Origin of the sequence: uncultured Massilia sp. (assembly GCF_913773735.1) — a bacterium.
Lineage (GTDB): Bacteria > Pseudomonadota > Gammaproteobacteria > Burkholderiales > Burkholderiaceae_D > Telluria.
Genome location: NZ_CAJYEB010000023.1, coordinates 165,855 through 622,443 on the forward strand (window position 1 = coordinate 165,855; position 456,589 = coordinate 622,443).

General features: G+C 68.5%; 377 protein-coding genes, 4 tRNA genes and 1 pseudogene (1 of these 382 running past the window's edge). 215 read left to right on the forward strand and 167 right to left on the reverse strand.

The window, feature by feature from the left end; translation table 11 throughout:
* Both QZ749_RS10505 and QZ749_RS10510 read left to right on the forward strand, forming a co-directional pair.
* Nucleotides 1-194 carry the 3' portion of a heavy metal response regulator transcription factor gene (locus QZ749_RS10505; RefSeq protein WP_296946310.1) on the forward strand. The gene continues 478 nt to the left of window position 1, outside the view, so 194 of the gene's 672 nt are visible here — the last part of the coding sequence; its start codon lies off the left edge, out of view; the stop codon is at nucleotides 192-194.
* On the forward strand, nucleotides 191-1,633 hold the full coding sequence (locus QZ749_RS10510) for a heavy metal sensor histidine kinase (RefSeq protein ID WP_296946313.1): 1,443 nt from the start codon (nucleotides 191-193) through the stop codon (nucleotides 1,631-1,633). Before QZ749_RS10505 ends, QZ749_RS10510 begins: the two co-directional genes overlap by 4 nt.
* Here the strand turns inward: QZ749_RS10510 and QZ749_RS10515 are convergent.
* Complete coding sequence (locus QZ749_RS10515; protein WP_296946315.1) at nucleotides 1,599-3,092, reverse strand: sensor domain-containing diguanylate cyclase; 1,494 nt, start codon at nucleotides 3,090-3,092, stop codon at nucleotides 1,599-1,601. The genes QZ749_RS10510 and QZ749_RS10515 overlap by 35 nt on opposite strands.
* A gap of 322 nt (nucleotides 3,093-3,414) precedes the next feature.
* Here QZ749_RS10515 and QZ749_RS10520 point away from each other — a divergent pair, with 322 nt between their 5' ends.
* The 4 genes from QZ749_RS10520 to QZ749_RS10535 all read left to right on the forward strand — a co-directional run bounded on the left by QZ749_RS10520 (nucleotide 3,415) and on the right by QZ749_RS10535 (nucleotide 5,751).
* Complete coding sequence (locus QZ749_RS10520) at nucleotides 3,415-3,864, forward strand: carboxymuconolactone decarboxylase family protein (RefSeq protein WP_296946317.1); 450 nt, start codon at nucleotides 3,415-3,417, stop codon at nucleotides 3,862-3,864.
* Between the two features lie 317 nt (nucleotides 3,865-4,181).
* Nucleotides 4,182-4,469, forward strand: coding sequence for an energy transducer TonB (locus QZ749_RS10525; protein WP_296946320.1), 288 nt, complete (start codon nucleotides 4,182-4,184; stop codon nucleotides 4,467-4,469).
* 544 nt (nucleotides 4,470-5,013) lie between these two features.
* Nucleotides 5,014-5,214 carry a hypothetical protein gene (locus QZ749_RS10530; protein ID WP_296946321.1) on the forward strand — a complete coding sequence of 67 codons (201 nt, stop codon included), beginning with the start codon at nucleotides 5,014-5,016 and terminating at the stop codon, nucleotides 5,212-5,214.
* Nucleotides 5,215-5,619: 405 nt separating this feature from the next.
* On the forward strand, nucleotides 5,620-5,751 hold the full coding sequence (locus tag QZ749_RS10535; RefSeq protein WP_296946323.1) for a hypothetical protein: 132 nt from the start codon (nucleotides 5,620-5,622) through the stop codon (nucleotides 5,749-5,751).
* A 239-nt stretch (nucleotides 5,752-5,990) separates the two neighbouring features.
* Here QZ749_RS10535 and QZ749_RS10540 read toward each other — a convergent pair whose 3' ends face one another.
* The 4 genes from QZ749_RS10540 to uraH all read right to left on the reverse strand — a co-directional run bounded on the left by QZ749_RS10540 (nucleotide 5,991) and on the right by uraH (nucleotide 10,271).
* Complete coding sequence (locus QZ749_RS10540) at nucleotides 5,991-7,229, reverse strand: type II secretion system F family protein (protein ID WP_296946325.1); 1,239 nt, start codon at nucleotides 7,227-7,229, stop codon at nucleotides 5,991-5,993.
* A gap of 7 nt (nucleotides 7,230-7,236) precedes the next feature.
* On the reverse strand, nucleotides 7,237-8,964 hold the full coding sequence (gene pilB, locus QZ749_RS10545; RefSeq protein ID WP_296946327.1) for a type IV-A pilus assembly ATPase PilB: 1,728 nt from the start codon (nucleotides 8,962-8,964) through the stop codon (nucleotides 7,237-7,239).
* A gap of 324 nt (nucleotides 8,965-9,288) precedes the next feature.
* Nucleotides 9,289-9,846, reverse strand: a complete 558-nt coding sequence (locus tag QZ749_RS10550) for a ClpP family protease (protein WP_296946329.1) — start codon at nucleotides 9,844-9,846, stop codon at nucleotides 9,289-9,291.
* Between the two features lie 59 nt (nucleotides 9,847-9,905).
* The gene (gene uraH / locus QZ749_RS10555) at nucleotides 9,906-10,271 is read right to left on the reverse strand and encodes a hydroxyisourate hydrolase (protein WP_296946331.1); all 366 of its coding nucleotides are present in this window, start codon (nucleotides 10,269-10,271) and stop codon (nucleotides 9,906-9,908) included.
* Between the two features lie 117 nt (nucleotides 10,272-10,388).
* On the opposite strand from uraH, the gene puuE reads away from it, so the two are divergent.
* From puuE to QZ749_RS10605, 10 genes are all read left to right on the forward strand, one after another.
* Nucleotides 10,389-11,348: an allantoinase PuuE gene (gene puuE / locus QZ749_RS10560; RefSeq protein WP_296946333.1), complete on the forward strand. Its 960-nt coding sequence runs from the start codon at nucleotides 10,389-10,391 to the stop codon at nucleotides 11,346-11,348.
* A 95-nt stretch (nucleotides 11,349-11,443) separates the two neighbouring features.
* Entirely contained in the window at nucleotides 11,444-12,910 is a 1,467-nt protein-coding gene (xdhA, locus tag QZ749_RS10565; protein WP_296946335.1) for a xanthine dehydrogenase small subunit, read from the forward strand.
* A gap of 10 nt (nucleotides 12,911-12,920) precedes the next feature.
* Complete coding sequence (xdhB, locus tag QZ749_RS10570) at nucleotides 12,921-15,278, forward strand: xanthine dehydrogenase molybdopterin binding subunit (RefSeq protein WP_296946337.1); 2,358 nt, start codon at nucleotides 12,921-12,923, stop codon at nucleotides 15,276-15,278.
* Between the two features lies 1 nt (nucleotide 15,279).
* Nucleotides 15,280-16,260, forward strand: a complete 981-nt coding sequence (gene xdhC, locus QZ749_RS10575) for a xanthine dehydrogenase accessory protein XdhC (protein WP_296946340.1) — start codon at nucleotides 15,280-15,282, stop codon at nucleotides 16,258-16,260.
* Nucleotides 16,260-17,579, forward strand: coding sequence for a guanine deaminase (gene guaD, locus QZ749_RS10580; protein ID WP_296946342.1), 1,320 nt, complete (start codon nucleotides 16,260-16,262; stop codon nucleotides 17,577-17,579). The genes xdhC and guaD overlap by 1 nt, the downstream gene beginning before the upstream one ends.
* Nucleotides 17,580-17,716: 137 nt before the next feature.
* Nucleotides 17,717-19,201: an adenosine deaminase gene (locus QZ749_RS10585; protein WP_307726658.1), complete on the forward strand. Its 1,485-nt coding sequence runs from the start codon at nucleotides 17,717-17,719 to the stop codon at nucleotides 19,199-19,201.
* 607 nt (nucleotides 19,202-19,808) lie between these two features.
* A complete protein-coding gene (locus tag QZ749_RS10590; protein WP_296946343.1) occupies nucleotides 19,809-23,213 on the forward strand; it encodes a TonB-dependent receptor in 3,405 nt (1,134 codons plus the stop codon).
* 160 nt (nucleotides 23,214-23,373) lie between these two features.
* Nucleotides 23,374-25,092 carry a bifunctional UDP-sugar hydrolase/5'-nucleotidase gene (locus QZ749_RS10595; RefSeq protein ID WP_296946346.1) on the forward strand — a complete coding sequence of 573 codons (1,719 nt, stop codon included), beginning with the start codon at nucleotides 23,374-23,376 and terminating at the stop codon, nucleotides 25,090-25,092.
* A 32-nt stretch (nucleotides 25,093-25,124) separates the two neighbouring features.
* Nucleotides 25,125-26,177 carry a S1/P1 nuclease gene (locus tag QZ749_RS10600; protein WP_296946349.1) on the forward strand — a complete coding sequence of 351 codons (1,053 nt, stop codon included), beginning with the start codon at nucleotides 25,125-25,127 and terminating at the stop codon, nucleotides 26,175-26,177.
* Nucleotides 26,178-26,371: 194 nt separating this feature from the next.
* Complete coding sequence (locus tag QZ749_RS10605; protein ID WP_296946351.1) at nucleotides 26,372-27,214, forward strand: MipA/OmpV family protein; 843 nt, start codon at nucleotides 26,372-26,374, stop codon at nucleotides 27,212-27,214.
* 140 nt (nucleotides 27,215-27,354) lie between these two features.
* Here QZ749_RS10605 and QZ749_RS10610 read toward each other — a convergent pair whose 3' ends face one another.
* The 5 genes from QZ749_RS10610 to QZ749_RS10630 all read right to left on the reverse strand — a co-directional run bounded on the left by QZ749_RS10610 (nucleotide 27,355) and on the right by QZ749_RS10630 (nucleotide 33,490).
* Complete coding sequence (locus QZ749_RS10610; protein WP_296946354.1) at nucleotides 27,355-28,320, reverse strand: ABC transporter permease; 966 nt, start codon at nucleotides 28,318-28,320, stop codon at nucleotides 27,355-27,357.
* Nucleotide 28,321: 1 nt separating this feature from the next.
* Nucleotides 28,322-29,410: an ABC transporter permease gene (locus QZ749_RS10615; protein ID WP_296946357.1), complete on the reverse strand. Its 1,089-nt coding sequence runs from the start codon at nucleotides 29,408-29,410 to the stop codon at nucleotides 28,322-28,324.
* A 15-nt stretch (nucleotides 29,411-29,425) separates the two neighbouring features.
* On the reverse strand, nucleotides 29,426-30,961 hold the full coding sequence (locus tag QZ749_RS10620; protein ID WP_296946360.1) for an ABC transporter ATP-binding protein: 1,536 nt from the start codon (nucleotides 30,959-30,961) through the stop codon (nucleotides 29,426-29,428).
* Nucleotides 30,962-31,062: 101 nt separating this feature from the next.
* A complete protein-coding gene (locus tag QZ749_RS10625; protein ID WP_296946363.1) occupies nucleotides 31,063-32,061 on the reverse strand; it encodes a BMP family protein in 999 nt (332 codons plus the stop codon).
* Nucleotides 32,062-32,431: 370 nt separating this feature from the next.
* Nucleotides 32,432-33,490 carry an alpha/beta hydrolase gene (locus QZ749_RS10630; RefSeq protein ID WP_296946365.1) on the reverse strand — a complete coding sequence of 353 codons (1,059 nt, stop codon included), beginning with the start codon at nucleotides 33,488-33,490 and terminating at the stop codon, nucleotides 32,432-32,434.
* A 167-nt stretch (nucleotides 33,491-33,657) separates the two neighbouring features.
* On the opposite strand from QZ749_RS10630, the gene QZ749_RS10635 reads away from it, so the two are divergent.
* From QZ749_RS10635 to QZ749_RS10645, 3 genes are read left to right on the forward strand one after another with little or no spacing between them, the layout of a single operon-like run.
* Complete coding sequence (locus tag QZ749_RS10635; RefSeq protein WP_296946366.1) at nucleotides 33,658-34,551, forward strand: hypothetical protein; 894 nt, start codon at nucleotides 33,658-33,660, stop codon at nucleotides 34,549-34,551.
* A gap of 49 nt (nucleotides 34,552-34,600) precedes the next feature.
* Nucleotides 34,601-34,900, forward strand: a complete 300-nt coding sequence (locus QZ749_RS10640) for a YciI-like protein (protein WP_296946367.1) — start codon at nucleotides 34,601-34,603, stop codon at nucleotides 34,898-34,900.
* A 28-nt stretch (nucleotides 34,901-34,928) separates the two neighbouring features.
* A complete protein-coding gene (locus QZ749_RS10645; protein WP_296946368.1) occupies nucleotides 34,929-35,444 on the forward strand; it encodes a hypothetical protein in 516 nt (171 codons plus the stop codon).
* A gap of 128 nt (nucleotides 35,445-35,572) precedes the next feature.
* On the opposite strand, the gene QZ749_RS10650 is transcribed toward QZ749_RS10645, so the two are convergent.
* Nucleotides 35,573-36,760: a hypothetical protein gene (locus QZ749_RS10650; RefSeq protein ID WP_296946370.1), complete on the reverse strand. Its 1,188-nt coding sequence runs from the start codon at nucleotides 36,758-36,760 to the stop codon at nucleotides 35,573-35,575.
* 208 nt (nucleotides 36,761-36,968) lie between these two features.
* On the opposite strand from QZ749_RS10650, the gene QZ749_RS10655 reads away from it, so the two are divergent.
* Genes QZ749_RS10655 through pcp form a run of 3 tightly spaced genes read left to right on the forward strand, consistent with a single transcriptional unit; the run spans nucleotide 36,969 to nucleotide 39,311 of the window.
* Nucleotides 36,969-37,688 (forward strand): DUF969 domain-containing protein, encoded by a 720-nt coding sequence (locus QZ749_RS10655; RefSeq protein ID WP_296946372.1) that lies wholly within the window; start codon nucleotides 36,969-36,971, stop codon nucleotides 37,686-37,688.
* On the forward strand, nucleotides 37,685-38,653 hold the full coding sequence (locus QZ749_RS10660) for a DUF979 domain-containing protein (RefSeq protein WP_296946374.1): 969 nt from the start codon (nucleotides 37,685-37,687) through the stop codon (nucleotides 38,651-38,653). The genes QZ749_RS10655 and QZ749_RS10660 overlap by 4 nt, the downstream gene beginning before the upstream one ends.
* Before the next feature lie 7 nt (nucleotides 38,654-38,660).
* A complete protein-coding gene (gene pcp / locus QZ749_RS10665; RefSeq protein ID WP_296946377.1) occupies nucleotides 38,661-39,311 on the forward strand; it encodes a pyroglutamyl-peptidase I in 651 nt (216 codons plus the stop codon).
* 118 nt (nucleotides 39,312-39,429) lie between these two features.
* On the opposite strand, the gene QZ749_RS10670 is transcribed toward pcp, so the two are convergent.
* Genes QZ749_RS10670 through QZ749_RS10680 form a run of 3 tightly spaced genes read right to left on the reverse strand, consistent with a single transcriptional unit; the run spans nucleotide 39,430 to nucleotide 42,421 of the window.
* On the reverse strand, nucleotides 39,430-40,332 hold the full coding sequence (locus QZ749_RS10670) for a LysR family transcriptional regulator (RefSeq protein ID WP_296946379.1): 903 nt from the start codon (nucleotides 40,330-40,332) through the stop codon (nucleotides 39,430-39,432).
* Between the two features lie 20 nt (nucleotides 40,333-40,352).
* A complete protein-coding gene (locus tag QZ749_RS10675; protein WP_296946380.1) occupies nucleotides 40,353-41,270 on the reverse strand; it encodes a pseudouridine-5'-phosphate glycosidase in 918 nt (305 codons plus the stop codon).
* Nucleotides 41,271-41,272: 2 nt separating this feature from the next.
* Nucleotides 41,273-42,421: a carbohydrate kinase gene (locus tag QZ749_RS10680; RefSeq protein WP_296946383.1), complete on the reverse strand. Its 1,149-nt coding sequence runs from the start codon at nucleotides 42,419-42,421 to the stop codon at nucleotides 41,273-41,275.
* A gap of 267 nt (nucleotides 42,422-42,688) precedes the next feature.
* Between QZ749_RS10680 and xapA the strand changes: the two genes are divergently transcribed.
* The 7 genes from xapA to QZ749_RS10715 all read left to right on the forward strand — a co-directional run bounded on the left by xapA (nucleotide 42,689) and on the right by QZ749_RS10715 (nucleotide 50,982).
* Nucleotides 42,689-43,537 (forward strand): xanthosine phosphorylase, encoded by an 849-nt coding sequence (xapA, locus tag QZ749_RS10685; protein ID WP_296946385.1) that lies wholly within the window; start codon nucleotides 42,689-42,691, stop codon nucleotides 43,535-43,537.
* Nucleotides 43,538-43,589: 52 nt separating this feature from the next.
* The gene (locus QZ749_RS10690) at nucleotides 43,590-44,783 is read left to right on the forward strand and encodes a phosphopentomutase (RefSeq protein ID WP_296946387.1); all 1,194 of its coding nucleotides are present in this window, start codon (nucleotides 43,590-43,592) and stop codon (nucleotides 44,781-44,783) included.
* Nucleotides 44,780-45,736 carry a deoxyribose-phosphate aldolase gene (gene deoC / locus QZ749_RS10695; RefSeq protein ID WP_296946389.1) on the forward strand — a complete coding sequence of 319 codons (957 nt, stop codon included), beginning with the start codon at nucleotides 44,780-44,782 and terminating at the stop codon, nucleotides 45,734-45,736. The genes QZ749_RS10690 and deoC overlap by 4 nt, the downstream gene beginning before the upstream one ends.
* Before the next feature lie 15 nt (nucleotides 45,737-45,751).
* Entirely contained in the window at nucleotides 45,752-48,136 is a 2,385-nt protein-coding gene (locus tag QZ749_RS10700) for an aldehyde dehydrogenase family protein (RefSeq protein ID WP_373896812.1), read from the forward strand.
* Between the two features lie 155 nt (nucleotides 48,137-48,291).
* Nucleotides 48,292-49,614 carry a thymidine phosphorylase gene (gene deoA, locus QZ749_RS10705; protein ID WP_296946393.1) on the forward strand — a complete coding sequence of 441 codons (1,323 nt, stop codon included), beginning with the start codon at nucleotides 48,292-48,294 and terminating at the stop codon, nucleotides 49,612-49,614.
* Nucleotides 49,615-49,669: 55 nt separating this feature from the next.
* A complete protein-coding gene (locus QZ749_RS10710) occupies nucleotides 49,670-50,074 on the forward strand; it encodes a cytidine deaminase (RefSeq protein WP_296946394.1) in 405 nt (134 codons plus the stop codon).
* 134 nt (nucleotides 50,075-50,208) lie between these two features.
* Nucleotides 50,209-50,982 carry a DUF2076 domain-containing protein gene (locus QZ749_RS10715; protein ID WP_296946397.1) on the forward strand — a complete coding sequence of 258 codons (774 nt, stop codon included), beginning with the start codon at nucleotides 50,209-50,211 and terminating at the stop codon, nucleotides 50,980-50,982.
* Nucleotides 50,983-51,082: 100 nt separating this feature from the next.
* Here the strand turns inward: QZ749_RS10715 and QZ749_RS10720 are convergent, their stop codons facing one another.
* Genes QZ749_RS10720 through QZ749_RS10735 form a run of 4 tightly spaced genes read right to left on the reverse strand, consistent with a single transcriptional unit; the run spans nucleotide 51,083 to nucleotide 53,634 of the window.
* The gene (locus tag QZ749_RS10720) at nucleotides 51,083-51,508 is read right to left on the reverse strand and encodes a VOC family protein (RefSeq protein ID WP_296946399.1); all 426 of its coding nucleotides are present in this window, start codon (nucleotides 51,506-51,508) and stop codon (nucleotides 51,083-51,085) included.
* Nucleotides 51,509-51,564: 56 nt separating this feature from the next.
* Entirely contained in the window at nucleotides 51,565-52,443 is an 879-nt protein-coding gene (locus QZ749_RS10725) for a LytTR family DNA-binding domain-containing protein (protein WP_296946402.1), read from the reverse strand.
* 2 nt (nucleotides 52,444-52,445) lie between these two features.
* Nucleotides 52,446-53,336 carry a sensor histidine kinase gene (locus QZ749_RS10730; protein WP_296946404.1) on the reverse strand — a complete coding sequence of 297 codons (891 nt, stop codon included), beginning with the start codon at nucleotides 53,334-53,336 and terminating at the stop codon, nucleotides 52,446-52,448.
* 10 nt (nucleotides 53,337-53,346) lie between these two features.
* The gene (locus QZ749_RS10735) at nucleotides 53,347-53,634 is read right to left on the reverse strand and encodes a hypothetical protein (protein WP_296946406.1); all 288 of its coding nucleotides are present in this window, start codon (nucleotides 53,632-53,634) and stop codon (nucleotides 53,347-53,349) included.
* 340 nt (nucleotides 53,635-53,974) lie between these two features.
* Here QZ749_RS10735 and QZ749_RS10740 point away from each other — a divergent pair, with 340 nt between their 5' ends.
* Nucleotides 53,975-56,026: a S9 family peptidase gene (locus tag QZ749_RS10740; protein WP_296946408.1), complete on the forward strand. Its 2,052-nt coding sequence runs from the start codon at nucleotides 53,975-53,977 to the stop codon at nucleotides 56,024-56,026.
* 136 nt (nucleotides 56,027-56,162) lie between these two features.
* Nucleotides 56,163-58,205: a PKD domain-containing protein gene (locus tag QZ749_RS10745; RefSeq protein WP_296946410.1), complete on the forward strand. Its 2,043-nt coding sequence runs from the start codon at nucleotides 56,163-56,165 to the stop codon at nucleotides 58,203-58,205.
* Nucleotides 58,206-58,377: 172 nt separating this feature from the next.
* Here the strand turns inward: QZ749_RS10745 and QZ749_RS10750 are convergent, their stop codons facing one another.
* From QZ749_RS10750 to QZ749_RS10760, 3 genes are read right to left on the reverse strand one after another with little or no spacing between them, the layout of a single operon-like run.
* Complete coding sequence (locus QZ749_RS10750) at nucleotides 58,378-58,932, reverse strand: GNAT family N-acetyltransferase (RefSeq protein ID WP_296946412.1); 555 nt, start codon at nucleotides 58,930-58,932, stop codon at nucleotides 58,378-58,380.
* A 47-nt stretch (nucleotides 58,933-58,979) separates the two neighbouring features.
* Nucleotides 58,980-59,633, reverse strand: coding sequence for a TetR/AcrR family transcriptional regulator (locus QZ749_RS10755; protein ID WP_296946414.1), 654 nt, complete (start codon nucleotides 59,631-59,633; stop codon nucleotides 58,980-58,982).
* A 1-nt stretch (nucleotide 59,634) separates the two neighbouring features.
* On the reverse strand, nucleotides 59,635-61,101 hold the full coding sequence (locus tag QZ749_RS10760; RefSeq protein WP_296946416.1) for a PLP-dependent aminotransferase family protein: 1,467 nt from the start codon (nucleotides 61,099-61,101) through the stop codon (nucleotides 59,635-59,637).
* Nucleotides 61,102-61,310: 209 nt separating this feature from the next.
* Here QZ749_RS10760 and QZ749_RS10765 point away from each other — a divergent pair, with 209 nt between their 5' ends.
* The 11 genes from QZ749_RS10765 (at nucleotide 61,311) to QZ749_RS10815 (ending at nucleotide 77,364) form a co-directional block, all read left to right on the forward strand.
* On the forward strand, nucleotides 61,311-62,627 hold the full coding sequence (locus QZ749_RS10765) for an aspartate aminotransferase family protein (RefSeq protein WP_296946419.1): 1,317 nt from the start codon (nucleotides 61,311-61,313) through the stop codon (nucleotides 62,625-62,627).
* Nucleotides 62,628-62,640: 13 nt separating this feature from the next.
* Nucleotides 62,641-64,134 carry a CoA-acylating methylmalonate-semialdehyde dehydrogenase gene (locus QZ749_RS10770; RefSeq protein WP_296946421.1) on the forward strand — a complete coding sequence of 498 codons (1,494 nt, stop codon included), beginning with the start codon at nucleotides 62,641-62,643 and terminating at the stop codon, nucleotides 64,132-64,134.
* Between the two features lie 198 nt (nucleotides 64,135-64,332).
* Nucleotides 64,333-65,712, forward strand: a complete 1,380-nt coding sequence (locus QZ749_RS10775; protein WP_296946422.1) for an NAD(P)-dependent oxidoreductase — start codon at nucleotides 64,333-64,335, stop codon at nucleotides 65,710-65,712.
* Nucleotides 65,700-66,995, forward strand: coding sequence for an NAD-dependent dihydropyrimidine dehydrogenase subunit PreA (gene preA, locus QZ749_RS10780; RefSeq protein ID WP_296946424.1), 1,296 nt, complete (start codon nucleotides 65,700-65,702; stop codon nucleotides 66,993-66,995). Before QZ749_RS10775 ends, preA begins: the two co-directional genes overlap by 13 nt.
* Nucleotides 66,996-67,152: 157 nt before the next feature.
* Nucleotides 67,153-68,649, forward strand: coding sequence for an NCS1 family nucleobase:cation symporter-1 (locus QZ749_RS10785; protein WP_296946426.1), 1,497 nt, complete (start codon nucleotides 67,153-67,155; stop codon nucleotides 68,647-68,649).
* 24 nt (nucleotides 68,650-68,673) lie between these two features.
* A complete protein-coding gene (hydA, locus tag QZ749_RS10790) occupies nucleotides 68,674-70,077 on the forward strand; it encodes a dihydropyrimidinase (RefSeq protein ID WP_296946429.1) in 1,404 nt (467 codons plus the stop codon).
* Nucleotides 70,078-70,124: 47 nt separating this feature from the next.
* Entirely contained in the window at nucleotides 70,125-71,399 is a 1,275-nt protein-coding gene (locus QZ749_RS10795; protein WP_296946431.1) for a Zn-dependent hydrolase, read from the forward strand.
* Nucleotides 71,400-71,531: 132 nt separating this feature from the next.
* On the forward strand, nucleotides 71,532-73,526 hold the full coding sequence (locus QZ749_RS10800; RefSeq protein WP_296946433.1) for an MHYT domain-containing protein: 1,995 nt from the start codon (nucleotides 71,532-71,534) through the stop codon (nucleotides 73,524-73,526).
* A gap of 102 nt (nucleotides 73,527-73,628) precedes the next feature.
* Nucleotides 73,629-75,431 carry a DUF885 family protein gene (locus QZ749_RS10805; protein WP_296946435.1) on the forward strand — a complete coding sequence of 601 codons (1,803 nt, stop codon included), beginning with the start codon at nucleotides 73,629-73,631 and terminating at the stop codon, nucleotides 75,429-75,431.
* Between the two features lie 13 nt (nucleotides 75,432-75,444).
* Complete coding sequence (locus QZ749_RS10810) at nucleotides 75,445-76,290, forward strand: AraC family transcriptional regulator (protein ID WP_296946437.1); 846 nt, start codon at nucleotides 75,445-75,447, stop codon at nucleotides 76,288-76,290.
* Nucleotides 76,291-76,320: 30 nt separating this feature from the next.
* Nucleotides 76,321-77,364, forward strand: a complete 1,044-nt coding sequence (locus tag QZ749_RS10815; RefSeq protein WP_296946439.1) for a serine hydrolase — start codon at nucleotides 76,321-76,323, stop codon at nucleotides 77,362-77,364.
* Between the two features lie 4 nt (nucleotides 77,365-77,368).
* Here QZ749_RS10815 and QZ749_RS10820 read toward each other — a convergent pair whose 3' ends face one another.
* The 3 genes from QZ749_RS10820 to QZ749_RS10830 all read right to left on the reverse strand — a co-directional run bounded on the left by QZ749_RS10820 (nucleotide 77,369) and on the right by QZ749_RS10830 (nucleotide 80,599).
* Entirely contained in the window at nucleotides 77,369-77,800 is a 432-nt protein-coding gene (locus tag QZ749_RS10820; protein WP_296946441.1) for a GNAT family N-acetyltransferase, read from the reverse strand.
* 10 nt (nucleotides 77,801-77,810) lie between these two features.
* Entirely contained in the window at nucleotides 77,811-79,562 is a 1,752-nt protein-coding gene (locus tag QZ749_RS10825; protein ID WP_296946444.1) for an allantoate amidohydrolase, read from the reverse strand.
* 98 nt (nucleotides 79,563-79,660) lie between these two features.
* On the reverse strand, nucleotides 79,661-80,599 hold the full coding sequence (locus QZ749_RS10830) for a LysR substrate-binding domain-containing protein (RefSeq protein WP_296946447.1): 939 nt from the start codon (nucleotides 80,597-80,599) through the stop codon (nucleotides 79,661-79,663).
* A 103-nt stretch (nucleotides 80,600-80,702) separates the two neighbouring features.
* Between QZ749_RS10830 and QZ749_RS10835 the strand changes: the two genes are divergently transcribed.
* Both QZ749_RS10835 and QZ749_RS10840 read left to right on the forward strand, forming a co-directional pair.
* A complete protein-coding gene (locus tag QZ749_RS10835; RefSeq protein WP_296946449.1) occupies nucleotides 80,703-81,944 on the forward strand; it encodes a urate hydroxylase PuuD in 1,242 nt (413 codons plus the stop codon).
* A gap of 5 nt (nucleotides 81,945-81,949) precedes the next feature.
* Nucleotides 81,950-83,182, forward strand: coding sequence for a M20/M25/M40 family metallo-hydrolase (locus tag QZ749_RS10840; RefSeq protein ID WP_296946451.1), 1,233 nt, complete (start codon nucleotides 81,950-81,952; stop codon nucleotides 83,180-83,182).
* A 126-nt stretch (nucleotides 83,183-83,308) separates the two neighbouring features.
* Here the strand turns inward: QZ749_RS10840 and QZ749_RS10845 are convergent, their stop codons facing one another.
* The 4 genes from QZ749_RS10845 to QZ749_RS10860 all read right to left on the reverse strand — a co-directional run bounded on the left by QZ749_RS10845 (nucleotide 83,309) and on the right by QZ749_RS10860 (nucleotide 88,569).
* Nucleotides 83,309-85,534: a hypothetical protein gene (locus tag QZ749_RS10845; RefSeq protein WP_296946453.1), complete on the reverse strand. Its 2,226-nt coding sequence runs from the start codon at nucleotides 85,532-85,534 to the stop codon at nucleotides 83,309-83,311.
* 61 nt (nucleotides 85,535-85,595) lie between these two features.
* Complete coding sequence (locus tag QZ749_RS10850; protein ID WP_296946455.1) at nucleotides 85,596-87,968, reverse strand: S9 family peptidase; 2,373 nt, start codon at nucleotides 87,966-87,968, stop codon at nucleotides 85,596-85,598.
* Between the two features lie 242 nt (nucleotides 87,969-88,210).
* Nucleotides 88,211-88,354, reverse strand: a complete 144-nt coding sequence (locus tag QZ749_RS10855; RefSeq protein WP_296946458.1) for a hypothetical protein — start codon at nucleotides 88,352-88,354, stop codon at nucleotides 88,211-88,213.
* 26 nt (nucleotides 88,355-88,380) lie between these two features.
* Nucleotides 88,381-88,569 (reverse strand): hypothetical protein, encoded by a 189-nt coding sequence (locus tag QZ749_RS10860; RefSeq protein ID WP_296946460.1) that lies wholly within the window; start codon nucleotides 88,567-88,569, stop codon nucleotides 88,381-88,383.
* Between the two features lie 206 nt (nucleotides 88,570-88,775).
* On the opposite strand from QZ749_RS10860, the gene QZ749_RS10865 reads away from it, so the two are divergent.
* The 7 genes from QZ749_RS10865 (at nucleotide 88,776) to QZ749_RS10895 (ending at nucleotide 99,123) form a co-directional block, all read left to right on the forward strand.
* Nucleotides 88,776-89,417 carry an ANTAR domain-containing response regulator gene (locus tag QZ749_RS10865; protein WP_296946466.1) on the forward strand — a complete coding sequence of 214 codons (642 nt, stop codon included), beginning with the start codon at nucleotides 88,776-88,778 and terminating at the stop codon, nucleotides 89,415-89,417.
* 74 nt (nucleotides 89,418-89,491) lie between these two features.
* Nucleotides 89,492-90,667 (forward strand): CmpA/NrtA family ABC transporter substrate-binding protein, encoded by a 1,176-nt coding sequence (locus tag QZ749_RS10870; protein WP_296946468.1) that lies wholly within the window; start codon nucleotides 89,492-89,494, stop codon nucleotides 90,665-90,667.
* A 309-nt stretch (nucleotides 90,668-90,976) separates the two neighbouring features.
* Entirely contained in the window at nucleotides 90,977-92,272 is a 1,296-nt protein-coding gene (locus tag QZ749_RS10875) for an MFS transporter (protein WP_296946470.1), read from the forward strand.
* Nucleotides 92,273-92,289: 17 nt separating this feature from the next.
* Nucleotides 92,290-94,827, forward strand: coding sequence for a nitrite reductase large subunit NirB (nirB, locus tag QZ749_RS10880; RefSeq protein ID WP_296946472.1), 2,538 nt, complete (start codon nucleotides 92,290-92,292; stop codon nucleotides 94,825-94,827).
* A 16-nt stretch (nucleotides 94,828-94,843) separates the two neighbouring features.
* Nucleotides 94,844-95,194: a nitrite reductase small subunit NirD gene (gene nirD / locus QZ749_RS10885; protein WP_296946474.1), complete on the forward strand. Its 351-nt coding sequence runs from the start codon at nucleotides 94,844-94,846 to the stop codon at nucleotides 95,192-95,194.
* Between the two features lies 1 nt (nucleotide 95,195).
* Entirely contained in the window at nucleotides 95,196-96,413 is a 1,218-nt protein-coding gene (locus tag QZ749_RS10890) for an NAD(P)/FAD-dependent oxidoreductase (protein WP_296946477.1), read from the forward strand.
* A 13-nt stretch (nucleotides 96,414-96,426) separates the two neighbouring features.
* Nucleotides 96,427-99,123, forward strand: a complete 2,697-nt coding sequence (locus QZ749_RS10895) for a nitrate reductase (protein ID WP_296946480.1) — start codon at nucleotides 96,427-96,429, stop codon at nucleotides 99,121-99,123.
* A gap of 22 nt (nucleotides 99,124-99,145) precedes the next feature.
* Here QZ749_RS10895 and fumC (QZ749_RS10900) read toward each other — a convergent pair whose 3' ends face one another.
* From fumC (QZ749_RS10900) to QZ749_RS10915, 4 genes are all read right to left on the reverse strand, one after another.
* Nucleotides 99,146-100,597 (reverse strand): class II fumarate hydratase, encoded by a 1,452-nt coding sequence (fumC, locus tag QZ749_RS10900; RefSeq protein WP_296946483.1) that lies wholly within the window; start codon nucleotides 100,595-100,597, stop codon nucleotides 99,146-99,148.
* A gap of 10 nt (nucleotides 100,598-100,607) precedes the next feature.
* Complete coding sequence (gene mqo / locus QZ749_RS10905; RefSeq protein WP_296946486.1) at nucleotides 100,608-102,131, reverse strand: malate dehydrogenase (quinone); 1,524 nt, start codon at nucleotides 102,129-102,131, stop codon at nucleotides 100,608-100,610.
* Nucleotides 102,112-102,519, reverse strand: coding sequence for an AraC family ligand binding domain-containing protein (locus QZ749_RS10910; RefSeq protein WP_296946489.1), 408 nt, complete (start codon nucleotides 102,517-102,519; stop codon nucleotides 102,112-102,114). The genes mqo and QZ749_RS10910 overlap by 20 nt, the downstream gene beginning before the upstream one ends.
* Nucleotides 102,520-102,653: 134 nt before the next feature.
* Nucleotides 102,654-103,625 carry a LysR family transcriptional regulator gene (locus tag QZ749_RS10915; RefSeq protein WP_296946492.1) on the reverse strand — a complete coding sequence of 324 codons (972 nt, stop codon included), beginning with the start codon at nucleotides 103,623-103,625 and terminating at the stop codon, nucleotides 102,654-102,656.
* A gap of 92 nt (nucleotides 103,626-103,717) precedes the next feature.
* Between QZ749_RS10915 and QZ749_RS10920 the strand changes: the two genes are divergently transcribed.
* Nucleotides 103,718-104,932 carry an MFS transporter gene (locus tag QZ749_RS10920; protein WP_296946495.1) on the forward strand — a complete coding sequence of 405 codons (1,215 nt, stop codon included), beginning with the start codon at nucleotides 103,718-103,720 and terminating at the stop codon, nucleotides 104,930-104,932.
* A gap of 1 nt (nucleotide 104,933) precedes the next feature.
* Here QZ749_RS10920 and QZ749_RS10925 read toward each other — a convergent pair whose 3' ends face one another.
* Entirely contained in the window at nucleotides 104,934-105,311 is a 378-nt protein-coding gene (locus tag QZ749_RS10925) for a SirB2 family protein (protein WP_296946498.1), read from the reverse strand.
* A 58-nt stretch (nucleotides 105,312-105,369) separates the two neighbouring features.
* Nucleotides 105,370-106,329, reverse strand: coding sequence for a TerC family protein (locus QZ749_RS10930; RefSeq protein ID WP_296946501.1), 960 nt, complete (start codon nucleotides 106,327-106,329; stop codon nucleotides 105,370-105,372).
* A gap of 164 nt (nucleotides 106,330-106,493) precedes the next feature.
* Here QZ749_RS10930 and QZ749_RS10935 point away from each other — a divergent pair, with 164 nt between their 5' ends.
* Nucleotides 106,494-107,627, forward strand: coding sequence for a hypothetical protein (locus QZ749_RS10935; RefSeq protein WP_296946503.1), 1,134 nt, complete (start codon nucleotides 106,494-106,496; stop codon nucleotides 107,625-107,627).
* Between the two features lie 59 nt (nucleotides 107,628-107,686).
* On the opposite strand, the gene QZ749_RS10940 is transcribed toward QZ749_RS10935, so the two are convergent.
* The 3 genes from QZ749_RS10940 to ispB all read right to left on the reverse strand — a co-directional run bounded on the left by QZ749_RS10940 (nucleotide 107,687) and on the right by ispB (nucleotide 108,954).
* A tRNA-Pro gene (locus tag QZ749_RS10940) sits at nucleotides 107,687-107,763 on the reverse strand.
* A gap of 72 nt (nucleotides 107,764-107,835) precedes the next feature.
* Nucleotides 107,836-107,912: transfer RNA gene (locus QZ749_RS10945), tRNA-Pro, on the reverse strand.
* Nucleotides 107,913-107,964: 52 nt separating this feature from the next.
* Nucleotides 107,965-108,954 (reverse strand): octaprenyl diphosphate synthase, encoded by a 990-nt coding sequence (gene ispB / locus QZ749_RS10950; RefSeq protein ID WP_296946505.1) that lies wholly within the window; start codon nucleotides 108,952-108,954, stop codon nucleotides 107,965-107,967.
* A 276-nt stretch (nucleotides 108,955-109,230) separates the two neighbouring features.
* Here ispB and rplU point away from each other — a divergent pair, with 276 nt between their 5' ends.
* The 5 genes from rplU (at nucleotide 109,231) to proB (ending at nucleotide 112,658) form a co-directional block, all read left to right on the forward strand.
* The gene (rplU, locus tag QZ749_RS10955) at nucleotides 109,231-109,542 is read left to right on the forward strand and encodes a 50S ribosomal protein L21 (RefSeq protein WP_036230184.1); all 312 of its coding nucleotides are present in this window, start codon (nucleotides 109,231-109,233) and stop codon (nucleotides 109,540-109,542) included.
* A 42-nt stretch (nucleotides 109,543-109,584) separates the two neighbouring features.
* A complete protein-coding gene (gene rpmA, locus QZ749_RS10960) occupies nucleotides 109,585-109,857 on the forward strand; it encodes a 50S ribosomal protein L27 (protein WP_047824517.1) in 273 nt (90 codons plus the stop codon).
* Nucleotides 109,858-109,990: 133 nt separating this feature from the next.
* Complete coding sequence (cgtA, locus tag QZ749_RS10965; protein WP_296946514.1) at nucleotides 109,991-111,103, forward strand: Obg family GTPase CgtA; 1,113 nt, start codon at nucleotides 109,991-109,993, stop codon at nucleotides 111,101-111,103.
* A 2-nt stretch (nucleotides 111,104-111,105) separates the two neighbouring features.
* On the forward strand, nucleotides 111,106-111,516 hold the full coding sequence (locus tag QZ749_RS10970; RefSeq protein ID WP_296946517.1) for a hypothetical protein: 411 nt from the start codon (nucleotides 111,106-111,108) through the stop codon (nucleotides 111,514-111,516).
* On the forward strand, nucleotides 111,513-112,658 hold the full coding sequence (gene proB / locus QZ749_RS10975; protein WP_296946519.1) for a glutamate 5-kinase: 1,146 nt from the start codon (nucleotides 111,513-111,515) through the stop codon (nucleotides 112,656-112,658). The genes QZ749_RS10970 and proB overlap by 4 nt, the downstream gene beginning before the upstream one ends.
* A 61-nt stretch (nucleotides 112,659-112,719) precedes the next feature.
* On the opposite strand, the gene QZ749_RS10980 is transcribed toward proB, so the two are convergent.
* Nucleotides 112,720-113,136, reverse strand: coding sequence for a VOC family protein (locus QZ749_RS10980; RefSeq protein ID WP_296946522.1), 417 nt, complete (start codon nucleotides 113,134-113,136; stop codon nucleotides 112,720-112,722).
* A 271-nt stretch (nucleotides 113,137-113,407) separates the two neighbouring features.
* Between QZ749_RS10980 and QZ749_RS10985 the strand changes: the two genes are divergently transcribed.
* From QZ749_RS10985 to QZ749_RS11000, 4 genes are read left to right on the forward strand one after another with little or no spacing between them, the layout of a single operon-like run.
* Nucleotides 113,408-114,139: a MotA/TolQ/ExbB proton channel family protein gene (locus tag QZ749_RS10985; RefSeq protein ID WP_296946524.1), complete on the forward strand. Its 732-nt coding sequence runs from the start codon at nucleotides 113,408-113,410 to the stop codon at nucleotides 114,137-114,139.
* Entirely contained in the window at nucleotides 114,129-114,551 is a 423-nt protein-coding gene (locus tag QZ749_RS10990; RefSeq protein ID WP_296946526.1) for a biopolymer transporter ExbD, read from the forward strand. Before QZ749_RS10985 ends, QZ749_RS10990 begins: the two co-directional genes overlap by 11 nt.
* A gap of 2 nt (nucleotides 114,552-114,553) precedes the next feature.
* Nucleotides 114,554-115,927, forward strand: coding sequence for a hypothetical protein (locus QZ749_RS10995; protein WP_296946528.1), 1,374 nt, complete (start codon nucleotides 114,554-114,556; stop codon nucleotides 115,925-115,927).
* A gap of 20 nt (nucleotides 115,928-115,947) precedes the next feature.
* Nucleotides 115,948-116,964, forward strand: a complete 1,017-nt coding sequence (locus QZ749_RS11000) for a S41 family peptidase (protein ID WP_296946529.1) — start codon at nucleotides 115,948-115,950, stop codon at nucleotides 116,962-116,964.
* 54 nt (nucleotides 116,965-117,018) lie between these two features.
* Here QZ749_RS11000 and nth read toward each other — a convergent pair whose 3' ends face one another.
* Both nth and rsxB read right to left on the reverse strand, forming a co-directional pair.
* The gene (gene nth / locus QZ749_RS11005; RefSeq protein ID WP_296946531.1) at nucleotides 117,019-117,666 is read right to left on the reverse strand and encodes an endonuclease III; all 648 of its coding nucleotides are present in this window, start codon (nucleotides 117,664-117,666) and stop codon (nucleotides 117,019-117,021) included.
* Between the two features lie 4 nt (nucleotides 117,667-117,670).
* Nucleotides 117,671-118,360 (reverse strand): electron transport complex subunit RsxB, encoded by a 690-nt coding sequence (gene rsxB / locus QZ749_RS11010; protein ID WP_296946538.1) that lies wholly within the window; start codon nucleotides 118,358-118,360, stop codon nucleotides 117,671-117,673.
* Nucleotides 118,361-118,557: 197 nt separating this feature from the next.
* Between rsxB and QZ749_RS11015 the strand changes: the two genes are divergently transcribed.
* The gene (locus QZ749_RS11015; protein ID WP_296946539.1) at nucleotides 118,558-118,992 is read left to right on the forward strand and encodes an RcnB family protein; all 435 of its coding nucleotides are present in this window, start codon (nucleotides 118,558-118,560) and stop codon (nucleotides 118,990-118,992) included.
* 225 nt (nucleotides 118,993-119,217) lie between these two features.
* On the opposite strand, the gene QZ749_RS11020 is transcribed toward QZ749_RS11015, so the two are convergent.
* The 5 genes from QZ749_RS11020 to QZ749_RS11040 form a co-directional block, all read right to left on the reverse strand.
* Entirely contained in the window at nucleotides 119,218-120,453 is a 1,236-nt protein-coding gene (locus QZ749_RS11020; protein ID WP_296946541.1) for a polyhydroxyalkanoate depolymerase, read from the reverse strand.
* Nucleotides 120,454-120,705: 252 nt separating this feature from the next.
* Nucleotides 120,706-121,803: an NAD(P)/FAD-dependent oxidoreductase gene (locus QZ749_RS11025; protein ID WP_296946543.1), complete on the reverse strand. Its 1,098-nt coding sequence runs from the start codon at nucleotides 121,801-121,803 to the stop codon at nucleotides 120,706-120,708.
* Nucleotides 121,804-121,979: 176 nt separating this feature from the next.
* Entirely contained in the window at nucleotides 121,980-122,303 is a 324-nt protein-coding gene (gene fdxA, locus QZ749_RS11030; protein ID WP_296946544.1) for a ferredoxin FdxA, read from the reverse strand.
* A 198-nt stretch (nucleotides 122,304-122,501) separates the two neighbouring features.
* A complete protein-coding gene (locus QZ749_RS11035) occupies nucleotides 122,502-122,837 on the reverse strand; it encodes a protealysin inhibitor emfourin (RefSeq protein WP_296946545.1) in 336 nt (111 codons plus the stop codon).
* A complete protein-coding gene (locus tag QZ749_RS11040; protein ID WP_296946548.1) occupies nucleotides 122,834-124,504 on the reverse strand; it encodes a hypothetical protein in 1,671 nt (556 codons plus the stop codon). The genes QZ749_RS11035 and QZ749_RS11040 overlap by 4 nt, the downstream gene beginning before the upstream one ends.
* Before the next feature lie 136 nt (nucleotides 124,505-124,640).
* Between QZ749_RS11040 and QZ749_RS11045 the strand changes: the two genes are divergently transcribed.
* Nucleotides 124,641-124,919 carry a polyhydroxyalkanoic acid system family protein gene (locus QZ749_RS11045; protein WP_296946550.1) on the forward strand — a complete coding sequence of 93 codons (279 nt, stop codon included), beginning with the start codon at nucleotides 124,641-124,643 and terminating at the stop codon, nucleotides 124,917-124,919.
* A gap of 83 nt (nucleotides 124,920-125,002) precedes the next feature.
* Here QZ749_RS11045 and QZ749_RS11050 read toward each other — a convergent pair whose 3' ends face one another.
* The gene (locus tag QZ749_RS11050; protein ID WP_296946552.1) at nucleotides 125,003-125,260 is read right to left on the reverse strand and encodes an acyl-CoA-binding protein; all 258 of its coding nucleotides are present in this window, start codon (nucleotides 125,258-125,260) and stop codon (nucleotides 125,003-125,005) included.
* A 208-nt stretch (nucleotides 125,261-125,468) separates the two neighbouring features.
* Nucleotides 125,469-125,825 carry an FKBP-type peptidyl-prolyl cis-trans isomerase gene (locus QZ749_RS11055; protein WP_296946554.1) on the reverse strand — a complete coding sequence of 119 codons (357 nt, stop codon included), beginning with the start codon at nucleotides 125,823-125,825 and terminating at the stop codon, nucleotides 125,469-125,471.
* 184 nt (nucleotides 125,826-126,009) lie between these two features.
* On the opposite strand from QZ749_RS11055, the gene QZ749_RS11060 reads away from it, so the two are divergent.
* Genes QZ749_RS11060 through QZ749_RS11075 form a run of 4 tightly spaced genes read left to right on the forward strand, consistent with a single transcriptional unit; the run spans nucleotide 126,010 to nucleotide 129,610 of the window.
* Nucleotides 126,010-126,981, forward strand: coding sequence for a cytochrome D1 domain-containing protein (locus tag QZ749_RS11060; RefSeq protein ID WP_296946556.1), 972 nt, complete (start codon nucleotides 126,010-126,012; stop codon nucleotides 126,979-126,981).
* Nucleotides 126,981-127,775, forward strand: a complete 795-nt coding sequence (locus QZ749_RS11065; RefSeq protein WP_296946557.1) for a polysaccharide deacetylase family protein — start codon at nucleotides 126,981-126,983, stop codon at nucleotides 127,773-127,775. The genes QZ749_RS11060 and QZ749_RS11065 overlap by 1 nt, the downstream gene beginning before the upstream one ends.
* Nucleotides 127,776-127,793: 18 nt before the next feature.
* The gene (locus QZ749_RS11070) at nucleotides 127,794-128,786 is read left to right on the forward strand and encodes a sterol desaturase family protein (RefSeq protein WP_296946559.1); all 993 of its coding nucleotides are present in this window, start codon (nucleotides 127,794-127,796) and stop codon (nucleotides 128,784-128,786) included.
* Entirely contained in the window at nucleotides 128,783-129,610 is an 828-nt protein-coding gene (locus QZ749_RS11075; RefSeq protein WP_307726660.1) for an EI24 domain-containing protein, read from the forward strand. The genes QZ749_RS11070 and QZ749_RS11075 overlap by 4 nt, the downstream gene beginning before the upstream one ends.
* Before the next feature lie 3 nt (nucleotides 129,611-129,613).
* Here the strand turns inward: QZ749_RS11075 and QZ749_RS11080 are convergent, their stop codons facing one another.
* The gene (locus QZ749_RS11080) at nucleotides 129,614-130,849 is read right to left on the reverse strand and encodes a hypothetical protein (protein WP_296946560.1); all 1,236 of its coding nucleotides are present in this window, start codon (nucleotides 130,847-130,849) and stop codon (nucleotides 129,614-129,616) included.
* Between the two features lie 225 nt (nucleotides 130,850-131,074).
* On the opposite strand from QZ749_RS11080, the gene QZ749_RS11085 reads away from it, so the two are divergent.
* The 3 genes from QZ749_RS11085 to QZ749_RS11095 all read left to right on the forward strand — a co-directional run bounded on the left by QZ749_RS11085 (nucleotide 131,075) and on the right by QZ749_RS11095 (nucleotide 137,177).
* Nucleotides 131,075-131,893: a molybdopterin-binding protein gene (locus QZ749_RS11085; protein WP_296946561.1), complete on the forward strand. Its 819-nt coding sequence runs from the start codon at nucleotides 131,075-131,077 to the stop codon at nucleotides 131,891-131,893.
* A gap of 510 nt (nucleotides 131,894-132,403) precedes the next feature.
* Nucleotides 132,404-135,796: a transglycosylase domain-containing protein gene (locus QZ749_RS11090; protein ID WP_296947148.1), complete on the forward strand. Its 3,393-nt coding sequence runs from the start codon at nucleotides 132,404-132,406 to the stop codon at nucleotides 135,794-135,796.
* 10 nt (nucleotides 135,797-135,806) lie between these two features.
* Nucleotides 135,807-137,177, forward strand: a complete 1,371-nt coding sequence (locus QZ749_RS11095) for a TAXI family TRAP transporter solute-binding subunit (protein WP_296946562.1) — start codon at nucleotides 135,807-135,809, stop codon at nucleotides 137,175-137,177.
* Nucleotides 137,178-137,246: 69 nt separating this feature from the next.
* Here the strand turns inward: QZ749_RS11095 and QZ749_RS11100 are convergent, their stop codons facing one another.
* Nucleotides 137,247-137,705 carry a rhodanese-like domain-containing protein gene (locus QZ749_RS11100; RefSeq protein ID WP_296946565.1) on the reverse strand — a complete coding sequence of 153 codons (459 nt, stop codon included), beginning with the start codon at nucleotides 137,703-137,705 and terminating at the stop codon, nucleotides 137,247-137,249.
* 308 nt (nucleotides 137,706-138,013) lie between these two features.
* On the opposite strand from QZ749_RS11100, the gene glnA reads away from it, so the two are divergent.
* The 5 genes from glnA to corA all read left to right on the forward strand — a co-directional run bounded on the left by glnA (nucleotide 138,014) and on the right by corA (nucleotide 143,970).
* Complete coding sequence (gene glnA / locus QZ749_RS11105) at nucleotides 138,014-139,429, forward strand: type I glutamate--ammonia ligase (protein WP_296946567.1); 1,416 nt, start codon at nucleotides 138,014-138,016, stop codon at nucleotides 139,427-139,429.
* 172 nt (nucleotides 139,430-139,601) lie between these two features.
* On the forward strand, nucleotides 139,602-140,150 hold the full coding sequence (locus tag QZ749_RS11110; protein ID WP_296946570.1) for a DUF4124 domain-containing protein: 549 nt from the start codon (nucleotides 139,602-139,604) through the stop codon (nucleotides 140,148-140,150).
* 6 nt (nucleotides 140,151-140,156) lie between these two features.
* A complete protein-coding gene (gene glnL / locus QZ749_RS11115; protein WP_296946572.1) occupies nucleotides 140,157-141,233 on the forward strand; it encodes a nitrogen regulation protein NR(II) in 1,077 nt (358 codons plus the stop codon).
* 63 nt (nucleotides 141,234-141,296) lie between these two features.
* The gene (ntrC, locus tag QZ749_RS11120) at nucleotides 141,297-142,844 is read left to right on the forward strand and encodes a nitrogen regulation protein NR(I) (protein WP_296946574.1); all 1,548 of its coding nucleotides are present in this window, start codon (nucleotides 141,297-141,299) and stop codon (nucleotides 142,842-142,844) included.
* Between the two features lie 160 nt (nucleotides 142,845-143,004).
* Complete coding sequence (gene corA, locus QZ749_RS11125) at nucleotides 143,005-143,970, forward strand: magnesium/cobalt transporter CorA (RefSeq protein WP_296946578.1); 966 nt, start codon at nucleotides 143,005-143,007, stop codon at nucleotides 143,968-143,970.
* A 57-nt stretch (nucleotides 143,971-144,027) separates the two neighbouring features.
* Here the strand turns inward: corA and QZ749_RS11130 are convergent, their stop codons facing one another.
* Together QZ749_RS11130 and QZ749_RS11135 are read right to left on the reverse strand one after the other, a co-directional pair.
* Nucleotides 144,028-144,906, reverse strand: coding sequence for a DMT family transporter (locus tag QZ749_RS11130; protein WP_296946581.1), 879 nt, complete (start codon nucleotides 144,904-144,906; stop codon nucleotides 144,028-144,030).
* Nucleotides 144,906-146,522 carry an NAD(P)/FAD-dependent oxidoreductase gene (locus QZ749_RS11135; RefSeq protein ID WP_296946584.1) on the reverse strand — a complete coding sequence of 539 codons (1,617 nt, stop codon included), beginning with the start codon at nucleotides 146,520-146,522 and terminating at the stop codon, nucleotides 144,906-144,908. Before QZ749_RS11135 ends, QZ749_RS11130 begins: the two co-directional genes overlap by 1 nt.
* A gap of 687 nt (nucleotides 146,523-147,209) precedes the next feature.
* Here QZ749_RS11135 and QZ749_RS11140 point away from each other — a divergent pair.
* Together QZ749_RS11140 and QZ749_RS11145 are read left to right on the forward strand one after the other, a co-directional pair.
* Nucleotides 147,210-150,101, forward strand: coding sequence for a TonB-dependent receptor (locus QZ749_RS11140; RefSeq protein ID WP_296946587.1), 2,892 nt, complete (start codon nucleotides 147,210-147,212; stop codon nucleotides 150,099-150,101).
* A gap of 916 nt (nucleotides 150,102-151,017) precedes the next feature.
* Complete coding sequence (locus QZ749_RS11145) at nucleotides 151,018-154,212, forward strand: TonB-dependent receptor (protein ID WP_296946590.1); 3,195 nt, start codon at nucleotides 151,018-151,020, stop codon at nucleotides 154,210-154,212.
* Between the two features lie 75 nt (nucleotides 154,213-154,287).
* Here QZ749_RS11145 and QZ749_RS11150 read toward each other — a convergent pair whose 3' ends face one another.
* Nucleotides 154,288-155,016, reverse strand: a complete 729-nt coding sequence (locus QZ749_RS11150; RefSeq protein WP_296946593.1) for a 16S rRNA (uracil(1498)-N(3))-methyltransferase — start codon at nucleotides 155,014-155,016, stop codon at nucleotides 154,288-154,290.
* 137 nt (nucleotides 155,017-155,153) lie between these two features.
* Here QZ749_RS11150 and tkt point away from each other — a divergent pair, with 137 nt between their 5' ends.
* From tkt to QZ749_RS11165, 3 genes are all read left to right on the forward strand, one after another.
* Nucleotides 155,154-157,148 (forward strand): transketolase, encoded by a 1,995-nt coding sequence (tkt, locus tag QZ749_RS11155; RefSeq protein WP_307726661.1) that lies wholly within the window; start codon nucleotides 155,154-155,156, stop codon nucleotides 157,146-157,148.
* Between the two features lie 99 nt (nucleotides 157,149-157,247).
* Nucleotides 157,248-158,258: a type I glyceraldehyde-3-phosphate dehydrogenase gene (gene gap / locus QZ749_RS11160; RefSeq protein WP_296946596.1), complete on the forward strand. Its 1,011-nt coding sequence runs from the start codon at nucleotides 157,248-157,250 to the stop codon at nucleotides 158,256-158,258.
* 442 nt (nucleotides 158,259-158,700) lie between these two features.
* Nucleotides 158,701-161,622 carry a TonB-dependent siderophore receptor gene (locus QZ749_RS11165; protein WP_296946599.1) on the forward strand — a complete coding sequence of 974 codons (2,922 nt, stop codon included), beginning with the start codon at nucleotides 158,701-158,703 and terminating at the stop codon, nucleotides 161,620-161,622.
* A gap of 136 nt (nucleotides 161,623-161,758) precedes the next feature.
* On the opposite strand, the gene map is transcribed toward QZ749_RS11165, so the two are convergent.
* The 4 genes from map to glnE all read right to left on the reverse strand — a co-directional run bounded on the left by map (nucleotide 161,759) and on the right by glnE (nucleotide 172,167).
* Nucleotides 161,759-162,520: a type I methionyl aminopeptidase gene (gene map, locus QZ749_RS11170; RefSeq protein WP_296946600.1), complete on the reverse strand. Its 762-nt coding sequence runs from the start codon at nucleotides 162,518-162,520 to the stop codon at nucleotides 161,759-161,761.
* 153 nt (nucleotides 162,521-162,673) lie between these two features.
* Nucleotides 162,674-165,514, reverse strand: a complete 2,841-nt coding sequence (locus tag QZ749_RS11175) for a TonB-dependent receptor domain-containing protein (protein WP_296946603.1) — start codon at nucleotides 165,512-165,514, stop codon at nucleotides 162,674-162,676.
* A 591-nt stretch (nucleotides 165,515-166,105) separates the two neighbouring features.
* On the reverse strand, nucleotides 166,106-169,012 hold the full coding sequence (locus QZ749_RS11180; protein ID WP_296946605.1) for a TonB-dependent receptor domain-containing protein: 2,907 nt from the start codon (nucleotides 169,010-169,012) through the stop codon (nucleotides 166,106-166,108).
* A 386-nt stretch (nucleotides 169,013-169,398) separates the two neighbouring features.
* Nucleotides 169,399-172,167 carry a bifunctional [glutamate--ammonia ligase]-adenylyl-L-tyrosine phosphorylase/[glutamate--ammonia-ligase] adenylyltransferase gene (glnE, locus tag QZ749_RS11185; protein WP_296946608.1) on the reverse strand — a complete coding sequence of 923 codons (2,769 nt, stop codon included), beginning with the start codon at nucleotides 172,165-172,167 and terminating at the stop codon, nucleotides 169,399-169,401.
* 203 nt (nucleotides 172,168-172,370) lie between these two features.
* On the opposite strand from glnE, the gene QZ749_RS11190 reads away from it, so the two are divergent.
* The 3 genes from QZ749_RS11190 (at nucleotide 172,371) to tldD (ending at nucleotide 179,046) form a co-directional block, all read left to right on the forward strand.
* Nucleotides 172,371-176,639: a YhdP family protein gene (locus tag QZ749_RS11190; RefSeq protein WP_296946611.1), complete on the forward strand. Its 4,269-nt coding sequence runs from the start codon at nucleotides 172,371-172,373 to the stop codon at nucleotides 176,637-176,639.
* Nucleotides 176,636-177,436: a carbon-nitrogen hydrolase family protein gene (locus tag QZ749_RS11195; protein WP_296946614.1), complete on the forward strand. Its 801-nt coding sequence runs from the start codon at nucleotides 176,636-176,638 to the stop codon at nucleotides 177,434-177,436. The genes QZ749_RS11190 and QZ749_RS11195 overlap by 4 nt, the downstream gene beginning before the upstream one ends.
* A gap of 149 nt (nucleotides 177,437-177,585) precedes the next feature.
* Nucleotides 177,586-179,046, forward strand: coding sequence for a metalloprotease TldD (tldD, locus tag QZ749_RS11200; protein WP_296946615.1), 1,461 nt, complete (start codon nucleotides 177,586-177,588; stop codon nucleotides 179,044-179,046).
* Nucleotides 179,047-179,187: 141 nt separating this feature from the next.
* Here the strand turns inward: tldD and QZ749_RS11205 are convergent, their stop codons facing one another.
* On the reverse strand, nucleotides 179,188-182,079 hold the full coding sequence (locus tag QZ749_RS11205) for a TonB-dependent receptor (RefSeq protein ID WP_296946617.1): 2,892 nt from the start codon (nucleotides 182,077-182,079) through the stop codon (nucleotides 179,188-179,190).
* A gap of 457 nt (nucleotides 182,080-182,536) precedes the next feature.
* Here QZ749_RS11205 and aroG point away from each other — a divergent pair, with 457 nt between their 5' ends.
* Complete coding sequence (gene aroG, locus QZ749_RS11210; protein ID WP_296946618.1) at nucleotides 182,537-183,598, forward strand: 3-deoxy-7-phosphoheptulonate synthase AroG; 1,062 nt, start codon at nucleotides 182,537-182,539, stop codon at nucleotides 183,596-183,598.
* Between the two features lie 187 nt (nucleotides 183,599-183,785).
* Here the strand turns inward: aroG and QZ749_RS11215 are convergent, their stop codons facing one another.
* Nucleotides 183,786-186,527, reverse strand: coding sequence for a TonB-dependent receptor (locus QZ749_RS11215; RefSeq protein WP_296946621.1), 2,742 nt, complete (start codon nucleotides 186,525-186,527; stop codon nucleotides 183,786-183,788).
* Between the two features lie 415 nt (nucleotides 186,528-186,942).
* On the opposite strand from QZ749_RS11215, the gene QZ749_RS11220 reads away from it, so the two are divergent.
* The 13 genes and pseudogenes from QZ749_RS11220 to typA all read left to right on the forward strand — a co-directional run bounded on the left by QZ749_RS11220 (nucleotide 186,943) and on the right by typA (nucleotide 205,048).
* On the forward strand, nucleotides 186,943-187,881 hold the full coding sequence (locus QZ749_RS11220; protein ID WP_296946624.1) for an ABC transporter permease: 939 nt from the start codon (nucleotides 186,943-186,945) through the stop codon (nucleotides 187,879-187,881).
* Nucleotides 187,878-188,894 (forward strand): ABC transporter permease, encoded by a 1,017-nt coding sequence (locus QZ749_RS11225; RefSeq protein ID WP_296946627.1) that lies wholly within the window; start codon nucleotides 187,878-187,880, stop codon nucleotides 188,892-188,894. Before QZ749_RS11220 ends, QZ749_RS11225 begins: the two co-directional genes overlap by 4 nt.
* 4 nt (nucleotides 188,895-188,898) lie before the next feature.
* Nucleotides 188,899-190,707 (forward strand): ABC transporter ATP-binding protein, encoded by a 1,809-nt coding sequence (locus QZ749_RS11230; protein WP_296946629.1) that lies wholly within the window; start codon nucleotides 188,899-188,901, stop codon nucleotides 190,705-190,707.
* A gap of 9 nt (nucleotides 190,708-190,716) precedes the next feature.
* Complete coding sequence (locus tag QZ749_RS11235) at nucleotides 190,717-191,673, forward strand: VTT domain-containing protein (RefSeq protein WP_296946631.1); 957 nt, start codon at nucleotides 190,717-190,719, stop codon at nucleotides 191,671-191,673.
* A gap of 205 nt (nucleotides 191,674-191,878) precedes the next feature.
* Entirely contained in the window at nucleotides 191,879-192,910 is a 1,032-nt protein-coding gene (locus tag QZ749_RS11240; protein ID WP_296946633.1) for a glucokinase, read from the forward strand.
* A gap of 420 nt (nucleotides 192,911-193,330) precedes the next feature.
* A pseudogene (gene scpB / locus QZ749_RS11245) lies at nucleotides 193,331-193,924 on the forward strand (SMC-Scp complex subunit ScpB); the annotation flags it as partial.
* 96 nt (nucleotides 193,925-194,020) lie between these two features.
* A complete protein-coding gene (gene rluB, locus QZ749_RS11250; RefSeq protein ID WP_373896813.1) occupies nucleotides 194,021-196,177 on the forward strand; it encodes a 23S rRNA pseudouridine(2605) synthase RluB in 2,157 nt (718 codons plus the stop codon).
* 279 nt (nucleotides 196,178-196,456) lie between these two features.
* Nucleotides 196,457-196,945 carry a ribosome maturation factor RimP gene (rimP, locus tag QZ749_RS11255; protein ID WP_296946636.1) on the forward strand — a complete coding sequence of 163 codons (489 nt, stop codon included), beginning with the start codon at nucleotides 196,457-196,459 and terminating at the stop codon, nucleotides 196,943-196,945.
* Complete coding sequence (gene nusA, locus QZ749_RS11260) at nucleotides 196,942-198,507, forward strand: transcription termination factor NusA (protein ID WP_296946638.1); 1,566 nt, start codon at nucleotides 196,942-196,944, stop codon at nucleotides 198,505-198,507. The genes rimP and nusA overlap by 4 nt, the downstream gene beginning before the upstream one ends.
* Before the next feature lie 98 nt (nucleotides 198,508-198,605).
* Nucleotides 198,606-201,476, forward strand: coding sequence for a translation initiation factor IF-2 (gene infB / locus QZ749_RS11265; RefSeq protein WP_296946642.1), 2,871 nt, complete (start codon nucleotides 198,606-198,608; stop codon nucleotides 201,474-201,476).
* A gap of 122 nt (nucleotides 201,477-201,598) precedes the next feature.
* Complete coding sequence (rbfA, locus tag QZ749_RS11270; protein WP_296946644.1) at nucleotides 201,599-202,015, forward strand: 30S ribosome-binding factor RbfA; 417 nt, start codon at nucleotides 201,599-201,601, stop codon at nucleotides 202,013-202,015.
* Entirely contained in the window at nucleotides 202,012-202,929 is a 918-nt protein-coding gene (gene truB / locus QZ749_RS11275; protein WP_296946647.1) for a tRNA pseudouridine(55) synthase TruB, read from the forward strand. The genes rbfA and truB overlap by 4 nt, the downstream gene beginning before the upstream one ends.
* Nucleotides 202,930-203,209: 280 nt before the next feature.
* The gene (gene typA, locus QZ749_RS11280; RefSeq protein WP_296946650.1) at nucleotides 203,210-205,048 is read left to right on the forward strand and encodes a translational GTPase TypA; all 1,839 of its coding nucleotides are present in this window, start codon (nucleotides 203,210-203,212) and stop codon (nucleotides 205,046-205,048) included.
* A gap of 194 nt (nucleotides 205,049-205,242) precedes the next feature.
* Here typA and QZ749_RS11285 read toward each other — a convergent pair whose 3' ends face one another.
* The 12 genes from QZ749_RS11285 to flgB form a co-directional block, all read right to left on the reverse strand.
* Nucleotides 205,243-206,271 (reverse strand): hypothetical protein, encoded by a 1,029-nt coding sequence (locus QZ749_RS11285; protein WP_296946653.1) that lies wholly within the window; start codon nucleotides 206,269-206,271, stop codon nucleotides 205,243-205,245.
* Nucleotides 206,271-207,182, reverse strand: coding sequence for a flagellar hook-associated protein FlgL (flgL, locus tag QZ749_RS11290; RefSeq protein WP_296946656.1), 912 nt, complete (start codon nucleotides 207,180-207,182; stop codon nucleotides 206,271-206,273). Before flgL ends, QZ749_RS11285 begins: the two co-directional genes overlap by 1 nt.
* 11 nt (nucleotides 207,183-207,193) lie before the next feature.
* A complete protein-coding gene (flgK, locus tag QZ749_RS11295) occupies nucleotides 207,194-208,567 on the reverse strand; it encodes a flagellar hook-associated protein FlgK (protein ID WP_296946657.1) in 1,374 nt (457 codons plus the stop codon).
* 98 nt (nucleotides 208,568-208,665) lie between these two features.
* Nucleotides 208,666-209,013, reverse strand: coding sequence for a rod-binding protein (locus tag QZ749_RS11300; RefSeq protein WP_296946659.1), 348 nt, complete (start codon nucleotides 209,011-209,013; stop codon nucleotides 208,666-208,668).
* The gene (locus tag QZ749_RS11305) at nucleotides 209,013-210,179 is read right to left on the reverse strand and encodes a flagellar basal body P-ring protein FlgI (RefSeq protein WP_373896814.1); all 1,167 of its coding nucleotides are present in this window, start codon (nucleotides 210,177-210,179) and stop codon (nucleotides 209,013-209,015) included. The genes QZ749_RS11300 and QZ749_RS11305 overlap by 1 nt, the downstream gene beginning before the upstream one ends.
* A gap of 7 nt (nucleotides 210,180-210,186) precedes the next feature.
* Nucleotides 210,187-210,852 (reverse strand): flagellar basal body L-ring protein FlgH, encoded by a 666-nt coding sequence (gene flgH, locus QZ749_RS11310; protein ID WP_296946662.1) that lies wholly within the window; start codon nucleotides 210,850-210,852, stop codon nucleotides 210,187-210,189.
* Nucleotides 210,853-210,854: 2 nt separating this feature from the next.
* A complete protein-coding gene (gene flgG, locus QZ749_RS11315; protein WP_296946664.1) occupies nucleotides 210,855-211,640 on the reverse strand; it encodes a flagellar basal-body rod protein FlgG in 786 nt (261 codons plus the stop codon).
* A gap of 37 nt (nucleotides 211,641-211,677) precedes the next feature.
* Complete coding sequence (locus QZ749_RS11320; RefSeq protein WP_296946666.1) at nucleotides 211,678-212,406, reverse strand: flagellar basal body rod protein FlgF; 729 nt, start codon at nucleotides 212,404-212,406, stop codon at nucleotides 211,678-211,680.
* A 12-nt stretch (nucleotides 212,407-212,418) separates the two neighbouring features.
* Nucleotides 212,419-213,639, reverse strand: a complete 1,221-nt coding sequence (locus QZ749_RS11325; RefSeq protein ID WP_296946668.1) for a flagellar hook protein FlgE — start codon at nucleotides 213,637-213,639, stop codon at nucleotides 212,419-212,421.
* 45 nt (nucleotides 213,640-213,684) lie between these two features.
* On the reverse strand, nucleotides 213,685-214,350 hold the full coding sequence (locus QZ749_RS11330) for a flagellar hook capping FlgD N-terminal domain-containing protein (protein ID WP_296946670.1): 666 nt from the start codon (nucleotides 214,348-214,350) through the stop codon (nucleotides 213,685-213,687).
* 2 nt (nucleotides 214,351-214,352) lie between these two features.
* Entirely contained in the window at nucleotides 214,353-214,757 is a 405-nt protein-coding gene (gene flgC / locus QZ749_RS11335; protein WP_296946672.1) for a flagellar basal body rod protein FlgC, read from the reverse strand.
* A gap of 20 nt (nucleotides 214,758-214,777) precedes the next feature.
* Nucleotides 214,778-215,137 (reverse strand): flagellar basal body rod protein FlgB, encoded by a 360-nt coding sequence (gene flgB / locus QZ749_RS11340; protein ID WP_296946675.1) that lies wholly within the window; start codon nucleotides 215,135-215,137, stop codon nucleotides 214,778-214,780.
* A gap of 54 nt (nucleotides 215,138-215,191) precedes the next feature.
* On the opposite strand from flgB, the gene flgA reads away from it, so the two are divergent.
* Entirely contained in the window at nucleotides 215,192-215,953 is a 762-nt protein-coding gene (flgA, locus tag QZ749_RS11345) for a flagellar basal body P-ring formation chaperone FlgA (protein ID WP_296946677.1), read from the forward strand.
* On the opposite strand, the gene QZ749_RS11350 is transcribed toward flgA, so the two are convergent.
* The 17 genes from QZ749_RS11350 to QZ749_RS11430 are packed head-to-tail and all read right to left on the reverse strand — an operon-like array spanning nucleotide 215,943 to nucleotide 229,761.
* Nucleotides 215,943-216,674, reverse strand: coding sequence for a glycoside hydrolase family 73 protein (locus QZ749_RS11350; protein WP_296946680.1), 732 nt, complete (start codon nucleotides 216,672-216,674; stop codon nucleotides 215,943-215,945). The genes flgA and QZ749_RS11350 overlap by 11 nt on opposite strands.
* Nucleotides 216,661-217,095, reverse strand: a complete 435-nt coding sequence (gene flgN / locus QZ749_RS11355) for a flagellar export chaperone FlgN (RefSeq protein WP_296946682.1) — start codon at nucleotides 217,093-217,095, stop codon at nucleotides 216,661-216,663. Before flgN ends, QZ749_RS11350 begins: the two co-directional genes overlap by 14 nt.
* Nucleotides 217,096-217,099: 4 nt before the next feature.
* The gene (flgM, locus tag QZ749_RS11360; RefSeq protein WP_296946684.1) at nucleotides 217,100-217,366 is read right to left on the reverse strand and encodes a flagellar biosynthesis anti-sigma factor FlgM; all 267 of its coding nucleotides are present in this window, start codon (nucleotides 217,364-217,366) and stop codon (nucleotides 217,100-217,102) included.
* A gap of 29 nt (nucleotides 217,367-217,395) precedes the next feature.
* The gene (locus QZ749_RS11365) at nucleotides 217,396-218,355 is read right to left on the reverse strand and encodes a flagellar motor protein MotB (protein WP_296946687.1); all 960 of its coding nucleotides are present in this window, start codon (nucleotides 218,353-218,355) and stop codon (nucleotides 217,396-217,398) included.
* Between the two features lie 12 nt (nucleotides 218,356-218,367).
* Nucleotides 218,368-219,261: a flagellar motor stator protein MotA gene (motA, locus tag QZ749_RS11370; RefSeq protein WP_296947158.1), complete on the reverse strand. Its 894-nt coding sequence runs from the start codon at nucleotides 219,259-219,261 to the stop codon at nucleotides 218,368-218,370.
* Nucleotides 219,262-219,285: 24 nt separating this feature from the next.
* Nucleotides 219,286-220,026: a FliA/WhiG family RNA polymerase sigma factor gene (locus QZ749_RS11375; protein ID WP_373896815.1), complete on the reverse strand. Its 741-nt coding sequence runs from the start codon at nucleotides 220,024-220,026 to the stop codon at nucleotides 219,286-219,288.
* Nucleotides 220,027-220,050: 24 nt separating this feature from the next.
* Entirely contained in the window at nucleotides 220,051-220,527 is a 477-nt protein-coding gene (gene fliL, locus QZ749_RS11380) for a flagellar basal body-associated protein FliL (protein ID WP_296946692.1), read from the reverse strand.
* 45 nt (nucleotides 220,528-220,572) lie between these two features.
* Nucleotides 220,573-221,991: a flagellar hook-length control protein FliK gene (locus QZ749_RS11385; protein WP_296946695.1), complete on the reverse strand. Its 1,419-nt coding sequence runs from the start codon at nucleotides 221,989-221,991 to the stop codon at nucleotides 220,573-220,575.
* A 2-nt stretch (nucleotides 221,992-221,993) separates the two neighbouring features.
* Nucleotides 221,994-222,341 (reverse strand): hypothetical protein, encoded by a 348-nt coding sequence (locus QZ749_RS11390; RefSeq protein ID WP_296946697.1) that lies wholly within the window; start codon nucleotides 222,339-222,341, stop codon nucleotides 221,994-221,996.
* Nucleotides 222,334-222,723 (reverse strand): flagellar export chaperone FliS, encoded by a 390-nt coding sequence (fliS, locus tag QZ749_RS11395; RefSeq protein WP_296946699.1) that lies wholly within the window; start codon nucleotides 222,721-222,723, stop codon nucleotides 222,334-222,336. The genes QZ749_RS11390 and fliS overlap by 8 nt, the downstream gene beginning before the upstream one ends.
* Nucleotides 222,724-222,733: 10 nt before the next feature.
* Nucleotides 222,734-224,149 (reverse strand): flagellar filament capping protein FliD, encoded by a 1,416-nt coding sequence (fliD, locus tag QZ749_RS11400; RefSeq protein ID WP_296946701.1) that lies wholly within the window; start codon nucleotides 224,147-224,149, stop codon nucleotides 222,734-222,736.
* Nucleotides 224,150-224,187: 38 nt separating this feature from the next.
* The gene (locus tag QZ749_RS11405; protein WP_296946704.1) at nucleotides 224,188-224,655 is read right to left on the reverse strand and encodes a flagellar export protein FliJ; all 468 of its coding nucleotides are present in this window, start codon (nucleotides 224,653-224,655) and stop codon (nucleotides 224,188-224,190) included.
* Entirely contained in the window at nucleotides 224,652-225,965 is a 1,314-nt protein-coding gene (gene fliI / locus QZ749_RS11410; protein ID WP_296946705.1) for a flagellar protein export ATPase FliI, read from the reverse strand. The genes QZ749_RS11405 and fliI overlap by 4 nt, the downstream gene beginning before the upstream one ends.
* Nucleotides 225,962-226,639, reverse strand: a complete 678-nt coding sequence (fliH, locus tag QZ749_RS11415; RefSeq protein ID WP_296946709.1) for a flagellar assembly protein FliH — start codon at nucleotides 226,637-226,639, stop codon at nucleotides 225,962-225,964. Before fliH ends, fliI begins: the two co-directional genes overlap by 4 nt.
* On the reverse strand, nucleotides 226,636-227,658 hold the full coding sequence (locus QZ749_RS11420; protein WP_296946711.1) for a flagellar motor switch protein FliG: 1,023 nt from the start codon (nucleotides 227,656-227,658) through the stop codon (nucleotides 226,636-226,638). Before QZ749_RS11420 ends, fliH begins: the two co-directional genes overlap by 4 nt.
* The gene (fliF, locus tag QZ749_RS11425) at nucleotides 227,639-229,405 is read right to left on the reverse strand and encodes a flagellar basal-body MS-ring/collar protein FliF (protein ID WP_373896816.1); all 1,767 of its coding nucleotides are present in this window, start codon (nucleotides 229,403-229,405) and stop codon (nucleotides 227,639-227,641) included. The genes QZ749_RS11420 and fliF overlap by 20 nt, the downstream gene beginning before the upstream one ends.
* Before the next feature lie 11 nt (nucleotides 229,406-229,416).
* A complete protein-coding gene (locus tag QZ749_RS11430) occupies nucleotides 229,417-229,761 on the reverse strand; it encodes a flagellar hook-basal body complex protein FliE (protein ID WP_296946714.1) in 345 nt (114 codons plus the stop codon).
* Between the two features lie 351 nt (nucleotides 229,762-230,112).
* On the opposite strand from QZ749_RS11430, the gene QZ749_RS11435 reads away from it, so the two are divergent.
* From QZ749_RS11435 to flhA, 7 genes are read left to right on the forward strand one after another with little or no spacing between them, the layout of a single operon-like run.
* The gene (locus QZ749_RS11435; protein ID WP_296946715.1) at nucleotides 230,113-230,967 is read left to right on the forward strand and encodes a flagellar motor switch protein FliM; all 855 of its coding nucleotides are present in this window, start codon (nucleotides 230,113-230,115) and stop codon (nucleotides 230,965-230,967) included.
* 3 nt (nucleotides 230,968-230,970) lie between these two features.
* A complete protein-coding gene (locus QZ749_RS11440; RefSeq protein WP_296946717.1) occupies nucleotides 230,971-231,333 on the forward strand; it encodes a FliM/FliN family flagellar motor switch protein in 363 nt (120 codons plus the stop codon).
* Nucleotides 231,330-232,106, forward strand: coding sequence for a flagellar type III secretion system pore protein FliP (gene fliP / locus QZ749_RS11445; protein WP_296946720.1), 777 nt, complete (start codon nucleotides 231,330-231,332; stop codon nucleotides 232,104-232,106). The genes QZ749_RS11440 and fliP overlap by 4 nt, the downstream gene beginning before the upstream one ends.
* 30 nt (nucleotides 232,107-232,136) lie before the next feature.
* Complete coding sequence (gene fliQ / locus QZ749_RS11450) at nucleotides 232,137-232,406, forward strand: flagellar biosynthesis protein FliQ (RefSeq protein ID WP_296946722.1); 270 nt, start codon at nucleotides 232,137-232,139, stop codon at nucleotides 232,404-232,406.
* Nucleotides 232,407-232,416: 10 nt separating this feature from the next.
* Nucleotides 232,417-233,196 carry a flagellar biosynthetic protein FliR gene (gene fliR, locus QZ749_RS11455; RefSeq protein ID WP_296946725.1) on the forward strand — a complete coding sequence of 260 codons (780 nt, stop codon included), beginning with the start codon at nucleotides 232,417-232,419 and terminating at the stop codon, nucleotides 233,194-233,196.
* Entirely contained in the window at nucleotides 233,189-234,331 is a 1,143-nt protein-coding gene (locus QZ749_RS11460) for a flagellar biosynthesis protein FlhB (protein WP_296946728.1), read from the forward strand. Before fliR ends, QZ749_RS11460 begins: the two co-directional genes overlap by 8 nt.
* A complete protein-coding gene (gene flhA / locus QZ749_RS11465; protein ID WP_296946730.1) occupies nucleotides 234,328-236,421 on the forward strand; it encodes a flagellar biosynthesis protein FlhA in 2,094 nt (697 codons plus the stop codon). Before QZ749_RS11460 ends, flhA begins: the two co-directional genes overlap by 4 nt.
* 244 nt (nucleotides 236,422-236,665) lie before the next feature.
* Here the strand turns inward: flhA and QZ749_RS11470 are convergent, their stop codons facing one another.
* The 3 genes from QZ749_RS11470 to QZ749_RS11480 form a co-directional block, all read right to left on the reverse strand.
* Entirely contained in the window at nucleotides 236,666-237,520 is an 855-nt protein-coding gene (locus QZ749_RS11470) for a hypothetical protein (protein WP_296946733.1), read from the reverse strand.
* 84 nt (nucleotides 237,521-237,604) lie between these two features.
* On the reverse strand, nucleotides 237,605-238,489 hold the full coding sequence (locus QZ749_RS11475; RefSeq protein WP_296946736.1) for a flagellin: 885 nt from the start codon (nucleotides 238,487-238,489) through the stop codon (nucleotides 237,605-237,607).
* 205 nt (nucleotides 238,490-238,694) lie between these two features.
* A complete protein-coding gene (locus QZ749_RS11480) occupies nucleotides 238,695-239,639 on the reverse strand; it encodes a LysR family transcriptional regulator (protein WP_296946739.1) in 945 nt (314 codons plus the stop codon).
* A 103-nt stretch (nucleotides 239,640-239,742) separates the two neighbouring features.
* Here QZ749_RS11480 and QZ749_RS11485 point away from each other — a divergent pair, with 103 nt between their 5' ends.
* Together QZ749_RS11485 and QZ749_RS11490 are read left to right on the forward strand one after the other, a co-directional pair.
* Nucleotides 239,743-240,846, forward strand: a complete 1,104-nt coding sequence (locus QZ749_RS11485; protein ID WP_296946741.1) for an alkene reductase — start codon at nucleotides 239,743-239,745, stop codon at nucleotides 240,844-240,846.
* Nucleotides 240,847-240,866: 20 nt separating this feature from the next.
* Complete coding sequence (locus QZ749_RS11490) at nucleotides 240,867-242,438, forward strand: methyl-accepting chemotaxis protein (protein ID WP_296946742.1); 1,572 nt, start codon at nucleotides 240,867-240,869, stop codon at nucleotides 242,436-242,438.
* Nucleotides 242,439-242,442: 4 nt separating this feature from the next.
* Here the strand turns inward: QZ749_RS11490 and QZ749_RS11495 are convergent, their stop codons facing one another.
* The gene (locus QZ749_RS11495) at nucleotides 242,443-243,729 is read right to left on the reverse strand and encodes an AAA family ATPase (RefSeq protein ID WP_296946745.1); all 1,287 of its coding nucleotides are present in this window, start codon (nucleotides 243,727-243,729) and stop codon (nucleotides 242,443-242,445) included.
* Between the two features lie 197 nt (nucleotides 243,730-243,926).
* Between QZ749_RS11495 and QZ749_RS11500 the strand changes: the two genes are divergently transcribed.
* The 24 genes from QZ749_RS11500 to QZ749_RS11620 all read left to right on the forward strand — a co-directional run bounded on the left by QZ749_RS11500 (nucleotide 243,927) and on the right by QZ749_RS11620 (nucleotide 272,479).
* On the forward strand, nucleotides 243,927-244,727 hold the full coding sequence (locus QZ749_RS11500; protein ID WP_296946747.1) for a hypothetical protein: 801 nt from the start codon (nucleotides 243,927-243,929) through the stop codon (nucleotides 244,725-244,727).
* On the forward strand, nucleotides 244,724-245,890 hold the full coding sequence (locus tag QZ749_RS11505) for a hypothetical protein (protein WP_296946750.1): 1,167 nt from the start codon (nucleotides 244,724-244,726) through the stop codon (nucleotides 245,888-245,890). Before QZ749_RS11500 ends, QZ749_RS11505 begins: the two co-directional genes overlap by 4 nt.
* On the forward strand, nucleotides 245,890-247,272 hold the full coding sequence (locus QZ749_RS11510; RefSeq protein ID WP_296946754.1) for a caspase family protein: 1,383 nt from the start codon (nucleotides 245,890-245,892) through the stop codon (nucleotides 247,270-247,272). The genes QZ749_RS11505 and QZ749_RS11510 overlap by 1 nt, the downstream gene beginning before the upstream one ends.
* Before the next feature lie 191 nt (nucleotides 247,273-247,463).
* On the forward strand, nucleotides 247,464-249,161 hold the full coding sequence (locus tag QZ749_RS11515; protein WP_296946757.1) for an OmpA family protein: 1,698 nt from the start codon (nucleotides 247,464-247,466) through the stop codon (nucleotides 249,159-249,161).
* Nucleotides 249,162-249,203: 42 nt separating this feature from the next.
* Nucleotides 249,204-250,730, forward strand: coding sequence for a hypothetical protein (locus QZ749_RS11520; protein ID WP_296946760.1), 1,527 nt, complete (start codon nucleotides 249,204-249,206; stop codon nucleotides 250,728-250,730).
* Nucleotides 250,727-251,575, forward strand: a complete 849-nt coding sequence (locus QZ749_RS11525) for a hypothetical protein (protein ID WP_296946762.1) — start codon at nucleotides 250,727-250,729, stop codon at nucleotides 251,573-251,575. The genes QZ749_RS11520 and QZ749_RS11525 overlap by 4 nt, the downstream gene beginning before the upstream one ends.
* Nucleotides 251,576-251,583: 8 nt before the next feature.
* Complete coding sequence (locus QZ749_RS11530; protein ID WP_296946766.1) at nucleotides 251,584-252,369, forward strand: LuxR family transcriptional regulator; 786 nt, start codon at nucleotides 251,584-251,586, stop codon at nucleotides 252,367-252,369.
* Between the two features lie 203 nt (nucleotides 252,370-252,572).
* Nucleotides 252,573-252,728: a hypothetical protein gene (locus QZ749_RS11535; protein WP_296946769.1), complete on the forward strand. Its 156-nt coding sequence runs from the start codon at nucleotides 252,573-252,575 to the stop codon at nucleotides 252,726-252,728.
* An 18-nt stretch (nucleotides 252,729-252,746) separates the two neighbouring features.
* Nucleotides 252,747-253,358: a lasso peptide biosynthesis B2 protein gene (locus QZ749_RS11540; protein WP_296946771.1), complete on the forward strand. Its 612-nt coding sequence runs from the start codon at nucleotides 252,747-252,749 to the stop codon at nucleotides 253,356-253,358.
* Complete coding sequence (locus tag QZ749_RS11545) at nucleotides 253,333-255,102, forward strand: asparagine synthetase B family protein (protein ID WP_296946774.1); 1,770 nt, start codon at nucleotides 253,333-253,335, stop codon at nucleotides 255,100-255,102. The genes QZ749_RS11540 and QZ749_RS11545 overlap by 26 nt, the downstream gene beginning before the upstream one ends.
* 82 nt (nucleotides 255,103-255,184) lie before the next feature.
* Complete coding sequence (locus tag QZ749_RS11550) at nucleotides 255,185-256,438, forward strand: tetratricopeptide repeat protein (protein ID WP_296946776.1); 1,254 nt, start codon at nucleotides 255,185-255,187, stop codon at nucleotides 256,436-256,438.
* A 139-nt stretch (nucleotides 256,439-256,577) separates the two neighbouring features.
* Nucleotides 256,578-257,567 (forward strand): tRNA dihydrouridine(20/20a) synthase DusA, encoded by a 990-nt coding sequence (gene dusA / locus QZ749_RS11555; RefSeq protein WP_296946778.1) that lies wholly within the window; start codon nucleotides 256,578-256,580, stop codon nucleotides 257,565-257,567.
* Between the two features lie 424 nt (nucleotides 257,568-257,991).
* A complete protein-coding gene (locus QZ749_RS11560; protein ID WP_296946781.1) occupies nucleotides 257,992-259,785 on the forward strand; it encodes a methyl-accepting chemotaxis protein in 1,794 nt (597 codons plus the stop codon).
* A 76-nt stretch (nucleotides 259,786-259,861) separates the two neighbouring features.
* Nucleotides 259,862-260,215, forward strand: coding sequence for an energy transducer TonB (locus QZ749_RS11565; protein ID WP_296946784.1), 354 nt, complete (start codon nucleotides 259,862-259,864; stop codon nucleotides 260,213-260,215).
* 178 nt (nucleotides 260,216-260,393) lie between these two features.
* A complete protein-coding gene (locus QZ749_RS11570; RefSeq protein ID WP_296946786.1) occupies nucleotides 260,394-260,771 on the forward strand; it encodes a YXWGXW repeat-containing protein in 378 nt (125 codons plus the stop codon).
* Between the two features lie 429 nt (nucleotides 260,772-261,200).
* Nucleotides 261,201-262,544, forward strand: a complete 1,344-nt coding sequence (locus QZ749_RS11575; protein ID WP_296946787.1) for an integrase family protein — start codon at nucleotides 261,201-261,203, stop codon at nucleotides 262,542-262,544.
* A 112-nt stretch (nucleotides 262,545-262,656) separates the two neighbouring features.
* Nucleotides 262,657-263,397: a hypothetical protein gene (locus QZ749_RS11580; RefSeq protein ID WP_296946790.1), complete on the forward strand. Its 741-nt coding sequence runs from the start codon at nucleotides 262,657-262,659 to the stop codon at nucleotides 263,395-263,397.
* A 610-nt stretch (nucleotides 263,398-264,007) separates the two neighbouring features.
* Nucleotides 264,008-264,166, forward strand: a complete 159-nt coding sequence (locus QZ749_RS11590; RefSeq protein ID WP_296946796.1) for a hypothetical protein — start codon at nucleotides 264,008-264,010, stop codon at nucleotides 264,164-264,166.
* Entirely contained in the window at nucleotides 264,163-264,471 is a 309-nt protein-coding gene (locus QZ749_RS11595) for a hypothetical protein (protein ID WP_056134326.1), read from the forward strand. The genes QZ749_RS11590 and QZ749_RS11595 overlap by 4 nt, the downstream gene beginning before the upstream one ends.
* Nucleotides 264,472-264,474: 3 nt before the next feature.
* On the forward strand, nucleotides 264,475-266,127 hold the full coding sequence (locus QZ749_RS11600) for a DEAD/DEAH box helicase (RefSeq protein ID WP_296946802.1): 1,653 nt from the start codon (nucleotides 264,475-264,477) through the stop codon (nucleotides 266,125-266,127).
* Nucleotides 266,114-267,040, forward strand: a complete 927-nt coding sequence (locus tag QZ749_RS11605) for a toprim domain-containing protein (protein ID WP_296946805.1) — start codon at nucleotides 266,114-266,116, stop codon at nucleotides 267,038-267,040. Before QZ749_RS11600 ends, QZ749_RS11605 begins: the two co-directional genes overlap by 14 nt.
* Nucleotides 267,027-267,257 carry a hypothetical protein gene (locus QZ749_RS11610; RefSeq protein WP_296946808.1) on the forward strand — a complete coding sequence of 77 codons (231 nt, stop codon included), beginning with the start codon at nucleotides 267,027-267,029 and terminating at the stop codon, nucleotides 267,255-267,257. Before QZ749_RS11605 ends, QZ749_RS11610 begins: the two co-directional genes overlap by 14 nt.
* A gap of 1,059 nt (nucleotides 267,258-268,316) precedes the next feature.
* A complete protein-coding gene (locus tag QZ749_RS11615; protein WP_296946811.1) occupies nucleotides 268,317-269,999 on the forward strand; it encodes a hypothetical protein in 1,683 nt (560 codons plus the stop codon).
* Nucleotides 269,999-272,479: a hypothetical protein gene (locus QZ749_RS11620; RefSeq protein ID WP_296946812.1), complete on the forward strand. Its 2,481-nt coding sequence runs from the start codon at nucleotides 269,999-270,001 to the stop codon at nucleotides 272,477-272,479. Before QZ749_RS11615 ends, QZ749_RS11620 begins: the two co-directional genes overlap by 1 nt.
* A gap of 1,025 nt (nucleotides 272,480-273,504) precedes the next feature.
* Here QZ749_RS11620 and QZ749_RS25655 read toward each other — a convergent pair.
* Nucleotides 273,505-274,203 carry an excisionase gene (locus tag QZ749_RS25655; RefSeq protein ID WP_373896817.1) on the reverse strand — a complete coding sequence of 233 codons (699 nt, stop codon included), beginning with the start codon at nucleotides 274,201-274,203 and terminating at the stop codon, nucleotides 273,505-273,507.
* Between QZ749_RS25655 and QZ749_RS11625 the strand changes: the two genes are divergently transcribed.
* Nucleotides 274,106-274,366: a hypothetical protein gene (locus QZ749_RS11625; RefSeq protein WP_296946813.1), complete on the forward strand. Its 261-nt coding sequence runs from the start codon at nucleotides 274,106-274,108 to the stop codon at nucleotides 274,364-274,366. The genes QZ749_RS25655 and QZ749_RS11625 overlap by 98 nt on opposite strands.
* Before the next feature lie 306 nt (nucleotides 274,367-274,672).
* Here the strand turns inward: QZ749_RS11625 and QZ749_RS11630 are convergent, their stop codons facing one another.
* Together QZ749_RS11630 and QZ749_RS11635 are read right to left on the reverse strand one after the other, a co-directional pair.
* Nucleotides 274,673-275,251, reverse strand: a complete 579-nt coding sequence (locus QZ749_RS11630) for a recombinase family protein (protein ID WP_296946814.1) — start codon at nucleotides 275,249-275,251, stop codon at nucleotides 274,673-274,675.
* A gap of 283 nt (nucleotides 275,252-275,534) precedes the next feature.
* Complete coding sequence (locus QZ749_RS11635; protein ID WP_296946815.1) at nucleotides 275,535-275,735, reverse strand: DUF4224 domain-containing protein; 201 nt, start codon at nucleotides 275,733-275,735, stop codon at nucleotides 275,535-275,537.
* 387 nt (nucleotides 275,736-276,122) lie between these two features.
* On the opposite strand from QZ749_RS11635, the gene QZ749_RS11640 reads away from it, so the two are divergent.
* The 4 genes from QZ749_RS11640 (at nucleotide 276,123) to QZ749_RS11655 (ending at nucleotide 278,802) form a co-directional block, all read left to right on the forward strand.
* Nucleotides 276,123-276,284 carry an Arc family DNA-binding protein gene (locus QZ749_RS11640; protein ID WP_296946816.1) on the forward strand — a complete coding sequence of 54 codons (162 nt, stop codon included), beginning with the start codon at nucleotides 276,123-276,125 and terminating at the stop codon, nucleotides 276,282-276,284.
* 152 nt (nucleotides 276,285-276,436) lie between these two features.
* Complete coding sequence (locus tag QZ749_RS11645) at nucleotides 276,437-276,814, forward strand: hypothetical protein (protein ID WP_296946818.1); 378 nt, start codon at nucleotides 276,437-276,439, stop codon at nucleotides 276,812-276,814.
* A 399-nt stretch (nucleotides 276,815-277,213) separates the two neighbouring features.
* Complete coding sequence (locus tag QZ749_RS11650; RefSeq protein WP_296946820.1) at nucleotides 277,214-277,657, forward strand: hypothetical protein; 444 nt, start codon at nucleotides 277,214-277,216, stop codon at nucleotides 277,655-277,657.
* A 206-nt stretch (nucleotides 277,658-277,863) separates the two neighbouring features.
* Nucleotides 277,864-278,802 carry a hypothetical protein gene (locus tag QZ749_RS11655; RefSeq protein ID WP_296946822.1) on the forward strand — a complete coding sequence of 313 codons (939 nt, stop codon included), beginning with the start codon at nucleotides 277,864-277,866 and terminating at the stop codon, nucleotides 278,800-278,802.
* Between the two features lie 1,061 nt (nucleotides 278,803-279,863).
* Here the strand turns inward: QZ749_RS11655 and QZ749_RS11665 are convergent.
* The 4 genes from QZ749_RS11665 to QZ749_RS11680 form a co-directional block, all read right to left on the reverse strand.
* Nucleotides 279,864-279,939: transfer RNA gene (locus tag QZ749_RS11665), tRNA-His, on the reverse strand.
* 113 nt (nucleotides 279,940-280,052) lie between these two features.
* Complete coding sequence (murI, locus tag QZ749_RS11670; protein ID WP_296946825.1) at nucleotides 280,053-280,883, reverse strand: glutamate racemase; 831 nt, start codon at nucleotides 280,881-280,883, stop codon at nucleotides 280,053-280,055.
* Nucleotides 280,884-281,015: 132 nt separating this feature from the next.
* Complete coding sequence (locus tag QZ749_RS11675) at nucleotides 281,016-282,551, reverse strand: fumarate hydratase (protein WP_296946827.1); 1,536 nt, start codon at nucleotides 282,549-282,551, stop codon at nucleotides 281,016-281,018.
* A 36-nt stretch (nucleotides 282,552-282,587) separates the two neighbouring features.
* Nucleotides 282,588-283,199: a YqhA family protein gene (locus QZ749_RS11680; RefSeq protein WP_296946829.1), complete on the reverse strand. Its 612-nt coding sequence runs from the start codon at nucleotides 283,197-283,199 to the stop codon at nucleotides 282,588-282,590.
* Nucleotides 283,200-283,486: 287 nt separating this feature from the next.
* Between QZ749_RS11680 and acs the strand changes: the two genes are divergently transcribed.
* Nucleotides 283,487-285,475, forward strand: a complete 1,989-nt coding sequence (gene acs / locus QZ749_RS11685) for an acetate--CoA ligase (RefSeq protein ID WP_296946832.1) — start codon at nucleotides 283,487-283,489, stop codon at nucleotides 285,473-285,475.
* A 96-nt stretch (nucleotides 285,476-285,571) separates the two neighbouring features.
* Here the strand turns inward: acs and QZ749_RS11690 are convergent, their stop codons facing one another.
* Together QZ749_RS11690 and QZ749_RS11695 are read right to left on the reverse strand one after the other, a co-directional pair.
* Complete coding sequence (locus tag QZ749_RS11690) at nucleotides 285,572-285,871, reverse strand: KTSC domain-containing protein (RefSeq protein ID WP_296946834.1); 300 nt, start codon at nucleotides 285,869-285,871, stop codon at nucleotides 285,572-285,574.
* Nucleotides 285,872-286,064: 193 nt separating this feature from the next.
* On the reverse strand, nucleotides 286,065-288,779 hold the full coding sequence (locus QZ749_RS11695) for a polysaccharide deacetylase family protein (protein ID WP_296946837.1): 2,715 nt from the start codon (nucleotides 288,777-288,779) through the stop codon (nucleotides 286,065-286,067).
* A 204-nt stretch (nucleotides 288,780-288,983) separates the two neighbouring features.
* On the opposite strand from QZ749_RS11695, the gene QZ749_RS11700 reads away from it, so the two are divergent.
* Nucleotides 288,984-289,074, forward strand: a tRNA-Ser gene (locus tag QZ749_RS11700).
* A gap of 1,283 nt (nucleotides 289,075-290,357) precedes the next feature.
* Here the strand turns inward: QZ749_RS11700 and QZ749_RS11705 are convergent.
* Entirely contained in the window at nucleotides 290,358-290,972 is a 615-nt protein-coding gene (locus QZ749_RS11705; protein ID WP_296946839.1) for a PEP-CTERM sorting domain-containing protein, read from the reverse strand.
* Between the two features lie 305 nt (nucleotides 290,973-291,277).
* Nucleotides 291,278-292,213, reverse strand: coding sequence for a PAS domain-containing protein (locus QZ749_RS11710; RefSeq protein WP_296946841.1), 936 nt, complete (start codon nucleotides 292,211-292,213; stop codon nucleotides 291,278-291,280).
* A gap of 265 nt (nucleotides 292,214-292,478) precedes the next feature.
* On the opposite strand from QZ749_RS11710, the gene QZ749_RS11715 reads away from it, so the two are divergent.
* A complete protein-coding gene (locus tag QZ749_RS11715; protein WP_296946843.1) occupies nucleotides 292,479-293,879 on the forward strand; it encodes a GntP family permease in 1,401 nt (466 codons plus the stop codon).
* Between the two features lie 13 nt (nucleotides 293,880-293,892).
* On the opposite strand, the gene QZ749_RS11720 is transcribed toward QZ749_RS11715, so the two are convergent.
* The gene (locus QZ749_RS11720; RefSeq protein WP_296946845.1) at nucleotides 293,893-294,729 is read right to left on the reverse strand and encodes an alpha/beta hydrolase; all 837 of its coding nucleotides are present in this window, start codon (nucleotides 294,727-294,729) and stop codon (nucleotides 293,893-293,895) included.
* Between the two features lie 222 nt (nucleotides 294,730-294,951).
* Between QZ749_RS11720 and QZ749_RS11725 the strand changes: the two genes are divergently transcribed.
* Nucleotides 294,952-297,492 carry a PAS domain S-box protein gene (locus QZ749_RS11725; RefSeq protein ID WP_296946848.1) on the forward strand — a complete coding sequence of 847 codons (2,541 nt, stop codon included), beginning with the start codon at nucleotides 294,952-294,954 and terminating at the stop codon, nucleotides 297,490-297,492.
* Nucleotides 297,493-297,592: 100 nt separating this feature from the next.
* Here QZ749_RS11725 and QZ749_RS11730 read toward each other — a convergent pair whose 3' ends face one another.
* From QZ749_RS11730 to QZ749_RS11740, 3 genes are read right to left on the reverse strand one after another with little or no spacing between them, the layout of a single operon-like run.
* The gene (locus QZ749_RS11730) at nucleotides 297,593-299,899 is read right to left on the reverse strand and encodes a xanthine dehydrogenase family protein molybdopterin-binding subunit (protein WP_296946850.1); all 2,307 of its coding nucleotides are present in this window, start codon (nucleotides 299,897-299,899) and stop codon (nucleotides 297,593-297,595) included.
* On the reverse strand, nucleotides 299,896-300,909 hold the full coding sequence (locus QZ749_RS11735; protein ID WP_296946852.1) for a xanthine dehydrogenase family protein subunit M: 1,014 nt from the start codon (nucleotides 300,907-300,909) through the stop codon (nucleotides 299,896-299,898). Before QZ749_RS11735 ends, QZ749_RS11730 begins: the two co-directional genes overlap by 4 nt.
* Nucleotides 300,906-301,445, reverse strand: a complete 540-nt coding sequence (locus QZ749_RS11740; protein ID WP_296946853.1) for a (2Fe-2S)-binding protein — start codon at nucleotides 301,443-301,445, stop codon at nucleotides 300,906-300,908. The genes QZ749_RS11735 and QZ749_RS11740 overlap by 4 nt, the downstream gene beginning before the upstream one ends.
* Before the next feature lie 357 nt (nucleotides 301,446-301,802).
* Between QZ749_RS11740 and QZ749_RS11745 the strand changes: the two genes are divergently transcribed.
* Nucleotides 301,803-303,716 (forward strand): diguanylate cyclase domain-containing protein, encoded by a 1,914-nt coding sequence (locus tag QZ749_RS11745; protein WP_296946855.1) that lies wholly within the window; start codon nucleotides 301,803-301,805, stop codon nucleotides 303,714-303,716.
* A 193-nt stretch (nucleotides 303,717-303,909) separates the two neighbouring features.
* On the opposite strand, the gene QZ749_RS11750 is transcribed toward QZ749_RS11745, so the two are convergent.
* From QZ749_RS11750 to QZ749_RS11780, 7 genes are all read right to left on the reverse strand, one after another.
* On the reverse strand, nucleotides 303,910-304,695 hold the full coding sequence (locus QZ749_RS11750) for a TorF family putative porin (protein WP_296946858.1): 786 nt from the start codon (nucleotides 304,693-304,695) through the stop codon (nucleotides 303,910-303,912).
* 84 nt (nucleotides 304,696-304,779) lie between these two features.
* A complete protein-coding gene (locus tag QZ749_RS11755; protein ID WP_296946861.1) occupies nucleotides 304,780-305,487 on the reverse strand; it encodes a response regulator in 708 nt (235 codons plus the stop codon).
* Nucleotides 305,480-308,194 carry an ATP-binding protein gene (locus QZ749_RS11760; protein WP_296946863.1) on the reverse strand — a complete coding sequence of 905 codons (2,715 nt, stop codon included), beginning with the start codon at nucleotides 308,192-308,194 and terminating at the stop codon, nucleotides 305,480-305,482. The genes QZ749_RS11755 and QZ749_RS11760 overlap by 8 nt, the downstream gene beginning before the upstream one ends.
* Before the next feature lie 33 nt (nucleotides 308,195-308,227).
* On the reverse strand, nucleotides 308,228-308,809 hold the full coding sequence (kdpC, locus tag QZ749_RS11765) for a potassium-transporting ATPase subunit KdpC (RefSeq protein ID WP_296947163.1): 582 nt from the start codon (nucleotides 308,807-308,809) through the stop codon (nucleotides 308,228-308,230).
* 22 nt (nucleotides 308,810-308,831) lie between these two features.
* Nucleotides 308,832-310,910, reverse strand: coding sequence for a potassium-transporting ATPase subunit KdpB (gene kdpB, locus QZ749_RS11770; RefSeq protein WP_296946865.1), 2,079 nt, complete (start codon nucleotides 310,908-310,910; stop codon nucleotides 308,832-308,834).
* Nucleotide 310,911: 1 nt separating this feature from the next.
* Nucleotides 310,912-312,720: a potassium-transporting ATPase subunit KdpA gene (gene kdpA, locus QZ749_RS11775; RefSeq protein WP_296946867.1), complete on the reverse strand. Its 1,809-nt coding sequence runs from the start codon at nucleotides 312,718-312,720 to the stop codon at nucleotides 310,912-310,914.
* Between the two features lie 2 nt (nucleotides 312,721-312,722).
* The gene (locus tag QZ749_RS11780; RefSeq protein ID WP_296946868.1) at nucleotides 312,723-312,812 is read right to left on the reverse strand and encodes a potassium-transporting ATPase subunit F; all 90 of its coding nucleotides are present in this window, start codon (nucleotides 312,810-312,812) and stop codon (nucleotides 312,723-312,725) included.
* 349 nt (nucleotides 312,813-313,161) lie between these two features.
* Here QZ749_RS11780 and QZ749_RS11785 point away from each other — a divergent pair, with 349 nt between their 5' ends.
* Nucleotides 313,162-314,733 carry a GGDEF domain-containing protein gene (locus QZ749_RS11785; protein WP_296946870.1) on the forward strand — a complete coding sequence of 524 codons (1,572 nt, stop codon included), beginning with the start codon at nucleotides 313,162-313,164 and terminating at the stop codon, nucleotides 314,731-314,733.
* A gap of 9 nt (nucleotides 314,734-314,742) precedes the next feature.
* Here QZ749_RS11785 and QZ749_RS11790 read toward each other — a convergent pair whose 3' ends face one another.
* Nucleotides 314,743-315,150 (reverse strand): DUF2000 domain-containing protein, encoded by a 408-nt coding sequence (locus QZ749_RS11790; protein WP_296946873.1) that lies wholly within the window; start codon nucleotides 315,148-315,150, stop codon nucleotides 314,743-314,745.
* Nucleotides 315,151-315,199: 49 nt separating this feature from the next.
* Entirely contained in the window at nucleotides 315,200-316,093 is an 894-nt protein-coding gene (locus tag QZ749_RS11795; RefSeq protein ID WP_296946874.1) for an AraC family transcriptional regulator, read from the reverse strand.
* Nucleotides 316,094-316,210: 117 nt separating this feature from the next.
* On the opposite strand from QZ749_RS11795, the gene QZ749_RS11800 reads away from it, so the two are divergent.
* From QZ749_RS11800 to QZ749_RS11810, 3 genes are all read left to right on the forward strand, one after another.
* Entirely contained in the window at nucleotides 316,211-316,684 is a 474-nt protein-coding gene (locus QZ749_RS11800) for a MarR family winged helix-turn-helix transcriptional regulator (protein WP_296946876.1), read from the forward strand.
* Nucleotides 316,685-316,874: 190 nt separating this feature from the next.
* Nucleotides 316,875-317,888 (forward strand): alpha/beta hydrolase, encoded by a 1,014-nt coding sequence (locus QZ749_RS11805; protein ID WP_296946879.1) that lies wholly within the window; start codon nucleotides 316,875-316,877, stop codon nucleotides 317,886-317,888.
* A gap of 148 nt (nucleotides 317,889-318,036) precedes the next feature.
* Nucleotides 318,037-318,774 carry a porin family protein gene (locus QZ749_RS11810; protein WP_296946883.1) on the forward strand — a complete coding sequence of 246 codons (738 nt, stop codon included), beginning with the start codon at nucleotides 318,037-318,039 and terminating at the stop codon, nucleotides 318,772-318,774.
* Here QZ749_RS11810 and QZ749_RS11815 read toward each other — a convergent pair whose 3' ends face one another.
* Both QZ749_RS11815 and QZ749_RS11820 read right to left on the reverse strand, forming a co-directional pair.
* Nucleotides 318,775-319,104, reverse strand: coding sequence for an SMR family transporter (locus QZ749_RS11815; protein WP_296946885.1), 330 nt, complete (start codon nucleotides 319,102-319,104; stop codon nucleotides 318,775-318,777). It abuts the gene before it with no gap.
* Between the two features lie 172 nt (nucleotides 319,105-319,276).
* Nucleotides 319,277-321,745, reverse strand: a complete 2,469-nt coding sequence (locus tag QZ749_RS11820) for a TonB-dependent receptor (RefSeq protein WP_296946887.1) — start codon at nucleotides 321,743-321,745, stop codon at nucleotides 319,277-319,279.
* Nucleotides 321,746-321,967: 222 nt separating this feature from the next.
* Here QZ749_RS11820 and QZ749_RS11825 point away from each other — a divergent pair, with 222 nt between their 5' ends.
* The 4 genes from QZ749_RS11825 to QZ749_RS11840 all read left to right on the forward strand — a co-directional run bounded on the left by QZ749_RS11825 (nucleotide 321,968) and on the right by QZ749_RS11840 (nucleotide 327,424).
* Nucleotides 321,968-322,981, forward strand: a complete 1,014-nt coding sequence (locus tag QZ749_RS11825) for a LacI family DNA-binding transcriptional regulator (protein WP_296946890.1) — start codon at nucleotides 321,968-321,970, stop codon at nucleotides 322,979-322,981.
* A 57-nt stretch (nucleotides 322,982-323,038) separates the two neighbouring features.
* Complete coding sequence (locus QZ749_RS11830; RefSeq protein ID WP_296946892.1) at nucleotides 323,039-325,375, forward strand: glycoside hydrolase family 65 protein; 2,337 nt, start codon at nucleotides 323,039-323,041, stop codon at nucleotides 325,373-325,375.
* On the forward strand, nucleotides 325,372-326,025 hold the full coding sequence (gene pgmB, locus QZ749_RS11835) for a beta-phosphoglucomutase (protein WP_296946894.1): 654 nt from the start codon (nucleotides 325,372-325,374) through the stop codon (nucleotides 326,023-326,025). The genes QZ749_RS11830 and pgmB overlap by 4 nt, the downstream gene beginning before the upstream one ends.
* A gap of 136 nt (nucleotides 326,026-326,161) precedes the next feature.
* On the forward strand, nucleotides 326,162-327,424 hold the full coding sequence (locus tag QZ749_RS11840; protein ID WP_296946896.1) for a sugar MFS transporter: 1,263 nt from the start codon (nucleotides 326,162-326,164) through the stop codon (nucleotides 327,422-327,424).
* Between the two features lie 113 nt (nucleotides 327,425-327,537).
* Here QZ749_RS11840 and QZ749_RS11845 read toward each other — a convergent pair whose 3' ends face one another.
* Together QZ749_RS11845 and QZ749_RS11850 are read right to left on the reverse strand one after the other, a co-directional pair.
* Nucleotides 327,538-329,664 carry an EAL domain-containing protein gene (locus QZ749_RS11845; protein ID WP_296946898.1) on the reverse strand — a complete coding sequence of 709 codons (2,127 nt, stop codon included), beginning with the start codon at nucleotides 329,662-329,664 and terminating at the stop codon, nucleotides 327,538-327,540.
* 79 nt (nucleotides 329,665-329,743) lie between these two features.
* Nucleotides 329,744-330,535, reverse strand: coding sequence for a hypothetical protein (locus QZ749_RS11850; RefSeq protein WP_296946900.1), 792 nt, complete (start codon nucleotides 330,533-330,535; stop codon nucleotides 329,744-329,746).
* 391 nt (nucleotides 330,536-330,926) lie between these two features.
* Between QZ749_RS11850 and QZ749_RS11855 the strand changes: the two genes are divergently transcribed.
* The 5 genes from QZ749_RS11855 to QZ749_RS11875 all read left to right on the forward strand — a co-directional run bounded on the left by QZ749_RS11855 (nucleotide 330,927) and on the right by QZ749_RS11875 (nucleotide 337,160).
* The gene (locus QZ749_RS11855) at nucleotides 330,927-331,979 is read left to right on the forward strand and encodes an aldose epimerase family protein (RefSeq protein ID WP_296946901.1); all 1,053 of its coding nucleotides are present in this window, start codon (nucleotides 330,927-330,929) and stop codon (nucleotides 331,977-331,979) included.
* A gap of 177 nt (nucleotides 331,980-332,156) precedes the next feature.
* On the forward strand, nucleotides 332,157-333,899 hold the full coding sequence (locus QZ749_RS11860; protein WP_296946902.1) for an IlvD/Edd family dehydratase: 1,743 nt from the start codon (nucleotides 332,157-332,159) through the stop codon (nucleotides 333,897-333,899).
* A 64-nt stretch (nucleotides 333,900-333,963) separates the two neighbouring features.
* Nucleotides 333,964-334,956 carry an AraD1 family protein gene (araD1, locus tag QZ749_RS11865; protein ID WP_296946904.1) on the forward strand — a complete coding sequence of 331 codons (993 nt, stop codon included), beginning with the start codon at nucleotides 333,964-333,966 and terminating at the stop codon, nucleotides 334,954-334,956.
* Nucleotides 334,957-335,113: 157 nt separating this feature from the next.
* The gene (locus tag QZ749_RS11870; protein ID WP_296946905.1) at nucleotides 335,114-336,658 is read left to right on the forward strand and encodes an alpha-N-arabinofuranosidase; all 1,545 of its coding nucleotides are present in this window, start codon (nucleotides 335,114-335,116) and stop codon (nucleotides 336,656-336,658) included.
* 88 nt (nucleotides 336,659-336,746) lie between these two features.
* Nucleotides 336,747-337,160 carry a putative quinol monooxygenase gene (locus QZ749_RS11875; protein ID WP_296946907.1) on the forward strand — a complete coding sequence of 138 codons (414 nt, stop codon included), beginning with the start codon at nucleotides 336,747-336,749 and terminating at the stop codon, nucleotides 337,158-337,160.
* On the opposite strand, the gene QZ749_RS11880 is transcribed toward QZ749_RS11875, so the two are convergent.
* Entirely contained in the window at nucleotides 337,081-338,409 is a 1,329-nt protein-coding gene (locus tag QZ749_RS11880) for an SGNH/GDSL hydrolase family protein (protein WP_296946910.1), read from the reverse strand. The genes QZ749_RS11875 and QZ749_RS11880 overlap by 80 nt on opposite strands.
* Nucleotides 338,410-338,515: 106 nt before the next feature.
* Between QZ749_RS11880 and QZ749_RS11885 the strand changes: the two genes are divergently transcribed.
* The 5 genes from QZ749_RS11885 to QZ749_RS11905 all read left to right on the forward strand — a co-directional run bounded on the left by QZ749_RS11885 (nucleotide 338,516) and on the right by QZ749_RS11905 (nucleotide 344,323).
* On the forward strand, nucleotides 338,516-339,490 hold the full coding sequence (locus QZ749_RS11885; RefSeq protein WP_296946913.1) for a LysR family transcriptional regulator: 975 nt from the start codon (nucleotides 338,516-338,518) through the stop codon (nucleotides 339,488-339,490).
* A gap of 83 nt (nucleotides 339,491-339,573) precedes the next feature.
* Nucleotides 339,574-340,536, forward strand: a complete 963-nt coding sequence (locus tag QZ749_RS11890; RefSeq protein WP_296946916.1) for a LysR family transcriptional regulator — start codon at nucleotides 339,574-339,576, stop codon at nucleotides 340,534-340,536.
* Between the two features lie 433 nt (nucleotides 340,537-340,969).
* A complete protein-coding gene (locus tag QZ749_RS11895; RefSeq protein WP_296946919.1) occupies nucleotides 340,970-342,544 on the forward strand; it encodes a methyl-accepting chemotaxis protein in 1,575 nt (524 codons plus the stop codon).
* Nucleotides 342,545-342,680: 136 nt separating this feature from the next.
* On the forward strand, nucleotides 342,681-343,388 hold the full coding sequence (locus QZ749_RS11900; RefSeq protein ID WP_296946921.1) for a fumarylacetoacetate hydrolase family protein: 708 nt from the start codon (nucleotides 342,681-342,683) through the stop codon (nucleotides 343,386-343,388).
* Nucleotides 343,385-344,323 (forward strand): 2-hydroxyacid dehydrogenase, encoded by a 939-nt coding sequence (locus QZ749_RS11905; RefSeq protein ID WP_296946924.1) that lies wholly within the window; start codon nucleotides 343,385-343,387, stop codon nucleotides 344,321-344,323. The genes QZ749_RS11900 and QZ749_RS11905 overlap by 4 nt, the downstream gene beginning before the upstream one ends.
* A gap of 109 nt (nucleotides 344,324-344,432) precedes the next feature.
* Here QZ749_RS11905 and QZ749_RS11910 read toward each other — a convergent pair whose 3' ends face one another.
* From QZ749_RS11910 to QZ749_RS11925, 4 genes are read right to left on the reverse strand one after another with little or no spacing between them, the layout of a single operon-like run.
* Nucleotides 344,433-345,587 (reverse strand): efflux RND transporter periplasmic adaptor subunit, encoded by a 1,155-nt coding sequence (locus QZ749_RS11910; protein ID WP_296946927.1) that lies wholly within the window; start codon nucleotides 345,585-345,587, stop codon nucleotides 344,433-344,435.
* Entirely contained in the window at nucleotides 345,584-347,047 is a 1,464-nt protein-coding gene (locus tag QZ749_RS11915) for an efflux transporter outer membrane subunit (protein WP_296946928.1), read from the reverse strand. Before QZ749_RS11915 ends, QZ749_RS11910 begins: the two co-directional genes overlap by 4 nt.
* A gap of 28 nt (nucleotides 347,048-347,075) precedes the next feature.
* Nucleotides 347,076-348,578 carry an MDR family MFS transporter gene (locus QZ749_RS11920; RefSeq protein WP_296947166.1) on the reverse strand — a complete coding sequence of 501 codons (1,503 nt, stop codon included), beginning with the start codon at nucleotides 348,576-348,578 and terminating at the stop codon, nucleotides 347,076-347,078.
* Nucleotides 348,579-348,631: 53 nt separating this feature from the next.
* Entirely contained in the window at nucleotides 348,632-349,084 is a 453-nt protein-coding gene (locus QZ749_RS11925) for a MarR family winged helix-turn-helix transcriptional regulator (protein WP_296946931.1), read from the reverse strand.
* Between the two features lie 123 nt (nucleotides 349,085-349,207).
* On the opposite strand from QZ749_RS11925, the gene QZ749_RS11930 reads away from it, so the two are divergent.
* Both QZ749_RS11930 and QZ749_RS11935 read left to right on the forward strand, forming a co-directional pair.
* Complete coding sequence (locus QZ749_RS11930; protein WP_296946933.1) at nucleotides 349,208-350,065, forward strand: hypothetical protein; 858 nt, start codon at nucleotides 349,208-349,210, stop codon at nucleotides 350,063-350,065.
* Between the two features lie 412 nt (nucleotides 350,066-350,477).
* Nucleotides 350,478-350,882: a hypothetical protein gene (locus tag QZ749_RS11935; RefSeq protein WP_296946934.1), complete on the forward strand. Its 405-nt coding sequence runs from the start codon at nucleotides 350,478-350,480 to the stop codon at nucleotides 350,880-350,882.
* Between the two features lie 55 nt (nucleotides 350,883-350,937).
* Here the strand turns inward: QZ749_RS11935 and QZ749_RS11940 are convergent, their stop codons facing one another.
* On the reverse strand, nucleotides 350,938-351,795 hold the full coding sequence (locus QZ749_RS11940; protein ID WP_296946936.1) for a pirin family protein: 858 nt from the start codon (nucleotides 351,793-351,795) through the stop codon (nucleotides 350,938-350,940).
* Nucleotides 351,796-351,932: 137 nt separating this feature from the next.
* On the opposite strand from QZ749_RS11940, the gene QZ749_RS11945 reads away from it, so the two are divergent.
* From QZ749_RS11945 to QZ749_RS11970, 6 genes are all read left to right on the forward strand, one after another.
* Nucleotides 351,933-353,474 carry a dipeptidase gene (locus QZ749_RS11945; protein WP_296946937.1) on the forward strand — a complete coding sequence of 514 codons (1,542 nt, stop codon included), beginning with the start codon at nucleotides 351,933-351,935 and terminating at the stop codon, nucleotides 353,472-353,474.
* Between the two features lie 544 nt (nucleotides 353,475-354,018).
* The gene (galT, locus tag QZ749_RS11950; protein ID WP_296946939.1) at nucleotides 354,019-355,113 is read left to right on the forward strand and encodes a galactose-1-phosphate uridylyltransferase; all 1,095 of its coding nucleotides are present in this window, start codon (nucleotides 354,019-354,021) and stop codon (nucleotides 355,111-355,113) included.
* On the forward strand, nucleotides 355,110-356,234 hold the full coding sequence (locus QZ749_RS11955; RefSeq protein ID WP_296946941.1) for a Xaa-Pro peptidase family protein: 1,125 nt from the start codon (nucleotides 355,110-355,112) through the stop codon (nucleotides 356,232-356,234). Before galT ends, QZ749_RS11955 begins: the two co-directional genes overlap by 4 nt.
* On the forward strand, nucleotides 356,231-357,370 hold the full coding sequence (gene galK / locus QZ749_RS11960; protein ID WP_296946944.1) for a galactokinase: 1,140 nt from the start codon (nucleotides 356,231-356,233) through the stop codon (nucleotides 357,368-357,370). The genes QZ749_RS11955 and galK overlap by 4 nt, the downstream gene beginning before the upstream one ends.
* The gene (locus QZ749_RS11965; RefSeq protein WP_296946946.1) at nucleotides 357,330-359,144 is read left to right on the forward strand and encodes a glycoside hydrolase family 2 protein; all 1,815 of its coding nucleotides are present in this window, start codon (nucleotides 357,330-357,332) and stop codon (nucleotides 359,142-359,144) included. Before galK ends, QZ749_RS11965 begins: the two co-directional genes overlap by 41 nt.
* A gap of 326 nt (nucleotides 359,145-359,470) precedes the next feature.
* Nucleotides 359,471-360,847 (forward strand): glycosyltransferase, encoded by a 1,377-nt coding sequence (locus tag QZ749_RS11970; protein WP_296946948.1) that lies wholly within the window; start codon nucleotides 359,471-359,473, stop codon nucleotides 360,845-360,847.
* 358 nt (nucleotides 360,848-361,205) lie between these two features.
* On the opposite strand, the gene QZ749_RS11975 is transcribed toward QZ749_RS11970, so the two are convergent.
* The 7 genes from QZ749_RS11975 to QZ749_RS12005 form a co-directional block, all read right to left on the reverse strand.
* A complete protein-coding gene (locus QZ749_RS11975) occupies nucleotides 361,206-361,721 on the reverse strand; it encodes a hypothetical protein (RefSeq protein WP_296946950.1) in 516 nt (171 codons plus the stop codon).
* Nucleotides 361,722-361,941: 220 nt separating this feature from the next.
* Nucleotides 361,942-362,355: a VanZ family protein gene (locus QZ749_RS11980; protein ID WP_296946952.1), complete on the reverse strand. Its 414-nt coding sequence runs from the start codon at nucleotides 362,353-362,355 to the stop codon at nucleotides 361,942-361,944.
* Between the two features lie 163 nt (nucleotides 362,356-362,518).
* Nucleotides 362,519-362,836 carry a hypothetical protein gene (locus QZ749_RS11985; RefSeq protein ID WP_296946954.1) on the reverse strand — a complete coding sequence of 106 codons (318 nt, stop codon included), beginning with the start codon at nucleotides 362,834-362,836 and terminating at the stop codon, nucleotides 362,519-362,521.
* Nucleotides 362,837-363,453: 617 nt separating this feature from the next.
* Nucleotides 363,454-364,218, reverse strand: coding sequence for an SDR family NAD(P)-dependent oxidoreductase (locus QZ749_RS11990; protein WP_296946957.1), 765 nt, complete (start codon nucleotides 364,216-364,218; stop codon nucleotides 363,454-363,456).
* Between the two features lie 64 nt (nucleotides 364,219-364,282).
* Entirely contained in the window at nucleotides 364,283-364,795 is a 513-nt protein-coding gene (locus QZ749_RS11995) for a TPM domain-containing protein (protein WP_296946960.1), read from the reverse strand.
* Nucleotides 364,792-365,643 (reverse strand): YgcG family protein, encoded by an 852-nt coding sequence (locus QZ749_RS12000; protein ID WP_296946962.1) that lies wholly within the window; start codon nucleotides 365,641-365,643, stop codon nucleotides 364,792-364,794. The genes QZ749_RS11995 and QZ749_RS12000 overlap by 4 nt, the downstream gene beginning before the upstream one ends.
* 7 nt (nucleotides 365,644-365,650) lie before the next feature.
* Nucleotides 365,651-366,262 carry a LemA family protein gene (locus tag QZ749_RS12005; protein ID WP_373896818.1) on the reverse strand — a complete coding sequence of 204 codons (612 nt, stop codon included), beginning with the start codon at nucleotides 366,260-366,262 and terminating at the stop codon, nucleotides 365,651-365,653.
* Between the two features lie 144 nt (nucleotides 366,263-366,406).
* On the opposite strand from QZ749_RS12005, the gene pyrF reads away from it, so the two are divergent.
* Nucleotides 366,407-367,228 carry an orotidine-5'-phosphate decarboxylase gene (pyrF, locus tag QZ749_RS12010; protein ID WP_296946965.1) on the forward strand — a complete coding sequence of 274 codons (822 nt, stop codon included), beginning with the start codon at nucleotides 366,407-366,409 and terminating at the stop codon, nucleotides 367,226-367,228.
* A gap of 252 nt (nucleotides 367,229-367,480) precedes the next feature.
* Here the strand turns inward: pyrF and sbcB are convergent, their stop codons facing one another.
* Both sbcB and QZ749_RS12020 read right to left on the reverse strand, forming a co-directional pair.
* The gene (sbcB, locus tag QZ749_RS12015) at nucleotides 367,481-368,929 is read right to left on the reverse strand and encodes an exodeoxyribonuclease I (RefSeq protein ID WP_296947170.1); all 1,449 of its coding nucleotides are present in this window, start codon (nucleotides 368,927-368,929) and stop codon (nucleotides 367,481-367,483) included.
* A gap of 86 nt (nucleotides 368,930-369,015) precedes the next feature.
* The gene (locus QZ749_RS12020; protein ID WP_296946968.1) at nucleotides 369,016-369,975 is read right to left on the reverse strand and encodes a GGDEF domain-containing protein; all 960 of its coding nucleotides are present in this window, start codon (nucleotides 369,973-369,975) and stop codon (nucleotides 369,016-369,018) included.
* A 112-nt stretch (nucleotides 369,976-370,087) separates the two neighbouring features.
* On the opposite strand from QZ749_RS12020, the gene QZ749_RS12025 reads away from it, so the two are divergent.
* Nucleotides 370,088-370,903 carry a helical backbone metal receptor gene (locus tag QZ749_RS12025; protein ID WP_296946970.1) on the forward strand — a complete coding sequence of 272 codons (816 nt, stop codon included), beginning with the start codon at nucleotides 370,088-370,090 and terminating at the stop codon, nucleotides 370,901-370,903.
* A gap of 138 nt (nucleotides 370,904-371,041) precedes the next feature.
* On the opposite strand, the gene QZ749_RS12030 is transcribed toward QZ749_RS12025, so the two are convergent.
* The 4 genes from QZ749_RS12030 to QZ749_RS12045 all read right to left on the reverse strand — a co-directional run bounded on the left by QZ749_RS12030 (nucleotide 371,042) and on the right by QZ749_RS12045 (nucleotide 374,645).
* Nucleotides 371,042-371,419, reverse strand: a complete 378-nt coding sequence (locus QZ749_RS12030) for an HPF/RaiA family ribosome-associated protein (protein ID WP_296946972.1) — start codon at nucleotides 371,417-371,419, stop codon at nucleotides 371,042-371,044.
* 86 nt (nucleotides 371,420-371,505) lie between these two features.
* On the reverse strand, nucleotides 371,506-372,216 hold the full coding sequence (locus QZ749_RS12035; protein WP_296946974.1) for a DUF1345 domain-containing protein: 711 nt from the start codon (nucleotides 372,214-372,216) through the stop codon (nucleotides 371,506-371,508).
* A complete protein-coding gene (locus tag QZ749_RS12040) occupies nucleotides 372,213-373,478 on the reverse strand; it encodes an MFS transporter (protein ID WP_296946977.1) in 1,266 nt (421 codons plus the stop codon). Before QZ749_RS12040 ends, QZ749_RS12035 begins: the two co-directional genes overlap by 4 nt.
* Nucleotides 373,479-373,619: 141 nt before the next feature.
* Complete coding sequence (locus QZ749_RS12045; protein ID WP_296946979.1) at nucleotides 373,620-374,645, reverse strand: CDP-6-deoxy-delta-3,4-glucoseen reductase; 1,026 nt, start codon at nucleotides 374,643-374,645, stop codon at nucleotides 373,620-373,622.
* 38 nt (nucleotides 374,646-374,683) lie between these two features.
* On the opposite strand from QZ749_RS12045, the gene QZ749_RS12050 reads away from it, so the two are divergent.
* A complete protein-coding gene (locus QZ749_RS12050; protein WP_296946982.1) occupies nucleotides 374,684-375,568 on the forward strand; it encodes an NAD-dependent epimerase/dehydratase family protein in 885 nt (294 codons plus the stop codon).
* 178 nt (nucleotides 375,569-375,746) lie between these two features.
* On the forward strand, nucleotides 375,747-376,022 hold the full coding sequence (locus QZ749_RS12055; RefSeq protein WP_296946985.1) for a hypothetical protein: 276 nt from the start codon (nucleotides 375,747-375,749) through the stop codon (nucleotides 376,020-376,022).
* A gap of 135 nt (nucleotides 376,023-376,157) precedes the next feature.
* On the opposite strand, the gene QZ749_RS12060 is transcribed toward QZ749_RS12055, so the two are convergent.
* The 3 genes from QZ749_RS12060 to QZ749_RS12070 all read right to left on the reverse strand — a co-directional run bounded on the left by QZ749_RS12060 (nucleotide 376,158) and on the right by QZ749_RS12070 (nucleotide 380,753).
* Complete coding sequence (locus QZ749_RS12060; protein ID WP_307726662.1) at nucleotides 376,158-376,673, reverse strand: hypothetical protein; 516 nt, start codon at nucleotides 376,671-376,673, stop codon at nucleotides 376,158-376,160.
* Nucleotides 376,674-376,920: 247 nt separating this feature from the next.
* Nucleotides 376,921-378,774, reverse strand: a complete 1,854-nt coding sequence (locus QZ749_RS12065; protein ID WP_296946986.1) for a CHASE domain-containing protein — start codon at nucleotides 378,772-378,774, stop codon at nucleotides 376,921-376,923.
* A 227-nt stretch (nucleotides 378,775-379,001) separates the two neighbouring features.
* Complete coding sequence (locus QZ749_RS12070; protein WP_296946988.1) at nucleotides 379,002-380,753, reverse strand: glutamine--tRNA ligase/YqeY domain fusion protein; 1,752 nt, start codon at nucleotides 380,751-380,753, stop codon at nucleotides 379,002-379,004.
* A 228-nt stretch (nucleotides 380,754-380,981) separates the two neighbouring features.
* Here QZ749_RS12070 and QZ749_RS12075 point away from each other — a divergent pair, with 228 nt between their 5' ends.
* The 5 genes from QZ749_RS12075 (at nucleotide 380,982) to QZ749_RS12095 (ending at nucleotide 384,812) form a co-directional block, all read left to right on the forward strand.
* The gene (locus QZ749_RS12075; protein WP_296946989.1) at nucleotides 380,982-381,272 is read left to right on the forward strand and encodes a DnaJ domain-containing protein; all 291 of its coding nucleotides are present in this window, start codon (nucleotides 380,982-380,984) and stop codon (nucleotides 381,270-381,272) included.
* Nucleotides 381,273-381,310: 38 nt separating this feature from the next.
* Complete coding sequence (locus tag QZ749_RS12080; RefSeq protein ID WP_296946992.1) at nucleotides 381,311-381,832, forward strand: hypothetical protein; 522 nt, start codon at nucleotides 381,311-381,313, stop codon at nucleotides 381,830-381,832.
* On the forward strand, nucleotides 381,829-382,626 hold the full coding sequence (locus QZ749_RS12085; protein ID WP_296946994.1) for a hypothetical protein: 798 nt from the start codon (nucleotides 381,829-381,831) through the stop codon (nucleotides 382,624-382,626). Before QZ749_RS12080 ends, QZ749_RS12085 begins: the two co-directional genes overlap by 4 nt.
* A 17-nt stretch (nucleotides 382,627-382,643) precedes the next feature.
* Entirely contained in the window at nucleotides 382,644-383,525 is an 882-nt protein-coding gene (locus tag QZ749_RS12090; RefSeq protein ID WP_296947173.1) for a hypothetical protein, read from the forward strand.
* Between the two features lie 66 nt (nucleotides 383,526-383,591).
* A complete protein-coding gene (locus tag QZ749_RS12095; protein ID WP_296946999.1) occupies nucleotides 383,592-384,812 on the forward strand; it encodes an MFS transporter in 1,221 nt (406 codons plus the stop codon).
* Nucleotides 384,813-384,926: 114 nt separating this feature from the next.
* Here the strand turns inward: QZ749_RS12095 and QZ749_RS12100 are convergent, their stop codons facing one another.
* Nucleotides 384,927-385,529, reverse strand: coding sequence for a TetR/AcrR family transcriptional regulator (locus QZ749_RS12100; RefSeq protein WP_296947002.1), 603 nt, complete (start codon nucleotides 385,527-385,529; stop codon nucleotides 384,927-384,929).
* A gap of 98 nt (nucleotides 385,530-385,627) precedes the next feature.
* Between QZ749_RS12100 and QZ749_RS12105 the strand changes: the two genes are divergently transcribed.
* Both QZ749_RS12105 and QZ749_RS12110 read left to right on the forward strand, forming a co-directional pair.
* Complete coding sequence (locus QZ749_RS12105) at nucleotides 385,628-386,878, forward strand: YbfB/YjiJ family MFS transporter (RefSeq protein WP_296947005.1); 1,251 nt, start codon at nucleotides 385,628-385,630, stop codon at nucleotides 386,876-386,878.
* Between the two features lie 161 nt (nucleotides 386,879-387,039).
* Complete coding sequence (locus QZ749_RS12110; RefSeq protein ID WP_296947008.1) at nucleotides 387,040-387,357, forward strand: hypothetical protein; 318 nt, start codon at nucleotides 387,040-387,042, stop codon at nucleotides 387,355-387,357.
* Nucleotides 387,358-387,468: 111 nt separating this feature from the next.
* On the opposite strand, the gene QZ749_RS12115 is transcribed toward QZ749_RS12110, so the two are convergent.
* The 3 genes from QZ749_RS12115 to QZ749_RS12125 form a co-directional block, all read right to left on the reverse strand.
* Nucleotides 387,469-388,710: a CaiB/BaiF CoA-transferase family protein gene (locus QZ749_RS12115; RefSeq protein ID WP_296947009.1), complete on the reverse strand. Its 1,242-nt coding sequence runs from the start codon at nucleotides 388,708-388,710 to the stop codon at nucleotides 387,469-387,471.
* A 59-nt stretch (nucleotides 388,711-388,769) separates the two neighbouring features.
* Nucleotides 388,770-390,539: a cation:proton antiporter gene (locus QZ749_RS12120; RefSeq protein WP_296947011.1), complete on the reverse strand. Its 1,770-nt coding sequence runs from the start codon at nucleotides 390,537-390,539 to the stop codon at nucleotides 388,770-388,772.
* Nucleotides 390,540-390,669: 130 nt separating this feature from the next.
* Complete coding sequence (locus QZ749_RS12125; protein ID WP_296947013.1) at nucleotides 390,670-392,991, reverse strand: family 1 glycosylhydrolase; 2,322 nt, start codon at nucleotides 392,989-392,991, stop codon at nucleotides 390,670-390,672.
* A 296-nt stretch (nucleotides 392,992-393,287) separates the two neighbouring features.
* Here QZ749_RS12125 and trpS point away from each other — a divergent pair, with 296 nt between their 5' ends.
* Nucleotides 393,288-394,310 carry a tryptophan--tRNA ligase gene (trpS, locus tag QZ749_RS12130; RefSeq protein WP_296947015.1) on the forward strand — a complete coding sequence of 341 codons (1,023 nt, stop codon included), beginning with the start codon at nucleotides 393,288-393,290 and terminating at the stop codon, nucleotides 394,308-394,310.
* Between the two features lie 133 nt (nucleotides 394,311-394,443).
* The gene (locus tag QZ749_RS12135) at nucleotides 394,444-395,493 is read left to right on the forward strand and encodes a serine endopeptidase (protein WP_296947016.1); all 1,050 of its coding nucleotides are present in this window, start codon (nucleotides 394,444-394,446) and stop codon (nucleotides 395,491-395,493) included.
* A gap of 56 nt (nucleotides 395,494-395,549) precedes the next feature.
* On the opposite strand, the gene QZ749_RS12140 is transcribed toward QZ749_RS12135, so the two are convergent.
* Entirely contained in the window at nucleotides 395,550-395,987 is a 438-nt protein-coding gene (locus tag QZ749_RS12140; protein WP_296947175.1) for a DUF3597 domain-containing protein, read from the reverse strand.
* Between the two features lie 724 nt (nucleotides 395,988-396,711).
* On the opposite strand from QZ749_RS12140, the gene ugpQ reads away from it, so the two are divergent.
* From ugpQ to QZ749_RS12180, 8 genes are all read left to right on the forward strand, one after another.
* On the forward strand, nucleotides 396,712-397,479 hold the full coding sequence (gene ugpQ / locus QZ749_RS12145) for a glycerophosphodiester phosphodiesterase (protein WP_296947017.1): 768 nt from the start codon (nucleotides 396,712-396,714) through the stop codon (nucleotides 397,477-397,479).
* Between the two features lie 73 nt (nucleotides 397,480-397,552).
* Nucleotides 397,553-399,208, forward strand: coding sequence for a flagellinolysin (locus QZ749_RS12150; protein WP_296947018.1), 1,656 nt, complete (start codon nucleotides 397,553-397,555; stop codon nucleotides 399,206-399,208).
* Nucleotides 399,209-399,283: 75 nt separating this feature from the next.
* A complete protein-coding gene (locus tag QZ749_RS12155) occupies nucleotides 399,284-399,514 on the forward strand; it encodes a hypothetical protein (protein ID WP_296947021.1) in 231 nt (76 codons plus the stop codon).
* A gap of 129 nt (nucleotides 399,515-399,643) precedes the next feature.
* Nucleotides 399,644-402,253, forward strand: a complete 2,610-nt coding sequence (gene alaS / locus QZ749_RS12160) for an alanine--tRNA ligase (RefSeq protein WP_296947023.1) — start codon at nucleotides 399,644-399,646, stop codon at nucleotides 402,251-402,253.
* A 411-nt stretch (nucleotides 402,254-402,664) separates the two neighbouring features.
* Complete coding sequence (locus QZ749_RS12165) at nucleotides 402,665-402,892, forward strand: sulfurtransferase TusA family protein (protein ID WP_296947178.1); 228 nt, start codon at nucleotides 402,665-402,667, stop codon at nucleotides 402,890-402,892.
* A gap of 273 nt (nucleotides 402,893-403,165) precedes the next feature.
* On the forward strand, nucleotides 403,166-403,915 hold the full coding sequence (locus tag QZ749_RS12170) for an electron transfer flavoprotein subunit beta/FixA family protein (RefSeq protein WP_296947025.1): 750 nt from the start codon (nucleotides 403,166-403,168) through the stop codon (nucleotides 403,913-403,915).
* Between the two features lie 10 nt (nucleotides 403,916-403,925).
* Nucleotides 403,926-404,855, forward strand: a complete 930-nt coding sequence (locus QZ749_RS12175; RefSeq protein ID WP_296947026.1) for an electron transfer flavoprotein subunit alpha/FixB family protein — start codon at nucleotides 403,926-403,928, stop codon at nucleotides 404,853-404,855.
* A 185-nt stretch (nucleotides 404,856-405,040) separates the two neighbouring features.
* On the forward strand, nucleotides 405,041-406,831 hold the full coding sequence (locus QZ749_RS12180; protein ID WP_296947028.1) for an acyl-CoA dehydrogenase: 1,791 nt from the start codon (nucleotides 405,041-405,043) through the stop codon (nucleotides 406,829-406,831).
* 160 nt (nucleotides 406,832-406,991) lie between these two features.
* Here QZ749_RS12180 and QZ749_RS12185 read toward each other — a convergent pair whose 3' ends face one another.
* Nucleotides 406,992-407,411 (reverse strand): NINE protein, encoded by a 420-nt coding sequence (locus QZ749_RS12185; RefSeq protein ID WP_296947030.1) that lies wholly within the window; start codon nucleotides 407,409-407,411, stop codon nucleotides 406,992-406,994.
* A gap of 242 nt (nucleotides 407,412-407,653) precedes the next feature.
* On the opposite strand from QZ749_RS12185, the gene rpsP reads away from it, so the two are divergent.
* From rpsP to QZ749_RS12235, 10 genes are all read left to right on the forward strand, one after another.
* On the forward strand, nucleotides 407,654-407,902 hold the full coding sequence (rpsP, locus tag QZ749_RS12190; protein ID WP_296947031.1) for a 30S ribosomal protein S16: 249 nt from the start codon (nucleotides 407,654-407,656) through the stop codon (nucleotides 407,900-407,902).
* A 15-nt stretch (nucleotides 407,903-407,917) separates the two neighbouring features.
* A complete protein-coding gene (rimM, locus tag QZ749_RS12195) occupies nucleotides 407,918-408,463 on the forward strand; it encodes a ribosome maturation factor RimM (RefSeq protein ID WP_296947033.1) in 546 nt (181 codons plus the stop codon).
* Between the two features lie 26 nt (nucleotides 408,464-408,489).
* Entirely contained in the window at nucleotides 408,490-409,248 is a 759-nt protein-coding gene (gene trmD / locus QZ749_RS12200; RefSeq protein WP_296947036.1) for a tRNA (guanosine(37)-N1)-methyltransferase TrmD, read from the forward strand.
* A 105-nt stretch (nucleotides 409,249-409,353) separates the two neighbouring features.
* Entirely contained in the window at nucleotides 409,354-409,737 is a 384-nt protein-coding gene (gene rplS / locus QZ749_RS12205; RefSeq protein ID WP_296947037.1) for a 50S ribosomal protein L19, read from the forward strand.
* Between the two features lie 34 nt (nucleotides 409,738-409,771).
* On the forward strand, nucleotides 409,772-410,464 hold the full coding sequence (locus QZ749_RS12210) for a CoA pyrophosphatase (protein WP_296947038.1): 693 nt from the start codon (nucleotides 409,772-409,774) through the stop codon (nucleotides 410,462-410,464).
* Between the two features lie 187 nt (nucleotides 410,465-410,651).
* A complete protein-coding gene (locus QZ749_RS12215) occupies nucleotides 410,652-411,611 on the forward strand; it encodes a CobD/CbiB family protein (RefSeq protein ID WP_296947040.1) in 960 nt (319 codons plus the stop codon).
* 136 nt (nucleotides 411,612-411,747) lie between these two features.
* Complete coding sequence (locus QZ749_RS12220) at nucleotides 411,748-412,086, forward strand: DUF3579 domain-containing protein (RefSeq protein ID WP_296947043.1); 339 nt, start codon at nucleotides 411,748-411,750, stop codon at nucleotides 412,084-412,086.
* Between the two features lie 85 nt (nucleotides 412,087-412,171).
* Nucleotides 412,172-412,621, forward strand: coding sequence for a CBS domain-containing protein (locus QZ749_RS12225; RefSeq protein ID WP_296947045.1), 450 nt, complete (start codon nucleotides 412,172-412,174; stop codon nucleotides 412,619-412,621).
* 110 nt (nucleotides 412,622-412,731) lie between these two features.
* Nucleotides 412,732-415,497, forward strand: a complete 2,766-nt coding sequence (locus QZ749_RS12230) for a pitrilysin family protein (RefSeq protein WP_296947047.1) — start codon at nucleotides 412,732-412,734, stop codon at nucleotides 415,495-415,497.
* Between the two features lie 129 nt (nucleotides 415,498-415,626).
* Nucleotides 415,627-416,418: an SDR family oxidoreductase gene (locus QZ749_RS12235; protein ID WP_296947050.1), complete on the forward strand. Its 792-nt coding sequence runs from the start codon at nucleotides 415,627-415,629 to the stop codon at nucleotides 416,416-416,418.
* 69 nt (nucleotides 416,419-416,487) lie between these two features.
* Here QZ749_RS12235 and QZ749_RS12240 read toward each other — a convergent pair whose 3' ends face one another.
* The 9 genes from QZ749_RS12240 to htpX all read right to left on the reverse strand — a co-directional run bounded on the left by QZ749_RS12240 (nucleotide 416,488) and on the right by htpX (nucleotide 426,147).
* Complete coding sequence (locus QZ749_RS12240; protein WP_296947052.1) at nucleotides 416,488-416,766, reverse strand: hypothetical protein; 279 nt, start codon at nucleotides 416,764-416,766, stop codon at nucleotides 416,488-416,490.
* A gap of 94 nt (nucleotides 416,767-416,860) precedes the next feature.
* Nucleotides 416,861-417,601, reverse strand: coding sequence for a GntR family transcriptional regulator (locus QZ749_RS12245; protein WP_296947055.1), 741 nt, complete (start codon nucleotides 417,599-417,601; stop codon nucleotides 416,861-416,863).
* 138 nt (nucleotides 417,602-417,739) lie between these two features.
* Nucleotides 417,740-418,807 carry a flavodoxin family protein gene (locus QZ749_RS12250; RefSeq protein ID WP_296947058.1) on the reverse strand — a complete coding sequence of 356 codons (1,068 nt, stop codon included), beginning with the start codon at nucleotides 418,805-418,807 and terminating at the stop codon, nucleotides 417,740-417,742.
* 136 nt (nucleotides 418,808-418,943) lie between these two features.
* Nucleotides 418,944-420,242: a tetratricopeptide repeat protein gene (locus tag QZ749_RS12255; RefSeq protein WP_296947060.1), complete on the reverse strand. Its 1,299-nt coding sequence runs from the start codon at nucleotides 420,240-420,242 to the stop codon at nucleotides 418,944-418,946.
* A 187-nt stretch (nucleotides 420,243-420,429) separates the two neighbouring features.
* Nucleotides 420,430-421,917 carry a glycoside hydrolase family 3 protein gene (locus QZ749_RS12260; RefSeq protein WP_296947062.1) on the reverse strand — a complete coding sequence of 496 codons (1,488 nt, stop codon included), beginning with the start codon at nucleotides 421,915-421,917 and terminating at the stop codon, nucleotides 420,430-420,432.
* A 103-nt stretch (nucleotides 421,918-422,020) separates the two neighbouring features.
* The gene (locus QZ749_RS12265; RefSeq protein WP_296947064.1) at nucleotides 422,021-423,034 is read right to left on the reverse strand and encodes an SIS domain-containing protein; all 1,014 of its coding nucleotides are present in this window, start codon (nucleotides 423,032-423,034) and stop codon (nucleotides 422,021-422,023) included.
* Nucleotides 423,024-424,133 carry an N-acetylglucosamine-6-phosphate deacetylase gene (gene nagA / locus QZ749_RS12270; RefSeq protein WP_296947067.1) on the reverse strand — a complete coding sequence of 370 codons (1,110 nt, stop codon included), beginning with the start codon at nucleotides 424,131-424,133 and terminating at the stop codon, nucleotides 423,024-423,026. Before nagA ends, QZ749_RS12265 begins: the two co-directional genes overlap by 11 nt.
* A gap of 20 nt (nucleotides 424,134-424,153) precedes the next feature.
* The gene (locus tag QZ749_RS12275) at nucleotides 424,154-425,062 is read right to left on the reverse strand and encodes a BadF/BadG/BcrA/BcrD ATPase family protein (RefSeq protein ID WP_296947070.1); all 909 of its coding nucleotides are present in this window, start codon (nucleotides 425,060-425,062) and stop codon (nucleotides 424,154-424,156) included.
* Between the two features lie 212 nt (nucleotides 425,063-425,274).
* Nucleotides 425,275-426,147, reverse strand: coding sequence for a protease HtpX (gene htpX, locus QZ749_RS12280; RefSeq protein ID WP_296947074.1), 873 nt, complete (start codon nucleotides 426,145-426,147; stop codon nucleotides 425,275-425,277).
* A 501-nt stretch (nucleotides 426,148-426,648) separates the two neighbouring features.
* On the opposite strand from htpX, the gene QZ749_RS12285 reads away from it, so the two are divergent.
* Complete coding sequence (locus QZ749_RS12285; protein ID WP_296947076.1) at nucleotides 426,649-428,286, forward strand: methyl-accepting chemotaxis protein; 1,638 nt, start codon at nucleotides 426,649-426,651, stop codon at nucleotides 428,284-428,286.
* 24 nt (nucleotides 428,287-428,310) lie between these two features.
* On the opposite strand, the gene QZ749_RS12290 is transcribed toward QZ749_RS12285, so the two are convergent.
* The 4 genes from QZ749_RS12290 to QZ749_RS12305 form a co-directional block, all read right to left on the reverse strand.
* Nucleotides 428,311-428,715, reverse strand: coding sequence for a GFA family protein (locus tag QZ749_RS12290; RefSeq protein ID WP_296947079.1), 405 nt, complete (start codon nucleotides 428,713-428,715; stop codon nucleotides 428,311-428,313).
* Nucleotides 428,715-430,652, reverse strand: a complete 1,938-nt coding sequence (locus QZ749_RS12295; RefSeq protein ID WP_296947081.1) for a CocE/NonD family hydrolase — start codon at nucleotides 430,650-430,652, stop codon at nucleotides 428,715-428,717. The genes QZ749_RS12290 and QZ749_RS12295 overlap by 1 nt, the downstream gene beginning before the upstream one ends.
* A 90-nt stretch (nucleotides 430,653-430,742) precedes the next feature.
* Nucleotides 430,743-431,615 carry a trypsin-like serine protease gene (locus tag QZ749_RS12300; protein ID WP_296947083.1) on the reverse strand — a complete coding sequence of 291 codons (873 nt, stop codon included), beginning with the start codon at nucleotides 431,613-431,615 and terminating at the stop codon, nucleotides 430,743-430,745.
* Between the two features lie 87 nt (nucleotides 431,616-431,702).
* The gene (locus QZ749_RS12305) at nucleotides 431,703-433,049 is read right to left on the reverse strand and encodes a GIN domain-containing protein (RefSeq protein WP_296947086.1); all 1,347 of its coding nucleotides are present in this window, start codon (nucleotides 433,047-433,049) and stop codon (nucleotides 431,703-431,705) included.
* Nucleotides 433,050-433,386: 337 nt separating this feature from the next.
* Between QZ749_RS12305 and QZ749_RS12310 the strand changes: the two genes are divergently transcribed.
* From QZ749_RS12310 to QZ749_RS12345, 8 genes are all read left to right on the forward strand, one after another.
* Nucleotides 433,387-433,572: a hypothetical protein gene (locus tag QZ749_RS12310; RefSeq protein WP_296947088.1), complete on the forward strand. Its 186-nt coding sequence runs from the start codon at nucleotides 433,387-433,389 to the stop codon at nucleotides 433,570-433,572.
* On the forward strand, nucleotides 433,554-434,054 hold the full coding sequence (locus QZ749_RS12315) for a hypothetical protein (protein WP_296947089.1): 501 nt from the start codon (nucleotides 433,554-433,556) through the stop codon (nucleotides 434,052-434,054). The genes QZ749_RS12310 and QZ749_RS12315 overlap by 19 nt, the downstream gene beginning before the upstream one ends.
* A 16-nt stretch (nucleotides 434,055-434,070) precedes the next feature.
* Nucleotides 434,071-435,663 carry an ExeA family protein gene (locus QZ749_RS12320; protein WP_296947092.1) on the forward strand — a complete coding sequence of 531 codons (1,593 nt, stop codon included), beginning with the start codon at nucleotides 434,071-434,073 and terminating at the stop codon, nucleotides 435,661-435,663.
* Nucleotides 435,664-435,673: 10 nt separating this feature from the next.
* The gene (locus QZ749_RS12325; protein ID WP_296947095.1) at nucleotides 435,674-436,387 is read left to right on the forward strand and encodes a general secretion pathway protein GspB; all 714 of its coding nucleotides are present in this window, start codon (nucleotides 435,674-435,676) and stop codon (nucleotides 436,385-436,387) included.
* 46 nt (nucleotides 436,388-436,433) lie between these two features.
* Nucleotides 436,434-436,961, forward strand: a complete 528-nt coding sequence (mobB, locus tag QZ749_RS12330; protein WP_373896819.1) for a molybdopterin-guanine dinucleotide biosynthesis protein B — start codon at nucleotides 436,434-436,436, stop codon at nucleotides 436,959-436,961.
* 65 nt (nucleotides 436,962-437,026) lie between these two features.
* Nucleotides 437,027-437,227, forward strand: a complete 201-nt coding sequence (locus QZ749_RS12335) for a YjfB family protein (RefSeq protein WP_296947098.1) — start codon at nucleotides 437,027-437,029, stop codon at nucleotides 437,225-437,227.
* 302 nt (nucleotides 437,228-437,529) lie between these two features.
* Nucleotides 437,530-437,823, forward strand: a complete 294-nt coding sequence (locus QZ749_RS12340; RefSeq protein WP_296947100.1) for a DUF2282 domain-containing protein — start codon at nucleotides 437,530-437,532, stop codon at nucleotides 437,821-437,823.
* A 4-nt stretch (nucleotides 437,824-437,827) separates the two neighbouring features.
* Entirely contained in the window at nucleotides 437,828-439,528 is a 1,701-nt protein-coding gene (locus tag QZ749_RS12345) for a DUF692 family multinuclear iron-containing protein (RefSeq protein ID WP_296947103.1), read from the forward strand.
* Nucleotides 439,529-439,639: 111 nt separating this feature from the next.
* On the opposite strand, the gene QZ749_RS12350 is transcribed toward QZ749_RS12345, so the two are convergent.
* The 3 genes from QZ749_RS12350 to fumC (QZ749_RS12360) all read right to left on the reverse strand — a co-directional run bounded on the left by QZ749_RS12350 (nucleotide 439,640) and on the right by fumC (QZ749_RS12360) (nucleotide 441,813).
* Nucleotides 439,640-439,927 carry a DUF883 domain-containing protein gene (locus QZ749_RS12350; RefSeq protein WP_296947106.1) on the reverse strand — a complete coding sequence of 96 codons (288 nt, stop codon included), beginning with the start codon at nucleotides 439,925-439,927 and terminating at the stop codon, nucleotides 439,640-439,642.
* A gap of 134 nt (nucleotides 439,928-440,061) precedes the next feature.
* On the reverse strand, nucleotides 440,062-440,274 hold the full coding sequence (locus QZ749_RS12355) for an RNA-binding S4 domain-containing protein (RefSeq protein WP_296947107.1): 213 nt from the start codon (nucleotides 440,272-440,274) through the stop codon (nucleotides 440,062-440,064).
* 144 nt (nucleotides 440,275-440,418) lie between these two features.
* Entirely contained in the window at nucleotides 440,419-441,813 is a 1,395-nt protein-coding gene (gene fumC / locus QZ749_RS12360; protein ID WP_296947108.1) for a class II fumarate hydratase, read from the reverse strand.
* 98 nt (nucleotides 441,814-441,911) lie between these two features.
* On the opposite strand from fumC (QZ749_RS12360), the gene QZ749_RS12365 reads away from it, so the two are divergent.
* Complete coding sequence (locus QZ749_RS12365; RefSeq protein ID WP_296947109.1) at nucleotides 441,912-443,249, forward strand: hypothetical protein; 1,338 nt, start codon at nucleotides 441,912-441,914, stop codon at nucleotides 443,247-443,249.
* A 434-nt stretch (nucleotides 443,250-443,683) separates the two neighbouring features.
* Here the strand turns inward: QZ749_RS12365 and QZ749_RS12370 are convergent, their stop codons facing one another.
* The gene (locus QZ749_RS12370) at nucleotides 443,684-443,968 is read right to left on the reverse strand and encodes a flagellar protein FliT (RefSeq protein WP_296947111.1); all 285 of its coding nucleotides are present in this window, start codon (nucleotides 443,966-443,968) and stop codon (nucleotides 443,684-443,686) included.
* Nucleotides 443,969-444,223: 255 nt separating this feature from the next.
* Between QZ749_RS12370 and QZ749_RS12375 the strand changes: the two genes are divergently transcribed.
* The 3 genes from QZ749_RS12375 to QZ749_RS12385 all read left to right on the forward strand — a co-directional run bounded on the left by QZ749_RS12375 (nucleotide 444,224) and on the right by QZ749_RS12385 (nucleotide 447,281).
* On the forward strand, nucleotides 444,224-446,287 hold the full coding sequence (locus QZ749_RS12375) for a M13 family metallopeptidase (RefSeq protein WP_296947114.1): 2,064 nt from the start codon (nucleotides 444,224-444,226) through the stop codon (nucleotides 446,285-446,287).
* A 78-nt stretch (nucleotides 446,288-446,365) separates the two neighbouring features.
* Nucleotides 446,366-446,998 (forward strand): bifunctional 2-polyprenyl-6-hydroxyphenol methylase/3-demethylubiquinol 3-O-methyltransferase UbiG, encoded by a 633-nt coding sequence (locus QZ749_RS12380; RefSeq protein ID WP_296947181.1) that lies wholly within the window; start codon nucleotides 446,366-446,368, stop codon nucleotides 446,996-446,998.
* Nucleotides 446,999-447,101: 103 nt separating this feature from the next.
* Nucleotides 447,102-447,281, forward strand: a complete 180-nt coding sequence (locus QZ749_RS12385) for a CsbD family protein (RefSeq protein WP_296947117.1) — start codon at nucleotides 447,102-447,104, stop codon at nucleotides 447,279-447,281.
* Between the two features lie 140 nt (nucleotides 447,282-447,421).
* Here the strand turns inward: QZ749_RS12385 and QZ749_RS12390 are convergent, their stop codons facing one another.
* Entirely contained in the window at nucleotides 447,422-448,522 is a 1,101-nt protein-coding gene (locus tag QZ749_RS12390; protein ID WP_296947121.1) for an AI-2E family transporter, read from the reverse strand.
* Between the two features lie 180 nt (nucleotides 448,523-448,702).
* Here QZ749_RS12390 and QZ749_RS12395 point away from each other — a divergent pair, with 180 nt between their 5' ends.
* Nucleotides 448,703-448,882: a CsbD family protein gene (locus QZ749_RS12395; RefSeq protein ID WP_296947123.1), complete on the forward strand. Its 180-nt coding sequence runs from the start codon at nucleotides 448,703-448,705 to the stop codon at nucleotides 448,880-448,882.
* Between the two features lie 166 nt (nucleotides 448,883-449,048).
* Here the strand turns inward: QZ749_RS12395 and QZ749_RS12400 are convergent, their stop codons facing one another.
* Nucleotides 449,049-451,271 (reverse strand): S9 family peptidase, encoded by a 2,223-nt coding sequence (locus QZ749_RS12400; RefSeq protein WP_296947126.1) that lies wholly within the window; start codon nucleotides 451,269-451,271, stop codon nucleotides 449,049-449,051.
* Between the two features lie 171 nt (nucleotides 451,272-451,442).
* On the opposite strand from QZ749_RS12400, the gene QZ749_RS12405 reads away from it, so the two are divergent.
* Nucleotides 451,443-453,500: a PAS domain S-box protein gene (locus tag QZ749_RS12405; RefSeq protein WP_296947129.1), complete on the forward strand. Its 2,058-nt coding sequence runs from the start codon at nucleotides 451,443-451,445 to the stop codon at nucleotides 453,498-453,500.
* Here QZ749_RS12405 and QZ749_RS12410 read toward each other — a convergent pair.
* Nucleotides 453,491-454,903, reverse strand: a complete 1,413-nt coding sequence (locus QZ749_RS12410) for an MATE family efflux transporter (RefSeq protein WP_296947131.1) — start codon at nucleotides 454,901-454,903, stop codon at nucleotides 453,491-453,493. The genes QZ749_RS12405 and QZ749_RS12410 overlap by 10 nt on opposite strands.
* A 215-nt stretch (nucleotides 454,904-455,118) precedes the next feature.
* On the opposite strand from QZ749_RS12410, the gene QZ749_RS12415 reads away from it, so the two are divergent.
* Nucleotides 455,119-456,589: Ig-like domain-containing protein (locus QZ749_RS12415; RefSeq protein WP_296947132.1), on the forward strand; the 1,471-nt coding region annotated here is incomplete at its 3' end.

Sequence of the window (456,589 nt, forward strand, 5' to 3'; positions counted from 1 at the left end):
TGGCGCGGCGCCAGGGCGAGGTGCTGTCGCGTTCCCTGATCTCGTCCCAGGTATGGGACATGAACTTCGATTCCGACACCAACGTCGTCGACGTCGCCGTCAAGCGCCTGCGCGCCAAGGTCGACGACCCGTATCCGAACAAGCTGATCCACACGGTGCGCGGCATGGGCTACCTGCTGGAGGAGCGCGCTTGAAGCGCATCGCGCGCGCTGCCCCCCTGTCGCTGGCGCTGCGCCTCGGCCTGCTGTTCGCGGCCATCGCGGCGGCGGTGTTCGTGGCCGTCGGCGCCTACCTGTACCAGACGCTGGCCATGCAGATGAGCCAGCGCGACGACGTCGACGTGCTCAACAAGGCCGCGCTGGTGCGCGAGCTGTTGCGCAGCCTGCCGCCGGACGAGCGCATGCCGGGGCAACTCCAGGCCGTGCTGGGCCGGGCCATCGGCCAGGACGGCGTGATGCTCGAAGTGGCGACGGCGGACGGGCGCGTGCTGGCCAGCACGATGGCGCCCCGCGCCTACCCGCACCGGCGTCCGGCGGCGCCGGGGCTCGCCACCGTGCCGCTGGCGCGCCTGCCGGAACGGCGCGACATCGCCAGCGTGCAGGACGCGGCGCGTCCGGTGCGGGTGCTGGCGCTGCAGGCCGCCGGCGGCGCGCAGTCCGCGCAGGTCCTGCACGTGACGCTGGCGCGCATCCGCTCCGACCGGCTGGCGATCCTGAAGCGCTACGTCCTGGACCTGTCCGGCGCGCTCGCCGCGGGCACGCTGCTGGCCACGCTGCTGGGCTTCGCGGCGGTGCGCCACGGCCTGCGCCCGCTCAACGGCGTGATCGCCAAGGCCAACGACATCCATGCCCAGCGCCTGAACACGCGCCTGGCGGTGGACGAGGCGACGCCCGAACTGCGCGCGCTGGCGGTCGCCTTCAACGCCATGCTCGACCGCCTGGAGGAAGGCGTGCAGCGCCTGTCCGGCTTCGCCGCCGACCTGGCGCACGACATGCGCACCCCGGTCAACGCCCTGATGATGCAGACCCAGGTGGCGCTGGGGCGCGAGCGGCCGCTCGAGGAATACCAGGCCCTGCTCGAATCGAACCTGGAGGAATACGAACGCCTGTCGCGCATGATCGAGAACACGCTGTTCCTGGCGCGCGCCGACAATGCCCAGCTGGCGCTGCGCCGCGAGCGCCTCGACGTCGGCGCGGAATTCGCGCACATCCGCGACTACTTCGAGATGCTGGCCGAGGACGCGGGCGTGCTGCTCGACACGGCGGACCTGCCGCCGCTGGCGCTGGACGCCGACCCGGTGCTGCTGCGCCGCGCCGTCAACAACCTGGTGTCGAACGCCATCGCGCACACGCCGCGCGGCGGGCGCGTGCGCCTCGACGCGCGCCTGGACGGGGCGTGGCTCGACCTGTCCGTGTCGAACACCGGCGAGCCGATTCCCGAGGCGCACCGCGCGCGCCTGTTCGAGCGCTACTACCGCGTCGATCCGGCGCGCGCCAGCGGCAGCGCGTCGGGGCTCGGCCTGGCCATCGTGCGCGCCATCATGCAGCTGCACGGCGGCAGCGCGCGGGTCGACAGCGCGCCCGGCGCGGCGACCGTGTTCACGCTGCGTTTTCCTCGTCCGGCAGCGGTTTGAGGCCGGCGCCGGGGACGCCATCGAAGCAGCTGACCAGGTTGCGGCCGCGGCGCTTGCTCAGGTACATCGCGGCATCGGCCGCGTGCAGCAGCTCGCGCGTGCTGGCGCCGTGCTCGGGGAACAGGCCGATGCCGACGCTGGCCGACACCGACAGCCGGTAGCCGCGGTAGTCGAAGGGCGCGCTGGCCGCCGCGCAGGCCGCCGCCGCCACGCCTTCGAGTTCGTGACGGGTGGTGCCCGGCGCCGACAGCAGCGCGAACTCGTCGCCGCCCAGGCGGCCGACGCGCCAGCCGGGCGGCGCCAGCACGCGCAGGCGCCGCGCGAATTCGGCCAGCACCACGTTGCCGGCCTCGTGGCCGAACACGTCGTTGACCGGCTTGAAGCGGTCGAGGTCGACGTACAGCACGCCGAAGGCATGCGCGGGCGCTTCCTGGCGGCACAGCCGGTCGATCAGCTCGTGGAAGTGGCCGCGGTTGGCCAGGCCGGTCATCTCGTCGGTCTGGGCGCGCTGCCTGACGCGTTGCTGCTGCGCCATGCGCTCGACGGCCTGGGCGATCATGGCGGAGATCGATTCGGCCAGGCCGGGCAGCTTGGCGTCGGGCTGGCGCTGCAGCTCGCTGAAGAATTCCAGCACGCCGGGGCGCGCCAGGCGCTGGTCCGAGGCGACGAAGGTGACGGGAAAGAAGTAGGCCGACTGCAGCCCGCAGGCGCGCGCGACGCCGGCGCGCACCATGTCCGGATCGGCGCCGGCATCCTCGATCCAGCGCGCCTCGCCGTCGGCCCACACCGCGCCCACCAGGCCCTGGCCGGCGCGCATGGCCAGGCTGGTGCTGGCGCTCTTGAACGGTTCGAGCGCGCGCCGCGGCGCGTGCCAGGAATAGCGGCAGCGCAGCACCTCCGCGCCGGGTCCGTCCTCGAGCGCCCAGAACGCTCCCCATTCCCAGCCCAGCTCCTCGCACACCAGTTGCAGGATCTTCGCCACCCCTTCGTCGAGGCTGTCGGCGCCGACCAGGTAGCGGGTCAACGCGAAGTTGAAGCGTTCGCGCGCCGCGGCGTTCTTCGACTCGGTGATGTCGAGCAGGATGCCGGCGCAGACGGCGCCGTCGACCGCCACGACCTGCAGCCGCAGCCAGCGCAGGCGGTCGTGGCGCACGCGGAACTCGCAGGACGACCCGAGCCCGGTCTCGCCCGTCGCGATGCGTTCCATGGCGAGGCGCACGCCGGCGCGGTCTTCCGGATCGACGTCGGCCAGCGGCATGCCGTGCCCGAGCGGCGCGCCGGTGCCGAGGAAGCGCATGGCGACCTGCGACAGCGCGACCGCGCCGTTCGTACGGTCGAGCCACCAGCGTCCGAGTCCGGCCGCGCGGTCGCCGCCATCGTCGCGCCGCGCGGCGGCCAGGGCAGCATCCCAGGGCGTCGGTGCCGGCAGGTGGTCCATCGGGAAAGTGTGATTGTCCATGGATTGCCACGAAAAGTGCGACGTGCACCAGAACCGGACACGTTGTTCCGGTTTGCACCAGCCATGGGCGCCGGATCGGCGCAAGCCCCGTCCGGTCGCATCAAGGCGCTGGATTCCTGGTGACGATCGTCTGTCAAGGAGTATCAAAAAATCCATGCAATTTTTATGCCGAGCAATAACTTTCGATGATGGACTGCAGGTAAGCCATGTTCCGGACCGGTTGTTGCATGGGCCTGTCACAGGCGCGCCGTGCCATCCGTCTTGAGAAAGGACAGGCCGCACTTCCGGCGGCCGTCGCTTCCAAGACGAAAGGACATGCATCATGAAACGCGAAAACTGGTCTCAGGTCTCCCCCGAAGGCGCCAAGGCGCTGGGCGGCCTGCATCACTACGTCACCACCGGCACGAACCTGCCGTCCCAGCTCATCCACCTGGTCTTCCTGCGCGTATCGCAGCTGAACGGTTGCGCCTACTGCATCGACCTGCACGCGCGCGACCTGCGCAAGGAGGGCATGACGGCCGATAAGCTCATGCTGGTGCCGGTGTGGCACGAGGCGGCCCATCTGTTTTCCGAGCAGGAGCAGGCCGCGCTGGCGTGGGCGGAAGAGGTGACGCGCGTCGGGGAGACGCATGTGTCGGATGCGGCGTATGGGGCCGCGGCGGCGGTGTTCGGGCCGAAGGACCTGGTCGACCTGACGATCGTCATCGGGGCCATGAATGCGTTCAACCGGATGGGCGTCAGTTTCCGGCTGAAGCCGCTGGCCAAGGAGTAACGCAAGCGGGCGAGGTAGCGCGGATTGCCGGCCTGCCGTGCGGTAGCCTGCCGCTCGTCGCTACGGACGTCCCGGTGATCTCGTAGCGCTTGTGGTCGACTTCCGGAAGCGTCCGACAACACCTCCTGCTTGCGCTGAGGGTGACGGGCTTGTACAGTCGCCTGTATGGATGGGCCGTAATCGGCCCATCACGGGCATTGACGAGGCAGGTTCATCACGGGGGGAGTCGGGTGCGTTCTACTATCCAAGGTATTGTTTTCGCTGCTGCTGGATTGCTGTCCGCGGGACCGAGTGGTGCGAATGCCAGCGACAGGATCGTGCTGGCCACGACCAGTTCTTCAGGAAGTGTCAGGACGGATACCTGTGCCCGTCCCGAGTATCCCAAGGAGGCACGCGAACACCACCACCAGGGAACGGTCACGCTGCGGTTTCTTCTTGGTGCGGACGGCACCGTCAAACAGTCCTTGATCCACACCTCATCCGGCTATCCGGCGCTTGATGAGGCGGCACTTGTCGCCATTTCCAAATGCCGCTTCAATCCGGCTTTGGTCGATGGAAAGGCCGTCGAAGGCTGGACGGCCATTCAATACGTCTGGAAGCCGTAGTCGGTCGCCTCGATATTCGATGCAAACCGGATTCGGTCGGTTGTGACAATCTGTGTAATTCTCGATCTTACGACCTGCTAAGCTGCGATGGAAGGCCGACCGGCCAAACCGGAAGGTTGCTGTATCCTTCGCAGACTAGGAAGTGTTATGAATTACTTTTTCGGTTTTGGTGTTGGAATGGCACTAGGTACTCTGCCTGCCACGGGATTTTCCAGTGACGCCCACCAATTCGACTGGAGGCGCGCAGTGTTCGTTGGTTTGTTTAGTGGTTTGGCAGCGGCCGGCTTGTCCTTGCTGACTCGGAAAAAGAAACGAGATGAATAGATACTGCGTTCACTCACGTGAACATGTGCGGTGGGGCCAGACTGTGTAAAAATGGGAAATTGGAGTGGCGGTGTAATAGGACATTCCAGCAGGTTCCGATGCCGAAAGTTTGGGCACCCTCTCATTCATGCCCTACCATTCGTCAAGACTGGCATTTGCGCCTGTGCTCGGATTTTGATAGCGACTGAATATCCCGGTCTGCGACATAGAATGGTGCCTAATGAAAACACTTGTCTTTGCTCTCTCCATGACGGTCGTGACAATACTGTTCGGTCTGGCGGTATTCGAGAGCGAGGCGATCATTCGATGGTGGTTTTTGCTCTCGAGTGAACGGCGCGGCTTCTACCAGGGTGGCGTCACATTGATTGCAATTTTTTTATTGATAGTGATGGCTGTTCGTGACAAGACAGTCTCAAAATAAGAGTTCGCGGAAGTTGCCGACAGGTCGGGTTCCGGCCCAAAGCAGAAAAATGCGGCGAGAACTTTATCCGTGTGCCGTGGTTGATTAGCGCAATATTTGTCGAAAACGGATGGTCATCATTCGCCTCGCCTTACGTGACAACATTGAGCTTTCCATCTGGAGCGAACCCTTCGCGCATGTTGGCGCCATTCGACCAGCGGCGGATTGACAGGCCAGCCGTGGCAGATCCAAGACAAACGCAGGCTGGCGCGGTCATGGCCGCGCACCAGGGGCACTCAGCTGAGGCAAGCGATCTCGCCGAATACAGGCGTATGAATGTCTTGGGCGAGGGTGTCTGTTTTTGCTGCGGAACCGGACTTCCGTGAGAAGATCGACACCCTTCACAAACGACGCCAAGGAGAGAATATGTTAGCCGACCTGATGTTGAACATTCTCGGACCCGTCGCAGCCAAACGGTTCGGCCTGGTACGCAAAGCGCTGTGGGTGACGCTGGCCGTTTTCTTGTTGCTGTTGATTTGCGGCTGGCTTGGTCGTTAAATGCCTGCCCGGGATCGAAAGCCGCCTTCCATGAGGATGGCAGCCGGGTGATCGGCGACGATGTGACACCTCACTGACGGCCCTCCATGTGGAGTGACATCGCGCCGAGCGCGATACACATCATCGCTGTCGATCACTGAGGCGCGTCCTGCACGGTCTCGGACCGGGCGGCGACAGCGCGTCGGTCACGCGAACGCGCATCCTTTCTCGGCTGTCGACGTGGCGTCCTCCAGCGCCGTTCAGACCACCGACCCCAGCTTGAAGATCGGCAAATACATGGCCACGACAAGCCCGCCGATCAACACCCCCAGGATCACCATGATCAACGGCTCCATGAGCGACGACAACGCCGCCACCGCATCATCGACTTCCTCTTCATAGAAGTCCGCCACCTTGCCCAGCATCCCATCCAGCGCGCCCGATTCCTCGCCGATCGACACCATCTGCGTCACCATGTTCGGAAACACATTGACGTTCTGCATGGCGACGGTGAGGCTGGTGCCGGTCGACACCTCGTTCTGGATCTTGCGGGTCGCTTCCAGGTAGACGGCATTGCCCGAGGCGCCGCCGACCGAGTCGAGCGCTTCCACCAGCGGCACGCCGGCCGCGAACATGGTCGACAGCGTGCGCGTCCAGCGCGCGATCGTGGCCTTGCGCACCACCTCGCCGAAGATCGGGACGCGCAGCAGGAAGCGGTCCATGGCCTGCTGCACCTTGAGCGAGCGGCGCCAGGACTGGAAGAAGAAGTACAGCGACGCGAACAGCGTGCCGAAGATGATGTACCACCATTCGACGACGAAGTCGGACATGCTCATCACGATCAGCGTGGGCGCGGGCAGGTCGGCGCCGAAGCTGGAAAACACCGACTTGAACGCGGGCACCACCCAGATCATGATCACGGCCGTGACGAGGAAGGCGACCGACAGGATCGTGCACGGGTACATCAGCGCCGACTTGATCTTGGACTTCATCGCCAGCGTCTTTTCCTTGTAGATCGCCAGGCGCGTCAGCAGGTCTTCCAGGATGCCGGCCTGTTCGCCGGCGCCGACCAGGTTGCAGAACAGCGGGTCGAAGTACAACGGGTACTTGCGGAAGGCATTGTTCAGGCTCGTCCCCGTCTCGATGTCGGCGCGCAGGTCCATGATCAGCTTGGACATCGACGGGTTCGCATGGCCCTTGCCGACGATGTCGAACGACTGCAGCAGCGGCACGCCGGCCTTCATCATCGTGGCCAATTGGCGCGTGAACAGCGTCAGGTCCTTGTCCTGGATCTTCTTGCCGCTACGATAAGCTTTCTTTTTGACCTTGGTCATCATGATGCCCTGGCGGCGCAGGGTCACGTTGACCATGGTGGTGCCGCCCGCGCGCATTTCGCCGCGCACGATCTTGCCGGTCTTGTCGCGGCCTTCCCAGGCGAACACGTGTTCCTTGACCTGGGCGCCACCGGCGCGGGGACGGGCGGAGGATGTGGTTGCCATGGTTGTCCTATTCGTTGGTGCAGCCGAGCACTTCTTCGAGGCTGGTGAGTCCTTGCTTGACCTTCATCAGGCCGGAGCGGCGCAGGGAATTGACGCCGTCGGCCTCGGCCTGGGCGGCGATCTGCATCGCGTTGCCGTGCGCCAGGATCAGGGCCTCGATCGCGGGCGAGATCGGCATCAGCTGGTAGATGCCCACGCGGCCCTTGTAGCCGGAACCCAGGCAGCGTTCGCAGCCCACCGGGCCGTAGGGTTTCCAGTCGCCTTCCAGGTCGCCGTCGCGGAAACCGGCCGACTTCAGCACGTCGCGGCCGACGTCGAGCGGCTGCTTGCAGCTGCACAGGCGGCGCGCCAGGCGCTGCGCGGTGATCAGGACGACCGAGGAGGCGATGTTGAACGGCGCCACGCCCATGTTCATCAGGCGCGTCAGCGTCGACGGCGCGTCGTTGGTGTGCAGCGTCGAGAACACCATGTGGCCGGTCTGCGCGGCCTTGACGGCGATGTCGGCCGTCTCCAGGTCGCGGATCTCGCCGACCATGATGATGTCCGGGTCCTGGCGCAGGAAGGCCTTCAGCGCGACCGGGAAGGTCAGGCCCGCCTTGTCGTTGACGTTGACCTGGTTCACGCCGGGCAGGTTGATCTCGGCCGGGTCTTCCGCGGTCGAGATATTGATGCCCGGCTTGTTCAGCAGGTTCAGGCAGCTGTACAGCGATACCGTCTTGCCGGAGCCGGTCGGTCCCGTCACCAGCACCATGCCGTAGGGGCGGGTGATGGCGTCGATCAGCACGGCCTTCTGCTCGGGCTCGTAGCCGAGCGCGTCGATGCCCATCTGCGCCTGGGTGGCGTCGAGGATACGCATGACGGTCTTTTCGCCGAACAAGGTCGGCAGCGTGCTGACGCGGAAGTCGATCGTGCGGGTGGGCGACAGCACCAGGCGCATGCGGCCGTCCTGCGGCACGCGCTTTTCCGAGATGTCGAGCTTGGCCAGCACCTTGATGCGCGAGACCAGTTTATCCCGGATGGCCAGCGGCGGCGCCAGGTGGTCGCGCAGCACGCCGTCCACGCGCAGGCGGATCCGGTACTGCTTTTCGTAGGGCTCGAAGTGGATGTCGGACGCGCCCAGCGTGATCGCGTCCATCAGCACCTTGTTCAGGAAGCGCACGATCGGCGCATCCTCCACCTCGGACGTCGGCGCCTCGGGCGCCTGCGCCTGGGCTTCTTCCTCGGCGAATTCGATCTCGCCTTCTTCGCCCGCCAGGTCGCTCAAGTCCTGCTCGGCGTTCTTGGCCAGGCCGGCCAGCAGGTTCAAGAGCACGTCGTGGGCGACGATCACCGGCTCGACCGTGGCCTCGCTCTGGAACTTGATCTGGTCCAGGGCCTGGGCATTGGTCGGGTCGGACAGCGCCACCGACATCTTGTTGCCGCGCTTGGCCAGCGGCACCACGCGCTGCGCCTGCATCAGCTTGGCGTCGATGGCGTTCGCGGGCAGGGCCTCGGGGCTGAAGGTGGACAGGTCCAGCAGCGGGTAGCCGAAGGTCTCGGCGCAGAACACCGCCAGGCTGCGGGCATCGATGGCGCCGGAGCCGAGCAGGATGTCGATGAACCCGGTCTTCTCGGCCGCCGCCTTCTTTTGCAGGCCGTCCGCCTGCGGCAGGGTCAGCCGCCCGGCCTGCAGCAGGGCGCGCGCCAACCCGGGCAACGCCGTGCCTGTGGTGGTGTTGGGGAGGACTGCTGCCATATGATCAAGGTCGGACGGACGACGGGAAGCAGGGCCGGACGGACGGCCCCGTGGGATGCTTCGGATCATGCCCGCAGGCACTAGATTGGTCAAGTAGTTGGCCTACGGAAAGCGGCATCCATACCACGTAGACGGAATGGCATGCGATGAAATGATGGCAATGCGACATCGATCCTCCTGTCGGATCGGCGGTCCCGGGCCGGGCCGCCAGCCCGCATTGGACTACGGGCGGACGCGGCGGTTGCGGGCGGGCAGGGGCGGGATGCGGGGGGCGGTGATGTCGATCATGCGCGCAAGACGGTTAGCGCTGACATCGGATACAGCTCAATTCCACCAGTGCGCGGTCGTGCCCGCCTGCGGCAGCCGGGCCTGGCGCGCCGCGTGCACGATGCCGGCCTGCAACGCCTGTTCGGCATCGTAGATGCGCGAACGGTTCGACAGGAAGGTGCGGATGTCCTCGAAGGCCGGGGCGCCGCGCGTGGCGTCCTCGAAGATGGCGGCGTAGCGCTCGGCGTCGAAGTCGAGGCAGTCGCGCCATTCCGAGATGCGGGCATGGTCGGCCGCCACCAGGTTGCCGAAGCCCCAGTGCAGCGGATGGATCAGGAAGCGCGTGCCGGGGCAGGCGTAGCGCTTGCCTCCGGCCAGGAAGATCGGGATGCCCACCGATTCGACGCTGCCCACGTTCCAGGTGGTCAGCGGCAGCGGCAGCGATTTCAGGAAGAAGTACAGGGCGAAGCCGGCCGTCATGTTGCCGCCCTCGGTCGACATGTGCAGTTCGATCTCGCTGGCGCCGCTCTGCAGCGCCTGCAGGCACAGGTTGCGCACCGTGCAGGCCGAGGTGGCGTTGATGGGGCCGATGAAATGGACGACATGCAAAGACATGGTTTCTCCCTGGCGGTCGTGCCAAGGATAGCAAGTTTCATCCCATCGGCACGTACGCTTCAGCTCCCTCGGTACGTCGAGTACGACCACGGCGTGACGACCAGCGGCACGTGGTAGTTCTGGGACGCGTCGGCCACGCCGAAGGCGATCGTCACGCGGTCGACGAAGCGCAGCGCCGGCGCCGGCAGGGCCACGCCCTGGGCCGCGAAATAGTCGCCGGCGGCGAACACCAGCTCGTAGCGGCCGGCGCGCAGCGCCTCGCCCTCCAGCAGCGGACGGTCGCAGCGGCCGTCCGCATTGGTGGCGGCGCTGGCCACCAGCGTGCGCGCCTTGCCATCGGCGTCCACCGCATACAGTGCCACCGCCACGCCGGCGGCCGGGCGGCCGTGCGCCGTGTCGAGCACGTGGGTGCTGAGTTTTCCCATCGTCTTTCTTTCCCTCTGTCTATACGTGGCGCCTGAACAGGCGTATGCGGGCGATGATATAACGATGTGCAAGCTGCAATATATGATGGCAACGATACCCACCCTCTACGAGCGCCCATGAACAGCTACGACAATTATCCGCGCGACATGATCGGCTACGGCCGCACTCCGCCCCACGCCCGCTGGCCGGGCCAGGCGCGCATCGCCCTGCAGTTCGTGCTCAACTACGAGGAGGGCGGCGAGAACAGCGTCCTGCACGGCGATGCCGGTTCGGAAACCTTCTTGTCCGAGATCATCGGCGCCCAGTCCTTCCCGATGCGCCACATGAGCATGGAGTCGCTGTACGAATACGGTTCGCGCGCCGGGCTGTGGCGCGTGCTGCGCCTGTTCGAGGAACGCGGCATGCCGCTGACCGTGTTCGGCGTGGCGATGGCCCTGAAGCGCCATCCGGAAGCGGTGGAGGCGTTCCGCGAACTGGGCCACGAGATCGCCTGCCATGGCCTGCGCTGGATCTCCTACCAGCACGTCGACGAGGCCACCGAGCGCGCCCACATGAAGGAAGCGGTCGAGATCATCCGCGACCTGGCCGGAGAAGCGCCGCTGGGCTGGTACACGGGGCGCGATTCCCCCAACACGCGCCGGCTGGTGCTGGAGCACGGCGGCTTCGTCTACGACGCCGACCACTACGGCGACGACCTGCCGTTCTGGACCGAGGTCGACTTCACCGACGCCAACGGCTGGCATGCCAGGCGCCCGCACCTGGTGGTACCGTACACGCTGGACACCAACGACATGCGCTTCGCCGCCATGCAGGGTTTCAATTCGGGCACGCAGTTCTTCGACTACCTGAAGGACGCCTTCGACGTGCTGTACGCCGAGGGCGACCCGAACGGCCTGGACCGGCCGAAGATGCTGTCGATCGGCCTGCACTGCCGCCTCGCCGGCCGCCCGGCGCGGGCCGCGGCGCTGGCGCGCTTCCTCGACTACGTGGGGCAGCACAAGCACGTCTGGATCGCGCGCCGCATCGACATCGCCCGTCACTGGCAGGCCGCGCATCCGTTCGGCGCGCCCGATTAATATGCTAAATTGATGATATTCAAGATAATCCATCGATGATATCGATGATGTCCTGCGATGATACCCTCGCAGGCTGTTTTCATGCCGAGGCGACGATGTCCACACCGATCCGATTCCTGTTCCGCGGCGCCGTCCACGAGGTCGAGGGCGTCGCCCCGACCCGCACCGTGCTGCAGTACCTGCGCGAAGACCTGCATTGCACCGGCACCAAGGAAGGCTGCGCCGAGGGCGATTGCGGCGCCTGCACCGTCGTGGTGGCGTCGCTGGAAGACGGCGCCGCGCGCCTGAAGGCGGTGAATGCCTGCATCCAGTTCCTGCCCGCGCTGGACGGGAAGGCGCTGTTCACGGTCGAGGACCTGCAGCAGGCCGACGGCGCCCTGCACCCGGTGCAGCAGGCGCTGGTCGAGTGCCACGGCTCGCAGTGCGGTTTCTGCACGCCCGGCTTCGCCATGTCGCTGTGGGGCATGTACCTGGGGCAGGAGGACGGCCAGGCGCCGTCGCGCTGCCAGGTCGACGACGCCCTGTCCGGCAACCTGTGCCGCTGCACCGGCTACCGCCCGATCATCGACGCCGCCCGCCGCATGGGCGAGCTGCCGCGCGTGGCGTTCGACCGCGCCGCGCTGGCCGCGCAACTGCGGGCGCTGCAGCGCGAGGCCGGCGTGGTCCACGGCCACGCCGGCCACACCTTCCACGCGCCGCGCACGCTGGACGAGCTGGTCGCCGCGCGCGTGGCCCACCCCGACGCCGTGCTGCTGGCCGGCTCGACCGACGTCGGCCTGTGGGTGACCAAGCGGATGCGGGTGCTGTCCGACATCCTCTACCTGGGCCACGTGGCCGAACTCAAGACCGTGCGCGAGGCGGACGGCGCCATCGAGATCGGCGCCGGCGTCTCGCTCGAGGACGCGTACAACGCGCTGTGCCGCCACTATCCGGCCGAGCTGGGCGAGCTGCGCCAGCGCTTCGCCTCGCTGCCGATCCGCAATGCCGGCACGCTGGGCGGCAACGTCGCCAACGGCTCGCCGATCGGCGACTCGATGCCCTGGCTGATCGCCCTCGGCAGCCAGATCGTGCTGCGCGGCCCTGGCGGCGAGCGCGCGCTGGCGCTCGAGGATTTCTACCTCGGCTACCAGGTCAAGGACCTGCGGCCGGGCGAATTCGTGCAGGCCGTGCGGGTGCCGCTGCCGCGCGCCGGCGTCGCGTTCCGCACCTACAAGCTGGCCAAGCGCTTCGACCAGGACATCTCGGCCGTGTGCGCCGCCTTCGCCTTCACGCTGGACGACGGCGTCGTGCTCGACGCGCGCATCGCCTTCGGCGGCATGGCGGCCACGCCGCAACGCGCCGCGCGCGCGGAGAGCGTGCTGCGCGGGCGCGCCTGGGACGAGGACGCGCTGCGCGCCGCGATGGCGGCCCTGGCCGAGGACTACGCGCCGCTGTCCGACATGCGCGCCTCGAGCGCCTACCGGACGAAGGCGGCGCAGAACCTGCTGCGCCGTTTCTGGCTCGAGACGCGCGCCGCCGATCCGCTGCCCGCCGCGGCGGTCAATGCCTTCGCACGGGCCTGAGGAGAACGCCATGAACGACGCCGGCACCCCCGCGCTGGACATTCCCGCCACGGACACCGCCGCCTGGACCCAGGTGGGCCGCTCGCGCCCGCACGAGTCGGCGCGCCTGCACGTGCTCGGCCAGGCCGACTACACGGACGACATCGACGAGGTGCGCGGCACGCTGCACGCGGCGCTGGGCCTGTCGGGCAAGGCGCACGCGCGCATCCTCGACGTCGACCTGGCGGCGGTGCGGGCCAGCCGCGGCGTGCGCGCCGTCTACACGGCGCGCGACATCCCGGGCACCAACGATTGCGGCCCGATCGTCCACGACGATCCGATCCTGGCCGACGGCCTGGTGCAGTACGTGGGCCAGCCCGTGTTCATCGTGGTGGCCGATTCCCACGACGCCGCGCGCCGCGCCGCGCGCCTGGCAAACATCACGTACGAGGAACTGCCGGCCATCCTGACCCCGCAGGCGGCGCGCGCAGCGCAATCGTACGTGCTGCCGCCGATGCGCCTGCGGCGCGGCGACGCCCAGGTCGCATTCGAGCGCGCGCCGCACCGCGTCAAGGGAGAATTGCACGTCGGCGGCCAGGAACAGTTCTACCTGGAAGGGCAGATCGCCTACGCGATCCCGCAGGAGAACGACGGCATGCTGGTGCTGTGCTCGACCCAGCACCCGAGCGAGATGCAGCACGTCGTGGCGCACGCGCTCGGCCTGCATTCGCACCACGTGACGGTCGAGTGCCGGCGCATGGGCGGCGGCTTCGGCGGCAAGGAATCGCAGTCGGCGCTGTGGGCGGCCGCCGCATCGGTCGCCGCGCGGCGCAGCGGCCGGCCGGTCAAGCTGCGCGCGGACCGCGACGACGACATGCTGGTGACGGGCAAGCGCCACTGCTTCCACTACGAGTACGAGGTCGGCTACGACGACGACGGGCGCATCGTCGCGGCGCGCGTCGACATGGTCAGCCGCGCCGGCTTCTCGGCCGACCTGTCCGGCCCCGTCGCCACGCGCGCCGTCTGCCACTTCGACAACACGTATTACCTGTCCGACGTCGACATCCGCGCCGCCTGCGGCAAGACCAACACCCAGTCGAACACGGCGTTCCGCGGCTTCGGCGGGCCGCAGGGCGCGATCGCCATCGAATACGTGCTCGACGAGATCGCGCGCCACCTGGGCCGCGACGCCCTCGACGTGCGCAAGCTGAACTTCTACGGCAAGACGGATCGCAACGTCACGCCCTACGGCCAGGAAATCGTCGACAACGTGATCCACGAACTGGTCGACGAGCTGGAAGCGTCCAGCGACTATCGCGCGCGCCGCCAGGCCGTCGAGGCGTTCAACCGGTCCAGCCCCGTGCTCAAGAAGGGCCTGGCGCTCACGCCAGTGAAGTTCGGGATCGCCTTCAACGTCACGCACCTGAACCAGGCCGGCGCCCTGGTGCACGTCTACGTGGACGGTTCGATCCTGGTGAACCACGGCGGCACCGAGATGGGGCAGGGCGTCAACACCAAGGTGATGCAGGTGGTGGCGCACGAACTGGGCGTGGACGTGGCGCGCGTGCGCATCACGGCCACCAATACCGGCAAGGTCGCCAACACCTCGGCCACGGCGGCGTCCACCGGCGCCGACCTGAACGGCAAGGCCGCGCAGGACGCGGCGCGCCAGATCCGCGACCGGCTGGCCGACTACGCCACCAAGGTGCTGGGCGGCGACGCGGCCGACGTGCGCTTCGCGGCCGATACCGTGTTCGTGGCCGGCCACGAAGTGCCGTTCGCCGAGCTGGTGGCCAAGGCCTACCTGGCGCGCGTGCAGCTGTGGTCGGACGGCTACTACGCCACGCCGGGCCTGCACTGGGACCAGAAGACGATGACCGGCCGGCCGTTCTCGTATTTCGCCTACGGCGCGGCGGTGTCCGAGGTCGTGGTCGACACGCTCACCGGCGAATGGAAGCTGGTGCGCGCGGACGCGCTGTACGATGCCGGCAACTCCCTGAATCCGGCGCTGGACATCGGCCAGGTCGAAGGCGCCTTCATCCAGGGCATGGGCTGGCTGACCACCGAGGAATTGTGGTGGGACGCCGCCGGCACGCTCAAGACCCATGCGCCGTCGACCTACAAGATCCCAGGCGTGTCGGACTGCCCCGAGGATTTCCGCGTGCGCCTGTTCGCCAACCGCAACGTCGAGGATGCGATCCACCGCTCCAAGGCCGTGGGCGAGCCGCCGCTGCTGCTGCCGTTTTCCGTGTTCTTCGCGATCCGCGACGCGATTTCCAGCGTCGGCGGCCACCGCGTGCAGCCGCCGTTGAACGCGCCGGCCACCTGCGAGGCGATCCTCGACGCCATCACGGCGGTGCAAGCCGCCGCCGGCGCCGGAGCGCGCTGACGTGGACGACTGGCTGCACGCGGCGGTGGACACCGCCGTGCTGGTCACGGTCGCCTTCGCGGAAGGCTCCGCGCCGCGCGAGGCGGGCGCGCGCATGCTGGTCGACGGCAGCCGCCAGTGGGACACGATCGGCGGCGGCCACCTCGAACTGCGCGCCGTGCGGATCGCGCGCGCCATGCTGGACGCGGGCGAGGAACGCCGGCTGGAACGCTTCCCGCTCGGCCCCAGCCTGGGCCAGTGCTGCGGCGGCGTCGTGCACCTGGCGTTCGAGCGCGTCGACGCCGGCTACCTGGCCGCATTGGCGCAGCAGCGTGGCGCCGACTGCTGGCGCCTGGTCGCCCTGGATGGCGCGCCCGAGCGCACGCTGCATGCGCAGGCGCCCGCTGGCGTCCACGGCGGCGGCACCCGCTTGCTGCGCGACGCCGCCGGCCGGCGCTGGCTGGCCGACCTGGTCGCGGCGCCGCGCCACCACCTGATGCTGTTCGGCGCCGGCCACGTCGGCGCCGCCATCGTGCGCGTGCTGGCGGACCTGCCGTGCCGCGTGACCTGGGTCGACGAGCGCGAGGACGCGTTCCCGTCCGACGCGCCGCCCAACGTGCGCGTCGAGGCGACCGACGTGCCCGAGGCGCTGGCCGCGCGGGCGCCGGCCGGCACGGGTTTCCTCGTCATGACCCACAGCCATGCGCTCGACCAGCGCCTGGCCGAGACGATCCTCAAGCGTGCGGACCCCGGCTGGTTCGGCCTGATAGGATCGGACACGAAACGCCGGCAGTTCGAGCGCCGCCTGCTGGAGCGCGGCGTCGACCGCGCGCGCCTGGATGCCATGGCCTGCCCGGTGGGCGTGCCCGGCATCGACGGCAAGCAGCCGGCCGTGGTCGCCGTCGCCGTGGCGGCGCAACTGCTGGCGGTCTGGGAACGGGAGGATGCCGGTGACGGCGCCCGCGTCCCGGACGCCTCCCACGAATCACCTGGAAGAACCTGATGTCCATCGACACCCGTAAGCTGCAGGCCTACCGCGCGAGCCTGCTGCATTTCCACGCCGATCCGGCGTTTTCCGAGAACGCGCACGCCTGGCATGCCGACGGCCTGCTGGTGGTGGACGCGGACGGCCGCGTCGCCGCCGCCGGAGAGTACGCCGCGCTGGCGCCGACGCTGGCGCCGGGCACGCCCGTGCACGACTGGTCCGGCAAGATCATCGTGCCCGGCTTCATCGACACGCACCTGCACTTCCCGCAGACCGACATGATCGCCTCGCCGGCCCCGGGGCTGCTGCCGTGGCTGGAGACCTATACCTTCCCGACCGAGGGCAAGTTCGCCGACCCGGTGCACGCGCGCGCCGTGGCCGAGTTCTTCCTCGACGAGCTGCTGCGCAACGGCACCACCACGGCCGCGGTCTATTGCACCGTGCACAAGGAATCGGTCGACGCGTTCTTCGAAGCGTCCGCCGCGCGCAACCTGCGCATGGCCGCCGGCAAGGTGCTGATGGACCGCCACTGCCCGGACTTCCTGCGCGACAGCGCCGACATGCGCGACAGCGAGGAGCTCATCCGGCGCTGGCACAAGCGGGGCCGCGCCATGTACGCGATCACGCCGCGCTTCGCGCCCACGTCGACCGAGGCCCAGCTGGCGGCCACCGGGGAACTGGCGCGCGCTTGGCCCGACACCTACATCCAGACCCACGTGTCGGAAAACAAGGACGAGTGCACCTGGGTGGGCGAGCTGTTCCCGCAGCGGCGCAGCTACCTGCAGGTCTACGAGCACTACGGCCTGATGCGCCCGCGCGCCCTGTTCGGCCACTGCATCTGGCTCGACGACGCCGACTTCGCGCTGCTGGCCGACACCGGCTCGGCGATCGCGCACTGCCCGACCTCGAACCTGTTCCTGGGGAGCGGCCTGTTCGACATGGCCAGCGCCGACGAGGCGAAGGCCCTGCTGTCGCTGGGGACGGACGTGGGGGCGGGCACGTCGTTCTCGATGTTGCAAACAATGAATGAAGCGTATAAAGTTGCGCGGTTGAAAGGCAGCTACCTTCCGGCCTTGCGCATGTTCTACCTCGCCACGCTGGGCGCCGCGCGCAGCATGCGGCTCGAGGGCACGATCGGCAATTTCGCCGCCGGCGCCGAAGCCGACTTCATCGTCCTCGATCCGCAGGCCACGCCGCTGCTGGCGCGCCGCACGGCGCAGTCGGACACGCTCGAGGAAACGCTGTTCGCGCTGGCCCTGCTGGGCGACGACCGCGCCATCCGCGCCACGTATGCGGCCGGCAGGCTGGTGCATGAGCGGGAAGGGATGCTGGCCTGAAGAATCGATAGCGGCGCGTCGCCCCGGCGCAGGCCGGGGCCCAATTCCTGCGTTTCGACGGCGCAAGGAAAATTAGGCCCCGGCCTGCGCCGGGGCGACGTTTTGCGGTATGAATCAACCGACCACCCGGGACCACCATGATGCAGAAAACCCTGGTCAGCAGCCTGCTGATCGCCTTGTGCGCGACGGCCGCCGCGCGCACCCCCGCCGCCGGCCCCAACGAGGCCGCCACCGCGCGCCACTACGCGGCGCTGGTCGCCGGCACGCCGAAGACGGCCGAGCTGACGCTGTTCTTCACCCAGATGCCCAAGGGCGGCGACCTGCATCACCATTACTCGGGCGCCGTGTATGCCGAGAGCTACGTCGACTTCCTCGACAAGCGCGGCTTCTGCGTCGACAAGAAGACCTATGCCATCGTCACCGACAAGGCGGCGGTCGAGGCCGACCGCGACAAGCCGGCCGCGGCGCGCAACTGCCTGACCGGCGCCGAGGTCTACGCCGACGACGGCGTCTACCGCGAACTGCTGCAGCGCTGGTCGACCAAGGATTTCCACAACCACGGCGCCATCCAGCCGCCGCCGGACCGCGCGTTCTTCTCGACCTTCAGCTACTTCGGCCCGGTGGCCGATACCGGCAACTTCCATGACGGCCTGGTCGAGATCAAGGAGCGCGCGATCCGCGAGAACGTCGCCTACATCGAGACCATGTACAAGCTGGCGCCTTTCGTCGCCGACGCCGGTTTCGACACGGACGCCTGGAAGAACGTCGACGACGACGCGGCCCTGAACGCCCGCATGCGCGCCTGGATGACGGCGCTGGACCGGGATCCGAAGTTCGTCGCCACGCTGTCCGACTTCGTGGCCGGCATCGACAAGGAAACCGCCGGCATCGACGACGAGCGCTTCACGATGCGCTACCAGCTCTACGTGCTGCGCCTCCTGAACCCGTCGCAGGTGTTCTCGTCGATGGTGTCGGCGTTCAAGGCGGCGGCGCGCGGCGGCAGGATCGTCGGCGTCAACATCGTCGGCCAGGAAAGCCGCATGGTGCCGATGCGCGACTACACGCTGCACATGAAGATGTTCCGCTTCCTGAAGTCGGTCTACCCGGACGTCAAGGTGGCGATGCACGCGGGCGAGCTGGCGCTGGGCGACGTGCGTCCGGAAGACCTGCAGTACCACATCGACCAGGCCCTGAACGTGGCCGGCGCCAACCGCATCGGCCACGGCATCGACCTGGCCCACGAGACCAATGCGCCGGCCATCATGAAGGCCATGCGCGCGAAGGACATCCCGGTCGAGATCAACCTGACCTCGAACGGCTTCATCAGCGGCATCGAGGGCGACAACCATCCGATCACCCTGTACCGCAAGTACGGGGTGCCCTACGTGATCTCGACCGACGACGCCGGCGTCACGCGCCACACGCTGTCGAACGAGTACGTGCTGTTCGCCAGCCGCTACAAGCCGAACTACGCCGACATCAAGAAGACGGCCTACGACAGCATCCGCTACAGCTTCCTGGACAAGGATGCCAAGGCGCGCCTGGTGCGCCAGCTCGACGGGCGCTTCGCCAGGTTCGAGGCGGACATCGCCGCCCTCGAACGCACCGCCGTGAAGCATTGACCGGACGGCGCGGTCGCGCCGTCTTTCCTCCAGGGCGGGCGCCGCGGCCGGCGTCCGTCCCTTCCACCCCCGCTTGTTTAGTACGACGGCAGTAGCAAAAAGGCATATGCTTATGCCGCCTCTGTGGTCATTGCGCTACAAATTTCACGCTTTATCACGTCGTTTGCCCAAAAAACAAGCGAAACAATTTCAGCTCAGAATTCCTTCCTTATAATCGCGCCGTGTCTTTTCCCGAGGGAAAAGACGCCCCGCGAGCGATCTCCTGCACGTTTTTTAAGCAACTTATACGCGCAAGCTATAAATTCCCAAACGAAAACGTATTTGTCTGGTTTCCGGGCTTCATGCATATTGGTCTTTTATTAATCAATAACAAGACGATCGCGCATGATTTTGGGTGTAACAGCCTGGAAATATTAGACGGATAGAATCGCGTGCGCCGCTCTTTTCCGGTGCGTTTTGGCAAGGAAATGCACCAGTCCGGACGCGGGCTGACAGAATAAAAAAGTGACGGCCTTGTGAAGTGCCAGTCCTGGGGTTTGCAGCACTGTAAAGAGGGGAACTTACGGTTCCCGAACTATAAATATCAAGTTTATTTGGGGTTAATCCAATGATCTATCAAAAACGGATCCAGTTGACGAAGCTGGCGCTGGCACTGTCGATCGCGCTCGCGGGCGCGCCGGCCCTGGCGCAGAACACGACGTCGGCGGTTGCAGGCCGCATCTCCGGCCCGGACGGCAAGCCGGCCGCCGGCGCATCGGTGCAAATCATCCACACCGAGTCCGGTTCGACCAGCACCGTCACCACCGACGCCGAAGGCCGCTACGCGGCCCGCGGCCTGCGTACCGGCGGTCCGTACACGATCATCATCAGCAACAATGGCCAGACCGAGAAGCGCGAAGGCGTCTACCTGAACCTGGCGGAAACCGCCACCGTCGACGCCACCGTCGGCATCCAGACCGTGGCCATCGCCGGCAACCGCGCCCGTTCGGACATCTTCAACCGCAGCAACATGGGTTCGGGCACCGGCATCAACAACACCCAGCTGCAGATCCAGGCATCGATCAACCGCAACCTGCAGGACTACGCCCGCGCCGACCCGCGCGTGTCGCAGACCGACAAGGAACGCGGCGAACTGTCCGTCGCCGGCCAGAACTCGCGCTACAACTCGACCACCGTCGACGGCGTCGCCATCAACGACACCTTCGGCCTGGAAGCGTCGGGCAGCCCGACCTCGCGCCAGCCGATCTCGATCGAGGCGATCCAGTCGGTCCAGGTCAACGTCGCCAACTACGACGTGACCCAGAAGGGCTACACCGGCGGCAACATCAACGCCGTCACCAAGTCCGGTACCAACAACTGGAAGGGCGGCGTCTACTACGTCTTCCGCAACGACAAGATGGCGGGCGATCGCTACGACATCACCAAGGACACCTACAGCGCGCCGCCGAAGTCGGAAGAGACGACCAAGGGCGTGTGGGCCAGCGGCCCGCTGATCCAGGACAAGCTGTTCATCTACGCCCTGAGCGAAGAGACCAAGAGCACCCGCTCGTCGCCGGACTACGGCCCGGTCGGCTCGAACACCGGCACCACCGTCGGCATCAGCCAGGACCAGATCAAGGCGGTCCAGGACATCATGAAGAACACCTATGGTGTCAACGCCGGCAACCTGGCCACGGGCGGCGGCAAGTTCGTCTCGCGCGAGCAGATGGTCAAGGTCGACTGGAACATCAGCGACAACCACCGCGCCAACATCCGCTACCAGCGCACCCAGCAGGGCGAGCCGCAGTACTCGACCTTCAGCGCCACCGCGCTGAGCCTGGATTCGGCCTACTACAACCAGCAGAAGGAAATCGAGACCACCGTCGCCCAGCTGTTCTCGGACTGGACCCCGACCTTCTCGACCGAGCTGAAGGCCTCGAACCGCGACTACGATTCGGTGCCGAAGAATAACTCGACGCTGCCGACCATCGGCGTGCAGTTCACCGGCGCGCTGCCGGCCGGCACCCCGTCCGGCGTGGGCACCGGTTCGCGCACGATCAACCTGGGCACCGACAACTCGCGCCAGATGAACGTGCTGGGCACCCGTACCCAGGACTACTACGCGGGCGCCAACTGGACCGTCGGCGACCACGAGGTCAAGTTCGGCGGCGACTACCAGAAGAACAAGATCTACAACGCGTTCCTGCAGAACGTGTACGGCAACTACACCTTCGGCTGCGACAACAACCTGACCTACTCGTTCGGCAGCATCAACTGCTCGACCGCGTCGTCGGCGCAAGTGCAGGCCGCCGTGCTGGAAAACCTGCGTACCGGCCGCTTCACGTCGTACACCTACCAGGTGCCGGCGCCGGGCTACTCGCTGGAAGACGCGGTCGCCAAGTTCGAGATGGAAAACACCGGCCTGTTCGTGCAGGACACCTGGAACGTCAACCGCCAGCTGACCCTGACCGGCGGCTTCCGCTGGGACAAGGTCGGCGTCAACGGCACGCCGCTGGCCAACACCCGCGTCGCCGCCCCGGTGATCGCCGGCGTCAACGGCGGCCGCCAGACCGGCGGCTTCGGCTACAACAACCAGGAAACCATCGACGGCACCAAGCTGTTCCAGCCGCGCTTCGGCTTCAACTACAACTTCGCCACCCCGCGCCGCATGCAGCTGCGCGGTGGCGCCGGCCTGTTCCAGGGCGCGGCCATGACCGTCTGGCTGGGTAACCCGTTCCAGAACGCCGGCGTCGCTACCCAGCAGGTCAGCTGCTCGGGCACCGGCACCTCGCGCTGCCCGGTCACCGCTTCGGGCGCCTTCAGCACCGACGTCACCAAGCAGCCGACCCTGGGCGGTTCGGTGCCGCCGCAGGCCAACGTCGACCTGCTGGACCCGAACCTGCGCCAGCCGTCGATCTGGAAAGCCAACCTGGCCTTCGAGATGGAACTGCCTTGGTACGGCATGGTCGCCAGCGCCGAGTACCTGTACATGAACACCAAGGACGGCATCTACTTCCAGAGCCTGAACCTGGGTGCGCCGACCCGCCTCGGCCCGGACGGCCGCCAGATGTTCTGGAACGCCTCGGGCCTGAACGCCAACAGCTGGACCGTGGGTAACAACTCGGTGAGCGTCAAGCAGGGCTTCACCAACACGACCAAGGCGCTGAGCAACTCGGCCTTCGGCAACGTGCTGAAAGTGACCGGCACCGACAAGGGCGAAAGCCGCATCTCGACCCTGTCGCTGTCGTACCCGATGACCAAGGGCTTCGGCTGGTCGGTCGCCGCGACCCACACCTACGCGACCGAAGTGTCGAACCTGACCTCGTCGACCGCCGGCTCGAACTTCAACGCCCGCTCGGTGTACAACCCGAACGAAGACGTGGCCGCGAACTCGGCCTACCTGGTGAAGAACCGCATCAACGCGCTGGTCAACTTCGAGAAGGCGTTCTTCGGCGCCTACAAGACCCGCCTGGGCGTGTTCTATGAAGGCCGTTCGGGCAAGCCGTTCAGCTGGACGTTCAAGAACGACATGAACGGCGACGGCACCACCGGCAACGACCTGATGTACATCCCGAAAGCCTTCGGTTCGGGCGACGTGATCTTCGCGGGCGACACCGCGACCAACCACGCCAACGAGCAGCGTTTCTGGGACATCGTCAACGGCAACAAGGCCCTGCGCAACTCGGCCGGCAGCGTCGTGAACCGCTACAACGACTTCTCTCCGTGGACCAACAGCTTCGACGTGCGCCTGTCGCAGGAAATCCCGGGCATGTTCAAGCGTAACAAGGCCAGCTTCTCGTTCGACATCCTGAACTTCGGCAACCTGCTGAACAAGAAGTGGGGTCACATCAACGAGATCCCGTTCTTCTCGGGTGGCGGCCAGACCCGCGGCTTCGTGGACTACGCCGGTATCGACCAGGCCACCGGCAAGTACGTGTACGCCGTGCGCTCGGCCGTGGACAACTACCAGATCCGCCAGGCCAAGGGCGAATCGCAGTGGGCAGTCCAGGCAACCTTCAAGTACGAGTTCTAAGCAGACCGCGTACGCATGAAGGCTTGACGTGAAGGCCGAACGGCCGGTGGCGACACCGGCCGTTTTTTCTTTGCGCAGGCGCTTTCGTAAAGACCCGCGGCGCGGACAGCTCGCGCATAATGGCGAGCTTCCCCCGCAATAAACCAGAAGGCATCTTCCCATGACCGATTCCCGTACCGCCCGCGCGGGCCTGCGCGCCATCGCGCTGGCCGTGGCGCTGGCCCTGGCCGGCTGCGCGACCTCCACCGCGCCCATCGCGCCCCATGTGCAGCGGCCCGCCGGCCCCGTCGAGATCAACCTGGTCGCCCTGAACGACTTCCACGGCAACCTGGAACCGACCCGCTACACCTATACCCCGCCCGGCGCCGACAAGGCCGTGACCATCCAGGCCGGCGGCATCGACGTGCTGGGCGGCGCCCTGGCCGCGTTCCGCAAGGAGGACAAGGACCTGCTGCTGGTCGCCGCCGGCGACCTGATCGGCGCCAGCCCGGCGATGTCCGGCATGTTCGCCGACGAGCCGACGCTGGCCGCCATGGACCGCATCGGCCTGGTCGCCAGCTCGCTCGGCAACCACGAATTCGACCAGGGCAAGACCGAGCTGCTGCGCCAGCAGCATGGCGGCTGCGACTCGCCGCGCCCGGACAAGGCCTGCCGCTTCCGTCCCGATTTCAAGGGCGCCGGCTATACCTACCTGGCCGCCAACGTGACCGACCAGCAGACCGGCAGGACGCTGGTGCCGGGCTGGCGCGTGGTCGACGTCAAGGGCGTCAAGATCGGCCTGGTGGGCGCCGTGCTCAAGGGCGTGCCGTCGGTGGTGACCGCTTCCGGCGTGCGCGGCCTGCGTTTCCAGGACGAGGCCGACGCCATCAACGCGACCCTGCCCGCCATGCGCGCCGCCGGCGCCCAAGTGTTCGTCGTGCTGATCCACGAGGGCGGCCATACCGGCGAGCCCTACGACAAGGTATTCTGCGACGGCCTCGAAGGCCCGATCGTCGGCATCGTCAAGCGCCTCGACCCGGCCATCCGCCTGGTCATTTCGGGCCACTCGCACAAGGGTTACCTGTGCAAGGTCGACGGCCGCGTGGTCACGCAGGGCGACGCCTACGGCCACCTGCTGTCGCGCATCAGGATGACCGTCGACCCGGCCAGCGGCAAGGTCGAGGACATCGCCGTGCGCAACGTCGTGATGGCCCCGGATGCCTTCACCCCGGATCCGCAATTGAGCGCATGGCTGAAGGACGTGCGCGCGCGCAGCCAGGCCGAGCTGGACAAGCCGGTCGCCCGCATCGCCGCGCCGCTGGTCACCCGCAGGCAGAACGACGCCGGCGAATCGGCGCTGGGCAACGTCGTCGCCGATGCCGCGCTGGACGCCATGCAAGCGCAGGGCGTGCAGGTCGCCTTCATGAACCCGGGCGGCATGCGCAACGACCTGCAGGCCGGCAGCGACGGCACCGTCACCTTCGGCCAGGCCCAGGCCGTGCTCCCGTTCGGCAATACCCAGGTCGTGATGGACCTGACCGGCGCGCAGCTGCGCACGGTGCTGGAACAGCAGTGGGAACGTCCGGACGGCGCGATGATGCTGCAGGTCTCGCGCACCCTGGCCTACCAGTGGGATGCGACGAAGCCGAAGGGCAGCCGCATCGTGCCGGGCAGCCTGAAGGTGGCCGGCGTGCCGGTGGACGACGCCAGGGTCTACCGTATTTCGGCGAACAACTTCCTGGCCGAGGGCGGCGACAAGTTCCCGGTCTTCGGCCAGGGCACGAACCGCAACGACACCGGCGTGCGCGACCTCGATACCCTGGTCGCCTACCTGAAGCGGCATCCGGAAACCGGCGCCGCCAATGCCGCGGCCCAGCCGCGCATCGTCAAGCTGCGCTGAACCCACGTACCGATACGCACCGAGGAACCATCATGAAAATACTGGCTTGTGCCATCGCGCTGGCAAGCGCCTTCACCTCGCAGGCCGCGCTGGCCTGGGGCTACGACGGCCACCGCGCCGTCGGCGCCATCGCCGACAAACTGATCAAGGGCAGCGACGCCGAGCAGCGCGTCCGCGCGATCCTGCTGCCGGGCGAGACGCTGGCATCGGTCGCCAGCTGGCCGGACTGCGTCAAGGGCACCTACTGCGGCCCGCAGACGCCGGACATGGTCGAGTACGTGAACGCGAACCCGAAGCACAGCGAATACCACTACACCGACGTGCCGTTCCAGCTCGACCACTACCACGACGGCGCCGTCGGCACGGCCGACGTCGACATCGTGCAGACGCTCAAGCAGGCCATCGCCGTGCTGCAGGGCAGGGACACGCCCGAGACCAATCCGCACAAGTTCACCCCGCGCCAGGCGCTGATCCTGGTCGTGCACCTGGCCGGCGACATCCACCAGCCGTTGCACGTGGGCGCGGCCTTCGTGTCGAAGGACGGCAGGTTCGTCGTGCCGGGCTCGCATGCCGAGATCGACGAGACGGCCATCTTCGATTCGCGCGGCGGCAACAACCTGCTGATGAACGAAGAGTGGCTCGAGAAGATCAGCAGCGGCGTCATCCCGCCGGGCGAGCCGAAGCCGGTCAAGCCGGGCGTGCCGAAGGCGCTGACGAAGCCGTTCCACTCCTACTGGGACAGCACCACGGTCGACTACGCGTTCCGCCGCAACGGCAACAAGACGCCGGACCAGTTCGCCGACTGGGCCATCGCCTCGAAGCCGGCGGTGGCGAAGAACAGCGGCGACGTGTCGACCTGGCCCTACCAGTGGGCCGACGACGCGCTGGTCGCCTCCAAGCAGGCCTACGGCGGCGTCACGGTCGGCAAGCTGGTGCCGCAGGTGAGCAAGAAGGGCGAGACCTACTACACCTGGACGCTGGAGGTGCCGCAGGACTACCCGGTCCCGAGCTCGGCGCTGGCGCGCACGCAGCTGGTCAAGGGCGGCTACCACCTGGCCGGGATGCTGCAGGCGATCTGGCCCTAAGGCTTCCACCGTCGCCCCGGCGTTCCACCGTCGCCCCGGCGGTCCACCGTCGCCCCGGCGCAGGCCGGGGTCCAATTTTGCAAGCGTTACCGTAACGCCGGCAGCACTTGGGCCCCGGCCTGCGCCGGGGCGACGTTATTTCATGGCGCCGCGCTAGAATAGGCACGCTTCCATCCACGATCACTGCAACCACCATGACCAGACCGCCCCGCGCCCTGTGCGCCGTCCTGCTCGGCGCTTCCTGCACCGCGGCCGTTGCCGCCGAACCGCAGGAACGCAACCTGCCCCTGTGGGAAGCCGGCATCGGCGCCGCCGGGTTTTCCACGCCGGCGTATCCCGGGTCCGACGACCGCTCCACGCGCGGCCTGGCGCTGCCCTTCCTGGTCTACCGCGGCAAGGTATTCCGCGCCGACCAGAACGGCGTCGGCGCGCGCCTGCTGAACACCGACCGGGTCGAGTTCGACGTCGGCTTCGCCGGCTCGCTACCGGCCCATTCCGACGACGTCGACGCCCGCCGCGGCATGCCCGACCTGGGCACGCTGGTCGAATTCGGCCCGCGCGTGAAATACAAGTTCGACGACATGGGCGACGCCGGGCGCTTGCGCGCCGAACTGCCGCTGCGCGCCGTGATCGAGGGCAGGGGCGGGCTGCGGCGCCAGGGCTGGACGGCGGAACCGCGCCTGGTCTGGGAAAAGCGCGGGGAAGGCGCGCGCTGGACGATGGAAGCGCAGCTCGCCGCCGTGTTCGGCGACCGCCGCATCAACCGCTATTTCTACGAGGTGGCGCCGCAGTACGCGACGGCGGACCGTCCCGCCTACCGGGCCGACGGCGGCCTGCTGCTGGTGCGTACGGGCCTGTTCGGGACGTGGCGCGTCAATCCCGACGTGCGCATGTTCGGCTTCGTGCGCTACGAGTCGTATGCGGGGGCGGCCAACGAGGACAGTCCCCTGATGCGCAAGTCGACGGGGACGTCGGCCGGCCTGGGCGTGGCCTGGACGTTCGCGCGCTCGGCGACGCGGGCGTATGCCAACGAATAAGGGGGGGTAAACGGCGGGTGGGCACGTTTCATTTGAGGCCCCCAGCCTCAAATGCCCACCCTGCGTCATGCATCCACGGCCGTTCCATGAAGCGATGCGTAGGGTGGGCACCCCGTGCCCACCGTTGCCTGCGCCGCCGCTCAGCGCGACTTGACGAACGGCTTGCCGACCGCCTTCGGCGCCACCGACTTGGCCATCAGGCCCGCCAGCACGACGACGGTGACGACGTAGGGGATCATCTGGATCAGCGAGCCCGGGATGCGGCCCACCACCGGCAGGTCCACGCCTTCGAGCTGGATCTGGATGGCGCCGAACATGCCGAACATCAGGCAGCCCAGCACCGTGTACACCGGGCGCCAGTTGCCGAACACCAGCGCCGTCAGGGCCAGGTAGCCGGCGCCGGCCGACATGTCGCGCAGGAAGAAGCCGCTCTGGACGATGGCCAGGTAGGCGCCCGAGAACGAGCACAGCACGCCGGCGACGAACATCGCCAGGTAACGGGTGCGCTCGACCGAGACGCCGGCGGCGTCGGCCGCGTGCGGGTTCTCGCCGCAGGCGCGCAGGCGCAGGCCGAAGCGGCTGTGGTAGATGGTCCAGTGCACCACCGGCACCAGCAGGAAGGCCAGGTACACGAGGATCGACTGGTTGCCGATCACGTGGCCGTACAGCCAGCCGATGAAGGGGATGCCGTCCAGCGCGGCGGTGCCCGGCAGGACCACGTCCGCCAGGCGCGCGCCGCCCAGGTCCGGCGTGCGGCCGCCCTGCTGGAAGAAGAACTGCGCCAGCACGAAGGTCAGGCCGCTCATGGCGATGTTGATCGCGATGCCGCACACCAGCTGGTTGCCCTTCTGGGTGATGGCGACGAAGGCCTGCACCATGGCCAGCGCCACCGAGACGGCGATGCCGGCCAGGATGCCGTACCACGGGTTCTGGGTCGAATACGCCACGGCGGCCGAGACGAAGGCCGACGCGAGGATCTTGCCTTCCAGGCCGATGTCCACCACGCCCGAGCGTTCGGCGAACAGGCCGGCCATGGCCGCGAACATCAGCACGGGCGCGTTGCGGATGGTGGAGACGATGATGCTGGCGATGTGGAAGTCTTCCATGTCAGGCCGCCTTTTTGCCGGTGAGGTTGATGAGCTTGAGCAGGGCCGGGGCGTAGAAGTGTTCCATCGCGCCGCAGAACAGGATGATCAGGCCCTGGATGAAGATGAAGGTCTCCTGCGGGATGTTCGGCTTTTCCAGCGACAGGTCGAAGCCGCCCTGGATCAGCGCGCCGAACAGCACCGACGACAGGAAGATGCCGACCGGGTTCTGGCGCCCCATCAGCGCGATCGCGATGCCGATGAAGCCGGCGCCGGCCGGGAAGTTCAGCGACAGGTAGTGGGTCGAGCCGAGGATCGAGTTCACCGAGGCCAGGCCCGCCAGCGCGCCCGAGACCAGCATCGTGACGATGATGGTGCGGCTGATCTTCACGCCCGCGTAGTGGGCGGCATGCGCGTTCAGGCCGGTGGCGCGCAGCTTGTAGCCCCACGACGAGCGCCACACGGCCAGGCCGTAGATCACCAGCGCCACGATCGCCAGCGGGAAGCAAACGTTCAGCGGCGTGTCGCCCAGCACCGGGAACCAGGCGTTCAGCAGCGGCAGCTCGGCGGCGGCCGAGAAGGTGCGCGAGGCCGGGTTCTGTTCGCCGACCGGGATCATCTGGAGGATCAGGTAGTTCATCAGGCTGGCGGCGATGAAGTTGAACATGATGGTCGTGACCACCACGTGGCTGCCGCGCCTGGCCTGCAGGTAGCCGGGCAGGAAGGCCCACAGCGCGCCGAACAGCGCGGCGCCGATCATGCCGGCCGGGATCAGCAGCCAGGCCGGCAGGCTGGCGTCGAACGCCAGCATGGCCAGCGTCAGGCCCAGGCCGCCGACGTACATCTGGCCTTCGGCGCCGATGTTGAACAGGCCGGCCTGCATGGCGATCGAGACGGCCAGGCCGGTGAAGATGAAGGTCGAGGCGTAGAACATCGTGTACGCCAGGCCTTCCGGGTTCACGATGGCGCTGTCGACCAGGATCTCGAGCGACTCGAGCGGGCTCTCGCCCAGCAGGTGGATGACGAAGCCGGCGATGACCAGCGCCGTCAGCAGGTTCAGGATGGGCAGGACGAAGCCCGTGGCCCAGCGTGGGAGTTCAGTCTTTTTCATGTCAACGCGGTTCCGTCAGGACTTGTGCAGGCCGCCCATCAAGAGGCCGATGCGGGTGGTGTCGAATTCGTCGACCGGGAGGACGCCGGTGATGCGCCCGCCCGACATCACGATGATGCGGTCGGCCAGCGCGCGCACTTCTTCCAGTTCCACGGACGACAGCAGGATGGCGACGCCTTCGTCGCGCAGGCGCAGCAGCTGGGTGTGGATGCTCTCGATGGTGCCGATGTCGACGCCGCGGGTCGGCTGGCCGACCAGCATCAGCTTCGGGCAGGCCGCCACTTCGCGCGCGATCACGACCTTCTGCTGGTTGCCGCCCGAGAGCAGGCCGATGCGCAGGTCCGGATTGTTCGGCCGCACGTCGAAGTCGCGCATCAGGCCGGCGCAGCGCTGCGCGATCTTGCGGAAGTCGAACAGGCCGAAGCGGCCCTTGACCTCGCCCTGGTCCTGGTAGCCGAACACGGTGTTCTGCATGACCGAGAAATCCTTGATCACGCCGTCGCGCAGGCGGTCTTCCGGCACGTGGCCGATGCCCAGCAGCCGGAACGCGGCCGGCAGGCCGTCGGCGTTCGCGCGGCCGGCGTAGGGCAGGGGCTGGCCGAGGAACTCGACGCTGCCGGAGGTCGGCAGGCGCATGCCCGACAGGATCTCGAGCAGTTCGCTCTGGCCGTTGCCGGACACGCCGGCGATCGCCACCACTTCGCCGGCGCGCAGCGTGAAGTCGATGTCGGACAGCAGGGCGACGCCGTTGGCGTCCTTCAGTTGCAGGTTCGAGACCTTCAGCACTTCTGCGCCCGGCCGGTAGGGACCGCGCGGCAGTTCGCTCTGGATCGGGCGGCCGACCATCATGTTGGCCAGCTGTTCCTTGGAGGTGTCGCGCGTCTGCACGGCGCCGACCACGCGGCCGGCGCGCATCACGGTCACCTCGTCGGTGATGTCCATGATCTCCTGCAGCTTGTGGGTGATCAGGATGATGGTCTTGCCCTGCTCCTTGAACAGCCGCAGGATCTCGAACAGCGAGGCCGTTTCCTGGGCGGTCAGCACGGCGGTGGGCTCGTCCAGGATCAGGATCTCGGCGCTGCGGTAGATCTGCTTGAGGATCTCGACGCGCTGCTGGGCGCCGACCGACAGGTCGTGCACGGTGGCGAGCGGATCGACGTCGAGGCGGTAGCGCGCGCAGATCTCGCGCAGCTTCGCCTCCACCTCGCCGCGCCTCGCGGCCAGCTTGAACCCGCCCTCGTTGCCGAGCATGACGTTGTCGAGGACGGTCATGTTCTCGACCAGCATGAAGTGCTGGTGGACCATGCCGATGCCGAGGGCGATCGCCTCGTGGCTGGTGCGGATGTCGCGCGCCTGGCCGTCGACCAGGACTTGCCCGCTGTCGGCATTGTAGTAGCCGTACAGGATGCTCATCAGGGTCGACTTGCCGGCGCCGTTTTCGCCGATCACGCCATGGATCGAGCCCTTGGCGATCGCGAAGCTGACGTCGGCATTCGCCTGCACCGCCCCGAAGGCTTTGCTAATGTTGCGAAATTCTACGGCTGGCTGCATAGCGGTCTGGTGTTCGTAAGATATGGAGGCATTCTCGAAAAAGCGCCGCGCCGGCGTGTCAAACCGGCGCGGCGCGCTTCATGGGTACATGGAATCGGTGCTTACTGCGGGCAGGACCCGGCGGTGCGGTAGTCCACCACCTTGAGCTTGCCGCTGATGATGTCCGCCCGGGCGGCGGCGATGCGCTGCTCCATCGCCGCGGGGACGAGGGCGCGGTTGTTCTGGTCCAGCGCCCATTCGACGCCGCCTTCCTTCAGGCCCTTGTAGGTCACGCCCGGCGTGAACCGGCCGTTCCTGGCGGCGGTGAAGGCGTCGTAGGCGGCGTTGCCGACGTTCTTGACCATCGAGGTCAGGACCGCGCCGGGCTGCACGCCGTTCTGGTTCGAGTCGACGCCGATCGCCAGCTTGCCCTTGGCCTTGGCCATCTGGATCGCGCCCAGGCCGGAACCGCCGGCCACGGCGAACACCACGTCGGCGCCGCGGTCGAACTGCGCGCGCGCCAGCTCGCCGCCCTTGGCCGGGTCGTTCCAGGCCGCGGCGGTGGTGCCGACCATGTTCTGCTGCACCTCGATCTTCGGATTGACCGCCTTCGCGCCCTGCACGTAGCCGCAGGCGAACGCGCGTATCAGCGGAATGTCCATGCCGCCGACGAAGCCGATCTTGCCGGATTTCGCCGCCATCGCCGCGGCGATGCCGACCAGGTAGGAGCCTTCCTGTTCCTTGAACAGGATCGAATTGATGTTCTTGCCCACGGCATTGCCGTCGATGATGGCGAAGTGGATCTTCGGGTACTCGGCCGCGACCTTCTGCACCGCCTGGGTCTGCGAGAAGCCGATCGACACGATCAGTTCCACCTTCTTGCGCGCGAGCGCGCGCAGCACCTGCTCGGCCTGGGTATCGGTACTGGCCTGGGCTTCGAAGACGTTGAGGCCGTTTTCCTTCTTGAAGCGCTCCACGCCTTCGGAGGCGGACTGGTTGAACGACTTGTCGAACTTGCCGCCGGCATCGTAGACGACGGCATATTTCGGCACTTCGCGCGCGCTGGCCGCGCCCGCGAGGCACAAGGCAGCGATCGTCATGCCGACTTGCTTGAAATTCATGTGTTGGCTCCTGGGAATCCTGTATTGTAACCGGCACAAGGAATGCATTGTCGGCAAAGCACCGGCTGCCGCAAGCGCAGGAAAACGGGATCGCCGCCGTGGCGCATGCGCCCGCGGATGTTGTCGGACCCGGTGGATTCCTGCAGTGACGATGCGGCGGGCATCGGCGCCGGCAGCGCGGCGTTATTGTCTGCAACTATGCATCAGCCAGTTTACTCGTGGCAAATACGATTTTACTTCGCAATTCATATGGTTGAAATATAAATAGAGACAACTTTTGGCAGTTTCTCACTGAAAACCACAGATTTTGCGGGAGAAGCGCGCAGTTGCCGGCCCATGCGTATGGACGGCGCCGGCGCGCCAGGCGGGGTCATTCCGGCTTCGGCGGCACGATGTCCGAGCCCGATGCCGCCAGCACGGGCACGTCGTTGGCGGCCGCGGTGTCGGTCTCGACCGTCGTTTCGAGCGTGGCGGCCGGCACCGGCGCGGGGGCCTCGGCCACCGCCGCCAGCGCGGCCGCGGCCGGCGCCGGGACGGACGCGTCGGCCGCGGCCGTGGCCGCGACGGCGGCGCCATCCTCGCGCACCGCCTGTACCGGTTGGGCGAACTGGGCCGTGAAGAAGCGGGCGATGCGCGCCTGCGTGTCGTCGAGGTAGGGGATGTCCAGGTGGTCGGAGCCGGGCACGATCTCGTCGGCGCACAGCTTGGCCAGCCGGGACACGAGCTGGTCGGTATGCGAGTGCGGCACGATGTCGTCGTCGGCCGCGCGCAGCACGTAGGTGGGCGCCTTCAGCGAGGGCGCGTACTTGATCGACTCGAAGCGGTGGCGCAGCATGTAGTCGATCGGCATCACGCGGAACTTGCGCTTGGCCAGCGCCAGGATCGAGTCGTAGGGCGTGATCAGCACGACCGAGTGCACCGGCCGTTCCTTGGCCACCTGCACGGCCACGCCGGAGCCGAGGCTGCGGCCGACCACGGCGATGCGGCGCGCGTCGACGGCGACGCGGGCGGCCATCCAGTCGAACAGCATGCAGCCGTCCTCGACCATGTGGATCTCGGCCGGCACGCCGTGCGAATTGCCGTAGCCGCGGTAGTTCACGGCCAGCACGGACATGCCCGGAAACAGCTTGCCGGCATCGCGCACGACCCAGGACACTTCCTCGGACCGGCCGCCGAAATAGATGACGGCGGGATGCGGCGCGGGCACCTGCGGCGTCATCAGCCAGCCGGACAGGCGCGTGCCGTCGGCGGCGCGCAGCACGACGGGGCGGGTGCGGTGGCCGCTGCTGCGCGGACTGGGCACCTCGCGCTCCACGGTGGGGTTGAACACGAGGCGGCGCTGGTTGGCCGCGACGGCGGCCGTGAGGCCGAGCCACATCATCCCGGTGAAGCCGGCGAGGGCGGCGGCGATTCTGTTTCGATTGCTCATGAATATAGTGTACCCCTGCCATGCGGATTTTTGCGTGCGCTGGCGCGCAAATGCAACGCGGATGACGCATGCGGCGCGCGGATGCCAGCTTCCTGCAACAGCTTGTTACAGCGCCGCCATTGTTGGCCTCCATGCACTTTGCTAGGCTTGCAACGATCATGGGAAGCGTGGCGAACGACAACGGATGGACGACCGGCGGCCTGGCGCTGCTGGCGATGGCGCTCGGCCTGGCGCTGGGCGCCGCCGCGTGGCGCGCCGGCGCCGGCGCCGCGGACGCCGCGCCCGCCGTCCCGGCAGTCGCCGCCGTGCCGGCGCCGTCCGTGGCGCCGGCCTGGCCGTCCGGTGCGCCGGCCGCTGCTCCAGCCGCTGCCCCGGCCGCTGCGGTCCTGCTGGCGCAACGCATCGCGCAGCTGGACGCCGGCGGCACGCCGCAGGACGCCTGGCGCGCCTGGTGGCTGCTGCATGCCTGCGCCGCGTTCGCGCGCGACGGCCGCTTGCCGCCGGCCGCCGGCGCGGACGAGGAAGCGGCAAGCGAGCCCATCGCCGATCCGGCGCGCTTCTGCGCCGGCATGACCGAGCGCATGCGCATGGCGCGCATCGACTACCTGGAGCGGGCCGCGCGCGGCGGCGTCGACGACGCGCTGGCGGCCCTCGTCGAGGAAGGGCCGTTCGGCGACCCGGACGCGCTGCGCGCGCGGCCGGGCGATCCGCTGGTGCAGGAATGGAAGACGCGCGTCAACGGCCTGCTGGCGCAGCGCGCGGAGCAGGGCAGCTGGACCAGCCTGTACGTGCAGTTCACCGGCTTCTGGTTCGACAACCCGGCCATCGCCACCGACCGCCAGAGCGCGCTCGCCTACGGCATGGCGCTGCGCGACATCATGGTCACGCTGGACGGCCTGGCCGAGCAGGATGCGATCCCGTTCAACGGCCCCTTCCTCGACGCGGTGGCGCAGGGCCTGGCGCCGGCGCAGGTGGCGCGGGCGCGCGAGCAGGCGGCGCGCATCGTGGCGCGCGCGGCGGCGCAGCGCGGCCGCGGCCAGCCGTCATCGGCCGGCCGATAGTGCGCTACACTGCACCGGTTGTCCGTTCATCAAGACCGAAGGAGACCCCGTGCACTACCTGCTGATGTATGACCTGGCCCCCGACTATCTCGAACGCCGCGGCGCATTCCGCACCGAGCACCTGCAGCTGGGCTGGGACGCCCAGCAACGCGGCGAGCTGGTGCTGGCCGGTGCGCTGGCCGAACCGGCCGACACGGCCGTGCTGCTGTTCAGCGGCGATTCGCCCGAGGCGGCCGAGCGCTTCGCCCGGGCCGATCCCTACGTCGCCAACGGCCTGGTCGTGCGGTGGCGCGTGCGCCCGTGGACCACGGTGATCGGCGACGATGCCGTCAATCCCATCCGGCCGTAACGCCCGCTTGCATCGCGAAAGGACCGTCATGCTCCGCACCTTGCTGTTTGCCGCCGTCCTGCCCGGCGTTTGCTTGCAGGCCCAGGCGCAGGAATCGCTGCTGGTCGGCCGCGTCGAGCGCATTGTCCTGCTGCCCGCGGGCACGCAGGAATGCCCGCCTGCCTGTCCGCCAGGGCAGCCGGCCGGCGCCGACGGCGCCAGGAGCGTGTGCGTCTCGAACGCCGGCGGCTGCCAGCGCACCGCGTTCCAGGTCGAGCGGGTGCTGCTGGGCCCCGGCCAGCCCGGTCCGCGCGATTTTTCCGGCCGCCTCGGCGAGTGGGGCCGGCAGGATTTCCCGGTGATCCACGATCCGATCCTGGTGCACGTCGAGGACGGCCGCGTGCGCTGGTCGCGGATCGTCGAACGCGGCGGCCAGGCCTGGTTCGAGGCGGCGCCGCTCGAGGGCGAGGTCATCGCGGGCATTCCCGTCGCCTCGCTCGCGCCCGATGCCGACGGCCAGGTGCCGCTGGCGCGCCTGCTCGAGCGCGTGGGCGCGCGGCGCTGAGGCGTTTGGCGTCGTCGTTGGCCGAAAAGCCGTCGCCCCGGCGCAGGCCGGGGCCGCATGTTGGCAGCGCAGCCGGACGGCAGAAATTGGGCCCCGGCCTGCGCCGGGGAGACGGTCTTGGGCAGTCTCTAGCGCGCCGGCAGCAGCTTGACCACCAGGTTGTGCGTCGTCAGCGCCAGCGAGCGGTCCGGCGCCAGCGTGATGCCGGCCGGGCGGTCCAGGCCGCCGGGCAGGGCGCCCAGCGCCACCGCCTGGCGTCCCGGCGTGCCGGCCACCGTGCTGGTGACGTTGTCGAGGTTGATGCGGCGGATCGTCGCGTTGCCGGTGTCGGCGATGTACAGGTCGTTGCCCTCGACGGCGATGCCGGACGGCGCGCACAGCCGCGACACGCCGGGGCCGCCGTCGCTCGCCCCGCACTGGCCCGGCTGGCCGGCGAGCGTGGTCACGTCGCCGTGCTCGTCGATCATGCGGATCGTCGCGTTGCCGGTATCGACGACGTACACATTCCCCCATTCGTCGACCTCGACGTCCTGCGGCCCGCAGAACTGCGCCTGGCCGCCGCGCCCGTCGCGGCTGCCGCACACGCCCGGGCTGCCGGCCACGGTGCCGACGGCGCCGGACGGGGCGATGCGGCGCACCGTGTGGTTGCCGCTGTCGGCCACCCACAGGTTGCCCCGGCGGTCGAGCGCGATGCCGCGCGGCGCGCAGAACTGCGCGTCCGTGCCGGTGCCGTCGCGGCTGCCGCAGGTGCCGTTGCCGGCGACCGTGGTGACGAGGCCGGCCGGCGTGATGCGGCGCACGACCGCATTGCCGGTGTCGGTGACGTAGACATTGGCGTCGGCATCGGTTTCCAGGCGGCTGGGCAGGTTGAAGCGCGCCGCCGCGCCGGCCGCATCGGCATAGCCGACGGCGCCGGCGCTGCCCGCCAGCGTCGTCACCACGCCCTGCGGCGTCACCTTGCGGATGGTGGCGCTGGCGGGCTCGGCCACGTAGAGGTTGCCGGCATCGTCGGCGGCGACGCCCTGCGGCGCGGCGAAGCGCGCGAGCGCGCCGGTGCCGTCGCGCGAGCCGCCGCACTGGCCGCAGATGTCGCCGGCGATCGGGAACAGGCCGGTCGCGCCCTGCGGCCGGTCGGGCCAGCCGGGCCAGTCGGGATGGTTCGGCCAGGGATGGTCGGGACCGTCGTGCCAGACCACGCCGATGCCGATGCCGACGTCGCCGCCGCAACTGCCCAGGCCGAGCGCGCCGAGCAGGGCGAACAGGCGCGCCAGCAGCCAGCGGGTGGGGCGCCATGCCGGGTTCATGGATGCGTTCATGGTCGGACCTCTGAAAGAGCAGGGAAAACCGGACCGAGATTACGCGGCGGCGCGGTGGGCGTCCTGCGTGCGCTCAATGTGCGAGGGCGGCAATGGTGGTGGTGGTGCAAAAGCCACGGTGGCCCCCATTGATGCGCATCGCCGTGCTTTTCGTGCGACTTGTGCGCTGAGGTAATATCTGCCGCACCATCCACTCAGCCGGAGCCCCATGCCTACCGCCGTCAACCTGTGGCCGCTGATCGGCATCGCCGTCGTCGTCGCCGGATTCCTGTTGCGCGCCAATCCCGTGCTGGTCGTCGTCGCCGCCTGCGGGGCGACCGGCGCGGCGGCCGCGATGCCGCCCCTGCAGATCCTCGAAGCGCTCGGCGCCGCCTTCCTCAAGACGCGCAACCTGCCCTTGATCCTGCTGCTGCCGCTGGCCGCCATCGGCCTGCTCGAGCGCTTCGGGCTCAAGGAATATGCGCAATCGTCCATCGCGCGGGTGCGCTCGGCCACGGCCGGGCGGCTGCTGACGGTGTACCTGTTCCTGCGCGAGCTGGCCGCCGCCTTCGGCCTGACCAGCCTGGGCGGCCAGCCGAACATGGTGCGCCCGCTGGTCGCGCCGATGGCGCAGGCCGCCGCCGAGGGCCAGGCGCGGGCGCGCGGGGTCGAACTGGACGACGCGCTGCGCCAGCGCATCCGCGCCATGAGCGCGGCCACCGACAACGTCGGCCTGTTCTTCGGCGAGGACGTGTTCGTCGCCTTCGGCGCCATCGTGCTGATGCAGACCATCCTGCGCGCCGAGGGCATCGAGGTCGATCCGCTGCACATGGCGCTGTGGGGCATCCCGACCGCCGTCACGGCCTTCGTCGTGCACGCCTGGAACCTGCGCCGGCTGGACGCGCGCATCCGCCGCGCGATCGCCGCCGCGCAGGAGGCGGCGCGATGATCGTCGCGCTCGACGACTTCTACGTGCTGGTCGGCCTGCTGTTCGCGGCCGTCGCCGTCATGACGCTGCGCGACCCCGCGCATCCGCGGCGCTGGCCGACGGCGCTGTTCTGGGGCGCGTACGCGCTGCTCTACCTGGCCGGCGAGCGCCTGCCGCCGGCCGTCACGGGCCTGCTGATGATCGGCATGGCGCTGCTGGCCGGCTGCGGCCTGGTGCGCGGCGGCAGCGCCGGCGTGCCGCCGGAAGGGGAGCGCCGCGCCGCCGCCGCGCGCCTGAAGGGCAGGCTGCTGGCGCCGGCGCTGGCCATTCCCGTGGTGACGATGATCGGCTCGCTCCTGCTCAAGGACGTGCAGGTCGACCTGGGCGGCGTGCCCGCCTTCGTGCTCGACCCGAAGAACCTGACGCTGGCGAGCCTGGGCTGCGGCGCGGTCGCCGCGCTGGCGCTGGCCTGCCTGGTCACGCGCGCCACGCCGCTGCAGGGCGTGCGCGAGGCGCGCCGGCTGATCGATGCGATGGGCTGGGCGGTCGTGCTGCCGCACATGCTGGCCGTGCTCGGCCTGTTGTTCGCCGAGGCCGGCGTCGGCAAGGCCGTGGCCCACGTCGTCACCACCGCGATCCCGCTCGATTCGCCGTTCCTGGCCTGCGCCGCGTTTTGCATCGGCATGGCATTATTTACCGTCGTGATGGGCAACGGCTTCGCGGCCTTTCCCGTGATCGCGGGCGGGATCGGCATTCCGGTGCTGGTCGGCACCTATGGCGCCAATCCGGCGATCATGGCGGCGATCGGCATGTTCAGCGCCTACTGCGGCACCCTGGTGACGCCGATGGCGGCCAACTTCAACATCGTGCCGGCGGCGCTGCTGGAGCTGACGGACCGCAACGCCGTCATCAAGGCGCAGTTGCCGACGGCGCTGCCGGTGCTCGTCGCCAACGTGTTCCTGTTGTATTTCCTGATGCACCATTGAGAGACGCATGACTACCAAGACCATCCTGCTGACCGGATTCGAGCCCTTCAACGGCGCCGCCATCAACCCCTCCTGGGAAGCGGCGCGCGCGCTGGACGGCTGGAGCGGCCCGGGCTTCCAGGTCGCCGCGCGCCTGCTGCCCTGCGAATTCGGGCGCGTCAACGTCGCCCTGCTCGAGGCGGTGGAGGCGGTGCATCCCGACATCGTGATCGCCGTCGGCCAGGCCGGCGGGCGCTCCGAGATCTCGCTCGAGCGCGTGGCGATCAACGTCGACGACGCCGCGATCGCCGACAATGCCGGCGCCCAGCCGGTCGACAACCCCATCATCGCGGACGGCCCGGCCGCCTATTTCAGCACGCTGCCGCTCAAGGCCATCGTGCGCGCGCTGCGCCTGCGCGGCTTCCCGGCCGGCGTGTCGCAGACCGCCGGCACCTTCGTCTGCAACCACGTGTTCTACGGCCTGATGCACCACGCGGCCGGCGCCAGCCTGAAGGCCGGCTTCATCCACGTGCCGTTCCTGCCCGAGCAGGCGGCCGAGCGCCCGGAGCGGCCGCCGTCGATGGCGCTCCAGGACATCGTCGACGGCCTGCGCATCGCGGTCGAGGTGGCCGTCACGGCCGACGAGGACGTGGCGGAGGCGGGCGGCGCGACGCACTGAGGCGTGCGCGGTAATGCGATGGCCGGTTGGACGCGTGGGCGGGAAACCCGCCCACCCTACGTAGGGTGGACGGCGCTGCCGTCCGCGCGTTCAGGCGCCGCGTGGACGCCCCCCCGTGTCAATCCCCGGCCGGGTGAAGGATGTTCAGGAACGCCCGCACCACCGGCGCATCGTCCTGCACCGGATACGCGATGTACAGGTTGGCCGACGGCGCATTCGTCCGGATCGGCAGGAAGCGCACGCCCGGCCAGCCGATGCGGCTGGTGGTCTGCGGCATCAGCGCCACGCCCAGGCCCGCGCCGACCATGGCCAGCAGCGTCTGCGGCTCGGCCGCCTCCTGGAAGATGGTCGGCTCGAAGCCGGCGGCGACGCAGCACTGGATCAGGTAGCGCGGCTCGGCCGACTGGTCCAGGTGCAGGGTCAGCATCGGTTCGCCGGCGATGTCGGCCAGTTCGATGGCGTCGTGGCGCGCCAGCGGATGGCGCTCGTTGACGGCCACGCAGAAGCTTTCCTGGAACGCCAGTTCCTGGCGCAGGTTGGCGTTGCGCAGCGCATCCTCGTCGATGCGCGGCTCGCGCCAGAAGCCGACGTCGATCTGGCGCGCGCGCAGCGCGTCCCACTGGTCGTTCGGGCCCAGTTCGTGGATGGTCCAGGTCACGCGCGGGAAGCGGCTCTGGAACTGTTCCAGCAGGCCCGGGATCGGCCCCCACATCGCCGAACCGACGATGCCCACGCGCAGCCGGCCGACCTCGCCGCGGTCGATCTGGCGGATCGTGTCGATGGTCATGCGCATGCGGCCCAGCAGGTCGGCCGCCTCGTGCATCAGCGCCTTGCCGGCCACGGTCAGCTCGAAGCTGCGCGTGGTGCGCGCGAACAGGCGCACCCCCAGTTCGCTCTCGAGCTTCATGATCTGCTGCGACAGCGGCGGCTGCGAGATGTGCAGGCGTTCGGCGGCGCGGCTGAAGCTCTTTTCTTCGGCCACCGCCAGGAAGTAGCGTAACTGCTTCAGGTCGATCGACATGATGCGCGCGCGGCCCGGATCTACGCCTGGATCCGGCCCAGCGCGACGGCCAGCTGCGCGCCGACCAGGGCGTTGTGCTTGACCAGGGCGATGTTGGTCGCCAGGCTGCGCCCGCCGGTCAGCTCCTTGATGCGCGCCAGCAGGAACGGGGTGACGGCCTTGCCCTTGACGCCCTGCGCGTCGGCCTCGCCCAGCGCGCGGGCGATGATGGCGTCGATCTCGTCGGGCGGCATCGCGGCCGCTTCCGGCACCGGATTGCTGACCACTACGCCGCCCTGCAGGCCCAGCTGCCACTTGGTGCGGATGAAGCGCGCCTGGTCGTCGGCGCCGTCGAGCCGGAAGTCGGCCTGGAAGCCGCTGTCGCGCGTGAAGAAGGCGGGGAACGCCGCCTGGCCCACGCTCACCACCGGCACGCCGTGGGTCTCCAGGTATTCCAGCGTCAGGCCGATGTCGAGGATCGACTTCACGCCCGCGCACACGACGGCCACGCCGGTCTGCGCCAGTTCCTGCAGGTCGGCCGAGATGTCGAAGCTGGTCTCGGCGCCGCGGTGCACGCCGCCGATGCCGCCGGTGACGAAGACCTCGATGCCCGCCAGCCGCGCGCAGATCATGGTGGCGGCCACGGTGGTGGCGCCGAGCTTCTTCGTCGCCAGCACGTAGGCCAGGTCGCGCCGGCTGACCTTCAGGGCGTCCTTCGACTGGCCCAGCAGCTCGAGCTGGGCGTCGGACAGGCCGATGCAGACCTTGCCGTCGATCAGCGCGATGGTGGCGGGCACGGCGCCGGCGTCGCGGATCACCTGCTCGACCTCGCGCGCGGTCTGCACGTTCTGCGGGTAGGGCATGCCGTGCGAGATGATGGTCGATTCGAGCGCGACGACGGGCGTGCCGGCGGCGCGCGCGGCCTGGACTTCGGGGGAATACTGGAGGAAGGCTTGCATGGTCAGTCCTGTTCTGTGAGGGTCGTGGCGGCGGCGCCGATGGCCGCCAGGGTGTCGGGGCCGATGTCCGGGCGGACCGTGGCGTCGGTGCCGAGCGTGAGCGCCGAGAGGTGCAGGCCGCGGCGGCAGGCGCGCAGCAGGTCGCCGTCCTGGTCTTCCTTGCCGTCCGCCTGCGCCAGCGACCAGCACACGGCCGCGGCGAAGGCGTCGCCGGCGCCGGTGACGTCGACCACCGGGGCCGCGGGCGCGGCCAGGCGCTCGATGGCGTCGCCCCGCGTGCCGCCCGTGAGCAGCACGCCGCCGGCGCCGCGCGTGACGACGAGGTCGCGCGCGCCCTGCGCCCGCACCTCGCGCATCGCCGCCTCGATGGCCGCGTCGTCGTCCAGGCGGCGCCCGACCCGTGCCGCCAGTTCGCCGGCGTTCAGGATCAGGAGGCGCACGCCCGCCAGGTCGCGCGGCAGGCGCGCCATCTTGGGTTCGGACACGGCCACCAGCACCAGCGCCGTGTCGGTGCGGCGCGCGTGCTCGACCACGGCCTCGACGGTGGCCAGCGGCAGGTTGAGGTCGACGACGACCAGGGCGGCGCTCGCCAGCTGCGCCTGGCGCGCGGCCACGAAGGCCGGGTCGAGCTGGTCGTACAGGGCCATGTCGGCCAGGGCGACGACCATTTCGCCGTTGCGGTCCAGCACCGCGGTATAGCAGCCGCTCGAGGCGTCCTCGATGCGCAGCGCGCCGCGGGTGTCGATGCCGAGCGTCTCGGCGTGGGCGAGCAGGGCGGCGCCCGAGCTGTCGCCGCCGATCGCGGTGAGCAGGGACACCGGCGTGCCCAGGCGCGCCAGGTTCTCGGCGATGTTGCGGGCGACGCCGCCGAACGATTCGCTCTGGCTGGCCGGATTCGACGTGCCCAGCGCGAGCGGGTCCAGCGAGCGCAGCTTGCGGTCGAGGTTGGCCGCGCCGACGCAGACGACGGGACGGCGGTCCGGGAACACGTAGGCGCGCCCGAGCAGCTTGCGCTCGCGGATCAGGCCGGCGATGTAGCCGGCCACGGCCGAACGCGACAGCCCGAGCTGGTTGGCCAGCTCCTGCTGCGCGATGAACGGGTTCGCGCGGATCAGCGCGAGCAGCTGTTGTTTTTTTGAGTGTTCGGTCACGGCGGCAGACGGGTTAAACTTTTGTTTTTCATCTTAAACACTTGTTTTCAGAGCGTCAACGCAGCGGGTCCTGCCCGCGCGACGAGCAGATCGGCCCGGCCACCATGCGATTGGCATGGTAGGCGATAATTTATATGTTTCGAATATAAATCGTCCAGAAAAATGGTATTTGCCATACCAATCGACGATCATGCATAGTTTCGTCATCCCGATGCGCTATCCTCGCGCGCACGTCGCATTTCCATTCATTCCCATCACTCATCGACAATGACTACTCACCAGTTCAGCAATACCCCCTATGAAGCCGCCGACGTCATCCAGGCGCGCAAGCCGGGCTTCACGCCGCGCGTGGCCCTGATCCTGGGTTCCGGCCTCGGCGTGCTGGCCGAACAGATGACGGATGCGGTGTCGATCAGCTATGCCGACCTGCCGGGCTTCCCGATCAGCACCGTGCACGGCCATGCCGGCGAACTGGTGCTGGGCATGCTCGCCGGCGTGCCCGTCGTCTGCATGAAGGGCCGCGGCCACTTCTACGAGGGCTATGGCCCGGGCGTGATGACGTCGGCCGTGCGCACCTTCAAGCTGATCGGCTGCGAACTGCTGTTCGTGACCAATGCCGCCGGCTCGCTGCGTCCGGAAGTCGACGCCGGCAGCGTCGTGCTGCTGAACGACCACATCAACCTGCTGCCGGGCAGCCCGATGGCCGGCCCGAACGACGAGCGCTTCGGCCCGCGCTTCTTCAGCATGGCCAATGCCTACGACGCCGGCATGCGCGAGCTGGTCAAGGCCACCGCTGCGGACAAGGGCATCACCCTGGCCGAAGGCGTGTACCTGGCCTGCCCGGGCCCGAACTTCGAGACGGCCGCCGAGATCCGCGCGTTCAGGACGCTGGGCGCCGACGTGGTCGGCATGTCGGTCGTGCCGGAAGTGATCTCGGCGCGCCACTGCGGCCTGAAGGTCGCCGGCCTGTCCGCCATCACCAACCTGGCCGAGGGCCTGACCCCGTTCCCGCTGTCGCACGAGCAGACGCTCAAGTACGCGGCGATCGCGGCCAAGGACATGGTGGCGCTGATCCACGGCTTCGTCGAACGCCTCGGCAAGACCACGGCTGCCTGATCATTGTTACGTCGCCCCGGCCTGCGCCGGGGCGACGCTCTGGAGACAACTCATGTCACGCGCATTCATCCTCCTGCTCGACTCCTTCGGCCTGGGCGCCCTGCCCGACGCGGAGAAGTACGGCGACGCAGGCGCCAACACCCTCGGCCACATCGCCAAGTGGGCCGCCGAATCGGGCACGCCGCTGGCGCTGCCGAACCTGGAGCGGATCGGCCTGGGCGCCGCCGCGCACAAGGCCAGCGGCGCCTGGCCGGCCGGCTTCGCGCGCCGCGACGGCTTCACCGGCGCCTGGGGCGCCGCCCGCGAGCGCTCGACCGGCAAGGACACCCAGAGCGGCCACTGGGAAATCGCCGGCGTGCCGGTGCTGTTCGACTGGGGCTACTTCCCCAAGACCGTGCCGACCTTCCCCGCGGCGCTGACGGACAAGTTGCAGGAGCTGACCGGCGTGCCTGGCTGGCTGGGCAACTGCCATGCGTCCGGCACGACGATCATCACGGAACTCGGCGACGAGCACGTCGCCACCGGCAAGCCGATCATCTACACCTCGGCCGACTCGGTGATGCAGATCGCCGCGCACGAGGAGCACTTCGGCCTGGAGCGCCTGTACCAGGTGTGCGAAGCGGCCTACGAACTGGTCAAGCCCTACAACATCGGCCGCGTCATCGCCCGTCCGTTCACGGGATCGAACGGCGACTACAAGCGCACCAGCAACCGCCACGACTACGCCGTGCCGCCGGTCGCGCCGACGCTGCTCGACCATGTCAGGGACGAAGGCGGCGAAGTGATCGCCCTCGGCAAGATCAGCGACATCTTCGCGGGCCAGGGCGTGTCGCGCCTGGTGAAGGGCGCCGACAACATGGCGCTGTTCGACCGCCTGCTCGAGGTCGCCGACGACGCCGGCGACAAGTCGCTGACGTTCGTGAACTTCGTCGACTTCGACATGCACTTCGGCCACCGCCGCGACGTCGCCGGCTACGCCAACGCGCTGCACGAGCTGGACGTGCGCCTGCCCGACTTCATCGCGAAGCTGAAGGAAGGGGACCTGGTCGTGATCACCGCCGACCACGGCTGCGACCCCACCTGGGCCGGCTCGGACCATACCCGCGAACACATCCCGGTGCTGTTCTTCGGCCCGGCCGCGCCCGCGCGCGAACTGCCGATCGCCGAGACCTTCTCGGACATCGGCGCCACCCTGGCCAGCCACCTCGGCGTCAAACCCCTTTCGAACGGAACCGCACTGCTATGACCCAGCCCCTGGATTTCAAACGTAACACGGCCGTCGGCCTCGACCTGGGCTGGATCAACCACCTGAAGGTCAACCGCAACGCCGCCGACCGCCGCGCCGCCAGCCTGGCGAACCGCCGCACGGTCAAGAAGGACTACCAGGCCGCCTGGCTGGTCAAGGCGATCCAGTGCATCGACCTGACCACGCTGTCCGGCGACGACACCCCGGGCCGCGTCGAGCGCCTGTGCCGCAAGGCCATGCGTCCGCTGCGCGCCGACCTGATGGACGCGCTGGGCCTCGACGAACTCACCACCGGCGCCGTCTGCGTGTACCACGAGATGATCCAGCCGGCCGTGCAGGTGCTGCAGGGCCGCCTTCCGATCGCCGCCGTGTCGACCGCGTTCCCGGCCGGCCTGTCGAGCATGGAAACCAAGTTGCGCGAGATCGCACTGTCGGTGGCCGCGGGCGCCACCGAGATCGACATCGTGATCACGCGCCAGCACGTCCTGACGGGCAACTGGCAGGCGCTGTACGACGAGATGGTGGCCTACCGCCAGGCCTGCGGCGACGCCCACGTGAAGGCGATCCTGGCGACCGGCGACCTGGTCACGCTGGAAAACGTGGCCAAGGCATCAATGGTGTGCATGATGGCGGGCGCCGACTTCATCAAGACCTCGACCGGCAAGGAAGGCGTCAACGCGACGATCCCCGTGTCGCTGGTGATGGTGCGCGCGATCCGCGAGTACTACGAAAAGACCGGCTTCATGGTCGGCTACAAGCCGGCCGGCGGCGTTTCCACCGCCAAGTCCGCGCTGCAGTACCTGACCGTGATGAAGGAAGAGCTGGGCAACGAATGGCTGCAGCCGCACCTGTTCCGCATCGGCGCCTCCAGCCTGCTGACCGACATCGAGCGCCAGCTCGAGCACCACGTCACGGGCTTCTACTCGGCCGCCCACCGCCACGCGCAACCTTGAACCATCGGATACGTCATGCCAACAATTAAAGAGATTCTTCAGACTATGGATTACGGTCCCGCACCCGAAAGCACCAAGGAAGCGCAAGCGTGGCTGGACCAGCACGGCCGCCGTTTCGGCCTGTTCATCGACAACCAGTGGACCGAGCCGGGCGAGACCTTCGCCTCGTCCAACCCCGCCGACGGCAGCGAACTGGCGCAGATCACGCAGGCGACCGACGCCGATGTGCAGCGCGCCGTCGAAGCCGCGCGCCGCGCGCATCCGGGCTGGGTCGCCATGGGCGGCCACGGCCGCGCCACCGTGCTGTACACGCTGGCGCGCCTGCTGCAGCGCCACGCGCGCCTGTTCGCCGTGCTCGAGACGCTGGACAACGGCAAGACCATCCGCGAAACCCGCGACGCCGACCTGCCGCTGGCCGCGCGTCACTTCTACCACCATGCCGGCTGGGCGCAGCTGCAGTCGGAAGAATTCGCCGACTACCGCGCCGTGGGCGTGATCGGCCAGGTCGTGCCGTGGAACTTCCCGCTCCTGATGCTGGCCTGGAAGGTCGCGCCGGCGCTCGCGGCCGGCAACACCATCGTGTTCAAGCCGGCCGAATACACGCCCCTGACCGCGCTGCTGTTCGCCGAGATCTGCCAGATGGCCGGCGTGCCGGCGGGCGTGGTCAACGTCGTCACCGGCGACGGCCGCGTGGGCGAAGCCATCGTCAACCATCCGGACGTCGACAAGCTGGCGTTCACCGGCTCGACCGAAGTCGGCCGCCTGATCCGCAAAGCCACCGCCGGCAGCGGCAAGAAGCTGTCGCTGGAACTGGGCGGCAAGTCGCCGTTCATCGTGTTCGACGACGCCGACCTGGACGCCGCGGTCGAGGGCCTCGTGGACTCGATCTGGTTCAACCAGGGCCAGGTGTGCTGCGCCGGTTCGCGCCTGCTGGTGCAGGAATCCGTGTACGACCGCTTCATCGCCAAGGTGAAGGCGCGCATGCAGACGCTGCGCGTCGGCTCGCCGCTGGACAAGTCCACCGACATCGGCGCGCTGGTCGATCCGGTCCAGCAGCAGCGCATCCACGGCCTGGTGGAGTCGGCGCGCAGCGAAGGCTGCGAAGTCTGGCAGCCGGCCTGCGCCACGCCGGGCGAGGGCGCCTGGTACCTGCCCACCCTGATCACCGGCGCGTCGACCACCGCCACCGTGAGCCAGACCGAGATCTTCGGCCCGGTGCTGGTGGCGATGAGCTTCCGCACCCCGGCCGAGGCGGTGCAACTGGCCAACAACACCGTCTACGGCCTGGCGGCCTGCGTCTGGACCGAGTCGATCAGCCTGGCGCTGGACGTGGTCCCGCAGATCAGGGCCGGCGTGGTGTGGATCAACACGGCGAACCAGTTCGACGCGGCCTGCGGCTTCGGCGGCGTGAAGGAATCGGGCTTCGGCCGCGAAGGCGGCAAGGAAGGCATGTTCGAGTACCTGATCCCGCGCTCGGAAGACGCGCGCCCGAACCTGCCGCAGGCCGTCGCCCGCGCCAAGGCCAAGGCGCAGCCGGCGCGCGAAGCCAACCCGTTCCAGATCGACCGCACCGCCAAGCTGTACGTCGGCGGCAAGCAGGCGCGCCCGGACAGCGGCTACAGCCGCGCGATCCACGGCGCCGGCGGCGAGTTCCTGGCCGACGTCGGCGAAGGCAGCCGCAAGGACATCCGCAACGCCGTGGAAGCGGCGCACAAGGCGTCCGGCTGGGCGAAAGCCAGCGCGCACAACCGCGCCCAGGTGCTGTACTACATCGCCGAGAACCTGGCCGTGCGCGCCGACGAATTCGCCGAGCGCATCGCCCTGCAGACCGGCAGCAAGAACGCCGAGAAGGAAGTGCAGGCATCGATCGAGCGCCTGTTCTACTGGGCCGCGTGGGCCGACAAGTACGACGGCGCCGCGCACCAGCCGCCGATGCACGGCATCACCGTCGCCCTGAACGAACCGGTCGGCGTGATCGGCATCGTCTGCCCGAACGAGAACCCGCTGCTGGGCTTCGTCTCGCTGGTGGCGCCGGCCATCGCGCTGGGCAACCGCGTGGTCGCCGTGCCGTCGGAAGCGCATCCGCTGTCCGCGCTGGACCTGTACCAGGTGCTGGACACCTCGGACCTGCCGGGCGGCGTGCTGAACATCGTCACCGGCGCCGCCGACGAGCTGGCGCGCACGCTGGCCTCGCACTTCGACGTCGACGCCGTGTGGCGCCACGACGGCTCGCCCGACGGCTGCGCGGAAGTCGAGCGCCTGTCGGCCGAGTCGCTCAAGCGCACCTGGACCGGCGGCGCCAAGGGCCGCGACTGGTTCGACGCGAAGCAGGCGGCGGGGCGCACGGTGCTGCAGCACGCGACCCAGGTCAAGAACGTCTGGATCCCGTACGGCGTCTGATTAACCGGTAACATCAACGTAGGGTGGACGGCTTTGCCGTCCACGCGGTGGCAGGCAAAGGCTCCGATCCCGTGCGCGATTCGGCAGCCGCCAACGATCACCGCGTGGACGGCCGAGCCGTCCACCCTACGCATTTTCGAATAAGGTTGAATATCATGTTCCTTCCACAAGAAATCGTCCGCAAAAAGCGCGACGGCGGCATCCTGAGCGCCGAGGAAATCCAGTTCTTCGTGCGCGGCATCCCCGGCGGCAGCACCACCGAAGGCCAGATCGCCGCCTTCGCGATGGCCGTCTACTTCAACGACATGACCATGGACGAACGCGTCGCCTTCACGCTGGCGATGCGCGATTCCGGCCTGGTCATGGAGTGGAAGTCGCTCGACCTGCCGGGTCCCGTCGTCGACAAGCACTCGACGGGCGGCGTCGGCGACGTCGTCTCGCTGATGCTGGGGCCGATGGTCGCCGCCTGCGGCGGCTTCGTGCCGATGATCTCGGGCCGCGGCCTGGGCCATACCGGCGGCACGCTGGACAAATTCGATTCGATCCCGGGCTACGGCACCGTGCCGGAACCTGAACTGTTCCGCAAGATCGTCAAGGACGTCGGCGTGGCCATCATCGGCCAGACCGCCCAGCTGGCCCCGGCCGACAAGCGCTTCTACAGCATCCGCGACACCACGGCCACCGTCGAATCGGTCGCCATGATCACCGGCTCGATCCTGTCCAAGAAGCTGGCGGCGGGCCTGGACGCCCTCGTCATGGACGTCAAGGCCGGCAGCGGCGCGTTCATGCCGACCTATGAAAAATCCGTCGAGCTGGCCGAGTCGATCGTCCACGTCGGCAACGGCGCCGGCACCCGCACGTCGGCCATCCTGACCGGCATGAACGAGTCGCTGTGCCCGGCCGCCGGCAATGCCGTCGAGGTGCGCGTGGCGATCGACTACCTGACCGGCAAGTCGCGCCCGAGCCGCCTGCACGCGGTGACGATGGCGCTGTGCGCCGAGATGCTGGTGCTGTCGGGCCTCGCGGCCAGCGATGCCGAAGCGCAGGCCAGGCTGCAGCACGCGCTCGATTCGGGCGAGGCCGCCGAGCGCTTCGCGCGCATGGTGACCGCCCTGGGCGGCCCGGCCGACCTGATGGACAATCCCGATGCCTACCTGGAGCGCGCGCCGATCGTGGTGCCGGTGCCGGCCCTGGAGTCGGGCTACGCCCACGCGACCGACTGCCGCGGCCTGGGCCTGGCCGTGGTCGGCCTGGGCGGCGGCCGCACCCGTCCGCAGGATGCGATCGACTTCGCCGTGGGCCTGACCGGCCTGGTCGAACTGGGCACGCAGGTGCAGGCCGGGCAGCCGCTGGCGCTGGTGCATGCGCGCACCCAGGACGCGGCCGAGCGCGCCGTGCGCGAAGTGCAGGCGGCGTACCGCATCGCGGCCGAGCGCCCGGCGGCGCAGCCGATGATCTACAAGACCATCCGTCCCTAACATCCAGCCATCCCGTCGCCCCGGTGCAGGCCGGGGCGACGCCATCGGAGACATCATGCAATACGAAAAACTGATCGACGAAGCCCGCGCCGCGCGCCTGCTCGCCTACGCGCCGTACTCGCAGTTCCAGGTCGGCGCCGCGCTGGCATGCAAGGACGGGCGCGTGTTCCGCGGCTGTAACGTCGAGAACGCGGCCTACGGCCTGTCCAACTGCGCCGAGCGCACCGCCCTGTTCTCGGCCATCGCCCACGGCTACCGGCCGGGCGACTTCGCGGCGCTGGCCGTGATCGGCGAGACCGACGGCCCCATCGCCCCCTGCGGCGCCTGCCGCCAGGTGATCCTGGAACTGGGCGGGGACGACCTGCCGGTCGTGCTGGCCAACCTGGAAGGCAAAGTGATGGAAACCACGGCGGGGGCGCAGTTGCCGCACGCGTTCGGCGGGCGCGACCTGCAGAAATGACCTGGACGTTGGATCGGGATTCAGCGCCTCTTAAGTCAGCCGCGGGCAAAAGCTGCCAAACTTGAAATCACGGAAAGGCCCACAACATGATGGGCTATCCGACGTTTCCATGAGGAGCAGAGATGAGCCCGCAAATGAGTACGCAAGATGCCCGAATGCTGCAGGATTTCCTGGCCCAGCTGGTCCAGGCCCGCGGCGTCCGGAAGGACCCGGAAGCCGACGCGCTGATCCAGCGCGCCGTCGCCCAGCAACCCGATGCCGCCTACCTGCTGGTGCAGCGCGCGCTGCTGGTCGGACAGGCGCTGGAAAACGCCAAGGACCGCATCGCCGCGCTGGAAGAGCAGTTGCGCGAGGCGCAGGCGCAGGCGCAGCAGCAGGGGCAGCAGGGCGGCCGCTTCCTGGACGCCGATTCCTGGGGCAATAGCGGCACGGCGCGCCCCGCCGCCCAGCAGCAGGGCTATGCGCGCGACCTGCAGCAGGCCTATCCGTCGCAGTCGCAGCCGCCGCAATATCAGCCGCAGTACCCGTCCCAGCCGCAGTACCAGTCCGCGCCGCGCTCCGGCTTCCTGAGCGGCGGCTTCGGCTCGGCGCTGGGCACGATGGCGGCCACGGCGGCCGGCGTGGCCGCCGGCGGCTTCCTGTTCCAGGGACTGGAAAACATGTTCAACCACAACGAACATGGCGGCGGCGGGAACCACCTGCTGAACGGCGACGACCCCGGCAACAACCTGTTCGGCAACAACGACCAGTCGGGCAGTTCGCTGGCCAGCCAGGCCGGCCTGGGCGACGTCGACCGCGCGCTCGACAATGGCGGCGGGCAGGGCCTGTTCGATGCCGACAATACCAGCATCGACGGCGGCGACGGCTTCTTCGACGGCGACGGGTCGGACGAGGGATTGTTCAGCTGACGCAGGACGTCGTCCCGGCGCAGGCCGGGACCCAATTAGGCCCCGGCCTGCGCCGGGGCGACGATGTGCGGCCACAGCGGGATCACCGGGATGAGCGGGATCAGCGGAACAGGTCTTCCGGCTTCCATGGATCGTAGGTGCCCACGTTCCACACATGCCCCTCGGGATCGCGGCACATGAAGCCGCGGCTGCCGAACTCCGTGTCCGACGGTTCCTGCAGGATGACGGCGCCGGCATTGCGGGCGCGCTCGCAGACGCGGTCGGCGTCGTCGACCTGCAGGTAGACGGTCTGGGTCTCGCGTCCGCCGATCTCGTCGGGCTGCGCCAGCACGCGGGCGTAGTCGTCGTCGCCGCCGACGGTGCCCAGCATGATCATGCCGCCGCCCAGCGTCAGCTGGGCATGGGCGATGGCGCCGTCGATGCCGGGGATGGCGACCTGGGTTTCGAAGCCGAACACGTCGCTCAGCCAGTCGATGGCGGCGGGCGTGTCGCGGTAGCGCAGGCAGGGGATGGCGATCGAGGGCATGGCGGTGTCTCCCGGGATGGATGATGCGCCCATCCTAGCATTCGCGCGGCCCGGTTTCACATCTGCTGGAACAGGTGGGTGTGGTTGCGGCTCACCTCGATCTCGCCGGCATGGTTGCGCAGCCTGAGCATATGGCGCCCGCGCAGGTCGCGCACGACCTCGCCGATGGCGTCCACGCGCACCAGCGTCGAGCGGTGCACGCGCCAGAATTCGTCCGGATCCAGTTCGTCCAGCAATTCCTTGAGCGTCTTGCGGATCAGGAATTCGCCGGTCGCCGTCTGCACCCGCGTGTATTTTTCGTCGGACTGGAAGAACAGCACTTCGCGCACGCTCACCATGCGCAGGCTGGCGCCGACCTGGGCCTGGATCCAGCGCAGGTAGGGCGGCTTGTCCGGCTTGTCCTTGTTGTCGAGCAGCGCCGCAAGCCGCGCCAGCTGGGCGCCGATGTCCTGCGGCGGCGCGGCTGGTGGCGTGGCCGCCGCAGTTGCCGCCGCAGTTGCCGCCGCAGTGGTCCCCGCAGTTGCGGCCGCAGCGGTGCCGGCAGCGGCCGCCGGACGGGCCCGCAGGCGCGCGCGCAGGCGCGCGCAGGTGGTGGCCAGGCGCTCGTGCGAGACGGGCTTGAGCAGGTAGTCGAGGGCGCCCTGCTCGAAGGCGTCCAGCGCGTACTGGTCGTAGGCGGTGGCGAACACGATGTGGGTGCGGTCGTACAGCCGCCGCGCCGCCTCGATGCCGGACAGGCCCGGCATGCGGATGTCGAGGAAGGCGATGTCGGGCCGGTGGCGCTCGCCCAGTTCGACGGCCTCGACGCCGTTGGCCGCCTCGGCCACGATCTGCAGTTCGGGCCAGGCGACCTGCAGGCGCGCGCGCAGCAGGTCGCGCATCGGCGCCTCGTCGTCGGCGATCAGGGCCGTCACCGGCGTGCCGCGTTCGTCCATGGTCAGGCATCCTCCATCATCTTGTAGGGCAGGGTGATCGTGGCGCAGGCGCCGCCGGCCGCCGGCATCGCGATCGACAGCGCGGCCTGGCCGCCGTACAGCAGTTGCAGGCGCTCGCGGATGTTCGCCAGGCCCACGCCGTCGTCGGCGTGCGGGTCGATGCCGACGCCATCGTCGCACACCTCCACGTGCAGGGTCGCGTCGACGACGAAGGCGCGCACGGCGACGGTGCCGCCGGCGATCTTCGGTTCCAGGCCGTGCTTGATGGCGTTCTCGATCAGCGTCTGCAGCATCATCGGCGGGAACGGCGCGCTGGACAGGAAGTCCGGCACCTCGAAGCGCACCTGGAGTCTTTCTTTCATTCGCGCCTGCATGATGGCGAGATAGGCGCGCGACAGCTCGACCTGCTTGCCGAGCGTGCCGCCGCCGCGCGCGCGCATCTGCGGCAGCGTCGAGCGCAGGTACTCGATCAGGTGGGCGTGCACGCGCGCCGCCTCCTGCTGGTCGGTCTCGATCAGCTGGCCGATCAGGGCCAGCGTGTTGAACAGGAAATGCGGCTCGACCTGGGCCTGCAGGGCCGCCATGCGCGCCTCCATCAGGCGCCGTTCCAGCGTGGCGACGTTGGCCTGGGCGGTGGCGTCGCGCGCCGCCAGCTCGGCCTTGCGCTTGCCGCCGGCCAGCACCTTGACGCCGAACGAGATCACCGTGTACCAGAACGCCGCTTCCGGCGTGTTCACGATGATGAAGAATGCCCACGCCAGGAACCAGGTCAGCAGCAGCTGGCGCCAGTCGACGACGGCGAGCCAGTCGAAGAAGCGCCACCACAGCTTGGCGGCTTCGGCGACGGCGTCGCGCACGAAGTCGAGGGCGCGGTTGATCTCGCTGGCGCGCATCGCGTTCTCCTTATTGCTTGCCGTACTGTTCGTCGTACCCGGCGTGGCGCTCGCGCACCGTGCGGCGATGGTCGACGGCGAAGGCGCCCACCACCAGCTTGACGGCCATGAACAGGACGAACAGGCACAGCGCCAGCGGCAGGATCGTCACCAGCAGGGCCAGGCCGATGCAGCAGGCCAGCACGGCCGGCCAGGGCATGGCGGCGATGGCGTCGGCGCCGCGCCGGCAGGCACGCACGATGTCGCGGGCGACGTCTTCCATGGCATCGGCAAATTCGCGGAAAGTGGTGTTTTTCATCGGGTTCTCCTGGAGCGCGCTGCGGCGCATTGCGATGGAATCACTATAGGCCCGCTGCCCGCCAGCCGCCAGCCTCACCCGACGAAATGCCGAAAACGCGGGTCCAGTGGTCGTGCGGCTGGATAAGCGGCATGCATTACGGATGCGCCGCGCCGCGCGCTCCATCGTCGTCCATCCCGCGATATCCGCAGTCCGTCGCATCGGGCGGCCGCCCGCGCCATTCCTGCTTCATAGTACTTTTGGCAAGGCCGCATCCAGCAGCCATGCCGAGACATTATTTTCTTTATTTTAAGAAATTATACATTTACTATTGCCAATCCACCCCCGTCGAGAGGTTTCCATGCTACGTCCCGTCCTGGCCACGTTGTTCGCCGCAAGTCTCGTCCCCGCCGCATCCGCCCAAGCCCCCCAAGCCGCCCAAGCCGCGCAGGCGCCCGCCGCCGACACGCCGCTGATCGCGCGCGCCAAGCTGTTCGGCAATCCCAGCAAGGTCGCCGGCAGCATCAGCCCGGACGGCAGGTGGCTGTCCTGGATCGCCCCGCGCGACGGCGTGCTGAACGTCTGGGTGGCGCCGGTGAACAAGCCGGACGATGCGCGGCCGCTGACGGCCGAGAAGACCCGGCCGATCCGCAGCGTGTTCTGGTCGCCGGATTCGAAGTCGCTGCTGTTCGTCAACGACAAGGGCGGCGACGAGAACTTCCTGCTGTACGGCGTCGACGTCGCCAGCGGCAAGCAGTCGGTGCTGACGCCGTTCGAGAAGACCCGCGTGCAGGTGATCAACATCAGCCGCCACGTGAAGGACCGCATCCTCGTCGGCATCAACAACCGCGACCCGCGCTGGCACGACGTCTACAGCCTCGACATGAAGACCGGCACGCTGACGCTGGTCCAGAAGAACGAGGGCGGCTACGCCGGCTTCGTCGCCGACGAGGACCTGGCGCTGCGCCTGGCGACCAGGACCCGCCCCGACGGCGGCAGCGATTATTTCCGCTTCGTCGGCGGCAAGGTCGAGGAAACGCCGGTGGCCCAGGTCGGCCTGGACGATTCGCTGACCACCTCGCCGCTGGGCTTCACGACCGACGGCAAGACGCTGTACTGGAACGATTCGCGCGGCCGCGACACGGCGGCGCTGGTGGCCCAGGACGTGGCGTCCGGCAAGGCCACGGTGGTGGCCCAGGATGCGCGCGCCGACATCGCCTCCGGCCTGTTCGACGTGCGCACCGGCAGCCTGCAGGCCTACGAGGTCGATTTCCTCAGGCACGAGTACGTCCCGGTCGACAAGGCGATCGGGGCCGACCTGGACTACCTGAAGCGCGAGCTCAAGGGCGACATCCAGGTGCGCTCGCGCACGGATGCCGACGACAAGTGGATCGTCGACCTCGACCCGGTATCGAAGCCCGCATCGACCTGGCTGTACGACCGCAAGGCCAGGCGCCTGACCAAGCTGTTCACGGCCCGCCCGGAACTGGAGGACGCGCCGCTGGTGCCGATGTTCCCGCAGGAGATCAAGGCGCGCGACGGCCTGAACCTGGTGTCCTACCTGTCGCTGCCGAAGGCCGCCGACCCGTCCGGCAGCGGCAAGGCGGCGCACCCGGTGCCGCTGGTGCTGCTGGTGCACGGCGGCCCGTGGGCGCGCGACAGCTTCGGCTACCGCGGCTACCACCAGTGGCTGGCCAACCGCGGCTACGCGGTGCTGTCGGTGAACTACCGCGGCTCGACCGGCTTCGGCAAGACCTTCATCGCGAAGGGCGACCTGCAGTGGGGCCGCAAGATGCACGACGACCTGCTCGACGCGGTCGACTGGGCCGTCAGGAACGGCGTGACCACGCCCGGGCAGGTCGCCATCATGGGCGGCTCCTACGGCGGCTACGCCACGCTGGCCGGCATGACCTTCACGCCCACCACCTTCGCCTGCGGCGTCGACATCGTCGGCCCCTCGAACCTGTTCACGCTGCTGGAAACCATCCCGCCGTACTGGGAAGCGTTCAAGCAGCAGTTCTACAAGCGCATGGGCGACCCGACCACCGAGGAAGGCCGCGCGATGCTCAAGGAGCGGTCGCCGCTGAACTACGCCGACAAGATCGTCCGTCCGCTGCTGATCGGCCAGGGCGCCAACGACCCGCGCGTGAACGTGCGCGAGTCCGACCAGATCGTCGCGGCGATGAAGGCCAAGGACATCCCCGTCACCTACGTGCTGTTCCCGGACGAGGGCCACGGCTTCGCGCGGCCGGTGAACAACATCGCGTTCAATGCGGTGGCCGAGAATTTCCTGGCGTCCTGCCTGAAGGGACGCGCCGAGCCGATCGGCGCGGCGCTGCAGGGGTCGACCGCGCAGGTGAAGGCAGGGGCGGGGTTCGTGTCGGGGCTGGAGCAGGCGGCGGGCGCGCAGTGATGTCCTGAGCACGGCGCTTGCGCGGCCCGGTGCCGGACGCGCAAGCGCAGGTTTGCGCCATCTCGTCCTGCCCGGCCCGCCGCCGCCCTACATTGGTCATGCGCGATGCATGAACGAACCCAATGGAGAGAGCGATATGCAAGTCTTGCGGATGAGAAGTACGGCGCGGGCGGCCAGCCTGCTGGCGCTGGCGGCCGTGGCGGCGGGCTGCGGCGGCGCGGACGGCGGCACGGCGCCGGCGGCGAAGCTGCTGGCTGCGGTGACGACGCATGCGGCGCCGGATGCGACGACGAATGCGGCGGCGACCGGCGCGACGACGGCGAACGGCGGCGCCCATGGCGGCGCCGACGTCTACGGCATCGTCAACCTGGCGCCGGGAATCGGCTACCGGACGAGCGTCAATGCGCGCGGCCAGGCGGCGTTCGAGCATGTGAACCGCGGCGGCTCGCTGGACGTCGGCTTCTACGACGGCGACCGCATCGCCGACGTCGCCATGCCGGGCGCGCTGGCCACCTCGCTGGGCCGCATGAACGCGCACGGCGTGGTCATCGCGCAGTCGCGCGTCCAGGTCTCCCCGTCCTCCATTCCCGCCCAGCCGTTCCGCTGGACGCGCGCGGGCGGGCCGGTCGCGCTGCCCGTGTTCGACCCGGAAGGCAACAACTATCCGGACGACATGAACGACCGCGGCACCATCGTCGGCTTCGCCGGCATCGGCCCGCTGGAAGCCGACTACCGCGCGGTACGCTGGAGTCCCGCCAACGCCCTGGCGCAACTGCCGACGCCGCCCGGCTTCGGCCTGTCCGATGCCGTCAGCGTCAACCGGCACGACGCCAGCACCGGGTTCGCCAACGATGCCGCCGGGGTGGCGCATGCCTTCGTCTGGGGCGCCGGCGGCAGCCCGACCGATCTCGGCACCTTCGGGGCGGCGACGGCGCATGGGCGCTCGATCAACGACGGCGGCGAGGTGGCCGGCCAGCTGGACCTGTTCCTGCCGAGTTTCCAGTCTTTCCTGTGGAGCCCCGGCAAGGGCGCGGTGCGCGTGGGCCTGCACACGGTGCCGGGCGCATTGAACAATGCGGGCGAGCTGGTCGGACGCGTCTACGATCCCGACACCATCGTCGAGCATGCGTTCCTGTTCACGCGCGCGCGCGGCCTGGTGGACCTGCACCCGGCGCCGTTTTCCTCGTCCACCGCGGAGCACGTGAACGACGGCGGCACCATCGTCGGCGAAGTGCGCGGCGCGTCCCTGGCGGAGGGCCAGGCCGCCTACCGCTGGTCGCGCACGGGCGCGCCCGTCGACCTGAACACGCGCCTGGTCGACAAGCCGGACGGCCTGGTGCTGACCCAGGCCCTGCAGGTCTCGCCGACCGGCGACATCGTCGCCAATTCGAATGCCGGCCTGGTGCTGCTGCGGCGCGGCGGCGGCGGCGGCGGCGCGCCGGTGCTGGGGCCGATCCGGCTGCCGGCCGAGGTGCGGCCGGGCCAGCCGTTCGAACTCGTGCTGTCGTTCCGAGACCGCGACCCGGCCGACACCCATGCCGCGACGATCGACTGGGGCGACGGCGCCGGCCCGCAGCCGGTTCCCGTCAGCGAGGGCGCGGGCAGCGGCGAGGTGCGCGTCACCCACACCTATCCGGGCGCGGGCGACTACACCATCGTCGCGGCCGTCACCGATGCCACCGGCCGCACCACCACGCAGTACCGCAACCTCTACCTGTTCCCCTACTGCGTGCCGGGCATCACCGGCGAAGCGCGCCTGGCCGACGCGCCGGGCGCCGCGCCGCGGCCGGCGCTGACGTTCCGGCTGGCGGCGCCGCTGGTGGCGGTGTGCGGCAACACGCGGCCGTTCACCTTCGCGCTGCAGGGGCGGCTGTGGTTCAAGGGCGACCGGCTGGAGCGGATCGTCCGCAACGGCAACACGGTGCGCCTGGAAGGGACCGGCAAGCTGGACGGGCAGGCCGGCTACCGCTTCACCATCGACGCCACCGACGGCAACCGCGACGGCAGGGTCGATCCCGACCGGCTGGCGATCCGCATCGTCCGGCCCGCGCCGGCGGGCGCCGCGCAGGCGGCGGCCACGCAGCAGGTCGTGCTGGACTACGGCGCCGTCACCAGCAAGTCGCGCGCGCTGCGCGGGGAGGGCGTGCTGCCGGCGTCGGCGATTCGGCTGGTCGAGTGAGGGGGAGGGCGGCGGGGAGCGGTCGAGGCCAGTCTGGCGGAGATCGTCTCATTCGCCGCAAACCGTCGTCCCGGCGAAGGCCGGGACCTAATTTGCACGCATCCCGACAGCGCGTGGGAATTGGACCCCGGCCTGCGCCGGGGCGACGTGTTGGACCAGGCAATCCCTGCCCTCAGCCGCCATCCCGGTAGCGGCGCAGCAGCCCATAATAGACGGTATCGGCGGGCTTGCCGTGCACGATCCAGCGCTCGGGCATGTAGCCTTCCTTGCGAAAGCCCAGCTTTTCCAGCACCCGCCCCGAGGCGACGTTGTCCGGGTCGATGTCGGCCTCGATGCGGTTCAGGTCGAGCGCGCGCAGGCCGTACTCGACCAGCGCTTCCAGCGCCTCGCCGGCATAGCCCTTGCCCCAGTGGGCGCTGGCCAGCGCATAGCCGATCTCGCAGCGCCGGCTGGCATCGACGAAGTGGTGCAGGGCGCAGTTGCCGATCAGTTCGCCGGTTTCGCGCAGCACGATGCCCAGGCGCAGCTCGCTGCCGTCGGCGAAGGCGCTGCGGATGCGCGCGATGGCCTGCACGGCCTGGTCGATCGACGTCCAGGGTTCGGTGCTCCAGTAGCGCGTGACGGCGGGGTCGGAAAACACCGCGTAGTGGGCTTCGGTGTCGCGCTCGTCCATCGGGCGCAGCAGCAGGCGCTGGGTGGCGAGTTCGACCGGGGTCAGGGTGGGCACGTCGATTCTCCTTGTCATCATGTTCGTCGGTGTCCCTGGCGGGACGGTTACGGCAGGCCGACGGCGGCCAGCACCATGGCCGTGACCAGGCGTTCGGCATCGTCGAAGTCGTCCTGCGCCAGCTGCTCGCGGCCGAGCACCAGCGTCATCTGCGCGGCGAAGTCGGCATAGGACTGGGTCATGGCCCAGACCGCGAACAGCAGGTGGGTGGCGTTCACGGGCGCGATCCGGCCGTCCGCGATCCAGCGCTCGAACACGGCGATGTCGGCGCGCAGCAGCGGGATCACGCGCTGGCGGATCTGTTCGCCGTACACCTTGGCGCCGCCGATCACTTCCAGCGCATACACGCGCGAGGCCAGCGGCTGCTCGCGCGAGAACTTCAGCTTGGCGCGCACGTAGGCGCGCAGCACGTCGGCCGGCTCCTTGCGCGCGTCGGCCAGGCTGGCCATGCGCGCCAGCCAGTCGTCGAGCACGCCGTCCAGCACGCGCCGGTACAGCGCTTCCTTGGTCGGGAAATAATACAACAGGTTCTGCTTCGACAGGCCGGCGCGCTCGGCGACGGTGGCGATCGACGTGCCTTCGTAGCCGCCGGCGGCGAACAGGCGCACGGCTTCGCGCAGGATCGCGGCCTCGACCTTGTCGCGGTTCAGCGCGCGCCGTTTCACGGTCGACGTGCGGATGGCGTTGACGCTGGTGGCCATCTCAGGCTCCCCGGCGCAGCGCATGCAGGAACGCGAGCAGGGCCGGCGCGCAGGCATAGGCGACGTTGAAGCGGAACCAGGCGCTGCGCGGGGCCGCGAGCGAGAAGAACTCGCCGGGCGCCAGCAGGATGCCGGCGCGCAGCGCCCGCTCGGCGATGTCGCGCCCGCTGAGATCTCCGATGGCGCCGGCCGGATCGGCCCAGCCGGCGCTGACGAACATCCCGCCGCGCGGATGCGCCAGCGGCACCAGGCCGGCGCCCTGCAGGCGCTCGATGCTGCGCTCGCGCGCGTCGGCCAGCTGCTGCACGAGGCGCCCGACCAGCTTGCGGTAGGCGCGCCCGCCGATGGCTTCGTGGACGGCGCGCTCGTTGATCTCGGACGTCGTCAGCCCGGTGAGCATCTTGACGCGCACCAGTTCCGGCAACAGCGAGCCGGAGGCGCAGATCGAGCCGACGCGCAGCACCGGCGACAGCGTCTTGGAAACGCTGCCGATGCGGATCACGCGGCGCAGGCCGTCCAGCGCCGCCAGCGAGGCTTCGCCGCGCGCCGCCAGTTCGCGGTAGATGTCGTCCTCGACCAGCCAGAAGTCGAACTGTTCCGCCAGCCCGAGCAGGCGGTGCGCGCCGGCCGGCGTCAGCGAGGTGCCGAGCGGGTTCTGCAGCACCGTGTTGACGAACATGAGCTTGGGCGGCGTGGCGGCGGCGCGCGCCGCCAGCACGTCCAGGTCGAGGCCGTTGGCGCCGCGCGGGATGCCCACCGCCACGCAGCCGTGGTGGCGCACCAGGGCCAGCAGGTTGCTGTAGCCGGGGTCTTCCACGAACACGGTGTCGCCGGGCCGCGTCAGCGTGCGCAGCACCAGGTCGAAGGCGTGGGTGGCGCCGTGGGTCAGCAGCACCTGTTCCGGCTCGACGGCGAACAGTTCGTCCGACAGCGTGGCCGCCAGCTGCTGGCGCAGCGCGGGAAAGCCGAGCGGATGGCCGTAGCCGCGCAGGCGCCCGGACGGGATCTTCATCGCATGGCGCACGGCGTCGAGCAGCGTCGATTCGCCGTACCACTCGGGCGGCAGCCAGCCGGCGCCGACCGGCAGCGCCTCCGACTGGCCGGAATACAGGTCGGGCGTGAGCGCGTCGACGGCCGCGCCCGGGGCCGGCGCGCACGGCGCCTGGGGCACATCCGGCGCATCCGGCGCATCGGGCCCGCTGCGCGCGACGAAGAAGCCGGAACCCCGGCGCGAGGACAGCAGTCCCAGGTGGAGCAGGCGGTCGTAGGACTCGACGACCGTGAAGGTGCTGACGCCGTTGACCTTTGCGAATTGTCGAACCGAGGGCATCTTGGTGCCGACCGGCAGCGCGCGCCGGCTTACCATCCCGGCGATGGCCGCCACGATCTGGTCGACCAGGCTCCCGCGGCGCTGGCGGTCGATCGCCAGCACCGGCCATCCTTCCTGCGCAGCGCTTCCCGCCTGCATGTCTCGTAGGCTTGCCGCCGTATCGTCCATCGCCGCTCCGGTGGTGGCGGCCCCGGCAACTGTACAGGTCATGTCACCTGTACGGTTGGCCGGTTCCGCCGTTTGTGTATATGTGCCGCTGTTGTGCTGCTGTCTATTATTGCACCATGATTTTGCCAACTGGTAAATTTTTTGGCCGACCTGGCAGTTGAATTCTTGAAGAGGCGAACATGAACGAGGCCAGACCCGCATCGCTGTCATCCTTCTGGATGCCATTCACCAACAACCGCGACTTCAAGGCCCATCCGCGCCTGCTGGTCTCGGCCAAGGGCATGTACTACAAGGACGTCGACGGCAACGACGTGCTCGACGGCACCGCCGGCCTGTGGTGCGTGCCCTGCGGCCATGCGCAGCCGAGGATCGTCGCCGCCGTCGGCGAGATGGTCGGCCAGCTCGACTTCGCGCCGACCTTCCAGATGGGCCATCCGGCCGCCTTCGACCTGGCCGAGCAGTTGATGGACTACACGGGCCACAAGTTCGGCCATGTGTTCTATACCAACTCCGGCTCCGAAGCGGTCGACACGGCCCTCAAGATGGCGCTGGCCTTCCACCGCGCGCGCGGCGAGGGCGGCCGCACCCGCCTGATCGGGCGCGAGCGCGGCTACCACGGGGTCGGCTTCGGCGGCCTGTCGGTCGGCGGCATCGGCCCCAACCGCAAGGCCTTCGGGCCGCTGCTGCCGGGCGTGGACCACCTGCCGCACACGCACGACCTGGCCCGCAACGCCTTCTCGCGCGGCGAGCCGGCCTCCGGCGCCACCCTCGCGGACGAGCTGGAACGCCTCGTCGCGCTGCACGATCCGTCCACCATCGCCGCCGTGATCGTCGAGCCGGTGGCCGGCTCGACCGGCGTGCTGGTGCCGCCCAGGGGCTACCTGAAGCGCCTGCGCGAGATCTGCACGAAGCACGGCATCCTGCTGATCTTCGACGAGGTCATCACCGGCTTCGGCCGCCTGGGCACGCCGTTCGCGGCCGACTACTTCGATGTCGAGCCGGACCTGATGACCACCGCCAAGGGCATCACCAACGGCACCGTGCCGATGGGCGCCGTGTTCTCGAAGCGCTTCATCCACGACGCCCTGATGGACGCGCCGCCGGGCATCGAGCTGGCCCACGGCTATACCTATTCCGGCCACCCGCTGGCCTGCGCCGCCTCGCTGGCCACGCTGGCGGTATTCCGCGAGCAGGGCATCCTGGAACACGCGCGCGCGCTGCAGCCGTACTGGGAAGACGCCGTGCACGCGCTGCGCGGCCTGCCGCACGTGATCGACATCCGCACCGTGGGCCTGGTGGCCGGCATCGAGCTGGAACCGCTGCCCGGCAAGCCGGGCGCGCGCGCCATGGCCGCGTTCAAGCAGGCCTTCGCCGACGGCATCCTGATCCGCGTGACGGGCGACATCATCGCGCTGTCGCCGCCGCTGGTGCTGGAAAAGACCCACATCGACGAGCTGTTCGGCAAGCTGGCCGACGTGCTGCGCAGGCTGGACTGAACGGGGAGGGCACATGGACACGATCGGGCACTACATCGACGGCAAGGAACGGGACGGCAGCAGCGGACGCTGGACGGACGTCTACAACCCGGCGCTGGGCGCGCCGTGCGCGCGCGTGGCGCTGGCGGACGGCGCCGACGTCGACGCCGCGGTGGCCGCCGCCGCGGCGGCCTTCCCGGCCTGGGCCGCCACGCCGCCGCTGGCGCGGGCGCGCGTGCTGTTCCAGTACCTGCAGCTGTGCCAGCAGCACACCGACGCGTTCGCCGAACTGGTGGTGCGCGAGCACGGCAAGACCCTGGCCGACGCGCGCGGCGAGGTGGCGCGCGGCATCGAGGTGGTCGAGTTCGCGGTGGGCATCCCGCAACTGCTCAAGGGCGAGTTCACCGACCAGATCGCGCGCGGCATCGACGCCTGGTCGATGCGCCAGCCGCTGGGCGTCGTCGCCGGCATCACGCCGTTCAACTTCCCCGTGATGGTGCCGATGTGGATGTTCCCGGTCGCCATCGCCTGCGGCAACACCTTCGTGCTGAAGCCGTCGGAGCGCGACCCGTCGCCGGCGCTGCTGCATGCGCGCCTGCTGCGCGAAGCGGGGCTGCCGGACGGCGTGTTCAACGTCGTGCAGGGCGACAAGGCGGCGGTGGATGCGCTGCTCGACCACCCGGACGTCGCGGCGCTGAGCTTCGTCGGCTCCACGCCGATCGCCGAGTACGTCCATGCGCGCGGCACGGCCGGCGGCAAGCGCGTGCAGGCCCTGGGCGGCGCCAAGAACCACATGGTCGTGATGCCGGACGCCGACATGGAGATGGCCGTCGACGCCCTGGTCGGCGCCGCCTTCGGCTCGGCCGGCGAGCGCTGCATGGCGATCTCGGTCGCCGTGGCGGTGGGCGACGCGGCCGACGCGCTGGTGGCGCAGCTGGCGGCGCGCACGGCGGCGCTGCGGATCGGCGACGGCGCGTGTGAAGGCGTCGACATGGGACCGGTGGTGACGAAGGCCGCGCAGCAGCGCATCGAGAAACTGATCGGCGAGGGCGTGGAGCAGGGCGCCACGCTGGTGGTCGACGGCCGCGGCTACCGCGTGCCGGGGCGCGAGGACGGCTTCTTCGTCGGCGGCACGCTGTTCGACCACGTGCACCCGGAAATGTCGATCTACCGCGAGGAGATCTTCGGCCCGGTGCTGTGCGTGGTGCGCCTGCCGGACGTCGGCAGCGCGCTCGAACTCATCAACCGCAACGAGTACGGCAACGGCGTGGCCGTGTTCACCCGCGACGGCGGCACGGCGCGCGAATTCGTGCGCCAGGTCGAGGTCGGGATGGTGGGCGTGAACGTGCCGCTGCCGGTGCCGATGGCCTTCAACAGCTTCGGCGGCTGGAAGCGCAGCCTGTTCGGCGACCACCATGCCTACGGACCGGAAGGCGTGCGCTTCTACACGCGCCACAAGGCGGTGATGCAGCGCTGGCCGAACACGGCGAGCGCCGGCGCCGAGTTCGCGTTCCCGCAGATGAAGTAGCGGTATGCGTCAGGTGCGCTCGGGGAGCGCGCCCTGCCCGTGGACCGGGACCCGGTGTCGACCGGCGCCGTCGGGCGCGCTCCCCGAGCGCACCATGCACTACCGGGAACCTACAAGAACACGTGCACCGAAGCACGCGCCGCACCGGAGACAGCCACCAGCATGTCGCGTCGTACTCCACAACGAAAGGGATGCCCCATGATCGAGTCACTCCAGCACCTGCCGCCCGCGGCGGGCACGCATGGCGCCTTGTCCGAACGCTTCGGCGACCTGGCGCCGCCGCTCACGCCGCGCCAGGCCCTGGTCGAAAGCGCGCGCTGCCTGTACTGCTACGACGCGCCCTGCACGCGCGCCTGCCCCACCGGCATCGACGTCGCCAGCTTCATCCGCAACATCGGCGACGGCAATCTCGACGGCGCCGCCGTCGGCATCCTCGGGCAGAACATCTTCGGCGCCAGCTGCGCGCGCGTCTGTCCGACCGAGATCCTGTGCGAGGACGCCTGCGTGCGCAACCACGACGCCGAAGGACAGCCCGTGCGCATCGGCCTGCTGCAGCGCCATGCGCTCGACCATGCGCGCTTCGACGGCCACCCGTTCCGGCGCGCGCCGGCCACCGGCAAGGTCGTCGCCGTGGTCGGCGCCGGGCCGGCCGGGCTCGCGTGCGCGCACCGGCTGGCGCTGCTGGGCCACGACGTGGTCGTGTTCGAATCGCACGACAAGGCCGGCGGCCTGAACGAATACGGCATCGCCAGGTACAAGCTGCCGGGCGGCGTGGCCCAGCGCGAAGTCGACTTCCTGCTGTCCATCGGTGGCATCGAGGTGCGCACCGGCATGACGCTCGGCGCCAACCTGCAACTGGCCGACCTGCGTACCCGCTACGACGCCGTGTTTCTGGGCCTGGGCCTGGGCGCCAGCCGCCGCCTGGGCCTGACCGGCGAGGACGCGCCCGGCCTGGCCGCGGCCATCGACTACATCGCCACGCTGCGCCAGGCCCGCGACCTGGCCGCGCTGCCGGTGCCGCGCCGCGCCATCGTGATCGGCGCCGGCAATACCGCCATCGACATGGCGGTGCAGCTCAAGCGCCTGGGCGCCGAGGACGTCGTGCTGGCCTACCGGCGCGGCTTCGCGTCGATGAGCGCCACCGGCCACGAGATCGACATCGCCAAGGCGCACTGCGTGGCGATCCGCACCTGGGCGGCGCCGCTGGAGGTGCTGCTCGACGGCGCCGGCCGCGTGCGCGGCATGCGCTTCGAGGAGACGCGCCTGGACGCAGGGCGCCTGCTCGGCACCGGCGCCACCTTCGAGATCGCGGCCGACGCCGTGTTCAAGGCCATCGGCCAGCACGCCGACCCGGCCGTGCTGGCCGATCCGCTGGCGCGCGAGCTGGAACGCGCGGGCGGCGACAAGATCGTCGTCGACGCCGCCTTCCGCACCGCGCTGCCGGGCGTGTACGCGGGCGGCGACTGCGTGGCGCCGGGCCAGGACCTGACGGTACAGGCGGTCCAGCACGGCAAGCTGGCGGCGCTGTCCATCCACCACGACATCCTTTCCGGCGCGGAGGCAGTATGGCGGACCTGAGCATCGACTTCTGCGGCATCAAGTCGCCGAACCCCTTCTGGCTGGCGTCGGCGCCGCCGACCGACAAGGCCTACAACGTGGTGCGCGCCTTCGAGGCCGGCTGGGGCGGCGCCGTATGGAAGACGCTGGGCGAGGATCCGCCGGCCGTCAACGTCTCGTCGCGCTACTCGGCGCTCCACGGCCGCAACCGCGAGGTGATCGGCTTCAACAACATCGAGCTGATCACCGACCGCAGCCTGGAGATCAACCTGCGCGAGATCGCCCAGGTCAAGCGCGCCTGGCCCGACCGCGCGCTGGTCGTCTCGATGATGCTGCCCTGCGAGGAAGCGCCGTGGCGCGAGATCCTGCCGCTGGTGGAAGCCACCGGCGCCGACGGCATCGAACTGAACTTCGGCTGCCCGCACGGCATGCCCGAGCGCGGCATGGGCGCGGCGGTGGGGCAGCAGCCCGACCTGATCGAGCTGGTGACGCGCTGGTGCAAGACCTACACGCGGCTGCCGGTGATCGTCAAGCTGACCCCCAACATTACCGACGTGCGCGCGCCGGCCCGCGCCGCGCTGGCCGGCGGCGCCGACGCGGTCTCGCTGATCAACACGATCAACTCGATCACCCACCTGGACCTGGACCGCATGGTGGCCTTTCCCGTCGTCGGCGGTGCCAGCACGCACGGCGGCTACTGCGGCACCGCGGTCAAGCCGATCGCGCTGAACATGGTGGCCGAGATCGCGCGCGATCCGGCGACGGCGCGGCTGCCGATCTCCGGCATCGGCGGCATCGGCAACTGGCGCGACGCCGCCGAATTCATCGCGCTGGGCGCCGGTTCGGTGCAAGTGTGCACCGCGGCGATGCTGCACGGCTTTCGCATCGTCGCGGAGATGCAGGACGGCCTGGCGCGCTGGATGGACAGCAAGGGCTACGCGAACATCGCCGCGTTCTCGCGCAAGGCCGTGCCCAACACCACCGACTGGAAATACCTGGACATGAATTACGAGGTGATCGCCCGCATCGACCAGGACAAGTGCATCGGCTGCGGCAAGTGCCACGTGGCCTGCGAGGACACCTCGCACCAGGCGGTGGCGCGCCTGGTCGTGGCCGGTCCCAAGGGAGAAGGGCGGCGTTACGAGGTGATCGAGCAGGAATGCGTGGGTTGCAACCTGTGCGAGATCACCTGTCCGGTCGAGGGCTGCATCACCATGGTGCCGCAGGAAAACGGCAAGCCCTACATGAACTGGACGCAGGATCCGCGCAATCCGCGGGCGGAGGTGGCATCGGGCGAGGCATGACGCCGTGCCGCCCGATTATCATGGCATCGTTTTTGCTGGTTGGACGCGTGGACAGCAGAGCTGTCCACCCTACGCGACGTGTCGTCCGAGTAGGGTGGACGGGTCTCCCGTCCACGCGTGCAAGCGGCCATGATGGACCGAACCCGACGGAGACCCGATGACTACCCCCGCAACGAACGACGAACTCTGGAACGAAGACCTGGCCCCCACCGGCCCGGCCCAGCGCACCTGGCGCTGGTACCACTTTGCCGCGCTATGGGTCGGCATGGTGATCAGCATTCCCGCCTACATGCTGGCCGCCAGCCTGATCGAAGGCGGGATGTCGGCCTGGCAGGCGGTGGCCACCGTGTTCTTCGCGAACGTGATCGTGCTGGTGCCGATGCTCTTGATCGGCCATGCCGGCACCAAGTACGGCATTCCCTACGCGGTGCTGGCGCGCGCCTCGTTCGGCACGCGCGGCGCGCGGCTGCCGGCGCTGATGCGCGCCATCGTCGCCTGCGGCTGGTACGGCATCCAGACCTGGTTCGGCGGCAGCATGATCTACACGCTGCTGGGCGTGCTGCTGGGGGCGCCCATCGGCGCCGCCGCCATTCCCGGCCTGGGCATCAATGCCGGTCAGCTGGGCTGCTTCCTGGCGTTCTGGGCGATCCAGATGTACTTCATCGTGCACGGCATGGACGCGATCCGCAAGCTCGAGACCTGGACCGCGCCGCTGAAGATCGCGATCTGCTTCGTGCTGCTGTGGTGGGTCTACGACAAGGTGGGCGGCTTCGGCCCGCTGCTCGACCAGCCCTCGCAGTTCGTCGCCGGCGGCCCGAAGGCCGGCCTGTTCTGGAGCGTGTTCTGGCCCTCGCTGACCGCGATGATCGGCTACTGGGCCACGCTGGCGCTGAACATCCCCGACTTCACCCGCTTCGCCAAGACGCAGCGCGACCAGGTGGTGGGCCAGTCGCTGGGCCTGCCGCTGCCGATGGGCCTGCTGGCGGCGCTGGCGGTGACGGTCACCTCGGCCACCGTCGTCCTGTACGGCAAGGCGCTGTGGGATCCGGTCGACGTGGCCAGCCGCATGACCGGCGTCGCCGTGCTGGTGGCGCTGCTGATCCTGCTGATCGATACCGCCAGCGTCAACCTGGCCGCCAACCTGGTCGGTCCGGCCTACGATTTCTCGGCGCTGTCGCCCAGGGCCATCTCCTACCGCGCGGGCGGCTACATCACCGCCGGCATCGCGCTGGTCATGATGCCCTGGAAGATCCTCGAGAAGAGCGAGAACTACATCTTCATCTGGCTCACCGGCTACTCGGCCCTGCTCGGGCCGATCGCGGGCATCCTGATCGTCGACTACTACTTCATCCGCAAGACCGAGCTGGCGGTCGACCAGCTGTACCGCGACGACGGCATCTATGCCTATGGCGCGGGGCCGCTGCGCGGCTGGAACGTGGCCGCCATCGTCGCCTTCGCCGCCGGCGTGCTGCCGAACCTGCCGGGCTTCCTGAACGCCGCGTTCCCGCAGGCGTTCCCGGACGTCGGCGCCGGCTTCAAGCTGCTCTATACCTATGCCTGGTTCGTCGGGGTCGCGATCGCCGCGCTCGTGTACGGACTGATGATGAAGGGCCGCGCCGTGCCCGCGCTGCGGCCGGCCCGCACGCTCGACTGACCTGATCGACCGAAGGAGGAACGCATGGCCTTGCTGATTCGAGGTGGTACCGTGGTGAACGCCGACCGGGCGTTCCGCGCCGACGTGCTGTGCGTCGGCGATCGCATCGCCGCCGTCGGCGCCGACCTGGACGCGCCGGCCGGCGCGCACGTCGTCGATGCCGGCGGGCGCTACGTGATGCCCGGCGGGATCGACACCCACACGCACATGCAGCTGCCCTTCATGGGCACGGTCACGGCCGACGATTTCTATACCGGCACGGCGGCCGCGCTGGCCGGCGGCACCACGACCATCATGGACTTCGTGATCCCCGACCCGCAGCAGCCGCTGATGGACGCCTTCCGCACCTGGCGCGGCTGGGCCGACAAATCGGCGGCCGACTACACCTTCCACGTGGCCGTCACCTGGTGGGACGATACCGTGCACGCGGACATGGGCGTGCTGGTGCGCGAGCACGGCGTCAACAGCTTCAAGCACTTCATGGCCTACAAGAACGCCATCATGGCCGACGACGAGACGCTGGTGAAGAGCTTCCGGCGCGCGCTGGAGCTGGGCGCGATCCCGACCGTGCACGCCGAGAACGGCGAACTGGTCTACCAGCTGCAGCGCGAGCTGCTGGCGAAGGGGATCCGCGGCCCCGAGGCGCATCCGCTGTCGCGGCCGCCGGAAGTCGAGGCCGAGGCGGCCAACCGCGCGATCGCCATCGCGGGCGTGCTCGGCACGCCGGTCTACATCGTGCACGTGTCCTGCGCCGAATCGCTCGACGCGATCGCCCGCGCCCGCGCGCGCGGCCAGCGCGTGTACGGCGAGGCGCTGGCCGGCCACTTGGTCATCGACGACAGCGTCTACCGCCATCCCGATCCGGCCCATGCGCGCGCCTACGTGATGAGCCCGCCGTTCCGCCCGCCGCACCACCAGGCCGCGCTGTGGCAGGGCTTGCAGGGCGGCAACCTGCACACGACGGCCACCGACCACTGCACGTTCTGCGCGGCGCAGAAGGCGGCGGGACAGGACGACTTCACGCGCATCCCGAACGGCTGCGGCGGCGTCGAGGAGCGCATGGCCGTGGTGTGGGACGCGGGCGTGAACACGGGCCGCCTGACCCCGTCCGAATTCGTGCGCGTGACCTCCACCAATGCGGCGCAGATCTTCAATATCTACCCGCGCAAGGGCAGCGTGGCGGCCGGCGCCGACGCCGACCTGGTGCTGTGGGACCCGCTGGCCACGCGCACGCTGTCGGCGGCGACCCAGCATTCGCAGGGGGGCTTCAACGTGTTCGAGGGGCGCACGGTGCGCGGGGTGGCGACGCACACGGTGGCGGCCGGCAAGGTCGTGTACGCGGACGGCGAACTGCGCGCGGAGCGCGGGGCGGGCCGGTACGTGGAGCGGCCGGCGTTTGCCGCGGCCGGCGCGGCCGCGTTTTCCTGAGGGCGTATTCCATGCCGCGCCAGCGGCCCAATCACGAGGACAGCACCATGAACGACCTGCGCATCGACGGCGACCGCCTGTGGCAATCCCTGATGGACCTGGCGCGCATCGGCGCCACCGAGAAAGGGGGCGTGAAGCGCCTCGCCCTGACCGACCTCGACCGCGAGGGCCGCGACCTGGTGATCTCCTGGGCGAAGGCCGAAGGGCTGGCCGTCACCGTCGACCGGATCGGCAACGTGTTCATGCGCCGCGCGGGCAGGCGGCCGGACCTGGCGCCGGTCGTCACCGGCAGCCACATCGACACCCAGCCGACCGGCGGCAAGTTCGACGGCAACTACGGCGTGCTGGCCGGACTCGAGGTCGTGCGCACGCTGAACCGCCACGGCGTCGTCACCGAGGCGCCCATCGAGGTGGCGTTCTGGACCAACGAGGAAGGCTCGCGCTTCGTGCCGGTGATGATGGGGTCCGGCGTGTTCTGCGGCGCCTTCAGCCTGGAAACCGCCTACGCGGCGCGCGACGTCGACGGCAGGTCGGTCGAGGAGGAACTGGCGCGCATCGGCTACCGCGGCGACGAGGTGCCGGGCGCGCATCCGATCGGCGCCTATTTCGAGGCCCACATCGAACAGGGACCGGTGCTCGAGGACGCCGGCCTGACGATCGGCGTGGTGCCGGCCGTGATGGGCCTGTCCTGGTACGACTGCACGGTGCTCGGCATGGAGGCGCATGCCGGCCCGACGCCGATGGGGCTGCGCCGCGACGCGCTGCAGGTGGCCACCCGCATCATGCAGGAAGTGGTGGCGATCGCCGAACGCCATCCGCCCTACGGCCGCGGCACGGTCGGCATGGTGCAGGTGTTCCCCAACAGCCGCAACGTGATCCCCGGCCGGGTCAAGTTCAGCATCGACCTGCGCAACGTCAGCGACGAGTTGCTGGCCCGGATGGACGCCGAGATCGCCGCCTGCGTCGCGCGCGTGCGGGCCGAGACCGGGCTGGACGTGGCGCTCGAGCGCGTGTCCCACGTGCCCGCCTGTCCGTTCGATCCCGACTGCGTGGCCGCCGTGCGCGGCGCCACCGCGCGCCTGGGCCACGCGTCGATGGACGTGGTGTCCGGGGCCGGCCACGACGCCGTCTACGTGGCGCGCCGCGCGCCCGCCGCGATGATCTTCGTGCCCTGCAAGGACGGCATCAGCCACAACGAGATCGAGGACGCCCGGCCCGACCACCTGGCGGCCGGCTGCAACGTGCTGCTGCACGCGATGCTGGAACGCGCGGGCGTGGTCGCCGTCGCCGGCCGGGAGGCGCTGGAGTTTATGCAGGAGTAATATTTTATTACCAAGTCGTGCCATGGCCGGCGCGGCGCGGAGATAGCATACTGTCGGCGTGCGCCCGCACGGCGACGGTTGGCCGTCGTGGTTTTCCGCAGGGCAGCAGCGCTGATCACGGACAGGACCGACATGCTGAGTGGATATTACGAAATGTCGCTGGTGCTGGTTTCCATCCTGGTCGCGATGGTCGCCTCGTACTCGGCGCTCGGCCTCGCGGGAAGGGTGGCCCAGTCGCAGGGCCGCGCCTTGCTGGCCTGGACCGCGGGCGGCGCCGTCGCCATGGGTTCCGGCATCTGGGCCATGCACTTCATCGGCATGCTCGCCTTCCGCCTGCCGATCCCGCTCGCCTTCGACGTTCCGATCACCATCGTGTCCCTGCTGCTGCCGATCGCCGCCTCCGGCCTGGCGCTGTGGCAGGCCGGCCGGGCCGACCTGGGCGGCACGCGCCTGCTCGTCAGCGCCGTCCTGATGGGCATCGGCATCAATGCGATGCACTACACCGGCATGGCCGCGCTGCGCATGCGGCCCGGGATCGTCTACGACCCGTGGCTGTTCGCGCTGTCGGTGCTGGTCGCCATCGCGGCGTCGGCGCTGGCGCTGTGGATCGCGTTCCGGCTGCGCCGCAACACGCCGCGCGTCTGGCTGCCGCGCGCCGGCGCCGCCGTGGCGATGGGCGCGGCCATCGCCGGCATGCACTACACGGGCATGGCGGCGGCGAGCTTCCCGGCCGATAGCGTGTGCATGGCGGCGCGCGCCGGCGTCAACCATTCGGGCGTCGCCACGCTGGTGGTGATCGCCTCGCTGTGCGTGCTCGGTCTGGCGCTGGCGGCGTCGGTGTTCGACGCGCGCCTGCAGGCCAATGCGCGCATCCTCGCCGTCTCGCAGGCCATGGCCGAGGAGCGCCAGCAACTGCTGCTGCGCGAGCGCGCCGCGCGCGACGAGGCCGAGCACCTGAGCGCCATGAAGGACGAGTTCCTGGCCACGCTGTCGCACGAGCTGCGCACGCCGCTCAACGCCATCGCCGGCTGGGCCGGCATGCTGCGGCGCGGCGTGCGCGACGAGGCCACCGTCAAGCGCGGCCTGGATGCCATCGAGCGCAATGCGCGCGCCCAGGGGCAGCTGATCGACGACCTGCTCGACATGAGCCGCATCGTGTCCGGCAACCTGCGCCTCGAGGTGCAGCCGGTGGACCCGGCGCGCATCGTCGACAGCGCGCTGGGCACCGTGCACCCGGCGGCGGTGGCCAAGCAGATCGCGCTGCGCACCGACATCGACCGCGGCATCGGCGAGATGCTGGCCGACCCCGGGCGCCTGCAGCAGGTGATGTGGAACCTGCTGTCGAACGCGGTCAAGTTCACGCCGGCCGGCGGCACCGTGCAGGTGACGCTGGGACGCGAGCGCGGCGACGTCGTGCTGCGCGTGATCGATTCCGGCATCGGCATCGCGCCCGAGTTCCTGCCCTATGTGTTCGACCGCTTCCGCCAGCAGGACGCGTCGGTGACGCGGCGCCACGGCGGCCTGGGGCTGGGCCTGTCGATCGTGCGCCAGCTCGTCGAGCTGCACGGCGGCACCATCGAGGCCGACAGCCCCGGCGCGCATGCGGGCGCCGCCTTCACCGTGCGCCTGCCGCTGCTGCGCCCGCAGCCCGCGGCGGCGGCGGCGCAGGCGGCCGCCCACGACGCCGCCGTGGCCGCCCGGTCGGACGCGCTGGCCGACCTGTCGGGCGTGAAGGTGCTGGTCGTCGACGACGCGCCCGACACGCTCGACGTGCTTGAACAGATCCTGCGGCACAGCGGCGCGTCCACGCTGGCGGCATCCGGCGCCGGCCGCGCCCTCGACCTGCTGGAGCGCGAGCGGCCCGACGTGATCGTCAGCGACATCGGCATGCCGGGCACCGACGGATACGAACTGATGCGCAGCATCCGGCGCCGCGCCGGCGCGGCCGGCGGCGCGGTCCCGGCGATCGCGCTGACGGCGTTCACGCGCCAGGAAGACCGCGAGCGCGCGCTGGGCGCCGGCTATACCGACTACCTGGCCAAGCCGGTCGACGCCGGGCTGCTGGTCGCGCGCATCGCGCAGCTGGCGGGCCGCCAGGGCCAGGCAGCGGCGGCGCCGGGCGCCTGAATCACGACGCCTGAATCACGACGCCTGAAACTTGCCGCGGCCGCCGCGGGCTGTTGTATCCTTTTTGCCAGTTCACGAAAAAGGATGTCCATGACGTTTGCCATGTCCAGTGCCCTGTCCCTTGCCCTGACGCTCTGTTCGAGCGCCGCCATCGCCCTGGTGCCCGGCGCCATCGCGGCGGCCACCGCGCCCACGATCAGCCCCGCCGCGCGCCAGGTCGAGCGCCTGGCCGCGCGCTTCTACGACGCGCGCGCCCGCTTCGATCCGCTGCTGTACGCCACCGCCAACGGCGACGGCCGCTACGACGACCAGCTCGGCATGGCCATCGCGCCGCAGGTGCGCGCGCGCTACCTGGCGCAGAACCATGCGCTGCTGGAGGAACTGGCGGCGGTGGATGCGCGGCGCCTGTCGGCGGACGAGCGGCTCAACCGCGACATCCTGGAAGCCGAGATCCGCAGCCAGCTCGACCTGGAGCGCTTCCCGGAGCACCTGCTGCCGCTGAACCACTTCGACAACGTGCCGAGCACCCTGGCCAACTATGCCGGCGGCACCGGATCCCAGCCCCTGGCGACGCCGGCGCAGTACCGCGCCTACCTGTCCCGGCTGGAGCAGCTGCCGGCCTGGATCGACCAGGCCGTCGCCAACATGCGGGAGGGCATCCGCAGGGGCGTGGTCCAGCCGAAGGCGATCACGCAAAAGATGCTGCCGCAGTTCCGCCAGCTGCGCAGCAGCGACCCGCAGGCCAGCGTGTTCGCCACCCCGGTGCGCGACATGCCGGCCAGCTTCGGCGACGCCGACCGGCGCGCGCTGGAGGCCGGCTACCGCCAGGCGGCCGCGCGCATCGACGCGGCGCTCGGCCGGCTGGTGGCCTTCCTCGAGACGGACTACCTGGCCGCCGGACGCATCACGGCCGGCTACGGCGCGCTGCCGGACGGCGCCGCCTGGTACCGCGCGCGCATCCGCAACAACACCAACCTCGACCTGGCGCCGGAGCGCATCCACGCGCTCGGCCTGGAGGAAGTGCGGCGCATCCGCGCCGCGCTGGCGGCGCTGGCGCCCAAGCTCGGCTACGACCCGCTGGACGCCTTCCCGCAGTGGGTGGCGGCCCAGCGGCGCTTCAAGCCGTTTTCCAGCGACGCCCAGGTGCTGGAGCGCTACCGGGCGCTGTACGCGACCGTCGGCGCCACATTGCCGGACTACTTCACGCTGCTGCCGAAGGCCAGGCTCGACGTGCAGCTGGAGCCGGCACTGACGCGCGCCACCGCGTCCGACCACTACACCCCGGTCGCCGCCGACGGCTCCCATCTGGGTACCTTCTGGGCGGTCGTCAACGATCCGAAGGAATACAGCACGGTCGACATGACCACGCTGTTCCTGCACGAGGGCGTGCCGGGCCACCACCTGCATGCGGCGCTGCTGAAGGAATTGCCGCTGCCGGACTTCCGCAAGTTCTTCACCGAGCACCCGAGCGCGGCCGCCTACACCGAGGGCTGGGCGCTGTACGCCGAGACGCTGGGGAAGGAGTTCGGCCTGTACGAGGATCCGGCCGCCTACTATGGCCACCTGAACGACGAGCTGCTGCGCGCCGTGCGCCTGGTGGTCGACACCGGCATGCACGCCCAGGGCTGGTCGCGCGAGAAGGCGGTGGCGTATGCGATGCAGACGCTCGGCTACGACGAGGCGCAGGCGGTCAACCAGATCGAGCGCTACATGGTGTGGCCCGGCCAGGCGCTGAGCTACAAGATCGGCGCCATGAAGATCCTGGAACTGCGCGAGCGCGCGCGCCGCGCGCTGGGGCCGAAGTTCGACTACGCCGCCTTCCACGCGGTGGTGCTGGGCGCCGGCACGCTGCCGCTGCCGATCCTGGAAGCCCGGGTCGGGCGCTGGATCGCAACGGCGAAATAGGGAGGGCCGGGCGATGACGGTCCTGCTGCGCCCCGGCCAGTTCTACGGCGAGTGGCAGGACCGCCAGCAGGGCGGGGTGTTCGGCCTCAGCGTGCTCGCCGCCAGCGCGCCGGAGCACGAGGTGCGCCTGCACACGCACGAGGAGGCGCACTACGTGCTGGTGCTGGCCGGCGTCTACCTCTCGCAGGCGCGCGGCGCGCCGGCATGCGCGCCGGCGCCGGCCCTGGTCTACAACCCGCCCGGCACGACCCACCGCGACCGCTTCCTGGGCGGGCAGGGGCGCTTCATGGCGGTCTCGATCGATCCCGCGCGCCTGGACGGCGCCGACGAGCTGCGCGCGATCCCGGCCGGGGCCTGCTACCTGCAGCGGCCGCCCTGCCTGCGCAGCGCCTTCGGGCTGGCGCGCGCCATGCACGGCGCGCCCGACGCCGCGCTGCTGGAGGCCGGCGTGTGGGAACTGCTCGCGCAGACCGACGCGGCGCCGGCGCGTGCGCTGCGCCAGCCGCCGGCCTGGCTGCGCCATGCCTATGCGGCCGTGATGGACGGCGCGGACGACGCCGGCCTGTCGATCGGCGCCGTGGCCGCCGCCGCCGGCGTGCACCCGGTGCACCTGGCGCGCGTGTTCCGCGACCTGCTGGGCTGCTCGCCGGGCGAGCTGCTGCGCTGGCGCCGCATCGAGCGCGCCTGCGCCCTGCTGCGCCGCCCCGGCCTGGGCATCGCCGACATCGCCCTGGCGGCCGGCTTCGTCGACCAGAGCCACCTGACCCACGCCTTCCGCCAGCGCTTCGGCATGCCGCCCGGCGCCTGGCGCCGCCGCATGTTCGAAGGATACAAGACGCCGCCGCCGGCCCCCGGCTAGACTGCCGTTTTTTCCGTCACGGGAGGCACCATGAAACGATGGATGGGATGGGCGACGGGCCTGTTGCTGTGCGCGGGCGTGCAGGCGGCCGACTTCGACGCCGTCACCGCCGCGGTGGGCGCGGGCGAGTTCAAGCAGGTCACCAGCGTGCTGGCGGCGCGCCACGGCAAGGTGGTCTACGAGCATTACTTCGATGCCGGCGGGGCCGCCGCGCTGCGCAACACCCGCTCGGTGACCAAGACGGTGGCCGGCATGCTGGTCGGCGCCGCCGTCGAACGCGGCCTGCTGCGCGTCGACAGCCCGGTGCTGCCGTGGTTCGAAGACCGCATGCCGCTGGCGCACCCGGACCCGCGCAAGGCGCGCATCACGGTCGAGGACCTGCTGACCATGAGTTCCCTGCTCGAATGCGACGACGACAACCAGTACTCGCGCGGCAACGAGGAGCGCATGTACCTGGTCGAGGACTGGAGCCGCTTCTACCTCGACCTGCCGGTGCGCGGCTTTCCCGACTGGGTGCCGACGCCCGACAAGCAGCCCTACGGACGCGCGTTCAGCTATTGCACGGCCGGCGTCACGCTGCTCGGCCCCATCCTGGAGCGCGCCACGCGGCGCAGCGTGCCGGACTTCGCCGACGAGGTGCTGTTCAAGCCGCTGGGCATCGCGGACGTCAAGTGGCAGATCCAGCCGCTGGGCACGGCGATGACGGGCGGCAGCCTGGGCCTGCGCACCCGCGACCTGTGGAAGCTGGGGCAGCTCTACCTGGACGGCGGCCGCTGGCAGGGCCGCCAGGTGCTGGCGCCGGACTGGGTGCGCCGTTCGATCGCGCCGCACGCCAACGCGCGCGAAGGCGTCGACTACGGCTACCTGTGGTGGCTGCAGCCGTTCGCGCTGGACGGGAAGCCGGTGGCCAGCTACGCGATGTCGGGCATGGGCGGCAACAAGGTCTACGTGCTGCCGGCGCTGGACGCGGTGGTCGTGGTCACCACCACCAACTACCAGGTGCGCGGCGCGCACCAGCTGTCCGAGAAACTCCTGGGCGACCTGGTGCTGCCGGCGCTGGTGGCGCGGCGCTGAGGCCTCACGCGTCGTGCAGGTAGCCGCGCGCGGCGGCCGCGGCCTGGTCCTCGAAGAGGGCCATCGCCGTCGTCATGCGCCGGAAACCGAGGCTGGCGTAGAAGCCTTCCTTGCCGGGCGCGGCGTACAGGATGACCTTCTTGTGCCCGCGCGCGCAATCGAGCAGCGCGGCGACGAGCTGCCTGCCCAGCCCCGTGCCCTGGTAGGCGGGCAGCAGGGCGACGTCGCACAGGTAGGCGACGTCGATGCCGTCGGCCAGCACGCGGCCGGCGCCCACCAGCCGGTCGGCGTCGAACACGAAGCGCTTGAACATGCTGTTGCCGAACGCGGTGCGCAGCAGGGCCGGCTCCTTGTGCGCCAGCGGCGCCGCGCGGTACAGCGCGGACAGTTCGTCCCAGTCGACGCGGTCGGTCGAGTCGGTCCAGGTCAGGTGCATGGCGCGGTCCTCACGCTAGATTGCGCAGGAAGTCGAGCAGCACGGCGGCCGCGACGTCGGCGTCGTCGGCCGTCATCGTCTCGAGCGGATTGTGGCTGATGCCGCCGTTGCCGCAGCGCGTGAACAGCATCGCCACGTCGGTCAGCGGCGCCAGCGCCATCGCGTCGTGGCCGGCGCCGGACGGCAGCGCGAAGGCCGGCAGGCCGGCGCGTTCGACGGCCGCGCCCAGTTGCGCCATCAGGCGCGGCGCGCACGGAACGGCGGCCGCCTCGACCAGCGTCTCGACGCGGTGGCCGATGCCGCGCCGCGCGCAGATGCCGGCGATGCCGTCCAGGACGTCGCGCACGGCGGCCAGCCGCGCGCCGTCGTCGGCGGCGCGGATGTCGAGCGACAGGCGGCAGCGTCCCGGCACCACGTTGACCGAGCCGTCGGGCACGGCGAGCTGGCCCACGGTGCCGACCAGCGCCGAGCCGTCGGCGCAGCGGCGCTCGACCAGCAGCACGATCTCGGCGGCGGCGGCGGCGGCGTCGCGGCGCATGCCCATCGGCGTCGTGCCGGCATGGCTGGCCGTGCCTTCCAGCTCGACCAGGTAGCGCGAGCTGCCGGCGATGGCCGCGACCACGCCCAGCGGCAAGCCCCGTTCCAGCAGCACCGGTCCCTGCTCGATGTGGACCTCGACGTAGCCGAGCAGGGACGCCGGATCGCGCGCCAGCGCGGCGATGGCCGCGGCGTCCGGCTCGTGGCCGGCCGCCTGCAGCGCGGCGCGCATCGTGACGCCGTCGGCGTCGGCCAGGTCGAGCACGGCCATGTCGAAACGGCCGGCGACGGCGCTGCTGCCGATGAAGGTGCTGCGAAAGCGCACGCCCTCCTCCTCGGCGAAACCGATCACCTCCAGGTGGAAGGGCAGGCGCTCGCCGCGCGCGTGCAGGTGGCGCACGATCGCCAGCGGCAGCAGGATGCCCAGGCGGCCGTCGTACTTGCCGCCGTTGCGCACGGTGTCGTAGTGCGACCCGGTGAGCAGCGTGCGCGCCGCCGGATCCGCCGCGGCGTAGCGCCCGACTACGTTGCCGACGGCGTCGACGTGCGCGTCCATGCCGGCCTGCGTCATCCAGGCCGCCAGCTGGCGCGCGGTGCGCCGGTGCGCCTCGGTCATGTAGGCGCAGGTCAGGCCGGCGGCGTCGTCGCTGATCGCGCCCAGCCGCTCGGCCCAGTCCATGATGGCCGGGCCGAACGGCAGCGCGATGCCGAGCAGGGCGTTCAGGCGGATCTCGGCGATGCGGTGCACTTGGCGCAGGCATTCCGCCAGCTCGGCGCGCGGCGGGTTCGCCAGGCGCCGGCGGAAGGTGGCGATGATCTCCCGGCGCGCCAGCCCGTGCCCGGTCGGCCCCTTCACGGCCAGGATGAACGGGAAGCCGAATCGCGCGCCGTAGGCGGCGTTCAGCGCGTGCAGTTCCGCGTACTCCTCCGGCGTGCAGCGGTCCAGGCCGGAGGCGGCCTGCTCGCCCGTCGACTCGGCGGTGAGCTCGCCCGCGATCGCGGCCTTGCCGGCCAGCTCGGGGTGGGCGCGCAGCAGCGCCAGGCGCTCGTCGTCGGTGGCCGCGGCGACGGCGTCCTGCAACGCCAGCTTCAGCGCCGCGACGCTGGCGAAGGGACGCTGCGCGGCGGCGCGCTGCGGGATCCACGGCGAGTGCTCGTAGATGCCGCGCAGGGCGTCCACGAAGTCCGGGACGGGCAGGGCGTTCAGGTCGGCGAGTGTGGTCATGGCGGCGATTTCCTATCGAAGCAGGCGATGATAAAGCGTGGCGGGCGCCGGTTCATACGTTGCCGATGATGACGCGTATATGGCGCGCACGGCGGACGTCACCGCTTGACCAGCGCCCTGGCCGCCGCCGTCACCTGGTCGCGCAGCCACTTGTGCTCGGGCGACTGGTGCACGCGCTGGTGCCACAGCTGGTAGAAGCGCATCGGCGGGAATTTCAGCGGCACCGCGAAGTTCTTCAGCGGCAGCGTGTTCTCGTAGAAGCGGATGAACTGGCGGCCGGTGGTCAGCACCAGGTCGGTCTGGGCCAGCATGTACGGGATCAGGCCGAAGTAGGGCGACTCCACGGCCACCTTGCGCTGCAGGCCCTGGCGCTCGAGGAAGGCGTCGATCACGCCGTGGTAGCCTGGCAGCATGGCGGCCGGCGCCACGTGCGGCAGCGCCAGGTAGTCGTCGAGCGTCATCGCGTCGCTGGCGGTGCGCCGGGCGTAGGCGCTGTCGGCGCGCATGGTGCAGACGATCGGGTCCTCGAACAGCTTGGACATGTGCAGGTGCGCGGGCGGCTCGTCCCAGTTGGCGATCACCAGGTCGACCTCGCCGTCCGACAGCATGCGCAGGTAGTCGTTGCCGGGCCCCAGGTGGTGGATCGCGACGCGGCTGTTGGGCGCGCCGCGCCGGATGCTGGCCACCACGTTGGGCAGGAACTGGGTGTCGAGGTAGTCCGGCGCCGCGATGTGGAAGGTGCGCGCGGCCTGCTCGGGCACGAACGGCGACTTGCGGATGAACAGGCTCTCGGTCTCGTCGAGGATGCGCTTGGCCGGCTTGAGCAGGCTTTCGCCATGCTGCGTCGGCACCATGCCGCGCGCGCCGCGCACCAGCAGCGGGTCGCCGGTCAGTTCGCGCAGCTTGCGCAGCGAGGCCGAGATCGAGGGCTGCGGCTGGTTCAGCTTGAGGGCGACGCGCGAGACGTTCTTTTCCACCAGCAGCAGGTAGAGGATGCGGATCAGGTGCAGGTCGAGGTGCTGGGGAAGGCTGGACATGGGAGGCGTATATCCTTATCGTTATGTCGAATATACGTCATATTTCATGTTGTATGAATGGGAAGCAGCGTATCTTCTATCCAACTACGTCTAAAGGATGCGCATGGAGCTGCTTGGATACTACGTCCCGTATGGCCTCGAGTGGATGAACCTGCTGGTTCGCTGGCTGCACGTCATCACGGGCATCGCCTGGATCGGCGCCTCGTTCTACTTCGTCTGGCTGGACAATTCGCTGCGCCCGCCGGCACCCGGCTCGGACCTCGCGCAGAAGGGCGTGGCCGGCGAGCTGTGGGCCGTGCACGGCGGCGGCTTCTACAACCCGCAAAAATACATGGTGGCGCCGGCCAGCCTGCCGAAGGAGCTGCACTGGTTCAAGTGGGAAGCGTATTCCACCTGGCTGTCGGGCTTCGCGCTGCTCACCATCGTCTACTACTTCAACGCCCAGGCCATGATGGTCGACCGCGCCGTGGCCGACCTGTCGTCCTGGCAGGCCATCGGCATCGGCCTGGCCAGCCTGGTCGCGGGCTGGGTCGTGTACGACCTGCTGTGCCGCTCTAGGCTCGGCAAGCACGACCTCGCGTTCGGCGCCGTCGTCTACCTGCTGCTTGTGGGCGCGGCCTGGGTGCTCACCCATTTCCTCAGCGGGCGCGCGGCCTACATCCACGTGGGCGCGATGATCGGCACGATCATGGTCGCCAACGTGGCGATGGTCATCATCCCCGGCCAGCGCAAGGTGGTCGACACGATGATCGCGGGCGGCAAGCCGGACCCCATCTACGGCATCCGCGGCAAGCAGCGTAGCGTCCACAACAACTATTTCACGCTGCCGGTGCTGTTCATCATGATCAGCAACCACTTCGCGATGACCTACCGCCACGACCACGCCTGGGCCGTGCTGGCCGCGATCATGCTGGCGGGCGTCTTCATCCGCCACTTCTTCAACCTGCGCCACAAGGGCCGCATCGCGTGGAAGTACCCGGCGATCGGCGTGCTGATCCTGCTCGGGACGATGGTCGCGCTGCTGCCGGCGCCGCCGGGCATCGTCGGCGATGCGACGGGCAATGCCGCCAGGGTGGACGGGGCCGCGCAATTCGCGCAGGTGCGCGGCATCATCCAGCAGCGCTGCGTGTCCTGCCACGCGGCGCACCCGAGCCAGCCCGGCTTCGCCTCGGCCCCGGCCGGGGTGGCGCTGGACGACGTCCACGGCATCGCGCAGAACGCCCCGCGCATCTACCAGCAGGCGGTGCAGCTGAAGGCGATGCCGCTGGCGAACATGACCAACATGACGGACGCCGAACGGGCCCGGGTCGCGGCCTGGTTCGAGTCCGGCGCAAGAACGGAGTGAACCCCATGGAAGACCAACAGGATGCGCTGCTGCGCTGGATCGACGACCATTTCGACGAGGAGGTCGCCTTCCTGCAGCAGGTGATCCGCGTCCCGACCGACACGCCGCCGGGCGACAATGCGCCGCACGCGGACCGGGTGGCGCAGCTGCTGGCGGACTACGGCTGGACGGCCGAGCGGCACCCGGTGCCGCAGGAACGCGTGCGCGACTACGGCATGCAGAGCATCGTCAACCTGGTCGTGCGCCGCCCCTACGGCGCCGGCGGCCCGACGCTGGCGCTGAACGCCCACGGCGACGTGGTGCCGCCGGGCGAAGGCTGGACCAGGCCGCCCTACGGCGGCGTCGTCGAGGACGGCTACATCTACGGCCGCGCGGCCGCCGTGTCCAAGAGCGACTTCGCCACCTACGTGTTCGCGGCGCGCGCGCTGGAGGCGCTGGGCGTGCCGCTGCGCGGCGCGCTGGAGCTGCATTTCACCTACGACGAGGAATTCGGCGGCCTGCTGGGGCCCGGCTGGCTGCTCGAACAGGGCATCGTCAAGCCCGACTTCGCGATCGCCGCCGGCTTCGCCTACGACATCGTCACCGCCCACAACGCCTGCCTGCAGCTGGAGATCACGGTGCACGGCAAGGCCGGCCACGGCGCGATGCCGGAGACGGCCGTCGACGCGCTGCAGGCGGCGACGAAGATCCTGAATGCGATCTACGGCCAGTTGCCGGAACTCAAGAAGATCAAGTCGGGCGTGCCCGGCATCGATTCGCCGACGATGCTGGTGGGGCGCATCGACGGCGGTACCAATACCAACGTCGTGCCGGGCAAGGTGGTCATGAAGATGGACCGGCGCATGATCCCGGAAGAAGACCCGGTCGCGGTCGAGGCGCAGGTGCGCGCGCTGGTCGAGGACGCGGTGCGCGGCCTGCCCGGCATCCGCCTCGACATCCGGCGCCTGCTGCTGTCGCAGGCGCTGCGCCCGTTGCCGGGCTCGGACGAGCTGGTGGCCAGCCTGCAGCGCCACGGCGCGGCGATCCTGGGCGAAGTCCCGCAGGCCCGGGGCACGCCGCTGTACGCGGATGCGCGCCTGTACGGCGAACACGGCATCCCGGCCGTGCTGTACGGCGCCGGGCCGCGCACGGTGCCGGAATCGAACGCCAAGAAGGCGGACGAGCGGCTGTTGCTGGAAGACCTGCGCAAGGCGACCAAGGTGGTGGCGCTGACGTTGCTGGATTTCCTGGGGAACTAGGATTGCTGGCTGCACGACCGTCGCCCCGGCGCAGGCCGGGGCCTGATTTCGTAGCGCAGCCGGAACGCGTGCACATTGGACCCCGGCCTTCGCCGGGGCGACGGCTCACTGGGCCGGGGCGACGGCTCACTGCGCCGGGGCGGCGGCGCGTTCGTCCTGTCCGGCCCCCACGCTGCGCGGCACGATCGCGAACTGCGGTGCGCCGCTGTAGTCCGGCAGGACGCTGCGCGCCATGAAGCGTTCCCAGGCCTTGCGTCCGGGCTCGCCCAGGGCGTCGGCGGCGTAGGCGAGCGCCGGCTGCATGTTCGACGGGAAGCCGATCGCCGAGCCGGAATAGTTGTTCATCTCGCCGGGGCGCAGCTTGAGCGCGGCCGCCATTTCCCCGCCGGCGCACGGCAGCGCCAGGAAGGACGGCTCGTGGCTGGCCGCATAGGCCTCGGCCATGCCGGACAGGAACGGGCCGTCGGCGCCGCGGCGCACCGTCAGCGCGTAGATCGCGCCGTCGATCCAGCAGGCGCCCGGGTCCATCATGCGCGCCACCGGGAAGCGCGCCTTCCAGGCCAGCAGCCGGTCGGCCTCCCGGAAACCCAGTTCGGCCAGGTGGCCGATGGCGGACGTGAAGAAATCGTCCTGCCAGGGCGCCAGCGCGGTGCCGTTGTTGTACGACAGCGCATAGCCGTTGACGATGGCGTGCAGGCGGTTGGCGGCGGGGTTGTCGGTATAGCTGCGGTTGTACCAGTCCAGGTTGTTCGCGACGATGGCGGCGAACTGGCGCTTCATGGGGTGCGCGTCGGGCGCGATGTAGGCCGCCTCGCCCAGCGTGCGCAGGGCCCAGGCCTGGCCGCGCACCTGCTCGCCGTGCATCAGCCCCTTGGCATGGTCGCGGTAGTTGGGGTTCAGGGCGACCACGTTGTAGCTGGCCCAGAACAGCAGCTCCTCGAGGTAGTACTGGTCCCCGGTCAGCAGGTAGGGCAGGTAGGCGAAGTTCGGCTGGTGCGCGATGTCGGGCGTGAACGGGTTGTCGCAGGCGCCCGGGGCGCACGGCGGGAACGCCTGCGACTTGCCGGTGGCCGGATCGACGGTGTCGCTCAGGTGCCCCATCAGCGTCACGTAGGGATGGTCGACGATGCTGACCGGGTCCCCGCTGCGGCGGTCGCGGAAGTGGATCGGCCAGCTGCCGGCCAGGTCGGCGGTGCCCAGCGTGACCTCGGCGGCGCGCGGGTCCATGCTCAGCAGGTACAGCGCGGCCCAGGCGGGCAGGATGCCGATGTCCACGCGTCCGCCCGTGGTCGGCATGTAGGCCAGCGCCAGGCCCAGTCCCATCGGCTCGGTCGCCGCGCCGGTCCAGCGCGCCTTCATGTCGGCCAGCGCGCTCTCGGCCGCGGGGAAGGACTGGTCGTAGTTGGGCAGGGCGCGCGAGGCGATCAGGTAGGGTGTGTCGTGGCGCAGGTGCACGGCCGGCGCCTGCCCCCACCAGACGACCTTGCGCCAGCGCGCATGGTGCACGTGCACCAGGCCCGGCTTCGCGTACACCTCGCGGCCGCCCACGTCGATGGCGGCGTCGTAGGTGAAGTTGCGCGGACCCGGTTCCCAGGCCCAGTCGTTCTCGACGGTGACGTCGACGCGCGCGCGCCGCGCCTGCGGATACCAGCGCACCGCGAAGCGCGCGGCCAGGTGCGGGTGGGGCGCGCCGGCGGCGTCGACCAGCGGCGCCGTCACCACCCACTCGTTGGCCAGCGGTCCCGCGAGCCAGGCCTGCGCGCCCCGGCCGGCCAGCAGGGACGCGGCCGCGGCGCGCCACTCGCGCCCGTCCAGGCGCACGCGCACGTCGGCCGCGAATCCCTGCGCCAGCAGGTCGGCGGGCGTCGCCGGCGCCGCGGCGGGCGCCGCCGCGGCGTCGGTCCTGGCCAGCGCCAGCATCAGCGACTGGTGCGCGGCCAGCTTCGGCACGATGGCCGAGACGACCGCGTGGCGCAGCGAGCCGTCCGCATGGCGCGCCTTGGCGTCGACCTGCACCGGCAGCAGGGTGCCGTCGGCGAGCCGGCCGACCAGGCGGTCGCGCGGCCCGACGTCGCCCGGCGCGAACACCTGGCCGAAGGTCACGGGCACCGTGTCCTGTTCGGCGGCGTCGCGGCTTTCCACGAAGACCCCGGTGATGCCGCCCGCGATCCGGCGGGTGGTGGCCGCCTGCTCGCCGTAGCGCGCCGTCAGCACCTTGCGCGCATCCAGCGTGCCGCCGGCGGGCAGGCCGACGAAGCCGGGCTTGTCCTGGGCGAACGATGCGGGGGACGCCGCGGCCAGGGCGGCGAGCAGGAAAGCGAGCTGGAAGACGCGGAGCGGGCGGAAGATCATGGCGCGGCATGCTGGACGAAAACGCCAGCATACCGCGCCGGGCGGGAAGGGTGCGCGGCGTTTACTTCAGGGTGCGCTCGAACAGCTGGTAGATGCGGCGGTACTCGTCGTACCAGCTTTCCGGCTGCACGAAGGAATGGCGTTCGAGCGGATAGCCGGCCAGCTCCCAGTTGTCCTTCTTCAGCTCGATCAGGCGCTGGGCCATGCGCACCGAATCCTGGTAGAACACGTTGTCGTCGACCATGCCGTGCGCGATCAGCAGGTGGCCCTTGAGGTTCTGCGCATACTCGATCGGCGACGAGATCTTGTACGCTTCCGGGTCGAGTTCCGGCGTGTTCAGGATGTTGGCCGTGTACTCGTGGTTGTAGGTGCTCCAGTCGGTCACCGGACGCAGCGCGGCGCCGGCCTTGAACACGTCCGGCGCGCGCAGCATGCCGATCAGGGACATGAAGCCGCCGTAGCTGCCGCCGTAGATGCCGACCTTGTCGCGGTCGCCCTGCTGGTTCGCCACCATCCAGTCGACGCCGTCCAGGTAGTCTTCCAGTTCCGGATGGCCCATCTGGCGGTAGATCGCGCTGCGCCACTTGGCGCCGTAGCCCTTCGAGGCGCGGTAGTCCATGTCGAGCACGATGTAGCCCTTCTCGACCAGCAGGTTGTGGAACATCTGCTCGCGGAAGTAGGGCGTATAGCGGCGCGTCACGTTCTGCAGGTAGCCGGCGCCGTGCACGAACATCACGACCGGGTACTTCTTGCCCGGCTCGAGCCGGGCCGGGCGGTACAGCTTGGCCCAGACCGGATCGGCGCCGTGGGTCGACGGCACGGCGACGAACTGCGGCTGGATCCATTCGCGCGCCTTGTAGTCCGGGGTGCGGGTGTCGCTCAGCTTCGCGGCCTCGCCGCCGTGCGACGGCAGGGTGGCGATCTGCGGCGGCAGGTAGGGGCCGGAGTAGTGCACCAGCAGGCGGCGCTGGTCCGGCGACAGGCGGAAGTCCTCGACGCCGCCGTCCAGGCTGCTGACCTCGCGCGTGGCGCCGTCCCGGGCGGACACGGCGCAGACTTCGTAGGCGCCCGGCGTGTTGCGGTTGCACAGCACCCACGCGGTCTGGCCGTCGGCCGACCAGGCCACGTCCGACGCTTCCCACTTGCCCTGGGTGAGGGCGCGCGTCGTGCCCGCCGCGTCGCGCACGTACAGGTGCGAGTAGCCGCTTTCCTCGGACAGGTACCACAGCGTGCGGTTGTCCGGCAGCCAGCCGAACTCGTTGTTGTCGTAGTTGACCCAGGCCTGGTCGCTCAGGCGGTGCACCGGCGCCAGGGCGGCGCGCGGCAGGTCGACGGTGGCGATCCAGCGGTCCTTGTTGTCGACCGAGCGGAACATGACGGCGGCGTTGGCGCCGTCCTGGCTCCAGACGATGGCCTCGCCGCGGAAGCCGATCATGGCCAGGCGGTTGCCCTTGAGCGCGGGCAGCTTGCGCTCGGCGCGCATGGCCGCCAGCGGATCGACGGCGATGCCCGGCAGCGCATCCAGCGCCAGGTCCTTGACCTCGCGCTTGACCAGGTCGACCAGTTTCAGGCCGTGGCCCTGCGGGCCGTTGCGGCCGACGCGGGTGCGCTCGTCCGAGAATTCCTCGTAGCCGCTCTCGGTGACGTAGCGCGGCATCTTGCCGACGCGGCCCTTGTCGCCGTCCTTCGGCCCGGTGACGACCAGCAGCCAGCGGCCGTCCGGCGACAGCGCGCTGTTGACGATGGCCAGCTTGTCGCCCAGGTAGATCGGGGACGGCGCGCGGGTCGGATCGGCGCGGCGCTCTTCCTCCGCGCGCGCGCGGACGGCCTCGCGTTCGTCCTTCTGGCGCTTGAGCGTGGCGATCAGGCGCAGCTGCATGTCGCGCAGCGCGTCGGCGTCCTGCACGTTCGGGTCCTTGGCGGCGCGCACCACGGCCACCGGCGCGACGATGCGGTCCGCGCGGTTCCAGGCATACCAGTCGTCGCCGGAGCGGAACTGGATGCTGCGGCCGTCGGCCGAGTACTGCGGCGTGAAGATCGCGACGCCGTTGCTGCGCGTGACCTGCACCAGCGCGCCGGTCTTCAGGTCGCGCTCGAACAGGTCGCCGTTGCGGACCACGATGGCGCGCGTGCGCTCGCGGTTGTACAGCATGTCCGGGCTGTCCAGCGTCGACAGGTCGGCGTCCTTCACCTGCGCGGCCTTGCCGGCTCGGGTGGCGTCGACGCCGAACACGTCGCGCACCGGCGACCCGGTGCGTTTCTGCTTGTAGAACACCTGCTTGCCGTCCCAGTTCCACCAGGCCGCTTCCACGGGCGTGCCGATCCAGTCGGGGTGGGCCATGGCCTGGTCGAGGGTGACGGGCGTGGCGGCGTGGGCCTGCAGGGTCAGCAGCGCAGCAAGGGATACGGCGGTAAGGGCAAGTGGTCGCGTCATCGGTCTGGTGGGTAGGGAGGAACGGGAATGCTTGATTACGTGGAAATTGCAAAAAGGCATTCTAGCGCAGCCGATGATGCCGCTGGGGTGGGAATGTGGGAGAAAGCTGCCGGCGTGGCACGCTTGCGTAATGACGGGAGGACCGGCGTGCGCTGTTGCGGTGCACAAAAGACGACGCCCGGCCAGTGCCGGGCGCGTGGAGACATGGAGCTGGCCTGCGGGCAGGCCGGTGGGCCAGGAGATCAGCCCAGTTCTTTCAGCTGCGGGTACTCGGTGGTCCACTGTTCGCTGGGGCTGGTCACGGACGGGTTGCGCACGAACATGACGATGCGGGTGACGATGGCCAGGGCGGAGATGGCGACGGTGACGTATTCGACGTAGGTCATGATGGGTATCCTTTTCGCTGGTCTGTTTACTTGGAATCGGTGCGGTTCATTTCGACCGCCAGGGCGCCGCTCGCCGGCTGGGCGGCGTCGACGACGAACCAGCCGCCGTGGGCGGTGTACATCTCGATCGCGAAGTCGCGGATGGTGGCGAACGCTTCGGCAAACTGGTGGCGCAGTCCCTTGTCCTGCGCCTGGGTGATCGTTGCGATGCTCATGGTGTTCTCCGGTAAGAATCTGTCGTGTTGCGATGCAGTATAGGACGGGACGCGTCATAAATAAACTTTTAGTTCGTGATGTATAGCATACGTTTCGTGAATGTTTACTTAGGTGAAACTATCATTCATCCTTGGTCTGCTTATGCGCCGCGCGAATATCTGTCCGGCGACGAGACGCTGGCCCGGAACTTGCATATCCGGTTGGCATGAAATCGCCTCCGAAGGTTCCGCGCACCCTGCGCATCGTCGTCATCAATGCCACGCCGGTGTCCTGCGCCGGCGCGGACGCGGCGGTCATGCAGGCGCAACGCAACGCGCAGCTTCGCATCGGCCTGCTCGAATCCGGCTACGACATCGTCGCCTCGCTGCCGGCCGACATCTTCCTTCCCGAGCGCATCGCCCAGATCCAGCCCGACATGATCATCATCGACAGCGAGTCGGACGCGCGCGACGTGCTCGAGCACATCGTGATCGCCACCCGCGACGAGCCGCGCCCGATCGTGCTGTTCACCGACGACGAGACCACCTCGAGCATGGACGCGGCAATGGAAGCCGGCGTCTCGGCGTACATCGTGGACGGCCTGCAGGCCGAGCGCGTCAAGCCGGTGCTGGACGTGGCGCTGGCGCGCTTCCGGCACGACCGGCGCCTGCTGGAAGCACTGTCGGACACGCGCCGCCAGCTGGCCGACCGCAAGCTGGTCGAGCGCGCCAAGGGCATCCTGATGGCCAAGGGGGGCCTGAGCGAGGACCAGGCCTACCAGAAGCTGCGCGGGATGGCGATGAACAGGAAGCTCCGGCTGGCGGAGGTGGCGCAGCGGATCCTGGACGTCGAGGACCTGCTGGGCTGACACCCGGCCCACCATGCATGGCGTCCCTGCGCGGGCAGGGGCGACGTTGATTGACTACCAAGCTAAGGAACACTATGTCAGGCGCATTCGTAACCGGTTCCGACCGCCCCGAGAAGGGCACGATCCGCGTCGGGTTCATGCCGCTGACCGACTGCGCATCGCTGGTGATGGCATCGGTGCTGGGCCTGGACGAGAAGCACGGCATCAAGCTGGCGCTGCACCGCCAGCATTCGTGGTCGGGCATGCGCGACCGCCTGCTGTCCGGGGAGCTCGACGCGGCGCATGCGCTGTACGGCATGCTGTACGGCGTCGAGAACGGCATCGGCGGCGCGGCCGCGCGCATGGCCGTGCTGATGAACCTGTCGCGCAACGGCCAGGCGATCACGCTGTCGCGCGCGCTCGCCGCCCAGGGCGCGACCGACCTCGCCACGCTGGCCGCGCTGCTGCGCCGGGGCACGCGCCGCTTCACCTTCGCCCACACGTTCCCGACCGGGAACCACGCGATGTTCCTGTATTACTGGCTGGCGGCCGGCGGCATCGATCCGCTGCGCGACGTGCGCGTGGCCACCGTGCCGCCCAGCCAGATGGCCGTCAACCTGGCGGCCGGCCACATGGACGGCTTCTGCGCCGGCGAACCGTGGAGCGCGCGCGCCGTGCTGGACGGCAGCGGCTTCACCGCCGCGACCAGCCAGGACATCTGGCCCGACCATCCCGGCAAGGCGCTCGGCGCCACCGCCGCCTTCGTCGACGCCAATCCGCACGCCTGCCGCTCGCTGGTCGCCGCCGTGCTGGAAGCGGGACGCTGGATCGACGACGCGCCGTCCCACCGCGACGCGGCGGCCGAGGTACTGGCCAGCCCCGCCTACGTGGACGCCGACCGCCAGGCGATCGCCGCGCGCCTGCACGGCCACTACGACAACGGCCTCGGCAAGCGCTGGACCGACCCCGACCCGCTGCAGTTCCACGCCGGCGGCGAGGCCAACTTCCCGTGGCTGTCGGACGGCATGTGGTTCATGACCCAGCACCGGCGCTGGGGGCTCTTGCGCGAGGACGTCGACTACGCGGCGGTGGCCGCGCGCGTCAACCGCGTCGGCCTGTACCGCGAGGCGGCGCTGGTGGCCGGCGTGCCGGCGCCGTCCAGCCTGATGCGCACCTCGATGCTCATGGACGGCAAGGTCTGGACCGGCAAGGACCCCGCCGCCTATCTCTCGTCCTTCCCGATCGCCCGTCCGGCGCTGGCCGGCGCCTGACCGGGGCCTGACCGGCGCGGGCATGGTGCGGGGCGCCGCCCGCGCGCCCCGTTTTTGCGCATGGTGCACTGCAATGAAGCGCGCCGCCCCGGCGGGCGCCCGGCGCGTGGGGCGGCGCCACGTGGCACGGCTCTTGCACATACCCTGGTCGAGGATCAACGGCGATCCCTTCATGAATACAGGTGCCAGCCCAACGGCGGGTTGGCAGACAAGGACAACGGCGTCCGCTGCACCCGCCCGCGCATGCACCCGCATGCCGCCGCGCGGCCAGGCAGCGGGCGCCTTTTTCATTTTTAAAGGGTAAACAAGATGGCCGGCAAAGCGAACAGCATCAAGCTCCTCTCCTTCGACACGCCGCAGATGCGTGCCTTCCACCTGACCTGGGTGGCCTTCTTCGTCTGCTTCTTCGCCTGGTTCGCCTGCGCGCCGCTGATGCCAGTCATCAAGGGCGAATTCCACCTGTCGGTGGCGCAGATCGCCGACATCAACATCGCCGCGGTCGCCATCACGATCCTGGTGCGCCTGCTGGTCGGCCCGCTGTGCGACCGCTTCGGCCCGCGCAAGACCTATACCGGCCTGCTGGCGCTGGGCGCGCTCCCCGTGCTGGGCGTGGCGCTGGCGCAGAGCTACGAGAGCTTCCTGCTGTTCCGCCTGGGCATCGGCGCCGTCGGCGCCAGCTTCGTGATCACCCAGTACCATACCTCGGTGATGTTCGGCCCGAAGGTGGTCGGCACCGCCAACGCGGCGGCGGCCGGCTGGGGCAACAGTGGCGGCGGCGCGGCCCAGGCCCTGATGCCCCTGCTGATGGGCGCCGTCGTCATGGCCGGCGTGAGCGAGACGATGGGCTGGCGCGTGGCGCTGCTGGTGCCGGGCGTGCTGATGCTCATCATGGCCGTGGTCTACTGGAAGTTCACCCAGGACTGCCCGGAAGGTAACTTCGCCGATCTGCGCGGCGCCGGCATCCCGTTCGAGGCGGGCGGCAAGGGCGGCTGGGCGAGCTTTCGCGAAGCCTGCCGCAACTACCGCGCCTGGCTGCTGTTCGTCACCTACGGCGCCTGCTTCGGCATCGAACTGTTCGTCCACAACATCGCCGCCACCTACTACGTCGACCACTTCAAGCTGTCGCTGGGCGCGGCCGGCATGGCGGCCGGCAGCTTCGGCCTGCTGGCGCTGTTCGCCCGCGCGCTGGGCGGCTGGCTGTCCGACCGCGCCGCCAACCGCGGCGACCTGAATTCGCGCGTCACCCTGCTGTTCGTGCTGATGGTGGGCGAGGGCCTGGGCCTGCTGTGGTTCTCCAGCACCACCAGCGCGGCGCTGGCGATCACCGCCATGCTGGCCTTCGGCCTGTGCACCCACATGGCCTGCGGCGCGACCTATGCGCTGGTGCCGTTCGTGAGCCGCAAGGCGCTGGGCGGCGTGGCCGGCATCGTCGGCGCGGGCGGCAACGTCGGCGCCGTGCTGGCCGGCTTCCTGATGAAGGGCAGCGGCGACGTGCGCCAGACCTTCATGATCCTGGGCGGCCTGGTGCTGGCGTCCGCCGTGTGCGCGATCGGCGTGCGCTTCAAGTCGGCCGTCGTCGAGACCCCGGCGCCGGCCGCCGCCTGAGCAACGGGGACCACGCTATGAAACTGATCGTCATCGGCCACGGCATGGTGGGCCACAAATTCCTCGAGACGCTGTTCGCCGACCCGGCCGCGGCCGCTCACCTCCACGTCACCGTCCTGTGCGAGGAGCCGCGCCCGGCCTACGACCGCGTGCACCTGTCGTCCTTCTTCTCGGGCACCACGGCGGACGCGCTGTCGCTGGTGGCGCCGGGCTTCTTCGAACGCCACGCCGGCCGCATCGACCTGCGCCTGGGCACCAGGGCCGCCGCCATCGACCGCGCGGCCAGGACCGTGGCCCTGGCAGACGGCGACGTCCTGGCCTACGACAAGCTGGTGTTCGCCACCGGCTCGACGCCCTTCGTGCCGCCGGTCCCGGGCCGCGAGCGTGTCGACTGCTTCGTCTACCGCACCATCGAGGACCTGGAAGCGATGCTCGAATGCGGCGCGCGCGGCAAGTCCGGCGTGGTGGTCGGCGGCGGCCTGCTGGGCCTGGAGTGCGCCAAGGCGCTGCGCGACATGCGGCTCGACACCCACGTGGTCGAATTCGCGCCGCGCCTGATGGCGGTGCAGGTCGACGACCCGGGCGGGCGCATGCTGCGCGCCAGGATCGAGGAACTGGGCGTCGCGGTGCACGTGCAGAAGAATACGCTGCGCATCGTCGACGGCGAATCCGCCACCCATCGCATGGAGTTCGCCGACGGCAGCTTCCTGGAAACCGACATGATCGTGTTCTCGGCCGGCATCCGCCCGCGCGACGAGCTGGCGCGCGCCTGCGGCCTGGAGACGGGCCCGCGCGGCGGCATCGCCATCGGCGACGACTGCGTCACCTCGGACGCCGACGTCTACGCCATCGGCGAATGCGCGGCGTGGAACGGGCAGACCTTCGGCCTGGTCGCGCCGGGCTACGACATGGCGCGCACGGTGGCGCGCGCGCTGCTGGGCCAGGAAGGCACGTTCGACGGCGCCGACATGAGCACCAAACTGAAACTGATGGGCGTGGACGTGGCCTCGATCGGCGACGCCCATGCGGCCGCGCCGGGCGCGCGCAGTTTCCAGTACACGGACGAGCGCAAGCGGGTCTACAAGAAGATCGTCGTCTCCGACTGCGGCAAGCGCCTGCTGGGCGCGGTGCTGGTCGGCGACGCCGCCGAATACGGCACGCTGCTGCAGATGATGCTCAACGGGATGGCGCTGCCGGACGCGCCGGAATACCTGATCCTGCCGCAGGCCGCGGGCGGCGCGCGCCCGGCCATCGGCGTCGAGGCGCTGCCGGCCACGGCCCAGGTCTGTTCCTGCAACGCCGTCACCAAGGGCGCCATCGCCGACGCGGTGGCCGCGGGCGCCTGCGACATCGGCGCGCTCAAGTCCTGCACCGGTGCCGGCACGTCCTGCGGCGGCTGCGTGCCGCTGGTCACGCAGATCATGAAGGCGGAAATGCAGAAGGCCGGCCTGGCCGTCAGCAACCACCTGTGCGAGCACTTCCCGTACTCGCGCCAGGAGCTGCACCACCTGGTGCGCGTGGGCGGCATCCAGGACTTCGCCACGCTGCTGCACAAGCACGGCAAGGGCCTGGGCTGCGACGTCTGCAAGCCCGTCGCGGCCAACATCCTGGCCTCGACCTGGAACGACTTTGTCCTGAAGCCCAGGCACGCCAGCCTGCAGGATTCGAACGACTACTTCCTCGGCAACATCCAGAAGGACGGCACCTATTCCGTGGTGCCGCGCATGCCGGGCGGCGAGGTCACGCCGGACGGCCTGATCGCCGTCGGCCAGGTGGCCAGGAAATACGGCCTGTACACCAAGATCACCGGCGGCCAGCGCGTCGACCTGTTCGGCGCCAGGGTCGACCAGCTGCCGGCGATCTGGGAAGAGCTGATCGCGGCCGGCTTCGAGTCCGGCCACGCCTACGGCAAGTCGCTGCGCACCGTGAAGTCCTGCGTCGGCTCGACCTGGTGCCGCTACGGCGTGGGCGACTCGGTCGGCTTCGCGATCGCGCTGGAAAACCGCTACAAGGGGCTGCGCGCGCCGCACAAGATCAAGTTCGGCGTGTCCGGCTGCACCCGCGAGTGCGCGGAGGCGCAGGGCAAGGACGTCGGCCTGATCGCCACCGACAAGGGCTGGAACCTGTACGTGTGCGGCAACGGCGGCATGAAGCCGCGCCACGCCGAACTGCTGGCGTCGAACCTGGACGAGGCGGCCGTCGTGAAGCTGGTCGACCGCTTCCTGATGTTCTACGTGCGCACCGGCGACCGCCTGCAGCGCACCAGCACCTGGCGCGAGAACCTGGAGGGCGGCCTGGACTACCTGAAACAGGTCGTCGTCGACGACAGGCTGGGCATCGCGGCCGAACTGGAAGCCGACATGCAGCGCGTGGTCGACACCTACGAGGACGAGTGGAAGAACGCGGTCGAGGACCCGGCCGTGCGCCAGCGCTTCCGCACCTTCGTCAACAGCGAGGCGGCCGACGCCAACGTCGTGTTCATGCCGGAGCGCGGCCAGATCCGTCCCGCGACCGTCGAGGAACGCCGCCGCACCATCCCCATCGCCGCAGCCTGAAGGAGGCATCGACATCATGCATCGCGACATCGAGATCACCCGCGCATGGAACGCCGTCTGCGACCTGGAGCGCATCGTGCCGGACACCGGCGTGTGCGCCCTGCTCAACGGCCGCCAGGTGGCCGTGTTCCGCGTCGGCGCCGACGCGCCGCGCCTGTTCGCCATCGACAACTACGACCCGAACTCGGACGCCGCCGTGCTGTCGCGCGGCCTGGTCGGCAGCATCGGCGAGCGCATCGTCGTCGCCTCGCCGATCTACAAGCAGCACTTCGACCTGCAGACCGGCGAATGCCTGGAAGCGCCGCACAATTCGGTGGCCAGCTACCCGGTGCGCGTCGAGGACGGCAAGGTCTGGGTGGGGGCCTAGCATGGAACGCCAGTCCCTCGTCGTCATCGGCAACGGCATGGCCGGCATGCGCACGGTCGAGGAATTGCTCAGGCTCGCGCCCGACAGGTACCGCATCGCCGTGTTCGGGCTGGAACCCCACGGCAACTACAACCGCATCCTGCTGTCGCCCGTGCTGGCCGGCGACAAGAGCGTCGACGACATCATGCTCAACACCCGCGCCTGGTACGCGGACAACGGCGTCCAGCTGCACGCGGGCGACCCGGTGGTGCGCATCGACCGCAGGCGCCGCACGGTGCACGCGGCGTCCGGCCTGGCCGTGCGCTACGACCGCCTGCTGATCGCCACCGGCTCGAAGCCCTTCATCGTGCCGGTGCCGGGCCACGACCTGCCGGGCGTGGTCGGCTTTCGCGACCTGCACGACGTCGACACGATGCTGGCGGCGGCGCGCGCCGGCGGCAAGGCCGTCGTCATCGGCGGCGGCCTGCTCGGCCTGGAGGCGGCCAACGGCCTGCTGCGCCGGGGCATGGACGTGACCGTGGTGCACGTCACCGCCAGCCTGATGAACCAGCAGCTCGACCCGCCCGCGGCCGACCTGCTGCGCGCCAGCCTGGAGCGGCGCGGCCTGCGCATCCTGCTGGAACGCCAGACCGCCGCCATCGCCGCCGGCGCCGCCGGCCGGGTACGCAAGGTGGTGTTCGAAGGCGGCGAGGAGATCGACGCCGACCTGGTCGTGATGGCCGCCGGCGTGCGGCCCAACGTCGAACTGGCCAGGGCCGCCGGCCTGCATTGCGAGCGCGCCATCATCGTCGACGACACGCTGCAGACCTACGACCCGCGCATCTATGCGGTCGGCGAGTGCGTCCAGCACCGCCGCGCCACCTTCGGCCTGGTGGCGCCGATCTGGGACCAGGCGCGCGTGTGCGCCGCCCACCTGGCCGGCAGCGGCCACCGCCGCTACGTGCAGCAGGCCACCGCCACCAAGCTGAAGGTGACGGGCGTGGACCTGTACTCGGCCGGCGACATCGTCGGCGGCGCCGGCAGCGAAGACCTGGTGCTGCGCGACCGGCGCGGCGGCGTGTACAAGCGCCTGGTGGTGGCGGGCAACCGCCTGACCGGCGCGGTGCTGTACGGGGACGTGGCCGACGGCCCCTGGTATTTCGACCTGATCCGCAACGGCACCGACATCTCTTCCATCCGCGACCACCTGTTGTTCGGCCAGGCGCAAGCCGCCGCCTGACGAGGAATCCCCCATGACGCCTTCCATCCCGATCCTGTCCTCCACCGTGCGCACCACCTGCCCGTACTGCGGCGTCGGCTGCGGCGTCGACGCCCGGGTCGGGGCGGACGGCGCGCTGTCGATCGCCGGCGACGCCGCGCATCCCGCCAGCGGCGGGCGCCTGTGCGTGAAGGGGGCGGCGCTGGGCGAGACGGTGGGACTGGAAGGACGCCTGCTGGCGCCGATGCTGCGCACCGGGACGGGCCTGCGCGCGGCATCCTGGGACGAGGCGCTGGACCGGGTGGCCGGCGAGTTCGCGCGCATCGTCGCGCAGCACGGTCCGGACGCGGTGGCGCTGTACGTGTCGGGCCAGCTGCTCACCGAGGACTACTACGTCGCCAACAAGTTCATGAAGGGCTACGTCGGCAGCGCGAACATCGACACCAATTCGCGCCTGTGCATGTCCTCGGCCGTGGCCGGGCACAAGCGCGCCTTCGGCGAGGACATCGTGCCCGGCTGCTACGAGGATTTCGAGCTGGCCGACCTGCTCGTGCTGGTCGGCTCGAACGCCGCCTGGTGCCATCCCACGCTGTACCAGCGCATCGCGCGCGCGAAACAGGAGCGCCCGCAGATGCAGGTGGTGGTGATCGACCCGCGCCGCACCGCCACCTGCGAGCTGGCCGACCTGCACCTGCCCGTCAAGCCCGGCGCCGACGTGTGGCTGTTCGACGGCCTGCTGGCCTACCTCGCGGCGCAGCGCGCCGTCGACCACGACTTCGTGGACGCCCACACCGAGGGCCTGGCCGACGCGCTGGAGGCGGCCGGCAGGGCCGGCACCCTCCTCGACGTGGCCAGGGCGTGCGGGCTCGATCCGCAGCAGCTGCTGCGCTTCTACGAGCTGTTCGCGCGCACCGGGAAGACCGTCACCGCCTTCACCATGGGCGTGAACCAGTCCACCAGCGGCGCCGACAAGGTCAATGCGATCATCAACTGCCACCTGGCGACGGGGCGCATCGGCCGTCCCGGCATGGGGCCATTCTCGCTGACCGGGCAGCCGAACGCCATGGGCGGGCGCGAGGTCGGCGGCCTGGCGAACATGCTGGCGGCGCACATGGACCTCGAGGACCCGGACCAGCGCACGTCCCTGCAGGCGTTCTGGGATGCGCCGCGCATGGCCGACAAGCCGGGCCTGAAGGCGGTCGACCTGTTCCGCGCGATCGAGGAGGGCAAGGTCAAGGCCGTCTGGATCATGGCGACCAATCCGCTGGTCAGCCTGCCGGACGCCGGCCAGGCGCGCCGCGCGCTGGAGCGGTGCGAGCTGGTGGTGGCGTCCGACATCGTCGCCGGCACCGACACCAACGCCTTGGCCCACGTGCTGCTGCCGGCGCTGGGCTGGGGCGAGAAGGACGGCACGGTCACCAATTCCGAGCGCTGCATCTCGCGCCAGCGCGCCTTCCTGGCCGCGCCGGGCCAGGCGCGCGCCGACTGGGACATCGTGTGCGACGTCGCGCGCCGCATGGGCTTCGCCGGATTCGACTTCGCCGGCGCGCACGAGATATTCGACGAGCACGCGCGCCTGTCGGCCTGGAACAACGGCACCGACGGCCAGCGCCGGCGCCTGTTCGACATCGGCGGCCTGGCGGGCATGGACCGCGCCGGCTACGACGCGCTGGCGCCGGTGCAGTGGCCCGTGCGCGCGCCGGGCGAGGCCAGCGCGCGCCTGTTCGGCGCCGGCGGCTTCGCGCACCGCGACGGGCGCGCGCGCTTCGTGCCGACCGCGCCGCGCCGGCCGGCCAACCTGCCGGACGGCGACTACCCGATGGTGCTGAACACCGGCCGCGTGCGCGACCAGTGGCACACGATGACCCGCACCGGCCGCGCGCCGACGCTGGCCGGACACGCGCCGGAGCCGTTCGTCGACATGCACCCGCAGGACGCGCTGCTGTGCGGCGTGAAGGCGGGCGAGCTGGCGCGCGTGACGAGCGCCTGGGGCGCGGTCGTCGCGCGCGTGCAGCACGGCGGCGGCATCGCGCGCGGCAGCGCCTTCATGCCGATCCACTGGAGCGGCCGGACGGCGTCCGACGCGCTGGTCGGCGCCGTCGTCAATCCGGCCGTCGATCCGGTCTCGGGCGAGCCCGAGTTCAAGCACACGCCGGTGCGCATCGAACCGTTCGGCGTGGCCTGGTACGGCTTCATCCTCAGCCGCGGCGAGCTGCCGCTGCGCGAGGCGGCCCACTGGACCCGCATCCAGGGGCGCGGCTTCGTGCGCTATGAGCTGGCCGGCCGCGTGCCGTTCGCGCAGGCGCCCGCGTGGACCCGCGCGCTGCTGGGCCTGGGCGACGGGGACGACGACGCCGACTGGATCGAGGTCGAGGACAGGAGCGGCGGCATGGTGCGCGCCGCGCACCTGGTCGACGGCCGCATCGTGTCCTGCCTGTTCGTCTCGCGGCGCCAGGACCTGCCGGCGCGCGCCTGGCTGGCCGGCATGTTCGACAAGGAGCGGTTCACCCCGGCCGACCGCCTCGCCCTGCTGTCCGGCCGCGCGAAGGAGCCGGGCGCCGACCCGGGCCCGACCGTCTGCTCCTGCTTCGGCGTCGGCCGCAAGACCATCGAGGGCGCGATCCGGCGCCACGGGCTGGCCGACGCGGCGGCCGTCACGGCGTGCACGAAGGCGGGCGGCAACTGCGGGTCGTGCGTGCCGGAGATCCGCGCCCTGCTGGCGCAAGCGTGATGCCGCGCCCCGCGCGCGGCGGTCAGGCTCCCGCCACGCCGGTCCCGACCATGGCCGCGGGATCGACCAGGCGGTCGAACGTGGCCGCGTCCACGTGGCCCGAGCGTAGCGCCGCCTCGCGCAGGGTGGCGCCGCTGGCCTGGGCCTGTTCGGCGATCTGCGCCGCGCGCTGGTAGCCGATCGCCGGCGACAGCGCCGTCACCAGCATCAGGCTGCGCCCGACGTGGGCGGCGATGCGTTCGCGGTCGAGGTCCGTGCCCTCGACCGAATAGGTACGGAATCTCGCGCAGCCGTCGGCCAGCAGCGTGGCCGAGTGCAGGAAGGCGTTGACGATCAGCGGGCGCATGGCGTTCAGCTCGAAGTTGCCCTGCGAGCCGGCGAACGCCACCGCGCCATCGTTGCCCAGCACCTGGATGGCGATCATCACCATCGCCTCGCATTGCGTCGGATTGACCTTGCCGGGCATGATCGACGATCCCGGCTCGTTCGGCGGCAGCCGCAGCTCGCCCAGGCCGCAGCGCGGCCCGGACGCCAGCCAGCGCATGTCGTTGGCGATCTTCATCAGGGCCACCGCCAGGCCGCGCAGCGCCGCGTGCGCCGCCACCATCGCGTCGAGCGATCCCTGGGCCATGAACTTGTTGGGCGCGGTGACGAAGGGCTTGCCGGTCAGCGCGGCGATGCGCTGCGCCACCGCGGCCGAGAAGCCGGGCGGCGCGTTGATGCCGGTGCCGACCGCGGTGCCGCCCAGCGCCAGCTCGTACAGGCCGCGCCGGCCGTCGGCGATGGCGCGCGCGGCGGCGCGCAGCTGGGCGGCCCAGCCCGACCATTCCTGGCCGACCGTCAGCGGCGTCGCGTCCTCCAGGTGGGTGCGGCCGATCTTGACGACGTCCATCCAGGCGGCGGCCTTGGCCTCGATCACGCCGGCCAGCCGGTCGACTTCGGGCAGCAGCCGGCGGTCCAGCAGGTCCAGCGCGGCGATGTGCATGGCGGTGGGGAAGCTGTCGTTCGAACTCTGGCCCATGTTGACGTCGTCGTTCGGCGCCACCGGCCGCTGGCTACCGAGCGTGCCGCCCAGCAGCTGGATCGCGCGGTTGGCCAGCACCTCGTTGACGTTCATGTTCGATTGCGTGCCGGATCCGGTCTGCCACACGTACAGCGGGAAGTGGGCGTCGAGCAGGCCGGCCGCGGCCTCGTCGGCGGCGCGCACGATCGCCCGCGCCTTCCAGGCGGGCAGCCGGCCGGCGTCCAGGTTGACGAGCGCGCAGGCCTTCTTGACGATGCCGTAGGCATGGTAGACCGCCTTGGGCATGCGGTCGTCGCCGATCGAGAAGTGCACCAGCGAGCGCGCGGTCTGCGCGCCGTAGTACTTGTCGGCCGGGACGTCGACGTCGCCCATCGAATCGAATTCGCGGCGCGTGCCGGTGGCGGCCAGGCCGATCGGGATGTCCAGCAGCTGAGGTTCCATGTCGGTCATGCTTGCTCCTTCATACGTCGTCGATGCGCAGCAGCGCCGCCGTCTCGGCGCGGCTGCGGCGGCAGGCGTCGGCGTCCTGTTTCAGGTCGATGCCCCAGGTCGGGATCATCGCGCGCAGGCGCGGCAGCCAGCCGTCGGCGCCGAGCCGCTCGGGGAAGCAGCGTTGCAGCACCGCCATGGCGATGAACGCGGCGGTCGACGCGCCCGGCGAGGCGCCCAGCAGGGCCACCAGCGAGCGGTCGGCGGCGGCGACCAGCTCGGTGCCGAAGTGCAGCGACCCTTCCTCGTGCCGGAACCAGCCCGTGCTCTCGTGCGGCGCGATGGTCTGCACGCGCTGGCCGGCGACGGCCTTGCGCCAGTCCTGCCGCACCGCGCCCGGATAGAACGCCTGCAGCTGGGCGAACTGGTGCTCGGCGCTCTGCAGCACCTGGCCGATCAGGTATTCGGTCAGCGCGACGTTGTCGCGCGCCACGTCCAGCAGCGGGATGATGTTGCTGGGCGTGAGCGAGGCGAACAGGTCGGACAGGCCGCCGTGCTTGAGGAAGCGCGTCGAGAAGCCGGCGTAGGGGCCGAACAGCACCGAGCGCTTGCCGCCGACGATGCGCGTGTCCAGGTGCGGCACCGACATCGGCGGCGACCCGCTGGCGGCCTTGCCGTAGACCTTGGCGTGGTGGCGTTCGCTGACCGCGTCGACGTCGCAGCGCAGCCAGATGCCGCTGACCGGGAAGCCGCCGTAGCCGCGCGCTTCCGGGATGCCGGACTTCTGCAGCAGCGGCAGCGCGCCGCCGCCGGCGCCGATGAACACGAAGCGCGCGGACAGCGTGCGCGTGGGGCCGTGTTCCCCGTCGCGGGTGTCGCGCACGCCCACGCGCCAGCCGCCGGCGCTACGGTCGAGCGCCTCCACCCGGCTGTCGTACTGCACGGCGAAGCCGGGCTGCGCGGCCAGGTGGTCCACCAGCAGGTGCGTCAGCGCGCCGTAGTCGACGTCGGTGCCGGTGACCATGCGCGTGGCGGCGAGCGGCTGGCCGGGCGCGCGGTCTTCCATCAGCAGCGGCGCCCAGCGCGCGATCTGCGCGGGATCCTCGGTGTATTCCATGCCGCGGTAGCAGTGGTGCGCCGACATGGCCTGGTAGCGCGCGCGCAGGAAGGCGACGTTGTCCTTGCCCTGGACGAAGCTCATGTGCGGGCAGGGGTGCAGGAAGGCGCGCGGGTCGGGAATGGCGCCGCGCCGCACCAGGTGCGCCCACAGCTGGCGCGAGACGTCGAACTCGGTGTTCACCTCGAGCGCCTTGGCGATGTCGACGCTGCCGTCGGGCCGCTGCGGGGTGTAGTTCAGTTCGCAGTTCGCCGCGTGGCCGGTGCCGGCGTTGTTCCAGCCTTCCGAACTCTCGAGCGCGCAGTCGTGCAGCGCTTCCAGCATGACGATGGACAGCGACGGGTCGAGCTCCTTCAGCACCACGCCGAGCGTGGCGCTCATGATGCCGCCGCCCACCAGGACGACGTCGTGCATGGTGTCAGTGGTCTGCGCGGTCAAGATGGTCTCCTTTCGTGAACAGGTCGGCGACGTCGGGGCCGACGATGACGTAGGCGCGGCGCCATGGCTGGTCGTCGACCAGGCGCCAGCTGTGGCCGCTGCCGCGCGTGTCGTCGGCCAGCAGGACGTCGCCGGGGCGGATCAGGAAGGTGGCTCCGGCGGCGGTGCGGAATTCGAGCGTGCCGCTCAGCGTCAGCACGAGCTGGCGCGCGGGGGCGTCGTGCGCGCCGAAGGCGCCGCCCGGGCCGGTCTCGCGGAACGAGATGCTGGCGGCGCCGAGCACGTGGCTCAACGCGTCGCCGCGCTCGCCGCGGGGCAGGGCGATATGGCCTTCCTCGAAGGTGGAATTGCCGTCGGAACCGGTCCAGATGCGTACGCAGCGGATCATGGGTGGTGCTCCTTGCTTTGGTGGCTGGCGGCACCAATGTAGCGTGCCCGGCCGCGCACGCGCTCGGCCGTTCGTAGGATGCGATGATGATCGAAATATGATCCGCCGGCGCCGCCGGCGCGGGATCGGCGCGCCTACCGCGGCGGCGGCGGGATCCCGTCGGCGTCCACCGGGGCGATCCCGAACGCCTGCGGCACCGCCACCCGCATGATCTCGATGAAGCGGCGCAGCCGGGCAGGGTAGAACCTTGCCGGCGGGTAGATCAGCCAGATCGGCAGCGGCGTCGCCTGCCATTGCGGCACCAGCTGCACCAGGCGGCCGGTATCGAGCTCGTCGTGCAGCGCCCAGTGCGAGCCGAGCGCGACGCCCACGCCCAGCAGCGCGGCATTGCGCAGCGTGTACAGGTTGTCGGTGTACAGGCGCGGGCGGATCGCCAGGCGCACGGTGGCGCCGCTGGCGGCATGGCTGAGCACGACCTCGTCGCGGTAGAAGTTGCTGGCGGCGATCCAGGGCAGGGCCGGCAGGGCGTCGGGATGCGCCGGCATCCCGCGGCCGTCGAGCAGCGACGACGCGGCCACCACGATGCGCGGCACTTCTCCCAGGCGGATCGCGACCATGTCCGGCGGCGGGTCGTCGCCGACGCGGATCACGCAGTCGATGCCGGCGCCGATCAGGTCGGGCGTGCGGTCGTGCAGCGTCCATTCCACCGTCATGCGCGGGTAGCGCTTCAGGTATTCCGCCAGCGGCGCGACCAGCTGCTGCTGGCCGAAGGCATGCGGGGCGATCACGCGCAGCAGGCCGACCGGCTCGTCGCCGGCGCCGCGGATCTCGCTCTCGAACGCCTGCCAGCCGGCGATCAGTTCGCGCGCGCGCTGGTAGCAGCGCATGCCGTCGTCGGTCAGCGTCATCGCGTGCGTGGAGCGCTGCAGCAGGCGCACGCCCAGCGATGTTTCCAGCGCCTTCAGGCGCCGGCTGACGGTGGGCTGCGTGGTGCCGAGCAGGCGCGCCGCCGCCGACAGGCTGCCGGCATCGACGATGCGCACGAAGGTTTCCACCAGCATCATACGGTTGGTGGAGGTATCGTCACTGAATTTTTCAAGGTTCATACGTTCATCGTATAACAGTTCTACCGGCGGCGCGTCTACCGTCACGGGTGGGCGCCCCGCATAATCCGACCATCGCATCCTCCAGGCTCACCATGAACACCTCGCACCCCACCATGACGGTATCCCCGCAGGCGACGCGCCTGTCGACGCCGTTGATCTTCCTGCTGGCCGGCGGCACCGGCCTGTCGGTCGCCTCGCTCTACTACAGCCAGCCGACGCTGGGCATCCTGGCCACCGAACTGCACGCCGATGGCCGCACCATCGGCTGGATCCCCACGCTGACCCAGTTCGGCTACGCCCTCGGCCTGCTGTTGCTGGCGCCGCTCGGCGACCGCTTCGACCGCCGCAACATCATCCTGGTCAAGGCCGCGATCCTGTGCGCGGCGCTGCTGCTGACGGGCTTCGCGCCGTCGCTGGGCGTGCTGCTGGGCGCCAGCCTGCTGGTGGGCCTGTTCGCCACCGTCGCCCAGGACATCGTCCCGGCCGCCGCCACGCTGGCGCCGCCCGCGCACCGCGGCAAGGCGGTCGGCACCGTGATGACCGGCCTGCTGCTGGGCATCCTGCTGTCGCGCGTGGCGAGCGGCTTCGTGGCCGAGCAGTACGGCTGGCGCACGGTGTTCGTCTTGGCCGCCGCCAGCATCGCGCTGATGGCGCTGGTGATGGCGCGCGGCCTGCCGCGCTTCGCGCCGACCAGCAACGTGTCGTATCCGGCCCTGCTGCGCTCGCTGGCCACGCTGTGGGGCCAGCACCGCACGCTGCGCCAGGCCGCGCTGTCCCAGGGCCTGCTGTCGCTGGGCTTCTCGGCCTTCTGGTCGACGCTGGCCGTGATGCTGCACGGCGCCCCGTTCCACCTCGGCGCGGCCGCCGCCGGTTCCTTCGGCCTGGCCGGCGCCGTGGGCGCGCTGGCCGCGCCGTTCGCCGGCCGCATGGCCGACCGCCGCGGCGCGGCCTGGGTGGCGCGCCTGGCGGCGGCCATCTCCCTGGCCTCGTTCGCCACGATGTTCGCGATGCCGCTGCTGCCGGTCCCGGGCCAGCTGGTGCTGCTGGCGCTGGCCACGATCGGCTTCGACCTGGGCGTGCAGGCCAGCCTGATCTCGCACCAGACCATCGTCTACGGCATCGCCCCGGAGGCGCGCAGCCGCCTGAACGCCATCCTGATGACCAGCGTGTTCGTGGGCATGGCGACCGGCGGCCTGCTCGGCGCCCAGGCGCTGGCGGCGTGGGGCTGGAACGGCGTGGTGCTGCTGGCGGTGGCCGCGTCGACGGCGGCGCTGCTGGTGCGGACGCTGGCCGCCGCCGGCAAGTGAGTCAGGAGGGCAGCGGGTTCCTGGTGACGGCCACCGCGACGATGTAGGCGAACACCGCCAGCGCCGCGCAGAACGCCGCCGCGCGCTGCCCGCGCGTGCGCCCGCGCTTGAGGGCGATCGTGCCGAGCGCGATGTAGGCGACCAGGGCCACCACCTTGGCCGTGAGCCAGGGCTGCTGGCCGGGCCGCATGCCGCTCCATGCGGACAGGCCGATGGCGCTGGCCAGCAGCAGGGTGTCGATGACGTGCGGCGCGATCCGCACCCACCGTTGCCGCAGCAGCGGCGAGGCGCGCAGCATCCAGATGCCGCGCAGCGCGAACAGGAAGCCGGACAGGCCGGCGCAGGTCATGTGGAAGTGCTTGAGGCTGAGGTACTCCATGGCAGCGATCCAGGTGGAAACACGGCAGCGTAGCCCGTTTCCATCCGGATACGCAAGCTCAGGCCTTCGGCGCGCCCTTCGAATGCATCAGGCTGGCGATCACCGACACCGCCAGGATCAGCCCCACCACGCCCAGCGCGATCGGCGTCGGGATCTTGTAAACGTCCAGCAGCAGCATCTTGGCGCCGATGAAGATCAGGATCGCCGCCAGTCCGTACTTGAGCAGGTGGAAGCGCTGGGCCATGTCGGCCAGCAGGAAGTACATGGCGCGCAGGCCCAGGATGGCGAAGATGTTCGAGGTGAACACGATGAACGGGTCGCCCGTCACGGCGAAGATGGCGGGAATCGAGTCCACCGCGAAGATCACGTCGGTGACCTCGACCAGCACCAGCACGACGAACAGCGGGGTGGCGTAGCGCACGCCCTGCTTGACGACGAAGAAGCTGTGGCCGTGGTACTCGTCGGTGATCTTCATGTGGCCGCGCATCCAGCGCAGCACCCGGTTGTCGGCCAGGTCCGATTCCTTCTCGGCGACCAGCAGCATCTGGATGCCGGTGTACAGGAGGAACAGGCCGAACAGATAGAGGATCCAGTGGAACTGGGCCAGCAGCAGGGCGCCCACGTAGATCAGGATGGCGCGCAGCACGATCGCGCCCAGCACGCCGTACAGCAGCACGCGTTTCTGGAACATCGGCGGCACGGAAAAGAAGCCGAACAGCGTGATCCAGACGAACACATTGTCCACCGCCAGCGACTTCTCGATCAGGTAGCCGGTCAGGTATTCCAGCGACTTCGCCTTCGCGACCTCCGGCCCCAGCGTGCCCTCCAGGTACCACCACAGCCAGGCGCCGAAGGCCAGCGCGATCGAGATCCAGATCAGCGTCCAGATCGCCGCCTCGCGCGTGCTGACCTGGTGCTCGCCCTCGTGCTTGAGGACGAAGAAGTCGACGGCGAGCATCACGGCCACCAGGGCCGTGAACGCCATGTACAGGGTGGGCGTGCCGATCGAGTCGATCATGGTGTCTCCCGGAATGGTCGGTAACTGGACGGTTACCGTCGATTCTAGGGCCGGCGCGGGCATCGCGGCGCGCGAACGGCCAGCCGATCCCGGCCATGCGTGGCATGATGTCGCCGAACCCGCCAATGCGCCGCCGCCGGCGCCATCGATGAAAGGATCCGACCATGCACCTGCGCGCCCTCGCGCTCCTCGCGCCAGCCCTGGCGCTTGCCGTACCGGCCCGCGCCGCGCCGGTGGCGTTGACCGCGCCGGGTGCGAACACGGTCCTCTCCCAGGTCGTGGAGATCGCCGGCGGCAGGGTGTGCATGGCCGGCGTGACCGTCGGCAGCCCGCGCGAGCCGGAGCGCGGCACGCTCATCGTGTTCGACCTGGCCGCCAACCGCGTCGCCTGGCAAAAGACGATCGATCCGCCCGCCGGCAGCGGCAGGCTGGCGTTCCGGGCCTGCCAGGCGGGCGGCGGCGGCGTCCACGCCGGCGCCGAAGCGGTAGCGGCCGCGGGCAAGGACGGCAGGCTGTCGGCGCCCTGGGTCTACCGCTTCGACGACCAGGGCAGGTTGCTGGCGTCGAAGGAAGTGGAGACGGGATCGTCCGAGGCCCGCGTCTACGCCATCGAGGCCGACGCGGACGGCGTGACGCTGGCCGGCGCCACCGGCGATGCGTCGGCGGCGGTGACGTCGAACGGGATGTTTGTCGCGCGCCTGGATTCGTTGCTGCACGGTGCCACCGTCACGAGGCTGCCGACCGGCGCCTTCGCCCACGGCGCGGTCGCCAGGTTGGCCGGCAATGCGTTGTACGTCGGCGGGAACTTCCTGCCGGCCGCGCAGCCGGGCGGCGCGAAGCCGGATGACTACGCGATGTCGCGCATCGTCGGCGGCAAGTACCGCTTCAGCGCCAGGCCCGTGAAGCGCAGGTCGAACGGCGTCGTCACCGCCATCGCGCCCGCCAGCGACATCGTGGCGCTGGGCAACGACGGCAGGACGACGCAACTGGTGGCGGTCGGCGCGGACGGCAAGCCCCGGGAAGACCTGCAGGTGGCGAGCGCGTTCTGCTGGACCAGCGCCATCAGCGCGGATGCGACCACCGTGTATGCGATCCGCACCGAGTGCCGCGACCCGGACACCCCGGCCGTGCTCACGGCCATCGATCGCCGCAGCGGCGCCGAAGTCGTCGTCAGCGGGATCGTCGGCGAGCCGGAGTACGTGCTGGCGACCGGCGCGAAGCTCGTCGTGATCGCGAAGAAGCGCGATGGGACATTGATGCTGCAGGCGCTGGCGAAGGGCGCGGACCGGGAAGAGTGAGGCAGTGGCAGCGCCAACGAAAAAGCCCCGGCTCGCGCCAGGGCTTTTTCTAGAATTCTTGGTCGGGGTGAGAGGATTCGAACCTCCGGCCTCTACGTCCCGAACGTAGCGCTCTACCGGGCTAAGCTACACCCCGACGGTAGGTAGTACTTTGAAGCGGCGGCGCGATCCGGGAAGATCGGCGGTGGATGCCGCAAACAAGAAAGGATGGTCGGGGTGAGAGGATTCGAACCTCCGGCCTCTACGTCCCGAACGTAGCGCTCTACCGGGCTAAGCTACACCCCGACTGTTCGAGATGCCGTTACCGGAATCTCGGGAAGGCATTACTATAGTTGCCTCAATGGTTCCTGTCAACAGCGAAGCTGCACAGCTGCAGCAGCGCGGCCTTGTACGCGTTCTCCGGCAGGTCGGCGATCGACGCGGCGGCGCGGCGGGCGGCCGCTTCGGCTTCGCGGCGCGTGAAGTCCAGCGCGCCGCTCGACGAGACGGCGGCCAGCACGGCGTCGAAATGGGTTTCGTCGCCCTGTTCGATGCAGGTGCGGATCAGTTCGCGCTGTTCCGGCGTGCCGTTTTCCATCACGTAGATCAGCGGCAGCGTCGGCTTGCCTTCGCGCAGGTCGTCGCCGACGTTCTTGCCGATCTCGGCGGCGTCGCCCGCATAGTCGAGTACGTCGTCGATGAGCTGGAACGCGGTGCCCAGCGAACGGCCGTATTCGCCGGCCGCCTCGATCTGGGCGTCGTTCGCGCCGGCCACCAGCGCGCCGAGCTGGGCGGCGGCTTCGAACAGCTTGGCGGTCTTGGAGCGGATCACGCGCAGGTAGCTTTCCTGGGTGACGTCGGGGTCGTGCATGTTCAGCAGCTGCAGCACCTCGCCCTCGGCGATGACGGTGGTGGCGCGCGACAGGATCCGCATCACGCGCATGTCGTCCAGGCTCGTCATCATCTCGAACGCGCGCGAGTACAGGTAGTCGCCCACCAGCACCGAGGCCGCGTTGCCGAACATCGCATTCGCGGTCTGGCGGCCGCGGCGCATCGCCGACTCGTCCACGACGTCGTCGTGCAGCAGCGTCGCCGTGTGGATGAACTCGACGACGGCGGCCAGCTCGTGGTGTCCGGCGCCGCGGTAGCCGTAGGCGTTCGCCAGCAGCAGCACCAGCACGGGACGGATCCGCTTGCCGCCGGCGCTGATGATGTATTCGGCGATCTGGTTCACCAGGGCGACTTCCGATTGCAGGCGCTGGCGGATCACGCCGTTGACGGCCTCCATGTCGGCTGCGATCGTGGTGGTGATGGAATGTTGTTGTGCGGTTTGGGTGGCGGCGGACAAGGCGAACCTGCTGACGTTGAAGGCGGAGGATGGATGTTGTTGAGCCGCGATTATACGACATGCAAGCGCAACCCGCCCCTTTCCCCATGGGCGGGCCCCGGGCACGGCCATGGGCAAACGGGCGATGTTGCACATGCGTCACCCACCCATCGCGCCAGCGCGACCATTTTGACGCAACGCACCAGTTTATGTATAATCGTCTGTTCCCCGAACTCATGGCTGTGTTTCTCGCCGGATTCGCGGGGATTTTATTAACAATCAATGAGGTTTCAAATCATGTACGCGGTCATAAAAACCGGTGGCAAGCAATACAAAGTTGTCGCTGGCGAAAAACTCAAAGTAGAACAGATACCGGCAGACATTGGTTCCGAACTCACTATCGATCAGGTTCTCGCCGTCGGCGAGGGCGAGAGCATCAAGTTTGGTGCTCCGCTGGTGGAAGGTGCTTCGGTTCGCGTGACTGTTGTTTCGCATGGTCGTCACGACAAAGTGCGTATCTTCAAGATGCGTCGTCGTAAGCACTACCAGAAGCGCCAGGGCCACCGCCAGAACTACACCGAAATCCAAGTGGTTGCGATCAACGGCTAAGCGCCGCGCGTCCCTTCTTCAGCTAATCAAGGAGCATTTGAAATGGCACACAAAAAAGGCGGCGGCACTACGCGAAACGGCCGTGACTCAGAAAGCAAACGCCTCGGCGTGAAAGTCTACGGCGGCCAGTCGATCAACGCAGGCGGCATCATCATGCGCCAGCGCGGCACCACCATCCGTCCGGGCACCAACGTCGGCCTGGGCAAGGACCACACCCTGTTCGCCCTGGTGAACGGTACCGTCAAGTTCGTCAAGCAAGGCGTCGGCTCGAAGCAGTACGTGACCGTCGTCGCTGCAGAAGCAGTCGCTGCTTAATTGAATTAGGCAATGCGCCGTCCCGGACGGCGCTCTCTTTGCAAGGCGCAAGCCTTCATCGAAAGGCTCTGCCATCGGTAGGGCCTTTTAATTTTTGGGCGGAGCAACGCCCATTTTTGCTGGTGGTCTCATCATGAAGTTTATCGACGAAGCACGCATCGAAGTCATCGGCGGCGATGGCGGCAACGGTTGCGCCTCCTTCCGCCGCGAGAAGTTCCGTCCGTTCGGCGGCCCCGACGGCGGCGACGGCGGCCGTGGCGGCTCGATCTGGGCGATCGCCGACCGCAACGTCAACACGCTGGTCGACTTCCGCTTCTCCAAGGTGCACACCGCGAAGAACGGCGAACCGGGCCGCGGCTCCGACTGCTACGGCAAGGGCGCCGAGGACGTCTACCTGCGCATGCCGGTCGGCACCCTGATCATCGACGATAACAATGGCGAGATCATCGCCGACCTGACCGAGCACGAGCAGGTCGAACTGCTGGCCAAGGGCGGCGAGGGCGGCTGGGGCAACATCCACTTCAAGACCTCGACCAACCGCGCGCCGCGCCAGAAGACCGAAGGCAAGGAAGGCGAACGCCGCGAACTGCGCCTCGAACTGAAGGTGCTGGCCGACGTGGGCCTGCTGGGCATGCCGAACGCCGGCAAGTCGACCTTCATCACCGCCGTCTCGAACGCGCGCCCGAAGATCGCCGACTACCCGTTCACGACGCTGCATCCGAACCTCGGCGTGGTGCGCGTCTCGCACGCGAAGAGCTTCGTGATCGCCGACATCCCCGGCCTGATCGAGGGCGCCGCCGAAGGCGCCGGCCTGGGCCACCAGTTCCTGCGCCACCTGAGCCGCACCGGCCTGCTGCTGCACATCGTCGACATCGCGCCGATGGACGGCAAGACCGATCCGGTCAAGGAAGCCAAGGCCCTGGTCAAGGAACTGGAAAAATACGACGAAGAGCTGCTCAACAAGCCGCGCTGGCTGGTGCTGAACAAGCTCGACGTGGTGCCCGAAGACGAGCGCAAGAAGCTGGTCAAGGACTTCATCAAGAAAATGGCCTGGAAGGGCCCCGTGTTCGAGATCTCGGCGCTGAACCGCGCCGGCTGCGAAGACCTGGTCCACGCCATCTACCAGCACCTGGAAGAGAAGCGCCACGTCGAACACCGCTCGGAAGAAAAGCAGATGACGGAAGAAGCCCGCGCCATCTCGTCGATCGATCCGGACGACCCGCGTTTCAAGATCATCGAAGACTGATCTTGGCAGTCCGTCCCGCGACACGTTACCGCCTGCGCGCGCAACTGCTGCAGGCGACGGCCACGGTCAGCTCGCTGGCCGCGTTGTCGGCCCTGCTCGATCCGGACCGGATCGCCGAGCGGTTCGGACTGTTCCTCGTCGGCGTGAACGGCTACAGCCAGTTCTACGCCATCTATGTCGGAGTGCGCCTCGCCACCGCGGGGCTGGCTCTGTTGGCTGCGAGGCGGGGCGACCAGCCCATCCTCGGCGACCTCACTGCACTGTTCATCCTCGCGCAGCCGCTCGGCCGCTTCGTCGCGGCTTTCGCGATCGGCCTGCCGCAGGGGGTTTTGTTAGCCATTTGCGGGATCGAACTGCTGGTCGGCCTGGCGCTGCTGGCATTGCGACCGCACGGACGCCTGCTTTCGCCATGACCGCCAACCACGCCACCACCACTCCCGCTTCCGTCATCCAGGCCGCCGGCCGCATCATCGTCAAGGTCGGTTCCTCGCTCGTCACCAACGAAGGCCGCGGCCTCGACCACGCCGCCATCGCCCGCTGGGCCGCCCAGATCGCCGCGCTGCGCCTGCTCGGCAAGGAGGTCGTGCTGGTCTCGAGCGGCGCCATCGCCGAAGGCATGCTGCGCCTCGGCTTCGGCGCGCGCCCGACCGACATCCACGAACTCCAGGCCTGCGCCGCCTGCGGCCAGATGGGCCTGGCGCAGATCTACGAGACGAGTTTCCGTACCCACGGCATCAAGACCGCCCAGGTGCTGCTGACGCATGCCGACCTGGCCGACCGCGAGCGCTACCTGAACGCCCGCTCCACGCTCACGACGCTGCTGCGCCTGGGCGTGGTCCCGATCATCAACGAGAACGACACCGTCGTCACCGACGAGATCAAGTTCGGCGACAACGACACGCTCGGCGCCCTGGTCGCCAACCTGATCGAGGCCGATGCCCTCGTGATCCTGACCGACCAGAAGGGCCTGTATTCGGCCGATCCGCGCAAGGATCCGTCCGCACACCTGATCCAGCAGGCGCAGGCCGGCGACGCGTCGCTGGAAGCGATGGCCGGCGGCGCCGGCAGCAGCATCGGCAGCGGTGGCATGCTGACCAAGGTGCTGGCCGCGAAACGCGCCGCGCGCTCGGGTGCGCACACCGTGATCGCCTGGGGCCGCGAAGACAATGCGCTGGTACGCCTGGCGCAGGGCGAGGCGATCGGCACCCAGCTGCTGGCCGCCACCGCGCGCATGACGGCGCGGCGCCAGTGGATGCACGACCACTTGCACACGGCGGGCATGCTGGTGCTCGACGCCGGCGCCGTGCACAAGCTGCAAAGGGAAGGCAAGTCGCTGCTGCCGATCGGCGTGACCGCCGTGCGCGGCGAGTTCGGACGCGGCGCGCTGGTCGCCTGCGTGGACGAGGCCGGCCGGGAAATCGCGCGTGGCCTGGCCAACTACACCAGCAGCGAAACCCGCCGCATCATGCGCCATGCCTCCAGCGAGATCGAAGGCATCCTCGGCTACGTCGAGGCGCCGGAGCTGGTGCATCGGGATAACCTGGTGCTGCTGTAAGCCTGGCGTGACCCCTCCTGGCTGACATGGCGGGTCCGGCTCGCCCGGTCGAACACCCCGGTCATGGCGATGGCGACCCGGCATCCGGCGGCGCGTCGTGGCACACCACGCACAGCTTGTTCCCGTCCGGGTCGCGGAAGTAGGCGCCGTAGTAATGCGCGTGATAGTCGGGCCGCAGGCCGGGCGCGCCTTCGTCGCTGCCGCCGTGGGCCAGCGCGAGCGCATGGGCGCGCGCCACCGTGGCGCGGTCGGCGGCCAGGAATGCCGCCATCTGGCCGTTGCCCGGCGCGTGGCCGTGGCCGTCCCAGGGCCTGCCGACCACGAACAGCGGGCGCGCCTGGCCCGGCACCTGCCAGCCGGCCCAGGCGCGGGCGGCATCGCAGAAGCGCTCGGCGATGCCGAGGGACGCCATCAACGGCCGGTAGAACGCCAGCGCGCGTTCGAAATCGCTCACACCCACGAATACATGGGAAAACATCGCCGCCTCCCTGTCTTGTCGATGGGGCAGGATAACACGCGGCGGCAGCTCGATTCCATCCGGCAAGACGATGGCTGGACAGCCGATTCATGCCGTCCGTCGCCGGCAGGCCGTGGCCCTGCGCAGCTTGCATGATTGCGCACGTGCCCGGCGCTGGAGTCCATTTTTCCTTCGTGTGGAAGTAAAAAATTCCATTATATGGCAAATAGGATGCGATTCGGAAGATATCCTGTGCTACATTGTCTAGCCATACCAATACGAAAGGCTCGCAATGTCGCGCTCGTTCCGCTCGCTCGTCCCTTGCATCCTGTGCCTGCCGGCGTTGCCCGTGCGGGCGCAGGACCTGACCATCGCGTCCCAGCTCGCCAACGGCGGCACGGGCATCGTCGTGACCGGCCTGTTGTCGGTACTGGCGCTGGCCGTGGTGTTCGAGCGGCTGGCGAACCTGCGCGCCGCCAGGCTCGCGCCGCAGGACCTCGCCGACGACGCGCGCGGCCTGTGGCAGGCCGGCCGCTTCGCCGAGCTGCGCGAGCGGGTGGCCGATGGCCGCAGCGTGCTGGCGCGCATCCTGGGCGAGCTGGCCGGGCGTCCCGGCCTGCCGCAGCCGGTGCTGGCGGCGCGCGCGGCCGAGATGGCGTCGCTGGAGCTGCGCCTGCAGCAGCAGAAGGCGTACGCGCTGAACGTGGTCGCCACCATCGCGCCGATCGTCGGCCTGCTCGGCACGGTGATCGGGATGATTGAATCCTTCCACGTGATCGCCGCGAGCGGCATGGGCGACCCCACCCAGCTGGCGGGCGGCATCTCGAAGGCGCTGGTGAACACGGCGGCCGGCCTGTCGGTGGCGCTGCCGGCGCTGGCCGCCCACCACATCTTCCGCCACCGCCTGGTCGGCATCGGCATCCTGCTCGAACGCCAGCTCAATGCCGTGCTGGACGCGGCGCCGGCCGCCACGGCATCGCTGCGCGCCGACCCGGCCGCGACGGAGGCCGTCCATGCGCATTGACATCGACGACGACGAGCAGCCCGAGATCGGCCTGATCGCGCTGATCGACTGCATCTTCTTCCTGCTGATGTTCTTCATGGTCGCCACCTCGTTCAAGCAGAAGGAGGACAAGCAGCGCGAGAAGCAGATGCCGATCACGCTGCCGCGCTCCAGCGCCTCGCTCGACATGGCGAAGGCCGCGCCCGATCCGCTGGTGATCGTGGTCGACAAGCGCGGCAACGTCGCCATCGGCAAGGACACCCTGTCCAGCGAAGGCCTGCACGAACGCCTGCGCGACGAGGCGGCGCGCAGCCCGGGCCGGCCGGTGCGCATCGACGGCGACGGCGGCGCCTCCTACCAGTCCATCGTGCACGTGCTGGACCTGTGCCAGTTCGAGGGACTGACGACCATCTCGATGCACACGCGGCGCTAGCGATGGCCGCCGCCGCATCGACGCTGGACCGTTCGGCGCTGTACGCACTGCCGCGCCGCCATCCCTGGCTCGCCGCCTCGGTGGGGGCGCACCTGCTGCTGGCGGCCAGCCTGTACCGGGCCGGGCCGGTCCATGTCGAACGCCAGCGCACGCAGGGCGTGCAGGCGCGGGTCGAACGCTCGCTCGCCGCCACCGACAAGCGCCAGATGCGGCGCGAGCTGCGCGCGATGGAGGAGATCAGGGATGCGCTGGAACAGAGCACGGGCATGGCGCCGAGGCCGCGCGCCCGCCGCGGCGGCGCGGACGATCCCGAACAGCAAGCGCGCGAACTGGCGCGCGCCATCGAGAAGGTGGAGCAGCAGGTGCGCGCGGCCGAGCTGGCGCGCCTGCTGGAGATCCCCGAGGCGCAGGCGCGCAAGCGCGTGCAGCAGGAAGCGGCGCGCCGGCCCAAGCCGGTGCCGCCCAAGGGCCTGCCGCCGCAGGCGGTGGTCGCGCAGCTGGCGCGCCAGGCGCGCGACGCGCTGGCCCGGCGCCGCGTGCAACTGGCGCAGCAGCGGCAGGGCATCGCCGTCAACCAGCCCGGCACGGGGCTGGGCGACGGCCGCATGAGCGGCGTCGCCGGTGGACGCGGCAGCGGCGGCGTGCAGTCCGGGCAGCCGTCGGCATCGGTCGGCGGCCGGCTCGACGCGCTGGCCAAGGGCCTGGGCATGGAGCCGCCCGGCACCCTGATGGGCAGCAGCCTGGACATGTCGAGCACGGCGTTCTCGGACCAGCGCAGCTATGCCGGCTACCTGGCGCCGCCGCCGGTCGACGCCGGCCGCGTGCGCGCCGGCGGCGGGCGCACCATCGGCGCCGGCGGCGCATACGCGAACCGCATCCACCTCGACACCTGGTACGTGATCGGCCCGTTCGAAGGGCAGGGCGGCGCCAGCCGCGACGCCGTCTATCCGCCCGAGCGCGGGGTCGACCTGGACGCCGTCTACTACGGCAAGAACGACCTGCCGGTACGCTGGACCTGGCAGCAGGACCCGTCCTATCCGACGATCCCGCGCCCGCGCGCCGAGCACGCCGTCTACTACGCCTGGACCGAGGTGAACGTCGAGGAGGACGTCGACCTGTGGGTGTCGATCGGCGCCGACGACGATTCGAAGATGTGGTTCAACGACCGCCTCGTGTGGATCAGCGCCGACGGCGACAAGCCGTGGTATCGCCAGGCCTTCACGGCGATGGACGCGGAGATCGGCGCGCGCAACCTGGCCGAGGGCCAGCGCAAGCTGCACTTCACCAAGGGGCGCAACACCATCCTGTTCAAGCTGTACAACGGCGTCGACCTGATGTTCTTCTCGGTCGTGCTGGCGCCGGCCGAAGGAACCTGAATCCCAACGGAGCACCATCCATGCCGATTTCCCGCCCCGGCGCCGCCTTCCTGGCCGCCTGCCTGCTGTCGTGCGCCGCCCGGGCCGATCCCGTGGACGGCGCCACCCGCGCCCAGGTCGTGGAGCTGCTGGCCGCGCGCATGGCGCAGCACTACGTGTCGGCCGACACCGGCGCGCGCGTCGCCGCGGCGCTGCGCGCCGACCTGGCGCAGCGCCGCTACGAAGGCGTCGACGACGCCGAAGCCTTCGCGCAGCGGCTGACCGAACGCGTGGTCGCGTTGAGCGGCGACGAGCATGCCGGCGTGCTGTACGCGGCGCAGGCGCTCGCACCCGACAATCCGCCGGGCTTCGTGCCGGATCCCGGCCGGACCGACCTCGAAGGCTGGCTGCGGCGCCACGAACGGCAGCTGCGCGCGGCGCAGGCCCGATCCTTCGGCTTTCCCGACAGCCGCCGCCTGGACGGCAACCTCGCCTACGTGCGCATCGACGCATTCCCGGAGCCGGCGCTGGCCGGGCCGACGCTCAAGGCCGAGATGGCGCGGGTGGCCGATGCGGCGGCGCTGATCCTCGACCTGCGCGAGAACGGCGGCGGCAGCGCCGACACCGTGGCGCTGTTGTGCGCCTGGCTGTTCGACGACGTGCCGGTCCACCTGGGCGACCAGGTCGCGCGCGGCATCGGCAGGGTGCAGCCGATGTGGACCCAGCCGGTCGCCAGCGACCTGCGCTTCGGCAGCCGCAAGCCGGTGTACGTGCTGGTTGGCCCGGAGACGTTCTCGGCGGCCGAGAACCTGGCCTACACGCTGCAGGCCCTCGGGCGCGCGGTGGTGGTGGGCGCGCGCACGCGCGGCGGCGCCCACGGCGCCAACGGTTTCCGGCTGGCCGAGCATTTCCTCGGCAGTATCCCGAGCCGCCGGACCGTGAACGCGGTGACGGGCACGGACTGGGAGCGCACCGGCGTGCGGCCCGACGTGGCGACGGCGCCGGCGGCGGCGCTGCAGGCGGCCGTGGCGCTGGCGCGCGGCGCCACGGCGCCATAGGGCGCCGCGCGTCAGGGGGCGAACGGCAGGGGCCGAACGTCAGTGAGCCGAGCGTCAGGCGTCGGCCGGCACCGGCGTCTTGCCCTTGAACTCGCACAGGTCGGCGATCAGGCAGTTCCAGCATTTGGGCTTGCGCGCCACGCAGGTGTAGCGGCCGTGCAGGATCAGCCAGTGGTGGGCGTCTTGCAGGAAGTCCTTGGGCACGAACTTCAGCAGCTTGCGCTCGACCTCGTCGACGTTCTTGCCGGGCGCGATCCCGGTGCGGTTGGACACGCGGAAGATGTGGGTGTCGACCGCCATCGTCGGCTCGCCGAAGGCCGTGTTGAGCACCACGTTGGCGGTCTTGCGGCCGACGCCCGGCAGCGCCTCCAGCGCCTCGCGCTGGCGCGGCACCTCGCCGCCGTACTGCTTGACCAGGATTTCGCAGGTGGCGATCACGTTCTTGGCCTTGTTGTTGTACAGGCCGATCGTCGAGATATAGGTCTTCAGTTCGTCCAGGCCCATGTCGAGGATCGCCTGCGGCGTGTTGGCGACCGGGTACAGCTTGCGCGTGGCCTTGTTGACGCCGACGTCGGTCGATTGCGCCGACAGCAGCACGGCGATCAGCAGTTCGAACGGCGTCGTGTATTCGAGTTCGGTGGTCGGGTGGGGATTGGCGTCGCGAAAGCGCGTGAAGATCGCGAGGCGTTTGGCGGCATTCATCGGCTTACTGGTCTTTCTTGCTGGCCTCGGCCTTCAGGCGCGCGCGTTCCATGGCGGCCGCGATGACGGCGCGCTTGCGTTCCTTTTCCGCCAGCTCTTCCGGCGTATTGGTTTCCTCGGCCGTCACGGCGCGCAGCTTTTCCACCGCCTTGGCGGCCAGGCGCGCATCGTTCTCCTCCTTCTCGCGGCGCAGGCGCGCGGTGCGGAAGTCGTGGCGCGCGCGCGCGGCATCGGCCTGTTCCTGCGACCAGGCGGCCCAGCCGGTCGGTTCGGTTTCCGGATGCGCGCTGCGCGGAACCATGGCGATGCAGTCGACCGGGCAGGGCGCCACGCACAGGTCGCAGCCGGTGCACAGGCTCGGCAGGATCGTGTGCATCTGCTTGGCCGCGCCGAGGATGGCGTCGACCGGGCAGGCCTGGATGCACAGCGTGCAGCCGATGCACAGGCTTTCGTCGATGAAGGCGAGCGGGCGCGGGCGCTCGAGGCCGTTGGCCGGGTTGATCGGGATGACCGGCCGCCCGGTCACGGCCGCCAGGCGTGCCACGCCCTCGATGCCGCCCGGCGGGCACTGGTTGATCTGGGCCTCGCCGCGCGCGATCGCTTCCGCGTAGGGGCGGCAGGCGGGATAACCGCATTTCGTGCACTGGGTCTGGGGCAGCAGGTCTTCGATCTGGTCGGCGAGCGTCTTGGTCACGGCGTGGGGGACGGTAAAACTGGACAGACCGTCATTATCCGCCAAAAGTCCGGCCGCGTCGAAGGCGGCGGAACGTGGGCTGGTTCACGTTCGCGCAATATTTCCCTGCGTTTCGCTACCATGCGTGAATCAGCTAACGGAGGCAGCGCCGTGTCCGGTGGTTTACTGGGGCCGGACACGCAATCACGGAGGATCCCATGAACAAGAAGAACATCGTCGTCTCCGCGCTGATGGCCGCCCTGCTGGCCCCTGGCGCATCGGTATTCGCCCAGGACCGCTACCACGGCGACCGCGGCCCGGACCGCCACGACATGCGCGACCGCCGCGACGACCATCGTCGCGACGACCGCCGCGACGACCGCCGCGATGCCTACCATGACGGCCGCCGCGACGACCGTTGGCAGGGCCGCGACAACCATCGCTGGGACGGCGCGGGCCCGAACCACGACTTCCGCCGCGGCCAGCGCCTGCCGGACCGCTATCGCCACAACCAGTACGTCGTGAACGACTGGCGCGGCCACCACCTGCGCCAGCCGCCGCGCGGCTACCACTGGGTGCAGACGGGCGGGGACTACGTGCTGGCGGCCATCGCCACCGGCGTCATCGCCGACCTGATCATCAACAGTCGCTGAGTCCGAGGGCTGCCCGCAAGGGGCGGCCCCGGTAGGCGAACGTACCGGTCATCGCTTCCGCGGAGGAGGCGGCGTCGACGGCCTGCTTCGGTGACACGAGGCGGGCCGTTTGCGCTTGATGGGAGGGGAAAAAAATTAGGCCCCGGCCTGCGCCGGGGCGACGTGCTGGGATGATCCATGAACGTCGCCCCGGCGCGAGGCCGGGGCCCAATGTCGTACTGAAGCTTACGCCTGCTTGCGAATGAACTCGCCGATCATCGGGCAGATGATCTCGCGCCAGCGGCGGCCCGAGAAGATGCCGTAGTGGCCGCACTTGGGCGCCGTGAACTGCTGGTGCTTGTCGGCCGGGATGCTGCTGCACAGCTCGTGCGCGGCATGGGTCTGGCCCAGGCCGGAGATGTCGTCCAGCTCGCCCTCGATGGTGAACAGGGCGACGTTCTCGATGTCCTGCGGACGCACCAGCTGGCCGCCCACTTCCCAGGTGCCCTTGGGCAGGCGGGTTTCCTGGAACACGGTCTTGATGGTCTCGAGGTAGTACTCGGCCGGCATGTCGAGCACGGCGTTGTATTCGTCGTAGAACTTGCGGTGCGCCTCGGCCGAGTCGTCGTCGCCGCGCACCAGGTGCTGGTAGAACTCGCGGTGCGACTGGGCGTGGCGGCCCGGGTTCATGGCGATGAAGCCGGCGTGCTGCAGGAAGCCCGGATAGACCTTGCGGCCGAAGCCCGGGTAGTTGCCCGGCACGGCATAGATGACGGTGTTCTCGAACCACGAGAACGGCTTCTCGGTGGCCAGGTCGTTGACGGCGGTCGGCGACTTGCGCGGGTCGATCGGGCCGCCCATCATGACCATCGACTTCGGCAGCTTGGGATCCTTGTTGGTGGCCATCAGCGAGATGGCGGCCAGCACCGGCACGGTCGGCTGGCATACCGAGATCACGTGCACATCCGGGCCCAGGTGGCGGATGAAGTCCTGGACGTAGAAGATGTAGTCGTCGAGGTGGAACGGACCGTCCGACAGCGGCACCATGCGCGCGTCGATCCAGTCGGTGATGTAGACGTCCTGGTCCGGCAGCAGGGCACGCACGGTATCGCGCAGCAGCGTGGCGTGGTGGCCCGACAGCGGGGCGACGACCAGCACGGTCGGCTGCCCGAGCGCGGCGAAGTCGGCGTCCGGCAGGTCTTTCTTGAAGTGGATCAGGTTACAGAACGGCTTGCTGACGACGGTGCGTTCCATGATGCCGACGTCCTGTCCATTGATCGTGGTCGAGGCGAGGCCGAAAGCAGGTTTCTCGTAGTCCTTGCCGAGGCGGTACATCAACTCGTAGCCGGCAGCGATACGCTGCGAGAACGGGGTGTGCGCGAACGGCGAAACTGGATTCGAAAACAGTTTGGCAGAGGCATCGGCCCACTGCATCAGTGGGTTCAGGAAGGAGCGTTGCATCTCGTGCAGTTGATAAAGCATAATTTTTTTCCTTCTTGACTCTGTGCGCAATTGCAAACGTTTGCGCAACGTGGTAAGGCATTATAGGCGTAATTGGCTTGGCGTGGGGCAACAGGAAGATGGCGTCGCAATGGGCCAATAGTGCAATGCAACATTAGTATCACAGTTCCCCGGGGCCGGTTCGTTAAGTGCACTACATAAGAAAAATGCCCCGCGCGGGCGGGGCATGTTCGTGGGTTCGCCGTTACGGAACGGCAAGCTCAGCTGTCCGGATCAGTCGAACTGCGGCGTCTCGACGCCCAGGATCTTGTGCAGTTTCGGCGAGGTCGTCGTGTACTGCATGTGGATCTTCTTGTCCGGGAAGATGTACGGCGCGGCGCCGAAGGCGGCCAGCGCGGCTTCGTGGAAGCCCGACAGGATCAGCTTCTTCTTGCCCGGGTAGGTGTTGATGTCGCCCACGGCGAAGATGCCCGGCACGTTGGTCTCGAACTTCTCGGTGTCCATCACCTTGAGCTGCTTGCGCTCGATGTCCAGGCCCCATTCGGCGATCGGACCCAGCTTCGGCGACAGGCCGAAGAAGACCATCAGCATGTCCAGCGGCACGCGGCGGGTGACGCCGTCGGCGCCGGTCACCTTGACTTCGGACAGCTTGCCGTCCTTCTCGTCGTAGCCGGTGACCTGGCCGGTAATCAGCTGCATCTCGTACTCGTCGCACAGTTGCTTCATCTTGGCGACCGAGGCCGGGGCGGCGCGGAATTCGTCGCGACGGTGCACCAGCACCACCGATTCGGCCTTGCCGACGAAGTTCAGGGCCCAGTCCAGCGCGGAGTCGCCGCCGCCGCAGATGACCAGGTTCTTGCCGTCGAACAGGCTCGGATCCTTGACGCGGTAGAACAGCTGCGCGTTCTCGAACTTCTCGATGCCTTCGACCTTGATCGGGCGCGCCTGGAAGGAGCCCACGCCGGCGGCGATGAAGATGGTCTTGGTGACGAAGCGGGTGCCGGTCGAGGTCTCGACGTTGAAGCGCTGGTCTTCGCGGCGCTGCACGGTGGTCACTTCCTGGCCCAGGTGGAAGGTCGGGTCGAACGGCTCGATCTGCTTGAGCAGGTTGTCGGTCAGTTCCTGGCCGGTGCAGACGGGCACGGCCGGGATGTCGTAGATCGGCTTGTCCGGATACAGTTCCACGCACTGGCCGCCGACGGCAGGCAGCGAATCGATCACGTGGGCCTTGATTTCCAGCAGGCCCAGTTCGAACACCTGGAACAGGCCGACCGGGCCCGCGCCGATGATCACGGCATCGGCTTCGATGGCGCCGGCAAAGGAGCTGTTGGGCGCGATGGTGCCCGCTTCGGGGGTGGCACTGATTGTCATGCTTGACTTCCTGTATGAGGGGATCGCCTGAAACCGACCGCGCGTTGCGGCAGCGGACCCGCGCGGCGCGCCGCACAGGGGTACGGCTGCGCTTTCCGGCCACTGCCGCCGCCGCTCGCTACGGTGTCATGCGAACCCGGGACTGTGTAGGATCGGTTGATTCGATCAAAGATTGTTCAGCGGGCCAGTTGGTCCAGCTTGTCCTTGACGTCTTTCCACGCTTCCGCGTCGGGCAGCGCCGGCTTGGTTTTCGTGATCGACGGCCAGTGGCGCGCCAGGTCGGCGTTGAGCTTGATGAACTGCTGCTGGTCCGACGGCACGTCCTCTTCCGCGTAGATCGCGTTCACCGGGCACTCGGCCACGCAGACGGCGCAGTCGATGCACTCGTCCGGGTCGATGGCGAGGAAGTTCGGGCCTTCCCGGAAACAATCTACCGGGCATACATCCACGCAATCGGTATAGCGACAACGGATGCACGATTCGGTGACAACGTGGGTCATAACAGTCCTATCAATCAGAGTGGGAGCGGCGGCGTGTGCGCGCAGGAAGGCTCGCCGGACGCGGCAAAGCACTGTATTTTAGGGCAATTCGGCTTCTACGACAAATCCGACTTATACACAATACACATAAGCAAATTTGTCCAGGCAGGCAGGGGCTGCCGCAAAATCGGGCAGCGGCGGGGCGCGCGCGCCGGCCGTTCAGGCGTCGCGCAGGTGCGCGAGCAGCGCTTGCCAGCCGGCGCCGCGAACGGCATCCGGCAAGCCGTCCTCCGTCAATATGACGGTATGACAACGCCGGCCGTCGTCGGCCGTGATCTCCCAGCGCCGCAGGTCGGCGCCGACGGCGCAGGCCGGCGCCGCCGCGAAGAAGTCGAGTTCGTCCAGCAGCGCCTCGATCGCCCGGCCGTCGGGGCGGCGGGCGGTATCGAGTTCGACGCGCCGGCTGGCGCCGGCGAAGCCGCCACCGGACCGGGCCGTGATCTTCATCGGGGTCTCCTCGGCGCGCTCGTCGTCGCGCGCATCGTACAGGGTCATCGTATGCCGCCATCCGTCGCGACGGCGGCGCCGTCCACGGTGGTGACGTCCGCGGTGGTGGCGTCCACGGCAACGGTGCCGTCGCGCGCGGCCGCCAGCGCCACGCTGGCCAGCGCGGCCACGGCGGCGCCGGCAGCCTGCGCGCCGGCCGGCCCCAGGCGGCCGTGCTGCGCGCACCACGCGGCCAGCGCCCGGGCTTCGCGGTCCAGCAGCCGTTCGACAGCGTAGTACTCGGCCAGGTTCATCGTGCCGCAGCAGGCGCGCCGGTCCTGGCGCGCGCCGGGGGCGTCGCAGACCAGCGGCGCCAGGCGCACGGCGGCCGGGTTGCCGGCCGGCGCGGCGGAGGGCGCGCCGGCCGCCGCACCGCTGGCGGGATCGAGCACCTCGCGCTGGACGAAGCGCTCGCGGATGAAGCCGGCATATGCGGGCGGCTTGCCGTCCTCCACGGCGATGCGCAGCATGCCGTTGGCGACGTCGGCGTAGCTGGCGGCCGTGTCCGGCGCGGCGATCAGCGCGCGCAGCACCAGGCCGCGCAGCCAGGCCGCCACCCGGTGCAGCACGCCGGCGCAATCCTCGCGCTCGGGCCGGCGCTCGAAGGCGAACACGTCGGCCAGGATGTCGTAGACGGCGCCGGTGAACACCTGCGAGATCGCGTGCACCTCGGTGCCGGCCTGGGACAGCGTCAGGTCGTTGTCGGCATTGCGCAGGCCGGTGGTGCTGCCCAGGGCCAGGCCGAACTGCTCGGCGATGTCGGAGAGAAAAGTCTTGTCGTGCAGGCGCGCCTTGGTCTGGGCGACCACGGCCTCGCACTGGTCGAGCTGGGACAGCGCCAGGAAGATCGCGGTGAGGTCGCCGAACGCCTCGTGCAGGCCGCCGGTCTGGGGGGGCTGGTCGGCCATCAGCCATTGCGGCTTGAGGCCGTCCAGCACCGCATGGCCGGTCTCGTGGGCCACGATGTCGAACGAGCGGCAGGTGTACACCCGCGCGCTCTCGCCGGACGGGACGAAGTCGCCGAACTTCAGGCACGCCTGCGTGCGGCTGTAGAAGGCGTTCATCACGTTCGGCAGGCCGTAGGGCCAGACCTGCAGCGTCGTCGTGTCGGTGCTGCTGTTCCACTGCCAGGGCAGCGGCATGGCGGCGTCGGCCGAGGACAGGGCGCGCTGGTACATGGTGAGCGTCTGGCGCACCACGGCGAAGGTGTGCACGGCGTCGAACTGCGGGGTGTCGGGCATGGTCACGAAGTCGCCGAAGGCGTTCGGCTCGACCGGCGGCAGGCCGGCGTCGCCCGCGACGGCGATGCGGGCGTCGCGCGGCCCGGCCAGCACGACGCCGGGCAGGAAGGCGCGGCGCGTGCCGATCTCGGTCACCGACGGGTCCTGCTTCCACATCAGCACGCGCGCGCCGAAGGCATACGGCAGGGGCACGTCGGCGTCCGTTCCCGCCCCGCCCTGGTCGGCCTGCTCGGCCGGGGAGGCGGCGGGGCCGGCAGACCGGCCCGGGCCGGCGTCGCCGGCGGGACGCGGCCGGCCGGGCTGGTCGAGGAGTTGCGCGGCCTTGCGGTGCTGGCGGTAGGGCGCGCTGGGCGTGGGCACGAAGCCGACCGGCGGCCGGGGGCGCGAGAGGGGAACGGATGCCGGCGTGTCCGGCGGGATGGCAGGGGATTCCATGGGCTTCTCCTCGGGGGGACAAGGCATGGTCGCCGCTTGCCGGGGTTGGGCATTGACTTGAGTCAATTGCTTGGCATCAAGGCGCCCGAACTGGCATCATGGCGGGCTTTTCAATTCGATTCGGAAGGACACCGGGATGGCGGACATCAGCATCACCCAGCAGCATGGCCTGGACCAGCCGGCGGCGCGCGCCGCGGCGCAGCGGGTCGCCGACAAGCTGGCCGGGGAGTACGGCCTGCAGTGCAGGTGGGACGGGGACGTGCTGCGCTTCGAGCGCAGCGGCGTGGAAGGCATGCTCATGCTGGGCGAGCGGCAGGCCGCGGTGCACATCAAGCTCGGCTTCATGATGCAGGCCTTCGCGCCGATGATCGAGCAGAAGGTCGCGGACAGCATGCGCAAGACGTTCGCGGCCTGAGGGGGCCGTCGCGACAAGCGCATGGCGGCGTTGCGGCGCCGCGCCTTCCCGCACGTTCCGCGGCGGCCTCCGGCGGGCGGGGATTACTGGTTCTTCAGGTCGTCGATCAGGTCGACGTACTGCTGCATCGCGTCTTCCTGCGACGTGCCCTGCAGCGCGGCCCAGGCGTCGTACTTGGCGCGGCCGACCATGTCGGTGAAGCCGGGACGCTCGCCGCCGACGTCGCCGTTGGCGCCCTGCTTGTACAGCGCATAGATCTTCAGCAGCGTCATGTTGTCCGGACGCTCCTGCAGGTTCTTCGAATCGATCTGGGCCTGGGCGAACTGGTCTTGCAAACTCATGGTGACTCCTTCGGTGCGTGTAAAAATGCCTGGATGGCAATACTTCGCGCATCTTAGCGCATCGTGCCGCGAATCACGCCCGATTCGGGGGGATTTTAGAGGGATCGCTCAGGTGGCGGGACGGGAGGGTCAGAGGCCGGTGTTGCTTTTCGAGGGGCTCTGACCCCGGTGTGGAACGAAGCCGCGGGGTGCGCACCCCGTGAAACGCTTAGACGTCCAGCAGTTCGACGTCGAAAATGAGGGTCGCGTTCGGCGGAATCACGCCGCCGGCGCCGCGCGCGCCGTAGCCCAGGCTGGCCGGGATGACCAGGCGGCGCGCGCCGCCGACCTTCATGCCCTGCACGCCTTCGTCCCAGCCGCGGATCACGTGGCCGGCGCCCAGCGGGAACTGGAACGGATCGTTGCGGTCTTTGCTCGAATCGAACTTGGCGCCGGCGCTGCCGTCGTCGTTCTGCAGCCAGCCCGTGTAGTGCACGGTCACGTAGCTGCCGGCCTTGGCTTCGGCGCCGCTGCCGACGACGGTGTCTTCGTATTGCAGGCCGGAATTCGTGGTGGTGATGGACATGGTGGTTCCTTCTTGATCTGAGTGAAGGGCGATTGTAGTGCATGGCCTGTCAATCTGCCATTGACGTCCTGTCCACTGTGTTGCGGGCGTGCGCCGAAACCCCCGCATTCCTGTCGGTTACCCTGCGGCGGCGGCGGGTTTCCCCGTAGAATAAGGTTTTCTTCCTTCCGGATCGTGTCCCGCCATGCTGCGCCGTCTCAGTAAGTCCGTCCTCACCGGTTTCTGCCTCCTGTCCGCCGTCCAGGCCGCCCATGCGAACGTGGTCGTGGTGCTGAATTCGCGCGACGCCACCGTCCAGCTGATCGACCAGGCCACCGGCGCCGATGCCGGCACCTTCGCGGTCGGCAAGGAACCGCACCACCTGATGGCCACGCCGGACAACAAGTCGGTGATCGTGGCCAGCTCGATGGGCAACGAGCTGATCTTCCTCGACGCCAGGACCGGCAAGGTCCAGCGCCGCCTGACCGACGTGCTCGACCCGTACCAGATCGGCTTCACGCCCGACCAGAAGTGGTTCGTCTCGGCCTCGCTGCGCCTGGACCGCGTCGACATCTACAAGTACGACGGCGCCAACCTGCTGCTCAGCAAGCGCCTGCCGCTGGCGCGCATGCCCAGCCACATCGCCTTCGACGCCAACAGCACGATGGCCTTCGTGACCCAGCAGGGCAGCGACCAGGTCAGCGGCATCGACCTCAAGACCCAGACCGTCAAGTGGACGATCCCGGTCGGCAAGCTTCCGGCCGGCATCGCCATGACCCCGGACGACAAGTACCTGCTGGTCGGCATCATGGGCAGCAACTACGTCGAGGTGATCGACTGGCGCACGCAAAAGACCGTCAAGCGCATCAAGACCGGCGACGGCGCCCACAACTTCCGCGCGCTCGGCGACGGCCGCCGCATCTTCGTGTCGAACCGCGTGCAGAACTCGATCAACATCATCGACCAGGTCACGCTGGAAAACGTCGGCATGATCCCGGTGCCCGGCGGCCCGGACTGCATGGAGCTGTCGGCCGACGGCAAGACCCTGTGGGTGACCCAGCGCTGGATCAAGAAGGTGGCGGTGGTCGACGTCGCCAGCCGCAAGGTCATCAAGCAGATCCCGGTGGGCCGCTCGCCGCACGGCGTGTTCTTCGCCAACGCGGCGCCGCGCATGTGATGGGCGCGCGGCCCGCCCGGGCCGCGGCGGCGCTGCTGCTGGCGGCCTCGATCGTCCCTGCGCAGGCTGCCGACGCCTGCAAGGGAACGGTCTACCTCACCTTCGACACCGGCAGCCAGTCGCAGGCCGGGCTGATCGCCGACACGCTGCGCCGCCACCACATCAAGGCCACCTTCTTCCTCGCCAACGAGAAGACGGTGCGCGGCGACTGGTCGCTCGACCCGTCCTGGGCGGATTTCTGGAAGGCGCGCGTGGCCGAGGGCCATGCCTTCGGCAGCCATACCTTCGACCACGTGTACTGGCGCGCCGACGACAAGGGCGGGCGCATGCGCGTCAAGCCGCAGTTCGGCAAGGACGCCGGCAAGGTGGAAAGCTGGAGCGCGCAGGACTACTGCGCCGAGTTGCGCCGCGTCGACGCGCGCTTCCGCGAACTGACCGGCCGCGGCCTCGACCCCTGGTTCCGCGCGCCCGGCGGCCATACCTCGCCGAACGTGCTGGCGGCGGCGGCCAGTTGCGGCTACCGCCACGTGGGCTGGTCGCCGGCCGGCTTCTCGGGCGACGAGACCGCGAGCGAGGCCCATCCGAACGCCGTGCTGCTGCGGCGCATGCTGGCCGGGCTGAAGGACGGCGACATCGTCATGGCCCACATGGGCATCTGGTCGCGCAAGGATCCATGGATGCCGGCCAACCTCGAGCCGCTGATCGCGGGACTCGAGCAGAAAGGCTTCTGTTTCGCTACACTGCGCGAGCACCCGGCCTACCGCGCGGGCCAGCCCCGGCCACCCGAACCTTAATTTTCCGTCAGCAGCGCCATGATCCAGCACTTTCTCGATTGGTTTTCCTTCCTGCAGGGATGGCTGTTCGAAGCCGTCGTCGAACCCTTCCTGTTCTTCACCGGCCTGGGCGAGTATGCCGAGGATGCCTTCGAGGGCGTCGAGTGGTTCCTCGCCGGCGCCGTCGAGGTGGTCGTCCTGTACCTGGTGCTGCGCCCGCTGGAGGCCGCGCTGCCGGCCCAGCCGATCGCCGACCGGCGCGCGCGCTGGAACGACTTCGTCTACACGCTGATCCACCGCCTGGGCTTCTTCACGATGGCGGTGTTCTTCACGCTCGACCCCATCATGGACCACGTCGCCGGCGCGCTGCGCATGGAGGGCGTGCACCCGTTCAACCTGGAGTCGCTGGCGTCCGGCATGCCGCCGTTGGCCAGCTTCCTGCTGTACCTGGTCGTGCTCGACTTCTTCGATTACTGGTTCCACCGCGGCCAGCACAGGTTCCGCTGGTGGTGGGGACTGCACAGCCTGCACCACAGCCAGCAGGACATGAACCTGTGGAGCGACGACCGCAACCACCTGCTGGACGACGTGCTGCGCGACGTCTACCTGGCGATCATCGCGCTGGCGATCGGCGTGGCGCCGGGCCAGTACGTGCTGCTGGTGTCGGTCTCGCGCGCGCTGCAGAGCCTGCAGCACGCGAACGTGCGCATCCACTTCGGCCGGCTCGGCGAGCGCCTGCTGGTCTCGCCGCGCTTCCACCGCACCCACCACGCGGTGGGGATCGGCCACGAGTCGCGGGGGCGCGACGTCGGCGGCTGCAATTTCGGCGTGCTGCTGCCGGTCTGGGACCTGGTGTTCCGCACCGCGAACTTCGACACGACGTTCCACCGCACCGGCGTGCGCGACCAGTTCGAGAAGGTCGATGCCGACGGCAGCGTGCGCCCGGGCCGCGACTACGGCCGCGGCTTCTGGCGCCAGCAGTGGCTGGGCCTCGTGCGCATGGTCGAATTCAGCCGGCGCCGCGCCTCATGATGCGCCCGGTCGCCATCGCCTACGGGCGCGCGTTGCGCTCGCAGTTCTCCAGCCGCATGCTGCTGCTGTCGATCGTGCCGCTGCTGCTGTCGCTGGCCCTGTGGGGCAGCCTGCTGTACGCCGGCTTCCAGCCGCTGCTGGACTGGCTGCAGGGCCTGTTCTTCGAGCACGACCTGTACCGGACCAGCGGCGGCATCCTGGCCACGCTGGGACTGGGGTTCCTGAAGACGCTGGTCGTGCCGCTGGTGGCGATGCTGGCGCTGCTGCCGCTGATGATCGTCACCTCGCTGCTGTTCATCGGCGTGGGCGCGATGCCGGCCATCGCGCGCCACGTCAGCCGCGTGCAGTTCCCGCAGCTGGAGCGCAGGGAGGGCGGCAGCTTCCTGGGCAGCCTGGGCGTGAACCTGTCGGGCATCCTGGTGTTCGCGCTGCTGTGGATCGTGACGCTGCCGCTGTACGCGCTGGCGCCGCTGGCGCTGGTGGTGCAGGCGGCGATCTGGGGCTGGCTGACGGCGCGCGTGATGAGCTACGACGCGCTGTCGATCCACGCCAGCCTGGAGGAGCGGCGCGCCATCGTGCGATCGCGCCGCCGCGAACTGCTCTTGATCGGCACCGTCTCCGGCCTGCTCGGCGCGCTGCCGGGCGTGGTGTGGATCGGCGGCGCGCTGCTGTCGGTGGTGCTGTTCCCGGTGCTGGCGGTGCTGTCGATCTGGCTGTACCTGCTGATCTTCATCTTCACCGGGCTGTGGTTCCAGTACTTCTGCCTGCAGGCCCTGGCCGACCTGCGGGCCGGCGCCGACGTCGACGCCGTGCCCGCGCCGTGACGGTTACTGTCCCGGCGTGCCGAGGGTGACCAGCACCACGCGGCCCTGGGCGCCTTCCTGCTCGTTGACGGTGGCGACGATGCGGCCCTGCGCGTCTTCCACGATCGACGTCACCATCGCGGCCGAGGTGGCGTCCAGGTCGCGCGCATAGCCCGGCAGCAGGGACGAGATGTCGGTCCACTTGGTGCCGCCGTCGGCCGACCACGCCATGTAGGGCTTGCCGGTGCCCTTGTCGAAGCCGGCCACGACGATGGTGTCGGGCTGCTTGGCCAGCGCCAGCACGTGGCGGATGTACGGGTAGTTGCCGGTGCCGCCCTCGATCGGGTTCTCGATCACGAACTTGAACGAGCGGCCGCCGTCCTCGCTGCGCAGCAGGCCGCCTTCGACGCCGGCGAACACGCGCTTGGCGCCCAGCGCCTTGATGAACTGGACGTTGCGGTTGCCCAGGTTCGGCACGGTGAGCGCGGTGGGGGCCGGCGAGGCCAGCGATATGCCGTCGGCGCCGAGCTGGTAGGACTCCATGTAGGCCATGTCGAGCGGGCACTCGCCGCCGATGATGAGGCGGCCGTCGACCACCTCGAAGGTGCCCTGGTAGCAGAACATCTCGTCGAATTCGCCGGTCAGCACGTGCCAGGTGGCGCCCTTGTCGTTCGAGGCGAACACGTTCTTGCCGCCGCCGGCGCTGGTGTACAGGACGTTGCCGACCTGCTTCAGTTCGCCCGGGGACAGCGTCGAGCAGAATTCGCCGTGGCAGACCTTCAGGCCGGCGTCGCGCGGGACGAAGCCGCTGCCGTCGGCGGCCAGGGAGCACAGCGCGTGCTCGGGGCGCGCATCGGGACCCTTGTCGGCCCAGGTCTGGAACAGCCACAGTCCGGAGTCGAGGGCGCGCAGGCCCGGCGTGCGCGACGGCATGCCGCCTTCCTCGCGGGCCAGGCCGCAATCGCCCATCAGCACGCCCGACCAGGTCGAGGTGGCCTGCAGGGGCAGGGTGGTCTTGAACACGCCGCTGTCGGCGACGCTGGAGTTCGACACCGACAGCCAGGCGCCGGTACCGGTCAGCGCCACGCCGCCGATGCCGCCGGCGGTGCGGGCCACCACGTCGGCCTTGGTGGCCACGACGGGTTGCGGCACCGTGGCCGCCGGCGGCGTCACCGGATCGTCCGAACCGCCGCAACCGGCGACCAGCGCCGCGATGGCGAAGGCGGCGACGGCCGCCCGGCCTGCTCTTGCTTGCATCATGAATTCCCTCTCTCTGTTCGTTTCGTTCGTCTTGTTCGATCGCCGCGCCGGGCGCGGCGTGCGCCCGCAATGGGCCCGCCCGATTCTAGGAGCGGGCACCTGTCGCGGTCTTGCGCGCATTTGTCGGCGCTTTGTCGCCAGTTGTGGCGGGATGTAGCGGTGCGGCGGGGCGGGGCGCTTCGTGTCACACTGCATCGTCCACATCATCGCGGGAAGGGAAGCAGCATGGAGAGCACGGCATTCGGCCTCGTCATCGTCGGCGACGAGATCCTGTCCGGCAAGCGCAGCGACAAGCACCTGCCCAAGGTCATCGCGCTGCTGCGCGAACGCGGCCTGCGCCTGTCCTGGGCCGAGGTGGTCGGCGACGAGCCGGCGCGCATCACGGCGCTGCTGAAGCGCACGTTCGCATCGCGCGACGTCGTGTTCTGCTGCGGCGGCATCGGCGCCACGCCGGACGACCACACGCGCCAGTGCGCGGCGGCGGCGCTCGGCGTGCCGCTGGCGCTGCATCCGCAGGGACGGCTGCTGGTCGAGGAGCGCATCCGCGACACGGCGCGCGAGGCCGGCGTCGAGGCCGACCTGGCGGCGCCGGACAACCTGCAGCGCCTGAAGATGGCCGAATTCCCCGCGGGCGCCAGCCTGATCCCGAACCCGTACAACAAGATCCCGGGCTTTTCCGTCGCGCGCCACCACTTCGTGCCGGGCTTTCCCGTGATGGCCTGGCCGATGATCGCCTGGGTGCTCGACACCCTGTACGCCGACCGCTTCCACCGGGAGGCGCACGCCGAACGGGCCGTGCTGGTGTATGGCCAGGCCGAGTCGGTGCTGACGCCGCTGATGGAGGCGCTGGAGGCGCGCCATCCGGGCGTACGCGTGTTCAGCCTGCCCAGCGTCGGCGACGCCGTCACCCGGCGCCACATCGAACTCGGCGTCAAGGGCGCGCCCGCGCCGGTGGAGGCGGCCTACGCCGACATGCGGGCCGGACTGGAGGCGCTCGGCGCCGAGGTGGCGCCGTTGCGGGACGTGGACAGCGGGGCAAACTGAGCCGTTGTTTTTTTGCGAAAAACCACGAACGACGTCAAAAAAGTTCACATGCGAGACCCCCATGACACATTGATGTGGTGGAATGATGAGTATGGAAAGTGGCGATCCTGAGTGAGATCGTCCTTCGTTTTTGTGAACTTTTGCAGACCTGATCACTCGAACCGACCGCACCAGGATGGCGAGCAGGTTGACGGGAATTGCAGGACAGTGTTTCAAACCGGTTGAACCATCATGGAAAGTAATCGCCGTCTCCGACGGCCCCGCCTCGTTCCCCGCGCCGTGCGCCGCCTCCTCGACCTGGCCGTGCCGGGCCGGGCCGCAGAACCCGTCCTCGCCGGCGTGCCCATGGCCGCGGTCCAGGATCTCTCCGCGCAGGCCAGGCCGGCGCGCATCGAGCCCGGCTTCGGCTCGGTGCTCGAACCCGTCGAGGAGGCCGAGGCCGCCGATCCCGACCATCCCGGCGGCGCCGATGCCGGGCCGCCGCCGCGCAGGCCGCGGCGCGCCTGGCGCATGGTCAAGCGCGCGATGCTGGTGCTGCTGCTGGTCGCCGTGGCCGCCGGCGCCGCGTTCGCCGTCTACGAGAGCCGCACCTCGGCGATGCAGGCGAAGTTCTTCGCCGGCCTGGCCAAGAAGACCGGCTACCGCATGGAGAAGGGCGCGAGCGACGCGATCCGCTTCCCCCAGTCGAGCCCCTACGACGACCGCCTCGGCTATGCGAACCTGCCCGACTACCTGGCCAAGCTCAAGACGCGCGACTACCTGGTCGAGGCGCAGGCGCGCATGTCGCCCAAGATGATCGAGCTGGCCGACCTGGGCCTGTATCCGCCCTACCACGAGAAGACCCGCGCCGGCCTCGACATCCTCGACTACGCCGGCCAGCCGCTGTTCTCGGCGCGCTTCCCGGAGCGCCTGTACGACAAATTCGAGCAGGCCCCCGCGCTGCTGGTGCAGAGCCTGCTGTTCATCGAGAACCGCGAACTGCTCGACACGACCTACCCGAAGCGCAACCCGGCCGTCGAATGGGACCGCTTCTCGAAGGCGGTGTTCGACAAGACCCTGCATTCGGTCGGCCTGGGCAGCGGCTCGCGCGTGGCCGGCGGCAGCACGCTGGCCACCCAGATCGAGAAGTACCGCCACTCGCCCGAGGGCCGCACCGCGTCGACCACGGACAAGCTGCGCCAGATGGCCTCGGCCATGCTGCGCGCCTACCAGGACGGCGAGGACACCACCGGCGCGCGGCGCCGCATCGTGCTCGAATACCTGAACACGGTGCCGCTGTCGGCCAAGCTCGGCTACGGCGAAGTCAACGGCATCGGCGACGGCATGTGGGTCTGGTACGGACGCGACTTCGCCGACATGAACCGCATCCTGGCCGGCAAGACGGTCACGCCGGAATACGCGCTGGTGTACAAGGAAGCGCTGTCGCTGACGATCGCCCAGCGCCGCCCGGCCTACTACCTGGGCGCCGGCGAGAAGGACCTGGAAACTTTGACCAACAGCCACCTGCGCGTGCTGGCCCAGGCCGGCGTGATCTCCCCAGCGCTGCGCGACGCCGCGCTGGGCGTGACCCTGCATCCGTCGCAGGCCTCCGGCGTGGCGCCGCCGCCGGCGAATGCCTTCGTCACGCGCAAGGCCGCCAACGCCGTGCGCAACCACCTGGCCAACCTGCTGGGCGACGCGCGCATGTACAACATCGACCGCCTCGACCTGTCGGTGGTCACCACCCTGAACGGCGAGGCCCAGAAGGCCGTCACGGCGGCGCTGCGCAGGCTGTCCGACAACGAGGCCGCGGCGGCCGCCGGCCTGACCGGCAAGGGCATGCTCGGCAACGGCGACCCGTCCAAGGTGGTCTACAGCTTCACGCTGATGGAGCGCGGCGACAAGGTCAACTACCTGCGCGTCCAGACCGACAACTACGACCAGCCGCTCGACATCAACGAGGGCGCCAAGCTGGACCTGGGTTCCACCGCCAAGCTGCGCACGCTGGTGACCTACCTCGACATCGTCGACCAGCTGCACGCCCGCTACGAGCCGATGTCGAAGCAGGAACTGGGCGCCGTCAACGTCGATCCGAAGGACCGCCTGACGCGCTGGGCCGTCGACTACTTCCTGATGCTGCCGGCCGGCGCCGACCGCGGCCTCAAGCCGATGCTGGCGGCCGCGATGGAGCGCAAGTACTCGGGCAGCCCCGGCGAAGCCTTCTTCACCGGCGGTGGCCTGCACACCTTCGGCAACTTCAGCAGGCTGGACGACTCGCGCATCCTGACCGTGCAGCAGGCCCTGCAGAACTCGACGAACCTGGTGTTCGTGCGCCTGATGCGCGACGTGGTGCGCTATTACATGTTCCAGCTGCCGGGTTCCTCGGCCCAGCTGCTGGCCGACGCCGACGACCCGCGCCGCGCCGACTACCTGTCGCGCTTCGCCGACCGCGAGGGCAAGGACTTCCTGGCGCGCTTCTGGAACAAGTACCGCGGCAAGGCCCCGGACGAGGTCGAAGGCATCCTGATGCAGAGCGTGCGCCCGAAGGCCGGCAAGCTGGCCGCCGTGTACCGCACGATCCACCCGGAAGGGTCGCTGGCCCAGTTCAGCGCCTTCCTGCATGCCAACCTGCCGTCCGAGAACGAGGTCGAGGAAGACAAGGTCGGCAAGATGTACGCGCTGTACGACCCGGCCAGCATGTCGCTCGCCGACCGCGGCTACGTGGCCTCGATCCACCCGCTCGAATTGTGGCTGGTCGGTTACCTGCGCACCCATCCGAAGGCGACCTGGGACGAGGTCACCGGCGCCTCGGTGAAGGAGCGCCAGGAAGTGTATGCGTGGCTGTTCAAGACGCACCGCAAGCACGCCCAGGACAAGCGCATCGCCGGCCTGCTCGAGGTCGAGGCCTTCCTCAAGATCCACGCCCAGTGGAAGAAGATGGGCTATCCGTTCGACTCGCTGGTGCCGTCCTACGCGACGACGCTGGGCGCCTCGGCCGACCGGCCGATCGCGCTGGCCGAGTTGATGGGCATCATCGTCAACGGCGGCGTGCGCAAGCCGACCGAGCGCGTCGACTCGCTGCACTTCGCCAAGGACACGCCCTACGAGACGCTGGTCAGGCACCGCAACGAGAAGGGCGAGCAGGTGCTCGATCCGGACGTGGCGCGCGCCGTCGCCGACGCCATCCACGGCGTGGCCCAGGAAGGCACCGCCAAGCGCGTCAAGTCGGCCTTCGTCAAGGAGGACGGCAGCGTGATCGCGATGGGCGGCAAGACCGGCACCGGCGACCAGCGCTTCGACGTCTACGGCGCCGGCGGGCGCCTGATCGAGTCGCGCTACGTGAACCGCTCGGCCACGTTCGTGTTCAACATCGGCGAGCGCTTCTTCGGCAGCATGACCGCCTACGTGCACGGCCCGCAGTCGGCCCATTACGACTTCACCAGCGCGCTGCCGGTGCAGCTCCTGGTGACGCTGGCGCCGAGCCTGATGCCGATGATCGAGCCGACCGACACCGTGATGGTGCCGGGCGTGCACGTGGCGCGGCCGGGCGTGCCGGCGCCCGCCGGCCCGGCCGATGCCGTGGCCACGGACACCGAGCATGCGGCGGGCGACGCGGCCGTCGAAGCGGCCGACGATGCGCCGGCGGCCGAGCCGGCGGCCACGGTCCCGGCCGCGCCGAAGCCGGTCGTCAAGCCCGTCGTGGAAGCGCCGAAGCCGGCCGTGAAGCCGACCGCGGACGCGCCGAAGCCGGTCGCCAAGCCGGCCGCCAAGCCGGCCGCCAAAGCGAGCGACGCCGCGCATCCGAAAGCCGTGGAGCCGGTCCGCCCGAAAGCCCCGCCGGCCCCGCGCAAGCCGGCCGACGCCGACGCGCCGCCCAAGGCGCCGCGCCACAAGCCGGCGGCAGTGGAGGAAGTGCTGCAGTGACGTGCGTGGCATGCGCGCACGCGGCGGCATGAAGCGCCCGCGCCTGCGCGATTTCAGCCTGGTCTCGCTGCGCGACCTCGTGGTCGCGTCGGCGCCGACCATCGTGCTGGTGCTGGCCGCCTGCGCGGTGGCCTACGTCGTCGTCGACCCGGCCCCGCCGCGCGCGGTGGTGCTGTCGACCGGCCAGGAAAACGGCGCCTACGAGGAGTTCGGACGCAAGTACGCGACGATCCTGCAGCGGGAGGATATCCGCGTCGGCCTGGAACGCTCGCTCGGCTCGCAGCAGAACCTGCAGCGCCTCGTGGACGGCGACGTCGACCTGGCGTTCGTGCAGAGCGGCTCGACCGCCGGGGACGAGGCCGAGCGCCGCGGCCTGGTGTCGCTGGGCAGCCTGTTCACCGAGCCGGTCTGGCTCTTCCTGCGCGCGCCCGCCGCGGGCCAGCCCGAGGTGCGCAGCCTGACCCAGTTGAAGGGCAAGCGCATCAACCTGGGACCGGAGGGCACCGGCGTGCCGAAGCTGCTGCGCCAGGTACTGGCGGCCAACGGCATCGAGCCGGCCCAGCTGACGATATCGGCGCTGGAAGACACCCCGGCCACGGTGGAACTGCTGGCCGGCCGCATCGACGGCCTGGTGTTCAGTTCCGCGCCCGAGGCGCCGCTGGTGCAGATGCTGCTGCAGACGCCGGGCATCCGCCTGTTCGACTTCAGCCAGGCCGAGGCCTACACGCGCCGCCTGCCGTTCCTGACCCACGTGGTGCTGCCGCGCGGGATCGTCGACCTGGGGCGCGACATCCCGGCGCGCGACGTGCACCTGATCGCGCCGACCGCCACCCTGGTGGCGCGCGAGGACCTGCATCCCGCGCTGGTCGACCTGTTCGTGAAGGCGGCGATCGAGACGCACGGCGGCGCCGGCTGGTTCCAGCAGCAGGGCCAGTTCCCGTCGCCGAAGTTCACCGAGATCCCGGTGGCGCGCGAAGCCGCCAAGTACTACCGCGACGGGCCGCCGTTCCTGCAGCGCTACCTGTCGTTCTGGCTGGCCAACCTGTTCGACCGGCTGTGGGTGGTGACGGTGGCGCTGGCGGCGTTGATCATCCCGCTGTCGAAGATCGTGCCGCCGCTGTACGTGTGGCGCATCCGCTCGCGCGTGTACCGCTGGTACGGGCAGCTGAGGGCGGTGGAGCAGGCCTGGGAAAAGACGGCGGACGAGCGCCGCGCGCAGGCGCGCGAAGAACTGCTGCGGCGCCTGGACGACATCGAGGGGCGCGTCAACCACATCGTGATCCCGCTGGCCTACGCCGATGCGCTGTACGGACTGCGCAGCCACATCAATTTCGTGCGCCAGCGGGTGCTGGGCGCGGTGGAAGGCGAAGGCGCATCATGAACGTCGCCCCGGCGCAGGCCGGGGCGACGGTTTCACGACCGGGGGCCACGGTTTGCTGCAGCTATGGTATCAAGCCCCCACCCACGGCAACCCCGCCTTGCACCACCCCCCCACCGTCTTGCGATGCCCGTCGGCGTCGCGGTCGCCCTCGAAGCCTTCGAGGATGTCGAAGGCGTTCGCGTAACCCAGCTGGGTGGCCACGCGCGCCGCGTGGCGCGAGCGCACGCCCGAGCGGCACAGGAACAGCACCACGTCGTCCTTGTCGGCCGCGCCCTGCAGCTGCTGCGCGAAGTCCGGGTTCGGGGCGCCGCCCGGGTACAGGCTCCACTGCACCGCGCCGTGCTGGGCCGCGGGAATGGCCGGGCGGCCGATCCAGTCGCGCTCCGCGTTCGTGCGCACGTCGACCAGCTTGACCTTCGGGTCGGCCTGCACCAGTGCGAACGCTTCCTGCGGCGTGACGGCGCCGGCATAGCCCTGGTCCGGTGCGCGCTGGCGGGCGCCAGCGAGGATTGCTTCGGTCGTGCTCATGGTCTTTTCCTTTCCCTTGTTTCGGTTTGGCGCAACGTCGCCATCCTGTGCTCGCATTTGGTGCGCACGGCATCAACTTGGTGCATACTGCCTCGTCCGCACCAAGGGAGTGCATTCGCCGTCGGTTGCATCAAATTTGTGCAGTGATGCTGGCGCTTTGATTTTAATGGGCAAATTTGAGGCGTAACAAGGATTCATTAATTATTTGCTCATAGACAAATGCTGGCATAATTTCTGCTTAATAGCTTGTGCGTCCGTCGCACGCCCCGTTGGCGTCGTCGACACCCTTTTTTACTCAGGAGATACGAATGGCAAGGACCGCCGCAGATGTAATGCAGATGCTGAAGGACAACGAAGTCAAGTTCGTTGATTTGCGTTTCGCCGATACCCGCGGCAAGGAACAGCACGTGACCGTTCCTATCTCGCACTTTGACGAAGACAAGTTCGAATCCGGCCATGCCTTCGACGGCTCGTCGATCGCCGGCTGGAAAGGCATCGAGGCATCGGACATGCTGCTGCTCCCGGATCCGAACACCGCCAACCTCGACCCGTTCATGGAAGAGACCACCGTGTTCATGCAGTGCGACGTGATCGAACCGTCGGACGGCAAGGGCTACGACCGCGACCCGCGCTCGATCGCCAAGCGCGCCGAAGCCTACCTGAAGTCGACCGGCCTGGGCGACACCGCCTTCTTCGGCCCGGAACCGGAATTCTTCATCTTCGACTCCGTGAAGTGGAAGGTCGAGATGGCCGGTTCGATGGTCAAGATCGATTCGGAAGAGGCTTCCTGGTCGACCGACAAGGACTTCGAGGGCGGCAACAGCGGCCACCGTCCGACCGTCAAGGGCGGCTACTTCCCGGTCCCGCCGGTCGACAGCTTCCAGGACATGCGCTCGGAAATGTGCCTGATCCTCGAATCGCTGGGCATCCCGGTCGAAGTGCACCACCACGAAGTGGCCGGCGCCGGCCAGAACGAAATCGGCACCAAGTTTTCGACCCTGGTCGAGCGCGCCGACTGGACCCAGAACCTGAAGTACGTTGTCTGGAACGTCGCCCACAGCTACGGCAAGACCGCCACCTTCATGCCGAAGCCGATGGCCGGCGACAACGGCTCGGGCATGCACGTGCACCAGTCGATCTGGAAGGACGGCAAGAACCTGTTCGCAGGCGACGGCTATGCCGGCCTGTCGGAAACCGCCCTGTACTACATCGGCGGCATCATCAAGCACGCCAAGGCCCTGAACGCGATCACCAACCCGGGCACCAACTCGTACAAGCGCCTGGTGCCGGGCTTCGAAGCCCCGGTCAAGCTGGCCTACTCGGCCCGCAACCGTTCGGCCTCGATCCGCATCCCGCACGTGGCGAACCCGAAAGGCCGCCGCATCGAGACCCGCTTCCCGGATCCGCTGGCCAACGTCTACCTGTGCTTCGCCGCGCTGCTGATGGCCGGCCTGGACGGCATCCAGAACAAGATCCACCCGGGCGAAGCCGCGACCAAGGACCTGTACCACCTGCCGCCGGAAGAAGACAAGCTGATCCCGACCGTGTGCTCCTCGCTGGAAGAAGCGCTGGAAGCCCTGGACAAGGACCGCGAGTTCCTGACCCGCGGCGGTGTGTTCAGCGACAGCATGATCGACGCCTACCTCGACCTGAAGATGCAGGAAGTCCAGCGCATGCGCATGACCCCGCACCCGGCCGAGTTCGACATGTACTACTCGTCGTAATCCCTTGCCAACGGCCGATGCCGGACCGTCAACGGACCGGCATCGGATGTAGCCGCAAGGTAACAGAAACGCGGGGAAAGCCGGCCGGCTGCCCCGCGTTTTTCATTGGATGCGTTATAGTCGGGGCATCCCCAACCGGGCGCCCGACGCGGCGCCGACCGACCCGATGCGAATGACAAGCAGCTCCTTCCCGTGCTCCGCCGGCCTGGCCGCGCTGCTGGCCGCACTGGCAGTGCATCCCGGCGCGCGCGCCGATGCCGTCGTCTACAAGTGCGTCGACAAGCAGGGCCGCGTGGAATTCACCGACATCCACCGGGCCGGCTGCAAGCCGCTCGACCTGCCGGGCTACATCCCGGCGCCGGCCTCGGCCCCGCGCCCGGCCGCGGCACCGGCCACGACCGCGACCACGGCGGCCACCCGTCCGGAAGGCGCGCCGAAGCCGCCCCCGAACGCCGGCCCGGCCGGTTTCCCGCGCGTGGACAGCGCCGCCCAGCGCGCCCGCGACGACGACCGCCGCGACATCCTCAACGAGGAATTGCGCGCCGAGGAAAAGAAGCTGGCCGACCTGAAACTGGAATACAAGAACGGCGAACCCGACCGCCTGGGCAACGAGCGCAACTACGCCAAGTACCAGGAGCGCGTGGCGCGGCTGCGCGACGACATCGGCCGCGCCGAGAAGAACGTCGAGGCCCTGCGGCGCGAGATCGCCAACATCCGATAAGGCACCATGAACGACATCCCTACCGCCAACGAGCGCTTCGCCGGGCTGGACCTGCTGGCATCCGCCGTGCTGGTGATCGACGCCTGCGGCCTGGTGCGCTACGCCAATCCGGCCGCCGAGCACCTGCTCGACATCTCGCTCAAGTCGCTGTCGCGCCAGAAGCTGGTCGGCCTGTTCGTCAACGGCGAGGAACTGGGCGCGCTGTGCGAGCAGGCGCTGGCCCACAAGTACGCCGACCTGCGCCAGGACCTGACCCTGCAGCGCGCCGCGCGCGAGCCGCTGCACGTGCACAGCATCGTCAGCGCGGCCGGCGAGGCCGAGGTCGTGGTCGAGCTGCGCGAGAACGTCCAGCAGCTGAAGCTCGACCGCGAGGAGCGCATCCTCGACCAGAGCCAGGCCAACAAGGAGCTGATCCGCAACCTGGCGCACGAGATCAAGAACCCGCTGGGCGGCATCCGCGGCGCCGCGCAACTGCTGGAGCTGGAACTGCCCGACGCGCACCTGAATGCGCTGCGCGAATACACCCAGGTCATCATCAAGGAGGCCGACCGCCTGCAGACGCTGGTCGACCGCCTGCTGGCGCCGCACCGCCGCCCGCACATCGTCGGCGACGTCAACATCCACGAGGTGTGCGAGCGCGTGCGCAGCCTGGTGCTGGCCGAGTTCCCGTCGGGCCTGGCGATCCGGCGCGACTACGACGCCTCGATCCCCGAGTTCCGCGGCGACAAGGAGCAGCTGATCCAGGCGGTGCTGAACATCGTCCACAACGCCGCCCAGGCGCTGCGCGCGCGCATCGCGGCGGGCGAGGCCGAGATCGTGCTGCGCACCCGCGTCGCGCGCCAGATCACGCTGGCGAAGGTCCGTTACGGGCTGGCATTAGACTTGCATATCATCGATAACGGACCGGGCATCGCCCCCGACATCCGCGACCGCATCTTCTACCCGCTCGTCTCCGGGCGCGAAGGCGGCAGCGGCCTCGGGCTGACGCTGGCGCAGACCTTCGTGCAGCAGCACATGGGACTGATCGAGTGCGAAAGCCGGCCTGGACTGACGGATTTCCGCATCCTGATTCCGCTGCCATGAGCGGTGGAAGGAGAGGGCGGTCGCCGTAGTCCCCCTTGAACCATCGCGGGAAGCACGAAACACATGAAACCAATCTGGATTGTCGACGACGATGCATCGATCCGCTGGGTCCTCGAAAAGGCCCTGGCGCGCGAAAACCTCGCAACCCGGAGCTTTGCCAGCGGGCGCGAAGCGCTGGCCGCCTTCGAGACCGAGTCGCCGCAGGTGCTGGTGTCGGACATCCGCATGCCGGGCGAATCCGGCCTGGACCTGCTGGCCGCCGTCAAGGAAAGCCATCCCGGCCTGCCGGTGATCGTCATCACGGCGTTCTCCGACCTCGATTCCGCGGTGGCCTCGTTCCAGGGCGGGGCCTTCGAATACCTGGCCAAGCCCTTCGACATCGACAAGGCAGTGGCGCTGATCCGGCGCGCGCTGGAGGAAAGCCTGCGCGAGGCCAGCGTCGAGATCGCCCCGGCGGAGACGCCCGAGATCCTGGGCCAGGCGCCGGCGATGCAGGAAGTGTTCCGCGCCATCGGCCGCCTGTCGCAGTCGAACGTGACCGTCCTGATCACCGGCGAGTCCGGCACCGGCAAGGAATTGGTGGCGCGCGCCCTGCACAAGCACAGTCCGCGCGCCCAGCAGCCGTTCATCGCGCTGAACACGGCGGCGATCCCGAAGGACCTGCTGGAATCGGAACTGTTCGGCCACGAGCGCGGCGCCTTCACCGGCGCCCAGGCGATGCGGCGCGGCCGCTTCGAGCAGGCCGAGAACGGCACGCTGTTCCTCGACGAGATCGGCGACATGCCGTTCGACCTGCAGACGCGCCTGCTGCGCGTACTGTCGGATGGCCACTTCTACCGCGTGGGCGGGCACCAGCCGGTGCGCGCCAACGTGCGCGTGATCGCGGCGACGCACCAGAACCTCGAGCAGCGCGTGCGCGACGGCCTGTTCCGCGAAGACCTGTACCACCGCCTGAACGTGATCCGCCTGCGCCTGCCGTCCCTGCGCGAGCGGCGCGAGGACATCCCCATCCTGGTGCGCCACTTTTTGGTGCAGAGTGCACGCCAACTGGGCGTCGAGACCAAGCGCATGAGCGAGGAGGCGCTGCGCTTCCTGTCCGGCCTGGAGCTGCCGGGCAACGTGCGCCAGCTGGAAAACCTGTGCAACTGGATCACCGTGATGGCGCCGGGCCAGACCGTCGAGGTCAAGGACCTGCCGCGCGACCTGACCCAGGCCCAGCCGGGCGCCGCCGTCAACAGCCTGTCGGCGCTGCCGGGGCCGGGCAGCGCCGCCGCGGTGGCGATGCCGGCGCCGTCGGCCGGCCCGCTGCACAACGGTGCCGACGGCGTGGCCCTGCAGGGCGTGATGCCCGGCCTGATGTCGGCGCTGGCGCCGGCCGGCGCCGACGGCTGGATCGGCCTGCTCGAACTGCAGGCCGCGCGCATGCTGTCCGAGGGCCAGGTCGAGGTGATGGACGTGCTCGGCCGCCAGTTCGAATCGGCGCTGATCCGCACGGCGCTGAAGCACACGCACGGGCGCAAGAACGACGCCGCGATCCGCCTCGGCATCGGGCGCAACACCATCACGCGCAAGATCGCCGAGCTCGGCATCGACGGCGCCAAGGACGAATAGGGAGGGGTCAGAGCCCGGTGTTGCTTTTCAAGGGGCTCTGACCCCGGTGTTCAGCCGCGCGGCCAGTCATGGTGGGCACCCCGTGCCCACCACACGCGTGTAAGCCCCACGATGGTGTAAGCTCTGTCACCCGAGCAACAACACCATGTGAAGACCCGCAATGCTGATCAACTGCGTCGCCTACCAGGAAGGCAAGAAGCTCTGCGACATCCCCGTCGAGGACATCAGCGACTACCTCGACCGGTCCGGCTGCTTCGTCTGGGTGGCGCTGCGCGACGCCACCGACGCCGAGATGGCGCAGATGAAGGATGAATTCAACCTGCACGAGCTGGCCGTCGAGGATGCCGCGCGCGGCCACCAGCGTCCCAAGATCGAGGAATACGGCGACAGCCTGTTCGCGGTCGTGCACACCGTCGACCTCGAGGGCGACGGCCTCGCGACCGGCGAGCTGGCGATCTTCGCCGGCGCCAACTACGTGCTGTCGGTGCGGCGCGACGCCGCCAAGGGCTTCCTCGGCGTGCGCGCCCGCGCCGAGCGCGAGCCGCACCTGCTGGCGATGGGATCGTCGTTCGTGCTGTACGCGCTGATGGACGCCGTGGTCGACCGCTACTTCCCCGTGGTCGACATGCTCGAGTCGGAGCTCGAGACCATCGAAGACCGCATCTTCATGGACGGCGCCCAGCGCGAGAACGTCGAGCGCCTGTACCAGTTGAAGCGCAAGGGCCTGGTGCTGCGCCATGCCGTGTTCCCGCTGCTGGAAGCGCTCGGGCGCCTGCAGGGCGGGCGCGTGCCGGTGCTGGTGACGAATACCGAGGATTATTTCCGCGACGTGCACGACCACCTGATCCGCATCGCCGGCCGCCTGGACGCGATCCGCGACACCATCAGCACCGCGATCCAGGTGAACCTGTCGATGGTCTCGATCGACGAGAGCGAAGTCAACAAGAAGCTGGCCGCCTGGGCCGCGATCTTCGCGGTGTTCACCGCCTTCGCCGGCATCTGGGGCATGAACTTCAAGGTCATGCCCGAGCTGGACTGGAAGTGGGGCTACCCGTTCGCGCTCGGCGCCATGGTCGGGGTGGCGCTGTACATGTACCGGCGCTTCCGCCGCGCCGGCTGGCTGTAGGGCGGACGGGTTCCGCGCCCGCGCGTTCGGCGTCGCGTCGCGCGCAGGCGAGGCGGCTCAGTCGGCCCGGGCGCTACCGGCGGTACCGGCGCTGCCGGCCGACGCCGCGACCACCAGCGCGATCGCCAGCCATTGCAGCGCGCCCAGCCGTTCGCCCAGCACCAGGAAGCCGGCCAGCGCCGCCACCGCCGGCGCCGAGCTGACCAGGATGCCGAACACGCGCCGCGGCAGGCGCTTCAGGGCCATCATCTCGAGCGTGTAGGGCAGGGCGGAAGACAGCAGCGCCACCGCCAGGCCCAGGCCCAGCACGTCGGGCGCCAGCAGCGCGCCGCCGGCGTGCGCGGCACCGAACGGCACCGTGAACAGGGCCGCCGCCAGCATGCCCCAGGCCACCGCGTGGCCGCCTTGCAGCACGGAGGCGCGCTTGCCGAACACGATGTACAGCGCCCAGCACAGCGCGGCGCCGAGGGCGAACGCGACGCCGCGCGGGTCGAGCCGGGCGGCGCCCTCCAGCGGCAGCAGCAGCCACAGTCCCAGCGCCGCGCAGGCGACCCAGGCCAGGTCGCGCGGCCGGCGCGAGGACAGCACCACCACGGCCAGCGGGCCGGTGACTTCGATGGCGACCGCGATCCCGATCGGGATGCGCGCGAACGCGTGGTAGATCAGCAAATTCATGCAGCCCAGCGTGACGCCGTAGATCGCGATGTCGGGGATGTCGGCGCGCGCCGGCGGCATGCGCCACGGGCGCATGGCCAGCATCAGCAGCAGCGCCGACAGGCCGACGCGCAGGGCCGTCACGCCGTCGCTGCCGACCTGCGGGAACAGGTGCTTGGCGAAGGCCGCGCCGACGTTCTGCGATACCAGCGCGCCGAGGATGGCCAGCGCCGCCGGTGCGGTGCCGGGAGCGCGCTGCGCGGCGGCGCCGGCCAGGTCCATCAGCCGGCCATCGCCAGGGCGACGGCTTCGGCGACGCGGATGCCGTCCACCGCGGCCGACATGATGCCGCCCGCGTAGCCCGCGCCCTCGCCGGCCGGGTACAGGCCGCGCGTGTTCAGGCTCTGCAGGCTGTCGTCGTGGCGCTTGATGCGGATCGGCGACGAGGTGCGCGTCTCGACCCCGGTCAGCACGGCGTCGTGCTTGTAGTAGCCCTTGATCTGCTTGTCGAAGGCGACGAAGGCTTCGCGCAGCGCCACGGTGGCGTAGTCGGGCAATGCCGGCGCCAGGTCGGTCAGGTGCACGGCCGGCTTGAACGAGGGGACCACGGCGCCGAACTCGGTCGAGGCCACGCCGCGCACGAAGTCGCCCATCAGCTGGCCCGGCGCGTCGTAGTTGCTGCCGCCCAGCACGAAGGCGCGCGATTCCAGCTCGCGCTGGAAGGCGATGCCGGCCAGCGGGTGGCCCGGGTAGTCGCTCGGCGTGATGCCGACCACGATGGCGCTGTTGGCGTTGCGTTCGTTGCGCGAGTACTGGCTCATGCCGTTGGTGACGACGCGGCCTTCCTCGGACGAGGCGGCGACCACGGTGCCGCCCGGGCACATGCAGAAGCTGTACACGCTGCGGCCGTTCGAGGCGTGGTGCACGATCTTGTAGTCGGCCGCGCCGAGGATCTCGTTGCCGGCGTTCGGGCCGAAGCGGCACACGTCGATCAGCGACTGCGGGTGCTCGACGCGAAAGCCGATCGAGAACGGTTTCGCTTCGACGTAGACGCCGCGGTCGTACAGCATCTGGAAGGTGTCGCGCGCGCTGTGGCCGACCGCCATCACGAGGTGGCGCGTGGGGATCGTCTCGCCCGAGGCCAGCCGCACGCCGACCACCTGGCGCGCGTTGCCTTCGCCCTCGAGCAGCACGTCGTCGACCCGCTGCTCGAAGCGGATCTCTCCGCCCAGCGACTCGATCTCGGCGCGCATCTGCTCGACCATCTTGACCAGCCGGAACGTGCCGATGTGCGGCTTGCTGACGTACAGGATCTCTTCCGGCGCGCCCGACTTGACGAACTCCGACAGCACCTTGCGCCCGTAGTGCTTCGGGTCCTTGATCTGGCTGTACAGCTTGCCGTCCGAGAAGGTGCCGGCGCCGCCCTCGCCGAACTGCACGTTCGACTCGGTGTTGAGCTTGCGCTTGCGCCAGAAGCCGAAGGTGTCGACGGTGCGCTCGCGGACCTTCTTGCCGCGTTCCAGCACCAGCGGATTGAGGCCCATCTGCGCCAGGATCAGCGCCACGAACAGGCCGCACGGGCCCATGCCGACGACGACGGGACGCGCCGTGCGCGGCGCCGGTTTCGCGGCCGGGACGAACTTGTACTCGGTGTCGGGCGCCGGGCCGATCTGCGGATCGCGCGCCAGGCGCGCCAGTACGGCGGCTTCGTCGCGCACCTGCACGTCGAGCGCGTAGATCAGCACGATGGCGCTGCGCTTGCGGGCGTCGTAGCTGCGCTTGAAGACGGTGAAATCGACCAGCGCGTCCGCGGTGATGCCGAGGCGCTCGACGATGGCGGCGCGCAGGGCGGGCTCGGGGTGGTCCAGGGGCAGTTTGAGTTCTTTGATTCGCAGCATGATGGCATCGAGGCCGGCGCGGAAGGCCCGTCGCAGGGGACGGCGATCGCGCGGCTGGTGAAGGCAAACGGCAAGTATAAGCGATCGGCAGGCCGCGGGCGAGGACCAGGGCGTTTATGCCGGCAAACATGTTGCCTCGTCGGGCAGCCATGGTGCACCGCGATCGATGGCGAAAGAATGAATGTACTTTTGGGAAAATTCCTAGCAGGCTTTCCATCGTACTGAATTACAGGTTGTAACAAGGTGTAACATATTCAGTGTATGCATATGCCAGTTTCGTTGGTGGCATGGCAACACCTTGTTATGTTCGTATCTGGTGCAAGTCTCACCAATTTTCACCAAAATTCGTGTCGGGACGCACCAAGGGTGTGCTCTTGTTATGTGATTTCATCATTGTGTTGTTTCTATGCGTTTTGTTAAGTGTGTTCCGTTGACAATTTCCCGTTTGCCATGGTTTGATCGATGAATCAGTAACGTTTGATTCGGATTCGGCGTTAATTGAGAGCATTCGTCCTACAGGCGGTATGTGTAATTCCAAGCATCAAAAAGAAGCGGTAGAAACAGTAGTCGATGGCTGACCGGCCCGCGCATTGCCGTCACAGGAAGCCTACCCGGCGTATGCGTTGGCGCAGGCGGTAAATGCAAGAAAAGAAACCACTTTTGAAAGTCCCGAGAGGAGAAGTTTTGATGATGTTCAAATTGAAGTCGATGCCGTTGGCCATTTCGACCCTGGTCGCCAGCGGCGCCCTGGTGGCGTCCCTGCCCGCGATGGCGCAGACGACGGAAGCCGCCGGCGCCAGCGCGAGCCCGCAGCGCGTGGTCGTGACCGGTTCGCTGATCAGCCGTGCCGACACCGAAACCCCGACCCCGGTGCAGGTGCTGACGGCCCAGGACATCCAGCGCAGCGGCAAGACCTCGGTCGCCGAACTGCTGAACGACCTGGCCGCCAACGGTGCCGGCACCCTGGGCACCGGCTTCTCCGGCGCCTTCGCCAACGGCGCCTCCGGCGTCTCGCTGCGCGGCCTGACCGTGGGTTCGACCCTGGTCCTGATCGACGGCCACCGCATGTCGCCGTACGCGATCGGCGACGATTCGCAGCGCTCCTTCGTCGACGTGTCCAATATCCCGTTCGACGCGATCGAGAGCATCGAAGTCCTGAAGAGCGGCGCCTCGTCGCTGTACGGTTCGGACGCGGTCGCCGGCGTGGTGAACATCAAGCTGAAGAAGAACTTCCAGGGCACCCGCTTCGCGGCCGAGACGGGCGATACGCAGCACGGCGGCGGCGCGACGCACCGCGCCTCGCTGAGCACCGGCATCGGCGACATCGACAACGACGGCTACAACGCCTTCATCACCGCCGAATGGCGTCACCAGGGCGCCATCAAGGTCTCGGACCGCAGCCAGTTCCAGTGGGCGAATCCGGACTGGCGCTCGCGCGGCGGCAACGACCTGACCTTCGGCGTGCCGACCGCGCGCCTGGGCTACCTGACCGCGGCCAGCTCGCCGTTCCTGTACAACCCGTCGAACCCGAACAACCCGGCGGGCGTCTCGAACGTCAACAATCCTGCGAACTACCAGTTCCTGGATCCGAACTGCAACTTCACCAAGTACCGCGCGGGCCAGTGCTCGGTGACCGATACCGTCGGCAATATTCAGCCCGAATCGGAAAACCTGAACCTGCTGATCGGCATGACCAAGAAGCTGAACGCCGACTGGGAACTGGCGTTCAAGGGCTCGATGTTCAAGCGCGACAACCACAGCAACCGCGGCCTGGGTCCGGTTTACAACCCGACCAGCTTCACCGGCTACAACATCATCAACAACGGCGTCGTGCTCCCGGGTATCGGCGCGGTGCGCAGCACCACGTTCGCCCCCGGCGCGGCCATCGGCGCCAACCTGACCAATCCGTTCGCCCAGAATGCCCGCCTGTACGGCTACATCCCGGGCGTGCCGGCATCGGCCTCGCAGGACAATACCGCCACGACCACCCGCTTCGCGCTCGACCTGCATGGCAGCGCCTACGGCTGGGACGTCAACATCGCCGGCGGCCTGACCAAGTCGAAGGCCGACATCGACTACGGCGGCAACGTCAACCGCGCCGCCCTGTACCGCCTGATCAACAACGGTACCTGGAACGTGCTGGGCGGCAATTCGCAAGCCCTGCTGGACCAGGTGGCGCCGCGCTATTCGAACACGCTGGAATCGAAGCTGAACTACTTCGATGCCGTGGGTTCGCGCGAACTGATGCAACTGGGCGCCGGCCCGCTGGCCATGGCGGCCGGCGTGCACTGGCACAAGCGCGACTGGAACGCGCCGGCGGCGTCGCTGACGGCCAACGGCACCGTGGCCAGCACCTCGGCCTTCGTGATCGGTTCCGAAACGAATACCGCAGCCTTCGCCGAACTGCAGGCGACCCCGATCAAGAACGTGGAACTGCACGTCTCGGGCCGCTACGACCACTTCGACACCTACGGCAATTCGTTCACGCCGGCGGCGAGCTTCAAGTGGCAGCCGGTGCAGCAGTTTGCGCTGCGCGGTACCTTCGCCCGCGGCTTCCGCGCACCGAACCCGGCGGAAACGGGTAACTCGGGCTCGTTCTTCTCGGCCAGCGGCCTGAGCGATCCGATCCTGTGCCCGACCGGCACCACGGCCCCGGCCGGCACCCCGATCACCGGCGCCTGCGACATCACGCCGACCTACGTCCAGCGTCCGAGCCAGAACCTGTCGCCCGAGAAGTCCAAGTCGTACACCCTGGGCATCGTGGTCGAACCGGTCAAGGGCCTGAACGCCACGCTCGACTACTACAAGATCGACGTCAAGAACCAGATCGTGACCGCCGTCGGCAACGACCTGAGCTTCCAGCCGACCTTCGTGCGCGGCCCGGCGGCGCCGATCGACCTGTCCAACGGCAACGGCGGCTCCGTCGTCGGCACGCCGATCGCCGGTCCGATCCTGTTCGCCGAATCGCCGTACATCAACGCCGGCGCGACCAAGACCGAAGGCATCGAGGCGGACATCGGCTACCGCTGGCGCCTGCCGAGCGACATGGGCCAACTGCGCGCCAACATCAGCGCGGCGCACACGATCAGCTACGAGCAGACCGTCGCTGGCGTGACGTACCAGCTGGCCGGCACCAACGGCCCGTCGGTGGTGTCGGGCGCGACCGGTTCGCCGAAGAACCGTGCCCAGTTCACGCTGGGCTGGGCGAAAGGCCCGCTGGATGTGAATGCCACGGTGAACTACACCAGCAGCTTCTCGGCCCTGGATCCGGCCGCCGGCGCGACCGACTGCCGCACCGCGGCCGCCGACATCACCGGCCGTCCCTACTTCACTGGCCCGACCCAGCCGGAGTACTACTGCCACATCGCGTCGTTCACCTCGACCAACCTGAACATCCAGTACAAGTTGAGCGAGAACCTGACGCTGCGCGGCTCGATCCTGAACCTGTTCGACAAGCAGCCGCCGCTGGATCCGAACACCTATGGCAACTCGACCGTGCAGACCGCGTACAACGCATCGCTGCACCAGGCCGGCGCCATCGGCCGCTTCTTCAACCTGGGTCTGAACTACACGTTCTGATCCGTATCGCAACGGCGGCAGTGATGCCGCCGCTGCGCAACATCCAGACGCCCCGGGGCGGACGCAAGTCCGCTGCCGGGGCTTTTCTTTTGGCGCCGTTCGCGCTGGCTGTACGAACCGGCCCCGCTGCTGGCGGTATGTTCCATTGCCGAGGTGGCGCACGGCGAGGCGGCGATGGGCGAGGCGGCAGGTTCCCTGTTGTTGGCATCGCAGCACGGATCACGCCTAGCGGACCGCCTCCGCCCGATGGCGGCGCTGCCACATGCCGCGCGCTGATGGCGATGCGGACTGGCAACAAAGACTGGCTGCGGGAGTGGTCGATGACGCCAGCGCCGTCGCGGAGAACTCCAGTCGGGTTCGGCAAAGACCCGCAGAGGGGGTGTCCATCGATGCGAAGCCCACATTGCCTGTCGCAGCCTGGTAGCGCATATGTTGTACAGATCCAACGTCAACGTCACAATATTTTTATTTTACGAAATGAAACTTGTGCGCTATGACCGTGCGTAGTTGTACTACGGCTGGACCAAACTGGGGCGCCCGGCATAGCGTTTCTATCTGTTATTTATGGCCAGAATATGTTAAATGTTTTAATTTTTCATTATTTCATACACAACTGCTCAACATGTGCCTATAAATTTGTATAAACAACTAAAACCCGCGTCCTGCGACGGCGCCATGAAGAATTCAGGTGCACCAATTTGATGCGTTTTTTTCCACTGTAAATATAAGAATAAAGTGCTTTGGAGAAATTGACGGCAACAAAATATGTATGTTTTATTAAATATATACGCGGCAAGAAAGAGAGATTCTTGTTTCCGGGTAAAGAAAAACATGTCGCAACCGTCGTGTTTTTGTGATCGAGAACTGCAGTACGAGTCGCCAAAGTAGCGGCTTCGATAACAGAATAGGGAATCACATGCTTAAGAAATCCGTTTTAACGCACGCATTGGCCCTGGCGTTCGGGGGAACTGCGCTGGTCGTGGGCGTCATGCCGCCGGCGATGGCGCAGTCGAACGCCACCGGTACGGTGAGCGGTCGCGTGGAAGGTACGCCGGGTGCCAGCGTCGCCCTGACGAACACCGAGACCGGCTTGCGCCGGACCGGTTCGGTCGACTCGCTCGGCCGCTTCCAGGTGACGTCGCTGCCGCCGGGCCACTACCGCGTTGACCTGATTCAAAACGGCAACGCGGTGCGTTCGACCGAAGTCGACGTCCTGCTCGGCCAGGGTGTCGATGCATCGTTCCTGAACGTACAAGCGGTCACGGTGACCGGTCGCCGCAGCCGCATCGACCTGACCACGGCGGCCAACGGCGTCACGTTCACCGCCAAGGAACTGAGCAAGCTGCCGGTCCAGCAGAACCTGACCTCGATCGTGCTGCTGGCACCGAACACCACCAAGGGTGACCCGGCATTCGGCAACACCGCATCGTTCGGCGGCAGCGGCGTATCCGAAAACGCCTTCTACCTGAACGGTTTCCCGATCACCAACCCGCTGAGCCAGCTGGGCTCGATGGAACTGCCGTTCGGCGCGATCCAGCAGGCCAACGTGATGACCGGCGGCTTCGGCGCCGAGTTCGGCCGTTCGATCGGCGGCGTGATGGCCGTGACCTCTAAGAGCGGTACCAATACCTGGGAAGCGGGTGCGACCTATTCGATCGAGCCGAATTCGTGGCGTGCCAGCCGCCGCAACATCGTCTACGCCAATAACGGCGCCGACACCGACGGCCGGATCGACCTGCGCCGCGACAACCGTTCGACCACCAGCCGGCAGTACGGCGGCTACGTCGGCGGTCCGATCATCCAGGACAAGCTGTTCATGTTCGTCGCTGCCGACCAGACCCTCGGCACCGACAGCTACCTCGGTTCGGCCAGCTCGGCCGCGCCGTCGACGATCGCGGAAAGCGGCTGGAACGCGAACCGTACCTGGGAAAACCGCTGGCTCGGCAAGCTGGACTGGAACATCACCGACAACCACCGCCTGGAGTTCACCACCGTCGGCGACGACGTCCGCGGCCGCTACCAGAAATACGGCTACGTGCTGGACAGCACGACGGCGACCGATGGCCTCGTCAACCTGAACGGCCACCCGAACAACACGCTGTACTCCTCGGCCGTGGCACGCAATATGGGGCCGACCGATGCGTACTACCCGCAGACCCCGGGTTCCAAGCTGAACACGCTGCGCTATAACGGCCAGGTCACCGACGACCTGACGGTCACCGCCCTGTACGGCGTCCTGAAGACCGAACGCGGCACTACCTACGAGCAGGCCGGCCAGAACACCGGCGGTGCGGTGCCGCCGTCGGTCTCGGTCATCAACTACACCGGCGGCAATGGCCGCTGGCCGGCGATCAACCCGGACCTGTTCCGCACCCACAACATCTTCCCCGGCAACCGCGCGACGCCGGGCGAAGACCAGACCAAGGCGGCCCGCTTCGACGTCGAGTACAAGCTCGGCGACCACAAGCTGCGCGCCGGTATCGACTCGGTCAAGATCGACGTCAGCGGCGCAGGTGTCGCAACCAGCGGCGGCTTGAGCTGGAGCTATCGCTGGGTCGGCGCCGGCAACGCCAATAAATCGGTGCCGCTGTCCTTCAGCCGTCCGGCCGTCGTCGCCAACTATGGTGGCTCGGGCCTGGATGGTTACTACGTCCGATCGAACATCTTCAGCTCGATCACCGACGCGTCCGCGAAACAGACCGCCCAGTACATCGAAGACCAGTGGCAAGTGACCCCGAACCTGCTGTTGAACCTGGGCCTGCGCAACGATACCTACTCCAACTCGAACGGCGATGGCGAGAAGTTCATCGACATGAAGAGCCAGGTGGCGCCGCGCTTCTCGGCGATCTGGGACGTCAACGGCGACAAGTCGCTGAAGGTCTATGGTAGCCTGGGCCGCTACTACCTGCAGCTGCCGACCTCGGTGGCGGCACGCGCGGCATCGCGCTCGACCTACCTGAACCAGGACTTCACCTATACGGGCGTCGATCCGAACACCGGCGCGCCGACGGGCCTGGTGCCGATCAATACCCAGCAGTCCCCGGACGGCGAATACAACCAGCGCAAGGATCCGCGCGCCATCGTCGCCGACGGCCTGAAGCCGAACTACCAGGACGAGCTGACCATCGGCTTCGACAAGGCCTGGACTGCGGACTTCAACTTCGGCGGCAAGGTCACCTACCGCAAGCTGGGCGCCGGTATCGACGACAGCTGCGACACCCGTCCGATCCTCGACTTCGCGGAAAAGAACGGCATCGACATCAAGTCGCCTAACGCGGTCAACTGCTTCATCTTCAACCCGGGCCGCGACGTGACCCTGTGGGTGGATGGCAACGACGCCGCCGGCAACCCGGTCGTGACCGGCAAGGGCCAGTATGCGCACTTCACCGCCGCCCAGATCGCCCAGCCGAAGGCCAAGCGGACGTATGCGGCGCTGGACATGTACATGGAACACCCGATGCGCAACGGCTGGTTCGGTCGCGTCAACTACACGCTGTCGCGTTCCAAGGGCAATATGGAAGGCCAGACCCGTTCCGACACCGGCCAGACCGACGTCGGCACCTCGGCGGCATGGGACTTCCCGGAGTTCTCGCCGGGTAGCGACGGCCTGCTGCCGAACGACCGCAAGCACCAGCTGAAGGCGTTCGGGGCGTACCAGATCACGCCGGAACTCACGGTCGGCGGCTTCGCAACGGTACAGTCGGGCCGTCCGCGCCTGTGCCTGGGGACCAACAACCAGTCCGACGGTTACGACGAGGAAACCGGCCTGGGCCTGGATCCGCGCTTCCCGTACAACACCGCCTACGGCGGCCCGGGCTACGGCGCCGAGTACTACTACTGCGGCGGCAAGCTGTCGCCGCGTGGTTCCCTCGGCCGCCTGCCCTGGGAAAAGCGCCTGGACCTGAACGTGGTCTACGCGCCCACCATGCTCAAGGGCCTGGCCGTGAAGGTCGACGTGTTCAACGCGCTCAACTCGCAACGTCCGATCACCCAGGATTCGACGTACGACGAGGGCGACCAGAACGTGTTGTCCGCGACCTACAACGAGTACACGGCCTACCAGGCGCCGCGCTCGATCAAGCTGACCGTCGAGTACAACAAGCGCTTCTGATTGCGCATCGGCGGCGCCGCCCGGCGCCGCTCGCGACGACCGCAGCTCCGGCTGCGGTTTTTTTATGCCTGCGCGCTAGATTCCGCCCCATTGCGCCGCCAGGATCGCCAGCGCCGCCAGCCCCGCCGTCTCGGTGCGCAGCACGCGCGGTCCCATCGACAGGGGCAGGGCGCCGGCGGCGATCGCCGCCGCTTCTTCCTCGTCGCCGAAGCCGCCTTCCGGGCCCACCAGCAGGCACACGTCCTGCGCCGGATTGGCGCGCGTCCACTGCGCCAGCGAGGCGTCGGCGCGCGGACTGAGCAGGATTCGCACGGCCGCGCCGGCCGGCCGCGCGATCCAGCGCCCGACGTCTTCCACCGGCGCCACCTGTGCCAGGCGGTTGCGGCCGCACTGTTCCGACGCGCTCACGACCACGCCCTGCCAGTGCGCCAGCCGCTTGTCCGCGCGCTCGCCGGACAGCTTGACGACCGAACGGCGCGCCGCCAGCGGCTGGATGGCGGCCACGCCCAGCTCGACCGCCTTCTCGACGATCCAGTCCATCTTGCTGCCTTCCGGCAGGCCCTGGGCCAGGGTGACGGCGAAGGGCAGTTCGGCTTCCACCGCCTCGTGCGCCAGCACCTCGGCGCTGGCGCGGCGCTTGCCGATCTCGACCAGGCGGGCGCGCACCTGGCCGCCGGCGCCGTCGAACAGCACGAGCGCGTCGCCCGGCTGCTGGCGCACGACGTGCAGGTGGTGGGCGACCGTTTCCGGCAGGTCGACGATGCTGCCGGCGACCAGCGGCTGGGGACAGTAAAAGCGTGGCATGGATGGCAATCCGGAAGGTGGCGAAGCCGGCATTTTAAATCCTCGCCGGCGCCCTCTGGTAAAATACCCGGTTAAGGCCAGCCGCATGTGCATACATCAGCGCCACCGCTTTCCAATCCTCAGTACTCACCGCACCCATGAAATCTCTGCAAACCACCACCCTGATGGCCAACGCGATCCGTGCGCTGGCGATGGACGCCGTCCAGAAAGCCAACTCCGGCCACCCCGGCATGCCGATGGGCATGGCCGAGATCGCCGTCGCGCTGTGGGACGGCCACTATCGCCATAACCCGGCCAATCCGGGCTGGATGAACCGCGACCGTTTCCTGCTGTCGAACGGCCACGGCTCGATGCTGCACTACGCGCTGCTGCACCTGTCGGGCTACGACCTGACCATGGACGACATCCGCAACTTCCGCCAGCTGCACAGCAAGACCGCGGGCCACCCGGAAGTCGGCATCACCCCGGGCGTGGAAACCACCACCGGCCCGCTGGGCCAGGGCATCGCCAACGCCGTCGGCATGGCGCTGGCCGAGTGGCTGCTGGCGCGTGAATTCAACCGCCCGGGCTTCGACATCGTCGACCACTACACCTACGCGTTCGTCGGCGACGGCTGCCTGATGGAAGGCATCTCGCACGAAGTGGCGTCGCTGGCCGGCACGCTGCGCCTGAACAAGATGATCTGGCTGTACGACGACAACGGCATCTCGATCGACGGCAAGGTCGAAGGCTGGTTCACCGACGATACCCCGAAGCGCTTCGAAGCCTACGGCTGGAACGTGATCCCGGACGTCGACGGCCACGACGTGGCGGCGGTGGACGCGGCGATCGCCAGGGCGAAGAACTCGGACCGCCCCACGCTGATCTGCTGCAAGACCATCATCGGCAAGGGCTCGCCCAACCTGCAGGGCGGCGACAAGGTGCACGGCGCCGCGCTGGGCGAGAAGGAAGTCGCGGCGGTGCGCGAGCACCTGATCTGGGATGCGATCCCGTTCGACATCCCGGCGCCGATCTACGAAGCCTGGGACCAGAAGCAGAAGGGCGCCGAAGCGCAGGCCGCCTGGGACGCGCTGTTCGCCGGCTACCGCGCGCAGTACCCGGAACTGGCCGCCGAATTCGAGCGCCGCATGAAGAACGAACTGCCGGGCCAGTTCGAAGCCACGCTGGCCGCCGCCATCGCCGCCACCGTCGAGAAGAAGGAAACCATCGCCACCCGCAAGGCCAGCCAGAACGCGATCCAGGCGCTGGCGCCGGTGCTGCCGGAATTCCTGGGCGGCTCGGCCGACCTGACCGGCTCGAACCTGACCAACTGGAAGGAATCGATCGCGCTGCGCTCGGGCACCCCGGGCAACCACGTCAACTACGGCGTGCGCGAGTTCGGCATGTCGGCCATCATGAACGGCGTCGCCCTGCACGGCGGCTTCATCCCGTTCGGCGCGACCTTCCTGACCTTCTCGGACTACAGCCGCAACGCGCTGCGCATGGCCGCGCTGATGAAGATCCGTTCGCTGTTCGTGTTCACCCACGATTCGATCGGCCTGGGCGAAGACGGCCCGACCCACCAGTCGGTCGAACACGTCTCGTCGCTGCGCCTGATCCCGAACCTGGACAACTGGCGTCCGTGCGACACCACCGAATCGATGGTAGCCTGGGGCGAGTCGCTCAAGCGCAAGGACGGCCCGTCCACGCTGATCTTCTCGCGCCAGAACCTGCCGTACATGGAACGCGACGCCGCCACCGTGGCGAACGTCGCCCGCGGCGGCTACGTGCTGCGCGACGTCGCCAATCCGCGCGCCGTGCTGATCGCCACCGGCTCCGAAGTCGAGCTGGCCGTCAAGGCCGCCGAGGCGCTGGCCGGCCAGGGCATCCAGGTGCGCGTGGTCTCGATGCCGTCGACCGACGTGTTCGAGCGCCAGGACGCCGCCTACAAGGCCGCCGTATTGGGCAAGGGTATCCCGCGCGTGGCGGTGGAAGCCGGCGTGACCGACTTCTGGTACAAGTACGTCGGCCTGGAAGGCGCCGTGGTCGGTATCGACACCTTCGGCGAATCGGCGCCGGCGCCGGTGCTGTTCAAGCACTTCGGCTTCACGGTCGAGAACGTCGTCGGCAAGGTCAAGTCGGTGCTGGCGTAAGCCATCCCGCATCCGCCGCACGGTCTTGGGGACGGAATCGTGCGGCGGCGTTTCGCGCTATGCTTCGAAGATAAGATTTTTTTCAATCAGGAGTGATACATGACGATCAAGGTAGCAATCAACGGTTATGGCCGTATCGGCCGCAATGTGCTGCGCGCTTTCTACGAAGGCGGCAAGAAGCAGGACATCCAGATCGTGGCGATTAACGACCTCGGCAATTCCGAGTCGAACGCCCACCTGACCCGCTACGATACCACCCACGGCAAGTTCCCCGGCACCGTCGAAGTCGACGGCGACTTCATGATCGTCAACGGCGACCGCATCCGCGTGTTCGCGCAGCGCAACCCGGCCGAGATCCCGTGGGGCGAACTGGGCGTGGACGTCGTGCTCGAGTGCACCGGCTTCTTCACCACCAAGGAAAAGGCGTCGGCCCACCTGAAGGGCGGCGCCAAGAAGGTCATCATCTCGGCCCCGGGCGGCAAGGACGTCGACGCCACCATCGTGTACGGCGTCAACCACGACGTGCTGAAAGCCTCGGACACCGTGATCTCGAACGCGTCCTGCACCACCAACTGCCTGGCCCCGCTGGTCAAGCCGCTGAACGATGCGATCGGCCTGGAAAACGGCCTGATGACCACCGTCCACGCCTACACCAACGACCAGGTGCTGACCGACGTGATGCACGAAGACCTGCGCCGCGCCCGTTCGGCCACGCACTCGATGATCCCGACCAAGACCGGCGCCGCCGCCGCGGTCGGCCTGGTGCTGCCGGAACTGAACGGCAAGCTGGACGGCTACGCGATCCGCGTGCCAACCATCAACGTGTCGATCGTCGACCTGTCCTTCATCGCCAAGCGCGACACCACCGTCGACGAGATCAACGGCCTGATGAAGGCCGCCGCCGACGGTCCGCTGGCCGGCATCCTGACCTACAACACGGCGCCGCTGGTCTCGGTGGACTACAACCACAACCCGGCATCGTCGAACTTCGACGCCACCCTGACGAAAGTCTCGGGCCGCCTGGTGAAGGTCTCGTCCTGGTACGACAACGAGTGGGGCTTCAGCAACCGCATGCTGGACACCACCGTGGCCCTGATGAACGCCAAGTAATTCCGGCGATTGCGCCATGCAACGCTCCTTCGGGAGCGTTTTTTTTTGGCCGATCGCATGCCGGCGTGCGTGGTGCAGCGCGCCATCGACGGCGGGGCAGGCCAGCCGGTCGGCGATCCGTTCCGTGCCTCGATGCACCGTTGCGGTGCGTCATGCACATCCGCCGGGCGACGCCGCACCGATGTAACACGTACAACGCTTTTTCATGGACATGGTGCGCCGCATCAATCTAGCAAAACTTTATGAGGCGAAGTTAAGAATATACGGTGAAAAATTGCGCAAATGCAGAATGGCGCATATTTACGTGTATCGTAAAAGATACATATGCGGACATTTCATGAAGATGTTATAAAAAAATATTTCGCTTTACTCATCTCCTTTGGCACACTCGATCTGTGCAGTATGCACGTCGAAAATAAAATTCGTGAAGAGAGAGATGACCTTGGAAAAACAGTTTCTGCTGAAACCCAGCGTAATCGCTGTGCTGCTGGCCCTGGGAACCGCCCCGTATGCCGTAGCCCAGACCAGCGCGACCAGCGCCACCCCGACCGGCCAGAGCGGCGCGACGACCACCGCGCCCGCAACGGTCTATGTGACTGGTTCCAACATCAAGCGCACCGACAAGGAAGGCACGTCGCCGGTCAGCGTCGTGACCGCCCAGGACATCAAGAACACGGGCGCCACCTCGGTCTCGGACCTGATGAAGTACATCCCGTCGATGGGTACCGACGGCAACCAGGACTTCGGCAGCGGCTCGGGCTTCGCCAAGGGCGCCTCCACCGCCTCGCTGCGCGGCCTGGGTTCCTCGTCGACCCTGGTCCTGCTGAACGGCCGCCGCATCACCCCGGCGCCGTACGCCGACCCGAACGCCGGCAACTCGGTCATCTATGACCTGAACTCGATCCCGGTCGCGGCCATCGAACGCATCGAGGTGCTGCAGGACGGCGCCTCGGCCGTCTACGGTTCCGACGCGATCGCCGGCGTCATCAACTTCATCCTGAAGTCGAGCTACGAAGGCGCCGAGATCTCGGCGCGCGGCGGCGCCAACGACGACGGCAACTTCCGCAAGAAGGGCTTCAACGGCATCTGGGGCAAGGGCGACCTGGAAAACGACGGCTACTCCTTCATGATCACCGGCGACTTCAGCCAGCGCGACCGTACCAAGCGCCGCGACGCCACCGACATCGAGTACGAGCAGTACCAGATCATGAACGGCCGCTTCAAGTCGAACTACTCGAGCACCGTCTCGCGCTACGCGACCTATTTCCGCGAAACCCGTCCAGGCAGCAACAGCTTCGGCGTGACCCAGGCGACCGCGCCCAACAACATGCGTTTCGACACCAGCTGCCCGACCTCGCAGCAACTGGTGGGCAGCACCGCGCTCGGCCTGCTGCCGACCAGCGTCTACCTCGGCCGCACGTTCTGTAACTACGATGCCGACCAGTTCCTGGAAGCCCAGGGCTGGGGCCGCGACATCAACGTCATCAGCCATGGCGAGATCAAGGTCGGCAACACCGGCATCGTCGGCTTCGCCGACGTGAACTACTCGCGCGTCGAGCGCGAGTACACCGGCGCGCCGATCACGATCGGCACCACCAGCGTCACCAACTTCACGAATTCGGGCGTTACCACGCCGTTCCAGGCGATCCTGCCGATCGGCCACCCGGACAACCCGTTCACCGATGCGCGTTCCTCGGTCCAGTACCGCTTCGACAACCTGCGTGGCGGCTCGGCCAGCAAGAACGACGGCGTCCGCGTCGTCGCCGGTTTCCGCGGCAGCAACTTCGGCTGGGACTGGGAAACCGCCGGCCTGTGGAACCGTTCGGAGCGCGACGACGTCACCTACGGCCGCCTGTACCTGCCGGTGCTGCGCACGCTGGTGACCCAGAACCGTTCGCTGGCGTCGCTGAATGCCGACCCGAACCTGGGCCACGACGTCATCGCCAACAACAAGTCGCAGATCTCGCAATGGGACGCCAAGGCCACGACCGAATTCGGCCAGCTGCCGGGCGGTAAGATCGGCGTCGCCGTCGGTGGCGAGATCCGCCGCGAGACGATCAACCTGAACCCGGATCCGCTGGTCGCCTCGGGCCAGATCTACGGCCTGGCCAACACCATCCTGGACAGCGGCCGTACCGTCAAGTCGGCGTTCGTCGAATTCCGCACCCCGGTCCTGAAGAACCTCGAGTTCGACTTCGCCGGCCGCGTCGACAAGTACCCGAACATCAAGACCAACTTCGTGCCGAAGGTCGGCGGCAAGTGGACCATCAACGATACGTTCGCGGTCCGCGGCACCTATGCCGAGGGCTTCCGCGCACCGTCGCTGAGCCAGGTCGTGGCCGGCGGCGCCCAGTACTTCCTGAGCGGCGTGTGGGATCCGAAGCGTTGCGGTCCGGACCACCAGACCCCGCTGCCGGGTGGCGGCACCACCCAGGACTGCTCGCGCAGCATCGCCGGCACCGGCGGCTTCAACCCGGACCTGAAGCCGGAAGAATCGAAGAGCTACAACATCGGCCTGATCTTCTCGCCGACCAGCTACTTCGACATGACGGTGGACTTCTTCAACATCAAGCGCCGCAACGAGATCGTGCTGGGCACGTCGGACCAGGCGCTGAAGGACGAAGACCGCTTCCCGCAGAACGTGACGCGCGATACCAACCCGGCCAGCTTCCTGGTCGACGCGGCCGGCAACCCGATCCCGGGCACCGGTTCGCTGCTGATGGTGGCGACCCCGTGGCGCAACCAGGGCAAGACCGAGCTGGGCGGCGTCGACCTCGAAGCACGCCTGCGCAACAAGCTGGGCGAGTGGGGTTCGCTGTCGACCACGCTGCGCTCGACCTACGTGCAGACCTACAAGATCTGGCAGAACGAAGGCGACCCGGTCCACAACGTGGCCGGCACCCAGCCGGGCCTGAGCGACTGGCTGCTGTCCACCGGCACCCAGATGCCGCGCTGGAAGACCACGCTGTCGAGCACCTGGACCCGTGGCGACCACATCGTCAGCGCGGCGCTGAACTACGTGAGCCCGATCTCGCTGCTGCGTCGCTACGACGGCGAGACGACCTACGCGCAGCCGTTCTGCCACTACGGCACCCGCAAGCCGACCGACGCGGCGCCGGACCGCGATACGTCGAACTCGCTGTACGAGACGTTCTACCCGCAGTGCGCGATCAAGGAGTGGACGACCATCAACGTGGGCTATACGTACACCGGCTTCCGTAACTGGACCCTCAGCGCCAACGTGCAGAACCTGTTCGACACCAAGGCGCCGTACGATCCGACCAACACGACCGCCGGCTTCAACGAAGACCTGCACAACCCGTACGGCCGCTACTTCAACTTCAGCGCACGCTACAAGTTCTGATAGCGCCGCTGCAACCGCCGCCCGGCCCGCCGGGCGGCGGCGGCAAAAAAGCCCGCCGGTTCGCACCGGCGGGCTTTTTTTTGGGTCAGAGCCCGGTGTTGATGTCAAAGGGCTCTGACCCTGGTTTTGCTTGAGTTTACTTCGGCCAGGGCGTCAGGATCTCGAACCCGTTTTTGGTCACCGCGATCATGTGCTCCCACTGCGCCGACAGCGAGCGGTCGCGCGTGACCACCGTCCAGCCGTCGTCGAGCTGTTCGACGTCGGCCTCGCCCAGGTTGATCATCGGCTCGACGGTGAAGGTCATGCCTTCCTTGAGCAGCAGCCCGGTGTTGGGGCGGCCGTAGTGCAGCACTTGCGGATCCTCGTGGTAGACCTTGCCGATGCCGTGGCCGCAGTATTCGCGCACCACCGAGTAGCCGGCGCCTTCGGCCAGCTTCTGGATCGCGTGGCCGACGTCGCCCAGGCGCGCGCCCGGACGCACGGCGCGGATGCCGGCCATCATCGCGTCGTAAGTGGTGTCGACCAGCTTCTGCGCCTCGGGGCGCGGGGTGCCGGCGAAGAACATGCGGCTGGTGTCGCCGTGCCAGCCGTCCTTGATCACGGTGACGTCGATGTTGATGATGTCGCCGTCCTGCAGGATCTCGGTCTCGCTCGGGATGCCGTGGCAGACCACGCCGTTGACCGAGGTGCACAGCGTCTTCGGAAAGCCGTGGTAGCCGACGTTGGCCGGCGTGGCCTTCTGCACCTTGCGGATGTAGTCGTTGCAGCGGCGGTCGAGTTCCTCGGTCGAGACACCGGGGACGACGTATTCCTTGATCATTTCCAGCACTTCGGCCGCCAGGCGGCCGGAGACGCGCATCTTGCCGATGTCCTTGTCGTTCTTGAGTTTGATTGCCATGGTTCGTAGGGGATAGGGCCGCCGCGCGGGCGGCAAACCGCTCATGATACCGCGTCGCGCGCGCTGGCGGACGGCACCATGAAAAATGCCCGCCGGGCGGACCCGGCGGGCATCGGTCAGGTTCTCATGCAAGCGGCTCGCAGGCCGCCGTCATCAGAAGGCCTGGTTGTAGCGCACGTAGAAGAAGCGGTCGATCGGCTTGTCGGCGTCCACCGAGGACGACGAGGTGTAGCCGGAGATGTACGCCTGGTACGTGACGCGCGGCTTCTTGTCGAACAGGTTGTTCACGCCGAACTGGATCTGGCCCTTCCACGGGGTCTTGTAGTTCAGGTTGATGTCGTGGTAGACCAGCGCGCCCTGCTTGTTGGCGCCGGTGCCCCAGCTCGCTTCGAACTCAGGCATGCTGCACTCGGTTTCCGAATCCCAGCACTGGTCCTTGATCGGGCTGAAGTAGCGGCTGGTCCAGGTGGCGCCCCAGTTGCCCATGCTCCAGTCCAGCGACACGTTGGCCTTCACGCGGTTGTACAGGAATTCGCCGGCGTATTCCTGCCAGTCGGCGCCGTCTTCGCTGCGCGACTTGTACGAGTTCAGGTAGGTGCCGTCGGCACGGACGCCGAAGCGGCCGTACTGGGTCATCGGGAAGCGGTAGCTCAGCGCGACGTCGATGCCCGAGGTTTCCAGGCGACCCAGGTTGGCGTTGCCGCGTTCCAGGTAGGTGATCTCGTGGGTGACCGGGTCACGCACGATCGACGAGCAGAACGAGCTGACGTTCTCGGTGTAGCACTGGCTGGTCACGAAGTTCGCGTCGATGCCGGTGATGCGGTTGTTCACGTTGACCTTGTACCAGTCCAGCGAGGCCGAGGCGCCCGGCAGCCACGACGGGCTGTAGACGATGCCGAGGGTCTTGCTGATCGCGGTTTCCGGACGCAGCGAGCTGTTGCCGGCGCCTGCCTGGAACGGGTACGGCGATTGCGCGCCGCCCGAGCTGGTGATCGGCTGGCTGTTCTGGTTCAGCTGGCGGAAGTTGGCGGGAACGCCTGCAGCGGCGCAACGCTGGGCCACGGTCGGGTTCTTCGCCGCTTCGCCGTAGATGCTGTCGCACGGGTCGATGTAGGAGTCGAAGGTCTGCTGGCCGCCACCGAAGGTGTCGCCCAGGGTCGGCGCGCGGAAGCCTTCGGCGATGGTGCCGCGGGCCAGCACGTCCTTGACCGGCTTCCACATGAAGCTGAACTTGCTGTTGTTGGTGGTGCCGAAGTTGTTGTAGTCCGAGTGGCGGGTCGCCAGGTCGATCGACAGCAGTTCAGCGAACGGCTTGTTCTTCAGCAGCGGGACGGCGACTTCCAGGTACGCTTCCTTGACGGTGTAGCGGCCGAAGGTCGAGTTGCCTGCCAGGTCGGTCGAGTAGCCCGACTGTTCGAACTGGCCCGGGCGGTCGTAGCCGCGCACTTCGCGGTGTTCCAGGCCGGCTGCCACGCCGATCGCGCCGGCCGGCAGGTTGTAGATTTCGCCGCTGATGTTGGCGGTGGCGCTGTTGGTGGTGCTGCCGTAGGTCGCCTGGCCGGTCGACATGATGTAGTTCAGGCCGGCCTGGGTCGAGGCCGACGGGCCGCCCAGGATGTTGAACGGCACGCACTCGGCCAGCGCGATCGGGTTGGCGGCGGTACCGCACTGGACCACGCCCGATGCGTTGACGAACGACGGACCCAGGGCTTTCTTCAGGTTCAGCAGGTTGATGTTGCCGGTACCCAGCACCGAACCGGTGACGGCGCTGTGGTTGTAGCCCACGTCCCAGTTGAAGGTACGGCCCAGGGCGCCGAATTCGCCGGACAGGGTCGCATCCAGGTGGGTGGTGCGGCTTTCGTTCTCGGTGGTACGCGGCACTTCGATGGTGCGGCGGTAGAAGAACAGGTCCTGGCCGCCGGTGCCGCCGAGGGCCTGGTTGCCGTACGGATTGTAGTAGCTGTTCTTGTCGACATAGACCGGGTAGTTCGGCTGCGACAGGCTGTTCAGCGGGTAGCCGGCCACCTGCGACTTCGAGGTACGCTCGGCGTACATCGCGGTGGTGCGGAAGATCATGTCGTACGGCAGGTTGACCTCACCCTTGGTGAAGATCGTGTCCAGCTTCGTCGGCATCGCGAACTGCATCTGGCTCGTCGAATTGAACGTGTCGGCCGGGGTGCCGGTGACGAAATTGTGGTAGTTGCCCGCCACGTTCGAGGCCGCACCGGTACCGTCGCCCAGCGAGCCGCCGGTGTGGTTCAGGTACTGGTTGAAGCCGGTGGCCGAGCCGGTCGGACCGACCTGGCGGATGCGGCCCCACGGACCGGCGCCCAGGGCGTCGTCCGGATGGTTCGGGCCGTAGCCGTAGGCCGTCTCGGGACGGGCATTCGCCATGATGGCGCCCTGTTCGGTGTGCGACAGGCCGAACATGACCGATGCCTTGTCGTTGTTCGCACCATAGGCCAGCGAGAAGTCCTTGTTCTTGCCGTCGCCGTTCTTTTCGTTGGCGCCGGTGTACACGCTCAGCTGGCCGCCTTCCATCGACTTCTTCAGGATGATGTTGACCACGCCCGCGATCGCGTCCGAACCGTAGATCGCCGATGCGCCATCCTTCAGGATTTCGATGCGGTCGATCATCGACGACGGGATCGTCGAGATGTCGGTGTAACCGTTGACGCTCGAGCTCCAGCGCTTGCCGTCCACCAGGGTCAGCAGGCGGTTCGCGCCCAGATTGCGCAGGTTCGGGTACTGGCCGCCGTTCTCACGGTTCGATACCAGGGAGCCGCCCTTGCTGAAGTCCGGGGAGCCGGCCGACGTCATGTTGTTCAGGATGTCGCCGACGGTGACGAGACCTGTCTTCTGGATTTGTTCCTGGGTCATCACCTGGACCGGTTGTGCGGTCTCCAGGTCGACCTGGCGGATACGCGAGCCGGTCACTTCGACGCGCTGCATCGACGTGGTGTTCTGGGCCTCTTGAGCATGGGCTGCGTGCATCCCGAAGGCGACGCCGCTGACACAGATCAAGCGGATCGACCGGGACAAGACTTTTTCCATCATGGTTACAAAACTCCTAGGGTTTAGGTACGGCAAATAGTGAGACACGGCCGTCGACGCGGTCGCTGATGCGACTGTCTGGAAAGAGCGTGCATATCGCTTTTTCCAAGTTGGCAATGGAATCATTTGGAATGGCAGCCTGTCAACGGACAACTTGTACACGCTTGTAAATGTTGCAGTCCTGCGTAATTACACAATTTGTCACAGAACTGTATCGATAAGTACGACTTCATCCCCCTATCGTCTTACAAATTTTTATTTTTAAAAACTTTACGCCCAAAAATGGTGCATAAAAGATGTCGAGAAAGTATGCATTGGCGGCGGCGTCAACACACTATCCACACGTGCGAAAAACAAATTTCTGCCGAAAAACGTCACCTTTTCGCAACGTTATTTGGAGTAACAAACGGTTTTCAGGGAATTTTCGATGCGCGGGAGTCATACCAAAACGCATTCGGGCAATGAAAAATGCCCGCCGGGCAGGGCCGGGCGGGCATCGGGGGAGGCGGCGGGGCCGCCGCCTTCAGGTCGTCAGAACGACTGGTTGTAGCGGACGTAGAAGAAGCGGTCGATCGGGCGTTCCGGATCCACTGCCGACGACGACGAGGTGCCGCCGTAGGCGCTGGCCGCGTCGTACACGACGATCGGCTTGCGGTTGAACACGTTGTTCGCGCCGACCATCAGCTTGCCTTTCCATGGCAGCGTGTAGCCGATCGACAGGTCGCTGTAGGTCATCGAACCCAGCTTGCTGTAGCCGGTGCCCCAGCTTGCCGCATCCGTCGGGTTGCTGCACTCCTGGTTGTTCGCCGCGCTCCAGCAGTGGACTTTCACGCCGCTGTAGTAACGCGAGGTCAGGGTGGCGTTCCAGTTGCCCAGGCTCCAGTCCAGGGTCAGGTTCGACTTCACGCGGTTGATGCCGAATTCGCCGGCGTAGTTGACGAAGTCCGACGTCGCGGTGCTCTTGATCTCGTAGGTATCGGTATAGGTCGATTCCGAACGGATGCCGAAGCGACCGTAAGGGGTCGTCGGGAAGCGGTAGGCGAAGGTCAGGTCGAAGCCCTTGGTGCCCAGTTCGCCCAGGTTGGCGTTGCCGCGCGACAGGGTGGTGATCTGGCCGGTGGCCGGGTCACGCTTGATCGCGTCGCAGAAGCTCTGCACGCCGTTGACGTAGCACTGGTTGATCACGTAGGTCGCCGAGACGCCGACGATCCGGTTCTTCACGCTGATGTCGAAGTAGTCCACCGACATGGTCAGGCCGTTGACGAACGACGGGCTGTAGACCAGGCCGAAGGTTTTCGTGGTCGCGGTTTCCGGCTGCACGCTGGCGTTGCCGGCGCCGGTGTTGAACGGCGTCGGCGACTGGGCGCCGCCGGCCGGGACCGCCGCGCCGGCCTGGTTGACCTGGCGGAAGGTGGTCGGCACGCCGGCCGCGGTGCAGCGGGTCTTGACGGCGGCGTTGTTGGCGGCCGCGCCGTACAGGCTGTCGCAGGCGTCCAGGTAGGAGTCGTACGACTGCGAGCCGCCGCCGAAGGTGTCGCTCAGGGTCGGGGCGCGGAAGCCTTCGGCCCAGGTGCCGCGTGCCAGCAGGTCCTTGATCGGCTTCCACATCACGCTGGCCTTGCTGTTCGTGGTGTTGCCGAAGTTGCTGTAGTCGGAGTAGCGCGAGGCGATATCCAGGCTCAGGTGTTCGGCGAACGGCACGTTCTTCAGCAGCGGGATGTTGGCTTCGAGGTAGGCTTCCTTGACGGTGTAGCGGCCGTAGGTCGCATTGCCCGCCAGGTCGGTCGAGTAACCCGACTGCTCGAACTGGCCCGGACGGTCGTAGCCGCGCACTTCGCGGTGTTCCAGGCCGCCGGCCACGCCCACCGCGCCTGCCGGCAGGGTGAACAGTTCGCCGGTGAGGTCGGCGGTGGCGCTGTTGACGGTCGAGCCGTAGGTGGCCTGGCCGGTCGACATCACGTAGTTCAGCGCGGCCTGGGTCGATGCCGACGGGCCGCCCAGGATGTCGAACGGTACGCATTCGGCCAGCGCGATCGGGTTGGCCGCGGTGCCGCACTGGATCGCGCCCGACGCGTTGCGGAACGACGGGCCCAGGGCCTTCTTCAGGTTCAGCAGGTTCAGGTTGCCGGTGCTCAGCACGGAGCCGGTGACGGCGCTGTGGTTGTAGCCGACGTTCCAGTTCCACGCCTTGTTCATGACGGTGAAGTCGCCTTCGAGCACGGCGTCGATGTGCAGGGTGCGGTTCTCGTTCTCGGTCACGCGCGGCACTTCGATCGTGCGGCGGTAGAAGAACAGGTCCTGGCCCTTGCCGGCGCCGGCGACCTGGTTGCCGTACGGGTTGAAGTAGCTGTCCTTGTCGATGTAGACCGGGAACTTGCTTTGGGTCAGCGAGTTGAGCGGATAGCCGGCGACCTGGCGCGACGAGGTGCGTTCCGCGTACATGGCGGTGGTCGTCAGGCGGGTGTCGTACGGCAGGGCGATGCTGCCTTTCGAGAACAACGTCGTCAGCTTGGTCGGCGACGTGAACATCATCTGGCTGGTCGAATTGAAGGTGTCGGCGTCGGCGTTGGCGTAGGCATGGTAGTTGGCCGGATCGCGCGAGTTCGCACCGGTGCCGTCGCCTTCCGGACCGCCGGTGTGGTTCAGGTACTGGTTGAAGCCGGTGGCCGCGCCGCTGCCGTTGACCTGGCGGATGCGGCCCCACGGGCCGGCGCCGTAGCCGGCGTTCAAGTGGTTCGGGCCGTAGCTGGTGGCGGTGACGGCGCGGTCCTTGGCCCAGACGGTGCCCTGCTGGGTGTGGCTCAGGCCGAACATCATGTTGGCGCGGTCGTCGCCGGCGCCATAGCTCAGCGAGAAGTCCTTGTTCTTGCCGTCGCCCTTTTCGTTGACGCCGGTGTACGCGCTCAGCTGGCCGCCTTCCATCGTCTTCTTCAGGATGATGTTGACCACGCCGGCGATCGCGTCCGAGCCATAGATCGAGGACGCGCCGTCCTTCAGCACTTCGATGCGGTCGATCATCGAGGCCGGCACGGTCGACATGTCGGTGTAGCCGGCCACGGTCTGGGTCCAGCGCTTGCCGTTGACCAGCACCAGCAGGCGGTTCGAGCCGAGGTTGCGCATATTGATGTACTGGCCGCCCTGCTCGCGGTTCGACGTCAGCGTCGAGCCTTTCGAGAACGCCGGCGTGCCGGCGGCGGACAGGTTGTTGATGATGTCGCCGACGGTGACCAGGCCGGTCTTCTGGATCTGTTCCTGGGTCATCACCTGGACCGGTTGTGCCGTTTCCAGGTCGACCTGACGGATGCGCGAACCGGTCACTTCGACGCGCTGCGGTGTCTCCGCGGCGGGTGCGGTCGTGGTGGTCTGCGCCTGGGCGATGCCGCCCATCGCTTGCAGGGCGACGGCAACGGCTAAGGCGATCTTCGTACGTTGTTGCATGGATTCTCCGTTCATGGACATCGGCCCGCCGGTTCATGGCCACCGGACCTTGTGACTGACAACTCGACTGCATACGGCACGCGCACCACGGGCGCGCTCCCCCCTTTCCGGGTGTGAGGAAGCGTGCATATTGTGCATACGTGGGTTGTATCAAATCATTCTGTATTGACTGGAGTCAATACGAGAAAAGTGGTTCTTTTGGAAGGTGGACAAAAAACAACATGCGGCATTGCAACATGCACCGCAATGGAATGGAATTGCTTGTTGCCAGTGCGAGGATGCCCGCGGAAAGTGCGATGGAAAGGCCGTGCGTGCGGCGCACGCAACGGCTGCGAACGAGGAGAGCAGGTGGGAAAACGGCGTGGCGCCGCCCGGGCGCCGGGCGCTCAGGCGCCGAGGCAGGCCCGCCACAGTCGCGTGACGGCGGCCGCGTGCGTCGCCACCAGCGCCGGGTCGACGTGCGCCGCGTCCTGCCCCTGCAGCCGGACCTGGTGCTGCAGGCGGCGCATCGCGCGGTAGGCGGCGGCCGCGCCCTCGGCCAGCTGCGCATCGACCAGGCCGAGCTGGCCGCACAGGCGCAGCAGGGCGATGTTGCCGACGTTGACGGTCAGCTGCGGCCAGGCGGCGGCGTGCAGCAGCACCAGGTACTGGACGATGAACTCGATGTCGATCATCCCGCCTTCGTCCTGCTTGAGGTCGAACAGGCCGCTGCGGTGCGGATGGGCGTCGCGCATGCGCTGGCGCATCTTGACGACTTCGGCGCGCAGCTCGTCCGCGCGGCCGGACCGGTCCTGGCGCAGCACGTCCTCGCGGATCGCCTCGAAGCGCGCGCCGATGGCGGCGTCGCCGGCGCAGAAGCGGGCCCGGGTGAGCGCCTGGTGTTCCCAGATCCAGGCCGAGGAACGCTGGTAGCGCTCGAACGCCGCCACCGACGACACCAGCATGCCGCTGGCGCCGTCCGGACGCAGCGCCGTGTCGATGTCGAACAGGATGCCGGCCGGGGTGTGCGTGGTCATCCACGTGATGAAGCGCTGGGCCAGCCTGGCGTAATTGGCGGGAGCGTCCTGGTCGTCGTCGTCGAACAGGAAGATCACGTCGAGGTCGGACACGTAGCCGAGCTCCTTGCCGCCCAGCTTGCCATAGGCGATCACGGCGAAGCGCGGCACCTCGCGGTGGCGCTTGGGGATCGTGCGCCAGGCGCGCCGCACGGTTTCGGCGACGACCAGGTCGGCCAGCGCCGACAGGTGGTCGGCCAGGCGCTCGACCGACAGCTCGCCGGCCAGGTCCAGCGCGAGCAGGCGGAACATCTGGGCATGGTGGGCTTCGCGCAGGATGTCGAGCTGGCGCTCGGTGTCGCCGTCGGCGGCGTCCAGGCGCGTCGCCAGTTCCGCCGCCAGCGGCGCGAGATCCTCGGCGCCGCCGACGCGGTCGTCGAGCAGCTCGTCGAGCAGGATCGGGTGCTGGGTCAGGAAGGTCGCGGCCCAGCCGCTGGCGTTGATCATGCGGATCACGCGCTCGAGCGTGTGCGGGTATTCGGTCAGCAGCGACAGGTAGGCCGAGCGGCGCGCGATCGCCTCGAAGAAGTCGAGCAGGCGCCCGAGCGTGGCCGCATGGCTGCCCAGGCCGGCCTCGCGCACCACCTGGGCGACCAGGGGCAGGGCGGCGTTCACCAGCGCCACCAGGCGCATGCGGCTGGCCTCGGGCAGGGTCTGCAGGCGCGGCGCCTGCCAGGTCGCCACCAGGCGCGCGGCGGCGCCCTGGGCATCGTCGAAGCCCTGCGCGGCCAGCCGCGCGGCGATCTCCTCGCGGCTGTCGGCGTCGCCCACGGCCACGTCCGGATCGACCTGCTCGGCATTGCCCGCCTTGTCGGCGAACATGGCGTCGAACTGCTCGGCCACGAAGCGGCGGCGTGCGTCCAGCGCGGCCAGCAGGGCGGCCTCGTCGGCCATGCCCATCATGCGCGCCACGGTGGCGCGGTCGTCCGGCGACGGCGGCAGCGTGTGGGTCTGGGCGTCTTCCAGGTATTGCAGCCGGTGTTCGAGGTTGCGCAGGAAGGTGTAGGCTTCGAGCAGGCGCTCGACCACGTCGGCCGTGAGCAGCTCGCGCTCGGCCAGCAGGCCCAGCGTCAGGCGCGTGGAGCGCTCGCGCAGGGCCGGGTCGCGCCCGCCGCGGATCAGCTGGAACACCTGGGCCAGGAACTCGATCTCGCGGATGCCGCCGCGTCCCAGCTTGACGTTGTGGCTGCGCTCCGGATGCAGGCGTTCCTGGCGGTTGACCTCGGCGCGGATCTGGGCGTGCATGTTGCGGATCGCGTCGATCACGCCGAAGTCGAGGTAGCGCCGGAACACGAACGGACGCACGATGGCGTCGAGCGCGGCGATGTCCTCGGCGGCGCCGGTGACGGCGCGCGCCTTGACCCAGGCATAGCGTTCCCATTCGCGGCCCTGGACGATCAGGTAGTCCTCGACCATGTTCAGGCTGGCCGCCAGTGGCCCCGACTTGCCGTTCGGGCGCAGCGCCATGTCCACGCGGAACGTGAAACCGTCCTCGGTGATCTCCGCCAGGGCGGCGATGAGCTTGCGGCCCAGGCGCACGAAGAATTCGTGGTTCGACAACACCTTCTGGCCGGGCCGGTCGGGGCGCGTCTCGCCGTCTTCCGGATAGACGAAGATCAGGTCGATGTCGGACGAGACGTTCAGCTCGAAGCCGCCGTGCTTGCCCATCGCCAGCACCATCATCTGCTGGGGCCGGCCGGATTCGTCGCCGACGGGCGTGCCGTGCGCGGCCGTCATCTCGGCCATCAGCTCGGCCAGGTGGCGCTGGACGGCGAAGTCGGCGAAGCGGCTCATCGCCGTGACGACCTCGTCGAGGTCGGCGCGGCCCTCGAGGTCGCGCCGGATCAGGGCGCATACCAGCAGGTTGCGCAGGCGGCGCATGGCGCGGCCCAGCCGCAGCGTGCCGCCGTGGGGGGCGTTGGCCGCCTCGGCCTCCAGCGTTGCGCCAAGATCCAGCCGGGCCAGCGATAATCCGGACACGGCGTCCAGGCGCCCGGCGCGCTCCGGCGCGGCGGCGAGCCAGCGTTGGTAAAAGCGCGACACGGCGGCCGGCGTACCGGCGGGGGAAGCGTGGGCTTGTTCGGGTGATGCGTGCGTCATGACGACTCCAGACGAGTGTTGTGCGTTCCGCGAGGCTTTCTATGCGGTAAAATTGCCCGCCACGCTGCCCTGGGTCAGCGTGATGGTAAGGCGGACGCCGCGAATGTTGCAAGCGCTCTCTTATTGACGAATATACACGGCGAATACACACGGGGGGCACCGGCGGCGGCATCGGCGCCGGCATCCCCCACGACGGCGAGCTTTTGAGCACCTTGATGCACAACCCGGAACCGCAGGCGGAACAGCAGAGCGAGCAGGAGCGCGGACCGCCGCAGGCCGGCGCGCCTGCCCACGCGCATCCGGCCCTGGCCGAGCGCTGGGCGCGCGCGCGCGCCTGCTACCGCTACGCCAACCTGGCCTCGCACCATGTGCTGGGCTTCACGATCAAGGCCGGCCTGCTCGTCTACTTCGCCTTCATGGTGCTGTTCCTGGCGCTGCGCTGGGCGATCCTCCCGAATATCGACATGTACAAGCCGGACATCGAGCGCGCCGCCAGCCGCGCGCTCGGCAATCCGGTGACCATTTCCCGCGTCTACGCCTCCTGGCGCGGCCTGCATCCCAACCTCTACCTCGGCGACGTGCACTTGCGCGACCGCGACGGCCGCCAGCTGCTGGCGCTGCCTTCGGTGTCGGCCACGCTGTCCTGGTGGTCGGTGGCGGCCGCCGAGCCGCGCTTCGAATCGATCGAGATCAACCGCCCCGAACTGGACGTGCGGCGCGACGCCGCCGGCGTCGTCTACGTAGCCGGCGTGCGCATCGACCCGCATGAAAAGAAAGAGGGCGGCGGCGCCGACTGGCTGCTGCGCCAGCGCGAGATCGTGATCCGCGAGGGCCGCCTGTCCTGGGACGACGCGCTGCGCGGCGCGCCGGTGCTGAACCTGTCCGGCGTGACGATGGTGCTGGACAACCGCTGGACCACGCATCGTTTCGCGCTCAAGGCGGCGCAGCCGCGCATCGCCGGGCGGCCGCAGGGCGAGCCGCTGGACGTGCGCGCGCGCTTCACGCATCCCGCGTTCGCGCGGCCGGCGGACGCGGCGCGCTGGAAGGGCGAGCTGTACGCCGACCTGCGCAATACCGACCTGGCCGCCTGGCGCCGCTACTTCGATTATCCGTTCGCGCTGCAGCAGGGCCGCGGCTCGGTGCGCGCCTGGCTCGATTTCGACCATGCGCGCCTGGCCGGCTTCACCGCCGACCTGGCGCTGGCCGGCGTGCAGGCGCGCCTGGCGCCGGACGCGGCGCCACTGGCGCTGGCGCGCATGGCCGGCCGGCTGTCGGTCAGCGAGACCATCGCCCCCGGCGAAGGCGACGGCAAGCCGACCTTCGGCGCGCTGGGCCACGACATCAGGCTCGAGAATTTTTCCGTGGCCACGCGCGACGGCACCGTGCTGCCGCCGGCCACGCTGTCGGAATCGTGGCGCCCGGCCGCGCGCGGCCAGCGTGAGCGCTTCCGCGTGCGCGCCGAGCAGGTCGACCTGGGCGCGCTGGCCGCGCTGGCGGTGCAGCTGCCGCTGGCGCAGGCGCAGCGCCAGCTGCTGGCCGAGCTGGCGCCGCGCGGCCGCCTGGTCGACGTCGACGCCGAGTGGCGCGGCCGCTTCCCCGACCTGTCCGGCTACCGCGTGCGTGGCCAGGTCGAGAACCTGGGCCTGGCCCCGCTGGCGGCGCGCGCCGCCGTCGCGGCCGCTCCCGGCCGTCCGGCCGTCGCCGCGCGCGCCGCGCTGCCGGGTTTTCGCAACCTGAGCGGCCGCATCGACGCCAGCGACGAGGGCGGCAGCGTCGACGTGGATGCCGACCAGTTCGCGCTGGCCATGCCGGCCTGGTTCGCCGACCCGGAAATGGCGTTCGACCGCCTGGCGCTGCGCGCGCGCTGGACCTGGCCGCAGGACGACCGCCTGCTGGTCGAGGTCGACAGCATGAACCTGACCCAGGGCGCGCTGAAGGCCTCGCTGTCGGGCCGCCACGTGCTGCCGCTGGGGCCCGGCCAGGGGCCCGGCACGGCGGACATCCATGCCACCGTCGACAACTTCGACATCGCCAGCATCGGACGCTGGCTGCCGCTGGCCACCCACGCGCACCTGCGCGACTGGCTGACCGGCGCGCTGCAGGGCGGCACCCTGCACGACGCGCGCCTGCGCCTGCGCGGCGACCTGTCCCGCTTCCCGTTCTACGCCGGCAATGCCGCCGAGCGCGCGCGCGGCGAGTTCCGCGTCAGCGGCCGCATCGAGGGCGGCAAGCTGGAGTACGCCCCCGGCCACGTCGGCGCCGACGGCAAGGCGCCGATGTGGCCGCTGGCCGAGAACATCGACGGCACGATCGTGTTCGACCGCGCGCGCATGGAAATCCACGGCGACACCGCGCGCACGGCCGGCGTGGCCCTGTCCAACGTGCGCGCCGTGATCCCGGACCTCGGCGCGCACGAGCTGATGCTCGACATCGACGGCAACGCCGCCGGCCCGCTGCAGGAATTCCTGCGCTACGTGGCCGCCACGCCGGTGCTGGAATGGATCGGCCACTTCACCGAGGGCACCGTGGGCAGCGGCCCGGCGAAGCTGGGCCTGAAGCTGCACCTGCCGCTGGCCAGCCTGCACGACGCCAGGGTGCAGGGAGCGCTGCAATTGCAGAACAACGACGTGGTGCTGTTCCCGGAACTGCCGCCGATCCAGGCGGCGCTGGGGCGCATCGAGTTTTCCGAGCATGGCGTCAACCTGAACGGCGTGGGCGCCAGCTTCCTGGGCGGTCCGCTGCAGCTGTCCGGCGGCACCCAGCGCGACGGCGCCATCGTGATCCGCATGGCCGGCAGCGCCAGCGCCGAGGGCATGCGCAACACGGCCTCGCTGCCGGCGCTGCAGCGCCTGGGCGCCAGGCTGTCGGGCGGCGCGCGCTTCGGCGGCAGCGTCACCGTCAAGGACCGCCAGACCCTGATCGTGCTCGACTCGAACCTGGCGGGCCTGGGCATCGAGCTGCCGGCACCCCTGAACAAGCCGGCCGCCGACGCGCTGCCGCTGCACTTCACGCTGGCCGCCCAGCCGACCGCCGCCGACGGCACCGGCCGCGACGAGATCCGCGTCGCGCTCGGCAACCTGGCCGCCGCCCGCTACCAGCGCGAACACCAGCCGCACGGTCCGTGGATCGTCAAGCGCGGCGGCATCGGCGTCAACGCGCCGGCGCCGGAGCCGGACGGCGGCATGATGATCAACGTCAACATGAAAGCGCTCAACGTCGACCGCTGGCTGGCGGCGGCGACCGAGATCGCCGGCCCGGCCGAGGCCCCGGGCGCGCCATCGGCCGCCGGCGCCGAGGCCGGCGGCATGGCGCAGTACCTGGTGCCGGACACCATCGCGGTGCGCGCCGGCGAACTGGTGATCGGCGAGCGCGCGCTGCGCGACGTCGTGGTCGGCGTGACCCACCAGCCGGGTTCCTGGCAGGCCAGCATCGATTCGCGCCAGGCGGTCGGCTGGGTCACCTGGAACGACACGCCGAACGGGCAGGGCATGGGCAAGGTGACGGCGCGCCTGGCCTCGCTCGACATCCCGGAATCCTCGGCCAACGAGGTCAAGGACCTGCTCGAGTCGAACAAGGGCGGCGTGGCCGGCATCCCGGGCCTGGACATCGTGGCCGAGCGCTTCGAGCTGTTCGACAAGCAGCTGGGCCGCCTGGAGCTGGTCGCCAGCAATGCCCAGGCGCTGGCCGGGCGCGAGTGGCGCATCGAGCGCCTGAGCCTGGGCAACCCGGATGGCCAGCTGAAGGCCAACGGCCGCTGGCTCACGCGCGACGGCAAGAGCAATACGGCGCTCAATTTCAACCTCGACATCCATGACGCGGGCCGCCTGCTGGACCGCCTCGGCTTCCCCGAGACGCTGCGGCGCGGCAAGGGCAAGCTGTCGGGCGACCTGTCCTGGGCCGGCCTGCCGTATGCGCTCGACATCCCCAGCCTGTCGGGCCAGGTCCAGATGAACGTCGAGGACGGCCAGTTCCTCAAGCAGGACCCGGGCGCGGCCAAGCTGCTGGGCGTGCTGAGCCTGCAGATGCTGCCGCGCATGCTCAAGCTCGACTTCCACGACGTGTTCTCGGAAGGCCTGGCCTTCGACGGCATCACGGCCAATGCGCTGATCCAGCGCGGCGTCGTGCGCACCGACAACCTCAAGATGCACGGCGTGGCAGCGACGGTGCTGATGGACGGCAGCGCCGACATCGCCAACGAATCGACCAACCTGCACGTGGTCGTGATCCCGGAGTTCAACCTCGGCACCGGTCCGCTGGTCTACGGCCTGGCAGTCAACCCGGTCATCGGCCTGGGCAGCTTCCTGGCCCAGCTGTTCCTGCGCGCGCCGGTGATGAAGGCGCTCACCTACCATATGCAGGTGACAGGACCGTGGAAATCGCCGAATATCGTCAAACTGGACAACCCCGCGGCCGACGCGGCCGCGCAGAAGCGTCCCGCGGCCGCCGCCGCGCAAGACAAGGAAGCGCAATGAAAACGACCGTCGCAGCAGTGCAGATGGTGTCCACGCCCGTCGTGGACGAGAACCTGGCGACCGCCGGCCGCCTGATCGCCGAGGCCGCCGGCCGCGGCGCGCGCCTGGTGACCCTGCCGGAATACTGGCCGATCATGGGCATGAGCGACGCCGACAAGGTGGCGCGCGCCGAGCAGCCGGGCGCGGGACCGATCCAGGACTTCCTTGCGGCCCGGGCGCGCGAGCACGGCATCTGGCTGATCGGCGGCACGCTGCCGCTGGTGTCGGGCGACGCCGGCAAGGTGCTCAACACGACGCTCGTGCACGGTCCCGACGGCCGGCCGGCCGGGCGCTACGACAAGATCCACCTGTTCGGCTTCAACAAGGGCAGCGAATCCTACGACGAAGCGCGTACCATCGTCCCCGGCGCCACCGTCGGCAGCTTCGAGGCCCCGTTCGGCCGCGTCGGGATGTCGATCTGCTACGACCTGCGCTTCCCGGAACTGTTCCGCGCGATGGGCGACTGCGCGCTGGTCGTGGTGCCGGCCGCCTTCACCTACACGACCGGCAGCGCCCACTGGGAAGTGCTGCTGCGCGCCCGCGCGATCGAGAACCAGTGCTACGTGCTGGCGTCGGCCCAGGGCGGCACGCACCGCAACGGCCGCCGCACCTATGGCCACAGCATGCTGGTCGACCCGTGGGGCGAGGTGCAGGCGGTGTTGCCGGAAGGCGAGGGCGTGGTCGTCGGCGAGATCGACGGCGAATTCATGGCCAGGGTGCGCGAGAGCCTGCCGGCCCTGAAGCACCGCAGGATGTAGCGGCGGGGCAGGGCGCACCCTGCGACCTGCCCGGTGGGTTGCCGGCGCGGCGCGCAGACCGGCCCGGGACGCCAAAAGGACGCGTGCCCTGACCCCTGCGGACGGATATGGCACAATGCCTCCATCCTTACCTGAAAGACCCCACGCACATGACTCCATTCGAACCGAACCTTTCCTCCCTCGCCGTCGCGCGCGATGTCCTCCTGACGCCGTTCGGACTCGACGAAGGCAAGCTGATCACGACGCTCGGGACGATGTTCACGCACAAGGTCGACTACGCCGACCTGTATTTCCAGTTCACCAAGAGCGAAGGCTGGAGCCTGGAAGAAGGCATCGTCAAGAGCGGCAGCTTCTCGATCGACCAGGGCGTCGGCGTGCGCGCCGTGTCCGGCGACAAGACCGCCTTCGCCTATTCGGACGACATCTCGCAGGCGGCCCTGCTGGACGCCGCCGCCGCCACCCGCACGATCGCGCGCGCCGGCAGCGGCCGCATCAAGGTGGCCGCGCAGGTGACGCCGTCCGGCGGCCGTTCGCTGTACCTGCCGCACGATCCCCTGAACTCGCTGGACGCCACCGCCAAGGTCGCGCTGCTGGAACGCGTCGAGAAGATCGCGCGCGCCAAGGACCCGCGCGTGGTGCAGGTGATGGCCAGCCTGGCCGGCGAGTACGACGTCGTGCTGGTGGTGCGCAGCGACGGCGTGCTGGCGGCCGACATCCGCCCGCTGGTGCGCGTCTCGGTCACCGTGATCGCCGAGCAGAACGGCCGGCGCGAAGTCGGCTCGTCGGGCGGCGGCGGCCGCTACGACTACGGTTATTTCAGTGAGGAACTGCTCGACAAGTACGCCAGCGAAGCGGTCAAGGCGGCCCTCGTCAACCTGGAAGCGCGGCCGGCGCCGGCCGGCCCGATGACCATCGTGCTCGGCCCGGGCTGGCCCGGCGTGCTGCTGCACGAGGCGGTCGGCCACGGCCTGGAAGGCGACTTCAACCGCAAGGGGTCGTCGGCCTATGCCGGCATGATCGGCCAGCGCGTCGCCGCCAAGGGCGTCACGGTGGTCGACGACGGCACGCTGCAGGACCGCCGCGGCTCGCTCAACATGGATGACGAGGGCAATCCCACCCAGTGCACGACCCTCATCGAGGACGGCATCCTGAAGGGCTACATCCAGGACACGATGAACGCGCGCCTGATGAAGATGCCGGTCACCGGCAACGCGCGCCGCGAATCCTTCGCCCACCTGCCGATGCCGCGCATGACCAATACCTACATGCTGGCCGGCGACAAGGACCCGGCCGAGATCCTGGCCTCGGTCAAGAACGGCCTGTACGCGGTCAATTTCGGCGGCGGCCAGGTCGACATCACCAACGGCAAGTTCGTGTTCTCGGCCAGCGAGGCCTACATGATCGAGGACGGCAAGGTGACGTACCCGGTGAAGGGCGCCACCCTGATCGGCAACGGCCCGGACACCATGAACCGCATCTCCATGATCGGCAACGACATGCGCCTGGATTCGGGCGTGGGCGTGTGCGGCAAGGAAGGCCAGAGCGTGCCGGTGGGCGTGGGCCAGCCGACCCTGCGCATCGATGGCGTGACGGTGGGCGGGACGGCTTGATGGCCTGACAACGATCGCCGACGTACGACCCGTCGCCCCGGCGTAGGCCGGGGTCCAATTGCTGCATGCATTACCGCCATGCTTGCAAGATTGGGCCCCGGCCTGCGCCGGGGCGACGTCGTTTACGGCGACGTTCCTGCATCAAAACGTGTACCGCGCCCCCAGCGTGAAGTAACGCCCGCGCGCCCCCTCGTAGTCGAGCGGGTTGTAGGCCTGCGCGCCATAGGTCAGCGGGTCGAGCGGCGCCACCTTGTCGAACAGGTTCTGGATCGAGCCATAGATTTCCCAGGCCGGCAGCGGCTTCCAGCGCGCCACGAGGTCGAAGGTGGTGAACGAGGCCAGCTTGCAGCCGTTCGGGGCGTCGGCGCCGTCGGCGTAGACGCTGGCGCAGCCGTCCGGGTCGTCCTTGAACAGGGTGTTGTCCAGCTTGCCCCGGTAGTTCACGTTGAACGACACCCGCCAGTCGTTGCGGTCCCAGCCGATGCGCAGGTTGGCGCGGTCGTCCGGCGTGCCCGTGCAGTTGGTGACGTCGCAGTTGCCGTGGGTGCCGGCGAAGTCGCGCGCGCTGCCGTCGCGCTCCTTGCGCTCCCATTCGAACAGGTGGGTGTACTTGACGTCGAAGGACAGGTTCCCCCAGGTGTCCGGCAGGCGGTGCTGGTAGCGGGCGTCGATGTCGAGGCCGCGCACCTGGGTCTGCGCCGAGTTGACGTAGCGCGTGAGCACGGCCGTGATGGCGCCGGGGTCGCCCGGGATGCCGCTGACGCTGCCGGGGTCGCGCGCCACTGAGCCGGCCGCGATGGCGGCGTCGACCTGTTCCTGGTTGATCTCGTTCTTGCGCTTGATCTTCCAGTAGTCGACCGAGATGCTGGTGCGCGGCAGCGGATCCCAGATCGCGCCCAGGTTGTAGCTGCGCGAGCGCTCCGGCGACAGGTCCGGGTTCGGCGACGTGATCAGCGCCACCGAGGCCGGCGAGCAGGTGCCCGGCACGCCCAGCGCGCAGCGCACCGGGTCGGACGCGGTGGAATAGGCGGCCAGGCCGCCCACGCCGTTCTCGGCCGGGCTGGGCGCCCGGAAGCCGCGCGCGAAGGTGCCGCGCAGGGCGAACGTGCGTGCCGGCGTCCATTTCAGCCCGAATTTCGGGGTGTAGGAGTTGCCCACGTCGGTGAAGTGGTCCCAGCGCAGCGCGGCCGACGCCTCGAGCTGGTACGGCAGCGGCGCCAGCGCCTCGCCGTACAGGGCGAACACGTTGCGCGAGCCGCGGTAGGCGGAATAGCCCAGGCCGATGACGTTGCCGCGCTCGGTGCCGGTGGTGGGCACCAGCTCGGTCTTCTCGTGGCGCCATTCGGCCCCCAGCGCCAGGCCCAGGTCGCCGCTGGGCAGGATGCCGGGGAAGGAGCGCGAGGCCTTGACGTCCCACTGGCCGACCTTGCTGCGCGCCGTGTTGCCGATGGTGGGCGACAGCGCCGCGTACAGCGCCGGCGAATTCAGCCCGGCGTTCTCGCCGATGCGCCACACGGTACCGGGCGGCAGTGCCGCATAGGCCGGGCTGCCGGCCAGCGCGGCGTTCACGTTGGCCGCGCTCGGGTCGAGCAGGGCGAAGGCGACGTCGCGCTGCAGGTAGCCGTTCTGCGTGTTGTTGACGTGGTTGCGCGAGAACAGCAGCGCGCTGTCCCATTCCCAGCCGAAGCTGGTGCCCTTGACGCCGCCGATCCAGCGCACGAAGTTCGAGTCGATGTTCGACGCGCGCGGTCCGACGTCGGCCGCCAGGTAGCGCAGCCGCGCCGCCGTGCCGAAATACGGATTGTCGGGATGGGTGGGGCCGAACTGCACGACGGCGTTGTTGACCGGGCCGCCCGGATAGCCGACCGAGCCGCTGATGCCGGACGGCGTGGTCGAGGAATCGGTCTGGCTGGTGTAGTAGTTGAATTCGCTGTAGGCCTGCAGGTCCGGCGTGGCCTGCCAGGTGCCGCGCGTGAACAGGCTGATGTTTTCCTGCTTCGGTTCGATCTGGTTGTACTGCAGCGTGGCATCGATCAGGCAGCCGCCGCCCGGGTCGCCCTGCGGGTGGCTGGTGAAGTTGCCGCAGGCCGCGCCGGGGAAGGTGCGGGTGAAGCCCGGCCCGGCCAGGTTGCCGCGGTTGTAGTAGTTGGCGATGTCGGCCGGGTTGCGCACGTTGCTGTTGATGGCGCTGCCGGCCGCGCCGCTGCCGGGGACGATGGCGCCGGTGCCGCCCAGCGCCTCGTTGGCCGAATAGCCCCAGCGGCGCAGGTCGACCCGGCCGATCCAGTCGCGGTTGCCGCGGTCGCGGTACCAGATCTCGTCGAATTTCTTGTATTCGAGGCTGAACAGCACGTTGTAGCGGTCCTGGTCGAGGCTGCCGACGCCCTTGGTGAAGGCGGCATTGGTGCGCTTGCCGTCCCACTCCTTGCCGACGCCGCGCGAGGCGCGCACGGTGTTGCCGACGTAGTCGCGGCGCAGGATCACGTTGACCACGCCGGCGATCGCGTCGGAGCCGTAGATGGCCGAGGCGCCGTCCTTCAGCACCTCGATGCGGTCGACGGCGTCGGTCGGGATCACGTTCAGGTCGGCGAACTGCTTCTGGCCGTCGTCGGCCAGGCCGTAGGGCGCGATGCGGCGCCCGTTCAGCAGCACCAGCGTGGACGCGGCGCCCAGGCCGCGCAGCGAGATGCCGGAGGCGCCGGCGGCGAAGCCGTTGCCGAAGGTGGTGGGCACCGAGCCCTGGTTGTCGACGGCGAGCGTCTGCAGCAGTTCGGCCACCGTGTTCTTGCCGGAGCGTTCGATGTCGGCGCGGTTGACGGTGATGACGGACGAGGCGGTCTCGGCCTCGGAGCGGCGGATGTTGCTGCCGGTGATCTCCACGCGCTGGACCGGGCGGGCGCCTGGCTCGGGGGCCTGCTGGGCGTGCGCCGGCGCCGGCAGCGCCAGGATCGCCAGGCCGACGGCGCCGCCGCCGGCGAACAGGCGGCGGATCGTGCGCGCGATGGCGGTTTCGTTGAACACGGTTGCGGTCATGTCCGGACTCCTGATGATGTTCCTGGTGGATGGGGAACCCTGCCGGGCGAGGCGGAACGGCCGGGGCTTGTCTCGACTGTTGCACCGGCACCGCTGGCGGGGCTGACATCTCTCAAGCGTGATGGGCAAGCCGCAATACGCTGTCTGCATGACGCAACCGATTGCTTGTATAGGCATCCGCACGCGACGGCGTTGTGGCAAATTAAGTCTTGCCAATGGCGCTGCATTGTTGTTATAGTCAATTGAACACTTCGAGACCCACCATGCGCCACGCCGTCTTCTTTACCTTTTATTTTTGGTTCAGCCATTCCAGCCCGACGGCGGTGGAGTAGCGGCAGGTTCACGCAACAACAGAACGAAGTCCGACACGCATTCCAGAAAAACCGCCAGCGATGGCGGTTTTTTCGTTTCCGCCCCCAGCACTGGCCCCCTATTTCAGCCCAACGGAGAACCCCCCATGCCCCGCACCGACGATTTACGCATCCGCGAAATGAAGGAACTGACGCCGCCCTCGCACCTGATCCGCGAGTTTCCGGTAGGCCCGGAGGCGGAGCAGACCGCGTCGCAGGCACGGGTGGCGCTGCACCGCATCCTGCACGGCCAGGACGATCGCCTGATGGTGGTGATCGGCCCGTGCTCGATCCACGACCCGAAGGCCGCGCTGGAGTACGCGCGCCGCCTGGCCGAACAGCGCACGCGCTTCGCCGGCGAGCTGGAGATCGTCATGCGCGTGTACTTCGAGAAGCCGCGCACCACGGTGGGGTGGAAGGGCATGATCAACGACCCGTACATGGACAACAGCTTCCGCATCAACGACGGCCTGCGCATGGCGCGCGAGCTGCTGCGCGACATCAACGAGCTGGGCCTGCCGGCCGGCACCGAGTTCCTCGACGTGATCAGCCCGCAGTACATCGCCGACCTGATCAGCTGGGGCGCGATCGGCGCCCGTACCACCGAGTCGCAGGTGCACCGCGAGCTGGCGTCGGGCCTGTCCTGCCCGGTCGGTTTCAAGAACGGTACCGACGGCAACATCAAGATCGCCGCCGACGCGATCAAGGCGGCGTCGCAGCCGCACCACTTCCTGTCCGTGACCAAGGGGGGCCACTCGGCGATCGTGTCGACCGCCGGCAACGAGGACTGCCACATCATCCTGCGTGGCGGCAAGGCCCCGAACTACGACGCCGCCAGCGTCGAGGAAGCCTGCAAGCAACTGGCCGCGAACGGCCTGGCGAGCCGCCTGATGATCGACGCCTCGCACGCCAACAGCAGCAAGAATCCGCAGAACCAGGTGCCGGTGTGCGCCGACATCGGGCGCCAGGTGGCGGGCGGCGACGACCGCATCGTCGGCGTGATGGTGGAGTCGCACCTGGTCGGCGGGCGCCAGGACCTGGTGCCGGGCAAGGAACTGGTCTACGGCCAGTCGGTGACCGACGGCTGCATCGACTGGGAAACGAGCATCGGGGTGCTGGAAGACCTGGCGGCGAGCGTGCGCCAGCGCAGGATCAGGCAGGACGCCTGAGCGTCGCCACGTCGTCCCGGCGCAGGCCGGGACCCGGGTTGCAGGCGTCGCGGCTGCGCTACGGCATCGGGCCCCGGCCCGGCGCCGGCGCGACGAGCGCGGCGGGCCGCGAAAAAAAAGGCGAACCCGAGGGTTCGCCTTTTTTATTGCCATGGACGACCGCCCGGAGGCGGCCGTCATGCGCGGATTACTGGAACTGGTAGCGTGCGCCGACCTTGAAGAAGCGGCCGATCGCGCCGCTGGCGTCCATCGGGTTGTAGCTCATGCCGCCGTAGGTCAGCGGATCCAGCGGTGCGACCTTGTCGAACAGGTTCGAGATCGAGCCGTAGACCTGCCAGTTGGCGCTCAGCTTGTAGCGTGCCGACAGGTCGACCGTGGTGAACGACGGCAGGACGCAGCCGTTCGGGGCCGGGCGGCCATCGGCGAACAGCGAGGCGCACTTGTCGCCGGCAAAATAGACGTTGTCCATCTTGCTGCGGAAGTTCGCGATCGCGGAAACGCTCAGGGCGTCACGTTCCCAGGTGCCGTTCAGGCTGATCTTGTTCTTCGGCGTGCCGGCGCAGTTCGAGGTGTCGCAGTTGCCGTGGGTGCCGGCGTACTGGAAGGTCGTGCCGTTCTTCTCGGCGCGCATCCAGGACGAGACGTGGGTCCAGGTCAGGCCGACGACGGCGCGGCCGTAGTCGCCCATCGGGACGCGCTGCTTGATGTCCAGGTCGATACCCTTGATCTCGGTGAAGCTCGAGTTCTGGTACGGCGCGTTCGACAGCAGCAGGGTGCCGGTGTTCGGGATGGCGACGCCGTTCACGACCAGGTTGTTGTCCTGGCGGATGGCGGTCGGCAGCGCGGCGGCTTCGACGTAGGACAGCGGGTTGATCTCGTTGCTGCGCTTGATCTTCCAGCCGTCCAGCGACAGGCTGGTGTTGGCCAGCGGATCCCACACCAGGCCCAGGGTGTAGCCCTTGGACTCTTCCGGTTGCAGGGCCGGGTTGCCGACCTTGACGGCGCCGATCGAGATCGCGCAGTCGGCCTGGGTGGCGCCGCCGGCGGCCGGGGTGCCGCCCGGGCAACGGATCGGGTCGCGCACGGACGAGCTGCCGGTGCTCTGGCTCTGGGTGCCCGATTCGGCCGGACCCGGGGCGCGGAAGCCTTCCGAGTAGGTGCCGCGCAGCGCGAAGGTCTTCAGCGGCGTCCACTTGGCGCCGACCTTCGGCGTGGTCGAGTTGAAGTTCTTGTACTTGTCGTAGCGTACCGCGCCGGTCAGCTCGACCGTCTTGAGCACGGGGGCGGCGACTTCGACGAACACGGCCTTGACGTCGTCGGTGCCCTTGGCGGCCACGTAGGACGAGTTGATGGTGCCGTCTTCCGAACCCGACAGCGACGGGTTGTCCAGCTTCAGGCGGCGGTATTCGGCGCCGACCGCCAGGCCCATGTTACCGCCCGGCAGGGCGAACAGTTCGCGCGAGGCCTTGAAGTCGACCACGTCCAGCTCGGTGGTCGAGTGCGACTTGGCGGCGGTGACCATGGCGGCGTACAGCGAGGCCGGGTTCTTGTTCGACTGGGTGCCGATGTAGTACGGGAAGTACTGGCTGGTCGGGTCGCCCAGGGCGGCCTTCAGCACCTTCATGTTGATCATGTTGCTGTAGTTCAGGTCCAGCGCCGACTGCGAGTGGGTGTAGCCGGTGTCGAAGTCCCAGCCGAAGCGCGAACCCTTCAGGCCGACGACGAAGCGGCTGAACTCGTTGTCCGCCGAACGGGTGCTGGGGCCGACGTCGAACATCGAATAGCGCACGCGGGTGGCGGCGCCGTACGGGTTCTGCGGGTGGTTCGGCGCCATCAGGATGGTGTTGCCGTAGACGATCACGCCGGTCGGGCTGTTGGCGTTCGGCGGGAACGCGACGGTGCTGCTGGTCGACGGCGGCACCAGGGTGAATTCGGTGTCGCGCTTCGAGTAGCCGGCTTCGGCGTACAGCTGCAGGTCGCCGTCGAGGTTCTTGGTGAAGCGGGTGTACAGGTTCAGGCCGCCGATCTGCGGCTGCATCGAGCGGAACTGGTCGGCGTACCACAGGCAGCCGCCGTTCGGGTCCTGCGCGGTGACCGGCGAGAATTGCGAGCAGCCGGCCAGGCCGACGTAGTTGCCGGTCTTCGGATCGCGGATCGCGCCGGCCGGGCTCGGGCTGGCCGCGCCCGGGGTGATGTAGCCGGAAGCGAACTGGGTGTTGGCGGCATAGCCCCACGGACGGATGTCGCCGTGGCCGATCCATTTACGGTCGGAACGGTCCTTGTTCATGATCTGGTGGTTGCCGTAGACTTCGGCGTTGACCATCCAGTTGTAGCCGTCCTCGTCCAGGCGGCCCTTGCCCCAGGTGAGGGTGGCCTTGCCCTGTTCGCCGTCGCGGTAGCGCGATTCGCCCGCTTCGAACTTGGCGGCCAGGCCGGTGAAGTCCTTGCGCAGGATGATGTTGACCACGCCGGCGATCGCGTCGGCGCCGTAGGTCGCGGAAGCGCCGTCCTTCAGCACTTCGATGCGCTCGACGGCTTCCATCGGCACGGTCGAGAGGTCGGTGAAGCTCTTCTGGCCGTCGTCGGCACGGGCGAACGGCGCCATGCGGCGGCCGTTCAGCAGCACCAGGGTCGAGGTCGCGCCCAGGCCGCGCAGCGAGATCGCGGTCGAGCCGGCGGCGAAGCCGTTGCCGAAGCCGGTCGGCAGCGAGCCGGCGCCGTCGGCGGTCAGGGTCTGCAGGTATTCGGCGACGGTGCCCTTGCCGGACTTGGCGAGGTCTTCGCGGCTGATCACCTGGATCGGCGACGCGGTCTCGGCGGTGGCGCGCTTGATGCTCGAACCGGTCACTTCGACGCGCTGGATCGAACCCTGGGTGTCCTGGGCCATGGCCGGCAGGCCGAACGCGGCGTACGCGAGGGCCAGGGACACTGCTTGTGCTACTGCTTTCTTCTGATGCATTACGACTCCATTGAAGGGCTTCTCGGTATTGATCGACACGCGCGCGCATTCCATGTTGCTTAAAATTCAAGCATGCATATGCTTGGGCGGGGATGGCACGGCCGTCGTCTCTCTCGTTTTGCTGAAAGAACTAAAAGTTTTATTTTTAGTTAATTCATCAGAACATCCGTGCATGGTTTATGTCAATACTGTGACTGGCAGCTATTGCATCGATACAACAGATGTGCCGAGCATAATTTGCCCACTTTTGGTTATGGCCTTATAAAATCTTTTCACGACGCGGCGCGCGCAATCTCGTCTATAGTGCGTCTTCCGTCGGCCGCACGGGGCGTGCCGGCGGCGGCGCCTGCCCGGCGGGCGCACCGACGGTCGATCCGGGAATCCGATGCTTGCTTATATCCTGCGCCGCCTGTGGCAGATGCTGCCCACCATGGCCGGCGTCATCGTGCTGGTGTTCTTGCTGTTCAACTGGGTCGGCGGCGATCCGTCGTACCTGCTGGCGGGCAAGATGGCCGATGCGCGCGCCATCGAGAACATCCGCGTCCAGCTGGGCCTGGACCAGCCCTGGTACGTCCAGCTCGGCATCTTCGTGAGGCAGATCCTGACCTTCGACTTCGGCAATGCCTGGGCCACCGGCGAACCCGTGTCGCACATCATCGCCAGCCGCCTGGGACCGTCGCTGACGGTGCTGGTGCCGCTGACCGTGCTGGAAACCGCGATCGGCATCGCGCTGGCGCTCGCCATCGCCTTCGTGCGCGGCTCGCTGACCGACCGCCTGGTGATGGTCGCGTGCACGGTGGGCATGTCGGTCTCGATCCTCGTCTACATCATCGTGTTCCAGTACGGCCTGGCCTACAAGCTGGGGCTGTTCCCCGTGCAGGGCTGGGGCGAGAGCCTCGGCGAGAACCTGCTGCGCTATGCCACGCTGCCGATCCTGATCGGCCTGTCGGTGTCGCTGGCGCCGACGCTGCGCCTGTTCCGCAGCTTCGTGCTGGACGAGGCCGGCCAGGACTACGTGCGCACGGCGCGCGCCAAGGGCCTGTCCGAGCGCCGCATCGTCTGGGTGCACGTGCTGCGCAACGCCGCGATCCCGATCATCACCTACGTGATGTCGAACCTGCCGGCGCTGCTGATCGGCGCCTTCCTGCTCGAACGCTTCTTCGGCATTCCCGGCATCGGGCGCGAAGTGATCCTGGCCGTCGAGCGCAGCGACTTCCCCGTGATCAAGGCGATCACGGTCTACGTGGCCGCCGCCACGATGGTGTTCAACCTGCTGGCCGACCTGATGTACCAGGCGGTCGATCCGCGCGTGCAACTGCAATGACTCCGAACCATCCCGCCGTCTCTCCCGGCCTGTGGGCGCTGGCCTGGCGCCGCCTGCGCGCCGACCGCCTCGCCATGGCGGCGCTGGCCGTCGTCGGCCTGTTCCTGCTGTCGGTGCTGCTGTCGGCCACCGGCCTGGTGGCCGCCGACTGGGAGGACGAGGTCGCGCTGAACTATGCGCCGCCGACCTTCCTCGGTCCCGACCCGGCCCTGGCGGCGCTGGCGCGTCCCGCGCCGCCGGCGCCGCCGAACGCGTTCGACCCGCTGGCGGCCGACCTGGACGCGCTGCGCGCCACGCTGGCCGCGCGCGGCGCGGCGGCGGCGGCGCCGAAGGCCGCCACGCTGCCGTTCGGCGCCGACAAATGGGGCCACGACATCGTCAAGAAGACCGTCAAGGGCGGCCAGACCTCGATCGTGGTGGGCCTGGTCGCGGCGCTGCTGGCGGTGGCGCTGGGCACGCTGTTCGGGGCGCTGTCCGGCTTCTACGGCGGGCGCGTGGACGACCTGTTCAACTGGTTCTACAGCATCTTCACGTCGATCCCGTCGATCCTGATGATCCTGACCGTGGCCGCGGTGCTGCAGACCAAGGGCGTGCTGAGCATCGTGCTGATCCTGGGCCTGACCGGCTGGACCGGACCCTACCGGCTGATCCGCGCCGAGTACATCAAGCACAAGGCACGCGAGTACGTGATGGCGGCCGACGCCATCGGCGCCTCCGGCTGGCGCAAGATGTTCGGCCATATCTTCCCGAACGTGTCGCACGTGGCGCTGGTGCAGGTGTCGATCCTCGTGGTCGGCTTCATCAAGGCCGAGGTCATCCTGTCCTTCCTGGGCTTCGGGGTGCCGGTTGGCGTGGTGTCGTGGGGCAGCATGCTGAACGAGGCGCAGAACGAACTCATCCTTGGCAAGTGGTGGCAGCTCGCCGCCGCCGCCGGGGCCATGGCCATCCTGGTGACGGCGTTCTCGCTGTTCGCCGACGCGCTGCGCGATGCGCTCGATCCGAAAGTGAAATAGTCCCATGCGCATCGCCGAGCCCCTGCTGGAAGTGCGCAACCTGCGCGTCTCGTTCCGCACCGACAAGAAGCACACGTTCGAGGCCCTCAAGGGCATCTCGTTCAGCCTGCCGCAGGACGGCACCGTCGCCCTGGTCGGCGAATCGGGCAGCGGCAAGTCGGTCGGCTCGCTGGCCGTGATGGGCCTGCTGCCGCCGGAGACGACGATCGTGCACGACGGCTCGTCGATCCGCTTCGACGGACGCGAGCTGCTCGGCCTGCCCGTCGGCGAACGGCGCCGGCTGTGCGGCAAGGACATCGCGATGATCTTCCAGGAGCCGATGTCCTCGCTGAATCCCGTGTTCACGGTCGGCTTTCAGATCGGCGAAGTCCTGCGCCTGCACATGGGCATGGACAAGCGCCAGGCGCGCGCGCGCACCCTGGAACTGCTGGAGGAGGTCGGCATTCCCGACCCGGCGACCAGGATCGACGCCTACCCGGGCCAGATGTCGGGCGGCCAGCAGCAGCGCGTGATGATCGCGATGGCGATCGCCTGCGAGCCCAAGCTCTTGATCGCCGACGAACCCACGACGGCGCTGGACGTGACGATCCAGAAGCAGATCATGGAACTGATCGCCCGGCTGCAGCGCCAGCGCCGCATGGCGGTGCTGTTCATCACCCACGACCTGGGCCTCGTCGGCGAGATCGCCGACCGCGTGATCGTCATGCGCCACGGCGAGGTGCGCGAGGAGGGCGACGCCGCCCAGGTGCTGGGCGCGCCGCGCGACGACTATACCCGGGCGCTGCTGCATTGCCGTCCGAAGCTGGACGAGCGGCCGCTGCGCCTGCCCGTGATCGACGACTACCTGGCCGGCCGCGTGCGCGAAGGCATCGTCCTGCCGCAGCGCGCGCGCGGCTACGAGCCGGGCGGCGAAGACGTGCTGGTGGTCAACAACCTGGCCAAGCACTTCGACGTGCGCGAGGGCCTGTTCGGCAAGCGCGCGTTCCACGCCGTGAAGGATGTCTCGTTCACCCTGCAGCGCGGCAAGACCCTGGGCGTGGTGGGCGAATCCGGCTCGGGCAAGACCACCGTCGGCCTGACGCTGCTGCGCCTGCACCGCGCCACCGGCGGCAGCGCGCTGTTCGAGGGGCGCGACCTGGTGACGATGAGCGACCGCGCATTCCAGGCCTGCAAGCCGCGCATCCAGATCATCTTCCAGAATCCGTATGCGTCGCTGAATCCGCGCTTCACGGTGGGCCAGATCCTGCTCGAGCCCATGCGCATCCACCGCATCGGCGCCAGCGACGCCGAGCGCGTCGACCATGCGCGCCAGCTGCTGCGCCGCGTCGGCCTGCCGGAACAGGCGTTCGACCGCTACCCGCACGAATTCTCGGGCGGCCAGCGCCAGCGCATCGCGATCGCGCGCTGCCTGACGATGAAGCCGGAGATCCTGGTGTGCGACGAATCGGTGTCGGCGCTGGACGTGTCGGTACAGGCCCAGGTGCTGAACCTGCTGCAGGACCTGCAGGACGAGTACAGGATGAGCTACATCTTCATCTCGCACGACCTGGCGGTGGTCAAGTACATCTCGGACCGCGTGATGGTGATGCACCACGGCAGCGTGGTCGAGATGGCCGACTCCGACGAGCTCTACCGCAACCCCCAGCACCCCTACACCCGCCAGCTACTGGCCGCCATCCCGCGCGGCTCTGACCCCGGTTTGGGGTTGCTCAAGTCGATCGGGTGGTCAGGACGGCTGGCGACTGTTGTGAAAAGGGCAGCGCGACGGGGCCAAAATGCAGGAAAGGCAAACGTGCGGGGGGATTTCCGCTAACATAGCCGGATGGCCCAGCTCTCGCAACTGCTACATACCTACGGCATCCTGATCGTTTTCGGTCTGGTGCTGGTGGAGCAGCTCGGCTTGCCGATTCCCGCCTTTCCGATCCTCATGCTGGCCGGCGCGATGGTCGTCGACGGCGGTGCCCACTGGCCGCTGTACCTGGGCGCCGCGGTGCTGGCTTGCCTGATCAGCGATTATTTCTGGTTCCGCGCCGGCCGCCACTACGGCAAGCGCATCCTGCGCCTGCTGTGCAAGATCTCGCTGTCGCCCGATTCCTGCGTCAGCCAGACCGAGGACAATTTCCTGCGCTGGGGCGTGAAGTCGCTGGTCGTCGCCAAGTTCATTCCCGGTTTTAACACGATCGTCTCGCCGCTGGCCGGCGCCACCGGTACCAGCACCGGCCGCTTCCTGGCGCTGTCGTGCGCCGGCGGCCTGTTGTGGAGCAGCGTCGGCATGGGCCTGGGCGCCTGGTTCCACGACAGCATCGACGACGTCATCGCCTGGCTCGAAGAGATGGGCAGCACGGCGCTGATGATCGTCGGTGCGCTGCTGGGATTGTTCGTGTTGCTCAAGTACATAGAGCGCAAGCGCAACCTGGGCGCCGCCAAGGTGCCGCGCGTGACCATGGACGAACTCAAGTCGTTGCTCGAATCCGGCCACGATCCGCTGATCGTCGACGCGCGCGGCGTCACGGCGCGCCAGCTCGAGGCAGGCATTCCCGGCGCGCTCGTGTATGGCGACAACGCGCCCGACTGCCTGATGGCCACGCTCGACAAGCAGCGCCACATCGTCGTGTACTGCTCCTGCCCGAACGACGTCACGGCCGCCCAGGTCGCCAAGGAATTCGTCAAGAACGGCTTCGAGCGCGCCCGTCCGTTGCATGGCGGACTCGATGCCTGGAACGCCCACTGCGCCAGCAGCGCGCAGGCCGACGTCGAACTCACCCCGAAGGCCGGCTGAGCCGCCTTGCGCCGCGTGGGCGTCCGCGCCCGCCATTCGCCTCTTCCATCCTGTGCCGTGCTTGGTAGCTCGACTACGCCGATTCCCGCGTGCCTTTTCCGCTAATTCCTCGTCGAACATCGCCCGATGTACCTAAACTACAATAAACGCTTGCGTTAAAGCCAAGAAATCCTTAAGCTTGGGCATCCGTTTCCGAGCCACAGCCATGACCGTTTCGCCCCTGTCCGCCACGTCCCCGTCCGATTCTTCCCGCCACGACAGCCCGCGCCTGCTGGCCGACATCGGCGGCACCAACGCGCGTTTCGCGCTGGAATCGGGACCCGGCCGCATCGAAGCGATCGACGTCCTGCCGTGCGCGGGCTACCCGACGCTGGCCGAGGCGATGCGCGCCTACCTGGCGCTGCCGGCCCCGGCCGCGATCATCACCGGCGCGGGCGGCGCGGTGCGCCATGCGGCCATCGCCATCGCCAATCCGGTGACGGGCGACATGGTGCGCATGACTAATCACCATTGGGAATTCTCGACCGAGGCGCTGCGCCGCGAGATGGGCTTCGAGGTGTTTGCCGTGGCCAACGATTTTTCCGCGCTGGCGATGTCGCTGCCGCACCTGGCCCCGCACGAGAAGCACCAGGTCGGCGGCGGCGCGCCCGTCGCCGGCGAACCGATCGGCCTGGTGGGCGCCGGCACGGGCCTGGGCGTGTCCGGCCTGATCCCGGCCGGCGGCGACTGGACGGCGCTGCGCAGCGAAGGCGGCCACGTGACCTTTGCGCCCGCCAACGAGACCGAAGTGGCGATCCTGCAATATGCCTGGCGCGAATTCGCGCACGTGTCGGCCGAGCGCCTGCTGTCGGGCGCGGGCCTGGAACTGGTCTACCGCGCGCTGGCGCACCACCGCGGCCAGCCGGACGAGGGCCTGGGCGCGCCGGACATCTCGCGCCGCGGCCTGTCCGGCGCGTGCCCGCTGTGCGCGGAAGTGCTGGAGACCTTCTGCGGCATGCTCGGCACGATCGCCGGCAACCTGGCGGTGACGCTGGGCGCGCAGGGCGGCGTCTACATCGGCGGCGGCATCGTGCCGCGCCTGGGCGAGCGCTTCGGCCTGTCGTGCTTCCGCAACCGTTTCGAGCAGAAAGGCCGTTTCGCCGGCTACCTGGCGCAGGTGCCGACGTATGTGATCACGGCCGAATACCCCGCTTTCATTGGTGTTTCGGCCATCCTGGCCGGCAAGCTCGCCCGCTGAGCGGGAGGCGCCGCCGGCGCGGGCGGCGGCGCTGCGCAGCCAATGCGGATGGGATGCGCACGGCATGTCCGCTGCGCGGTTTTATCGGGTACAATGGCTGCCAATCGGTAGAAACGATGTCGTTCGCTCGCGCGGCGCGCCCCGGAGCCCGGCCTTCCGTGCCTTGCCTCCTCCGCCAGCAGCTGCGTTTCTCCGAAATCAACCGTTTGCAGTCCATGCACCCGATGGATTGCCTGCGTGGGCGCCGACCCCGCGTATTCCCCGGATATTCCAGTCCGGGCACGGAACCCCGATTCAACGACTGCAGTCTCAACCCGGATCGCGCAGTGCGCCATGCCGCAGCTTGACCTTGCCGCCCTTGACCGGTGTGTGTTTGATATTTTCCTTGCATCCAGGTGCAAACCCGCTGACGACATCGCCATGAATACTGATGAGGCCAAGAGGGTGCTCGAGACCGCCTTGCTGTGCGCGCGCGAGCCGATGACGATCCAGGGGATGAAGAAACTGTTCGCCGATGTCGACGCCGGCGGGCGGCAGGTGGCGGCGGGCGTCGGGGCCGATACGATCAAGCTGCTGCTGGAAGAGCTGCGCCACGACTGGCGCGACCGCGGCATCGAGATCGTCAGCCTGGCGTCCGGCTGGCGCTTCCAGAGCCGGCCCGAGATGAAGCCCTACCTGGACCGCATCGCGCCGGAAAAGCCGCCGAAATATTCGCGCGCGACGCTCGAGACGCTGGCGATCATCGCCTACCGCCAGCCCGTCACGCGCGGCGACATCGAGGAAATCCGCGGCGTCGCGGTGAACTCGCAGACGATCAAGATGCTCGAGGACCGGGGCTGGATCGACGTGGTCGGCCACCGCGAAGTGCCGGGACGCCCGGCGCTGCTGGGCACCACGAAGCAATTCCTCGACGACCTGGGCCTGGCGTCGCTGGCGCAACTGCCGCCCCTGCAGCAGGTGGCCGAGCCCGGCGCCGGCCGCAGCCTGGAGGCGCTGGAAGCGGCCCTGCAACAATTTGACGATACTTCACCCGTTGAAGTCCCGATTCACGACCCTGCGCCCGCATCCGGCGGTTGATTCTTGCGCGAGGTCAGCAAAACCAAGAAACGAATGATGAATCCAACTGACACCACCGAGACGACCCCTGCCGTAGCAGGGCTGGAGGAGGCCGCCAAGCCGAAGCGCCGTACGAAGGCGCAGATCGCAGCCGCGGCCGCAGCGGACGACGGCGCCCAGCCGGCCGCCGCCAAACCGAAGCGCACCCGCAAGGCCGCCACCCCGGCCGCCGATGCCGTCGCCGCCGCCCAGGCGCCGGCCGCCGCCCAGGCGCCGGTCGCGGACGACGGCGCGGCCGAGCCGGCCGCCAAGGCGCCGCGCAAGCCGCGCGCCAGGAAGGTCGCCGCCGAGCCGGCCGCCGCTGCTCCGGCGGCGGCGCCCGCTGCCGTCGAGCCTGCCGTGCAGCCGGCTGCCGAGCCGGTCGCCCGGCAGGCCGCCGGCGCGGCCGACGACGGCGCTGCCCGCCAGGGCGAGGGCCAGCGCAAGCCGCGCGGCCCGCGCCAGATGCGCGAACAGCGCCAGCAGCGCGAGGCGACGCGCCAGCAGGAGGCGACGCGCGAGCAGGAGGCGACGCGCGAGCAGGATGCCGCCGCGCCGGCCGAAGCCGTCCCGGTGGATGGCGAGGGCGACCGCGCCGACGCCGCCCGCGCCGAGCCGCGCCAGCCGCGCAACGGCAAGCAGCAGAAGGGCCAGAAGAAAGGCCAGCAGCGCGGCCAGCAGGGCCAGCAGCAGGCGCAGGGCCAGGGCCAGCAGCCGGGCCAGCAGGCCGCCCAGCCGGGCCAGCAGGCCAAGGGCAATGGCGCCGGCCGCAACGGCCGGAACGCCGCCGGCAATGGCAACGCCAACGCGAAGGGCAAGCACGCCAAGGGCGGCAAGGGCAGCGATGCCGACGCCGTGTTCTCGTTCGTGACCTCGGACGCCTTCGACGCCAACGAAGGCGGCCGCGGCCAGGCCCAGCCGTCCAAGGCGCGCCGCGACCTGACGGCCGACGACGATGCGCCGAAGCTGCACAAGGTGCTGGCCGAGGCCGGCCTGGGTTCGCGCCGCGACATGGAAGAACTGATCATCGCCGGCCGCGTGTCGGTGAACGGCGAGCCGGCCCACATCGGCCAGCGCATCCTGCCGACCGATGCCGTGCGCATCAACGGCAAGCTGCTGCAGCGCCGCGTCAACAACAACAAGCCGCCGCGCGTGCTGGTGTACCACAAGCCGGCCGGCGAGATCGTCAGCGCGGACGATCCGGAAGGCCGTCCGTCCGTGTTCGACCGCCTGCCAACCATGAAGACCGGCAAGTGGCTGGCCGTGGGGCGCCTGGACTTCAATACCGAGGGCCTGCTGCTGTTCACCAATTCCGGTGACCTGGCCAACCGCCTGATGCACCCGCGCTACAACATCGACCGCGAGTACGCCGTGCGCACGCTGGGCGAGCTGGAAGAGGGCATGCGCCAGAAGCTGCTGGCCGGCGTCGAACTGGACGACGGCCTGGCGAACTTCACCAAGATCGCCGACGGCGGCGGCGAAGGCGTCAACCGCTGGTACCGCGTGGTGATCGGCGAAGGCCGCAACCGCGAGGTGCGCCGCATGTTCGAAGCCGTGGGCCTGACCGTGTCGCGCCTGATCCGCACCCGCTACGGCGCGATGACGCTGCCGAGCGGCCTCAAGCGCGGCCGCTGGGAAGAGCTGGAAGACAACGACGTGCGCAACTTCATGACCGCCTTCGGCATCGAGAAGAAGGGCGGCCAGGGCGCGCAGGGCGGCAACGGCGCCGCGACCGGCAAGGGCAAGCAGGGCGGCGCGCGCCGCGCCGGCGGCCAGGGCGAGGACCGCGAAGTCAACGGCAACCGCATCGATCGCGCCGACGCCAACCGTAACGTCGATCCGTTCGGACCGCCGGTCGTGCGCGTCGGTGCGGGCCGCGGGGAAGCCGGCATCCTGAGCGTGCTGGGCAACCAGGGCGGTCGTCCGGCCGGCCAGGGCGGTCGTCCGGGCGGCCAGGGTGGACGCCCGGGCGGGCAGGGAGGCCGTCCCGGCAGCCAGGGCGCGCGCGGCGTCGGCGACGGCGGCAAGGGTGGCGCCAAGGGCGGCAAGGGCCCGCGCCAGCCGGATCCGCTGCAGACCACGTTCGGTTTCGGCGGCGCCGGCCAGAACCGCCGCAGCCAGGGACCGCGCGTGAGCGACCACGGCATGCCGCGGCGCGGACGCCGGGGTTGATTCCGGGCGCGGCGGGCGCATATGGGGCAGGCGGCAAGGCGCGCGGCCCCCGCGCCGGCGCCGCGGCAGGTATAAACTGTTGCTTGCCTGTTCATTTCGGCGGGAATGGCGATTGCGGCTATTCTCGTATCGGGTTATAATTGCAGCCTAACCCGAGTATTTCCCGATGATGTTTTGGTGAAAGCTTGCCTCTGGTTGGGAATACAAAGATGGGCAGTTGCCCATTTTTTTTTTGTTGAATCGTTTTGAGTGTCCGGCTCCGGACCGGTGGAGAAACCTGTGCAGTTGTTTGATTTGATCGCCACGACAGTCAATGGACTGGGCTACGACCTCGTCGATGTCGAGCGGGCAGAGCGAGGCATCCTGCGCGTGTTCATCGACTTCCCGGCTGCGGTGGCGGACGAAAAGGGACCGATCTCGGTCGAGGATTGCGCCACGGTGAGCCACCAGTTGTCGCACGTGCTGACGGTCGAAAACGTCGACTACGAGCGCCTGGAAGTGTCGTCGCCCGGACTGGACCGTCCGGTGCGCACGCTGGCCGACTTCGAACGCTTCGCCGGCCACGAGTGCACGGTCAAGCTGCGCGTCGCGATGCCGGGCACCGCGAACCGCAAGACCTACACCGGCATCCTGCATGCGCCGGAAGGCGACAAGATCGGGTTGGAATTTGAAAGCAAGGAAGGTCTGGCGTTGCTCGAATTTACGCTGGCCGAACTGGACAAGGCACGCCTGGTGCCAAAGGTGGATTTTAGGAGTCGCAAAGCATGAGTCGCGAAATTTTGTTACTGGTTGATGCGCTCGCGCGCGAAAAAAACGTCGATAAGGAGGTCGTCTTCGGCGCACTCGAGTTCGCGCTGGCGCAAGCCACCAAGAAGCGCTACGAAGGCGAGGTCGACATCCGCGTGAGCATCGACCGCGACACCGGTGAGTTCGAAACCTTCCGCCGCTGGCACGTGGTGCCGGACGAAGCCGGCCTGCAGCTGCCCGACCAGGAAATCCTGCACTTCGAAGCCAAGGAACAGATTCCGGACATCGAAGTCGACGAATACATCGAAGAACCGATCGAATCGGTCGAGTTCGGCCGCCGCTTCGCCCAGGACACCAAGCAGGTCGTGCTGCAGCGCGTGCGCGACGCCGAGCGCGAGCAGATCCTGCAGGACTTCCTGGAGCGCGGCGACGCGCTGGTCACTGGCACCATCAAGCGCATGGAGCGCGGCGATGCGATCGTCGAGTCGGGCAAGATCGAGGCGCGCCTGCCGCGCGACCAGATGATCCCGAAGGAAAACCTGCGCATCGGCGACCGTGTCCGCGCCTACATCCTGCGCGTGGACCGCAACATGCGCGGCCCGCAGGTGATCCTGTCGCGCACCGCGCCGGAATTCATCATGAAGCTGTTCGAACTCGAGGTTCCGGAGATCGAGCAGGGCCTGCTGCAGATCAAGTCGGCCGCCCGCGACCCGGGCGTGCGCGCCAAGATCGCCGTCTTTACGGCGGACAAGCGCATCGACCCGATTGGCACCTGCGTCGGCATGCGCGGTTCGCGCGTGCAGGCCGTGACCGGCGAGCTGGGCGGCGAGCGCGTGGACATCGTCCTGTGGTCGGAAGATCCGGCCCAGTTCGTGATCGGCGCGCTGGCTCCGGCCAACGTGTCGTCGATCATGGTCGACGAAGAGAAGCACGCGATGGACGTCGTGGTCGACGAGGAAAACCTGGCGATCGCGATCGGCCGTTCGGGCCAGAACGTGCGCCTGGCGTCCGACCTGACCGGCTGGAAGATCAACATCATGACGGCCGAGGAATCGGCGAACAAGGCGGAGCAGGAAACGGCCGCCGTGCGCGCGCTGTTCATGGAAAAGCTGGACGTGGACGAGGAAGTGGCCAACATCCTGGTCGAGGAAGGTTTCTCGAGCCTTGAAGAAGTCGCTTACGTCCCGATCTCCGAGATGCTGGAGATCGAATCGTTCGACGAGGACACCGTCAACGAACTGCGCACCCGCGCCCGCGATGCGCTGGTGACCGAGGCGATCGCGTCCGAAGAGGGTCTCGAAGGCATGGAAGAGGGGCTGGCCAACCTGGAAGGGATGGACCGCACCACGGCAGGCAAGCTGGGCCTGGCCGGCATCAAGACCCTGGAACAATTCGCGGGCCTGGCCTACGACGAGTTCGGCGCCATCCTGGCGCTGCCGAGCGAGCGTGCCCGCGACCTGATCACAAATGCATTTAATGATGTGACCGATGATGAGATGAAACAGGTCGACGCCAAGTACGACGACCGTGCCAAGGCCCTGCAGGCGAAAGCCTGGAGCCAGGTAGAAACGGCCAAGGCATAAATGAAGTGCGAAGACCGGAACGGACGTCCCGGTCTTTCGCGCTTTATTAACCAAGCAAATTTCTTTATCATCTCGCGACACATAGAAAAGAGGACTGAATGGCGAGTAACAACGTAGCCCAATTTGCCACCGAACTGAAGATGCCTGCAGACTTGCTGCTGACGCAGCTGCGTTCCGCCGGCGTCGAGAAAAGTTCGACGTCAGATCCCTTGTCCAAGGATGATAAGGATAAGCTGCTGAACCATCTGCGCCGTACCCACGGCACCGCCGACCAGGGCGAGAAGAAGAAGATCACGGTGACCCGCAAGGAAACCTCCGAGATCAAGCAGGCTGACGCGAGCGGCAAATCGCGCACGATCCAGGTCGAAGTGCGCAAGAAGCGCACCTTCGTCCAGCGTGACGACCTCGTCACGCCGAAGGCGGCCGCGCAGGCGGCGCCCGTGATCGACGAGGCCGAGAAGGCCCGTCGCGAAGAAGAAGCGCGCCGCCAGTCGGAATTGATCGCGCGCCAGGAAGCGGAACTGCGTGAAAAGCAGGAACGCCTGGCCAAGCTCGAGTCCGAAAAGGCCGCGCAAGCCAAGGCCGCCGAGGAACAGGCCAAGCGCGACGCCGAGGAACGCCTGAAGCGCGAGGCGGAGCAAGCCGCCGCCGCCGCGCAGCAGGCCTCCGCCGGTGCCGCCGGCGCCGCCGAGGAAGCCAAGCGCGTCGCCGCGGAGGAAGCCAAGAAGGCGGCCGCCGAGGAAGCCAAGCGCAAGGCCGACGAAGCCGCCAAGGAAGCCGCCGAACGCGCCGCCGCCACCGAGCGTGCGCGCAAGGCCGTGGCCGACGAAGTGGCCCAGATCAAGGCCATGATGGCCCAGCCGCGCCGCGTCATCAAGGCGCCGGAACCGGCCCCGGCCAAGCCGAAGGCGGCCGAGACCACCACGCTGCACAAGCCGGCCGACAAGAAGCCGGGCGACGCCAAGCCGGCCGAGTCGACCGGCAACGGCGCGCGTCCGAAACCGGGCGACAAGAAGTCGATCAAGTCGGCCAACGTGGCCTCGACCTGGTCGGACGACAAGAAGCGCGGCGGTCCGGGCGGCGGCAGCAAGGGTCGCGGCAACGCGGCGCCGAGCGGCGGCCGCGATGGCTGGCGCGCGGGCGGCCGCAGCGGCGGACGCCGCGGTGGCCACGACGACCGCGAGTCGAACTTCCAGGCCCCGACCGAGGCGATCGTCAAGGACGTCCACGTCCCCGAGACCATCACCGTGGCCGAGCTGGCGCACAAGATGTCCGTCAAGGCATCCGAGGTCATCAAGCAGCTGATGAAGCTGGGCCAGATGTGCACCATCAACCAGGTGCTGGACCAGGAAACCGCGATGATCGTGGTGGAAGAGATGGGCCACAAGGCCTTCGCCGCCGCCGAGGACGATCCGGAAGCGATCCTGGCCGACCAGGGCGAACACGCCGAGTTCGAGCAGAAGTCGCGCGCACCGGTCGTGACCGTCATGGGCCACGTCGACCACGGCAAGACCTCGCTGCTGGACTACATCCGCCGCGCCAAGGTCGCCGCGGGCGAAGCCGGCGGCATTACCCAGCACATCGGTGCGTACCACGTGGACACCCCGCGCGGCATGGTCACCTTCCTGGATACCCCGGGCCACGAAGCGTTCACCGCGATGCGTGCCCGCGGCGCCAAGGCGACCGACATCGTCATCCTCGTGGTGGCGGCCGACGACGGCGTGATGCCGCAGACGAAGGAAGCGATCGCCCACGCGAAAGCGGCCGGCGTGCCCCTGGTCGTGGCGATCAACAAGATCGACAAGCAGGGCGCCAACACCGACCGCGTGACGCAGGAACTGGTCGCCGAAGGCGTGGTGCCGGAAGAATACGGCGGCGATTCGCCGTTCGTCCCGGTGTCGGCCAAGACCGGCCAGGGCATCGACGACCTGCTGGAACAGGTGTTGCTGCAGGCCGAAGTGCTGGAACTGAAGGCGCCGGTCGAGTCGCCGGCCCGTGGCCTGGTGGTCGAGGCGCGCCTGGACAAGGGCCGCGGCCCGGTCGCGACGATCCTGGTGCAGTCGGGTACCCTGAAGCGCGGCGACGTCGTGCTGGCGGGTTCCTCGTTCGGCCGCGTCCGTGCGATGCTGGACGAGAACGGCAAGTCGGTGTCCGAAGCCGGCCCGTCGATCCCGGTCGAGATCCAGGGCCTGACCGAGGTCCCGAGCGCCGGCGAGGAAGCGATGGTCATGGCGGACGAGCGCAAGGCGCGCGAGATCGCACTGTTCCGTCAAGGCAAGTTCCGCGACGTGAAGCTGGCCAAGCAGCAGGCGGCGAAGCTGGAAAACATGTTCGACCAGATGGCCGAGGGCGAAGTCAAGAACCTGCCGCTCATCATCAAGACGGACGTGCAGGGTTCGCAGGAAGCGCTGGTCGGTTCGCTGCAGAAGCTGTCGACCTCGGAAGTGCGCGTCCAGATCGTCCATGCGGCGGTCGGCGGCATCACCGAATCGGACGTCAACCTGGCGACGGCCTCGAAAGCGGTCATCATCGGCTTCAACGCCCGGGCCGACGCCCAGGCGCGCAAGCTGGCGGAAACCAACGGCGTCGACATCCGTTACTACAGCATCATTTACGATGCGATCGACGAGATCAAGACCGCGCTGTCGGGCATGCTGGCGCCGGAGAAGCGCGAGCACGTCACCGGCCAGGTCGAAATCCGCCAGGTCATCCTGGTGTCGAAGGTCGGCGCGATCGCGGGCTGCCTGGTCACCGATGGCGTCGTCAAGCGTACCTCGTCGGTACGCCTGCTGCGCAACAACATCGTGGTCTGGACCGGCGAGATCGATTCGCTCAAGCGCTTCAAGGACGATGCCAAGGAAGTGCGCGCCGGCCTGGAATGCGGCCTGTCGCTGAAGAACTACAACGACATCCAGGTTGGCGACACCCTGGAAGTGTTCGAAGTGCAGGAAGTGGCACGTACGCTGTAAGTACCTGTCATCACCGATAGGAGTACGATGCGGGGTCAGGAGGCCCGTGCCGCGAGGCGCGGGGCGCCTGGCCCCGCATTTTTATGGAAGGCACCCGCACGTGGTGCCGCAGACAGAAGAACATGGCAAAACACAGCAAAAGCATCCCCCAGCGCGGCCTGCGCGTCGCCGACCAGATCCAGAAGGACCTGTCGGAACTGATCGCCTTTGAACTGAAGGATCCGCGCGTCGGCATGGTGACCATCAGCGAAGTCAAGCTCACGCCCGACTACGCCCATGCCAAGGTCTATTTCACGCTGCTCAAGGACAGCCCGGAAGAGGTCAAGCAGACCGTCGAGGGCCTGTCCAAGGCGGCCGGCTTCCTGCGCGGCCAGCTCGGCAAGCGCCTGCACATCCACACGCTGCCGCAGCTGCACTTCGTGCACGACACCTCGACCCGCCGCGGCCTGGAAATGTCGGCCCTGATCGACCAGGCCAACGCGACCCGCGCCGCCGACTTCGTGGACGACGCCGCCGACAAGACGACGGACGCCGAGTGAACGCACGGCCCCCGAAGAAGCCCCGCGACCTGGTCGACGGGGTACTGCTGATCGACAAGCCGGTCGGCCTGTCCTCGAACGATGCGCTGATGAAGGCCAAGCGCGTCGTCAACGCCAAGAAGGCCGGCCACACCGGCACGCTCGACCCGTTCGCCACCGGCCTGCTGCCGCTGTGCTTCGGCGAGGCGACCAAGTTTTCGCAGGACCTGCTGGAAGCGGACAAGACCTACCTGGCCGAGGTGCGCCTGGGCGTGACCACGACCACCGGCGACACCGAAGGGGAGGTCGTCGAGACCAGGCCCGTCGACGTCACGCCGGCGCACATCGAGGCGGCGCTGGCGCGGCTGCGCGGCCCGATCCTGCAGGTGCCGCCGATGTATTCGGCGCTCAAGCGCGACGGCCGCGCACTGTACGAATACGCGCGCGAAGGCATCGTGCTGGAACGCGAGGCGCGCCCGGTGACGATCCAAGCGCTCGAGATGCTGGCCTACGACGCGCCGATGCTGACCATCCGCGTCACTTGCAGCAAAGGCACCTATGTGCGCGTGCTGGGCGAGGACATCGGCAAGCTGCTGGGCTGCGGCGCCCACCTGAACGCGCTGCGCCGGATCCAGGTCGGCAACCTGACGGTGGCCGGCATGGTGACGCTGGAAGCATTGCAGGCGCATGCGAACCCGCTGTCGCTGCTGGCGCCGGTCGACGCGCTGCTGTCGAGCTTCGCGCGGGTGGACCTGACCGACGAACTGGCCGCGCGCTTCCTGAACGGCCAGCGCCTGGCGCTGAACCGCGAAGCGGTGACCCTGCCCGAGACGCCGGGCAGGGTGCGCGTGTACCACGACGGCCGGCTGCTCGGCACCGCGATCCTGCAGGACTACGGGGTGCTGGCGCCGGAGCGCCTGGTGTCGCGGCCGTAGGTGGACGGGACCCCCGTCCACGCGTGCAACGCGGCATGACTGTCGCGCGGGCCGGCGCCCGCGCCCCCCTTCGCACTCCCATTGTCATGCCCACGTCATGGTTGACGGGCAAGCTGCCCGACGGGCGCGGCAAACCGTTGAAATGCAAGGTTTTTTCGCTGGTCATGACGCAGCGCAAAAATCTGGACGTGCTATACTAGCCGGTTTCCATCATCGGCTACACCGAGCGGAAGATCCGAGCTCATCCGACCATCACGCAACATCCTGTTGAATAACACACATGTCAAACACCAAACGCGCGATTCGTAATATCGCAATCATCGCCCACGTTGACCACGGCAAGACCACCCTGGTGGACCAGCTGCTGCGCCAGTCGGGCACCTTCCGCGAAAACCAGGCGGTGGACACCCGCGTGATGGACTCGAACGATCTCGAAAAAGAGCGTGGCATTACCATCCTGTCGAAGAACTGCGCGGTCGAGTACGAAGGCACCCACATCAACATCGTCGACACCCCGGGCCACGCCGACTTCGGCGGCGAGGTGGAGCGCGTGCTGTCGATGGTCGACTCGGTGCTGCTGCTGGTCGATGCCCAGGAAGGCCCGATGCCGCAGACCCGCTTCGTGACCCGCAAGGCGCTGGCCCTGGGCCTGAAGCCGATCGTCGTCGTCAACAAGATCGACCGTCCGGGCGCGCGCGCCGACTGGGCGATCAACCAGACCTTCGAACTGTTCGACAAGCTGGGCGCGACCGACGAGCAGCTCGACTTCCCGATCGTCTACGCCTCGGGCCTGAACGGCTACGCCGGCATGGACGAAAGCGTGCGCGGCGGCGACATGAAGCCGCTGTTCGACGCGATCCTGAAATACGTGCCGGTGCGCGACGACAACCCGGACGGCCCGCTGCAGCTGCAGATCACCTCGCTGGACTATTCGTCCTACGTGGGCAAGATCGGCATCGGCCGCGTCAACCGCGGCCGCGTCAAGGCCGGCATGGACGTGCTGGTCGTGAACGGCCAGGACGACAAGTCGCCGATCAAGGGCCGCATCAACCAGGTGCTGAACTTCAAGGGCCTGGAGCGCGTGCTGGTCGACGAAGCCGTCGCCGGCGACATCGTGCTGATCAACGGTATCGAGGACATCGGCATCGGCGTGACCGTGACCGCCGTCGATACCCCGGAAGCGCTGCCGATGCTGACCGTCGACGAGCCCACGCTGACCATGAACTTCATGGTCAACAACTCGCCGCTGGCCGGCCGCGAAGGCAAGTTCGTCACCAGCCGCCAGCTGCGCGACCGCCTGGACCGCGAACTGAAGTCGAACGTGGCGCTGCGCGTGCTGCCGACCGACGACGACACCACGTTCGAAGTGTCGGGCCGCGGCGAACTGCACCTGACCATCCTGCTGGAAAACATGCGCCGCGAAGGCTTCGAGCTCGCCGTGTCGCGTCCGCGCGTCGTGTTCAAGGAGATCGACGGCGTCAAGTGCGAGCCGTACGAGAACCTGACCGTCGACGTCGAGGAAGTCAACCAGGGCGGCGTGATGGAAGAACTGGGCCGCCGCCGCGGCGACCTGCAGAACATGGAATCGGACGGCAAGGGCCGTGTCCGCCTGGAATACCGCATCCCGGCCCGTGGCCTGATCGGCTTCCAGGGCGACTTCATGACCCTGACGCGCGGCACCGGCCTGATGAGCCACGTGTTCGACGCCTACTCGCCGGTCGACAACGGCAAGGGCGAACTGGCCGGCCGCCGCAACGGCGTGCTGATCTCGCAGGACGACGGCCAGGCCGTCGCCTACGCCCTGTGGAAGCTGCAGGACCGCGGCCGCATGTTCGTCGAGCACAACACCCCGGTGTACGAGGGCATGATCATCGGCATCCACTCGCGCGACAACGACCTGGTCGTCAACCCGATCAAGGGCAAGCAGCTGACCAACGTGCGCGCCTCGGGTACCGACGAAGCCGTGCGCCTGGTGCCGCCGATCCAGATGTCGCTGGAATACGCCGTCGAGTTCATCGAGGACGACGAGCTGGTCGAGATCACCCCGAAGTCGATCCGCCTGCGCAAGCGCTACCTGAAGGAACACGAGCGCAAGAAGGCCAGCCGCGAAGGCGCGTAAGCCTTGGCTTGACAGGAAAAACCCGCTGCATGCAGCGGGTTTTTTTTCAACGGCACGGCGCCCCGGCGCAGGCCGGGGCCGAAGTTCGTGGCATTCCAGAAAATTGGGCCCCGGCCTGCGCCGGGGCGACGGGATTTCGGTAAAAAAAAGCCCCTGCACAAGGCAGGGGCGGCATGGATGACGGTCGCGGCGAATCAGCGCAGGCCGAGCAGCGCCAGCACCCGTTCGCGGCTGACGCCGACCAGGGCCGAGGTCAGCGACAGTAGCGACTCGTAGTCGGTGCCGGCGGCGGCGCTGGCGAATTCGTCGGCGGCGATCTCGACTTCCGGCGGCGGGGTCTGCGAGGCCGCGTACTCGACCGTGGCGGCCGACAGCGCGTTGCTGGCCGCGTCCTGCGAGCGGTGCACCCGTTCCAGCGCCTGCACCACTTCCCGCAGGCTCTGGCGCAGGCCATCGGTATTGCTCGAGTTCCACTGCTGGGGCGCGAGCTGGACCGGGACTTCCTCGGTCGCGACGCGGCCGCGGCCGCTCACCGCGATGCTGTCCTTGATCGCCGGCCAGTTCGACTCGGCCGTCGAGAACACCAGCGCGCCGCCGTCGTCCAGGCTGGCGCGCACGCCCATCGGGGCGATCGCGCGGTCGATCGCGCGCGCGGCTTCCTCGGTGGACTGGTCCTGGGTGATCGTGGCCGCCATCTGCGGACCGCCGGTATTGCCGATCGAGAACGAGATGGTTTGCGGCGCGCTCTGCTGCAGGGCGTCGATGTCGAGCGCGCGGATGCGGAAGCGCTGGGTCGCCGGCTGCGCCGAGAAGTTCAGGTTGGCGTCGAGGCCGCCGCCGCCGTCCTTCTTGCGCGCGGCCAGGGTGCTGGCCAGCTGGCGTGCATGCGTGTCGATCTGCGGCTGCTGCTGGGCCGTGCCGGCGCGGCTGCCGGCCAGCTTCGCCGTCAGCTGGCTTTTCAGGCTCTCCAGCTGGGTGGCGACGCGATCGAGATAGTCGATCGCCTGCTGGGCGCGGGCGACGCCGTCCTGCATGGCCGCGCCGCCGGCGTTGCCGGTGGTGCGCTGCAGGGGTTTCGGATCCGCGGTCGCGGTCGCTGCGGCCGCGCCATCGTCGGCGGGAGCCTGTTCCGGCACGCGCGCAGGCACCAGGCGCGAGGCGCTGCCGGGGCGTGCGGCGCCGACCGCGCCGCTGGTATTGGTTGGGCGGAGTGTGGTTTCCATCAGAGTGCGGCGAACAGTGACAGGTTGCCGATCTTGCTGTAGGCCTTGTACGTGGCCTGGAGGGCCGTTGTATAGCCGTTCAGCTCGATCGCGACGGTGGCGATGTCGACCTGGCTGATCTCCTTGAGGGCAGTCTGGTTCGACAGGCTCACGTTGGCGTGGTTGGCGTCGAGGGTTTTCAGGATGTTCTGCTGGCCGCCCAGCACGGCGACCTTGCTGGACAACAGGTTCATGCCGTCGTCGAAGCCGTCCAGGCCGGCCGTGACCACGCTGCGTACCGCGGGGTCACTGATGTCGACGCCGGGGGCGGACAGGGTGGCGATGGTCGCGTCCAGCTTGTTGAGCAGGTCTTCCATGCCCTGCAGGTTCTGGTTCGCGACCTGGGTGATGCCGTTGGCGACCACCACGTTCTGGTCGCCGGTATTGCCGGAATAACTGTAGCGCGCGCCCGGCGCCGCCGCCTCGTCGTAGGCGATCGGCGCCACGTCCGTCGCGGTGCCGGAGAAGATGTAGCGACCTTCCTGGTCGATCGAGTTGGACGTGTACAGCAGGCTGTCGCGCAGCGAGGTCAGCGAGGTGACCATCGCGTTCAGGTCCTCAGGCGTGTTCGAGCCGTTGGCGGCCCACACGAGCAGGTCGCGGCCCGAGTTCATGTCGTTGACCATGTTGGTCAGGTAGCCTTCGCTCTTGGACATGCGCTGCGAGATGGCGGCGATGTTGTCGCGGTACTGGTCGATCGCGGCTTCCTCGCGCTTCAGGCGCGAAATGCGCACGCTGTCGATCGGATCGTCGGACGGCACCTGGATGCGGTAACCGTTGTTGCCCTGCTGGGTCAGGTAGGTGATGCGCTCCTGGTTCTTCTGGAGCGACTGGTTCATCAGGGCCTGGTATTGCGTGGACGAGATTCGCATGCTTGTCTTCCTTAACCCATCATGGCCAGCGTGGCGTCGAACAGCGCGTTCGCCACCGAAATCACTTTCAGGTTGGCCTGGTACATTTTCTGGTATTCGACCAGGTTGACCGCTTCTTCGTCTTCGTTGACGCCGCTGGTCGACTGCCAGTCGGCCACCGACTGGTCGCGCACGGTCTGCGCGGTGTTCAGGGCGCCCTTGTTCTGCTGGCTGTCGACCGCGAGCTTGCCCACCAGCTGGGTGTCGGCGTCGGCGATCAGCACGTCGCCGACGCGGGTCAGCGTGATCTTCTCGTTCTTCAGTGCCACCAGCTTCTGCAGGTTGCCGGTGTCGCCCGGCTTGCCGTCGCCCGAGAAGGCCAGGTCGCCGGTCTGGAAGCCGTCCGCGACCTGCAGCATGTTCGAGGGATTGCCCGGGTTGTAGACGAACAGCGGCTTGCCGGGATTGCCGTCCATGGTCGTGCCCTGGGCCAGCTGGTCGTTGACCTTGGTGGCGAGCTGCTCGGCCAGTTCGGCCACGCCCTGGCGCAGCGGTTCCAGCGTGTCGCGCAGGTAGGTCGACAGGCCGCCGAGTTCGCCGCCGGCGCCGGTCGGGTCGAGCTGGAACGTGGTGCCGGCGAAGGTCAGGCTGAACGTCTGCTCGAGGCCACCGTCGACGGCGAGCTTGCCGCCCACGCTGCCGAGCACCAGCGACTGGCCGTTCTTGAGCGAGACGTTGCGGCTGCCGTCCGGCTGGTCGGTGACTTCCAGCGCCATCTTGCCGGCCAGGCTGTCGATCGCCTGGTCGCGCGCGTCGATCAGGGCCGAGGTGTTGGCGCCGGAGGCATGCGCGTTGGCGATCTGGCCGTTGAGCGCGGCGATCGCCGCGATATCGCCATTGGCTTCGTCGACGATGGCGCCGCGCTGCTGGCGGATCGATTGCAGCTGGGCGTTGAACACGTTGTTCAGGCTGTTGAAGCGCTGCGACATCAGGCCCGCGGCCGCCACCACCTGCTGGCGCAGCGGGGTCGAGGTCGGGTCGACGCCGGCCACGGCGTTGAGCGCGGCGAAGAACTGGTCGACGCCGTTCGACAGGTTCGATTCGTCGTCGCCCATCACCTGCTCGATCTGGGTCAGGTAGGGCTGGGTCTGCGAATAGGCGCCGAGGTCGGAGGCGGCGCGCCACAGCTGCTGCGACTTGTAGCCGTCGGAGAAGCGGAGCAGGGAGGTCACCTGGACGCCGTTGCCGGACTGGTTGGCGCTGCCCTGGGCCGGGCCGAGGGCGCTCAGCAGCGCCGACTGGCGCGTATAGCCCTTGGTCTGCAGGTTGGCGATGTTCTGGCTGCTGGCCGCCAGCGCGATCTGCGCTGCGGTCGCGCCGGAAAGCGCATTGTTCAGGATGCTCATGTGCCGTTCTCTTTCATTGGATCAGTCGGGAGGCGCCGGCCGGCCGCACGGCCCGCCGGGGCGCATGCCACCGCCCCCTTCTCGGTACAGGCGACCGTTTATGGCATCTTGTTAAGCGCGGCAGGCAACAACTGCTTCAAAATCGCGTCGGCGATGCCGAAGGCACGCTGGCCGGCAAGATTACCTGCCAGCATGTTGTCCACCATGTCCGTCATGTCCTGGTTCACCTTGTTGCGGGTCGGGCTGTCCTCGGGCGCCAGCGTGCGCGTGCTCTCGCGCATCTGGTGCAGCATGTGCGAAATGAAGAAGCTCTCGAACTCGACGGCCGCCTTGGTGGCCTTGGCCACGTAGGCCGGATCGGCGCGCACGTCGGCGGCGGGCGCCACCGGCGCATCGGCGCCCTCGGCAGGGGCGGCGGACGCCGCCAGGGGATGTAGCTTGTCCATCAGATCACCACCAGTTCGCCTTCGATCGCGCCGGCCTGGTCGAGGGCCTGCAGGATCGCCATGATGTCGTCGGGCGAGGCGCCCAGGCTGTTGACCACGTCGATGATGGTCTGCAGGCGCGCGCCCGGCGGCCAGTGGAACATCTGGCCCGAGCCTTCCTGCACCGAGACCTTCGACTGCGGCGTCACGGCGGTCTGGCCGCGCGACAGCGGACCCGGCTGGCTGACGGCCGAGCTTTCCGAGATCACCACCTTGAGCGCGCCGTGGGTGACGGCGGCCGAGCGCACGCGCAGGCCGTCGGAGATCACCACGGTGCCGGTGCGCGAGTTGAACACGACCTTCGGGGTTTCTTCGCCCACGGCGATCGGCATGCCTTCCAGTTTCGCGACGAAGGCCACGCGCTCGGTCGGATTGGTCGGCGCGACCACCTCGACGCTGGTGCCGTCGGCGGTCGTGGCGACCTGGCCGTAGCGGCGGTTGATCGCCTCCACGACGTTGGTCGCGGTGTCGAAGTTCGGGTGGCGCAGGCGCAGCAGCACCTGCGGGCGGGTCGCGAAGTCGGTCGCGATCTCGCGCTCGATCATGGCGCCGTTCGGGATGCGGCCGCCGGTCGGGGTGTTGACGGTGACGGACGAACCGCTCTTGCCGGACGCCGACAGGCCGCCGACCACCAGGTTGCCCTGGGCCAGCGCATAGACCTCGTTGTCGGCCGCGCGCAGCTGGGTCAGCAGCAGGGTGCCGCCGCGCAGGCTCTTGGCGTCGCCCAGCGACGACACGGTGACGTCGATCGCCTGGCCGCGGCGGTAGCCGGGCGGGAACACGGCCGAGACCATGACGGCCGCGACGTTCTTGTTCTTGGCGTCCTCGCCGTCCGGCATCTTGACGCCGAACTGCTTGAGCAGGTTGACCACCGACTGGCTCGAATACTTCACCTGGGTGGAGTCGCCGCTGCCGTTCAGGCCCACGACGAGGCCGTAGCCGACCAGCGGGTTCTCGCGCACGCCTTCGACGCTGGCGATGTTGCGCAGCGGCTGGGTGCGGGTCATGGGCAGCGCCTCGGCGGCGGCCGCGGCGGTGGCCGGTTTGACGGCGGCGGGCGCGGCGTTCGCCGACAGCGTGAAGGCCGCGGCGAAGGCGAGGGCGGCGATGCGGAATGGATGGATCATGTCGTCCTCAGAACGGCATCAGGGGGCCGGTGAAGAAGCGGGTCAGCCAGCCGGGCGAATTGGCCTCGGCCAGCGTGCCCTGGCCGGAATAGGCGATGCGGGCATTGGCCACGCGCAGCGACGACACCTGGTTGTTGCTGTCGATGTCGGCGGCGCGCAGGTAGCCCTTCAGGCGCAGGAATTCCTCGCCCTGGTTCAGCTGCAGGCGCTTTTCGCCGGCCACGCGCAGCAGGCCGTTCGGCATCACTTCCTGCACGATCACGGTGACCGCGCCGCTGAGCGCGTTCTGCTGGGTGCTGGTGGAGTCGCCCGCGAAGCTGCGGTCGGCGCTGATGTCGATGCCGGTCTTGCCGAAGGTCTTGCCGAGCACGCCGATCGGGTCGACGCCGACGCTGGAACCCTTGCTGAAGCTGGTGCCGGCCTTCTTGCTGGCCTGGGTGGTCTCCTGCAGGATGACGGTGACCACGTCGCCGGTGCGGAACGCGCGCGCGTCCGATGTCAGCGACACGGTGTCGGCGCTGAACACGCCGCCCGCCGTGCCGCGCCGCACCGCCTGCGCCTGCGGCAGGTCGAACGGGTCGGCGGCGGGCGCGGCGTTCAGCGGCACGCGCGAGGCGCAGCCGGCCAGCAGCGTCGCGGCCGCCAGCAGGGCGGCGATGGCGAGGCGTGTCATGATCAGCGCGCCGCCTGCGACAGGTACTGCAGCATGTTGTCGGCGGCCGACAGCACCTTGGTGTTCATCTCGTAGGTGCGCTGGGCCGCGATCATGTCGACCATCTCTTCCACGACCTGGACGTTCGAGCCTTCCAGCGCGCCCTGCTTGAGCTTGCCGAAGGCGGCGGTGCCGGGCTGGCCCTCGTTCGGGTTGCCGCTGGCGGCGGTTTCCTGGAACAGGTTCTCGCCCAGCGCCTGCAGGCCGGCCGGGTTGACGAAGGTGGTCAGCGTCAGCTGGCCCAGCTCGGCCGGGGCCAGCTGGCCCGGGATGGTGGCGCTGACCATGCCGTTCTCGCCGATGGTCAGGCCGGTGGCGTTGTTCGGCACGGTGATCTGGGGCACCAGCGGCAGGCCCTGGGCGTTCACCAGGATGCCGTTCTGGTCGACCTGCAGCTGGCCGGCGCGGGTATAGGCCGGCTGGCCGTCCGGGCGGCGCACCTGCAGGAAGCCGTTGCCGGAGATGGCGACGTCGAGCGGCTGGCTGGTGGTCTGCAGGCTGCCGTTGGTGAAGACCTTCTGGGTGCCGACGATGTGCGTGCCGTTGCCCAGCTGGACGCCGTTGGTGACCGTGTTGTCGGCGGTCTGGGCGCCCGGCTGCTTGTCGACCTGGTAGAACAGGTCCTCGAACACGACGCGGTCGCGCTTGAAGCCGACCGTGTTCACGTTGGCCAGGTTGTTGGCGATGGCCTGCAGCTTCGCGTCCTGCGCCTGCACGCCGGTCTTGCTGATCCACATTGCTGGATTCATGGGGTTCTCTCTCGTTCTCTATGCGGTGGGGAGGCGCTCACGCGCCGCCGATGAGGCGGTTGCCCGCCTCGTTCATCTTGTCGCTGGCCTGGAACAGCTTCATCTGGATCTCGAAGCTGCGGTTCAGGCTCATGGTGGCGACCATTTCCTCGACCGCCGAGACATTGCTGCCCTCGAGGGCGCGCGGGCGCACGGTCACGTTCGGGTCCGGCGCCAGGTCGGCGCCGTCGCGCGACACCAGCAGGCCGGCCTCGTTCTTGGTCAGCTGCGCGCCTTCGGCATTCACCAGGCGCAGCTTGTCGACCACCTGCATCTGGACCGCGCCGTCGGTCAGCACCGAGATGGTGCCGTCGGTGCCGATCTCCACCGCGGTGTGCTGCGGCAGGACGATGGGACCGCCTTCGCCGAGCAGCGGCCGGCCGTGCACGGACAGCGCGCCGTCGGCGCCGATCGCGATCTCGCCCGAGCGGGTATAGGCCTCGCCGTCGCCGTACTGCACGGCGAGGTAGCCCTGGCCGCCGATCGCCACGTCGAGCGGGCGGCCGGTCTCGCGCACGCTGCCGGCACGGGTCGCGATGGTGTCGGCCTGGATCGTCGCCAGGTGGCGGTCGTCGTAGCCGAAGCCGCCCAGCTCGACGTTGCCGGAGGTTTCCATGCTGGCGCGAAAGCCCGCGGTGTCCAGGTTGGCCAGGTTGTTGGCGTGCACCTGCTGGGCGCGCATCAGGCGCTCGGCGCCCGAGGCCGCCGTGAAGATCAGTTTATCCATCGTGGCTCAGGCTCACATCGCCTGCATCAGCGACTGCATCATCTGGCTCTCGGTCGACAGCACCTTCGAGTTGGCCTGGTAGTTGCGCTGCGAGGTCATCAGGCCGACCAGTTCCGAGGTGATGTCGACGTTCGAGCCTTCCAGCGAACCGGTGCTCAGCTTGCCGGCCAGGCCCACGCCCGGGGTGTTGTACAGGGCATCGCCGGAGCTGGCGTTGGCGGTCCAGGACGTGTCGCTGGTCGCGGTCAGCGCGCCTTCGTTGGCGAAGGTGGCGATGGCGATGGTGCCCACCACCTGCGACTGGTCGTTGCTGTACTTGGCCACCAGCGAGCCGTCGGCCGCCATCTCGACGCCGACGAAGGCGCCCGAGGCGTAGCCGTCGCTGCGGTTGGTGGTGGTGGTGGCCGTGCCGGCCAGGCGGGTGGTGCCGGTGTAGTCGATCGTGAATTCGCCGTCGGCCGCGCCGTTGGTGCCGGTGTACTTGATGGCGAACGGCTTGGTGTCCGCGGCCAGCTTGCCGTTGGTGTCGAACGTCAGCTTGTCGCCATCGGTCGCGTCGGCGCCGTCGAACGAATACTTGACGTCGACCGAGCCTTCGCCATCGGCGATGTAGTAGGCCGACAGCGTATGCTGGGTGCCCAGCGAGTCGTACACGATCGACTGCTTGACCATGTTGTAGCTCTTGCTGTTGGCCGGATCGAACTCGACGGGCACGACGATCTCCTTGCCTTCGGCATCGGTGGTCGTGCCCGGCACCTTCCAGTCGGCCGACAGGTTGCCGACGTAGTCGATGTTTTCGGTCGCCACGGCAGGGATCTGGCCGGTCGGGATCTGGATGTCGCCCATCGCGCCCAGCGCGCCGCCGTTGGACGGGCCGTAGCCCTGCACGCGCTTGCCGTTGCTGTCGATCAGGTAGCCGGTGGTGTCGGCCGCGAAGATGCCGACGCGGCTGTAGCTCGTGCCGCCCTGCACGTCGCGGCTGATGAAGAAGCCGCGGCCGTTGATGGCGGCGTCGAGGCCGCGGCCGGTGGTGACGTTGCTGCCGTTCTGGCTGATCGTCTGGGTGACCGAGCCGATCTCTACGCCGTTCGCGCGGGTGCCGGCGTACACCGACGAGAAGTTGGCGCGGCTGCTCTTGAAGCCGTAGGTCGCCGCGTTGGCGATGTTGTTGGAGACGGTGTTCAGCTGCTCGTTGATGGCCTGGATGCCGGACAGTGCGATGTCGAAGCTCATGTCGATTCCTTAAAATCTGTAATGCGGTAGAGGATGGAGGTCCCGTCAGGAACCCGTCTTGCCGTTGAAACCCGTGACGTACGAGGGATCGACGTCGCCCAGGCCCGCGACCTGCAGCACGACGCCGGTGCCGCCGACGCGCACGCTGTTCAGGCGCGCCGTCACCTCGATCGCCGGGGCGCTGCCGTCGGACGGCCGGGCGGCGATCTTGTAGGTGCCCGGGGCCAGGCCGAGAGCGTCCGGGTCGATCGTGAACGACTGGCCGCCGGCCGCATGCGCGCCCAGGTCGATCGTGGTCTCGCGGCCGTCGCCGCCGGTCAGGACCAGCGTGGTGCCGGCGCTGATGCCGCTCAGGTTGACGTTGCCGGTGACCTTGTTGCCGTCCAGCTTGACGGTATCCGTCTGCACGGTCACGTCGCTGCCGACCTGGCCGCCCAGGGCCAGCGTCTGCAGGCTGGCCAGCACGCTGGCGTTGGCGCTGGTGAGCGAGGCCAGGTTCTGCAGCGCCTCGGTCTGCGACAGCTGCGACAGCTGGTTGACGAACTGGGTCGGGTCCTGCGGCGACAGCGGATCCTGGTTCTGGATCTGGGCCACCAGCAGCTTGGTGAACATGTCGCGGTTGGGGTCGGTCGACGCCTGGGTGGCCACCTTGTCGGTGCCGGTGCCGGTGCCGTTGTACTGGGTGCCGGTGGTCTGGTTGGTGACGGCCATGATCAGCTTTCTCCCAGCTTGAGCAGCGACTGCTGCATCGACTTGATGCGGCCCAGCACCTCGACGTTGGTCTCGAACGCGCGCGAGGCCGACATCATGTCGGCCATCTCGGCGACTTCGTTGACGTTGGTGTAATAGACCATGCCGTCGGCATCGGCCTTCGGATTGTCCGGCTCGTGGGCGCGGCGCAGCGGCTCGGCGCTCTGCACCACGTCGAGGATCTGCACGGCGCCGCCGGCCTGGCTGCCCATGACGGTGGAAAACACCGGCTTGCGCGCGCGATAGGCTTCGGCTTCCGAGCCGGCCGCGGAATCGGCGTTGGCCAGGTTGCTGGCGATCGTGTTCAGGCGCACGGTCTGCGCCGCCATCGCCGAGCCGGCGATCTGGGAAATGTCCTTGAAGCCCATGTCGGTTCCTGGTGTCCTGGTTATTGGCCGTTGATCGCCTTGGCGAGGCCACGGATCTGCATGTTGACGAAGGTCAGGCTGGTCTGGAAGTCCGAGGCGTTCTGCGAGAACGCGGCCTGCTCGACGCCGATCTCGACGGTGTTGCCGTCGGCGCTCGGGTGGAACGGGACGCGATACAGCGGCTCGCCTTCGCCCAGCGTCGGTGCGCCATTGTCGCTATCGATGCGTTCCTGCAGCATGGCGCCGAAATCGACGTCGCGCGCCGTGAAGCCCGGCGTGCTTTCGTTGGCGATGTTGGTCGCCAGCACCCTGGTGCGCTCGGCACGCAAGGCGAGCGTGTCGGCGTGCACCCCCAGCGCGTCCTTGAAATTGATCGTCATGTGCGGAACCTCCGTCGTGTGGATCGCGGGACTGCGTCGCCCCGCGGCAATGAATTGGTTAGAATCTGGCTTTTCAGCCGCTATTCTCTAATGACTGCTTTCTGTAAGGCAACCCTTGTCGTTTCGGCATTTGCGCTGTTTCCAGCCCTGTTTCCGGTCCCCGCGCAGGCCGCGCAACAGCCGCTGGCGGTGCAGATCGAACAAGCCGCGCGCGCCGAACTGGACAGGCAAATGGCGGCTTCCGGCCTGACCGAACCCCAGTTCGACGTCGCCGTCGTGACCACGCGGGCCGCGCCGCCATGCGCCCAGAACGTCGGCATCGAGGTCCTCGACACCCGTTCTCCCCAGCGGATGCGCTTCCTGGCGCGCTGTCCCGACACGCCGGGCTGGCGCTTCGAATACATCGTGCGTGCCCGCGTGACGGCGATGGTGGCGATCGCCGCGGCGCCGGTCGCGGCCGGCGAACCGTTGACCGATGCGCAAGTCGCGCTGGAGCGGCGCGACGTGTCGAACGTTGCCGATCCGATCACGACGCCCGAAGATGCGGTCGGACAAATGTCGCGTCGCATGTTGCGCCCAGGAGACATCTTGCGCAGCGGCCAGCTCGCCAGCCCGGTCCTGGTCAAGCGCGGCGATGCCGTGACGATGGTCGCGCGCCGCGACGGCGTCGAGATCAGCATGGCCGGCGAGGCGCTCGACGCCGGCGCGAAGGGCGCCGCGGTGCGCGTGCGCAATGCCGCCAGCGGCCAGGTGGTGCGCATGCGCGTGACCGGTGCCGGGACCGTCGAACCGTTGGACATGCCGGTCAACCGCTGATGCCCTGCAGCTTGCCCGCCAGCCGCGCCAGCTTGGCCGCGTAGGCCGGATCGGTGGCATAGCCGCCCCTGGCCAGTGCGCCGGCGAAGGCGCGCGCGTCGCTGCCCGTACCGAGCGCGCCGCGAAAGCGCGGATTGTCGATCAGCATCTGCGCATAGTCGCGGAAGGCGCTGGCCTGGTCCGGATAGGAGCGGAAGCGCGCGCTCGTCTTGAGCGCGGCGCCGCCGACGTATTCGGTGGTGCCCGATTCGGCCACGTTGCCGTTCCACGACGCGCCCGCCTTGATGCCGAACAGGTTGTTGGTCGAGCTGCCGTCGGCATTGCGCAGCGGGCGCTGGCCCCAGCCCGATTCCAGCGCCGCGTGGGCGGACACCAGTTCCGGCGCCACGCCCAGCCGCGCGGCCGCTTCCCGCGCCCACGGGGCGATGCTGTCGAGGAAGGCCTGCTGGTCGGGCGCGGCATCGGCGTCGCCGACGATGCCGGCGGCGGCCGCCGCTTCCTGGCTGCGCGCGGCCCACACCTGGCCTTCCGGCGTCAGGGTGGCGGCCGTCGCGAAGCCGCCGCCGCCGTTCTGGATGAAATCGGCCACCTCGCCCTGCACGTCGCCGAACAGGCCGGCGAAGCCGGACATGCCGGCGCCACCGTTGGCCAGCGGCGCCGTGGCGCGCGTGGGAGCGGTCGCCGCCAGCGCGGGGATCGCGGAAAACTCAGCGTGGCGCATAGGTCTGGTCCTCGCCGTGCAGCAGGCGCTGCATGGTCGAATATTGTTCGGCCATCAGGTTGCCGTTGCGGCTGGTGGCGTCCTTGCAGTCGCGTACCAGTTCCTCGAGCTGGCGCCAGGCGCCGCTGGCGGCGGCGCGGCGCGGCGCGTCCAGCTTCGGGAACAGGTCGTCCATCGTCGCCTCCGGGCCGAGCAGGGCGCGCACCAGCTGCACGCGCTGGACCCGGCGCTGTTCCATCGCGTCGAGCTCGGGCATGAGCTGCCCGGCCAGTGCGGCCAGCTCGGCGCCGCGGTGGCGCAGCGCGGCCTCGAACTGGCGTTCGAGCAGCGCGCGGATGGCGCCGCAGGCGCCGAGGTCGTCCTGGATGCCGTCCAGCAGGCGGGCGACCGCCTGGTCGCGGGTCATGCGCGCAGCCGTCATGCCGTCACACCTTGCCGTTGCCGTGGAAGCGCTGGATCAGGCCGGCGAGGCGGCCGGCATCGAACGGCAGCTCGCCCTTGGCCAGCGCGTCGCGCAGTTCGGCCACGCGGGCGGCGTCGAAGTCGGGCAGGGCGCGCAGCGCGGCCCGGGCCGGCTGCAGCACGGCCGATTCCAGCGTCGCCTCGGCGGCGGCCGGTGCCGGCGCCTGGGCGGCGGCGCCGGTTTGCGGGTTGATCTGGATGGAAGGCGTGGAGACGCTGGTGATCTTCATGCGTGGTCCTCTGGATTTCGATTGGATCGTCATGGTTTGTCCGCCAGTTGGCTGCGCAGCTCCTGCATCGCTTCCCCGCCGGGCTTGGACACGGTCACGTCCTTGCTCAGGGATTCGCCCTCCTGCGGGGTGCCGAACATGGCCGTCACGCTGGCGGCCTGGGCCCTGGTCAGGATCAGGAGTTCGATGCGGCGGTTGATGGCGGCATCCGGCTTGCTGGCGTCGAGCGGCGCCTGGTCGGCCATGCCGACCAGCTGCAGCACGCTTTCGCTGCGCATGCCGCCGCTCAGCAGCTCGCCGCGCGCGGCCAGCGCGCGGTTGGCCGACAGGCTCCAGTTGGAGTAACCGTTCGGACCTTTATAAGTGTACTGCAAGGAATCGGTATGGCCCACAATCAACATCTGATTTTCCATTTTTTCGAACAATGGGGCCATGGCGCGCAACAGTTTGGCGAAACGGTCGGTCGGCAGCGGGCTGCCGCGCACGAACATGCCCTGGCGGTCGGTGTCGTGCAACATCACGCGCAGGCCGTTCGGCGTGACCACGGCGGCCAGGTTCGACGACAGGCCGGCGTCGGCGCTCAGCTTTTCCAGCGCATGGGCCAGCGCCGCCAGCTCCGACGGCGATTCGTAGCGGGTGCGCACGGTCTGCTGGGCGCCGGCGTTCGGGCCGGTCGAACCGCCATTACTCCTGGGTAGCTGGAACCGTTCGATCAGGCTGCCGCTCGGGTTGCTGGTGAGTTCGGGACGGCCGCCCGTGCCTTCGATCAGGCCGCTGGCCATGTTGTCGCGCACGATCTTCTTGGCCTGGGCCGCGTCGCGCGAGGCGATCAGCCACAGCACCAGGAACAGGGCCATCAGCGCCATGCAGAAGTCGGCGAACGCCACCTTCCAGGCGCCGCCGTGTTCGTCGTCGTGGTGCTTGCCGCCGCCACGCTTGACGATGGTCGCTTCGTGGTGCTTGTCGGCGCCTTTCTTGTTCGCTTGCACGGGATGCTCCGCTTAGGCCTTGCGCTTGGCCGCGCCGGCATCGTCGCCGTCGGCCATCGCATTGATCCAGGCTTCCAGCTGGGCGAAGCTGGGCTTGGTGTTCAGCTGGATCAGGCGGCGGCCGGCGTCGATCGCCAGCAGCGGCGGCTTGCCGGCCACGTGGGTGACCAGTACGACCTTCACCGTTTCCATCGTCGAGGCTTCGGAATTGACCAGCTGCTTCATCATGCCGGAGATCGGATCGAGCACGCCATAGCAGAAGAAGATGCCGATGAAGGTGCCGACCATCGCCGCGCCGATGTGTTCCGCGATCTCGGCGGTGTCGGCGCCTTCGCCGACCGAGTTCATGGTGATCACGATGCCCAGCACCGCGGCCAGGATGCCGAAGCCCGGCATGCCTTCGGCTACCTTGTGCAGCGACTTGGCGGGCTGCGACAGCTCCTCGTGGATGGCTTCCAGTTCCTGTTCCAGCACGCCTTCCAGCTCGTGGGCGTTGATCTTGCCCATCGCCATCAGGCGGAAGTTGTCGACGATGAAGGCCAGCAGCTTCGGCTCTTCCAGGATCAGCGGGTAGCGCTGGAACATCGGGCTTTCCTTGGGCGCCTCGACGTGGGCGTCGAGCGCCTTCAGGCCGCCGGCCGCGGTCTGCAGCAGCTCGTACATCAGGAGCAGCAACTGGCGCTGGAATTCCGAGTCGTGCTTGTGCTTGCCGACGATCTTCTTCATCTGGCCCATCATCTCGACCAGCACGTGCTTGGGATTGGCCAGCACCAGCGCGCCCAGGGCGGCGCCGCAGATGACGATGAGTTCGTTGGGCTGCCAGATGGCGAGGACCGCGCCCCCCATCAGCAGGTAGCCGCCGAACACGGCGCCCAGGACGATCAGGATGCCAAGGATTTGCATGATTATTACCTTTCTTGTCTTGCGGGTTCAGGCCTGGGCCAGCGCCGCTTTCATCTTGGCCAGCGCGCTCTTGTTGAGCTGGCAGACGCGGGCGTCGGACAGGTCTAGCACCGCGGCGATTTCCTTGTAGCTGAGCTCGAACTCGTAGATCATCTGGATCACGCGCTGCTCCTTCTCGTTGAGCGCGCACAGCGCCTGTTCGAGGCTGCGCCGCACCAGGAACTGCTGTTCCGGACCCGGCGTGCTGTGCTGCTGCTCGGTGGCTTCCTGCAGCACGTCGTCAAAGCTCAGCAACTCCTCGGCCACGTCGTCGAGCAGGAACTGGCGCCACTCGTCCTGCGACAGGCCGAGCGCCTCGGCCGCTTCCTTGTCGTTCGGCTCGCGCCCCAGGCGCCGCGTCAGCGCGCGCACGGCGTCGCGCATCTTGTGGCTTTCCTGGCGCACGGCGCGCGGACGCCAGTCCTGGCGGCGCAGCTCGTCGAGGATGGCACCGCGCACGCGCAGCGAGGCGTAGCTGGCGAAGCCGGCATCGGGCACGCCGTAGCGGCGCAGCGCTTCGAGCAGGCCCATCAGCCCGATCTGCTCCATGTCCTCGCGGCCCATCGCTCCCGAAACCTGCGAGCCGAGCTGGCGCGCGATGCGCTTGACCAGGGGCGCATAGGCGAGCAGGTGGCGCTGCTCCTCCTTCTCGCCCATGGCCGCGTGCATGGCGGCGTCGGCATATTCGCTGCCGGCGTAGCTGTCGGCGTAGTCGCTCATGTAGGCCACGTCATTCTCCGCTGTGGGACGTCGTCATTCGATGATCAGCTTGCCGATCATGACTTGCACGAACGGCTTTTCGGTATGGGATTCTTCGTAGTTCTCGTCGAAGGCCTTGTTCAGGTTCTCGGCATATTCCTTCACCGTCATCTTCGACGCATCCGCCATCGTGTAGGTCGACAGCGTGCTGACCGCCAGGCTGCGCAGCAGCGGCAGGTTTTCCTTGGTTTCCTTTTCCTTGGACGCCTCGGTGGACAGCACCAGGTCGGTCGACAGGTAGTGGGTATCGGCGCCGTCGGCATCGCGGCGCAGCATCACGATCACCTTTTCCAGCGTGACGTATTTCAGCGGCTTGCCTTCCTTCGGCTTCTCGGCCTCGGCCTTCTTGTTCTCCGCGCCGGCGGCGGCCGCGGGCTTCGGCATGAACCACCACACGGCGCCGCCGGCAGCGGCGGCGCTGACGACCACGGCGCCGGCGATGGCGACGATCATTTTGACTTTGCTGTTCATCGTTCTAACTCACTGTCACTCGCTTGGGCTCGTCGAGCCCGGGATTCAATCGCGGCCGCCGAGGGAAAACAAGGCGCCCGGGTTGCCGGCTTCGGCCAGCGCGCGTCCCGGCGCCGCGTCGTCCTGCTCGCGTTCCTGCTGGCGCCCGCGACCCTGCTGCTGCGGATCGCCGAACGGGGCGGCGCCGTTCTTCGGCGTCGGCGTCACCGTCACCGCGACCTCGCTGTACTGGCGCTGCGCCAGGTCGTTGCGCAGGCTGTCGCCGACGGCCTGCAGCTGGCGCAGCACCTCGCCATTGCTGGCCGAGATGTTCACCTCGAGCGTGCCGGCGCTGTGGCGGATCGCGATGTCGATGCGGCCCAGCTGCGGCGGATCGAGGCGGATCACGGCCTGTTCGACGTTGCGGCCCACCTGCACGTTGAGGCGTTCGCCCAGCGCTTCGTGCAGGCTCTGGCGCCACGCCGTCGGCGGACCGGCCAGCTTGACCGTGTCGGCCGGCGGCGCGCCGGCCGGCTGGGCCGGCGCGGCACCCGCGACCTGGGGCACGGCCGGCGCGGACGGCTGGGCGCCAGCCTGGCCGCCGGCATCGCCGTCGCGGGCCGCATTGCCGGCATTGCCGGCGTCGGCGCGCACCGCCAGGCGCGCGGCGCCGTCCTGCTGCGCGCCCGGCGCGGCGGCCGGCGCCGCAGGGGCGGGGGATGCCGGCGCCGGAGCGGAGGCGGGTGCCGGCGCGGGTGCAGGTGCGGCGCCGACAGCGGCGGCGGCCGACTGGGCGGCCGCCTGGGCCGTGGCCCGGTCGGCGAGCGACAGCGCCTGCGGCAGCGCGGCGGCCAGGCGGCGCGCGCCGTCCTGGGCGGCGGCGACCGCCGCCGACGAGGAAGCCGACGCGCTGGCGGACGTCGTGGCGGATGTGCTGGCGGCCGTGCTGGCGGACGTGGCAGCGGATACGCCGTCGTCCGCGCGCGCGGACGCGTCGCCGGACTGCCCTTGCGCGCCCTGGAGGGCCTGCAGCGCCTGCGCGACCTGGGCCGGCGACAGCGGCATCAGCGGCATCGCCATGGCGGCCAGCAGGGCGCCGTCCGGCGCCGGCGCGGACGCGGCGTCGGTGTCGCCATCGGCATCGCTATCGGTACCGGCCGCGGCGCCGGTGGTCGACGCCGGTCCGGCCGGGCCGGCCAGCGGCGCCTGGGCCGTGGCGGCGGCCGCGTCCGGGGTGTTCGCCGGCGCACCCGCCAAGGGCGCCGGGGCGGCGTCGGGCGCGGCGCCGGCCAGGGCCGCCTGCAGCGCCTGCGCGGCGCCGTCGCGCTGTTGCCCGAGCCATTGGGCGAACGGCTGGGCGGCCGGCGCGGGCGCGCCCGGCGCGGCGGTGGCGGTGGCGGCGTCGGCGCCGGGCGCCGGAGCGGCGCCGGGCAGGACCGGCGTCGCCGGTGCCGGCGTGGTCGAACTTGCGGTAGTGAGCATCATGGTCATTGGGGGCTTGCGCCGGAGTCGGTTTCGTTGTGCGTCGCGTAGGCGAGCCAGCCTTCCTTGTTCGCGTACATCGCTTCCAGGCGGGCGCCGAGGGCATCGGTGGCCACGCCGAGCGCCTGCGCGGCCGCGTCGTGCTGGCCGCGCAGGCGCTGCAGGGCGACGCCTTCGGCCGCGCTCCAGGGGCCGCGCGCGGCCAGCGCGCGCAGGGTGGGGGCCAGGGCGCGCGCGAGCTCGCCCAGCCGGTCCCAGTCGGCGGCGGCGGCCGCGGCCTGCAGCGCATCGCCGATGGCCAGCAGGCGCGCGCGGCGCGCGCCGTCCCCGTCCCCCGCGCGCGCTTTATCCATTGCGCGCCTGGACGCCGGCCCAGCCGGCGCGGATCGACGTCATCACCTTCACGACCTCGTCGATCATCGCCGGGTCCTGCTTGATGCCGGCGCCGTGCAGGTGGTTGGCGCAGAACTCGTACAGGTTGGCCAGGTTGCCGACCACCTGGCCGCCGCTCTCGAAGTCGAGCGAGCTGGACAGGCCGTTGATGATGTCGACGCACTTGTTGATGCTGGTGGCGCGCTGCTCGTAGCGCTTGGCCACGATGTGGGCGCGGGCGCGGGCCAGCTCGTCGAGCAGGCCGTCGGTAAGCAGCAGCACCAGTTCGATCGGCGAGGCGCGCGACGTCTGCGCGTCCAGGCTGGTCGCGTGGTAGCTGCTGTAGGCTTCTTGATAGGACATGGGTGTTCTCTCAGGATTTGTCGCTGCCGAACAGCGAGTCGAACAGGGTCAGGTTGTGGTTCATGGTCGCCTGCAGGTTCTGCAGGTCGGTGTACTGCTTCAGGTAGCGCGCATAGGCGGAATTCCACATCTCGTCGCGCTTGGTGCTCAGGTCGGTGGTCGACGCCTGCGCCTTGGTATTGGCGTCGGTGCGCGTCTTGAGCTGGCCGTTGGTGCCGTTGCTCCAGATGTTCAGGTAGGTGTTCAGCGAGCCGGCCATGCCGCTGGGGGCGCTGGTGGCGGCCGTGCCGATCATCTTCTGCAGGCCTTCCGGATCGACCGCCAGCTGCCTGGACAGGCGATCCGAATCCAGGCTCAGCGTGCCGTCGCGGCCGGCGGTGACGCCGTAGCTGGCCAGCGAGGCACTGCCGACCGGGCGCAGCACCGATACCAGGCGGCTCTGCAGCGCCAGCACGCCGGAGTCGTGGGCGAAGGCGCCGGCCGCGGTGCCGGCGGCCGGATCGCCGGACGACACCAGCCCGTCGACGGTGGACTTGAGCTTGTTGTAGGCGTCGATGAACGCCTGCACGTTCTTGGCGGTGGTGCCGCCGTCCTCGCCCACGGTGATGGTGAGCGGGGTCGCGCCGCTGGACTGGGCGCGCGTGACCGTCAGCGAGACGCCGTCGATGTTGGTGAACGTGTTCGACGACTGCTGGATCGCGGTGCCGCCCTCGCCGCCGAACATGACGATCGCGTCCTTCGCCTCCGACACCATGGTGCGCGTGGCCAGGCTGTCGGCCAGCGTGGCGTCGCTCAGGCCGGCGGTGTCCAGCGAGATCGTGTTGGCCGCGCCGGTGTTCTTCGAGGTCAGCACCAGGCGCGCCTGGCCGCCGATGGTGACGATGCCGGCCGAGACCTGGCCCTTGTTGTCGGGGGACTGGTTGATGGCGGCGGCCAGTTCGCGCACGCTCAGCTTGCCGTCCTTGTCGGTATCGGCGGCCGTCGCCAGGTCGACGTCGAAGGTGACCGGGGCGGGCGCATCCGGATTGCCGCTCTCGTCGGCCAGGCGCACGGTCAGCTTGCCGCCCGGGACGGCGGTGTCGGCGGCCACGCCGTCGTACGACACCTGGCCGACGCTGGCGACCTGCTTGACGAACACGCTGTAGGAGCCGGCCGCGGCCTGGGCCTTGGCGCTGGCCGTGGCGATCGTGCCGTCGGACAGGGTGGCGCTGGAGGCGAGCAGCGTCTTGCCGACGCCGGTCAGCGAGGCCAGCGAGGACTGGAACGCCGAGATCGCCGAGCTCAGCGTCTGCAGGGCCTTGGCGGTCGCGGCGGTCGCGGTCTGCTGGGCCTTGATCTTGCTGTCCATGCCCGACACGGTCTTGTCCGCCAGCGCGCTCGCGGTGGTGGTGGGATCGTAGGTCGGTGCGGTGATTGCGCTTGCCATGTGTACTCCTTGTCCTTGTTCTCTGATTGCCGTCCGGCTCAGCCGGCGCGGCCGGCCAGCCACGATTGCGTGGCGACGTCGTCCTCGCGCTTGCGCTGGCCGCGTTCCTGCTCGCGCGCGAACGCGTCCTCGTGCCGCTCGAGCACCTTGCCCAGCAGTTCGCGCCGCGTCCACGCCTGTTCCAGCTTGCGCTGCGAGACCGCCATGTTCGCCTCGTGCAAATGCAGGTCGGTGCGGTGGGTGTCCGCCAGCGCGAACACGGCCTGCTTGTAGTCGCCGCAGTTGAGCGCCAGCGCCGGCGACAGCGGCCGCGCGCCCGCCTGGCCGGTCGTCTGCGCGCCGGACGGACCGCTGCCCTCGGCCAGCGCGACCAGCGTGGCGACGCTGCTGGCGTAGCGCGCGCGCACCGCCTCCTGCTTCGCCAGGTCGGCCTGCAGGCGCTCGACTTCGGTGCCGCGCAGGCGCACCAGCGTGCCCAGGCTGCGGATCGTATCTGCCTTGCTCATGCCATCAGCGCCTTCAGTTGGTCGATGCAGGGGGCGAACGGGGCGTCCTCGCGCGTGCCCTGGCACAGGAAGGCCTCGATGTGCGGATGCAGCTTCACGGCGCGGTCGGTTTCCGGGTCGGCGCCGGGCTGGTAGGCGCCCAGCGGGATCAGGTCGCGCACGCGCGCATGCCTGGCCATCGCCGCCTTCAGCTTGCGCGCGGCGAGCGCGTGCTCGGGCGTGACCACCTGGGCCATGCAGCGGCTGATCGACTGGGCCACGTCGATGGCCGGGTAGTGGCCGCGTTCGGCCAGTTCGCGCGACAGCACGATGTGCCCGTCGAGGATGGCGCGCGCGCTGTCCACCACCGGGTCCTGCTGGTCGTCGCCCTCGGCCAGCACCGTGTAGATGGCGCTCATGCTGCCGGTGGCGCCTTCGCCGTTGCCGGCCGATTCGACCAGCTGCGGCAGGTGCGAGAACACCGACGGCGGGTAGCCGCGCGTGGCCGGCGGCTCGCCCAGCGACAGCGCCACCTCGCGCAGCGCCATCGCGTAGCGGGTCAGCGAATCGCACAGCAGCAGCACGTTCTGGCCGCGGTCGCGGAAGTGCGCCGCCACCGCGTGGCACAGTTCGGTCGCCATCACCCGCATCACGGGCGATTCGTCGGCCGGCGCCACCACCAGGACCGCGCGCTTCATGCCTTCCGGGCCGAGCGAGCGCTCGACGAATTCGCGCACCTCGCGGTTGCGCTCGCCGATCAGGCCGACCACGATCACGTCGGCCACGGTCTGGCGCGTGATCAGGCCCAGCAGCACCGACTTGCCGACGCCGGAGCCGGCCATCAGGCCGACGCGCTGGCCCTTGCCGATCGTGAGCATGGCATTGATCGCGCGCACGCCGACGTCCAGCGGCTCGTCCACCGGCGTCTTGCGCAGCGGGTTGACGCGCGGCGGGGCGCTCGGCAGCGGATGGTCGCCCTTCAGCGGGCCGAGGTCGTCGATCGGTTCGCCCAGGCCGTTCACCATGCGGCCCATCCAGGCCGGGCCGATGCGGGTCTCGCTCGGGCCGGCCGGCAGCACGCGCGCGCCGGTGGCGAGGTTGTCGGCCTTCTTGAACGGCATCAGGTACGTGACCTTGTCGCGAAAGCCCACCGCCTGCGCGTCGAGCCAGCCGCCGTCGACGGTCTCGACGCGGCAGCGCTGGCCCGTGTGCAGCTTGCAGCCGGTGCTCTCGAGCAGCAGGCCCTGGACCGCGACCAGGCGCCCGGTGGGCGTGGCCACCGGCACCGCGCCGATCTCGAGCGAGCGCAGGGTGTCGGCGAGGGCGCTCACTCGGCCTCCCCGTCGCTGGCGGCCAGGCCGTCGCGCACCTGTTCCATGCAGGCGGCGAGGCGGCCCTGGCAGCCGGCATCGACTTCGTGGTCGCCGGCCTTGACGCGGCACTCGCCCGGCTCGAGGCTGGGGTCGGGCAGCAGGTTCCACTTCTTGGCGCGCTTCGGATCGAGTTCCTGGATGCGCTTGAGTTCTTCCGGATTGAGCAGCACCTCGACGTCCTCGCGCGTGGGCGGCATCGCGGCCAGCGCCTCGTCGACCAGGTTCAGCATCTGCACCGGCTGCAGCGCCAGTTCGGCGCGGATCACCTGGCGCGCGATCTTGCCGACCAGGTCGACGACCTCGTTGCGCTGGGCGTTCTTGTATTCGGTCTTGAGCTTCTTGAGCGCGCGCAGCAGCGCGTCGACCGGCTTGGACAGGTTGTCCAGCTCGGCCTGGGCGCGGGCGCGCGCCTCGGCGACGCCGCGCTCGACGCCTTCCGCATGGCCGGCGTCGTAGCCGTCGGCGCGGCCCTGTTCCAGGCCGGCGTCGTAGCCGTCGCGCTGGCCCTGGCGGTAGCCGTCGGCCACCGCCCCCTGCCAGTCTTCCTGGGCGGTGGGCGAGGGCGCGCTCTTGCCGGGCGCGGCCGAGAACTGGGCCAGCGGCGGGAAGTGGTAGGGCCGGAACTGCTTCATTCGGCGGTGGCCTCGGCGAACAGCTGGACTTCGATCTCGCCGTTGTCGACGAGCTCCTTGACCGACGCCATGATCTCGCGGCGGGTCTGCTCGATGCGCGACATCGGCACGGGGCCGGAACGGCGCATCAGGTCCTCGAAGCTCTGCGCCTGGCGCTTCGGCATGGCGCCGAGGATGGCGTCGCGCAGCAGCGGCTCGGCGCCCTTGAGGGCGATGGCCCACTGCTCCAGCGGGATCTCGTCGAGCAGGCGCGTGACGACCTGCTCGGTCTGGCGCGACAGGATGAAGAAGTCGTACATCGACATCTCGATCTTGGACACGACGTCCGGATCGTGGGCGCGCAGCAGCTCGACCATGCCGGCGCGGTTGTTCGGCAGGCGGTTCAGGATCTCGGCGGCCTGGCGCACGCCTTCGACGGCGGTGCTCTGGGTGTCGAGCGCCGACAGGCAGCGCTGCACCAGCTCTTCCAGCTCGCGCAGCAGGTCGCGGTCGATCTCTTCCAGGCGCGCCAGGTTCAGCAGCACCAGCTCGCGGCCGTCCTCCGGCAGGGCGTCGATGATCTGGCCGGCCAGGCTGGGCGGCAGGAAGGCCAGGAACACGGCCTGCATCTGCACGTGCTCGGCGGCGATGTACTCGGCCAGCCACTTCGGCGACGCGTACTGCAGGCGCGCCATCATCGGCCGGATGGCGTCGCCGTAGATCGTGTTCAGCACGCTGTTGGCGATGTCGTTGCCCAGCGCGAGGTCGAGCGAGCGCTTGAGGTAGCTGCGCGAGGCGCCGTGCAGGCCGCTCTGCTGGCGGTAGTCGTCGAAGAACTTCTGGATCGAGGTCTTGACGGCATCGACCTTGATGCCGCTCATCCGGCTCATCACCTGGGTCAGCTCGATCAGCTCTTCGCGCTCGAGGCAGCGCAGCACGGCGGCCGCGGGCTCCTCGCCGATGGACAGCAGCACGATCGCGGCCTGTTCGACCGGGGTCAAGACCACTTCCTGCTCGTCGTTATTGTTCAGATCCGCCATTTTTCTTCTGCACCCATTGTTTGACCACTTCCGCCACCCGCTCCGGCTCCTTGCCGGCCAATACCTTCAGGTGGTCGACCATCACGTCCACGGCCGAACCGGCCGGGGGCAAATCGTAGTTTTCCAGCAGCGGCTGGACCGGCATGGTGCCCGGCATCGCCAGGCCACCCGCCGCGGCCGGCGTGCCCGGCAGGGCCGCCGCCGCCCCCGCCAGCGCCGGGGTGGCGCCGGCGCCGGCCGGCGCGGCCAGCGCCGCGGCATTGCCCGCGGCCGCGGTGGCGCCGGCGCCCGCCAGGGCCGGCGCGCCGGTGGCCGGGATCGTGGCCAGCGGGGCCGGGGCCAGGCGCTGCGTCAGCAGCTTCATCAGCGGACGCAGCACCAGGAACCAGCCCAGCAGGGCGCCCAGCGCGTACATCGCCCAGCCGGTCATGTCGACCACGTTGTCGCGTTCCTGCCACCACGGCTCGGCCGCGACCGGCGCCGGGAAGTTCAGCGAGGACACGGCCAGCACGTCGCCGCGCGCCGCGTCGATGCCCAGGCCGCCGCGCAGGATCTTGTCGATGTTCGCGATCTCGGCCGGGGTCCAGCCGGTCTTGGCATTGCCCGCCTTGGCATTGTTCAGCACCACGGCGACCGACAGCTTCTTGAGGCGGCCGCGCGAGCGCTTGATCTGGGTGATGGCGCGGTCGTAGGCGTACTGGCGGGTGGTGGCGTTCTTGCGCGCGCTGCCGTCGTCCGGCTTGGCGGCGTTCGGATCGGCCGGCGCGTTCGGATCGGCCGGCGGGTTGGCCGGCACCGGCGGGCGGTTCGACAGCGTGCCCGGCACGCCCAGCGCCATGCGGTTCTTCTCCATCTCCTCGCGCATCGCTTCGCTGGTGACCTTCGGGGCTTCGCCGTATTTTTCCTGGGTCTCCTCGACCTTGTCGTTGTCGACGTCGGCCGTCACGCTGACCTTGAAGTTGTCGGCGCCGAGCACGGGGCCGAGCAGCTCGTTGACGTTGCCGCGCACCTCGTCCTGGAAGCGCTTGGCGGCGGTATCGCCCTGGGCGGCGCCGTCGAAGCCGTCGGCCAGGTCCACGCGCGAGGATAGGTAGTTGCCGTTCTGGTCGACCAGCGACACGCGCGCCGGCGCCAGGCTGGCGACGCTGCCCGAGACCAGGTTGACGATCGCCGCGATCTGCTCGTTCGACAGGCTCTTGCCCGGCTTGGTCGCGATCACCACCGAGGCCGAGGACTTGTCGCCGTCGGCGGCGACGAAGGAGCTCGACTTGGCGATCGCCAGGTGCACGCGCGCCGAGGCGATCGCGTCCATCGTCAGGATCGACTGCGCCAGCTCGCCTTCGAGGCCGCGGCGGAAGCGCACGTCCTGCACGAACTGCGACACGCCCAGCGGGTCGTTCTTGTCCATCAGCTCCAGGCCGGCCGGCAGCTGCGCGGTGACGCCCTTGGCGGCCAGCAGCATGCGCACCTTGCCCAGCTGGGACGCGGGGACCAGCACCTGGCCGGACTCGGGATGCACGCGGTAAGGGACGTGCTCGGCCTCGAGCACGCTCATCATGTCGCTGGCGGCGACCTTCTCGCGCGCGCCGAACACCGGCTTGTAGCCCGCCTGGTCGTTCCACATGTACAGCATGACGGCCGCGGTGATGCCGATGGCCAGCACCAGCATCGGGGTCAGGTTCTTCGACAGCGAGGCCGGCAGGGCCAGGCGCTTGCCGGCGAAGGTATTCTTGAGGGTAGCGATCACGTTCGTTCCTGTCACACCGGGAGCTTGAGCAGCTCGTCGACGGCGCCCATCACCTTGTTACGGACCTGCATCAGCATCTGGAACGACAGGCTGGCCTGCTGCGAGGACAGCATCGCGCCGACCAGGTCGTCGCTCTTGCCGCTGTCGACGGCCGCCATCTTTTCGCCGGCGACGCGCTGTTCGTTGTCGACACTGGCCAGTGCATCCTTCATGCTTTGCGTGAACGAGGCATTGCCGTTGTTGTTGCCTTGCACAAGCTGGCCGGCATCCATTGCCGGCATGACGGCGAGGCGGCTCGCCTCGTTGGTCAGCGCGGCCAGGTCAGCCTGGATCAGGCCGGCAAGTTCAGTTGCCATCGTTGTTGGACTCCCATGCGTGAGGTTGGCGTATCGTAACAATTACTTAAAATTGTCAATGAATTACTGGTGACAAATGTTGCCGCAATTCACTTTAATTGCAGCAATTGTTAAATCGTTAGTTTCGTGACATCGCTTGGTTTCTTCTGCGGAACCGGCGAGAATAGCAGCTGTCGTTCTGACCACTCTCAGTAAATTTTTGTTTTTCAAGGGCCAGTCCCCGCATCTTACCGTAGGGCAATCGCGAATTCAAAGAGGAATATCATCTGATCCGACACACTTTAACGGGTATAATAGTTTCCCAGAAGAATGAAAAAATAGTATTACCAATTAACATTTTTTTATCGATCCATGTCGAACGCCACCCCTGACAATAACCCGCAGTACCAGGTGCTGGACCCCACGCTGCTGGGGCGTCCCGTGCACCTGCTGCCCCAGTTTGCCGGGCGTCTGCAGGACGACCTGGATGCTGCAATGCAAGGTAGCGCACGCCGTTACTGGGCCGGATGGCGCCTCGAGAACGTGGAATTCGGGCGGGTGCCGCGCGAGCAAAACCTGCGCTGGATGGCTGTCAATGGGGCACTTGGATCGGTTTGCGTCGTGTTCGAACGTTGTTTGCTGCTGACACTGTTGGAGCGGCGCTACGGTGGCCGTGGCGCATCCGCAACGCAAAAAGACCCCCAGACGGAGCGGGTCACCGCGACGGAAGAGCGACTGACCGTCGTATTGACGCAACAAACTGTCGATCTGTTGTATGCGCGCGTCGCTGCCAGCACGGGAATGGAGGTGGCGCCGCGGCCGGTGGCCGCCGCCGCCGTGACCGCCGCGCCGGCGCCGGCGTCCAACGCCTGGGCTGTGCGTATACAAGTGCGCAACGCCGAGGACCAGGTCGGCCAGTTCTGGATCGCGCCCGACCAGCAGTTGATGGCCGCGATCCTGGGCAGCCTGCGCCCCGAGCTGCCGCGCGGCCCCGGCGCGCGCGGTCCCGCCGAGCCGCTGGCGGCGAAGCTGCAGGTCAAGCTGGAAGGGCGCCTGGCCAGCAAGGAAATCACGCTGGGCGCGCTGTTCGACCTGAAGGTCGGCGACGTCATCCCGGTCGACGTGGGCCGGGCCGACGTGCTGCTCGACGAGGCGCGCCTGTTCACCGCCGCGGTGGCGGAGAGCCGTGGCAAGCTGTGTTTAACTTCTTTCGAAGATGCCGAATAAATTATGGATATGAACCTGAACGATCAATTCGCTGCCGGTGGCGATCTCATCATCGATGACCTCGCCGGCGACGAGGCCGCCGCCCCCGCGCCCGCCGCGGCGCGCGCCCCGCGCCTGCCGCAGATGATGCGGCGCATTCCGGTGACCCTGACGCTGGAAGTGGGCTCGACCCGCATCTCTCTGCAGGAACTGATGTCGATCGGCCCGTCCAGCGTGCTGCCGCTCGACGCGCTGGCCGGCGAGCCGCTGGTCATCAAGGTCAACGGCGCCGCCATCGGCCGCGCCGAAGTCGTGGTCGCCGGCGAGCAGTACGGCCTGAAGGTGATCGACCTGGACGGCCTCAACCTGGACATGCTGACGTCATGATGTGGTCGAAGGGCGGCGCGCTGCTGCGCCGCTATGCGCCGGCCGCCGCCGGCGCCGCATTGCTGCTGGCCGCCGCGCATGCATCGGCCGCCCCGGCGGGACAGGACGTCCTGCCGGGCGTGATCCCCGGTTCGAGCAGCGGCCTGACGGTGAAGTCGCAGATCCTGGTCCTGATGACCATCCTCGGGCTGTTGCCCGTGATGGTCATGATGATGACCAGCTTCACCCGCTTCGTGATCGTGCTGTCGCTGCTGCGCCAGGCCCTGGGCCTGCAGCAGGGCCTGCCCAACCGCATCATCACCGGCGTGGCGCTGATCCTCACGCTGCTGGTGATGCGCCCGGTCGGGATGCAGGTCTGGAACGAGGCCTTCGTCCCCTACGACAAGGACCGCATCTCGCTGGAGCAGGCGCTCAAGACGGCCGAGGTGCCGCTGTCGCGCTTCATGCTGGCCCAGACCAGCAAGACGGCGCTGGCGCAGATCGCGCACCTGGCCGGCGAGCCCGCCGCGATGGCGCCGATGGAGCGCGCCTTCACGGTCAAGCTGGCCGCGTTCGTGCTGTCGGAACTGAAGAGCGCGTTCCAGATCGGCTGCATGCTGTTCATCCCGTTCCTGATCATCGACCTCGTGGTCTCGTCGGTGCTGATGGCGATGGGCATGATGATGCTGTCGCCGCTGGTGATCTCGCTGCCGTTCAAGCTGCTGCTGTTCGTGCTCGTCGACGGCTGGACCCTGACCGTGAACACGCTGGTCGGCAGCATCCACGGCGTCTAGCGCCCCGTTTCCATTCAATCCGTACTCCGCATGACTCCTGATATCGCCGTGGACGTGGTGGTCGAAGCCCTGCAGCTCGTGATGCTGCTGGTGATGGTGCTCGTGGTGCCGGGCCTGGTGGCCGGCGTCGTCGTCGCCCTCGTGCAGGCCGCCACCCAGATCAACGAACAGACGCTGAGCTTCCTGCCGCGCCTGCTGGTCACGCTGCTCGCGCTGATCCTGGCCGGGCACTGGATGACCGTCAAGCTGATGGACTACTGCGTGGCCGTGTTCCAGCGCGCCGCCAGCCTCGTCGCCTAGCGCCGCGTCGATGATCGAAGTCAGCAACATGCTGTTGCCGTTGATCGGCGCGCTGTGGTGGCCGTTCTGCCGCATCATGGCCATGCTGACGACCGCGCCGGTGATCGGCGACGCGATCGTGCCGGTCCCGGTGCGCGCGCTGCTGTCGCTGGTGCTGGCCTTCCTGGTGCTGCCGGTCACGCGCGGCGCGCCGATGCCGGACCCGTTCTCGCTGGCCGGCGTGGTGACGATGGTCGAGCAGGCCGTCATCGGCGGCATCCTCGGCTTCGCGCTGCAGCTGACGATGGCGGTGGTGAACATGCTGGGCTTCCTGGCGTCGAGCCAGATCGGCTTTTCGATGGCGCAGATGAACGACCCGGTCAACGGCCAGCAGTCGGACGTCGTGTCCGGCCTGCTGGGCCTGGTGGCCATGCTGGTGTTCTTTTCCGTCGACGGCCACCTGGTGCTGGCCGGCGTGATGGGGCAGAGCTTCCATGCGTGGCCGGTGGCGGGCGGCTGGAAGCCGCTGCTGCTCGAGGCGGTGGCGCTGAACGTCGGCTGGGTGTTCTCGGCGGCCGTGCTGCTGGCGCTGCCGATCGTGTTCTCGACGATGGTGGTGCAGATCGGCTTCGGTTTCCTGAACCGGGTGGCGCCGTCGCTGAACCTGTTCTCGCTCGGCTTTTCGCTGGTGACGCTGTTCGGCCTGGTGATGCTGGTCCAGGTCGTGCGCTTCATCCCCGAGCACTACGTGCAGATGACCAACCAGGTGCTGGAGATGCTCCAGCAGCAGATGAGGGCGGCCCATGGCTGACAACCAGACCGGCGGCGACAAGACAGAGAAGGCGTCCAGCCAGAAGCTGCGCAAGGCGCGCGAGCAGGGCCAGGTGGTGCGCTCGAAGGACCTGGCCACGGCGGTCGGCATCCTGGCCAGCCTGAAGCTGTTCGTCCTGATGCTGCCGACGCACCTGGAATCGTTCCGCGCGCTGTTCCGGCTGGTGTACGCGCCGCTGGGCGCCGCCGGCTCGATGGAGAACGCGCTGTCGGTGGTGTTCGGCGCCAGCGCGCTGCTGCTGGTGCAGATGATCCTGCCGCTGCTGGGCGTGCCGCTGGCGATCCTGGCGGCCAGCCTGGTGCCGGGCGGCTGGGTCATGTCGGGCAACAACCTGGTGCCGAAGTTCGAACGTTTCAGCCCGGCGCGCAACCTGGGCCAGCTGGCCTCGGGCAAGCACTGGAGCACCTTCGGCATCTCGGTGGGCAAGGCCGCGCTGCTGGGCGTGGTGCTGGTGCACGCGACCCGCTCCGGCGTGGGCGCCTGGGTCGAGCTGCAGCGCATGCCGCTGAACGACGCCATCCTGCACGGCGCCTCGATGATGTTCGACGGCCTGATGGCGCTGGTGTCGGTGTTCCTGATCTTCGCGCTGATCGACGTGCCGCTGCAGTCCTTCCTGTTCGCGCGCAGCCAGCGCATGAGCAAGCAGGAAGTGAAGGAGGAATACAAGAGCACCGAGGGCAAGCCCGAGATCAAGGGACGCATCCGCCAGCTGCAGCACCAGATGGCGCGGCGCAGCGTGAACAAGACCGTGCCGACGGCCGACGTGGTGATCGTCAATCCCGAGCACTACGCCGTCGCCCTGAAGTACGATACCGACCGCGCCGAGGCCCCGTTCGTGGTGGCCAAGGGCGTCGACGAGATGGCGCTGTACATCCGCGCCGTCGCCGCGCAGCACAAGATCGAGACGGTGTCGCTGCCGCCGCTGGCGCGCGCGATCTACAACACCAGCCAGGTCCAGCAGCAGATCCCGGCGGCCCTGTACCAGGCCGTGTCGCAGGTGCTGAACTATGTGCTGCAACTGAATGCATTCCGCGCAGGCCGGCGCCAGGCGCCCCCGCGGTTCCCGAATGAAGTGGCCGTGCCGGCCCATTTGAGCGAGGTGACCCCGACATGAACCAGATCCAGAACCTGATGGCCGAGCTGCGCCGCCACAAGTTCGCCACGCCGGCCTTCCTCGTGGCCATCCTGGCCATGATCATGCTGCCGCTGCCGCCGGTGCTGCTGGACGTGCTGTTCACGTTCAACATCGTGCTGGCGCTGATCGTGATCCTGGTGTCGGTGTCGGCCAGGCGGCCGCTGGACTTCTCGGTGTTCCCGACCGTGATCCTGGGCACCACCCTGATGCGCCTGGCGCTGAACGTGGCGTCCACGCGCGTGGTGCTGCTGCACGGCCACGAGGGCACGCACGCGGCCGGCCAGGTGATCGAGGCCTTCGGCAACGTCGTCATCGGCGGCAACTTCGTCGTCGGCCTGGTGGTGTTCGTGATCCTCATGATCATCAACTTCGTGGTCGTGACCAAGGGCGCCGAGCGCATCTCGGAAGTGTCGGCGCGCTTCACCCTGGACGCGTTGCCGGGCAAGCAGATGGCGATCGACGCCGACCTGAACGCCGGCCTGATCAACCAGGAAAAGGCCCAGCAGCGCCGCAAGGACGTGGCGACCGAGGCCGACTTCTACGGCGCCATGGACGGCGCCTCGAAGTTCGTGCGCGGCGACGCCATCGCCTCGATGCTGATCCTCTTGATCAACATCGTCGGCGGCGTCGCGATCGGCGCGCTGATGCACGACCTGTCCTTCGGCGACGCCTTCCGCCAGTACGCCCTCCTGACCATCGGCGACGGCCTGGTCGCGCAGATCCCGGCGCTGCTGCTGTCGGCCGCCGCCGCGGTGCTGGTCACCCGCATCAGCGACTCGGGCGACTTCGAGCAGCAGGTCAGCGGCCAGCTGCTGGCCCAGCCGCACGTGCTGTACTCGGCCGCCGGCGTGATGGTGATCCTGGCGCTGGTGCCGGGCATGCCGTGGTTCTACTTCATGGTGTTCGCGGGCGCGCTGGGCTACGTCGGCTGGCGCATGGCGCACCGGGTGGCGCCACCGGCCGCCACCGACGTCGCCGCCATCGAGGCCGCGCTGCGCGAGGACAAGGCGCCGGAACTCGACTGGCAGCAGCTGCCCGTGGTGCAGCCGATCGCGCTGGCCGTCGGCTACAAGCTGGTGCACATGGTCGACAAGGCCCAGGGCGAGGTGCTGAGCAAGCGCGTCAAGGGCGTGCGCCAGAGCCTGTCCGAGCAGATGGGCCTGCTGCTGCCGCCGATCGGCGTGCGCGACGACCTGACGCTGCGCCCGAACCAGTACGCGATCGCCATCAACGGCACCGTCGTCGCCGAGGGCGAAGTGCAGCCCGACGCGCTGATGGCAATCGCCTCGCCGAACGTGTACGGGGAGCTGGACGGCATCCCCGGCATCGAGCCGGCGTTCGGCATGGCCGTGACCTGGATCGCGCCGGACCAGAAGGCCCATGCGCTGGGCCAGGGCTACCAGGTGGTCGAGGTCGCGAGCGCGATCGCCACCCACCTGTCGAAGGTGACCAAGGACTACATGGCCGAGCTGTTCCGCCACGAGGACGTGCCGGCCATGCTCGAGCGCCTGACGGCGCTGTCGCCCAAGCTGGCCGACGCGCTGGGCAAGGCCCTCACGCATACCCAGCTGCTGCGCGTGTTCCGCGTGCTGCTGGCCGAGAACGTGTCGCTGAAGGACATCGTGGTCATCGCCACCACGCTGCTGGACAGCGCGGAGACGACCAAGGACCCGATCCTGCTGGCGGCCGAGGTGCGCTGCGCGCTGCGGCGCCAGATCGTGTCGGGCCTGTACGGCAAGAAGAAGGACATGCCGGCGTTTAACCTGTCGGGCGACCTGGAGAACATGCTGCTCGGTTCGCTGAACCAGGCGCGCCAGAACAACGGCGGCAAGGTCGCGCTGGACAACTACCCGATCGACCCGCAACTGCTGTCCCAGCTGCAGCTGAACATGCCGGTGGCGCGCGAGCAGATGAAGCAGGCGCACACGCCGCCGCTGCTGCTCGTGCTGCCGCAGATCCGCCCGCTGCTGGCCCGCTACGCGCGCCTGTTCGCGCCGGGGCTGCACGTGCTGTCGTACAACGAAATCCCGGAAAACCGCGAAGTCTCGATCGTCGGCACCGTCGGCTGACCTTGACCCACCACAAACCGGGGTCAGAGCCGGGCTCTGACCCCGGTTTGCGGAAGCGCAAGTGGGCGTGAAATCCGATTTCATCGGAGGGCTTCGGGTGAAATATTCTTTCGCGTCCAGCCGGCCGGCACGCCCGGAATGCCGGTACCGCCGGCTAACTTTTGACCCAACGCAAACCGGGGTCAGAGCCGGGCTCTGACCCCGGTTTGGGGAAGCGCAAGCGTGGGTGCGCTGTGCTTCGCGATCAATCGGCCGGCAAGACCAGCGCCATTTCCGCCATCGCCCGGAATACCGGCAGGCTGAGGGCGTGCGCCGCCTCGGTCGATGGCAGGCGCGCGTGTGCGGGGGCGGGGGGCAGGGTGTCGCGCCAGGTCCAGCCCAGCACGCGCAGGCCCGAGCGCCACACGGCTGTCTCGAGCTGCGGCTGGAGCGTGCGCAAGTGGGCGGCGGCGTGGGCGTCCGATGCGCACAGTTCCAGCATCACGCCGTCGGCCAGCGGTTCGGCCTGCACGGTGACGATGCTGCCGTCGGCCAGCACCAGTTCCAGGCGCAAGGCGGTGCGCCGGCGGCGCTGGCGCCCGCCTTTCTGTTGTTCCTGTTCGCCGATCACGCGCAGGTGCTGCTCGCGCGGGCCGCCGGCGTGCACGGTGAAGCGCCAGGCATCGAACGGCGGGCCGTCCAGGCCGGCCTGGCGCAGCAGTTGCGCATCCTGGCCGGTCTGCAGCAGCGCCGTCGGCAGCTGGCCGGGGCGCGACTGGATCTCGCGCGCGACCAGTTGCGAACCGTAGCTGCGCACCATGCCGCGCCAGGCGCCGGCCAGGGCGCCGGCGTCGGGCGCGGGCCAGTGCAGCTGGCGCGCCATCGCCACCTGGTCCGGGCGCATCGCCGCGCCGTCGGGCGCCGCGCCGGGCGCCGCCAGGCCGGGCGCCGGTTGCGCGGCCGGCAGCGGGAAGCCGTCGATGTCGGCCTGCAGCAGGGCCACCGGCACGATGGCCTCGACCGCGCCCACGGGCAGCGCCGGCGCGGCGGTCGGCACCACGGGAGCGGCGACGGGAGACGGTGCGGCAGGCGGCAGGGCAGGGAAGGAGAAGCTGGCCATATGCTCGGCGGTATCAAGTAAAAAGGCCAGCGTCGGGCTGGCCTTTCGGAGGACCCGGGCGCGTCTGCCCGGGGCGCTGGCCTATTACTGCAGCAGCGACATGACCATCGAGGACATGCTGTTGGTCTGCTTCAGCATGGCGGTGCCGGCTTGCATCAGCATCTGGTTCGAGGTCATCGAAGCCGATTCGGTCGCGAAGTCGACGTCCATGATGCGGCCGGTGGCGGCCTGGGTGTTGCTCGACATGTTCGACAAGTTGTTGTAGACGTGGTCGAGGCGGTTCGAAACGGCACCCAGCTTCGAGCGCAGGGTCGAGACCGACTTGATGGCTTCGTTCAGGTTGTCGATGGCGCCGTTGGCGTCGGTGCTCAGCACGGTGTTTTCCGATGCGTCGCCGGTGCCGTCGGTGGCGAGCTTGTCGTCCACGGCGGCCTTGATCTTGCCGATCACGCCGTCGTCGCCCAGTTCGGTGTTGAACTTGGCGGTCATGGTTTCCGACTTGTCCGAACCGATCTGGAAGGTGATGCCGTCTTCGCCGGCCAGCTTGCCGTCCGACGACAGCAGCTTGGTGCCGCCGAAGCTGGTGTTGCTGAAGATGTTGCTCAGTTCGTCGGTCAGCGAGTTGTACTCGGCGTCCATCGCGGTCTTGTCGTCGTCCGACGACGAGCCGTCGGCGGCCTGGGTTGCCAGGTCCTTCATGCGGGTCAGGATGTTGTTGACTTCGTCGAGCGCGCCGTCGGCGGTCTGCATCATCGAGATCGAATTCTGGGTGTTGCGCATTGCCACGGCCATGCCGCTGCTCTGGGCTTTCAGGCGGGTGGCGATCTGCAGGCCGGCGGCGTCGTCCATCGACGAGTTGATGCGGTAGCCGGTCGACAGGCGGGTCATCGAGTTCGACAGGCTGTTCTGGGTCTTGGACAGCGAGGATTGGGCGGAAAGCGAGGCGGCGTTGGTGTGAAGGCTCAGCATGATATGGCTCCTGATTAACTGGATACTGTTGGGAGGTTGCGCATCTCGCGCTCTCATGAGTACAGGACGACGGTTTTTGCGCCGGCATTAAATTCCAAGTGGAAATTTTTTCGATTTTTTTTGTGTCTTGTCCTTTTGGCCACGAAACCGTTGCACCAGCCCGGTGCGGCGGCCATGCGCCATGCATGGCCGCACGAGCGCCTGATCAGCGGTCGAACGCCTGCAGGTGCTCGGCCAGCAGGTCGACGAACACCCGGATCTTGCGCGAGCCGCGCCGGTTGGCCTGGTACAGCGCGTACAGGCCGACGTCCATCGGCCCCGGGTTGACCTGGTAGTCCTGCAGCACCTGCACCAGCCGCCCGGCCAGCAGGTCCTCGCGCACCAGCCAGTGCGCCAGCATCGCCACCCCCAGCCCGGCCAGCGCGGCCTGGCGCAGCAGTTCGCCGCTGTTGGCCAGCACCACGCTGTCGACCGGGATCTCCTCGACCGGCAGCTCGTCCGGGGCGACCCCGTCGATGCCGGCGGCGCGGCGCAGGCGCCAGGTGCGGCGGTTGTCGGCGAAGGCGAACTGCAGGCAGTCGTGGCTGGCCAGGTCGGCCGGGTGGCGCGGCTCGCCGCGCGCGGCCAGGTAGCCGGGGCTGGCGACCAGCAAGCGCTCGTGGCCGGCCAGGCGGCGCGCCACCAGGTTGGCCTGCGGGTCGAGCCCGCCGATGCGGATCGCCACGTCGATCGACTCGTCGATCAGGTTGACCGCGGTGTCGGACAGGCGCAGGTCGAGCGCCAGGCCCGGATGGCGCGCGCGCAGCGCCGGCAGGATCGGCGCGACGTGCATGGCGGCGAAGGTGACCGGCGCGGCCACGCGCAGCACGCCGCGCAGGCTGGCCCCGGCGCCCTGGTCGGCGACGGCGTCGTCGGCGGCGTCGAGCTGCTCGAGGATGCGCTGCGCGTCTTCGTAATAGCTGCGTCCCTGGTCGGTCAGCGTGACGCTGCGCGTGGAGCGGTTCAGCAGCACGACGCCCAGGCGGTGTTCCAGGGCGTCGACCATGCGCGTGACGGAGGACGTGGCCAGCCCGAGGCGGCGCGCGGCGGGGGAGAAGCCGCCGCAGGCGGCCACGGTGCAGAAAGTCTTGAGTTCGGCGAATCTGTCCATCGTATCTTTGCTTGGAGCGCAACGGTGTTGTCGGCGGCGGATGGATTATCGCCCAGCTTGGGCGCGGATAGAGTGGAGCCCATCTTCTTGCATGGAGCCTATCATGACCAGCCTGTTCGATCCCATCCGCCTCGGCGACCTCGTTCTCCCCAACCGCATCGCCATGGCGCCCGTGACGCGCTCGCGCTCCGGCCGCGACGGCGTGCCGAGCGCCGACAATGCCCTGTATTACGCCCAGCGCGCCGGCGCCGGCCTGATCGTCAGCGAGGCGACCAACGTCTCGCCCAATTCGGCCGCCTTCGAGCTCGCGCCCGGCCTGTACAGCCCGGCCCAGACGAATGGCTGGCGCCGCACGATGGACGCGGTGCACGCGGCCGGCGGCCACCTGTTCGCCCAGCTGTGGCACAGTGGCCGGGTCAGTTCCTACGCGCTGCTGGACGGGCGCGAGCCGCTGGCGCCGTCCGCCGTCAACGACGACCTGCACCTGCTGCAGGCCTACGGCGCGCTGGGCAACGGCTTCTACACCCGGATCGCGGCGTCGCCGGCGCGCGCCATGAGCACCGACGAGGTGCACCGCGCGATCGAGGAGTTCCGCATCGGCGCGCGCAATGCCGTGCGCGCCGGCATCGACGGCGTCGAGATCCACGCCGGCAACGGCTACCTGCCGCACCAGTTCCTGTCGCCGCACACCAACCGCCGCGACGACGAATTCGGCGGCAGCCTGGTCAAGCGCGCGCGCTTCCTCGAACTGGTGCTGCAGGCCGTGGCCGACGAGATGCCGGCCGGGCGCATCGGCGTGCGCATCTCGCCGTTCGCCGGCTACAACAACGCCATCGACCCGCACACCGAGGACACCTATGCCTACGTGGCGCGCCTGCTCAGCGCCACCGGCGTCGCCTACATCCACGCGGCCGACACCAATGCCTGGGGCGGGGCGCCCGACATGGCGCGCATCCTGGCGATCCTGCGCCCGAACTTCGGCGGCGCCATCATCGCCAACGGCGGCCTCGATGCCGCCTCGGGCGACGCGCTGCTGGCGTCCGGCATGGCCGACATGGTCTCGTTCGGGCGCAGCTTCATCGCCAACCCCGACCTGGTCGAACGCATCCGCCGCGGCGGCCCGTACAACGCGCCGGACCCGTTCTCGTTCTACGGCGGCGGCGCGCGCGGCTACCTCGACTATCCCGAGCTGGCCACCGCCCGCTGACCGGCGCGAAAGGATCCCGCATGCGACTCACCTTCCGCCAGACGCTGTGGCTGCCCCTGGTCGCGAGCCTGGCGTGCCTGTGCGCCGTCTCGCTGTTCTACGTGCTGCAGGCGCGCCAGCTGCGCGTCGAGGAGCGCCGCGCCGACATCGCCGACGTCGGCAAGTCGGCCCTGTCCATCGTGCAGGGCTTCGCCGCCGACGCCGCCGCCGACCGCCTGAGCGACGCCGAGGCGAAGCGGCGCGCGCTGGAGGTGCTGGGCGACATGCGCTACGGCGAGGACGGCTACGTGGCGGTCCTGGGACTGGACGCGCGCGCCATCCAGAACCCGGGCGACCCGGCCATCGACGGCCGCGACATGAGCGGTTTCCGCGACCCGGCCGGCGTCTACGTGTTCCGCGAGATCGCCAGGGTGGCGGCGTCCGGCGGCGGCGAAGGGATCCTGTCCTACCTGTGGTTGCGTCCCGGGCGCACGCAACCCTCGGCCAAGCTGGCCCACGTCAGCGGCTACAAGCCCTGGGGCTGGGCGCTGGTGACCGGCGTCTACGTGGACGACATCGACGCGGCGTTCCGCGCCTCGCTGGGCGTCGCCGCGCTGATCTCCGGCACGGCCGCCGCGCTGCTGGCGGCGATCATCTGGACCGTCAGCCGCAGCCTGGCGCGCACCCTCGGCGGCAGCCCGGAATACGCGGCCGAGGTGGCGCTGCGGATCGCCGCGCGCGACCTCGGCACCGAGGTCAGCGTGGCCGGCGCCGGCCGCGCCAGCCTGCTGTTCGCGATGAAGACCATGCAGGACAACCTGGCCGGCATGATCGGGGCGATCCGCGCCAGCGCCGACACCATCGCGACGGCGTCGACCCAGATCGCCACGGGCAACCTGGACCTGTCGGGACGCACGGAGGCGCAGGCCGGCTCGCTGGAAGAGACGGCGGCGTCGATGGAGCAGCTGACCCGGGCCGTCGGCCACAATGCCGAGAACGCGGGCCGCGCCGATGCGCTGGCGGCGCAGGCGTGCGCCACGGCGCGGCGCGGCGGCGGCGCGGTCGGCCAGGTGGTCGACACGATGGCCGCGATCCACGCGAGCGCGGGACGCATCGAGGCCATCATCGGCGTCATCGAGGGCATCGCGTTCCAGACCAACATCCTGGCGCTGAACGCCGCGGTGGAAGCGGCGCGCGCCGGGGAGCAGGGGCGCGGCTTCGCCGTGGTGGCGGCCGAAGTGCGCGGCCTGGCCCAGCGCAGCGCGACCGCGGCGCGCGAGATCAAGGACCTGATCGACGCCAGCGTGCGCGACGTGCGCGACGGCACGCGCCTGGCCGGCCAGGCCGGCGCCGCGATGCAGGACGTGGTCGCCAGCGTCGAACGCGTGGGCGCCGTCATCGCCGAGATCCGCGCCGCCTCCAGCGAGCAGCGCACCGGCATCGGCCACGTCAACGTGGCGATCGGCGAGATGGATGCGGTCACGCAGCAGAACGCCGCGCTGGTCGAGCAGGCCGCCGCCGCGGCCGGCAGCCTGCGCGACCAGGCGGCGGGCCTGTCGGGGATGGTGGGGGCGTTCCGGCTGTCCGCGCGGCCGGCCCTGGGCCGACCCTAGGCTCCTAGCGGAACCCCATCGGCGCCCTGGCCCCCGGCGCCGCCACCACCAGGTCCTGGTCGTCCAGCGTCAGCGCGGCGCCGTCCGACACGGCGCGCAGGGCGGCGCGCCCGAGCGCTTCCTGCAGGCCGATGCGCAGGTCGCGCACCGAACACGCGGCCAGGCGCGCGTGCCAGGCCGGGGGCAGGCGGCGCGGCGCCTGCGGCAGGCCGGCGCCCAGTTCCGCCAGCATCGATTCGGCGATCGCCAGCAGGTCGGCGCCGCTCGGCGGCGCGATCTCGAACACCTTGAAGCGGCTCAGCAGCGGCGCCGGGATGGCGGCGGTGTCGTTGGCCGTCGCCAGCCACACCACCTGGCTGGCGTCGACCGGGAAGCCGGCGTACTCGTCGCGGAACGTGCGCGCGCTGCGCGGCTCGAGCAGCGTGTAGAGCGGGCCGAGCGGGTCCGAGCGCGCCTCGCTGGCGGTCTTGTCGATCTCGTCCAGCAGGATCACCGGCGACAGCGTGGTCCCGTGCAGCAAGGCCTCGAACACCAGGCCCGGGCGCGCCGACGACCAGCCGCGGTCCATCCCGCCGAGCGAGAAGCCGCAGGTCTGGGATGCCATGTTCAATACCTCGCTGCGGCTGCCCAGCAGCTCGGCCAGGGCCGCCGCGAAGCTGGTCTTGCCGCAGCCGGCCGGCCCGGCCAGCAGGATCGGCACCGGCTGGAACGGCATGCCGCGCAGGCGCGCGTATGCGCCCTGTTCGGCCAGGAAGCGGATCGGCCGCTCGAAGTTCGGGAAGCGTTCGCGCAGGCCCATCAACTGCAGCGGCGCCGCGGCCGGCTGGCTGCGCCGCATCATGCCGGCGCCCATGACCTTGTTCAGGAAGCGCGCGTGGTCCTTGTCCGCGTCGGTCCGTTCGCCCGCGCCCGTGCCGGTGCGCTTCTTCGCCTCGATGAAGGCGGACACGTCCAGCCAGGGCTGCGCCGCCGGGTCGCCGGCGCGCGTCTCCACCACGCTCAGCAGCGCCGCGAACTGGTCGGGCAGCGTGTGCAGGTCGCTGTCGCGCGCATCCTTCTCGACCGCCTCCGCGATCTCGTCGCCGCGCTGCGACAGCACCTGCACCAGGTCCCCCGGCGCATGGGGCAGGGAGGCGAACAGGCGCACCAGGTAGCGCGTCAGTTCGGCGTCGGCGACGTGGCCGGCGGCCGCGCACAGGGCGTCGGCCAGCGCGCGCGCCTGGGCGTCGCCGAAACGCGGCGCCGGCGCGGCGGCGTGGGTGGGGAGCGGAGCGGGTGAGTGGAAGTGCATGCATGCCTCCTGTCGATGTCGATACGCCCAGAACGCGGCCGCGCGCATTTTTTGAACGGCGTGCGCCAATCTTCAAAAAATCCCCGTTGTCGCGTTATGGAGGCAAGGCTGGTGCATGCGGCCTCATCCCTTTATAAAACAACCACAAAAGTTGGCAAATCATTTATGCTTACTCTTTTATTGCGAACGGGAAACACATGAGCGACGACGACGACAAGCGCCCGCACACCGGGGCCGGCGACGCCAATGCCAGGATCGTCGACTACTGGAACCGGCGCGCCGCGCTGGGCCGGGCCGAATGGGTGGATTTCTACCACTGCGTGGTGCGCCTGCTGATGCGCACGTCCCTGCCCGAGGAGTACAACGGCCAGGAGGAGCGGCGCGACCTGGTCAACCGCTTTTTCCAGGACAAGATCCTGCTCAATGCCGAGACCTCGAAGGCCGGCCCGCTGCAGAATGCCTATGCGCTGCATGGCTACCTGAAGAATTACGCGAAGGACGTGTGGCGCGCCAGCCGCAAGCACGTGGCGGGCTCGCTCGACGACATGGCCGAGAAGGACGGCGTCGAGGTGGCCGACGATGTCGACCTGGCGGACGACGCCGCGGCCATGGGCAGCGCGGATCCGCATATCGACCTGCTCGGCGAAGCCGGCATCGACGTCCAGGCCGTGCTGCACAGCGCCGACGGTTTCATCGAGACGCTCGCCATCGGCGAGCGCGCCTACCTGCGCCACCATTCCTGCGCCGACGGCAAGCCCGAGCCGGTGTCGCGCATCGCGCAGCGCCTGAACCTCGGCACCATGTTCCACATCCGGGCGCAGAAGCTGGGCATCACGCGCAGCAAGGGCGAGACGTTCCGCGGCTACGAAAAGACCAAGATCGGCGCCTGGCTGCGCTCGACCGGCGCGCAACTGGACCCGGAATGGCGCCAGGAGCTGGCGGCATTGCTGATCCTGCTGTGCCAGCAGGTGCGCCTGCGCCTGAAGGAGGTCGCATGACGATGCTGCATCCCCCGCTGGCGCTCATCGAGCGCGAACTGTTCGGCCCGGACGATGACGCTAGCGGCGCCGCCGTCATGGACGCCGCCGCCGACACTGCAGCCGATACTGGCGCCGATGGCGCCGCCGACGCGCTGCCGCTCGCGCCGATGCCCGATTACCTGCAGGACCTGGTGGCGCGCAGGGTCGCGGCGGTGCAGGCCAACGCGCCGCAGCCGCCGGCCGTCGGCCAGATCCGCGCCCTGGTCGCGGTGCCGCAACGGGATGGCCAGGGCCGGCGCCTGGGCCGCACCTGCGGCGTCCTGCTGGGACGCTGGATCGACGGCCGGCGCTGGGCCGGCTGGATGGTCGTGCAGGAAGCCGACTATGCGTCCGAGCGCGACCTGGTGCTGCAGGAAGACGACGGCGTGCTGGCGCCCGAGGCGGCCATGGTCCAGGCCTGGAACCCGGTCGAGGTGGTGCTGCGCGGGGACGAGCCGGTCCTCGGCAGGCTGCCGGCCGAACGCCTCGGCGCCGTCCTCAAGCTGTCCGATCCGGCGCGCCGCGACGACGATTTCGTCGCCCCGCGTCCGGGCCGCATCGGCGCCTGGGACCTCGATGCCGAAACCACCGTCGTCACCGGCACCCCGCTGCGCGGCGACGACGACCCGCGCGCCGCCTACCAGCGGCTGTACCGCCGGCTGGCCGCCGAATGCGCGGCCGCCGCGGTGCCGCAAGCGCGACCGGAAGCGCGGCCGGAAGCGCGGCCGGAAGCGCGGCCGGAGCGCGGCTGGTGGGACCGCGTGCGCGACACCTTCGTGCGCCCGGCCTGGACCTTCGGCGCGCTGGCGGTCGTCGTCGGCCAGGCGGCCTGGATGCTGGCCGGCCAGCCCATGCAGGACGAGGAGCCGGTCTACCGCGGCGCCGGGACGGTGCAGCAGGCCGACGCCTGCCGCCCCAGGCTGCGCGTCATGTTCAAGCTCGACACCCCGTATTCGGAACTGGTGCTGGCCCTGCGTCGCGTCGACGCCACCCTGGTGAGCGGACCGTCGGAGACGGGCGAGATATGGATCCTGCCTGCGCCCGACCAGGACCCGGCCGAAGTGGCGGCCGTGCTGCGGCAACTGCACCTGGTCGAGCAGGTCGACGTCATCGCACCGGAGAGACGCGCATGCGGACATTGATGCACATCGTACTGGGCTGGGTCCTGGGGGCGGCCTGCTGCTGGTCTCCCGCGGCGGTGGCGGCGGGCGCGGCGCCCGCCGCCGGCAACGCGAAGCTGGCGCTGGTGATCGGCAACAGCCGCTACGGCGACGGCCACGGGCTGCCGAACGCCGGCAACGACGCCCGCCTGATGGCCAGGACGCTGGCCGGAATGGGCTTCGCGGTGACCGAGCAGTACGACCTCGGCCGCGACCAGCTGGCGAGCGTGGTCGGCGACTTCGCCGCGCGCCTGCCGCAAGGGGCGACCGCCTTCGTCTACTATGCCGGCCACGGCATGCAGCTCGGGAACAGCAACTACCTGACGCCGGTCGACATGCCGGTCACCAGCGAATCCTCGGCCAAGGTGCGTTCATACGCGCTGGGCACCCTGCTCGAGCGCCTCGCACGCGCCAGGTCGGCGGTTAACATCGTCGTGCTCGACGCCTGCCGCAACAACCCGTTCCAGCCGGGCGGCGCGGTGCGCTACCGCAGTTTCCGCGACCTGGGCCTGGCGCGCGTGGAGGCGCCGCGCGGCACGCTGGTCGCGTATTCGACGTCGCCCGGCCAGCTGGCGCCGGACGGCAAGGGCGGCAACAGCCTGTACACCGCGACCCTCGCGAGGACGCTGCCCCGGCCCGGCAGCGAACTGCTGGCGATCTTCCGCCAGGTCGGCGACGACGTGCGCCGCCAGACGCGCGACGACCAGATCCCCTGGGTCGAATCCTCGCTGGCCGGGAACTACTTCTTCGACGCCAGATACGACGCCAGGCTGGCCGCCGCGCCGGCCCGGCCGGGCGCCGTGGACGCGCGCGGGCAGGCGATGCGCGGGACCCACGGGCGCCAGGAAGGCGCGAACGCCTGGTACCGCCAGATGAGCGCCGCCGAGTTCAGCGAGCTGGATTGGGAAGTCCAGCAGCGCGTGCGCCGCCTGACCCCCGACGAGCTGCCGGCCCTGCAGCACCAGGCCGCCGGCGGCAGCGTGGTCGCGCAGACGGTGCTGGGCCTGGCCTACCGCGAGGGCATCGAGCCGGTGCGGATGGCCGGCTCGCAGCAGGTGGCGCGCCACAAGGCGAACAACGGCGCGGCCTGGAAGTGGCTGCAGAAGGCGGCCGACGCCGGCTTCCCGCTGGCCCAGGTGGAAATCGGCGAGATGTACTACGCGGGCCACGGCACGGAGCGCAACCTGAACAAGAGCCGGCAATGGATCGAGTCGGCCGCCGGCGCCAACTACCCGCGCGCCAAGCTCGACCTGGTGCAGCTGCAGCTGCTCGCCAACCCGGGCAACGTCGACTTCGGCGATGCCGCCCGCGCCATGATGGAGAGCCTGCGCATTCCCGCGCAGGCGGCGCCGCGCAACCGTTGAGGGAACGGAAAAAAAATCGTCGCCGTCCCGTCAAAAAATCCGGCCGCTCCCGTTATGGGAGCAGGCCCGGTGTTGTTGTTGCAAACCATCAATACCTGCAGATTTTTCGCTATTTTTGCCCGATATGTATATTTGACTAATTATTTCCAATAAAATATTGCGAAATATCAACTTTTTGATGAAGTGTCGTCATGTCCCAACAGTCCGTCATGGTACGCAGCAGTCTCAAGCCGGTGGCTTCACTGGTCATTCTTTCCCTGGCCCTGCAGGGGTGCGCGCCGATGGCGCAGGTACCCGGCGCGGGCGGCGGCGCGCATGCGGCCGCGGATCCCTGCCTCGACCAGGGCACGGCGCAGATCGGCGCGCTGCTGGGCGCGGTGGCCGGCGGCGTCATCGCCAAGCAGGTCTCGAATGGCAAGTATGCGGTGCCGGTCGGCATCCTGGCGGGCGCCCTGATCGGGCAGGCGATCGGCAAGGACGTGGCACGGCGCCGCTGCGAGCTGGCGACGATCGCCAGGAAGCATGACCTCGAGATGAATACGGTGGTGCTGCAACTGCCGGAAGCGAACGGCAAGGCCGCCGCCGACGAATCGGTCGGCATGGCGGCCAGCGTGGTCGACAAGGGCGGTTCCGCCGCCCAGTTCCTGCCGAATTCCGACGTGCTGACGCCGGCCGCGCGCGCCTACTTCGGCGAGATCGCCGCGGCCTACACGCCGCGCGCGCGCCAGCAGGGCATGGATGCCCGGGAAGCCGCCTCGGTCGAGCAGAGCAAGATCCTGATCGTCGGCCACACCGACGACCTCGAGGACAGCCGCGTCGCCGCCGACCTGTCGGAACGGCGCGCCCGCGCGGTGGCGAACGTGTTCCGCGCCGCCGGCGTGCCGGAATCCTCGATCTATTACCAGGGCGCGGGCGAGACGCTGCCGGCGGCGGACAACAATACGGCGCAAGGCCGCGCGGCAAACCGGCGCGTCGAGATCGTCGACGTCGCCAACGATGGCGTGATGGCCAGTTACCTGCAATCGCGGGTGTCGACGTCCAGCTATTTCCAGCCGGTGTCCGGTGCCGCCGCCGTGGCGGCGGCCGCGGCCCCGGCGACCGCTACCCCGCCGTCCGGCGCCGCTCCCCGCGCCGCGAAGAAGGGCGCGGCGGCGGCGCGCACGGCGCCCGCCCCGGCCGGCACGGCGCCGGCCACCGCAACGGCGCCGGCGAGGGTCGCGGCCGCCCGCCCGGCCCCGGCGAAGACGGCGCCGGCGAAGACGGCGCCAGCGAAGGCCGCGCCGCCCGCTGCGCCGGCCGAGCGCGGCGTCCCCGACTTCGGCGGCGCCCGCTACAGCCAGCTGACGCACCAGGTCGACGTCGGCAAACCGCTGCGCAACGACGGCTTCACGCTGCTGCCGCTGGCACATGCCGACGAGGCGCCGATCCACTCCTGCGTGGACGACCGCGCGCGCGTGTCGCACTCGGTCAAGTCGCTGCGCAGCGGCAGCGACTACAAGGTCGGCGAGTTCCAGCCCGGCGCCTACGGCACCTCGTGGGTGGGACGCGTCAACGGCCACCTGCTGAGCCTGAACAACGTCGCGGTGGTCCGCGCCGGCGGCCTGCCGGCCAACAACCCGACCGTGCTGATCTTCAAGGACTTCAGCGAGAAGGGGGGCGTGTCGCGCAAGCCCGACTACAGCATCGTGCCGGTCGTAAACACCTACGCGGGCAGCCGCGGCACGCTGTACCGCGTGTTCTTCGACAAGGGCGCGCCGCTGCGCTGCATCGACGTGGTGCTGCCGGCCTCGGCGCCGTTCAAGGCCGAGCAGGGCTTCGTGTACCAGGACCGCCAGCAGCAGACCTTCGCATCCGCATTCAAGCCCGAAGTGCCGGGCGGCAGGCCGTAAGGCCGATCCGTCGCCAAACCGATTTTCATAAGGAGCCGTTCCATGTCGTTGATTTCCCTGGGGCTTACCCTGTTTTCCTCCGTGCTGGCCATCGCGTTGGCCTGGTACTGCGTGAACAATACCTTCCATGGCAAGCTGTTCTACTACCGCCTGTTCAAGCTGCGCGCCATCAGCAGCAAGACCAGCGTCGGCGACGATGGCTGGACCAAGGCCGAAAACACCCTGGGCGGGGACTTCAGGAAGTTCATTCCCGCCATGGACCGCGAGGAGTTCGAGAACGCGAAGGCCTATATCAGCAAGTCCGGCGACCTGGGACGCAAGCCGTTGCCATTCTGGCTGATCGCCGTCATCGGCATCCTGATCATCGCGGAAGGCCTGGGCTTTTCCTACCTGCTGGGCACCTTCATCGCGCCCGAGGGCACCCCGGACACTTACCTGCTGCTGATGGTGGCGTTCGTGCTGGTGCTGTGCGTGGCGCTGGGCATGGTCACGCACGCCGCCGGCCACCAGCTCTACCGTACCGGCCAGATCAACGCCGCCCGCGTCAAGTGGCAGCAGGCCAGGACGGACAAGGACAGCAGCTTCCATACCAAGGACATCGGCCTGGGCGACAAGCAGAGCGAGGACGCGGCGCAATCCGCGCAGACCCAACTGGCCAACCGCGTCGGCGACAAGGGCGGCTACGCGATGGTGGTCGTCGCCGTCGTCACCATCATCCTGATCGCCGGCCTGTCGACGCACATGCGCATGAAGGCGCACGAAAAGGCGGAGGCGGACCGCACCATCGGCGTGCAGGTGTCGGCCGAATCCTCGAACCCGTTCGCCGACAAGGCCGACGGCCTGCCGGCCGCCGTCACGGCGCCGAACAAGGAAGCCAACGAGAACGCGGCCAAGCAGATCCGCGACGCCGGCACCGCCGAGGCGATGTCCGCCTTCATCACCCTGGCCGTGATCTTCGTCATCACCCAGATCGTGGCAATCTATGCGGGCTACAAATGGGGTTTCGCCGCCAAGGAAGGCGGCGATGCGTACAAGCGCACGCGCGGTTTCTCCAGCTGGGCCGAGGTGCGCGAGGTGCGCGAAGCCTTCGTCGAGCCGGTCGAGGAACTGATGACCGGCCTGCATGCGAAGTTCAGCGAGACCAACCGCAAGCTGCAGGTGCACAGCTTCAAGCAGTACCTGGCCAAGATCGCCGCCGCCGCTGCCGCCGCGGACGAGGAAGAAGAACGCGACAGGCAGCGCAAGGAAGCGGAGAAGCGCGCGCGCGAACGCGAACAGGCGGCGCTCGACGCCGCCGCCGTCGCCCCTGCGCCGACGCCGGCACCGACCCCGGCACCGACCATGGCACCGACCCCGGCGCCGACCCCGGCGCCGACCATGGCGCCGGCAGCCGTGGCGCAGGACGACGTGCAATCGCACCTGGACGCCATCGATGGCCTGCCCGACAAGGGCGACAAGGAGCGCTACGTGCTGGACCTGGACGCCAGCGCGCGCGCGCGCGTGATCCAGGCCATCAAGGCACGCCAGCAGCGCGAGGCCGCCGCCAAGGAAGTGGAGGGCCTGTTTTGATCCGTCCGTTCGCTACCGCCCTGGCGGCCCTTGCCCTGGCCGCCGCCGCGGCCGTTCCCGCCCAGGCGCGCGACGGCGACGTGCCGTCGTGCTATGCGGCCAATCGCATGGCCGAGCCGGTGCCGGCGCCGCGCCGCGCCGTGTTCCTGCTGATCGACGAGACCACGCTGCTCAACCAGTCGCTGCAGGCCGCGGCCTGGCAGGCGATGGCGCCGCTGGTCGTGCCGGGCACCGAGCTGACCGTGGTGCGCTTTTCCGCCTACTCGCAGTCGCGCTATACCAGCACCGTGTTTTCCGGCCTGGTGGAGGAGGGCGTGCCCGAGTCGCAGCGTCACGCCATTGGCGTCAAGAAGATGCGCCAGTTCGAGGAGTGCCTGGCGGGCCAGCGCGGCTTCGTCGTCAAGAAGCTGCAGGCCGCGATGGCGCAGGGCTTTTCGGCCGCCAGCGGCGACCTGGCCAAGTCGGACGTGTTCGCCGCCATGAGCGACGTCTCGGTATCGGTGCGCGCCAGCCGCGCGGCGCAGAAGATCGTGCTGGTCGTTTCCGACATGCTGGAGAATTCCACGGTGAGCTCGTTCTATGAGCGCAACGGCATGCGCGGCATCGATCCGGCCGCCGAGATGGCCCGGGTGCGCAAGGCCGGCCTGCTGGGCGACTTCGACAACGCGCGCATCTGGGTGATGGGCGCGGGCCTGATCGCCAGCGACACCACCGGCAAGAAGGCGGTCTACCGCGACCCGATCCGGCTGAAGGCGCTGCAGAACTTCTGGACCGACTATTTTGCCCAGTCGAAGGGCAGCCTGGTCGATTTCGGCACGCCCGAACTCAAGCAGGCGATCCGCTGAGCGTTCCCGTGCCGGCGCCGACGAGCCATCTGTACGAATTCGAGGCGCTGGCCGCCGCCACCTCGGCGGACGAGCTCGCCAGCGCCCTGGCGCGCCAGTGCGACGAGATGGGCTATACCGCCGTCTTCTATTCCTCGCTGGTCAGCGATCCCGACGGCCGCCACAAGATGCTCCCGAGCGAGCACGCCATCATGGACCGCGAGCAGCTCTCGCGCCGCAACGTCATCACGACCTATCCGGCCTCCTGGGTGCGGCGCTACCAGGAAGCCGGGTACGAAGCCGTCGATCCGGTGGTCCGGCGCGTCGCCGGCAGCAGCCTGCCCGTGTTCTGGGACGGCCTCGCCGGCGTCGTGCCGCGCCACATCGTGTTCGACGAGGCGCGCGACCACGGTCTGGCCAACGGCATCACCGTGCCGGTGGCCGGACCGCGCGGCGAACGGGCGCTGTTCAGCATCGCCACCGACCTGGCGCCGGAAGCGGCGCCGGGCCACCAGGCCGCGTTTGCCGGCCGCGTGCTGCTGACGGCGCTGTACCTGGACGAGGCGGTGCGGCGCCTGGCGCGCACGGCTGCCCATGCCGCGCAGGGCGGCGGCAGGCCGCCCCTGACGCGACGCGAGCGCGAATGCCTGCAATGGGCCGCCACCGGCAAGACGTCGTGGGAAATCAGCACGATCCTGTCGATCTCGGAGCGCACCGTGATCTTCCACATGGCCAATGCGACCAGGAAGCTCGGCGCCACCAACCGCCGCCAGGCCGTGGTGCGGGCGCTCGGCCTGGGGCTGATCCTGCCCTGACGGGCCGCTTCCTGTCACTTGTGACAGCTGGCCTTTTGCCGTCCGCTTGCGCAGAATCCCCCGGCGCAGGCCATCCGCGGAAAAAATTCGCCGTGTCCGTTAAAAAAAACGGAAACGCCGCGTTGTAGTGGCGTGGCGTCGGGTATGCCATCGGCGGCACGCGCAGTATCAGCCAACCTTATTGATATCGACAGGAGCATCGCATGAACATGATCGTCCACGAACTGCACGGACTGGATAACGAGGAAGCCTTTGTGTTGGAAGACCTGGGCGCGGTGGAAGAGGTGACCGGCGTCTACGCCGACGGCAACAACCGCGACGGCGGCTGGGAAAGCGGCCACAACTATTCCTACAACTGAGGCAGGCGGGGCGGCGCGATGGCGACTCCGGGCGAACACCTGTTGTGGCGTGCGATGGGCGACCTCGTGTACGTCCTGAACATCCGCGACGGCCGCTATGCGGGCTTGTCCGGGAGCGAGGCCGAACGGTGGGTGCGCGGCTTCGGCGCGGCGCGCATCACCCGGCCGGCGCCGGTGCACCGGCCGCCGGCGCCGGGCTGGTGGGGCGCGAGCCGCCACGTCCTGGCCTGGCAGGCGAACCGGCGCGTGCGCCAGGTGCTGGCGCGCGCGGGCTTCCACGCCCTGTACGCGCTGGCCGAGGGCAGCGCGCCGGCCGCCCCGTCAGCTGTCCCCTCAGCTGCGCCCTCAGCTGCCCCCTCGGCTACTCCATGCACGGCCGCGGCGGCGCTCGCCGCCTTCCTGCGCGCCGAGCTGCTGTTCCGTAACAAGAATCCGGACCGCGACTGCCTCGTGCGCTCGTTTTCCCTGTATCTCTATTTGCGGGGGCTGGGCTTTCCCGCCACCCACCGGATCGGCATCGTTCCCTATCCCTTCGATGCCCATGCGTGGGTGGAACTCGACGGCAAGCCCGTCCTGGAACGTCGTACCTCGATGGAGCGCTGGCATGTCATCAGTCAACTTGGCCAGTGAATCGCACCCCGCGGCGGATGGCTGGGCCGCGCGCTTCGACTACGAGGACGGCCGCCTGCTGGCCAGCGAGCGGCCGCTGCAGCGCAGCCGCCTGTCGGTCTTCTTCGGCGGCCATATCGCGAACGCCGCCGAACTGGCGGCCACGCTGGGCCGCCCGGACGTGCGCGATGCGCGCGAACTGGCGTATTCGGCCTGGGAACGCTGGGGCTGCAACCTGCCGCGCCACGTGCTGGGCGCCTTTGCGCTGGCCGTGGTCGACCACCGCGACGCGACGGTGACGCTGGTCCAGGATGCGCTGGGCCAGTGTCCGCTGTTCTACGCCCGCGTCGGCGCGGCCTGCTACGTGGCCGATACGCTGGCGGGCCTGGTCGGCGCCGTCGGCCGGCGCCCCCTGTGCCTCGATTATTTCGCGGCCTGGCTGCGCTTCGGCTACGGCGCGTCGGACCTGACGCCGTACGAGGGCCTGCTGCGCCTCGTCCACGGCGGCTACGTGCGCCTGCATGCCGGGCGCACCGACCGCGGCCACGCCGTGGTGCCGGCGTCCGGCACGCTTCCCTGGTCGCACACGCGCGCCGACGCCGAGCACGCACTGGTCGCGCAGGTCGGGCAGGCCGTCGCGCGCACCTGCGCCGGCCTGCGCCGGCCGCTGTTCGAACTGTCCGGCGGACTGGATTCGAGCACCGTGGTGGCGCTGGCCAGCCGGATGGGCGCCGGCGCGGGGCGCCTGGCCGCCGTCACCTGGGGCAGCGCCCACGACGAGGATGCCGCCCATGCCGCCATCCTGGCCACGGAACTGGGCCTGGAGCATCGCATCGTCACCCGTCCCGACGGCGACCTGGTCGACTGGGACGGCATCCATCGCTGGTCCGAGCCGGGCAATGAACTGAGCGGCACGCTGCGCGGCGTGCTGGGCGGCCTGGTGGCGGGGCGCCACGATGCGATCGTCACCGGCGTCGGCGGCGACGACGTCTTCCACGCGCGCGGCCTGCAGCCGGACTGGCTGGCCGACCTGCTGCGCGCGGGCCGCTTCGGCGAGGCGTGCCGGATCGCCCGCGCCGCGCCGGCCGACGGCAGCCCGCGCCGCCTGTTCGCCAGCCAGTTGTGGCGCTTCGGCGTGCGCCCGCTGTTCGCGCGCGCCGCGGCGGCGGCGGGAGAGTTCACCCCCCAGTACCGCTACGGCCCCGATTTCCTGCGCCGCTGCGCCGCACTGGCGCCGGTCGACCTGAACCTGCCCGACGACCCGAGCGTTGCGCGCCGGCGCTACTGGAAGAACCTGCGCGCGCTGGTGGCGAACCGTGTCGCGGTCGGCCACCTGATGCCGGAGGTGCGCTTCCGCCATCCGCTGCTGAGCCTGCCGCTGGTGGAATTCGCGGCTTCGGTGCTGGGCCGCTTCGAAACGCAGTTGCGCCCCGACCGCACCCTGCAGCGCAGCGCCTTCGCCGGCCAGGTGCCGCAGCAGATCCTGCGGCGCACCTCGAAGGGCGGTTCGCTGGCCCCGGAAGCGGCGTACTGGCGCAGCGCCGAGGCGCGCCGGCGTTTCGCCGCGGACGAGGCGCGCGTGGTCGGCCTCGGCCTGGTCGACGCCGGTCAGTGGCAGGGACTGGTCGGCGGCGCCGGCTTCGGGCGCGTGGCCAGCCTGCGCGAATTTGACCTGCTGGTCAAGACCGAGATCTGGCTGCGCGGCCAGGAGCGGGCCGCCGCCGTGCCGCCCGCGCTGGCGCTGGCGCCGTGCGACAGCGACTGACGATGTGCCGATGCGTCCGGCGTCCCGCGCGAGGGGACGGTCGACGCCGCACCGGCAACCCACTTCCTACCAAAGGCCCATCATGACGACCGACACCAAACTGGACATCGACTACACACAACTCAAGCAACGGCTCAAGAGCGACGACGCCGCGGCCGCCAGGGAAGCGGAACGGACCGCGATCGACCTGGCCGGGCAGGGCAGCGTGGAAGCGGCCGAGGCGCTGGCCGGCGTCTATTCCGAAGGCAGCGCCGTCATCGCGCGCGACCGGATCCAGGAATTCCGTTATACCCGCCGGGCCGCCGACCTGGGTTCGGCGTTCAGCCGCGCCTGGCTCGCGCACATCCAGCGCGAATCGGGCGACTTCGGCGGCGCCCTGGAGAGTGCGCGGCTGGCGCACGAGATGGGGGTGGAATTCGGCACCAACGTGCTCGCCGGCATGATGCTGGCCGGCGAGGGCCAGCCGGCCAATCCGCTCGAGGCGCTGCAATTGTTGTCCGAGAGCGTCGCAGGCGGTACCAATATCGACGGCGCCATGATGCTCGCGCGGGCCTACCTGGAGGGCCGGTATTTCGCCGCCAACCCGCAGAAGGCCTACGATACCCTGCAGCCGTTCGATCCCGTGATGAGCAGCATGATCCGGCGCACCGATGCGGCGCAGTACGGCGACTACCTGTACCTGAAGGCCCGGGCGATCGCCGAGGGCGCGCGGCCCGCCGGCGACGACACGGCCGACGCGCTGTTCGCGTGCGCCGTCGAGTTCGGCCACGAGGGCGCGGCCGACGTGCGCAGGCGGGAGACGCTGTCGGGCCTGCAGCGCGCGTGGGACGAGATCGCGCGCTTCCGGGCCTTCGGGGGCAACTGGAAGATGTTCATCGGCACGTGCCGGTTGGCATCGTCGGAACTGGCGATCGACCGGCGCGTTCTCTTTTTGGTATCGCGCGACGGCAGTCGTTGCCGGATGGAGGCGTCGCCGCTCGCGCGGCCCGCGGTGGGCCGGGACTACGTGGTGGTGTTCATCGGGCCGCAGGCGCAGGACGTCGGGGTGCCATGCATGATGATCGATCCCGCGAACGGCAAGGTCTGCAAGGGCAGGGGCGACACCCTCACCAGGGCCTACAAGGGCAATACCTCCTACCTGGCGCTGCTGCCGTGCCTGGCGTTGTGGGGCCTGGCCCTGCTGTGCCTGTCCAGCGGGGGGCTCTTCGGCGTCCTGTGCGCCGCTGCCTCGGCATTTGCCGCGGTAATGGCCTGGAAGGCATTCACTGGCGGCTACAAGCGGGCCCTGGGCGCAGCGATCGACTTCCTCAGGCGGCATGGCGGGGCGTTTGCGTGAGCGCACGGGAACGGTGGCGTGCAGGCGGCCGGAGCATGAAGCCGCCACGGAACTAGGGTAAGATGTCGGGTTCGCCCACGGCGGCAGGGCCATGCACGACGGCGCGCCGCACCTCTTTCCGGGCACAGCAGGAATCCGAATGAACCAAGCACAACGAAAACTGAGCGTCGCCCCGATGCTCGACTGGACCGACCGTCACTGCCGCGTGTTCCACCGCCAGATCACGCGCCATGCCTGGCTGTACACGGAAATGGTCACCACCGGCGCCCTGGTCTACGGCGATGCCGAGCGCCACCTGCGCTTCGACGGCATCGAGCATCCCGTCGCCCTGCAACTGGGCGGCAGCGATCCGGCCGACCTGGCGAAGAGCGCGAAGCTGGGCGAGCAGTGGGGTTACGACGAGATCAACCTGAACTGCGGCTGCCCGTCCGAGCGCGTGCAGAAGGGCGCGTTCGGCGCCTGCCTGATGCGCGAACCGCAACTGGTGGCCGACTGCGTCAAGGCCATGCGCGACGCCGTGTCGGTGGACGTCACGGTCAAGCACCGCATCGGCATCGACTACGACGAAGACTACGGCTTCGTGCGCGACTTCGTCGGCACCATCGCCGACGCCGGCTGCCGCACCTTCATCGTGCACGCCCGCAATGCCGTGCTCAAGGGCCTGTCGCCCAAGGAAAACCGCGAGATCCCGCCGCTGCGCTACGCCGTCGCCTACCAGCTCAAGCGCGACTTCCCGGACCTGGAAATCGTCATCAACGGCGGCATCAAGACCAACGACGAGATCGAGGAACACCTGCGCCACGTGGACGGCGTGATGATCGGCCGCGAGGCCTATCACAATCCCTGGATGATGGCCTCGTGGGACGAGCGCTTCCATGGCGACGCCGCGCCGGCCAGGTCGCGCGAGCAGGTGCTGGAAGCCATGATTCCCTACATCCGCGCCGAACTGGAACGCTACGGCCCCCTCGGCCTGCGCATGCACGGCATCACCCGCCACATGCTGGGACTGATGGCCGGCCTGCCGGGCGCGCGCGGCTTCCGCCAGGTGCTGTCCGATGCGCGCAAGCTGGCCGCCGGCGACCCGGAGTTGCTGCTCGAAGCGGCCGGCCGCCTGCGCCAGGCCGCCTGAATCCTGCGCGCGTTGGTCTGCGTTCGGCCCGGGTTCGGCCTGGAGCGTCGTTCGGCTTCCGGCATTTCCGTCATTTCCTGGGCCGGCGGCGGTGGCAGCCCTGCTGCCGCCATGTACCCGGTTTGCTACAGCAAATGTTTCCGGATTGAAATCATTTAATGAATACTCCTTGCCCAATGGCAAGAACAGACCGATAATCGGGGTTCTTCTCCTTGCCTGACTTGTTGTTGTGTTGTCGTATGTGACATGGATTGTTGTAGTCACGAAACAGACTTACGGTCGCGCACGTTTTCTGTCTGCAAAGACACAGTTTTGATTTATCCTCACAGAAATACGCGAAATTCCACTGGGGAGTTGGACTTTTCGTAAGCAGAACGGCGGCCTATCAGGCGAATCCGAACACTTGAAACAGGGAAGATAGGGAATGAATTTAGCAAACATGAAGGTCGGCGTGCGACTGGGCCTGGGCTTTGCCCTCGTGCTGGTAATGCTGGTCATTGTGACGGTCTTCGGCCTCCTGCGCATGGCACAAATCCAGAACCGGCTCGACCACGTGGTGGGCGTCAGCAACGTCGTCTCGCGCCTGGTGGTCGACATGCGCAACAACGTCAGCGAACGCGTGACGTCGCTGCGTACCCTGACCCTGATGACCGACCCGGCCGACATGGAGCCGGAACTGAACCGCTTCAAGGAACAGACCGCCAAGTACGACGCCCTGCAGCAAAAGCTGAGCGCCAAGTTCGCTGAAGAAGCCTCGGCGCAGGAAAAAACGCTGCTGGCCCAGATCAAGGAAGCCGAGAGCATCGCCATGCCGGCGATCGCCAAGGCATCGGAACTCTACCTGGCCAACAACGCCGTCGACGCGACCCGCGTGATGGTCAAGGAAATCCGTCCGGCCCAGAAGAAATGGCTGGATGCGCTGGACCAGCTGGGCAGCATGGAAGACAAGCAGAACGCCCAGACCAAGGTCGATGCCGAAGCCGCCTTCAACAATGCGCGTAACTTCATGCTGGTCGTGCTGGCCGTTGCCGTCGCCATCGGCATCGCCGCCGCCACCGTGATCACCCGCGGCCTGCTCAAGCAGCTGGGCGGCGAGCCGGACTACACCGCCAGGATCGCCGGCAGTATCGCCCACGGCGACCTGTCGATCGCCATCGAGACCAGTGCGACCGACAAGGGCAGCCTGCTGACCGAAATGAAACAGATGCGCAACAGCCTGGTGGACATCGTCAGCCAGGTGCGTCGCGGTACCCATACCATCACCACCGCGTCGCGCGAAATCGCCGCCGGCAACGCCGACCTGTCGTCGCGTACCGAGCAGCAGGCCAGCTCGCTGGAAAAGACCGCGTCGACGATGGAAGAACTGACCTCGACCGTGAAGCAGAACGCCGACAATGCCCGCGCCGCCAACCAGCTGGCCGCGACCGCGTCGGACGTGGCGCGCAAGGGCGGCGACGTGGTGTCGCAGGTCGTGGGCACGATGGGCGAGATCAACAGCTCGGCCAGCAAGATCGCCGACATCATCGGCGTGATCGACGGCATCGCCTTCCAGACCAACATCCTGGCGCTGAACGCCGCCGTGGAAGCGGCGCGTGCCGGCGAACAGGGCCGCGGCTTCGCCGTCGTGGCGTCGGAAGTGCGCAACCTGGCCCAGCGCTCCGCCGCGGCCGCCAAGGAAATCAAGACGCTGATCGGCGACTCGGTCGAGAAGATCAGCCGCGGTTCCAAGCTGGTCGGCCAGGCCGGCGTGACGATGGACGAAGTGGTCGAGAGCGTCAAGCGCGTGACCGACATCATGAGCGACATCGCCGCCGCCAGCGCCGAACAGAGCGCCGGCATCGAGCAGGTCAACCAGTCGATCATCGAGATGGACGGCATGACCCAGCAGAACGCCGCGCTGGTCGAGCAGGCCGCCGCCGCCTTCCAGAGCCTGCAGGACCAGGCCGGCGAGCTGCAGCGCGTGGTCAGCATCTTCAAGCTGGCGGCCGGCGACGAGCAGCAGATGGACGCGCCGGCACCGGCGCCGGTATCGGCCTCGACCGCCGTCGTGGCGCGTGCCCCGGCCGCCCGCCAGGCCCGCCCGCAGCTGAAGAAGCCGGCTGCCGCCAAGGCCAAGGCCCGTACCGAACAACAGGAAGACGCAGCACCGGCAGCCCAGTCGCAAACCTCGAAGAAGGTCGCAGCGGCCGCCGCCAGCGATGACTGGGAAGAATTCTGAGCCTGGAGAGCTCGCTAGATCGGCCGGCTTCGCGCCGGTGTGTTAAAAAAAACTTTATTTTTCAGGGGAAATAACCATGTCCAACAAGAAATTTGCCGGTAGCCTGTTCGCAGCTCTGACCGTCGCCGCCGGCTTCGCCGCGCCGGCTTTCGCCGCCGAAGTCCCGGCCACTTTCGATCCGTCGAAATGCAAGGTCGAATACCCGAAGGCGTCGCTGATGAACGAAGAGCAGGGCACCACCTCGATGTCCTTCCTGGTCGCCGCCGACGGCAGCGTGGCGGACTCGAAGCTGGAAAAGTCGAGCGGTTTCAAGGGCCTGGACAAGGCAGCCCTGAAAGGCCTGTCGGCCTGCAAGTTCAAGCCGGGCACCAAGGACGGCGCACCGGCGCAGACCTGGACCAAGGTCGACTACGCCTGGAAGCTGGATTGATCCCGCCTTCCCTGGATGAGAACCGGCCTGCATGGCCGGTTTTTTTTCGTCCTGCCGTCGCGCCAACTGTAACGCGACTGTGGCGACATGTTTCGATTGTAAGAACTTCCTTCAATCCAACTGTGCGCTTCTCCGGCTCGCTATAGTGAAGCCATACCAATCAACAAGGAGAAGCATCATGAAACGGATCCTCTGTGCCGCTGCCGCAGCCCTGATCAGCACCGCCGCCGTCCTGCCGGCCCAGGCTTTCGCTCAAGGTGCCGTCGTCGTCGTCCGTACCGCTCCGCCGCCGCCGCGCCACGAAGTCGTGCCGCATGCGCGCCATGGCTACGCCTGGGCACCGGGCTACTGGAACTGGAACGGCCACCGTTACACCTGGGTGAAGGGCCACTGGGAACGCGAGCGCCGCGGCTATGCCTGGCATCGCCCGGAATGGCGTGAAGACGGCCGTGGCGGCTGGGTGCTGGATCGCGGCGGCTGGCGCCGTGGCGACCGCGACGGCGACGGCGTGCCGAACCGCTACGACAGCCGTCCGAACAATCCGCATCGTTCCTGATGCGCTGGCGGTAAGAATGGAAAGCCCGGTCCGAGGACCGGGCTTTTTTGCGTCGATCACCCGTCGGTATCCGCCGGCGCGCCTGCCTGCATGGTATGGCAGGGTTCCTCTTGCATAGTTGCATAAAGGCATTTCGGTTGCTGCTTGTCCTGGGGCGGCGTGGAGGAGGGGCGCGGAAACGACAAGGCCCGGTTCGAAGACCGGGCCTTGCGCTTGAATTCTTGGGGTGGCTGATGGGACTCGAACCCACGACGACAGGAATCACAATCCTGACTACTCAGCCTTTCGTGGGCGTTGATTGTTATTCATCACTGTTGCTTAGTCCTTTAAAAACAAAGGTTTGCGTATGATGGCGTAACTCGTTGTGTTGAAGAAAGTTGATTGATATACTCATTTTTGGGTTACACAGCGGTTACACAACGAGGAAAGATGTCACGAGTAAAGTTCACAGCCGGGCGGGTAGATGGCTTCCACTGCGAGGGCGGCAAGGGTCAATCTTTCATGTGGGATGCCGATGCTCCTGGCTTGGGGCTGCGCGCGACCTCGACCGGCGCCAAATCTTACATCTTTCAATCTAAGCTCAACGGTAACGCGATGCGCGTTACCATCGGCGACCCGAAGACTTGGGCGATTGCCGATGCGAGGGCAGAGGCGCGCCGGCTAAAGGTTCTGATTGACGCCGGAAAAGATCCGCGCCAAGTCAAGGCCGACGAGATCGCGGCCGATCGAGCGGCACGAGCCGCCCAAGCTGCGGCAGAGACTGAGCGCACGACCAAGGCAAGGCGAGAGACAGTGACGCTTGGCGATGCATGGCCGCTCTACATTGCAGCACGACGCAACGCTGGCCGAAAGAAATGGAGCGATTGGCATGTGCGTGACCACGAAAATGTCGTGTCGCGTGGTGGCGTGGAGAAGAAGCGGGGTAAGGGCGAGACTGAGCCGGGGCCGCTGGCTTCGCTGCTCGATGTGCGACTTTGCGACCTGACAGGTGACCGCATAAGCGAATGGCTTGCCGTCGAGACCAAGCGGCGCTCGACCCGTGCGGCGCTCGCCTTCCGGCTGCTATCCGTGTTCATAAACTGGTGCGAATCGCAGCCAGAATACGCGGGGCTGGTTCCAACTGGCGCTTGTAAGGTGCAACAGGTGCGCGACCAGCTCCCAGCCAAGAACGCAAAGGAGGGCGACAGCCTGCAGCGTGAGCAACTACCTATGTGGTTCGGGGCCGTGCGCGAGCTGTCGAACTCCGTACAGTCCGCCTACCTACAAACGTTGCTGTTGACTGGCGCCCGCCGTCGTGAGCTTTCGGGCCTCCGGTGGGAAGACGTCGATTTCCAGTGGCTCAGTCTGACCATACGCGACAAGGTAGAGGGCGAACGAACAATCCCGCTAACCCCTTACGTGCGCCATCTTCTGTCCGCTCTACCTCGGCGCAATGAATGGGTTTTCTCAAGCGTCAAGGCCGAGAACGGCCAGCTTGTCGAGCCAACTTCGGCCCATAAGCGGGCGCTGTCCGCTGCTGGCCTGCCTGACCTGACATTACACGGCCTGCGCCGCTCGTTCGGCTCCTTGGCCGAGTGGACTGAAACGCCGGCCGGTATTGTTGCGCAGATCATGGGCCATAAGCCCAGCGCGATCGCAGAGAAACACTACAGGCGCCGGCCGCTCGATCTGCTGCGCCAATGGCACACGAAGCTGGAAGCGTGGATGCTGGAGCAAGCCGGAATAGTTTTCGAACCCGAACAGCCCGCCCTGCGCCTTGTGGAGAACGCCTAACGAGGTGAATCAGTTTAAAGCGCTGGGCTAGGTCGACGGACTGAAAAGCGGGAAGCCTTCGCCCGCCCGCCTGGCGCTCCTATTTCGAAGGTGCGTATCGAAGGAACGCAACATGTCAGCAGAGGCCGATACCAACCCATCAAATGTCGCTTCAAGCCTAGATGAAATCCCCCCGCGAGAACTTGAGCGCTGGGAATGTGCTCCTCCGTTCGGGCAGGACGGCAGACGGATGGTGAAGTTCGAGTTTTACACAATCCTAGAAATCGCCTGCACCTATCCTGATTTTCTTGAATATGTGACCGACCGGTTGGCCCGATGGAAGCAAGGGCGATATAGGTTGACCGAAGCTATCCAAGTCATTTCTGAGGCTTACCCCGGAGAGGTAGACGTGCGTACCTTTCGCATGCAATCAAATCGGGCGGTTTGGCAAGGAAAACTGGTTATAAGAATGAATGGCGTCCGAGTAGACATGTCGGATCTGTCTATAGGGGGAGTTTCGGTGTCGGCAAATCCAATTGTTGAGACTCGAGACTTCAATGAATGGCTTGCGAATGAGGGCAGCCCTTACCGGCTTTCTTATCCCTATCTGGACAAAGACTCGGAGGGTTTACCTTCTGGCAGCCAAGACAAGGTCGTCCTTAAATCAACTCGGCAACGAGAGCTAATTCTGCAGTGGCTGACAAGTAATGGCTACAACCCGGAAGAGCTGCCTCCGCGTATGCGCGGAAAGAGCGGGCCCAAGGCCGATGTAAAGGCGGCAATGCTTAAGAATGCGAATATGTTCACCGAGAAATCGTTCGAAAAAGCCTGGGAAAGTCTCCGTTCAGACGGCTCACTTTTAGGGGCTGACTGATCTAAATCGAGTAGTTCTCTCGTCTCTGCCCCCCCGAATTGGGGGATAGGGGGACTGTTGCGGCGGAGGGTAGTGCCGCTCAGAAACTTCGTATCACCTTTCAACACATATAGGTGACACGAAATGATCGTAACCCGCGCAACCTCTCTCAAACTTGCGAGCGTCCCGGAGACGCTTACCACTGCCGAAGCGGCAGTTGCTCTGAATCGCAAACCCCAAACCCTGCGTATGTGGGCTTGCAACGAAAACGGTCCAATTCGTCCCGTTCGTGTTCATGGGCGCCTTGCTTGGCCGGCGAACCAAATCGCAGCCCTCCTGAACGGAGGTGCTCATGCCTAAGCGCCGAAACGAAAACGCCCCCCGTGCGGGAGGCGCTCGCGTCGATCAAGCTGGCGGGCCCAAGTCGACAAAACAAACCACAATTTTCAACTGCAGTCCGCAGAGTATCACAGCCGTGTGCGAAGAGCTTGCCCAGAATGGCGTCGCTCTCCGAAATGCATCTGGTACGACTCAGCGGGAAACCCTCCGTCGCGCCCTGGAGTTCCGCGGGGCACGCGGCCTCAATACCTACGAGGGCACTGCGGCCGGGTACATGCGTTTGGCAACGAGGGTGAAAGAGCTCAAAGACGCTTGGGACATCTGCACGCTCTCCGAGGATGTGCTCGGCCCCGATGGACTGCTGCACAAGGGCGTCGCTCGTTACGTTCTGCTCGGCCGACGTAAGGATAATCCGCCACCTCAGGGCGAACTTGAGTTGGTGCCGGCATGAATACCCAGCTCCTCGCCATCAAGAACTGGGACACGTTCCAGCACTACGGGAAGCGTAATCCTCCATGGATCAAGCTGCATCGCGCCATCCTCGATGACTACAGCTTCTGCGCCCTTCCTGACGTCGCCAAGGGCCATCTCATGCTGCTGTGGCTGTATGCCAGCCAAAACAACGGCACGGTGCCGCACGATGTCTCATTCCTTGAGCGAAAGCTGTCGATCACCGGTCTGGATCTCGGTGTGCTGATTGATCACGGCTTTCTGATTGCGCAGGGCGCCGCTAGCGTCAAGCTTGCGAAGGGATAGCATATGGACAATACGTCAATTGCTAGCAAAGTGCTAGCACCTTGCTATCCACTGACGAGCATCTCAGAAGAGTGCGCTAGCAGCTTAGTTGCAACTCAGAAGAGAAGAGAAGAGTTAACGGCAAAAAACCCGCCCAGCCAAGGCGAAGGAGCATCCAAGCCGCTGACCCTGCGCCCGTACCAGTCTGCAGCCGTCCAAAACCTGCGCCTATCTTTGGCCGGGGGGATCACTCGGGAAATGCTCTGCTCACCTACAGGGAGTGGAAAAACGGAGATGGGCATGGCCCTGGTCCGAGGCGCCCGAGCAAAGCGCAAGCGGGTCATCTTCCTTTGCAATCGCGTGCACCTGGTTGAGCAGACCTCCCGTCGGTTCAAGAAGGCCGGCATCGATCACGGCATTATCCAAGGCGAAAACACCGCCAGGGTGTACGAGAGCGTCCTTGTGGGGAGCACCCAGACCGTCGCCCGGCGCGGCATGCCAGATGTCGATCTGATCATCATCGACGAAGCACACACGGTCGCAGGCTCCCGCGAATACCGCGCGGTACTCGCCGCGGCTAAGGGCGTCCCGGTAATCGGCCTCTCGGCCACGCCATATGCCCGGGGCCTGGGCAAGCACTACGATGAGCTCGGCGGCGCGCTGTTCGAGCACATGACTGTAGCAGCGACGATCCCGGAGCTGATCGAAGGCGGTTACCTGGTGGACTGTGACGTGTACGCGCCGAGCGAGCCGGATATGGCCGGCATCAAGCAGGCGCGCAACGCGTTCGGGGATCTAGACTACACCGATGCCGACGTCGGCCGCGCCGTGAACAAGCCGGAGCTGGTGGGCGACATCGTGACGCACTGGCTGCGCCTGGCGCGCGGGACCCCGACCGTCTGCTTTGCGGCAAACATCGCGCACAGCAAGCACATCGTCGAGCGCTTCCATGCCGCCGGCGTCAGCGCCGAGCATATCGACTGCTATACCGACGAGGAGGAGCGTCGCGCCATCCTGGCTCGTGTAGAGACCGGCGAGACGATGGTGATCTCGAACGTCGGCATTCTCGCCGAGGGGTGGGACTTCCCGGCATGCCGCACGCTGATCCTGGCCCGGCCGACTCGCTCCCTCATCCGCTACATCCAGATGGCCGGCCGGGTGCTGCGCCCGCACGCGAGCAAGGACCGCGCGCTGATCCTCGACCACTCCGGTTCGGTCGTCCGCCTCGGGTTTCCGACTGACGAGTTTCCCCTCGAGCTGGACGACGGCACCCCCAGGGAAGCGAAAGGCGAGGCCCAAGAGAAGGAAAAGCCGTTGCCGAAGGCCTGCCCATCCTGCAGTTACGTAAAGACCGTCCACAAATGCCCCGTATGTGGCTTTGCCCCCGAGCGCAAGGCAAACGTCGACGTCCGCGCCGGCGACCTGGTACCGCTCAAGAAGAAGCCCAAGGCGAAGAAGATGGACAAGCAGGAGTTCTACTCTCAATTGCTGGGCGTGGCACAGGAAAAGGGCCGGCAGCCGGGCTGGGTCGCTCACCGGTACCGGGACTATTTCGGCGTTTGGCCGCGCGGGATGCAAAACGTTCCGGCTGCGCCGACCGACGAGGTGCAGGGCTTTCTGAGACACCTCCAGATCAAGGCGGCGAAGGGAAAGGAGGCCCGTCATGCAGGCGCTTAGGCCTAAGACGGCCGAAGTGGCGGTCGGGCGCTGGCCGGGCATCCTGCAAGCCCTCGGCGTCGATCCGGCTTACCTTCGTAACAAGCACGGCCCATGTCCCGCCTGCACAGGGAAAGATCGGTACCGCTTCGATGACAAGGACGGTCGCGGCACCTGGTTCTGTTCGCGCTGCGGGTCTGGGGATGGCTTTCAGCTGTTGCAGATCGTGTTCGGATGGACGTTCCAGGAGACGGCCAAGCACGTTGACCGCATCGTCGGAACAGTCCCTGCCGGGGCGATCATGCCGGCGCGCGCGGAGCATGACAAGGTGAAGGCGCTGCAGCGGGTGTGGGCAGAGACCAGAGAGGTTGTCCACGGTGACCCGGTATGGCGATACCTGAACGGACGTCTCGGCCTCGAACAGGTGCCGGCCGGGCTCCGGTTCCATCCCCGGTTGAGGTACACCGACGAGGAGGGCCGCGACTTGGGACGCTTCCCGGCAATGGTCGCCAAGATCCAGTATCCGGATGGCGCCGGGGCATCGATTCACCGGACCTACCTGACGTACGAAGGCGAGAAGGCGCCTGTACCCCAGCCGAAGAAGATCATGGCCGGGAAGACGCTAAATACGGCCGCTGTGAGGCTTTCAGGGGTCGAGACGACGCTCGGTATAGCCGAGGGCATAGAAACGGCACTGGCGGCCTCTCAACGCTTCGGTGTGCCTGTTTGGGCTGCGACCAATGCGACGTTGCTTGAAGCTTGGGTACCGCCGGAGGGTGTAGAGCGCGTGCTGATCGCAGGCGACAACGATGCCAGCTTTACCGGCCAGGCCGCGGCGTTCGGGTTAGCGCGCCGGTTAGTGCAGAAAGGCATAGCCGTCGAGATCCAGATACCGGATCGCGTTGGAAGGGACTGGGCTGATGAAGGTCTCTAAGCAGTTCCTCCGGGACTTCGCCTACATCGCAAACCTGTATGGCTGGAACGCGGACGACGTCGAAGAGGCGAAGGCGCAGACCCGGGCTAATCCTGACGAAATGGGCCGGTACTGGACCCAACTCGCCGCGGCGCACCGTGCAGGGTATGTGCAAACGCCCGAAAACAACTACATGCGGCTCGGGCAGTGGCTGCAGTTGCAGGGCGCGCCTCCCTGAGAAAACCTGAGATCACAGGAGAAATTTCCGCCGGCATCCCGCACACGCACGAGGGCGGAATTTTTATAGTCCATAAAAAGGGCTTGGAAATACCAAGGCGGTCCCTGGGTAGTTCACAACACGCAGGATAGGCTTTTGCCACTACTTGTAATACAAAAAGGGAGATGAGTGATGGGCCAAACGAAGGGCAGCGGATTGACTACGAGTGCTGAACGACTAGCGCTGTACAAGCGTCGGATGAAGAAAGCGGGTTTCCGCCGGATCTCGGTGTGGGTTTCAGGCGAACTGGCAGAGAAGCTGGCCAGGGAAAGGGGGCCAGGTGAGTGCGGTGGCCGCACGCTGGAGCGTCTGCTATTGGGAGAGGTGGCGAAACGGCCAGCATTCCCATACGGCTCGCAGGAAGATGAGAAGTAGTGCGACAGGTATCGCCTGCATGCGCGCGAGGGTGGAAATATGCCACGCATCGCCCGGGCGCGCGTTCTGGAGGGTGGAAATATCCGTGCCCGTAAAAAGGGAGGGTGAGCAGATGGGAGAGCATTATCGGACCAGTACGAGCGCGCGCGAGGCCTTGGCCACCTAGCTGTCTGATACGGATGGTCATGCGAGGATGTGATGAAGATCCGGCGCAAATCGATCCGCGCTCTACCTCATCCAGAAGTATTGGCAGAACCTTATCGATTGCGCGCGGCCGGGTTCATCCGATCAAGATGAATGGGTTTCTCACTCTGGGAGCGTGGTATGTATCAACTGGCCACTATAACCCAACATCGTTGGTCTTGTTGAGTGATTAAGTCGTTTCACCTATGAAAGCCATATTTTTAAGTCAAAAATAATATAACTATCGAATTATGTTTTTCGATAGTTAAAAACTATAATCAATCCATTGGCAAGCCAAATTGCTATAGCTGAGAACCGAGTGACCAGCCGCTCACAACCCTTTTTAACCTGGGAGAATGTGATGCGCTATTCCCTACGCCCTGTTCAAGGCTCTCTTCGAGTCATTTCCCGGCGCTCCATCCCCTACGCATTCTTCCATCCCGACAATGTGGAGGTATTCTGATGGACCCGATAAACTATAGTCAACTTCTTCCATCTATCGATCTAGGCCAGAGCTTGCTGAGCGGCCTACAGGCTGGCGCTGCGCTGGCGGAAATTCAGCAACAACGGGGCGCGCGTGATCTAGCTCAGCAGCAGTCTCAGCAGTACGAAAATGATATCGCGGCCGCGATGTTAAACCCCACGCCACAGGCATTCTCGGCGCTGGCACTGAAATACCCCAAACAGCGTGAGGCCATTAAGCAGTCGTGGGATGGCATGTCCGCTGCCGAGCAAAAGGCTGAGGGTGACACCTATGCACAGGTCGCGAGCGCGCTGCAGGCGGGTCGCAAGGACCTTGCGCGAAAAGTACTTCAGGCCCAAATCGATGCACTCAAAAATTCCGGCGTCGACGCCTCTCACTATGAGAATGGCCTGGATATCGTCACGAATGACCCTAAGAAAGCACTCGGCTATTCCTACTTCGTGCTGTCGCATGTTAACGATCCTAGGAACTTCGCACAAACGTTCGGCACCTTGCAGACTGAACAGCGCACGGCCGACCTAGCGCCGGCCGCGCTGCGCAAGGCCAATGCAGATGCTGGCTCCGCAGAGGCTGATGAATACCTGAAAAACCGGAGTATCGTCGCGCAAACTGCTGGTTCACTAGCGAAGCCGGGAGTGAAGCTGACTCAGGCGCAGACCATGTTCCGTACGCTCGCGGCGAAAGGCATCATTCCCCAGGATGAACTTCAAGGTTACCTGGACGGCATCCCGACCGATGCTGCCGCGCTGCCGGGCTACCTGCGTCAAGTCCAGGCGCAGGGCCTGTCAGCAGCAGACCAGACGAAGTACACGACGCCGACGGCGGACGCGCAACTGCAGGCGGAAACCTCGCGCGCGAACACGGCGGCCAACGTGGCGGGCCAACTGGCCGTTCAGGATCGCATCGCGGCGCGCCAGGAGGCCGCAGCCAAGGTCAAGGTCGAGCACGGCATTGCCGGCCTGACGGACGAGCAGAACGAGGCGTTGTTCGGCGCGAACGGCGCCGTCACCACTGGCCGCCTCGATCCGAACCGCGTGAACAGCAAGACGGCCTCGATCTTCGCCGCCGCCGAACTGAAAAACCCAGGCACGGACTTCGCTCGCATCTCCAGCGACGTGGCGCGCGACCGTCGAGCGAACACAGAGTTCGCCACCGGCAAGGCGGGCAACTCGATCCGCTCGTTCAACGTCGGAATTTCGCACTTGGACACGCTTGGTCAACTGGCGGACGCGCTTGGCAACAAGGACACGCAGGCCGTGAACCGCATCGGCAACTACTTCGCCATGCAGACCGGCCTGGCGGCGCCGACCAACTTCCAGGGCGCCAAGAAGATCGTGGGCGACGAAATCGTCAAGGCCATCGTCGGCGCCGGCGGCGGCGTGGCAGACCGCGAGGAGGCGGGGCGCATCATCGACGCCGCCAACAGCCCCGCGCAGCTCAAGGGCGCCATCAAGACGGTGCAGGAACTGATGGTCGGCCAACTCGGCGGGCTGGAGCAGCAGTACCGCACCACGACCGGCCGCAGCGACTTCGACAAGTACTTGTCGCCGCGTGCGATAGAGATTCGCCGCAGCCATGACGGTAGTGTCCACGCCGCACCTAGTGGCGGTGGCCACCCGTCGGATATCGACGCGCTGCTCAAGAAATACGGAGGCAAGTGATGCCCGTCGACCGCGAACAGCTCTACCAAGCATTGCGTAATGCCGACGCCGCCGGCGATACGAAGGCCGCTCAACGCTTGGCCGGCTACATCAAGTCATTGCCGGAAAATGACGCCACCGAGATCGAGCAGGGCCACAATCTGTTCGACACCCTGGCCGCAATCCCGGGGCACATCAAGGAAGCGGTCACCGGCGACAAGCGGCACACGGCCATCACCGACGCCCTGCCGGACTGGGCCGGCATGCCCGAGCTGAACTCGTTCAGCATGGCGAGTGCGAAAGCCGGTCTTGGCACGCTGCTGGCCAACCCGGCAGAGACGGTCAAGATCATCCAGTCGAACTTTCCTGGTGTGCAGGCACGCCAAGACGACAAGGGTAACTACCTGCTGCAGTCGTCGATCGACGGCAAGGAGTACGCGATCAAGCCCGGCTTCCAAGTCAGCGACCTGCCGCGCGCTCTCGGTGCTATCGCCGCATTCACTCCAGCCGGCCGCGCCACGACCCTCGGCGGCGCCGCTCTCGGGGCTGCTGGCACACAGGCAGCTATCGAGGCGACCCAGGCGGCCACCGGCGGGGAGTTCAATCCGGGTGAGGTGGCAGCAGCGGGCGTCGCCGGCGCCGCCGTGCCAGCTGTGGTCAATGCAGTGCGCGCCGCAGCAGCACCGGCCAGGCAGATCCTACGGCGCGTGCGCGGTGTGAACCCTTCTGCTGCTGCCGAGTCTGCCGCCGCGGTCGACCCGCTGGCGACTGCATCGGCCGAGGCTGCTGATGCCGGCGCCGCCACACCTGGTGCGCGGGGTCCAGCTGCGCGCGCGGCCACCGACGCTCCAACGGGCGCCGCTGGCGGCACGGCACCCTTGGCGGCGGAAGACCTCACCCAGACAGCGCGTAAAGCCGCCGAGGGAGGCTTCGGCAGCAGCCGGGCAAAGCAGGTACTGGCCGAGCAGGCGTCGCCCGATCCCAAGGTCGTGGGAGCTGCTGAGCGCCTGGGCGTCGATGGTGACCTGCAGGCGGACCACGTCACCACGAACCAGGCCTTCCGCGAGCTGTCTCAGGCTGCAAAGTCGATCCCAGGGTCGGAAGGCCGCGCCGCTGAACTGGAGGGCCTGCAACGGGTGGCCCAGCGTGCCAACGACCTGATCGAGGAGATGGGCGGCACGCACGACTTCAGCACCCTTGCCGATAGCGTCAAACACGAATTGACCGGCGTGCATGACCAGCTCAAGGGCCATGCGGACAATTTCTTTGACGAGATCCGCGCTGCAGTGCCGGCCAAGGCCGAGGCCCCGGCCGAGAACGTACTCGCGATGATAAAGGCGCGCGCCGACGAGCTCGACGGCATGAAGAACCTGTCTCCCATGGAGAAGATGATCTTCGCGAAGCTGTCGCCGAAACGGATCATGCAAACCGAGGAGGTGCCGGGCAATCCGCTGATGCCGGGCGCCCAGTCCGCGACCAAGCGCACTGTACCGGTGACGAAGCAGCCGACCTATGCACTGCTGGACGATGTGCGGCGCGACCTCACCGCGGCGCGCATCCAACGAGCCGGCCCATTCAAGGACTCGGACAGCCGCCTGATCTCGATGCTCGAGGACGCGCTGAAGAAGGACCAGCGGGCCGTGCTCGATCAGCATGGTATGGCGGCGAAGTGGGATCTTGCACAGAAGACCGTCGCATCCTATAAAGCCGTTCAGGACGATCTGGGCGCATTGTTCGGCAAGCACTTGGACGAGTCCTTCGTCGGTAAGATGTCGACGGCCATGAAGGCGCTCCCGGCGGGAGACCCGACCCAGCTTATCAAGTTGCTGAAGTCGGTCCCAGAAAGCATGCGCCAGGAGGTCGTCGCCTCTGGTCTCAGCACCGCCTTTGGCAAGACTGCGGCCAATGGCCACGTCAGTTTCGGCAAGTTCGCCACCTGGTACGAAGGCCTGCTCAAGAACAAGCAGTCGCACCTGGCCGTTATGACCCATCTGCCGCCCGGGGCGCGCAAGCAGCTCAGCGACCTGTACCGCGTTTCCAAGGGCATCAGCGCAGCCACGCGCGAGCGCATAACGACGGGCCGCCTCAACGCCATCAAGGACGATCTGAAGCCGATCGACAACTTCACTGGACGCCTCTACAAAACTGCACGCGAGTCTGCAGTTGGCGCCACTGTGGGCACAACGGTCGGCTGGGCCCTTGGTCCAGGCGCGGGCGCTGCGGTTGCGTCGGCGCTTTCCAAGGGAGCTAAGCCCGAGGCTATCAAGGCGGTCGACAAGCTGCTGACTTCACCCGAGTTCATCGAGTTGGCTCGGAAGACAGCGCATGGCGTGCGGACTGAACAACAGGGAGCAATCCTCCGTTTTGTACAATCTCCGGGATGGAGACGCTTTGCGCACGTGATGAAGATGCCAGGTAGTGCGACGGCATCCCAGCGTTGGGTTACGCAGGCCCTCCAGGCAGAGCGAGTGCGGGAAGAACAAGACCAGCCGCATCCTTAAAATACGGCACATTACTGCCTGGGCAGCTAGTCAGCCCGGGCAGTTCTCTGCCATCCAGCGTTTACCTAACACCCCAGTAATGCACGGCCCCCAAGGTCCCTTGTAGCCGTCATCGGATCGCGGTCCTGAGTAGATGCCGCCGCCCGGTCCTGAGTACAACCCGCCTCCAGGGCCGCGATACAGACCTCCGCCAGGTCCTGCATACATTCCACCGCCCGGTCCGCTATAGAGTCCGCCTCCAGGCCCCTGCGACAGACCTCCGCCGGGACCGTGCGACTTGCCGCCACCAGGCCCATATGATAGGCCTCCGCCGGGACCGTGGGAGCAAGATCCTCCAGGCCCCGAGTACCCGCGACACTCGGCAGTATCGCTTTCGTCCGAATTGGCATGAGCCGGCGACATCGTAGTGGCAATGGCCAGTACAGCGACAGCGATCGATCGGGATAAAGTGCGGAAGTGAGGAAGCACAGACGTCTCCGAAATGGTTGCTCGGCAACAAGATACTACATCAAGGATCTGACGGCAGAGTATCTAAAGTAGGCTTGTTTAGAGCCATGTGGTACCCGGCTTAGCTCCTGTTTCTCTGGAAGCTTGGAAATGCTGTGACTCGCGCATGAGAGAAATTATTCAAGTCCGTAAAGAAGGATGTGATCGGTAATGCGCGCTTGCGTAAGAGAGGAATCACTCCGCACCGGCGGTCGAGCTTCAGTCTAAATAACTACGGAAAACCTGAAAAAACATGAAATCGCCATTGGAGTTTGGATGTGCAGTGTTTCACTAAAGTATTGAAAAGTGCTGTCTCAATTTTGTCAAAACTGTATTCAAGGCATAGGACGCTCAATCAAGGTCGAGCGCCATACAGGCGGTGAAGGAGTGTTACGGCGCCAGGAAGTGCTATACGAGCCTTATCTAGTTTGGATGAGCGAAGGGCGCTTCACATCGGCTAGCTTCGAGCGTGTACAGGTCGAGGGGCACATGGTGAACTATGCGCAGTATTGGCTGTGCATGATCGAACCACGACTACCCTAATCAGGGATGTACGCCGCATCCTTCCGGACGTTCCATGCCTTGCCGACCTTGATCGGCCGCGGAGAGATCCGTCCGTCGTGGACCCACCGCAAAAGAGTATTAGCGCTGGGGGCATGCTCGCCAAGGAGCAGCGCGGCCCAAAACTGGAGCGGGACGAACCGTGGCAACCCGATCATGTCTTCAGGCAGAAGGTGCATGGAACCATGCGGCGGTGGCCGCGTTTGAGCAGAAGATTTCTGAGTCTGCATCTCCGCACGGTTTTTCAAGACCCACTCGACAAGCGATTCCTTCGGCTTGGCTGGCTTCGTGGCGGGTTCCTTACCTGGCGTGGGCTTGCGTTTGGCCGTTGTACAAACGTACGTCGACGCGCCACTTGGTGGAAGCGGGGGGACTGGGGGCGCATCGCCTGTCCTAAGTTTCGACCAATACCCTCGGGCAGGCCTTGGCACATCCAATGCGAAGCATGCCTTTCGTATGTCTCCTTCCGTCAGATCATACTTGCGCGCCACCATGCCGACGCCTTTCGACCAGACGTCACGGTAAAGCTCCTCTCGATCTAAGATCACGTCCATAGTTTCAATCCAATAGGAGGTAACGATGACTGGTGAAGAAAGGGACATCCTGAAAGCGATTTTACAGAAGCTGACAGAGCGATCAATCCCGGTCGAGGTTGACCTATGGGACACCGAGCACATCGCCGCCTACCTGAAGCGGTCCTATACCACCGTGCGTGACAAGATCATCGTTCGGCTAGATTTCCCGAAGCCGATCAAGATCAATCCTACTCAGGAACGATCGCACCCGCTGTACAAGGCGCGTGAGGTAATCCGCTGGGCCGAAGGCCTGCAAGAGAAATAGAAAAGCCGGGTTGCCCCGGCCTGCTGGCGGTTGCCACGGTTATAAGGCCGAAGCCTCTTTAGTCACTCGATTAGGTGAACGATGCAGTACAGCGAGCCGTAGTAGATCAGCTTAGCGGCGTCATTGCTGACGAAAGGGATGCCGTGGTGCTGGAAAGTGTAGATTGGATTTGCGTGGCGCATAGCGACCTCCTGATTGACCAACGTATGATTACGTTGCCATATATTTACAATGGAGGCCGCAAATAACGCCGATAAGGCCCGAAAAGGAGACTTTTTATCGACCAGGCGCTCGGATCGCCGTTATTCAAATCGAGGGGGGAGGCTTCACGATGCCGAGAATATTGGCACGCGAGACGGCGAAACGGCGGGCCAACTCGCTTACGGAAACTCCGGCTGCGTGATCGGCCACGATCTGGCGGCGCTGTTCGTCGTTGGTCTTAGAAGGGCGGCCCAAGGTCTTGCCCTCAGCCTTCGCACGGGCCAATCCCGATTGCGTGCGCTCCACCAACAGATCACGCTCCATTTCGGCTACGGCCGCGAGCATGGTCAGCATCATCTTGCCGGCCGCGCTGGTGAGGTCGAGCTTGCCCAACTGCAGAACAATGACCTCAATGCGGCGCGCGGCCAGCATCTTGATCGTGGCGCCGACATCCTGTGCATCGCGGCCGAGGCGATCCAGCTTCGTCACCACAAGGGTTTCGCCGTCGCGGACTTGGCCGAGCATCTTTGCGAACTGCGGACGTTGCAGCGCCGAGACCTTGCCCGACACGCCCTCATCCGCAAACCAGTAGTCGACCTGATAGCCGGCGCTCTCGATCTCGCGGCGCTGGTTCTCCGTGGTTTGCTCTTTGGTGCTGACGCGGCCGTATGCGAAGGTTGCCATGTTGTTATCCCCGGTGTGTTCCGACTGTTAGAAAACGGTGTCATAATATACCAGGCTGTTAGAAAGTGCAATGGCTATATTTCTGACATTGATTATCGTTGCTTTGTGTTGATGTTAGAAAACGGTCGTTTTTTGACGGGATGTCGGTCTGAAATTGGACGCACTTCGATGGACTCAAAACTGAGCCGACCAACCGCCGCAAAAGTGCGGTGGTCAAGTTGACCACCGTTGGCCACCGCAATTTTACTGCGGCTAGCGACCACCCCAAAAATGGGGCGGCTGATCATATGATGCGTGCTGGCGGCTTCCAGGCTTTCGGCGTCTCGGCCACGTCTCGCTTGCCCTCGATCGCCACACGGGCGACGACCGGCTTTCCGCACGCGTTCACGTGAAAGGGTAAGCCCATGCGGCGCAGCGCCTCGATCTGCTTCGATTTCATTTTCCGGCCGGTCAGGGTCGCGAGTTCTTCCTGGGTGAGAAACATGTCCGACACGAAGGCTCCTATATTGCCGAGTGGAGGGCACCAGCTCAGCTCGAGGACGCGCGCAGTTTGGTCGCGACGATCTCGGCGATTTCCTCGGCCAGGGTCTTTACTTCGGTTCCGGGAACTACAGGAGCAAGGCCGGTTGCCCCTTCTAGAATTGCGATGATTTCTGCGTGGAGGCTATGCCCTCGCTCTTTGGCTTGCGCAGTAAGTCGGTCCCGCAATACATCAGACATGCGCAGGGGGTATGGAGTTATCGAAGGCGGGCGCGTCATGTCACAGAGCATATGAGTCTTTTTTGGCTCACGCAACGAGTCATTTATTGACTCGGTAGTCAAAGTGAGTCACTATTTGACTCGTACTCCTACAAACTTCCCGGTGAAAACAATGGCGACTACCCCCATGCCTACTCCTGTGCGTTTGCCCCCTGAGCTTAAAGAATGGGTCAAAGCATATGCCAAAGAAAACCGCCGCAGTGTGAGCGCGGAAATCGTGAATATGGTGGCACGCACCAAGGAGCAAATCGAAAGGCAAGCAATGTTGGTTTGATGACAGATCCAGAAAGACGAAAGGGCCAGCCTGCCAGCTGACCCTTCGGATTTCTTTATGACCGTGCCAGGCGGAACCCTGGAGGCCGTGGCCGAAACGTGTACGAGACGTTTCGACCGCGTTGGACAAGTGCATTCTTGAGGAACAGACATATGCGCAACGGAACGAAGGTTAACACAAACACTGGTGATGTGTCATCGCCTGAAGCAAAAAAAGCAGTTAGTCAGTCCCCCATGTTCGAGCCGTTTGAATGGGTTGCTCCATCTCATCAAACGGGGCCATATGATCTTATATCCAGCGTGCGGGATCTTGCTGCCGGCGCAGGCGTGATCATGGCTATGATCGAGCAATCGGACATGGATCGCGATAACGATGATGCCCCGCTGTTCAATGGTTTTAATCGTGGTCGGCTGCTGCGTATGAGCATTGCAGCGATGGAGGTGATCGACAACCAGATCGAGCGTCATTTCGAACGCATGACCAAGCAAGGTGAGAAAGCGCATGCTCAAGCGGGGAGGGCGTCAGCATGATTTCTCAGCAACGAATGGTACAGATGTTCACGGACCTCGACGACGAGGCGCGCCGTTACGTGCTTGCCGTGCTCCAAGGCGAATATGACCGCGTGCAAAGGACGCGGCGTCCGGTGCTGCGCTTGGTTCAAGGCGGAATGCAGGCGGAAGGCATTTCTAAGCTTACGAAAAGCCGTTCGCGGAGGGCTGCGAAATGACGAAGTATGAACGGGTTACAGCTATGTTTTCAGCCATCGATGCAGACGGCCAGGATTTCATCTTTTGCATGCTGGAAGCAGAGTACGAGCGAGTACAGCGTGTACGCCGGCCGGTCCTGCGCCTAATCCAGGGCGGTCCGCCGACTGCAGGCTCAATCCCGAAGCCACGCGCGACAACTCGCACCAAACGGAAGGAGCAGGTATGACTACGTTCCGCACTGTGCCCGGGAGCCAAGGGGCTGAGCGCATCACCGGCTTTGACGTCGACCAACTGCTGCGCTCCATCGGCAAGGCCTGCGCGAACGACGGCAGCACGGCGCTGTTTGGCCTACTGCTGGGCGCCCAGCAGATTTTAGGCCAAGTAAAGGCCGACAGTAGGCGCGCCGTGACGTTGGACGAGGTGGCGCTACTGTCGGCTTACCGCGCCATGAGCGATCACGCACGCCGAGAAGTAATCACCGCGGCACGCGCTAGTGCTGAACGATACCCGCGCCATGGGTCATGCCTGACCGATGCCGATTACGCCTCAATTGTGAATCGTTACGAGGCGGTTGGCGATGTCCAGAACGCTGACATCATCCGTCGACAGTGGGAAGTGGCAATGACCAACGCAGGCATTGCGACAACGGTGGATCATAACGATTAATTGATGAGCCAGTATGCATTTCCCTTAACACAATTTCTTTCCAGCAAAGGTGGAATACACGTGCTATCTTGAACGATTGCAATTCACGGCTGAGATTCAGACCGTTATAGTTTCGGCAGTGCCTAGCTTTAGCGGGCGAAAAGGTGGTTCCCTTACTACCCTGGCACTGCCTCCGAATTTCTAAGGGCTGCGTTTAAGGGAACGCAATGAAGACAGGGTTCTTCGCTATTGGGCTGGCCGAATGGCGCCATGCCTGCGAGATTGGACTTAATCCGGCCGTCGCTTTTCTGGTTTTGGCATGTGGCACGGGCCGCGACAATCAGACCACAGCCTGGTCGGCCAATGCGGTCCAAGAGTATGGCGGCATCCGCTGGGAGCGCGCCAAGCCCGCTATTGAGCAGCTGCTCAAGGCGGGGTTACTCACAATGGCGGACAACTCCACAAAAGCCCGGCCACGCTACAAACTGAAAATCTCCGAGGACAGAATCTGGCTGCCCAAGAACGTCGTCATGCCGCTGGCCGGCGAAGAGCCTATCGTGCATCGGGTGCGCCAGACTCAGGACATCATGACCCTGCGCCTGTTCGTGGAGCTGTATCACGCCCAGAACCTAGCGGCGGATGGCGGTATTTCCCGCGAGGTCTACTACCGTAAATACGATAAGGAAGTTTGCCGGGACGTCGGCAGCATGGTCTACCTCGGGTTCACCGATGCGGGTACGTGGGTTTCATGGTCGACGGATGTGACGAAGGTACATCTGGGCAAAGGTGATAAGCGGGGGGAGCCCTTTTTCCAGCGGATTGCAACTCTCAAGGAAATGGGCCTGATCCAGGAGGCCGCCTACCTTTTTGAGTCGTCCTCCCCAGACGCGGAAATTCTGTTCCCTGTAAATGGCCCTGAGCCAGAGGAACGAAGCATTCATGCCACCGCCTATGAAGTGGTCGAGACCAATCTGCAGGGGGGCGCCGCGATCCTCGAGCAGCATCATTACGTGATCCCGGTCTATCGTCATCAGAAATCGGCGGAGCTCTACGGCGTCTTTCGCATGCGGTTTCGTGCACAGACAGCCAATACAGGAGCCTGGTATGCAGTCCTTAAAGAGAAGACGGGCGCCGCCTTGGAGATGTTCCGCAGGGCAATGGTGTAGACATCAAGGTTTATCAAGGTATTTCAAGGTACTTCAAAGGTTGTAGGAAGTTATCAAGGTGAATCAAGGACCACCGGGACCGCTCGCTTTCGCGAGGGTTTGACGCCAAGACGAGCGACGACTGAAAGATTCGTAGGGACTGGAAGATTAGCTGATGCTTCAGGCGCTCGGTACTCGTGAAGAACAATCGAGACAGCCAAGCGCAGTTTGGGCATTGGGGCTACCAAGTAAAGCCGGCATGAAGGTCGGATGGGAGTGGTATCTTCCGAAGACCGCTACGCAAATTAAGTGGCGGTCTTGGTGGCGGTGTTCGCTTATTTGGGTAGGCGCTGAGGCGAGTTTCGGGGCGCGCTTTAGAAGTCGGCGAAATGCGCGAAAATGGGGTAGTGCTGCTGCAGATTTTGCTCACGTATGAGTCCAAGGCAAAATGCCTCTACCCTGCCATTAGGTGTCAGGTTGAGACCCCCCTTTGACCTATCACCTAACCACGTCGGATTGTGGTTAGGTGACACGGTGCACCTAACAGGCTTTTCTTGGTTCGCTGGACTGCTGTACATAACCACTTCGCTGCCTGCAGAAGCCGCGGCGCAAGGCTGGATCAGAAGATCATTTGCAACCACGCCCGACCGAACTCGGCAACATGGATGCATCACATTCATTGCGAGGTTCTAGACCATGAGTAGCCCTAAGTACGAAGGTGGCAAAACGTCCAACTCGAGCTTCATACCACTGAATCTCGAGCAGCGTACGCATGTGGACACCGCGAGCGCGGCGTTTCACTTGGGCCGCAAGGCGCAGACGATGCGAGTGTGGGCATCGACGGAGAAGGGACCGATTCGGCCAGTGCGGATCAATGGGAGGTTGAGTTGGCCAGTGGCTGAGATTCGTCGCCTACTCAACTTTGCTGAGATTCAGTCTGCCGCAAGATAAGCGCCCGAAAAACATGCTCAAGGTGCCCAACGATTCTCAAAGTGGGGTTACACAGCGGTTACATGAGCCATGTAAGACTTCCAAAAAGCAAAAAGCCCAGTTCGAAAACTGGGCTAAGTGCTTGATATTCTTGGGGTGGCTGATGGGACTCGAACCCACGACGACAGGAATCACAATCCTGGACTCTACCAACTGAGCTACAGCCACCACTGTCTTGCTTTCGTATCTCGTTGTTGCCGAGACAGAACGAGATTATATAGGGTGATCCCCGATCTGGCAAATCTATTTCTGCCAATAGTGCCGAGCCGGTCCCGCCGTGCTCACGGGGCGTCGAAGGTGGTCTCGTGCACCGGCGGGGTCATCCCCAGCAGCACGTCGAACGCGCTCGCCAGCGCGGTGGCGCTGGCGCTGGTCCAGGCTTCCAGCGTGGCCGGCGCGGTGGCCTGCGGGGCGCGCAGCAGGCCGCCGGCCTCCAGCAGGCGCCCGAGCTGGCGCGCCACCGCCTCGCCGGTGTCGACCAGCGTGGCGTGGGCATGGCCCGCCTCGGCCGCCACGTGCTCGATCGACGCCTTCACCAGCGGGTAATGGGTGCAGCCGAGCACCAGCGTGTCCGCGCCCTGTTCGAGCAGCGGCGTCACGTAGCGGCGCAACAGCGTCATCGTTCCTTCGGCGTCGCCGTCCTCGATGCGTTCGACCAGGCCGCGGCAGGGCTGCAGCAGGAAGGTCGTTTGCGTCCCTTCCGCCACCTGGTCGCGCAGGCGCAGGAACTTCTCGCCCGCCAGCGTGCGCTCGGTGGCCAGCACGCCCACCTTGCGGCTGCGCGTCGCCGCGGCGGCCGGCTTCAGGCCCGGCTCGACGCCGACGATCGGCATGTCCGGGAAGCGTTCGCGCAGCAGCTTCACGGCCGAGATGGTGGCCGTGTTGCAGGCGACGACCAGCGCCTTGATGCCGTGTTCGACGAGGAAGCGGGTCACGGCCAGCGAACGTTCGGCCACCACGTGTTCGGGCTTGTCGCCGTAGGGGGCGAAGCCGGTGTCGGCCACGTAGACCAGGTGTTCGTGCGGGAGTTGCGCGCGGATGTGGCGCAGGATGGAGAGGCCGCCGAGGCCGGAGTCGAAGATGCCGACGGGGGATGATGCGCGGGTAGTCATGAGGTGATGGTATCGCAGCGTGGATACATCGTGGTACTGCGGGGGACATTGGGTCCCGGCCTGCGCCGGGACGACGTTCGACAGCACGTCGCCCCGGCGTAGGCAGGGGTCCAATGTCGTGCGACGTGTCGATCAGCCCGCGTTGACCGGAATGCCCTTCAGCGACTCGATCTTTGCCGACCATTCCTTCGGACCGGTCGTGTGCACCGACGTGCCGGTCGAATCGACGGCGACGGTCACCGGCATGTCCTTGACCTCGAACTCGTAGATCGCTTCCATGCCCAGGTCCGCGAAGCCCAGCACCTTGGCCGACTTGATCGCCTTCGAGACCAGGTAGGCCGAGCCGCCGACCGCCATCAGGTAGGCCGACTGGTGCTTCTTGATCGACTCGATCGCCGCCGGGCCGCGTTCGGCCTTGCCGATCATCGAGATCAGGCCGGTCTTCTCCAGCATCATGTCGGTGAACTTGTCCATGCGGGTGGCGGTCGTCGGGCCGGCCGGGCCGACCACTTCGTCGCCGACCGGATCGACCGGGCCGACGTAGTAGATCACGCGGTTGGTGAAGTCCACCGGCAGCGGCTCGCCCTTGGCCAGCATGTCCTGGATGCGCTTGTGCGCGGCGTCGCGGCCGGTCAGCATCTTGCCGTTCAGGAGCAGGGTCTGGCCCGGCTTCCACGAGGCGACTTCTTCCTTCGTCAGCGTGTCGAGGTCGACGCGCTTCGACTTCTCGGTGTCCGGGGTCCAGTGGACTTCCGGCCAGGTCGACAGCGCCGGCGGTTCGATGTACGACGGGCCCGAGCCGTCCAGCACGAAGTGGGCGTGGCGGGTGGCGGCGCAGTTCGGGATCATCGCCACCGGCTTGCTGGCCGCGTGGGTCGGGTACATATTGATCTTCACGTCCAGCACGGTCGTCAGGCCGCCCAGGCCCTGGGCGCCGATGCCCAGCGCGTTGATCTTGTCGCACAGTTCGATGCGCAGCTCTTCCAGCTTGTTTTGCGGGCCGCGTTGCTTGAGTTCGTACATGTCGATGTCTTCCATCAGCGACTCTTTCGCCATCAGCATCGCCTTCTCGGCCGAGCCGCCGATGCCGATGCCCAGCATGCCCGGCGGGCACCAGCCGGCGCCCATCAGCGGCACGGTCTTGAGCACCCAGTCGACCAGCGAGTCGGACGGGTTCAGCATCACGAACTTGGTCTTGTTCTCGGAGCCGCCGCCCTTGGCCGCGACCATCACGTCGACGGTGTCGCCCGGGACCAGCTCCATGTGCACCACGGCCGGCGTGTTGTCCTTCGTGTTCTTGCGCTCGAAGTGCGGGTCGGCGACGATCGAGGCGCGCAGCTTGTTGTCCGGGAAGTTGTACGCGCGGCGCACGCCTTCGTTGACGGCGTCGGTGATCGAGCCGCTGCCGAAGCCTTCGAAGCGCACGTTCATGCCGATCTTCAGGAACACGTTGACGATGCCGGTGTCCTGGCAGATCGGGCGCTTGCCTTCGGCGCACATGCGCGAGTTGGTCAGGATCTGGGCGATCGCATCCTTGGCGGCCGGGCTCTGCTCGGCCTCGTAGGCGCGCGCCAGGTGCTGGATGTAGTCGGCAGGGTGGTAGTAGCTGATGTACTGGAGTGCTGCGGCGACCGATTCGATCAGGTCGTCTTGCTTGATGACAGTCATGAGGATCTCGCTAGGGGGACTTGGGGGAAAACGTTGTTATCGATGTTTCGCACTGTCGGCGGTGGCCGACATGATGCGGTCGGTATAGGCGATGGCCATGGCCGACAGCAGGAAGGCGATGTGGATGCAGGTCTGCGCGACCAGGGTCTTCACGTCGTACGCGTTGGCGTTGATGAAGGTCTTGAGCAGGTGGATCGAGGAGATGCCGATGATCGCCATCGCCAGCTTGGTCTTGAGCACGGACGCGTTCACGTACGACAGCCACTCGGGCTGGTCCGGATGGTCTTCCAGGTGCATGCGCGACACGAAGGTCTCGTAGCCGCCGACGATCACCATGATCAGGAGGTTCGAGATCATGACCACGTCGATCAGGCCCAGCACCACCAGCATGATCGTGGTTTCGTTCAGCTTGGTCGGCGGCGGCGCGTTCGGCACGGCGACGGCGGCGATGATGTGGTCGAGCGCTTCCTTGCTGCCCATCGCCGCCATCGCGAGGTCGACCAGTTCGACCCAGAAGTGGTAGACATAGACGCATTGCGCGAGGATCAGGCCCAGGTACAGCGGCAGTTGCAGCCAGCGGCTGGCGAACATGAAATTGGCGAGCGCGGTGCGCTTTTTGGCGCCGTGGTTGGATTGCGATTCGTACATTACGGAAGGGGGGCAAGGGTGCGGCTGCGGACAGGACAGCTCGACATTCTACACCCGCCGCGCCGCGCCGGCATGCCCTTCGATGTTTCCCAAACGTTGGTAGAATGACCTCGGGATGCCCGAGCGGCCGCGCCCGTGTCGTCGCTTGCCGCGCTTGCCGTTGTTGCATGTGTAAGCACTCAGTAAGCGAGACCGCATAAGGTATGTGGCAAAACTACCAGGATCCCTTCCTGCGCCGCATGCGGCGCGGGACCATCGCCGGGGTCCGCATTACTAAGGAGACTAGTATGGCCGAGAACGAGACCCTGCAGGGCCTGCAGGAAAACCGCGTGTTCAACCCGTCCGCGGAATTCGCCGACCAGGCGACCATCTCCGGCATGGAGGCGTACGACAAGCTGTGCGCCGAAGCCGAACAGGACTACGAAGGCTTCTGGGCGCGCCTGGCGCGCGAGAACATCGCCTGGCACAAGCCGTTCACCCAGATCCTCGACGAATCGGACGCACCGTTCTACAAGTGGTTCGCCGACGGCAAGCTGAACGTGTCCTACAACTGCCTCGACCGCAACATCGAGAACGGCAACGGCGACAAGACCGCCGTCGTCTTCGAGGCCGACGACGGCACCGTCACCCGCGCCACCTACCGCGAACTGCACGAGCGCGTCTGCAAGCTGGCCAACGGCCTCAAGTCGCGCGGCATCAAGAAGGGCGACCGCGTCGTCATCTACATGTCGATGTCCATCGAAGGCGTGGCCGCCATGCAGGCCTGCGCCCGCATCGGCGCCACCCACTCCGTCGTGTTCGGCGGCTTCTCGGCCAAGTCGCTGCAGGAGCGCATCGTCGACGCCGGCGCCGTGGCCGTCATCACGGCCGACGAGCAGCTGCGCGGCGGTAAATCGCTGCCGCTGAAGTCGATCGTCGACGAGGCGCTGGCGATGGGCGGCTGCGACACCATCAAGGACGTCATCGTCTATAAGCGCACCGGCGGCAGCATCCACTTCCAGGAAGGCCGCGACACCTGGCTGCACGACCTGGTCGACGGCCAGGACGCCGCGTGCGAGCCGGAATGGGTCGAGGCCGAACACCCGCTGTTCATCCTCTACACCTCGGGTTCGACCGGCACGCCGAAGGGCGTCCAGCACGCCACCGGCGGCTACCTGCTGTGGGCGATCCTGACGATGAAGTGGACCTTCGACATCAAGCCGTCCGACGTCTACTGGTGCACCGCCGACATCGGCTGGGTCACGGGCCACACCTACATCTGCTACGGCCCGACCGCCGTCGGCGCCACCCAGGTCATCTTCGAAGGCGTGCCGACCTATCCGCACGCCGGCCGCTTCTGGGAAACCATCGCCAAGCACAAGGTCAGCATCTTCTACACCGCGCCGACCGCGATCCGCTCGCTGATCAAGGCGTCGAACGCCGACGAGAAGGTGCACCCGAAGAGCTTCGACCTGTCCAGCCTGCGCCTGCTGGGCACCGTGGGCGAGCCGATCAATCCGGAAGCCTGGATGTGGTACTACAAGAACGTCGGCGGCGAGCGCTGCCCGATCGTGGACACGTTCTGGCAAACCGAGACCGGCGGCCACATGATCACCCCGCTGCCGGGCGCCACGCCGATGGTGCCGGGCTCGTGCACGCTGCCGCTGCCGGGCATCATGGCCGCCATCGTGGACGAGTCGGGCGCCGACGTGGCCAACGGCCAGGGCGGCATCCTGGTCGTCAAGCGTCCGTGGCCGTCGATGATCCGCACCATCTGGAACAACCCGGACCGCTTCCGCACCGCCTACTACCCGGATGAGCTGGGCGGCAAGTACTACCTGGCCGGCGACGGCGCGATCCGCAACAAGGACACCGGCTACTTCACCATCACCGGCCGCATCGACGACGTGCTGAACGTCTCGGGCCACCGCATGGGCACGATGGAGATCGAATCGGCGCTGGTGGCGCACCCGCTGGTGGCGGAAGCCGCCGTGGTCGGCAAGCCGGACGAGACGACCGGCGAGGCGATCTGCGCCTTCGTCGTGCTCAAGCAGGCGCGCCCGAGCGGCGAGGACGCCAAGAAGCTGGCGGCCGAGCTGCGCAACTGGGTCGGCAAGGAAATCGGCCCGATCGCCAAGCCGAAGGAAATCCGCTTCGGCGACAACCTGCCGAAGACCCGCTCGGGCAAGATCATGCGCCGCTTGCTGCGCGTGCTGGCCAAGGGGGAAACCATCAGCCAGGACGTCTCGACGCTGGAAAACCCGGCGATCCTCGATCAGCTCAAGGAATCTGCTTGATCGCTCGGGCAATGTAGGGTTTAATCTGTATTCAGATTGCAGAGTTGACGCCGTTCCGGGAAACCGGCACGGCGTTTTTTTATGCGCAGTGCCGGCTCAGGCGCCGTCCGGCTCGCCGCCGCCGAAGGCCTTGCGCAGCGCGTCCGGATCGATGGCGCCCTTGCCGGCGGCGGCGCCACCGCTGGCGCGTCCGCGCCGGCCGGTGAATTCTTCTTCGATGTTGTCGCGGTAGTAGCTCCAGGGCGCGGCGGAGGACGACAGCTTGCGCCAGGTCTCGGTGCCGACCGCGTCGTAGTCGATGGCGCTGCCGTCGTCGAACTCCACGCGCAGCGTGCGCGCCCGCGCGTCGTAGCCGATGGCGCGCAGCTTGCCGGCGTTGATCTTCTTCATTTCCATGATGGCCCCCCTAGTTGCACCCTGTCGTAAACGTCACCGGAGCGATACCGTTGACCGGCGCATGGCGCGACCATCCGGTGGGCACGGGGTGCCCACCCTACGGCGGCATACGGTATGTAGGGTGGGCATGTGAGGCCGGGGGCCTCACATGAAACGTGCCCACCATGCGCCGATGTTCTCCGACGCGCGGGGATTATTGAAGTCGCTCCATCTTCTGCCGCACCTCCCCCGCGCCCGCGCCGTTCGGCGCCAGCGCCAGGTAGGTCTTGTACGCCGCCCTGGCCTTGGCGGCATCGCCCGAGCGCGCATAGGCGTCTCCCAGGTTCATGTAGGCGATCGCCCGCGACGGGTCCATGCGGATGGCATTCTCGAACCAGCGCGCGGCTTCCGCATAGCGCTCCTGCTTGTAGTAGACGAAGCCGAGGTTGTTGGCCGCCAGCGCGAAGTCGGGGCGCAGCTTGAGCGCCTCCGTGAACTGCGCCTCGGCCTGCGCGTACTGCTTTTCCTTGTAGCGCTGCAGGCCGTGGTCGTTGGCGCGCTGCGCCTGCTGGCGGCTCGACACCGGCACCGCCGCCGGCGCCGTGATGGTCGCCGTGCCGCCCTGCAGGTCCTTCACCACCACGCTCGCCGCGGGCGCCGACGCCTGCGCATCGAGCTTGTTGTTGAGCGCGATGGCATCGTTCGACAACTGGGCCGTGGCGGTATTCAGGAACTCGGTTTCTTCCGGCAGCTCGAACACGAAGTCGCCGCCCTCCGAGCCGGGCAGGCTGCCGAAGGCGGGCGTCTGGCGCGACACGCTCGACACCGCCGGCGCCACGTAGGCCGCCAGTTCCGTCGCCGTGATCAGGCCGTCGCCGTTCAGGTCGGCCTTGCCGCCCATGCCCTGCATCAGCGTCCAGGTGAACACCGAGTGGCCGTTCGGGCCGCCATCCGACACCAGCTGGTCGGCGCCGCCGGCCGTCAGCATCTGGCGCCCGAGGCGGCGCGCGTTATCGCGCAGGAAGGAGGCGTTGGCGCCGCCGCGCGTCAGTCCCAGGCCGCTGTAGCACGCGTCCATCACGAACAGCGCGTGCTTGGCCGGCAGGCTCTCGGCGATGTTCTGGATCTCCGTCATCGGAATCGCATCCGTCGCCAGCTGGTCCGGATCGGCATCGTAGGGAATGATGTAGCCGAGGTCGCGGCCGGAACTGAGCTTGCGCGTGGCGCCATGGCCCGCGAAGAACACGAAGATGCGGTCGTTCGGCTGCAGGTTGCCGTGCGCCAGCCTGTCGTGGAAGGCGGCCAGGATGCCGGTGCGCGTGGCCTGCTCGTTCCTCAACGTGATCACGCGCTCGGGCGCGAAGCCGAACTTCTGCACCAGCAGCTGGCCCACGCCCTCGGCATCGCGCACCGCATACTGCAGGCGCGGCCACTTCGGATAATTGTCGACCCCGACCAGGATCGCCCAGGAATTCGCGTAGCCGGTGGCGGCGGCGCGCGCCACCGGGGCCGCCTGCGCGGGCGCCGCGCCGCTGGCATGGAAGGCGCTGCCGTCCCAGCCGGCGAACTGGTAGCCTTCGGCGGCCAGGCGTTCCAGGATCGCCGGCAGCGCCTTCACGGTGCGCTCGTGGATGTCGTGGAACAGGATGATGCCGCGCTGTTCCTTGTCGACGGCGCGCAGCACGCGGTCGGCGATGGAGGACGGCACCGGGTCGGCCCAGTCGAGCGAATCGATGTTCCACATGACCGACTTCAGGTGCGCGTGCTCCAGCATCTGCATGCCCTCTTGATTGCGCGCCCCGTACGGAAAGCGGAACAGGTTGGAGCGCTGCGGATCGACTGCCTTGAGCAGCGTGTCGGTGTCGAGGATCTCCGATTTCAGGCCGTCGCCGGAACGCTTGGACAACTGCGCATGCGAAAAGCTGTGGTTGGCCAGCACATAGCCCTGCGCCTTGAGCTTGCGGCTGACCTGGGCGCCGGCGTTCAGCCTGGCGGCGCCGTTCGCATCGAGCGTGCCCAGGTTGCGGCCCACGTTGAAGAACACGGCCGGCGCATCGTACTGCTTGAGGATGGACGCGATCTCTTCGCTGTAGCGGCGGTGCGGGCCGTCGTCGAAGGTCAGCACGACGGTCTTCTTGGGCAGCGACTTGCCGAAGATCTCGGCCTCCTCGCGTGCCGTCGGCGCCGGCATGCTGGGCGTGTCCGTGGCGCCCGGATCGACGGGGACCGGTTCGGCCGGGTAGGGCAGCACGACGCCGTAGTCCTTGAGGATGCGTTCGCGCTGGTACAGCGTCTTGAGGTGGGCGACGTAGCTGTCCCACTTCTCGCGCTTGAGCACGATCGAGCGCGACTCGTAGCGGCCGAACACGGCGCGGATTTCCTTCTCGTAGGTGCGCTCGATCTCGGCCAGCGCGTCGAGGTCTTCCGAGATGCGCTTGTGCAGCTTGATCGCGGGCAGCGCCGACTCCTTCGCCACGTGCTCGAGCAGCGACTGCAGCGTCTCGCGGAAGGCCAGGCGGTCGGCGTCGTACAGGCCGTCGTTCGATTCCACGTAGTCGAGCAGGCCGCCGACCTGGTCGAAGCGCTGCGGATCCTGCGTCGCGAGCAGGGCGGCGAGGGCCGCATCCACCTTCGCGATGCGCTCCTGGTTCTCGTGGAAGATCTGCTGGCCGACGCGGTTCGTCTCGGCGCGCGCCGCGGTGGCCAGCGCTTCCTCGTCCAGCGTGAGCACGATCATCTTGCGGTAGGCGTCGAGCAGCTGGCGCAGGTCGGCGGCGATGGCGGCAACGGCGGTGGACTGGGCCGCGGTCGTGGCCGCCGGCGGCGCGGGCGGTTCGCCCGCTGGCCTGCGGGCGACCAGCCAGGTGCCGCTGGCGGCGCCGGCAGCGGCGACGGCAAAGATGATGGCGTAGAGGGATCGGCGTTTCACGGTATGGAAGTTGGCATTGTTTTATCTTGGCAACAATACCATTACCGTGCTGTGCTACGCCAAGAAAAACGCAAGACCTGTGGCGGCGCAAGCGCTAGCCGCGGGCGGGGGGCGTTCGCGTCGCACGGCGTGCGCTTGCGGGTCTTGTACTGCCGGGAATCCTTGCTATAATAGGCGGCTTCGCAGAGATGCGAACACCCATCAGGAGAGATGGATGAGTGGTTTAAGTCGCACGCCTGGAAAGCGTGTATAGGTTCATAGCCTATCGGGGGTTCGAATCCCCCTCTCTCCGCCAGCATTCTTAAATTGACAGAAATCGTTGATTACAAAGCGTTTTTCCACTTGAACGTCTCTGCTGTTTGGAGTAACTGTTTGGAGTAGGAAAGGCGCTTTTTGCGTTCTACGTAACTTGATTGCCTTCTTTTGAAGCTTGTGTCGAAGCCGTCCTTTAGATGGTGGCGCACGTGCTGAGTGACCAATCCTAAGTGTTAAACATCCTTTCGGGCAATGACTAACGTTTGTCTGTTGGGGCGGTTGGTCTGGCGTGCCCAACATTGCAAATTCACACGTTGGTTTCGGTGGCGCTTCCCATGTGTCAGCCATTGCCGACAACATAGAACTCGCTCCCTTCAGAGCATCAGGCAACCTTCGCCCCACGATCACGCTCATGGCGTAGTCGAGGTAAGACTTTCGCATCTCTTCTTCAAGAGAAATCGGGACAGTCTCCTTGGCGAACTGGTCAGCTTTGTCCAAAGTAACTCCAGTGTATGCTTGCTTAATGCCCTAGCTACGCTGCCTTGGCGAGTGTCTGTTTAACGGGCACACGCTGGCTGGAGGATCAACCTCCGGGACACGAAAAGTTTACTTCTGAGTTGGGCTATTTGTTCGTCTTGTCATCGTCTTCCTTCTGACGTGTTTTCAAACGGTTTCGAAGACCTCCAATTGCCACGCGGAGGGCGAGCACCTTTAGGCATGTGCTGGCCGTTGCATAGTTATCCTGTCCTATTGCTCCGATCAAAGTGATGTAAATTGCCGCGTTGGTTTGAACGTGCTTCAGCGTTTGCTCTGCAAGCCGCTTGAAGCGGTTTTGATGTGACAAGTTTCCTCCAATGTTTAGATTGGAGGTTGCCGCACTCTTACATGTCGACCCGGCGTAGCTGCACAGGTACGTCCCGGATATGGAGGGGCTTGCTAGTATTTCAAGAGGTCACTTCAAGCCTCTGTGGCTGAGGTAGGCCCAATTTGCCTATGCACTTGACCCACCTCAGGTCATGAGGGGTAAAAAGTCAGGCTCACCATCGTCTTCGTCGAGGAGGCGGGTACCAAGGAAACTGGCGTCGATCTGAATCGCCCGGCTTTCAGGGAGGCCGTTAAGTAAGAGTCCGGCAACAATACCCCGTCTGCTTAAACACTTCACTGAACCCATCCAGCACCGCATCCCACATCCGCGCTTCACCTGAACGGCGAACCGGTCATGCCCGGACGGGAAGACCAGCCTGCCATCGCTTTCGCCTCCCGCCGCACCGGCACGTCGCCCCGTCCTGCCCCGGGGCGACGGTCTTCCTGCCAACGATACGGTCAGCCAGACAGACCCTGGCGCTTCGAACCCCGCCGCCGCGCCACCCCCATCCCCAGCAGCGCCGCCCCCAGCAGCGACAGCGTTGCCGGCTCCGGCACCTCGCCGGTCGGCGGCTCCGGATCGACGGTCGCGAAGACCAGGTTGTCGATTTCCGCGCCGATGCCGCCGGTCACGAAGATGTCCAGCGACGTCAAGCCGGTCAGGCCCGCCAGCGCATAGGTGACGAACGAGTCCAGCGTGATGTCGACGCTCTTGCTCACGGTCTGGTTGTCGCCGTAGTGGCCGACGAAGTGGAGGGTGCCGTCGCTGAGGAAGCCCGCGGCGTCGAGACTGGTCAGGGAGAACGGCGACGTGCCGGTCAGCGTCAGCGAGGTGCCGGACGCGCAGGCGTCGCTGTCCAATGCGCAGAACGCCAGCGTGCGCGTGCCGTTGCCGTCGCGGATGGCAGCGGCGCCGTACTGCCAGTTGTGGACCGTGATCGTGAGGCCGTTGGTGTCGTACACGGCGGGTAGTACGTCGGTGCCCGTGTCGCCCTCGAAATCCAGTACGGTGGCATGGGCGTTCAGCGATAGTGCGAGTGTTGCCGCCATCAAGGCGTTGACAAGCGTTTTCAAGACTCCCTCCTTGGGTTGGTCGCCAGGCACCGTTGCCGGGCAGCGCCAGCCACGCAAAATCCATGCCCTGAATGTGAACCTTGAGAAATCAACGGTTTGCAAAATGCGGAGAGCGACGGGCCGCGCCGGATGTCAGGTTTTTCGACATCGCGGGCACTGCTTAAACGAAGGGCACGCCAGCGAAACCCGCATGGTTGCTGGGTTTGACAATGTAGATTGCTTAGTTCTCCACAGAAAATGTGGATATCTCCAGGCCGATCCACCGTGGCTGGACCGTGTATTGCAGTGGTCCGGGCCGGCCGGCATCATGCGCCGCCCATCCTCCCGCCATCCCCGCCATCCCCGGCGACCACGAACGCCGCCGCCGCCCCGCGCACGCGCCCGCCCTCGTCGCGCAGCGGTACGGCGTGCATCACCACCTGCATGACGTGGCCGTCGGCGAAGCGGATCGCCAGTTCGGCGCCGCGCGTTTCCACGCCGGTGGCGGCGGCGCGCTGCAGCGGCAGGCGGTCGGGGGCGACCGGGTTGCCGTCGGCGTACACGTCGAAGGCCCGGATCCCGGGGCCGGTCACGGACGGGCTTTCGCCCGGGCCCAGGCGCAGCAGGCGCCGCCCGGCGGCGTTGACCGTCACCTGGTGGCACTGGCGGTCGTGCGCGAGGAACACGGCGACCGGCGTCGCCTCCATCACGCCTTCCAGCTCGGCGACGCGGCGCCGTTCGCGCCGTTCGCTGTCGCGCAGGGCGGCGGCCAGGCGCTGCTGCTCGGTGATGTCCTCCACCGCCACCGACACGCCCAGCACGTCGCGGCCGCGGCCGAACACGGGGTGCACGTCCAGGCGCCAGGTGCGCCGGCGCTCCGGCTGCGCCGCGGTGACGCCGTCGATCACGAGGCCGACGACCGGCTTCCTGGTTTCCATCGCCTGGCGGAACGCGGCTTCCGACACGTCGGCCACGCCCGGCACGAGCTCGCGCAGCGGCCGGCCGATGTGGTCGTCGGCGGGCACGCCATTGATCTCCGCCAGCAGGCGGTTGATGCGCACGAAGCGTCCTTCGGCATCGAACACCGCCATGCCGAGCGGCGCCTGTTCGAACAGCGATTCCAGGTCCAGCAGGCCGCGCCGCATGCCCCGCGTCTCGCGCTCGAGCACGGCGATGCGCTGCTGCTGGCGCGCGAGCACGACGGCAGCGGCCAGTGCGAGCGGCACCAGCATCAGCAGGTGCGCGGTGCTTGCGACGAACAAGTGACCTCCTGTCCCGGCGGATGGCATTTAACAATTATAGCCACCTTGCACTAAAGAAAATCATGGCATATGAGAAATTTCTTTGATTTTTTTTGCAAGCCCGTCGACGGCTTTGCCATCGTAGTTTTACGAGTATCGACAACTTGGCTTTTGCATAATAATTTCGTCGTTGGCAATACCAAGATCCGACGGTCGCGTCCGCATGTCCCGTCCCGGGACCACGTCACATCCTGCGGAGGCGACGTCCACATATTACGGAGGCAGCTTGTCGTTCCTGATCGTCCTCGCCGCACTGGCGTTCCTCATGTTCGCGGCCTACCGCGGCTACAGCGTCATCCTGTTCGCACCCGTGGCCGCGCTCGGCGCGGTCCTGCTCACCGATCCCGGCGCCGTGGCGCCGGTGTTTTCCGGCATCTTCATGGAAAAGATGGTCGGCTTCGTCAAGCTGTACTTCCCCGTGTTCATGCTCGGGGCCGTGTTCGGCAAGGTGATCGAGCTGTCCGGCTTTTCCGAAGCCATCGTCCAGGCGGCGATCCGCTACATCGGCCGCGCGCGCGCGAACGCGGTGATCGTCGCCGTGTGCGCGCTGCTGACCTACGGCGGGGTGTCGCTGTTCGTCGTCGTGTTCGCCGTGTATCCGTTCGCCGCCGAGCTGTACCGCCAGAGCGATATCCCGAAGCGCCTGATGCCCGGCGCGATCGCGCTCGGCGCCTTTTCGTTCACGATGGATTCGCTGCCCGGCACGCCGCAGATCCAGAACATCATCCCGACCACCTTCTTCAAGACCACGTCTTGGGCCGCGCCGGTGCTGGGCACGATCGGTTCGCTGTTCATCGTCGCCGTCGGCCTGGCCTACCTGGAATGGCGCCGCCGCGCCGCGATGGCGAAGGGCGAGGGCTACGGCCGCGCGCTCGTCAACGAGCCGGAGCGCACCGCGTCCGTGGCGCTGCCGCATCCGGCGCTGGCGATCCTGCCGCTGGTGCTGGTCGGCGTGGCCAACTTCGCCTTCACGCGCATGATCCCGGCCTGGTACGGCGACAGCTACACGGTGGCGCCCGAGATCCTGCCGGGCGTGCACGCGCCGGTGACGGCCACCATCAAGACCGTGGTCGCGATCTGGTCGGTCGAGGCGGCGCTGCTGCTGGGGATCCTGCTGACGGTCGCCACCGCGTTCCGGCGCGTCGGCGCGCGCTTCGCCGACGGCTCCAGGGCGGCCGTCGGCGGCGCGCTGCTGGCCGCGATGAACACGGCGTCCGAGTACGGCTTCGGCGGCGTGATCGCGGCGCTGCCCGGCTTCCTCGTCGTGGGCGACGCCCTCAAGCGCATCCCCGATCCGCTGGTCAACGCGGCCGTCTCGGTCAGCTCGCTGGCCGGCATCACCGGCTCGGCGTCGGGCGGCATGAGCATCGCGCTGGCGGCGATGTCGGACCTGTTCATCCGCGGCGCCGAAGCCGCCCACATCCCGCTGGAGGTGCTGCACCGCGTGGTGGCGATGGCCAGCGGCGGCATGGACACGCTGCCGCACAACGGCGCCGTCATCACGCTGCTGGCGGTGACGGGACTGACGCACCGCGAGTCCTACCGCGAGATCTTCGCCGTCACCGTCATCAAGACGGCGGCCGTGTTCTTCGTGATCGGCGTGTACTACCTGACCGGGCTGGTCTGAGCCGGCGCGGCGTTCACTCGCCCATGCGCACCAGCCAGTCGCGCAGCGGGCGCGCCGCGTCTTCCCAGCGCGGATCGAGCATCAGCGCGTGGGCCAGGCGCGGCACCAGCACCGGCGCGACGCCGTAGTAGGTGGCCGTGCCCTGGACGGCGTCGGCGCGGATGAAGCGGTCGTCCAGGCCGCCCAGCACGAACATCGGCGGCGCCTGCCAGGGCATCGGCGCGAACGGACGCCAGCCCTGCAGCTCGACGCCGACGTGGCGCGATTCGCCCTGCACGCGGCCGGCGAAGCGCGCGTACTCGGCGTCCGGCAGGTCGTCGGAAAACAGGTGGCGGCGCATGACGGCCGGGTCGAGCATCTGCGCGTCGCTCAGGCGCGCGACCTGCTGGAACAGCTCGGGCGAATTGAGCCACATCTGCCAGGCCGAATAGGCCAGGCCCCAGGGCGGCACCGACGCCAGCAGCGCGGCGCCCGCCGCATGGCCGCCGCCGCGCAGCCAGTCCTGCACGACGGCGCCGCCGAGCGAATGGCCGACCACGACCAGCGGCGCGTCGCCGCTGCCGCGCAGTTGCGCGACGGTGCGGCGCAGGTCCTCGGTGTAGTCGCCCAGGCGCCAGTCGTTCAGGCGCTCGGCGCCGTCGCTGTTGCCGTGGCCGCGCAGGCTGAGGGCGTGGACCTCGAAGCCGGCGTCGGCGAGATAGGGCATGAAGTGTTCTTCCCACACCCAGGCGCCGACGCAGATGCCGTGCACGAGGAGCAGGCGCGGGGCGTTGGGACGGGGCGTGGCGGGACGGCGGACGATGGTTTCGAGTTGCAGCATGGCGGCGGCCTGGAACGATTTCGCCTTCATGGTAGCGCAGGTGGGCGCGGGCGGTGCGGCATGGCGTGCGTGTCCATACGCGTCACGGCCTTCGAACGCTGCGCATGGGGCGGGAGGCTGCATTGGATTGAAGCAAACTCAACCGTTCGCCACGCGTGCGGAATTTTCGGTAGCATCCTGTCATCTACCTGTTTTCTAGGCGCATCGATGGACCAGGACCCGCGACCCGCAGCGCCATGCAGCATCGACGACGTGCTCGTCACCGCCGAACTCGGGCGGCGGCCGGCGCGCGCCCCGGATTACGCGGCCGAGAACCGCGCCATGGCGGCGCTGGCGCGCCAGCTCGCGTCCGATCCGCGCGGGGTGCCGCAGATGCTGGCCGGGCTGGTGCTCGCGCTGTGCGGCGCCGACTCGGCCGGCATCAGCGTGCTCGAACACGAGGACGGCGCGCCGGTGTTCCGCTGGCGCGCCGCGGCGGGCCTGTTCGCCGCGCACCTGGACGGCAGCATCGCCTACCGCGACAGTCCCTGCGCGCCGGTGGTCGAGCGCGACGAAGTGCTGCTGCTGCGCCACGGCGAGCGCATGTTTCCCGCGCTGCGCCACGACCCGCCGATGGTCGAGAACCTGCTGGCGCCGTGGCGCGCCGGCGGCCGCGCGGTCGGCACCGTCTGGGCCATCACCCACGATCCGGCGCGTCGCTTCGATGCCGAGGATGCGCGCGTGCTGGGCAGCCTGGCCGGTTTCGCGGCCGCCGCCTGCCACGCCATCCTGGCGCTGGAGGAGTCGGCGGCCGGGCGGCGCGAACTCCATGCCGCCACCGAACAGCGCGCGCGGGCGCTGGCCGCCCACAATGCCGCGCTGGAGCAGGAAGTGGCGCAGCGGCGCCAGGCCGAGGAGGCGCTGCGCGCCAGCGAGCGGCGCCTGCGCGACCTGGTCGACGCGATGCCGGCCGGCGTGGTGGCGTGCGACGCCGACGGCGCGCTGTTGCTGCACAACGGCCGCGCGCTCGAACTGTGGGGCGGCGCGCCGCTGGACCGCGACTGGGTCCTGCGCGGCGGCTGGCGCGCCTGGACCCCGGACGGCTATGCGCTGGAGCCGCAGGAAGCGCCGCTGGGCGCGGTGCTGGACGGCGACGACGAAGTGGTCGACCGCGAGCTGCGCATCGGCCGCCCGGACGGCAGCGCCATCGACATCCTGGCCAGCGCGCGCGCCTTGCGCGGGCAGGACGGCGCGATCGCCGGCGCCATCGGCGTGTTCCAGGACATCACGCAGCGCAAGTGCGTCGAGGCCGCGCTGCGCGCCTCGGAGCAGCGCTTCCGCACGCTGGCCAACGCGGCGCCGGTGCTGATCTGGCAGAAGGACGAGCGCGGCGCCAACGTGTTCGTCAACCAGTGCTTCGTCGATTTCACCGGACGCGCGGCGGCCAGCCTGAAGGACGGCGGCTGGCGCGCGGTCGTGCACCCGGACGACCTGCAGGACTACCTCGAGGACTACGTGCGCGCGGCGCGCGGCCGCCGGCCGTGGCGGCGCCAGGTGCGCATCCTGCGCCGCGACGGCGAATGGCGCTGGATCGACAACCACGCCGAGCCGCTGTTCGCCCAGGACGGCGGCTATTGCGGTCACGTGGGCGCCGCGCTCGACATCACCGAGAGCGTGCTGGCCGGCCAGGCGCTGCAGGAGAACGACCGGCGCAAGGACGACTTCCTGGCGGTGCTGTCGCACGAGCTGCGCAATCCGCTGGCGCCGATCAGCAATGCGGTGCACCTGCTGCGCCATCCCGGCGGGCGCCGCCGTTCCGACCGCATCGTCGAGATGCTGGAGCGCCAGGTGCGCCAGATCGTGCGCCTGGTCGACGACCTGCTGGAAATCTCGCGCATCACGCGCGACAAGATCGAACTGGAGCGCGCGCCGCTGCCGCTGGCGGACGCCGTGCACGGCGCCCTCGAGACCAGCCGGCCGCTGATCGAGGGCGCGCGCCATCGCCTGAAGGTGGCGCTGCCGGAGCAGCCGCTGCTGCTGTACGCCGACGGCGTGCGCCTGGTGCAGGTGCTGTCGAACCTGCTCAACAACGCCGCCCGCTACACCGATCCGGGCGGCTGCATCGAGCTGCGCGCGTGGCGCGACGGCGACCAGGCCGTGATCGCCGTGCGCGACGACGGCATCGGCATCCCGGCCGCCCAGCTGCCGCACATCTTCGAGATCTTCACCCAGGCGCACCGCGCGACCGGGCGCGGGCAGGGCGGCCTGGGGATCGGCCTGGCCATGGTGCGCAGCCTGGTGCGCCTGCACGGCGGGACCGTGGAGGCGCGCAGCGCGGGCCCGGGGCAGGGCAGCGAATTCGTCGTGCGCCTGCCGCTGGCGCGCGATGCCGAATCCGGCCCCGGCGCCGGCGCGGCCGCGGCGGTCGGGCCGGCGCCGCTGGCGGGGCGGCGCATCCTGGTGGTGGACGACAACCGCGACGCCGCCGACACGCTCGTCATGCTGCTGGAAGCCGACGGCGCCAGCGTGGCGGCGGCCTACGACGGGGCGGCCGCGCTGGCGGCCCTGGCGGCGCCGGATGCGCCGCCGCCCGACACCGTGCTGCTCGACCTGGGCATGCCCGGGATGGACGGCTGCGAGGTGGCGCGCCGCATCCGCGCCGATGCCCGCCTGGCCGGGGTCCGCATCGCCGCGCTGACCGGCTGGGGCCAGCAGCGCGACCGCGAGCGCACGCGCGCGGCCGGCTTCGACCTGCACCTGACCAAGCCGGTGGACATGGCGCTGCTGCGCGACTGGCTGGGACAGGAACGCTAGGCCCGCCCCGTCGTCCCGGCGCAGGCCGGGACCCAATGTCTTGGTGCAGCCGATGCGCGTGCAACTTGGGCCCCGGCCTGCGCCGGGCGACGGGCAGCGCTCAACGCCCGACCGGCACCTCGTGGTCGCCCATGAGGATCTTGTCCGGCGTGATCGGCGTGCTGCGCAGGCGCTTGCCGGTCGCGTGGAAGATCGCGTTGGCGACCGCCGCCGACACGCCCACGATGCCGATCTCGCCCACGCCCTTGGCGCCCAGCTGCTTGCTGACGATGCGGTCTTCCTCGTCGGCGAAGATCACCTGGATGTCGTGGATGTCGGCGTTCGCCGCCACGTGGTACTCGGCGAAGTTGTGGTTCATGAAGCGGCCCAGCCGGTGGTCGGTGAAGGTTTCCTCGTGCAGCGCCTCGCTGATGCCCCAGACCACGGCGCCGCTGACCTGGCTCGCGGCCGTCTTGGCGCTGATGATGCGGCCGGCCGCCACCGCGCTGACCACGCGCGTCACGCGCACCATGCCCAGCAGCTCGTTGACGCGCACCTCGACGAACACGGCCGAGTGCACCGCGCGCGCGTACTTGCGCTGCTTGAGCAGCTGCGGGGTCATCAGGAATTTTTCCTCGACGCGCTCCTTGCCGGCCCGCGCCAGCAGGTCCGACAGGCCGATGCCCTGGTCGGGCAGGCCGCGCAGGTGGATGCGGCCGTCGTTGAACTCGACCTGGTTGATCTTCCTGCCCTTGAAGATGTCGGCCGCCTGCGATTGCGCCATCTTGAGCAGCGTGGCCTTGAGCTTGTCGCAGGCGCCGTGCACGCCGCCGCCGACCGTGGTCACGTGCGAGGAACCGCCCTCGATCGGCGCCAGCGGCAGCGTCGAGTCGCCCAGCTGGAACGTCACCCGTTCCATCGGCAGGCCGAGCTGCTCGGCCGCGATCATCGCCATCACGGTATAGGTGCCGGTGCCGATGTCGGTGGCGGCGCTCGACACCACCAGGCGCCCGTCCGCATGCAGCACGGCCGACGCGCGCGCCACCATCACCATCGCATCCCAGATGCCGGTCGCCATGCCCCAGCCGACCAGTTCGTCGCCGTCGCGCATCGAGCGCGGCGCGAGCGGCCGGTCCTTCCAGCCGAAGCGTTCCGACCCCTGCAGGTAGCACTGGCGCAGTTCCTTGCTGGAGAAGGGCTTGTCCTCCAGGTGGTTGTGCTCGGCGTAGTTCTTCAGGCGCAGCGCCAGCGGATCCATCTCCAGCGCGTACGCCAGTTCGTCCATCGCCACTTCCATCGCGTGCACGCCGTGCACCGCGCCGGGCGCGCGCATGTCGATCGGCGTGGCGCGGTCCTGCGCCACCAGCTGGTAGCCGAGGTGGATGTGCTCGCAGGCGTACAGCTGGCCCGACCAGTTCACCACGACCTCGACGTAGTCCTCCAGGCGCGAGGTCTCCTGCAGCGCCTCGTGCCAGATCGCGCGCAGCTTGCCGTCCCGGTCCGCCGCCAGCTTGACCTTGTGCCAGGTCTCGGGACGGTGGCCGAAGCTGAACATCTGCTGGCGCGTCAGCACCACGCGCACCGAGCGCTTCAGGTGCAGCGCGCCCATCACCGCCAGCGGCAGCTGGTACTGCGGGCGCAGGCCGGAACCGAAGGCGCCGCCCACGTAGGGGTTGCGCACCGTGACCTTGTCCTTGCCGAGGCCGAACACGTGCGACACGTACCAGCGGCTGTTCTGCGAGCTCTGGGTCTTGTCGTAGATCGTCAGGTGGCCGTCGGCGCCGCGCACCACGGTCGAGGCGAACATCTCCATCGGATTGTGGTGCTCGACGGCGTTGTAGTACTCGGCCTCGACGCGCACCGGCGCGTCGCGCCACTCGGCGTCGGCGTCGCCCTTCGAGCTGGGCGGCGTGAAGCCGGCCTTCATCGGGCGCGGCTTGTATGCCTTGTCCAGGCTGGCCAGCAGGTTGGTGTCGTGCTCGTCGATCTCGTAGGTGACCAGCACCAGCGCCGCGGCATGGCGCGCGGCCTCGAAGGTCTCGGCGACCACCAGCGCGACCGGCTGGCCGCTCCAGAAGATCTCGCCGGAGAACAGCGGCCGGAACGGCGAGCCGCCGGGCGCCGTCATGTCCTTGTAGGCCAGGTCGTTCGCGCGCATCCTGGGGCGGTTCTCGTGGGTCAGCACGTCCAGCACGCCCGGCACGGCCAGCGCCGCCGCCGTGTCGATGCGCTTGATGCGGCCCTTGGCCACGGTGCCGCTGACGACCACGCCATAGGCCAGGTCGGGCGCGGCGATCTCGGCCGCGTATTCGGCGGCGCCGGTGACCTTGGCGCGGCCGTCCACGCGCGAGACGGCCATGCCGGCGCGCACGCGGCCGGTGCCGGCGGGGGCCGTGGGCGTCTTCAGTTCGGGGATCAGGTCGGTCATCGTTGCACTCCCTTGGCATGGTCGGTGCCGCGCGTGGCGGTGGTCAGGGCCTGGACGATGGCGTTCTTCGCCAGCACCAGCTTGAAGTCGTTCTGGCCGTAGCCGCGCGCGCCCTGCAGGATGCGCTCGGCCGCCTGGGCGAAGGCCGCCGGGCCGGCCGGCTGGCCGACCAGCGCGCGCTCGGCTTCCTCCACGCGCCAGGGCTTGTGGGCCACGCCGCCCAGCGCGATGCGCGCGTCGCGGATGGTGTCGCCGTCGAGGTCGAGCGCCGCCGCCACCGACACCAGCGCGAAGGCGTACGACAGGCGGTCGCGCACCTTGATGTAGGCCGAGTGCGCGCGCAGTTGCGCCGCGTCCGGCAGCGTGATGTGGGTGATCAGCTCGCCCGGTTGCAGGTTGCTGTCGAGGTCGGGCCGGTCGCCCGGCAGGCGGTGGAAGTCGGCGAACGGGATCGCGCGCCCGCCGCCGGCGCTGCGCACGTGCACCGTGGCGTCGAGCGCGCGCAGCGCCACGCACATGTCGGACGGGTGCGTGGCGATGCATTGCTCGCTGGTGCCGAGGATCGCCAGCTGCCGGTTGATGCCGGCCTTGGCCGGGCAGCCGGTGCCGGGTTCGCGCTTGTTGCAGGGCGTGCCGACGTCGTAGAAGTAGACGCAGCGGGTGCGCTGCAGCAGGTTGCCGCCGTTGGTCGCCATGTTGCGCAGCTGCGGCGAGGCGCCGGCCAGGATCGCGGAGGACAGCAGCGGATAGCGCTCGCGCACCAGCGCGTGGTAGGCCGTGTCGGCATTGCGTGCCAGCGCGCCCAGGCGCAGGCCGCCCTCGTGCTCCTCGACGGCGTCGAAGCCCTGGGTGGCGATCGCATTGATGTCGACGACGCTGGCGGGCTGCATCGTGCCTTCCTTCATCAGGTCGAGCAGGTTGGTGCCGCCGGCGACCGGGCGCGCGCCCGCCTGCAGCGCGGCCAGCACGCCGTCGACGTCTTTGGGTTGGGTGTAGGCGAACGGGTTCATGTCAGCACCGCCCCGGTCGTGAAGCCTTCCTGCTCGTCGACCGCCTGGCCCGGCTGCGCCGGCGCGATGCCCAGTACCTCGCCGACGGCGCGCGCGATCTGCGGATAGGCGCCGCAGCGGCACAGGTTGCCGCTCATGAGTTCGCGCACGTCGTCGAAGCACCTGGCCTGGCCCTCGGCGATCAGGCCCTTGGCCGAACAGATCTGTCCCGGCGTGCAGTAGCCGCACTGGAAGGCGTCGTGCTCGATGAAGGCCTGCTGCAGCGGGTCCAGCGCGTCGCCCTGCGCCAGGCCTTCGATGGTGGTGACCTCGTGGCCGTCCTGCATGACGGCCAGCGTCAGGCAGGAATTGATGCGGCGGCCGTCCACCAGGACGGTACAGGCACCGCACTGGCCGTGGTCGCAGCCTTTCTTGGTGCCGGTCAGGCCGGCGCGTTCGCGCAGCAGGTCGAGCAGGGTGACCCAGGATTCGACGGCGAAATCCCGGTCCTGTCCGTTGATGCGCAACCGGATAGGGTGTTGCTGTTGAGCGTACATGGGCCTTCCTTTCTGTGGGAAGCCTCCACCTTACGTGCCTGCCCCCGCGCGATTCGGTTAAGCCACACACATACTGAAATGTTAAGTCCTTAACATTGTGGTCGTCATCCCACAACACGATTCTTTCGATAAAAAAGAGTGGATTCTCCCCAATTGTTTCGTTGTAAAATGTGTCAGAACTTTTGGTATTGCATAAATATTTTCCGATAGGCAACTACCATTTCGATGTGTTACTACGTGCTTGAGTTCGGTAGAATCGTGACATCCGCTCGCGCTCGCCGCCAAACACACGCAGCATTCCCTCCCGGCCCCAACCCAGCCGGTCGTTTTCTTCGCCGCCCGCGGCAAGGATCGTTCATGCTCAGTCAACAAGAACTCGCAGAAGAACAACGCATCAAGGCCCTGCACGCGCTGGGCCTCCTCGACACGCCGCAGGAAGAGCGTTTCGACCGTTTCACCCGCCTCGCCTCGGCCGCCTTCGGCGTGCCGATCGCGCTGGTGTCGCTCGTCGACAACGATCGCCAGTGGTTCAAGTCGCGCGTCGGCATGGACTTTTGCGAGACGCCGCGCCACGTCGCGATCTGCAGCCATGCCGTCGCCCTCGACGATATGTTGGTTGTAAGCGACACTTTGCTCGACGAACGCTTCAAGGATTTTCCCCTCGTGACCGGCGCGCCGGGCCTGCGTTTCTATGCCGGCCAGCCGCTGCACAGCCTGGACGGCCAGCCGGTCGGCACCCTGTGCGTGCTCGACACGCGCCCGCGCGACTTCGGCGTGGCCGAGCGCCGGATGCTGCGCGACCTGGCGCAGATGGTGCAGGATGAACTGAACCGCCGCGTGGTGGTCGCCGCCCGCGACGCCGCCCAGCGCGCGCTGCGCGAGATGAACGTCCAGCTGGAGAAGCGCGTGGCCGAGCGCACCTGCGAGCTGCACGCCAAGAACCAGGCGCTGGAACACGAGATGCGCCAGCGCCTCGATGCCGAGGCGGCGCTGCGCCAGAAGCAGGAATTGCTGGACGCCGTGCTGGAGTCGGTCGAAGTCGCCGTCGTCGCCTGCGACGGCCAGGGCAAGCTGACGCTGTTCAACCGCGCCGCGCGCGAGTTCCATGGCCTGGACGCCTGCGACGTCGCCAGCACCGACTGGCAGGCCCACTACGGCCTGTTCGGCGAGGATGGCATGACGCCGCTGCGCGAGGACGAGATCCCGCTGGTGCGCGCGCTGAACGGCGAACGCATCAGCGGCGCCGCCATGAGCGTGCGCATCGGCGACGCGCCGCCGCGCCACCTGCTGGCCAGCGGCCGCGCGCTGCAGGGGCCGCACGGCGAGCCGATGGGCGCCGTGGTGGCGATGCAGGACGTGACCGAGCTGGCGCTGTCGCGCGCGCGCCTGGTCGAGAGCGAGGAATGGCTGCGCACCATCGCCGACAACGTGCCGGCGCTGATCGCCTACGTCGACACCGGCATGCGCTACCGCTTCGCCAACCAGCGCTACCAGGAGTGGTTCGGCGTGCGCAGCGAGCACATGATCGGCAAGACCGTGCCGGAGGCGATGGGCGAAGCGTTCTACGAACCGCGCCGCGCCGCGCTGGCCCGTTCGCTGGCCGGCCACGGCTCGCACTTGGAGATCGAGGAACAGCGCCGCGGCCGCACCCGGGTGATCAGCTCGACCTACCTGCCGCACATCCGCGACGGCGCGGTGCAGGGCATCTACGTGCTGTCGACCGACGCCACCTCGGCGCGCGAATACGAGCGCCAGCTGCACGCGCTGGCGCATTCGGACCACCTGACCGGCCTGCCGAACCGGCGCAGCTACGAGGAGCGCCTGGCGCAGGCGATCGGCCGTTCGCGCCGCAGCGCCATGGCGCTGGCGCTGGCCTACCTCGACGTCGACAACTTCAAGCAGATCAACGACAGCCTGGGCCACGCGGTCGGCGACGCCGTGCTGCGCGAATTCGCCAAGCGCCTGTCCGCCACGGTGCGCAGCACCGACACGGTGGCGCGCCTGGCCGGCGACGAGTTCGTCGTGGTGCTGGAACAGGTCGGCTCGCCGCTGGAATGCCAGCGCATCGCCGACAAGCTGCTCGACGCGATCCGCATGCCCTTCGTCATCGACGGCCGCACGCTCGAGGTCACCAGCAGCATCGGCTTCGCCTGGTGCCCGCGTCCGGAACTGGCGGCGCTCACGCATGCGGCGGACGATGCGCTGTACCAGTCCAAGCGGGCCGGCAGGGACCAGTCGTCGGTAGTGGTGCTGGCGGGGTGCCCGGCCTGAGCGGCCCATCGGAACCGCCTCCCCGGCGCAGGCCGGGGCCCCAATTTCCTTCCCGAATCCGCATCAACGAAAAACCCGCGTCCTTGTCGAAGGGAAGCGGGTTTTTTCTCATGTGGCTCCTGCGCCGGAATTGGGCCCCGGCCTGCGCCGGGGCGACGATGGTCGTGGCGCGGCCGTGCCGGCCCCGCGTCGATCAGAACGTGCGCACCACCTGCAGCGTCACGCCATTCTTGCCGAGGAACTTGCCGTTGCGCGCCGACGTGTACGCCGCCTCCTGCGCATTGGTGGCGACGAACGCCAGCGTCGCCGTGACCGGGCCCCAGGCGCGGCTCACGCCGGCCTTCCAGTCGGTGTAGCTGGCGTTGGCCGAGTGCTGCACGTGCTGGCGGCCGGCGTGCAGCACGATCGTGAAGCCGTTGCCGGCGTCGAGGTTGGCGCCGACGTCGAGGTAGCTGCTGTAGCGGCTGTCGACGAAGCCGAACAGGTTGGTCAGCGCGTTCGAGTACTTCACGTAGTACGGACCCTGGCCGACCTGGGCGTAGACTTCGCCGGTGTTGCCGTTCACGAAGCCGGGCACGTCCTTCAAGCCGTTGCCCGGGTAGACGTAGCCCAGCACGCCGACGTCGTAGGCGAAGCCGGCGATCTCGCCGCGCTTGCCGGCATAGACGTCCATCTCGACGTGGCCGCCGCCGCCGGCGTCCTTCGCCCAGGTGATGGAGGACAGCCAGGTGCCGGCATACAGGCCGCTGTCCGCATCGACGTAGTCGACGCCGCCCTGCACGGCCGGGTGCAGGCGGGTCTGGGAGATGCCGCGGTAGCGGTAGTCGGTGATGGCGCCCAGGTTCCAGGTGAGCGGGGACGCGGGCGCGGGCGCGGCGTCCGGCGTCGCCGGCGGCATGGCCGGCGCCAGTGCGGCTTCCTGGGCGTGGACGGCGCCGATGGCGGCCAGGGAGAGGAGGGTGGCGATGAGGTTTTTCATGGTTTTCACTTTCTTCGGGATGAGTCGTGCCCTCGCCGGGCCTTGCGGCGCGGCGCAGCGGGTCTTCGCTGGTTGGAATGGGATCTAGAGCGGCACGGCGAGGCGGTAGCCCACGCCGGTCTCCGTGATCAGGTATTGCGGCTGGGCGGGATCGTCCTCCAGCTTGCGCCGCAGGTGCCCCATGTAGATGCGCAGGTAGTGCGCGTTGTTGATCGAGTGCTGGCCCCACACTTCGCGCAGCAGCTGCGGGTTGCTGACCACGCGCCCGGCGTTCTTCGCCAGCGCGGCCAGCAGCCGGTACTCGGTGGGCGCCAGGCGCACGCCGCGGCCTTCGCGCGTCACGGCGTGCGCCTGCAGGTCGATGGCGACCTGGCCGAAGCGCACGATGCCGGACTGGCCATCGCCGGACCCGCCATGGCCCTGGCGCTGGCGCCGCAGCGCCGAGCGCACGCGCGCCATCAGCTCGGCCGTGCCGAACGGCTTGGTGAGGTAGTCGTCGGCGCCGGCGTCGAGCGCGCGCACCTTTTCCGATTCCAGCGTGCGCGCCGACAGCACGATGACGAAGGCGCGCGACCACTGGCGCAGGTCGGCCAGGAAGGCGACGCCGTCGCCGTCGGGCAGGCCCAGGTCGAGCACGACCAGGTCGGGCTGGCGGGTGCCGGCGGCGATCAGGCCCTGGCGGCAGCCGGACGCCTCGAACACGACCCAGCCCTCGTCCTCGAGCGCGGCGCGCACGAAGCGGCGGATCTGCGGTTCGTCCTCGACCAGCAGCGCGGTCGGCTTGTCATTCATGGTGGTCCTCCAGCGTGTCTTCCAGTTCCGGCACGGCCGGCGGTTCGCCCCGTTTCAGGGCGATGACGATGCGCGCGCCGCCGCCCGGCGCCTGCTCGGCGCGGATGGTCCCGCCGTGCGCCTCGACGATCGCGCGGCAGATCGCCAGGCCCAGGCCCACGCCCGGCGTGTTCGATTCCTTCTCGCCGCGCGTGAACTTCTCGAAGATGGCTTCCTCGCGCCCCGGGGGCAGGCCGGGGCCGTCGTCGGTCACGCGCAGCTCGATCCAGTCGCCGCGCAGGCGCGCGTCGACCTTCACCGTCGAGCCGCGCGGCGTGTACTTGGCGGCGTTTTCCAGCACGTTGCACAGCACGCGTTCCAGCAGCGGCGCGTCGAACTCGACCAGCGGCAGGTCGGCCGGCAGCCGGGTCTCGACGTGGTGCGCGGCCAGCACGTCGCGGCTGATGCGCAGCGCGCTGCCCACCACTTCCTCGATCGACTGCCAGTCCAGGTGCAGGTGGATGCCGCCGCTCTGGATGCGCGCCATGTCGAGCAGGTTGGCGACCAGGGTGCTCATGCGCAGCGCCTCGCTCTTGAGCGTTTCGGCCAGGCCCAGCTGCAGCGCCGACAGCGGCGGCGCGGACGCCGCCAGCGATTCCGACACGCCCACCAGCAGCGTGAGCGGGGTGCGCAGGTCGTGGCCCAGCGCGGCCAGCAGGGAGTTGCGCAGGCGCTCCGATTCCATGTCCACCAGCGCGCCCTGGGCGACCTCGATGTAGTGCACGCGCTCCAGCGCGATGGCCGTCACGGTGGCGAACGTGTCCAGCTGCTGGCGCTGTTCCGGCGCCAGGATGCGGTCCGGCTGTTCCGGCGCCAGGGCCAGCACGCCGCGCGTGCGCATCGGCGCCACCAGCGGCAGGTAGAACAGCGGGCTGGCCGGCAGCGTGTCGGTGCCCATGCCGGCCGGCTGCGCGTGGTCGAACGCCCACTGCGCGGTGCCCGGCTCGACCGGCAGCGCGGCGCCGTCCGGCACGAGCAGCTTGCCGTCGTCGTCCGGCAGCAGCAGCACGGCGCGGGCGCGGAAGGCGCGCGCCACGAATTCGCGCGCGGCGTCGAGGATCTGGTCGGACTGCAGCGCGCCCGACAGCGTCGACGAGAATTCGTACAGCGCGCGCCAGCGGTTCTCGCGCTGCTGCGCCACGCGCACCTGGAAGCGCAGCAGGGCGGTCAGCTGGCCGGTGCTCAAGCCCACCGCCAGCATCGTGCCGAACGTCACCAGGTACTGGAAGTCCGAGATGGCGAACGACAGCCGCGGCGGCACGAAGAAGAAGTCGAGCACGGCGACGCTCACGCAGGTGGCCAGCACCGACGGGCCGCGCCCGAGCAGGTAGCCGACCAGCACCACCACCAGCACGAACAGCATCGCGATGTTGGGCAGGTCGAGCCACGGCGACAGGCTCCACGCCAGCGCGCCCGCGGCCAGGCTGGCGCCGGCGCCGGCCAGGTAGCGGTTCGGATGCAGGCCGCGCACGGCCTCCACGGAGCGCTCGCGGCGCCTGCGCGCCAGCAGCGCCCCGGTCTCCTTCGGCGGCGTCGCCACCTCGACCAGGTCGATGTCGGGGGCGTGGCGCGACAGGCGGCGCGCCAGCGGCGCGCGCCAGGGCAGGGCGCGGCCGTGCGGGCGGCCCAGCACCAGCTTGGACAGGTTGTGGCTCTCGGCGTACTCGGCCAGCGCCTGCGCGACGTCGCTGCCGGGCAGCACGGCGGTGACGGCGCCCAGCTTCTCGGCCAGGCGCAGGTCGTCCAGCACGTGCTCGCGCTGCACTTCCGGCAGGCGCTGCAGGGCCGGGGTCTCGACGAACACGGCGTGCCAGCGCGTGCCCAGCTGGCCGGCCAGGCGCGCGCAGGCGCGCACCACCTGCTCGCCGCTGTCCGGGCCCACGCAGGCCAGCAGCACGGCGCCGGTCTTCCAGATCGCGTCGATCGACTTCTCGACGCGGTAGGCGCGCACGTCGCCCTCGATGCGGTCGGCGGTGCGGCGCAGCGCCAGTTCGCGCAGCGCGATCAGGTTCCCCTTGCGGAAGAAATTCCCGGCCGCGCGCTCGGCCTGGGCGCGCTGGTAGACGCGCCCGGTGCGCAGGCGCTCGAGCAGCTCGTCGGCCGGCACGTCGACCATCACCACCTCGTCGGCGCGGTCGAACACGGTGTCGGGCACGGTCTCCGCGACGCGGATGCCGGTGATGCCGCCGACCACGTCGTTCAGGCTTTCCAGGTGCTGCACGTTGACGGTCGTGTGCACGTCGATGCCGGCGTCGAGCAGTTCCTCGACGTCCTGCCAGCGCTTGCGGTGGCGCGAGCCGGGCACGTTCGAGTGCGCCAGCTCGTCCACCAGCACCAGGGCGGCGCCGGACGCCAGCGCCGCGTCGATGTCGAATTCCGGCAGCGTCCTGCCGCGGTACTCGACCTGCCGGGCCGGCAGCAGCGGCAGGCCCTCGAGCAGGCGCGCCGTCTCGCTCCGGCCGTGCGTCTCGACCACGCCGACCAGCACCGACCCGCCCTCCGCGTGCAGGGCGCGCGCGGCGCCCAGCATCGCGTAGGTCTTGCCGGCGCCGGCCGAGGCGCCGAAGTAGATGCGCAGCCTGCCGCGCGCCGCGCGCCGCTCTTCCTCGCGCACCTGGGCCAGCAGCGCGTCCGGGTCGGGCCTGCGTTCGTCGTTCGTCTTCGCCATCGTCGTCTGTTCGTACTGGTGCCTGTAAAGCGCTTATTTTGCCGGGGCGACCTGGTCCAGGTCCAGGTTCAGCGCCAGCACGTTCACGCGTTCCTCGCCGAGGAAGCCGGCGAGCGGGTGCTCGGTGTGCTTGTGCACCAGCTCCTCGACGCGCGCGCGGTCGATGCCGCGCGCCTTCGCCACGCGGCCGGCCTGGTACAGCGCGGCGGCCGGGCTGATGTGCGGGTCCAGGCCGCTGGCCGACGCCGTGACCAGGTCGACCGGGACCGGCGACCCGTTGTCCGGATCGGCGGCGCGCAGGGCATCGATGCGCCCCTTCACGGCGTCCAGCAGGGCCGGGTTCAGCGGGCCCTGGTTGGAGCCCGACGAGCCGGCGGCGTTGTCCGGCATCGGGCCGGTCGCGGACGGGCGGCCCCACACGTACTGCGGCGACGTGAAGGCCTGGCCGATCAGGCGCGAGCCGCGCACCTTGCCGTCCTGGATCACGAGGCTGCCGGCGGCCTGGTCGCGGAAGGCGATGCGGGTCACGCCCGTCACCAGGGCCGGATAGGCCGCGCCGGTCAGCACGGTCAGCAGCACCAGGATCGTGGCGGCGGGGCGGAATTGCGACGTCATGCTCATGAGGTTCTCCTTCGGTTCAAGCCAGATGCAGGGCGGCCAGGATCATGTCGATCAGTTTAATGCCGATGAACGGCAGGACGATGCCGCCCAGTCCATAGACCAGCAGGTTGCGGCGCAGCAGCGCGGCGGCGCCGATCGCGCGGTACTTGACGCCTTTCAGCGCCAGCGGGATCAGCACGACGATGATCAGCGCGTTGAAGATCACGGCCGACAGGATCGCCGAGCTCGGGCTGGCCAGCTGCATCACGTCCAGGCTCTTCAGCTGCGGATAGGTGGCGACGAAGGCGGCCGGGATGATCGCGAAATACTTGGCGATGTCGTTGGCGATCGAGAACGTGGTCAGCGAGCCGCGCGTCATCAGCATCTGCTTGCCGATCTCGACGATCTCCAGCAGCTTGGTCGGGTTCGAGTCCAGGTCGACCATGTTGCCCGCTTCCTTCGCGGCCTGGGTGCCGGTGTTCATGGCCACCGCCACGTCGGCCTGGGCCAGCGCCGGGGCGTCGTTGGTGCCGTCGCCGGTCATCGCGACCAGGCGGCCTTCCGACTGGTACTTGCGGATCAGCGCCAGCTTGTCTTCCGGCGTCGCCTCGGCCAGGAAGTCGTCGACGCCGGCCTCGGCGGCGATGGCGGCGGCCGTCAGGCGGTTGTCGCCGGTGATCATCACGGTCTTGATGCCCATGCGGCGCAGTTCGGCGAAGCGCTCCTTGATGCCGCCCTTGACGATGTCCTTCAGTTCGACCACGCCCATCACGCGGCCGCCGTCGACCACGACCAGCGGCGTGCTGCCGCGGCGCGACACGTCGTCCACCGCCGCCGACACGGCCTGCGGGTAGGCGTTGCCCAGGCCCAGCACGTACTTGCGCATCGTGTCGGCCGCGCCCTTGCGTACCGGGCGGTCCTCGAGGTCGACGCCGCTCATGCGGGTCTGCGCGGTGAACGGGACGAATTCCGCCTTCAGCTCCGCCATCTCGCGGGCGCGGACGTTGAACTTCTGCTTGGCCAGCACGACGATGCTGCGGCCTTCCGGCGTCTCGTCGGCGAGCGAAGCCAGTTGCGCGGCCTCGGCCAGTTCGCGCTCGGTCACGCCCGGGGCCGGGATGAACGTCGCCGCCTGGCGGTTGCCCAGGGTGATGGTGCCGGTCTTGTCGAGCAGCAGGACGTCGACGTCGCCGGCCGCTTCCACGGCGCGGCCCGAGGTCGCGATCACGTTCGACTGCATCATGCGGCTCATGCCGGCCACGCCGATGGCCGACAGCAGGCCGCCGATGGTGGTCGGGATCAGGCAGACCAGCAGCGCCACCAGCACGGTGATCGTGACCGGCGCGCTGGCCAGGCCGGCGGCCGTGGCGGTGGCGACGGAGTACAGCGAGAACGGCAGCAGCGTGGCGGTGACGACCAGGAACACGATGGTCAGGGCCACCAGCAGGATCGTCAGCGCGATCTCGTTCGGGGTCTTCTGGCGGCGCGCGCCCTCGACCATGGCGATCATGCGGTCGATGAACGCTTCGCCCGGGTTCACGGCGATGCGCACCACCAGCCAGTCGGACAGCACGCGGGTGCCGCCGGTGACGGCGGAAAAGTCGCCGCCCGATTCGCGGATCACCGGCGCGGATTCGCCGGTGATCGCCGATTCGTCGACCGAGGCCACGCCCTGCACGACTTCGGCGTCGGCCGGGATGATGTCGCCGGCCTCGACCAGCACGAACATGCCCTTGCGCAGGTCGGTGGCGGGGCAGGGCAGCCACTGGGTGCCGTACTGCGGCGTGGACAGCTTCTTGGCCATCACGGTCTGCTTGAGGGCGCGCAGCGAGGCCGCCTGGGCCTTGCTGCGGCCCTCGGCCAGGCTTTCCGCGAAGTTCGCGAACAGCACCGTGAACCACAGCCACAGGGTGATGGCGAAAATGAAGCCGGCGGGGGCTTCGCCATGGCCGCGCAGCGCGTCGAGCCACAGCAGCGTCGTGATGATCGAGCCGATGTAGACGACGAACATCACCGGGCTGCGCCATTGCTGGCGCGGGTCGAGCTTGCGGAAGGCGTCGATCGTGGCCGGACCGACCAGCTTCGGATCGAACAGGGTTACGTTGGGGTGTGCCATATCATTTCACCGAGAAGAGTTGCAGGTGTTCCGCGACCGGGCCGAGCGCCAGCGCCGGCACGTAGTTCAGCACGCCGACCAGCAGCACGGCGCCGATCAGGAGGGTCACGAACAGCGGGCCGTGCGTCGGCATCGTGCCGGACGTCGTGGCCAGGCGCGGCTTGGCGGCCAGCGAACCGGCCAGCGCCAGCACCGGCACGATCATCGCGAAGCGGCCCAGCCAGATCGCCACCCCCAGCAGGCCGTTCCAGAACGGCGTGTTGGCCGAGAGACCCGCGAACGCGCTGCCGTTGTTGTTGGCGGCCGAGGTCACGGCGTACAGCATTTCCGAGAAGCCGTGCGCGCCCGGGTTGGCGATGCCGGCCGGGCCGGCGTCGGCGCTCACCGCCAGCGCGGTGCCGGCCAGCACGACGATCGGCGTGACGAGGATGGCGATCGACACCATCTTCATGTCGTAGCTCTGGATCTTCTTGCCCAGGTATTCCGGGGTGCGGCCGATCATCAGGCCGGCGATGAACACGCCCAGGATCGCGAACACCAGCATGCCGTACAGGCCCGAGCCGACGCCGCCGAACACGACCTCGCCGAACATCATCAGGGCCATCGGCACCAGCCCGCCCAGCGGCATCAAGGAGTCGTGCATGGTGTTGACGGCGCCGCACGACGCGGCCGTGGTCACGGCGGCGAACAGGCTCGACGCGGCGATGCCGAAGCGGGTTTCCTTGCCTTCCATGTTGCCGCCGGCCTGCAGGTGGCTCGCGGCCTGGTCCACGCCCAGCGCCTGCAGGCCCGGATGCGCCTGGGTCTCGGCCCACATCGCGACCAGCGTCATGGCGACGAACAGGATCGCCATCGCCGAGAACACGGCCCAGCCCTGGCGCTTGTCGCCGACCATGCGGCCGAACGCGAAGCACAGCGCGGCCGGGATCAGGAAGATCGCGACCATCTGCGCGAAGTTGGTCAGCGCCGTCGGGTTCTCGTACGGGTGCGCCGAGTTGGCGTTGAAGAAGCCGCCGCCGTTGGTGCCGATCATCTTGATCGCTTCCTGCGAGGCGACCGGGCCCATGGCGATGGTCTGGGTGGTGGCGGTCAGGGACTCGGTGACCGGGTTGCCGGCCGCGTCCTTCAGCGGCTGGCCGTCGGCGCCGAGCTTCGGCTGGGTGTACGCGACCGGGTCGACCAGCGTGGCCTCCTGGTACGGCGCGAAGTTCTGGATCACGCCCTGGCCGGCCAGGAACAGGGCCAGCACCACGGACAGCGGCAGCAGCACGTAGACGGTCGAGCGCACCAGGTCGGCCCAGAAGTTGCCGACCGAGGTCGACGAGCGCGCGGCCAGGCCGCGGATCAGCGCGAACACGACGGCGATGCCGGTGGCGGCCGACAGGAAGTTCTGGCTGGCGAGCGCGACCATCTGGCTGAAGTAGCTCATGGTCTGCTCGCCGCTGTAGCCCTGCCAGTTGGTGTTGCCGACGAAGCTCAGCGCGGTGTTGAAGGCCGAGTCGGGCGACACGGCGCCCAGTTGTTGCGGGTTGAACGGCAGGAAGGCCTGCAGGCGCTGGACGGCGTAGACGAGCAGGGCGCCCATGCCGCTGAACAGCAGCAGGCCCAGCGCATACGTCTTCCAGCCCATGCCCTGGTCCGGCTTGATGCCGGCGACGCGGTAGCACAGGCGTTCGAGCGGCGCCAGCCAGTTCAGCCCGGGCACGGGCTTGCCTTCGGCGACGGCGGCCAGCACGCGGCCGAGCGGCCATGCCAGCAAGGTCACGACGGCCAGGAAGACCGCCAGCAGCAGGAGTGCATCGGTAGGCATGGTCACAGGTTCTCCGCGTTCAGCAAGGCGACGACGAGGTAGACCAGCACGGCCGCGGCCGCGAGGCCCACGCCCCAGTAGATTGCATTCACGATTTGCCCCCCAGCTTGTCGCAGGCGTGGGCCAGGCCGCAGGTCAGTACGGTGAGAAACACCGTGGCGGCGATGTACAGGATGTCCATCTTTCCCCTTCAGGATGGTTGTTGACGACCATGCCAGCTTAGGGACGGGGCGCGAAACGCGGCGTAAAGAGTTGCTGCCCAGGTATATATGCCGTGTAAACGGCGTGATGCGGCGACCCGTGACTTTCAGTTGTTTGGTGGCAACGATGTTTTGTGGAAATTAAAAGTGTTTCATGGAAATTCAAGCGACAAGGGCCGTGCGATATGGACGAAGCGGCGCGCCCTCGCTAATCTGCACGATGACCACACCACGATCCGCCATGCCCGACACCGACATCCAGCCCCGGCTTTCCGCCCTGAAGCAGCAGCGCCGCCCGGTGGTGGCGCTGGCGATCGGCTTGCTCGCCTGTTTCTGCCTGCTGGTGGTCGGCGTGCAGGTGTGGAGCGTGCTGCACGCGCGCGACGTGGCGCTGCGCGACAGCGTGTCCGACACCGGCAACATGGCGCGCGCGCTGGCGTCGCATGCCCAGGCCTCGATCAAGCTGGGCGACGCCGCCCTGTCCGAACTGGTCGAGCGCATCGGGCGCGACGGGCTGTCCGGGCCGGCGGCGGCGCGCCTGCGCGCGCGCATGATGACGCTGACGCACGACGTCGACGAACTGCACGGCCTGTTCGTCTACGCGGCGGACGGCGCCTGGCTGGTGTCCTCGCTGCCCACGCCGGTGCAGGGCAATAATTTCGACCGCGAATATTTCCAGTACCACCTGACGCACCCGGGCAAAGGCATGCACATCGGCAAGCCGGTACGCAGCCGCTCGACCGGCGTCTGGATCCTGCCGCTGTCGCGCCGCCTCGACCATCCGGACGGCAGCTTCGCCGGCGTGGCGCTGGCCACGCTCAACCTGGGCTGGTTCGGCAGGTTCTACGACAGCTTCGACGTCGGCAGGAGCGGCACCATCCTGATGATGCTGGACGACGGCACGCTGCTCTACCGCCGGCCGTTCCGCGACGAACAGATCGGCAGCGACGTGCGCAGCGGCCCGATCTGGCAGTTGTACAAGCACAGCGGACCGGTGGGCACGGCGATCCTGACGCCGAAGCTCGACAACATCGAACGCCTGTACAGCTACCGCCACCTGGACGGCTATCCGGTGCTGGTGGCCAGCGCCCAGTCCACCGACGAGGTGCTTGCCGAGTGGCGCGCGCTGGCCGTCAAGATGAGCTTGCTGCTCGGCGCATCGGTGGTGCTGCTGGCCTGGGGCGGCGTGGTGATGGTGCGCCAGATCCGTATCCGCGAGCAGCTCGAGGCCGAACTGCGCCGTTCCGGCAATGCCCTCAAGCGCCACAACCGCTCGCTCAAGGCGCTGGCCGACAGCGACGGCCTGACCGGCATGCCGAACCGCCGCCTGTTCGAGGAAACGCTGGAGCGCGAGTACGACCGCGCGCGCCGCAACGACACGCCGTTCGCCGTGATCATGGCCGACGTCGACCACTTCAAGAAGTACAACGACCGCTACGGCCACGTGGCCGGCGACGACTGCCTGCGCCGCGTCGCCGGCGCCGTGGCCGAGGGCGCGCGCCGTCCCACCGACCTGGCGGCGCGCTACGGCGGCGAGGAATTCGCGGTGGTGCTGCCGGATACCGACCTCGGCGGCGCGCTGGCCGTCGCCGAGAAGATCCGCGCCGCGGTCGGGGCGCTGCAACTGGCGCATGCGGACAACCCGCCGGGCTACGTCACCCTCAGCCTGGGCGTGTACAGCGCCCGTCCCGCCCTCGACAAGGGCGACGACGCGATGGCCTGGGTCGAGGCCGCCGACGCGCTGCTGTACGACGCCAAGGCGAACGGCCGCAACCGCGTGGCCGCGCGCGACGGCCAGGCCGTCAGCGCCTGAGCGGTCCCGTCACGGGTGCAGCGACAGGCGCTTGACGGCCTTGTCGACGGCCTTCCTGGGGCCGCGCAGCGCCAGGCCGACCAGGTCCAGGTTGGCGGGATCCTCGTGCAGGAAGGCCTGGCGGTTGGCCTCGTCGTGGCCGGTCGCGAACATCGCATGGACGAAGGGCACCAGCGCGACCTGCCGCTCCAGTCCGGTGCGGTGCGCCGCCTGGAGTCCCGCGAGGTCCGCTTCGAACACCAGCATCGGCTGGCCGGCCATGCGGCCGTAGCGGTGGCCGTTCGCATCGACATAGGGCTGGCCGAGGATGGCGGGCGCTTCGGCGGCGATGCCGGTGGCCAGGAAGGCCACCACGTTCATGCGCTGCCAGCCGGCCAGGTCGTTGCGGACGATGAGAGCGACTTTGGTATCGAACATTGAACACTCCTTGGATGCAAAGCCGGAATGATCCCGGCTGCGGGTGCGTTCAGTCTGTAAGATTCGTGCACTGGCGCCGGTAGGCGGCCGGGGTCAGGCGGTAGGCGCGGCGGAACCACAGGCCCAGGTGGCTCTGGTCGGCGAATCCCACCGCCGCGGCGGCATCGGCCGGGCTGTCCCCGCGCGCCAGCAGGGCGCGCGCGGTGCGCAGGCGCAGCCTGACGAGGTAGGCGTGCGGCGACTGGCCGAACTGGCGCTGGAACTGCCGGGCCAGGCGGAAGCGGTCGATGCCGGCGTGGCGCGCCACCTCGTCCAGGCCGACGTCGTCGCCCATGCGCGCGTGCAGGAAGTCCCTGGCGCGCGCCATCTCCGCCGGCGCGCCGTTTCCGGCCACGCGCGCGTCCGCGCGCACCTGTCCTGCCAGGCGCCGCACCAGCACGTCGAGCGCCTGGTCGCGCGCCAGCCGGCCTTCGCCGCGGTGGAGGGCGAGGAAGGCCCGTTCGATGGCGGCGCCGAGCGGCCTGTCGTCCGCCAGCGTGCTGCGGAAGGCGGCGCCGAGCGCGGACAGGCCGCCCGCGCCGAGTCGCGCCGCCATGTCGGCCGCCCATGCCTGCGGCAGGTAGAGCATGGCGTAGGTGAAGCCGCCGGCCTCGGGCGCGTGGCCGTCGTGGACGGCGCCCGGTTCGATCAGGATGACGCGTCCGGGCGTGCTGGTGTGCAGCGATCGGTGGCAACGGAAGCGTTGCACGCCCTGCTGGGTGACCCCGACGAGGATCTCGTCGTGGTCGTGCGGATCGTAGGCGTGTCCCTCGAAGTGCGCGTGCACGCTTTCGATGCCGGTGTCGCGGTCGCGCCGGATGCCGACCCAGTCCGCGCCGCCCTGCGCGCGCCGGTTGGCGCCGGCGGCACCCGGGCGCGCGCTGTCGGTGCGGGCGTCAGGCATGCCGTGTCCTCCGATGGAATGATGATGGTCCGCCGATTCTATCCGGTCCGCGCGGTGCTTACATGCCGTTACAAATATAGCTTGCAATTGAATAGCGCGCGATTTAATATGCGGTCCATGGACACCAAGCACACATCGACCCCGCAGCAGGACAGCCAGCCCCGGACCCCGGTCCTGGACGACCTGCTGTGTTTCAGCCTGTATGCCACGGGCCTGGCGATGAACAAGGTGTATCGCAAGCTCCTGCGCAAGCTGGACCTGACCTATCCGCAGTACCTCGTGCTGATGGTGCTGTGGGAACGCGACGAACTGACCGTGTCCGAGATCGGCGCGCGGCTGTTCCTGGATTCGGCCACGCTGACGCCGCTGCTCAAGCGCCTGGAAGCCGCCGGCCTCGTGAGCCGGACCCGCTCCGCCGCGGACGAGCGCCAGGTGCTGGTCGCATTGACCGACGCCGGCCGCGCCATGCAGGCGCAGGCGGGCGCGATCTTCGAACAGGTGTCGTGCGCCACGGCCTGCGCACCGGAAGAGCTGGGCGCCATCAAGCGGCAACTGGACGTCCTGCGGGCCAGGCTGGCGGACAGCGCGTGAGGCGGCATCGGCGCCGGCAAGCCGCAGGATATAAGTAGTGCGCTATTTAATAGCGTTTATAGGAAAAGAGGCGAGCATGCACACTACCGTACGACCAGATACATAGCGCGCTACAAAATAGCGAATGAAGTAAAACCATCACCCTTGAAGCGTCATCGCGCATCGAACCACACCAAAGAAAGGAAACACCATGAACACCGTGGCCAAGATCCTGTCCGCCTCCCTGTTCGTCATCGGCGCCCAGTCGGCCCTCGCCGCCCCGGTCGCCGAGCACAACACCCAGGCCTTCCTGAATGCGCTGAACGGCGGCGGCGGCAAGCCAATGGAGCAGATGACCCCGCAGGAAGCGCGCCAGGTGCTGGTCGGCGCCCAGAAATCGGTACAGGTCGACCTGTCCGGCGTGGACGTCAGCAACCGCACGATCACCCAGGACGGCCAGAAGGTCGACCTGACCGTCGTGCGCCCCCACGGCGCCAAGGGCGCAACCCCGGTCTTCATGTTCTTCCACGGCGGCGGCTGGGTGCTGGGCGACTACCCGACGCATGCCCGCCTGGTGCGCGACCTGGTGACCTATTCCGGCGCCACCGCCGTGTTCGTGAACTACACGCCGTCGCCGGAAGCGAAGTATGGCGTGGCGATCGAGCAGGCCTATGCCGCCACCAAGTGGGTCGCCGCCAACGGCAAGGACATCGATGTCGACGGCAGCCGCCTGGCCGTGGCCGGCAATAGCGTCGGCGGCAACATGGCGGCCGTGGTCAGCCTGATGGCGAAGGACAGGGGCCAGCCGACGATCCGCTACCAGGTGCTGCTGTGGCCGGTGACCGACCATCATTTCGAGACCGGTTCGTACAACCAGTTCGCCGACAAGCACTTCCTCACGAAGAACATGATGAAGTGGTTCTGGGATAACTACACGACCGATGCCGCCAAGCGCAACGAGATCTACGCCTCGCCGCTGCGCGCCACGACCGCCCAGCTGAAGGGGCTGCCGCCGGCCCTGGTGCAGACCGCCGAGCTGGACGTGCTGCGCGACGAAGGCGAAGCCTATGCGCAGAAGCTGGACGCGGCCGGCGTCGCCGTCACCGCCACCCGCTACAACGGCATGATCCACGACTACGGCCTGCTGAACCCGCTGGCCAGGGTGCCGGAAGTGCAGTCGGCCCTGCTGCAGGCCGGCACCGAGCTGAAAGTGCACCTGAAGTAAGCCGGGACGGGCCGCCCGCCGCGGTCCGGAAGTCCGCGCGGCCGGCGCAGTCCGGTCGGCCACGACGCCGGATGGTCCCGCTTGCCAGGCTGGGGATGAAATCGTGAACAAGCCCTGTTATCGTGGCGGGAAACGACGGGGAGGGAACATGAAGGCAGTGCAGTGCGCCGCGATCGCGGCATCGTTCGTCACGTGCGGGGCGCTGGCGCAGGCGCTGGAAGACCAGGTGGTCGTGGCGCCGCCGGCGGCTGTACAGGCGCGCGGTCCGGCAACAGCGGCGCCGGCGCCGGCGGCGGCATCGCCACTGTTGCCGCGGGCCGAAGCCGGCCTGTCGGCGACGCCTTCGCTATCCGCGCCGTTCGCCCGCCTGCAGCCGCAGCCGGCGTGGCACGCGTACTTGCGCGACGCGTCGGCGCCCGACCGGATGCCGCGCGACCCGTCCGCCTTCGGCCGCTGGGTCACCGATGCCAGGCTGCTCGCCGGCATCGAGCTGACGCCCTACCTCGCCCTGGAAGGCGGCTACGTCAACCTGGTCGACCGCGGCACGTATTTCGCCGACTACGGGCGGATCGACGAGGCTGCCGGCGCGATGGGCGTGAAGGGGGCGAATACCCATGCCGCCGTCAAGCTCCAGGTGCCGGTGGGCGAGCGCTTCGAGGCCTACGGCAAGCTCGGCATGGCCTACAGCGAATTCAACCACCGCGACGCCAAGGGCAGGTCGGTGCAGGAAACCGATGCCGGCCCCTACGTCGGCGCGGGCGCGCGCTACCGGATCAACGGCAAGGCGTCGGTGAGCGCGGGCTACGAGCAGTACGGCGACACGGCGAACAAATGGGGCACCGGCAACAACAATGGCCTCAAGGCGAAGCTGAACGTCGGTTTCTGATCAGTGCGTGGCGCTGTTCGAGAACAGGTTGATGACCAGGACGCCGGCAATGATCAGGCCCATGCCGGCGATGGCCGGGAAATCGAGGCGCTGCTTGAACACGATCCAGGCGATCAACGACACCAGCACGATGCCGCAGCCCGACCAGATCGCATAGGCGATGCCGGTCGGGATGGTGCGCAACGCCAGCGACATCAGGTAGAACGACCCGGCGTACGCGCACACGGTGCCGAGCGAAGGCCAAAGCTTGCTGAATTCCTGCGAGGCCTTGAGCAGCGTGGTGCCGATCACTTCGAGCACGATGGCTGCGCCCAGGTAGACATACATCATTCGACTGTTCCTTGTATCGAGGTGCGCACGGGGTGTGCACGGGGTACGCACGGCACGCGGCGCCGTCGGCTGTGCGCGGCAGGCGCAGGCACGCCATCCGCACCAGCCCGTACCGACGAAAAAAAGGCGGGACCGAAGTCCCGCCAAGAAGGGTACAGCAGACTGTGGAAACTCAGAAGCGGTAGTTGATCGACGCTTCCCACGCGCGTCCGAAGATCGGCCGCGCATTGATCGGGCCGGTGCTGGCGCCGACCAGGCGCGAGTTGCCTTCGGTGAGGCCCAGCTCGTTGGTCACGTTGGTGCCGGTCACGCGCAGTTCCAGGTGCTCGGACAGCTCCAGCAGCGCGCCGACGTCGAGCATGTCGTACTTCGGCAGGTACTGGGTGTTGGCCTGGTCGGCCCAGCGCGCGCCGATGTGCGAGTAGGTGCCGTACAGCTTGAGCGCGTAGTCGCCCATCGGGATGCGGTAGCTCGGCGAGAAGCGGTACTGGAACTTCGGCTGGCGCTGCACCTGCTTGCCGGCGATCGCCGGGTTGTCCTTGTAGGTGGAGTCCTGCCAGTTGCCGGTCAGCTGCAGCTGCAGGTTGCGCACCGGACGCAGCGCCAGTTCGAATTCCACGCCCTTGCCCTCGGAGCCGCTGACCGAGTACAGGATGTCGGTGGTGGTGATCTGCTGGAACGAGATGCCGGTGAAGTCGGTCCAGAACGCGTTCACGTAGGCGCTGTACAGCGGCGTCGCCGTCTTGAAGCCGACTTCGTACTGCGTGACCTTCGGGTTCGGGATGCGGTTGCGGTCGTCCACCACCGCCTGCGTGCCGGCGTTGCGCAGGTCGTCGAAGTAGATGAAGGTGTGGCCCTGGTTGGCGCGCACGAACACGCTGGAGTTCTTCGTCAGCTTGTACAGGCCGCCGGCGGTGAACGAATTCGCGGAATCGCTGCGCGACAGGCGCGTGAAGGTCCCGTTCGGCATCGAGGTGCCGTTGTTGTAGACGGTCAGCGGGTTGTTGTCGGTGTCCATGCTGGTCAGGTTCGACACCGAACCGGAAATGCGCTGCTTTTCGCGGCGCATGCCGGCGTCGACCTTGAAGCGGTCGTCGATGCGCCATTCGTCGGCGATGAACAGGGCCTTGTTGTCGCCGTCGTAGGAGGCGATGGGCGCGTAGTTGACGTTGCCGTCGGTGCCCTTGTTCGACACGATCACGCCGTTGTTCAGGGCGACGTCGATCAGGCGCGCGTTGGGCGTGGCCGTCATCAGGTGGCTGTTGCCGAGGAACCAGGTGTCGCGCGACGCATAGTCGGCGTAGTAGGCGCCGACCGTCAGCGTATTGTCCCGGCCGATCTCGCGGCTGACGCGGAATTCGTCGGTGAACGAACGCAGCTTTTTCTCGACCGCCCACAGGCCGGCCTGCACCACCTGCTGGCCGGGGGCGACCGCGCCGCCGCCGTTGGTGTAGGTGAGCGTGCCGCCGGTGGCGGGGCGGCCGGCGGCGGCCAGCGCGGCGGCGTTGCCGTTGGCCGAACCGATCGCCTGCGCCAGGTAGTCGGCCGCCGACAGCGGGTTGTTACCGGTGAACATGGCGATCGTATTCAGGTCGCCCTTGAAGTAGTTCGCCTTGTTCGACACGTCCCAGCCGCCCAGCTTCTGCTGGTAGTCGGCGCCGAACAGCGTCGACTGCAGGCCGCGGCCGTCGGCCAGGTCGTAGTTCAGCGTGCGGCCCGGGCCCGCCTCGACGGTGAAGTTGCGCATCTCATTGCTCATCAGGGTGCCGGTGAGCGGATCGAACCCGGGGAAGGACGAGATGCTGCGGCCCTCGTTGGCCGAGATCAGCGGCACGCCCGTGTAGAACGCGTTCTTGTCGTCGGTGTGGCGCGCATAGAAGGTCACTTCGCCGCCGTCGAGCTTGCGCGTGAGCGAGCCGGACAGCTGGCCGCCGTCGTCGGCCGGGAAGCCGGCGTCGCGCACGCCGTCGGTCTTGCGGTAGAAGCCGCCGACCATGCCGTACCAGTTGTCGGCGATCTTGCCGGAAAACACGCCGTCGACGCGGCGCAGGTTGCCGGTGCCCGTCGTGAGGCGGATGTTCCCCTCGGTCTCGTCGCCGCCCTTCTTCATGATGAAGTTCATCGTGGCGCCCGGCTGGCCCACCGAATAGATCGTGCTCGGGCCGCCGCGCAGCACTTCCACGCGCTCGATGGTGTCGTCCAGGCGGAACGCCGAGGAGCCTTCGAAGAACGACAGCACCGGCACTGGATAGATCGGGTTGCCGTTCATCTGCACCGAGACGAACGGGGAGTCGCTGCCCGACGGGAAGCCGCGCACCTCGATGTTGGCGCCGGACTGGCCGCCGGTCGCCTCGGCGTACACGCCCGGCACGATCTTCAGCACGTCCGCCGTGCTGCTGGGCGCGGCCATCTTGAGCTGTTCCTCGCTGGCGGTGGTGATCGAGAAGCTGGTGTCGATCTTGCGGGTGCCGCTGGCCGAGGCCGTGCCGGTCACGACGACCTGCTGGATTTCCTTCTGGACGTCGCCGGATGGCGCCGGAGCAGGGGAGGTTTCCTGGGCGGCGGCCTGGGCATGGGCCACGAGGGCGGCGACGGCGAGCGCGACGGCCGACAGTTGCGGGAACTGGAGTGCTGTTTTCATCGTTGTCTCTCTTATGAGGATGGGGAATCCATTCGTCGGGGCGTCTCCTCCCCGGTGGCTCGACCGCTGCTTTGTATGTCAGTCAAGCAAGTAGAATCATTGAAACATTGAAATGTTATCGATGTCAATCGGATTGTTATCGATGTCATTTTTTGTCGACACTACATGGAAATCTGTCATAATGCGTCGGAAAACGACAAACCCATCATCCACCGATCATCCATGGCGCTTTCCAAGACCTTGCCGGGCACCGGCGACACCACCGTCACGATGGAAGACCTGGCGCGCATCGCCGGCGTCTCGACCATCACGGTGTCGCGCGCGCTGCGCGACAGCCCGCTGGTGACGGAAAAGACGCGCGAGAAGGTGCGCAGGATCGCGGCCGAGCAGGGCTACCGCTTCAACGTCAGCGCGCGCAACCTGCGCATGCGCCGCTCGTACTCGGTGGCCGTGGTGGTCGAGATGACGCCGGTGAAGGGCCGGCCGATGTCGGACCCGTATCCGCTCGAACTGCTGGGCGGCATCACCCAGGAACTGACGACGGCCGGCTACAGCGTCGTGCTGACGTCGCGCCAGCTGCTCGACACGGCGCCGGTGCAGGGGGCCGACGGCATCATCCTGCTGGGCCAGGGCTCGCACGGCGAGGCCGTGCAGGCGCTGCAGTCGAGCAGCGTGCCGCTGGTGGTGTGGGGCGAGCCGGACGCCGACGCCAGCCACGTGACGGTCGGCAGCGACAACCGCAAGGGCGGCGCCAGCGCCGCCGAGCGCTTCCTCGGCCAGGGCCGGCGCCGCCTGCTCTTCGTGGGCGACGTCGACCACGCCGAGGTACAGGCGCGCTGCGCCGGCTTCATCGACGCGCTGTCCGGCCGCGCCACCGTGCACATCCTGCGCCCCAAGGCCTTCACCTTCGAGGCCGGCTTCGAATGCGTGAGCGCGCTGCTCCGCAAGAAGGGCGGCCACAACTGCGACGGCCTGTTCGCCGCCAGCGACCAGCTGGCGATGGGCGCGATCCGCGCGCTGGCCGACGCCGGCCTGCGCGTGCCCGACGATATTTCCGTCGTCGGCTACGACGACACCCCCGGCGCCGCCAGCTTCATCCCGCCGCTCACCAGCGTGCACCAGTACCTGCGCGACGGCGGCGTGCTGCTGGCCAGGAAGATGCTGGACCTGATCGAGGGGCGCGCCGACGTGCGCTCCGAGATGCTGCCCACCACGCTGATCGTGCGCCAGACCTGAGCGCGCGACGCCCCGACACGAGTCCCATCCGCCAAGCGAAACGAGAGGAAGAACACAGTGGAAAATGACATCGATAACATCCCCGGCGGGCTGGAAGCCGAACCGTGGTGCATCCGCGAGCGCGGCCTGGACCCGCGCCGCGCTTTCCTGCACGAGACCCTGTTCACGCTGGGTAACGGCTACATCGGCATGCGCGGCACGCCGGAAGAGGGCCACGGCCCGGGCGGCGCGTTGAAAGGCACGCTCGAGGGCACCTACCTGAACGGCTTCCACGACACCGAGGCGATCCACTACCCGGAGAACGCCTACGGCCTGGCGCGCACCAACGAGTTCATGCTCAACGTGCCGAACGCCAAGCGCATCACGCTGGAAGTGGACGGCGCCCTGTTCACGCTCGACAGCGGCACCGTGCACGCGTACGAGCGCACGCTCGACTTCCGTACCGGCGTGCTGGCGCGCAGCGTCGAGTGGGAAGCGCCGTCGGGCCAGCGACTGCGCATCGACAGCCGGCGCCTGGTCTGCCTGCAGCGCAAGCACGTGGCCGCGCTCGAAGTCGCGGTCACGCCGCTGGACTTCTCGGGCACGGTGCGCCTCCTGGCCGACGTCGACGCCGCCGTGTCGAACATGCAGGCCGGCGACGATCCGCGCGTGGGCTCGGCGATCACCGGCCCCAGTCTGCAACTGGTCGGGCGCGAGGTCGGCGAGACCGACGTGCTGGTGCTGCAGCGTACCCGCAACAGCGGCTTCCTGCTGGCCACGGCCACCGATTCGGTGCTGGACAGCCCGGCGCGCCTGGAACGCCTGGCCGGCGGCCATGCGTTCGAGGTGCAGGCGCGCCGGGGCGAGACCATCGTGCTGCGCAAGTTCGTGGCCTACGCCACCTCGCGCGACATGGACGAAGGCCAGGTGGGCGCGCATGCCCGCGCCGAGGTCGCGCGCGCCAGGGCGGACGGGTTCGACGCGCTGGTGGCCGAGCAGGGCGCCTGGCTGGCGGGGTTCTGGAACGAGGCCGACGTCGTCATCGACGGCGACGACGCGCTGCAGCAGGGCGTGCGCTTCAACCAGTTCCACCTGCTGCAGTCGGTCGGGCGCGACGGCAAGACCAATATCGCGGCCAAGGGCGTGACCGGCGAAGGCTACGAGGGCCACTATTTCTGGGACACGGAAATCTACGTGTTCCCGTTCTTCCTGTTCTCGCGCCCCGAGATCGCGCGCGCGCTGCTGCAGTACCGCTACAACGGCCTGCCCAAGGCACGCGAGCGGGCGCGCCAGATGGCGCATGCGCGCGGCGCGCTGTACCCGTGGCGCACCATCGCCGGCGAGGAGTGCTCGGCCTACTACCCGGCCGGCACGGCCCAGTACCACATCAATGCCGACGTGGCCTACTCGATCCGGCTGTACTGGCTCGCCACCGGCGACCTGGACTTCATCGCGCAATGCGGCGCCGAGATCCTGCTGGAGACGGCGCGCATCTGGCTCGGCCTGGGCTCGTGGGACCGCCAGGGACGCTTCTGCATCAACGAGGTGACCGGCCCGGACGAATACACGGCCCTGGTCAACAACAACTACTACACGAACGCCATGGCGCGCATGCACATGACGTTCGCGGCCGACATGATCGAACGCCTGCGCGCCGAGCGGCCGGGCGAGCACGCGCGGGTGGCGGCGGCGATCGGCCTGGAGGATGCCGAGATCGCGGCCATGCGCGCCGCCGGCGCCGCCATGCGCCTGCCCTACGACGAGGAGCTCGGCATCCACGAGCAGGACGACAGCTTCCTGTCCAAGAAGCCTTGGGATTTCGCCAACACGCCGCAGGAACATTATCCGCTGCTGCTGCACTACCACCCGCTGGTGATCTACCGCCACCAGGTCTGCAAGCAGGCCGACGTGGTGCTGGCGCTGATGCTGCTGTCGAACCAGTTCGCGCTCGACGACAAGCGCCGCGACTTCGACTACTACGAGCGCGTGACGACGCACGATTCCTCGCTGTCGTCCTGCATCTTCAGCATCGTGGCGAGCGAGGTCGGCTACCGCGACAAGGCCTACGCCTACTTCATGGAGACGGCGCGCCTGGACCTCGACAACACCCACGCCAACACCCAGACCGGCGTGCACACGGCCGCCATGGCCGGTACCTGGCTGGGCGTGGCCTACGGCTTCGGCGGCATGCGCCTGGACGAGGACGGCCTGCGCTTCGCCCCCGCGCTGCCCGACAGATGGACCGGCTACCGCTTCCAGGTGCACGTGCGCGGCGCGCTGCTGGAAGTGGCGGTCGGCCCCGGCGGCGCCGGCTACCGCCTGCTGAAGGGCGCGCACCTGGCGCTGGCGCACCGCGGCCGCGCCTTCGAACTGAACGCGGGACAACCGCACATCCACATGGGAGACCTCGCATGACGCCATCCAGCACCCGCTTCCGGGCGGTCATCTTCGACCTCGACGGCGTCATCACCGACACCGCGCGCTACCATTACCTGGCCTGGAAACGCCTGGCCGACGGCATCGGCGCGCCGTTCGACGAGGCCTTCAACGAGGAACTCAAGGGCGTCGACCGCATGGGGTCGCTGGAACTGATCCTGGCGCGCGCGCCGCGCGTCCATGGGGCCGACGAGAAGCTGGCGCTGGCCGACGCCAAGAACGAGCACTACCGGCGCCTGATCGCGACCATGACCCCGGGCGACCTGCTGCCGGGCGCCCTGCGCGCGCTGGAGCAGGTGCGCGCGGCCGGCCTGAAGACCGGCCTGGCCTCGGTCAGCAAGAACGCGTTCACGGTGCTCGACCGCCTGGGCATCCGCGCGCGCTTCGACTACGTGGTCGATGCCGCCACCGTCAGGAACAGCAAGCCCGATCCGGAAATCTTCCTGCGCGCGGCGGACGCGCTGGGCGTCGCGCCGGGCGACTGCCTGGGCGTGGAGGACGCGGCGGCCGGCGTGGCGTCGATCAAGGCGGCGGGCATGTTCGCCGTGGGCGTGGGCGACGCGCAGGTGCTGCGCCAGGCGGATGTCGTGATACCGTCGCTGGAGCGGTTCGACCTGTTCGCTTATTGACGGTTGCGCACACCGTCGCCCCGGCGCAGGCCGGGGCCCAATGTTCGCAGTCCGGCTGCGCGGCGGCATTGGACCCCGGCCTGCGCCGGGGCGACGTGCTTGCGGTTGCGGCATCATAAAAAATACTGGAGACACCGTGAACAAGAAACGCATCCTGCTGGCCCTCTTCCTGATCTACTTCGTGTTCGCCATCCTGCTCAACAGCGTGGGCACGGTGATCCTGCAGGTGATCCACAACTACGGCATCGACAAGGGCGCGGCCAGCGTGCTGGAAGGCTTCAAGGACCTGCCGATCGCCATCGTGTCCTTCCTGGTCGCGTCCTCGCTGCCGCGCTTCGGCTACAAGCGGGCGATGCTGGCGGCGCTGGCCATCGTCGCCTGCGCCACGCTGGCGATGCCGCTGCTGCCGGGCTTCGCCACGGCCAAGCTGCTGTTCCTGTGCGTGGGCGTGGCGTTCGCGCTGGCCAAGGTGTCGGTGTATTCGACCATCGGCCTGGTCGCGCGCGACAAGCGCCAGCACGCCGGCATCACCAACCTGCTCGAAGGCTTCTTCATGGTCGGCGTGCTCTCCGCCTTCTGGATCTTCGGCTGGTTCATCGATTCGTCCGACCCCCGCTCGACCAGCTGGCTGGACGTCTACTGGCTGCTGTCGGCCCTGTGCGCGGCGACCTTCGTGCTGGTGCTGGCCACGCCCTTCGACGAAGGCGCCGCCGCGGCGCCGCACAGCCGCGGGCCGGCCGCCGATTTCCTGGACATGCTGCGCCTGTTCCTGCGCCCGCTGGTCTATGTGTTCGTGATGACGGCCTTCCTCTACGTGCTGGTCGAGCAGGCCGTCGGCACCTGGCTGCCGACGTTCAACAACGAGATCCTCAAGCTGCCGGCGGCGATGAGCGTGCAGGCCGCCAGCATCTACGCCGGCTGCCTGGCGCTCGGGCGCCTGTCGGCCGGTGTCGTGATGCGCCGCCTGAACTGGTATCCGGTGCTGTCCTTCTGCATGCTGGCGATGGGCGCGACGGTGCTGCTGGCGTTGCCGCTGGCGCGCGACATCGCGCACGACCCGCACGTGGGCTGGACGACGGCGCCGCTGGCCGCCTTCCTGTTCCCGCTGATCGGCCTCTTCATGGCGCCGATCTACCCGGGCATCAATTCCGTCATGCTCAGCTCGCTGCCGGCGCACCAGCACGCGCCGATGACGGGCCTGCTGGTGATCTTCTCGGCGCTGGGCGGCACCACCGGGTCGCTGATCACCGGCTACGTGTTCGGCCGGTTCAACGGGCACTTCGCGTTCTACCTGACCCTGGTGCCGATCGCGCTGATGCTGGCCAGCCTGTACCTGTTCAAGCGCCAGGTCGAGCGGGCGCCGGCGCCGGCGCAGGAGGTCGCGGCCGAAGCCGCGTGAACGCGTGGTGCGCACGGGGTGCGCACCCTACGCCATCGGCATCGCCGTGGGACGTGCATCACGCCCCATCGGCATCGCCGTAGGGTGCGCTCCCCGAGCGCACCAACCGCCGATCAGCCATCATCCCGCACGCACCCCGGCTCCGCCTGCCCGGGCTGGGCGCTCTGCGCCAGCAGCAGCGCGCGAAAATCCTCCGCCCGCATCGGCTTGCCGATCAGGTAGCCCTGCAGCACATCGCAGCCGGTCGACTGGATCGCCGCCTTCTGCGCCTCGGTCTCGATGCCCTCGCAGATCACCGACAGCTTGAGCGACTTGGCGAAGGCGATCACGCCGTTGACGATGTCCAGGCAGCGCCGGTCCTGCTCGATCTCCTGCACGAACGAGCGGTCGATCTTGATCGCCGTGATCGGGAACTGGCGCAGGTAGGTGAGGTTGGAGTAGCCGGTGCCGAAGTCGTCCAGGGCGATGTGGAAGCCTTCGGCCTGCAGCGAACGCAGCACCGCCGCGGCCTTGCCGATGTCCTGCATCAGCATGCTCTCGGTGACTTCCAGCTTGATGCATTCGGTGGCCAGGCCGTAGCGCGCCACCAGGTTCTTCAGCAGCGGCGCCAGGTTCTCGTCGGTGAGCTGGCGCGGCGACACGTTCACCGCCATCCTCAGGCGGTAGCCGATGGCCTCCCATTCGCGCGCCTGGCGGCAGGCTTCCTCGCAGACCCAGGCGCCCACCGCCGTGATGGCGGGCGAATCCTCCAGCATCGGCAGGAAGGCGCCCGGGGCCAGCACGCCCAGCGTCGGATGGTCCCAGCGCAGCAGCGCCTCGGCGCCGACCACGGCGCCGTCGGCGGCATCGACCTGCGGCTGGTAGTACAGCACGAACTGGCGCCGGTCCAGCGCCGAGAACACTTCCTGGCGCAGGTGCAGGCGCTGCTTGATCAACTGCTTGGCCGCCGGCGCGAACACGGCGATCGTATGGCGGCCGTTGTCCTTGGCCTCGTACATGGCGGCGTCGGCGTTGTTGAGCAGCTCGTCCGGCGTGTGCGCGTCGCCGCCGCCGATGGCGATGCCGATGCTGGCGCCGATGGTGACCTGGTGCCCGTCCAGCGCGATCGGCAGCGCCACGCGCTGCAGCGCGGCGGCGGCCAGCGCGCGCGCCATCTCGCCGTCCGCCTGCTCCAGCACGAACACGAACGCGTCGCCGCTGATCCGCGCCACCGTCGTCTGCGGGCTGGCGAAGCTGGCCAGGCGCTTGCCGATTTCCTGCAGGGCCTGGTCGCCGGCGTGGTGGCCGTGGGCGTCGTTGACTTCCTTGAAGTGGTCGAGGTCGACGAACAGCACGCACACCGGGTGCCCGTGGTCGAGCGAGCGCTGCAGCGCCGCGTCGAGCGCGCGCATGCAGCTGAAGCGGTTGTGCAGCCCGGTCAGGCTGTCGTGGGTGGCCAGGTGCATCAGGCGCGACTCGGCTTCCTTGCGCGCGCTGACGTCGGCGAAGAACACCGTCAGTCCGTCGGCCGACGGATAGGCGCGGCCCTCGACCCAGATGCCGAGCGGCGCATAGTAGGCCTCGCAGCTGGCCGGCGCGCGCTCGCGCATCGCGCGCTGGTAGGCGTCATGGAAGGGACTGCCCACCGCTTCCGGAAAGGCCTGCCAGATGTCCTGGCCGAGCAGCTCGTCGGCGCTGCGGCCCGTCATGGCCGCGCCGCGCCGGTTGATGTAGGTGAAGCGCCAGGCGCGGTCGAGCGAGAAGCAGCCGTCGGCGATGCTTTCCAGTACCGTGCTGAGGTGGCTGCGCGCGTCCTGGGCGGCATGCTGCGCCTCGACGATCTCGCTCAGGTCCTCGAGGAAGGCGACGAAGCGGATCAGCAGGCCGTCCCGGTCGCGCACCGGGAACAGGTGCATGCGGCACCAGAACATGCTGCCGTCCTTGCGGTAGTTGCGCAGCGTGGTCGTGCAGTGGTCGCCCGCCGCGATGCAGTCGCGGATGGCGCCGATCTCGGGCTGGTTGCGGTCGCCGCGCTGCAGGAAGCGGCAGTTCCGGTCGCGCACCTCGTCCAGGCGGTAGCCCGTCATGGTCTCGAAGGCGGGATTGGCGTAGACGATCGGGTTGTCGGCGCGCGCCGGGTCGGTGATGACGATCCCGGTGTTGCTGGCTTCGATGACGCCCTTGAAGAAGGACGCCGGCTCCTGCTCGAAATAATCGGCATGGGTGGAGGACGGTACGAATTCCCGGGGATCGGTCTGCATGATCGTCACCTTTGCACTGGACGGTCCAAGTGTAACGCGATGTAACCGTCGCACAATGTTAGCCAGGTCGCTTGCGGCGTCAATTGCGCCGTCGGCCCAGCGCCGCCAGCCGTGCCAGCACGGCGTCGCGGTCGGCGTCGATGCGCGCGCCGTTCGTGCGGCTCGACAGCGCGGCGCGTTCCTTGCGTCCGAGAAAATAGGCGATGCGCTCGGCGTTGGCGCCGGATGGATGCGGGATGCCGTGCAGGATGCGCTGGCCGTCCAGCACGCCCCGCGCCGCCAGCCAGTCCAGCGCCAGCCCCACCTTGGGACCGAGCGGCACCATGACCGCGTCGCGCAGCGGCGCGATCTCGCGCGCGAAATAGCCGAGCAGCTGCTCCTGCAGCAGCGGCGTGGTCAGCATGTTGGGCGCGGCGCCGTTGTAGTTCTTGCCGGCCACGAACACCGGATTACGCAGCACCCCGGTCACGTGCATCAGGTCGGCGTGCGCGCCGAACAGCGCGGCGCAGGACGCGATGCCGAGCCAGCGCTGCAGGCCCACGTGGTCGAGCAGGGCCACGAGGTTGGGGCGGATCGCGCCGCTGAACGCGCCCGTGTACTTGGCGGCGCGCAGCACCTCCTCGTCCGGCGCGCCCGCCGAAAGCTGGCGGCGCGCCTCGCGCACCGCGTTCTTCCACTGCACGAAGCCGGGCGAGATGCCGACCAGGACCACGCGCGCGCCCGGGTTGACGTAGTCGAAGGGGATGTAGTGGGCGCTCAGCGCACCGGCGCGGGCCAGCAGGAAGCCGGGCGGGATCGCGTCCGGCGCGGCGATGGTGTCGGGATCGGTGGCCAGGAGCAGCGCGCGGAAGGCGTCGAAAGAGGCTTGCATACTGTCAATGTCAAGACGAAGGCCGATGGCGGATCGGCAAACATGGCGGGGAGCGATCGCAGTGTAACGCCTGGCGCGCGCGCCGGGCATGGCCGCGACGGCGCCGCCCCGCGGCCGCGGGACCGTGACGATCGCGCGCCGTGGACAAGGCGCGCGATCGCGTGCGGGGTACATGCTACGATCACGGCATCTACGGACCCGGCCACGGCAGCGTTATCCGCGCTGGCGCTGGCGCCACCGTCATGCTGCCTGCCATGCGCACCTGTACCGAGATCGTCGGCGATCCGCGGTGGCACCCGGACGCCGCACGCTCGTGGAGCGGGCGCGCGCGGACGAGGACGGCATGCCGGTGTCCGGGCGGCCTTCGACCCTCTGAGAAAGAACGCAACGCATGGACATCACGCAGGAACCTTTCGGCACGCTGCCCGACGGCAGGCAGGTCAAGCGCTACACGCTGAAGAACGGCAAGGGCATGGTCGTGAAGGTGCTGGACTTCGGCGGCATCGTCAGCGAAATCCACGTGCCCGACCGCGACGGCAAGGTCGCCGACGTCGCACTCGGCTTCGACACGCTCGCGCCCTATCTGAAGGACAGCCCGTACTTCGGCGCCCTGATCGGCCGCTACGGCAACCGCATCGCCAAGGGCCGCTTCACGCTGGACGGCAAGGCCTACCAGCTACCGGTGAACAACGGTGAAAACCATTTGCACGGCGGCGACCCCGGCTTCGACAAGGTGCTGTGGACGGCCACGGTGGAAGCGGGCAGCCTGGCGCTGCGCTACCGCGCCGCGGACGGCGAGCAGGGCTATCCGGGCAACCTGGACGCCACCGTCGTCTACAGCCTCACCGAGGACAACGAGATCGCCGTGCACTTTCGCGCCGTGACCGACCGGCCGACGCCGGTGAACCTCACCCAGCACAGCTACTTCAACCTGGCCGGCGCGGGCGCCGGCGACGTGCTGGCGCACGAGATGACCATCGACGCCGACGCCTTCGTGCCGGTCGACGCCGGCGCGATCCCGCTCGGCCCGCTGGCGCCGGTGACCGGCACGCCGTTCGACTTCCGCCAGCCGCACCCGATCGGCGAGCGCATCGGCCAGCCGGACGAGCAGCTGCTCCACGGCACCGGCTACGACCATTGCTGGGTGCTGAACAAGCCGGACGGCGGCAAGGCCATGACCCGCGCCGTGCACGTGTACGAACCCACGACGGGAAGGGTGCTCGAACTGTTCACGCAGGAGCCGGGCGTGCAGTTCTACAGCGGGAACTTCCTCGACGGTTCGCTGCACGGCAAGGGCCACGACTACGTGTTCCGCGGCGGCTTCTGCATCGAGCCGCAGCACTTCCCCGATTCGCCGAACCGGCCCGCGTATCCCGGCACGATCCTGCGGCCGGGAGAGGTGTACGAGACGCGGTCGCGCTTGCGGTTTTCGGTGGCGCGGTGAACCGCCGTCGCCGCGGCCGTGACCGCGTTTCGGCATCGCGACCGATGCCGGAATCGATATCGGTAAGCGCAAAAAAGTGATTGGATAGTTATCTGGCCGTTCGGTAGACTCCCCGCATCGCCGGGCCCGGCCCTGACCGCGGTCGCCCGGTCCCGACAACGACGAGGAGACCAGGACGTGTCCGAGACAACGAAGAAGCCTGCGCTGCGCTCGGCGGCATGGTTCGGTACCCAGGACAAGAACGGCTTCATGTACCGGAGCTGGATGAAGAACCAGGGCATTCCCGACCACGCATTCCAGGGCAGGCCGGTCATCGGCATCTGCAATACCTGGTCCGAGCTCACCCCCTGCAACGCCCACTTCCGCAAGCTGGCCGAACACGTCAGGCGCGGCATCCTGGAGGCGGGCGGCTTTCCCGTCGAATTCCCGGTCTTCTCGAACGGCGAATCGAACCTGCGCCCGACCGCCATGCTGACCCGTAACCTGGCCAGCATGGACGTCGAGGAATCCATCCGCGGCAACCCGATGGACGGCGTCGTCCTGCTGGTGGGCTGCGACAAGACCACGCCGGCGCTCCTGATGGGCGCGGCCAGCGTCGACCTCCCGACCATCGTCGTGACGGGCGGCCCCATGCTCAACGGTAAGCTGAACGGCAAGGACATCGGGTCCGGCACCGCCGTCTGGCAGCTGCACGAGGAATTCAAAGGCGGCAAGATCACGATGCACGACTTCCTCGCCGCCGAAGCCGGCCACGCGCGCTCGGCCGGCACCTGCAATACCATGGGCACGGCGTCGACGATGGCCTGCATGGCCGAGGCGCTGGGCACCTCGCTGCCGCACAATGCCGCGATCCCCGCGGTCGACGCGCGCCGCTACGTGCTGGCGCACCTGTCCGGCATGCGCATCGTCGAGATGGTGCACGAAGACCTGACGCTGTCGAAGATCCTCCGGCGCGAGAACTTCGAGAACGCGATCCGCGTGAACGCCGCGATCGGCGGCTCGACCAATGCCGTGATCCACCTGAAGGCCATCGCCGGACGCATCGGCGTGCCGCTCGAACTGGAAGACTGGACCCGGATCGGCAAGGGCACCCCGACCATCGTCGACCTGCTGCCGTCGGGCCGCTACCTGATGGAAGCGTTCTACTACGCCGGCGGCCTGCCGGGCGTGCTGCGCCGCCTGGGCGAGGGCGGCCTGCTGCCGCACCCGGGCGCGCTCACCGTCAACGGCAGGACCATCGGCGAGAACACGCGCGATGCGCCGATCTACAACGACGAAGTGATCCGCAAGCTCGATGCGCCGCTGATCGACGACGGCGGCATCTGCATCCTGCGCGGCAACCTGGCGCCGCGCGGCGCCGTGCTGAAGCCGTCGGCCGCGTCGCCGCACCTGATGACGCACCGCGGCCGCGCCGTCGTGTTCGAGGACTTCGACCACTACAAGGCGCGCATCGACGATCCCGACCTGGACGTCGACGAACACTGCGTGCTGGTGATGAAGAACTGCGGCCCGAAGGGCTACCCGGGCATGGCCGAAGTGGGCAATATGGGCCTGCCGCCCAAGCTGCTGGCGCGCGGCGTCAAGGACATGGTGCGCATCTCGGACGCGCGCATGAGCGGCACCGCCTACGGCACCGTCGTGCTGCACGTGGCGCCGGAGGCGATGGCGGGCGGACCGCTGGGCATCGTGCGCGACGGCGACGTCATCGAACTCGATTGCAGGAACGGGCGACTGCACCTGGACGTGCCGGACGCCGAGATCGCGGCGCGCCTGGCCGACCGCGCCGGGAACCAGAAAGCGCTGCCGCGCACCGGTTACGCGGGGCTGTACCTGGACCACGTGTTGCAGGCCGACGACGGCTGCGATTTCGATTTCCTGGTCGGGTGCCGCGGGTCGGCCGTTCCCAGGCATTCCCACTGAATCGACGGGAGCTGGACGCGCGAACCTGCGCGCAACGCTCACCGCGCCACGGAGACGACCCACCATGCTGCTCATCCAATACACCACCCCCGCCGGCGCGCGCCGCGTCGGCATCCTGGACGGCGACGCCGTCGTCCCGGTCGACGGCCATGCCACCATGCTGGACCTCGCCAACGCCGCCATCGCCCAGGGCCGGGGCCTCGCCGCCCTGGCCGGCGCCGGCGCCGGCAGCGGCCGCGATTCCTGCGCAGCCATCGCCGCCCAGGGCCGGCTGCTGGCCCCCATCGACCACCCGGATCCCGCCCACTGCCATGTCACCGGCACCGGCCTGACCCACCTGGGCAGCGCCGACACGCGCGACGCCATGCACAGGACGATCGGCGGCGACGTCGAACGCCTGTCGGACTCGATGGCGATGTTCCGCCTGGGCGTGGAAGGCGGCAGGCCGGCGCCGGGCACCGCCGGCGTGCAGCCGGAATGGTTCTACAAGGGCGACGGCTCGATCGTGCGCGCGTCCGGCCAGGCGCTCGACATGCCCGACTTCTCGCTCGACGGCGGCGAGGAGCCGGAGATCGCCGGCCTGTACGTGATCGGCGCCGACGGCCAGCCGTACCGCGCCGGCTTCGCGCTCGGCAACGAGTTCTCCGACCACGTGACCGAGCGCCAGAACTACCTGTACCTCGCGCACGCGAAGCTGCGCAACTGCGGCGTCGGCCCCGCGCTGCTGGTGGGCGAACTGCCGGCCCACGTCGAGGGCGTGTCGCGCGTGCTGGATGCCGGCGGCAGGGTGCGCTGGGAGAAGCCCTTCGTGTCGGGCGAGCAGAACATGTCGCACACCATCGGCAACCTCGAACACCATCACTTCAAGTACGCCCTGTTCCGCCGCCCCGGCGACGTGCACATCCATTTCTTCGGCACCGCGACGCTGAGCTTCGCCGACGGCGTGTCGGTGCGGGCGGGCGAGACCTTCGAGATCGCCTCGCCCCAGTTCGGCCCGGCCCTGCGCAACCCGCTGGCGATCCATCCCGCCCCGTTCGCGCAGGTGACGGCCTTGTGAGCCGGTCCGCGCGGGATCGGGAACCCGGCCGGGTCCGGGCGACGACGGACGAACATGACATCATCGGGCAGGGTTGGCAGCCTCGCGCGCTTCGAACGACCCAGGGTGGACGGCGCCGTCCACCCTGCGGGAACATCAACGACAGGAGACGAACCACATGAAAGCATGCAAGCCCGCCATCCTCGCGCTCGCGATCCTCGCCAGCCTGCCCGCGTTCGCGCAGGTCAGGCTGGCCGTGGACGCCGGCAAGCCCGGCGCCGTGATCGACAAGAACGTCTACGGCCAGTTCGCCGAGCACCTGGGCACCGGCATCTACGGGGGCATCTGGGTCGGTCCCGGATCGACGATCCCGAACACCAGGGGCTGGCGCAACGACGTGGTGGGCGCGCTGAAGGACCTGCACGTGCCGCTGGTGCGCTGGCCGGGCGGCTGCTTCGCCGACGAATACCACTGGCGCGACGGCATCGGCCCGCGCGCCACGCGGCCGGTGAAGGTGAACACCAACTGGGGCGGCGTCCCCGAGAACAATGCGGTCGGCACGCACGAATTCTTCGACCTGGTCGAGCTGCTGGGCGCCGACGCCTACGTCAACGGCAACCTCGGCACCGGCACGCCGCAGGAGATGGCCGAGTGGGTCGAGTACATGACGTCCGAGGGGGAGTCGACGCTGGCGCGGCTGCGCGCCAGGAACGGCCATGCGCAGCCGTTCAAGGTCGCCTATTTCGCGATCGGCAACGAGGCCTGGGGCTGCGGCGGCAACATGAAGCCGGACTACTACGCCAGCCTGTACAACCACTACGCGACCTTCCTGAAGGCGCCGCCGCACGCGCGGCCGAAGCTGATCGCCAGCGGCGGCAACGGCGACGACAGCAGCTGGACCGAGGTCCTCAGCCGCGACGCCGCGCGCGGCACCGACGGCATCAGCTTCCACTACTACACGCTGCCCACCGGCGCGTGGGAAAAGAAGGGCGCCGCCATCGGCTTCCCGGAATCGGAATGGTTCTCGACGATGGCGGCCGCGCTGCGCATCGACGAGCACATCCGGCGCAACGTCGCGATCCTCGACAAGAACGACCCGCAGAAGACGATCGGCTTCTACGTCGACGAATGGGGCACCTGGTACGACGTCGAGCCGGGCACCAACCCGGGCTTCCTGTTCCAGCGCAACACCATCCGCGACGCGGTCGTGGCGGCGCTGCACTTCAACATCTTCCACGCCCACGCCGACCGCGTGCGCATGACGAATATCGCGCAGATGGTCAACGTGCTGCAGGCCATGATCGTCACCGACAAGGACCGGATGCTGCTGACCCCGACCTATTACGCCTACAAGATGTACGTGCCGTTCCAGGGCGCGACCGCGCTGCCGGTGACGCTGTCGAACAACACGACCTATGCGTCGAACGGCCGCGGGGTACCGGGCATCAGCGCGTCGGCCGCGCGCGGCAGGGATGGCAAGACCTACGTCGCGCTGGTCAACACCGACCCGGCGCAGGCGACCGACGTGGTGCTGGACGTCGCCGGCCAGGCGGCGCATGCCGTGCGCGGCCAGGTGCTGACGGCGGACGCGATGGACGCCCACAACACCTTCGCGCGCAAGGACGCCGTCAAGCCGGCGCCGTTCAGCGCCAGCGCGGCCGGCGGCAGGCTCACCCTCAGGGTGCCGGCCAAGGCCGTGATGGTCGTGGCGGTGGAGGGATAGGACCCGCGCCGCCACGGCGGCGTTGTGCCGGCATGGCAGGCATGTCATGATGGGCGCCTCCATGCCCATTCGCACCCATCCACACGCCATGCCCGCCATCGACCGCCGTGACTTCCTGAGCGCCGCCGCCTGCGGCGCCGCGACGCTGTCCCTGCCGCTGCCCGGCCTGGCCAACCCTGGAAGCTGCACCATGTACGGATTGATCGGAAAACTGCGCATCGCGCCGGGCAAGCGCGACGCCGTCGTCGCGCTGCTGCTCGACGGGACCCGGGACATGCCCGGCTGCCTGAGCTACATCGTCGCCCTCGACCCCGCCGACCCGGACGCGATCTGGGTCACCGAGGCCTGGGACAGCCAGGCCAGCCACAAGGCCTCCCTCGGGCTGCCGGGCGTGCAGCGGGCGATCGCGCAGGCGCGGCCGTTCATTGCCGGCTTCGGCGAGCGCTTCGAGACGGCGCCGGTGGGCGGGCAGGGGCTGGCGACGGGCGCGATGCGGGAATGAACAGGGCCGGGTCGATCGCGTCCGCCATCGCCGCGTAGCCGGCGTCGCCCGGATGCAGGTGGTCGCCCGAGTCGTAGTCCGGGCGCAGGCGGCCCGGGTGGCGCGGGTCGCGCAGCACCGCGTCGAAGTCGACGACGGCGTCGAACGCGCCGCCGGCGCGGATCCATGCGTTCAGCGCGCGGCGCAGGCGTTCCTTGGCGTCGCTGTAGTGGCCCGCGTAGGGCGTGCCTTCCAGCGCGCCTTCGAACGGCGGCAGCGTGGCGCCGATGACGCGGATGCCGCGCGCATGGGCACTGGCGACCAGCTGGATGTAGCCGCGCACCAGGTCGTCCAGTTCCGCCGGCGCCTCGGCGGGTGCGAACGGGCTGCCGGGCCAGCCGATGTCGTTGGTCCCGAGCAGCACGATCAGGTCGCGCGCGCCCGGCTGGGCCAGCACGTCCTGCTCCAGCCGCGCCAGCGCATTCACCCCCATCCCGTCGCGCAGCAGGCGCGCCCCCGAGATGCCCGCGTTGGCCACGGCGATGCCGTGCGGGGCCAGCCGGCGCGCCAGTGCGTCCGGCCAGCGGCGGTCGCGGTCCGGCGAGGAGCCGTTGCCGTCGGTGATCGAGTCGCCCAGGGCGACGACGACGTGGGGCGCGGCCGCCGTCTCCACCAGCACGCCGCTGAGGAACAGCCGGCCGGGGACCACCGCGTGTGGCGCGAAGTCCGGCGCGCCGGTCCGGTCGTGGCCGGCGACGGCGACCGTCTGCTGCGCGCCCCAGTGGAAGCTGTCGATCCTGGTCGGGCGCGGCAGCCAGGTGCTGACCGACAGCCGCGCCAGCGGCGCGACCTCCAGCGCCACCGCATCGCTGACGAGCTGGGCGCCCGGTGCCAGCACGGCATCGTCCCTGCCACCGAAGGTCACCGCATGGCCGGCGCCGGCCTGGCCGTCCAGCGCCAGCCGCACGCGGCCGATCGCCACCGGCGCGTGCCCGTAGCGGTTGGAAAACACCAGCCTGACGCGCTTGCCGCCCGCGCTGACGCGCACGGTCTCGCGCAGGGTCTGGTCGTCCAGCGTGGCCGGCACGCCGGTCGGCAGGATGAAGCCGGCGCCCCAGGCGGGTTGCGGGCTGGCGTACCAGGACGTGGCCCAGTGCGCGCCGTCGGTGGCGGCGTGCGCGGCCGCGGGCGCGGCGGCGCCCAGCGCCAGCGCCAGGGCCAGCGCCAGGGCCGGGGCGGATGAAGCGGTCTTGTCGATCGGGATGGTCATTGCGGCTCCTCGTGATAGGGAAGCGCCATGATGACTCGTTCGAATTCATGGGGGAATGCGGCATTCTGGACTATAGTTCGTTCCATTCTGGAATGAAGGGGCAGGCATGGATACGATCAGGGCGATGCGCTTCCTGGTGCGCGCGGTCGAACTCGGCAGCCTGACGGCGGTCGCGCGCGAATTCGGCACGACGCAGCCGACCGTCGGCAAGGTGCTGGGCCAGCTCGAGGCCGAGCTGAAGGTGCGGCTGCTGGAGCGCAGCACCAGGGGGCCGGTCGCCACCGACCAGGGCGTGCGCTTCTGCGAGCACGCCCGCGCGATCCTCGAGCAGTACGATGCGGCCGTGGGCGAGGCGCAGGGCGCGGCGCAGCGGCCGACGGGCCTGTTGCGGGTCAACGCCCCGGTCGCGCTGGGACAGTTCAAGGTCAACCTGCTGGCGCAGGCGTTCCTGCGCCGCTACCCGGACATCGCGCTGGAACTCACGCTCGACGACCGCTTCGTCGACCTCGTCGGGGAGGGCGTGGACGTCGCGCTGCGCCTGGGCGCGTCCGTCACGGCCAACGTCGTCGGGCGCCACCTGGCCGTGGTGCCGCGCTTCCTGGTCGCCGCGCCGGCCTACCTCGCTGGCGCCGGCACGCCCGCGCATCCGGACGAACTCGCGGCGCACGCGTTCGTGCGCTTCGCCTGGACCGCCAGCCAGGCGATCGCGCTGCGGCGCGGCGCCGAACACGTCAAGGTGCGTGCCGGCGGCCGCTACAAGGTGAACAATGCGATGGCCATCCGCGCCGCGCTGGCCGATGGCGGCGGCATCGGCCTGTGCCCCGAATGGCTGGTGCACGACCTGCTGGACGCGGGCGACCTCGTGCGCGTCTTGCCGGACTGGTCGGCGACGTCGCAGGACCTGTACCTGCTGTATCCGTCGCGCCGCTACCTGCCGCTGCGCACCCGGCTGTTCGTGGATTTCATCGCCGACCGCTTCGCCGGCCAGCCCGGCTTTCGCACGCCGCCGGGCGGCGCCATCGATGGCGGGAGCGGTACTGCCGACGCCAATGGCGTGGACGACCATCGCGCCCGCGGGTGATGTGCTTTCGATGCGATGTCCAGTAAAGTGATGTCGATGACGAGATGGCACGAACGAGATGATATGAACGACATGAGGCAGCGATGGACGCCACCAATCCCGACTGGTTCCTGAAGGCGCGCCTGAAGACGCGCCAGCTGCTGCTGCTGATCGCGCTGGACGACCACCGCAACATCCACCGCGCGGCCGAGGAACTGCACATGACGCAACCGGCGGCCTCCAGGCAGATCAAGGACCTCGAGGAGATGCTCGACGTGAAGCTGTTCGAGCGCCTGCCGCGCGGCATGGAACCGACGATCTACGGCGAGACGATGATCCGCCACGCGCGCATGGCGCTGACCAGCCTGGCGCTGGCGCACGACGACATCGCCACGCTGAAGGCGGGCCTGGCCGGCCAGGTCGAGGTCGGCGTGATCATGACGCCGGCGATGGCGCTGCTGCCGCGCGCGATCGCGCGGGTCAAGGAAGCGGCGCCGCTGCTGCGCATCGGCGTGCAGCTCGAGGCCAGCAACGTCCTGCTCGACAAGCTGCAGCACGGCACGCTCGACGTCATGATCGGCCGCATCGTCGACACCGGCGACGCGTCCGGCCTGGTCTACGAGGAATTGACGGAGGAGCCGGCCTGCGCGGTCGTGCGTCCCGGCCACCCGCTGCTGGAACGGCGCGCGCTGGCGTTGCAGGACATCGCGCCGCTGCCGTGGATCCTGCCGCCGCACGGCAGCATCCTGCGCCACCGCTTCGACATGCTGTTTCGCCGCGCGGGACTGGAGCCGCCGGCCAACGTGGTCGACACGACGGCCATGCTGGTGATCACGGCGCTGCTGCAGCAGACCGACGCGCTGCACGTGATGCCGCTCGAGGTCGCGCAATACTATGCCTCGCTGAACGTGATGCGCATCCTGCCCGTCGACCTGCCGTGCAAGATGGACGCCTTCGGCATCATCCGCCAGCGCGACCATCTGCTGTCGCCGGGCGCCGACCTGCTGCTGCGGGCGATCCGCGCGGTCGCCGCCGAGATGTATGGCGCTGTTCGCGTTAGTGAATGAGGGGTGCCGCCGTCCGGCCGCTTGCCGAACTGGACCGCTGCGCGCAGCAGCAGTGCCGGTGTGGTCAACCGTTTGTCGTCCAGCACGCGCTACCAGCCCGAGTCGTCGATCGGGCAGCGGCTGGCCACGCCACGAAAGCGCAGCAGCCAGGTCTTGCAGCGGCTGTGCCAGCCGTTCACGTTCTGCAGGGGGAGCCAGGACCCAATCCGGTTCGCACAATGAACGCGAACAGCGCCACATGGTTCGATCGACAATGCATCCTTTCTAAAAACGTTGCTTGGGAGACTCATCTTTTAGGAAAAATCCTCCCTGTTTAGTGATATGGCATCGACGCCTGCCGGTCAGCGCCCTAAACTATTGCACTGGGTAAATACACGAAATCATTGCAAACAGTGCACGTGGGCGTGCGCTACACGGGAGGGGTAGGATGAACATGGCAAACTGGAAGATCGGGACGCGCCTGTCGGCAGGATTCGGCGTCCTGTGCCTGGCGCTGGTGGTCATGGTGGGGCAGGGCACCCTGATGCTCGGCAGGATCAACGAGGGCACCGACACGATCGTCAACAAGCGCATGCCGCGTATCGAACTCAGCAACCGCCTGCAGGGCGAGGTCGACCACATCGCGCTGGCGCTGCGCAACATCATGCTGTCGGACGAGGCGGGCGACCGCGCCACGCAGCGCGACGGCATCGCCACCTCGGTCAAGGCGGCCGACGCCATCCTCGCCGAACTCGACAGGACGCTGACGAGCGCACGGGGCCGCGCCATCCTGCAGAAGCAGCAGGCGCTGAACGCCCGCTACGTGCAGGGCCAGCAGGAACTGCTCGCGCTGGTCGACGCCGGCGACGCCGCCGCCGCGCGCGCCTACCTGGCCAGGGAGCTGCGTCCGCTGCTGGCGGCCTACCAGCAGGCGATCGCCGAACAGATCCGGATGCAGCAAGAGCTGAGCATGGCCGACGCCGTGGCCGCCGCGCAGACCTATGCGCAGACCCGCGCGCTGATGATCGGCCTGGGCCTGCTGGTGCTCGCCGGCGCCGGCGCGATGGCCTGGCGGATCACGCGCTCGATCGTGCGCCCGCTCGAGCGCGCGCTGGACGTCGCCAACGCCGTCGCCGCCGGCGACCTCACCATGCGCGTCGAGGCCACCACCACCTGCGAGGTCGGCCAGCTGCTGGGCGCCCTGCGCACGATGAACGACAACCTGGTCGCCACCGTCACGACGGTGCGCAGCGGCACCGACGCCATCGCCACGGCCTCCGGCCAGGTCTCGGCCGGCAACCAGGACCTGTCGGCGCGCACCGAGCAGCAGGCCGGCGCGCTCGAAGAGACGGCGTCGTCGATGGAAACGCTGACCGGCACCGTCCGGCAGAACGCCGACAATGCGCGCCAGGCCAATACGCTGGCCGCCACCGCCTCCAGCGTGGCCACGCGCGGCGGCAAGGTGATCGACGACGTGGTGGGCACGATGGCGCAGATCCATGCGGCATCGGGCAGGATCACGGACATCATCGCCGTCATCGATGGCATCGCGTTCCAGACGAATATCCTGGCCCTGAATGCGGCCGTCGAGGCGGCGCGCGCGGGCGAACAGGGCCGCGGCTTCGCGGTCGTCGCCGGCGAGGTGCGTTCGCTGGCGCAGCGCTCGGCCGCCGCCGCCAGGGAAATCAAGCAGCTGATCGACGATTCCAGCGACAAGGTGCAGGCCGGCAGCCGCCTGGTGCAGGAAGCCGGCGGCACGATGCGCGAGATCGTGCACAGCGTGCACGGCGTGGCCGACATCCTGGGCGGGATCGCGGCGGCCAGCCAGGACCAGAGCGCCGGCATCGAGCAGGTCAACCAGGCCATCACGCAGATGGACGGCGTGACCCAGCAGAACGCCGCCCTGGTCGAGGAGGCGGCCGCCGCCGCCCAGGCGCTGCGCGAACAGGCCGACCGCCTGGCCACGGCGGTGGCCGTGTTCAGGCTGGACGACGCCGCGCCGGCGCGTCCGGCGGTCGCGGCCGGGTAGCCACCCTGCGCTGCGTGGTGCGGGAATCGCTGTATTGCATCTTGATCATGTGAATGATTGTGTTAGGCTGTCCGATGCGCCGCGCCCCCGTCCCGGGGCGCGGCCGCATCCGGAAACCGTCTTTACAAGGATAAGCATGACTGGCTTCGTCATTACGCCTCCCGCCGTCCCGGCCCTCGCCGTGGCCGATTCCGACCAGGTCTTCCCGCTGCGCCGCGTGTTCTGCGTCGGCCGCAACTACGCGTCGCACGCGCGCGAAATGGGTTCCGATCCCGACCGCGAACCGCCGTTCTTCTTCACCAAGCCGGCCGATGCCGTGGTGGGCATGGACGCGCCGCTGCCGTACCCGCCGGCCACGCAGGAACTGCACCACGAGGTCGAACTGGTGGTGGCGCTGGGCGCCGGCGGCGCCGACGTCGCGCCCGAGCGCGCGCTCGAACTGGTCTGGGGCTACGGGGTCGGCCTGGACCTGACCCGGCGCGACCTGCAGGCGTTGGCCAAGAAGGATGGCCGGCCGTGGGACATGGCCAAGGGCTTCGACGCCTCGGCCCCGTGCAGCCCGCTGCTGCCGGTGAGGCGCACCGGCCATCCGGCCGCGGGGCGCGTCTGGCTGGAGGTGAACGGCGCGCTCAGGCAGGAAGGCGACCTGGACGAGATGATCTGGCCGGTGGCCGACGTGATCGCCTACCTGTCGCGCTTCGTGACGCTGGCGCCGGGCGACCTGATCTTCACCGGCACCCCGTCGGGCGTCGGCGCGCTGGAACCGGGCGACCGCGTGCGCGGCGGCGTGGACGGCGTGGCCGCCTTCGAACTCACCGTCGCCGAGGCGGCCGCCGGCCGATGACGGCGGCCAAGCCGGGGCTGCTGCAGATCGGGACCTTCGTGCCCGAGGTGCAGTCCCAGATCGACGCCGAATTCGACGGCATCCTGCCCGAGGACCTGGACCGCGACCCGGTCCGCGCCGCCGCGGTCCGCGCCATCATCACGCGCAGCAACCTGGCGGTGCCGGAAGCACTGATCGCGCGCCTGCCGGCGCTCGAGATCGTGTCCACCTGCGGCGTCGGCTACGACCTGATCCCGCTCGACGTGACGGCGCGGCGGGGCATCGTGGTGACCAACACGCCGAACGTGCTGAACGCGGCGGTGGCCGAACTGTGCGTGGGCGCGCTGCTGGCGCTGCTGCGCCGGCTGCCGCAGGCCGACCGCTACGTGCGCGCCGGCCGCTGGCTGGAGGGCCAGTTCCCGCTCGCCACCAGCCTGGCCGGCAAGCACGTGGGCATCGTCGGCATGGGCCGCATCGGCAAGGACATCGCGCGCCGCCTGGAGCTGTTCGGCGTGATGCTGGCCTACCACGGGCGCACCGACCAGGGCCTGGCGTGGCGCTACGAGGCCGACCTGCAGACGCTGGCGCGCGATTCCGACATCCTGATCGTGGTGGCGCCGGGCGGCCCGGAGACGCGCCACCTGATCGACGCGCCGGTGCTGCAGGCGCTGGGGCCGCAGGGCTGGCTGGTGAACGTGGCGCGCGGCTCGCTGGTCGACACCGGGGCGCTGCTGGCGGCGCTGGAGCAGGGCACGATCGCCGGCGCCGCGCTCGACGTGTTCGAGGACGAGCCGCACGTGGATGCGCGCTTCTTCGCCCTCGACAACGTGCTGCTGCTGCCGCACATCGGCAGCGCCACCCACGAGACACGCGCGGCGATGGCGCAGCTGACCCTCGACAACCTGCGCGCGTGGTTCAGGAGCGGGCGGGCGCTGACGGTGGTGGAGGGGAAGTGAAGCGGGTTCCCGCGCGCCCGGGCGGGAACGCCCGGCGCCGGGGCCGATCCGGCCGGCGCGGCATCGTGGGCGGCGGCAGCGTCGCCCCGGTCACTTGCGCCAGCCCGAATCAGTTCGCCATGTTGCGCGCCACGATGGCATCGGTGGCCGCCTGCGCCTGCTGCAGCGGCTGGTCCAGCACGCGCGTGGCGTAGGCCGGGGCCGGCGTCGCCGCGATGCCCAGCGCGCTGCCGCCGCGCTGGCTGATGTCGACGTCGACCGTGGCCGACAGGCCCACGCGCAGCGGGTGCGCGGCCAGTTCCTTCGGATCGAGCGCGATGCGCACCGGCACCCGCTGCACCACCTTGATCCAGTTGCCGCTGGCGTTCTGCGCCGGCAGCAGCGAGAACGCGCTGCCGGTGCCGGCGGCCAGGCCCACGACCTTGCCGTGGTAGGTCACCTTGCCGCCGTAGATGTCGGCCTCGATGGTGGCCGGCTGCCCCACGCGGATGTCGCGCAGTTCCGATTCCTTGAAGTTGGCGTCGATCCACAGCTGGTCCAGCGGGACGATCGCCAGCAGCGCCGTGCCCGGGGCGATGCGGCTGCCCACCTGCACGCTGCGCTTGGCCACGTAGCCGCTCACCGGCGCGACGATGGCGTTGCGGCGCGCGGCCAGCCAGGCGGCCAGGTAGTCGGCCTTGGCGGCCAGCACGTTCGGGTGCTCGGCCGGCGCCACGCCGGCCACGGCGACGCGCGCCGCCGCCAGCTGCTTCTCGGCCACCGCCAGCGCCGCCCTGGCATCGTCGACGGCGCGGCGCGCGTGCGCCACGTCCTCGCCCGACACCACGTTGCCGGCCGCCAGCGGGGCGCGCCGGGCCAGGTCTTCCTGCGCCGTCGCCAGGGCGACGCGCCGCTGGGCGACCACGGCCTCGTACTGGCCCACGCCGGTATAGCGTTCGCGCTGCTGGCGCACGGCGGTGCCCAGGCGCGCCTCGGCCTGGGCCAGCGCCACCTCGGCGTCGGACGGGTCGAGCCTGACGATCTCCGCGCCGGCCTGCACCAGCTGGGTCTCGTCGGCGCGGATCTCCACGACGCTGCCGGCGACCTGCGAGGACACGTTGACCAGGTTGCCGCCCACGTAGGCATTGTCGGTTTCCATGCGCTTGGACGCGACCAGCAGGTAGTAGGCGCCATAGGCCGCGCCGGCGGCGACGAAGGCGGCGGTGATGCCGGCCAGGACGGCGCGGCGCTTGTTGGGGTTCGGGGTGGTGGTCTCGGTGCTCATCGTTGTGCGGTCGTGGCGGTGTCGTGGTGTGGGGTGGAGGCGGCGGCGCGGTAGCCACCGCCGAGCGCCTTGATCAGCGCGACCTGGGTCTGCAGGCGCGCGTCGAGCAGTTGCAGGTCGACGTCGCGCTGGCGCAGCACGGCCAGGCGCGCCTGCAGCACGGCCGCGCGGTCGGCCAGGCCGGCGGCCTGGCGCGCCTCGGCGTTCGCGGCCAGGCGGCGGCTGGCGTCGAGCGTGGCGGCGTGCGCCTCGGCTTCGCGGGCGATGCCCTGCAGCGTGGCCGCTTCCATCGCCACGTCGCGCACGGCGGCCAGCACGCTGTCGTTGTATTCGGCCAGCAGTTCGTCGCGGCCGGCGCGCGCCTGGCCCAGCTGCGCCGACAGCCGGCCGCTGTCGAACAGCGGCAGGTCGAGCGTGGCGCCGAGCAGCGGGGTGCGGCTCGGCCAGCGCAGCAGCTTGCCGAGCGAGACGGCGTCCAGGCCGATGGCGCCGGCCAGGTTGATGTCGGGACGGAAGGCCGCTTCGCTGGCTGCCACACGTCCCAATTGGGCTTCGACGCGCCAGCGCGCGGCCTGCAAATCCGGGCGGCGCGCCAGCAGTTCCATGCCCAGCACGCGCGGCAGCGCGTCCGGGCCGGGCGTCGGCTGGAAGTGCGCCAGGTTCCCCAGCGCGTCGGCGTCGCCGCCGACCAGGGCGCGCAGCGCTTCCTTTTCGCGCGCGGCGTCGGTGTCGTGGCGTGCCGCCTGCTCGGCCAGCTGCGCCAGTTCCAGCTCGGCGCCGCGCAGGGCGTCGCCGTTGGACAGGCCGTGGGCGATGCGCGCCTTGCTGTCGGCCACCAGGTCGCGCTGGACCGCGGCCAGCGCCGCCACGTTGTCCTGGCGCGCCCACAGCAGTTGCAGGCGCTGGTAGCGCTGCACCACGCTGGCGGCGAGCAGCTGGCGCGCCTGGGCGGCTTCGGCGCGGCTGGCGTTTTCCTCGCCCAGCGCGGCGGCGACCAGCGCGCGGTGCCGGCCCCACCAGTCGACCTCGTAGGAGGCGCGCAGCTGGACCGAGGCGTCGTTGTACCAGGCGCCGCCGATCGGCGGCGGGAAGAAGCCGTTGGACGAGTAGCGCTGGCGGTTCAGGCCCGTGGCCAGGCCCACCTGGCCGCCCGCGGCGGCGCGCGCGGCGGCGCCGGCGGCTTGCGCCGTCGCCACGCGCGCGGCGGCCACGGCCAGCGTCGGGTTGGCGTCCAGCGCGCGCGCCACCAGGGCGTTCAGCTGCGGGTCGCCGTAGTCGAGCCACCATTGCTCGGCCGGCCAGGCATCGGCCGGCAACCGGATCGCGGGCGCGGTGCGCGCCCTGGCGAAGTCGGGGGCGGCGGCGTGGCCGGCATCCGGCGGCACGGCGATGCAGCCGGACAGCAGGGCCAGCGCGGCGGCCGCGGCCGCCGTCATGGGAAGGAAAGTAGCGTGTCGCACTTGGGTCTCGGTCTTTCGGTCGTTCGGGTCAGTCGAGGGCGGCGTGGTCCACCTGGACCGGGGCGCCGGCGGCGCGCGGCGGGCGGATCAGCAGCAGCAGCGGGATCACGGCGGCGGTCAGCAGCATCATCAGCCAGTAGTCGTCGACGTAGGCGATCATCGATGCCTGGCGCGTGATCTCGTTGTCGATCATGGCGGCGCCGGCCTGCGTGGCCAGGCTGTAGACGCCGGCCGGGTCCTGCAGCGCCGGATTGGCCTGGGTCACGTGGGCCGCCAGCGAGGAATGGGCGATCTGCGTGTTCCGTACCAGCAGGGCCTGCACCAGCGCGATGCCGATCGAGGAGCCGATGTTGCGCACCAGGCTGTACAGCGCGGTGCCTTCGGCGCGCATCTGCGGCGACAGCGTGGCGAAGGTAGCGGCCGACAGCGGCACGAACACCAGGCCCAGGCCGATGCCCTGGATGATGCCGGGCCAGACGATGTCGGACTGCGACAGCACCAGCGTGTAGCCGGTCATCTGCCACAGCGAGAACGCGGTGACGGCGAAGCCCACGCCGAGCAGGATGCGGAAGTCGACCTTGCCGGTCAGGCGCCCGACGACCAGCATCGCCAGCATCGTCCCCAGTCCCGAGGGCGCCGTGACCAGGCCGGCCAGCGCGGCCGGATAGCCCATCAGGCCCTGCAGCATGGTCGGCATCAGCGCGCGCGTGGCGAACAGCACCATGCCGACGATGAAGATCAGGAGCAGGCCGGTGACGTAGTTCGCGTTCAGCAGCAGGCGGTAGTCGACGAAGGACTGGCCGGCCGGGCGCGTGGCCGTGTGGCCGACGAAGTAGGCGGCCGCCAGCAGCAGCAGCACCAGCTCGACCCAGGTCTCGGTGGACTGGAACCAGTCGTTCTGCTCGCCGCGGTCGAGCAGCATCTGCAGCGCGCCGATCGCGATCGACAGCGTGACGAAGCCGAACATGTCGAAGCGGATGCGGCGCGCGGGCGTGGCGGCGTGGATGTAGCGCCAGATGCCGTAGAAGGCCACGGCGCCGATCGGCAGGTTGATGAAGAACACCCAGCGCCAGCTGGCGCTGTCGGTCAGCCAGCCGCCCAGCGTGGGGCCGAGGATCGGGCCGATCATCACGCCCATGCCCCAGACGGCCATCGCCGATCCGTGCTTCTCGCGCGGGTTGATGTCGAGCAGGACCGACTGCGACAGCGGCACCAGCGCGGCGCCGAACACGCCCTGCAGCATGCGCGAGACGACGATCTCGGTGAGTGTCATCGACAGGCCGCACAGGGCCGAGGCCAGCGTGAAGCCGGCCACCGAGACCAGGAATACCTTCTTCAGGCCGAAGCGGTCGACCAGCCAGCCGTTGAGCGGCGTGGCGATGGCCGCCGCCACGATGAACGAGGTCAGCACCCAGGTGATCTGGTCCTGCGAGGCCGACAGCGCGCCCTGCATGTGCGGCAGGGCGACGTTGGCGATGGTGCCGTCGAGCGCCTGGATGATCGTGGCCAGCATGATCGACACGGTGATCATGCGCCGGTTCAGCGGCGGCTGCGCCGGTACGGCGATACCGTCGCCCGCTGCGCTCACAGCGTGTCCTCGATGCGCTTGCGCAGCGCTTCGAGCAGGCGCGTGGCGCCGGCCAGCTCGTCCGGATCGACGCCGTCGAGCAGCAGGGCGCGGAAGGCGGCGGCTTCCTTCTTGACTTCGGCGAACACCTTGCCGCCGTCCTCGGTCAGCTGCACCAGCTTGACGCGGCGGTCGGTGGGCGAGGCGACGCGCTCGACCAGCCCGTCGCGCTCGAGGCGGTCGAGCATCGACACCATCGACGGCCCTTCGACGCCGACCAGGTCGGCCAGCGCGCGCTGCGACAGCGGCGCGGCCGTCTTGGCGATCACGGCGATCGTCATCCAGCCGGACTGGCCGATGCCGAGGTGCTTGAGGCGCTTGTCGATGGCCAGGCGCCAGATGCGCGCGCAGTTGTGCACGGCGGCCGTGAAGCGCTCGTCCATCGTGGGTTCGGGTAGTGCACTCATCATTAGGCTTGAAATGGGTAGAATTCTATCGATTTTAGTGCATGCAATCATCATTGGCAAGACGTCCATGTGCGGCGTCGCGCCTGCATCGCATGCCAGAATGGCGCCTCTGTCATGGAGGAAAACATGTCGAATGCTGCACTGATTGCCGTCCATGGAATGGGAGAAACGCCGCGCGACTACGCCGTCAGGATCTTCCAGCTGCTGGGCGAGCGGCTGGCGGACGTGGCCGACCGCATCGACTTCCGCTCCGTGTATTACCAGGACATCCTCAAGCCGAACCAGGAGACCGTGTGGGCGCGCATCGACGGCGCGGCCAAGATCCACTACGACGACCTGCGGCGCTTCCTGCTGTTCGGCTTCGGCGACGCGGCCGGGCTGGAGAACCGCAAGGAGATCGACGGGTCCGTGTACGAGCTGGCGCAGGCGGCCATCGCGCGCCAGCTGTTGGGCGTACACAAGTTCGCGCCGGACAGCGCCATCGTGTTCCTCGCGCATTCGCTGGGCTGCCAGGTGCTGTCGAGCTACGTCTACGATGCGCAGAAGGCGCTGGCCGGCGGCACGGTCCAGGCCGGCATCTGGAAGGACATCGACGCCTGGTCGCAGCGCACGCTGGGGCACCGCCTGGCGGACGACGAGCGCCGCTTCCTGGCGGGCGGCACCTGCGCCGCCTTCGTCACGACGGGGTGCAACATCCCGATCTTCGTGGCGGCGCACAAGCAGATGGACATCAAGCCGATCGCGCGCCCGACGCCGGCCTTCGCATGGATCAACCTGTACGACCCGGACGACGCCCTCGGCTGGCCGCTGCAACCGCTGTCGGCCGGCTACGAGGCGCTGGTGCGGGACCGCGTCATCAATGCGGGGCAGGGCATGGTCAACTGGATCCTGAAAAGCTGGAACCCGTGGTCGCACGCCGCCTACTGGGACGACGCCCAAGTGCTCGACGCCGTGGCCACGACACTGCGCGACCACACCGCCTGAGCCACATCAAACCGGGGTCAGAGCCGGGGTCAGAGCCCGAATTTTGGAACTGTCCTGCCAGCAATGAGCCAAGACAGAGGTTCCTTGAATCCATTGCCAAAAACCGGGCTCTGACCCCGGCTCTGACCCCGGTTTGAGGTTTGTCAGGTGGGGGCGCGTGCCGGCTGCGGGGGGGAGCGGCGTATGCACATGCAGCGTTCCGGGCCCGTTTTTCGACGCTTCATCCCGCTTTTTCGACGCTCCAGCACATGCTGGCTGACGCCCGCCAGGCGGCTGCCTACACTGTCTTCACTCGCCGGACATCGTGACGCCGGCGAAACGAACGACGGCAGGACTCTTGCGTATGCATCGAATGTTTTGTGAAATTGCAGAGAGTCCATACTTTATACATATTTATTGATCTGGAGCAATCATGCAAATTCGCCATCTCCTCGCCTTCGCCGGCGCCGCCATCCTGTCCCTGTCCGCCCATGCCCAGCAAGCCCCGGACCAGTCCGCGGGTAGCCGCGTGACGGTGCAGGGCAGCCAGCAGGGCAATGCGTCCCTGACGCGCTTGACCGTCGGCGAGGCCGAATTCATGAACCGCGTCAGCTTCCGCATGGAAGATGGCCGCATCCTGAAACTGAGCAACCAGGGCGCGAAGCTGTATGGCGAACTGGACGGCAAGCGCGAGGAACTCGTGCAGGTCGGCCCGGAGCGCTTCGTCGGGCGCCGCAGCGGCAACAGCGTCGCGTTCGACCAGCTGCCGTTCGCCGACACGGTCGTCATCGGCGAACTGCGTCCGGACGGTACCCGCATCAGCCTGGCCGGCCGCTGAGACAGCAGGGACGAGACCGGCTTGGCCGCTGGGTCCGGGCCGGCAGGAAGTGGGGTCAGAGCGGCGCGCCGAACCGCCCGGCCTGGTAGTCGGCGATGGCTTGCGCGATCTCTTCGCGCGTATTCATCACGAACGGGCCGTGCGCGACCACCGGTTCGCGGATCGGCTCGGCGTGCCCCAGCAGGATCACGCTGTCGCGCGCGGCCTCGATCTCCAGCGTGTCGCCCTCGAGATCGAACTCGGCCAGGTGCATCGCATCGACCACGTCGGGCTCGACCCGCACCCCGCCGCTCACCACGTACAGGAAGACATTGCGCTGCAACAGACCGTCCAGGCGCAGGCGCCCGCCGGTGCGCATCTCGACCGTGCTCATGAACACGCCCGTCAGCGAGGCGAACGGCCCGGTGCTGCCGCCGAAGCTGCCGGACACCAGGTTCAGGCGCACCCGGCCTTCGTCGCACTCGACGACGGGGATGGCATCGCCCTGCAGCCCGGTGTAGCGCGGCGCCGTCATCTTGAGGGCCGGCGGCAGGTTCACCCACAGTTGCAGGATCTCGAGCGGACCGCCGGTGTCCATGAAGGCGCGCGGCGACACTTCCGCATGCTCGATACCGCTGCCGGCCGTCATCCACTGGACGCCACCGGGACCGATCACGCTCTCGTGGCCGGCGCTGTCGCGGTGCGCCAGCTGGCCGGCGAGGATGAAGGTGACGGTCTCGAAGCCGCGGTGCGGGTGCGGGCCGAAGGGCAGGCCGCGGTTGTGCGGCGGGTAGACCTGGGGGCCGTGGTGGTTGAGGAACAGGAACGGGTCGACCTGCTCGAGGTGCGCCGACGGCACCGGCCGGTGGGTGATCAGGTCGCCGATGTCGTCGCGCATGGCGGGGTGCACGCGCTGGAGGATCTTGGTGCTCATGCTGGTCTTTCTACGATGGTTCGGTGGATTCGCCTCCACGATACCCGATTGCGGCCCGCGCCGGCGCGGCGCTCGGCTTTGCGCAGCCTGCCATCCCTGCTAGACTCCTTGCAATTTTGCAAACCCGGAGACCTGGCTTGAACCGCAACCACGAGAACACGACCCCCTTGCGCGCGCTGTCCGCGGCGCTGGCCCTGGCGCTGGCGCTGGGCGCCGCGCCCGCGGGCGCCGCCCCGGCCGCCCCCGGCGACGACGCGATCCGCGCCGCCAAGCACGCCGTCGAGACCTACCGCACCGACGTCGTCGACACGCTGGCGAAGCTGGTCGGCTTCAACACGGTGGCGGCGCGCGACATCCCCTGCGAGCGCAATCCGGTCCATGGCGCCTTCAAGGCCTACCTGAAGGAAGAAGCGGCGCGCCTCGGCCTGGACTTTTCCGACCAGGGCTGCGTGGTCATCGTCGGCCTGGGCGATGGCGCCGAGAAGGTCGGGCTGATCGCGCACGGCGACGTGCAGCCCGTCGATGCGTCGAAGTGGAAGGCGTCGCCGTTCGTGCTGGACCGCGCCAGCGAGCCGGGCAAGCTGCTGGCGCGCGGCGCCGAGGACGACAAGGGCCCGATCGCCACCGCGCTGTACGCGATGAAGGCGCTCAAGGACCTGCAGCTGCCGCTGTCCAAGCGCATCGAGCTGTACGTCTACATGGCCGAGGAGTCGGACTGGGGGCCGCTGGAAGCCTTCGTCAAGGACCACCCGCTGCCCGAGGTGAACGTCACGCTCGACGCCGAGTACCCCGCGGTGACGGCGGAGAAGGGCTACGGGACGATCGCGCTGACCGTGCCGGCGCTGTCCGCCGCGGTGGACGACGGCAGCCCGTGGATCCTGGCGTTCAAGGGCGGCTTCTTCGACAGCCAGGTCCCCGAGGATGCGCAGGCCCTCGTGGTGAACGCGACGCCGGCGCTGGAGGCGCAGATCCGCCAGCGCGGCGCGAGGCAGGCGGGCATGCGCTACGGCTTCGAGTGGCAGGACCGCAACCTGCTGGTGACGGCCAAGGGCCTGTCGGCCCATTCGTCCAAGCCGGAAGAGGGCGTCAACGCCATCGCCATGCTGGCCGACGCGCTGGCCGTGCGCCCATGGCCGCAGACGACGGCCGGCGCCCTCGTCGGCCTGCTCAACGACCTGGTCGGCACCGGCCACTATGGCGAGAAGTTCGGCAGCATCGCCTACCGCGACGCCTTCATGGGACCGATGACGGTGGCCCCCACCGTGATCCGCGAGCAGGCCGACGGCCTGCAACTGTCGATCAACATCCGCCGTCCGCAAGGCAAGACGGGCCAGCAACTGAGCAACGAGATCAATGCCGCGCTGGCCCAGTGGCAGGGCGCGCACGTGCAGCTGGCGCGCACCGACGTGAGCATCGGCGAGCCGTGGGTGCAGACCGATGCGCCGCAACTGCCGGTGCTGCTGAAGGTGTTCTCGCACTTCACCGGGATCAAGGACCCGAAGCCGGTGGCGATCGGCGGCGGCACCAACTCGCGCCTGTTCCCGCGCGCCGTCAGCTTCGGGCCGGCCATGCCGCATACCGTTTATACCGGCCACTCGGAGCACGAGTTCATCACGGTCAAGCAGCTGATGCTGAACCTGGAGATGTACACGGCGGTGATGGCGGAACTGGCCAGGTGACACGCGGGAGGCCCGGCATCCCGGCCCGCGCGCGCCGCGGATGGCGCACGTCCCGGCGCGCGGCCGCGCCGGCGTCGGCGCCGCGGCACGCGTGAACGCACGCGAACGCGGCGAATGTACGTGAACGCACATGAGTGCACATGAGCGGCCCCGCCGCTTCGCGGGCTTGCGCTGCCGCACTCCCGCACTCCCTCCCTCTACCCAGGCGCACGCGGCCGTTTGCCGCAGTGCGTCACGATGGCTTGCCTTGTAGGTCATCTTCTCGCCGAAACGGGTAAATCCTTCCAATGATCCTGTAGGTTACGGCCTACGCCAACCCTTGCTTCATAGAGGAAACTGCCTGCCGACTATGCGTTTCCCTAGCAGGGACGCCAGGATGGCCGGGACCGCGTCTGCCCTGTCGATTCAGGACCATTGATTGCTGGAAAAACAAGCGCTGACCCAGGGAAAATGTGGCGAAAACGCCATGATAGGATCGATTCATCACCGGGCGCGCAAGGGGGTATTTGCACCGCGCGCCGCGTATTGCCCGACACGACGAGCCATGCACAGCGAAGAATTGATCAAACCCGACGGACGAACACTTACCCTGTACAGCACCCAGCCGATCCCGGCCGGCCTGGCCGCGCCCAGTCCCTTCGCCGAGCCGCAGCACGCCAATCCCCACCTGCGCTGGCATCCGCTGCGTGGCGAGTGGGTTACGTATGCGGCCTACCGCCAGAACCGCACTTACCAGCCGCCGCCGCAGTACAACCCGCTGGCGCCCACGCGCGACCCGGCGCACCCGACCGAGCTGCCCGCCGGCGACTACGAGGTCGCCGTGTTCGACAACCGCTTCCCGTCGCTGGCGCTCGATGCGCACGACCCGCCTGCGCTGGACGTGCCGACCGCGCCGGCCAACGGCAAGTGCGAGGTGGTCGTGTTCACCCAGGATGCGCAGGCCTCGCTGGGAAGCCTGCCGGCGGCGCGCATCGCGCTGCTGCTGCAGGTGTGGGCCGACCGCACCGCGCGCCTGCGCGGCCACGGCCACATCCAGTACGTGCTGCCGTTCGAGAACCGCGGCGCCGAGGTCGGCGTCACGCTGCACCATCCGCACGGCCAGATCTATGCCTACCCGTTCGTGCCGCCGGTGCCGGCGCGGCAGCTGGCGCAGGAGCGCGAATACTTCCTGCAGCACGGCGCCAGCCTGCTGTGCGACATGGCGCGCGCCGAGGCCGCCGACGGCAAGCGCGTGCTGTACCGCGACGAGCACGCGATCGCCTTCGTACCGCCTTGCGCGCGCTACCCGTACGAGGCCTGGGTCATGCCGCTGGCGCCGTGCCAGGACTTCGGCGCGCTGGGCCCGGCGCAGCGCGCCGCGCTGGCGCGCGCCCTGAAGACGGTGCTGCTCAAGTACGACGGCCTGTGGGACCGCCCCTTCCCCTACCTGATGATGTGGTACCAGGCGCCGACCGACGGCGCCGACCACCCGGAAACCCAGCTGCACGCCCAGTTCTGCCCGCCGTACCGGATGCGCGACCGCCTGAAGTTCCTGGCCGGCACCGAGCTTGGCGCGGGCATGTTCGCGATGGACGTGCTGCCCGAGACCACGGCCTACGAATTGCAGCAGGTCGAGATCGCCCTGGAGGAGGCCGCATGAGCGAAGACGTCCTGAATCCGCGCGCCGCGGAAGTCGCGCGCAAGCTGCACCTGGTGCGCGAGGCGCTGGCGCAGGCCGGCGCCGGCGCGATCCGGCTGCGCGGCGTGGACTGGTTCGCCTGGGCCACGGCCGGAGGCGACGCTTCGGTGCTGCTGGCCGCCGACCTCGGCGTGGCCGACCTGCTGGTCACGCCGCACGAGGCCTGCGTGCTGACCGACGAGATCGAGGCCGAGCGCCTGCGCCGCGAACAGCTGGCGGACGGCCTCGGGCTGTCCTTCCACATCGCGCCCTGGGCCGAGACGGAACTGCACGACACCTACGTGCTGGGCGCCGCCGCGGGCGCGCCGGTGCTGTCCGACCATCCGCGCCGCGACGAGCGGCCGCTGCCGCCGGCGCTGCGCCTGCGCCGCATGGTGCTGGAGCCGGGCGAGCAGGAACGCTACCGCGCGCTCGGCGGCGACGCCGCCGCCGCGATGGCCGCGGCGCTGCGCGCGGCGCGGCCGCACTGGACCGAACACGAACTGGCCGCCGCCGGCGCGCGCGAGCTGCTGGCGCGCGGGATCCAGCCGGCGCTGGTGCTGGCGGCCGGCGAACGGCGCCTGCCCTTGTTCCGCCATCCGCTGCCGACGCACGAGGCGCTGGGCGGCCGCGCGATGCTGGTGTTCTGCGCGCGCCGCCATGGCCTGTATGCGAACCTGACCCGCTTCGTCGCGTTCGGCGCGGTGCCGGACGCGCTGCGGGCCGCCGAGCAGGAGCTGCTGCGCGCCGAGGCGACCGGGCTGGACGCGGTGCGCCCCGGGCAGTCGCTGGCGGCCGTCTACCACGCGCTCGACGCCGCCTACCGCCACGCCAACCGCCCGGACGAGATCCGCCGCCACCACCAGGGCGGCATCACGGGCTACGCGGCGCGCGAGATCGTCGCCAGCGCCAGCACGGCCACCGGCATCGAGACCGGCATGGCGTTCGCCTTCAACCCGAGCTTTGCCGGGGTCAAGGTCGAGGACACCTTCCTGCTCGGCCCCGGCGGCCTGGACAACCTGACGCTGGCCCCGGACTGGCCGGCCACGACCGTCGACGGCCGCGCGCGGCCGCTGTGGCTGGAAGGGGAGGCCATGCCATGAACACACCCGAATCCTTCTTCGGCGGCGCCCCCGAGGCGCTCGCCTCGGCGCCCGGCCGCGTCAACCTGCTGGGCGAGCACACCGACTACAACGACGGCTTCATGCTGCCGCTGGCCACGCCCCAGCGCACCGACGTCGCGCTGGCCGCCAGCCAGGACGACCAGCATCACCTGTATTCCGGCACGCTCGACGGCAACGTCACCTTCGCCGCCCGCGGCGGCAGCGCGCCGCAGGGCTTCGGCAGCTACGTCGAGGGCTGCATCCGCCTGGTCGAGGCGCGCGGCGTGACGGTGCCGCCGCTGCGCATGTTCGTCTCCACCGCGCTGCCGGTGGGTTCCGGCCTGTCGTCCTCGGCGGCGCTGGAAGTGGCGACGCTGCGCGCGCTGCGCCAGTGGCTCGGCTTCGAACTCGACGACGTGGCGCTGGCCCGGCTGGCCCAGCGCGCCGAGGTCGAGTACGCGCGCGTCAACGTCGGCATCATGGACCAGATGGCGTCCAGCCTGTGCGACGAGCGCAATATGCTGTTCATCGACGCGCGCACGCTGGACCACCGCCTGGTGCCGCTGCCGCCGGAGACGGCGGTCATCGTCGTCGACTCCGGCGTGCCGCGCACGCTGGCCGCCAGCAAGTACAACGAGCGCCGCGCCGAATGCGAGGAAGCGGCGCGCAAGCTGGGCGTGGCGGCGCTGCGCGATGTGTCCAACCCGGCCGACGCGGCCGCGGTCGAGGCGCTGCCCGAGCCGCTGCGCCGGCGCGCGCGCCACGTGGTGCAGGAAAACCTGCGCGTGCTGGAAGCGGCGCGGGGCGTGTCGGCCGAACGCTTCGGCGCGCTGATGAACGCGTCGCACGACAGCCTGCGCGACGACTACGCGGTATCGATTCCCGAGCTCGACCAGCTGGTGGCGGCATTGCGCGCCGCGCCTGGCGTGCTCGGCGCGCGCCTGACGGGCGCCGGCTTCGGCGGGGCCTGCGTGGCCCTGTGCCGGGCCGGGTCCGCCCGCGAGGCCGCACAGGCAGCACTCTCCACCTACAACAAAGCGGGACGCCAGGGTCGCATCCTGATTCCGGTCCCGACCCAAGGAAAGGAAAACAATAATGAGCCAGTTCGAGTATCCCCGGCCCCAGCTGGTACGTGACAATTGGATCAACCTGAACGGCAAGTGGCGTTTCCGCTTCGACGACGGCCACGTCTGCCGCATGCCGGAAGGCGTGACCGGCTGGACCCATGAGATCGAGGTGCCGTTCGCGCCCGAGACCGCGCTGTCCGGCATCCAGGACACGGGTTTCCACCGGTTCTGCTGGTACGAGCGCGACTTCGACCTGAAGCCGTCCGAGAAGCGCGCCATCCTGCACTTCGGCGCGGTCGACTATGCGGCCCGGGTCTGGGTCAACGGCCAGCTGGTGGCCGAGCACGAGGGCGGCCATACGCCGTTCTCGGCCGACATCACCGGGGCGCTCAAGCCCGACGGCCGGCAGGTCGTGACCGTGTTCGTCGAAGACGACCCGGCCGACCTGGCCAAGCCGCGCGGCAAGCAGGACTGGCTGCTGGAGCCGCACTCGATCTGGTATCCGCGGACCACCGGCATCTGGCAGACCGTCTGGATCGAGGAAGTGTCGCGCACCTTCATCCGTTCGCTGCGCTGGACCCCGATCTTCGAAACCTTCGAGATCGGCTGCGAGGTGTTCGCCGGCGGCGACATCCAGGAAGACATGTTCGTCGAAGTGAAGATCTGGCACGGCGAGCAGCTGCTGGCGGACGACCACTACAAGCTGCTGGCGGGCGAGGCCAACCGCAAGATCGCCCTGTCCGACCCCGGCATCGACGATTCGAGGAACGAGCTGCTGTGGAGCCCGGAGCGCCCGACGCTGCTGGACGCCGAGGTGATCCTGCGCTGCGGCGAGCGCGTCGTCGACCACATCAAGTCGTACACGGCCCTGCGCGCCTTCCACATCAACCGCGACCGCCTGCTGCTGAACGGCCGCCCGTATCCGCTGCGCCTGGTGCTGGACCAGGGCTACTGGAACGAATCGTTCATGACGGCGCCGTCCGACGAGCATCTCCGGCGCGACGTCGAACTGGCCAAGCTGATGGGCTTCAACGGCGTGCGCAAGCACCAGAAGATCGAGGACCCGCGCTACCTGTACTGGGCCGACAAGCTGGGCCTGCTGGTGTGGGAAGAGATGCCCTCGGCCTACCGCTTCTCGCCGCACGCGATCAAGCGCATCGTCCAGGAATGGACCGAGGCGATCGAGCGTGACTACAGCCACCCCTGCATCATCGTCTGGGTGCCCTTCAACGAATCCTGGGGCGTGCCGAACCTGACCCTGACCCAGGCCCACCGCAACGCGGTCGAGGCGCTGTACCACCTGACGCGCACCCTGGACGCGACGCGCCCGGTGATCGGCAACGATGGCTGGGAGGCCTCGGCCACCGACATCCTGGGCATCCACGACTACGACGGCGACCCCGACAAGATCAAGGCGCGCTACGAGGTCAGCGATCCCGTGCGCACGCTGTTCGACCAGCGCCGCCCGGGCGGCCGCATCCTGACGCTGGACGGGTTCCCGCACCGCGGCCAGCCCATCGTGCTGACCGAATTCGGCGGCATCGCGTTCGACCCGAACGCGGTCCCCGAGGACGGCACCTGGGGCTATACCCGTGCCCACACGGCCGAGAGCTATCACGCGCTGTACGAACGGCTGTTGAAAGTGGTCAACGAGACCTTCATGTTCAGCGGCTTCTGCTACACCCAGTTCGCCGACACCTTCCAGGAGGCGAACGGCCTGCTGAACGCCGACCGCACGCCGAAGCTGCCGTTCGAGGTGATCAGCGCGGCCACGCGCAACGTCCCGCTCGCGGTGCGCAAGGACGCGGAACCGGAAGGAGAGGAAGGGCCAGGAAAGGCCTGACAAGCGCCCCGGCGGACCTCGAAGACCGTCGCGGGCGACCGTCCGGCGCGAGGCCGGGCGCCATTCCAGTCCGTCGCGCGGCGCCCGCAGGCGCCGCGCACCCGGGGGCGTGCGCCCCGCGTCATGCGGCGCGGGTAGCGCGGCCCGCGGGCGCCCTGTCCGGGCGCGACGGAGGAGACACCGGATGGCCGTGCCCGGCCGCGCGGCCCCTGCCGCGCCGTCCCGGCAGGGCGCGTTCGCCGCCTGCCGGCATCGCCTGCCGGCAGGCGGCACCGCAACGTATTTTCGATCAATCGACGCCCGCCATGGGCGAACAAGGAGTCATCATGCCTACCATCGTCGTTTTCAGTCACCTGCGCTGGGATTTCGTGTTCCAGCGGCCGCAGCACCTGCTGTCGCGCCTGGCGCAGCATTACCCGGTCCTGTTCGTCGAGGAGCCGGAGTACGATGGCGGCGCCCCGTTCATGCACCGGAGCCATCCCGCCCCGAACGTGACCGTGTGCCGCGCGCACACGCCGATCCAGGCGCCCGGTTTCCACGACGAGCAGCTGCGCCTGCTGCAACCCATGGTCGCGGAACTGGCACCGCCAGGAGAGGACGTCATCGCCTGGTTCTATACCCCAATGGCGCTGCCGCTGCTGCAGGCGCTGCAACCGACATGCGTGGTGTACGACTGCATGGACGAGCTGGCGTCGTTCAAGAACCCACCCAAGCAATTGCTCCAGCGCGAGAGCGCACTGCTGAACATCGCCGACCTGGTGTTCGCCGGCGGCCCCAGCCTGTACGAGGCGAAGAAACACCGCCACCCGAACGTGCACTGCTTCCCGAGCAGCGTCGACGTCCAGCACTTCCGCCAGGCGCTCGACCGCGGCCGCAGCCATCCGCAGCAGGATGCCATCCCGCATCCGCGCCTGGGCTTCTACGGCGTGCTGGACGAACGCTTCGACCCGGAACTGGTCGACCAGGTGGCCGCGGCGCGGCCGGACTGGCAGATCGTGCTGGCCGGGCCGGTGGTCAAGATCGAGACGGCGCGCCTGCCGCGGCGCCCGAACATCCACTACCTGGGCCAGCAGTCCTACGAGGCGCTGCCCGACCTGCTGGCCGGCTGGGACGTCTGCCTGATGCCGTTCGCGATCAACGAGGCGACGAAGTTCATCAGCCCGACCAAGGTGCTCGAATACATGGCGGCCCAGCTGCCGATCGTCGGCACGCCGATCGCCGACGTGGCGAACCCCTACGGCCACGTGGTGGCCATCGCCGGCGATGCCGACGCCTTCACCGCCGCCTGCGAGGCGGCGCTGGCGCAGACGCCGGAACAGCGCGCGCGCATGGTCGAGGCGATGCAGGCGATCGTCGCCGCCACCTCGTGGAACCGCACCGCGACGCGCATGCGCGAACTCATCGACGCGGCGCCGGCGCACGCGGAACGCCGCGCGGCGGCGCGCGCCGCGGCCGTGGAGACCGGCAAGGATGCGGCGGGCGCCATCGCGATCGACAGCGCCGCGGCGCCGCGCGCAGGCGCGAAGGTCAATCCGTTGCGCACGCACGATGCGCATGCGGCAGCGGCAGCGGCAGCAGGAACTGGAGCGGCAGCAAGAGCGGGCGCGGCAGCGGGAGGGAGCGGTGCCGCGACGGGCGCCGGATCGGCGGGCGCCGGATCGACGGCGGTGGCGGCGGCAGCGCGGTCGGCCAAGCTCGGTTGAGTTCCGGTTGAGTTCCGGTTGCACCGCCGCTGCGCCGCCGTCGCGCCCCGGTCGGGCGTGCGAGCGGCCATGCGGCCGCGTCGTCCCGGCCAAGGCTGGGGTTAAGGCCGGCGCCGGGGGCCGAGCGTTGCCATGACGGGCAAACCGACCCTGGCCTGCGCCGGGGTGACGGTCTTGCCGTCGGTCGGATGGCGCGCGGGCGGCTGCGCGTAGCAGGCGGTTCGGCCCGCACTGCCGAAAACCCGTATCGTCCGGCGCTACGGTTCGCGCCAATGGGCGCGCCATTGGCTTGTCCGTAGCGCCGCACGCGCCTCGCTCGTCGCCGGTATCGGCGCGGACCCTTCCGCCCCGCAGACTCCTAGCGCTGGATCACGCCGCCCGACAGGCTGACCCGGTCGCCGCTGCGAAAGTCCGGCGTGGCGTCCTGCGTCACCATCTGGGTGCTGCCGTCGTCCATGCGCAGCGTGATGCGATAGCTCTGGCTGGGCGAGCTGCCGGTGGCGCCCGCGCTGCCGCTGCTGCCCATGGCGGTGTCGCCCTCGGTGCCGGTGGCGACCTGGCGCTGCACCGGTTCGATGTCGGCGACGGTGGCGTTCGGGCTGGCGCCGGCCTGGCCTTGTTGCGCGCCGGTCATGTCGCCGGTGGTGGCTGCCTGGCCGCCGGACTGGTCGTAGCCCGAGCTGCCTGAGCTACCGGAGTTGCCGGAGCTGCCGGAGCTGCCGGTACCGCCGTCGGCGCTGCTGCCCGTGGCGGCGCCGGTGCCGCTGCCGCCGCTGCCGTCCGTGCCGCCGCCGCGCCACTGGGCGCACGCGGACAGGCCGATTGCCAGCGCCAGCATGCCCGCCAGTACCACGCTGTGGTGTTGTTGCTTCATGATCGACTCCTTCCGATGGGATAGTGTCAGGGCACCCCGGACGCGGCAGGGGCGGCGTGCCGCCCGCCGCCGCGACGGAGCGTCCGCGGTTTCCGCGAGTAGGGATGTGACGATGCCGCGAGCCACTTCGGTAAGAGGCGCGGCGGGACGTCGCGTTCAGGCCGACTCGGGTTGGGCATGAGCCACGTCAAGGACGTGGCGATGAGGGAAGGGCGCCGGTTCAGCGCCGGCCGCCGGCCGCACGGGCCGGCAAGACGCGCGCCAGCAGCAGCGACAGCAGCGCGCAGGTGGCGATCGCCGCCGCGCAGTCGACCGCCCAGTCGCGCACGTCGGCGCCGCGGTAGGGGAAGAAGCTCTGGACGAATTCGTCGCCCGCGCCCATGGCGGCCACCAGCAGGATCGCCCTGGCGGATCGCGCCAGCACGCCGCCGCCGCCGCCGAAGAAGCACAGGCAGGCGAGCACGGCGTAGGCGGTCGAATGCAGCACCGCGCCGGAGGCGTACTGGCCGATGTCGGCGCGCGCGCCCGGGATCGAGCCGGCGACCAGGATCGCCAGGTACATGACGGTGGCGGTGGCGATGCAGAGGCGCCGCAGGCGCAGGTCGTGCAGGAGGATGGACGGCAGGTCGGTCATCGGTCGGTGCGGGTAAAACCGACACCTTACCATGGGTGCGCGCAGCGCTGCGGACGCGAGCACGCACGGGGCGGCGCCGCGATCCGGCGTCGCCGCTGGCACGCGGCGGCAACCGGCGTCGCCGCATTGCGGGAGGACGCAGGGGGCCGCGGGCGGTGTCGCGTCAGATGGTCAGCGCCGGCTTGCCGTCAGGGTAGTGCGCGTCGAAGCAGCTGGCGCAGTCCGCGCAGAACAGGTGGGCCATGCGTACCGCCGACTGGCGCAGCACGAGCTTCAGGTGGCCGCTCTGGCATTTCGGGCAGGTTTCGCGGACCGTGCCGAAGGTCTGGAGCTGCAGCGGTTGCGCCTCGTCCTCGAGATGGTCGATGACCATGCGCGGGTTCAGCTCGCTGAGGACCAGGCAATCGCCGTCCTCGGCGCGGCGGCGCGACGGGTTGAAGGGCTGGGGTGGCGACAGCGTCTCGTGTACGGGTGAAGTCATTGGACGGTTTCCCTATGTGATAGTGTCTGGACCCCCGTGCGAATGTGAAACAGTGCACGGTGCAAGTTTCATGATAGCGGAATATGGTGTTGCTTCAAGCTCGGCCGTGGAACTTTTTGTGCGCTGCGTGGCGCGCGGAAACAAGGCGTGCGCCAAAAAAAATGCCCGCCAACGGAAGACGGGCACAACCCAAGATCGGGCCAAGAGACGCGGAAACCGGTGCGGTGTGCGGCGCCTGGCGCGGCACACCTTCTGCATCACGCATATCGGTTGCGTGTATCCAGTGAATCCAGTATAGGAGGCGAATATGACTCGGGTATGACAGGCCTCAAGCGAATCGCGGTCCCCGAACGAACTGGTCACGCTGTGTCGCAGTCGGCACGATGGACAGGGTTTTCGCTCAAGAATTTCCAGGAGGGTGAGCAGACGCAGCAGAAGGTCAAAAAAAAAAGCCCGCTTGCTTGGCGGGCTTCAAACTATTTTCTTGGAGGAGAATAGTGGAGACAGGTGCGATTATGTTGCAGCGCGAGATGACTGTCCAATTCCCATTTCGGATACCAGATATTGATTGTGCCTATAATGGCTGAGCGCAACGCCGGTTTCCACGCATCCGGCCATCAATCCCTGACGGGCACCGTGTAGTTCAGCGCCATCCGGCCGCCATCCGCGTACAGCGTCTGGCCGGTGATGTAGGACGCGTCGTCGCTGGCCAGGAAGGCGACGATGGCGGCGATCTCCTCCGGCTCGCCGCAGCGGCCCAGCGGGGTGCGCGACAGGATCGTGTGGCGCGCCTCCGGGCTGGCCAGCACCGCTTCCTTGGCCAGCTCGGTCAGGATCGTGCCGGGGCCGACGGCGTTCACGCGGATGCCGTGCTGCGCCAGCGAGATCGACGCCACCCGCGTCAGCTGGTTCACGCCGCCCTTCGAGATCACGTAGGGCACCTGGTTGGCGATCGTCAGCTCGGCGTTCACGCTGGACATGTTGACGATGCAGCCGCCGCCCCGCTTGACCATCTCGCGCGCCACCGCCTGGCTGCACAGGAACATCGATTTCAGGTTGATGCGCAGGACACGGTCGAAGTCCTCTTCTTCCAGGTCGAGGAAGCCGGCGGCGTGGGTGACGCCGGCATTGTTGACCAGGATGTCGACGTGGCCGAAGGCGGCGAGCGTCGCGGCCAGCATGGCCTCGACGTCGGCCTTGACGCCGACGTCGGCGCGCACGAAGCGGGCGGCATCGCCCAGGGCGGCGGCGGCCTGCGCGCCGTCTTCGCGCACGTCGGCCAGCATCACGCGCGCGCCCTCCTGCACGAGGCGCCGGGCGCAGGCGAGGCCGATGCCCTGGCTGGCTCCGGTGACGATGGCGACTTTCTGGGCGAGTTTCATGGGGCTTACCTTTCGAATGCGGACAAAGCCGCCATTCTACCCAGCTACCCGGCCGCTGCGGGCCTCACAGCATCAGCGGCTGGTCGGGCAACTCGTTGGCGCGTCCCCCGTTGGCCGGGAAATGGCGCCGCAGCAGGTCGTTGACCTGTCCGACGGCCGCCAGCGTGGCGCCGTGGAAGTCGCCGCGCGCGAAGCCCTGCGTGAGGGTGGCGCACACGGCCTGCCAGGTGGCGGCGTCGATGCGGCGGTCGATGCCGCGGTCGGCCACGATGTCGACCTTGTGCTCGGCCAGGTTGACGTAGATGAGGACGCCGCAATTCTCCTCGGTGTCCCAGATGCCGTAGTCGGCGAACAGCGCGAGCGCGCGCTGGCGGTTGGTCACGCCGGACCAGGCCGCCGACAGCGGCAGGGCCTTCTCGACGATCAGGCGCACTTCGCCGCGGTGCATCCGTTCTCCGGCCGCGATCGCTTCGCCGATGGCGGCCAGCGTCGCCGCCGGGAAGGCGCGCTCGGCCTCGGTGCGGGTGCTGAGCAGGTGGCGCAGGGCGCGCCGGACGGGGTTCTGCGGTTCAATCACCAGTCTCCCGAGGCGCCGCCGCCGTCGAAGCTGCCGCCGCCGCCCGAAAAGCCGCCGCCGTGGGACGAGCCGCCCCCGCCGAAGCCGCCGAAGCCGCCGCCGCGCTGGCGGTCGTTGTTCATGTTGCTGAGGATGCTGCCGAGGATGAAGCCGGTGGTGGCGCCGTCCCAGCCGTGCGTGCCGCCGGCGCCGGGCTGGGCCAGGTGCGGGCGGCGCCGGAACAGGGAGCGCACGATGGCGATGGCGACGAAGATGAGGAAGATGCTGGTGATGACGCCGGGACCGGTCACCTCGTCGTCCTGCGCCGCCGGCTGGGCCTTGGGCGCCGGGAACTTTTCCTGGTTCAGCAGCGTCGCGATGGCGCCGACGCCGGCGACCAGGCCGCCGTACCAGTCGTCCTGGCGGAAGTGCGGGGCGATCGTGTCCTGCAGGATGCGCTTGGACTGGGCGTCGGTCAGCACGCCCTGCACGCCGCGCCCGGCCTCGATGCGCAGGCGCCGCAGCGCCTTCGGGTTGTCGCGCGCCACCAGCAGCAGCACGCCGTCGTCGACGCCCTTGCGGCCGAGCTTCCAGGCATCGGCGACGCGGATGCCGTACTGCTCGATGGCTTCCGGCTCCGTCGACCGCACCAGCAGCACGGCGATCTGGCTGCCGGTCTGCGCCTCGTAGTCGGCCAGCACGCCTTCCAGGCGCTGGCGCTGGTCCGGCGTCAGCATGCCGGCCTGGTCGGTGACGCGCGCCTGCAGGGCCGGGACTTCCTTGAAGCCGGACTGGGCCTGCGCGTGGGCCTGGCCGGCGAGCAGGGCGGCGAGGGCGCAGGCCCACAGCAGGCGCAGGACGGCGAGCATGCGCGCCTTACTTGCCGAAGTTGACGGCCGGCGCCGTCGAGATCGATTTCTCGTTCTCGACGGTGAACGAGGGCTTGGGCTGGTAGCCGAAGGCCATCGCCGTCAGGTTGGTCGGGAAGCTGCGCGCCAGCACGTTGTACTCCTGCACGGAGGCGATGTAGCGCTGGCGCGCCACGGTGATGCGGTTCTCGGTGCCTTCGAGCTGCGACTGCAGGTCGCGGAAGCTGGTATCGGCCTTGAGCTGCGGGTAGTTCTCGGACACGGCCATCAGGCGCGACAGGGCGCCCGACAGCTCGCCCTGCACCTGCTGGAATTTCTGGAAGGCTTCGGGATTGTTCAGCACTTCCGGCGTGATCTGGAAGCTGGTGGCGGCCGCGCGCGCGCGGGTCACGGCTTCCAGCGTATCCTTCTCGTGCGCGGCATACCCCTTGACCGTGTTGACCAGGTTCGGGATCAGGTCGGCGCGGCGCTGGTACTGGTTGACGACCTCGGACCAGGCGGCCTTGGTGGCCTCGTCCTTGGCCTGGAACTCGTTGTAGCCGCAGCCCGAGAGCAGGACGCCGGCCAGGACGGCGCCGACGAGCATGCCGGTCCAGCGCGTGATGAAGGATGGCTTCATGGGAAAATCCGTTGCAAGTTGTCGAATGACTAAAAATATACCCGAAATCCCCGCGCAGCGGCGTATGGACGCGACCAGTCGCTCGCTGCAGCCTGCCCGGAGCACGCTACAATAGAGGGTTTGCAACGAATGACGAGGCCCGCCGTGAACTTCATCAACAAGCTGAATGCCGCCTGGAGCAGCAACGATTCCCTGCTGTGCGTGGGGCTGGACCCCGACGTCGCGCGTTTTCCCGCGCACCTGCGCGAGCGTCCGGACGGTATCCTGGAGTTCTGCAAGGCCATCATCGACGCCACCGCCGACCTGGCCTGCGCGTTCAAGCCGCAGATCGCCTATTTCGCCGCGCTCGGCGCCGAAGACCAGCTCGAGGCGATCTGCCGGCACCTGCGCGACAAGCATCCGCACATCCCGCTGGTGCTCGACGCCAAGCGCGGCGACATCGGCGCCACCGCGCGCCAGTACGCGCGCGAAGCCTTCGACCGCTACGGCGCCGACGCCGTCACCGTCAACCCGTACATGGGCTTCGACTCGGTGGAGCCGTACATGGAATGGGAAGACCGCGGCGTGATCGTGCTGTGCCGCACCTCCAACGCGGGCGGCTCCGACCTGCAGTTCCTCGACGTCGGCGGCCAGCCGCTGTACCAGCACGTGGCGCGCCTGGTGGCGGACAAGTGGAACCGGAACGGCCAGTGCGCGCTGGTCGTGGGCGCCACCTTCCCCGAGGAGCTGGCGCGGGTGCGCGGCATCGTCGGCGACATGCCGCTGCTGGTGCCGGGCATCGGCGCCCAGGGCGGCGACGTCGCGGCGACCGTGAAGGCGGGCCGCACGGCGGCCGGCGCCGGCATGATGATCAATTCCTCGCGCGCGATCCTGTACGCGCAGCCGCAGGGCGCCGAGGATTTCGCGCAGGCCGCGCGCAGGGTGGCGCTGGAGACGCGCGACGCGATCAACCTGCACCGCGCGTAAGACGCGTCGGTGCCGGCGGTTGGTGCGCGCGGGGTGCCTGCGCCGGCCGCGCGCACCCTACGATCGTCCCACGCATCGATGACGATGGCGTAGGGTGCGCACCCCGTGCGCACCATGACGTTCGCGTGATGCCGGCATGTGGTGCGCACAGGGTGCCTGCGCCGGCCGCGCGCACCCTACGGTAACGACATGCCTCGATTGACCGACCTCGGTGTGTGCCGGAGCCGTCGGGTGCGCACCATGCCGCATGCCTCAATACCGCTCGGGCGCGATCATTTCGGCGTAGTCGTACAGTGCCCCCAGGATCTGCTCGCCCCGTTCGTCCGCCGTCTCCGACAGCGTGTCGATGGCGGCGAACAGGTCGTCCACCGTGCGCGCGCCGCCGGCGCCGTCGAACAGGCGCGCCGCGCGGTGCTCTTCCCAGGCTTGCGCTTCCTCGGCCGACAGCGTGTCGGGGAAATTGCGCGCGCGGTAGCGGAACACGAGCTCGCCCAGCCGCTTGTCGTCGAAGCCGGGCCGCGCGGCCGCCAGCCGGGCCGGCGACTCGGCGCGCAGCGCTTCGAGGCGGCGGCGGTCGCTGTTGCCGACGAAGCCGCCGTACAGGTCTTCGTCGACGTCCGCCGCGCCGCCCTCGCCGTCGCGCTGGAATACCTGCTGCCACAGGGCCGTCATGTCCGGCCCGCCCGCCGCGATGCGCGCATGGGCCTGGCACTGGGCGACGTCCAGTTCCCAGCGCTGCGCCAGTTCCGGCGACAGCGTCTTGAGGTTGGCCACCAGCATGGGCGACTTGTTCAGGTGCACGCTCTTGACCGGCAGGCGCGTGACGCCCTCGGGCAGGTCGGCGGCGCGCGTGAACAGGCGCTGGCGGATCGTGTCGGCATCCAGCGTGAACAGCTCGGACGGGTCGTGGCGGCAGTCCCAGACCAGCACCTCGTTCTTGTTGGTGGGATGCGTGGCCAGCGGCCAGACCAGCGACAGGCAGCCGCGCTCGGCCGGGAACATGCCCGAGACGTGCAGGAAGGGCTGGCGCTGGGCCGGGTCGAGGTGCAGGCCCATCTCGGCGGCCACGCGGTCCTTGCGGCGCAGCTCCAGGCAGAAGTCGAACAGCTTCGGCTGGCGCGCCCTGAGCAGGCGCGCCAGCGCGATGGTGGCGCGCACGTCGGACAGCGCATCGTGGGCGGCGTCGTGCGCCAGGCCGTTGTCGCGCGTGAGGTGTTCGAGCTTGAAGCTGGGGCGGCCGTCGTCGTGGCGCGGCCAGGCGATGCCGTCCGGGCGCAGCGCATAGGCCATGCGCACGACGTCGAGCAGGTCCCAGCGGCCGCAGCCGTTCTGCCATTCGCGCGCGTACGGGTCGATCAGGTTGCGCCAGAACAGGAAGCGCGTGACCTCGTCGTCGAAGCGGATCGTGTTGTAGCCCACCCCGATGGTGCCCGGCTCGGAAAACGCGGCGCAGATGGCGGCGGCGAACGCGTGTTCCGGCACCCCGTGCTCCAGGCAGTGCTGCGGCACGATCCCGGTGATCAGGCAGGACTGCGGGTCGGGCAGGTAGTCGGGCGCCGGCTGGCAGTACAGCATGATCGGCTCGCCGATCTCGTTGAGGTCGGCATCGGTGCGGATCGCGGCGAACTGCGCCGGACGATCGCGCCGCGGCTCGGCGCCGAAGGTTTCGTAGTCGTGCCAGAGGAAGGTGTGGTTGCTCATCGGGTGCTCGGTGGTGGATCGCGCCGCCATTCTAACGCGCCGCCCCGGCGCGGCTCCAGCCGCGGCGCAAGTCCGCGCGGGAACCTTCAGATGCCGATGCGGTCGCGTCCCGCTTCCTTGGCCCGGTACAGGGCCGCGTCGGCGGCCGTCACCAGGGCGCGTTCGTCCTGGCCGGGCGCCAGCGTGGCGACGCCGAACGAACCGGTGATGTGCGGCAGCGGCAGGCGCATGTCGTCGAACACGACGGTCTCGCGCAGCCGCAGGCACAGGCGCTGCGCCACCGCCATCGCCAGTTCGCGGGACGTGTCGGGCAGGATCGCGGCCATTTCCTCGCCGCCGTAGCGGACCGCGTAGTCGGTCGGGCGCAGGCCGGCGCGCAGCGCGCCCGCGGCCGCGCACAGCGCGCCGTCGCCGGCGAGGTGGCCGTGGGTGTCGTTGAAGCGCTTGAAGTGGTCGAGGTCGATCATCACCAGCGACAGCGCGGCGCCGTCCTGGCGCGCCCGCGCCACCAGGCGCGGCAGCATGTCGTTCAGCCAGGCGCGGTTGTACAGGCCGGTGAGGCCGTCGTTGAACGACAGCTGGCGGTAGAACTCGCCCAGCTTCTGGCGCCGCCGCAGCAGGGCGTTGGCGGCGCGGATGCGGAACGAGAGCAGGCGCAGCATGTTGCGCGCCACGCCATGGTGGCGCTCGATCAGCTGCCACACCAGGTCCGGCTCGATCACCAGCAGCTCGGTGTCTTCCAGCGCGACCATGGCGGCCAGGTTGGCGGCCTCGTCCAGCACCGACTGTTCGCCCACGCTCTCGCCGGGCAGGATGTGCTCCAGGCGGTCGTCGCCGACCGACCACGACGCCTCCACCCCCAGCGCGCCCGCCAGCACGATGTACAGGCGGGCCCGCAATCCTTCCTGGACCTGGTCGCCCTTGGCCACCCGCACGATCGTGCAGTTGGCGAGCTCGGCCGCGACGGCCGGGGTGGCGGCGCCGCGGAACAGGTCGAGGTCGCCGATGGCGTAGCGGGAAGCACCGAAGGTGCCGGTCGGTTGCATGGTCTCTCCGGTAAGGTCGGGAAGCGGGGTATATTGACAGCCCTGCATGATACCGTATCGCCATCCCCTGGGGTGCCTGGCGTACATTTCGTAATGGTGGTCCAATGGCGTCATGACTGCCAATAACGACACCGCGCACGACCTGGTCGATGCGCTCGGCCGGCGCCACGCGCCGGCGCCCGATGCCCGCATCGTCTGCCTCGTGCCCTCGATCACCGAACTGCTGTGCACGCTCGGCCTGGCGCCGAAGCTGGTGGGCCGCACCGGCTTCTGCATCCATCCGCGCGAGACGGTGGCCGCGATTCCCAAGGTGGGCGGCACCAAGGACGTCAACATCGACAAGATCCGGCGCCTGGCGCCAACGCACGTGGTCGTCAACATCGACGAGAACGAAAAGCCCACCGTGGACGCGCTGGCGCAGTTCGTGCCGCACGTCGTCGTCACGCACCCGAACGCGCCGCGCGACAACCTGGCGCTGGCGCGCCTGCTCGGCGGCATCTTCGGCGCCGACGCGGCCGCCGCGCGCTGGTGCGCCGCGTTCGAACAGGAATACGCTGCCTTGCGCGCCGCCCGGCGCGGGCCGCCGCGCACGGTCCTGTACTGCATCTGGCAGGATCCGTGGATGACCGTGTCGCGGGATACCTATATCGCCGCCATGCTGGCCGAACTGGGCTGGCGCGTGCCGGACCTGGACACGGCGCGCTATCCGCGCTTTCACTGGTCGCAGGCGCTGGTGGACGGGCTGGACGCGGTGCTGCTGTCGACGGAGCCGTACCGCTTCACGCAGGCGCATGCGGACGCGCTGGAAAAACAGGTCGGGATCCCGGTGCTGCTGGTGGACGGGGAGATGATGTCGTGGTACGGCAGCAGGGCGCTGGAAGGATTGCGCTACCTGCGTGCGCTGCGCGAGATGCTCGAGGGCGCATGAAGCGAGCAGGCGTGAAGCGAGCAGGCGTGAAGCGAGCAGGCGTGAAGCAAGGGGCATGAAGCGGGGACCCCGGCCTGCGCCGGGGCGACGCCGTTGCCGGCGAGCCCGGGAGCCTGCGTGGCAGGCTCCAGGCATGGGTCATTCGCCGCTGGTCAGGTTCTTGTCCGCCATCGCGTCGATGTCGACCGGCGCCGGTTCGCGCAGCTTCTTGTCGTTCAGGCGTCCCAGGGCGCTGTCGAGCGCGCGCTGCAGCTTGCCGACGGCGGCGGTGATCGACAGTTGCAGGTTTTCCGCGTGCGCATGCACGACCACCGGCGCATAGCCCGACACGCGCGCTTCCATCATGCAGTAGTTGCTGCCGTCCTCGTGCTTCTGGCTGTTCTCGTTGCTGACGTGGACGTCGACGCGGCGCACCTGCTCGAAGCGGCCGATGGCGGCTTCGACGCTGCTGCGCACGCGCTCGTCCAGGCCCTGGTGACGGTCGATGGTGTTGTCGGTATTGATGTTGATTTCCATATATTCCCTCCTTTGTGATGCGGTTGGCATGATCTTACCCGTCCTCGCCTGATTACCATGTGGGGGAACGCACGCTCGACTTCAAGTCAGGCATTGACGACGCTGGCGGCGATATTGATCGACAGGCCCAGGATGACCAGGTTGAAGAAGAACGACAGCACCGAATGGCCCAGCACCAGCTTGCGCATGGCGCGGGTGGCGACCGCCACGTCCGAGGTCTGGACGGCGATCGAGATCGTGAACGAGAAATACAGGAAATCCCAGTAGTTCGGCGCGAGGTCCGGTTCCGGGAAACGCAGCGGCGGGCCGGCCGCGCCGTGGTCGCTGCAGTAGTACAGGTGGGCATAGTGCAGCGCGAACAGCACGCCCACCATCAGCCAGGAGCCGATCACGGTCAGGATCGTGAAGCCGTAGTGCAGCGCCGCCTCGTCGGCGCCGACCTTGCCCATGCGCGCCAGTTCGGTGACGATGGCGTACAGGCTCAGGACGGCGCCGGCCACCATCAGGCCCAGCACCGCGCGCGCGCTCTCGTCCTGGCGCTGCGCCATCTCGCGCACCTTGCGGTGGTCGGCGCGCATCATCAGCCACGCCATGTTGGCCAGGTACAGCCAGGCGCCGGCGTTCCAGCCGACCAGCGCGCGCCGCAGCCAGCCATGGCTGCCCGGCAGCAGCAGACCGACCGCGACGCCGAACGCGATCGCCAGCACCAGGTGCGGCCGCGCGCGCACGAAGCGCAGCGGCCAGCGGCGGGCGCCGGCCTGGCGCGCCGGCTTGCGCTCGGGCGCGTGCGCGCTCATGGGGCGGTTCCGGCCCGGGCCCGTTCTTCCGCCTCGTGGTGCGGGAAGCGGTCCATGCGCGACAGCACGGGGAACAGTTTCATCCAGGTGCCGGTGACGACGAGGGTGGCGACGCCGCCGAAGATGATGGCGCGGACCAGGCCCAGCCAGCTCGCGGTCAGGCCCGACTCGAACTCGCCCAGTTCGTTGGACGCGCCGATGAAGACGGCATTCACGGCGCTGACGCGGCCGCGGATCTCGTCCGGCGTCTCGTACTGCACGAGCAGGTGGCGGATGTACACGCTGATCATGTCGCCGGCGCCGAGCAGGAACAGGGCGACCAGCGCCACCGGGAAGCTGTGCACGAGGCCCATCGTCACGGTGGCCAGGCCGAACAGGGCCACGCCGCCGAACATCCAGGCGCCGACGCGGCGCGTGATCGGGTGGAAGGCCAGCACGATCGAGCACAGCGCGGCGCCGGCGCCGGGCGCCGTGCGCAGCAGGCCCAGGCTGGTGGGCCCGGCATCGAGGATGTCGTGGGCATAGGCCGGCAGCAGGGCGGTGACGCCGCCGAACAGCACGGCGAACAGGTCGAGCGAGATCGCGCCCAGCACGATCGGGCGCGAGCGCACGAAGCGCAGGCCCTCGAGCAGCGTGTGCCAGCTGACGGGCGCCTTGTTGCGCGCCTGCGGCATGCTCCTGGTACCCGCCATCAGCAGCACCGCCAGCGCCAGCAGCGTGCTGGAGACGGCGTACACGAAGTTGGGACCGAACACGTACAGCAGGCCGCCGACCACGGGCCCGGCGATCACGGCCACCTGGAAGGTCGAGGAACTGAGGGCGACGGCCTGGGAGAACTGCTCGGTGGGCACGAGGTTCCTCAGCACGGCCTGCGAGGCCGGCATCATGAAGGCGCGCGCGCTGCCGTACAGCACCAGCACGGCGAACACGGGCCAGACGTCGTGGCTGCCGGACAGCGTGAACGCCATCAGCAGCAGGCTGCACAGCAGCTGGGTGCCGAGGCATAGCAGCACGATGTTGCGGCGGTTGTAGGTGTCGGCGACGTGGCCGGCCCACAGGATCAGCACCAGGAAGGGCGCGAACTGGGCCAGGCCGATGAGGCCGAGGTCGAACAGCCGGCCGGTGATCTGGTACACCTGCCAGCCGACGGCGACGCTCTGCATCTGGACGGCGAGGGTGCCGAGGAAGCGCGAGGACAGGTAGAAGGAGAGGTTACGGTTGCGCAGGACGGCAAGGCCGCCTGCCGGAGGAGACGATGGCATAGGGGGTGGACACGGTGGGAAGACAGGCAGGCTTCATTGTGCCCTATATGCCGGATATATGCTGTCTTGACATCGCCTGCGATCGCTTTCACGCATCGGTGACGATGGCGCAGGGTGCGCACCCCGTGCGCACCGAACAGGTCACGCCGCCAGGTCCGCCTCCGTCGTGAACGCATCCGCGTAGAACTCGTCCGCCGGCAGGCCGCACTGCGCCACGTACCCGGCGCGCGCCGCATCGACCATCACGGGCGCGCCGCAGGCATACACCTGGTGGCCCGAGAGGTCGGGAATGTCCTGCATGACGGCCGCGTGGACCCAGCCGGTGCGGCCGGTCCAGCCGTCTTCCGGCAGCGCGTCCGACACCACCGGCACGTAGCGCAGCCACGGCAGCTCGCGCGCCCACTGCGCGCACAGGTCGTGCATGTACAGGTCCTGCGGGCGGCGCCCGCCCCAGTACAGCGCGACCGGACGCTCCGACTTCAGGTGGATCATATGCTCGACCAGCGCCTTGACCGGCGCGAAGCCGGTGCCGGAAGCCAGCAGCACGACCGGCTTGTCGGACTCCTCGCGCAGGAAGAAGGTGCCCAGCGGGCCTTCGAAGCGCAGGATGTCGCGCTCCTTCATGGCGCCGAACACGTGGTCGGTGAACAGGCCGCCCGGCAGGTGGCGGATGTGCAGCTCGATCGGGCCGCTGAAGGACGGCGCGGTGGCGATGCTGTAGGCGCGGCGCTTGCCGTCCTTGAGCAGGAATTCGACGTACTGGCCGGCGCGGTAGGCCAGCGCCTCGTTGGCCGGCAGTTGCAGCGTGAGGACGGCGACGTCCGGCGCGGCGCGGCGGATGGCCTGCACCCGGGTCGGCATCTTGCGCACCGGGTAGTCGGTGCTGCCGCCGACCTCGCGCGCCTCGATCACCAGGTCGCCCTCGGGCACGGCGCAGCAGAGCAGCGCATAGCCCTGCAGCTTTTCCTGGTCCGACAGGGCGCGCGCCTGGTGCGGCTTGTGGTGGATCGTGCCTTCGACGACCTTGCCCTTGCAGGAACCGCAGGCGCCGTTCTTGCAGCCGTACGGCAGGCCGACGCCGGAGCGGATCGCCGCGCCGAGCACGGTGTCGTCCGCCTCGCAGTCGAAATGGTGGCCGCTGGGCTGGACAGTGATCTGGAACGTCATACAATCCTCGAATGAATACGAATAATGGAAGTCAACACATGGGGGCGCGCGCACGCGCGTTCGGCAAGCCGCGCCTGCTGGTCGTCGGTTGCGGCGACGTCGGGATGCGCCTGCTGCCGCTGCTGCGCGGGCGTTTCCGCGTGTTCGCCGTCACCAGCCAGCCGCAGCGCTGCGCGCAACTGCGCGCGGCGGGGGCGATCCCCATCGTGGCCGACCTCGACCGCCCGGCCTCGCTCAAGCGCCTGGCCGGGCTGGCGCAGCGGGTGGTGCACCTGGCGCCGCCGCCGCAGCAGGGCGCGCTCGATGTGCGTACGCGCAATTTGACCGCCATTCTACCCGAGGGCGCGCAGGTGGTTTACATCAGCACCAGCGGCGTCTATGGCGACCGTGGCGGCGCGCCGACGCCGGAGACGACGCCGGTGGCGCCCCGCAACGCCCGCGCCGCGCGCCGCGTCGACGCCGAGCGGGTGCTGCGCGCCTGGGCGCTGGCGGCGGGCGGGCGGGTCGCGATCCTGCGCGCGCCCGGCATCTATGCGCGCGAGCGCCTGCCGCTCGAGCGCCTGCAGCGCGGCACGCCGGCGCTGGCGCCGCAGGACGACGTGTACACCAACCACATCCACGCCGACGACCTCGCGCTGCTGGCGGCGCTGGCGCTGTTCCGCGGCCGGCCGGGGCGCGTCTACAACGCCGCCGACGACACCCACATGAAGATGGGGGACTACTTCGACCTGGTGGCGGACACGTTCGGCCTGGCGCGCCCGCCGCGCCTGCCGCGCGCCGAGCTGGCGCGGGAAGTGTCGCCGCTGCTGTTGTCCTTCATGTCGGAATCGCGCCGGCTCGAGAACGGCCGGCTGCGCCGCGAGCTGCGCGCGCGCCTGCGCCATCCCCGCCTCGAGGCGGCCGTCGCCGCGATGAAACCATGACGAAATGGCAAAAATAAGGCCGGCTTAAGCAAATACTAATTGGTCCATGTATCATTCGGGTACGCCGTAGAGCGACCATACAAATACACAGCAATTCCCGAAACTAGCGTATTTTTCATTACCCATGATGGGTTATGGAGAATATCCCATGGATCATTATTTTTGAAAGAAGACCGTCATGCCCGTCCGTCGTATCCCGGATGGCGCCGACTACGACCCGAACCGGGTCCTCGACGCCATCATCACCAAACTCCGCCTGAAGAACGATGCCGCCCTGTCGCGCGTGCTGGAAGTCGCGCCGCCGGTGATCAGCAAGATCCGCCACAACACGCTGCCGATCGGCGCCACCATCCTGCTGCGCATGCATGAGGTGTCCGACTACAGCATCCGCGAACTGCGCGCCCTGATGGTGCGCGAAAAAGCCCGGCACGACGAGGAGGCGCTGGCCGCCTGAGCGGCCCGCACCGGCCGACCGGCCGATGCGGCGCGGGCGGCCGCGCATGCGCACGCCTGCCGCGCGCACGCGACGGGCGGCGCACACCCGCCGGGGATCAGGCTTGACCAGGAGAAAGCGGGCCGGATGCGATCCTCAGGCGGCATGCCGTGCGCCGGGACCGGCGCACCATGCGGTCGCCGCGCCGTCCTTCGCCACGCTTTCCTTCGCGCCGGGGCCGGCGCACCATGCGGTCGCGGCGCCGTCCCTGACGACGATCGGCTTCGCGCCCGGGTAGGTCTCGTCGAAGGTGGCTTCGTACAGGGTGCGCATGCGCTCGCCGCAGTCGATGCGGAACTGGCCGTCGTCGCCGCCGCGCATGCCGACGTAGGGGTAGTGGTGCAGGAAGTAGCCGAACGCCCGCTCGCAATCCTGCGCGTACTTCATGGTGTCGAGGATGTGGTAGTGCCAGAACGTGTCGACGTCGACCAGCGGCGCGGCATCCTCGTCCGGATACAGCTTCATCAGGCACAGGAAGCGGCGGTATTCCTTCTCGACGGCGGCGGCCTTTTCCAGGCTCCAGCCTTCCCCGGATTCGATGTGCATCAGCTTCGTCTTGATCGGCTCGAGGTCGAGTTCCATTACGGCGTTGAACAGGTCGTTGGCATTCATGGTCATCCTCATCGTTGTCGTGATGTTGTCGTACTGCTTCCCTAGTGTTGTCGTGGTACTGCGGTGTCGCGTGGCAAGCGCCTCCTTTTCCGCCGGCGCGGCCGGCGTGAACATGGTCTGTCGTTGATGTGTATTACCTGAATTCAATATAGTTGACGCAATTCCATGCAAACTTGCGTTTTGTCAAAAACTCATGGGGACGTTGCCGGAAATGGCAGACGCGTGATCTTGCCGGCAGCAGGGCGCGTCAGATGACGGCCGAACCGGGCTGCATCTCGTCCTCGGGATAGGGGTTGGGCGGCGGCGTGCCGATCACCGGCGCCGACACCATCACGGTGGTGCCGCCGTCGGGCTCGCTGAACACGGCGCAGGTGCCGCCCAGGATGACGATGCGTTCCTCGATGCCCACCAGGCCGAACGAGCCGTACTTGTTGCGTCCGCCCGGGGGCAGGCCGCAGCCGTTGTCGCGCACCGACAGCGACAGCCAGTTGCCCTCCAGGCGCAGCGCGACCACGACCTCGCTGGCATGGGCGTGGCGCACGATGTTGGTCAGCGATTCCTGCAGGATGCGGAAGAAGGCGGTGGCGCAATGGTCGGGCAGGGCGATCTCGCCGTGGTCGTCCTCGATGCGGCAGCGGATGCCGGTGCGGCGCTGGAACTGGTTGACCTGCCACTCGACGGCGGCGGACAGGCCCAGGTCGAGCACCGTCGGGCGCAGGTCGTTGATGATCTGGCGCACGCTCTTGATGGTGGTGTCGATCTGCAGCAGCGTCGCCCGGGCGCGCCGGTGCAGGATGTTGTGGCTGCCGCGGGTGCGCGTGGCCAGCAGCTCGGTCTCGATGCGCAGCGCCAGCAGGTTCTGGCCCAGGTCGTCGTGGATCTCGCGCGCGATGCGCTTGCGCTCGAGTTCCTTGATCTGGTAGGCGTGGTCGGCCAGGCGGCGCAGCTTCTGGTGCGACAGTTGCAGCTTGCTCTGGCTCTCGCGCAGTTCGCTGGTCATTTCCTGCGCCAGTTCGAGGGCGGCGCGCCGCGACGAGGTCAGCATCTGCAGCAGCGCGTACAGCAGGATCGCGCCGATGAAACCGAACAGCATCATCAGCTTCGGATAGTAGTCGTCGAATTCCGTGTACAGCGCCGCCTTCGGCACGCTGTAGGTGGTCTTCCAGGGGCGGCCGTTGAAGTCCAGCGACAACGTGACGACGTACATGGCGCGGCCGGTGTCGAGCGGCGGCGTGGGGTGGGCGGGCGTGCCGCGGCTGTCGAACAGCGTCAGCGGGCGGCCCGAGCTGTCGCGCCCGTGCACGTCCATGCGCGGGCCGGTGTCGTACAGCGTCATGCGCACGCCGGGAATCGGAATCTCGTCGAGCACGCCGTGCAGCAGCTTGGGCAGGCTGAACGCGATCCCGATCGAGCCGGTATAGGCGGCGCGGCGCCGCTCGACCGTGTCGAGCGGCATGCCGCGGCGGTAGGTGGGCATGCGCAGTCCCAGGTAGCATTCGTTCGGCCGCGACAGCACCGGGATCGGCGTGCCCGCGGCGTGCAGCTTGCCGTCGTCGCGGGCCTGCAGCAGCTGGTTGCCGAAATAGCGGTTGGCCATCAGGTCGACGCCGTAGAACGTGTCCGCGGGCGCGTCTGGCTCGATGTGGGCGACCACCAGGTAGGCGGGACGGATGCCCGGCGGCGCGATGCGGACGCTGGCCGTCGGCCCCAGCATCGTCCTGATCTCCCTGTCCAGGCCGGCAAGAAAGGCCTCGCGCCCGGACTCGGGCACGTACACCGCGTAGTTCATGAAGTCGACCGCGGGGAAGTTGCGCGGCAGTTCCAGTCCGCGCACGTAGTCGTGGAACTGGCGGTGGTCGAAGGTGTCGACGCTCTGGATCATGCTGCCGGCGCCGCGCAGCAGGTCGGTATAGGACTTGATGCGCACGCCGATGACGCTCTGCGCGTACCTGGCGTGGTTGACGAAGCGTTCCTGCGCATCGCTCTCGATCGAGCGCTGGGTGAAGATGTACAGCGCGCTGCCGATCAGCGACGAGAGCAGGGCGCCGGTCCAGAACGACAGGCGGGTGACCGAGAACGCGTCCTTCAACACCGTCGACATGGCTGCTCTCCCGAAGCCCCGGCCCCGGCGGCATGCCGGCGGCGAGTTAATCCGTTGCAACGTACGCAATTCGGATGCGGGAGGAACCTAGCAGGTCGGGGAGTTGGCGGAAGGGTGGTTTGGGATTAGGCGGCTACAGGACAACGTCGTCCCGGCCTGCGCCGGGACGACGGTCTGCATGGCCGGGTTCGCGCAGGCCGGCGGGTGAGCGGGCGCTCACCCCGGCATCACTTGGCCCAGCTGTCCTTGAGCGTGGTGACGCGGTTGAACACCGGCTTGCCCGGCCGGGAATCGACGCGGTCGGCGACGAAGTAGCCGTGGCGCTCGAACTGGAAGCGCTGGTCGGCGACGGCGTCCTTCAGGCCCGGCTCGAGGTAGGCCTTGACGGTCTCCAGCGCGTTCGGGTTGAGCACGCTCTTGAAGTCCTTGCCGCCGGCGTCCGGCTGCGGGTCCAGGAACAGGCGGTCGTACAGGCGCACTTCGGCTTCCAGGGCATGGCTGGCGCTGACCCAGGTGATGTTGCCCTTGACCTTGTAGTTGTCGGCGCCCGGCGTGCCGGATTTCGAATCCTCGAAATAGTTGACGTGGACCGCGGTGACGTTGCCGTCCGCATCCTTGTCGAAGCCGGTGCACTCGACCACGAAGCCGTACTTCAGGCGCACGCGCGCGCCCGGCTTGTCGGCGGTGGGCGGGGTGAAGCGGTGGTAGCCCTTGGACGGCACTTCCATGAAGTCTTCCTGCTCGATCCACAGTTCCCGGGTGAACGGGAAGGAACGGTTGCCCAGTTCCGGATGGTGCGGGTGGACCGGTGCGCTGCAATCGACGACCTGGCCTTCCGGGAAGTTGTCGACGATCAGCTTCAGCGGACGCAGCACGGCGATGGCGCGCGGCGCCTTCGGGTCCAGGTCGTCGCGCAGCGCGCCTTCCAGCGTGCTCATGTCGATCCAGCCGTCGACTTTCGACACGCCGATGCGCTCGCAGAACAGCTGGATCGATTCCGGCGTGTAGCCGCGGCGGCGCAGGCCGACGATGGTCGGCATGCGCGGGTCGTCCCAACCGGTGACGATGCCGTCGTCGACCAGCTGGCGCAGCTTGCGCTTGGAGGTGACGACATAGGTCAGGTTCAGGCGCGAGAATTCGTACTGGCGCGGCACCGGGCGCTGGAAGAAGCCGCCGTCGGCGAGCGTGTCGACCAGCCAGTCGTAGAACGGACGGTGGTCGGTGAATTCCAGCGTGCACAGCGAATGCGTGATGTCTTCCAGCGCGTCCGAGATCGGGTGCGTGTAGTCGTACATCGGGTAGATGCACCAGGCGTCGCCGGTACGGTGGTGGTGCGCGTGGCGGATGCGGTACAGGGCCGGGTCGCGGTTGGTCATGATGGGCGAGGCCATCGCGTCCTCGCTCATTTTCGCGCGCAGGATGTGCTCGCCGTCCTTGTACTTGCCGGCCTTCATGTCGCGGAACAGCTGCAGCGATTCCTCGGCCGGACGGTCGCGGAACGGCGAGTTGGTGCCCGGCGTGCCGAAGTTGCCGCGGTTTTTCGCCATGTCCTCGGCGCTCTGGCTGTCGACGTAGGCCTTGCCGGTCTGGATGAGGTACTCGGCCATGGCGTACAGCTTGTCGAAATAGTCGCTGGCGTAGTGCAGGTATTCCTGCCCACCCTGTTCCCAGGAAAAGCCTAGCCACTTGACGCTGTCCATGATCGTGTCGACGTATTCCTGGTCTTCCTTCTCCGGATTGGTGTCGTCGAAGCGCAGGTGGCAGCGGCCGGCGTAGTCGCGCGCCAGGCCGAAGTTCAGGCAGATCGATTTGGCGTGGCCCACGTGCAGGTAGCCGTTCGGCTCCGGCGGGAAGCGGGTGATGACCGGGGGCATGCCTGGACGGGCATGGGTGCCCGCCGCGAGATCCGCGTCGATGATCGCGCGTACGAAATTCGACGACGGTGCGGGCGCCGCCGTGGCGTTCTTGTCGTTGCTCATGAAAACTATGTTTGGGATAGGTAAGATTCCCGGCATTTTACCGTAGATACACGTATTGGATACATCGCATGGACCGGCGTATGTGGCCGAGCGCACGGTTCCACGGCCACCCGGGGCGGATACTGGGCGCCGGCGCCGCGCCGCAAGGGAGGCGAGCCTGTCAAGTTGGCGTTTTCTATAGGATAATCTCGGTTTAACCTTTTTTTCGGCACTGCCGGAGAGTTCCAAGTGGAAAATCTATACGCGATCCTCGGCGTCGCGCCGAATGCCACCGACGACGACATCAAGAAAGTCTACCGCTCCCTGGCGATGCGCTACCACCCGGACCGCAACCAGGCGCCGGGCGCGGAAGCGCGCTTCAAGGCCGTGACCAAGGCCTACGAGATCCTGTCGGACCCGGCCAGGCGCAGCGAATACGACCAGAGCGTGAACCACCGCATCGTGCTCGACGCCGAGGCGGAAGCGTTCGAACTGTGGCGCTCCACCTTCGCGCTGAACGGGGTCGGCCTGCAGTACTGAGGCGCCACGTTTCCCACCGACACTTACACGAGTTCAACATGAAAAAAGTACATCCGGAATTCGCCTTCCAGTCGCGCGAGCTGGAAGGCCAGATCGAAGGCACGCTGGGCGATCCGCCCAACCGCAAGAACTACGACATGATGGTGCAGGCCCTGGTGTCCGAATACGCCAACGGCGACGGCCTGGACGACGTCAACATGATGGCGTTCGCGCTGGTCGACCGCATCCGCTTCACCGACCCCAAGGGCCTGGTGCGCGCCGCCTACGACTATGAAAGCGACGATCCGTCGTCCGTGTTCGCCATGGCCAACTGCGACGGCGACGCGCAGGGCAAGGCCATGTACGAGGCCATCTGCGCCAACCATCCGGAACTGGCGCGCCAGGCGATCGTCACGGCCTTCCTGTACAAGAACCCGGCGCGCTGGGAAGACGACGACCAGTCGCTCGACCAGCTGGCCAGGGACGACGAGGGCGACGACGACGAACTGGACGAGACCGCGGCCGGCGCCGCCGGCGACGACTTCACCGGCCTGTTCGACCAGGATGGAGAACGCGAATGAGCGACGACGTGAAAGATGACGGCGGCAAGGCCAACCTGCCCGCGCTGACCAAGCAGGTCACCGAGCTGGTGCTGTCCGGTTCGCTGCAGCACGCCGAGGAGGCATTCTCGCAGGCCGCCGACGAGCACGGCGACTATGCCGTGGCCGAGGTGCTGTCCACGCTGCCGCCGCAGGTCACCGCGCTGCACCTGGCCGGCTTCGACGGCGCCAAGACGTCGCTGGCGACCATGCTGGTGCCGCCCAAGGCCTGGGCCGAGAGCCTGGCCTACCTGGCCGCCACCTGGCCGGACGACCTGATCGAGGACGACCCCGAGCGCATCGCCGAGGGCCTGTTCAACCACATCCACGGCGTGGTCTACGCGACCGACGACGAGGACCGCCGCAACGAGCTGCTGGAAGAGGCGGCCGCCACCGACCACGGCGCCACCGCGTTCGCGATCCTGTGGTCGCTGGCGCCGCGCGAGATCCTCGAGGTGGCCGGCGAGATCAACCACCGCGGCCCGCACATCAACGTGCACACGACGTCCGACAGCGATATCGTGCCGCTGGCGGTCGACCTGGCCAAGGCCAGCGAGGACGGCTGGCAGCGCTCGCTGCTGGAACTGTTCCCGGAATACCGCAACACGGCCGACCTGGCCGACGTCGAGCTGCCGGACGATCCGGACGAGGAGCCGGAATTCCAGCAGCGCACGACGCGCGAACTGCTGTACCGCCTGCGCAAGCAGGTGCCGTCGGTGCGCAGCCTGCCGCGCCGCAGCACCCGCCGCAGCATGGGCACGGACATCTTCTCGTGAACGGGGCCGACGCGACCATGCTGCCTGCCATCGTCATCGAGAAACTGCCGCGCCTGATCCGCGCGATCCGCCTGATCCCCGGCCGCGCCGACGCCGACGAGGCGGCCGCCCTGGCCGACGAACTGTCGGGCATCACCGCGATGGTCGCGGAAAAGTTCACCAACGACCGCACCGCCGAGGGCATCCAGCGCGCCCAGCTCCTGACCATCGGCTGCATCTCGCTGGGCCTGGAAGACCTGGTCGGCGACGAGGCCGAGGACGTCGGCGACGAGGCCGCGCTGGGCGTGCTGGTCGGGGAGGGCGCGGAACTGGTGTTCCAGCAGGGCTTCCGCATGATCCGCGAACTGGCGGCGCTGCCCGAGGACAGCCTGGTCGGCGAATACGACAAGGACCCGGTCTACGCCCAGCGGCGCCTGAAGGAACTGTTCGTCGACATTTGCACGGCCGACCCGGGCGAGACCTGGTCCGGCCACCAGCGCTACCTGGGCCAGCTCAGGCAGCGCCAGGAAGTGCAGGCCATCGTGCGCACCGCGCAGTGGCTGCGCCGCCACCACTGGGACGGCGCCGTCAAGGATCCGGACCTGAACGCCGAGGGCGTGATCGCGCTGGCGATCGTGTTCGGCATCGAGGGCGGCGGGCGCATCGTGGCGCGCACGGGGCAGAAGGAGTTCGAGCGCTTCGTCACGGCCGTGCGCAAGGACAAGCCCGACTTCGAGGCGGGCTGGGCGGCGCTGCTGGAGAACGTCCCGGCGCCGTACCAGGCCGTCATCGCCAAGCGCATCGACCTGTACCGCAACAGCACCTTCCTGCAGAACATCGCGGGCAAGGCGCCGCTCGGGCAGCTGTTCGTGGAACTGGAAAACTACGCCGGGTCGGAGATCGACGCGGAGTATCCGTAATCGGCGATGCATGGTGCGCACGGGGTGCGCACCCTACGATTGGCGGTAAAAACTGGATCCTCCGCAATGTCCCATCCCCCCATCACGACCGGCAGCGCCGAATTCAAGCGCATCAACCGCGCCATGGTCTTCGGCGGCTTTTCCACCTTCGCCCTGCTGTACTGCGTGCAGCCGCTGATGCCGCTGCTGGCCCATGATTTTGGCCTGACGCCGGCCCAGAGCAGCCTCGCGCTGTCGGTGTCCACCGGCGCGCTGGCCGTCTCGCTGCTGGGCTCCAGCGTGCTGTCCGAGCGCTACGGCCGCAAGCCCCTGATGGCCGGCTCGATGTTCGCCGGCGGCGTGCTGACGCTGCTGGCCGCGTTCGCGCACAGCTACCCGCAACTGCTGGTGCTGCGCGCCCTGCTCGGCCTGCTGCTGGGCGGGATGCCGGCGCTGGCCATGGCCTACCTCGGCGAAGAGATCGACGGCCCGTCGCTGGGCCACTCGATGGGCCTGTACATCGGCGGCAGCGCCTTCGGCGGCATGGTCGGGCGCGTGCTGTCGTCCGTGATCAGCGATGTCTACGACTGGCGCGTCGCCGTCGGCACGATGGGCGCGGCCGGGCTGTACGCGGCGTGGGAATTCCAGCGCAGCCTGCCGGCCTCGCGCCGCTTCCGCCAGGGGCGGGGCGGCCTGGCGGCCCTGGTCCACGGCACCCTCGCGCACATGCGCGACGCCGGGCTGCCCTGGATGTTCTGCCTGTCCTTCCTGCTGATGGGCACCTTCGTCAGCATGTACAACTACATCGGCTACCGCCTGCTGGGGCCGGAATACGGCCTGCGCCAGAGCGCCGTCGGGGCCTTGTCGGTGCTGTACCTGCTGGGCATCTTCAGTTCGGTCTGGGCCGGCAAGCTGGCCGACCGCCTGGGCCGGCGCAACGTGCTGTGGATCGTGATGGCGGCGATGCTGGCCGGCCTGCTGCTGACGCTGGCCGCGCCGCTGGCGCTGGTGGTGGCCGGCATGGGCCTGTTCACCTTCGGCTTCTTCGCCTCGCACTCGGTGGCCAGCAGCTGGGTCGGCCGGCGCGCGCGCCCGCCGCAGGCGCTGGCCTCGGCCCTGTACCTGTTCTTCTACTACCTGGGATCGAGCTTGGTCGGCTGGCTGGCCGGCGTGCTGTGGGCGCACGGCGGCTGGCCCGGCGTGGTGACGCTGCTGGGCGCCATCCTGGCGACGGGACTGGCCGTGGCGCTGCGCCTGCGCGGGCTGGCGCCGCTGGAGCCGGTGCCGGCGCCCGTTCCGGTCGATTGAAGCCGGGAACGGTACCCGCGACGCCCGTCGCCCCGGCGCAGGCCGGGGCCCAATCATCGAGCGCTGTCGCGATGCATGCAAATTGGCCCCCGGCCTGCGCCGGGGCGACGGTTGTTAATCCGGACGCGCCGTATCCGGCACCAGCAGCGCCAGCAGATCGTCCGCCACCGCCTGCAACTCCCCCTTGTCGCGGTACACCCTTTCCATCACGACCAGGCCGCGCGTCGACGTGACGAGGAGCCGCGCCGCCGCGGCCGGCGCCAGGGCCAGGCGGCCGCGCGCGTCCGGCCGCGCCAGCCGCTCTTCCAGCAGGGCGCGCACGCCGTCGAGCAGGCCGCGCAGGGCGGCGCGGATGGCGTCGTCCATGGCCGTCTCGTCGAGCGCCGTCTTGCTGGTCAGGCAGCCGCGCGTCATGGCGTCGTCGTCCGCCGCCGTCACCGTCTCGATCGAGAAGCGCAGGTAGTCGCGCAGCGCCGCGTCGACCGCGGGCGCGGCCAGCGCCGCGCGCACGCCGTCCAGGAACCACGCCCGGTAGCGCGCGAAGATCCTCAGGAAGATCGCCTGCTTGTCGCCGTAGGCGTGGTACAGCGAACCGCGCAGCACGCCGGTCGCCTGGGCGATGTCCTGCATCGAGGTCGCGCCGAAGCCGCGCCGCCAGAACAGCCGCAGCGCGCGGTCGAGGACCTCGTCCTCGTCGAATTGTCTCGTCCCTGCCATGCCGCCATTATCGGCATTCTTGACATGGGCGTCAAATTTGACTACCGTGTCAAACATTATGTTTGACGGTGGTGTCAAACAACCCGACGAGGACAATCATGCAATCCGTATCGACAATCCGGGACGATGGCGCGGCCGTCGCACGCGCCATCCTGGCCGGCCTGTGCGCCAGCCTGGTGGGCATCGGGCTGGCGCGCTTCGCCTACACGCCCCTCATTCCCGCGCTGATCCAGGCCCACTGGTTCGGCGCCGGCGACGTCGTGTTCCTCGGCGCCGCCAACCTCGCCGGCTACCTCGCCGGCGCGCTGTCCGGCAGGCCGCTGGCCCGGCGGCTGGGCGCGCGCCGCACGCTGCAGCTGATGATGGTGCTGGCCGCGCTGGCGTTCCTGGCCTGCGCGCTGCCGCTGTCGGTGGCATGGTTCTTCGCCTGGCGTTTCCTGTCCGGCCTGTCCGGCGGCATCATCATGGTGCTGGCCGCGCTGACCGTGTTGCCGGCCGTCCCGCCGGCGCGCCGCGGCCTGGCCAGCGGCGCCATCTTCCTCGGCATCGGCCTGGGCATCGCGGCCTCGGGCACGCTGGTGCCGCTGCTGCTCGAACGGGGCCTGGCGGCCACCTGGACCGGGCTGGGGCTGGTCTCGCTGGCGCTGGCGCTGGCCAGCTGGAACTGGTGGCCGCAGGGGACGGCATCCGGCGCCGCGGCAGTGTCCGCATCCGTGCCCGCATCCGTGCCGGCACCGGCGGCGGCGGGCGGCTCCGGCTTCGTGCTGCGGCTGATCTACGGCCAGTACGCGCTGAAGGCGGTGGGACTGGTGCCGATGATGGTCTTCCTGGTCGACTACGTGGCCCGCGGCCTGCACATGGGCACGCATGCGGCGTCGATGTTCTGGATCGTCTACGGGATCGGCGCGATCGGCGGCCCGGTGGTGTACGGGATGCTCGGCGAGCGCCTCGGCACCGGCGCCGCCACGCGCCTGACGCTGCTGCTGCAGATCGGCGCGGCCGTCGCGCTGGTGGCGGGCACGCACCGCGCGGTGCTGGTCGCGGCCACCCTGGTCATCGGCAGCTTCCCGTCCGGCATCGTGCCGCTGACGCTGACCCGCATCCGCCAGGCCCTGCACCACGACACCGCCGCCCAGGCCGCCGCGTGGAGCCGCGCCACCACGATCTTCGCGCTGTTCCAGGCGCTGGCCGGCTACGCCTGTTCCTGGCTGTTCGCCGCCAACGGCGGGGAGCACCGGAGCGTGCTGGCCGTGGGCGCCGTGGCGCTGGCGCTGGCCCTGCTGTCGGACCTGCTGCTGGCGCGCGCGGCCCATGCGCGCCTGGCGCAGGCCCCGGCGGCAGGGGCGTGATTTCGTCAATTCCGGCGATTGCGGGCGCGGTGTATTGCTGAGCGATGGAACTCATCCATACCGTTCGTGCGCCGTTTATTCTCTACCGACGTTATCATTTTGCTTCCAGCCCCGCGCTCTCCAGGGCGCGGATGAGACCCATCAATGCAAAGGAGTACGTCATGTTGCAAGCAAACGAAATCCAGCAGCGATTCACTCATATTCAGCAAACCATCGGCGAAGCGGAGCAGGCCCTGGCCGATGCCCCGAACGAGATCCGCGACTGCATCGAGAAGCTGTCGCGCGAAGCCAAGCAGGCCCAGAGCGTGATGCAGTCGAACGACCAGCAGCGCGTGATCGAGTGCGTCGACCGCCTGGAGGACATGGGCGACGAAGCCAAGCGCATCAGCCGTTCGCTGCCGACCATGCCGGCGCACCTGGAAGCGGCCGTCACGCGCGTGCATGCGGAATTGTCGGACCTGAAGCACAAGCTGCACTGATCCGGCCGCCTTGCGCCTGGTGGGCACGGGGTGCCCAACCACTACCGTTGCACGTGATACATCGTAGGGTGGGCACCCCGTGCCCACCGAACGTGCGCGGTTCGCCGGCGCCTACAACACCCGTTTGGCGCGCAGGGCGGCGATCTCCTCGCCGCTCTTGCCCAGCACCTCGCGCAGCACCTCGTCGGTGTGCTGGCCCAGCAGCGGCGGCGCCTTGTCGCTCGTGGACGGCAGCGCCGACAGCTTCATCGGACTGCGCACCAGCTTCACCTCGCCGGCCTGCGGATGCGGCAGCGCGATCTGCATGCCGCGCGCCTGTACCTGCTCGTTGGCGAACACCTCGTCCAGCTCGTTGATCGGGCCGCAGGGCACGCCGGCCTCTTCCAGCAGCGCGATCCAGTCGTCGCGGTCCTTTTCCCTGACCATCGCGGCCAGCAGCGGCACCAGCGCGTCGCGGTTCTGCACGCGCAGCGGATTGGTGGCGAAGCGCGCGTCGTGCGCCAGTTCCGGCCGGCCGCCGGCCTCGACGAACTTGCGGTACTGGCCGTCGTTGCCGGTGGCGACGATCAGGTGGCCGTCGCGGCAGGCGAAGGTCTGGTAGGGCACGATGTTGGCGTGCGCATTGCCCCAGCGGCGCGGGCGCTTGCCGCTGTTGAGGTAGTTGCTGCCCACGTTGGCCAGCATCGCCACCTGGGTGTCGAGCAGCGACATGTCGATGCGCTGGCCTTGGCCGGTGCGGTCGCGGTGGGTCAGCGCGGCCAGCACGGCCACCGTCGCGTACATCCCCGTCATCAGGTCGGTGATGGCCACGCCCGCCTTCTGCGGGCCGCCGCCGGGCAGGTCGTCGCGCTCGCCGGTGATCGACATCAGCCCGCCCATCCCCTGGATGAGGAAGTCGTAGCCGGCGCGGTGCGCGTACGGGCCGTCCTGGCCGAAGCCGGTGATCGAGCAGTACACCAGGTCGGGCTTGATGGCCTGCAGCGATTCGTAGTCGAGGCCGTAGCGCTTCAGGTGCCCGACCTTGAAGTTCTCGATCACCACGTCGCAATGGCGCACCAGGTCGCGCAGCAGCGCCTGGCCTTCGCTGCTGGCGATGTCGACGGTGACGGAGCGCTTGCCGCGGTTGGCGGACAGGTAGTAGGCCGCTTCCGTGGTCGGGTTGCCGGCGGCGTCCGCCGCGTAGGGCGGCCCCCAGGCGCGGGTGTCGTCGCCGGCGCCCGGGCGCTCGATCTTGATCACGTCGGCGCCGAGGTCGGCCAGGTTCTGCGAGCACCAGGGCCCGGCGAGGACGCGCGACAGGTCGAGCACGCGGATGTGGTTCAGGGCGCCGGGCAGGGCGTTCGGTGGCGTCATCGTGTCTCCAATGCTGGTCTGGTTGGCGCCGATTATAGTCGGCGCGCGGCCTGCCGCGCTCAGCGCGGCGCCGGCTCGGGCGCGTCCAGCGCGGCCGCGAACACGCCGCGCTCGTTGTCGACGATGGCGTCGACGCGGTGCGCGTCGATGCCCATCGCGCCCAGCACGAAGGCCGACAGTTGCAGGCTGGCCTCGAAGGTTTCCGGCACCACGACGCTGGCGCCGGCCAGCTTGAGCGTGCGCGCGTGCTTCTCGTCGCGCGAGCGGGCGAACAGGCGCGCGTGCGGGAATTCGCGGCGGATGCCGCGCACCGCCTGCAGCGCGGCGGCCGGGTTGTCCATCGTGAGCACGATCGCCGGCGCTTCGCCGGCGTCGACGCGGCGCAGCAGTTCCGGACGGGCGGCGTTGCCGAAGAAGACCGGCGCGCCGGCGCCGCGCAGGCTGGCCACCAGCTTGGCGTCGTTCTCGAAGGCGACCCAGGGGATGTTCTGGGCGCTCAGCAGCTTGGCCAGCTGCTGGCCGACGCGCCCGAAGCCGGCGATGACCACGCGGCCGCGCGCCGACGCCAGGGCGCCGTCGTCCTGCGCCGCGGCGCGCTGCCGTTCGGCGTCTTCCCACCGGTCGCCGATGGCGCGCCCGAGCCGGGCCAGCAGCGGCGTGACGAACAGCGACAGGCCCACCGCCAGCATCACGCGCCCGCCCAGCGCGGCGTCCAGCAGGCGGCTGGCCACCGCGTAGCCGACCACGATGAAGGCGAACTCGCCGCCCTGGCCGAGCAGCAGCCCGCCCTCGACGGCGCGGCCCCAGGGCAGGCCGCCCAGGCGCAGCAGCGGCGCGATCACGATGCCCTTGAGCGCCACCAGCAGGAACACGGCGCAGGCCAGCCACAGCGGCGCGTGGACGATCTGCAGCGCGTCCATGCCCATCCCCACGGTCATGAAGAACAGGCCCATGAGCAGGCCCTTGAAGGGTTCGACCATCAGCTCGACCTCGTGCTTGAACTCGGTCTCGGCCAGCAGCAGGCCGGCGATCAGGGCGCCCAGCGCCATCGACAGGCCGGCCATCCAGCACAGGCCGGCGATGCCGAAGGTGGACAGCAGGATCAGGGCCATGAACACGTCCGGCTGGCGGTGGCGGGCGAAAGCGCGGAACAGCGGATGCACGACGCGCCCGCCGACCAGGTAGATCAGCGCGATGGCGATGCCGGCCTTGCCCATCGCGAGCAGCACCTGCCAGGCGATGTCCATGCCGGTGCCGGCCGCGCCGCCGGCCAGCGCGCCGATCAGGATCAGGATCGGCACCACGGCCAGGTCCTGCAGCATCAGCACGGCGAACACGGCCTGGCCGAGGCGCGAACCGGTGTCGTTGCGCTCGCCGAGCAGCTGCATCACCACGGCGGTGGACGACAGCGACAGCACCAGGCCCAGCACGAGGGCGGCGTCGGCCGGCAGGTCCAGCAGCAGGGCCGCCGCGCCGCCGAGCAGCGCCGCGCACAGCACGACCTGGGCGGCGCCGGTGCCGAACACCCAGCGCCGCATCGCCCACAGGCGCGCGGCCGACAGCTCCAGGCCGATCATGAACATCAGGAACAGCACCCCGAGTTCGGCCAGCATCGCCACGTCCTCGTTGTTGGGGAAGGTGAGCCAGCCGAGCCAGGCCACGTCCCCGGCCAGGCGCCCCAGGCCGAAGGGGCCGAGCAGCGTGCCGACCGCGAGGAAGCCGAGCACCGGGTTGATGCGCAGGCGCTGCAGCGTGGGGATCAGGATGCCGGAGAGGGTGAGGAAGAGGAGGATTTCCCGCAGGAAGGGGAAGGCGTGTTGCTCTTGCACGATGGCCTCGTCGTTACACAAACCAGGCCATTGTATATGAGATGTAAATGTTGCCGAAAGGAATGGTCGCGGTAGGGAGCATCGTGGCGGGCATGGCGGGCACGGGTGCCCACCACGGCCGCCGCGCGCCCTACGAATTCGCCTGCACCGCCTCCACCGGCGTCTCCTCCATCTGCCGGTGCCCGCCGGCCTGCGGCTGGCGGCTCTCGGCCGTGCGGATCAGCTCCTCCATCTCCGGATCGTGCACGTTGCGCAGTTCCAGGTAGCGGGCGATGGCGTTGTCCAGCGGCGGCAGCAGGATGCCGCGCTCGCTCGTCATGCCGGTGTAGCGCGGACGCGGCGCCGCCATGCCGAGTTCGGCCGCCGGCACCGCCTCCAGGCGTGCGGCATCGATGCCCGCCGCCGCCGCGGCCTGCGCGGCCAGGCCGGCCCAGGTGACGGCGCCCGCGTTGGCCAGGTGCCAGATCCCGCTTTCCGCGTCGATCGCCAGGTCCAGGCAGGCGTGCACCAGGTCCGGCACGTAGGTCGGCGACACCGTCATGTCGGCGGCGGCGCGGAACGGCTCGCCGCGCTCCAGCGCCGCCAGGGCGAGCGTCACGAAGTTGTGGCGGTCCCAGGGGCCGAAGAAGGCGCTGGTGCGCACCACCAGCGCGCCCGGATGGGCGTCCAGCACGCGCCGCTCGGCTTCCAGCTTGCTGCGGCCGTAGGCGTTCAGCGGGGCCGGCGCGTCGCTCTCGACGTAGGGGCGGTCCTGCGCGCCGTCGAACACCAGGTCGCTGGAGAAGGTGGTCAGGTGCACGCCGTGGCGCGCGCAGGCGGCGGCCAGGATCGCGGCGCCGTCGGCGTTCTCGCGCATGCAGCGCGCGACGTCGTCCTCGGCCTCGTCCACGCGCACGTAGCCGGCCGTGTTGACCACCGCCCAGGGACGGTGCCGCGCCAGCGCGCGTTCGACGCTGGCCGGGTCGCCGATGTCCATGTCATGCCGCGACAGCAGCCGGAACGCGAGGTTGCGCTTCTTGCAGATGCGCGCGAACGCGCGGCCCAGCGTGCCGCTGGCGCCGGTGATCAGGATCGGGCGCGCATCGTTGCCGACCAGCGCGTGGCCGTCGGCCGAGATCGACGTGATCGCGTCCGGCGTGGCGACCGGCGGGCACAGGAAGCGGCCCGGACGGCGCCACCAGCCCTGGCCGCGCAGCACCGGGTGCGACAGCGGCGCGCCCGACGCCAGTTCGCGCATCATGCGCGCCAGCGCGGTGGGACGCGGCTGCGGCGCGCGCACGTCGAACGGCCCCGGCTCGTAGTAGCCGCGGTTCTGCGTCACCAGGCTGTTCCAGTCGAAGGAGCCGAGCAGCGACCACACGGTGACGGCGCGCAGGTCGGCGCCGTTGGCGCGCGCCTGCTCGGCCGCGTCCCAGATCTCGAGCAGCCAGCGCAACTGGTCTTCGCGGTTGGCGTCGATGTGGGCCTCGGTGATGGCCAGCGGGATGCGATAGCGTTCCCAGGTCTCCATCAGCAGCGGGCCGATGCCGGCGGTCGGCGTGGCCAGCGCGCGCGAGGCTTCGATGTCGGCGCAGGGGATGCCGTCGGCGACGCCGCGGTGGTGCGGCGGATAGCGCTCGGGGCGGTGGTCGAGCCAGCGCTCGCTGGTGACGTAGTAGTTGACGCCGATGACGTCGGGCGGGCAGGGATTGTCCTTGAACCACAGGAATTCGGCGGCGTCGATGCCGGTGGCCAGCAGGTAGTCCCACAGCGCGTGCCGCTCGTCGACCATGCCGCACAGCAGGTCCCAGGCGAGCCAGCGGCGCTCGTTGTAGAACTCGGCCACCTTGGCCATCTCGGGCGTGCCATAGGTCTTGCCGAGGTCGTCGGTCTGGACCAGTTTGGCATCCGGATTGACGGCGCGGATCGCACGCATGCACAGCACCACCGCGCGGCACTGGTTCAGCAGCGCCCGGACGAAGGTGCGGTCGTCGGTGCCGTGCGGGTACCAGACGCCGTACAGGCCGGCGAAGCGCGCCGTCGTGCACGGTTCGTTGACGGGGGTGTAGTACGTCAGCCACGGATAGCGCGCGGCCACGGCGCCGGCGTACTCGGCCAGTTGTCCGGCGAAGGCCGGATCGACCAGGCTCGTGTGGCGCGGACCGCTGCCGTGGTGGATCAGGCCGGCGATCGGCGTGACCCCGTGCGCGCGCAGCGCTTCCAGGCGCTCGTCCGGCCAGGACCAGTCGGCCTTGTCGATGCCGTCGGGCGCCGTGCGCTCCCACAGCACCGGGTAGCGGATCGCGCGGATGCCGGTGGCGGCGAAGCGGGCGATGTCGTCCGGGCGCGCGGCGTGGCCGTTGCGGTCGAGCTGGTGGAAGTAGTCGTCGCCGACGCGGTTGACGGTGCATTCGAGGCCGCCCCAGAGTTCCAGGGGACGGGCGTGGCTGTTCGTGCTCTTCGTGTTTGTCATATTTCACCAAATGTATTAATTTTGTTGCAACAAAAAATCCACCACCGTCCCGATCGGTAAAAAAATGCGATGCGGGGAAGGGGGCCGGCACGAAGGCGGTTGACAGCCTTGCGTCAACCTGCAACCATGCAGGCCATGAATTTTTCGTATCCACAATCCGTACTTGCCTGGTGGCGCCGCTGACAGCGCGCGGCCAGGGTAGGGATGTGCATCTCACATGAACGCCGCCTCGATTCAGGCGGCGTTTTTTCTGGACGCAGCGGGATCGAGGCTTGAACACCGAACAAGGACACTCGATGAACCAGCAATCTTCCAACGCGCAAGCGTCCGTCATCCTCACCGGCGATCGTCCCACGGGTCCGCTGCACCTCGGCCACTTCGTCGGCAGCCTGCGCAATCGCGTGACGTACCAGGACCAGTACCGTCAGTACATCATGCTCGCGGACGCCCAGGCGCTCACCGACAACATGGATGACATCGGTAAGGTACACCGGAACGTGGTCGAGGTGGCGCTCGATTACCTTGCCGTCGGGATCGATCCGGCCAAGTCGACCATCCTGATCCAGTCGCAGATCCCGGAACTGGCCGAGCTGACGTTTTATTACCTGAACCTGGTGACCGTCTCGCGCCTGGAGCGCAACCCGACCGTCAAGCAGGAGATCGTCCTGCGCGGCTTCGAGCGCGACATCCCGGCCGGCTTCCTGGTCTATCCGGCCAGCCAGGCCGCCGACATCACGGCGTTCAAGGCGTCGATCGTCCCGGTGGGCGAGGACCAGATCCCGATGATCGAGCAGTGCAACGAGATCGTGCGCCGCTTCAACCGCGACGCCGGCCGCGACATCCTGGTCGAGTGCAAGGCGATCGTGCCGGAAGTCGGCCGCCTGCCGGGCATCGACGGCAAGGCCAAGATGAGCAAGTCGCTGGGCAATACCATCAACCTGGGCGCCTCCGCCGACGAGATCCGCGCCGCCGTCAAGCAGGTCTATACCGACCCGCTGCACCTGAAGGTATCGGACCCGGGGCACATCGAGGGCAACGTCGCCTTCACCTACCTGGACGCCTTCGACACCGACAAGGCGGCGCTCGCCGAGATGAAGGCGCACTACCAGCGCGGCGGCCTGGGCGACTCCGTCGTCAAGAAGCGCCTGGAAGGCATCCTGCAGGAGCTGATCGGCCCGATCCGCGAGCGCCGCGAGGAGCTGGCCAAGGACAAGGGCGAAGTGCTGCGCATCCTGAAGGAAGGCACGTTCAAGGCGCGCGAAGTGGCGGCGCAGACGATGGACGAGGTGCGCAAGGCGCTCGGCCTGTCGTACTTCTGATCCGCCGCGTATCCCGGCCGGGTAGCGCGATCCGGCACCTGCGGTAGCGCAAGGCGGGAACCTTGCGCTGCACGCTATCCCGGCGATTTGTTTGGTGGCAATCTGCGGTTTTCCATCCGCGGGAGCCATTCGAATGAACAAGGGTTTGCGATTGACCGAACAATGGATGCGGCGTGCCCTGTGGCTCGTCGCCGTCGTGTTCGCGGCCTTCCTGATCGGCCTCGGCGGCCAGATCGTCGACAACATGATGTATGTCGCGCCCCGGCCCGACGCGGAGCAACTGGTCGACCCCGCCAAGGCCAGGCCCATCCAGGACGAGATCGTCCGCGCCAGGAGCGCGCACCGCGAGGCGAACCGGGTGCTGGCGCAGGCCGAGCAGAAGCACGAGGTCGCCAAGGCCAGCACGCGCAGCGCGCGCGCGGCATTCGACAACTGGCTGGCGACCCGCCACACCACCGCGCGGCCGGACCAGGACAGCGAACTGATCGGACGCACGCGCCAGCTCGACGGCCTGGTGGCGGCGGAACGCGAGGCGCTCGCGGCGGTCGAGGCGCAGCAGCAGGCCGCGCTCGACGCCGACCAGGCCGAGGACCGCGCCGTCGCGGCCTATGAAGCGCTGCTGGAGCCGGCGCAGCACGAAGCCGCCCGCGCCGCCGAACGCGCAGAGCGCAAGGTGTTCCTGTGGCGCCTCGGCCTGACCTTGCCGCTGCTGCTGGTCGCCGGCTGGCTGTTCAAGCACAAGCGCAATGGCACCTACTGGCCGTTCGCCTGGGGTTTCATCTTCTTCGCGCTGTTCGCGTTCTTCGTCGAGCTGGTGCCCTACCTGCCGAGCTATGGCGGCTACGTGCGCTATGGCGTGGGCATCGTCGTCACCGTGGTGGTGGGACGGTATGCGATCCGCTGGCTGCATGCCTGGCTGGAACGGCAGAAGGCGTCCGAAGCCCTGCCGGAAGAGGAGCGCCGTACCGCGATGCGCTACGACGTGGCGCTGGAGCGCATCGGCAAGGGCCTGTGCCCGTCGTGCGAACGGACCACGAATTTCAGGGACAAGACCCTGAACAGTTGCCCGCATTGCGGGATCGGCCTGTTCGACCGGTGCGGGGCGTGCAGGACGCGCAAGAACGCGTTCATGCGCTACTGCTTCTCGTGCGGGGCGGCGGCGAATGCCAGCCTGGCCGATTGAACGACGTCGTCCGGGCGCTGGGGCGCCGGGACGACGTCGACGGCACGCGGACTACATCAATCCTTCAGGTCCGCCGGGACCTTGCCGCCATTGGCCGCCAGCTTGTTCATGACCTGGCGGTGCAGCCAGATGTTCATCGAAGCCGAATCGTTGGTATCGCCCGTGTAGTGCAGCTCGGCCGCCAGCGCCTTGCGCGCCTGCAGGCTGCTGTCCAGGCCCAGCAGCTTGAGCAGGTCGACGATCGACGTGCGCCAGTTCAGCTGCTGGCCCGACTGCTGCTGCATGGTGGCCAGGACCTGCTCCACGTCGACTTGCGGCACCGCGGATGCCGGGGCCGGGGCGGGCGCCGGCACGGCTTGCGGCGTGCTCGGGGCGGCGGGTGCCGCGCCTGCCGCCGGCGCCGGGGCCGGCGCCGCGGCCGGCGCATTGGCTGGCGCGTTGGCCGGATGTTTCGAAGGGAAGATCTTGTGGAAGATGTCGCCCAGGATGCCCATGTTTCCTCCTTTGTCAGTTGCGGGTTGTGCGTTGTTGCCTTGGTTGTCGTTGCGCTTCTGCAGGCCCTGGGCCATATAGCCCAGCGCGACCGCCAGCGCGGCGCCGCCGACCGTCTTGATCAAGGTCGGATGGGCCGCGTAGAAGGCGCCCATGCGGTCGACGATGCCCGGATTCTGCTGCTCGGCCTGGGCCGCGATCTCCTGCACCTGCTGCGGCGACAGTTGCGCGGCCTGGTCCGGCGTGACCTGCGGCTGGCCGCCGCCGGTCAGCCTGGACAGGGCGCCGCCGGCGATCGACGCGAGCGCGCCGGGCGCCAGGCCGGACAGCAGCTGGTTCAGCATACCGGCACGCTGTTCCGGATTGCTGTTGCCGAACAACTGGCCGATCATTTGCGGAAACGGCGGCGTCTGGTCGGAGCGCAGCGCCTGCGTCACGCCGTGGGCCAGCGCATCGAGCGGCGAATTCTGCGCCACCCGGTCGAAATCGTTCTCGGCCTGGTTCGCGTGGCTGTTCGCGTTGGCGCCGAGGTATTGCTGCAGCAGGTTTCCCAAATCAAAACCCATCTCGTTCTCCCATGATGAAACCGAAGGTGGAGCATAGGACAGGCGCGCGGCCCATTCCGTTCGCTGACGAACCCAGCGGGCATGCCGGGCTTGCCGGATGGACATTCCGGATAGCGCCGCGTAAGCTGCTCGTCCAGGACATCGCTGTCGAGGAGACGATATGTGGCCCTATCCCCGCGTCCTGGCGCACCGCGGCGGCGGCACGCTGGCGCCGGAAAACACGCTCGCCGCCCTGCGGTGCGGCATGGCGGCGGGTTTCCGCGCCGTCGAATTCGACGTCATGCTGGCGCGCGACGGCGTCCCCGTCCTGATGCACGATCCGGACTTCGGCCGCACCGTGGCCGGGACCGGTCGCGTGGCCGACCACGATGCGCACGCGCTGGCGCGCATGGACGCGGGTGCCTGGTTCGGCCCGGCCTTCGCGGGCGAACCGGTGCCGTCGTTCGGCGACTTCGCGCGGGCCTGCAAGGCGCACGGCGTCTGGATGAACGTCGAGATCAAGCCGGCGCCCGGCCACGACGCCGCCACCGGCCGCACGGTGGCGCGCATGGTCGCGGCGCTGTTCGTCCCCGAGCTGGCGGCGGGGGCGGTGGCGCGCGTGCCGCTGCTGTCCTCGTTCAGCGAGGACGCGCTGCGCTCGGCGCGCGCCGCGGCGCCCGCCGTGCCGCGCGCGCTGCTGGTGGACGCGCTGCCGCCCGACTGGGAAGCGCGGGCGCGCGCGCTGGACGTGGCGGCGCTGCACGTCGACCACCACGCCCTCGATGCGGCGTCGGCGGCGGCCGTCAAGGCGGCCGGCTTCGGCCTGTTCTGCTACACCGTCAACGATCCGGCGCGCGCCCGCACGCTGCTGGGCTGGGGCGTGGACGGTTTCTGCACCGACCGCATCGACCTGATCGGGCCGGATTTCGCCGGCCAGGGGCAACAATAAACGGTATTGACTATCAAGAAACCCGACCGGTTGTCGTTAAGGACAGATTACCGTTATCCCGTCCCAAGGCAGCATGTCCCTGTCGATCCGTAACGATTCCCTGTCGCTGCAGGCGCAGCACCGGTATGCCGAGCATGTGAGCGACGCCAACACGCTGGTCGCGCGGCTGGCGTCGGGCACGCGCATCGGCGCCGCCGCCGATGACCCGGCCGGCCAGGCGCTGGCCGCGCGCATGGCTTCCGGCCTGAAGGGCATGAGCGAAGCCATGCGCAACATCAACGACGCCACGTCGATGCTGCAGGTGGCCGAGGGGGCGATGAGCAACGTCACGGACAGCCTGCAGCGGCTGCGCGAACTGGCGGTCGCTTCCGGCAACGGCAGTTATGGGGACGGCGACCGCGACACGCTGCAGCGCGAAGCCAACCAGATCCTGCAGCAGATCACCCAGGTGGGGCGCGAGACCGAGTTCAACGGCCAGGCCGTGTTTGCCCAGGAAACCACCAGCATCGGCGGCGACGGCCAGGTGCGCAATGTGCTCGACGGCCTCAGGACCGGCTGGCTGGGTGCCTCCGAAGACCTGGTGCGGCAGTACTACGGCATCGAGGGCAAGGGCGCGAAGCTGACGGTCAACCTGCTGGACTCGGACGGCGCCGGCGGCGTGCTGGCGTCGGTGTCGGGCAACCGCACCGGGATGGCGCTGAACATCGACATGGCCGACTTCGGCAGCGCCGCCACCGCCGACGGCGGCAAGGCGCCGCAGTACAGCGACCGCGTGATCGCGCACGAGATGGTGCATGCCGTCATGCTGAGCAGCACCAGCTTCGACTTCGACGGCGCCGACTGGTTCGCCGAGGGTACCGCCGAGCTGATCCAGGGCGCCGACGAGCGCCTGGCCGGCGACATCGCCGCGGCCGGCGGCGCGGCCAACGTGGTGGCTGGCTTCCGGGATGCGTACAAGTATTCGGGCGGCTATGCGGCCAGCCGCTACCTGCACGACCAGCTCAAGGCCCTCGGCGTGGACGGCGGCATCAAGGGCGTGATGCAGTACATGAGCGGGCACATGGAGGCCGACCTGAGCACGGCGCTGAACGTCGTCAGCAAGGGCAGGTACGCGGACGTGGGCGCCTTCGAGGCCGACTTCGAGGCCAACGGCGCGCACTACATCGCCACCAGGATGAACCTGCAGAATGCCGACACCGGGGCCATCGGCGGCCTCGATGCCGATGCCGGTCCGGTGCGCTCGGCGCGCGACGTGGTGCAGGACGCGGCGATGACGTCGCGCGACAAGCCGCTGCGCAATTTCGACGTGACGATGCCGGAAAACGGCGGCCATACCAACACCAGGCGCGTCCAGGTACAGGCCGGCGCGGATGCCGCCGACCTGATCGAGCTGCAGTTCTCGGCCATGAACGCGTCGGCGCTGGGCCTGGCCGACCTGGACATGGGCAATACCGCCGTGGCCGTGTCGCGCATCGACGAGGCGATCGATTTCGTCGACCGCCAGCGGGTGGCGGCGGGCGCGTCGAGCAACCGGCTCGACATGGCGTCGGCCAATGCCGGGACGATGTCGGTGAACCTGGCGGCGGCGCGCGACCGCATCCAGGACGTCGACTACGCCAGCACGACGGTCAAGCTGACGCGGGCGCAGATCCTGCAGCAGGCGGCATCGGCCATCCTGACCCAGGCCAATGGCGCGCCGCGCGCGGTGCTGGCGCTGTTGAAAACCTGATTTGTCGCGCCCGCCCTCAAGAATGCCGGACGGGTGTCGTTAAGAAAGGGAAACCTTTTTATCCTGTCCCAAGCGATGAACAACGACTCCCTGCCGCTCGACCTGCACCACGAATCCGCCGCTTCCGCGCAGGAAGCCGCGCGGCTGATCGCCAGGCTGGTGGCCGGCCCGCGCCTGCCGGCACGGGACGAGCAGGGCGCCGGGCGCGCCGCTGCGCGCCTCCAGTTGCTGCAGCAGGCGGCGGCGTCGGTCATGACGCAGTCGGGCGGGGGCCTGCCGGCGAACGTGCTGGCGTTGCTGCGCTGATTCCCCCGGCCGCGCGCACGGCCTTGCTATTTGCGCAACACAGGATTCCGTCGTATTCCTATTCCTGGGTGCAGCTACGCTATAATCGATTTCTTTATACAGTACGCTGCCCTCATTCGCCCTTACGACATGAAATCCTCCGAAATTCGCGAGAAGTTCCTCAAGTTCTTTGAATCCAAAGGTCACACGATCGTCCGCTCCAGCCCCCTCGTGCCGGGCAACGACCCGACGATGCTGCTGACCAATAGCGGGATGGTGCAGTTCAAGGACGTGTTCCTGGGCCTGGACACGCGTCCGTACAAGCGCGCCACCACCGTGCAGCGCTGCGTGCGCGCCGGCGGCAAGCACAATGACCTGGAAAACGTCGGCTACACCGCGCGCCACCACACCTTCTTCGAAATGCTGGGCAACTTCAGCTTCGGCGACTACTTCAAGCGCGATGCCATCCACTTCGCCTGGGAACTGCTGACCAAGGTCTACGACCTGCCCGCCGAGAAGCTGACGATCACCGTCTACTTCGAGGACGACGAGGCCTACGCCATCTGGGCGAACGAGATCGGCGTGCCGACCGAACGCATCATCCGCATCGGCGACAACAAGGGCGCCCGCTACGCGTCGGACAACTTCTGGCAGATGGCCGACACCGGCCCGTGCGGCCCGTGCACCGAGATCTTCTACGACCACGGCGCGGACATCTGGGGCGGCCCCCCGGGTTCGCCGGAAGAAGACGGCGACCGCTTCATCGAGATCTGGAACCTCGTGTTCATGCAGTTCAACCGCGACGAACAGGGCGTCCTGACCCCGCTGCCGAAGCCGTCGATCGACACCGGCATGGGCCTGGAGCGCCTGGCCGCCGTGCTGCAGCACGTGCACAGCAACTATGAAATCGACCTGTTCCAGAACCTGATCAAGGCCGCCGCCCGCGAAACCGGCGCGACCGACCTGGGCAACAACTCGCTGAAGGTCATCGCCGACCACATCCGCGCCGCCAGCTTCCTGATCGTCGACGGCATCATCCCGAGCAGCGAAGGCCACGGCTACGTCCTGCGCCGCATCATCCGCCGCGCGCTGCGCCACGGCCACAAGCTGGGCCAGACCAAGCCCTTCTTCTACAAGCTGGTGGAAGACCTGGACGTCGAGATGGGCAGCGCCTATCCGGAACTGCACGACGCCAAAGAGCGCGTGATGCAGACGCTCAAGGCCGAGGAAGAGCGCTTCGGCGAGACGCTGGAAAACGGCATGAAGATCCTGGAAGCGCAGCTGGCCAAGGATCCGAAGAACCTGGACGGCGCCACCGCCTTCACGCTGTACGATACCTACGGCTTTCCGCTCGACCTCACCGCCGACATCTGCCGCGAGCGCGGCGTCACGCTGGACGAGGCCGGCTTCGACGCCGCCATGGAGCAGCAGAAGAAGACGGCGCGCGCCGCCGGCAAGTTCAAGATGGCCGCCAACGTCGAGTACGCGGGCGAGAAGACCAAGTTCGTCGGCTACGATTCGCTGGTGCACAACACCCACGTGCTGGCGCTGTACACCGGCGGCGTGTCGGTGCCGGAACTCAAGGCCGGCCAGGACGGCATCGTCGTGCTGGACACCACCCCGTTCTACGCGGAGTCGGGCGGCCAGGTCGGCGACAAGGGCGTGATCAACACCGCCAACGGTGTGTTCGAGGTCGAGGACACGTTGAAGATCCAGGCCGAGGTGTTCGGCCACCACGGCGTGCTGCAGTCGGGCTCGCTGAAAGTGGGCGATACGGTCGACGCGCAGGTCGACGAAGCCAAGCGCGCGCGCACCATCCGCAACCACTCGGCCACCCACCTGATGCACAAGGCCCTGCGCGAAGTGCTGGGCAGTCACGTGCAACAGAAGGGCTCGCTGGTCGATCCGGACAAGACCCGCTTCGACTTCTCGCACAACGCCCCGATGACGGCGGAGCAGATCGCCCAGGTGGAAGCCATCGTCAACCGCGAGATCCTGGAAAACCACGCGACGCAGGCCCAGCACATGTCGATGGACGACGCCATCAAGCACGGCGCGATGGCCCTGTTCGGCGAGAAGTACGGCGACACCGTGCGCGTGCTGGACATCGGCTCGTCGAAGGAACTGTGCGGCGGCGTGCACGTCACCCGCACTGGCGACATCGGCCTGTTCAAGATCGTCTCGGAATCGGGCGTCGCCGCCGGCATCCGCCGCGTCGAGGCCGTGACGGGCGAGGGCGCGCTGGCGCTGGTGCAGTCGATCAACCGCAAGCTGGTCGAAGCCGCCGGCGCCCTCAAGACCAGCCCGGACGAGCTGCCGTCGCGCATCGCCCAGGTGCAGGACCAGGTCAAGTCGCTGGAGAAGGAAATCGCCGCGCTGAAATCGAAGCTGGCCGCGGGGCAGGGCGACGAGATGGTCACGAAGGCCATCGACGTCAACGGCATCAAGGTGCTGGCCGCGACGATGGAAGGCGCCGACGTGGCCACGCTGCGCGAGACCATGGACAAGCTGAAGGACAAGCTCGGGACCGCCGCCATCGTGCTGGCGTCGGTGCTGGAGGGCAAGGTCAGCCTGATCGCCGGTGTCACCAAGGACGCCACGAGCAAGGTCAAGGCCGGCGAGCTGGTCAACTTCGTCGCCCAGCAGGTGGGCGGCAAGGGCGGCGGCCGTCCGGACATGGCGCAGGCCGGCGGTACCGACCCGTCCGGCCTGCCGCAGGCGCTGGCCGGCGTGGCCGGCTGGGTAGGCGAACGCGCGTAGGGTGGACGGCTTTGCCGTCCACGCGTTCAATCGGCTTTCGCATGGACGCACACACTGCTTGGACGGGTAATCGGCGGAGCCGACCACCCGTCCACGGGTTCAATCGGCTTTCGCATGGACGCACACACTGCCTGGACGCGTGGTCGGCGGAGCCGACCACCCGTCCACGCGTTCAATCGGCTTTCGCATGGACGCACACACTGCTTGGACGCGTGGTCGGCGGAGCCGACCACCCTACATCCCTCCGCATCGGCCGCCGTTCCTGTTGTCAATGATTGACGTTGTTACATCGCAACATGGGTACCAATATTTGGTGCGGCGCGTCATAATCCTGTAATTGGAGTAGTATTTGGGCGTATGCCCCCAACCAGCAGGCAATCGATGACCGAAACCATAATCGACACCGGCACCATCGAGGTCCAGAAGGACCTCGATGCACGTGGCTTGAACTGTCCACTGCCGATCCTCAAAGCCAAGAAAGCGCTGGCCGAACTGGCCACGGGCGAAGTGCTGCGCATCGTCGCGACCGACACCGGTTCCGTGCGCGACTTCCAGGCGTTCGCCAAGCAGACCGGCAACGCGCTGCTGGCCCACACCCACGTCAACGGCGAATTCACCTTCTGGCTGCGCCGCAAGTAAGCCGCAACGACAAGCCGCAACGACAAGCCGCAGACCAGCGGAAACTCCCTTCCCTACGACCTTCGTAGCGCCCCGGACGGGGCTGCCCCCGGCGCCCCGCTCCCGCTGTCCTTTCCCACGCGTCACCTGAGCCACTGAATTTGTACCCGCCGGGTACGATTAGGGCTTATACTCTACGCAGAAAACGCACGATCGTGCTTTAATTCTGTCCTGAACGGAATTTGCTCTTATAATTCGGATCATTTTTAGCCCCTATCCACATAAAGGCACACTATGAAAGTCCTGGTACCCGTCAAGCGCGTGGTCGACTACAACGTCAAGGTCCGCGTCAAGTCCGATGGCAGCGGCGTCGATATCGCCAACGTCAAAATGTCGATGAACCCGTTCGACGAGATCGCCGTGGAAGAAGCCACGCGCCTGAAGGAAGCCGGCAAGGTCACCGAGATCGTCGCCGTGACCTGCGGCGTGGCCCAGGCCCAGGAAACCCTGCGCACCGCGATGGCGATCGGCGCCGACCGCGGCGTGCTGGTCGAGACCGGCGCCGAGATCGAGCCGCTGGGCGTTGCCAAGGTGCTCAAGGCGCTGGCCGGCAAGGAACAGCCGCAACTGATCATCCTGGGCAAGCAGGCGATCGACGACGATTCGAACCAGACCGGCCAGATGCTGGCCGCGCTGCTGGGCTGGCCGCAGGCGACCTTCGCCTCGAAGGTCGTGCTGGAAGACGGCAAGGTCACCGTGACCCGCGAAGTGGATGGCGGCCTGGAAACCGTGGCGCTGACGCTGCCCGCGATCGTCACCACCGACCTGCGCCTGAACGAGCCGCGCTACGTGACGCTGCCGAACATCATGAAGGCGAAGAAGAAGCCGCTGGAAAACGTCAAGCCGGAAGACCTGGGCGTGGACGTCGCGCCGCGCCTGAAGACCCTGAAAGTGGCCGAGCCGGCCAAGCGCTCGGCCGGCGTCAAGGTGCCCGACGTGGCGACCCTGGTGCAGAAACTGCGCACCGAAGCAAAAGTCATCTGAAAGGAACATCATGGTCGCACTCGTCATTGCTGAACACGACAACGCCACGCTGAAAGGCGTCACCCTGAACACCGTCACCGCCGCCGCCCAGTGCGGCGGCGACGTCCACGTGCTGGTCGCCGGTTCCGGCTGCGCCGCCGTGGCCGAGCAGGCCGCCAAGGTCGCCGGCGTCGCCAAGGTGCTGGTCGCCGACGCGCCGCACCTGGCCGACGGCCTGGCCGAGAACGTCGCGGCGCAGGTCCTGGCGCTCGCCGGCAGCTATTCCCACATCCTGGCCCCGGCTTCGGCCTTCGGCAAGAACGTGCTGCCGCGCGTGGCCGCCAAGCTGGACGTCGCCCAGATCTCGGAAATCACCAAGGTCGATTCCCCGGACACCTTCGAGCGTCCGATCTACGCCGGCAACGCCATCGCCACCGTGCAGTCGACCGACAGCGTCAAGGTCATCACCGTGCGCGGCACCGGCTTCGACGCCGCCGCCGAGGGTGGCGCGGCCGCCGTCGAGACCGTCGCCGCCGTGGCCGATTCGGGCCAGTCGCGCTTCGTGGGCCGCGAACTGGCCAAGTCGGACCGTCCGGAACTGACCGGCGCCAAGATCGTCGTCTCCGGCGGCCGCGGCATGGGCTCGGGCGACAACTTCAAGATCCTGGAGCCGCTGGCCGACAAGCTGGGCGCCGCCATGGGCGCCTCGCGCGCCGCCGTGGACGCCGGCTACGTGCCGAACGACTGGCAGGTGGGCCAGACCGGCAAGATCGTCGCGCCGCAGCTGTACATCGCCGTCGGCATCTCGGGCGCGATCCAGCACCTGGCCGGCATGAAGGATTCCAAGACCATCGTCGCCATCAACAAGGATCCGGAAGCGCCGATCTTCTCGGTGGCCGACTACGGCATCGTCGGCGACCTGTTCGAGGTCGTGCCGGCGCTGGTCAAGGAACTGGGCTAAAGGATTGCCGAAGGTGGATGGTTCGAATGTCCACCTGCACGAACAACGTCATTCCCGCGCAAGCGGGAATCCATACTGAGTCAACGGGAGCCGCACACGCTGTCGTCACGCGCACTCTGCATGGATTCCCGCATGCGCGGGAATGACGTTTTTTATTTTCACGATATAAGAAGTAGGAGACCAAGGTGAGCTACAACGCGCCCCTGAAAGACATGCTGTTCGTCCTGAACGAACTGGCCAACCTGTCCGCGATCCACCAACTGCCCGGCTGCGAGGACGCGACCCCGGACACCGCCCAGGCGGTGCTGGAAGAAAATGCGAAATTCTGCGGCGAAGTCGTCGCCCCGCTGAACCACCCGGCCGACAAGGAGCCGAGCTTCTGGCACGACGGCGAGGTCACCACGTCGAAGGGCTTCAAGGAAGCCTTCCGCGCCTTCGCCGACGCCGGCTGGCAGGGCGTGCAGCATCCGGCCGAGTACGGCGGCCAGGGCCTGCCGAAGCTGGTCGCGACGCCGTGCATCGAGATGCTGCACGGCGCCAACCTGGCGTTCGCGCTGGTCGCCCTGCTGACCGACGGCGCCGTCGAGGCGCTGCTGACGGCCGGTACCGAGGCGCAGAAGGCGCGCTACATCGGCCCGCTGCTGGCGGGCCGGTGGACCGGCACGATGAACCTGACCGAGCCGCAGGCCGGCTCCGACCTGGCCGCCGTGCGCACCCGCGCCGTGCCGCAGGGCGACGGCACCTACAAGGTGTTCGGCACCAAGATCTTCATCACCTACGGCGAGCACGACATGGCCGAGAACATCATCCACCTGGTGCTGGCGCGCACGCCGGACGCGCCCCCGGGCGTGAAGGGGATTTCGCTGTTCATCGTGCCGAAATTCCTGGTCGATGACGACGGTTCGCTGGGCGCGCGCAACGACGTGCACTGCGTGTCGATCGAGCACAAGCTGGGCATCAAGGCCAGCCCGACCGCGGTGCTGCAGTTCGGCGACCACGGCGGCGCCATCGGCACGCTGGTGGGCGAGGAAAACCGCGGCCTCGAGTACATGTTCATCATGATGAACGCGGCCCGCTTCGGCGTCGGCATGCAGGGCGTGGGCCTGGCCGAGCGCGCCTACCAGCAGGCGGTGGCGTTCGCCAAGGAGCGCGTGCAGTCGCGCGCCGTCGAGGGTTCCAGCGGCCCCGTGGCGATCATCCACCACCCGGACGTGCGCCGCATGCTGATGTCGATGCGCGCGCAGACCGAGGGCGCGCGTGCGCTGGCCTACGTCGGCGCGGCCCTGTCCGACCTGGCGCACCACCATCCGGACGAGGCCGAGCGCAAGTCCAGCCTGGCCGTCTACGAATACCTGGTGCCGGTCATCAAGGGCTGGTCGACGGAAATGGCCGAGAACGTCGCCCGCGACGGCGTGCAGGTGCACGGCGGCATGGGCTTCATCGAGGAAACCGGCGCGGCCCAGCACTATCGCGACGCCAAGATCCTGACGATCTACGAAGGCACGACGGCGATCCAGGCCAACGACCTGGTCGGCCGCAAGACGGTGCGCGACGGCGGCGCCGTGGCGAAATCGATCCTCGCGCAGGTGCGCGCGACGGCGGCCGAGCTGGGCGACGTCCCGGGCGCGGATGCGGCGGCGATCCGCGCGCAGCTGGCGCGCGGGGCCGACGCGCTGGAAGCCGTGGTCGACTTCGTCGTCGCCAATGCCAGGACCGACGTGCGTGCCGTGTTCGCCGGCAGCGTCACGTACCTGAAGCTGGCCGGCATCGTGCTGGGCGGCTGGCAGATGGCGCGCGCGGCCATCGTCGCGCAGCGCAAGCTGGAGGCGGGCGACGGCGACTCGGCGTTCTACCGCGCCAAGGTCGCCACCGCGCGCTTCTTCGCCGACCACCTCCTGGCCCAGGCGGACGGCATGCGCCATGCGATCGTGGACGGCAGCGCCGGCGTGCTGGCGCTGGACGTCGAGCAGTTCTGAGTCACCGCAACGTCGTCCCGGACCTCGCCGGCCGCCTTGGCCGGGATCCAATTTTGCCGGCGCCGCCGAAGCGCGTGCAAATTGGGCCCCGGCCTGCGCCGGGGCGACGGGGTTCAGCCGTAGGGTGCGCACCCCGTGCGCACCCTGCCCGCACGACGGCTCAACCGTAAGCCCCGCCCGTATACAGCAGGTCGAACAGGCGCGACAGCGTCGCGATCAGCCCGGTGGTGCCGACCAGCATGGTCAGCACCAGCAGCACGGCCAGCACCCAGTGCGAGCGCGACGTCCGTCCGGACGCCGCGTTGTGCCGCGCATCCCACTTCTCGTCCGGCGTGAGGCCGATGACCAGCGCCTCCAGGAAGCCGACCAGCCACGACACGATCAGCGGCAGCAGCACCCAGAACGGGTTCGGCGCGCGTCCCGCGCCGTAGACGAGGCCGGCGATGGGCAGGCTGCACACGTGCAGCAGGCCGAGCCGGTCGACGCCGCCCCTCAGGTAGAAGCGGTGGACGCCCAGGCCGCCCAGCAGCAGGGCGAGGGCGGTGGCGAGCGTCTTGTTCTTGTGCTGCGGAGTCGGCATGCGTGGCTTCGTCTTGTTGAAAGGAAAGCCACGAGTATCCGGCAAAACGCGCTCGCCGGCACGTGATTTCGCGCCTGCAGCGGGCAGGGGCGGCGATGCAGGTAGCGTTTTGACACGGAATCGGTCATAATGCTGGATTCGGCCGAGAGGCGCGCCTGGTAGCTATTAATGCTTGCTGCTGCACGGGATTGCGCGCTATAATCGTCGGCTTTCTCCGTCCAGCACAATTTTTTGGAAATATTATGGTCGTTATTCGTTTAGCTCGTGGTGGTGCCAAGAAGCGCCCGTTCTACAACATCGTTGCAGCCGATTCGCGCAACCGTCGCGATGGCCGTTTCATCGAGCGCATCGGCTTCTACAACCCGATGGCATCGGGCCAGGAAGTCGGCCTGAACATCACCGCTGACCGTCTGGCCTACTGGCAAGGCGTGGGCGCACAACTGTCGCCGACCGTTGCTCGCCTGGTGTCGTCGCAAAAGGCTGCTGCCTAAGCAAGGTTTCACGGTTTGACCGATCCAGCAACCATCCCCGCCGACCTGGTCCAGGTCGGCTATGTCTCCGGCGCCTACGGGCTGCGCGGCGGCGTCCGCGTGACGCCGTTCTCGGTGGATGCGGATGCGCTGCTGAACGTCAAGACCTGGTGGCTCGACAAGCCCGCGCTGCGTCCCGTCCAGGTGCGCAGCGCCAAGTTCCATAGCGGCGACGTCACGGCCACCCTGCTGGACCTGTCCGACCGCGACGCGGCCGAGGCGCTGAAAGGCGCCAAGGTGCAGGTGTCGCGCGCGGACTTCCCGGCGCTGCCGGAAGACGAATACTACTGGTCCGACCTGATCGGGCTCGACGCGGTGAACCTGGAGGGCGAAGCGCTCGGCAAGGTGACCGACATGATGCACAACGGCGCGCAATCCATCCTGCGCATCACGCCGGTCCCGGATCCCGCCGTCCCCGACGACAAGGCCACGGAGCGGCTGGTGCCTTTCGTGGACCAGTTCGTCCGCACCGTCGACCTGCAGGCCCGGCTGATTACCCTGGATTGGGGCCTGGATTATTGACCCGATCCGCCTGAAGCGAGGTCCCGATGCAATTTGACGTCGTGAGCTTGTTTCCCGAAATGTTCGCCGCATTGACGCAGTCGGGCGTGACCCGGCGCGCGCACGAGCAGGGCCTGTGGAACCTGTCGCTGTGGAATCCGCGCGACTTCACCACGGACCGCCACCGCACCGTCGACGACCGCCCGTATGGCGGCGGACCCGGCATGGTGATGCTGGCCCGGCCGCTCGAAGCCACGATCGCCGCGGCGCAGCAGCGCCAGGTCGGGCTGGGCCTGCCGGCGCCGCGCGTGGTGTACATGTCGCCGCAGGGCAAGCCGCTGACGCATGCGCGCGTCATGCAGTTGAAGGACGAGCCCGGCCTCGTGCTGCTGTGCGGCCGCTACGAAGCGGTCGACCAGCGCCTGCTGGACCGCGTCGTCGACGAGGAAATCTCGCTCGGCGACTTCGTGCTGTCGGGCGGCGAATTGCCGGCGATGGCGCTGATGGACGCCGTGGTGCGCCACATCCCCGGCGTGCTGGGCGACGACGCCTCGGCGGTCGAGGACTCCTTCGTCAACGGCTTGCTGGACGCGCCGCACTACACGCGTCCGGAAGTCTACGACGGCGTCGCGGTGCCGCCCGTACTGATGGGCGGCAACCACGCGGAAATCATGAAGTGGCGCCGCCAGCGCATGCTGGAGGCGACCGCCAGGAAACGGCCCGACCTGCTGGACAAGGCGCGCAGCGCCGGCCAGCTCGACAAGGCCGATGAAAAGTTTCTCGCCAGCCTGGAAGGGCTGGCGTAGCAGGAATTCGCGGCAACAAGCGAAAAAACGCGGGCAACCGCATGTTCAACCCCATCCTCTACCGGGCGAAACGCAGCGCCGGCAAGATGGCACAAGGAGTCCCACATGGATCTGATCCAGCAACTCGAGCAAGAAGAAATTGCGCGCCTCGGCCGCAACATCCCTGATTTCGCACCGGGCGACACCGTCGTCGTCAGCGTCAACGTCGTCGAAGGCAACCGCAAGCGCGCCCAGGCATACGAAGGCGTCGTGATCTCGCGTCGCAACCGCGGCCTGAACTCGAACTTCATCGTTCGCAAGATCTCGTCGGGCGAAGGCGTCGAGCGTACGTTCCAGCTGTACTCGCCGCTGATCGCTTCGATCGAAGTCAAGCGTCGTGGTGACGTGCGCCGTGCGAAACTGTACTACCTGCGCGAGCGTTCGGGCAAATCGGCACGTATCAAAGAAAAACTGCCGACCCGCAAGACCGCTGCTGCCGCTGCCGAGTAATCGCATCTGTAGCTCGAAAAAGGCATCCGTCAGGATGCCTTTTTCTTTTTCGGAGAACCTTTTGGCAAAACTGCATGTCGACCCCCAGCGCCTGCCGGTCGATTCCATCGCCGGCGAACCCGCGCTGCCGGCCGAGCGCCTGGACGCCGGCTGGCTGCGCGCGCGCCTGGCGCATCCGCCGTCCTGGGATCCGGAATTGCCCGAAGACCTGCGCGAGCGCTTCCCGCACCTGCGCCGCGCCGCCGTGCTGGTGCCACTGGTCAAGCGTCCCTCCGGCCTGACGGTGCTGCTGACCCAGCGCACGGCCCACCTGTCCAGCCACGGCGGCCAGGTCAGCTTTCCGGGCGGCCGCGCCGAGGAAGAGGATTCCTCGCCCATCGAGACGGCGCTGCGCGAGACCCAGGAAGAGATCGGGCTGGCGCGCCGCCACGTCGAGATCGTCGGCGTGCTGCCGGAACAGGCGACCGCTTCCGCCTACCTCGTCACGCCCGTCGTCGGCCTGGTCACGCCGCCGTTCGACCTGGTGGCCGAGTCGAACGAGGTGGCCGAGATCTTCGAGGTGCCGCTGGGCTTCCTGATGGACGGGATGAACCACCAGCGCATGTCCTTCGACCTGCCCGACGGGGCGGGGCGGCGCAGTTTCTACGCGATGCCGTACGAGCGCTTCTTCATCTGGGGCGCGACGGCGGGAATGTTGCGGAACCTGTTCCACTTGTTGCGGGCGTAGGACCGGTGTCGTCCCGGTGCAGGCCGGGACCCAAGCTTGCCCGCATCGCGGCGGCGCATGAAAAATTGGGCCCCGGCCTGCGCCGGGGCGACCGCGGTCCTGTCGGAGCGCGGTCGATTGATTCCCCTTGCCTTGTGCGCTATCGTAGCGGGCAATGAAGCCTGGCAACAAATACCGAGGACCCTGAATGACATTCTTCTCCATCCTGTGCGCGCTGCTCATCGAGCAACTCAAGCCGCTGCGCGCGGATAACCAGATCTATGCCGAGATCAAGCGCATGGCCATGCGCATCGAGGGCTGGTTCAATGCCGGCCAGGTCAGCCATGGCCGCATGGGCTGGTTCCTGATGATCGGCGGCCTGATGGTGCCCACGGCGGCCATCTACTGGACGCTGCTGCACTACGGCTGGGTATTCGCCGCGTTTGCCTGGAACGTCCTGATCGTCTACCTGACGCTGGGCTTTCGCCATTACAGCCATTACTTCACCTCGATCCAGTTCGCCCTCAATTCCGGCGACGACGCCACCGCGCGCGCGCTGCTGGCCGAGTGGGCGCGCATCGACACCGTCGGGATGGACGCCACCGAGATCGCCCGCATCGCCGTCGAGAAATCCCTGATCACCACGCATCGCAACGTGTTCGGCGTGTTCTTCTGGTTCCTGATGCCGCTGGGGCCGGCCGGCGCCGTGATGTACCGCGTGGCCGAATACCTGGCGCGCGCCTGGAACGAGCCCGACCACATGCGCAACGAAGCCTTCGGCGAGTTCGCCGCGCGCGCGTTCTACTGGATCGACTGGATCCCGGTGCGCCTGACGGCCATCGCCTTCGCCGTCGTCGGCAACTTCGAGGACGCGATCTACGCCTGGCGCAATTTCGCCGACCGGTGGACCGACGAGGCGCGCGGCATCATCCTGGCCGCCGGCGGCGGCGCCATGGGCGTGCGCCTGGGCACGCCGGCCGAGAACGCGCCGCGCCTGCTGCCCCCGGACGCCGCCACCGTCGACCTGTCCGACAGCGACCCCGACGTGCTGCCGGGCGAGGAGCCGAACGTGCGCGCACTGCAAAGCACCGTCGGCCTGGTCTGGCGCGCACTGTTATTATGGATGCTGCTCCTGCTCTTGCTGTCAGGCGCAGTCTTGCTGGGATAATCTTTCAGTAACGATCTGCGGACCAATTCTTGCTGGGGAGATGATTCCCGAAAGTCAAGTCTCGTCCGCAGGTCTTCTATAAGATATAATACCGGCGTTGTTCTCATCCACGCTTCATGTTTCAGTAAGCCGCACTATGGCCGAGTTACCGCAAACCGGGAAAGAACGCGCCGACGAGTTCATCATTCTCGGCGTTACAAGTCAGGGAAGGCAGTTTCGCCCGAGCGACTGGGCCGAGCGCCTGTGCGGCGTCATGTCGTGCTTCAGGCCGCCCGGTTCCGGCGGGCCGAACGCCCACATCCGGTATTCCCCCTATGTGCATCCCACGCTCGTGGATGGCATCAAGGCCGTCGTGGTCAACAATGCCCTCAAGAATATCGAACCCCTGGCCTATCACTTCGTCGTGAACTTCGCCAAGGACAACGACCTGCAGGTCGTGGACGCCGCCGCCAAGGCCGGCGACAAGGCTTCCTGATACCGACGCTGACGCAGCTTTGATTCATCTCAAAGTTGCGACCTCCCTCCGCGCTAGTCTGGCCGCTTGCCATCCGGAGGACGCCATGCAAGTCGGAACACTCTGCACCATCGACACGGTCTGCTGCGGCCGCGACACCTCCGTCCAGGGCGCCGCCTCCCTCATGCGCGTGCACCACGTCGTCGACGTCGTCGTCGTCGACGATCCCGAGGGCGCGCGCCGTCCCGTCGGCATCGTCACCGATCGCGACATCGTCGTGTCCGTCGTCGCCCTCGGCCTCGACCCGCTCGGCCTGCAGGCCGGCGACGTGATGAGCGACGACCTGCTGGTGGCCGACGAGCACGACGAGGTCGACGCCACCATCGAACGCATGCGCCTGCGCGGCATCCGCCGCGTGCCCGTGGTGGGCGCGGGCGGGCGGCTGGCGGGCATCGTCAGCGCCGACGACCTGCTCGGCTGGCTGGCCGAGGAAATGGAAGCCCTGGCGCGCATCAGCCCGCACCAGCGCCAGCATGAACGTCATACTCGACGGTAATATCATCGTATAAACATTTGCGAGCGTTCCGCGTTTGTCTCTGTTACCATGTTTTATTGCCGTGCAGACAATGACACGGCTCCCTGGACCAGACACAACTACGGAGCACTATGAGCGTGAGGTTTTTCCAGCGCGGCCTGGCCGCGTATGCGATCGTCGGCGGATTGTCGTTCGTGGCGCACGGCGCCGCCTGGGCGCAGAAGGCGCCCGTCCTGCCCAGGGGCGTGACCCTGGGGCCGTCCGTGGAGGGCATTACCGAGTACCGCCTGCCGAACGGCCTGAAGGTATTGCTGTTCCCGGACGCGTCGCGGCCGACGATCACCGTCAACGTCACCTACCTGGTCGGCTCGCGCCACGAGAACTACGGCGAGACCGGCATGGCCCACCTGCTCGAACACCTGATGTTCAAGGGCAGCAGCAAGAACCGCGACATCACGCGCCAGTTCGCCGACCGCGGCATGCAGTTCAACGGCACCACCTCGCTGGACCGCACCAACTACTACGAGGTGTTCCAGGCGTCGCAGGACAACCTCGACTGGGCGCTGCAGATGGAAGCGGACCGCATGACCCGCTCCTTCATCGCCAAGAAGGACCTGGATTCCGAGATGACGGTCGTGCGCAACGAGTACGAGAGCGGCGAGAATTCGCCGACCGGCGTGATGTTCAAGCGCATGCAGAGCCTGGCCTACGACTGGCATGCCTACGGCCGCTCGACGATCGGCAACAAGAGCGACATCGAGAACGTGCGCATCGAGAACCTGCAGGGCTTCTACCGCACCTATTACCAGCCGGACAATGCCGTGCTGCTAGTGGCCGGCAAGTTCGACCCCGACCAGACGCTGCGCGCGATCAGCCGCCTGTTCGGCGCGATCCCCAAGCCCAAGCGCACGCTGCCCGAGTTCTGGACCGTCGAGCCGACCCAGGACGGCGAGCGCAGCTTCGCCGTGCGGCGCCAGGGCGACGTGCAGGTCGTCATGCTCGGCTACAAGATCCCGTCCGGCCTGCACGACGACAGCGACGCGCTCGGCTTCGCCTCGACCATCCTGGGCGACACGCCGACCGGCCGCCTGCACAAGCTGCTGGTGGAAAGCGGCAAGGCCAGCCAGGTCTTCGCCTTCCCGCAGACCGGCTATGCGCCCGGCCTGCAGTACTTCGGCGCCCTGGTCAAGAAGGGCGAGCCGCTGGAACCCGTGCGCGCCGCGCTGACCCAGGCGGTCGAGGACTTCGCGAAGACGCCGCCCACGCCGGAAGAGATGGAACGCACCGGGCGCACCTACCTCAACGAGATCGAGCGCAACCTGGCCGATCCGGCCCAGGTCGGCGTGGCGCTGTCGGAAACCATCGCGCTGGGCGACTGGCGCCTGTTCTTCGTGGGCCGCGACCGCGTGTCCCAGGTCACGGCCGAGCAGGTCGCGGCCGTGTCGAGCCGCTATTTCCGCCGAGATAACCGCGTAACGGGCAGCTTCATCCCCGAGGACGATCCGCAGCGCGCCGTGATCCCGCCGGCGCCCGACGTGCAGAGCGTACTGAAGGACTTCAAGCCGCAGGCCGCGGCCGCGAGCGCCGAGGACTTCGATCCGAGCCAGGCCAACATCATGCGGCGCACCACGTTGACGACGGCCGGCGGCGTCAAGCTGGCGCTGCTGCCCAAGAAGAACCGCGGCCAGACCGTCACCGTCAGCCTGCGCCAGCACATCGGCAACGAGGACAACCTGTTCGGCAAGGGCGAGCTGCCCGGCCTGACGGCGGCCATGCTGATGCGCGGCACCAGCCGCTACGACCGCACCCAGCTGGCCGACGCCTTCGAGAAGCTGAAGTTCGCCGGCAGCCTGACGAATTTCCAGACCACGCGCGAACACCTGCCCGAGGTGCTGAAGCTGGTGGCCCATGTGCTGCGCGAGGCGAATTTCCCGGCCGCCGAGTTCGAGCAGCTGCGCCAGCAGATGCTGGTGGGCCTGGAGTCCAACCGCAACGAGCCGATGAGCGTCGTCTCGCGCGCGCTGGGCCAGCACCTGAACATCTATCCGAAGGGCGACGTGCGCCACCAGAACACGCTCGACGAGGACATCGCTGGCATCAAGGGCGTCACGCTCGACCAGGTCAAGGCCTTCCACCGCGACTACTACGGCACCACGCCGGCCGAGATGGCCATCGTCGGCGACTTCGACGCCAAGGCGATCGCGCCGCTGGTCGACGAACTGTTCGGCGCCTGGAAGGCGGCGATGCCGGTGGCGCCGGTGCTGCGCAAGTACGTGGCCGCCGCGCCGGTGCGCCAGGTGCTGAACACGCCGGAAAAGGAAAACGGCTTCTTCGTCGCGCAGACCAACCTCGACCTGAACATCGACGACCCGGACTATCCGGCGCTGATGCTGGCCGACTACATCTTCGGCGGCGGCGGCCTGAAGTCGCGCCTGATGGACCGCATCCGCCAGAAGGACGGCCTGTCCTACGGCGGCGGCTCGAACCTGCAGGCGGGCGACCTCGACCGCGCCGGCATGTTCGCCGTCAGCGCCATCGCGGCGCCGCAGAACCTGGCGAAGGTGGACGCGGCCGTGCGCGAGGAACTGGAACGCGCCGTCAAGGATGGCTTCACGGCGTCCGAACTGGCCGGCGCCAAGTCGGGCCTGATGCAGCAGCGCGTGCAGACCCGCGCCGAGGACAGCGGCCTGGCGGCCGGCTGGACGTCGTACCTGCACCTGGGACGCACCTATGCATGGTCGGCCGATTTCGAGAAGCGCCTGATGGCGGTGACATTGCCGCAACTGAACGCGGCGTTCCGCAAAGCGGTCGATCCGGCAAAAATGTCAGTGTTCATGGCGGGAGATCAGTCAAAAGCGCAATCCGCTGCCACATCCGCGCGGAAACCTGCACCCTGATTGCAACACTCGGCGGGTTTGCAAAGCGAGGGACTTGGTCAATACCAGCCATGGCGCTATGATGTTGCCTCCAAGCAGTGTTTCTCGAAAGAAGTAAACGTTGCGACAAGTAATGATAAAGGAAGCATCATGAAGGGCTTGACCAAGCAACCGCCGAGCGGGATTTCCTTCGCTGGCAAGGTTGTGCTGGTAACGGGCGCGGCCAGCGGCATCGGCCGCGCGATGGCGCTCGCATTCGGGCGTGCCGGCGCCTGCGTCATCGTCGTCGACACCGCGGTGGACGGCGGCCACATGACCGCCGCGCTGATCGTCGAGGCGGGCGGGAAGGCCCTGTTCGTGAAGACGAACGTGACGGTTGCCCCCGAGGTCGACGCGCTGATCGACAAGGTCGTGTCGCACTACGGCCGCATCGACTGCGCCGTCAACGGCGCCGCCGTCGAGGAAGAGCACCAGCCGCTCGCCGAGGGCGACGACGACCAGTTCGACCGCATCATGACCGTCAACGTGAAGGGCGTGTGGCTGTGCATGAAGAGCCAGCTGCGCCAGATGCTCAAGCAGGAAGGCGGCGGCGTGATCGTCAACGTGGCCGACGCGGCCGGCCTGGTGGCCGCGCCGAACCGCGCCATCTACGCGGCCTCGAAGCACGCCGTGATCGGCATGACCAAGACGGCGGCCGTCGAGTATGCCAAGTCGGGCATCCGCGTCAACAGCCTGTGCCCGGGCGCGGTCAAGACGCCGATGCTGGCGCGCATGCTCGAACGCGATCCGGGCCGCGACAAGAAACTCAAGGCGGCGCACCCGATGGGCCGCATCGCCGAGCCGGCCGAAGTGGCCAGCGCGGCGTTGTGGCTGTGCTCGGAGCAGGCGTCGTTCGTCACGGGCCACCAGCTGGCCATCGATGGCGGGTTGACCGCGATTTAGGGGGCAGAGCCCGGTGTGGGTTTTCAGGGGCTCGGCCCCCGGTTGACACCGCCGGCCTGGTTGTTGCCCTTACCGCGGCTTGTTCCCCATCCGTCCCTTGCCGCGCGCGCTGCGCTGTTGCTGCTGCTGCGTCTTGACGCGGTTCTGGCGCGCCTTGAACAGCGTCTCCGCGTCCTGCTTGGCGCGCTCGAGCGTGCGCATATCCTCGTGGTCGTCGTGGGGCGAAAAGTATTCGGCTTCCTGGGCGTCGACGACCAGCTTGATCGCGGTGTCGTCGTCCAGGTCGTACAGCTCGGTCAGCAGCGTGGCCACTTCGTCGAGGTAGGCTTCGTAGGTCAGGTAGTTCATTGTTGGATAGAGGTGGTGTGCAATGGTGGGCACGGGGTGCCCACCCTACGCATATCGTTGATCGTAGGGTGGGCACCCCGTGCCCACCGGCTTGTCAGGCGGCGCTCAATTCGGCCACGAAATCATACATGTCGCCGCGGAAATAGGAGCGGCAGAATTCCACCGCCTGCCCGTCCGGCAGGAAGCCCAGACGTTCCACGCACAGGCCGGCGTCGCCTTCCTTCGACTGCAGCAGGCGCGCCTGCTCGGCGTTCAGCAGCAGCGCGGACAGGCGCTGCAGCGCGCGCACCGGGCGCTTGCCCGCCGCTTCCAGCGCCTCGTACATCGACACGCCGACCGCTTCCAGCGAGGGCAGGGCGGACGCGGCGATCGTCGCGTATTCGATGCACATCGGCATGTCGTCGGCGTAGCGGATGCGGTTGAAGCGGTACACGGCCGCGCCCGGCGACAGGCGCAGGCGCAGCGCTTCTTCCGGCGTGACCGTCCCTTCCGAGCGCTTGAGCCAGACGCTGCGCGGCGTGCGGCCGCGCGAGCGCATGTCTTCGGAGAACGAGGTCAGCTTGGCGAAGTTCTTTTCGATGCGGGTATTGATGAAATTGCCGGAACCGGCGCGCCGCACCAGCAGGCCTTCCTCGACCAGGCCGTCGATCGCCTTGCGCACGGTGATGCGCGAGATGTCGAGCTCGGTCGCCAGCTGGCGCTCGGCCGGCAGCGCCTCGGCCGGACCGTAGACGCCGCGATCGATCAGTTCGCGCAGCGCCCGTTGCAACTGCTGGTACAGCGGCAGGTTGCTGGTGGCGGACAGGTGCTGCATCAACTGCGCGAGTGGTGACATGCGGAAAACAGTATTGTCGAATATTCCACCGATAATACCAAAAAAGGACCGCTTGCCGCGAGGACGGATACTACGTAGGCCGCCCGCGCGGCGCGGGCAGGTCCACGGCCACGGCCACGGCCACGGCCACGGCCACGGCTACTTGGGCCGCGGATTGGTCAGCTTGCGGTCCGCCTGCAACAGCTTGCCCGAGCGCACGTCCGCGACCGCGGCCGCCACCGTCCGCGCCGCATTCTTCACCTCCTGCTGGAACGCCGTGTCGTTGTCCAGCGTGTCGTGGCTGTCGGCATACGATTCGTAGTAGCCGACGTAACGGTCGAGCAGGGCGGTCGGACCGGCGTCGACCAGGCCCATCCAGTCGAGCCAGTCGGACAGCGAGCGGCGGGTCGACTCGATGCCGGCGACGTCGCCGTGCACGACCACGCCGTACACGCGGCCGGCCAGGTGCTTCGGGTAGTCCCAGTCGGCCTCCATGGCCTTGGCTTCCCCGGCTTCCTTGCCGTGGGTCGAGCTGGGATCCGGGTTGCCGCCGTCGGCGCAGACCAGGCGGTCGATCATCAGCTTGAGCACGGACGGCGACTGGTACCAGTAGGTCGGCGTGAAAATGATGACGCCGTGCGCCGACACCCATTGCTCGTAGATCTCGCTCATCCAGTCGTTGACCTGGTGCAGCGAGTGGTTCGGGTAGCAGCTGCAGGGCCAGTGGCACAGCGGCATGGCGGTCGAGACGCAGCCCTTGCACGGATGGATGTGGCGGTCGTAGTCGGACGTCAGGCGCGACAGGTCGAGCACGTCGACGTCGATGCCTTCGCCGGTGAGCAATTCCTCGCACATCTTGACCAGGCGCCAGGTCTTCGAGATTTCGCCGGGGCAGCTGCCGTCGTTGCGGGCGGAACCGTTGATCAGGAGGATGCGGCTGCGCGTCGCGGGGTCCTTCTGGCGCCGTTCCGCGTCCAGCAGGCGGTCGCGCGCGGCCTTCCATTCGACCGACAGGTCGTAGTCGGGATCGGCGAAGCCGGGGCCGGCCTTGACGGTCAGCGGCGCCTTGTGCGAGTTCACATACGCCTGCCAGGCGACCTCCTCGACGGCGGCCAGTTCCTTGCCCACGGCCTCGTAGGCGGGGTCGAAGAAGTTTCGGGAAAACACCAGGCGGAATTCGTCGCGGTTCAGCTTCGCGGGCGCCTGTCCTTTGCGTACGGTGGTCATGGACGGCCTTTCGTTGGGGGACCGTCCGATTATCGGCAGGCGGGGAAACCCAGCCGGTACGGCAGTTAACATTGAAAAGAAAAAAGCGGTTCAGGCCGCGAAACCTGAACCGCTTTCCGGGGCATGCCGCCCGCGCTTACTTGGCCGCGAGCGTGCCGCCGGACGGATGCTTTTCGAGCAGGATCCAGTACTTGGCGATGTCCGACAGGCCGGTGCCGGCCTTGACGGTCTCGAAGGTCTGGATGGCCTGGTCCTTCTTGCCGGCGCGCGCATAGGCCATGCCCAGGCGCAGCTTGGCTTCGTCCGGCACCTTCAGGCCGCCCTTGGCGATGCCCTGCTCGATGAAGGCGATGCCCTTGTCGAACTGGTCCATGGTGACGTAGGCCCAGCCCAGGTTGACGAGGCCGGCGCCGTTCTTCGACTTGGCGGCCGAGGCTTCGCCGGCGGCGATGTTCTTGGCATCGTCGGCCGCGCCCTTGGTGGCGCGGTCGCGCAGCTGGCGGTGCGCGCCGCTGTTGAGCACGCCGGCGGCGAAGCCGGCGTCGACGACCTTCTTGGCTTCGGTCGGGAAACCATCCTTCAGCGCCAGCTCGGCCAGGTCGACGTAGCCTTCCGGCGACATCTGCTTGACGGCGGCGAACTGCAGGCGCAGCACGTTGGTGTCGTTGGCCTGGTTGTAGCCCGCCTTGCGGATGATGCCGCGCGAGATCAGGTCGGTCCAGAAGTCGTCGCTCGGATAGAAGGCGGCCAGCTTTTCCAGGCCTTTCACGTAGGCGGCGTCGTCCTTGACCTTCAAGGCGGACGAGGCGTACACGCGCAGGTCTTCCTGGGTCGGGGTCTTGCCGGCCTGTTCCTGGGCGTCCAGCACCGGGCCCAGCAGCTTCAGCGTGCTGGCGTAGTCGCCGCTGAAGTAGTAGGCGCGGATCAGCGAGGTGTTCACGGCGTCGGACTTGTCGCCGTTCGCCTGCATCTGCTTGAACATCTCGATCGCCTTCGGATAGTTCTTGGCGTTGAAATAGGTCGTGGCCAGGGCCTGGGTGAAGTTGGCCTTGTCGGCTTCCGGCAGCTTGCCCGAGGCGAGGATCGCTTCCAGGGCCTGCGTCATCATCGGCTCGTTGCTGGTGGCGCTGGCCAGCGACAGCTTCATGCGGTTGACCACGTAGGTTTCGTACGGGGTCTTGTCCGGGAACGCGTCGGCCTGGGTGACGCGGTTCTGGATTTCACCGTAGTTCTTCGCGTCCATCAGCGGCTTGATCTGGGCCGGGTCGAGCAGCTTGAACAGGTCCGGGCGGACGGTGTCCTGCGGCGGCTGGGCGGCGGCGGCCGGGGCCGCATCCTTGTTCTGCGCCGAGGCGCCGTGCATCAACGCCGGGGCGGCGTTCAGGCCGATGGCGGCCAGCATCAGGGCAAGGCGGGCAAAACGGAACTGGGACATGAATAATCCTCTCTTAGAGACAAAAGAATGCACCGGCCGCGCGACTGCGGACAGTGATGAATCTGCCAACATGGACAAAGCGTGCATTGTCCCACAAAGTGCCATTTCCGGCGCGCCCATTGTGCCCCAGCCGTGGCGCGCACGGCTGCGTCGTTACAATGCGTTACCGCGGTCCGCCCGGCCGCGGTCAGAAGCCCGGTACCGGACAGCGCCCCGTGGCCTCGATGGCGCCGGCCAGCCAGTCGTTCACGGCGTCCAGCGCCGGCGGCGCGAAGCCGTAGGTCATCAGGGCCGGCGCGTCGATGTCCAGCGCCTGGTAGGGGTTCCACAGCGCCAGGTGCAGGTCCGGGCGCCAGGTGGCGCGCGCGTGCGGGCCGTAGCGGCGGCGCGCGGTCGAGGCCAGCACCGTGAAGCGGTCGTCCTGCGGCAGCGCCGCCCAGTCGAATTCCTCGGCGTCGGCGAAGGTCACCAGTTCCACGTCGTACAAACGGCCCAGCGAGCGGGCGATGGCGGCCGCCGGCACGCCCGCTTCCGACACGCCGTCGCTCGTCACGTCCTGGCGCGCCACCAGGCGCAGCCTGGCGCCCGGCGCCGGCCGGGGCGGCGCGCCGCGCGCCGTCAGGCCGCGGCGCCAGGCCTGCGCCACCAGGGCGCGGTCGGCGTCCTGCGCGGCATACGTGCCCGCGGCGTTGCCGATGCCCGGATGGCGCGCGGCCAGCGCGTCCAGGCGGCGCAGGCGCGCGCGCACCTCGTCCGGCGGCAGGCGGCCGTCGTCGATGGCGGCGGCGATCGCGTCGAGCGTCTCTTCCTGCGTCGCGCGGCTGCCGATCGCCATCACCATGTCGGCGCCGGCCAGCAGCGCGTTGACGGCCGCTTCGCCGGCGGCGTAGCGGCGGGCGATCGCATGCATGTCCATGCCGTCGGTGATGATCACGCCCTCGTAGCCCCAGCGCGAACGCAGCAGGTCGTGCAGGATCGCGCGCGACATCGTGGCCGGATTGGCCGGGTCGAGCGCCGGGTAGACGATGTGCGCCGTCATCATGGCCGGCGCCGTGGCCGCGGCCGCGCGGAACGGCGCGAACTCGAAGCGTTCCAGTTCCGCCAGCGGCTTGTCCACCGTGGGCAGGTCGCGGTGCGAATCGACGTGGGTGTCGCCGTGGCCGGGGAAGTGCTTGACGCAGCAGGCCACGCCCTCGCTCTCGCTGCCCGCCATCCAGGCCAGCGCCAGCGCGCTGGCCTCCTCTGGCTCGGCGCCGAAGGAGCGCTCGGCGATGACCGGGTTGCGCGGATTGTTGTTCAGGTCCAGCACCGGCGCGAAGTTCCAGTTGAAACCCATGGCGCCGATCGCGCGCGCCACCGCCGCGCCGATCGCGCGCGCCAGTGCCGGGTCGCCGGCGGCGCCCAGCGCCATCGCCGACGGCGGCGGCGGCACCCACAGCGCACGCACCACGGCGCCGCCTTCCTGGTCGAGGGCGACCAGCGCGTTGTCTCCCATCGCCGCGCGCAGGGCGCCGGTGAAGCCGGCCAGCTGGGCCGCATCCTGCATGTTCTGGCGGAACAGGCAGGCGCCGCGGATGCGGTTGGCGCGGATGAAGGCGGCCGTGTCGTCGTCGAGCGCGGTGCCGAACAGGCGTATCATGACCAGTTGGCCGGCGAGTTGTCTGGAGTCGTTCATCGTGCGGGAGTCTTGGTGCGTTGTGATGGGTTCCGCAGGGTGGGCATTCGAGGCCGGGGGCCTCGAATGCCCACCCTGCGGATACCTGTACTGGAATGTTCTCTCAATGGGTCCTGGTGACCTTGTTCAGGTGGCGCGGCTTGTCCGGATCGAGCCCGCGCGCCGTCGACAGGTGCGCCGCCATCACGTAGAAGGCCTGGATCGCGACGATCGGATCGAGGTCGGGGTGGCTCGCCACCGGCAGGTCGAGGTCGCGCGAGGGCACGTCCTGCGGCGCGGCCAGCAGCACGCGCGCGCCGCGTCCGCGCATCTCCTCGGCCAGGGCGACCAGGCCTTCCTGGGCCGGTCCGCGGGTGGCGAAGATCAGCAGCGGATAGCCTTCGTCGATCAGTGCCATCGGGCCGTGCTTGATCTCGGCGCCGGAGAACGCCTCGGCCTGCAGCGCCGAGGTTTCCTTGAACTTGAGCGAGGCTTCCAGCGCGATCGGGAAACTGATGCCGCGCCCGACCACCATGATGTTGCGCGCCGGCGCCAGCACCTCGATGGCCTTCGACCAGTCGACCTGCGCGGCGCGGCGCAGCGCGTCGGGCAGGGCGGCCAGCGCATCCTGCAGCTGGCGGTCCTGCTGCCATTCGGCGACCAGGCGCGCGCCGGCCGTCAGGCTCGCGATGAAGCTCTTGGTGGCGGCCACGCTGCGTTCCTTGCCGGCGCGCAGCGGCAGCGCCCATTCGGCGGCGTCGGCCAGCGGCGAGTCGATCTCGTTGACCAGCGCGACGGTGGTGGCGCCGCCGGCGCGGAAGTAGCGGATCGGCTCGACCACGTCCGGGCTCTGGCCCGACTGCGAGATCGAGACGGCCAGCGTGCCCGCGGCCTGCAGGGGCGCCTTGTACAGCGTCACCAGCGACATCGGCAGCGAGGTTACCAGGCGGCCCAGGCGCGACATGATCAGGTAGGCGAGGTAGTTCGAGGCGTGGTCCGAGCTGCCGCGCGCGACCGTGACGGCGCTGTGGAAGTTCGCCGCCCGCAGGTGCCGGCCGAGTTCCGCGTAGCGTTCGACGTCGTTCGACAGTTGCAGGGCGACGCAGTCGGCCGCGGATACGGCTTCTTCAAGCATCATTGAGGTCACGCGCTTCTCCTTCGATGTAGACGGCTTTGAGGTTCAGGTTGCGGTCGAGGACGACCAGGTCGGCGAAGCTGCCCGGCGCGATGCGTCCGCGCCGGGTCTCGCCCAGGTAGTCGGCGGCATTGGTCGAGACGCGGCGCGAGGCGTCGGCCAGGTCGAGGCCGATCGCCACCAGGTTGCGCAGCGCCTGGTCCATGGTGAGGGTGCTGCCGGCCAGCGTGCCGTCGGCCAGGCGCACGCCGCCCATGCACTTGTGCACGACCTGGCGGCCCAGCATGTAGTCGCCGTCGGGCATGCCGGCGGCGGCCGTCGAATCGGTGACGCAGTACAGGTGCGGGATCGCGCGCAGGGCGACCTTGATCGCGCCCGGGTGCACGTGCAGCAGGTCGGGGATGATCTCGGCGTACTGCGCATGCGCCAGCGCCGCGCCGACCATGCCGGGATCGCGGTGGTGCAGGCCGGGCATGGCGTTGAACAGGTGGGTGAAGCCGGCCGCGCCGTGCTCCAGCGCCCTGACGCCGTCCTCGTAGGAACCGGTGGTGTGGCCGACCTGCACGCGGATGCCGGCATCGGCCATCTGGCGCACCAGGGCCAGGTGGCCGTCGAGCTCGGGCGCCACGGTGATCAGGCGCATCGGCGCCTGGGCGTCGAAGCGCTTCACCTCGTCCATGCTGGCCGCGCGCGCGAACGGCGGCTGGGCGCCCAGCTTGCCGGCATTGATGTACGGGCCCTCCAGGTGCACGCCCAGGATGCGCGCTTCTCCCTTGCCGCGCGCCTTGCAGGCGGCGCCGATCGCCGCCAGGGCGCGGTCGATGTCCTCGGGCGGCGCCGTCATCGTCGTGGCCAGCAGGCTGGTGGTGCCGTGGCGGGCGTGCAGGCGCGCGATCGCGTGGGGCGCGTCGCCGCCTTCCATCATGTCGCGCCCGGCGCCGCCGTGCACGTGCAGGTCGATGAAGCCGGGCAGGATGTAGTCGTCGCCGTTGGACGCCGGATCGGCGCCCGTGCCTTCGATGGCGCCGACGGTGCCGTCGCTGGCGTCGATGCGCAGGCTGCCGCGGATCCAGCCGTGGGGAGTCAGGATATTGCCTTGCATGGGTGGTGTCGCTCCGGGTGTCATTCGATGTGGTGGGCCAGGTACAGCTCGATCATGCGCAGCGCGCCGGCGGCGGAATCGCCTTCCGGGGCATGGGCGCGCGCGGCCAGTTCCGGCGGCAGCCAGGGGCGCAGCGCCAGGCCCAGGCCGCCGCACAGGGCCAGCGGCAGCGCGCCGTCCGGATCGAGCGCGCGGGCGATGGCGGCCACTTCGCGGCCGGCGTCCGCCAGGATGGCGCGCGCGACCGGGTCTTCGGCATGCTGCAGCACCAGCGGGGCCAGGCTGGCATAGGTGGTCTGGGTGGCGTTGCCGAGCCAGACCTGGATGGCGTCGCGGCGTGCGCCGCAGGCCGCGACCAGGGCGTCGGAGAACGCGCCGGGCGCGCGCCGGCCGTCCAGCACCTGCTGCATGTGGTTGATGGCGCGCAGGCCGATCCAGCCGCCGCTCGCCTCGTCGCCGGCCGGGAAGCCCCAGCCGCCGACCTCGCGCCGCCCGCCGTCCGGCAGCAGCGCTTCGCCGACGCTGCCGGTGCCGATGGCGACGATGGCGCCGGGGCGCCCGCCGTGGGCGCCCATCAGCGTCGTGAACGCGTCGGTCTCCAGCACCAGCGCCGCGTAGCCGCGACTGGCCGCCGTGAATTCCTGCGCCCACTGCTTGTTGTGCACGCCGGCCAGGCCCAGGCCGATGGCCATGCGCGCCGGTTCGGGACGGTCGATGCCGAGGGTCGCGAAGGCCGCCTCGATGGCGCCGTCGATCGCGGCCCAGGCGCGCCCGATGCCCAGTCCGAGCCCGGACGGACCGCCGCTGCCCTGGGCCAGGTCGTCGTGCGCGCGGGCGCCGTCGAGGGGAACCGTGCGGGGCGCGTTGGCCGCGATGCGTACGCGCGTGCCGGTGCCGCCGCCGTCTACGCCGATGAGATAGTCGATCATGGAATGATGATGTGCCGGAGAAGGTCAGCGCACTATAGGAGCGCCTGGTGGGCTTGTCAACAGGTATTCAAGTGGTATTGTCATCCACCCCAACCCCGTCGGGAACTGGTATCGTACTGCTGAGTAGAAGCGCCGGGAAGCCGGCGTAAATTGGTATTGAAGGTGGTATGTTCCGCCCCGCGCGACCGGGGTCGCGCGGGGCGGCGGGGATATCAGCCGCGCTGCAGGGCGGCGATGCGGTCTTCCATCGACGGGTGGCTGGCGAACAGGGCCAGCACGCCGCCGCCGGCGATGCCCGCGGCGGCCAGGTTCTTCGGCAGGTCGCCCTGCGCGATGCCGCCCAGGCGCTGCAGCGCGGCGATCATCGGGCGCGGGGTGCCCATGATGGTGGCGGCGCCGCGGTCGGCGCGGAATTCGCGCTGGCGCGAGAACCAGGCCACGATGACGCTCGCCAGGATGCCGAACAGGATGTCGCAGACCACCGACGTCGCCATGTAGGCGATGCCCGGGCCGCTGCTCTGTTCCTCGTCCTTGCGCAGGAAGGCGTCGACCGCATAGGCGACCACGCGCGCCAGGAATATCACGAAGGTGTTGACCACGCCCTGGATCAGCGTCAGCGTGACCATGTCGCCGTTGGCGATGTGCGCGACCTCGTGGGCCAGCACGGCCTCGACCTCGTCGTGCGTCATCGATTCCAGCAGGCCGGTCGACACCGCGACCAGCGAGGCGTTCTTCGTGGCGCCGGTGGCGAAGGCGTTCGGCTCGCCCTGGTAGATGGCGACTTCCGGCATCGCGATGCCGGCCTTGCGCGCCTGGTTGGCCACGGTCGTCACCAGCCAGGCTTCGGTGGCGTTGGACGGTTGCTCGATGACGCGCGCGCCGGTCGACCACTTGGCGATGGGCTTGGACATCCACAGCGAAATGAAGGCGCCGCCGAAGCCCATCAGGGCGGCGAAGCCCAGCAGCAGGCCCAGGTTCAGGCCATTGGCCGTCAGGAATTTGTTGACGCCGAGCAGGCTCGCGGAAATGCCGAGCACCAGCATGATGGCGAGGTTGGTAGCGAGAAAAAGTACGATACGTTTCATGATGACGATCCGTCATGGGTTGGTCAGGGAGTGGCCGGAAAGACCACGTTGTCATGAGGGAAGTATAGGACGGGGCGTACATCCGTAAAAGCGAAGTATTTCGAATGTTTACTTCGAAAAAATAGGACCATCATCCGGCCGTGGTGGCGACCGCCAGGGCGCTGCGGACCGCGTCATGCCAGGATGCTAACGATCTGTTACTTTGATGCAACGATTGTTGAATTCGTCAATTTACTGATGTCCTGTAATGCAGGAATTGCTTACACTTGACGTACGTATTGACGAGGCGAGGACATCGCCGGATCGTCGAGCGCCTGCCAGCCATCTCAAGAAACCGATGGACGCCACGTCACCGCCGCCAGCGACCGCGCGACGGACGACGGACGTGCATGGCTGGTCCAGTACGGCCTCGCTCCAGCCCCGCGACAGCCCGCCGTTCCCATGCGGGGAACGGCACCCACGCACCATCGAAGAATAACCATTGCCGCGCAGGAGGCACGCATGAACATGTTGAAGAATCTGAAAATCGGTACCCAGCTGACACTGGGTTTTGGCATCGTGACCGGACTGATGCTGTTGATGGCGACGGTGTCCATCCTCGGCCTGTCCTCGATCCGGGAAGCCTTCCGCGAGCAGCACGACGCCAACGAGCTGCGCCTGAAGCCCCTGTACGTGGCGCGCGAGGCGCTCGCGCAGACGGGGCTGGCGGCGCGCAACGCCTACATCTTCACCGACGAGGCGCGTGCGCGCCAGGAACTGGACATCGTCGACCAGCAGAAGGCGATCTACCTGGCGGCGCTGCAGAAAATGACCCCGGCGTTCGCCGGCGATCCCCAGTTCGAGAAGGTCAGGAGCGGCCTGCTGGCCATGGCCACGGCCCTCGAGCGGCCGCGCAAGCACCGCGACGCCGGCGAGATGGAAGCGTTCGGCAAGTTCCTCGTCGAAGAGTGCAGCCCGCTGCGCCACCAGATCGTGGCCGACATCGCGCTGGTCGTGGCCGCGGCGGAACGGCAGGCGGCGCTGGCGGAAATGCAGTCGCAGCAGGCCGAGGCGGGCGCCCGCCGCTGGACCATCGCGCTGGCCGTCGCCGCGCTCGTGCTCAGCGTGCTCGTGGCCGGGGCCATCAGGCGCCTGCTGCTGCGCCAGCTGGGCGGCGAACCCGTGTACACCGCCGAGATCGCGAACCGCATCGCCCAGGGCGACCTGGCCGCGACCGTGGCCGTGCGCGAGGACGACCGTACCAGCCTGCTGTTCTCGGTGAAGACGATGCGCGACAGCCTCGCCGCCATCGTCGGCCAGGTCCGTCACGGCACCGACGCGATCGCCCATGCGTCGGCCGATATCGCGAGCGGCAGCAGCGACCTGTCGTCCCGTACCGCCACCCAGGCGTCGTCGCTGGAACGCATCGCCTCGGCGATGGAAGAACTGACGACGACGGTGCAGCAAAACGCCGGCAACGCCCAGCAGGCCAATGCGCTGGCGCAATCGGCATCGTCCGTGTCGGAGCAGGGCGGGGCGGTCATGACCGACGTGACGCAGACGATGGCGGAGATCAACGCGTCGTCGAAGAAGATCGTGGACATCATCGCGGTCATCGACGGCATCGCGTTCCAGACCAATATCCTGGCCCTGAACGCCGCGGTGGAGGCGGCGCGTGCCGGCGAGCAGGGCCGCGGTTTCGCGGTCGTCGCCAGCGAGGTGCGCAACCTGGCGCAGCGGTCCGCCGCCGCCGCCAAGGAAATCAAGCTGCTGATCGAGGATTCGGTCGGCAAGGTCGGCATGGGCACGGAACTGGTGAACAAGGCCGGGACGACGATGCATACCCTGGTCGACAGCGTCCGGCGCGTGACGGCGATCATGGAGGAGATCAGCGTCGCCAGCGCCGAACAGAGCCAGGGCCTGGGCGAAGTCAGCAATGCGATCGGCGACATGGACGGCATGACCCAGCAGAACACCGCGCTCGTCGAGGAAGCCTCGGCCGCGGCGCAGGAATTGCTGGAACAGGCGTCCGGCCTGACCAAGCTGGTCGGGCACTTCAAGCTCGACGGCGCGGCCGGCGTGGCGGGCCATCCGCCCGCGGCCGTCGGCCGCGCGCACGCGCGCGGCGCGTATCCGGCGGCGCGCCTGGCCCGCAACTGAGGCAGGCGCGCCGGCCTGCGCGCTTCACAGGTGCCGCACCTCGCGCGGCGCCGCCTCCCAGGCGTCGTTGCGGCCATCGAGACAGGCCACCGGCACGCCCGCCAGTTCCGCGTCCGTCGCGTCGTCCAGGCACGCGACGCTGACCGCCACGTACTCGCCCCAGCGCGGCGAGGTCCCCGTCCCGAACGTGCGGATCCCGCAGGTGGCGCAGAACAGGTGCGCCTCGGTGCGCGTAGCGCAGCGGTAGGTCGACAGCGCCTGCGCGCCGGCCACCAGTCGAAAATCCGCGCGCGCCACGATCGCGCTCCAGTTGCGCTGCTTGGCGCACAGCGTGCAGTTGCAGCGGATCGTGCCCAGGGCCAGGTCGACGGTGGCCTCGAAGCGCACCGCGCCGCAGTGGCAGCTGCCGTGGCGCAGGCGCGCCGCCATCAGCGCGCCGCCTGCACCAGCGGCAACTCGACGTAGCTGCTGTGGTAGATGCGCTGCGTGGCCTTCCTGTAGTCGCCCGGCCGGGCGAAGAAGATGTTGGGGACGAAGGTCTGCGGGTTGCGGTCGTACAGCGGGAACCAGCTCGACTGCACCTGCACCATGATGCGGTGGCCCGGCAGGAACACGTGGTTGGCGGTCGGCAGGCCGAAGCGGTAGGCCAGCGCCTTGTTCGGCGCCAGCGGCCGGGCAACCTCGTAGCCCTCGCGGTAGCGGCCGCGGAAGATGTCGCCCGACACCATCAGTTGGTAGCCGCCCATCTGCGGCTGGCTGCCCACCTGGTCCGGATACACGTCGATCAGCTTCACCACCCAGTCGGCGTCGGTGCCGCTGGTCGAGGCGACCAGGTTAGCGACCGGTTCGCCGGCGACCTGCACCGGGGCCGTGAGCACGTCGGAGACGAAGGTGGCGACGTCGGTGCGGCCGGAGGCGTCGCGCTGGTCGTCCACCAGCCAGCGCGGCCACGACTGGCCCTTGGCCTCGTCGTAGCCGTAAGGCGGGATCGGGCGCTGGCGGAACGGCACCGGCTTGGCCGGGTCGGACACGTATTCCTCGTAGGTCTTCGCGTCGGGCGCGCCGTCCAGCACCGCCCTGGCGCCGGCCGCCAGGCGCAGCGCCACGGGACGGATCGCGCGGCCGTCGCTTGCCGCGGGCCAGGACGCCAGGCTGCGCCACTTGTTGGTGCCGGTCTCGAACGCGGTCACCGTCGGGATCGCCGGCGTCGCGTCGTTGCCCTTCAGGTAGCGGTCGAGGAAGGGCTTCAGGACTTCCTGGCGCCAGTGCAGCGACGTGTCGGCGCCGAAGCGCAGCGCGCCCAGGCGGCTGCCGTCCTCGATGGCGCCGCCGTGCGACCACGGGCCGATCGACAGGAACACCTTGCCGTCCGTGTCGTTCGGCTTCACCGCCTTCCACACGGCGATGGGGCCGTAGATGTCCTCGGCGTCCCACAGGCTGTGCACCAGCAGCGTGGGCACGGCGACGGGGCGCCTGGCCAGGATCCTGTCCATCGCCTGGTCGCGCCAGAACGCGTCGTAGGCCGGGTGCGCGACGACCTTGTTCCAGAAGCCGCTCTGTTCCAGGCCGCGCTGGCGCGCCAGCGCGCCGGCCGAGCCGGCGCCCAGGTACATGTCGTAGTCGTCGTAGTGCGACACGTACCACTTGGCGGAATTGCCGCGCGTGACCACCTGCTCGAGGATGTAGGACAGGTTGATCTGGCGGAAGGCGCCGTGGTGGAACCAGTCGTCGCCCATCCAGCCGTCGACCATCGGGTTCATCGGCACGGCCGCCTTCAGCGCCGGGTGCGGATTCACCAGCGCCATCAGCGGCAGGAAGCCGTCGTAGGAAATGCCGATGATGCCGACGCGGCCATTGGTCTCGGGGACGTTCTTGACCAGCCAGTCGATGGTGTCCCAGGTGTCGGTCGCGTGGTCGACCGGGGTCGGGTTCAGCGGGCCGGACAGCGGGCGGTTCATCACGTAGTCGCCTTCCGAACCGTACTTGCCGCGCACGTCCTGCACCACGCGGATATAGCCGCCGTCGACCACGACGTCGGCCGCGTTGTCGTAGCCGGTGAGGATGGTTTCCAGGTCCGAGCTTTCGGCGTGGCCGGTCAGGCTGGCGGCGTCGTAGGGCGTGCGCGTCAGCAGGATCGGCGCCTGGCGCGCGCCCTTGGGCACGATGATCACCGTGTTCAGGCGCGTGCCGTCGCGCATCGGGATCATCACGCTGCGCTTGACGTAGTTGAAGCCGGCCGTCGGCGCCTGGAATTCGGCCGGGGTCTCGGAGGGCAGGGCGGGGTATTGCGGGGCGGTCTGGGCGTGGGCAAGGCCCGGGAAGGACAGGGCGGACAGGGCGAGCAGGGCGGTCGTGGACAGGCGCATGGGCATTCTTGGCGTTGGCATTGGCGTTGGCGGCGGCGCCGTCGTCCGGCGCCGCGTTACCTTAGCACAAGAACAAGGGCGACCGCAGCCTCACCGGCCGGCCATGGTCCGGTCGATCCATTCCGCATAAAATCCGACGCGCGCGGCAGCGAAGCGTTGTCCGCACACCCCCATGCGGAACGTGTCGTCCTGCAGTTGCTGGACGACCTGCCTGACTTCGCCGGCGGTGCCGTCCAGGCCGTGCGTGATGCCGGCCAGGTAGGTGCGCCCGCCCACGTCGATGGTGACCGGGCCGCCGCTGTCGCCGCCGGCGGTGGCGCCACCGAGGTCCGGGGCGCCGGCGCCGCAATCGAACACGTAGCGCAGCCAGGGGCCATCGGTCTGGACCAGGCGATTCTGCGCGCGCCGCAGCTGGGTACGATGGGGCGCGCTGTCCGCGGCGCCGGCGAGGTCGGTGCCGGTCGCGCCGGCGCCGTACACCGTGCCCAGCATGCCGTCGCTGGCATACGCGCGATCGATGGGCATGGGCGCCACGTCGCTGGCCGGCTCGGCGAGCTCCAGGAGGGCAATGTCGTGCATGGCGGCCATCGCGGCCAGGTACTGGCGCACGAAGTCGTCGGGATCGGCGGTCTTGACCTGGCCGAACATCTTGCGCCAGGCGTCCTGCGCGGCGGGGTAGTCGGGATAGACGACGATGCGGCTGACCGCGCGCCGCTTTCCGTTCAGGACCACGAAACGTTCTTCCGGCATCTGCCGCATCATGTCGACCGCATGCGCAGCGGTGACCACCCAGCGTGGCGCGATCAGGGTGCCGTGGCCTTCGCCGGGCAGGTCGGCCAGCGCCGGAACGGCGTGCGCATCGACGCGGTAGCGCGCGTCGGGGCGATCGTGGCGTATCACGATCGCGTGGGCGCTCGCCGCGAGCAACAACAGTGGCAAGGCGATACGGAACAATGGCTTCATGTGATGCGTTTCCTCATGATCGTTGCTGGACAGGCCGGGCGGCGCCGGCGTACGGCTGGCGGCGGGCCCGCCATCGCGGCAGCGGGGTCATTCCGACGACCGCCGGCTGCCCTTGCGGTCCACCAGCATCAGGCCGGCATTGCCCGCGGTGCCCACGTGCACGGCGGCCGAGCCGGGGCCGGTGACGTGGATGTCGGCCGTGCCGGCGTCGAGCGCGCGCGCCAGCAGGCTGCCGGAGCCGGACAGGCGCGCGTCCACGCGCTCGACGCGGCCGTCCAGGCGCACGTCGCCCGGGCCGTCCATGCGCAGCACCAGGCTGCGCGCCGCCAGCGTGGCGTTCAGGCCGCCGCTGCCGTGCAGTTCCGCGTCCAGCGATTCCGAGACGCGCGCCAGCGCGATGGCGCCCGGGCCGCTGCCGCGCAGCACGGCCTTGCGCACGTTCAGGTCGTCGGCCGCGATGTCGCCGGAGCCGGTGGTGCGCGCCTCCAGGCTGCCGACCGCCCCACCCAGTTTCGCGTTGCCCGGGCCGGTCAGGCGCAGGCGCGCCGACTCGGCCTGCAGGCCGCGCACTTCCAGGTCGCCGGAGCCGTTGACTTCGGCGTCGAAGGCGCGCAGGCGGCCGGCGATGCAGGCATTGCCCGGCCCGTTCTGGACGCTGCGCGCTTCCTCGACCTGCAGGCCGCAGCCGTCGAAATCGCCCGAGCCGGACGCTTCCAGGCGCAGCGCGCCGCCGCTGCCGGACAGCTGGACGCCGCCGGGGCCGCTGATGCGGGCGTCGATGCGCGTGGCGCGCACGCCGCGCGCTTCCAGGTCGCCCGAGCCGCTGAGCTGGATCGCCAGCGTGCCCGTGACCTCGGCCAGCGCGACGTCGCCCGGCCCGCTCTGCACCAGGTCGACGTCGCCGGCGCGGAAGGACTGCAGGTCGACGCCGCCGCTGCCGCTGCTGCGCAGCGTGAGGCGGCGCGCGCTGCCGTCGGCGCGCAGGTCGCCGGGGCCGGCGTTGACGATCGAAAAGTCGTCCGCATCCGCCTGGCGCAGGTCGACGTCGCCGCTGCCGCTCATCCTGAGGCGCTTCAGGCCGGCCGCGCCGATGTCGATGGCGACGGTCTCGCGCCGCTTGCCGAAGTGAAAGCCGAAGACGAAGCCGCTGCGGCTGCGCGGACGCACCACGAGCGTGTCGCCGCGCACGACGGTCTCGACCTCGTCGATGTCCTTGCGCTCGCCGGTGACGGCCAGGCCGGTGGGAGACTGGGCGCGGATCACCACGTCGTAGGGGCCGGACAGCTCGATGGCGCTGAAGGCGCCGATCGGGCGGCGCTCGGTGATGGCGTGGGCGGACGGCGCTTGCGGCGCCGCGGCGTTGCCGACCTGGACGGCGACGAGGCCGCAGGCGATGGCGGCGGCGATGGCGGTGTGCTGGATGGCGTTCTTCATTGTTCTTGTCCTGGACGAAAGGTGTATCGACAAGCCCGCTGCGCGGCGCGCCGGTGGTCGCGGCGGCTTGTCGAGGCACCCTCATGTTCCGGCAGGGACTGCCGATGATGCAAGACTACGGCAGTGGGCGCGTTGCCGCCGGCGTAATCCGACGGACGCGCGAAATGGCGGGGCCAACGGTCGTAAAAGACGGCTGAGCCGTGCGTGGCCCCGGGATATGTATCTGGAACGCAACGCGATGGCGCCGCCACGCGCGCGCCGCGCACGGCTGGCCTCGTCCATTGGCCGTAATGCCGGGCCGGTGTCATAATTGGCCGCTCGATCAAGGGGGAAGAACGTGATTCGCTACATGGGCACGCGCAAGAATGCGGAAGGTGCCTCCGTCTATGTATTCATCGTCAACGGGCTGGAAAAGGAAGTGCGCGAGCATTCGCTCAAGCAACATCCTGGCTGCTATGACGCCTTGCCGGCTTCGGTCAAGGCCAAGATCGCCGCCAACCGTGCATGGTTGTCCAAGGCCTGACGCGCCTGGCCGCGCTGGCGGCCATCCTCGGCGCCGCCGGCGCCGCGCCCGCGCACGCCCAGGCCCAGGACAAGCCGCCGTCCACCTTCGGCGACGTGGTCGGCAACGCGCTGCTGTGCCGCGACCACGTGGAGAACGCCTACTTTTATGCGTGGATGACGCGGTTCTTCGGTCCCGCCTACAAGCACGACGGCGGCGCCTTCTGGTTCCGTACCAACGACGCCTCGCTGTGGGGCGTGCCGGTCAGCGAGGTCATGGTCAGCGACGATACCAGCGAGCTGGTGTTCGTGGCGGCGGTGGCCGAGGTGCCGCCGGACGAGCTCGAACAGGCCGTGCGCAAGGCGGCCGGCATCCGCCATCTCGCCGCCGACGCATCGCCCTATCCTTTGCGGATAGCGAACGGCGGCAGCAAGATCGCTTACTACAATACCAAAAGCAAAATATACTGCGCGAAGTTCAAATCGTTGCCGCCGCGCCAGTAATGGCGCGGCAGGACTTATGTACACGAATTACTTCCACCTGAAACAGGCGCCGTTTTCCATCGCGCCCGATCCGCGCTACCTGTTCATGAGCGAGCGCCATCGGGAGGCGTTGGCGCACCTGCTGTACGGGATCGGCAGCGGCGGCGGCTTCGTGCTGCTCACCGGCGAGATCGGCGCCGGCAAGACCACCGTGTGCCGCTGCTTCATCGAGCAGGTCCCGGAGAATTGCCGGCTGGCCTACATCTTCAATCCGCGCCTGACGGTCGAGGAACTGCTGCTGACGATCTGCGACGAGTTCCGCATCGCCTTGCCGCCGGCCGCCGCCGGCACCCCGGGCGTGAAGGGCGTGAAGGAGTATATCGACGCCATCAACGCCCACCTGCTCGCCAGCCATGCGCGCGGCGACAACAACGTGCTCGTCATCGACGAGGCGCAGAACCTCTCGCCCCAGGTGCTGGAACAGCTGCGCCTGCTGACCAACCTGGAAACCAGCGAGCGCAAGCTGCTGCAGATCATCCTGATCGGCCAGCCCGAGCTGCGCGCGATGCTGGCGCAGCCGGAACTGGAGCAGCTGGCCCAGCGCGTGATCGCGCGCTACCACCTGGGGCCGCTGTCGGTGGCCGAGACCGGCGCCTACGTCGCGCACCGGCTGGCGGTGGCGGGCGTGCAGGCCGGCACGCCGATCCCGGCGGGGCTGGCGCCCCTGGTCCACCGCCTCACCGGCGGCGTGCCGCGCCGCGTCAACCTGCTGTGCGACCGCGCGCTGCTCGGCGCCTACGTCGAGAACAGCCGCGAGGTGACGCCGAAGATCCTGCGCCGCGCCGCGCAGGAAGTGTTCGCCGGCGAGGCCCGGGCGCCGCGCAAGCCGCCGCGCTGGCCGCTGGTGGCGGGCGGCGTGCTGGCCGGGGCCGCGCTCAGCGCCGCCGCCTGGCAGGCGGTGCCGCGCCGCGCCGAACCCGCGCCGGCCGCGGCCGTGCACGCGCCGGCCGCGGCCGGGGCGGTGGCCGCCGCCGCCCCGGCCAAGCCGCTGGCGCTGGCGACCGAGGAAGAGGCGCTGCGCGAACTGGGCGCACTGTGGGGCCGCAAGCTGCCGGCCGGCGACCCGTGCGCCGGCGCCCCGCGCCAGGAACTGCGCTGCTACCAGGGGCGCGGCGGCCTGTACGAGCTGCGCCAGCTGGACCGCCCCGCCATCGTCGCCCTGCACGATGGCCAGCGCGTCGGCTATGCCGTGCTGGCCGGCATGGACGAGCAGGGCGCCACGCTGTCGATCAACGGCCAGCGCCAGAAGGTCAGCCTGGGCGCGCTGGCCACCCGCTTCGACGGCGGCTTCACCACCCTGTGGCGGGCGCCGCGCGCCTTCCGCGACGAAGTCCATCCGGGCGACAGCGGGGCCGACGTCGACTGGATCGCCGCGCGCCTGGCCGCGCTCGACAAGCGCGACGCCCCACGCGCCGGCCAGCCGTTCGACGCGCCCACCCGGCGCCTGCTGCGCGCGTTCCAGGAACAGCAGAACCTGAAGGCGGACGGCGTGGCCGGACCGCGCACCTGGATGCGCCTGAACCAGCTGGGCGGCGTCGACGAACCGCGCCTGCTGGCGGCGGCCAAGTAAAGACCACACCATGTCCTATATCCTCGAAGCCCTCAAGAAGGCCCAGGCCGAACGCCAGCTCGGCGACACCCCGACCATCCACGCGCCGCAGCCGGCCCAGGCCGCGCGCGCGCCGGCCGCCGGCGGACACAAGCCGTTGCTGCTGGGACTGGGCGCCGGCGCGCTGGTGGTCGTGGCCGGCGCGCTGCTGCTGTGGCGCCAGGCGCCTGCGCCGGCATCGGCAACGGCATCGGCGGCACGCGCGGTGCCGGCCGCGGTGCCGGCGCCGTCCGCCGCCCGCACGCTGGAGGTGAGCGCGCCGCCGCCACCGCCGCATCCGGCCGCCATCCCCGCCGCTCCCGCCGCGCACCCGGCCGGTACGCCGCCGTCCCCGCCTGCGCGCGTGGCCGCCGCGCCTGCGCCCGCATCCGCGCCCGCGTCCGTGCCCGCACCCGTGCCCGCACCCGCGTCCGGCCCCGTCGCTGCGCCGCAGCCGCGCGCGCCGGCGCCCGAGGACAGCCTGCCGTTGCTGCAGCAGCTGCCCGAGCCGCTGCGCAGCGAGGTGCCGCGCCTGGCCTTCGGCGGCTACATGTATTCGGCCAATCCGGCCGACCGCCTGCTGCTGGTCGACAAGACGCTGCGCCACGAGGGCGAGGAAGTCGCGCCGGGCCTGGTGCTGGAAAAGCTGCTGCCGCACGCAGCCGTCATGAACTACCGGGGAACGCGCTACCGTGTCGCCTACTGATACCGTCGACGGCAAGCGGGTCGCCGCCGTCTCGACCCGCGCCGGCCTGCAGGAGGCCGCGGGCGGCCGGGTGCTGGGCATCGTCGGCTGGTCCGGCAGCGGCAAGACCACGCTGCTGGAACAGCTGGTCGCGCGGCTGGCCGCGGCCGGCCTGCGCGTGAACGTGGTCAAGCACAGCCACCACGACGTCCAGCTCGAACCGCCGCACAAGGACAGCGCGCGCATGCGCAGCGCCGGCGCGGCCGAGGTGATGATCGCCTCGCCCTATCGCGTCGCCATCGTGCGCGAGCTGCGCGGGGCCGCCGAGCCGTCGCTGGCCGAGCACCTGCGCCGGCTGGCGCCGGCCGACCTGACGCTCGTGGAAGGCTACAAGTGGGAGCCGCTGCCCAAGCTCGAAGTGTTCCGGCCCGGCGTCGGCAAGCCGCCGATCTGGCCGGACGACCCGCACGTCGTCGCCGTCGCCTCGGACGTGCCGGCGCCGGCGGGCCTGGCGCCGCACCTCGCCTGGCTCGACCTGGGCGACGTGGACGGCGTGCTCGGCTGGTTAAGCAAGGAACTCGGCCTGGTGCCCTAAAGTTCTTTGCGGCAATGTCGTAAACCTGGGATAGCCCGCACCGGGCCGACCCTACAGGAGATCACATGGACGCCCTCGGCATCGCCAAACTCGCCACCAGCATCGCCGATACCGGCCTGCGCCAGGAAGTCGGAATGACCATGCTCAAGAAGTCGCAGGACATCCAGGCCGCGGCCGCCACCCAGCTGCTGGATGCCGCCCAGGCCGCCGCGCCGGCGCAGAACCTGCCGGCGCACCTGGGCAAGCACGTCAATACCACCGCCTGAATCGCCGCCCGGCCGCGGCCTGGTTCACGACCGGGCCAAGTCCGTGTCAACGCAACAGCGCGCCGTGCGTTATCACCGGACGTACCCGGCGCGCACGGATAGGCCGCATACATCGCTGCCCGCTCTTGCCCCAACCATATCGTGGCGTACGGCCTTGCCGGCCGGCGCCACGCACAAAGGCCATCCCCGCCGGCGTACGCTTTCCTTTTACCCCGCTTTTTTCCTGCCACGCCGGCGCCGCATTCGCTAGAATCGCCGGGGCGCGCACCATCCGCGCGCCGCTTTTCATGGAGTTCCAAGCAATGAATAAACGTCAAGCCATGGTCGCCGCCGCACTCGCGAGCGCGTGCGCCGTCAATGCCTCGGCCAATGGCCAGATGGGCGCCGCCGGCGCCGACCAGGAAAAATGCTACGGCGTGGCCAAGGCCGGCCAGAACGATTGCGGCACCGCCACCCACGGCTGCGCCGGCCAGGCGGCCGTCGACAACGATGTCCAGGAGTGGAAGTTCGTCGCCACGGGCACTTGCACCAAGCTGGGCGGCAAGCTGGCGCCGCCGGCGGACAAGCAGGACAAGCAGGACAAGCAGGAACGCTGAGCCCGTGGCCGCGCCGCGCGGCGTGGGCATCGGCCTGCGCGTGCCGCACTACCGCGCCTTCCTGGAACGGCGGCCGGCGGTCGGCTGGATCGAGGTCCATACCGAGAACTACCTGGCCCGCTCCGGCCGCGACCGGCACGTGCTGGAAACGCTGCGGCGCGACTATCCCGTCAGCCTGCACGGCGTTGGCCTGGGCCTGGGATCGGCCGCCGGATTTTCCGAGGCCCACCTGGCGCGCGTGGCCGGACTGGTGCGCGCCGTCGCGCCGGCGCTGGTGTCCGAACACCTGAGCTGGGGCGCGCTGGGCGACCGCCAGCTCAACGACCTGCTGCCGCTGCAGCTCGACGAGGCCGCGCTCGACCTCGTCGCCGCCCGCGTGGCGCGCGTGCAGGACGTGCTGCGCCGGCGCATCCTTGTCGAGAACGTCTCCACCTGCCTGCGCTTTCGCGGCGACGCCATGAGCGAGGCGCAATTCCTGGCCGAGCTCGTGCGCCGTACCGGCTGCGGCGTACTGCTCGACGTCAACAACCTGTACGTGAACCAGCGCAACCACGGCGAGGATGCCCTGCGCGCCCTCGACGTGCTGGCCGCACTGGCGCCCGGCAGCGTCGGCGAGATCCACCTGGGCGGCCACCTGGACACGGGCGCGCTGCTGGTCGACCACCACGGCGACCGCGTGGCGGCCCCGGTCTGGGACCTGTACCGCGCGGCGCTGGCGCGCTTCGGCGACGTGCCGGCCCTGGTCGAGTGGGATACCGACCTGCCGGCGCTGGACGTGCTGCTGCAGGAGGCGGCGACGGCGCGGCGGATCGCGCAGGAGGCGGGCGCCGCCGTCGCTTGCCTGCCGGCGCCGGCGGCCCGGTCGTCCTCCATGGCGTCCTGCATGGCGTCCTGCATGCCGTCCGCGCCGCCGGCGCCGGCCTCCATGACCCCGGCCGCGCTGCAGCAAGCCTTCGGCGCCGCGCTGTTCGACGCCGGGTGCGACGCCGCGCTGGCGCCCGGCCTGAAGGGCGATCCGGCGCACCTGGGCATCTACCGCGGCAACCTGGCGGCCAACTGGGAGCGCGCGCTGTCGTCCGCCTATCCGGCGCTGCGCCGGCTGGTCGGCGACGACGGCTTCGCGGTGCTGGCACGGCGGTACGGCCGCGCGCATCCGTCGCGCGACCCGGACCTGAACCGCTTCGGCGCCATGCTGCCGGACTTCCTCGACGGCTTCGCCCCGGCCGCCGACTATCCCTACCTGCCCGACGTCGCCCGTCTCGAATGGCTGGTGCACGAGGCGCACTACGCGCCGGACGGTCCGGCCGCCGGCACCAGCGGCGCCGCCGCCGCCCTGGCCGCGCTGGACCCGCAGGCATTCGAGGCGTGCCGCGCGCTGCTGCACCCGACGCTGCGTCTGCACGCGTCGCCGTGGGCGACCGTCGACCTGTGGCGCGCGCAGCAGCCGGACGGCCCGGCGCCGCCGGATACGCCGCTCGGCGCCACACGCGCGCTGGTGCTGCGGCGCCACTGGACGGTGGAGGTGGCGGCGATCGGCGCGGCCGAACACGCGGCGCTGGCCTGCCTGGCCGCCGGCGGGACGTTCGGGATGGCGCTCGACGCGGCGTTCGCGCTGGACGAGGAGGTCGACGTCGCGGCCTGCCTGGCCAACTGGCTGGCGCGCGACGTCATGACCGGCATCGCGCCGGCGCGGGCGGAACGCTGATTGCCCGTGACGGGGAGGGCGTGGGAGGGCGTGGAAAGCAGGGCGGCGAGGACGCCGCAGGCGCGGGCACGCCTGCGGCAGCGGCGCCGCGCGCAGGCGGCGCCGGGACGGTCAGTGATAGAAGGCGCGCAGGATGCGGGCTTCGCCGGAATCGTCGTGGTGCAACTCGTTCGCGGCGCGCGTGGCTTCCATCATGCGGTTCAGTTGCTCTTCCTCGAAGCGGGCCAGTTCCTCGTTGGCCGCGTTCAGGGCGGTCGCCAGCTTGGCGCGGGCAGCCTGGTACACGACGCCCGTGTAGTGATCCGTGTTCTTGAGCAGTTCTTCCGCGTTTTCGATGACGAGACGCAGGTCGCCGATCAGTCGCTGCTGCGTCAGGGAGCTTGGGTCATGGGTTTCCATCTTCCTCACCTTTGGCCGAATGTTACGTCTTCAATATAGAGAAGGAGGACTGCCCAAGTTTGTCAGCGCGCAAACGCCAAACTTACCGCCGGGTACGGCTAATCCGGCGCACCCGCGGGGCGCATCGCATGCGACTAGCGCACGTCGATGCGAACGTCGCCCAGCGTGACGACCTGGCCGGCGCGGATCTTGGCGGTCTTGCGCAGTTCCTTCTTGCCGTCGACCGACACCGCGCCGCTGGCGACCACGTGCTTGCCGGCGCCGCCGCTGTCCACCACGCCCACCAGCTTGAGCAGCTGGTTGAGCTCGATGAACTCGGATGTCAGTTCAAATGTTGTCTTTTGCATATTGTATCCCTGGTTCGTGATGGACGTCGTACTGTTGGGTCCGTGTTGGGTTGGCGCCGGAAAACGCGCAGGCGGGAAGCCGGTCCGGCGCTGGCGACGCACCGGATCCGGGTTCCCGCCTGCGCGGCGCCGATGTCGTGCGCGTCAGTCCTGTTCGGGGCGCGTCATCTCGATCGGCACGATCCACTGGTCGAACTGCTGCTCGTTCACGAAGCCCGACTGCAGCGCCGACTGGCGTAGCGTCAGGCCTTCGTGCTGGGCCGTCTTGGCGATTTGCGCGGCGCGATCATACCCGATATGCGGGGCCAGCGCGGTCACCAGCATCAGCGACTGCTCCATCAGCTCGCCGATGCGCTTGCGGTTCGGCGCGATGCCGCGCGCGCAATGTTCCTCGAACGAACGCATGCCGTCGGCCAGCAGGCGCGCGCTCTGCAGGAAATTGTGGGCGATCATCGGCTTGAACACGTTCAGCTCGAAATTGCCCTGCGAGCCGCCCACGGTGATGGCGACGTCGTTGCCGAACACCTGGCAGCACAGCATCGTCAGCGCCTCGCACTGGGTCGGATTGACCTTGCCCGGCATGATCGAGCTGCCCGGCTCGTTCTCGGGGATGGTGATCTCGCCCAGGCCGGAGCGCGGGCCGGACGCCATCCAGCGCACGTCGTTGGCGATCTTCATCAGCGCGGTGGCCAGCGTCTTGAAGGCGCCGTGCGCCTGCACCATGGCGTCGTGGCCGGCCAGCGCCATGAACTTGTTCGGCGCCGACTTGAACTGCAGGCCGGTGCGCGAGGAAATCTCGGCGGCGATGCGGTTGGCGAACTCCGGATGCGCGTTCAGGCCGGTGCCCACGGCGGTGCCGCCGGCGGCCAGCAGCAGCAGGCCGGGCAGGGAGGACTTGAGCGCCTGCTCGGCGAATTCCAGCTGGGCGACGTAGCCGGAGAATTCCTGGCCCAGCGTCAGCGGCGTGGCGTCCTGCAGGTGGGTGCGGCCGATCTTGACGATGTCGGCGAACTCGCGCGACTTGATCTCCAGCGTGCCGCGCAGCCGCGCCAGCGCCGGCAGCACGTCCTTGGCGAGGGCGGTGGCGGCGGCCACGTGCATCGCGGTCGGGAACATGTCGTTCGACGACTGCCCCATGTTGACGTGGTCGTTCGGGTGCAGCAGGCGCGCCTCGCCGCGCTCGCCGCCCAGCAGTTCGGACGCGCGGTTGGCCAGCACCTCGTTCATGTTCATGTTGCTCTGGGTGCCGGAGCCGGTCTGCCAGACCGACAGGGGGAACTCGCCCGGATGGCGGCCTTCCAGCACCTCGTCGGCGGCCTTGACGATCGCGTCGGCCTTGTCCTGCGGCAGCTTGTGCAGCGAGCGGTTGACGGCGGCGGCGGCGCGCTTGACCTGGGCCAGCGCGGCCACCAGTTCCGGCGCCATCTTCTCGCTCGAGATGTGGAAGTGGTGCAGCGAGCGCTGCGTCTGCGCGCCCCACAACTGTCCGGACGGCACCTCGATCGGGCCGAAGCTGTCTTTTTCGATCCTGTTTTCCATGAACGTTTCCTGTTTCCTGTGATGAGGGAAGGGATGGGCGCTAAAGAGTGTACCGCAAGCGCCGTTAATGACGCAGAAGCCTCCACTTTACGACCTCCATGGCCCGCCGCACCCGCCGATTCGCCCGCCTCCTGACCAGCCTCGCCGCCGCCGGCGCCTGCCTGGCGTCCGTCCACGCCCCCGCTTGCGGCGCCGAACTGGGCGACGCCAGGGTGGCGTCCCACATCGGCCAGCTGCTCGTCGCGGACATCGAACTGACGATGGTCGACGACCCGTCCACGCCGGTGCAGGTGCGCCTGGCCAGTCCCGAGGTCTACAACGGCGCCGGCATCGCGATGCCGAAAGTGCTGTCGATGATGAACCTGTCGGTGGTCAAGCGCGACGGCCGCCAGCACGTGCACGTCGCCACGCTGCTGCCGGTGAACGCGGACCACCTGCACTTGTACCTGGAACTGGTCGACAAGGGCCAGCGCGTGGTGCGCCTGGCCACGCTGTGGCTGACGCCCGATCCGAATCCGGCGCCGCCGGTGGTGCCGCCAGCCCCGGTCCCGGTCCCGGCCCCCGCGCCGGCGCCGGTCGCGGCTGCGGCTGCGCCGCCGCTGCCCGTGCCGGTCCCCGCGGCGAAGCCGCCGGCACCGGTGCCGGCACGCGCGCCGGCCGCCGTGGCCGTGGCGCCGGCGCCGAAGCTGCCCCGTCCGGCCCCGAAGCTGCTGCCCGCGCTGGCGCACGCCGTGTCGCCTCCCGCCGCCTGCGTGAAGTCGGCCGAGGAGGCGAAGGCCTGCACGGCGCTGGGCGAGAAGAACGCCGAGCTGCGCGCGCGCATCGGCACGCTGGAAGAGCGGGTGAAGGGCTTGCAGGCGAAGCTGGGCGCGCCGGCCGCGCACGGCGAGGCGGCGCCGAAGGAAACCGCGGCCGGTAGCGGGGAGCACAAGGGCGAGGCGCACAAGGATGCCGCGCACAAGGATGCGACGCACAACGACGGGGCGCACGCCGGCCCGGCCGCGCCATCCGCGCACGACCAGGCCGCAGGCAGGCCGGACCCCGAGGCGGCGCAAACGGCGGACGCCAAGCCCGATGCCGCGCCGCCCAAGTCCGAGGACAAACCCGAGGACAAACCCGAGGACAAGCCGCAAGCCGCGCCCGCGGCCCCGAAGCCGATCTCCTCGATCAAGCCGCTGGTGCCGCGCAAGCCGAAGGAAAAACCGCCCGAGCCGGACGCCGGCCTGCCCTGGGGCTGGATCGGCGGCGCCGGCGCACTGCTGGCGCTCGGCGGCGGCGCGGCGGCATGGCGCGCGCGGCGGCGCAAGGTCGGCAACGTCGATATCCCCGCGGCGTCGAGCGCGTTCGACCGGCTGAAGGAGCGCTTCGCGTCCCGCAACCGGGCGCCGGCGCAGAGTGCCGTGCCCGAGCGCGAGGCCGAGCCGACCCTGGAATAAGCCGATGGAAAAGTTATCTATACAATTCCACGTTTTTGCGTTATGCTCATTCCCATGTGAACTTTTTGTTCACGGAAACGGATCAGGATCCGGCGCAGCCACCATCGATAGCGTGGCGCGGGAACCGGATGATCGCTGAGGAAGCGCCTGTCCCCGGAAGCGGTCCGCCTGCCGACAGCGTGCAGGAGGACGCCGGATGCAACCGGCAAGAGGCGATGCCAGGAGATACCTGGCACTCGCTCTCCCCGATTCGGGCGCGACGGCATGGCCGTCGCGCCACCCCGCCAACCCGCGCAGGCATCGCCGCGCGGGTTTTTTTTCATCCGGACGCTTCCCGATCCGGCCAGTCCGACAGCCAACAAAAAGCCCCTGGCACCGGCATGTGCCGGTCGGCAGGGGCTGATGGCGCCGGCGCGGCCGGCAGTGCAGTGAAATCAGTGGGCAGGGCTCAGGGCGCGGTCCAGCTGGCCCATCCACGGTTCGGTGACGTCGCGCACGGCGCGGTCGTTGGCCATGATCTGCTTGAGCAGGTCGATCTTGCGCTTGCGCTGGGCGCCTTCCAGGGGCGGCACGCCGTTGCGGGCGGCGGCGGCGTGGATCGCGCACTGCGTTTCCAGGCGGGCCACGGTTTCCATGTCGCCCTCGACGGCGGCATTCGCCATCCGGCCGCTCAGTGCGGCGATGTTTTCGTACATGGCGAGGACTTCGTTGGACGTCATGGCTGTTTCCAGTATCTCGAGCGCCGGCCGGATTGCCGGTTGTCAGTCTTTAACGGTCGGGTTGTGGGGAACTTTAGGGTTTTTCTCATTATTTTTTGATTTTTTTTCGCCGATGCATTTTCGTCAAGTTTCCCCCGGTCCGGCGCACGATTGGATTGCACTTGCAATAATTGACGAGCGGCCGGTGTAAAGCTTGGCAAGCCCGGTACGGCATTACTACAATGGACCGCTACCATCACGACCGAAGGAAGATGCATGACTACCAGCTGGACGCCCATCAAGACCGCCATCGTCCTGGCCCTGTGCGGGGCCGCGCTCGCGGGCACACCCGCCTCCGCGGCCGCGCCGGCCGCGCCGCGGCCGGATGCCAGGGCCGCGGCGCAGCCCGACGCGCAGGCCGCGCTGCGGCCGGGCGACGATTTCTTCGCCTGGGCCAACGGCGACTGGCTGGCGCAGACCGAGATCCCGGCCGACCGCAGCAGCTGGGGCGCGATGGCGAACCTGGCGGAACAGACCAACCAGCGCATCGTCAAGCTGATCGAGGACACCGCCGCCGACAAGGGCGCCGGCGCCGAGGCGCGCAAAGTGAGCGATTACTTCGGCGCCTACATGAACGAGGCGGCCATCGAGGCCAGGGGCACGGCGCCGCTCGCGCCGGTGCTGGCGCAGATCGACGCCATCCAGACCCGCACCGACCTGGCGCGCGCGCTGGGCGCATCGATCCGGGCGGACGTCGACCCGCTGAACAATACCGACTTCGCCACCGAGAACCTGTTCGGCCTGTGGGTCGCGCAGGGCCTGCACGAGCCGGACAAGAACCGTCCCTACCTGCTGCAGGGCGGCCTGGGCATGCCCGACCGCGCCTACTACCTCGACGCCGGCGAGCGCATGGCCGGCCTGCGCACCCAGTACCAGCAGCACATCGCCGCCATGCTCAAGCTGGCGGGCCGGGCCGATGCCGAGGCGCGCGCCGCCAAGGTGTTCGCGCTCGAGGTCGACATCGCCACCGCGCACGCCAGCCGCGCCGATTCGGCCGACGTGCGCAAGGCCGACAATGCCTGGACGCGCAAGGATTTCGCCAGCAAGGCGCCGGGCCTGGACTGGAACGCTTTCTTCAAGGCGGCGCGCCTGTCCGACCAGAACAAGTTCATCGTCTGGCATCCGGCGGCGGTGACGGGCGAGGCGGCGCTCGTGGACAAGATCGACGTGGCCGTCTGGAAGGACTGGCTGGCCTTCCACCGCATCAACCAGATGGCCGGCGTGCTGCCGAAGGCCTTCGCCGACCAGGCGTTCGCGTTCTACGGCAAGGCGCTGAGCGGCACGCCGCAGCAGTCGGTGCGCTGGAAGCGCGCGCTGGGCGCGACCAATGCGGCGATGGACGAGGCGGTCGGCAAGCTGTACGTGGCGAAGTATTTCCCGGCCGACAACAAGAAGCAGTTGCAGCAGATGGTGGCGAACATCGTCGCCGCCTTCGGCAAGCGCATCGACAAGCTGGACTGGATGGCGCCGGCCACGCGCGCCCAGGCCCGGCAAAAACTCAAGACCCTGTACGTCGGCGTCGGCTACCCGGACAAGTGGAAATCCTATGGCGGCCTGAAGGTGGTCGCCGACGACGCCTTCGGCAACGCCATGCGCGCCGAGGCCTTCCGCTACGGCCAGCAGATCGCCGCGCTGCACCGCAAGCCGGACCGCGGCGCCTGGGCGATGCCGCCGCAACTGGTGAACGCCGTCAACCTGCCGCTGCAGAACGCGCTGAACTTCCCGGCCGCGATCCTGCAGCCGCCGTTCTACGACCCGAAGGCGCCGGACGCCGCCAACTACGGCGCGATCGGCGCCATCATCGGCCACGAGATCAGCCACAGCTTCGACGACCAGGGCGCCCAGTTCGACGCCCAGGGCCGCCTGCGCGACTGGTGGACCAGGGAAGACCTGGCGCACTTCCAGGCCGCGTCGCAAAAGCTGGTCGCGCAGTTCAACGGCTACAAGCCGTTCCCGGACCTGGCCGTCAACGGCCAGCTGACGCTGTCGGAAAACCTGGCCGACCTGGCCGGCCTGGCCGCCGCCTACGATGCCTACAAGGCCGCCGACGCCGGCGCCGGGGAAGAGGGCGACCGCCAGTTCTTCGCCGGCTTTGCCCACAGCTGGCGCAACAAGGCGCGCGAGGCGGCCGAGCGGCGCGGCATCCTGACCGACGGCCACGCGCCGCCGCAGTACCGCGCCGCCACCGTGCGCAACCTGGATGCCTGGTACCAGGCCTTCGACGTGCAGCCGGGCCAGAAGCTGTACCTGGCGCCGGAGGAGCGCGTGCGCGTCTGGTGATTTCCCCGTCGTAAGCTGCGCCGGCGGCACGGACGCCGGGCCTAGAATGGGTCCGACATCCACTTGACCGCCGCGCACATGGACGAGGACTTCCACGACATCGCCCGGCGCACGCTGCACCACTACGACCGCTGCGCGCGCCGCTTCTTCTTCGGCACCATCGACCACGACGTCAGCCAGAACATCGGCGCGCTGCTGGACGCGATCGAGGCGCCGTTCCCGTTCACGATCCTCGACCTCGGTTGCGGCCCGGGGCGCGACCTGCGCACCTTCGCCGAACTCGGCCACCACGCGATCGGGCTGGACGGCAGCGCGCGCTTCGTCGCGATGGCGCGCGACTACAGCCTCTGCGACGTCTGGCACCAGAACTTCCTCGACCTGCGCCTGCCGGCCTCGACCTTCGACGGCATCTATGCCAACGCCTCGCTGTTCCACGTGCCGCGCACCTGCCTGCCCAAGGTGCTGGGCGAGCTGCACGCGGCGCTGAAGCCGGGCGGCGTGCTGTTCAGTTCGAATCCGCGCGGGAACAACGAAGAAGGCTGGAACGGACCGCGCTACGGCAGCTTCCACGACTATCCCGCCTGGGAGCGCCACCTGGTCGGCGCCGGCTTCATGCCGCTGCACCATTACTACCGTCCGGACGGCCTGCCGCGCGAGGAACAGCCCTGGCTGGCCAGCGTCTGGCGCAAGCCTGTCCACAAGGAAATGTGACGGCTTTGTTAATTCGCGTACAGAATGATGATGGTCATCCGCTTATTCTGTGATCACGCGGCTTCGAAAGGAAGCAGCACTTCACTGACGAAAGGAGTTCACCATGAACAAGGACCAAGTCAAGGGCAAGGCCAAAGATATCGGCGGCAAGATCCAGGAAGAAGCAGGCAAGCTGGTCGGCAGCAGCGAGCAGCAGGCCAAGGGCCTGTCGAAGCAGGTCGAGGGCAAGACCCAGGAAAAGGTCGGTGATCTGAAGGACGCCGTCAACAAGGGCAACCGCTGATCCGGTTCGCACCACGCAGCGGCCGCCTCCGGGCGGCCGTTTTCATTGGTGCGGCCAGGCAGGTGGGCACAGGTGCCCACCTACGGCTTCGTTCGACACCGGACCCCTCGTAGGGTGGGCACCCCGTGCCCACCACCACGTCATCCATCCCGCTCGGCCCGTTCCGGCCTGTCCCCGAGAATATCCTCGATATAGAGCATATTCACCAGCACCATCAACACCGCCGTCAACGGCGTCGCCAGCGCCACCCCCGCAAATCCCAGCAGCATCCCGAAGACCAGCTGCATGACGATCGTCAGCGCCGGCGGCAGCGCGACCGCGCGCGCCTCCACCAGCGGCTGCAGCACATAGCCCTCGAGCGTCTGCACGCCGAGGAACAGCAGCACCACGTACAGCGCCGCGTCCGGCCCCATCGACAGCGCGATCAGCACCGCCGGCACGCCCGCCATGATCGGGCCGACGTAGGGAATGAAATCGAGCAGGCCGGCGATGATGCCGAGGATCAGCCCGAGCGGCACGCCGAGCAGGGTCAGGCCCACCGCGGTGGCGACGCCGACGATCAGCATCGAGATGGTCTTGCCGACCAGCCAGCGCGCCAGGTTGTCGCCGATCGTGTCCATCACCTGCACCGCGCGTTCGCGCCTGGTCTGCGGGACGAGCTTGACGATGCCGCGCTTGTACACGTCCGGCGACAGCGCGAAATAGATGCCCACGAACAGGATGATGGCGACGTTGCCGATCGCGCCCAGTACGCCGCTGAAGAACAGGCCCGGGTTCGGCACCATCCGGCCCAGCGACTGCGTCATGGTTTCCGCATCCGGCAGTTCGCTGGCGATGCGGTTCAGGATCGGATGCTGGTGCACGGTCTGCTGCAGGCGTTCGATCGAGGCCGGGATCTCCCTGGCCAGCTCGGTGGCCTGCTCCGAGATCTGCGGCGCCATCGCCCAGCCGCCCAGGCCGACGATCGCGCCCAGCAGCAGCACGACCACGCCGAGCGCCAGCTTGCGGTTCCAGCCGAAGCGGCGGTGCAGGATGGCGCTCAGTTCGTACAGCAGGATCGCGAACAGGATGCAGCCGAAGACCAGCATCAGCGCATCCGCCGCGAGGACGACGGCCGCCGCCAGCGCCAGGAACAGCACGGCGATGCCGTCGATCAGCGCATGGCGCCGCATCAGGCGCCGCTGCGCCGCGGATCGCTTGGCCTCGGGTGGGGAGGGCGGGTAGGTGGATTGCTCGCTCATGGTGTGGCCGTTCCATTTTGTAATGAAAAAATGTTATCAGCCATGACGGCTCGCCGTCGCGCGCCAGCGGTGGATGCGCTGTGTGCGTGTTCTAACTGAGCAATATCCGAGGCCCGCTTATGATGGCTTCAACGCATCGCCAATCACGGCAGATGTCTCGCACAAGCAAAGGAGAACACCATGAACAAGGACCAGATCAACGGCAAACTGAAAGATATCGGCGGCAAGATCCAGGAAGAAGCCGGCAAGCTGGTGGGCAGCGAAGAGCAGCAGGCCAAGGGCCTGGCCAACCAGGTCGAGGGCAAGACCCAGGAAAAGCTGGGCAACCTGAAGGAATCGATCCACGACGCGACCAAGTAAGGCGCGCGTCGAATGAAAACGGCCACCGGTGCGAACCGGTGGCCGTTTTTCGTAGGGTGGACGGGTCCCCCGTCCACGCGGTGATACGCACCGGCCGATTCGTCGGGCACGCGATCAGCGCCGTGCCTTGGACGCGTGGACGGCGAAGCCGTCCACCCTACGGTCTTTACTGTTGTCCAGGCTTGAGGTTCTTCTTCATGAACGCCTCGATCAGGCCGTACACGTGGCGCTGGCCCGCGCGCGACGAGATGCCGTGCTTGGCGCCCGGATAGGTCATCAGCTCGAACTGCACGTTGCGGTTGACCAGCGCGTCGATCATGCGCGTGGTGTTGGTGAACAGCACGTTGTCGTCGGCCATGCCGTGCACCAGCAGCAGCGGCGACTTCAGGCCGTCCAGGTGCGCGAACACGCCGCTCTGCTGGTACGCTTGCGGATTGCTCTTCGGCGTGCTGCCCATGAACTGCTCGGTGTAGTGGGTGTCGTACAGCGCCCAGTCGGTCACCGGGGCCACCGACACGCCGGCCGCGATCTTGTCCGACGCCGCCGCCAGCAGGCGCAGCGTCATGAAGCCGCCGTAGCTCCAGCCGAACACGCCGATGCGCTTCGGATCGACGAAGCCCTGCTTGGCCAGCCAGTCGATGCCCGCCACCTGGTCTTCGACCTCGTGGCGGCCCAGTTCGCCGTAGATGACGTCGGTGAACTTGCGCTCGCGGCGCGAGGAACCGCGGTTGTCCAGCGTGAACACCACGAAGCCCTGCTGCGCCATGTACTGCTTGAACATATTGCCCCAGCCGCGCGTGACCTGCTGCGAGTGCGGGCCGCCGTACACGGTCAGGAACACCGGGTAGCGCTTCGACGCATCGAAGCCGGCCGGCTTGATCATCGCGTAGACCATGTCCTGGCCATCCTTGGCCTTGATGGTGCCGTATTCGGTCGGCAGCAGGTCCGGCATGTACTTGGCGAATGGGTGGTCGCCCTTGACTTCGTTATGCTCGAGCCACTCGACCATGGTGCCGTCGGCGCGGCGGATCGCCACCTGCGGCGGGGTCTTCGGGTCGGAGAAGGTCTCGACGAAGATCTTGCCGTTCCTGGCGAACGTGGTGTCGTGCCAGCCGTCCGCCTTGGTGACGCGCACCGGCTTGGCCGCATTGCTGCCGTCCAGGTTCAGCGCATAGGTCTGCTTGTCGGTCAGCGCATCCTTGTTCGATGCGATATACACCTTGCCGGCATCCTCGTCGACGGCCAGGATGTTGTCCACGCCCCATTCGCCGCTGCTCAAGGCACGCAGCAGCTTGCCGTTCAGGTCGTACAGGTACAGGTGGTTGCGGCCAGTGCGTTCCGACGCCCAGATGAAGGCCTTCTGCTTCGACAGGAAGCGCAGGTCGTCGTGGAGCGCGACCCAGGTCTTCGACGTTTCGGTGAGCAGCGGGCGCTGCGCCAGGGTGGTCGCGTCGACGGCCACCAGGTCCAGGCGCTTCTGGTCGCGCGACTGGCGCTGGTAGACCAGGGTCTTGCCGTCCGCGCTCCAGTCGGCGCGCACCAGGTAGATGTCCTTCTCGGCGCCGAGGTCCACTTTCTTCTGCTTGCCGCTGGCCGGGTCGACGATCATCAGGTCGATCAGCACGTTCGGGTCGCCGGCGGCCGGGTAGCGCTGGTCGATGACTTCGGTGCGGTCGGCGAAGATCTCGAAGCGGCGCGCCACCGGCACCTGGGCTTCGTCGAAGCGGCGGTAGGCGATGGCGGAATCGTCCGGTGCCCAGTAGTAGCCGGTCTTCTGGTCCATCTCTTCCTGGGCGACGAATTCGGCCTCGCCGTTGTGGATGGTGTCCTTGCCGTCCGTGGTCAGCTGGCGTTCCTGGCCGCTGGCCAGGTCGATCACGACCAGGTTCTGGTCGCGCACGAAGGACACGTAGCGGCCCTTCGGCGAGATCTTCGGATCGGTGACGTTGCCCGAGGCGACCTTGCGCGCCTGGTCCGGATTGGCGGCGTTCACCAGGTACAGGTCGCCGGCGATCGGCACCAGCAGCTGCTTGCCGTCGGGCGACCAGCTGTAGCTCAGGATGCCCGACAGGCTCGCGGTGCGCATGCGCTCGCGACGCGCCTTTTCTTCCAGCGACAGGTTCTCGGTCGGCACCAGTTTCTTGGAGTCGACCAGGCGGTGCGTGGTCTTGTCCTTCATATTGTATTCCCACAGGTCCAGCTGGAACTGGTTGTCGGAACGGCCGCGCAGGAAGGTCACGCGCTCGCCGTCGGGCGAGACGCGCAGGGCGCGCACGCCAGGACCGGACAACGCCGGGTCGGCGTGGAGGCGGTCCAGCGTCAGGCGCTCCGCATGGACGGCGGGAGCGGCTGACAGGGCGGCGGCGATGAGGCAGGTAAGAAGGCGCATGAATTGGTCTCGGGGGAATGATTAATTATGTGCAACGGGCGAGACGATACCAGAGTCGTTCGGGAAAAGCTGTAAATACGACGACGGCGGTCACGCACATCCGTGCTACGGGGCGGGCGAACTTCATAAAACTGTGACATCATTCCTGCCCATCATCATTTCCGTCATTTCATGTCTTCCGACATCAGGCCGTCATCTTCCAGCCAGGAAGCGCGCTTCAGCGCATTGTTCGAACAGGCGCCGGTCAGCATCCAGATCCTGGCGCCGGATGGACGGACGCTGCGTGTCAACAAGGCCTGGGAACGGCTCTGGCAGATCCATGAAGGATCGGCGTTGAAGGCATTCGTGTTCAGCGACCGCTACAACGTGCTGACGGATCCGCAACTGGTCGCCAACGGCATCGCGGGACTGCTGGCGCGGGCCTGCGCCGGCGAATCGGTCGCGCTGCCGGCGATGCGCTACGACGTGGCCGCCCTGGAAGGCAGCGGGCCCGCGCGCTGGGTGACCGCGCGCGCGCATGCGATCAAGGACGACGACGGCAGGGTGCTGGAAGTCATGCTCATGCACGAGGACATCACCGAGCGCATGGAAGCGGAATCGGCCCTGCGCCTGCGCGAAGAGCGCTTCCGGTCCCTCGTCATGGCCACGTCCAAGATCATCTGGACGGCGGACGCCGACGGGCGCGTGCGCGAGGATTCGCCTTCCTGGTGCGCCTACACGGGCCAGACCTACGACGAGTTCAAGGACTATGGATGGGCGGACGCGCTGCATCCGGAAGACCGCGACAGGACGCGCGCCCTGTGGCTCGCCAGCGTGGCGGCGCAGACGCCGTTCGAGACGCAGTACCGGATCCGCCGCCCGGACGGCGGCTACCGCTGGGTGGCGGTCAAGGGCATCCCCATCGCCGACGCCGACGGCAACATGCGCGAGTGGATCGGCGCCAATGCCGATATCCACGATACTGTCATGGCCCAGGCCGCGCTGGCCCGGCAGCTGGACCGGGAGCAGCGCAATTCGGCGCTGCTGGCCAAGGTGGCGCAGGCCTCCCGCACGCTGCATACGGCGCTGTCGAGCAAGGAAATCGCCGAGGCGCTGGTGGTGCAGGTCCGTGACATCCTCGACGTGCACCAGGCCGTCGTGTCGCTCACCGCCGGCGACAACTGGACCCAGGCCATCAACGCCGTCTCGTTGTCCGACAAGTACGCCGCCTTCCGCAGCTATGCCGGCGCCACCGACGGCAGCGGCATCTATGCCGAGGTGTGCCGCACCAACCAGCCCGTGCGCCTGACGCAGGAACAGCTGGTCGCGCATCCCGCGTGGCGCGGCTTCGGCAAGGAAGCGCGCCACCATCCGCCGATGCGTGGCTGGCTGGCCGTGCCGCTGGTCGACCGCATGGGCCGGAACATCGGCCTGATCCAGGCGTCCGACAAGACCGCCGGCGATTTCACGGAGGAAGACGAAGCCATCCTCATGCAGCTGGCGTCCCTCGCGGCGAACGGCTTCGAGAACGCGCGCCTGTACGGCTCGCTGCAGGAACAGGACCGGCGCAAGGACGAATTCCTGGCCATGCTGGCGCACGAGCTGCGCAATCCGCTGGCGCCGATCGCCGCGGCGGCGGAGATGCTGCGCCTGGGCACCGCCGGCGAGGACCGGGTGCGCAGGGCCAGCGACGTCATCGGCCGGCAGGTGCGGCACATGACGTCGCTCGTCGACGACCTGCTCGACGTGTCGCGTGTCACGCGCGGCCTCATCCAGTTGGAACGGACCCGGCTCGACCCGATGGTCATCGTCGCCGGCGCCGTCGAGCAGGCGCGGCCGCTGATCGAAGCGCGCGGGCATGTGCTGTCGGTGGAGGGCGACGCCGGCGGCGCCGCCATCGTCGGGGATGCGAACCGGCTCGTGCAGGCACTCGTCAACCTGTTGAACAACGCCGCCAAGTACACGCCGCCGGGCGGCCGCATCGGCGTGGTGGTCGCGCGCCAGGAGGCGACGCTGTCGATCGCCGTGCGCGACAACGGACTCGGCATCGACGCGGCGCTGCTGCCGCACGTGTTCGACCTGTTCACCCAGGCCGAGCGGTCGCCGGACCGGAGCCAGGGCGGCCTGGGGATCGGCCTGGCGCTGGTCAAGACCATCGTCACGCTGCACGGGGGCGGCATCGCCGCGCGCAGCGACGGTCCCGGCGCCGGCAGCGTGTTTACCGTCTCGCTCGACTGCGCTCAGGCCTGAGCGGCCCGCGCCTCGCGCACCCGCAGCGTCGACAGCTTGTCCAGCGCCCACGCCAGCAGCACCGCCGCCACCGTCAGTCCCAGCACGAGGCCGATCCAGAAGCCGGTCGCGGCCATCGGCTTGTCGGGTGACCACGGGAACCAGGCCGGGGCCAGTCCGAGGATCCAGCCGGCCGGCAGCGCCACGCCCCAGAAGGCGATCATCTGGATCACCATGGGCGCGCGCGTGACCTGGTAGCCGCGCATGGCGGAAGCGGCCGCCACCTGGGTCGAGTCGGACAGCTGGAACAGCGCGGCGTACAGCAGCAGCGTCGCGCAGGTGGCCTGCACGGCGGGGTCCGACGTGTACATCGCCACGATCTGCCAGCGGAACACCAGGATGAACAGGGCCGACAGCACGCCGAAGGCGATGCACATGCCGGTGCCGGTCCAGGCGACGAAGCGGGCGCGCACCGGATTGCCTTCGCCCATGGCCTGGCCGACGCGGGTCAGGGCGCCGATGCCGAAGCTGAGCGGCACCATGAACACCAGCGAGACGAAGTTCAGCGCGATCTGGTGCGCCGACACCTCCACCACGCCGAAGCGCGCCACCAGCAGGCTGACGATGCCGAAGGCGCTCACTTCGGCGAAGTGCGTGACGCCGATCGGCAGGCCGAGGCGCAGCATGGCGCCGATCTCGCGCCAGTCCGGCCCCTCGAAGCGCCCGAACGGGTAGGTGAGACGGTAGGCGCTGGACAGCCTGATCCACACGACCATGGCGCCCAGCATCAGCCACACGCCGCTGGCCGTCGCCACCGCGCAGCCCAGCGCGCCCAACTGGGGGAAACCGAATTTGCCGAACACCAGCAGCCAGTTGACGACGATGTTGTAGACCAGGCCGAGGATGGCGATGACCATGATCGGCTTGGTCTGGTTGATGCTGGTCGTGTAGCCGTACAGCGCGCGGTAGCAGGCGAAGGCCGGCATGCCCAGGCTGATGATGTGGAGGAAGGTCTTGGCGCGGTCGGCCACCGCCTGTTCCAGGCCGATGTGGTCGAACAGCAGCGCGCAGGCATTCGCCGCCAGGCAGCCGGCGATGCCGACGAGCAGGCCCATCCACAGCGATTCGCGCACCGAATGCGAGATGCGCTCGAAGCGTCCGGCGCCCATCTCGTGCGCGACCACGGAATTCACGGCCATCATGACGCCCATCACGGTGACGAGGATGATCGACCAGACCGAGGTGCCGAGCGAGACGGCGGCCAGTTCGGCCGCGCTGACGTGCCCGGTCATCGCCACGTCCGCGACACCCATGCCGACCGTGGCGAGCTGGCCCACCAGCATCGGCCACGACAGGCGCCACAGGGTGGCGATCTCGGTGCGGACGGGGTGGGCAGGCTGCGGGAGGGAAGCGGTGGACGTCATGGTGCGCAAGGTTCGGGAAACGTGCCATTTTACTAGCGAACGGCCGCAGCCGGGGACGGGGGAGCGATCAGCCTCATGGACGAAATACCACAGATTCTCCGATCGGCCACATTTGGTTACCTTGCTGCAATACAATTCATGTATCAATCCAGTGGGATGGCGATGTTGCCGACCAGCTTGGCATGATTATTAGAAGACATTGAACAAGGAGCATCATGACAGTTCTCGGCACCATCACCCCCGACAGCCCGACCGTCGCCATCACGCCGGGCAGCCAGCCGGTCATCTCGTTCACCGTGAGCGTCCCGGCTGCATTCGTCTACGTCGGCAGCGACATCCAGTTTTCGCCGTCGGTGCCGGCCGGATGGACCGCGATCATGGATACGACCATGACGACGAGCATGGCCGGCATCATTGTCATGGACAACTATATTGTCCGGTACACCATCACCAGCACCGGCACCGATACCTCGGGAAGCTTCCCGCTCGGCCTGAACTATACGATCAATGGCCTGGCCGCCATGTACAACGACAGCTTTACCAGCACGTCGACCGAAACCGCCACGATCGGTGTCGGCGCGCCGCCGGTGCCGGCGCTGGACGTTGTCAGCGATACCGGGGTATTGGGCGACAACATCACCAAGAACGCCACGCCGACGATCACGGGCACGGCGGAGCCGAACGCCGTCGTCAAGCTGTACGATACCGATGGCATCACCGAGCTGGGCAGTGTGACGGCCAATGGCTCCGGCATCTGGAGCATTACCAGCACCGCGCTGTCCGAAGGGACGCATACGCTGAAGGTCACCCAGACCGCCCTCGGCAGCACGTCGACGCTGAGCGCCGGGCTGGCATTGACCGTCGACCTCACGGCGCCGGCCGCGCCGTCCACACCGGCGATGACGGCCGGGACCGACACCGGTGCTTCCAGCGCGGACGCGATCACGAGCAACATCACGCCGGTGTTCACCGGCACCGGCGAGATCGGCGCCACCGTCACGCTGTACGATACCGACGGCAATACGGCACTGGGCCACGCCACCGTCAACGGCAGCGGCAAGTGGAGCATCACCAGCAGCACGCTGGCGGAGGGCACGCACCAGGTGACGGTCAAGCAGGTCGATCCCGCCGGTAACGCGTCGGCCGCCAGCACTGTGAAGACCGTGCTGATCGACACCACGGCGCCGGTCGCCCCTGGGGCGCCGGCCCTGAGCACCGGCAGCGACAGCGGCGTCGCCGGCGACCTGCTCACCAACGTCGCCACGCCGGTCGTCACCGGCATGGCCGAGGGCAATGCCAAGGTCAGGCTGTACGACACCGACGGCACCACGCTGCTGGGCACCACCACGGCCGACGGCACCGGCAAGTGGAGCATCACGAGTTCCACGCTGGGCAGCGGTAGCCACACCCTGACGGTCAAGCAGACCGATTTGGCGGGCAATGTCTCCAAGGCCAGCACGGGCTTGACGCTCGAGATCGACACGTCGACGCCGGCGGCGCCGGGCGCGCCCGTGCTGGCGGCCGCCAGCGACAGCGGCACCGCGGGCGACAACCGCACCAATAGCACTACGCCGCAATTCACCGGCACCGGCACCAGCGGCGACACCGTCACGCTGTACGACACCGACGGCACGACCGTGCTCGGCAGCGCCGTGGTGAACGGCGGCAAGTGGAGCATCACCAGCA

What these genes read in the sequence shown, in the direction of transcription:
- QZ749_RS10515 (WP_296946315.1), bottom strand. Translation starts at nt 3,092, where the DNA reads ATGGACAATCACACTTTCCCGATGGACCACCTGCCGGCACCGACGCCC.
- QZ749_RS10520 (WP_296946317.1), top strand. Translation starts at nt 3,415, where the DNA reads ATGAAACGCGAAAACTGGTCTCAGGTCTCCCCCGAAGGCGCCAAGGCG.
- QZ749_RS10530 (WP_296946321.1), top strand. Translation starts at nt 5,014, where the DNA reads ATGAAAACACTTGTCTTTGCTCTCTCCATGACGGTCGTGACAATACTG.
- QZ749_RS10535 (WP_296946323.1), top strand. Translation starts at nt 5,620, where the DNA reads ATGTTAGCCGACCTGATGTTGAACATTCTCGGACCCGTCGCAGCCAAA.
- QZ749_RS10540 (WP_296946325.1), bottom strand. Translation starts at nt 7,229, where the DNA reads ATGGCAACCACATCCTCCGCCCGTCCCCGCGCCGGTGGCGCCCAGGTC.
- pilB (WP_296946327.1), bottom strand. Translation starts at nt 8,964, where the DNA reads ATGGCAGCAGTCCTCCCCAACACCACCACAGGCACGGCGTTGCCCGGG.
- QZ749_RS10550 (WP_296946329.1), bottom strand. Translation starts at nt 9,846, where the DNA reads ATGTCTTTGCATGTCGTCCATTTCATCGGCCCCATCAACGCCACCTCG.
- uraH (WP_296946331.1), bottom strand. Translation starts at nt 10,271, where the DNA reads ATGGGAAAACTCAGCACCCACGTGCTCGACACGGCGCACGGCCGCCCG.
- puuE (WP_296946333.1), top strand. Translation starts at nt 10,389, where the DNA reads ATGAACAGCTACGACAATTATCCGCGCGACATGATCGGCTACGGCCGC.
- xdhA (WP_296946335.1), top strand. Translation starts at nt 11,444, where the DNA reads ATGTCCACACCGATCCGATTCCTGTTCCGCGGCGCCGTCCACGAGGTC.
- xdhB (WP_296946337.1), top strand. Translation starts at nt 12,921, where the DNA reads ATGAACGACGCCGGCACCCCCGCGCTGGACATTCCCGCCACGGACACC.
- guaD (WP_296946342.1), top strand. Translation starts at nt 16,260, where the DNA reads ATGTCCATCGACACCCGTAAGCTGCAGGCCTACCGCGCGAGCCTGCTG.
- QZ749_RS10585 (WP_307726658.1), top strand. Translation starts at nt 17,717, where the DNA reads ATGATGCAGAAAACCCTGGTCAGCAGCCTGCTGATCGCCTTGTGCGCG.
- QZ749_RS10590 (WP_296946343.1), top strand. Translation starts at nt 19,809, where the DNA reads ATGATCTATCAAAAACGGATCCAGTTGACGAAGCTGGCGCTGGCACTG.
- QZ749_RS10595 (WP_296946346.1), top strand. Translation starts at nt 23,374, where the DNA reads ATGACCGATTCCCGTACCGCCCGCGCGGGCCTGCGCGCCATCGCGCTG.
- QZ749_RS10600 (WP_296946349.1), top strand. Translation starts at nt 25,125, where the DNA reads ATGAAAATACTGGCTTGTGCCATCGCGCTGGCAAGCGCCTTCACCTCG.
- QZ749_RS10605 (WP_296946351.1), top strand. Translation starts at nt 26,372, where the DNA reads ATGACCAGACCGCCCCGCGCCCTGTGCGCCGTCCTGCTCGGCGCTTCC.
- QZ749_RS10610 (WP_296946354.1), bottom strand. Translation starts at nt 28,320, where the DNA reads ATGGAAGACTTCCACATCGCCAGCATCATCGTCTCCACCATCCGCAAC.
- QZ749_RS10615 (WP_296946357.1), bottom strand. Translation starts at nt 29,410, where the DNA reads ATGAAAAAGACTGAACTCCCACGCTGGGCCACGGGCTTCGTCCTGCCC.
- QZ749_RS10620 (WP_296946360.1), bottom strand. Translation starts at nt 30,961, where the DNA reads ATGCAGCCAGCCGTAGAATTTCGCAACATTAGCAAAGCCTTCGGGGCG.
- QZ749_RS10625 (WP_296946363.1), bottom strand. Translation starts at nt 32,061, where the DNA reads ATGAATTTCAAGCAAGTCGGCATGACGATCGCTGCCTTGTGCCTCGCG.
- QZ749_RS10630 (WP_296946365.1), bottom strand. Translation starts at nt 33,490, where the DNA reads ATGAGCAATCGAAACAGAATCGCCGCCGCCCTCGCCGGCTTCACCGGG.
- QZ749_RS10645 (WP_296946368.1), top strand. Translation starts at nt 34,929, where the DNA reads ATGCTCCGCACCTTGCTGTTTGCCGCCGTCCTGCCCGGCGTTTGCTTG.
- QZ749_RS10650 (WP_296946370.1), bottom strand. Translation starts at nt 36,760, where the DNA reads ATGAACGCATCCATGAACCCGGCATGGCGCCCCACCCGCTGGCTGCTG.
- QZ749_RS10655 (WP_296946372.1), top strand. Translation starts at nt 36,969, where the DNA reads ATGCCTACCGCCGTCAACCTGTGGCCGCTGATCGGCATCGCCGTCGTC.
- QZ749_RS10660 (WP_296946374.1), top strand. Translation starts at nt 37,685, where the DNA reads ATGATCGTCGCGCTCGACGACTTCTACGTGCTGGTCGGCCTGCTGTTC.
- pcp (WP_296946377.1), top strand. Translation starts at nt 38,661, where the DNA reads ATGACTACCAAGACCATCCTGCTGACCGGATTCGAGCCCTTCAACGGC.
- QZ749_RS10670 (WP_296946379.1), bottom strand. Translation starts at nt 40,332, where the DNA reads ATGTCGATCGACCTGAAGCAGTTACGCTACTTCCTGGCGGTGGCCGAA.
- QZ749_RS10675 (WP_296946380.1), bottom strand. Translation starts at nt 41,270, where the DNA reads ATGCAAGCCTTCCTCCAGTATTCCCCCGAAGTCCAGGCCGCGCGCGCC.
- xapA (WP_296946385.1), top strand. Translation starts at nt 42,689, where the DNA reads ATGACTACTCACCAGTTCAGCAATACCCCCTATGAAGCCGCCGACGTC.
- QZ749_RS10690 (WP_296946387.1), top strand. Translation starts at nt 43,590, where the DNA reads ATGTCACGCGCATTCATCCTCCTGCTCGACTCCTTCGGCCTGGGCGCC.
- deoC (WP_296946389.1), top strand. Translation starts at nt 44,780, where the DNA reads ATGACCCAGCCCCTGGATTTCAAACGTAACACGGCCGTCGGCCTCGAC.
- QZ749_RS10700 (WP_373896812.1), top strand. Translation starts at nt 45,752, where the DNA reads ATGCCAACAATTAAAGAGATTCTTCAGACTATGGATTACGGTCCCGCA.
- deoA (WP_296946393.1), top strand. Translation starts at nt 48,292, where the DNA reads ATGTTCCTTCCACAAGAAATCGTCCGCAAAAAGCGCGACGGCGGCATC.
- QZ749_RS10710 (WP_296946394.1), top strand. Translation starts at nt 49,670, where the DNA reads ATGCAATACGAAAAACTGATCGACGAAGCCCGCGCCGCGCGCCTGCTC.
- QZ749_RS10715 (WP_296946397.1), top strand. Translation starts at nt 50,209, where the DNA reads ATGAGTACGCAAGATGCCCGAATGCTGCAGGATTTCCTGGCCCAGCTG.
- QZ749_RS10720 (WP_296946399.1), bottom strand. Translation starts at nt 51,508, where the DNA reads ATGCCCTCGATCGCCATCCCCTGCCTGCGCTACCGCGACACGCCCGCC.
- QZ749_RS10725 (WP_296946402.1), bottom strand. Translation starts at nt 52,443, where the DNA reads ATGGACGAACGCGGCACGCCGGTGACGGCCCTGATCGCCGACGACGAG.
- QZ749_RS10730 (WP_296946404.1), bottom strand. Translation starts at nt 53,336, where the DNA reads ATGCGCGCCAGCGAGATCAACCGCGCCCTCGACTTCGTGCGCGACGCC.
- QZ749_RS10735 (WP_296946406.1), bottom strand. Translation starts at nt 53,634, where the DNA reads ATGAAAAACACCACTTTCCGCGAATTTGCCGATGCCATGGAAGACGTC.
- QZ749_RS10740 (WP_296946408.1), top strand. Translation starts at nt 53,975, where the DNA reads ATGCTACGTCCCGTCCTGGCCACGTTGTTCGCCGCAAGTCTCGTCCCC.
- QZ749_RS10745 (WP_296946410.1), top strand. Translation starts at nt 56,163, where the DNA reads ATGCAAGTCTTGCGGATGAGAAGTACGGCGCGGGCGGCCAGCCTGCTG.
- QZ749_RS10755 (WP_296946414.1), bottom strand. Translation starts at nt 59,633, where the DNA reads ATGGCCACCAGCGTCAACGCCATCCGCACGTCGACCGTGAAACGGCGC.
- QZ749_RS10760 (WP_296946416.1), bottom strand. Translation starts at nt 61,101, where the DNA reads ATGCAGGCGGGAAGCGCTGCGCAGGAAGGATGGCCGGTGCTGGCGATC.
- QZ749_RS10765 (WP_296946419.1), top strand. Translation starts at nt 61,311, where the DNA reads ATGAACGAGGCCAGACCCGCATCGCTGTCATCCTTCTGGATGCCATTC.
- QZ749_RS10770 (WP_296946421.1), top strand. Translation starts at nt 62,641, where the DNA reads ATGGACACGATCGGGCACTACATCGACGGCAAGGAACGGGACGGCAGC.
- QZ749_RS10775 (WP_296946422.1), top strand. Translation starts at nt 64,333, where the DNA reads ATGATCGAGTCACTCCAGCACCTGCCGCCCGCGGCGGGCACGCATGGC.
- preA (WP_296946424.1), top strand. Translation starts at nt 65,700, where the DNA reads ATGGCGGACCTGAGCATCGACTTCTGCGGCATCAAGTCGCCGAACCCC.
- QZ749_RS10785 (WP_296946426.1), top strand. Translation starts at nt 67,153, where the DNA reads ATGACTACCCCCGCAACGAACGACGAACTCTGGAACGAAGACCTGGCC.
- hydA (WP_296946429.1), top strand. Translation starts at nt 68,674, where the DNA reads ATGGCCTTGCTGATTCGAGGTGGTACCGTGGTGAACGCCGACCGGGCG.
- QZ749_RS10795 (WP_296946431.1), top strand. Translation starts at nt 70,125, where the DNA reads ATGAACGACCTGCGCATCGACGGCGACCGCCTGTGGCAATCCCTGATG.
- QZ749_RS10800 (WP_296946433.1), top strand. Translation starts at nt 71,532, where the DNA reads ATGCTGAGTGGATATTACGAAATGTCGCTGGTGCTGGTTTCCATCCTG.
- QZ749_RS10805 (WP_296946435.1), top strand. Translation starts at nt 73,629, where the DNA reads ATGTCCAGTGCCCTGTCCCTTGCCCTGACGCTCTGTTCGAGCGCCGCC.
- QZ749_RS10810 (WP_296946437.1), top strand. Translation starts at nt 75,445, where the DNA reads ATGACGGTCCTGCTGCGCCCCGGCCAGTTCTACGGCGAGTGGCAGGAC.
- QZ749_RS10815 (WP_296946439.1), top strand. Translation starts at nt 76,321, where the DNA reads ATGAAACGATGGATGGGATGGGCGACGGGCCTGTTGCTGTGCGCGGGC.
- QZ749_RS10820 (WP_296946441.1), bottom strand. Translation starts at nt 77,800, where the DNA reads ATGCACCTGACCTGGACCGACTCGACCGACCGCGTCGACTGGGACGAA.
- QZ749_RS10825 (WP_296946444.1), bottom strand. Translation starts at nt 79,562, where the DNA reads ATGACCACACTCGCCGACCTGAACGCCCTGCCCGTCCCGGACTTCGTG.
- QZ749_RS10830 (WP_296946447.1), bottom strand. Translation starts at nt 80,599, where the DNA reads ATGTCCAGCCTTCCCCAGCACCTCGACCTGCACCTGATCCGCATCCTC.
- QZ749_RS10835 (WP_296946449.1), top strand. Translation starts at nt 80,703, where the DNA reads ATGGAGCTGCTTGGATACTACGTCCCGTATGGCCTCGAGTGGATGAAC.
- QZ749_RS10840 (WP_296946451.1), top strand. Translation starts at nt 81,950, where the DNA reads ATGGAAGACCAACAGGATGCGCTGCTGCGCTGGATCGACGACCATTTC.
- QZ749_RS10845 (WP_296946453.1), bottom strand. Translation starts at nt 85,534, where the DNA reads ATGATCTTCCGCCCGCTCCGCGTCTTCCAGCTCGCTTTCCTGCTCGCC.
- QZ749_RS10850 (WP_296946455.1), bottom strand. Translation starts at nt 87,968, where the DNA reads ATGACGCGACCACTTGCCCTTACCGCCGTATCCCTTGCTGCGCTGCTG.
- QZ749_RS10855 (WP_296946458.1), bottom strand. Translation starts at nt 88,354, where the DNA reads ATGACCTACGTCGAATACGTCACCGTCGCCATCTCCGCCCTGGCCATC.
- QZ749_RS10860 (WP_296946460.1), bottom strand. Translation starts at nt 88,569, where the DNA reads ATGAGCATCGCAACGATCACCCAGGCGCAGGACAAGGGACTGCGCCAC.
- QZ749_RS10865 (WP_296946466.1), top strand. Translation starts at nt 88,776, where the DNA reads ATGAAATCGCCTCCGAAGGTTCCGCGCACCCTGCGCATCGTCGTCATC.
- QZ749_RS10870 (WP_296946468.1), top strand. Translation starts at nt 89,492, where the DNA reads ATGTCAGGCGCATTCGTAACCGGTTCCGACCGCCCCGAGAAGGGCACG.
- QZ749_RS10875 (WP_296946470.1), top strand. Translation starts at nt 90,977, where the DNA reads ATGGCCGGCAAAGCGAACAGCATCAAGCTCCTCTCCTTCGACACGCCG.
- nirB (WP_296946472.1), top strand. Translation starts at nt 92,290, where the DNA reads ATGAAACTGATCGTCATCGGCCACGGCATGGTGGGCCACAAATTCCTC.
- nirD (WP_296946474.1), top strand. Translation starts at nt 94,844, where the DNA reads ATGCATCGCGACATCGAGATCACCCGCGCATGGAACGCCGTCTGCGAC.
- QZ749_RS10890 (WP_296946477.1), top strand. Translation starts at nt 95,196, where the DNA reads ATGGAACGCCAGTCCCTCGTCGTCATCGGCAACGGCATGGCCGGCATG.
- QZ749_RS10895 (WP_296946480.1), top strand. Translation starts at nt 96,427, where the DNA reads ATGACGCCTTCCATCCCGATCCTGTCCTCCACCGTGCGCACCACCTGC.
- fumC (WP_296946483.1), bottom strand. Translation starts at nt 100,597, where the DNA reads ATGACCGACATGGAACCTCAGCTGCTGGACATCCCGATCGGCCTGGCC.
- QZ749_RS10910 (WP_296946489.1), bottom strand. Translation starts at nt 102,519, where the DNA reads ATGATCCGCTGCGTACGCATCTGGACCGGTTCCGACGGCAATTCCACC.
- QZ749_RS10915 (WP_296946492.1), bottom strand. Translation starts at nt 103,625, where the DNA reads ATGAACCTTGAAAAATTCAGTGACGATACCTCCACCAACCGTATGATG.
- QZ749_RS10920 (WP_296946495.1), top strand. Translation starts at nt 103,718, where the DNA reads ATGAACACCTCGCACCCCACCATGACGGTATCCCCGCAGGCGACGCGC.
- QZ749_RS10925 (WP_296946498.1), bottom strand. Translation starts at nt 105,311, where the DNA reads ATGGAGTACCTCAGCCTCAAGCACTTCCACATGACCTGCGCCGGCCTG.
- QZ749_RS10930 (WP_296946501.1), bottom strand. Translation starts at nt 106,329, where the DNA reads ATGATCGACTCGATCGGCACGCCCACCCTGTACATGGCGTTCACGGCC.
- QZ749_RS10935 (WP_296946503.1), top strand. Translation starts at nt 106,494, where the DNA reads ATGCACCTGCGCGCCCTCGCGCTCCTCGCGCCAGCCCTGGCGCTTGCC.
- rplU (WP_036230184.1), top strand. Translation starts at nt 109,231, where the DNA reads ATGTACGCGGTCATAAAAACCGGTGGCAAGCAATACAAAGTTGTCGCT.
- rpmA (WP_047824517.1), top strand. Translation starts at nt 109,585, where the DNA reads ATGGCACACAAAAAAGGCGGCGGCACTACGCGAAACGGCCGTGACTCA.
- cgtA (WP_296946514.1), top strand. Translation starts at nt 109,991, where the DNA reads ATGAAGTTTATCGACGAAGCACGCATCGAAGTCATCGGCGGCGATGGC.
- proB (WP_296946519.1), top strand. Translation starts at nt 111,513, where the DNA reads ATGACCGCCAACCACGCCACCACCACTCCCGCTTCCGTCATCCAGGCC.
- QZ749_RS10980 (WP_296946522.1), bottom strand. Translation starts at nt 113,136, where the DNA reads ATGTTTTCCCATGTATTCGTGGGTGTGAGCGATTTCGAACGCGCGCTG.
- QZ749_RS10985 (WP_296946524.1), top strand. Translation starts at nt 113,408, where the DNA reads ATGTCGCGCTCGTTCCGCTCGCTCGTCCCTTGCATCCTGTGCCTGCCG.
- QZ749_RS10990 (WP_296946526.1), top strand. Translation starts at nt 114,129, where the DNA reads ATGCGCATTGACATCGACGACGACGAGCAGCCCGAGATCGGCCTGATC.
- QZ749_RS10995 (WP_296946528.1), top strand. Translation starts at nt 114,554, where the DNA reads ATGGCCGCCGCCGCATCGACGCTGGACCGTTCGGCGCTGTACGCACTG.
- QZ749_RS11000 (WP_296946529.1), top strand. Translation starts at nt 115,948, where the DNA reads ATGCCGATTTCCCGCCCCGGCGCCGCCTTCCTGGCCGCCTGCCTGCTG.
- nth (WP_296946531.1), bottom strand. Translation starts at nt 117,666, where the DNA reads ATGAATGCCGCCAAACGCCTCGCGATCTTCACGCGCTTTCGCGACGCC.
- QZ749_RS11015 (WP_296946539.1), top strand. Translation starts at nt 118,558, where the DNA reads ATGAACAAGAAGAACATCGTCGTCTCCGCGCTGATGGCCGCCCTGCTG.
- QZ749_RS11020 (WP_296946541.1), bottom strand. Translation starts at nt 120,453, where the DNA reads ATGCTTTATCAACTGCACGAGATGCAACGCTCCTTCCTGAACCCACTG.
- QZ749_RS11025 (WP_296946543.1), bottom strand. Translation starts at nt 121,803, where the DNA reads ATGACAATCAGTGCCACCCCCGAAGCGGGCACCATCGCGCCCAACAGC.
- fdxA (WP_296946544.1), bottom strand. Translation starts at nt 122,303, where the DNA reads ATGACCCACGTTGTCACCGAATCGTGCATCCGTTGTCGCTATACCGAT.
- QZ749_RS11035 (WP_296946545.1), bottom strand. Translation starts at nt 122,837, where the DNA reads ATGACCCTGTACGATGCGCGCGACGACGAGCGCGCCGAGGAGACCCCG.
- QZ749_RS11040 (WP_296946548.1), bottom strand. Translation starts at nt 124,504, where the DNA reads ATGGAATCCCCTGCCATCCCGCCGGACACGCCGGCATCCGTTCCCCTC.
- QZ749_RS11045 (WP_296946550.1), top strand. Translation starts at nt 124,641, where the DNA reads ATGGCGGACATCAGCATCACCCAGCAGCATGGCCTGGACCAGCCGGCG.
- QZ749_RS11050 (WP_296946552.1), bottom strand. Translation starts at nt 125,260, where the DNA reads ATGAGTTTGCAAGACCAGTTCGCCCAGGCCCAGATCGATTCGAAGAAC.
- QZ749_RS11055 (WP_296946554.1), bottom strand. Translation starts at nt 125,825, where the DNA reads ATGTCCATCACCACCACGAATTCCGGCCTGCAATACGAAGACACCGTC.
- QZ749_RS11060 (WP_296946556.1), top strand. Translation starts at nt 126,010, where the DNA reads ATGCTGCGCCGTCTCAGTAAGTCCGTCCTCACCGGTTTCTGCCTCCTG.
- QZ749_RS11065 (WP_296946557.1), top strand. Translation starts at nt 126,981, where the DNA reads ATGGGCGCGCGGCCCGCCCGGGCCGCGGCGGCGCTGCTGCTGGCGGCC.
- QZ749_RS11070 (WP_296946559.1), top strand. Translation starts at nt 127,794, where the DNA reads ATGATCCAGCACTTTCTCGATTGGTTTTCCTTCCTGCAGGGATGGCTG.
- QZ749_RS11075 (WP_307726660.1), top strand. Translation starts at nt 128,783, where the DNA reads ATGATGCGCCCGGTCGCCATCGCCTACGGGCGCGCGTTGCGCTCGCAG.
- QZ749_RS11080 (WP_296946560.1), bottom strand. Translation starts at nt 130,849, where the DNA reads ATGATGCAAGCAAGAGCAGGCCGGGCGGCCGTCGCCGCCTTCGCCATC.
- QZ749_RS11085 (WP_296946561.1), top strand. Translation starts at nt 131,075, where the DNA reads ATGGAGAGCACGGCATTCGGCCTCGTCATCGTCGGCGACGAGATCCTG.
- QZ749_RS11090 (WP_296947148.1), top strand. Translation starts at nt 132,404, where the DNA reads ATGGTCAAGCGCGCGATGCTGGTGCTGCTGCTGGTCGCCGTGGCCGCC.
- QZ749_RS11095 (WP_296946562.1), top strand. Translation starts at nt 135,807, where the DNA reads ATGCGCGCACGCGGCGGCATGAAGCGCCCGCGCCTGCGCGATTTCAGC.
- QZ749_RS11100 (WP_296946565.1), bottom strand. Translation starts at nt 137,705, where the DNA reads ATGAGCACGACCGAAGCAATCCTCGCTGGCGCCCGCCAGCGCGCACCG.
- glnA (WP_296946567.1), top strand. Translation starts at nt 138,014, where the DNA reads ATGGCAAGGACCGCCGCAGATGTAATGCAGATGCTGAAGGACAACGAA.
- QZ749_RS11110 (WP_296946570.1), top strand. Translation starts at nt 139,602, where the DNA reads ATGACAAGCAGCTCCTTCCCGTGCTCCGCCGGCCTGGCCGCGCTGCTG.
- glnL (WP_296946572.1), top strand. Translation starts at nt 140,157, where the DNA reads ATGAACGACATCCCTACCGCCAACGAGCGCTTCGCCGGGCTGGACCTG.
- ntrC (WP_296946574.1), top strand. Translation starts at nt 141,297, where the DNA reads ATGAAACCAATCTGGATTGTCGACGACGATGCATCGATCCGCTGGGTC.
- corA (WP_296946578.1), top strand. Translation starts at nt 143,005, where the DNA reads ATGCTGATCAACTGCGTCGCCTACCAGGAAGGCAAGAAGCTCTGCGAC.
- QZ749_RS11130 (WP_296946581.1), bottom strand. Translation starts at nt 144,906, where the DNA reads ATGGACCTGGCCGGCGCCGCCGCGCAGCGCGCTCCCGGCACCGCACCG.
- QZ749_RS11135 (WP_296946584.1), bottom strand. Translation starts at nt 146,522, where the DNA reads ATGCTGCGAATCAAAGAACTCAAACTGCCCCTGGACCACCCCGAGCCC.
- QZ749_RS11140 (WP_296946587.1), top strand. Translation starts at nt 147,210, where the DNA reads ATGATGTTCAAATTGAAGTCGATGCCGTTGGCCATTTCGACCCTGGTC.
- QZ749_RS11145 (WP_296946590.1), top strand. Translation starts at nt 151,018, where the DNA reads ATGCTTAAGAAATCCGTTTTAACGCACGCATTGGCCCTGGCGTTCGGG.
- QZ749_RS11150 (WP_296946593.1), bottom strand. Translation starts at nt 155,016, where the DNA reads ATGCCACGCTTTTACTGTCCCCAGCCGCTGGTCGCCGGCAGCATCGTC.
- tkt (WP_307726661.1), top strand. Translation starts at nt 155,154, where the DNA reads ATGAAATCTCTGCAAACCACCACCCTGATGGCCAACGCGATCCGTGCG.
- gap (WP_296946596.1), top strand. Translation starts at nt 157,248, where the DNA reads ATGACGATCAAGGTAGCAATCAACGGTTATGGCCGTATCGGCCGCAAT.
- map (WP_296946600.1), bottom strand. Translation starts at nt 162,520, where the DNA reads ATGGCAATCAAACTCAAGAACGACAAGGACATCGGCAAGATGCGCGTC.
- QZ749_RS11175 (WP_296946603.1), bottom strand. Translation starts at nt 165,514, where the DNA reads ATGCACGCAGCCCATGCTCAAGAGGCCCAGAACACCACGTCGATGCAG.
- QZ749_RS11180 (WP_296946605.1), bottom strand. Translation starts at nt 169,012, where the DNA reads ATGCAACAACGTACGAAGATCGCCTTAGCCGTTGCCGTCGCCCTGCAA.
- glnE (WP_296946608.1), bottom strand. Translation starts at nt 172,167, where the DNA reads ATGACGCACGCATCACCCGAACAAGCCCACGCTTCCCCCGCCGGTACG.
- QZ749_RS11195 (WP_296946614.1), top strand. Translation starts at nt 176,636, where the DNA reads ATGAAAACGACCGTCGCAGCAGTGCAGATGGTGTCCACGCCCGTCGTG.
- tldD (WP_296946615.1), top strand. Translation starts at nt 177,586, where the DNA reads ATGACTCCATTCGAACCGAACCTTTCCTCCCTCGCCGTCGCGCGCGAT.
- QZ749_RS11205 (WP_296946617.1), bottom strand. Translation starts at nt 182,079, where the DNA reads ATGACCGCAACCGTGTTCAACGAAACCGCCATCGCGCGCACGATCCGC.
- aroG (WP_296946618.1), top strand. Translation starts at nt 182,537, where the DNA reads ATGCCCCGCACCGACGATTTACGCATCCGCGAAATGAAGGAACTGACG.
- QZ749_RS11220 (WP_296946624.1), top strand. Translation starts at nt 186,943, where the DNA reads ATGCTTGCTTATATCCTGCGCCGCCTGTGGCAGATGCTGCCCACCATG.
- QZ749_RS11225 (WP_296946627.1), top strand. Translation starts at nt 187,878, where the DNA reads ATGACTCCGAACCATCCCGCCGTCTCTCCCGGCCTGTGGGCGCTGGCC.
- QZ749_RS11230 (WP_296946629.1), top strand. Translation starts at nt 188,899, where the DNA reads ATGCGCATCGCCGAGCCCCTGCTGGAAGTGCGCAACCTGCGCGTCTCG.
- QZ749_RS11235 (WP_296946631.1), top strand. Translation starts at nt 190,717, where the DNA reads ATGGCCCAGCTCTCGCAACTGCTACATACCTACGGCATCCTGATCGTT.
- QZ749_RS11240 (WP_296946633.1), top strand. Translation starts at nt 191,879, where the DNA reads ATGACCGTTTCGCCCCTGTCCGCCACGTCCCCGTCCGATTCTTCCCGC.
- rluB (WP_373896813.1), top strand. Translation starts at nt 194,021, where the DNA reads ATGATGAATCCAACTGACACCACCGAGACGACCCCTGCCGTAGCAGGG.
- nusA (WP_296946638.1), top strand. Translation starts at nt 196,942, where the DNA reads ATGAGTCGCGAAATTTTGTTACTGGTTGATGCGCTCGCGCGCGAAAAA.
- infB (WP_296946642.1), top strand. Translation starts at nt 198,606, where the DNA reads ATGGCGAGTAACAACGTAGCCCAATTTGCCACCGAACTGAAGATGCCT.
- rbfA (WP_296946644.1), top strand. Translation starts at nt 201,599, where the DNA reads ATGGCAAAACACAGCAAAAGCATCCCCCAGCGCGGCCTGCGCGTCGCC.
- typA (WP_296946650.1), top strand. Translation starts at nt 203,210, where the DNA reads ATGTCAAACACCAAACGCGCGATTCGTAATATCGCAATCATCGCCCAC.
- QZ749_RS11285 (WP_296946653.1), bottom strand. Translation starts at nt 206,271, where the DNA reads ATGGAAACCACACTCCGCCCAACCAATACCAGCGGCGCGGTCGGCGCC.
- flgL (WP_296946656.1), bottom strand. Translation starts at nt 207,182, where the DNA reads ATGCGAATCTCGTCCACGCAATACCAGGCCCTGATGAACCAGTCGCTC.
- flgK (WP_296946657.1), bottom strand. Translation starts at nt 208,567, where the DNA reads ATGAGCATCCTGAACAATGCGCTTTCCGGCGCGACCGCAGCGCAGATC.
- QZ749_RS11300 (WP_296946659.1), bottom strand. Translation starts at nt 209,013, where the DNA reads ATGGACAAGCTACATCCCCTGGCGGCGTCCGCCGCCCCTGCCGAGGGC.
- QZ749_RS11305 (WP_373896814.1), bottom strand. Translation starts at nt 210,179, where the DNA reads ATGATCCATCCATTCCGCATCGCCGCCCTCGCCTTCGCCGCGGCCTTC.
- flgH (WP_296946662.1), bottom strand. Translation starts at nt 210,852, where the DNA reads ATGACACGCCTCGCCATCGCCGCCCTGCTGGCGGCCGCGACGCTGCTG.
- flgG (WP_296946664.1), bottom strand. Translation starts at nt 211,640, where the DNA reads ATGAATCCAGCAATGTGGATCAGCAAGACCGGCGTGCAGGCGCAGGAC.
- QZ749_RS11320 (WP_296946666.1), bottom strand. Translation starts at nt 212,406, where the DNA reads ATGGATAAACTGATCTTCACGGCGGCCTCGGGCGCCGAGCGCCTGATG.
- QZ749_RS11325 (WP_296946668.1), bottom strand. Translation starts at nt 213,639, where the DNA reads ATGAGCTTCGACATCGCACTGTCCGGCATCCAGGCCATCAACGAGCAG.
- QZ749_RS11330 (WP_296946670.1), bottom strand. Translation starts at nt 214,350, where the DNA reads ATGGCCGTCACCAACCAGACCACCGGCACCCAGTACAACGGCACCGGC.
- flgC (WP_296946672.1), bottom strand. Translation starts at nt 214,757, where the DNA reads ATGGGCTTCAAGGACATTTCCCAGATCGCCGGCTCGGCGATGGCGGCG.
- flgB (WP_296946675.1), bottom strand. Translation starts at nt 215,137, where the DNA reads ATGACGATCAATTTCAAGGACGCGCTGGGGGTGCACGCCGACACGCTC.
- QZ749_RS11350 (WP_296946680.1), bottom strand. Translation starts at nt 216,674, where the DNA reads ATGCGCCACGCTGAGTTTTCCGCGATCCCCGCGCTGGCGGCGACCGCT.
- flgN (WP_296946682.1), bottom strand. Translation starts at nt 217,095, where the DNA reads ATGACGGCTGCGCGCATGACCCGCGACCAGGCGGTCGCCCGCCTGCTG.
- flgM (WP_296946684.1), bottom strand. Translation starts at nt 217,366, where the DNA reads ATGAAGATCACCAGCGTCTCCACGCCTTCCATCCAGATCAACCCGCAA.
- fliL (WP_296946692.1), bottom strand. Translation starts at nt 220,527, where the DNA reads ATGAACAGCAAAGTCAAAATGATCGTCGCCATCGCCGGCGCCGTGGTC.
- QZ749_RS11385 (WP_296946695.1), bottom strand. Translation starts at nt 221,991, where the DNA reads ATGATGCTCACTACCGCAAGTTCGACCACGCCGGCACCGGCGACGCCG.
- QZ749_RS11390 (WP_296946697.1), bottom strand. Translation starts at nt 222,341, where the DNA reads ATGGATAAAGCGCGCGCGGGGGACGGGGACGGCGCGCGCCGCGCGCGC.
- fliS (WP_296946699.1), bottom strand. Translation starts at nt 222,723, where the DNA reads ATGTCCTATCAAGAAGCCTACAGCAGCTACCACGCGACCAGCCTGGAC.
- fliD (WP_296946701.1), bottom strand. Translation starts at nt 224,149, where the DNA reads ATGGCAAGCGCAATCACCGCACCGACCTACGATCCCACCACCACCGCG.
- QZ749_RS11405 (WP_296946704.1), bottom strand. Translation starts at nt 224,655, where the DNA reads ATGAGCAAGGCAGATACGATCCGCAGCCTGGGCACGCTGGTGCGCCTG.
- fliH (WP_296946709.1), bottom strand. Translation starts at nt 226,639, where the DNA reads ATGAAGCAGTTCCGGCCCTACCACTTCCCGCCGCTGGCCCAGTTCTCG.
- QZ749_RS11420 (WP_296946711.1), bottom strand. Translation starts at nt 227,658, where the DNA reads ATGGCGGATCTGAACAATAACGACGAGCAGGAAGTGGTCTTGACCCCG.
- QZ749_RS11430 (WP_296946714.1), bottom strand. Translation starts at nt 229,761, where the DNA reads ATGGCAACTGAACTTGCCGGCCTGATCCAGGCTGACCTGGCCGCGCTG.
- QZ749_RS11435 (WP_296946715.1), top strand. Translation starts at nt 230,113, where the DNA reads ATGTCGAACGCCACCCCTGACAATAACCCGCAGTACCAGGTGCTGGAC.
- QZ749_RS11440 (WP_296946717.1), top strand. Translation starts at nt 230,971, where the DNA reads ATGGATATGAACCTGAACGATCAATTCGCTGCCGGTGGCGATCTCATC.
- fliP (WP_296946720.1), top strand. Translation starts at nt 231,330, where the DNA reads ATGATGTGGTCGAAGGGCGGCGCGCTGCTGCGCCGCTATGCGCCGGCC.
- fliQ (WP_296946722.1), top strand. Translation starts at nt 232,137, where the DNA reads ATGACTCCTGATATCGCCGTGGACGTGGTGGTCGAAGCCCTGCAGCTC.
- fliR (WP_296946725.1), top strand. Translation starts at nt 232,417, where the DNA reads ATGATCGAAGTCAGCAACATGCTGTTGCCGTTGATCGGCGCGCTGTGG.
- QZ749_RS11460 (WP_296946728.1), top strand. Translation starts at nt 233,189, where the DNA reads ATGGCTGACAACCAGACCGGCGGCGACAAGACAGAGAAGGCGTCCAGC.
- flhA (WP_296946730.1), top strand. Translation starts at nt 234,328, where the DNA reads ATGAACCAGATCCAGAACCTGATGGCCGAGCTGCGCCGCCACAAGTTC.
- QZ749_RS11470 (WP_296946733.1), bottom strand. Translation starts at nt 237,520, where the DNA reads ATGGCCAGCTTCTCCTTCCCTGCCCTGCCGCCTGCCGCACCGTCTCCC.
- QZ749_RS11475 (WP_296946736.1), bottom strand. Translation starts at nt 238,489, where the DNA reads ATGCTGAGCCTTCACACCAACGCCGCCTCGCTTTCCGCCCAATCCTCG.
- QZ749_RS11480 (WP_296946739.1), bottom strand. Translation starts at nt 239,639, where the DNA reads ATGGACAGATTCGCCGAACTCAAGACTTTCTGCACCGTGGCCGCCTGC.
- QZ749_RS11485 (WP_296946741.1), top strand. Translation starts at nt 239,743, where the DNA reads ATGACCAGCCTGTTCGATCCCATCCGCCTCGGCGACCTCGTTCTCCCC.
- QZ749_RS11490 (WP_296946742.1), top strand. Translation starts at nt 240,867, where the DNA reads ATGCGACTCACCTTCCGCCAGACGCTGTGGCTGCCCCTGGTCGCGAGC.
- QZ749_RS11495 (WP_296946745.1), bottom strand. Translation starts at nt 243,729, where the DNA reads ATGCACTTCCACTCACCCGCTCCGCTCCCCACCCACGCCGCCGCGCCG.
- QZ749_RS11500 (WP_296946747.1), top strand. Translation starts at nt 243,927, where the DNA reads ATGAGCGACGACGACGACAAGCGCCCGCACACCGGGGCCGGCGACGCC.
- QZ749_RS11505 (WP_296946750.1), top strand. Translation starts at nt 244,724, where the DNA reads ATGACGATGCTGCATCCCCCGCTGGCGCTCATCGAGCGCGAACTGTTC.
- QZ749_RS11510 (WP_296946754.1), top strand. Translation starts at nt 245,890, where the DNA reads ATGCACATCGTACTGGGCTGGGTCCTGGGGGCGGCCTGCTGCTGGTCT.
- QZ749_RS11515 (WP_296946757.1), top strand. Translation starts at nt 247,464, where the DNA reads ATGTCCCAACAGTCCGTCATGGTACGCAGCAGTCTCAAGCCGGTGGCT.
- QZ749_RS11520 (WP_296946760.1), top strand. Translation starts at nt 249,204, where the DNA reads ATGTCGTTGATTTCCCTGGGGCTTACCCTGTTTTCCTCCGTGCTGGCC.
- QZ749_RS11535 (WP_296946769.1), top strand. Translation starts at nt 252,573, where the DNA reads ATGAACATGATCGTCCACGAACTGCACGGACTGGATAACGAGGAAGCC.
- QZ749_RS11540 (WP_296946771.1), top strand. Translation starts at nt 252,747, where the DNA reads ATGGCGACTCCGGGCGAACACCTGTTGTGGCGTGCGATGGGCGACCTC.
- QZ749_RS11545 (WP_296946774.1), top strand. Translation starts at nt 253,333, where the DNA reads ATGTCATCAGTCAACTTGGCCAGTGAATCGCACCCCGCGGCGGATGGC.
- QZ749_RS11550 (WP_296946776.1), top strand. Translation starts at nt 255,185, where the DNA reads ATGACGACCGACACCAAACTGGACATCGACTACACACAACTCAAGCAA.
- dusA (WP_296946778.1), top strand. Translation starts at nt 256,578, where the DNA reads ATGAACCAAGCACAACGAAAACTGAGCGTCGCCCCGATGCTCGACTGG.
- QZ749_RS11560 (WP_296946781.1), top strand. Translation starts at nt 257,992, where the DNA reads ATGAATTTAGCAAACATGAAGGTCGGCGTGCGACTGGGCCTGGGCTTT.
- QZ749_RS11565 (WP_296946784.1), top strand. Translation starts at nt 259,862, where the DNA reads ATGTCCAACAAGAAATTTGCCGGTAGCCTGTTCGCAGCTCTGACCGTC.
- QZ749_RS11570 (WP_296946786.1), top strand. Translation starts at nt 260,394, where the DNA reads ATGAAACGGATCCTCTGTGCCGCTGCCGCAGCCCTGATCAGCACCGCC.
- QZ749_RS11575 (WP_296946787.1), top strand. Translation starts at nt 261,201, where the DNA reads ATGTCACGAGTAAAGTTCACAGCCGGGCGGGTAGATGGCTTCCACTGC.
- QZ749_RS11580 (WP_296946790.1), top strand. Translation starts at nt 262,657, where the DNA reads ATGTCAGCAGAGGCCGATACCAACCCATCAAATGTCGCTTCAAGCCTA.
- QZ749_RS11595 (WP_056134326.1), top strand. Translation starts at nt 264,163, where the DNA reads ATGAATACCCAGCTCCTCGCCATCAAGAACTGGGACACGTTCCAGCAC.
- QZ749_RS11600 (WP_296946802.1), top strand. Translation starts at nt 264,475, where the DNA reads ATGGACAATACGTCAATTGCTAGCAAAGTGCTAGCACCTTGCTATCCA.
- QZ749_RS11605 (WP_296946805.1), top strand. Translation starts at nt 266,114, where the DNA reads ATGCAGGCGCTTAGGCCTAAGACGGCCGAAGTGGCGGTCGGGCGCTGG.
- QZ749_RS11610 (WP_296946808.1), top strand. Translation starts at nt 267,027, where the DNA reads ATGAAGGTCTCTAAGCAGTTCCTCCGGGACTTCGCCTACATCGCAAAC.
- QZ749_RS11615 (WP_296946811.1), top strand. Translation starts at nt 268,317, where the DNA reads ATGGACCCGATAAACTATAGTCAACTTCTTCCATCTATCGATCTAGGC.
- QZ749_RS11620 (WP_296946812.1), top strand. Translation starts at nt 269,999, where the DNA reads ATGCCCGTCGACCGCGAACAGCTCTACCAAGCATTGCGTAATGCCGAC.
- QZ749_RS11625 (WP_296946813.1), top strand. Translation starts at nt 274,106, where the DNA reads ATGACTGGTGAAGAAAGGGACATCCTGAAAGCGATTTTACAGAAGCTG.
- QZ749_RS25655 (WP_373896817.1), bottom strand. Translation starts at nt 274,203, where the DNA reads ATGTGCTCGGTGTCCCATAGGTCAACCTCGACCGGGATTGATCGCTCT.
- QZ749_RS11630 (WP_296946814.1), bottom strand. Translation starts at nt 275,251, where the DNA reads ATGGCAACCTTCGCATACGGCCGCGTCAGCACCAAAGAGCAAACCACG.
- QZ749_RS11635 (WP_296946815.1), bottom strand. Translation starts at nt 275,735, where the DNA reads ATGTTTCTCACCCAGGAAGAACTCGCGACCCTGACCGGCCGGAAAATG.
- QZ749_RS11640 (WP_296946816.1), top strand. Translation starts at nt 276,123, where the DNA reads ATGGCGACTACCCCCATGCCTACTCCTGTGCGTTTGCCCCCTGAGCTT.
- QZ749_RS11645 (WP_296946818.1), top strand. Translation starts at nt 276,437, where the DNA reads ATGCGCAACGGAACGAAGGTTAACACAAACACTGGTGATGTGTCATCG.
- QZ749_RS11650 (WP_296946820.1), top strand. Translation starts at nt 277,214, where the DNA reads ATGACTACGTTCCGCACTGTGCCCGGGAGCCAAGGGGCTGAGCGCATC.
- QZ749_RS11655 (WP_296946822.1), top strand. Translation starts at nt 277,864, where the DNA reads ATGAAGACAGGGTTCTTCGCTATTGGGCTGGCCGAATGGCGCCATGCC.
- murI (WP_296946825.1), bottom strand. Translation starts at nt 280,883, where the DNA reads ATGACTACCCGCGCATCATCCCCCGTCGGCATCTTCGACTCCGGCCTC.
- QZ749_RS11675 (WP_296946827.1), bottom strand. Translation starts at nt 282,551, where the DNA reads ATGACTGTCATCAAGCAAGACGACCTGATCGAATCGGTCGCCGCAGCA.
- QZ749_RS11680 (WP_296946829.1), bottom strand. Translation starts at nt 283,199, where the DNA reads ATGTACGAATCGCAATCCAACCACGGCGCCAAAAAGCGCACCGCGCTC.
- acs (WP_296946832.1), top strand. Translation starts at nt 283,487, where the DNA reads ATGGCCGAGAACGAGACCCTGCAGGGCCTGCAGGAAAACCGCGTGTTC.
- QZ749_RS11690 (WP_296946834.1), bottom strand. Translation starts at nt 285,871, where the DNA reads ATGGAAATGAAGAAGATCAACGCCGGCAAGCTGCGCGCCATCGGCTAC.
- QZ749_RS11720 (WP_296946845.1), bottom strand. Translation starts at nt 294,729, where the DNA reads ATGAAGGCGAAATCGTTCCAGGCCGCCGCCATGCTGCAACTCGAAACC.
- QZ749_RS11730 (WP_296946850.1), bottom strand. Translation starts at nt 299,899, where the DNA reads ATGACCGACCTGATCCCCGAACTGAAGACGCCCACGGCCCCCGCCGGC.
- QZ749_RS11735 (WP_296946852.1), bottom strand. Translation starts at nt 300,909, where the DNA reads ATGAACCCGTTCGCCTACACCCAACCCAAAGACGTCGACGGCGTGCTG.
- QZ749_RS11740 (WP_296946853.1), bottom strand. Translation starts at nt 301,445, where the DNA reads ATGTACGCTCAACAGCAACACCCTATCCGGTTGCGCATCAACGGACAG.
- QZ749_RS11745 (WP_296946855.1), top strand. Translation starts at nt 301,803, where the DNA reads ATGCTCAGTCAACAAGAACTCGCAGAAGAACAACGCATCAAGGCCCTG.
- QZ749_RS11750 (WP_296946858.1), bottom strand. Translation starts at nt 304,695, where the DNA reads ATGAAAAACCTCATCGCCACCCTCCTCTCCCTGGCCGCCATCGGCGCC.
- QZ749_RS11755 (WP_296946861.1), bottom strand. Translation starts at nt 305,487, where the DNA reads ATGAATGACAAGCCGACCGCGCTGCTGGTCGAGGACGAACCGCAGATC.
- QZ749_RS11760 (WP_296946863.1), bottom strand. Translation starts at nt 308,194, where the DNA reads ATGGCGAAGACGAACGACGAACGCAGGCCCGACCCGGACGCGCTGCTG.
- kdpC (WP_296947163.1), bottom strand. Translation starts at nt 308,809, where the DNA reads ATGACGTCGCAATTCCGCCCCGCCGCCACGATCCTGGTGCTGCTGACC.
- kdpB (WP_296946865.1), bottom strand. Translation starts at nt 310,910, where the DNA reads ATGGCACACCCCAACGTAACCCTGTTCGATCCGAAGCTGGTCGGTCCG.
- kdpA (WP_296946867.1), bottom strand. Translation starts at nt 312,720, where the DNA reads ATGCCTACCGATGCACTCCTGCTGCTGGCGGTCTTCCTGGCCGTCGTG.
- QZ749_RS11785 (WP_296946870.1), top strand. Translation starts at nt 313,162, where the DNA reads ATGCCCGACACCGACATCCAGCCCCGGCTTTCCGCCCTGAAGCAGCAG.
- QZ749_RS11790 (WP_296946873.1), bottom strand. Translation starts at nt 315,150, where the DNA reads ATGTTCGATACCAAAGTCGCTCTCATCGTCCGCAACGACCTGGCCGGC.
- QZ749_RS11795 (WP_296946874.1), bottom strand. Translation starts at nt 316,093, where the DNA reads ATGCCTGACGCCCGCACCGACAGCGCGCGCCCGGGTGCCGCCGGCGCC.
- QZ749_RS11800 (WP_296946876.1), top strand. Translation starts at nt 316,211, where the DNA reads ATGGACACCAAGCACACATCGACCCCGCAGCAGGACAGCCAGCCCCGG.
- QZ749_RS11805 (WP_296946879.1), top strand. Translation starts at nt 316,875, where the DNA reads ATGAACACCGTGGCCAAGATCCTGTCCGCCTCCCTGTTCGTCATCGGC.
- QZ749_RS11810 (WP_296946883.1), top strand. Translation starts at nt 318,037, where the DNA reads ATGAAGGCAGTGCAGTGCGCCGCGATCGCGGCATCGTTCGTCACGTGC.
- QZ749_RS11815 (WP_296946885.1), bottom strand. Translation starts at nt 319,104, where the DNA reads ATGATGTATGTCTACCTGGGCGCAGCCATCGTGCTCGAAGTGATCGGC.
- QZ749_RS11820 (WP_296946887.1), bottom strand. Translation starts at nt 321,745, where the DNA reads ATGAAAACAGCACTCCAGTTCCCGCAACTGTCGGCCGTCGCGCTCGCC.
- QZ749_RS11825 (WP_296946890.1), top strand. Translation starts at nt 321,968, where the DNA reads ATGGCGCTTTCCAAGACCTTGCCGGGCACCGGCGACACCACCGTCACG.
- pgmB (WP_296946894.1), top strand. Translation starts at nt 325,372, where the DNA reads ATGACGCCATCCAGCACCCGCTTCCGGGCGGTCATCTTCGACCTCGAC.
- QZ749_RS11845 (WP_296946898.1), bottom strand. Translation starts at nt 329,664, where the DNA reads ATGCAGACCGATCCCCGGGAATTCGTACCGTCCTCCACCCATGCCGAT.
- QZ749_RS11850 (WP_296946900.1), bottom strand. Translation starts at nt 330,535, where the DNA reads ATGCAAGCCTCTTTCGACGCCTTCCGCGCGCTGCTCCTGGCCACCGAT.
- QZ749_RS11855 (WP_296946901.1), top strand. Translation starts at nt 330,927, where the DNA reads ATGGACATCACGCAGGAACCTTTCGGCACGCTGCCCGACGGCAGGCAG.
- araD1 (WP_296946904.1), top strand. Translation starts at nt 333,964, where the DNA reads ATGCTGCTCATCCAATACACCACCCCCGCCGGCGCGCGCCGCGTCGGC.
- QZ749_RS11870 (WP_296946905.1), top strand. Translation starts at nt 335,114, where the DNA reads ATGAAAGCATGCAAGCCCGCCATCCTCGCGCTCGCGATCCTCGCCAGC.
- QZ749_RS11875 (WP_296946907.1), top strand. Translation starts at nt 336,747, where the DNA reads ATGCCCGCCATCGACCGCCGTGACTTCCTGAGCGCCGCCGCCTGCGGC.
- QZ749_RS11880 (WP_296946910.1), bottom strand. Translation starts at nt 338,409, where the DNA reads ATGACCATCCCGATCGACAAGACCGCTTCATCCGCCCCGGCCCTGGCG.
- QZ749_RS11885 (WP_296946913.1), top strand. Translation starts at nt 338,516, where the DNA reads ATGGATACGATCAGGGCGATGCGCTTCCTGGTGCGCGCGGTCGAACTC.
- QZ749_RS11890 (WP_296946916.1), top strand. Translation starts at nt 339,574, where the DNA reads ATGGACGCCACCAATCCCGACTGGTTCCTGAAGGCGCGCCTGAAGACG.
- QZ749_RS11895 (WP_296946919.1), top strand. Translation starts at nt 340,970, where the DNA reads ATGGCAAACTGGAAGATCGGGACGCGCCTGTCGGCAGGATTCGGCGTC.
- QZ749_RS11900 (WP_296946921.1), top strand. Translation starts at nt 342,681, where the DNA reads ATGACTGGCTTCGTCATTACGCCTCCCGCCGTCCCGGCCCTCGCCGTG.
- QZ749_RS11905 (WP_296946924.1), top strand. Translation starts at nt 343,385, where the DNA reads ATGACGGCGGCCAAGCCGGGGCTGCTGCAGATCGGGACCTTCGTGCCC.
- QZ749_RS11910 (WP_296946927.1), bottom strand. Translation starts at nt 345,587, where the DNA reads ATGAGCACCGAGACCACCACCCCGAACCCCAACAAGCGCCGCGCCGTC.
- QZ749_RS11920 (WP_296947166.1), bottom strand. Translation starts at nt 348,578, where the DNA reads ATGATCACCGTGTCGATCATGCTGGCCACGATCATCCAGGCGCTCGAC.
- QZ749_RS11925 (WP_296946931.1), bottom strand. Translation starts at nt 349,084, where the DNA reads ATGATGAGTGCACTACCCGAACCCACGATGGACGAGCGCTTCACGGCC.
- QZ749_RS11930 (WP_296946933.1), top strand. Translation starts at nt 349,208, where the DNA reads ATGTCGAATGCTGCACTGATTGCCGTCCATGGAATGGGAGAAACGCCG.
- QZ749_RS11935 (WP_296946934.1), top strand. Translation starts at nt 350,478, where the DNA reads ATGCAAATTCGCCATCTCCTCGCCTTCGCCGGCGCCGCCATCCTGTCC.
- QZ749_RS11940 (WP_296946936.1), bottom strand. Translation starts at nt 351,795, where the DNA reads ATGAGCACCAAGATCCTCCAGCGCGTGCACCCCGCCATGCGCGACGAC.
- galT (WP_296946939.1), top strand. Translation starts at nt 354,019, where the DNA reads ATGCACAGCGAAGAATTGATCAAACCCGACGGACGAACACTTACCCTG.
- QZ749_RS11955 (WP_296946941.1), top strand. Translation starts at nt 355,110, where the DNA reads ATGAGCGAAGACGTCCTGAATCCGCGCGCCGCGGAAGTCGCGCGCAAG.
- galK (WP_296946944.1), top strand. Translation starts at nt 356,231, where the DNA reads ATGAACACACCCGAATCCTTCTTCGGCGGCGCCCCCGAGGCGCTCGCC.
- QZ749_RS11965 (WP_296946946.1), top strand. Translation starts at nt 357,330, where the DNA reads ATGAGCCAGTTCGAGTATCCCCGGCCCCAGCTGGTACGTGACAATTGG.
- QZ749_RS11970 (WP_296946948.1), top strand. Translation starts at nt 359,471, where the DNA reads ATGCCTACCATCGTCGTTTTCAGTCACCTGCGCTGGGATTTCGTGTTC.
- QZ749_RS11975 (WP_296946950.1), bottom strand. Translation starts at nt 361,721, where the DNA reads ATGAAGCAACAACACCACAGCGTGGTACTGGCGGGCATGCTGGCGCTG.
- QZ749_RS11980 (WP_296946952.1), bottom strand. Translation starts at nt 362,355, where the DNA reads ATGACCGACCTGCCGTCCATCCTCCTGCACGACCTGCGCCTGCGGCGC.
- QZ749_RS11985 (WP_296946954.1), bottom strand. Translation starts at nt 362,836, where the DNA reads ATGACTTCACCCGTACACGAGACGCTGTCGCCACCCCAGCCCTTCAAC.
- QZ749_RS11990 (WP_296946957.1), bottom strand. Translation starts at nt 364,218, where the DNA reads ATGAAACTCGCCCAGAAAGTCGCCATCGTCACCGGAGCCAGCCAGGGC.
- QZ749_RS12000 (WP_296946962.1), bottom strand. Translation starts at nt 365,643, where the DNA reads ATGCTCGCCGTCCTGCGCCTGCTGTGGGCCTGCGCCCTCGCCGCCCTG.
- QZ749_RS12005 (WP_373896818.1), bottom strand. Translation starts at nt 366,262, where the DNA reads ATGAAGCCATCCTTCATCACGCGCTGGACCGGCATGCTCGTCGGCGCC.
- sbcB (WP_296947170.1), bottom strand. Translation starts at nt 368,929, where the DNA reads ATGAGCAACCACACCTTCCTCTGGCACGACTACGAAACCTTCGGCGCC.
- QZ749_RS12020 (WP_296946968.1), bottom strand. Translation starts at nt 369,975, where the DNA reads ATGCAACCGACCGGCACCTTCGGTGCTTCCCGCTACGCCATCGGCGAC.
- QZ749_RS12025 (WP_296946970.1), top strand. Translation starts at nt 370,088, where the DNA reads ATGACTGCCAATAACGACACCGCGCACGACCTGGTCGATGCGCTCGGC.
- QZ749_RS12030 (WP_296946972.1), bottom strand. Translation starts at nt 371,419, where the DNA reads ATGGAAATCAACATCAATACCGACAACACCATCGACCGTCACCAGGGC.
- QZ749_RS12035 (WP_296946974.1), bottom strand. Translation starts at nt 372,216, where the DNA reads ATGAGCGCGCACGCGCCCGAGCGCAAGCCGGCGCGCCAGGCCGGCGCC.
- QZ749_RS12040 (WP_296946977.1), bottom strand. Translation starts at nt 373,478, where the DNA reads ATGCCATCGTCTCCTCCGGCAGGCGGCCTTGCCGTCCTGCGCAACCGT.
- QZ749_RS12045 (WP_296946979.1), bottom strand. Translation starts at nt 374,645, where the DNA reads ATGACGTTCCAGATCACTGTCCAGCCCAGCGGCCACCATTTCGACTGC.
- QZ749_RS12050 (WP_296946982.1), top strand. Translation starts at nt 374,684, where the DNA reads ATGGGGGCGCGCGCACGCGCGTTCGGCAAGCCGCGCCTGCTGGTCGTC.
- QZ749_RS12055 (WP_296946985.1), top strand. Translation starts at nt 375,747, where the DNA reads ATGCCCGTCCGTCGTATCCCGGATGGCGCCGACTACGACCCGAACCGG.
- QZ749_RS12060 (WP_307726662.1), bottom strand. Translation starts at nt 376,673, where the DNA reads ATGAATGCCAACGACCTGTTCAACGCCGTAATGGAACTCGACCTCGAG.
- QZ749_RS12065 (WP_296946986.1), bottom strand. Translation starts at nt 378,774, where the DNA reads ATGTCGACGGTGTTGAAGGACGCGTTCTCGGTCACCCGCCTGTCGTTC.
- QZ749_RS12070 (WP_296946988.1), bottom strand. Translation starts at nt 380,753, where the DNA reads ATGAGCAACGACAAGAACGCCACGGCGGCGCCCGCACCGTCGTCGAAT.
- QZ749_RS12080 (WP_296946992.1), top strand. Translation starts at nt 381,311, where the DNA reads ATGAAAAAAGTACATCCGGAATTCGCCTTCCAGTCGCGCGAGCTGGAA.
- QZ749_RS12085 (WP_296946994.1), top strand. Translation starts at nt 381,829, where the DNA reads ATGAGCGACGACGTGAAAGATGACGGCGGCAAGGCCAACCTGCCCGCG.
- QZ749_RS12090 (WP_296947173.1), top strand. Translation starts at nt 382,644, where the DNA reads ATGCTGCCTGCCATCGTCATCGAGAAACTGCCGCGCCTGATCCGCGCG.
- QZ749_RS12095 (WP_296946999.1), top strand. Translation starts at nt 383,592, where the DNA reads ATGTCCCATCCCCCCATCACGACCGGCAGCGCCGAATTCAAGCGCATC.
- QZ749_RS12100 (WP_296947002.1), bottom strand. Translation starts at nt 385,529, where the DNA reads ATGGCAGGGACGAGACAATTCGACGAGGACGAGGTCCTCGACCGCGCG.
- QZ749_RS12105 (WP_296947005.1), top strand. Translation starts at nt 385,628, where the DNA reads ATGCAATCCGTATCGACAATCCGGGACGATGGCGCGGCCGTCGCACGC.
- QZ749_RS12110 (WP_296947008.1), top strand. Translation starts at nt 387,040, where the DNA reads ATGTTGCAAGCAAACGAAATCCAGCAGCGATTCACTCATATTCAGCAA.
- QZ749_RS12115 (WP_296947009.1), bottom strand. Translation starts at nt 388,710, where the DNA reads ATGACGCCACCGAACGCCCTGCCCGGCGCCCTGAACCACATCCGCGTG.
- QZ749_RS12125 (WP_296947013.1), bottom strand. Translation starts at nt 392,991, where the DNA reads ATGACAAACACGAAGAGCACGAACAGCCACGCCCGTCCCCTGGAACTC.
- trpS (WP_296947015.1), top strand. Translation starts at nt 393,288, where the DNA reads ATGAACCAGCAATCTTCCAACGCGCAAGCGTCCGTCATCCTCACCGGC.
- QZ749_RS12135 (WP_296947016.1), top strand. Translation starts at nt 394,444, where the DNA reads ATGAACAAGGGTTTGCGATTGACCGAACAATGGATGCGGCGTGCCCTG.
- QZ749_RS12140 (WP_296947175.1), bottom strand. Translation starts at nt 395,987, where the DNA reads ATGGGCATCCTGGGCGACATCTTCCACAAGATCTTCCCTTCGAAACAT.
- ugpQ (WP_296947017.1), top strand. Translation starts at nt 396,712, where the DNA reads ATGTGGCCCTATCCCCGCGTCCTGGCGCACCGCGGCGGCGGCACGCTG.
- QZ749_RS12150 (WP_296947018.1), top strand. Translation starts at nt 397,553, where the DNA reads ATGTCCCTGTCGATCCGTAACGATTCCCTGTCGCTGCAGGCGCAGCAC.
- QZ749_RS12155 (WP_296947021.1), top strand. Translation starts at nt 399,284, where the DNA reads ATGAACAACGACTCCCTGCCGCTCGACCTGCACCACGAATCCGCCGCT.
- alaS (WP_296947023.1), top strand. Translation starts at nt 399,644, where the DNA reads ATGAAATCCTCCGAAATTCGCGAGAAGTTCCTCAAGTTCTTTGAATCC.
- QZ749_RS12170 (WP_296947025.1), top strand. Translation starts at nt 403,166, where the DNA reads ATGAAAGTCCTGGTACCCGTCAAGCGCGTGGTCGACTACAACGTCAAG.
- QZ749_RS12175 (WP_296947026.1), top strand. Translation starts at nt 403,926, where the DNA reads ATGGTCGCACTCGTCATTGCTGAACACGACAACGCCACGCTGAAAGGC.
- QZ749_RS12185 (WP_296947030.1), bottom strand. Translation starts at nt 407,411, where the DNA reads ATGCCGACTCCGCAGCACAAGAACAAGACGCTCGCCACCGCCCTCGCC.
- rpsP (WP_296947031.1), top strand. Translation starts at nt 407,654, where the DNA reads ATGGTCGTTATTCGTTTAGCTCGTGGTGGTGCCAAGAAGCGCCCGTTC.
- trmD (WP_296947036.1), top strand. Translation starts at nt 408,490, where the DNA reads ATGCAATTTGACGTCGTGAGCTTGTTTCCCGAAATGTTCGCCGCATTG.
- rplS (WP_296947037.1), top strand. Translation starts at nt 409,354, where the DNA reads ATGGATCTGATCCAGCAACTCGAGCAAGAAGAAATTGCGCGCCTCGGC.
- QZ749_RS12210 (WP_296947038.1), top strand. Translation starts at nt 409,772, where the DNA reads ATGCCTTTTTCTTTTTCGGAGAACCTTTTGGCAAAACTGCATGTCGAC.
- QZ749_RS12215 (WP_296947040.1), top strand. Translation starts at nt 410,652, where the DNA reads ATGACATTCTTCTCCATCCTGTGCGCGCTGCTCATCGAGCAACTCAAG.
- QZ749_RS12220 (WP_296947043.1), top strand. Translation starts at nt 411,748, where the DNA reads ATGGCCGAGTTACCGCAAACCGGGAAAGAACGCGCCGACGAGTTCATC.
- QZ749_RS12225 (WP_296947045.1), top strand. Translation starts at nt 412,172, where the DNA reads ATGCAAGTCGGAACACTCTGCACCATCGACACGGTCTGCTGCGGCCGC.
- QZ749_RS12230 (WP_296947047.1), top strand. Translation starts at nt 412,732, where the DNA reads ATGAGCGTGAGGTTTTTCCAGCGCGGCCTGGCCGCGTATGCGATCGTC.
- QZ749_RS12235 (WP_296947050.1), top strand. Translation starts at nt 415,627, where the DNA reads ATGAAGGGCTTGACCAAGCAACCGCCGAGCGGGATTTCCTTCGCTGGC.
- QZ749_RS12240 (WP_296947052.1), bottom strand. Translation starts at nt 416,766, where the DNA reads ATGAACTACCTGACCTACGAAGCCTACCTCGACGAAGTGGCCACGCTG.
- QZ749_RS12245 (WP_296947055.1), bottom strand. Translation starts at nt 417,601, where the DNA reads ATGTCACCACTCGCGCAGTTGATGCAGCACCTGTCCGCCACCAGCAAC.
- QZ749_RS12250 (WP_296947058.1), bottom strand. Translation starts at nt 418,807, where the DNA reads ATGACCACCGTACGCAAAGGACAGGCGCCCGCGAAGCTGAACCGCGAC.
- QZ749_RS12255 (WP_296947060.1), bottom strand. Translation starts at nt 420,242, where the DNA reads ATGTCCCAGTTCCGTTTTGCCCGCCTTGCCCTGATGCTGGCCGCCATC.
- QZ749_RS12260 (WP_296947062.1), bottom strand. Translation starts at nt 421,917, where the DNA reads ATGAACGACTCCAGACAACTCGCCGGCCAACTGGTCATGATACGCCTG.
- QZ749_RS12265 (WP_296947064.1), bottom strand. Translation starts at nt 423,034, where the DNA reads ATGATGCTTGAAGAAGCCGTATCCGCGGCCGACTGCGTCGCCCTGCAA.
- nagA (WP_296947067.1), bottom strand. Translation starts at nt 424,133, where the DNA reads ATGCAAGGCAATATCCTGACTCCCCACGGCTGGATCCGCGGCAGCCTG.
- QZ749_RS12275 (WP_296947070.1), bottom strand. Translation starts at nt 425,062, where the DNA reads ATGATCGACTATCTCATCGGCGTAGACGGCGGCGGCACCGGCACGCGC.
- htpX (WP_296947074.1), bottom strand. Translation starts at nt 426,147, where the DNA reads ATGAAACGTATCGTACTTTTTCTCGCTACCAACCTCGCCATCATGCTG.
- QZ749_RS12285 (WP_296947076.1), top strand. Translation starts at nt 426,649, where the DNA reads ATGAACATGTTGAAGAATCTGAAAATCGGTACCCAGCTGACACTGGGT.
- QZ749_RS12290 (WP_296947079.1), bottom strand. Translation starts at nt 428,715, where the DNA reads ATGGCGGCGCGCCTGCGCCACGGCAGCTGCCACTGCGGCGCGGTGCGC.
- QZ749_RS12295 (WP_296947081.1), bottom strand. Translation starts at nt 430,652, where the DNA reads ATGCGCCTGTCCACGACCGCCCTGCTCGCCCTGTCCGCCCTGTCCTTC.
- QZ749_RS12300 (WP_296947083.1), bottom strand. Translation starts at nt 431,615, where the DNA reads ATGAAGCCATTGTTCCGTATCGCCTTGCCACTGTTGTTGCTCGCGGCG.
- QZ749_RS12305 (WP_296947086.1), bottom strand. Translation starts at nt 433,049, where the DNA reads ATGAAGAACGCCATCCAGCACACCGCCATCGCCGCCGCCATCGCCTGC.
- QZ749_RS12315 (WP_296947089.1), top strand. Translation starts at nt 433,554, where the DNA reads ATGGTTGTCCAAGGCCTGACGCGCCTGGCCGCGCTGGCGGCCATCCTC.
- QZ749_RS12320 (WP_296947092.1), top strand. Translation starts at nt 434,071, where the DNA reads ATGTACACGAATTACTTCCACCTGAAACAGGCGCCGTTTTCCATCGCG.
- QZ749_RS12325 (WP_296947095.1), top strand. Translation starts at nt 435,674, where the DNA reads ATGTCCTATATCCTCGAAGCCCTCAAGAAGGCCCAGGCCGAACGCCAG.
- QZ749_RS12335 (WP_296947098.1), top strand. Translation starts at nt 437,027, where the DNA reads ATGGACGCCCTCGGCATCGCCAAACTCGCCACCAGCATCGCCGATACC.
- QZ749_RS12340 (WP_296947100.1), top strand. Translation starts at nt 437,530, where the DNA reads ATGAATAAACGTCAAGCCATGGTCGCCGCCGCACTCGCGAGCGCGTGC.
- QZ749_RS12350 (WP_296947106.1), bottom strand. Translation starts at nt 439,927, where the DNA reads ATGGAAACCCATGACCCAAGCTCCCTGACGCAGCAGCGACTGATCGGC.
- QZ749_RS12355 (WP_296947107.1), bottom strand. Translation starts at nt 440,274, where the DNA reads ATGCAAAAGACAACATTTGAACTGACATCCGAGTTCATCGAGCTCAAC.
- fumC (WP_296947108.1), bottom strand. Translation starts at nt 441,813, where the DNA reads ATGGAAAACAGGATCGAAAAAGACAGCTTCGGCCCGATCGAGGTGCCG.
- QZ749_RS12365 (WP_296947109.1), top strand. Translation starts at nt 441,912, where the DNA reads ATGGCCCGCCGCACCCGCCGATTCGCCCGCCTCCTGACCAGCCTCGCC.
- QZ749_RS12370 (WP_296947111.1), bottom strand. Translation starts at nt 443,968, where the DNA reads ATGACGTCCAACGAAGTCCTCGCCATGTACGAAAACATCGCCGCACTG.
- QZ749_RS12375 (WP_296947114.1), top strand. Translation starts at nt 444,224, where the DNA reads ATGACTACCAGCTGGACGCCCATCAAGACCGCCATCGTCCTGGCCCTG.
- QZ749_RS12380 (WP_296947181.1), top strand. Translation starts at nt 446,366, where the DNA reads ATGGACGAGGACTTCCACGACATCGCCCGGCGCACGCTGCACCACTAC.
- QZ749_RS12385 (WP_296947117.1), top strand. Translation starts at nt 447,102, where the DNA reads ATGAACAAGGACCAAGTCAAGGGCAAGGCCAAAGATATCGGCGGCAAG.
- QZ749_RS12390 (WP_296947121.1), bottom strand. Translation starts at nt 448,522, where the DNA reads ATGAGCGAGCAATCCACCTACCCGCCCTCCCCACCCGAGGCCAAGCGA.
- QZ749_RS12395 (WP_296947123.1), top strand. Translation starts at nt 448,703, where the DNA reads ATGAACAAGGACCAGATCAACGGCAAACTGAAAGATATCGGCGGCAAG.
- QZ749_RS12400 (WP_296947126.1), bottom strand. Translation starts at nt 451,271, where the DNA reads ATGCGCCTTCTTACCTGCCTCATCGCCGCCGCCCTGTCAGCCGCTCCC.
- QZ749_RS12405 (WP_296947129.1), top strand. Translation starts at nt 451,443, where the DNA reads ATGTCTTCCGACATCAGGCCGTCATCTTCCAGCCAGGAAGCGCGCTTC.
- QZ749_RS12410 (WP_296947131.1), bottom strand. Translation starts at nt 454,903, where the DNA reads ATGACGTCCACCGCTTCCCTCCCGCAGCCTGCCCACCCCGTCCGCACC.